Raw genomic sequence first — 461373 nt, 5'->3', positions numbered from 1 at the left:
TGAGCGCGGCCTGGTCGAGGTGATCGGGCTGTGCGGCTATTACACGCTGGTGTCGATGACGCTGAACACGTTCGAGTTCGGCCTGCCGGAAGGCGAGGTGTCGGAGCTGAGCTAGCTTCCTATCGGGAAACGATGGGTTTCGAGATGAGCAATAGCGCTGTCCCGAGGCCCGCCCTATCTGGAGTTCAGCAACGGAGCAGTCCCATGTCGCAAAGCCCCGCCGTCGCCGCCGGCACCAGGATCGGCCACGTCCACCTCAAGGTCGCCGATCTCGATCGCGCGCTCGGCTTCTATTGCGGCGTGCTTGGCTTCGAGCTGATGCAGCGCATGGGCTCGGGCGCCGCCTTCATCTCCGCCGGCGGCTATCACCATCACATCGGGCTCAATACCTGGGAGAGCAAGGGCGGCTCGCCGCCGCCGCCTGATGCGACCGGGCTCTTTCACACCGCGATCCTCTACCCGACGCGGCCTGCACTTGCGGATGCGCTGCATCGGGTGCTCACGGCCGGCATTGCGCTGGATGGCGCCAGCGATCACGGCGTCAGCGAGGCGCTGTATCTGCGCGATCCCGACCAGAACGGGGTCGAGCTGTATTGGGACAAGCCCAGGGAGCAATGGCCGTTCGGGCCGGACGGGAAGCTGGCGATGTTCACCAAGCGGCTGGATGTCGAGGGGTTGCTGAAGCAGCGCGAGGGGTGAGCCGCAGGGGCACGATCTCGTAGGGTGGACCCACCAAATCTCGCGATGTAGAGACAGATCGTAGGCACGGCGCTTTGCGCCTTTGCCCACCCTACGAGAGCTTCGCTTTTGGCTTCCCCCGCACCATGATCAGCGCCGCGGCCATCACCTCCAGCGCGATGCAGAGATAGAACGGCAGCGCATAGCCGCCGGACCAATCGCGCAAGGCCCCGACGACGCCCGGGCCGAACGCGTAGGTCACCTGGTTGATCGCCGTGTTCAAGCTGATCAGCACGCCGAACGCGGCACTGTCGAATTCCTGCTGCACGATCAGCGACGGCAGCGTGATGAGGTTGCCGACCGAGAAGCCGAACACCGCGCAGGCCGCGATCAGCACATAGTCATCGTGCAGATTGATGACGACGAGAAGCGCCGCCGCCTGGCTGAGGAACGAGAGCGCGGAGGCCAGGCGCTGATCGAGGCGGTCGATCACCAACGAGAACAGCACCCGGCCGACGACGGCCATCGCCGTCAGCACTGCGACGGCGACGGCGGCGCGCTCGCGGCCGATTACGGGGTCAAGGAACGAGATCAGGTGCACGATGAAGCCGACCTGGGCGAACAGCACCAGGGCGAAGGCGATCGTCACCGTGAGGAAGCCGACGTCACGCAGAGCCCATGCGCGGATCTGCGTCGAGGATTGCGGTCTTGCCTTCGCCGTGGCGTGCCAGCCATGACGATCGGGCGGGCGGCCGACGAGAAGCAGGATGACCGGCAGCAGCAGCACCAGCATGGCGCCGGCAGCGGCATACATCGCGCTGGCGAAGCCGACATGGCCGATCAGCGTCACCAGCAGCGGCACGCCGGCGATGCCGCCGAAGCTGGCGCCGTTCAGCGCCAGGCTGATCGCCATGCCGCGCTTGCGGTCGAACCACAGGCTGATCGTGTTGGTGATCATGGCGAGACTGGTGCCGGCCCAGCCGAAGGCGAGCACGGCATTCGCGAGATAAAGCTGCCAGGGCTCGCGCACCGCGCCGATCGCGACCGCGGCCGCCGCCATCGCCAGCGTGCCGGCAATCAGGCAGAGGCGCGGGCCGTGTTTCCGCACGGCTTCGCCGACGAAGACGACGAGCAGCGCGCCGAACAGATAGAAGAACGTCGTCCCAGCGGAGATCAGCGTCGTCGGCCAGCCCCGCGCGCGCTGGAGCTCGGCGACATAGACGCTCTGGCCGTAGAAGCCGAGACCCCAGCCGAAGGTGGCGAGCAGGAAGCAGACCGCGACGATGCGCCAGCCTTCGTAACGGAGGGAGGATTCGTCGATCGTGGGCTGTTGAGGATTATCAAGCATTGCCGCTTACTCCGTCATGCCCGGGCATAGCCGTCTGAAGGACGGCGTCGCTTCCGCTCGCCTATGCCCAGGCATCCACTCTCTTCCTTCGACGTCGCAAAGACATGGATGGCCGGGACAAGCCCGGCCATGACGACATCTAACTAACCCTCGCCAGAAAATCACTTCGACCCGGATCGAAGTATCAACGCTGCTGACAGCCTCCCGCCAACCTAGACCGCGTCAGGGAACTCGCCCATGGCCGCATCCAGCCGCGCCTTTCGGCGGCGGGCCCAGGAGACCAGCGAGAGCACGACAAGGCCCAGCACGACAGGCGGGAACACCACCAAGTTCACCGCGGACCAGCCGTAATTGGCGAGCAACTGGCCGGAGGAGAACGAGCCGATCGCCATCATGCCGAACACCAGGAAATCGTTGAAGGCCTGCACCTTGTTGCGCTCCTGCGGCCGGTGCGTCTCCAGCACCAGCGCGGAGGCGCCGATGAAGGAGAAATTCCAGCCGACGCCGAGCACGATCAGCGTCGCCCAGAAATGCATCGCGGTGAGGCCGGAGAGGCCGATGCCGGCGGCGCCGGCTTCCAGCAGCAGGCCGGCGGCCACGATTCTGGGCGCACCGAAGCGGGCGATCAGCGTGCCCGTGAAGAAGCTCGGTCCGTACATCGCGACGATGTGCCATTGCAGGCCGAAATTGGAATCGGAGACGCTGAGGCCGCACATCTGCATGGCGAGCGGCGCCGAGGTCATCACCAGATTCATCATGGGATAGGAGATCACGCCGCACAGCGCCGCCGCGATGAAGCGCGGCTGGGTCACGATGGTGAGCAGCGGCCGGCCGCCGTGCAGATCGGCCGGCGCGGGCTTGGGCATGTCGATGCCCGCGACGATGCCCATGGCGACCAGCGCGACGGCGGCCTGCACCAGGAAGCTGAAGGCGAACAGATAGGGCTGCCAGACATCCATGGTCCATTGCACGAGCTGCGGACCGAGCACGCCGGCGAAGACGCCGCCCGCCATCACCCAGGACACGGCCTTCGGACGGTAGGCCGCGCTGGCGCCGTCGGCGGCGGCGAAGCGATAGGACTGCGCCACGGCGCCGTAGAGGCCACCCAGGAAGGTCGCGACACAGAACAGCGCAAACGAGCCGTGCAGGATCGCGAACGAGCCGAGCAGGCCGGTGAGCGTGCCGAGGCCCGTGCCGATGACGAAAGCCACGCGGCGACCGAAGCGACGCGAGATCGCGCCGGTCGGCAGCGTGCCCGCGGCGAGTCCCACCACATACATCGAGATCGGCACAGTCGCGAACGACATGTCGGGCGCGAGCGTGGCGCCGACGATCGCGCCGGTGGCGAAGATCACCGCGGAGTTGGCGCCGGTCAGCGCCTGCGCCGCGGCAAGGCGCACCACATTGGCACGCACGCGGGCATCGTCGGCGATCTCATTGACTGCAGTCACGTCCAGCATCGAAATTTTTCCGCCCCAGGGGACTTTCAAGGGCTCACGAGGGCTGTTGATTCCCGGCACTATGGAGGGGCGTGGGAAGGCGGGCAACCGGCGCAAACGGGCGCAGGCCATGTCTCTGACGCAATCGAGCAGATGATAGCCGGCCGCCGCGCTTGACGGCTTGCGCTCGATCAAATCCTATCCGCCGCGAGTTTTTGGAGTTTCGCTCATGTCCGTCGACGACAGGCCCACGCTCAGCGCTCCCGACGACGATCCCTGGCTATGGCTGGAGGAGATCGAGGGCACGCAGGCGCTCGATTTCGTGGAGCGGCAGAACAGCCTGACGCTCGCCGCGTTCGGCGGGGCGGCCTTCGCGCGCGACCGCGATATCCTCGCGGCGATCTACGACCGGCCGGACAACATTCCCTATGTCAGCCGGCGCGGCAACGACCTCCACAACCTCTGGAAGGACGCCGGCAACCCGCGCGGCCTGTGGCGGCGCACGACGCTGGCGGAATTTCGCAAGGCCGATCCGGCATGGGAGACCATGCTCGATATCGACCGGCTCGCAGCGAGCGAAGGCGAGGACTGGCTGCTCGGCGGGATCGCCACGATGCCGGGAAGCTCGCGGGCGATCCTGAGCCTGTCGCGCGGCGGCAGCGACGCCGTCACTCTTCGCGAGTTCGACCTCGCCACGAAGAGCTTCGTTGCGGACGGCTTCACGCTGCCGGAGGCCAAGGGCGGCGTCGACTGGCTCGATGCCGACACGCTGCTGCTGTCGAGCGCGCATGGCGAGGACATGGCGACGAGCTCGGGATATGCGCGGACGGTTCGCCTGTGGCGGCGAGGCCAGCCTGTCGATCAGGCGCAGGTGATCATCGAGACCGCGGCCGATCACATGACGATCTATGGCAGCGCCGACGACACCGGAGCGGCGCCCCGGGTCTGGATCGTCGACCAGATCGACTTCTTTAATCATGCAATCTGGCTGCGCGATGCGGCCGGCACGACGACGAAGCTCGATCTGCCGACCGGGATCTGGATGCAGGCGCATGGCGACTGGTTCGCGATGAAGCTGCGCAAGGACTGGACGGTCGCAGGTCAGACCCATGTCACCGATACCGTGCTCGGCATCTCGCTTTCGGCGTTCCTGGCCGGCAGCCGCGATTTCGCGGTGCTGTTCGAGCCGGCACCGCGGCGCGCGCTGCAAGGTTTGTTCTGGGCCGCCAGAAAGCTGGTGCTCTCGATCCTCGACGAGCTCAAGCCGCGCTTCGAGATCTGCACGCCATCCGCCACTAGCTGGAGCCGTGAGACACTTGGCGGCCTGCCGCAGATCGGCGTCGTCGACGTCTGGCCGCTCGATCGCCATCCCTCCGAAAGCAATGGCGATCTGCTCGCCAATGTGCAGGATCCGCTGACGCCGCCCTCGCTGCTGCTGATCGAGCGCGGTATCGCAAGCCCGACCGTGCTGAAGCAGGCGCCGAAGACATTTGTCGCCGACGGTCTCGTGGTGACCCAGCACGAGGCGATCTCTGTTGACGGCGAGCGTATTCCCTATGTGCAGACCGGTCCCGCCCGGGAGACCGGCGATGCGCCGGTCTATATGAGCGCCTATGGCGGCTTCGGACATTCGGTGAAGCCGTACTACAATGCCTCGCTCGGCAAGCTGTGGCTGGAGCGCGGCGGCACGACGGTGCAGGCGAACCTGCGCGGCGGCGGCGAGTTCGGCACGCGCTGGCACGATGCCGGACGGCTGGCCGGCAAGAAGCTGTCGCACGACGATTTCGCGGCGGTCGCGGCCGATCTGGTCCGCCGCGGCGTGACGCAGCCGAAGCGCATCGCGGCGCAGGGCGGATCGAACGGCGGCATCCTCATCACCAACATGCTGGTGCGCTATCCCGAGCGGTTCGGCGCGCTGTTCTGCACCATCCCGCTGATCGACATGCGCCGCTACACGAAACTGCTCGCAGGCGCGAGCTGGATCGCGGAATATGGCGACCCCGACAAGCCCGACGAGTGGGAGTGGCTGAAGACCTACTCGGCCTATCACAACGTGAAGGCCGGCCAGGCCTATCCGCCGATCCTGATCGCGACAACGCGGCGCGACGACCGCGTCCATCCCGGCCATGCCCGCAAGATGGCCGCCAAGCTCCAGGCGATGGGCTTTGAAGCCTGGTTCTACGAGCCGGCCGCCGGCGGCCACGGCTATGGCAAGGACAACAAGGAGCGCGCCGGCTTCGAAGTGCTCGGCTTCAGGTTTTTGAAGGAGAGGATCGGGTGGAAGGACGAAGGCTAGAGTTGGATGCGCTGACGTCTCCACATCGTCATGGCCGGGCTTGACCCGGCCATCCACGCCTTGCCTTGGTGCCCAAAGAACGTGGATGCCCGGGACAAGCCCGGGCATGACGACCTCCTAGCCCCTCGCAAACACCAGCGTGAGATTGTTCGCGGGCATCTCGGTGGTATCGACAAGGCGAAGGCCGGCGCCTTTTGCCAGTGTCTCGACATCGCTGATATCGCGCACGCCCCATTCGGGATTGCCCTCGCGCAAGGAGGTGTCGAACACCGCATTGCTGAGCGCAGTGTGCTTGCCGTCGCGCTTGAAGGGGCCGTAGAGGAACAGCTTGCCGTCGGGACGCAAATAGCGGCCGGCGCCGGCGAACAGACCCTCGGCCACGGCCCAAGGCGCGATGTGAATGACATTGGCGCAGAACACGACCGCAAGGCTCGTCGGTCCCTGCCCGCTCTTCATCTCCGGACACCAGTCGGGATCGGTGAGATCTATCCGCAGGGGCGAGCGGATGTTCGGCAGGCCCGCATGCACGCGCCAGGCTTCGATGCTCTTGAGATGGCGCTGGTTGAGGTCGCTCGGCCACCAGATGAGGTCGGGCGTGTGGCGGGCGAAATGAACCACGTGCTGGCCGGTTCCACTGCCGAGTTCCACCGCGTTGCCGGTGCAGCCCGCCAGATCCTTTTCCAACGCCGCCCAGATCGGTTCGTGATTGCGATGAAAGGCCGGCGCATCGAGCCGGCCATCCGGCTCGACCCGTCCGCCATCCCTGCCGAATTCGACGACATATTCAGCCAAGTGACGTCCCCAATAATGTGAAAAAGAAAGCACGGGCTTCAGGGCAAAAACGCCCACGAGAATAATTTGCTAATCGCAGTCGATCCGATGAACGAACTATCTCATCAGCTGGAATGCGCAGGATATTAACTCCATTTTGCCGCGTGCATAGTCTTGATTGTCAGGCGATGCCCTTTGTGCTTTTGAACATTCCGCAAACGAGATCATCGACATACCGCTCCGGACGATGCCTTGACCGTCTTTCCCTACAAGCCCGCCCTGCTGGTTGCGCTGGCCCTTGTCGCCGGCGCGGCTGCGGCCCCGGCGCGGGCGCAGTCCACCGTGACCGAGGGCCAGAAGCTCGCCTTCGACCGCGGCAAGGGCAATTGCCTGACCTGCCACGTCATCAAAGGCGGTGATCTGCCGGGAACGATCGGGCCGGAGCTGAAGGACATCACGGCAAAATACCCCGATCGCAACGAGCTGTTCGCCATCATCTTCGACGAGACCAAGCGCAATCCGCAGACCATGATGCCGCCGTTCGGCCGGAACCGGATTTTGACCGAACAGGAGATCAACGCGATCGTTGATTTCCTGCAGACCCTGTAACGGCCGGCTGCCCAGGAGACTTGAGATGACCACGACCACCAAGCCTCATCCGACGCGGCGCCTGATCCTTCAGGGCGCAGCCTCCGTCGCGCTGCTCGGCCTCGGCAATCTGCCGTTCGGCGCCGCTCCCGCGCGCGCCGCAGCCAACGACAAATATCCGGAAGAGGCGTTCAAGCAGAAGAACGAGGCCGACGCGATCAAGGCACTCTATGGCAAGACCGCGGAGCCGTCCGACAAGGTCAAGCTCGACGCGCCGGAGATCGCCGAGAACGGCGGCGTGGTGCCGATCTCGGTGACGACGTCACTCGACAAGGTCACCTCGATCTCGTTCTTCGTGGCCGAGAACCCGAACGCGCTCGCGGCAAGCTACAAGATTCCCGACGGCACGATTCCTGCCGTCGCCAACCGACTGAAGATGGCCAAGACCACCAAATTGACCGCGATCGTGGAAGCCGACGGCAAGCTCTACAGCGCGACCAAAGAGGTCAAGGTCACCGTCGGCGGTTGCGGCGGTTAAGCGAGGCAGTTCGACATGGCATCCAGCATTCGCGTACGCGCCACCGCCAACGGCGACATCACCGAGGTGCAGACGCTGATCCAGCACCCCATGGACACCGGCCTGGTCAAGGACTCAAAGGGCGAGCTGATCCCGGCGCACTTCATCCAGGAGCTGAAGTTCGAATATAACGGCAAGGACGTCTTCGTCGCCAATTGGGGCACCGCGGTCTCCAAGGACCCCTACGTGAAGTTCAGCTTCAAGGGCGCCAGGAAGGGCGACGAGCTCAAGATCTCCTGGACCGACAACAAGGGTGCGTCGGACACGACCACCGCGAAGATCGCGTGATGAAACAGCGCGCCACGATTCTGCTCGGCTCAGCGTTCGTCGCACTCGCGGCGCTTGCTTTCGCCGCAACGCGTGTCGTCGCCGCCGACAAGGTCGATCCCGTCGCCGATGCCAAGGCGTTCCAGAACTTCTTCTTCCAGAAGTTTCCGAACGTGAAGCACGAGGATTTCGTCAACGGTCCTTATTCCATGAACGAGGACATGAAGCGGCAGTGGCGGGGAGAAGGAGGAATTCCCGCCCTACGAGTTCGCGCTCGATGCCGGCAAGGAGATGTTCTCGACCCCGTTCAAGAACGGCAAGACCTACGCCGACTGCTTCCCGAACGGCGGCATCGGCATCCGCCAGAACTATCCCTATTTCGACGAGAAGGAAGGCAAGGTCGTCACGCTGGAGCTTGCACTCAACCGCTGCCGCGAGGCCAACGGCGAAGCGCCCTATTCCTACGTCAAGGACGAGATGGCTTCGCTCACGGCCTACATGGCCTACACCTCGCGCGGCAAGCCGATGGACATCAAGATTCCCGACGATCCCCGTGCGCTGGCGGCGTACGAGAACGGCAAGCGCTATTTCTACACGCGGCGCGGCCAGATGAATTTCTCCTGCGCGAGCTGCCATGTGCAGAGCCCGGGTGAGCGCATCCGCGCCGAGACCCTGGCACCGGCGCTCGGCATCCTCAACGCGATGCCGATCTACCGCTCCGAATGGAGCGGCATGGGCACCACCAGCCGCCGCTTCGTCACCTGCAACAGCCAGACCCGCGCGGTTCCGCTGGAGCCGCAATCGGACGAATATCGCGACGTCGAATATTTCCTGTCCTACGTCGCCAACGGCCTGCCGATCTCGGGCCCGGGAGCACGGCCATGAAGCGGTCACTTGCTCTCGCCATGCTGCTCGTCTTGAGCCTTGCGCCATCCGCGCGCGCGGCGAACGAGGCGGACTACAAGGCGGCCTATGCCGCCGCCGAAGCCGCCTCCAAGGAGGCGGCCGGCATGCGCAATCAATGGACCGTGACCGTATCTGCGCTGGCGGCAGCGAAGAAGGCTGCCGACGGCGGCGATTTCGACCGTGCGGTTGCCGCGGCCAGGGAGGCCGAGGCCATGGCGAAGGCGTCGATCTTCCAGGCCACGTCCGAAAAAGAAGCCTGGAAGGCGATGGAAATCCGCTAGACTGCGCCTGAGTGGAATAGTCCGACGATCACGAGAGGCGCGGAGAATTTTTGGATGGCGATCCGCCGCCGCGATTTCCTGAGAAGTGCAGGCCTTGCCGCCGCAACGCTCGGCCTGCCGCGGCTGGCCCGCGGCACCGAGGCCGCCAGCATCTACGACATCGAGCGGTTCGGCAACGCGCGGATCCTGCACATCACCGACACGCACGCGCAGCTCAATCCGGTCTATTTCCGCGAGCCCAGCGTCAATATCGGTATCGGTGAGATGGCGGGACGGCCGCCGCATCTGGTCGGCCGCGCCTTCCTGGAGCGGTTCGGCATCCGGCCCGACAGCGCGGATGCCTATGCCTTCACCTGCTTCGAGTTCGAAAAGTCCGCAGGACGCTTCGGCAAGCTCGGCGGCTTCGCCCATCTGAAGACGCTGGTCGACCGCTTGCGCGCCGATGTCGGCGAGCGGCGCTCACTGCTCGTCGACGGCGGCGATCTCTGGCAGGGCACCGGGCTTGCCAACGTCATGCAGGGCCGCGACATGGTCGAAGTCGCCAATCTGCTCGGCATCGAGGCGATGACCGGGCATTGGGAATTCACCTATGGCGAGCAGGCGCTGCGCGACAATCTCGAGCGCTTCAAGGGCGAGTTCCTGGCGCAGAACGTGTTCCTGACCGAGGAAGCCGCGTTCAACGACGCCCCCGCCTTCGACAAGGCCACCGGCCGCGTGTTCAAGCCTTCGATGATCAAGGAGCTCGGCGGGCATCGCGTCGCGATCGTCGGCCAGGCCTTCCCTTACGTTCCGATCGCGCATCCGAAAAGGTTCACACCGGACTGGAGCTTCGGCATCCGCGAGGAGGAGTTGCAGAAGCATGTCGATGCCTTGCGGGGCACCGACAAGGTCGATGCCGTCGTCCTGCTGTCGCACAACGGCATGGATGTCGACCTCAAGCTCGCAAGCCGGGTCACCGGCATCGACATCATCCTCGGCGGCCACACCCATGATGCCGTACCGCAGCCGATTGCCGTGAAGAATGCAGGCGGCACGACGCTCGTCACCAATGCCGGCTCCAACGGAAAATTCCTGGCCGTGCTCGATCTTGCACTCGACAAGGGCAAGGTCAGCGACGTCCACTATCATCTGCTGCCGGTTTATTCCGAGCTGCTGAAGCCCGACCCTGCCATGGCCGAGCTGATCGGCCGGCTGCGCGCGCAGCATGTGAGCGACTGGTCGGAGAAGATCGCAACGCCGGATCGCCTGCTCTACCGCCGCGACAATTTCTCCGGGCCCGTCGACGAATTGATCTGCACCGCGCTGCGTGCCGAGCTCGACGCCGAGATCGCGCTGTCGCCGGGCTTCCGCTGGGGCGTCACCGCGCTGTCCGGCCAGGCGCTGACCATGGAGGATCTGCTGGCGGAGACCGCGATCACCTATCCCGAGACCTATGTACAGGAAATGACGGGAGCCCAGATCAAGGACGTGCTGGAAGACGTCTGCGACAACCTCTTCAACGCCGATCCCTATTACCAGCAGGGCGGCGACATGGTGCGCGTCGGCGGGCTCAGCTACACCTGCGCGCCGACAGCCGCGATCGGCAGCCGCATCTCGGAGCTGAGGCTTGGCAGCGGCAAGGCGCTCAGCGCCAGACACCGCTACAAGGTCGCGGGCTGGGCTTCGGTCAACGGCCAGCAAGGCGCGCCGGTATGGGACGTCGTCGGCAAGTATCTGCGCTCGGGCCGGATGTTGCCGGAGCGGCTCGGCTCCGGCGTCACGCTGAAGGGGGTCGAGGGCAATCCAGGCATTGCAGGACAGGGATGAAGAGGTCGCAGCTCATATCCGCGATGATGCTGGCATTGCTCGTCTGGGCGGCGGCCCCGCCCGCTCTGGCACAACAGGTGCCGCTCCAGGACAAGCCGTTCGCCGAGCACAGGATCGTGCTGCAGCTCTCCGATGGCGATGCGAGGAAGCAGGCGCTGGTGCTGAGCGTCGCCAATAACCTGCTGAAGGCCTACGATCCCGACAAGATCGCGATCGAAGTGGTGGTGTTCGGTCCCGGCATCGACCTGCTTCTTGCCGGCAGCGAGCGCCGCAAGCAGGTCGAGAGCCTGATCGCACAGGGCGTTCGCTTCGACATCTGCCTCAACACCGTCGATACGATCGAGCGGGAGACAGGCAAGCGGCCGGAGTTCATCCCCGCTGCGACGCCGGTGCAGGTGGGGGTTGGGCAGATCCTGTTCCTGGCCGAGAACGGGTACACATTGGTGAGGCCGTAGGCGCCCGGTGCATCACACTCTCCTGTCGTCCCTGCGAACGCAGGGACCCATACCGCGTGATCTATCCTTCGCGGCGGTTGCAGTACCGAACGGCTGGTCTTCGCCAAACTCCTCCTTGGGGTTGTGGGCCCCTGCGTTCGCAGGGACGACAGGGGAATTTGAGGCCGTCGTCCCACCCAAGACGTGGAATAAAATCTTCCAAATTTTGCTACCTATCCAGTGAATTACTTCTCCTTTCGACCCCCGGCGTAGTAGAATCCTCGAAATTAGTTCCACGCCGGGTCCAAGCCATGATCTTCCGCCAGCTCTTCGACAGCGTCTCGGGCACCTACAGCTATCTCTTGGCCAGCCGCGCCGGCGGCGAGGCGCTCATCCTGGATCCCGTGCTGGAAAAGGTCGACCGCTACTGCCAATTGCTGCGCGAGCTCGACCTCAAGCTGGTGAAGGCAGTGGATACCCATCTGCATGCCGACCACGTCACCGGCCTCGGCGAGCTGCGCGACCGCACCCATTGCATGACCGTGATGGGCGACCAGACCAAGGCCGACGTGGTGGCGATGCGGGTGGCCGACGGCGACAAGGTGACGATCGAGGGCCTGTCGCTCGACGTGATGTACACGCCGGGTCACACCGACGATTCCTATTCCTATCTGATGGGCGACCGCGTCTTCACCGGCGACACGCTTCTGATCCGCGGTACCGGCCGCACCGATTTCCAGAACGGCTCATCGCGCGCGCAATACGATTCGATCTTCAACCGCCTCTTGAAGCTGCCGGACGAAACGATGGTGTTCCCGGCGCATGACTACAAGGGCGACACCGTCTCCACCATCGGCGAGGAGAAGCGCTACAATCCGCGGCTCCAGGTGCGCTCGGTGGACGAATATATCGAGTTGATGGCGAACCTGAAGCTGCCCAATCCGAAGATGATGGACGTGGCGGTGCCCGCCAACATGCATGTCGGCCTGCATCAGGAGGAGCTGGAAAAGGAAGGCCGCGCGCTCAGCGCCGCCGAGGCGATCCGCGCGCTCGGCCGGCCCGACATCCTGCTGGTCGACCTGCGCGAGACCAACGAGCGGCTGAAGCACGGCATGCTCGAGGGCGCGCTGCACACGCCCTATCCCTCCGTCGAGGAGAGCCTCAAGCCCGGCGGCATGCTGCGCGAGGTCGCGGCCGCCACCGGCCGCCGTGTAGTGTTCTTCTGCGCCTTCGGAGAACGCTCGGCGATGGCCGTGGCGGCTGCGAAGGAAGCGGGGCTTCTCAACACCGCCCATATCGCCGGCGGCATCGATGCCTGGAAGAAGGCGGGCGGGCCGGTGCTGCACTGAACGGACATCGGCTTGCGATAGGTCAGGCGCCGCAAGCATTTTCCGGATAGGATCGGATCCAGCATCACCATCCGGGACCAATCATGGCCAAGACTGGCAAGCCGAACGAGCCGCCCAAGACTGCCGAGAACAGGCCGGCGGACGACAAGGCGAAGAAGCCCCTGCCGCCGCGCGAGATCGATGACGACGATTACGAAGACGGCGATATCGCAACACCGAAGCGCGACCGCTACGGGCCGGATGACGACCCGTTGTGAGGGCATGAAGCTGCATCGCGAACTGTGCGTTCCCTCCCCCCCTTGCGGGGGAGGAAGCGCAGTGTGCCACACTGCACCGCCGAGCAATCATCGAGATTGCAGCGTCCTCGCTAGCTGCCATGCGCCTGCGTTCATGGACAAATAACCGCTCTCCCCGATAGTTTGCGCCTCCATCGGGAGTGAAACGGAACTGCAATGGTCGACGTTCTCGCCGCACCGCAGCAAGGCAAGGCGGACAGTGCGCTGCGCACGCTGACCGGAATCTCGATCGCGCATTGGGTCAGCCATTTCCATCTGCTGGTGCTGCCGATGCTGTTCCCGTTTCTCAAAAGCCAGCTCGGCGTCGGCTATATCGAGCTCGGCTTCGCGCTCACCGTGTTTGCGGTGGTGTCCGGCCTGACGCAGGCGCCGACGGGCTATCTGGTCGACCATTTCGGCGCGCGGAGGATTTTGCTGGCCGGGCTGACGCTCGGCGGTATCGCGCTGATCCTGCTCGGGCTGCACCTCAGCTACGCCTCGCTGATCGCCTGCGCCGTGCTGCTCGGCCTCGCCAACAGCGTCTACCATCCCGCCGATTACGCGATTCTGGCGGAACACATGGACGAGGCACGGATGGGCCGCGCCTTCTCGATCCACACCTTTGCCGGCTTTCTCGGCGGTGCGGTAGCGCCGGCCATCGTCGCAGCGCTCGTCACATTGTCCGGTGGCGCCGGGGCGCTGATCGCGTCCGGCGCGATTGGTGTCGCAGTGGCGCTGCTGCTGATCGTCATGAACATTCCGGACGCGGGCGCGCACAAGAAGAAGCCGGGCGGCGAGAGCGCGCCGAAGCAGGCGGTGATCACGCCGGCGCTGATCACCCTGACCGCGCTGTTCATGCTGCTCAGCCTGTCGGTCGCCGGCATCAACAATTTCGGCGTGGTGGCGCTGATGAGCGGCTACGGCGTCTCTTACTCCGCCGCCAACATCGCGCTGACGGCGTTCCTGGGCGCCAGTGCCATCGGCGTGCTCGCGGGCGGCTTCCTTGCCGACCACACCGAGCGTCACGGCTATGTCGCGGCGGCATGCTTTGCGGCGAACGCGGCAATCGTGCTGCTGATCGCGCTGGTGACGCTGCCGGGCTGGGCGCTGACCGCCACGATGGCGACCGCGGGCTTCCTCTCCGGCGTGATCGCGCCCTCGCGCGACATGCTGGTGCGCAATGCGGCGCCGGCCGGCGCTGCGGGGCGCGCCTTCGGCATCGTCTCCACCGGTTTCAATCTCGGCGGCATCGTCAGCCCGCTGCTATTCGGCTGGATCATGGACCAGAACGCACCGCACTGGGTGTTCGGCGCGTCCGTGATCTTCATGGTGGCGACGGTGGTGCTGTCGCCGTTCACGGAGCGGAAGCCGGCCAAGGCTTGAGCTACAAATTCAACCGTCGTCCCTGCCGATTGCGCGCGGGGCGCAGGGATCCATAACCACAGGGAGGAATCGCAGCGCAAGACTGGTCACTACGAGTCTTCGCGAAACGTCTCCCTGTGGATATGGGACCCGGATCTACGCTTCGCTTGTCCGGGACGACGGATAGAGAAAAGCAAAACAACAAAACGGGAAGAAACACCATGAGCACCCCTGATCTCGTGATCCGCGACGGCACCGTCGTAGACGGCAGCGGCGGCGAGCTGTTCGAGGCTGATGTCGCCATCACCGGCGGCAAGATCAGCGCGGTCGGCAAGATCTCGGCCAAGGGCCGCGAAGAGATCGACGCGCGCGGCAAGCTGGTGACACCTGGCTTCGTCGACGTGCATACCCATTACGACGGACAGGTCACCTGGAGCCAGGACATCACGCCGTCCTCACAGAACGGCGTCACCACGGCGATCATGGGTAATTGCGGCGTCGGCTTTGCGCCGTGCAAGCCTGATGACCACACCCGCCTGATCCAGCTCATGGAAGGCGTCGAGGACATTCCGGAGCCGGTGCTGAGCGCCGGCATTCCCTGGGCCTGGGAGAGCTTTCCAGACTACATGGACTGGCTCTCCAGGCGCGATTTCGACATCGATGTCGGCGCGCAACTGCCGCATGCGGCGCTGCGCGTCTACGTCATGGGCGAGCGCGGCGCGCGCCGCGATCCCTCGACCGCGGAGGACAATGCGGCGATGGCAAAGCTCGCGGGCGAGGCGGTACGCTCGGGCGCGCTCGGCTTCTCGACCTCGCGCACGCTCAATCATCGCACCTCGACCGGCGATTTCACACCGACGCTGAAAGCAGGCGAGGACGAGCTCACCGCGATTGCCGGCGCGATGCACCGGCAGGGCCGCAGCGTGCTGCAATTCGTGCTCGACCTCTCCACCATCCACGAAGACCTGCCGATGATGCTGCGGGTCGCAGACTCGACGAAGTGCCCGATCTCGTTCTCGATCACGCAGAACGACAAGGCACCGCAGCGCTGGCGCCAGACGCTGGACGAGATCAATGCGGCAGCGCTGCGCGGTCTCTCCATCACCGCGCAGATCGCGGCGCGCCCTGTCGGGCTCTTGCTCGGGCTCGAGCTGTCGCGCAACCCTTTCCAGACCCATCCGAGCTACAGGGCGATCGCCCATCTGCCGCTGCAGGAACGGCTGGCACGGCTGCGCCAGCCTGATGTGCGCAAGGCGATCCTGAGCGAGACGGCGACCGCGACCGACGATCCGCTGTTCTTCCGTCCCAACTACGACAAGATGTTCCTGCTCGGCGATCCCCCCGATTACGAGCAGCCGCCGGAGAACGCGCTGGGACCGCAGGCGCGCAAGCTGGGCCGTCAGCCGGAAGAGCTCGCCTATGACGCCATGCTGTCGGACGAAGGCCGCGGCATGCTCTACGTGCCCTTCCTGAACTATTCCGACGGCAATCTCGATGCGACGCGCGAAATGCTGCTCGATCCGCAATCGGTGCCGGGCCTGTCCGACGGCGGCGCGCATTGCGGCATCATCTGCGATGCGAGCTTCCCGACCTATCTGCTGACGCACTGGACGCGTGACCGCAAGCGCGGCGAGAAGCTCACGATCCCGTTCGTGGTCGCGGCGCAGTCGCGCAAGACCGCGCTCTCGGTCGGTCTCACCGACCGCGGGCTTATTGCTCCAGGCTATAAAGCCGACGTCAACGTGATCGACTACGACCGCCTGCATCTGCATCCGCCGAAGGTGCATTACGATCTGCCGGTCGGCGGGCGGAGGTTGCTGCAGGATGTCGACGGCTACGAGGCGACCATCGTGTCGGGCGTGGTGACGCGGCGACATGGCGAGGCGACGGGACGCCGGCCGGGCAAGCTGATTCGCGGTGCGCAGGGGATGAATTAGCGAGACGGGCGCCTAGCTACCCTCCCCTGGAGGGGGAGGGTAGCTACGCATGCAGCGAAGCGAAATGCGTAGCGGGGTGGGTGACGGTCTTTCCCCATCCAACAGTGCCCGAGCGGAGAGATCACCCCACCCCGCTCGCGCTGCGCGCGATCGACCCTCCCCCTCCAGGGGAGGGTAAGAGAGCCTCGCCCTACGTCGGCGACACCGCGCCCTTCAGTGCCGCCGCCTGCGGAGCGGCACCGCGCGTCAGCCGCGCGCGCTCGGTGTTCGGCCAGAGCAGGAGCAGGCCGAGCAGGCCGGAGCCGACCATGATCACGGCATTAATGGTGAAGCCGGTCATGTAGCCGTCGATCGTGCTGCCGGCACGCTGGATCGTGGCCCCCATCACGGCCGGCGCGATGATGCCGGCGAGCGTGTAGAGCGCACCGTAGATCGCGAGGATCGCGCCGCGCTGCGACGTCGGAGTGAATTCGCCGAGCATGGGCGGGCAGACGACATAGATCGCCCCGCACAGGCCCGAGCCGACCACAAGCAGCGCGATCTGGAGGCCCGCGCCCTGGACATGCGGCATCATCGCCAGGATCAGCCCGCCGATCACCAGCGGCACCGAGCCGAGAACGCCGCGCGCCGCACGGGTGTTGTAGCCGCGCGCCATCATCACCTGCGAGATCCAGCCGGTGAGCATGACGATGGTCGCGCCGAACACCCAGGGCAGGATCGAGATGAAGCCGGCCTGGCTCTGTGAGAAGCCGAGCCCCCTGACGATGAACGGCGTGAACCATGTCAGGCCGAGCGACAGCGCCCAATAGGCGCCGAAGGTTGCGGCGACGCAGCCGATGAAGGTGCGCGAGGTGAGAAGCTGCAAGTATGGGATCTTCGGCTCGGCCGCGGCCGAGACCTGCGTGTCCTCCAGCGGCCCTTCCTTGCCGAGCGTGAGCCAGGCCGCAACCCAGATCAGGCCGACGACGCCGAGCGCGCCGAAGGCATAATGCCAGGAATGGTTGACGATGATCCAGTTCAGCGCCGGCACCGCGAGGATGACGCCGAAGGCCGAGCCTTGCGACAGGATCGCGGTCGGCAGCGTGCGCTTCTCGTCGGGGAACCATTTGTAGATGGCGTGCGCGGCGACCGAGAAGGCCGGGCCTTCGCCGGCGCCCAGCACGATGCGGCAGATCAGGAGCGTGGTGAAGGAAACGGTGCCGACCATCGGAAATTGCGCCAGCGCCCAGATCACAGCCAGAGCAAGCAGCACCCAGCGCGTCGGCACCTTGTTGACGATGAAGCCGACCACGATGGCGGAGATCGAGAACAGGAAGAAGAAAGATGATCCGAGCAGGCCGAACTGCTCGGCGCTGAGCTTCATGTCGGTCATGATCGGCACGCCGGCGAGACCGACGACGATCTTGTCCGCGAAGTTCACCACCATGAAGAGAAAGAGGAGAAATGTAACGGTCCAGGCGCCCTTTGGCGTTGCCTTGGATTGCCCTGCCGTCCTGCCCGCCACCGCTGGCGTTCCCTGAGCGCTCATGAATCTCCCCGTATGTCTTTTTGGCACTTTTTTGATTTGGCCGTCTTGGAAGCTAACAACGGCTTCACAACCAACGCAACCCGGCATTTCCGCAGCAAGTGTGCTACGCAGCAATTCCGTTAATTCCGTCCGGCGCCATTCATCGTGCTGAGCATCCGAAATCTTTCCAAGACGTTCTCCTCGGCCGGCGAGCCGGTCCATGTGCTGCGCGGCGTCGATCTCGACCTCAGGCACGGCGAACGCGTCGCGCTGACCGGCGAGTCCGGCAGCGGCAAGAGCACATTGCTGCACCTGATCGCGGGGCTCGATGCCGCCGACGGCGGCACGATCCGGCTGGAGGAGATCGAGGTCACCAAGCTGTCGGATGCGGGACGCGCCAGCTTGCGGCGCGATCGCATCGGGCTGGTCTTTCAGCAATACAACCTGATCCCGAGCCTCTCGGTCGCGGACAATCTCGCCTTCCAGGCGCGGATCGCCGGCCGACATGACGGGGCCTGGATCAAGGAGCTTGTCGAGCGGCTCGGACTCGGCGGCCTGCTCAAGCGTTATCCAGAGCAAATATCAGGCGGCCAGCAACAACGGGTCGCGATCGGCCGGGCACTCGCGACAAAGCCCGCGCTGCTGCTCGCGGACGAGCCGACCGGCAATCTGGACGAAGCCACCGCCGAAGACGTGCTGGCGCTGACGCGCGACCTCGTCGCGCGCACCGGCTGCGGCTTCCTGATGGTGACGCACAGCCTGCATCTGGCTGCGACCCTCGACCGCCACCTCACCCTGCATGCGGGGCGCATCGCATGAGGCGCGCGCTGTGGATCCTCGCCGTGCTGCTCAGCCATTGGCGGCGACACAAGATGCAGTTCGCCACGCTGCTGATCGGGCTGATCGCGGCGACCTCGCTATGGAGCGGCGTGCAGGCGATCAACCAGCAGGCCCGCAATGCCTATGACCGTGCCGCGGCGACGTTCGGCGGCGTGCGCACGGCGATGCTGGTGGCGCCAAATGCGGCAACCTTTTCCCAGGAACTGTTCGTCAAGCTCCGGCGCGCGGGCTGGCCGGTCTCGCCGGTGCTGGAGGGACGGGTCCAGATCAACGGGCGCTCGGTGCGGCTGCTCGGCATCGAGCCGGTGACGCTGCCGGCCGATGTCGGCAACGCGCCGCGGCTTGGCGCCTCGGATCTGAGCAGCTTCGTTGCGCCGCCGGGCCAGACGCTGGCGGCGCGGGAGACGCTGGCCGATTTGCAGGAGGCGGAAGGCGCGGCGCCGGCGATCAGCAATGGCGCAAAGCTGCCGCCGCTGCGCGTGCTGCCGCAGCTCGTGCCAGACGTGCTCGTGGTCGATATCGGCGTGGCACAGCGCCTCCTCAACAAGCCGGATCAGGTGTCCCGCCTACTGATCGGCAAGCCGAAGGGCAAGCCGGCGCCGCTGGCCAGCGTCGTTGGCGAGCAGTTGCAGCGGGTCGAGCCGGATGCCGAGACGGAGCTTGAGCATCTCACCGACAGTTTCCATCTCAATCTCACCGCGTTCGGCCTGTTGTCGTTCTTCGTCGGCCTGTTCATCGTCAACTCGGCCGTCGGCCTCGCCTTCGAACAGCGGCTGCCGATGCTGCGGACCTTGCGCGCCTGCGGCGCCTCGGCGCGACTGGTCAACACGGTGCTGGTGGTCGAGCTGGTGGCACTGGCGCTGATCGCCGGGCTGATCGGGCTCGCTTGCGGCTATTTCATCGCGGCTGCCCTGCTGCCCGACGTCGCCGCTTCGCTGCGCGGGCTCTATGGCGCGCAGATTCCGGGGCAGCTCAGCCTGCGAGGCGAGTGGTGGCTCGCCGGCATCGGCATCAGCGTTGCCGGCGCGCTGGTGGCGGCAGCAACGAGCCTGATCAAGGCGATCAGGATGCCGGTGCTGGCAACCGCCCAGCCGCGCGCCTGGCAGCAACGGCAACGCCGCTGGCTGGTCCTGCAGAGCTGTGCGGCCTGCGCCGTGTTCGCGGTCGCCCTGTTGCTGCTCCACTACGGGCAATCGCTGATCGCGGGCTTTGGCGTGCTCGCGGCCCTGATGTTAGGTGCGGCGCTGATCCTGCCGGCCTTCCTCGACATCATCCTGCACGCCGGCCAGCGCGTCGCGCGTGGCCCGCTTGCGCTGTGGTTCTGGGCGGACAGCCGACAACAGCTTTCCGGATTGTCGCTCGCCCTGATGGCGCTGCTGCTCGCGCTCGCCGTCAATGTCGGGGTGTCCACCATGGTGGAGACCTTCAGCCGCACCTTCATCGGCTGGCTCGACGGGCGGCTCGCCGCCGACGTCTACATCAGCGCGTCCGACAATGCGCAGGGCGTTGCGATCCGCAACTGGCTGAAGCAGCGCAGCGACGTCCAGGCGATCCTCTCGGGCGGACGTGCGGAAGCGCAGATTCGAGACCAGCCGGTGGAGCTGCTGGGCCTGCCCGATCACGCGCTGTATCGCGAGCGCTGGCCGCTGCTGCAAGCCGCGCCGCGCGCCTGGACCCGGCTGGTGCCGGGCAACGCCGCCTTCATCAGCGAGCAGTTGAGCCGCCGGCTGAATGTGCGCCTCGGTGATGTGATCGAAGTGCCGGCGCCGGGCGGCACCTGGGAGCTCGACATCGTCGGCATCTATGCCGATTACGGCAATCCCAGGGGGCAGCTTGCCGTGAATGTCGCGGCGCTGGTCCGGCAGTTTCCGCAGACGCCGCAGACGCGGATGGGCCTGATCGTCGCCAAGGAAAATATCCCCGGCCTGATCGCGGCTTTGCAGAAGCAGTTTGCGCTCGACGACCGAAGCGTCGCCGACCAGGCGACGGTGAAGGCGGAATCGATCCGCATCTTCAATCGCACCTTCGCCGTGACCTCCGCGCTGAACGCCTTCACGCTCGGCGTCGCCGGCATCGCGCTGCTGACCAGCCTGCTGACGCTGGCGAACTCCCGCCTGCCGCAGCTCGCCCCGCTGTGGGCGATCGGCGTCACGCGGCCGCGCCTTGCCGCGATCGAGCTGACCAAGACGCTTTCGGTCGCACTGTTCACGTCGCTGCTGGCGGTACCGCTCGGCCTCCTGGTGGCGTGGTGCCTGATTGCGATCGTCAATGTGAAGGCATTCGGCTGGCGGCTGCCGTTCCACGTGTTTCCGCTGCAATTGGTCGAACTGGTCGTGGTCGCACTGCTTGCTTCGCTGGTGGCCGCCTTGCTGCCGATGCTGCGGCTGGCGCGGATGCAGCCGGCGACCCTCGTCAAGGTGTTTGCCAATGAACGCTGACCGGATCTCGCGGCGCGCCATCGCCGCCGGCATCGCCGCCCTCGCTCTCGCGCGGCGCGCCGGCGCGCAGGGCTATGCCGGGCTCGGCGAGGCCGCCGACGGCTTTGCCAAGGTCACGCCGGGAATGACATTCACCTTTCCCGCCGATCACGGGCCGCATCCGGACTTTCGCATCGAGTGGTGGTATCTCACGGCAAACCTCGTCGATGGCAGCGGCGCGGCTTGCGGCCTGCAATGGACGCTGTTCCGCCAGGCCGCGCAGCCGGGTCCACAAGGCGAAAGCTGGGCCAATCAGCAGGTGTGGATGGCGCATGCAGCGGTGACACGGGCCGACACCCACCGCTTCAACGAAACGTTTTCGCGCGGCGGCGTCGGGCAGGCCGGCGTGACGGCCAAGCCGTTCGATGCCTGGATCGACGACTGGGAGATGAAGGGCCTTGAGCGCACCGACGATCGCACATTGGCACCGCTGACGCTGAAGGCGTCCGGCACCGATTTCAGCTACGCATTGACGCTGGAGGCCGATCGTCCGGTGGTCCTGCAGGGCGATGGCGGCTACAGTCGCAAGTCCGAGCGCGGGCAGGCGTCCTACTATTACAGCCAGCCGTTCTACCGCGCGCGGGGCACGCTCACCATCGACGACAGGCTGATCGACGTCTCGGGCCAGGCCTGGATGGACAGGGAGTGGAGCAGCCAGCCGCTCGATGCCGACCAGACCGGCTGGGACTGGCTCTCACTGCATCTCGCATCCGGCGACAAGCTGATGCTGTACCGGCTGCGGCAGAAGGACGGCAAGGATTATCCGTTCGGCAACTGGATCAGCGCCGCGGGCGACACGCAGATGATCGCGGGCAGCGATATCCAGATGATCCCGAAGGCAACCGCGGATGTTGCGGGACGCAAGCTGCCGGTGGAATGGCAGATCGCGATCCCCTCGCGATCGTTCTCGATTCTGTGCAAGCCGCTCAATCCAGGGGCCTGGATGGGGACCGGCTTCTCCTATTGGGAAGGACCGATCAGCTTTGCCGGGACGCATGACGGCGTTGGCTATCTCGAGCTGACGGGCTATTGAACGCGATCTCTTCGAGGAACTAACCATGTATCATCTCACCGCCCTCGTCACGCTGCTGGCGATCGCCTTTTATTTCTTCACCGCCATCAACGTGTCGCGCTCGCGCACCAAGACCGGCGTCAAGGTGCCTGCGATGTCGGGCCATCCGGATTTCGAACGCGCCTTCCGCATCCAGATGAACACGCTGGAATGGATGCCGATCTTCCTGCCAGCGCTCTGGCTGTTCGCGATCTACATCAGCGACGCCATCGCGGCGGGTATTGGCGTGGTCTGGATCATCGGCCGTATCGTCTATTTCGTCGGCTATTCGAAGGCTGCGGCCAAGCGCGGTATGGGTTTCGCGATCCAGAGCATCGCCGCCATGGCGTTGTGGGCAGGAGCGCTGGGAGCTGTGGTGTTGCGGATGGTGTGAGGCAATCCGCCGCCAAACATTCCGCTGTCGTCCCGGACGAGCGCAGCGAAGATCCGGGATCCAGACCCACAGTAACTCGTTTTGCGAAGACTCGGAGTAGGCATCTCGCGCCACACGTCTCCCTGGGGTTATGGATCCCCACTCCCGTGCGCAATTGCGCACTAGGCGGGGATGACCGAGTGTGTGGCGCTCGCTGTGCCACTTCCCTACTTCGTCAGCGGGCAGCCGCTTTCCTTGGCGGTGAAGAAGGCCTTGTCGCCGGGGACGGTGGCAAGCAGCTTGTAGTAGTCCCACGGCTTCTTCGATTCCGAGGGCTTCTTGACCTCGAACAGATACATGTCGTGGACCATGCGGCCGTTCTCGAGCACCTTGCCGCCTTGCGCGAAATCGTCGTTGACCGGCAGCTCCTTCAGCTTCTTGGCGACGGCATCCGGGTCCTTGGTGCCGGCGGCCTTGACGGCCTTCAGGTAGCTCAGCGTCGCCGAGTAGGTGCCGGCATGGATCATGCTGGGCATCCGGCCGGTGCGCTTGAGGAAGCGTTCGCCGAGATTGCGCGTCTTGTCGTTGAGATCCCAGTAATAGCCTTCGGTCAGCACCAGACCTTGCGCGGCCTGAAGGCCGAGGCCGTTGACTTCGGCGAGCGTCATCAAGAGGCCCGCGAGCTTCTGGCCGCCTGAGACGATGCCGAACTCGGACGCCTGCTTGATTGAGTTGGTGGTGTCGAGGCCGGCATTGGCGAGGCCCACGATCTTCGCCTTCGAGCTCTGCGCCTGGAGCAGGAAGGAGGAGAAGTCCGAGGAGTTGAGCGGCACGCGAACCGAGCCGACCACCTTGCCGCCATTGGCGGTGACGATCTCGCTGGTGTCCTTCTCCAGCGCATAGCCGAAGGCGTAATCCGCGGTGAGGAAGAACCAGGTGTCGCCGCCGGCCTTGGTCAGTGCGCCGCCGGTGCCGACGCCGAGCGCGTGGGTGTCGTAGGCCCAGTGGAAACCATAGGGCTGGCAGGCATCGCCGGTGAGGCGCGAGGTCGCGGCGCCGACGACGATGTCGATCTTCTTCTTTTCCTTGGAAAGCTCGTGGATCGCGAGCGCGACCGAGGAGGTCGTCAGCTCCGTGATCATGTCGACGTTCTCGACGTCGTACCAGCGGCGCGCGATCGAGCTGGCGAGGTCCGGCTTGTTCTGATGGTCGGCGGTGATGAGCTCGATCTTCTGGCCGAGCACCTCGCCGCCGAAATCCTCGATCGCCATCCTGGCCGCTTCGACCGACCATTTGCCGCCGTAGTCCGCATAGACGCCGGACTGATCGTTGAGGATGCCGATCTTGACGCCTTGCGCGAAGGCCGGCGCGGCAAGCAATACGGCCGACGCTGCGGCGACCAAAAATGCTGATTTCATTCGTTAAGCTCCCAGTAGTTTTCTGTTTTGAAATCGCGCGGATACTAGTGAAGAACCCCGCGCGTGCCCATCCATTTCACGTTGGTCGTTAGTATGGGTGGGGGTGCGCCGCATTCTCCGCCGTCGTCCCGGACAAGCGCGCCTTAAGCGCGCGCAGATCCGGGACCCAGCCACAGGGAGATGTTTGGCGAAGAGTCGGAGTTGCCGCTGTCGCGCCAAACCACTCCCTGTGGTTATGGATCCCCGCGTTCGCGGGGATGACAGCGGTGGGTGTGGAGACGTCTACGGCCACAGAGAGGCAGCATCAAGCCGCCATCTCCGGCTTCTTGTCCCGCCGCCCCTCTGCGAGGTTCCGCACCACCACGTAGAAGATCGGCGTGAACAGAAGCCCGAACAGGGTGACGCCGATCATGCCGAAGAACACGGCAACGCCCACGGCCTGCCGCATCTCCGAGCCGGAGCCGCTGGAGATCACCAGCGGCAGCACGCCGAGGATGAAGGCGAACGACGTCATCAGGATCGGCCGCAGGCGCAGGCGGCAGGCCTCGATCACGGCTTCCAGCCGCGGCTTGCCCTCGTTCTCGATGTCGCGTGCGAACTCGACGATCAGGATCGCGTTCTTCGCCGCCAGTCCCACCAGCACGACAAAGCCGATCTGCGTGAGGATGTTGACGTCCTGGCCCATGATGCGCACGCCGATGGTGGCAGCCAACAGGCACATCGGCACGATCAGGATCACCGCGAACGGAAGCGTCCAGCTGCCATATTGCGCGGCGAGCACGAGATAGACGAACAGCACGCAGATCGGGAACACGTAGAGGCCGGCGTTGCCGCCAGTGATCTGCTGGTAGGACAGGTCCGTCCACTCGAAGGTGAAGCCGCTCGGCAGCGTATCGTCCGCGAGCTGCTTGATGGTGTTGAGCGCGGTGGTCGAGCTGGTGCCCGGCGCCGGTTCGCCCTGAAGTTCGGACGCCGCATAGAGATTGTAGCGCGCCACGCGGTCGGGGCCGGACACGTCCTTGAACTCGACCACACTGCCGAGCATCACCATGTCGCCATTGGCGTTGCGCGTCCGCAATCGCGCGAGATCGCTGGGCTCTTTCCGGAACGGGAAGTCCGCCTGCGCCGTGACGTGATAGGTGCGCCCGAACAGATTGAAGTCGTTGACATAGGTCGATCCGAAATAGGTCTGGATCGTGTCGTTGATATTGGCGATGGGCACGCCCAGCTTCTGCGCCTTGGTGCGGTCGATATCGACGAAGAGCTGCGGCGTGTTGGCTGAGAACGGCGAGAACACCGTCGGAGCGAGCAGCAAGGGCGATTTGCGCGCCGCGGCGACGAGCTCGTCGGTGGCCGCGGCGAGCAGCTCAGGCCCGCGACCCTGGCGGTCCTGGATGCGGATGGTGAAGCCGCCGCCGGTGCCGATGCCGGGCACGGCCGGCGGCGGAATCACGATGATGAACGCACCCTGGATCGCGGCCAGGCGTTTGCGCAGCTCGGCCGTGATGGCGTTCGCAGACAATCCCTTCTTCAGCCGCGCCTCGGGCTCGTCGAACACCGGGAACAGCGCGGCCGCATTGCCGGCCTGGGTGCGCGTGGCGCCGGAGAAGCCGGCGAAAGCGGCAACGCGGACGATGCCCGGCGTATCCAGCGAGATGCGCTCGATCTCGCGGACCACCTCGGTGGTGCGCGCCAGCGAAGCGGCGCCCGGCAATTGCACCGATATGATGACATAGCCGCGATCCTGCGCGGGGATGAAGCCCTGCGGGGTGGTCACGATCAGCCAGCCGGCGCTGCCGATCAGCACGACATAGATCAGAAGCATCACGACGGAATGCCGGATCACGAAATCGGCGACGCTGGCATAGCCGTGCGCGAGCCGGTCGAACACGCGGTTGAAGACGCCGGTGAAGGCGTTCCAGCCGCGCGCGATCACGTTCCAAGCGGCCGGAGGCTTCTTCTCCTCGTGCGGCGTCAGGATCAGCGAGGCCAGCGCCGGCGACAGCGTCAGCGAGCAGAAGCAGGAGATCGCCGTCGCAACCGCAATGGTGACGGCGAATTGCTGGAAGAACTGCCCGGATATGCCTCCTAAGAACGCGGTCGGCACGAACACGGCGGTGAGCACCAGGGCGATCGAGACCAGCGCGCCGCCGACCTCCTCCATGGTCTTGAGCGCGGCATCACGCCTGCTCATGCCATGCTCGAGATGTCGCTCGACATTCTCCACCACGACGATGGCGTCGTCGACGACGATGCCGACGGCGAGCACGAGGCCGAACAAGGTGAGATTGTTGATGGAGAATCCAAGCGCCGCCATCACCGCGAAGGTGCCGACCAGCGAGACCGGGATCGCGATGATCGGGATGATCGCGGGACGCCATCCCTGCAGGAATACCAGCACCACGACGACCACCAGCAGCATGGCTTCGTAGATTGTCTTGATCAGCTCGTGGACGGACTGGGCGATGAACTCGGTCGGATTATAGCCGATGTTGTAGTCGAGACCTTTCGGAAAGCTCTCCTTGAGCTTCGTCATGGTGTCGGAGATGCTCTTGGCCGTCGCCAGCGCGTTCGATCCGGGCCGCTGGGTCACCAGCATGGCGACGGCCGATTTGCGCAGCAGGAAGCTGTTGGTGGAATACGCCAGTGCGCCGAGCTCGATCCGGGCGACGTCGCGCAGCCGCACCGTGCGGCCGTCGGAACCGGCCTTGATCAGGATGTCCTCGAACTGCTTCTGGTCCTTCAAACGTCCGGTAAAGGTGAGATTCGGCTGAAAGGCTCGGTCCGCGATCGGCGGCTCGGCGATCTGGCCGCCGGCGATCTGGACGTTCTGCGCGCGGATCGCGGCCAGCACCTCGGTCGAAGTCAGGCCGAGATTGGCGATGCGGTCAGGGTCGAGCCACAGCCGCATCGAATAATCGCGCGCGCCAAAAATCTGGATGTCGCCGACGCCGTCGATGCGCAGCAGCTGGTCGCGGACCTGAAGCAGCGCGTAGTTGGATATGTAGAGCTGGTCGAAGCTGTCGTCCGGCGACAGCATGAACACGACCATCAGGATGTCGGGCGAGTTCTTGCGGGTGACGACGCCGTTGCGCTGCACCTCGTCCGGCAATTGCGGCTGTGCAATCGCGACGCGGTTCTGCACCAGCACCTGGGCCTTGTCGAGATCGGTGCCGAGCTTGAAGGTGACGGTGATCGTCAACTGTCCGTTCGAGGTCGCCTGGCTGTAGAGATACAGCATGTCCTCGACGCCGTTGATCTGCTGCTCGATCGGAGCCGCGACCGTGTCGGACACGGTCTGCGCCGAGGCGCCGGGATATTGCGTGGTGACGACCACGGTGGGCGGCACCACTTGCGGATATTCGGACACCGGCAGCGTGGTGTAGGCGAGCGCGCCGACGATCAGCAGCACGATCGACAGCACCATCGCCAGGATGGGCTGGTTGATGGAGAGGCGGCCGAGGTTCATGACTTGCCACCGGCCGGCGCTTGAGCGGTCTGCGGGGCGACCTTGGCGCCGACGCGGGCGCGCTGGATGCCGCTGACGATGACGCGATCGTCCGGCTTCAGCCCTTCACGGATCACGCGCAGGCCCTCGTCGAGCGGCCCGAGCGCGACAGGGCGCGCCTCGACCGTATCATCAGGTTTCACCACGAAAACGATCTTGCGGGACTGGTCGGTCGCAACAGCGGCGTCCGGAATCAGCAGCGCCTCATAGGGCGCGCTGGCGATCAGGCGGACGCGACCGAACTGGCCGGGCAGGATAGACAAATCGGTGTTCTTGACCACCGCGCGGCTGCGCAGCGTTCCCGTGGAGACGTCGAGGCGATTGTCGAGGAAGTTGATGGTGCCTTCGTGAGACGGCTTGGTCTCGCCGGCGAGAGACACTTGCACCGGGTTTGCCGTGTCGCGCGAGCTCGGGCGACGGCCTTCGAACCACAGCTTGCTGTACTTGATGAATGTCGCCTCATCCATGTCGAAATAGATGTAGATCGGATCGAGTGTCACGATGGAGGTCAGCAACGTCGACGATGCGTTGTCGCTGCCCTGCACGAGATTGCCGGGGCTGACGAGATGGCGGCTGACACGGCCGGTCAGCGGTGCCGTCACGTGCGTGAACTCGATGTTGAGCTTCGCCGCCTTCAGCGCGCCTTCCGCCTGCATCTCGGCCGCATGCGCGGCCTGCAAGGCCTGGCGGCGCTGATCGACGACTTGCTCGGAGACGGCGCTGGTCTGCACCAGGCTAAGGCCGCGATCGAGCTCGCGCTTGGCGAGTTCCACCTTGGCCCGTGCATCCGACAGCTGCCCCTCCGCCTGGGTGGCCACCGCCTCGAACGGGCGCGGGTCGATCACGTAGAGCAGATCGCCCTGACGCACGATAGCGCCGTCCGTGAACTCGACCGAGTTGACGAAGCCGCCGACGCGCGGCCGCACCTGCACCTCCTCCACCGCCTCGAAGCGGCCGGTGAACTCGTCCCAATCGGTGACCGTGCGCTTGACCGGCTGGGCGACTGTCACCTGCGCCGGCGGTGGGGCAGCGGCCTGTGATGCCGGTTTGTCGCAGCCGGTCAGCGCGAATGCCACGGCGAGAAGGCCTGTCATCGCGTAGGGCCGAGGCTGAACGAAATCGTGCTTTTTGACAAACTGCTCGCTTCCGTCAGGTCCGCTCATCCCAGGTCCTCGCATCAAAGCCGCAGAAAAGGCAGGGTACTCGCCTACCCGCGGGCGACACAAGATGTGTTGCGATGATGAACTCTTCAAGACCGCACTGCTCGCGAGGCTTGGAAGAGCGCCTTGGCCGGATGGCGCGTTGACAGGGCTCTCTTCCCGCCAATCTCCCGGTAAGAACCGTGCAAGGGAGCAGAGAGGCCACCCCAGCGCCTTCGCGCATGACGGACGGCCGCCACTCGGCTAGGCTGCCGGCACAAGAACAAGACGAATTGTCCGGGGAGGACGGCGTGCACCAGGGACGTGTCGTTTTCGGCGCGATCGAGGAGGTCGTGTTCGGCCATCCCGCTGCCGGCGCCATCGTCGCGCAGATGGACCGGCTGGGAACGCGCCGCGCGTTCCTGATGGTTTCGGGCACGCTGAACCGGCAGACCGACGAAATTGCGAAGATCACGCAGGCGCTCGGCGAGCGCTGTGCCGGCCTGTTCGACGCCATGCCGGCGCATACGCCGCGTGAAGCGGTGATCGCGGCGACCCAAGCGGCGCGCGAGGCGCAAGCCGACCTCATTGTCACCGTGGGCGGCGGCTCGATCACCGACGGGGCCAAGGCGGTGCAGCTCTGCCTTGCCAACGGCATCGACGACATCGAGGGCTTCGAGCGCATCCGCGTCCATAAGGGCACCGCGCCCGAGATGACCGCGCCAGGCGTGCGGCAGATCAGCGTGCCGACCACGATCGCCGGCGGCGAGTTCAGCGCGATCGCTGGAGTCACCGACCGCAGCACGCATGTAAAGCAGATGCTGCGGCATCCGCTCATTGTGCCGCGCGCGACCATCCTCGATCCCGCCATCACCGTGCACACGCCGGAATGGCTGTTCCTGTCCACGGGCATCCGCGCCGTCGATCATTGCGTCGAAGCGATCTGCTCGCGCGAGACCCACCCTTATGCGGATGCGCAATCGGTGAAGGGACTCGCCATGCTCGCCGATGCGTTGCCGCGGGTGAAGGCCGATCCTGCCGATCTCGACGCGCGGATGGACGCGCAGATCGGCACCTGGCTGTCGATGGGCGCACTTTCAGCCGGCGTGCCCATGGGCGCGAGCCACGGCATCGGCTACGTGTTGGGCGCGGCCTTCGACGTGCCGCACGGCTACACCTCCTGCATCATGCTGCCGGCGGTGATGCGCTGGAATGCGCGCGACAACGCCGAGCGGCAAATGATCGTTTCCGCCGCCATGGGCTATCCCGGCCACAACGCCGCCGATGTGCTCGATGCCTTCATCCGTTCGCTCGGCATGCCGCGCAGCCTCGCTGACGTGCGGGTATCGCCGCAGCATTTCGACGCCATCGCCGAACAGGCGATGCGCACGAACTGGATTCCGCGCAACCCACGCAAGATCGATGGCCCCGCCGACGTGCGCGAAATCCTGCTTCTTGCCGCCTGATCGAAAGCCGGAGGATCGATGTATACTGGTACGCATGCCCGCCTGCGCCCGCTGCAGCCCGCCTTCATCATGGCGGCGACGGGCGAGACCGTCACCTATCGCGAGCTCGAGGCACGCAGCAATCGGCTGGCGCATCTGTTCCGCAAGCACGGCTTGAAACGGCTCGATCACTACTCGATCTTCATGGAGAACAATTCGTGTTATCTGGAAGCCTGCGGCGCGGGTGAACGCGCCGGGCTCTACTACACCTGCATCAACTCCTTCCTGACGCCGGGCGAGCTCGCCTATCTCCTCGTCAACAGCCAGTCGAAGATCCTGATCACGTCCATGGCCAAGCTCGACATCGCGCGCGAGGCTATCAAGGCCTGCCCCGACGTCAGGCTCTGCATCGTCGCCGACGGCCCCGGTGAGAGCGAACGTATCGTCGGGCTCGCGGAGGTGACTGCCGAGCTACCCAAAACGCCGATCGCCGACGAGTGGCTCGGTACCGCCATGCTCTATTCGTCCGGCACGACGGGACGACCGAAGGGCATTTTGCGGCCCCTGCCGGAAGAGCCGCCGAAGCACAATCTGCCGCTGTTCGATTTTCTGACGAAGCTTTGGCACTACCCGGGAAGGCATGGTCTATCTGTCGCCCGCACCGCTCTATCACTCCGCCCCGCAGGCTGCCGTGAACCTCACAATCCGCATGGGCGGCACCGTGATCATCATGGAGAGTTTCGATCCCGAGCGTTACCTCCAGCTCGTCGAGCAATGGGGCATCACCCACACGCAGCTGGTGCCGACGATGTTCTCGCGCATGCTGAAGTTGCCGGAGGAGGTGCGTGGCCGCTACGACCTGTCCTCGCTGGAGATCGCGATCCACGCCGCCGCGCCCTGCCCGGCCCTGGTCAAGGACGACATGATCAAATGGTGGGGACCGATCATCCACGAATATTACGGCGCGACCGAGGGCCTCGGCTTCACCGCCTGCAACAGCGAGGAATGGCTCGCCCATCGCGGCACGGTCGGCAAGGTGCTGCTCGGCGATCTCCACATTCTCGACGAGAATATGCGGGAATGCCCGACCGGCACACCGGGCCAGGTCTGGTTCAAGACGGCAACGCCGTTCGAATATTTTAGCGATCCCGAGAAGACCAGGGAGGCGCGCTCGCCCGACGGCAGCATGAGCACGGTCGGCGACGTCGGCTATGTCGACGCCGACCGCTTCCTGTACCTGACCGACCGCGCGACCTTCATGATCATCTCCGGCGGGGTGAACATCTATCCGCAGGAATGCGAGAACCTCTTGATCACCCACCCGAAGGTGGCGGATGCCGCCGTTTTCGGCGTGCCCAACGTCGATCTCGGCGAAGAGGTCAAGGCCGTGGTGCAACCGATGCCGGGCGTGGTGCCGGGGCCGGCTCTCGCCGAAGAGCTGATCGCGTTCTGCGCAAAATCGCTGTCGCGGCAGAAGGTGCCGCGCTCGGTCGATTTCGAGAAGGAGTTGCCGCGGCTGCCGACAGGGAAGTTGTACAAGCGGCTGCTGCGGGATCGGTATTGGGGGAACAAGGCGTCGCGGATCGTGTGAGGGGCGTGCTGGATAGCGCGCACAGGCAAGCGCCACAAACTCTCTGCTGTCGTCCCGGACAAGCGCGCTTAAGGCGCGCTTGTCCGGGACGACGGTGGAGTTTGTTGCGGCAGTCGAGACCAACACCCGCGCAGGAACCGTTCGCACCTGCACTCTCGCATTGTGAAAGTGTAAGCCCCGCAGCCTGCCGTCATCCGAATTGTCGAGAGGCTGGGTGGCCTTGCGGGTTGCCTCGCTGCACGCGCCTCGCTATCGTCTGACAAACAGGCCGCAAAAGGCCGTTGTCCAGGGAGGATGAGCATGCGGAGCGTGTGGGCGCTCGCCGCAATGGCGGCGCTATCTGTGCTGACGGCCTCAACCGCCACGCTCGCCGGCGAGCCCAAGCAGGGCGGCATTTTGCGGATGTATCACCGCGACAGCCCCGGCAATGCCTCGATCCATGAAGGCGCGACCTACTCGCTCAACGTTCCTTTCATGCCCGTGTTCAACAATCTCGCCATCTACAAGCAGGACGTGGCGCAGAACAGCATGGACAGCATCGTCCCCGAGCTTGCGGAGAGCTGGGCCTGGGTGAACGACAACAAGACGCTGACCTTCAAGCTGCGCCAGGGCGTGAAATGGCACGACGGCAAGCCGTTCACCTCGGCCGACGTCAAATGCACTTTCGACATGCTGATGGGCAAGGCGCAGCAGAAGTTCCGGCAGAACCCGCGCAAATCCTGGTACGACCAGGTGAACGACATCTCGACCAATGGCGACTTCGAGGTTTCCTTCAACCTGAAACGGCCGCAGCCCTCCCTGCTGGCGCTGCTCGCCTCGGGCTACACCCCGGTCTATCCCTGCCATGTCTCGCCGGCAGAGATGCGCACGCATCCGATCGGAACCGGCCCCTTCAAGTTCGTCGAGTTCAAGGCCAATGAATCCATCAAGCTGACCCGCAATCCCGACTATTGGCGCAAGGGCCGGCCTTACCTCGACGGCATCGAGCTCACCATCATCCCGAACCGCTCGACTGCGATCCTCGCCTTCATCGCCGGCAAGTTCGACATGACGTTTCCGACGGAGGTGACGATTCCGCTGGTGAAGGACGTCAAATCGCAGGCGCCGAACGTGATATGCGAGATCGCGCCGACGAACGTGTCGACCAACATCATCGTCAACTCGTCCTCGCCGCCGTTCGACAATGTCGACATCCGCCGCGCCATGGCGATGGCGCTGGACCGCAAGGCTTTCATCTCGATCATGTTCGAGGGCCAGGGCGACATCGGCGGCACCATGCTGCCACCGCCGAACGGCCTGTGGGGTATGCCCAAGGAGATGCTGGAGACCATTCCCGGCTATGGCCCCGACGTGAAGGCCAACCGCGAGGAGGCGAAGAAGCTGATGCAGAAGGCCGGCTACGGGCCGGACAAGCATCTCGCCGTCAAGGTCTCCACCCGCAACATCCCGATCTATCGCGATCCCGCGGTGATCCTGATCGACCAGCTCAAGACGATCTACATCGACGGCGAGGTCGACGTGGTCGAGACCGCGAACTGGTTCCCGAAGGTCGCGCGCAAGGACTACATGATCGGGCTCAATCTCACCGGCAACGCCGTGGACGATCCCGACCAGTCCTTCTACGAGAACTATTCCTGCGGCTCTGAGCGCAACTACACCAATTACTGCAACAAGGAGATCGAGAAGCTGTTCGACGTGCAGTCGCAGGAGACCAATGTCGACAAGCGCAAGAAGCTGGTCTGGGACATCGACAAGAAATTGCAGGAGGACGTCGCACGGCCCATCATCTTCCACAGCCGCATGGGCAGCTGCTGGCAGCCCTACGTCAAGGGCCTCACCGTCATGACCAACAGCTCCTATAACGGCTATCGCTACGAGGATGTGTGGCTGGACAAGTAGCGCACGCCGCGGGCGGCTGACGGGTTCGACGGGAGGCGGTGCATGTTTGCCTATCTGGTGCGGCGCCTGTTGCTGATGCTCGTGACCCTGTTCGGGATCTCGATCGTCATCTTCTTCCTGCTGCGGATCGTTCCCGGCAACATCGTCGACATCCTGTTCGCGGCCGCCGGCTACGTCGACCCGGCCGATAAGGCCAATCTGGAGAAGGAGCTCGGCATCGACCGGCCGCTGATCGTGCAATATTGGCACTGGATCAGCGGATTCCTGCGCGGCGATCTCGGCTACTCCTATGTCTCGGAAAAGCCGGCGCTGCAGGAGATCCTGCCGCGGATCCCGATCACGGCGCGGCTCGCCGGCCTCGCGCTGTTGTTCTCGGCATCGATCGGCATTCCGCTCGGCGTCATCAGCGCGGTGAAGCAGGGGACAAAGCTCGACTACGCGCTCCGCATCGTCAGCCTCAGCGGATTGTCGCTGCCCTCGTTCTGGCTCGGACTTTTGATCCTCACCGCATCGGTGGCGATGTTCGGCCAGATGCCGATCTTCAATCCGAATCCGCAGACCTGGCTCGAAGCGTTCGCGACCTATGCCGTGCCGGCGGCCGCCGTCGGCTTCCGCAGCGCCGCGCTGACCATGCGCATCACCCGCTCCTCGATGCTGGAGGTGCTGCGGCAGGACTATATCCGCACCGCCCGCGCCAAGGGCGCCTCCGAAGCGGCGGTGAACTATCACCACGCGCTGAAGAACGCGATCTTGCCCGTCATCACCGTGATCGGCATCGAGGCGGCGTTCCTGATCGGCGGCCTGATCGTCACCGAGACGGTGTTCAACATTCCCGGCGTCGCGCGCTTCCTGGTCGAGGCGATCCGCTGGCGCGACTATCCGATCGTGCAGAATCTCGTGATGTTCATCGCGGTCGTGGTGGTGTTCGCGAATTTCACCGTCGACATGCTCTACGCGGTATTCGACCCGCGCATCAGATACACGGACTAGGAGACCAGCTTGGCTGCGATCGACTTCGACGTTGAACTGAGGCGGGCCGGCGCATATGCGACCGGCGGCTGGCGGCGCGTGCTGTTCATGGCGCAGCGGCATGTGCTGGGCGCGGCTGGCCTCGTCATCCTGACGGTGTTCGTGCTGACCGCGATCTTTGCCGACTTCATCGCGCGCTATGATCCGCTGACGGTCGATTCCGCCCGCGCGCTGGCCCGACCGAGCCTCGCGCACTGGATGGGCACCGATTCCTTCGGTCGCGACGTGTTCAGCCGCATCATCCACGGTGCGCGGATCTCGCTCGCGGTCGGGCTCGGTTCGACCGCGCTCGGCGGCACCATCGGCGTGATCGTCGGCCTCACCTCCGGCTATCTCTCGGGCTGGGTCGATCTCGTCTTCCAGCGCGTCTCCGACGTTCTCCAGGCGCTGCCGCTCCTGGTGCTGGCCCTGGTGATGACGGCGGCGCTCGGCCCTTCGCTGCCCAATGTGATCATCGCCATCGCCATTCCGCTGATCCCGACGGTCGCGCGCGTCATCCGCGCCAATACGCTGGCGCTTCGCGAGCAGCCGTTCGTGGAAGCCGCCAAGTCGATCGGCATGAGCGAGATGCGGATCGCGCTGCGCCACGTGCTGCCGAACACGCTGGCGCCGCTGATCGTGCTGGCGACCGCGCAGCTCGGCTCGACCATCCTCACCGAAGCCTCGTTGTCCTTCCTCGGCCTCGGCATTCCCGAGCCTTATCCGTCATGGGGGCGCATGCTGTCGGAATCCGCCGCCGAATATGTCCGCACCGCGCCGTGGCTCGTGATCTTCCCGGGCATCGCGATCAGCCTCGCCGTGTTCGGAGCCAATTTGTTCGGCGACGCCCTGCGCGATATCCTGGATCCGAGGCAGCGCGGCTGATGGCGGACAAATCCGATCTCGTGCTCGACGTGAAGAACCTGAAGACGGTGTTCTTCACTAATTCCGGCCTGTTCAAGGCCGTCGACGATCTCTCGTTCAATGTCGGACGCGGCGAGACGCTGGCGATCGTCGGCGAATCCGGCTGCGGCAAGAGCGTCACCGCGCTGTCCTTGATGCGGCTCGTGCCCGATCCGCCCGGTCGCATCGTCGGCGGCTCCGTCACGCTCGAAGGCACCGAGCTGCTGTCGCTGGATGAAGCGCAGATGCGCGCGGTCAGGGGCAACCGCATCTCCATGATCTTCCAGGAGCCGATGACTTCGCTCAATCCGGTGATGCGAATCGGCGACCAGATCGCCGAAGCGGTGCGGCTGCATCGGAACATCACGTCGAAGGAAGCGCAGAATATCGCGGTCGAGATGCTGCGCCTGGTGCGCATTCCCGAGCCGGCACGACGTGCGCGGGAATATCCGCATCAGCTGTCCGGCGGCATGCGCCAGCGCGCGATGATCGCGATGGCGCTGGCCTGTCGGCCGGCATTGCTGATCGCGGACGAGCCGACCACCGCGCTCGACGTCACCATCCAGGCGCAGATCCTGGCGCTGATCCTCGACCTTCAGAAGGAGCTCGGCACCGGCCTCGTGCTGATCACGCACGATCTCGGAGTCGTCGCGCAGACGGCGCAGCGCGTGATCGTGATGTATGCGGGGCGAAAGGTCGAGGAGGCCAGCGTCGAGACACTGTTCGCCTCGCCAATGCATCCCTATACGCGCGGGTTGATGGCCTCGATCCCGGCCGTCCCGGCATCCGGTGTCCCGGCGCAGGCGCGGCTGAACGAGATCCCCGGCACGGTGCCCTCGCTGGTGGGGCTGCCGAAGGGCTGCGCCTTCGCGCCGCGCTGCAAGCTCGCGATCAAGCGCTGCGAGGCCGAGTATCCGCCGCTGGCCGACTGGGGCGGCGGCCATCTCGCTGCCTGCTGGCGCGCGGAAGAAGTCGCGGAGGTGGCATGACCGAAGCGCTGCTCGAAGTCACCGACCTCAAGAAGCACTACCCGGTGCGCGCCGGCGTGTTGCGCCGGCAAGTCGGCACCGTGCATGCGGTCGACGGCGTCTCATTCGCGCTCGGAACCGGCGAGACGCTCGGCCTCGTCGGCGAATCCGGCTGCGGCAAGTCCACGGTGGCGCGGAGCGTGCTGCGGCTGGTCGAGCCGACCTCGGGCCAGATCCGCCTCGACGGCGAGGACATCACCCATCTGTCGAAGACGGCGCTGCGCCCTCACCGCCGTTCGATGCAGATCGTGTTCCAGGACCCGTTTGCCTCGCTCAATCCGCGCATGACCGCGGGCGACATCGTCGGCGAGCCGCTCGCCGTGCACGGGCTTGCAAGCGGCAAGGCGCTAGAGGCGCGCGTCGCAAGGCTGTTCGAACAAGTGGGCCTGCGACCCGACCAGATGCGCAACTTCCCGCATCAGTTCTCCGGCGGCCAGCGCCAGCGCATCTGCATTGCACGGGCCCTTGCGCTCGAGCCGCGCCTGATCGTCTGCGACGAGCCGGTGTCCGCGCTCGACGTCTCGATCCAGGCGCAGGTGATCAACCTCCTGATCGACCTGCAACGTCAGCACGGCTTCTCCTACCTCTTCATCGCCCACGATCTCGCCGTGGTCGCCCATATCAGCCACCGCGTCGCGGTGATGTATCTCGGCCGCATCGTCGAGATCGCCGAGAAGGACGAGCTGTTCCGCAACCCCCGTCATCCCTACACGCAGGCCCTGCTCGCGTCGGTGCCCGTCGCCAACCCGCTCGCGAAGAAGCTCGCTCCGCTCGTCGACGGCGACGTGCCGAGCCCGGTCAACCCGCCTTCAGGCTGTGCGTTTCACACGCGCTGCCGGTTCGCGATGGAACGCTGCAAGACGGAACGGCCGGCGCTGGTGGACGCCGGCGACGGACACCAGGTGGCGTGCTTGCTCAATGAGGGGACGGGGCGCGGCCAGTAGGCCGCAATGCCCGGATCACCGGCCAGGCCGCCAACGCCGCGGCCAGATGCTTGAGCGTGTGGCCCGAGACGATGTGCCCGGTCGCTTCGAACACTGTCGCGTCACCGAGTTCGAAGAGCTTCGCCAGCACATAGAAGAAGATCACGCCGCCGAGCGGCACGCCAAGCGCACCCGGCAGGGGTCGTGTGAACGCCAGTCCCACGGCGAGAGCCATGCCGCCGAATTGCACGACCGCCCATGGAGTGAGATTCTCGTGTGCCACCCAGGCCGCGAGCAGCCCCGCAACCATCATCAGCACCAGCACCGCTTCGCCTGCGCGCACGCTGATGCGCTCGCTGGCCGCGATGCCGAGAAAGCCCGCGAACGCCACCGCCATGCCGACGCGATCGGCCACGAGCCGCTGCGGCATGTCGGGGTCCAGATGATAGAAGCCTGAGCCCAAGCAGGTGAGGATCAGTCCGATGAAGAACCAGCCTGCACCCACGGGCGCATCATTCCGGGTGCGCAGCCGCTCCGTGCCCCAGACACCCATCGCGAGGAAGGCGAGATTGCTCAGCACGTCGGCGGCATTGGGCACACCCAGCCAAGGGCGGGTGTCAACGAAATGCGGGATGTGCCAGGCGGCGGCAGGCAGCGCAGGTGCGAGCAGCAGCACCACCGCAAGGACGAACAGCGCGCCGACCAGGCATTTTTCGCGGACCGTTGGTGCGGCGAACGGCAGCTGCCTGGACACCGAAGGGAGCGTTGCGCGCGGCATGCGAGCCTCCACACGAATTGAACAATGTTCATATTTGTAGCGCGAAAATGAACGTCGTTCAATACGAATTGCGCAAAGGCATGATTCGCGACCTATCGTATTGAAACTTTTGGTATTTTCTTGATTACCACGGCGATAGGCACGGCGCCATACGCCGTTGCCCACCCGATACTGCATTCGCGGCGCTACCCTGCCCCGATCTCCGCCACGATCCTGCCTGTCGTCACCTGCTCGCCTTCGGCAACGTCGACCGCCGCGACGATGCCGTCGAGGCCGGCCTTATGGACGTGCTCCATCTTCATCGCTTCCAGCGTCAGCACCGGCTGGCCCGCGGTGACGCGGTCGCCCGGCTTGACCAGGACGGCGACGACGCGGCCATTCATGGCGGCGCGGACCTTGCCGTCACCGCCGTTGCTTGCTGCAGCCTTCGGCGCCGCCAGCGTGAGATCAATCACCGCAAGCGGGATGCCGCGATGCTGGAGGTAGAGCCGGTCGGCATCGCGCAGGAATTTGGCGCTGTCCATCACACCATCATGGCGAAAACGGATCGCATCGGCATCGAGCTGCTCGATCTCGAACCTGTCCTGACGGCCGTCGGTGGCGACGGTGTAGCTGCCATCGCGCTCGCGCGTGACTTCGAGCTCGTGGACGTGGCCGGCGATCTCGAGTTTCGCTGGAAGCGGGAACGTTGCGGACAGACTCCGACCACTCTGCCAGGCAGGCGCGCGCGGATTTGTGACGTAGAGCAGCAAGCCCGCCAACACCGTATCGAATGCAGCACCCCTGCGCGGCGCCAGCAGCTCGTCGCGATGCGCACCGATGAAGGCTGTCGTCGCCTCGCCCTTGGCAAAGCCGGAGTGACGCAGGCAGGACATCAGGAACGCCTGGTTCGTGGTCACGCCAAACGCCGTGAGCTGCTCCAGGCCGACGATCAGCCGTCCCCTCGCCTCCTCGCGACTCGCACCATGGCTGATGATCTTGGCGATCATGGAATCGTAGAACGGCGGGATTTCGGAGCCCGACTGCAGCGCGTGCTCGACGCGGACGCCGTCGGGCACCTGCCAGCGTGCCATGCGCCCAGACTGCGGCATGAAATCCTGCGCGGCATCCTCCGAGCACAGCCGCACCTCGATGGCATGGCCTTCGAAGCGGATGTCCTGCTGCTTCACCGGCAAAGGCTCACCGCGCGCGACGCGCAGCTGCAACTCGACGAGATCGAGCCCGGTGACCGCCTCGGTCACGGGATGCTCCACCTGGAGACGCGTGTTCATCTCCATGAAGTAGAACTCGCCACGTTCGTCGAGCAGGAACTCCAGCGTCCCCGCCCCCTCGTAACGCAGCGCCTTTACCGCGGCGACCGCGACCTCGCCCATCCTCGCGCGCAATTCGGGCGTGACTGCGGGTGACGGCGCCTCCTCGATCAGCTTCTGGTGCCGCCGCTGCACCGAGCAATCGCGCTCGCCGAGATGGATGGCGTTACCGTGGCTGTCGCCGAACACCTGGATCTCGATATGACGCGGGTTCTGAATCGCACGTTCCAGGATGACGGTGGGGTCGCCGAACGCGGCCTTCGCCTCGGAACGCGCACTGCGCAGCGCATCGGGAAACGAAGCCGCATCGGCCACGAGCCGCATGCCGCGCCCGCCGCCTCCGGCGACCGCCTTGATCATCACGGGAAAGCCGATCTTTCTGGCTTCCGCGAGCATCACCTCGTCGCCCTGGTCTGCGCCCTGATAGCCGGGCACGATGGGGACGCCGGCCTTCTTCATGATCTCCTTGGCGCCGGCCTTGTTGCCCATTGCCTCGATCGCCTGCGGCGACGGGCCGATGAAGACGAGACCGGCCTCCTTGCAGGCGCGGGCGAACTCCTCGTTCTCGGCGAGAAAGCCGTAGCCGGGATGGACGGCATCCGCGCCGCTCGCCTTCGCGGCTCCGATGATCGCGGGAATGCTGAGATAGGATTGCGCCGGAAGCGCTTCGCCGATGCGCACGGCCTGATCGGCCTGCCGCACGTGGAGCGCATCGCGGTCGGCATCCGAATAGACCGCGACGACGCTCAAGCCCAAGCGCCGCGCGCTACGCATCACGCGCAACGCGATCTCGCCGCGATTGGCGACCAGGACCTTGAAGAACGGCCGGTGCTGCACTGATCCGTTCCTCATGGGCGGGCCACCGAAAACTGCATGCGTTGGGGAGTGCGCGCATCGCCCTCGCGGCAGATCGCAAGCACTTCCGACAGCACCGCGCGGGTGTCACGCGGGTCGATCACGCCGTCGTCGAGCACACGCGCGCTGGTGGAAAACACATCCATCTGGCCGTCGAACACACCGACGATCTGCGCCTTCATGGCGTCCAGCTTGTCCTTCTCGATCGGCTTGCCGCGGCGCGCCGCGGCGGCTTCGGTCACGATCGCCATGGTTTCGGCCGCCTGCTCGCCGCCCATCACGGCCGTCTTGGCATTCGGCCAGGAGAAGCAGAAGCGCGGATGGAAGCCGCGCCCGCACATGCCGTAATTTCCGGCCCCGAAGGAGGCGCCGCAATAGATGGTGATCTGCGGCACCGTCGCCGAGGTGACCGCCTGGATCATCTTGGAGCCGTGCTTGATCATGCCGGCTTCTTCGTAAGCCTTGCCGACCATATAGCCGGTGGTGTTGTTCAGATAGAGCAGCGGTGTGCGAGTCTGGCAGCAAGCCTGGATGAAATGCGTCGCCTTGTTGGCGCCGGCAGGATCGAGCGGGCCATTGTTGGTAATGATGCCGATGGCCTGCCCTTCGATGCGGGCATGGCCGCACACCGTCGCAGGCCCGTAATTCGGCGCCATCTCGGTGAAATCGGAATCGTCGATGATGCGCGCGATCACCTGCTTCATGTCGACCGGACGCTTGTGGTCCATCGGCATGATGCCGAGCAGTTCGTCCTGGGCGTAGCGCGGCGGCTTGAATTCTGGCGTCGCCCTGCCCGGCCGCTCCCATTCCAGCGCCGCCATGATCTCGCGCGCGATGCGCAGGGCGTCGCGATCGTCCTCGGCCAGGTAATCGCCGAGGCCGGAGACCTGCGTATGCATCTCGGCGCCGCCGAGCTCTTCCTCGGTCGCGATCTCGCCGGTCGCGGCCTTCAGCAGCGGCGGTCCGGCGAGGAACGCACGGGTGCGGCCGCGCACCATGACGATGTAATCGGAGAGGCCGGTCTGATAGGCGCCGCCCGCGGTGGACGAGCCGTGCGTCACGGTGACGACCGGCAGGCCGGCCGCGGAAAGACGCGCCAGATTGCGAAAGATGTTGCCGCCGCGGACAAAATCCTCGACGCGGTAGCGCAGCAGGTTTGCGCCGGCGCTTTCGACGAGCTGCACGTAAGGCAGCTTGTTCTCCAGCGCAAGCTCCTGCACCCGCAGCGTCTTGTCGAGACCGTAAGGCTGCAGCGCGCCGGCATCGATGCCGGAATCACTGGCGCTGACCATGCAGCGAATGCCCGAGACGAAGCCGATGCCGGCGATGACGCCGCCGCCGGGCACGCTCTTGTTCGCATCCGGCACGTCGAACATGTAGCCCGCGAGGGTGGACAGCTCGATGAAGGGCGCGCCGGGATCGAGCACCAGGGCAACGCGTTCGCGCGGCAGCAATTGTCCGCGCTTGTGGAAGCGATCCTTGGCTGCGGCCGACGCCGCCCGTGTGCGCTCTTCCAGCGCGCGCATGCGGTCGATCAGCGCGAGCATGCCGTCACGGCTGGCCTGGTACGCGGCGCTGCCGGGGGAGATGGTGTTTTCGAGAATGGACATGACTCTATCCCAGTCGTCATTCCGGGGCGCGACGAAGTCGCGAGCCCGGAATCCATAACCACGATCGGGAGTATGGATTCCGGGCCTGGCCCTTCGGGCCATCCCGGAATGACGGAGTGTATGACTACCTGTTCGTCCCAAAAATCTTCCGCGCCTCGGCCGGGCTCGCGATCTCGCGGCCGGCACGCCGCGCGCAGGCGGCGACGGCTTCGATGAGCTGGCCGTTCGAGGTCACCTTCTTGCCGTCGGCGAGATAGAAGGTGTCCTCGAGGCCGGTGCGCAAGTGGCCGCCGAGCTCGGCGCAGCGTTGGTGCAGCGGCCAGATCTCCTCGCGGCCGATCGCGGTGACCTGCCAGTTCGCCTCGGGGCGCTTCAGCTTGATCAGGATCGGCAGCAGCTCGGGATCAGCAGGCATGCCGGAGGCGACACCCATCACGAAATTGTACTCGAGCGGGCCGTTGTACATGCCGACCTGGCGATACATGCCGACGCAGCGGACGATGCCGACATCGAAGCACTCGAACTCGGGGATGGTGCCGACTGCGTTCATGACGTCGAGATAGTCCTTCACCTTCTCGACGGCATTGTCGAACATCATCGGCGGCCAGGCCCAGGTGTTGTCGGCCTTCACTTTCAGGTAATTCAGCGAACCGGCATTGCAGGCGGCGATCTCCGGCCTGGTCTCGCGGATGCAATCGAGCGCGCCGCTGTAGTTCGGGCCGGAGACCCCCGAAGTGTGGTTGATGATCACGCCAGGGCACGCCTCGCGGATCGCCTGCTGGATCTCCTTGCTGACGGCGACCTCCCAGGACGGCAGATGCCCCTTGTTCGGCGCCTGCTGGCGCAGATGGATGTGCATGATGGACGCGCCGGCATCGAACGCAGCCTTGGCCTCGCGCGCCATCTGCTCGGGCGTCACAGGCACGTTGTGCTGCTTCGGGTCGGTGAGCACGCCGTTCAGCGCGCAGGTGATGACGGCCTTGTCGCTCATGCCACTAATGTCTCGCACGTTGAGAATTCAACGCTTGCGATCATGTGACGCGCGACATGCGGCTTCTTGCGCGGAGAAGCTGGAAAGCAACTGCAAATCGTAGGGTAGGCAAAGGCGCCCTTGCGCCGTGCCCACCACGTTTCAAGGTTCGGTGACGATGGTGGGCACGCTACGCTTTGCCCACCCTACGAGACCGAAGTCAGCTCGCTTCGGCAAGCCGCACCGTCTCGGTGCTGCGGTAGATCGCAAGGTCGCGCGAGCCGACGAAGATCGCACGCGGTTTCAATCCGTAGAAGCGGCGGATCGAGTGACTGAAATGGGTCGAGTCGGGATAGCCGATGTCCTGCGCGAGATGAGCGAGGTTGAGGTCCTGGTTGGCGAAGTGCAGCAGATGCCGCGCGCGCTTCCAGGCACGGAAGGAGCGGAAGGAGATGCCGGTCTCCTCCTTGAACAGATGCAGGAAGCGTGATGCCGAGAGGCCCGCTTCTGCCGCACACGTATCCGCCGTTACCGGCTCGCCGGAGAAACGCCCGATGCGGGCGACCGCGCGCATCACGCGCGGGTCGAGCACGCGACGTGGCAGCGCCTCGCCAAAGCACATCTCGTCGAACTCGGCGGTGGTGATGTCGCCGTAGCGGCGCTGGCGCAGCAGCGTGTAGGCGGCCAGGATCTTGCGCGCATAGGCGGCCTTGTCCGGACCGCGCAGCCGCTCGGCCAAAGCCTCGATCACGCCATCCGGCATGCTCTCCGGCTCAAGCGTCACGCTGATGACGGTGCGATAGTCGCTGGCGATGGTGTGCCGCTGGTTCGGCAGGGTCACGACCAACTCGTCCGAGGTCTGGACGTCGTCGATCGTCAGATGCAGGCTGCCCTTCACCGCGACATAGACATGGCAGCTACCGGGGGTGCGCTTGCGGGGCCGGCCGAGCAGGCCGGCATAGAATACCCGCTCGGGCGTGATCAGCATCAGATGGTCGGATTCGCGACCTTTATCTTCCATTGGGGTCCTCCTCGCGCGGCTCTCTGGCCGCTGCGGACGGAGGTCACCTTAGCGGAAATTTGGGCGCTGTCACGATAGGATAGCGCTGTCATTGAAACATGCGCCGTCGTTCCGGGGCGGTCGCAGACCGAACCCGGAACCTCGAGATTCCGGGCTCGATGCTGCGCATCGCCCCGGAATGACGGAAACTTACGCCCTCACCCTCGCTGCAACATTCTGCTCGGCGCCAGCCTTCTGTTCCGCAGCAACCGCGCGCTTGAAACCGTCGCGCTGCTGCAGACGAGCCCAATAGGCTGCGACATTTGGCCCAAAATCCTTGGCGAGCCCGATGTTGCTCGCCAGGCGAAGCGCGTATCCGACGACAATGTCAGCGGCGGTGAAGCGGCCCGCGCACAATGTTTCGGCATTCGCCGTGGCTGCCTCGACGGCGCGCAGTCTGCCCAAGAACCACTTTGCGTAGTCGGTGGCGACTTGCGGGTTGCGGCGTTCCTCCGGCTCGAGCTGGGTGTATCGGAGCACCAGCGTCTGCGGGAAGGTTAACGTGGCGTCGCTGAAATACATCCAGTTCAGGAAGGCGCCATAGGCGGGATCCTCCGGTCCGACCATCAACGGCGTCGGTCCGTACTTGACGCCGAGATAGTGGCAGATGCCGGAGGATTCGGTCATCTTGGTTTCGCCGTCGACCATGAAGGGAATCGTGCCCAGCGGATTGAGCGCAAGATATTCCTTGGCGAAGACGCGCGGCGGGAACGGCAGCATCTTCAGCTCATAGGGCAGCCCCATCTCCTCCAGCATCCAGAGCGGGCGAAACGAGCGCGCGGCGTCGCAGTGATAGAGCGTGATCATCAAGCACTCCCTTTGCTGCCGGGCAGCGTACCCATCATCTTGCACAGGACCATCAGCATGACCTCGTCGGCGCCGCCGCCGATCGAGGTCAGGCGGCTGTCGCGATAGGCGCGGCTGACCGGCGTCTCGTTGGTAAAGCCCATTCCGCCCCAGTATTGCAAGCAGGCGTCGGTGAGCTCGCGGCCGAGGCGGCCGGCCTTCAGCTTGGCCATGGTCGCAAGCCTCGTCACGTCTTCGCCCGCCACCAGCTGCTCGGCGGCACGATAGATCAGCGCGCGCAGCAGTTCGACCTCGGTCTGCATCTCCGCGAGCTTGAAGTGCACGACCTGGTTGTCGAGGATGCTCTGGCCAAAGGCTTTGCGATTGCGCGTGTACTGGATGGTCTCGTTGATGATGTATTCGTGCGACTTGAGGCAGGCGGCCGCGCCCCACAGCCGCTCCTCCTGGAACTGGATCATCTGATAGGTAAAACCCTTGCCCTCCTCGCCGATGCGGTTGCGCTTGGGCACGCGGACATTGTCGAAGAATATCTGCGCTGTGTCGGAGGAACGCATGCCCATCTTGTCGAGCTTTCGCGCGACCGTGACGCCATTGCTCTTCATGGGCACGCAGATCAGCGACTTGTTGCGATGAACGGGGCCGTCGCCGGTGTTGGCGAGCAGGCAGATCCAGTCGGCCTGCGTGCCGTTGGTGATCCACATCTTGCCGCCGTTGATGACGTAGTCGTCGCCGTCGGAGCGCGCCTGGGTCTTGATCGAGGCGACATCGGAGCCCGCGCCGGGCTCGGAGACGCCGATGCAGGCGACGTAATCCCCGGCAATCGAGGGGGCCAGAAATTCGCGACGAACCTCGTCTGAGCCGAATCGTGCCAGCGCGGGCGTCGCCATGTCGGTCTGCACCCCGATCGCCATCGGCACGCCGCCGCAGGTGATGGCCCCTAACTCCTCCGCCATCATCAGCGCGTAGGAGTAGTCGAGGCCGGAACCGCCGAACTCGACCGGCTTGTTCAGACCGAGGAAGCCGAGATTGCCCATCTTCTTGAACAGCTCGTGCGCCGGGAAGATGTCAGCCTTCTCCCACTCATCGACATGGGGATTGATCTCGCCCGCGATGAACTTTTGCAGCGAGCGGCGGATGTCGTCGTGGTCAGCGGTGAATAGCATTTTGCTCCTGTCATTCCGGGGCGGCGCGAAGCGCCGAACCCGGAATCTCGATATTGTTGGACTCATCTCTGGGTCCCGGGTTCGCGCTGCGCGCGCCCCGGGACGACGGTTATCACAGCCCCATCTGCCTGGAGGCCAAATCCTTCATGATCTCCTCGGTGCCGCCGCCGATGGCATTGACCTTGACCTCGCGGTAGATGCGCTCGGCCTTGATGCCGCGCATGAAGCCGGCGCCGCCGAAGATCTGCACGGCTTCCGACGCGCAGAAGGCCATGGTCTGCGTCGCCTGGTTCTTCATCATGCAGATTTCCGCGACCGGGCTTTCGCCCTGCTCGAGCCGCCAGGCCAGCATCTCCAGCATCGCCTGGGATGCCGCGACCTTCTGCGCCATGTCGACGATCTTGTGGCGGATCACCTGGTGCTGGGCGAGCGGCTTGCCGAAGGTCTTGCGCTCTTTCGCGTAAGAAATCGCCTCGTCGAGGCAGACCCGCGCGAAGGCGGTGCAGCTTGCCGCCATGCCCATGCGCTCGCTGTTGAAGTTCTGCATGATGATCTTGAACCCCTGGCCCTCCTCGCCGATCAGGTTCTCGGCCGGGACGCGGCATTGGTCGAAATGCAGCGTCGCGGTGTCGGAGGCCCACCAGCCCATCTTCTTCAGCTTCGTCCGCGACAGGCCAGGCGTATCGCCTTCGATCAGGAGCAGGCTGACCCCGCCGGCACCCTCGCCACCGGTGCGCACCGCAACAGTCAGATAGTCCGCGCGGATGCCCGAGGTGATGAAGGTTTTCTCACCGCTCACGACGTAGTGATCGCCGTCGCGCCGGGCCCGGGTGCTCAGGTTCGCGACATCGGAGCCGCCGCCAGGCTCCGTGATCGCGAGCGCAGAGATCTTCTCGCCCGAGAGCACTTGCGGCAGCACGCGCGCCTTCACCTCCGGCCGAGCGGCGCGCGCGATCGGCGGCGAACCGATGGTGTGGCTCATCAGGCTGGCACTGACACCGCCGGCGCCGGCGCGCGCCAGCTCCTGGCTGGCGACGATCTTCATGAACTGGTCGGCGGTGATCCCGCCATATTCCTCGGGAAAACCGAGCCCCAGGAGGCCGATCTCGGCCGCCTTGCGATAGAGCACGCGCGGGAATTCACCGGCCTCGTCCCACTCATGGGCGAACGGGGTGATCTCCTTCTCGACGAAACGGCGCATGACGTCGCGAAAGGCGTCGTGCTCGGCGGTATAGAACGGGCTCTTCATTACAGTCTCGCCCTATTGGCGGATTCGCTCGTCCACCATGGCTGGAACATTAGCGATTCACTTGCGCAGAGTGGCTGACCATAGGAGCCGCTCCACCGCAGCCTGTGGCCTAGCAACTCCACGCAAGACGATTTTCGTCCCGCACAGGCTAACTCTGGCTCAAAAAAACGTTGCTGCACAGACTCCGGCTGGCGCCAGCGCCACGCCGGGCATCGCGCACGGGCAGCAAGGAGGAGGCCGGCACAGACCGCCGAGGGAGGAATATTTGGCCGTTCGTTACTACGATTGGATCGCCCATCATGGCCGCCGCACGCCGAACAAGGTTGCGGTGATCGACCTCGCGAGCGAGCGCCGCTTCAGCTACTCGCAGCTCGACGCCCGTGTCTCGCGCCTCGCCTCGCTCTTGCGTCACGCGCTGAAAGTCTCGCGCGGCGACCGCGTCGCCGTGCTTGCGCTGAACACGACCGATACGCTGGAGGTGCAGTTCGCCTGCGGCCGGTTAGGTGCCATCTTCGTGCCGCTGAACACCCGCCTCACCGTTCCCGAGCTCCAGTTCATCACTGCCGATTGTGCGCCGAAGGTGATGATCCACGACACCGATCTGGCCGAGACGGCGCTCGCCGTCGCAAAGCTCTGCAACGTCTCGACCAGCCTGCTGCTCGGCCCCGGCGGCACCTATGAAGCCGGTATCGCCGCCGCGAAGCCGCTCGACCGCGCCGAAGAAGTCACGCTCGATGACGTCTCCACCGTCATGTACACCTCGGGCACGACGGGCCATCCGAAGGGCGCGACCATCACGCATGGCATGACCTTCTGGAACTGCGTCAATCTCGGCGGCCCCGCCTGCATCGGGCCGGCCTCGGTGCTGCTCACGGTGCTGCCGCTGTTCCACACCGGCGGTCTCAATTGCTACACCAATCCGGTGCTGCACGCCGGCGGCACCGTGATGATCATGCGCGCCTTCGATCCCGGCACGGCGCTCGGCCTGATCAACGATCCCGCGCAGGGCATCAACGTGTTCTTTGGCGTGCCCGCGATCTACCAGTTCATGGCGCAGCACCCGGCCTTCGCGACCACCGACCTCAGCCGGCTGATCGTCGGCGGTGTCGGCGGCGCTCCGATGCCGGTGCCGCTGCTCAAGGTCTGGGAGGCGCGCGGCGTCGCGCTTCAGCAGGGCTACGGCATGACCGAGACCTCGCCGGCCGTGCTGGTGCTCGACCGCGAGGACGCCGCGCGCAAGGCCGGCTCCGCCGGCAAGCCGGTGCTGCATACGGAAGTGCGCATCGTGCGTCCCGACGGCAGCGATGCCGATGTCGGCGAGCTCGGCGAGCTCTGGGTCAAGGGACCCAACATCACGCCGGGCTACTGGAACAGGCCGGAAGCGAACAAGACATCCTTCACCGACGGCTGGCTGCACACCGGCGATGCGACCCGCGTCGACGAGGAAGGCTTCTACTACATCGTCGACCGCTGGAAGGACATGTACATTTCCGGCGGCGAGAACGTCTATCCGGCCGAGGTCGAGAACGTCCTGCATCAGCTCAATGCCATCGCCGAAGCTGCCGTGATCGGCATTCCCGATCCGCAATGGGGCGAAGTGGGCCTCGCCATCGTCGCGGTCAAGCCGGGACAAAAGCTGACGGAGACAGAGGTTTTCGCTCATTGCGCGGCCAATCTGGCGCGTTTCAAATGCCCGCGCCAGATCCGCTTCGTCGATGCACTGCCGCGCAACGCCACCGGCAAGATCCACAAACCGACCTTGCGCAAGGAATTCTCGGTGGCTTCCGAAATCGACAAGAAGGTCGCCAATGCCTGATCGAAGCGCCCCTCGCGGGCGCTTTTCTTTTTGAAGTGCCTGCCCTACCAACAAGAAACTCCAAGGAATTTCCATGAAGAACAAGAAAATCGTCCTGCTCGCCGCGGCAACAGCCCTGACCTTGCTCTCGGCTCAAAGCGCTTTCGCACAAAAGAAATACGACACCGGCGCCAGCGACACCGAGATCAAGATCGGCAATGTCGAGGCCTATTCGGGTCCCGCTTCCGCCTACGGCATCATCGGCAAGACCGAGGAAGCCTATTTCAAGATGATCAACGACCAGGGCGGCATCAACGGCCGCAAGATCAACTGGATCTCCTATGACGACGGCTATTCGCCGCCCAAGACCGTGGAGCAGGTCCGCAAGCTGATCGAAAGCGACGAGGTGTTCCTCGTCTTCAACGCGCTGGGCACGCCGACCCAGACCGCCGTGCAGAAGTACCACAACGCCAAGAAGGTCCCGCAGCTCTTCCTCGCAACCGGCGCCAGCAAGTGGAATGACCCCAAGGGTTTTCCCTGGACCATGGGCTTCCAGCCGAGCTATCGGGTCGAGGCGCGGATCTTCGCGAAATATATCCTGCAGGCGAAGCCCGACGCGAAGGTCGCGATCTTCTATGCCAATGACGATTTCGGCAAGGACTACGTCGCCGGCCTCAAGGAGATCTTCGGCGACAAGGCCACCTCGCTGATCGTCGCGGAAGAGAGCTACGAGACCACCGAGCCTTCGATCGATTCCCACATCGTCAAGCTGAAGGGCACCGGCGCCAACGTCTTCGTCAACATCTCGACGCCGAAATTCGCGGCACAGGCGATCAAGAAGATCGCCGAGCTCGAATGGAGGCCGATGCATGTGATGACCGACGTGTCGATCTCGATCGGCGCGGTGATGAAGCCCGCCGGGCTCGATGCGTCGGAAGGCGTGCTGTCCGCGAGCTATCTGAAGGACGCATCGGACCCGCAATGGAAGGACGACGAAGGCATGAAGAAGTTTCTTGCCTTCATCGACAAATACATGCCGGGCGCCAACGTCTCCGACACCAACATCGTCTACGGCTATGCCGCCGCGCAGACCCTGGTTCAGACCTTGAAGCAGTGTGGCGACAACCTGACGCGCGAGAACGTGATGAAGCAGGCCGCGAGCCTGAAGGATTCTGCTCCCGATACGTTGATCCCCGGCATCAAGATCAACACCAGCGCCAACGACTTCGCGCCGATCGAGCAGCTCAAGATGATCCGCTTCAAGGCTGGCCAGTGGGAGCTGTTCGGTGACATCATCAGCGCGGAAACCGGCGGCTAGCTCGCATCAGCCGAACATGCCCAAGCCAGATAGCGGCCGAAAGGCCGCTATCTTTTTGTGTGAGCGAGGTCGAAGCGAGGCTATGCCGGCAGGAAGAGCGCAAAGGGCTCTTCCACCGTGCGGCGCAGATGCTTTCGATACAAGACGTAGCTGTCGTCGTCGGGCGCAACCCGCCCCAAGGACGGCTTTGGAATATTCCTGAGCGGCACATAGGCGATGGGCGCAGCGATCGGCGTGAGCTGCGAGCCGGGGCCGGCGCGAAGCGTCGAGATGATGCCGTACATCTCGCCGGCAACCGTCGGCCGCGACACCGTGATCACGCGATGCTGACCGTGCTTGATAATGACGAGGTAGATGAAGCCGGACTGATGGGGAACGGCGACCTCGCCGGTGTGCTCATAGGCTGCGTCGGTCCGCTCGCCCTCGCGGAAGACCAGCGCTGAGACCTTCGGCTCCCAGACGATCTCGGTGCGATAGGCAAAGATCGCGTCCTTGTCGCCAAAGGACGGGCGCAGGGTGATGTAGACGTCCTCGAGCCAGGTCACGGCGCGATGAGCATAGGAGCCGAGGCTGTCGGGCGCGACGTCGTTTGCGGCCGGAGGCGCCACCACGATGGCACTTTTGCGCAAGGAGACGCCTAGCGCCTGCTCGAGCCGGACCGTCGTCGCCAGCGTGAACGGCCGGCGGCCGCCGAGCACCTTCTCCAGCGTCGACAGGCTGAGCTTGGCTAGCTCGGCCAGGGCCTGCCGGGAGATCCGGCGTCTGGCCAGCTCTTCGCGAATGGTCTCCGCGATCTCGCGGCTCTGCTCGTCCGAAAGCTGCTTGTCGGCCTGCATCTGCATCATCAACCCTGCCCTGGGAGTGCCATTCTAGCAGGGCGGACAAACCAGCACAAAACCGCACATGGCCGCCCGACGGCGGCCTGCTCGCGCCGGCCACGGCGGAACATTGCCGATCATTCTGCTCGCGAAATCAGCCTCTCCAGGCCGATCCTGCGGGCCAGCAAACAACCATCGGGAGCAGGCCAAATGGATATCTACGACACTGCCGACAGCGACGAACACCCGTTGCTGGGCCGGCTGATCAAACTCGGACTATTCCTTCTCGCGCAGGGCGTCGCGGTGATGCTGGTGGCCTTCGTGGCCCTGCTGGTGAGCTTCGGGACCGGCTGGTCGGCAACGGCCGAGCAGACCAGCCTCCTCCAACCTGGCGAGGCACGGTCAGGCAGCCTGCTCCTGAAGGAAGACGGCGCCTACACCGAGGCGATCCGTCTCGGCACCGACATCGACATCACCGTATCGGGCCCGACGCTGCGCGTCCGCGTCACGCAACTGTTCCGCAATCCGACCAGGGACTGGGTCGCGGCCACCTATGTCTATCCGCTCGCAGCCAATGGTGCCGTCGACACGCTGAAGATGGTGGTCGGCGACCACGTCATCGTCGGCGACATCAAGGAGCGGCAACAAGCCCGCGTGATCTACGAGCAGGCGCGAAGCGCCGGCCAGAAGGCCGCGCTCACCGAGCAGGAGCGGCCCAACGTCTTTACCAATTCGGTCGCCAATATCGGTCCTGGCGAGACCGTGCTGGTGCAGATCGAATATCAGGAGCCGGTGCATCAATCCAGCGACGAATATTCGCTCCGCGTGCCGCTGGTGGTCGCCCCGCGCTACAATCCGGCGCCGATCGTGCAGAGCGTCGACTTCCGCAAAGACGGCTCCGGCTGGGGCGCAGCGACGTCAGATCCGGTTCCGGATCGTGACCGCATCTCGCCGCCTGTGCTGGACCCCGCCAGACATGCGCCGGTCAACCCGACCAGCATCACCGTGCGCCTGAAGGCCGGCTTTGTGCCCGGCGAGGTCAGGAGTCACCACCATAACGTCAAGATCGAGAGTCCGGACGACACGACGCGTATCGTCACGCTCGCTGATGGCGCTGTCCCCGCCGATCGTGATTTCGAGCTGACCTGGAAGCCGGCCGCCGGGCTGGCGCCGTCGGTTGGCCTGTTCCGCGAGCATGTTGGCGATGCCGATTACCTGCTCGCCTTCGTCACTCCGCCCAGCGTCGAGCAGGCGACGCAGAAGCCGCTGCCCCGCGAGGTCGTGTTCGTGATCGACAATTCCGGCTCGATGGGCGGCACCTCCATCGTTCAGGCCAAGGCGAGCCTGCTCTATGCCCTCGGCCGGCTCCAGCCCAATGACCGCTTCAACGTGGTGCGTTTCGATGACACCATGGACGTGCTGTTTCCAGCCTCGGTACCGGCGGATGCCGCGCATGTCGGCGAGGCGACCTCGTTCGTCAGCGCCTTGCAGGCGCGGGGCGGCACCGAGATGGTACCGGCGATGCGCGCTGCGCTCTCCGACAAGATCAGTGACAGCAGCATGGTCCGCCAGGTCGTGTTCCTGACCGACGGCGCGATCGGCAACGAGCAGCAATTGTTCGAGACGATCACGGCAATGCGTGGCCGTTCGCGCGTGTTCATGGTCGGCATCGGCTCGGCGCCCAACACCCATCTGATGACGCGCGCCGCCGAGCTCGGCCGCGGCGCCTTCACCCATATCGGTTCGGTTGAGCAGGTCGAGGAGCGCATGCGCGGCCTGTTCGCCAAGCTGGAGAATCCGGCGGTGACGGGCCTCACCGCAAGATTTTCCGACGCCAAGGCCGACATCACCCCGGCGATCATTCCGGACGTCTATCGCGACGAGCCGCTGGTGCTGGCGGCCAGGCTCGACAAGCTCGCGGGCTCCCTCGAAATCAAGGGACGCGTCGGCGATCGCCCGTGGTCGGTGACGCTGCCGCTGCAAAGCGCCGCTGAAGGCAAGGGCCTGTCGAAGCTCTGGGCCAGGCGCAAGATCGGCGACGCCGAAGTGGCGCGCTCCATGCGCGAGATGACGCCCGAAGAATCCGACAAGGCGATCCTGGCGCTGGCGCTCGATCATCAGATCGTCACGCGACTGACCAGCCTCGTTGCGGTCGACAGGACGCCGAGCCGGCCCGAAGGCGAGCCGCTCAAGCTCAGCGACCTGCCGATCAATCTGCCGGCCGGCTGGGATTTCGAGAAGGTGTTCGGCGAGCGGCCGCAGGTGCCGACGCAGTTGCGTGAACGCCATGCCGATGCGCGCAACCAGCCGGAACTGAGGCGGCCGATGCCTGCCGCGCCCGATGCGATCCGCCTGCCCAAGACTGCAACCTCGGCCGAGCTGAAGATGATCGCAGGCCTGGCCCTGATCGTGCTCGCCCTGATCCTGTTCGTGTTCAACCGGCGTCGGCCCTTGCTCACCGACGCCGCTTGAGAGAGGAGCCCCCCAACTCCTCCGTCAGCGCGCGCGGCTGCCCGTCCCCTACAAACGGCCGCGCGCGCCTTTTTAGGAAATGTCATTCCGGGGCGATGCAAAGCATCGAACCCGGAATGACCACCAGAGAGAAGCAGATGTCCCGCTTCATCCCTCCCCTCGTTCTGGCGCTGATCGGCCTCTTCTTGTTCGGCGACGGCGCCTACATCCACGCCAAGGCATGGCTCGCGCAGGTGCTGCTGGAGCGGGCGTTCGACCGGAGCGTTGCGACGGGACAGGCGGTGAAGCCGTGGTCGTGGGCCGACACCTGGCCGGTCGCGCGGATCGAGGTCAAGCGGATCGGTGCCAGCGCCATCGTGCTGGAAGGCGCGAGCGGACAGGCGCTCGCTTTTGGCCCCGGCCATATCCACCAAACGGCTGATGCGGGTGAACGCGGGGTTGCGGTCTATGCCGCCCATCGCGACACTCATTTCCGCTTCCTGCGGAATGTCGTCATTGGTGACATCGTCGATGTCACACGTCGCGACGGTCGACATTTCAGCTATCGCGCGGATTCCTCGGCCGTGGTCCGTTTCGATGCATCGGGCATCGACGCCACGACACAGGGCTTCGAGCTTGTTCTCGCGACCTGCTGGCCATTCGACGCCGTCACCTCCGGCCCCGAGCGCTATATCCTGCATGCAACATTGGTTGGAGCCGACAGGTAGATCGCCCACCGAGCCGACGATACGCGCCAGCGTCGCTCATTCCACCATACGGCATACCACCCCCAAGGTTGCCACTCCGAAGGACTCGCCATAGAACGGGGTGGCACTCGACCAAGAAGAACAACAGGAGAGGTCACGGCATGGAAGCCAAGGTGTCTGCTGCGTCCGCGTTCCATCCATGGTCTCCACCGTCCGATGCCAGCGACATCGTCAAGGGTATCCACGCCATGCTGCACCCGCGCAACATCGTGCTGGTGGGTGCGACCGACAAGCCGGGCAATTATGCCGAGCGCATCTGGAACAATCTGGTCAAATACGGCTTCGAGGGCGGCCTCTATCCGGTCAACGCCAAGCGCGACGCCATCTGGGGCGTCCCCTGCTACAAGGATTTTGCGAGCCTTCCCGAAAAGCCCGATCACGTCCTGGTGCTTGTGCCCGCGCGCTTCGCCGTGCAGGTGATCCGCGACGCCGCCGCGGCCGGTGCGCGATCGGCGACCATCGTCACCTCGGGCTTCAGCGAGTTGCAGGATGAGGAAAGCCAGAAGCTTGCCGCCGAATTGCAGGCGGCCGTGCGCGAGACGGGCCTTGCCGTCACCGGCCCGAACTGCCTCGGCAATTTGAGCGCCGGCGAAAAGCTGTTCACCAACATCGACGATCGAATCGTCACCATGGAACAGGGCGCGGTGGCGATCGCCGGGCAATCGGGCGCGATCGTCATGGCGATCCGCCAGGCGCTGGAGGATCGCGGCGTCGGGGTCGGCTACATGGTGACCACCGGCAACGAGGCCGGGCTCGAGACGCCCGACCTGATGCGCTATTTCGCCGAGGATCCGAGTATCAAGGTGATCGTCGTCTACCTCGAAGGCGTGCGCAATACCAAGGCCTTCCGCGACGCCTGCAAGGCGGCGCGCGCCGCGAGCAAGCCCGTGATCGCGCTCAAGCTCGGTGCATCCGAGGGCGGCCGCGCCGCGGCGATGGCGCATACCGGCGCGCTCGCGGGCTCGATCGAGACGTTCGATGCCATCGCAACGCGAGAAGGCGTCATCCGGGTCGGCGGGCTCGACGAGCTGATCGAGACCACCGAATGCTTCGTGCACGCTGCCGTGCCCAAAGGCGACCGGCTTGCCGCCGTCACGCTCTCCGGCGGCAAGCGCGGCATGCTGATCGATGCCTTCTACGCCGCGGGCCTGAATTTCGCGCCGCTGAGCCCGCATGTCAGCTCGGAGCTGGCGAAGATGCTCGGCCCCGGCTCGATCGTCGGCAATCCGCTCGACGCCGGCTTTGCCGCGGTCGTCGATCCCTCCGTCTATATGAAGTCGATCAAGCTGATGATCGACGACCCCGATATCGACGTCGTCATCGTCGACGCCGAACTGCCGAAAGCGCCGCACGAGCTGCGCGAGCGCAATCTGCGCATCGTCAACGAGATGGCGGGCCAAGCCGGCAAGCCGGTGATCTATATCAGCGCGATGTCGATCGGCTTCACCGAATTCACCAAGGGCTTGCGCAAGTCGCTGCCGCATCTTGCGGTCATGCAGGGCATGGACCGTGCGGTGACCGCGATCAGGTCGCTGCTCGACTACGCGAAACTGCGCAAGGAGGTGCCCGACATCGTCTCGAGCTCGAAGCCCGCCGCTCGCGCCGTGCTGGAGAAGACGTTGAAATCGACGACCAGCGCCGCGCTCGACGAAGTCGCCTCGAAGAAGCTGCTCAAGGCTTACGGCATCCCGATCTCGAAGGAGGCGATCGCACAGACGGCAGCCGAAGCGGTGAAAATTGCGAAGCAGATCGGATTCCCGGTCGTGGCAAAGGTCGTCAGCGCAGAGATCCTGCACAAGTCCGACATCGGCGGCGTGGTGCTGAATCTCAACAGCGCGGCCGAGGTGAAGAAGGCCTTCGCCGACATCACGGCGCGGGTCAGGAAGCTGAAGGGCAAGCCGAAGCTCGATGGCATCCTGATCGCACAGCAAGTCAAGGCCGAGCTCGAACTCGTGGTGGGCGCCTCGCTCGATGCCGAGATGGGGCCTGTCGTGCTGTTCGGCACCGGCGGCATCGACATCGAGCTGATGAAGGACGTCGCCCTCGCCGGCGCGCCGCTGGACGAGGCCGAGGCGCGGCTCCTGATCGGCCGCACCAAGGCCGGCATCAAGATGCGAGGCTATCGCGGCAGGCCGGCCTTGCACGAGGCCTCGGCGGTGAAGGCGCTGGTCGGCCTCTCCAACCTGATCGCGGATGCCGGTGACCGGATCGCCTCGATCGACATCAACCCGTTCCTGATCAACACCCGGACGGGCGTGGCCGTCGATGCCCTGATCGTGCTGAACAATGCCGCGGCAAGACGCGCGGCTGGACATTGAGGATGTCGTAGGGCGGATTGGCGGCAGTGCAATCTGCCGATTCGGTCCATCCAAGCGCAACGCATTGGCGGGTTACGCTTCGCTAACCCGCCCTACCTAGAATCGCGGCCATTCGAACACCTTCCAACCATCCCGCTTTGGCCGTAGACTCGACCTCATGGCGCGCGCGAGCAATCTTGTGATCGGAACGGCAACGCTGGCAGCGATCGCCGTGGCGTTCGGCGGCCTGCTCGGCGTGCAGAAATGGCGCACCATCCAGAGCCGCAGCCAGTTGCGCGTGGTATTCGAGGGTGGTTCCGCCAGTGGCCTGCGCCGCGGTGGGCCGGTCAATTTCGACGGCGTGCCCGCCGGCCAGATCCTGTCGATCAAGCTCGACAACCCCCGCAGGATCGTGGCGCTGGTGATGCTCGACAACACAGCGCCGATCCGCAAGGACACCGTGGCAGGCATCGAGTTCCAGGGCCTCACCGGCGTTGCCGCGATCTCGCTGATCGGCGGCGCGCCCTCTGCGCCGCCGGTGCCGCTGGACACGGACGGCATTCCCGTGCTGACGGCCGACCTCAGCGACGCCGAATCCATCGTAGAAACCCTGCACAGCGTCGACCGCACGATCGTGAACAACGCGCCGGCGATCAAGGAGGGCCTGCGCACGTTCGAGAGCCACACTGCCGACCTCAGGGGCAAGGGCGCGGAAATCGATTCGGTCATGGCCAAGGTCGACAGCGCCTTTGCCGGATTCGACAAGGCGGTCGCAAAGATCGAGGGCGTGGTGCCGGGCTTCGTCGACGGCAAGGCCGACGAGCTCCTGGAGAAGATCAAGGGATTGCACGAGCTTGCCGACACCATGAAGAAGAAGTCGGCGACCTACCTCGAAGACATCCGCCGCTCTCTGCTCGACGTCAGCGAGACCGCCAACAAGATGAGCGGGACGCCAGCGCCGCCGCGTCCACCGCGCAGGCCCACGGAGCAGCAGAAGCGGTAATGCTTACCCTCCCCTGGAGGGGGAGGGTCGGCTCGCAGCGCGATAGCGATGCGAGCCGGGGTGGGGTGACGGTCTCTCCACCCCGCACACTGCCTTTGTTGAGAGATCACCCCACTCCGCTCGCGCTGCGCGCGATCGACCCTCCCCCTCCAGGGGAGGGTAACGCGGAATCCGCCAACAGCTCAGTAGTTGCTGGCCGCCGCCCCGTTCGGAATGCCCTCGATCGGACATTCCTCGGTGCCCGGAGTCGCGCGGGTCATCGCTTCCACCATGTCGCGCGTGCCTTCGGGGTCCTTGATCCAGTTCTTGTAGAAATCATACGGGCACGCCGCGACGCCGCGCGGGCTGTCGCCGGAATTGATCATGCCGGTGTAGCCGCGGTGGACCAGCTTGTAGAGATGGTTCTGCGACTGGCCGTTGCGGCGCGCATCGCGGATCAGATGTTTCGAGAGCTGGGCGTACTGGATGCCGTAATCCTCCTCGCCGCACTCGCCGAGGGTGCGGCCGTCGAAGCCGATGATCGCGGAATGGCCGAAATAGGAATAGACGCCGTCGAAGCCGGCGGCATTGGCGACGGCGACATAGACGTTGTTGGCCCACGCCATGGCCTTGGAGATCATGACCTGCTGCTCCTTGGCCGGATACATGTAGCCCTGGCAACGCACGATCAGCTCAGCGCCCTTCATGGCGCAGTCGCGCCAGATCTCCGGATAATTGCCGTCGTCGCAGATGATCAGGCTGACCTTGAGCCCTTTCGGCCCCTCGGACACATAGGTGCAATTGCCGGGATACCAGCCCTCGATCGGCACCCATGGCATGATCTTGCGATACTTCTGCACGATCTCGCCCTTGTCGTTCATCAGGATCAAGGTGTTGTAGGGCGCCTTGTGCGGATGCTCCTCGTGGCGCTCGCCGGTCAGCGAGAACACGCCCCACACCTTGGCCTTGCGGCAGGCCTCGGCGAAGATCGCGGTTTCCTCGCCCGGCACCATGGATGCCGTTTCGTACATCTCCTTGGAGTCGTACATGATGCCTTGCGTGGAATATTCCGGGAAGATCACGAGGTCCATGCCGGGCAGGCCGAGCTTCATGCCAACGATCATGTCGGCGATCTTGCGGGCATTATCGAGCACCTCGGCCTTGGTATGCAGCCGGGGCATCTTGTAATTGACCACTGCAACGCCGACCGTGTCGTTGCTGCTGGAAATATCGCCGTGAAGCATGTTGACCGCTCCTGTACTTGACTCGTTGTTCTGGGTCGCCGCCGATCAGGCGGTCGCGTAGGTTAGTGGCTGATCATCCAGGGCCGCGCCGTCGGAAACCCCTTGGCGCCGCTGCTGGACTTGGTCATCAGACGCGCCGGCTTCTTCCTGTCCGTTGCGCCCTTGTCCTTCACGGTCTTGCCCGAGGAGCAGCAGCCGCAGCCGGGGCCGTGCGAGGCCTTGTATTGTGCGAGCGTCTGCGGCGCATGCGTGCTTCGCTCGTTGACCGCGTGCGCCTTGCGCTTGTCGGCCGGCATGCAGAAGAAGTTCGGCGCGGTCAGGATGACGCGGGGCGCCAACGTCTCGCAGTGCGGACAGCTTTGCGGATCGTCGCACTCCGCCATCGGGCGGAGGTCCTTGAATGGACCGCAGTCGTCACAGAGATATTCGTAGACCGGCATCGCATCATCCCCACGCTGTAGCTTGTTCAACACACCTGGCGGCGGATGCGGGGCGGCAAGCAAACGCCGTCCCGCATCCCGTCGCGCAGGAACTACTTGTCCGGCGAGATCGGCATCTGGATATCGCCAGTGATGTGCTTGATCGGGCCCGCCGAAGACGGCATCACGTCGAAGTCGAAGATTTCCGTCGGCAGCCACAGTGTGGCGCAGGCGTTGGGCACGTCGACCACGCCGGAGATGTGGCCCTGGCACGGCGCGGTGCCGAGGATCGAATAGGCCTGGGCGCCGGAATAGCCGAACTTCTTCAGATACTCGATCGCGTTGAGGCAGGCCTGGCGGTAGGCGATGTGGACGTCGAGATAGTGCTGCTTGCCGGCTTCATCCACCGAGATGCCTTCGAAGATCAGGTAGTCCTTGTAGTTCGGCGTGATCGGCGACGGCTTGAAGATGGGGTTCTTGATGCCGTATTTCGACATGCCGTCCTTGATCACCTCGACCTTCAGATGCAGCCAGCCGGCCATCTCGATGGCGCCGCAGAAGGTGATCTCGCCGTCGCCCTGGCTGAAGTGCAGGTCGCCCATCGAGAGACCGGCGCCGGGAACATAGACCGGGAAGTAGATCTTCGAGCCACGCGAGAGATCCTTGATGTCGCAATTGCCGCCATGCTCGCGCGGCGGCACGGTGCGCGCGCCCTCCGCGCCGATCTTGGCTTTCACATCGCCCTTGGCGCGGCCGCCATGGGCGGTCGGCGCGAAGGGCGGATTGGCAAGGCCGGGCACGCGGGTCGGATTGGTCGAGATCAGCTCGGCCTCGCGCTTGTTCCACATGTCCAGCATCTTCGGATCGGGCAGGCAGCCGATCAAGCCGGGATGGATCAGGCCGGCGAAATTGACGCCGGGCACGTGGCGGGACGAGGTGTAGAGGCCCTTGATGTCCCAGATCGACTTCTGCGCCAGCGGGAAGTGATCGGTGAGGAAGCCGCCGCCATTCTGCTTGGAAAAGAAGCCGTTGAAGCCCCACAGGCTCTCCTTGAGCGGCCCCACGTCGAGCAGATCGACGACGAGGAGGTCGCCGGGCTCGGCACCTTTGACGCCGATCGGGCCAGAGAGGAAGTGCACGATCGACAGATCGATGTCGCGCACGTCGTCGGCGGAATCGTTGTTCCTGATGAAGCCGCCGGTCCAGTCATAGGTCTCGATGATGAAATCGTCGCCGGGATTGACCCAGGCCACGATCGGGATGTCGGGGTGCCAGCGGTTGTGCACCATGTCATTTTCATAGGCCGACTTGGTGAGATCGACCTTGATCAGTGTCTCTGGCATCGAGAGGCTCCCCTTTTACTACGGTTGGTTAGACGGACAGATATTTCGAGACCTGCGCGGCATCGACGGCGTCGCGACGATCGTCACGGACGATCTCGCCGTTCTCGATCACCAGCACGCGGTCGGCGATATCGAGCGCAAAGCTCAGGACCTGCTCGGACACGACGATCGAGAGGCCCTTCTCGTCGCGGATGCGCTTGAGGGTGCGCGCCATCTCCTTGATGATCGACGGCTGGATGCCTTCGGTCGGCTCGTCCAGCAGCAGCACTTTCGGCTTGGTCGCGAGCGCACGCGCGATTGCGAGCTGCTGCTGCTGGCCACCGGAGAGATTGCCGCCGCGGCGGCCCTTCATCTCGAGCAGGACCGGAAACAATTCGTAGATGTCGCCGGGCACCTCGGAACCACCGGAGACGACGAGCCCAGTCTCGATGTTCTCCTCCACCGTCATGGTGGAGAAGATCATGCGGCCCTGCGGCACATAGGCGAGGCCCTTGGCGACGCGCTCGTAGCTCTTGAGGCTGCCGAGCTCGGTGCCATCCATGGTCACCGAGCCGCTTTTGGCCGGCAGGATCCCCATCAGCGACTTCATCAGCGTGGTCTTGCCCATGCCGTTGCGGCCCATGATCGCGACGATCTCGTTGGGCGCGACCTTGACGTTGAGCCCGTGCAGCACCTCGCTCTGCCCATAGGCGACGTGGAGATCGGAAATTGCCAGCATCGATTGCTCCTAAGCTCGGCATGCCTTCCTTCTCCCCTTGTGGGAGAAGGTGGCGCGGACGAAGTCCGCGACGGTTGAGGGGTATGCATCGGCGGACGCGAGAGGCAGTTGGACGCGCGGAAAGATACCCCTCACCCGTATCGCATCTGACGATGCGATCCGACCTCTCCCACAAGGGGAGAGGTGCACGGTCCGAGCTGCAGCTAGCTCACTCGATTTCGCCATGTCTCAGTGGCCCAGATAGACTTCGATGACCTTGGGGTCGTTCTTCACCTTCTCCATGGTGCCCTCCGAGAGGATCTGCCCCTGGTGCAGCACGGTGACCTTGTGCGCGATGTCCTCGACGAACTTCATGTCGTGCTCGATCACCAGCACCGAGCGGTTCTTGATGATGCGGTTGAGCAGCTCGGCGGTCTTGGCGCGCTCCGACACGCTCATGCCGGCGACGGGCTCGTCCAGCATCAGCAGGTCCGGGTCCTGGATCAGCAGCATGCCGATCTCGAGCCACTGCTTCTGGCCGTGGCTGAGCTCGTCGGCATAGGTATTGAGCTTGTCCTTGAGGAAGATCATCTCCGCGACCTCCTCCACCCGGTCCTTCACCGGCTGGTCGCGCTGAAAGGTCAGCGAGCCGAACACGGTGCGACCGCGCGGAAACGAGATCTCGAGGTTCTCGAACACAGTGAGATCCTCGAAGACCGAAGGCGTCTGGAATTTGCGCCCGACGCCGGTCTGAACGATCTCGTTCTCCTTCATCTTCGTGAGCTCCTTGCCACGAAACTGGATCGAGCCCGAGGTCGCCTTGGTCTTGCCGCAGATCAGGTCAAGCACCGTGGTCTTGCCCGCGCCGTTGGGACCGATGATGACGCGGATCTCGTTCTCCTCGACATAGAAGGAGAGGTCGTTGACTGCCTTGAACCCGTCGAACGAGACGGTCAGTCCGGAGACCGCGAGCAGGAATTCCTTCGGCTGATGACCGACGAGCATGATCTATCTCCTCACTGCCAGCGTGGCATCGGCATCGTGATGACCGACGAGCATGATGGGTCTCCTCACTCTGCCGGTGCGCCGTCGGCGACCGAATTACCGTTCCAGCCCGCCTTCGTCTTGCGCGAGCCGAACAACCGATCGATGCGCGGCTGCACGTAGTCGGCCCAGAGCCCGGACAGACCGTTCGGGAAGGCAAGCACGACCGCGATGAACAGCGCGCCGAGGCCGAACAGCCAGAGCTGCGGGAAGGATTCCGACAGGCTGGTCTTGGCGAAGTTCACCAGGATGGCGCCCCAAATCGCGCCGAAGATCGACGTCCGCCCGCCGACGGCGGTATAGATCACCATCTCGATCGACGGCACGATGCCGACGAAGGACGGCGACATGAAACCGACATTGAGCGCGAACATGGCGCCGCCGATCGCGGCGAAGATCGCGGCCATGCAGAAGGCAAAGATCTTGAAGTTGGCGACGCTGTAGCCGGAGAAGCGGACGCGGTCTTCCTGCTCGCGCATCGCGACCAGGATGCGGCCGAGCTTGGTCAGGCGGATGAACTGTGCGATGCCGATGCAGGCGAACAGCAGCACCACCTCGACGAAGTACAGGATGACCTTGGCGTGGTCGGGCCGGATGTCCCAACCCTTGAGCGTGCGCAGATCGGTCATGCCGTTGATGCCGCCGGTGTAGCCCTGCTGCCCGACGATCAGGATGGTCAGGATGGCGGCGACCGCCTGGGTGATGATCGCGAAGTAGGTGCCGCCGACGCGGCGCTTGAACATCGCAGTGCCGATGATCAGGGCGAAGAGACCGGGAACCAGGATGATGGCCAGGATGGTGAAGGTCAGGCTGTGAAACGGTTGCCAGAACAGCGGCAGCGACGTGATCTGATTCCAGTCCATGAAATCAGGGATGCCGGGCGTCGACTGGATCTTGGTGTTCTCGACGCTCGAGGCCTCGAGCTTGAGGAACATCGCCATGCAGTAGCCGCCGAGGCCGAAGAACACGCCCTGCCCCAGGCTCAGAATGCCGCCATAGCCCCAGCACAGCACGAGACCAAGCGCAACGAAGGCGTAGGTCAGGTATTTCGCGACGAGATTGAGGCGGAACACATCCAGCGACAGCGGCAGGATCACGAACAACACGGCGGCCAGGACGATGAAGCCCGTGAGTTCGGAGCGATTGAAGAAGCGTGAGTTGAGGATCATGACTTGCCTGCTTCTCGTTATTTGCGGACTTTGAGGGCGAACAGACCCTGCGGCCGCAGCATCAGGATGCCGACGACAGCGAGCAGCGTGAGCACCTTGGCCATCGAACCCGACATGAAGAACTCGAGGGTCGATTGCGTCTGCGAGATCGAGAAGGCCGAGGCGATGGTGCCGAGCAGGCTGGCGGCGCCGCCGAACACGACGACCAGGAAGGTATCGACGATGTAGAGCTGACCGGAGGTCGGCCCGGTCGACCCGATCATGGTGAAGGCGCTGCCGGCGACGCCCGCAATGCCGCAGCCGAGGCCGAAGGTGTAGCGATCGACTTTTTCGGTGTTGATGCCGACCGCGCCGGCCATGATGCGGTTCTGCACGACCGCACGCACCTGGCGACCCCAGCGCGACAGGTAGAGAACATAGGCAACGGAAACGGTGATCAGCACGGTGAGACCCATCACGAAGACGCCGTTGATCGGCACTTCGATGCTGTCGGTCACGTGCAGCGAGCCGAGCATCCACTGCGGCAGCTCGACGCCGACCTCACGCGCGCCGAACACGGAGCGATAGGCCTGCTGAAGCATCAGGCTGAGGCCCCAGGTGGCAAGCAGCGTGTCAAGCGGGCGCTTGTAGAGGTGCCGTATCAGCACCCACTCCACCAGCATGCCCAGCGCGCCGGATGCGATGAAGGCCAGGATCATCGCGAGGAAGAAGTAGCCGCCGAACAGGCTCGGCATGTAGGCCTGGAAGACGTTCGAGGTCATCCAGGTGACGTAGGCCCCGAGGATCATGAACTCGCCATGGGCCATGTTGATGACGCCCATCTGGCCGAAGATGATGGCAAGCCCGAGGGCCATGAGGACATAGACGGAGAACAGGATCAGTCCGGCAAAACCCTGCATGACGAAGATCGAGCCAAGGTCGCCAATCGAGTAGTCGCCGAACATCTATGTCCTCCGTCGAGATGGGGTCCCGCGTCGCGAGCAGGTTCGCGACGCGGGGGCTTGAGGCATGGACTTGCGATCCACGCCAGGGAGCGGCTTGGTGTCGGGGAGAATGCGCGACGGATGCCGCTTACTGGTAACCCTTCGGGAACGGGTCCGGCTCGACGAGATCGGCGGTCTCGTAGATCAGCTCGAACTGGCCATCCAGCTTGGCGCGACCCACCCGTGTCTTCGACCAGAGATGATGGTTCTCGTGGATGCGGACGTAACCTTCCGGAGCCCCCTTGAACTCGACACCGGGCGAGGCCGCCGCGATCTTGTCGACGTCGAAGGAGCCGGCCTTCTCGACCGTCAATTTCCACAGCCACGGTCCGAGATAGGCAGCCTGGGTGACGTCTCCGATCACGGTCTTCTCGCCCCACATCTTCTTGAAGGCGGGCACGAAGGCCTTGTTGTTGGGATTGTCGAGCGACTGGAAGTACTTCATGCAGGCGTACGCACCCGCAATGTTCTCGCCACCGATGCCGTCGATTTCGTCCTCGGTGACCGAGATCGTCAGCAGCGGCTGCTTGGCGAGGTCGATGCCGGCGGCCTTGAGCTGCTTGTAGAAGGCGACGTTGGAGCCACCGACGACGTCGGTGAAGATCACGTCGGGCTTGGTCAGCTTGATCTTGTTGATGACCGAGTTGAACTGAGTGCTGCCGAGCGCATAATACTCCTCGCCGACGACCTTGCCCTTCAGGACGTTCTCGACGTGCTTGCGCGCGATCTTGTTCGAGGTGCGCGGCCAGATGTAGTCGGAGCCGATGAAGAAGAAGGTCTTCGCGCCCTTCTCCTTGGCGATCCAGTTCAGGCCGGCGAGAATCTGCTGGGTCGCTTCCTGGCCGGTGTAGATCACGTTCTTGGACTGCTCGAGGCCTTCGTAGAAGGTCGGGTAGTAGAGCATGCCGTTATACTGCTCGACGACCGGCAGCACCGCCTTGCGCGAGGCCGAGGTCCAGCAGCCCATGATGGCCGCGACCTTGTCGTTGACCAGCAGCTTCTTGGCCTTTTCCGCGAAGGTCGGCCAATCGGAGGCGCCATCCTCCTGAATGAACTTGATCTTGCGACCGAGGACGCCGCCGGCCGCGTTGATCTGCTCGATCGCGAGCTTTTCGGCCTCGATCGAGCCGGTCTCGGAGATCGCCATGGTGCCGGTCGCCGAGTGCAGGATGCCGACCGTGACCTCGGTGTCGGTGACCGCAAGACCCGTGGTGTTGACCGCCGAGGTCGCCGGGGCCTGCGCAAAGGACGCCCGCGGCAGCATCGTGATGGCCGGCACGGCCGCCATCCCCATCAACAATTTGCGCCGAAGCGGCGACAACAGGCCCTTGTTTGCTTCGTCTGACATGAGCACCCCACTTTTGTTCGAGAACGCGCTATTGGTGGCCGTGAGGATGGCTCGAATTTATGCAGCGCAAGCATACGCAAGATCGCGTATACTGCACCGCAAAATGCCGACGTAGGCTTCTGGTACGGAATTTGCGAGGGGTCCGGGTCCGTATCGGGAGTGGGGGTTCAGTGGCAGGGCGGCAGCGAATAGACCGCGTCAGGCGCCAGTACAACCAATGGGTCGCCAACCAGACTCTGGAAGACTACGCCCTGCGCTTCACCGCCAAGAGCGCACGCCGCTGGTCCGCCGCCCGCGTCGCCAACACTGCCCTGGGCGCGATCTCGTTCCTGGCAATGGAGGCGATCGGCGGCACCATCACGCTGAACTATGGCGTCACCAACGCGACTGCCGCCATCCTCGTGGTCTCGATCATCATCTTCTGCTGCGGCGTGCCCATCGCGTATTATGCGGCCAAGTGCGGCATCGACATCGACCTACTGACGCGGGGAGCCGGCTTCGGTTACATCGGCTCGACCGTCACGTCGCTGATCTACGCGTCCTTCACCTTCATCTTCTTTGCGATCGAAGCCGTGATCCTCGCGTCCGCGCTTGAGATGTGCTTCGGGATTCCACGACCGATCGGCTATCTCATCAGCGCCGTCGTCATCATCCCGCTGGTGGCCTACGGCATCACGCTGATCAGCCGCTTCCAATTGTGGACGCAGCCCCTATGGGTGATCCTTCATATCATTCCGTTCGCGGCGATCGCCTGGCACAACCCGCACTCCTTCACGGAGTGGCGCAAGTTCTCGGGCGAGCATGGCGATCTCAACGGGCATTTCGATCTGTTGCTGTTCGGCGTTGCGGCCTCGGTCGTGTTCTCGCTGGTGGCGCAGATCGGCGAGCAGGTCGACTTCCTGCGATTTCTGCCGCGCGACCGCCGTGCCTCCAGGGCCTCCTGGTGGATGGCGCTGATGAGCGCAGGACCGGGCTGGATCGTGCTCGGCGCGCTGAAGCTCCTGGCCGGCTCGTTTCTCGCCTTCTTCGCGCTCAGCCACGGCGTGCCGCCCGAGGAGGCCGCCGAGCCGGCGCATATGTATCTCGAAGCGTTCCGCTATGTGCTCTCGCAGCCCGAGCTCGCACTGGCGTTGACCGGCACCTTCGTGATCCTGTCGCAAGTCAAGATCAACGTCACCAACGCCTATGCCGGCTCGATCGCCTGGTCGAACTTCTTCTCGCGTTTGACCCACAGCCATCCCGGGCGCGTGGTCTGGCTGGTCTTCAACGTCATCGTGGCACTTCTGTTGATGGAGATCGGCGTCTACAAGGCCCTGGAGCAGACGCTGGCGCTCTACTCGAACGTCGCGATCGCATGGGTCGGCGCGCTGGTCGCCGATCTCGTCGTCAACAAGCCGCTTGGATTGCGGCCGCAGCAGATCGAATTCAAGCGCGCGCATCTCTACGACGTCAATCCGGTCGGCGTGGGCGCGATGACGATCGCAACCATCGTCTCCATCAGCGCCTTTTACGGCCTGTTCGGACCTACCGCGAAGGCGCTGTCAGCCTTCATAGCGCTCGCGGTGGCCTTCCTCGCCGCGCCGTTGATTGCCTGGGCCACAGATGGCAAGTACTACATCGCACGCAAGCCGAAGCGGAGCTGGCAGAACCTCGAGGCGATCCAGTGCTGTATCTGCGAGCACGCGTTCGAGCCGGAGGACATGGCCTCCTGCCCCGCTTACGCCGGGCCGATCTGCTCGCTGTGCTGTTCGCTGGACGCGCGCTGCCACGATCTCTGCAAGCCGCACGCTCGAATTCAGGCGCAGGTCTCGGAGACGCTGGGCAAGCTGATGCCGCAACCGATCTACGCCCGGATCAACTCGCAGCTCGGACACTATATCGGCGTGTTCGTTGTCTCCGCCGGCCTGGTCGCCCTGGTGCTGGGACTGATCTATCTGCAGACGTCGGCGAGCGTCCATGGCGAGAACGAGCTCGTCTCCGACGTGCTCTGGAAGGTGTTCTTCTCGCTCAGCATCATCATCGGCGTGGTCGCGTGGCTGTTCGTGCTGGCGCAGCAAAGCCGCCGCGCCGCCGAGGCCGAGACGCGGCGGCAGACCACGCTGCTGATCCAGGAGATCGACGCGCACAAGCGCACCGATGCCGAGCTCCAACGCGCCAAGGAGGTCGCCGAATCCGCCAACCTGGCCAAGAGCCGTTACGTGGTGGGCCTGAGCCATGAGCTGCGTTCGCCGCTGAACGCGATCAGCGGCTATGCCCAGCTGCTTGAGCAGGATACGACACTGGGCCCGAAGCCGCGCGATCAGGTCCGCGTCGTCCGCCGCAGCGCCGACCACCTGTCCGGCCTGATCGACGGCATCCTGGACATCTCCAAGATCGAGGCCGGGCGGCTGTATCTGTCGCGCGACGAGGTGCGCCTCGGCGAATTCCTCGATCAGCTCGTCGGCATGTTCCGCCTTCAGGCCGCGGCCAAGGGCATCGACTTCGTGTTCAGGCGACCGGCGTCGCTGCCGCTCGTGGTCTATGCGGACGAGAAGCGGCTGCGTCAGGTGCTGATCAATTTGCTCTCGAACGCCATCAAATTCACCCAGTCCGGCAGCGTGCAGTTCGTCGTGCACTATCGCAGCCCCGTTGCCGAGTTCGAGGTGATCGACACCGGCCCGGGCATCCGGGGCGACGATCTCGAACGCATCTTCGCGCCTTTCGAGCGCGGTGCGCTTGGCGTCTCGCAGCCGCAGACCGGGACCGGCCTCGGCCTCACCATCAGCCGCCTGCTCGCCGGCGTGATGGGCGGCGATATCAAGGTCGTGAGCACGGTCGGCACCGGCTCAACGTTCAAGGTCAAGCTCCTGCTCTCTGAGGTCACCAATCCCCAACGCATCGCACCGGTCGAGGCCCCGGTCTCCGGCTATCACGGCGCCCGCAAGACGATCCTCGTCACCGACGATGACCCCGTGCATCGCGATCTCCTGCGCGAGGTGCTGACGCCGCTCGGTTTCATCCTGCTCAGCGCGCCGGACGGCGCCGGCTGCCTCGCGCTGGCACAGCATTGCCGGCCCGATCTGTTCCTGCTCGATATCTCGATGCCTGCCATGGACGGCTGGACCGTGGCCGAGGCCTTGCGCGCGAGCGGCCATCACCAGGCGCGCATCCTCATGGTGTCGGCAAGCGCGTTGGAGGCCCACGGCGCTCCGCTGGCGCAACCCTTCCACGACGGCTATCTGATGAAGCCGATCGACATCCCGCGGCTCCTGGAGACGATCCGCCAGCTGCTCAAGATCGAATGGCAATACGGTTCGGACGAGATCGCGGTGCCGTTCTGGCGTCCCGAGACCGGATCAAAGCCGCCGGTGCGGCACATCGAGGCGCTGATCGGGCTCGGCCAGATCGGCTACGTCAAGGGTATCCAGTTGAAGCTGGACGAGATCGGCAGCGAACATCCCGAGCATGCCGACTTCGTCGCACAGATGCGGTCGCTGGTCGATCGCTTCGATCTCGACCAGTACATGGCCACATTGAAGACGTTGCACGCGTATGAACATTGAGTCGAAGAAGCGCGACGTCGCGCTCGTTGTCGATGACTCTCCGGAGACGCTCCGGCTGCTCACCGACGCGCTCGACGGCGCCGGCATGACGGTCATGGTGGCGCTCGACGGCGCCGCGGCGATGCGCATCATCGAGCAGATCACGCCCGATATCATTCTGCTCGATGCCGTGATGCCCGGCATCGACGGCTTCGAAACCTGCCGCCGGCTCAAGCGCGATGCCGGTCTTGCCAACGTCCCCGTGATCTTCATGACGGGCCTTGCCGAGACCGAGCACATCGTGCGCGGGCTGGAGGCCGGCGGCGTCGACTACGTGACCAAACCGATCGTGATCGAGGAAATGCTGGCGCGCATCCGCGTCCATCTCGGCAATGCCCGGCTGACCCAAAGCGCGCGCACCGCGCTCGACGTCTCCGGCCGATTCCTGTTCGCGGTCAACCGCCAGGGCAATGTGCTATGGGCGACGCCGCAGGCGCAGAAACTGCTGTCCGACCATCACGGCGCGCAGGCCGACGATTTCGTCCTGCCGCCAGCGCTGCTGCAGTGGCTGGAACAGGCCAAGGCCAAGGGCAGCTCGAAGTCGCAAGGAGCTTCCTTGCCCGACAATCCTCAGCTTCGGCTCTTTTACGTGGGTGAGACCGCGCCGAACGAGTTCCTGCTTCGGCTCTCCAGGGAGTCCGGCACCGCTCTGCCACCCGAATTCACCAGCGAGCTCGGGCTCACCACCCGCGAGGGAGAGGTTCTGGCCTGGCTCAGTAAGGGCAAGACCAACCGCGACATCGCGCAGATTTTGGGTCTCAGCCCGCGCACGGTCGACAAGCATCTCGAGCAGATCTACGCCAAGCTCGGCGTGGAGAACCGGACGGCGGCCGCGGCCATTGCGGCGAATGCGACTAGGCGGAATTCGTAGCCTAAGATGAGAGTGAGTTGGAACGCCGCTGACCCAACAAACAGTGTCGTCCCGGACAAGCGAGGCGCAGATCCGGGACTCACAGGGACAAGTTTGGCGAAGATTCGTGGTTGCCGACTCGCCCTATAACCACGCCTTGGGAGTATGGGGTCCCGGGTTCGCTTCGCGGCCCGGGACGATAGCGGAGCGTGTGGCGATCGCCACCGCCCCTTACACGAACAGCTTCCTCACCCGTAAACGAACGCCTTGTCGTCCAGGTCCGTCTTCGGGATCTCGTCCTTCTCGGTCCAGTAATCCTGGCTGTGTTGCCACTCCGGCTTGTCGCCACGCTTGGGCAGGAGGTCCATGTTGCGCATCATGTAGCCGGGGTTGAAGTTTTCCGGATCGATCCAGGGCAGGATCGGCATGTTGTGGTCTTCGGGACGCAGCTTGACCTCGACCTTCTTCGCGCCCTTTGCCTTCATGTGTCCGAGCAGCCTGCAGACGAAATCGGCGACGAGGTCGACGCGCAACGTCCAGCTGGCGCGGAAGTAGCCGAACACCCAGACCATGTTGGGCACGCCGGTGAACATCATGCCGCGATAGGTGACGGTGTCACCAAAAGCGAGCGGCCTGCCGTCGATCTCGAAGGCGATGTCGCCGAGCGCTGCGAGATTGAACCCGGTCGCGGTGACGATGACATCGGCCTCCAGCAGCTTACCGGATTTGAGCTGAATACCATTCTCGACGAAACATTCGATCTCGTCGGTCACGACGGAGGCCTTGCCGCTGGCGATGCCCTTGAACAGATCGGCATCCGGCACGAAGGCGATGCGCTGCCGCCACGGCCGGTATTTTGGCGTGAAGTGCGTCTCGACGTCGTAGTCGGGTCCCAGGACTGCGCTGATCTGGCCGATCAGCTCCTTCTTGACCTGCTCGGGCTTGGACACGCAGAGTTTCGTGAAGGCATCCTGTTCGAACAGGATCTTCCGCCGCACGATCTCGTGGATCCAGGTCTCGTCGACCTGAAGCCGGCGCAATTCTTCCGCGATCTCGATGGCGTTGCGGCCCAGGCGGAAGTAAGTCGGCGAGCGCTGCAGCATGGTGACATGCGCGCATTGGTCCGCGATGTTCGGCACCAGCGTTGCCGCGGTCGCGCCCGAGCCGATCACGACGACCTTCTTGTTGGTGAGGTCGATATCATCGGGCCAGGTCTGGGGATGGACGATGCGGCCCTTGAAGCGGTCCATGCCCTTCCATTGCGGCGTGTAGCCTTCCGAATGGCGATAATAGCCCTGGCACATCCAGAGGAAGTTGGCGGTGAAGATCTTCGGCTCGCCGGTGTCGGTCGTCACCGCCTCGATGGTCCAGAGATTCTGCTCGCTCGACCAGCTCGCCGAATTGATCTTGTGCTTATAGCGGATGTGCCGCGCGATATCGTTGTCGTCGATCACCTCTTTCATATAGGAGAGGATTTCCTCGGCGGTCGCGATCGGCGGGCCGACCCACGGCTTGAAGCTGTAGCCAAAGGTATGGAGATCGCTGTCGGAGCGAATGCCGGGATAGCGATGCGTGATCCAGGTGCCGCCGAATGTTTCCTGCGTCTCCAGGATGACGTAGCTCGTGCCCGGAAGCTGCTTCTGGATGTGATAGGCGCTGCCGATGCCGGAGATGCCGGCACCGACGATCAGGACGTCGAAATGTTCAGAAGCCTGTTTGGCCGTGGCGTGACTGCGAACCGCGACATTCATTGTTGTTTCTATGCCTTGCTTGCTTTTGTGGCCGCCCTTGACCGGACGGCGCGTTTCCTCCGCGCCGGGCAGTTTCGCCCACCGCGCTTCCGCTCCAAAATGACATAGATCAAGTCGCGGTCAAATCACAGCGCCGCACCCCAGCTCCGCGCGGTCTGCAAAATCCAGTCCCGATAGAGCGTGAGCGGCGTCACGCCGGTCAATCCGCCGCAACCGGCGGCGCCGTTCGGCCCTGTCGACCAGCTGATGAGCCCGACGAGCACGGGACCATTCGGCCTGTCCTCGAACACGGGGCCGCCGGAATCGCCGGTGCAGGCGCCAATTCCGTCGCGAACACCGTTGGTTACGGGATCAACCAGGCGAATCTGGAGCGTGCCGGGCTGCCCGGTCACAACGAGGCCGGCAACGCGCGTCGTGCCGCCGCTCTTGCCGTCACCGCGAACGGTGACGCCGATGCCGGCGATGACGAAGCGGCTGCCGACCTGAATTGGGATCGTCGGCATGCCGACCGCCATCGTGGATTTTCCCTTGAGTGGAATTTCCAGCTGCAGCAGCGCCACGTCGGCGGTGGCGCGATGCGCCTGCATCGCCTGCATGTTGAAATTCGGATGGATCGCCACGGTGCGGACGTTCAGCAATTGCGGCTGGCCGTCGGCGCCGCGATCGACGATCTTGTAGTCGGCGCCGGGCTGCACGCAATGGGCGACCGTCAACACCAGCCTCGGGGTAATCAGGCTCCCGGTGCAGAAATTGCCGCGCGAACCGACGATGGTGACGACAGCGCGCGCGACACCATCGGCCTGCGGCGTGCCGCCGCCGACGATGGCGTGGGCAGGCGTGGCGAGCAGCAGCGCTGCTGCGATGAACATGGCGAGCTTCTTCATGGGAACACGCTTTGGCGTCAGCATCGGTGAAGGAGGGAGGCTTCGGACTGGCTCTTGCCGATACCGCATGCTAGCCCTCTTGGAAAGGAATTGACGAGGGCAGGACATTGACGATCGAGGCTGTGATCTTTGATTTTGGCGGCGTGCTGACGAGCTCACCATTCGAGGCGTTCACGCGGTTCGAGACCGAGCGCGGCCTGCCCATCGATATCATCCGGCGCACCAACGCCGCCAACCACCTGGAGAACGCCTGGGCCAAGTTCGAGCGGGCCGAGGTGGACATCGACACCTTCGACGAGTTGTTCGCCGCGGAATCGCTCGCGCTTGGCGCGGAAGTGCGCGGCCGTGACGTGCTGCCGCTGCTGCAGGGCGATCTGCGCCCGGAAATGGTCGAGGCTCTGAAGCGTATCAAGGCGCAGTTCAAGACCGGCTGCATCACCAACAATTTGCCGGCGAACGCCATCGGCAGCCTGACGGGACGATCCCTCTACATCGCCGAAGTGATGGTGTTGTTCGATCACGTCATCGAATCCGCCAAGATCGGACTGCGCAAGCCCGACCCGCGCATCTACCGGATGATGGTCGAGACGCTGAAGGTCGATCCGAACAATTGCGTCTATCTCGACGATCTCGGCGTCAACCTGAAGCCCGCGCGTCAGATGGGCATGACGACGATCAAGGTCACAGGCGGTGCCCAGGCGATTGCGGAGCTCGAGGCGGCGACGGGATTGAAGCTGAGCTAGCTGGCGCGTCACTGTGAGACATCTCGCCTGGCAAACTGCCTACTCCGCCGCAGCAACAACCCGCTCCGGGAACGCAGCCGCGAGCGACTCACGATCCGGCTTCAGCACACCGCGTTCGGTAATGAGACCCGTGACGAGCCGCGCCGGCGTCACGTCGAATGCGTAGTTCGCGACCGGCGAGTTCTCCGGCACGATGCGCACCGTCTCCAGCCTTCCGTCCGCGGTGCGGCCGGTCATGTCGGTGACTTCCGTGCCGCTGCGCTGCTCGATCGGGATGTCGCGGATGCCATCATGGACGGCGAAGTCGATCGTCGGCGACGGCAGCGCGACGTAGAACGGCACGCCATTGTCATGCGCGGCAAGCGCCTTCAGATAGGTGCCGATCTTGTTGCAGACGTCGCCATTGGCGGCGACGCGGTCGGTGCCGACGATGGCGAGATCGACCATGCCGTGCTGCATCAGGTGTCCGCCGGTATTGTCCGGGATCACGGTGTGCGGCACGCCGTGATGGCCGAGCTCCCAGGCCGTCAGCGAGGCGCCCTGGTTGCGCGGCCGGGTCTCGTCGACCCAGACATGGATCTTGAGGCCGCGCTCATGCGCGAGATAGATCGGCGCCGTCGCCGTGCCCCAATCGACGGTGGCGAGCCAGCCGGCGTTGCAATGGGTCAGCACGTTGACCGCCTGCCCCGGCTTCTTGGCCGCGATCGCCTCGATCAGCTTCAGACCGTTGCCGGCGATGCCGCGGTTGATCTCGACGTCCTGCTCGACGATCTCGTCGGCGCGCGCATAGGCCGCTTCGGCTCTTTCAAGGGGGTCGATCGGCGCGAGCGTCGCGCGCATCTCGTCCAGGGCCCATTTCAGATTGATCGCGGTCGGCCGCGCCACGATGAGCGTGTCATAGGCGCGCTTCAGGCCTGCATCCGAGGCATCCTCGCGCATCGCGAGAGCCATTCCATAGGCCGCGGTGGCACCGATCAGCGGCGCGCCGCGCACCAGCATGTCGCGAATCGCGACGGCCGCGTCCTCGCAAGAGGTGAGGCGCGCGATGATGAACTCGTGCGGCAATCGGCGCTGGTCGATCGCACCGACCGACCAGCCGTCACGCTCGCGCCAGATGCTGCGGAAATGCTTGCCGTCGACCTTCATGGCATTCTGCCTTTCACATCACGCCCGCAGGATGCGGCCTGCCACAGCGTCGAGCTTCTTCAGAAGCTCCGGGTCGCGCGCCTCCGGCGCCGTGATCAGCGCGGTGTCGAGCGCACGGTCCGAACCAATCGGGCACGGCTCGTGCTCGCGCGGGAAATCCTTCGCCAGCCGCGCCACCAGCGCCTTCGCCTTGTCGGCGTTCGAGGTCAGCACGCGGATGATGTCCTGAACGGTGACGGCATCGTGATCGGGATGCCAGCAGTCGAAATCAGTCACCATCGCGACTGTGGCGTAGCAGATCTCCGCCTCGCGCGCGAGCTTCGCCTCGGGCATGTTGGTCATGCCGATCACGGAATAGCCAAGGGTCTTGTAGGTCATGCTTTCCGCATAGGTGGAGAATTGCGGCCCCTCCATGCAGACATAAGTGCCGCCGCGCGCGATCGCGATGCCCTCGGCCTCGGCCGCCGCCGCGAGGTGGATGCGCAGCCGTGGCGACACCGGATGCGCCATCGACACATGCGCGACGCAGCCGCGGCCGAAGAACGAGCTCTCTCGCTTGTAGGTGCGGTCGACGAACTGGTCGACGAGAACGAAAGTGCCGGGCGGCAGTTCCTCCCTGAAGGAGCCGCAGGCCGAGAGCGAGATCAGGTCGGTGACGCCGGCCCGCTTCAGCACGTCGATATTGGCGCGATAGTTGATGTCGGAGGGGGACAGCCGGTGGCCCTTGTCATGCCGCGGCAGGAACACGATCGGCAGGCCGGCGATGGAGCCACGCCGCAAGGGCGCAGACGGCTCGCCCCAGGGGCTCTTGATCACCTCCTCGCGCGCACCCTCGAGGCCCGGGAGGTCATAGATGCCCGAGCCGCCGATGATACCCAATACCGCCTGCGTCATGCCTGCTCCAACCTGTCCGCCATGTGTGACATGGTTGAGCTATGCCAGCTTTGCGGCGGATTTGGAACGGGGCTGGAGGGGCGATGGCGGTGGTGTCGGAGGCGCGAGACTGCGCCTCATACCTGGTGTCGTCCCCGCGAACGCGGGGACCCATACCGCGGGATCTATCGAGGTGGCTGGTCGCAATCCCGAACGACTAATCTTCGCCAAACTCCTCGCTGGGGTTATGGGTCCCTGCGTTCGCAGGGACGACACCGGAGAGGGAGTAGCGCCCTTAATTAAGCCGCGGTCGCCGGCCGCAGGTGGTTCGCGAGCATCCGCTCCAGCGTCTCGACGGACTGGAAATTCTCCGGCGTGATCTCGGATTGCGGGATGGTGAAATCGAACTCGGCTTCGACGCCGAGCATCAGATTGACCATGTCCATCGAAGTCAGGCCGACATCAACGAGCCTCGCGGAAGACGTGACGTCTGCGGTGAGTGAATTCTGTTCGAGGATGCCCTTCACCAGCTTGATGATGCGATTGCGCACGTCGGTATTGAAGGCCTGCATCGGCAAATTCCCATCTGTCTATCGAGGTCGGACCGAACTGCCCGCTACGATGGGCACGGCTTGCCGGTCCTGCAATGGGCGTCACCAATACTTCGCGTTTCTTAGTAAACGATGACTCAGATTGTCCGGAATTCAGGCTTCTTCCAGAAGTCCTAACGCGACGCCGGAAAATCCGGTGATGCAAACAACCGGCCCTTAACTGTTCGTCCGGAATTGGGCTTTGTTTACCCTCTATTTCATCGACGAATTTGAATTAAATCCGTAACCTCGTCTCACAAGCAAAGATGGCCGGAGGATCACCGGCGGCATCGCGAATGATGCCGGCGATCTCGAACGGCAACCCGGAGGCGGATGAGCATGAACGTGCGTGAAGCGGTCCTTACTGTCGACGAAACGCAGACGAGCTTCCTCGAGCAGGGTCCCTCCCTGATCGAGCGTGCCGCCCGGACCGCCGCCGCTGCGGCGGCCGACGCAGACACAGTCGATCGCGACGCCCGTTTCCCGCATAAGGCCTTCGACGTCGCGCGTGAGCAGAAGCTGCTCGGCGTGATGGTTCCGGTCGAGTTCGGCGGCTTTGGCGCTTCGATCCATGACGTCACCGACATCTGCTACACGCTCGGACGCGCCTGCGCGTCCACCGCGATGATCTACGCGATGCACCAGACCAAGGTCGCCTGCATCATCAGGCACGGCCATGGCATTCCCTGGATGGAGACCATGATGCGCCGGGTCGCCCGCGACCAGTGGCTGCTCGCCTCCTCCACCACCGAGGGCCAGAATGGCGGCAACATCCGCGCCAGCGCCGCCGCGGTCGACCACGCCGGCGACACAGTTTCGCTGGTGCGAGACGCCACCGTGATCTCCTACGGCGCCGAGGCCGACGGTCTCGTCACCATCGCCCGCCGCGCCACCGAGGCCGCTGCCTCCGACCAGGTGCTGCTGGCGCTCGCCAAGGACGATTATTCGCTGAAGCGGACGCTTGGCTGGGAAACGCTCGGCATGCGCGGCACCTGCTCGACCGGGTTCGAGCTGAAGGTCGACTGCCCTGCCGACCGCGTCTTCCCTGAAGCCTATGACAAGATCCACGCCCAGACCATGACACCATTCGCGCATCTATGCTGGTCGTCGGCCTGGGCCGGCATTGCCGCCGCCGCGGTGACCCGTGCGCAGGCCTTCATCCGCAAGGCGGCGCGCTCCTCCGGCGGCCAGATGCCGCCGGCCGTGGCGCACTTCACCGCCGCCAAGATGTCGCTGGCCAAGCTGCGCGCGCTGATCGCCGCCAACATCGATGCTTTCGCCGTCGCCGAGCATGACGAGCGTGCGCTGAGCTCGCTCGACTTCCAGTCCTCCATCACGCTGCTGAAGGTGCAGGCCTCCGAGCTCGCGGTCGAGACCGTGATGCATGCGATGCGCACCGCGGGTCTTTCCGGCTACCGCAACGACGGCGAGTTCACCATGGGCCGCCATCTGCGCGACGTGCTGTCGTCGCCGATCATGATCAACAACGACCGCATCCTGGCCAACGCCGCGACGTCGACGCTGATGAGCGGAGTGCCGACGAGCCTTCGCGACTGAAATGCCTCGGCGACTGAATCAAAAAGAACAATTTTGAGATAGCAGGACATCGAACCATGAATATTGCCGTCCTCCCCGACTCGCCCGCCACCGCCCCGCAGATGATCGATCCGCTCGATCATCTCGCCGACAAGCTGTTCCACCGCATGGGGGCCGACGGCGTCTACGCCCGCACCGCACTCTATGAGGGCGTCGTCGAGAAGCTCGCCGCGCTGATCACCAGCCATCGCGAGACCGGCACCGAGGTGATGCGCTTCCCGCCGGTCATGAGCCGCGCCCAGCTGGAGAAATCCGGCTATCTCAAGAGCTTTCCGAACCTGCTCGGCTGCGTCTGCGGCCTGCACGGCACCGAGCGCGAGATCAATGCCGCGGTGAGCCGCTTCGACGCCGGCGGCGACTGGACGACCTCGTTGTCTCCCGCCGATCTCGTGCTGTCACCCGCCGCCTGCTATCCGGTCTACCCGATTGCGGCGAGCCGTGGCCAATTGCCGAAGGGCGGCCTGCGCTTCGACGTCGCGGCGGATTGCTTCCGCCGCGAGCCGTCGAAGCATCTCGACCGGCTGCAATCGTTCCGGATGCGCGAGTATGTCTGCGTCGGCAGCCCCGAGGACGTCGCCGACTTCCGCGAGCGCTGGATGGTGCGCGCGCAGGCGATCGCCCGCGATCTCGGCCTCACCTTCCGCGTCGATTACGCCAGCGATCCTTTCTTCGGCCGGGTCGGCCAGATGAAGGCGGTGAGCCAGAAGCAGCAGCAGCTCAAGTTCGAGCTCCTTATCCCGCTGCGCTCGGAAGAGCAGCCGACCGCCTGCATGAGCTTCAACTATCACCGCGAGCATTTCGGCACGACCTGGGGAATCCAGGAGGCCAATGGCGAGCCGGCCCATACCGGCTGCGTTGCCTTCGGCATGGACCGCCTGGCCGTCGCCATGTTCCACACCCACGGCACCGATCTTTCCGCCTGGCCTGCCAAGGTGCGGGACGTCCTGGGCCTGCAGCCGCATGTCGCGGCCGAGGCTCATGGCGAAGGCTGGCGCTAAGGCAAGAGGTCGACCATTTCCACGGGCAAGACGAGCGTGATCCACACCAAGATCCGATGCCGCGAGATCACCGAGTCCGACGTCGACAAGATCGCGGACTTGCTGACGCGCGGCTTCGTCGGACGTTCGCGCGAATACTGGATGCAGGGCCTTCGCCGGCAGGCCTTCCGGCCGGTACCGGAGGGCTATCCGCGCTTCGGCTACATGCTCGACGATGGCGGCATGCCGGTCGGCGTGCTGCTCTTGATCTACACGGCGCGCAAGGATGGCGAAGAGACCCCCATCCGGTGCAATCTGTCGAGCTGGTATGTCGACCCGGCCTACCGCAACTACGCCCCGCTGCTGACCAAGATCGCCCAGCGGCACAAGGACGTCACTTATTTCAACATCAGCCCGGCGCCGTGGACCTGGCCGATCATCGAGACGCAGGGCTTTCGCGCCTATTGCCGTGGCATATTCTTCTCGGTCCCTGCGCTGGCGCGCGCTCCGCGCTGGAGCGAGATCGAGGTCATCCCGCCACACGCCAAGGAGATCAAGGGGCTTTCCGAAACCGAGACCGAGCTTTTGACGCGGCATGCGCGCTACAATTGCCTCAGCCTCGTCTGCCGCACGCCGAAGGGAACGTTTCCCTTCATCCTGCAACCGGTTCGCATCCGCCGCGGTTTTATCGCACCGCCCGCGATGAAGCTGATCTATTGCCGTAGCGCCGCGGAATATGCCGAATGCGCCGGCCGCATCGGCCGGTTGCTGCTGCGGCTCGGCAAGGTCTCGGTGGCCGTCGACGCCAACGGTCCGGTTGCCGGCCTCGTCGGCATCTACACCGAGCGGCGCGGCCGCAAATACTTCAAGGGCCCGCACCGGCCGCAGCTTGGCGACCTCACGGACACGGAGCTCGTGCTGTACGGGCCGTAAAGAAGCCCGGTCCCGAGGCTATCCTCCCTGCGGACGCACTGCGTGCATGCACCAGTGCGCTCGCAGAGACGACACCGCGATAAGTGTCGACACCTCGGCCGACTTTTGCAGGCGCCCTCCTATTTCGTCGCATCTCTGCATCGCCGGTCACCCTCCATAAACTACTGCGCTTAAGGGAATTTTCCAGCCTCTTCGCTACCGTCGGCGGCTGAATTAGGTTGCGTTGAACCTATTGCCTGCCGAGGTCCCGCCGACCCCATGACGTCGAGCCGCGACGAAGAGCTTGCTGCACACAGCGAGCAGGGCCCGGACGCCCTGGTCGCGCTGAGCCAACTCGCGCTCGACCATATGGAGCAGGGAGTCTGCGTCTACGACGCCGACAATCGCATCTTGCTGGTCAATCAACGTTACCTCTCCTTCTTCGACATGTCTGCCGACATCGTGCGGGTCGGCACGAGCTACCGTGAGGTGCTCGCGCATAGCGCGCGGCGTGGCAACTTTCCGGAAAGCGAGCTCGACGCGTTGTATTCGGCGCGGATCGCGCAGATCGCCGCCGGCAAGCCATTCCGGACCGAGCAGCGGCTTGCGAGCGGCCTCGTCATGTCGCTCGATCTGAAGCCACTCCCCGGCGGCGGCTGGATGACGATCTGCGACGATGTCAGCCGCCTCGCCCGGCTCGAAGCGGAATTGCGCGTGCAGACCGAGCGGAGCCAGCACGCCCTCGCCAACATGTCGCATGGCCTCATCATGTACGACGTCGACAGCCGCGTCGTCCTCTGCAACGAACGGTTCCTGAAGCTCTACGATCTCGATCCTGAGATCGTGAAGCCGGGCGTCCCGCATTGTGCGGTGATTGAGCACTGGATGTCGCGCGGCAACCTGCCGGGCATGTCGAACGACGAATTTTACGAAAGCCGGCTGGAAGACGTGCGCCGCAGGAAGGCGAAAACCCTGCTGGTGATGCGTTACGACGGACGGATGGTCCAGGCGGTCTCCCGCTTCCTGCCCGACGGCGGCTGGGTGACGGTGCACGAGGACGTCACGGAGCGGCTGCAATACGAGGAAACGCTGAGGCAGCAGAACTTCATCCTCGATGCGGCGCTGGAGAACATGGCGCACGGGCTCGCCTTCTACGACAGCGACATGCGCCTTCGCGTCTGCAACGCCACCTACCGCAAGATCTACCGGCTGTCGCCGGAGGAGACCAGGCCCGGCGCGCATCTCGCCGAGCTGATCGAGCGTTCGATGGCGAAGGGCGCATTCTCCTCCGAATACAGTCCGCAACAGCTCCTCGAAGCCGCCTGCACGAGCATTGCGAACCGCGATTCCTCGCCAATGCGCCGACGCATGGCGAACGACACCGTGGTGTCGGTGCGCTACTGCGCACTCGCAGAGGGCGGCTTCGTCGCCACCTATGAGGACATCACCGAGCGCGAGCACGCGGTCGAGGAGCTGAGCGAGCAATATCGGCGATTCGACGCTGCACTGAACAACATGAGCCAGGGCCTGTGCATGCTCGATTCGAGCCTGCGCGTGATCGTCTGCAACCGCCGTTTTCTCGAGATGTACGGGCTGTCGCCGGAGATCGTGAAGCCCGGCGTCTCGATGCGAGAGATCATGGAGTACGGCTGCGAGCTCGGCATCCATCCGAACATGACCGGCGCCAAACTCTATGCCGATTATGTCGAGAGGTTGCGCGAGGGCGAGCACACGTTGCACCGGCACTTGAGCGACGGCCGCATCATCAAGCTCAATCACAAGCGGATGGATCACGGCGGCTGGGTCGTCACCTACGAGGACGTCACCGAGCGTCACAAGGCCCAGGCCCGGGTGGCGCATATGGCGCAGCACGATTCGCTCACCGACCTGCCCAACCGCACGCTGTTCCGCGAGAAGATGGGCGAAGGACTGAACCAGGTCGCGATCGCCGGCGGCGCCATGGCCGTGCTGTGCTTCGACCTCGACAACTTCAAGACCGTCAACGATCGCCTCGGCCACGCCGCAGGCGACCGCCTGCTGCGCTGGGTCGCAGCGCGTCTGAAGGAGAATGTCGGCGAGCACGATACCGTCGCCCGCCTCGGCGGCGACGAGTTCGCCATCCTCCAGCGCGGACCGCAGCCGCAATCGGCCGAGGAACTCGCCCGCCGCCTCGTCGACATCATCGGTCATCCGCCGCCGCTGGAGAGTCAGTCGATCCATGTCGGCGTCTCCGTCGGCATCGCGATCGCACCCGACCATGGGCTCGATGCCGACGAGCTGATGAAATGCGCCGACCTCGCGCTGTACCAGGCCAAGGCCAAGGGGCGCGGAGCCTATCAGCTGTTCGAGCCTGAGATGGAGGAAGAGGCGCGCAGCCGGCACGCGCTGGAGCAGGATCTGGTTGGCGCGCTGGAAGGACGTGAATTCCACCTGGTGTTCCAGCCACAAATGCGGCTCGATTCCTGCGAGCTCACCGGCTTCGAGGCGCTGCTGCGCTGGAAACATCCCTCGCGCGGCTTCGTCTCTCCGGCCGAGTTCATTCCGATTGCGGAGGAGAACGGGCTGATCGTACCGATCGGCGAATGGGTGCTGCGCACGGCCTGCGCGGCCGCCGCGTCCTGGCCCGATGTCACCGTCGCGGTGAACCTGTCCCCGGTGCAGTTCCGCTCGCGCGGGCTGGTGGCGATGGTCACGAGCGCACTTGCGGAAGCCGGCCTGCCGCCGCAGCGGCTGGAGCTCGAGGTCACGGAGACGGCGCTGCTCGATGACAGCGAGGCGACGATCGAGATCCTGCACCAGCTCCGCACGTTGGGAGTGCGCGTCAGCCTCGACGATTTCGGCGTCGGCTATTCCTCGCTGAGCTATTTGCGCAAGTTCCCCTTCGACCGCATCAAGATCGACCGCTCCTTTGTCGGCACGCTCGGCGAAAGCCCGGAGAGCGTTGCCATCGTCCGAACGATCGCAAGCCTCGGCTCCGTGCTCGGCGTCGAGACCACGGCGGAGGGGGTGGAGACCGAGGAGCAGCTCGATTTCGTTCGCGAATGCGGCTGCACTGCCGTGCAAGGCTATTATTTCGGCAAGCCGTGTCTCGCATCGGAGGTCAGCCGCACCATCGAGACGCTGAACATGGTCCGGCGCGTGGCCTAACGGCCTCTCCCCTCAAATTCCGCCTCTCGGCACGCGGCCGAACGACGAATTGTCGCATGTGCCGGCTCTGCCGGCATGGCCCCACCGATCGCCGCGCGCGGTCCGCGCAATGCGCTTTTCTTCTCCCTCGATTTCAGGAACAATCGTCTCACAAGAACAAGAGGCGGTGGCCCAAAGGGGCCGCTGCAAGGGAGGCGTTTCGATGTCGGGATACGGGCTGAAGACGATCGCATTTGCCGCGGCGTACGCTGTCATGGGCGCATTGTTCCCCACTGCCGCCGGTGCGCAGGACTATCCCAGCAAGCCGATCACGTTGATCGTGCCATGGCCGGCCGGCGGATCGACCGATATCTCGATGCGCGCGATCGCCGACAGCGCCTCGAAGATCCTGGGTCAGCCGATCGTGATCGACAACAAGGCCGGCGGCGGCGGCACGGTGGGACCGGCGACCATGGCGGCGGCCGCGAAGCCTGACGGCTACACCATCTCGCAGATCCCCATCACGGTGTTCCGTCTGCCGCTGATGCAGGAGGTGTCGTGGGATCCGGCGAAGGATTTCAGCTACATCGTCCATCTCACCGGCTACACTTTCGGCGTCACGACCAGTGCGGAGTCTCAGTTCAAGAGCTGGAAGGACGTGGTGGAGTTCGCCAAGGCGAACCCGGGCAAGGTGACCTACGCCACGCCTGGTGCCGGCACCTCGCTGCATATCGGCATGGAGCAGATCGCCTCGATGTCCGGCATCAAGCTGACGCAGGTCCCTTTCAAGGGCGGCGCAGAGACCAACGCAGCCGTGCTGGGACAGCACACCATGCTCCAGGCTGATTCCACGGGATGGCGACCGCTGGTCGACGCCGGAAAGCTGCGGCTGCTGATGGTCTGGACCGGCGCGCGCTCGCCGAACTACCCGGATGTGCCGACGCTGAAGGAGCTCGGCTATCCCATGGTCTATGATTCCCCGTTCGGCATCGCCGGCCCGAAGGGCATGGATCCCAAGATCGTCGCCAAGCTGCACGATGCCTTCAAGAAGGCGATCGAAGACCCGGCAGTCGTGGCGACGCTCGCCAAATACGACATGGTTCCGAACTACAAGAACACCGAGGACTACAAGAAGTTCGTCGTCGAGGTCACGGCCTCCGAGCGCAAGGTGATCGAGACGCTCGGGCTTGCGAAGAAGTAGAGCTGAGCTACTTACGCGTCCCGGACGCGGTGCAGCGCTTCTTCAACGCTGCACCGCAGAGCCGGGACCCCACCTTTTGCCCAACTTCATGGGCCCCGGCTCGGCGGCGCATCACCATAGCGCGTTGAAGACGCGAGTGAACGCACTTACGGTGCTGCGCCGCGTCCGGGGCACGAGAGGGAATCGATGAGCAACCAAACCAACGTCAAGCTCCGCCTCAGCAATTCCGAGCTCTGGGGCGGGGTGATCGGGCTCGCGCTTGGCGGCTTCGTGATCTGGTCGGGCTTGAAGCTCAGGCTCGGCACCATCAACGATCCCGGCTCGGGCTACGTGCTGTTCTATACGGGCATCCTGATGTGCGTGTTCGCAGGCGCCATCATCGTCTCGGCCGTCACCGAGGGCGGTCCGACACTGGCCTCGCGCTGGGAGAATGTGCGCTGGAGCAAGCCGCTTCTCGTCATCGCCTGCCTCACCGCATTCTCGTTCGCGCTGGAGCCGCTGGGATTCCTGTTGTCGTCGATCCCGCTGATACTGCTGCTGTTGCGGCTGATCGATCCGGTGCGCTGGACGTTGGCAGTCCCGATCGCCGTGCTGGTGCCATCAGGCATGTGGTGGGTGCTCAAGCGGCTGCTGTTGATCCAGTTGCCCTCAGGCCTGTTCGGGATCGGTTGATCGCATGGATACGCTTGTCAATGTGGCCCATGGATTCGGCGTCGCGCTGCTGCCGATCAACCTGCTCTACTGCTTCATCGGCGTCTTCATCGGCACGCTGGTCGGCGTGCTGCCGGGCATCGGGCCGATCTCGGCAATGTCGCTGCTGCTGCCCGTGACGTTGTCGGGGACACCGGAATCCGGCATCATCATGATGGCCGGCATCTATTACGGCTCGATGTATGGCGGCTCGACCACCTCGATCCTGGTCAACATCCCCGGCGAGGCCGCCTCCGTCGTCACCTGCATCGACGGCCACCAGATGGCGAAGCAGGGCCGTGCGGGCCCCGCCCTCGGCATCTCCGCTTTCGGCTCCTTCGCCGCGGGCACGTTTGCGCTGATCGCCCTGATGCTGGTGGCGCCGAAGCTTGCCAGCATTGCCATCGCCTTCGGCCCGGCCGAGTATTTCAGCCTGATGGTGCTCGGCCTCGTCGTGCTCACCTTCCTCACCCAGGGATCGATGCCGAAGGCACTGCTGATGGCGTGCATCGGTGTCGTGCTCGGGCTGGTCGGGCTCGACAGCATCACCGCGCAGCCGCGGCTGACCTTCGGCCGCATGGAATTGATCGACGGCATCGGCCTCGTGCCCGTCGTGATGGGCCTGTTCGGCGTCGCCGAAGTGCTGCTCAACACCGAGCAGGCCATCAAGCGCGACATCATCAACGCCAAGATCACCCATCTCCTGCCCAGCAAAGAGGACTGGAAGGCGAGCGCAGGTCCGGTCGGCCGCGGCACGATCCTCGGCTTCTTCCTCGGCATCCTGCCGGGCGGCGGCGCGGTGGTGGCGTCCTTCGCCTCCTATGCGCTGGAGAAGCGGCTGTCGAAGACGCCCGAGCGTTTCGGGCATGGCGCGATCGAAGGCGTCGCGGGACCGGAATCGGCGAACAATGCCGCCGCGGGCGGGGCTTTCATTCCCTTGATGACGCTCGGCATCCCGCCAAATGTCGTGATGGCGCTGCTGCTCGGCGCATTCGTCATTCACGGCCTGCAGCCGGGACCGCTGCTGATCACGCAAAACCCCGGCCTGTTCTGGGGCATCGTCGCCAGCATGTATATCGGCAACGTCATGCTGCTGATCCTGAACCTGCCGATGATCGGCATGTGGGTGCAGCTGCTCAAGCTGCCTTACAACATCCTGTTTCCCCTGATCATCCTGTTCACGATCCTCGGCGTCTATTGCTCGAGCAACAACGTGTTCGACGTCTATGTGATGATCGCGTTCGGGATCATCGGCTATTTCATGCGCAAGCTGGGCTATGAGCCGGCGCCACTGGTGCTCGCCTTCGTGCTGGGGCCGATGATGGAGAATAACTTACGCAAGTCGCTGATCCTGTCGCAAGGCGATCTCTGGACCTTCGTACAGCGGCCGATCTCGGGGGTGTGCCTGACGCTGGCGCTCGTGCTGCTGATCGCGCCGCTGCTGCCGTCGCTGCGCAAGAAGCGCGAGCTGGTGGCATTGGACGAAGGCGCGTGAGGAGATTCGCAGGGTGGATTAGAAGGCGTAATCCACCTCTTCCGCTTCCGCGGAGACCAACAGTGGTGGGTTACGCCTACGGCTAACCCACCCTACAATTCCTCAGCTTGCCGCAGGCAGTTTGTCCGGAGACGTACCCCACGGCCGCTCGGCTGAGGCGAGCCCGATCAGGCGGCCCTGGATGTAGTCGCAGCCCCACTCACGCAGCATGCTTGCGGCTTCCTCGTCCTGCACCCATTCGGCGACCGTCTTGATGTCGAGGCGGCGGGCGAGGTCGATCAGGGTCTGCACGAAGGCGCGGTCGTCGGCCGAGCGGGTGACGTTCTGCACGAAGGCGCCGTCGATCTTCACGATGTCGACGCCGAGCTTGCGCAGGTTGCGGAACGAGGTGTAGCCGGCACCGAAATCGTCGATGGCGATGCGGCTGCCGAAATTCTTCAGCCGCGTAACGAAGCCGCGGACGTCGTCGATGTCCTGGATCGCGACCGTCTCCGTGATCTCGACGATCAGCCGCTCGGCAACACCGGGATGGGCCAGCATCAGCGACTCGATCCCGGCCCACCAGTCCGGATCCATCGTCGTATCGGGCGAGATGTTGAGGCTGAGGCAGATGTTGGGCGCAGCGGCGAGCTCGGCGACCACGAGCTCGAGCACGCGGTGGTCGACCAGGCGGATCAGGCCGAGCCGCTCGGCGACCGGCACGATGTCGGGCGCGAGCAGCACCTGGCCATCACCCTGGTCCATCCGCACCAGGCACTCGTGGAAGGCGCGTTCGCGCGAGCTGGCCGAGACCACCGGCTCATAGGCGAGCTTGATGCGGCGCTCGTTCAGCGCAGTGACGATCTCGTCGGTAACGCGGATGTTGACCCGGCGCTGCGCGTCGCGCGCGGCATCCGGGCGCCACGCAGCGAACGAGCCGGCGCGGCGGCGCTTGGCGGCATCCAGCGTTTCATGGGCGCGGTTGACCGCTTCATCGGTGTTGCGGGCATAGCGCGGCAGGCTGACCGCGCCGATCGAGGCGGTGACCGAGACCGGGCCGGATTTCGTCGGCACCACCTCGTCGCGGATGCCGGTGAGGAAACGTTCGGCGGCGACGTTCATGTCGTCGACGGTACAGTTCTTCAGGATCAGGCCGAACTTGTTGCCGGAGAAGCGCCCGAGCACGTCGCCGCCGCGCAGGCGCGAACGAATGCGCTTGGCGACATCCAGGATCACGGCGTCGGCGACATCGAAGCCGAAGGCGTCGTTGACGCGGGCGAGATGATCGATGCCGACCAGCATGAAGGCCGCGGTCGAGCGGAAGCGGGTCGTCTCCTCGATCGCCTCGGCCAATGCCGCCAGCAGGTGGGAGCGGTTGAGCTCGCCGGTCAGGGGATCGAGCCGGGCCAGCTTGGCCAGTTCCTCGTCGCGGGCGTGGCGCTCATTATTGATACGGACGGAGCCGATCGCACGTGTGGGGCGACCATCGGGGCCCGCGAACCAGCGGCCGGTCTCCTCGACCCAGATCACGGGATCGGAGGCGCTCATGCGCACGCCGTACTCGACGCGGTAAGGCGTACCGCCGACGCCGTGCACGGCGGAGGTCTGCGCCAGGGCTGCGGTCCGCAGCGTTTGCGCGGGCTCGATCAGCTTGGCGAATTCGGCGCCGGTCGCGAGCCGCTCGGCCGGGATGCCGGGAAAGATGCTGGCGACCTGCTCACCCCAGACGATGGCATCGCTGGCGATGTCCCAGGCGAACACGGCCTGGCCGAGCGCGGCCAGGATGTCGGAGGCTTGCGGCAATGCGGGGGTCAAAATCGCCTCGTTCTGGGACAGTGGATAAGTCCTGGGCCGGCACAGGATAGAGCCAGATTCGCCCCCGACCCTAGGCAAAGTTGATAAACAATTTGGAAACCACGTTTCCCAGACGTGGGGAACCAAACCGGCCCGCGCGGCATAGGCCTTGCGAGTACAGGACTCGCACCGGCGCCTGCGTCCCGAAACGCGACAATCTCGCCGGATCAACGGTGATTGCGATGTTGAGTACCGATCGATCGGACGCGGCTGAGAACGGCGCAGGCACAGCCCTGGTGCCGCTGATGCCGACGTTGCAGTGGGTTCACAAGGCGCCGCTGCCCCGCCCCGATCCGAGCTTCGTCACCCAGCTCATCGCCAACGCAGAACATCTGTCCCAGACCAGCCGACTCCGCCGGGCCTCTTCCGAAGACGCGAGGACGGCCTATGGCAGCAAGCGGCCATTGGGAAGCGTCAGCGCGCGGACGCGGCAGGTGGCGTAAGCCGGCTTAAGGGGTAATTTTCGCCTCACGTTTGCCGCGCCTCTCCCCGCTTGCGGAAGAGGTCGACGCGCTCGGTCAGCGTGGCGGCGCGTCAGGGGACGACGGCGAGCCGTTGCCCGGCTGAAGATGGGGCGAGGAAATTTCCGGCGAGGGTGAGCCCTGCACCGGCTTTGGCGCAGGATGATCCATCAGCACGGATTCGGCGACGGATTGCGCCGAGGGTGCGGGCGGCGCCGCCGGCGCCGGCTGCGGCGCAATCACCGGCTCGAACCTGGAGGCGGCCTCCGCATCTTCCGCCGGCGCTTCACCCCTGCGCTTGGCCTTGCGTGGCGCCGGCACCGTCGTCTCGGCGACATAGGTGACGCGGCGACGCGTGCGCTGGGCAATGCCGGCGAGGAAGTCGGCCATCGCCAGCAGCACCAGCAGGAAATAGGTGGAGTTGCCGAATTTGGGCCACATCACGAATTCGGCTGCGGCCGCCCCGAAGACGATCAGCGACAGCAAATGATCCATCAGGAATTTCGAGCCTGGCCGCGCGCCCTTGACCACTTCGAGCAGCAGCAGCACCACGCCGAGCGCGAGCAGCAGATCGGCGAGCGTGACCGGCCAGCTCTCGCCCGTGATCATCGGCACATTGAACAGCACGTCCGAGAAGGACACGCTGGGCATCAGGAAGGCGATGATGTTGTAGACCGCGAGCGGAATCAGAAGCAGCGGGAAACCGACCATCGGCGAGATGCCTTCTCGATCAAGATATCCGGACAGAGCAATGCAGCGGCGAAGCATTTGCCCCGCCGCCGTCACCGTCTAGCTCATGGGTTGGCCGAAATCACGCGGGTTCAATCATCCCGCCTGAGGAAAGGTCCTGCCTTCAGGACTCTTTCTTCTTCAGGACCTGACGGCCCTTGTACATGCCGGTCTTGAGGTCGAGATGGTGCGGACGACGGAGCTCGCCGGAGTCCTTGTCCTCTACATAGGTCGGCTTCTTGATGGCGTCAGCCGAGCGGCGCATGCCGCGGCGCGACGGCGAGGTTTTTCTTCTCGGAACGGCCATTTCAATATCCTCTAGGGATTGGTGTCATCAGGGCATCGTCCGCGAAGGGACGGCTCAGCACCCGCAATACGAGGCGAGCTGAATGCCGATCAAGGCCGCGCTTATAGAGGAAGGCTGGCCGTAAAGCTAGGCTCTTGGGCCGGAAAATGCGCCCGGAATGGGCCAAAATCAGCGATTTTCGCGCCAGCAGGTCGCAAGCGAGCTCGCCTGCCCCCGCGCCATATAGGTTGCCGCCAGCCGCCGGACGCCCGGCCCCGGGGTCCTGGCGCTGCGTTTGACCGGATTCGGCAGGATCGAGGCCAGAAGGGCTGCCTCCCGCAGGGAGAGGCTGGCGGCCGATTTGCCGAAGGCATAGGCGCTGCCCGCCTCGACGCCAAACTGGCCCTGCGGACCGAACTCGGCGATGTTGAGGTAAATCTCCAGGATCCGCGGCTTGGGCAGGACGAGATCAATCCAGAGCGCCAGCGGGAATTCCAGCGCCTTGCGAACGAAATCCCGCCCCTGCCAGAGGAACAGGTTTTTCGCCACCTGCTGGGTGATCGTGGAGGCACCCCGGAACGGCGTGCCATCCTCCTGAGCATCGTCGATCGCCTCGCGCAACGCGCCCCAATCGATGCCGTGGTGCTTGCAGAAATGGGCATCCTCGGCCGCCACCACGGCGCGCGGCAGATAAGGCGACATGTCAGCAAGATCGATCCACGTCCGCTGCATCGGCGCGCCCCGGAGCGAACGCCAGGCCATCAGCGTCGAAACCGGATGGCCGGTGCGGTAGAACGGCGCGATCACATAGGGCGCGAGAGCCGCGACCACGAGCACCAGGAGAAGGATTTTGACGATGCGCAAGTCGACCTTTCCGGCGCAAAATGAAACGAGGCCCACGGCTGAGCCATTAAGTCTGTGATAATTCGGGCCTTTTCCAGCACTTTTTAGCCCTTCCAAACGATTGACTGGCGCGGGCGCATAAAGGATTGTCCGGCCGAATTTTAGTTCTGGAGCCCTTCTTGATGACCGGCACGTCCCCGTCCGATTTCGCCAAACGTCTGGACAAGACCGCTGATGACACCGAGGCCCTGCTCGGGCGGCTATTGTCGGACGACATCCTGCACGACGAGATCGCCCGGCCCAAGCGACTGATGGACGCAATGCGCTATTCAAGCCTGAATGGCGGCAAGCGTCTGCGGCCGTTCCTGGTGGTCGAAAGCGCCGCCGTGTTCGGCGTGTCGCGCGAGGCGGCCCTGCTCGCCGGCGCGGCGCTCGAATGCATCCACTGCTATTCGCTCATCCATGACGACCTGCCGGCGATGGACAATTCGGACCTGCGCCGCGGCCGCCCCACCCTGCACAAGAAGACCGATGACGCGACCGCGATCCTCGCCGGCGACGGCCTGCTGACGCTCGCCTTCGACATCATCACCCGCGACGAGATCCATCGCGACGCCAATGTGCGGCTGCTGCTGACGCGCGCTTTGGCGCGCTGCGCCGGCATCGGCGGCATGGTCGGCGGCCAGATCCTCGACCTCGCCGGAGAAGGCCGCTTCGGCGGCAACGAGCCTATCGATGTCGCCCGCATTCAGCAGATGAAGACCGGCGCGCTGCTGCGTTACGGCTGCATCGCCGGCGCGATTCTCGGCCAGGCCTCGCAAAAGGAATATCAGGCGCTCGACGATTACGGACGCGCGCTCGGCGAAGCCTTCCAGATCGCCGACGATCTGCTCGACGTCGAGGGCGATGCGGCCGCGCTGGGCAAACCGTCGGGCCAGGATGCCGCGCTCGGCAAGACCACCTTCGTCACCCAGCTCGGGATCGAAGGCGCCAAGCAGCGCGTGCGCGATCTGCTCGCGCGCGCGGACAACGCAGTGTCGATCTTCGGCGACCGCGCCGCCGTGCTGCAGGCCGCCGCGCGATTCGTCGCCGAGCGGAAGAACTGACGCGCGCCGATGGCGGCCCGCGGCAAAGAGGATCCCGCTCTTGTCCGCTTCCGCCAGATGTCGCGGCCGATGCGGCTGCTCTATGCACGACCGCGGACGTTCATTGCGCTCGCTGCCGGCATCCTCGTCGGCCTGCTTGTGCCGGGCACGCACCGGCTGGTGACGCGGCTCCTGTTCGGATGGGACGCGCTGATCGCGGTCTATCTCGGGCTGGTCTATGCGATGATGCTCTGCAACGACCACCGGCACATCCGTCGCGCCGCTGCGATGCAGGACGACGGCCGATTCGTGATCCTGCTCGTCACAGCGACCGGTGCCTTCGCCAGCATCGCGGCAATCGTCTCCGAGCTGGGCACGCCGCAGCGCGGCGGCCTGGAGCTGACGATCGCGATCATCACCATCGTGCTGTCATGGGCTGCGGTGCACACGACCTTCGCGCTGCACTACGCGCATGATTATTATCGCGACGGTACGGCAGGTGGCCTTCAGTTTCCGAGCGGCGACAAGGAAGACCATGCCGACTATTGGGATTTCGTCTATTTCTCCTTCGTGATCGGCATGACCGCGCAGGTCTCCGACGTCGGCATCACCGACAAGACCATTCGCCGCACCGCGACGGCGCACGGCATCGTGTCCTTTATCTACAACACGGCGTTGCTGGCGCTGACGGTGAACATCGCGGCGAGCGCAATCTCGAAATAATCCGTCGTCCCGGCCTTCGATGGGACGACCCAGAAAGTAGCGGTCAGTAACACACCTCGGCATTGGCGTCGTAGCCGGGGCCGCCGCCGCCGCGATATTCGAGACGGCAACCGCGATGGACCGGACGGCAACCGGTGTTGTTGCAGTAGACCTGCCCGCCTCTCGTCGCGCGGCCGGCGCCAGCAGCAGCAATGCCGGCAGCGGCACCATAGCCACCCGCCGCCCCGCCAGACTGACGACGCTGCCGTGCGGGACGCTCGTCGCCGTCGTCGCGCTTCGCGGTCGCAGGCTTGGCCGGCTTGGCCGCACGCTGCTTCTCGCATTCATTGTCATCGTTGACCGCATAACCCTCGCGGCAGACGATCCTGGCGCATTTGTCGCCATCAGCCTTGAAGCCGTGCTCGCACACCAGCGGACAAACGCGAGACTGCTTGGCCTTGACCGTATCGAGCGCGTCGGTGCTTGCCACCGTCACGTCGAGCCTGGTGCCGGCATAGCGGTTGAACTGCGACAGCGATCGCTGCGAGGACGTATTCCAGTTGCCGTCGACCTGCCCGGAGAAACACCCGACGCGGCCGAGCTCGGTCTGCACCGAACGGTTGAGATCGACCGGCGCGGTCGCCGGGGTCAGCGAGGCGACGTTGGTGCCGGCGGGGCTTGCGGTGCTGGCCGGCGCAGCGCTCGGGACCGCAGCAGCGAGATTGACGCGCTGCTGCTCGGCGGCGGCGGCCTGCTGCTGCGCCTGCTCCTTGGCTTTCTGGGCGGCAAGCTGGGCCTGCTCGGCGGCCTTCGCATCGGCCGCAGCCTTGGCCTGCGCATCCTTCTGCGCGCCGAGCGCAGCGAGACGATCGCGCTCGGCCTCGGCCTGCTTTGCCTTCTCGATGGCAGCCGCATGAGCCTGCTCGGCGCCAATCTTCTCGAGCTGGAGCTTGGCGAGGCTCGCATAGAATCCCTCGGGATGCTGGGCGAGGAACGCTTCCCACGCCGGCCTGTTGCCGACCTGGAGCGCGAGCTCGTAGTCCCGGCGGATATCGGCCTGGGGATTCGCCGCCGGCGCTACGACCGCCACCTTGACCGGCACCAGCGGGACGTCCTCGCCACCGAGCGAACCGTAGACGAACGGCTCCTGCTTGTTGCCCGTCGATTTGAGCACCTCGTCACGCACGAAGCCGAAGGCGCGGCGGACGTCGAGGCCCGGCGTCGTCAGATGCTTCGACAGCGCGACCGTGAACGGGCTGTTGGCACCGTCGCCGTCCTGCGCCGTGAACCCGGCCTTGGCCGAATAGGCAATCAACGTGTTGGGGCTGCTCGGCTCGACCTGGGCGAGACCACGACCGATGGCGCGCGCGGCAATCGTACGCTTCATCCTCTTGCCGAACGGATTGTCGCGGCAGGCATCGAGGATCACCAGGCGAAGCCGCTTTGCAGGCTCGACCGCGACCAGGACGCGGTCGAGCGTGAGCGCCTCGTCGTAGACATCGGTGTCGCGCTCGAGCCTGGCGTCGACGGGAATCAGATAGTTCGAACCCTCGACCTCGATGCCGTGGCCGGCATAGTAGACCACGGCGATATCGGCATCCCGGGTTGCGTCGGCGAAGTCGCGCAAGACGCGACGCGTATCCAGCGCCGACAGATCGTGCCGGGACTCGACGAGATCGAAGCCCGCCTCCTTCAGCATCTTCGCCATCACCACCCCGTCATTGACGGGATTGGCGAGCGAGGGAGCGTGCTGATAGGCCGAATTGGCGAGCACCAGCGCGACGCGCTTTCCGGCCAAAGCGGGCCCGGCGCCGAACAGCAGGCCGAGGACGACCAAAAGCGGACAAAGTCTGAGCAAACTGGGCATGACACGACTTCCGATGGTTCCGGGCCGCTCGGGCCCTTTGGGACCAATTTAGCAACATCCACCCGGCGCTTGTAATTGAGGTCACGAATAGGACGCCGACGACAGGCCGAAAAACCCCTGTGTTTGTCGCGCCAGCGCGGTCGCGGTTCGCCGACGAATGGCCGCGCGCTCCCGGCTTCCCTCAGACAACCCCGATGTGCCCTCGATATTGCGGCAGATTGTCCGTAATCTCGTGCCAGGGCGCTTTCGAGCCGACGAAAATATGGGCGCTCGGCCGGATCGAGGGGGCGTCGACCAGGGTTCCCATGGCGACATGGACCCATTGTCCTTCACGCACCCGGGAATAGAGCAGTGAGCCGCAGCGGGCACAATGCGCATCATGGGTGGTATCGTCGCCGAAAATCATCCGCTGGTCCTCTCCCTGGACGATGCGGAGCTTGTCTTGCGCGATGCCGGCGAACGGCTTGAAGGCGGCTCCGGTGGTGCGACGGCAGTTCGAGCAGTGGCAGTTCATCGCGTAGGAGAACGCATCCGCCACTTCAAAGCGCACAGCGCGGCAATAGCATTCGCCGGCGAGGATACGAGCGTTCGAATTGTATGATCCGGTCATGACGATTGCCTTCGCGCAAAACGGCCCACAGACCCATAGCGCATTTTGACATGTACGACTAAGTTCGCCCCGCATCATCATGCAAAGGAATGACTCATGAACCAGGACCGGTCGAGCGTCGAAGCCGTCGTGCAATCCTATTTTGACGGGCTCTATGAGGGCGACGCCGAAAAGCTCGGCGCCATCTTCCATCCCTCCGCCGATCTGCGCTGGGTCGAGAAGGGCGAGCTCCAGGTTCTGACCGTACCCGACTGGCTCGATCGCGTTCGCAAGCGCGCCTCGGCCAAGGCCGAGGGCAAGCCGCGCGAGGACTTCATCGTCACCATCGACCGGTCCGACGACAAGACCGCCTTCATCAAGGTGCGCTGCCAGCTGCCGCCGCGCTATTTCACCGACTATCTGGTGGCGATGAAGCTCGCCGACGGCTGGCAGATCGTGTCGAAATCGTACAGGTACGACCTGCGGGAGTGAGTCCTCCCGATCTTCCGCTGCCCGAAATCTGTCGCACTCGTTCTCCATTCGTCATTGCGAGCGAAGCGGAGCAATCCAGAATCTCGCCGCGGAGGCGACTGGACTGCTTCGCTCCGCTCGCAATGGCGGTGCGGATAAAGCGTCCGCTACATCCCTACACCGTCTGACCCACGCCAAAGGTCTCCCATGCTTGTCGATCGCCGCTCCCTGCTCGCCTCCCTGTGCTGGATCGCCGCTTCTCCCGCGCTTGCCGCGGAGGCGCCGGCCGAACTCGAAGCCTATGAGCGCGACAGCGGCGGGCGCATCGGGCTCTATGCGGAGAATCTCGCGACTGGCAGGAAACTCACCTGGCGTGCCGACGAGCGGTTCGTCATGTGCTCGACATTCAAGGCTTCGCTTGCCGCCTGCGTGCTGGCGCGGGTCGATCGCGGTGAGGAGCAACTCGAGGCCATGATCCCCTACGGTCAGGCCGACCTCTTGGAGTATGCGCCGGTTGCCAGGCAAAATCTCGCGGCCGGCAAGATGTCGGTCGGCGAGATGTGCAAGGCGATCGTCGAGCTCAGCGATAACACCTGCGCCAATCTGCTGCTGGCGCGGATCGGCGGGCCCGCCGCGCTGACTGCATTCTGGCGATCGCTCGGAGATACCACCTCGCGGCTCGACCACAACGAGCCAGAGCTCAACCGCTCACGACCCGGCGATCCCCGGGACACCACGACACCCGCGGCGATGGCGGGTAATCTGCGGCGGCTGGTGCTGGGCGAAGCCTTGTCGGCGCAATCGCGCCTCCAACTGACCGACTGGATGGTGAATTGCAAGACCGGTGCGAACCGGCTGCGTGGTGGCCTGCCGGCAAGCTGGAAGATCGGCGACAAGACAGGCAATAACGGCAAGGATGCGTCGGGCGATATCGCTGTCGTCTGGCCGAAGCCGGATGCACCGATCCTGATCGCGGCCTATACCCAGGGCGGCACGCCGAATGCGGCGCAGATCGCGACTTTGTTTTGCGCAGATTGGACGGATGGTCGCCGGCCAGCTGGCGTGAGCAGCGCCGCATTGACCTTGTGCGCGCTTCCGGGTCAAGACAGGCCATCATGGAAGCGAAATTTCAGACCTTTCTCATCCTGCTTGCCGTGCTGGCGGGCGTGGCGCTGGCCGCGCGCCGCTTCAACGTCGCCCCGGCCATTCTGCTGATGCTGGCCGGCGTCGGCCTGGCCTTCGTGCCGGGCATGCCGCCGGTCGAGCTGCCGCCGGAACTGGTTCTCTTGATGGTCCTGCCGCCGCTGATCTACTCGGCGAGCGTCGCCATGAGCTGGCGCGAGTTCAGGAACAATTTACGCCCGATCGTGCTGCTCGCGGTCGGCGCGGTGATCTTCACCGCGGCGATGGTGGCGGCCGCCACGCACTACATGATCGGCCTGCCCTGGACCGTCGCCTTCCTGCTGGGAGCCATCGTTGCGCCGCCCGACGTGGTGGCGCCGCTCGCGATCGCGCGCCGGCTCAACATGCCGCGCCGGCTCCTGGTCATCCTCGAGGGTGAAGGGCTGGCCAATGACGCCACTGCGCTGATCCTCTACCGCTTTGCGCTCGCCGCGATCATGGTCGGACATTTCTCGCTGCCGCTCGCGGCCGGCGAGTTCCTCCTGATCGTCGCCAGCGAGATCGCCTTCGGTATCGGCGTCGGCTGGCTCTCCTTGCGCTTCCGCAAATGGTCGGGGGATCCGCAGGTCGAGCTGACGTTGTCGCTGATCACACCCTACGTCTCCTACTGGCTGCCCGAACATGTCGGCGGCTCCGGCGTGATCGCGACCGTCGCCTGCGGCCTCTATGTGAGCTGGAACGGGCCGCTGCTGATCTCGTCGGCAACACGCCTGCAAGGCATCTTCTTCTGGGATCTCGTGATCTACCTGATCGAGGGCATGCTGTTCCTGCTCACCGGCTTCCAGATGCGCGCGCTCTACGAGAAGTCGAAGTCTTTCCCGCTCGACGACATTCTCATCGCGACAGCCGTCGTCCTGGTCATCGTCGTGATCGCGCGCTTCGCCTGGCTCTATCCAGCGACCTACCTGCCGCGGATGCTCAGCAAGTCGCTGCGCAAGCGCGACCCGTCGCCGCCATGGCAATGGCCGTTCGTGCTCGCCTTCACCGGCGTGCGTGGCGCCGTGTCGCTGGCAGCCGCGCTGGCGCTGCCGTTCACGCTGCCTGATGGCGAGGCCTTTCCGTATCGCGACCTGATCCTGTTCGTCGCCTTCGGCGTCATCTTCGTGACGCTGATCGGCGTCGGCCTGACGCTGCCGCCGGTCGTGCGCTGGCTCGGCGTCGCCGAGGCCGGCCGCCACGAGCATGCCGCCGAGCACGAGGCCGAGATCGCCGCCCGCCGCCAGGCGCTCGACGCCGCGCTGAAATCGCTGGACGTACTGACCGCGCAGAAGGACGTATCCGAAGAAGTGATGCGGCTGATGCGCGCACGGCACGATATCCGCGTCAACCAGCTCCCGGACTCGCTCGATCCCAACCACCACGACGTCTCCGCCGCCGGTACCGCGCTGACCCGCGAGTTGATCGCCGCCGAAAGAAAATTCATCCACAACCTCCTGCGCGAGGGCCAGATCACCGACGAAACGCGGCGGCGAATCGAACGTGATTTGGATCTGGAGGAGGCAAGTCTGGCAAACCGGGAGTATCGGAGAATGCCGCTGTAGCTTCTCGTCATTGCGAGCGCAGCGAAGCAAGCAGGAGTCCTTCCGCGGAGAATCTACATTGCTTCGCTGCGCTCGCAATGACCAACCGAAGCCGAACTCGCTACCGCCTCTCGCAAAACTCCCTCATTGCAGCTGCCACGGCGCCCGCGACCGCTTCGTGCCGCTCCGCCGAATTCAGCTCCATTTCTTCGTCGCGATTGATGATCGAGCCGGCCTCGAGCAGCACCGCGGCGCTCCTCGTCCGCGACAGCACGACGAGCCCGTCATAGCGATAGACGCCGACGTCCTTGTCGAGCAGCTGGCGCCGGTAGCGGCCCATCACCGGCAGGGAATACTGGCTGGCGTAGCGCAGGCCCTGCTCCTTCAACTGCCCGCCGATCATCCGGGCCAGCATCAGGCTGGTGGCGAAGTGCGGATTCTGCCGCGACACGAACAGCGAGTGCCCCGAAAAACGATCGCTGAAATAGCTCTTAGCGCCGTCGAACTCCCAGGTCTCGAGCAGCTTGTCCGGCACCGAATCGTGATGCACCGACAGGAACAGATCGGCCCGGCCTTGATTCGCGGCACTGATGCGCTTGAACAGGCTCGGCCGTGCCTTGCCGTCCGTGACAAGCAGGCGGGTGTCGGCGAAGCCTTCGGACCTGAGCTTCGCCGTGATCAGCCTCGCGAGGCGGAAGTTGAAGCCGAACTCTGGATCGTTGCGCGCGCTCAACGCGCCGTAGGAGTCGGGGGTGTGCCCGACGTCCACGACGATCTTAAATTTCGGCATCTCGCATTTGGCCGGTGGCGACGGCCTGGGTCTTGTAATCTTTCGCGCGGCAGCAGCCTCGCCGGCATCGACAAGGGCGAGCGACGACAGCAGGATCGACGCGACCAGCCCGGCGATGATGCTGCGCGATTGCCCCAAGCTCTACTCCGCTGCCGCGACCCGCGGGACGACGACGAAGCCCGCGATTTGTTTTCGGGAAGATTGGCGCGGGAATTGGAGTGCGTCAACGCAAGATAACGCTCGTGTCCCGGGCACGAGAGAGGTCAGATCGGCCGCTCCCCCTTCACCGTCACGCGCGTGCCCGAGCGCGTGTGCGGCCAGTAGTCCCACATTGCACGGTGCTGGGTGCAGCGGTTGTCCCAGAAGGCGATGGCGTTCTCGGTCCAGCGGAAGCGGCACTGGAACAGCGGGTTCTCGGCGTGCTGGTAGAGATAGGCCAGCATCGCATCGCTCTCGTCGCGCGGGAGGCCGTTGATGTGGCGGGTGAAGCCGCGGTTGACGTAGAGCGCCTTCCTGCCCGTGACCGGATGCGTGCGCACCACGGGATGCTCGGCATGCGGATACGAGGGACGGTCGGCGACGCCGTAATTGGCGTAGAGTCCGCGATAGATCGGTTCGCCATCGTGCAGCGCGGTGAGCCCGTCGAGATAGGCCTTCATGCGGTCCGACAGCGCCTCATAGGCCGCGTACATGTTGGCGAACAGCGTGTCGCCGCCGCGCGGCGGGCACTGCTTGATGTAGAGGATCGAGCCCATCGGCGGCTCGAGATCGCAGGACACGTCGGAATGCCAGCCCTCGCCGTTCGCGCGCGGCGAGTTCTTGTCGGCGTAGATCTTCATCAGCGCCGGATCTTCGTCCTCGTGCGGCGCGGCCGGATGGAAGTGTAGTTCGCCGAACTTGCGGCCGAAGGCGAGGTGCTGCTGCGGCGTGATGTGCTGGTCGCGGAAGAAGATCACGAGGTTTTCGGCAAGCGCGCGATGGATCTCGTCCATCTGCCGGTTGGAGCGGGCATCGCCCTCGACGAGCTCACCGATGTCGACGCCCGAGATTTCCGCGCCGATGATGGGGGTGAGCTTTTCGACCTGAAGCGTCTCGTAGGGCGCGCCGTCTTCAGCCGTGTGGCGATAGCGCGGACCCTGCTTGCCGGCGAGTGAGCTCATGGCGTGTCTCCCGATCGTTGTTGATTGGGGACATCGTAGCGCGCGACGGCGGATACGCAAACTGCGCTGCAAACACACTCGTCGTCCCGGACAAGCGCAACGCAGATCCAGAACTCATAACCACAAGAAGAGATTTGGTAACTCCGAATCTCCGCCAACCCACTCCTTGTGGTTATGGGTCCCTGCTTTCGCAGGGACGACAGCGGAGCATGGAGCGCTGGCGGAGTGAAATCACTCCGCCGCGGGCGCCGGCACCTTGGCGCCCTGGCCGTAGCGCTGGTCGATGTAGTCGATCACCAGCGCCTTGAAGTCGGCAGAGATGGTCGGGCCGCGCAGCGTGCGGAACTTCTTGCCGTCGACGAAGACCGGCGCAGCCGGCGCTTCGCCGGTGCCGGGCAAGGAGATGCCGATATTGGCATGCTTGGACTCGCCGGGGCCGTTGACGATGCAGCCCATCACCGCGACGTTGAGCTCCTCGACACCAGGGTACTTCGTCTTCCAGGTCGGCATCTCGTCGCGGATGAAATCCTGGATCGAGCGCGCCAGTTCCTGGAACGTGGTCGAAGTGGTACGGCCGCAGCCGGGGCAGGCCGCAACCAGCGGCACGAAGGTGCGGAAGCCCATGGTCTGCAAGAGCTCCTGGCCGACCTGCACCTCGCGGGTACGGTCGCCGCCGGGCTCCGGCGTCAGCGAGATGCGGATGGTGTCGCCGATGCCCTGCTGCAGCAGGATGCCGAGCGCGGCCGAGGACGCCACGATGCCCTTCGAGCCCATGCCGGCCTCGGTCAGGCCGAGATGGATGGCGTAGTCGGAGCGCGACGCGAGATCCTGGTAGACCGCGATGAGATCCTGCACCGCCGAGACCTTTGCGGAGAGGATGATGCGGTCCTTGGGCATGCCGAGCTCTTCGGCGCGCGCGGCCGAGAGCAGTGCGGACTGCACCATGGCCTCGCGGGTCACCGCACGCACGTCGCGCGGATTGGCCGACGCGGCATTCTCGTCCATCAGCTTGGTCAAAAGCTCCTGGTCGAGCGAGCCCCAATTGGCACCGATGCGGACCGGCTTGCTGTTCTTGTTCGCGATCTCGATGATGTCGGCGAACTGGGTGTCGCGCTTGTCCTTGAAGCCGACATTGCCGGGATTGATGCGGTATTTCGCCAGCGCCTCGGCGCAGGCCGGATAGGCCGCAAGCAGCTTGTGGCCGATATAGTGGAAGTCGCCGATCAGGGGCGTCGTGATGCCGCGCTTGGCGAGGCCGTCACGGATGTGCGGAACGGCGGCAGCGGCCTCCTCGCGGTCCACGGTGATGCGGACCATTTCGGAGCCGGCGCGCGCAAGCGCTGCGACCTGGGCGATGGTACCGTCGATGTCGGCGGTGTCGGTGTTGGTCATCGACTGCACGACGATCGGCGCACCGCCACCCACGGCGACGTTGCCGACCTTGACCTGGATGGTCCGGTGCCGGGGCGCCGGGCCCGCGATGTCTGAATCGAGAGGGTTTTCGAGCTTGTTCATGGGGTCCAAATATCAGGTTTTGGTGACGTTCAGCAATGCATCACGCGGCGCCGCAGCCACTTGGCTCGGACGGTTAACCAGAAAAAGCCCAGCAATTACAAGGACCGCGGCGGCTCCGAATGCCAGGCTCAGGGTGTCGTGCATGATGAAATAGCTACCCACCACGCCAAACAAAGGGGTGATGAAGGTAAAAGCCGACAATTTGCTGGCCGAATAGGCCTTCACCAGCGCGAACCAAAGGGTGAACGTGGTTCCCACCACCCAGATCGCCTGGAATGCCATCAAGCCGAGCGATAGCGGTGCCGGCATGTGCGTGATCGATTCGCCAAACAGCCAGGCCGCCAGCCCCAGGATCGGGATCGAGGTGGCGACCTGATAGCCCAGCGCCTTCTCGGGCGCGGCGAAGCGCAGCCGCGTGCCCTTGGCGACCAGCGTCGTCGCAGCCCACAACGCGGCGCCACCGACGATCATGAGATCGCCGAGCAGAACATGCGAATCGACATTGGGCTGCGGCACGCCGATCGCGAGGGCGACGCCGGCAAAGCTGATGGCCAATCCCAGCCATTGCGAGCCGCCAAGACGCTCGCCAAGCACCTGGTAGGAGCCGAGCGCGACGAAGAACGGCGCCGTGTAGAGGAACACCACCGCACGCGAAGCAGACGTGAGACGCAGCCCCTGGAAGATCAGCACGAATTCGATGCCGAACATCAGCCCGGCGATCAGGCCGGGCTTCCAGGTGCCGTCGCGTTCGAAGAAATTGACGCCACGCAGGGTGCCGATGATGAACAGCACCGGCAGCGCGCCCATCGAGCGGATGGCGGCCTGGAGCATCGGCGGAATGTCCGGCAGCACCAGCTTCACCGCGATCTGGTTGAACCCCCAGGTCAGGCACAGCATGAGCATCAGGGCAATGGCACCGGCACTGAGCGGGCGTGCGGCGGAGGGCACGATTTGAGCTGAGGACATTTCTTCCCGAATACCGGCTTTGCGCCGTTGTTGGTCTATGCAGTCTTCTGACAATGGGCGCAGACGCCCGTGATCTCCACCACGGACAATTTGGGGGCAAAGCCCGAACTGCGCGCGGCGGCGTTGAGGTCCCCGGCAAAGGACGCTGACGGGATCTCACCGACGAGGCCACAGCGCTCGCAGATCAGGAACGCCACCGCGGAGGTCACGTCGTGGTCGTGGGCGGCGCAGGCGAGATAGGCATTGCGGCTCTCGATGCGGTGCACGAGGCCGTTGGCCATCAGGAAATCGAGGGCACGATAGACCGTGATCGGTGCCGGCCGCGCCATCGACTTGGCGAGCTCGTCGATCACCTCATAGGCGCCGAGCGGGCGATGGCTGGAGAGCAGCGCCCCCAACACCTGACGGCGAATTGGCGTGAATTTCTGCGCACGCTGCTCGCAGACCGCCTCGGCATGCGCGAGCGCATCCGCGGTGCAGCGGCGGTGATCGTGATCGGGCGCGGGAAATACCGGGTTTGCGAGGGTCATGCGACCGATCTTTTAGCATTTCGGCTCGGGAACCCAAAGCACGACACTGCGAACGGCTGCCAGCCATGCCGGCGTTGCGGGACAGCCACCCGATAATCCGCCAGGAAATAATCATAAGCTTGCTTATTATATCTCCTGCTTATTGGAGACAAAGCTCATGACCCGCGGGTCCGTCGACCAGAACTTCCTGTTTACGCTCTCCGAACTCTACCGCCTGCTGCGCGTCTATGCCGACAAGGAGGCGTCTCGGTTCGGCATAACACGCGCGCAATGGGCGGTGCTGGCCAAGGTGGAGCGCAGCGAGGGCATGAAGCAGTCGGAGCTTGCCGAACTCCTGGAGGTGCAGCCGATCACGCTAACCCGCCTGATCGACAAGCTCTGCGACAATGACTGGCTCGAACGGCGCAGCGACGCCTCGGACCGCCGCGTCAAGCGCCTCTACCTGAAGAAGGCCGGCCGGCAGCTGCTCGGCCGGATGAGCGGGCTCAGGTCCGAAATCACCGCCAACGCGCTCGACGGCATCAATCCGGCGGATGCCCACCGTCTCCTCACCCAGCTCGAAACCATCAAGGAAAACGTGCGGACCGCGAGCCAGGCCAGCGGTGCGGAACAAGCGCGCAAGGAGCAGCGCTATGGCTGATCAGGTCCTCAAGTTCCAGCCCGAGCAGAAGAGCGATAGCGGCAAGCCGGCGAAGAAAGCCGGCGCCGATCCGCGCCGGCGCCTGATGGCGGGCCTGCGCCGCTATCGCCGTTTCCTGCTCCTGGTCGTGCTGCCTGTCGTCGCCGCCATCGGGGGCCTCACCTTCTATCTCAATGGCGGCCGCTATGTCGGCACCGACGACGCCTATGTCGGCGCGCAGAAGGTGCTTGTGACGCCCGACATCTCCGGCAAGATCCTGAAGGTGGTCGTGAAGGAAGGCCAGTCGGTCAAGCGGGGAGACGAGCTGTTCGAGATCGACCCTGTTCCGTTCCGCCTGGCGGTGGTGGAGGCCAAGGCGCAGCTCGCGCAGGCGCGCACGACCTACGACAACTTGGTCGCCAACATCAAGATCTACGGCGACATGCTCAATCTGGCCCAACAGGGCATTGATTTGAAGCAGCGCGACGTCGAGCGCAAGCAGGCGCTGGTGAAGAACAATTTCGGCTCGCAGCTCGATCTCGACAATGCGTCGAATGCGCTGGTCACCGCCGGGGCGCAGGCGCAATACATCAAGCAGCAGCTCTCGAACGCAAAGACCCAATTGCTCGGCAACCCTGACCTGCCGCTCGAGCAATTTCCGCCCTACGCTCAGGCGAAAGCCAAGCTGGACGACGCCCAGCGCAACCTCGATCACACCGTACTGCGCGCGCCGATGGACGGTGTGGCGACGCAGGTCGAGCAGATCCAGCTCGGCCGCTATGTCGCCGCCGGCACGCCGGTATTCTCCATCATCGACGTCGCCCATCCCTGGGTCGACGCCAATCCGAAGGAGAGCGACCTCACCTACGTCACCGAAGGACAGCCGGTGACGCTCGTCGTCGATGCGTTTCCGAATCACGTGTTCAAGGGCAAGATCGGCTCGCTCTCGCCCGGTACCGGCGCGCAATTCGCGATCCTGCCGCCGCAGAACGCCACCGGCAATTTCGTCAAGGTAGTGCAGCGCGTGCCAATCCGCATCTATTTCGACGAGACCGACAAGTATGTGCGGAAGCTGAAAGCCGGCATGAGCGTCTATGCCACCATCGACACCGGCCACAAGCGCTCGCTGGCCGGCTTGTTCGGCCTGTCGGCGACCGCAGGCCAGGACAACGACAAAGACTAAGAGAGACTGCGACAAGGACTGATCCGATGTCCGACGCCAATGCCAGCCTGATGGTGCCCCGGCCTGCGCCGGAACATGGTGACGATCTGCGCCATGACCGCGACCATCATGCAGGCGCTGGACACCACCATCGCCAACGTCGCCCTGCCCTACATGCAGGGCACGCTGTCGGCATCGCAGGACCAGATCAACTGGGTGCTGACCTCCTACATCGTCGCCGCGGCGATCATGACCGCGCCGGTAGGCTGGATCGCCAACCGCTTCGGCCGCAAGCGTATCTTCATCATCTGCTCGGCCGGCTTCACCATGGCCTCGGTGCTGTGCGGCCTCGCGCAGGACATCAACCAGATGGTGCTGTTCCGCCTGCTGCAAGGCGTGTTCGGCGCGGCCCTGGTGCCGCTGTCACAGTCCGTCATGCTCGACTATTACACGCTCCAGGAGCGCGCCAAGGCGATGTCGATCTGGGGCATGGGCGTGATGATGGGCCCGATCATGGGACCGTCTCTGGGTGCCTGGCTCACCGAGACCTATTCCTGGCATTGGGTGTTCTTCGTCAATCTGCCGTTCGGCGCCATCACCGTGCTCGGGCTGATCGTCTTCATGGACGAGACCAGGAAGGATCTCAGCCTCAAATTCGACTGGTTCGGTTTCGCCGCGCTGGCGATCGCGATCGGCGCGCTTCAGCTCGCGCTCGACCGCGGCGAGCAATTGGGCTGGCTGGAATCCAACGAGATCCTGGCGGAATTCATCGTCTCGGCCGTCGCCTTCTATTTCTTCCTCGCGCATTCGTTCACGACCTCGACCCCGTTCATCCGCTTCGCGCTGTTTCGGGATCGCAACTTCGTCACCGGCTGCGTGTTCATGATCGTGATGGGGCTCGTGCTGTTCTCGACCATGGCGCTGGCCTCGCCCTACATGCAGAACGTGATCGGCTATCCCATCATCACCGCCGGCTTGCTGCTGGCGAGCCGCGGCATAGGCACCTTCTTCGCCATGATGCTGGTCGGCCGCATGATGCGCTATTTCGAGGCGCGCACGCTGATCATCTCCGGCCTGACGCTGACCGCGGGCTCGCTGTTCCAGATGACCGGCTGGACCGACCTGACCCAGGTGCCGGAGATCGTCACCGTGAGCGTCATCCAGGGCTTCGGCTTCGGCCTCGTCTTCGTACCGCTCTCAACCGTGGCGTTCCTGACGCTGTCGAACGAGCTGCGCACCGACGGCACCGCGATGCTGACCCTCGTGCGCAACGTCGCGAGCTCGGTCGGCATTTCCGTCGTCATCGCCGAGCTGACGCAGGGCACGCGGCGGACCTATGCGATCCTCTCCGAGCACGTCAATCCGTTCAACCACGCGCTGCAGATGCCCAGCGTCAGCGGCATGATCAATCTGTCCACCGACGTCGGCCGCGCCATGGCCGACAGAATGGTCAGCGTGCAGGCGCAGATCATTGCCTTCGCGCACGACTACCAGCTGGTGATGGTCTTCATCCTCTGCACCATCCCGCTCGCTTTCCTGATCGGCTCGACCAAGGCCACGCTGCGCAAGCAGGCCGCGGGGGCCGGAGCACGCGGTGATGGAGTAGGGTCGACTTCGCGCGATCTCGTGTCCCGGGCGCGGTGCAGCGCGCAGCGATGCGCCGCAGAACCGGGACACATGCTGCTGTCAGACCTGTGCCCCGGCTCAGCAGCGCATCACGACGTGCTGCGCTGCGTCCGGGGCACGAGAGATCACCCCAACAGCTCCTCGCAGCCTAAATCGTCCACTGCCGCAAACACCCGCTCCAGATTGTTCCACCAGATCACCGGCGGGATGTCGATGCTCCACTGCCAGACCGGCCTCGTGATCTGCCAGAGCACCGCCCAGCGGTAGTCGCGATCGAGCGCGCCGCGCGTATAACCGGTGATGCCGCTTTCGATCAACGTATCGTGGTAGACATTGAGCAGCGGGCGTTCGAGTGCCTGCCGGCGTTCCGGATACCAATGCATGGCCATCATATAGGCGAGGTCGTGAGTCGGAACGTTGATACTCCAAAGATCGAAATCGAAGATGCGCACGGTATCGGCAACGCCCGCGCGCGGAAGCAGGAAATTCCAGATATGAGCGTCGCCATGGGTGATGCTGAGATGACGGCGCGAATGGTAGCGCTGGGACAGCCGGTCGGACTGATCGATCAAACGGCGATAGAGAGTGCGGCGTTCTTCGCTGAGGCGATCACCGAGCAGATCGGCGAAACGATCGTAGTGGCCGGCAAAGGTCTCCATACGCTGCGCGCTGTCCTCGGCACTCGCCAACGTGCCGACGGTGTCGCCAAGATCGGGATGGTCCCACCACGCCGCATGCCAACGTGCGAGCGTCGTGACGATCGCGACCGCCTGACCGCGCGACGGCGGCAGCGGCCATTGGGTCGCGGTCGCATGGCTGTCGGTGAGATCTTCGAGCAGAAGATGCCAGGCAAGGCTCTGCTCGTCGAAATGTCCGTCGAAGCATCGTGGCACGAGTCCCGGCGGCATTCTCGATGCGAGCTGCATGTAGTAGTCCAGCTCGCGCCTGCCGCCATTGGCGAGGCGCTCGGCGAAGGCTGAATTGGGCATCTTGAGGATCAGCGACTGCGGGGCGCCGGCGGATTCGCCGACATAACGCAGGCCGAGACGGATGATATGCGACACGACGGTGTCGCGCTGATGCAGCACCTTCACTTCGCGCACCGCGCCGGCGTCCAGCACGCCGCCCCGGCGCAGCGCGGCCGTCAGTCGGGCGGGCTCAACGACCGCCGGCAATTGTGGAGGTGTCATGAACCACGATGCCCCTGTCCCGCGCCATACTGCACGATCACACTCCCGGGCACCAGCGGCCGAGCTGATGCCAGGCTCAAGCCGCCGCCGTCGAGTCGCGCACGGTTCGCACCACGACCGACCGCAGCTGTTCGAGATTGGCCGCCATCCCGGCGATCGCCTGCCTGACGTCCGCGGCGCGCTGGTCGACGGAGGCGGCGTCGCGGCTGACATCGCCGATCTTGGCCGAGACCTCCTTCGCTGCGGAGGCGGATTCGGAAATCGACCGCGCGATCTCCCGCGTCGCGGCATCCTGCTCTTCCATCGCGGCGGCGACCGAGGTCGCCACGCCGTCGATCTCGACGATGTGGCCCCCCATGGCCTCGACGGAATCGACCGCGGCCTGCGTCGAGGTCTGGATCTCCGCGATCAGCCGCCCGATCTCCTCGGTGGATTTGGCGGTCTGGTCGGACAGGGATTTCACTTCGGCGGCAACCACGGCGAAGCCGCGGCCGGCTTCGCCGGCGCGCGCCGCCTCGATCGTCGCATTGAGCGCGAGGAGGTTGGTCTGGCCCGCGATGCCGCCGATGAGGTCGGAGACCTCGGCGATCTTCTTCACCGATCCGGCCAGCGCCTGGATGGTCGAGCGCGCCTGCTCGCGGCCAGCGACGGCAGACTTGGTGACAGTGCTCGTGCGTGCGACCTGGCTTGCGATCTCGCGGATCGAGGCGCTCAATTCTTCGGCCGCGGCCGAGACGGCCTGCGAGCTGCCGAGGGCCTGCGTGGAGGCCGCCGCGACCGCCTGCGACTGCGCAGAGAGCGACTTCGCGATCTCCGACAGGCCGGAGGCCGCCCGCTCGACGCCTTGCGTTGCCGCGGTCGCGGTATCGACCGAGCGGCCGGTCTCGCGCTCGACAGTTTCGGCCATCTGGTGCAGGGCGGAGCGCTTGGCGAGCGCCGCCTCCTGCTCCTGCCGCAACTGTTCCCCGCGCAGGCGAGCATTCTCGACCGCCGCCTGCTTGAACACCAGAAGCGCGCCCGCCATCGAGCCGACCTCGTCCTGGCGGCGCGCGAACGGAATGTCGGCGGCGAGATCGCCGGTCGCGAGCTTCTGCATTGCGTCCGTCATGCGCACGATCGGACGGACCACCCCGAGGGCAACACCGAGCAGTCCCGCAGCGATGAAGGCGAGGACGGCGGCGGAGACGCCGAGGAGGATATAGAGGATGGAGCTGTCGCGGTCCGCGGCCAGCTTCTCCATGGCCGCATTCTGCTTGTTGGCGTTCTCGACGATGCTGTCGATGACGGCGCGATGCGCGGTATAGGAATCCTTGAGCTGCGCATAGGCGCGTTCGGAAGCAGCTGCGTCCTTGGCCTTGAGGGCCGGCAGGAGCTGGTCGGACGCCTTCCAGAATTTCTGCACCTCCGCATCGGACTTCGACACCAGCGCGGTCTTGAGGTCGGCCGAGAGGCTGGAGGAGACCCAGAACGCCTTGCGCTCGTCGTAGTCCTTGCGGAGCTGGACCAGGCGCTCGCCATGGGCGGCCAGCTGGTCCGGCTCGCGCATGGCGAGGGTGGCCTCGAGATAAGCCTCGATGACGTATTCCGGCGGCGGCAGGATGTCGGCGATGAGGTCGTTACCGAGCTTGATGTCGGAATAGAGCGGGCCGCCGACCTTGAGCTCGCGCAGCGCATAGAGGCTGGTGGAAACAACCGCAGTAAAGCCGATGGCAAGAACGATCCCGAAAGCGACAATCGCGGAGGACAATGACAGACGAATCTTCATGAAATAATCCAGGGCGCGCGCTGAAACCGCGAGGAGCCTAGATCAATATGGTAAATGCGGGATTGCCCTGCGGGGAAGTCTCGAAAGAAGGGCTCCGAAAAGCTATGGGAATTGAGCGTCGATCGATCGGATTTGGGTCAGCGAGACTGACGCACAGGCGGGCATGGAGACGATCAGGCCGGATGCAAGGCAACACCGACCGCGGTTGCGCTGGATAAGAAACGTGGTGCCGACGACCTGGCGCCGCCGGCACATATTTGCTCAGACCTCGAAGAACACCGTCTCGTCGTCGCCCTGGAGCCGCAGGTCGAGCCGGTAAACCGGCTTGCCGGCCTCGCGCACCGCGGTCAGGGTGGCGCGGCGGTCGGCCGGCACCAGCGCCAGCACCGGATCGGCCGCATTGCCGGCCTCGTCGCTGAAATAGATGCGGGTATAGAGATGCCGCAGCATGCCGCGGCCGAACACCGCAAGCAGGATGTGCGGCGCCTGCGGCTTGCCGTCGGGATCCGGCACCGCGCCCGGCTTGATGGTGTCGAAGGCGTAGTTGCCGTCCTTGTCGGTGCCGCAGCGGGCAAAGCCGCGGAAGCTCGCATTCGGCAGCGCACGCTTGTCCTGCGGGTCGGCAAAGCGTCCCTGCGCATCCGGCTGCCAGATCTCCAGCATGCAATCCGGCACGGCAACGCCGTCGCCATCGAACACGCGACCCTCGATGCGGATGCGATCGCCCGACACGTCGGGGGTCAGCGTCGAGTTGGTGAACGCGTCGTTCCAGGCGTATTCGCCGTTCGGCGTCAGGCCGTATTTGAAGAACGGACCGACCGTCTGCGATGGGGTGATCCCGTTGGATTTCACAGACTCTTGCACTTAATGGTTCTCCATGGGGGTGGCGTTCTTGCCCCGCAGCACGATGTCGAAGCGGTAGCACAGCGCCCATTCGGGCTTTGTGTTCTCGAGATCGAACGACGAGACCATCCGCGCCCGCGCGTTCTCGTCCGGTACCGAGTTGAAGATCGGGTCGAACGGGAACAAGGGATCGTTCGGAAAGTACATCTGCGTCACGAGGCGCGTGACGAAGGAATAGCCGAACACCGAAAGGTGGATATGCGCGGGGCGCCAGGCGTTGTGGTGATTGCCCCAGGGATAGGCGCCGGGCTTGATGGTGACGAAGCGATAATAGCCGGAAGCATCGCTCACGGTGCGGCCCGCGCCGGTGAAATTCGGATCGAGCGGCGCCGGATGCTGATCACGGACGTGGACATAGCGGCCGCAGGAATTGGCCTGCCAGATCTCGATCAATGAGTTCGGCACGCCGCGGCCGTCCTCGTCCCGCACATGGCCATGCACGATGATGCGCTCGCCGAGCGGCTCGCCGCTGTGCTGGCGGGTGAGGTCGTTGTCGCCCTCGCGCACGGTCTCGTGGCCGTAGACCGGGCCGGTCAGCTCCGACAAGGTGTGGCGCATCGGAATCAAGGGCTTGCTCGGCGCGCGCTTGATCGAGCTCTTGTAGTCGGGCGACAGCGGCAGCGGATGCGCCTTGTTGCTGTCCGTGGGATAGATGAATGCCATGGCGAACTCCTCCCCAGCCGTTGTGGTCCGGCCGGTCAACGCTTCGCCAATCATTATATGATATAACTAATTTGGGGAAGCGGGTTTCGGAGCCTCCCAACGCTGTCATTCCGGGGCAGCCCGCAGGGCTGAACCCGGAATCTCGAGATCCCGGGTTCGGTGCAAGTGCACCGCCCCGGGATGACGAGACGCGTCCCGTCAGTTCAGCTTCTCGATCGCAACCGCAACGCCCTGCCCGACACCGACGCACATGGTGGCGAGCGCAAGCTTGCCGCCGCGCTTTTCCATGCCGTGCACGGCGGTGAGGGCGAGGCGGGCGCCGCTCATGCCGAGCGGATGGCCGAGCGCGATCGCGCCGCCATGCGGATTGACGAAATCGGCGTCGTCCTTGACCCCGAGCTGGCGCAGGCAGGCGATGCCCTGCGAGGCGAAGGCTTCGTTCAGCTCGATCAAGTCGAAATCGCTGATCTTCTTGCCGAGCCGCTCCATCAGCTTGCGGGTGGCCGGCACGGGACCAATGCCCATGATGCGCGGCGGCACGCCGGCCGAAGCGAGCCCGAGGATGCGCGCCCGCGGCGTCAGGCCGTGCTTCTTCACCGCGGCTTCCGAGGCCAGGATCATGGCGGCGGCGCCGTCATTGACGCCGGAGGCGTTGCCGGCCGTCACCGTGCCGGGATTGCGCACGATCGGCTTCAGCTTGGCGAGACCTTCCAGCGTGGTCTCGGGACGCGGATGCTCGTCCTTGTCGACCGTGATGGGGCCAGCCTTGCCGCCGGGAATGGTGATCGGCGCGATTTCCTCGGCGAAATAGCCTGCCGCGATCGCCGCACCCGCACGCTGCTGCGAGCGGATGGCGAATGCGTCCTGGTCGGCGCGCGAAACCTGGAATTCCTCGGCGACGTTCTCGCCGGTCTCGGGCATGGCATCGACGCCGTACTGCGCCTTCAGCAGCGGATTGATGAAGCGCCAGCCGATGGTGGTGTCGAAGATTTCGGCCGAACGCGAGAAGGCTTCCTGCGCCTTGCCCATCACGAAGGGTGCGCGCGTCATCGATTCGACGCCGCCTGCGATGGCGAGCTCGACCTCGCCGGCGCGGATGGCGCGGCCCGCGGCGCCGACTGCATCAAGGCCCGAGGCGCAGAGCCGGTTCAGGGTCTGGCCGGGAACCGAATCCGGCAAGCCTGCCAGCAGCAGCGCCATGCGCGCGACGTTGCGGTTATCCTCGCCGGCCTGGTTGGCGCAGCCGAAGAACACTTCGTCCACTTGCGCCCAATCGAGACTGGGGTGTTTTGCCATCAGCGCCTTGATGGGGGCGGCGGCCAGATCGTCGGCGCGCACCTTGGCGAGCGACCCGCCGAAACGGCCGATCGGGGTCCGCACGGCATCGCAGATAAAGACGTCACGCATCGTTGTTCTCCCTGAATGCCGCGGTCCGGCCAAATTCTTCAATGTCGGCGGAGTTTTAGGAGGGCGCCCGCGGCAGGTCAATTGACTGATGCGCGCGTGTTCCAAGGGGGCCGCACGCCGCAAGCGCATGCCACCGTGCGGACAACGTGGAAAACCTCGCCGCTCCGGCCAAACCGATAGGAGCAGGTGCCGAAATTTTGTAGGTTGCGCCACCCATGACGATGCAACAGCCGATACCTGTCCCGCCCCCCGAGAACACGCCCGCGCCGCAGGCCGAAGCCGCCGCGCGCGTCACGCCGATGATGGAACAGTACCTCGAGATCAAGGCCGCGCATCAGGGCCTCCTGCTGTTCTACCGGATGGGCGACTTCTACGAACTGTTCTTCGAGGACGCCGAGATCGCTTCCAGGACGCTCGGCATCGTCCTGACCAAGCGCGGCAAGCATCAGGGCGCGGATATCCCGATGTGCGGCGTGCCGGTCGAGCGCTCCGAGGACTATCTGCATCGTCTGATCTCGGCCGGCCACCGGGTCGCGGTCTGCGAGCAGACCGAGGATCCCGCTGCGGCCAAGGCGCGCCGCAACAAGAGCGTGGTGCGTCGCGGCGTGGTGCGGCTGGTGACGCCGGGCACGCTGACCGAGGACACGCTGCTCGACGCGCGCGCCAACAATTACCTGCTGGCGATCGCGCGGGCGCGGTCCTCCGCCGGCGGCGACCGCTTCGGCCTCGCCTGGATCGACATCTCGACCGCCGAGTTCATGGTGACGGAAGCTTCCGGCGGCGAGCTCGCCGCGACCCTGGCGCGGATCAATCCGAACGAGGCGATCGTCACCGACGCGCTCTACAACGACAGCGAGCTCGGACAGACCTTGCGCGAGCTGCCGGCGGTGACGCCGCTGACCCGCGACGTGTTCGACGGCGCGACCGCCGAGAAGCGGCTGTGCGACTACTTCGCCGTCGCGACCATGGACGGGCTCTCCCAGCTCACGCGCCTCGAGGCCACCGCCGCGGCCGCCGCCGTCACCTATGTCGACCGCACCCAGGTCGGCAAGCATCCGCCGCTGTCGCCGCCCGCGCGCGAGGCTTCCGGCGCGACCATGGCGATCGATCCAGCCACCCGCGCCAATCTCGAGCTGACGCGGACGCTGGCCGGCGAACGCCGCGGCTCGCTGCTCGACGCGATCGATTGCACGGTCACCTCGGCGGGTTCGCGTCTGCTGGCGCAGCGCCTGGCGGCGCCGCTGACCGATGCCCCGGCGATCGCCCGCCGGCTCGACGCGGTCAGCGCCTTCGTTGCCGATTCCGCGGCGCGCGAGGACATTCGCAGCATATTGCGCGGCGCGCCCGACATGTCGCGCGCATTGGCTCGGCTCTCGGTCGGCCGCGGCGGACCGCGCGACCTCGCCGGCATCCGCGACGGCATCATCGCCGCCGATCAGGTGCTGACGCGGCTCTCCGAACTGGATGCGCCGCCGCAGGAGATCACGGCGGTGATGGTGGCGCTGCAAAGGCCGTCGCGCGAGCTCGCATCCGAATTTGCCCGTGCGCTCGACGAGCAGCTGCCCTTGATCAAGCGCGACGGCGGCTTCGTTCGTCCGGGCTATGAGCCCGCCCTCGACGAGGCGCGGAACCTGCGCGACGCCTCACGCCTGGTGGTGGCCTCGATGCAGGCGCGCTACGCCGACGACACCGGCGTCAAGGCCCTGAAGATCCGGCATAACAATGTGCTCGGCTATTTCGTCGAGGTCACGGCCCAGCACGGCGACAAGCTGATGTCGCCGCCGCTGAACGCGACCTTCATCCATCGCCAGACGCTGGCAGGACAAGTCCGCTTCACCACCTCCGAGCTCGGCGAGATCGAAGCCAAGATCGCCAATGCGGGCGACCGCGCGCTCGGACTCGAGCTCGAGATCTTCGAGCGGCTCTGTGCGAAAGCGCTCGAGATCAGCGACGATCTGCGCGCTGCGGCGCAGGGCTTTGCGCTGCTGGACGTCGCGACATCGCTGGCCAAGCTCGCGGTCGACGAGAACTATGTGCGGCCCGAGGTCGATGGCTCGCTCAGCTTTGCGATCGAGGCCGGCCGCCATCCCGTTGTCGAGCAGGCCCTGAAGCGCAACGGCGAGCCGTTCATCGCCAATGCCTGCGACCTGTCGCCCGCGCCAGCGCAGAAGTCCGGCCAGCTCTGGCTGCTGACCGGCCCGAACATGGCCGGTAAATCGACCTTCCTGCGCCAGAACGCGCTGATCGCGCTGATGGCGCAGATCGGCAGCTTCGTGCCGGCCACGCGCGCGCGGATCGGCATCGTCGACCGCCTGTTCTCGCGCGTCGGCGCCGCCGACGACCTCGCCCGCGGCCGCTCCACCTTCATGGTGGAGATGGTCGAGACCGCGGCGATCCTGAACCAGGCCGGCGAGCGCGCGCTGGTGATTCTGGATGAGATCGGCCGCGGCACCGCGACCTTCGATGGCCTTTCGATCGCCTGGGCGGCGATCGAGCATCTGCACGAGAGCAATCGCTGCCGTACGCTGTTCGCCACGCATTATCACGAGCTGACCGCCCTCTCGGCCAAGCTGCCGCGGATGTTCAACGCGACCGTGCGCGTCAAGGAGTGGCAGGGCAACGTCGTGTTCCTGCACGAGGTGCTGCCGGGCTCGGCCGACCGCTCCTACGGCATCCAGGTGGCGAAACTCGCCGGCCTGCCGCCTGCGGTGATCTCACGCGCCAAATCCGTGCTCTCCAAGCTGGAGGCGCAGGACCGCGGGCAGACCGCGCGAGCCTTGGTGGACGACCTGCCGCTGTTCGCCGTGCCCTCGCGCGCCGCCGCGGAAGCCGCGCCGCCGAGCGAGGCCGAGTTGCTGATGGAGGCGGTGAAGGCGCTGCACCCCGACGAGATGTCGCCGCGCGAGGCGCTGGATGCGCTTTATGCGCTGAAGGCCAGGCTGCCGAAGCAGTGATGGTGCCGTAGCCCGGATGAGCGAAGCGACATCCGGGACGATTTTCCCCCGCATATCGCTCCGCTCATGCGGGCTACGATGCTTTCTGCGCCGAGAGAGAAACGCCTGGCTACGCCCTCGCCGCGATCGCCGCGGCTTCCGCGGCCGCGCGCTGCATGCTGGTCGACATCTCGTTCGTCACCGTGCTCTGCTCCTCGATCGCCGCGGCGGTCGAGGTGACGTATTCGCTGACATTGTTGATCGCCTGCTTGATCGAACCGAGCGCGCTGACGACGTCGCCGGAAATGCTGTTGAGGCTGCCGATCTCCTCGCCGATCTTGTCGGTGGCCTGCTTGGCCTGGTTGGCGAGGCTCTTGACCTCGGAGGCGACCACCGCGAAGCCGCGGCCAGCCTCGCCGGCGCGGGCCGACTCGATCGTGGCGTTGAGCGCGAGCAGGTTGATCTGTCCGGTGATGTTGTTGATCATCTCGACGATGCCGCTCATCGCCTGCGCAGCTTCGGTGAGGCGCTGGGCCTGCGCGTCGGCGGAGGAGACCTGGTCAACCGCGCTCATCGCGATTTCGCGGGATTTGGTCATCGCCTCGGAGATCTCCCGCACCGAGGCGTTGAGCTCCTCCGAGCCGGCGGCGACCGATTCCATCATCCCGCGGACGCGCTCATTGCCCATGCGGACCAGCACCTGCCGCGTGGTGTCGGTGGCGTATTTCACCACCTTGAATGGCTTGCCATTGAGATCGAGGATCGGGTTGTACGAGGCCTGGATATAGACTTCCTTGCCGCCCTTGCCGATGCGCTTGTATTCGGCCGCCTGGTATTCGCCGCGATTGAGCGCGGCCCAGAACTCGCGATAGCCGGCTCCATCGCGCTCGCTGGGCTCGACGAACATGCTGTGATGCTTGCCCTTGATCTCGGCCAGCGAATAGCCGAGCGCGCCGAGGAAGTTGGCGTTGGCGGTGATGATCGTGCCGTCCATGTTGAACTCGATCACCGCCTGCGCCTTGTCGATGGCGGCGATCTGACCGGCGAGATCGGCATTCTTCAGCTTGTCCGCCGTGATGTCGGTGGCGAACTTGACGACGCCGAACGGCTTGCCGCTTTCGTCGAGCAGCGGATTGTAGGAAGCGAGGATCCACACCTCGCGGCCGCCCTTGCCGATGCGCTTAAACTCGCCGGCCTGGTAGTCGCCGCGGTTGAGCGCGGCCCAGAATTCTCGATAGGCCGAGCTGTTGCGCTCGGCCTCGGCCACGAACAGGCTGTGATGCTTGCCCTCGATCTCCGCCAGCGAATAGCCGAGCGCCTTGCAGAAGTTCTCGTTGGCCGTGACGACGGTGCCGTCGAGCTTGAATTCGATGACGGCCTGGGCGCGGCCGATGGCGGCGATCTTGGAGGTTTCGGTCATGCCGCGAATCTTCTTCGCGGTGATATCGGTCGCGATCTTCACGACCTTGACGGGCTTGCCGGCGTCGTCGAGCACCGGATTGTACGACGCCTCGATCCAGACCTCGCGGCCGCCCTTGGCGATCCGCTTGAATTCGGCGGCCTGGGGTTCGCCGCGACCGAGCTGCGCCCAGAACGCCTTGTATCCGTCACTATCACGCCGATCGGCCGGCACGAACATGGCGTGCTTCTTCCCCTTGATCTCGTCGAGGGAGTAGCCGAGCGCGTTGAGGAAGTTCTGGTTGGCCGTCAGGATCGTGCCATCCATCGCGAACTCGATCATGGCTTGCGAACGACCAATGGCCGCGAGCATTGCGTCGGCATCACCGCGGGACTTGCGACCAAACATCAGGAAATCTCCATCTCGAAATGGCGCCGATGGGCTATGCCCGTCGGGATCAAGGAACTGGCCGTGCGGCAGCGCTGCCGTATTCAAAAACCGGCGCCCCCCGCAGATCCGATGACTTGCGTGCAGGTCCGTCGAAAATTCGCGCGGACAGCAACGGAGGCGAGTGCGCAGCCTGATTCTGTACGGGAAAAGCTCGAATAAAGTTCTAATTTTGCTGTCGGGAATTCGACGGGGGCGGATGAGCGTGTCTAAGCGAGAGGTGCCGGAGCTCCGATCTGAGAAACACGACGAAACTTGAAATGATGTTTCTCATTCAATGGCTTGCGGAGACGCCTCGTCACTTGTGAGCGTGCCCGCATTGGCTTTTCGCGGCGTCGCGTCGCGCATATCCGTAGTCTCACGGAATCGGCCGCGCCTTGCGTACCGCGCGCCGGCCAATTCCCCACAGCGTCAGGTTCCACACCACGCAGGTCCCGAGTGCGAAGCACAAGCCGACGGCGGAGCCGAACCACACGACTGCAACGTGCAGAACTGCGATGGCCATGCCAAATCCGAGCAGGCCCCAGGCGGAGTTGGCAAGCACGGCGGCGGTCGGCGGTCCCCCAATGCGCGGATGCAGGATCATCATGATGCTGGAGAACACCACGGGATAGAGCGCGATGATGCCGCTGATGCGAGGGCCGACCCAGCTCGATGTCGAGACCACGATAGCGACGAGCGTCGCAACCAGCGCAGCCCGCATCGGGATGTCATACCAGCGGCGCGTCACCAGCGGCATCTTCACGTGGCGATACCGCGCCAGCAGTGGAATGCAGATGCCGAACGCGATCAGGTTGGCAGCAAGCCCCGCGGCGAGCGACCAATCGAACTGGCGGATGATCGATGCAAGCACGATCCAGACCGCGACTGCGCTTCCACAACTCACCACCAGATTGTGCCGCTGCGACCGCACGACATAGGTGAGACACATGAAAATCGTCGCCGCATTGACCGGCAGGCTCGCCAGCGCACCCTGCGCGATGAAGGCGGCGTCATGATCGATCGCGAGGAAGACGTAGGAGGGGCCGGCCGAAACCGGCAGGGTCGCAACCAGCGCGCCGATCACAGGCCCTGCGCGTTCGGTGATGATCGACGCCGACACCACGAACGCCGCCGCGATCGCCATGCGCAACAGGAGGACGAGGATGAAATGGAGTTCGAGGGACATTCTGTCTGTCATTCCGGGGCGCGCGACGCGCGAGCCCGGAATCCAAGACCACAGGCCGTAGTGGTTTGAGAGCTGGAGCAACGACCGTTCGAGATCACGACGGCCTGGGCTTATGGACGACACCAATTGCTGGGATGACGACCTGCGCCTTTTACAACCGCTGCATCGACACCGACACCTTCGGGCCGTTCTTGATGGTCTGATAGACCACGCAATAGCGCTCGGTGAGCTTGAGCAGGAGATCGAGCTTGTCCTGAGGCGCGTCGGTGTCGACCTCGAAGCGCAGGCGGATCTCGGCGAAGCCGACCGGAGTCTCCTTGTCGATGCCGAGCGTGCCGCGGAAGTCGAGATCGCCCTCGGCGTAGACGTTGCCGGTCTTGAGCGGCACCTCGATCGCGGTCGCAACCGATTTCAACGTGACGCCGGCACAGGCGACCAGGGCTTCGAGCAGCATGTCGCCGGAGCAGAGCTCGAGGCCGGAACCGCCAGTGCCCGGATGCAGGCCGGCCATCGCGATGGCACGGCCGGTCTCGACCTTGCAGGCAATGCCTTCGCCGTCGGTGGAGCCCTTGGCCTTCAGCGTGATCAGCGCGGCCTTGGGATCGGTCTTGTAGCGCTCCTTGATTGGGGCTTGCATCTGGCGCAGTTGGACAGCGTCCATCTTGTTGTCTCCCGGCATGTCGTTTCTCACGAGCGGTATAGAAGGCGGCCGGTTTCGTGTCAGCTCATGATTGATGGGATCTGCCATGAGCGACCGGAATCGAGCCAAAAACAAACGTATTTTCATGATGTTACGCTCAAATTCACCAGCAGCGCCACAGACTGTCCGATCTGCATGACCGAGCTGGTCGGTCGCTGGCTTGCGAATGTCTCGTGACAGCGCCTGTCACCTCTTATATCCGGAGAGACATGGACAGCATCGCGACTGAGCAGAAGGCCGGGGTGGACGATCGTTTCGACTCCGCGCGGATCACCGCCGCGGTCGATGCGCTTGCCGAACAGTACCAGGGACGCGAGGACGCGTTCCGCACGGCGATGGCGCAACTGCTCAAGGCGGAACTTATCGCAGCGCGCGACGCCGCGCAGGCGATCCTCTTGAAGGACCGCCACGGCCGGCGCTGCGCCGAGCGGCTGTGCCACGTGCAGGACGAGATCATCCGCATCCTGTATTCGGCGGCGACGCGCCATCTCTACCGCTCGCCGATCCCGAGCGGCGCCGAGCGCATGGCGGTCGTGGCGACGGGCGGCTATGGCCGCGGCCTGATGGCGCCGGAATCGGACATCGATCTGCTCTTCATCCTGCCCTACAAGCAGACCGCCTGGGGCGAGCAGGTCGCCGAGGCGATCCTCTATTGCCTCTGGGACATGGGGCTGAAGGTCGGTCACGCCACCCGTTCGGTCGACGAATCGATCCGGCAGGCGCGCGGCGACATGACAATCCGCACTGCGATCCTGGAGACGCGCTTCCTCACCGGCGACAAGCCACTCTATGAGGAGCTGGTCGAGCGCTTCGACAAGGAAGTCGTGCAGGGCACCGCGTCGGAATTCGTCACCGCAAAGCTCGCCGAGCGCGAGGAGCGGCACCGCCGCGGCGGCCAGTCGCGCTATCTGGTCGAGCCCAATGTCAAGGACGGCAAGGGAGCCTTGCGCGACCTGCACACTCTGTTCTGGATCGCCAAATACGTCTACCGGGTGCGCGATACCCACGAGCTGGTCGCGCGCGGCGTGTTCGACGCGCAGGAATATCGCAGCTTCCGCCGCTGCGCCGATTTCCTCTGGTCGGTGCGCTGCAATCTGCATTTCTACTCTGGCCGCGCCGAGGAGCGCCTGTCCTTCGACCTCCAGCGCGAGATCGCCATCCGCCTCGGCTACACCTCGCATCCCGGCATGCAGGACGTCGAGCGCTTCATGAAGCACTACTTCCTGGTCGCCAAGGAGGTCGGCAACCTCACCGCCATTCTCTGCGCCAAGCTCGAGGACCAGCAGGCCAAGCCCGCCCCGGTGCTGAGCCGGATGATGGCGCGGCTGCGACCGACCGCGGCGAAGCGGCGCGTCCCCGACAGCGACGACTTCATCGTCGACAACAACCGCATCAACGTCGCCGCGCCGGACGTGTTCAAGCACGATCCGGTCAACCTGATCCGCATCTTCCGCCTCGCGCAGAAGAACAACCTCGCTTTCCACCCGGATGCGATGCGCGACGTGACGCGCTCGCTCGGCCTGATCAACGCGGGCTTGCGCGAGAATCCCGAGGCCAACCGGCTGTTCATGGAGATCCTGACCTCCGACAACGCGGAGATCGTGCTGCGGCGGATGAACGAGACCGGCGTGCTCGGCCACTTCATCCGCGCTTTCGGCAAGATCGTCTCGATGATGCAGTTCAATATGTATCATCACTACACCGTCGACGAGCACCTGATCCGCTGCATCGGCTTCCTACAGGACATCGAGCGCGGCGGCATCGAGGAGTTCACCCTCGCCAGCGATCTCATGCGCAAGAGCCGGCCCGAGCACCGCGCGGTGATCTACATCGCGACATTGCTGCACGACGTCGCCAAGGGCAGGCCCGAGGATCACTCGATCGCCGGCGCGAAGGTCGCCCGACGGCTGTGCCCGCGGCTCGGCTTCAGTCCTGCCGACACCGAGCTCGTGGCGTGGCTGATCGAGGAGCATCTGACGATGTCCACGGTCGCGCAGTCGCGCGACCTCTCGGATCGCAAGACCATCGAGAATTTCGCCGCCGTGGTGCAGTCAGTCGAGCAGATGAAGCTCTTGACCATCCTGACCACGGCCGACATCCGCGGCGTCGGCCCGGGCGTGTGGAACGGCTGGAAGGCGCAGCTCTTGCGCTCTCTCTACTATGAGACGGAACCGGTGCTCACGGGCGGGTTCTCGGAGGTCGACCGGGGAAAACGTCTTGCGGCCGCGCACGCCGAATTCCGCATGGCCTTCGCCGAATGGCCGAAGGACGAGCTCGACGCCTATATCGCCCGGCACTATCCCGCCTACTGGCTCAAGGTCGAGCTGCCGCGCAAGATCCGCCACGCCCGCTTCGTCCGCTCCAGCGAGCAGGCCGGGCACAAGCTGGCGATCAATGTCGGCTTCGACGAGGTGCGCGGCGTCACCGAGCTGACGATCTTTGCCGCCGACCATCCCTGGCTGCTGTCGATCATCGCGGGCGCCTGTGCCTCGGCCGGCGCCAACATCGTCGATGCTCAGATCTACACCACGACCGACGGCCGCGCGCTCGACACGATCTCGATCTCCCGGGAATACGACCGCGACGAGGACGAGGGTCGGCGCGCCACGCGCATCGGCGAGATGATCGAAGACGTGCTGGAGGGCAAGCTGCGCCTGCCCGAAGCCGTGGCGCGGCGCACCGTACGCAGCAAGGCAAAGCCGTTCGTGATCGAGCCGGAAGTGACCATCAACAACCAGTGGTCCGACCGTTACACCGTGATCGAGGTCTCGGGCCTCGACCGGCCCGGCCTGCTCTACGAGCTGACCACGGCCATCTCCAAACTCAATCTCAACATCGCCTCGGCCCATGTCGCGACCTTCGGCGAGCGCGCGCGCGACGTGTTCTACGTCACCGACCTCCTGGGCGCCCAGATCAACGCGCCGACGCGGCAGGCCGCGATCAAGAGCGCGCTGACCCATGTGATGGCCGGCGACAAGGCGGTGCAGCCGGCTGCGTAGGCAGGCGGAAAGTCCCGCGCAAACGATCTCCTCTCGTCATTCCGGGATGGCCCGAAGGGCCAGGCCCGGAATCCATACCACAGCTGGTGGATATGGATTCTCAGGTGCGCAATCGCGCACCATAGCTCGCGCCACGCGCGCCCCGGAATGACGAATTGAGAGACCTAGACCTCCACCCCCTCATGCCGCAGCAGCCAGCGCTTGCGCTCCAGTCCGCCGCCGTACTTCACCAGCGAGCCATCCGCGCCGATCAGGCGGTGACAGGGCAGCACGACGCTGATTGGATTGGAGCCGTTGGCATGGCCGACCGCCCGAACGGCCTTGGGCATGCCGATCCTTGCGGCGAGCGCGCCGTAGCTCAGCGTGGTGCCCGCCGGGATCTTCGCAAGCGCGGTCCAGACCTTTTGCTGGAACGGCGTGCCGGCGCTGCGCCACGCGATGGCGGAGAGCTGGCCGAGTTCGCCTTCGAAATAGCCGGACAGCGCCGTCCGCATATCCGCGGGCGCCGGCTGGTTGCTCAGATCCACGGCACCGTAATGCAGGCGCAACAGCCCGCGCATGCGGTGCTCGTAGTCCTCCCAGTCGAGCGCGCGCAAGTCACCATCAGCATCGGTGACAAGCAGCGCGATCCCGATCGGCGTCGTCAGGCGATCGAGGCCGAAGCGTTCAGGCGTCTTGATTGATCGAACGGGCATCGCGGCACCAGGCAATCGAAACACACCCATCGCACTTGCCATGCCGGCCGTGCTAACGTCCACCCGAAAGCTGACGCTTTGGGGGAGCTGACCTTGATCCTGATCGCCAATGTGCTGGTGGCGCTGGTCGCGGCACTGCACGTTTTCTTCCTGATCCTGGAGATGTTTCTCTGGGACAGGCCGCTGGGCCTCAAAGTGTTTCGGAATACGCCGGAGAAGGCCGAGATCACGAAAGTGCTGGCCGCCAATCAGGGCCTCTATAACGGCTTCCTCGCTGCCGGCCTGCTCTGGGGCCTCGTGCACGGCAATCCCGCCTTCGCGCTCCAGATCAAGGCGTTCTTCCTGCTTTGCGTGATCGTAGCCGGCGTCTATGGCGCAGCGACTGTCAGCACGCGGATTCTGATGGTGCAGGCGCTGCCGGCGGCGGTCGCGCTGGTTGCGTTGTTCTTGGCCTGAGACGCTACGGCGCAGCGCGGCGATCCTTGCGCCGCGGCGAACCTTCCTCCACAATCTTCGGCAGCGATGGCGACCGTTGCAATCAACGGAGAAAGACCGTCGGCCGAAAATTCCGTCAGGAGGAACAACCCAAGATGAACAATCGCAGAGCCTTCATAGCTGCCACGGCGGCGATCGCCTTCGCGGTCTCCGTCAGCCAGGCCCTCGCCCAGAAGAAATACGACACCGGCGCAAGCGACACCGAGATCAAGATCGGCCAGACCGTGCCGTTCTCCGGCGCCTATTCCGTCTACGCCAATATCGGCAAGACCCAGGCCGCCTACTTCAAGATGATCAACGATCAGGGCGGCATCAACGGCCGCAAGATCAACCTGATCCAGTATGATGACGCCTATTCGCCACCGAAGACCGTCGAGCAGGTGCGCAAGCTCGTCGAGGGCGACGAAGTGCTGTTCACCTTCCAGCTGATCGGCACCGCCGCGAATGCAGCCGTGCAGAAGTATCTCAACGGCAAGAAGGTCCCGCAACTCCTCGCCTCCACCGGCGCCGCGCGCTTCAACGATCCGCAGAACTATCCCTGGACCATCGCCTACAATCCCAACTACGTGTCCGAGGGGCGGATCTACGCCAAGTACATTCTCAAGGAGCATCCCAACGCCAAGATCGGCGTGCTCTACCAGAACGACGACATGGGCCGCGACTATCTGGCGGGGCTCAAGAGCGGCCTCGGCGACAAGGCCGCCAGCATGATCGTCGGCGAGGTCTCCTACGAGGTCACCGACCCGACCGTCGATTCCCAGGTGGTCAAGCTGAAGTCGATGGGGGTTGATCTGTTCTTCGACGCCTCGACGCCGAAATTCGCGGCGCAGGCGATCAAGAAGCTTGCCGATCTCGGCTGGACACCTGTGCACATCCTCGACATCAATGCGAGCCCGGTGTCGGCAACGCTGAAGCCGGCCGGCCTCGACATCTCCAAGGGCATCATCTCGACCAATTACGGCAAGGACCCGGGCGATCCCCAGTGGAAGGACGATCCGGGCGTGAAGGCCTTCTTCGCCTTCATGGACAAGTATTTCCCGGAGGGCGACAAGCTCAACACCATCAACACCTATGCCTATTCGGTGGCCGAGCTGCTGGTGCAGGTCTTGAAGCAATGCGGCGACGACCTGACGCGTGAGAACGTCATGAAGCAGGTCGCCAACATCAAGGGCTACACGCCGAGCCTGGCGCTGCCGGGTATCAAGATCAACACCGGCCCGAACGACTACCGCGTCAACAAGCAGATGCAGATGATGAAGTTCAACGGCGAACGCTGGGAGCTGTTCGGACCGATCATCGAGGACACGGGCCCGTCGGGTTAGGCTAAGCCAGGACGCATCTGCCTCAACGACGTCATGCCCGGGCTTGTCCCGCCTGCGCGGCCGAAGCCGCTTCGGCGAGGCGAAGGCCCGGGCATCCACGTTCTTGGGGCGTCAAAGCGAAGTCGTGGATGGCCGGGTCAAGCCCGGCCATGACGATGGAGAGAGATTCGCCGCGTGACATTCAGATGGGTATCTCGCCGAAATTCTTTCCCACCGGCAGGACGGCATGCCGGATCAGCCGCGAATCCTCCACCGCGGCCTGGCGGTGCTTCACCGCCTCGCGATAGTCGGGATCGCGGATCATCTCGACGAAGGCCGCGACGCTGGGATATTCGGCGATGAAGCAATGGTCCCAGCGCTCCTCCTGCGGGCCGATCAGCATCAGCTCGAATTTGCCCTGCCAGACGATGCGGCCGCCGAGACGTTCGAACACCGGGCCGCTCTCACGGCCATAGGCCGCATAGGCCTCCGCGCCGCTCGCCTTGCGGCCGTCCGGATAGGCCGCCTCTTTCCGCAGGCGCACCAGATTGAGCATGTGGATCGGACCCGGGCGGTCGTTCTCCCGGAATTGCGCGAAGATCTCCTTGGTCGGATCGATGTGGCCCATGCGAGTTCCCTCTTTATTTATGCGGGCGATCCTAGCCCCGGCGCCAAGAGAGCGGAACTGCGGCGGGCGAATGCCCCACCTCCTAATCACGCGTTAACGTCAGGGGTAACCCGGCCTTAAACAGCGACCGCTAGCGTGCGGCGGGGCGGACTGACCGGGCGTATTGCGTATGGCGTGGGGAAAGAAAAAGGGTGCGCGGAAGGAGCCGCTGTTCGGCTTGCCCGCGGCGCTCGCCGATCTGCGCCTGACCGCTGCGGACCGCGTTCCCGGCGGCGACGACAAGCCGAAGAAATCTGCGAAGACATCCGCCAGGCGCAAGAGCGAGGATGCCGGCGACGAGCCGCCCCGCGAGCGGAAGGCACCTGCCAGCCGCAGCGGCGCCAAGCGCCGCTCGAAGTCGCGCGGCGGCTTCAGCCTCGGCCGCCTCGTCTATTGGGGCGCGGTGCTGAGCCTGTGGGGCGTCATCGCCGTGATTGCCGTCGTGGTCTATGTCGGCGCCCATCTGCCTCCGATCCAGTCGCTGGAGATTCCCAAGCGGCCGCCGACGATCCAGATCGTCGGCATGGACGGCAGCATGCTGGCGCAGCGCGGCGAGATGGCCGGCGCCAACATCGCGCTGAAGGACCTGCCGCCCTATCTGCCCAAGGCATTCATCGCCATCGAGGATCGCCGCTTCTATTCGCATTTCGGCATCGATCCCGTCGGCATCCTGCGGGCCCTCGTCACCAACGTGCTCCATCGCGGCGTGTCGCAGGGCGGTTCGACGCTGACGCAGCAGCTCGCGAAGAACCTGTTCCTGACCCAGGAACGCACCATACAGCGCAAGCTGCAGGAGGCAGAGCTCGCGATCTGGCTGGAGCGCAAGCACTCCAAGGACGAAATCCTGGAGCTCTATCTCAATCGCGTCTATTTCGGCTCCGGCGCCTACGGCGTCGAAGCCGCCGCGCAGAAATATTTCGGCAAGTCGGCGAAGAACGTCACGATTGCCGAAGCCGCGATGCTGGCCGGCCTCGTCAAGTCGCCATCGCGCCTTGCGCCGAACCGCAATCCGGAAGGCGCCGAGGCGCGCGCGCAAGTCGTGCTCGCGGCGATGGCGGACGCGAAATTCATCACCGACGCGCAGGCGAAGGCCTCGATCGGCCATCCCTCCTACAACGTGAAGCCGGCCGGCGCCGGCACGGTCAATTACGTCGCCGACTGGATCGGCGAGGTGCTGGACGACCTGGTCGGCCAGATCGACGAGAGCATCAAGGTCGAGACCACGATCGATCCGAAACTGCAGAGCGTGGCGGAAGCCGCGATCATCGATGAGCTCGCGGCCAAAAGCGTGAAGTTCAATGTCAGCCAGGGCGCGCTGGTGGCGATGACGCCCGATGGCGCGGTGCGCGCCATGGTCGGCGGGCGGAACTATTCCGACAGCCAGTACAACCGCGCGGTCACCGCCAAGCGCCAGCCGGGCTCCTCGTTCAAGCCGTTCGTGTACCTCACCGCGCTCGAGCAGGGGCTGACGCCCGACACGATGCGCCAGGACGCGCCGATCGAGGTCAAGGGCTGGAGACCCGAGAACTACACCCACGAATATTTCGGCGCGGTGACGCTGACGCAGGCGCTGGCGATGTCGCTCAACACGGTCGCGATCCGCCTCGGCCTCGAGGTCGGGCCGAAGAACGTGGTGCGCACCGCGCACCGGCTCGGCATCTCCTCCAAGCTCGAACCCAATGCCTCGATCGCGCTCGGCACCTCCGAGATCTCCGTGGTCGAGCTGGTCGGCGCCTATGCGCCCTTCGCCAATGGCGGCCTCGCGGTGGCGCCGCACGTCGTGACGCGGATCAGGACGCTCGGCGGCAAGCTGCTCTACATGCGCCAGCCTGAAGAGCGCAATCAGGTCGTCGAGCCTCGCTATGTCGGCATGATGAATGCGATGATGCGGGAGACGCTGATATCAGGCACCGCCAAGAAGGCCGAGATTCCCGGCTGGCCGGCTGCTGGCAAGACCGGCACCAGCCAGGATTACCGCGACGCCTGGTTCATCGGCTACACCGCCAACCTCGTCACCGGCGTCTGGCTCGGCAACGACGACAACTCGCCGACCAAGAAGGCGACCGGCGGCGGCCTGCCAGTGGAAGTCTGGACGCGCTTCATGAAGGCTGCGCATGAGGGCGTGCCGGTGGCAAACCTGCCGAGTGCACCCGGCGGCTGGGGCTTGTCGAACCTCGCGCAGGCGGCCTCGCAAGTGTCGCCGCCGACAGCGGCAGCACCCGGACCGGCAGCGGCGAACAATGGCGGCTATCGCCCGCCACCGACGCGCGCCAATGTGCGGCCCGAGGCTGCGGCAGGACTCGATGGCTGGCTGATGGACCGGCTGTTTGGCGGGAATCGGTAGGCTCGGGCCTGAGGGCATCGAGGTCCTCAAACAAAAACTGCGAAAACAACCCCATGCACAGTAGCCGAGGATAACGAAATCAACGGCTTGCGCGGGCAGCGCAGAGCCCGAAGCGCGCGCTTCACCACTTCGGCAATTCCTGCCCAGCGCGGCAAGATCGACCGCGACCCACGCATGGCTGATGGGAAAAACACCAATCTCTTCAAGCACCCGTCTTCGGCCTGGGATTTGCTCTCATAGGTCGAGCAGGGACCTGGGAGTGTTCGATGATTTCAAATGTATCCGGTGCGGCGTTGCCTCATCTGCGGCCCGCATCAACGCCCGCGTCGAATGCGGCATCGGGTCTCCAACCGGTGGTACCGGACGCGACTGACGCTGCGACCAGCGGCTTCCGGATTGACGTCTCGCAAGTCAAGCCGTTGTCAGGTGCCAAGGTGATATCGGCGGCGGACAATCCCCACCTGCGCGACCTCCTGGCAACGAACTGGCTGAGGACTCACGACGCGAGTGCGACGCAACCCGTCGCCGCAGACAACGCACCGGAGAACACCTACGCTCAGGTCAAGGTTGACGGCAAGGTGGTCGCCACCCTGTACAACAGCGGGTCCTCGGTGATGACCAACCAGGCCGCGGCGAAGGTCGGCAAGCTCGAGGATCCTCCCGGCTCGAGCGGGCCGGACCTGGCGCAATGGCGGGCCGACAGATACGCCGAGCTGCTTGGCGGCACCGTCGAGAAGGCCTCCACGGCCATCACGCAATCGCAATGGACGCCGCGCGAGAGCAGGCCCACGACATATAGTCGCGAGCAACTCGACGCGGCGTTCCAGGCGATGCTGGCGGAGGGTCAGACGGCTGGCGCGCAGCAGCAATCAGCCTATCTGGTCTCACGCGCGCAGGCGGGGACGAGTGCGGATTTCAGTGCATGAGGGTGGTTTGAAGCCGCCCCGCTCTCTGCTGCCACTTACCGCGAAGGCGGGGCATCTAGTACAGCACCGCGCCCCGGCTCAACAACAACCGTCTCTGGAATACTGGGTCGTCCGGTCAAGCCGGACGACGACAGCGAGTGTTAGGCGGGTAGTGAGAGCCTACTCCTCGACCCCGTAGCGGTGCAGATCGTTGCCGTAGGTGTCGAGCCACTTCTTGGCGCGCTCCATCGAGGGACACACCTTGCCGCACACGCGCCAGAATCGCGCCGAGTGGTTCATCTCGACGAGATGAGCGACTTCGTGGGCGGCGAGATAGTCGAGCACGAAGGGCGGTGCGAGAATCAGGCGCCAGGAGAACGACAGCGAGCCGGCCGAGGTGCAGGATCCCCAGCGGCTGGACTGATCGCGGATCGAGAGCCGCTTGACCCTGACCCCAAGTTCGGCCGCGTAGGCTTCCGCCGAACGCTGCAGGTCGCGGCGGGCCTCGCGCTTGAGGAAGTCGCTGACGCGGCGGTCGACATGCTCGACGCCGCCGGCGACGCAGAGAATGCGTTCACCGGACTCGCGCATCTCAGTCCACACCGTGCCGCGCTGGCCGGCGCGATGAACGATACGATGGGGCGTGCCGCGCAGCGGTATCACCGTGCCCGGCTGGAAGGGCGCGGCCTTCGGCAGGCGGCCGAGACGTGCGGCGATCCACGCACCGTGACGCTGTGCGAAATCCTTGGCTTCAGCGAGCGTGCCGCGCGGCGGCATGGTGAGGATGGCTTCGCGGTCGCTCGGATGAATTCTGAGCGTGTAGCGGCGCGCACGGCGATGCCGGCGCAGCCGAATCGCAAAAAATTGCGATCCGTGCGTGATGACGAGGGTCTTCGGTTCGTGGGGCCGACGATAAAGGAGTGCGCGAGTGGCCATGTCTGTCAGTCCGGGGAGCAGGAGTTCGCCCGGATTCTGCCATAACCGCCGCCAGGGAAAGCGCTCGGCGCAAAAACAAATCATTTGCCCAATATACAGCGGTCAGGGGCCCGGGAGACCCTACAGACTGGGGTTGGAACCAGCTTTTTTCGCCCCCGCTGGACGCATGCGACACCCCCAAGGGGTGAGGACGGACTCACTCCTATAAAGCTACCTAAATACCGCGAATCCGGCGGGAACTTACCCCCCGCCAGAGGCTCCGACAGGGCCGAAATTTCGACGGGAAAGCCGAAATTCACGGCCAGAGCCGTTCCGATGAAAATCGGAACGGCTCTAGATTCTTATTCCGCCGCGTTTTCTTTACGCGAACCGGCCGCCACTTCGCTCGAAAACGCTCTATTCAGCCGCGAGAGCCTGTAACGAGCTCGGGTTCGCAGCCGAAACCATGAAGTCGTGAATCCGCGGCACGATCTCCGACTTGAAACGCGATCCGTTGAACACGCCGTAATGTCCGACGCCCTTCTGGACGTAATGAACGCGGCGATGATCGGGGATCGAGCTGCACAAGCCGTGCGTTGCTTCCGTCTGACCGAGGCCGGAGATGTCGTCGTTCTCGCCTTCGACCGTCATCAACGCGACGCGCTTGACCTTGGAGGGTTCGACGCGGGTTCCGCGATGGGTCATCTCGCCCTTCGGCAGCGAGTGCTTCACGAACACGGTGTCGACGGTCTGCAGGTAATACTCGGCCGAGAGATCCATCACCGCGAGATATTCGTCATAGAAGTCGCGATGCTTGTCGACGAGATCGCCGTCGCCCTTCACCAGATTGGCAAACAGCTGCTTGTGCGCATCCATGTGCCGATCGAGATTCATGCTGATGAAGCCGTTCAGCTGCAGGAATCCCGGATAGACGTCGCGCATCATGCCCGGATGCGGGAACGGCACCTTGGTGATGACGTGGTTGCGGAACCAGTCGATACCGCGCTCCTGGGCGAGGTTGTTCACCGCGGTCGGATTGCGGCGGGTGTCGATCGGCCCGCCCATCAGCGTCATCGAGGTCGGTACGAACGGATCGCGCCGCGCCTCCATGACCGAGACGGCCGCGACGACGGGCACGGAGGGCTGGCACACCGCCATGACATGGGTGTTGCCGCCGAGGACGTGCAGCATCTCGATGACATAGTCGATGTAGTCGTCGAGATCGAAGCGGCCTTCACTCAAGGGGACCATGCGGGCATCGGCCCAATCGGTGATGTAGACCTCATGCGCCGGCAGGAAAGCCTCGACCGTGCCGCGCAGAAGCGTCGCATAATGGCCGGACATCGGGGCCACGATCAGCACGCGCGGCTGCGGGCTGCGCAGCGGGCGGGTGAATTTGCGATCGAAATAGAGCAGCCTGCAGAACGGCTTTTCCCAGACCGAGCGGATCTCGACGGGGACGCGGATGCCGTTGACCTCGGTGTCGTCGAGACCCCATTCCGGCTTGCCGTAGCGGCGCGTGGTGCGCTCGAACAATTCGCAGGCCGCGGCGACCGACTTGCCGACCTCGGTGCGCGCCCAGGGGTTGAGGGGATTCTGAAACAGCAGCTTGGTCGCGTCGGTGACCGCACGTGCCGGATTGAGAGAGGCATGAGCCATCTCGTACATCCAGTACATCGGCGTCGTCAGGACCGGACTGCCTTCTGCCGCCAGCGGCGGCGCGCCGCCGAACTCACCAATGGGCATCGCTATATTCCTCTTCGCATCGCAGCATACTGCCGAATGCGTAATATTGCGTCAATGCATGGTTCCGTACATCTACGTAGCCGAAGCGGCCAAACCAGCCTGAATCCACGGGAAAGTGACGTTATTCGCCCCCCGCCAGCAGTGAGCCGTGCTTTCTTGCGCTGCGCAAAAGGGCAAGGAATGCCCCAAAAGATGCAACCAGAAGCACCCCGTTGATGGCCAACGCAGCCAGCATCAGGTCGGTCCTGAAGGTGCGCTCGATCAACAGGGCCCGCATTCCCTCGAACACGTAGGTCGGCGGCAACGCCCAGGCGACGTATTGCAACCAGACCGGCAGCACGCTGACGGGATAGTAGACGCAGGCGAGCGGCATGATCGCGAACATCAGGGTCCAGACGATGCTTTCGGCGCCAAGGCCGTTTCGCAGCACCAGACCCGAGACGAAGATGCCGACCGACCAGCTCGTGAAGATCAGATTGCAGAAGAAGGCGATCAGCGGCAGGCCGAGGGCATAGACGTTGAAGTGAAACAGGAACAGCGCGATCAGCGTCATCGGGATCACGCCGATCGCGAGCCGGATCAGGCTCATGACCATCAGCGACAGCAGAAACTCGATCGGCTTGAGCGGGCTCATCATGAGGTTGCCGAGGTTGCGCGCCCACATCTCTTCCAGGAACGAGATGGAGAAGCCGAGCTGTCCGCGGAACAGGATATCCCAGAGGATGACGGCGCCGATCAGCGTGCCGCCGGCGCGCGCGAAGAAACTGGCGTTCTCGGCGATGTAGAGCTGGAGGAAGCCCCAGGTGATGACCTGCAGCGCCGGCCAGTACAGCAGCTCGAGCAGCCGCGGCCAGGACGACAGCAGGAGATACCAGTAGCGCAGGATCATCGCGCCGATGCGATGGACGGAGATGCCGCGATGGAGGGAGAGCTCGGTCATCGCACCCTCGCGTAGCCCGGATGAATCCTGTCATCCCGGGGCGCGACATAGTCGCGAGCCCGGGATCCATAACCACAGGATTGAGTTTGGCGAAGACTGGGTCTCGGCCCATAACCGCCGCTTGTGGTTATGGATTCCGGGCTCGCGCTCCGCGCGCCCCGGAATGACGGTAATCCATCATGGCTGCGGTCGAGACGTGAGACCTCCCTCATCGCGCCGGCTCCTTCGCGCCATTCACCCGGCCGCGCGCGACGTCCAGAAACACCTCTTCCAGCGTGGTGCGGTTGTAGCGGGCCATGATCGCTTCCGGCGCGTCGTCGTCCTCGATGCGGCCGCGCTTCATGATGATGACGCGGTCGCAGAGCCGTTCGACCTCGAGCATGTTGTGCGACGCCAGGAGAATGGTGGCGCCGTTGTCCCGGCGGTAGCGTTCCAGATGCGCGCGCACCCAGTCGGCGGTATCCGGGTCGAGCGAGGCGGTCGGCTCGTCCAGGAGCAGCAGCTCGGGCTGGTTGATCAGCGCCTTCGCCAGCGCCACGCGGGTCTTCTGACCGGCCGAGAGCTTGCCGTTGGCGCGGTCGATGAATTCGATGAGGTCGAGATCCTCGGCGAGCTTCGCGATGCGGTCAGAGAGATTCTTCACCGCATAAAGCTTGCCGAACACGGTGAGGTTCTGCCGCACCGTGAGCCGCATCGGCATGTCGACATAGGGGCTCTCGAAATTCATCCGGCCCAGCACGGCCGCGCTCTCCTCGGGCATGCGATGTCCCAGCACCTGCACGCCGCCGGAGGTCGGCAGCACCAGGCCCATGATCATCGCGATGGTCGTGGTCTTGCCGGCGCCGTTGCCGCCGAGAAGGCCGGTGATGCTGCCGCGCGGAAGCGAAAAGGAGATATCGTCGACGGCGCGGGTCTGCTTGTAGACCTTGACGAGGTGATCGACCGCGATTGCCGCGGACGAGCTGCGATCCGCGACAGTCGGCCGACTTGAAGCCTTGTCATTCTCGGTCATGCTGGCCGTTCTTCTGCTATTGCAGCCGATAGCGCAAGGCTTGTAATGCCTGCGTGGTTCCGCGAGCCCAGCGTTTGTGATCGAGAAAGCACCAGCACATTGTCCGATATGAACGAAATTGCCGCTTCCGACTTCCGCCACGCGCAGCGGCACATCCGGTTGGACACGATCCTGCGGCTGCGCTGGCTCGCGGTGCTGGGCCAGCTCGCCGCAATCTTCATCGTGGCACAGGGGCTGGAGTTCAACGTCGAGATCGTCCCCTGTGTCAGCATCATCGCTTTGTCGGCGGCGCTCAATCTGGCGCTTCAGACCGCGGCCAATCCGATGCAGCGACTGGAGCCGATGCAGGCGGCCGGGCTGCTCGCGCTGAACATCGTGGAGCTGGCTGGCCTTTTGTTCTTCACCGGCGGCCTGCAGAACCCGTTCTCGTTCCTGTTCCTCGCGCCCGTGCTGATCTCGGCCACCGCGCTGCCGGCCCGTTTCACCTTCGGCCTCGGCCTGCTCGCGGTCGCCTGCGCTTCGCTCCTGTTCTACTTCCATTTTCCGCTGCCGTGGGATTCCGACGATCCGCTGGTGCTGCCGCCGATCTATCTCGTCGGCGTCTGGCTCTCGATCGCGCTCGCGATCGGCGTCACCAGCCTCTACTCGTTCCAGGTCACCGAGGAGGCGCGCAAGCTCGCGGACGCACTGGCCGCGACCGAGCTGGTGCTGACGCGCGAGCAGCATCTGACCCAGCTCGACGGACTCGCCGCCGCCGCCGCGCACGAGCTCGGCACGCCGCTCGCGACGATCTTCCTGATCTCGCGCGAACTGGAAAAGACGGTGAAGGATCCAAGCTTTGCCGCCGACCTGAAGACCTTGCGCGAGCAGACCCAGCGCTGCCGCGACATCCTCAGCAAGATCACCCAGCTCTCCTCCACCGGCGCGCCGTTCGACCGCATGAAGCTGTCGGAGCTGATCGAGGAGGTGGTGGCGCCGCACCGCGATTTCGGCGTCGAGATCAAGGTGCGGATCGCGGTGGCCGTCGCGGCCGAGCCGGTCGGCTCGCGCAATCCGGCGATCCTCTACGGCATCGGCAACATCGTCGAGAACGCGGTCGATTTCGCCCGCACCACCGTCGAGGTGAACGCATGGTGGAACAAGGACACTATCGAGCTCGTGATCTCCGACGACGGACCGGGCATTCCGCCCGACATCCTCAACCGGATCGGCGAGCCCTATCTGTCGCGGCGCCGTACCCAGGACGATGGCGGCGGCGGACGACGCGGCCTCGGCCTCGGTGTGTTCATCGCGCGTACCTTGCTGGAACGCACCGGCGCCAAGGTCTCGTTTACCAATCGGACCTTTCCGGAACACGGCGCAGTGGTCCAGATCTCATGGCCCAGGCAGCGTTTTGAGGCTATCGAGACGCACGAAGAAACAATAGGATAGCCGCGACCTTGCGTCGCACAACAGGGCCGATCGACTATCGGCGACCTTGGCACCGCGTGATTGCGAGGCCATATGTCGATGCGCTGGAGAGAGGACAAAACCTTGAACGCCATTGCCGAACTGAACGAACAGAGCGACCGCTCGCTTCTCATCGTGGAAGACGACAAGCCGTTTCTGGAGCGGCTGTCGCGCGCCATGGAGACGCGGGGCTTCTCGGTGACATCGTGCGACACCGTCTCGGACGGACTTGCGCAGATCGGCAAGTCGGCGCCGGCATTCGCGGTGGTGGATTTGCGGCTCGGCGACGGCAACGGCCTCGACGTGGTCTCGGCGCTGAAGAAGAAGCGCCCCGATGCACGCGCGATCGTGCTGACCGGTTATGGCAACATCGCCACTGCCGTCACCGCGGTGAAGATGGGCGCGATCGATTACCTCTCCAAGCCCGCGGATGCCGACGACGTCGTCGCGGCACTGCTGTCGACCAGCGCGGAGAAATCCGAGCTGCCGACCAACCCGATGTCGGCCGATCGCGTGCGCTGGGAGCACATCCAGCGCATTTACGAGATGTGCAACCGCAACGTCTCGGAAACGGCGCGCCGGCTCAACATGCACCGTCGCACGCTGCAGCGCATTCTGGCCAAGCGCGCGCCGAGATAGTCTCGGCGTTCACTCTTGAGAACGCAGATCTCCGGCCTCTGAGGCTGAGGCGGGGATGCCTGGCGTGGTCAAGGCGTTGCCGTTGATCCGGGATGGTCGTTTCCGCGGAGGTAATCGGCGGCAGCGAAAGCCGGGTCAGCTGCGGATTTCGCAACTCGACGGACGCCGCCCCCATGACTCACATGCCGAAGTCGGTCGGCCCCTGAACGCGCCCGGCCTGACGTCCCAGCGTAGTGTCGGTAAACCCGGGTGTTGGCCTCGCGAGTTCGTTGAACCCGGCGTTAACCTCGGACGGCCGATCATAGTGCCGACCTGGCGCATCGAATTGGCGCATCGAATATCCACCTGATGTCGAGAGATCGATGGTTCACCCTACACCGCTTCTTGCTTTGCTTTGCTTCTGGACGGTGCGCGCGGTGGCCGTCGCTGTCATCGCCGTAGCCGCGCCGGCCGCGGTGCGTGCTCAGCAGATATCCCCTCCAGTCTGGACGGTGCCGGAAATCGGCGCGCTGCCTGACGACGCTCATGGCCGGCTCGTGCGGCGCGGGCGCGACCTCATCACTGCGACCTACGCCCATATCGGACCAGAGGTGCCGGACCCAGCCAAGCGTTATGCTGGCAACAATCTCGCCTGCAGCAACTGCCATCTCGAAGCCGGCACGAAGAAGTTCGGCTTGCCGATCTTTGGATTGGTCGAGCTCTTCCCGCAATACAGCGCTCGGCTCGGCGCCGAGATCACGATCGAGGACCGTGTGAACTCGTGCATGACGCGCAGCATGAATGGCCGCGCGCTGCCACTCGACAGTCCGGAAATGCAAGCCATCGTGGCTTACATCAAATTCCTGTCGTCCGGCGTGCCAGCCGGCAAGGTATTGTCAGGACTCGGCGCCGGATCAATGCCTGAGCTCGATCGGGCGGCCGACCCGGTTCGCGGCAAGGCGATCTATGCGAAGGCTTGTCTTTCCTGTCACAATGAGGACGGCTCCGGAATACGCCGCAGCGTGCCGAGCGTCGATCTCGGCTACATGGTGCCGCCGCTCTGGGGCCCGGATAGTTTCAATGATGGCGCCGGCATGGCGCGGTTGATTACCGCGGCGAACTTCGTGCACTTCAACATGCCGCACGGGACGGACTACCTGGATCCGCAGCTCACGGTCGAGCAGGCATGGGATGTGGCTGCTTATATGATCTCTCAACCGCGTCCGAAAAAAGCCGGTCTCGACAAGGACTATCCAGACCTTTCGACCAAGCCGGTCGATGCGCCTTACGGACCGTACGCTGATGGTTTCGATCAGCAGCAGCATATGTACGGACCTTTCGGTCCGATCCGGGCGGTGCACGCCAAAAAGTAGTCCCGGCGGAAGGGAAACCGGCGACCTCGCATCACGAGGAGACCGGATCACGCCACGCTTCGCTCGGGCCGCCTATTCCCAGAAATCCGCGTGGCCCTGCGGGTCGACCAGCCGGTTGATCCGCAAGGCTGCCGCCATCGCGAACCGCACGGTCATCTGCTTGCGCGTCGGTGCTGCCATCTTGTGCTCGGGCGCCTCGCAATGCATGTGCGCGCCATAGGCGTCGGCGATGATCAGGCCGGTGTCATCAGGGAAGATCTCGCACGGCAGATCCTGCGTGAAGGCGAAGAACAGCCGGTCGCAATGGGCGCGGTATTCGTGCCATTTCTGGTCGGCGCGCAGATCCTCCACCGACGACTTGATCTCGACGATCCAGATCTCGCCGCGCTCATTGAGCGCCACCAGATCGGCACGGCGGCCCGACGGCAGCGGCAATTCGCTGATGCAGGAGAAGCCGAGCGAACGTAACAGCCGCGCCGTGCCGCGCGCGATGGCGAGCGCGGTCTCAGACTGGCGACGGTCCGGCGGCGGCACGAGGGCGATGTTGCGGGCGGTGTTGTCCATGGGCGGAGGATAGCCGATTCCATGAGGGGCGGACACTGTCTCCCCACCCGTCATTCCGGGGCGCGCCACTTTGCGCGAGCTATGATGCGCAATTGCGCATCTGAGAATCCACAACCACAGCGACTGGATATGAAGCGACGAGGGCACTCCGAGTCATCGCCAAAGCTCCTTCCTGTGGCTATAGGTCCCGTGCTCGCGCTTCGCGCGCCCCGGGACGACAGTCAGGCGGGCGGCGCCACCACGACGCCCTCGTTGCCGCGCAAATTCAGCACGCCTTCGGTCCCCTCACCTTCGCGATCCAGAAACGTCGACAGCAATATCTCGCTGCCGAATCGGATCGCGCTGGTGGTCACAGCGACCGGCTCGGGCCCGAGATTGAGCGCTACGATGACCGCCCTGCCGCCGGCGTCGCGGCGGTAGATCAGAAGATCGCCTTGCGCCGAGATCGGGTGGTAGTCGCCCGCGATCAACGGGGGGCAGTTCCTCCGCAGGGCGATCAGGCGCTTGTAGAGATTGAGGATCGAGTGCGGATCGGCTTCGAGATTGGCGACATTCTCGCGGATATGATCCTCCGGCAGCGGAAGCCACGGCCTCACCTGCGAAAAACCGGAGAAGTTCGACGAATCCCATTGCATCGGCGTGCGGCAGCCATCGCGGCCGACGCCGATGCCGGGCACGTTCTTCTCGAATGGATCGCGCACGTCCTCCGGCGCGATCGCGAGTTGGTGCATGCCGATCTCGTCGCCGTAATAGAGCGTCGGCGTGCCGCGCAGCGTCAGCAGCAGCATGGCCGCGACGCGGGCCTGCTCGGGACCGACGCGGCTCGCCACGCGCGGCCGATCATGATTGCCGAGCACCCAGTTCGGCCAGGCGCCCTTCGGCAGCGCCTTCTCGTAGTCCTCGATGATCTTCTCGATCGAGCGTGCGCTCCAGAACGTCGAGAGCAGCGCGAAATTGAACGGCATCTGCGCGCCGGTGAGATCGTTGCCGTAATAGGCCATGAGGCGGTGCAGCGGCAGATAGATCTCGCCGATCAGGACGCGGGCGCCGTAAGTATCCGTGACGCGCCGCATCTCGGCGATCACGTCATGCACTTCCGGCTGGTCGGTCGAGTACTGCGTCAGGATCTTCTCGTTGGGCGGCCGGCCCTCGACATAGTGCGGGTTGGGCGGGTTGTCGCGGAATTCGGCGTCCTTGATCAGGTGCCAGATCACGTCGACGCGAAAGCCATCGACGCCCTTGTCGAGCCAGAACCGCATCACGTCGTAGATCACGGCCCGGACATCCGCATTGCGCCAGTTCAGGTCCGGCTGCCGGGAGAGGAAAGCGTGATAGTAATATTGACCCGTGGCCTCGTCGAATTGCCACGCGCTGCCGCCGAACTCGGACAGCCAGTTGTTGGGCACGCCGCCATCGGGGGCCGGATCGCGCCAGATGTACCAGTCGCGCCTGGGATTGTCGCGCGACGACCGGCTCTCGATGAACCAGGGATGCTGGTCCGAAGTGTGGTTCGGCACGAGATCGAGGATCAGCTTCAGGCCATTGTCATGGGCGGTCGCGAGCAACGCGTCGAAATCGGCCATCGTGCCGAACAGCGGTTCGATGCCGGTATAGTCGGAGATGTCGTAGCCGAAATCCGCCATCGGCGAGGGAAAGATCGGCGACAGCCAGATCGCGTCGACGCCGAGCGATTTGACGTAAGGCAGCCGCCTGAGGATGCCGGCGAGATCGCCGACGCCGTCGCCATCGGAGTCCTGAAACGAGCGCGGATAGATCTGATAGAAGATGCCGTCGCGCCACCAATTCTCGTTGCCTTGAGCCATGCCGAAGACCACCCAAAATCTGCGCCTTGCGCGGGGAGAGCGCGACAGCATCGCCCCGGTTCAGATTGGCAGGCCAATTGGGACGGCCGTGTGACGAGAACCGCGGCTGTTCCCGAACCTCTCGGACCGAGTCTTTTGCGAATCTTTTGCTTGGCGGACCGACAAAAATCGGCATTGTGGCGCCATGACCGAGCAAACTGACACCCAGGACTCCTCGCCACCCAAGGCGGGCGCGATCATCGTTCCCGTGACGCTGTTCGAGCAGAACTGCACCATCATCTGGGACGAGCCCGGCAAGAAAGCCGTCGTGATCGATCCCGGCGGGGACGTGCCGAAGATTCTGGACGCGATCAAGCAGACCGGCGTCACCGTGGAGAAGATCTGGCTGACTCACGGCCACATCGATCACGTCGGCGGCGCGGCCGAGCTGCGCGAGGCGCTGAAGGTGCCGATCGAGGGCCCGCATGTCGCGGACAAGTTCCTGCTCGACAATGTCGTCGCGAGCGGCGCGCGCTTCGGCATGACCGGCGTGCGCGATTTCGCGCCGGACCGCTGGCTCGACGAAGGCGACACCGTGTCGATCGGCGAACTATCCTTCGACATCCTGCACTGCCCGGGTCATTCGCCCGGCAGCGTGGCGTTCTTCAACAAGGCGTTACGTTTCGCCCATGTCGGCGACGTCCTGTTTGCGGGCTCGGTCGGGCGCACCGATCTGCCCGGCGGCAGCCACGCCACGCTGATCAATTCCATCAAGACAAAACTGCTGCCGCTTGGCGACGATGTCGGCTTCATCTGCGGCCATGGCGCTGGCTCGAGCATCGGCCAGGAGCGGATGACCAATCCGTTCATCACCGGCGAGATGTAGCCACAAGCTCCGCTGGCGTCCCGGACAAGCGTCAGCGCAGATCCGGGACGAAAGGGCGGGAGCTACTTCATCAATCCCGCGGCCGTGAGCGCGCGCGTGATGATCTGGCCGAGATCGAAGCCGCGAGCGTTCTCGCGCTGCGGCTCCGCCGGCTCTTCGGCAATTGCTGCACGGATCGAGCGGGCGAGATGCGGCGCGGGCGACAGCGCCGGCTTCGTTGCAGGCTTCATTGCAGGCTTGGCCTCCGCCTTCTTCGTCGCGGCGTCCGGAATCCAGCCGGTGAGGCCGAAGAACTTTGCGATGTGGTAGGACGAGGAAATGCCGGCCTCGATCAGGAATGCGCCTTCGACGCCGTAGCGGTGATCGTTGTCGGCCAGCCCGAGCGGCGTGCCATGCGCCATATCGGCGATGGCGAAGGATTCGACCAGCGTCTCGCCGTCCTTGTTCCACCAGGCCTGGCGCGGATGGCCGTCGACGACCGTCTCCGCCATCGGCGCGTCAGGCAGGTCGTGCAGGTCGAGCCATTGCTTGACGATCTCGTTGGCATTGCCGGGATTGACGGTGCGGTCGGCGCTGCCGTGCCACACGGAGACCTTCGGCCAGGGCCCGCGATGATCAGAGGCGCTGCGCACGAGATCGCCGAGCTCGCGCGCGGGACGCGCTGGGGAATGAAACATGCCGTCGAGCGCCTCGCGCAGATTCGAGGCGATGCCATAGGGCAGTCCGGCAATGACCGCGCCGGCCGCGAAGACTTCCGGATAGGTCGCGAGCATCACCGACGTCATGCCGCCGCCGGCCGACAGGCCGGTGATGAAGACACGCCTGGAATCGATGCGGTGCGCCTCGACCATGTGCGCGATCATCTCGCGGATCGAATGCGCCTCGCCGCCGCCGCGCACGGTGTCTTCCGGAGTGAACCAGTTGAAGCAGGTGTTGCCGTTGTTGACACGCTGTTGCTCGGGCATCAGCAGCGCGAAGCCATAATGCCTTGCCAGTGTCGACCAGCCCGCGCCGAGATCGTAACCGGCTGCCGTCTGTCCGCAGCCATGCAGCACGACGACGAGCGCGCGCGGCTTCTGCAGGTGCTCCGGCACGAACGTGAACATGCGCAAGGCTCCGGGATTGTCGCCGAAGCCAAGAACCTCCTCCAAGGGGCTCGATGAATCAGCGCTGCGGCCGAGCTCGGCAAAGCGCAGTCCGTCCAGCCTCGGCAGACGTCTCAAGAGATCGATATTCTTGGCTAACGACACGGCAACTTCCTGGTGAGCGACGTTCAACGTCCAGCCCAACCAGATAGTTGCTGCATTGCAAAATAAAAAGACCGTGCGCTGTCAATCTCGCGAAAAGGCCACGGATTCCCGCAGGAATCCCCACGTATTAACCGCAATGCCTCAACATCGTGCAGATGCACGGCGCATCCACGCCAGAAATGCGGCGCAGATCATGATCAATGTCACAAACAGCACGAGCGACGCGAGGAATCCTGCGCGCGCTGATTGCAAGGCCTCGACCGCGAAGAATACCGCGCCGATTGCGGCCACTCCGGCCGCATTTCCGACCTGCGCCGTCGTGCCGTAGATGCCGGAGGCCGAGCCTGCGGCGACAGGCTTCACCGTCGAGAGCACGGCGCCCGAGAGCGGCGCCATCACCAGTCCTTGACCATAGCCGAAGACGATCGTGGTGAGCGCGAGCAGGAGCGGCGACGGCGCATCGATACAGCCCACAACAAGCGCCAGTGCGACGAGGCCGACGATCTGAAGCGCGCAGCCTTCGAGCAAAACCCTGGTGCCGCGATGGCGCGCCCGCACCCCGCTGTGGCGCGAGGCCACGACGAAGGCGAGCGCGAGCGGAATGAAGGACATGCCGGCCGCGAGCGGCGAGAACTTCAGGCCGCGCTGCATGAACAGCGTCATCACCAGATAGAACGAGAGATTGGCGACGAAGAAAAAGAAGGCGGCGCCGAGGCCGCGCAGAAAGGCGGCGTCCGCCAGCAGCGTGAGATCGATCAACGGCATGCCGCCGGCGCGTGCGACCACTTGCTCCAGCTTCAGGAACGCGGCGAGGATCATGCCGCCAGCCGCCATCACCGCCCACAGCCACGGCGCCCAGCCGACATCGTGACCGAACAGCAGCGGGCCGATCAGGCACAACAGCCCCGCGAACAGCACCACACTGCCCTTGATGTCGAGCCTCGTACCGGCCCGCCGCGATGACGATGGCATGATGCGCCATGCGGCAGCCGCGATGACGACGCCAAACGGTACGTTGACGAAGAACACCGAGCGCCAACCAGTGCCGGCGAGGTCGATTGTGACGAGAAGACCGCCGAGCAGGAAGCCTGCGGCGCCCGCAAGCCCGAGCACGATGCCGTAAATAGCGAAGGCGCGGTTGCGCTGGCCATCGGTGAACAAGAGATGCAGCGTCGCAAGCACCTGCGGCACCATCAGCGCCGCGGTCGCGCCCTGCGCCAGCCGCGCGACGATCAGTTCCGCCCCAGATTGCGAGAGGCCGCACCAGAGCGAGGTCAAGGTGAAGCCGAGCAGGCCGGCCAGGAACACGCCCTTCGTGCCGTGGATGTCGCCGAGCCGGCCGCCGGTCACGACCAGCGTGGCATAGGCGATCAGGTAGATCGCGATGATGGCTTCGATCTGGGCCGGCGAGGCCTTCAGGTCGACCGCAATCGTGGGAATGGCGACGTTGACCACGAAGGCATCGACGCCGAACATGAACTGGGCGGCCACGACGATTGCGAGGACCCACCAGCGGCGGGAAGAATCAGTTTGTTTTGTGATGATTTGATGCATTGGCGCGCGGATCTGGACTCGTGACCCGATGATTTCAGACCGCGTGCGGTGTCGCTATTACCTCACAGGTAGGATTCGTGTGCGCTTAGCCACTGGCGGAGGGGAAAGCCCGGCCATGGTGGTGCGGAGCGCCTGCACGCAAGCACGAGAGCAGGAAGAAGTCACACGCATGCCTGCATTCCGCAACACGGGACATCGTGCGATTGCCTTCGTGCCATCGGGCACGTAGCCTGACCCTCTCAACAAACAGAAAATCAAAGCCGGAGAGACCGCCATGGCGCGCCTGAAGTTCGGAGCCTTCCTTGCCCCGCATCACCCGATCGGGGAGCACCCAATGCTGCAGTTCCGGCGCGATCTGGACCTCGTCGAGCAGCTGGATGCGCTGGGCTATGACGAGTTCTGGTGCGGCGAGCATCATTCGTCCGGCTGGGAGATGATCGCCTCGCCAGAGATGTTCCTGGCTGCGGCCGGCGAGCGCACCAAGCGGATCAAGCTCGGCACCGGCGTGGTGTCGCTGCCCTATCACCATCCCTTCAATGTCGCCCAGCGCATGGTGCAGCTCGACCACATGACCGGCGGCCGCGCCATCTTCGGCTCCGGTCCCGGCGCGCTCGCGTCGGATGCGCACACGCTCGGCATCGATCCGATGACGCAGCGCGATCGCCAGGACGAGGCGATCGGCATCATCCGCCGCCTCTTCAACGGCGAGCGCGTCACCGCCAAGAGCGACTGGTTCACGATGAACGACGCCGCGCTGCAGATCCTGCCCTTGCAGGAGGAGATGCCGTTCGTGGTGGCCTCGCAGATCTCGCCCTCCGGCATGACGCTGGCCGGCAAATACGGCATCGGCATCATCTCGCTGGGCTCGATGACGACGCAGGGCCTGATGTCGCTGCAGCAGCAATGGCAGTTCGCCGAGGATGCCGCCAGGAAGCACGGCACCAAGGTGAACCGTGCCGACTGGCGCGTGCTGCTGACCTTCCACATCGCGGAGACCCGCGAGCAGGCACGCCGCGAAGCGGGCGCCGGGCTGATGCGTTGGCACAACGAATATAATGTCGGCACGTTGCAGCGGCCGGGCCTCACCGCGTTCTCCTCACCCGACGAAGCGGTCGACAAGACCGCCTTCGTCGAGGGCGCCGCGTCCACCATCGGCACGCCCGACGATCTCGTCAAGTCCATCAAGAACGTCATGCAGGTCTCCGGCGGCGTCGGCGCCATCATCGGCTTCGTGCACGACTGGGCCAATCCGGAAGCGACGCGGCGGAGCTGGGACATGGTGGCGCGCTACGTCGTGCCCGAGATCAACGGTTACATCGACGGCCTTCGCAAATCGCAAAAATTCGTGATCGAGAACCGCGCGATCTTCGAGCGCGCGGGGCAGGCCGTGATGGCCAAGATCATGGAGAACGAAAAAGCCGCCGAGGCGCTGAAGGTCACCGGCCCCGGCCGCGTCGCCATTCCCGCCGTCAACGCCCCGGATCTGCAGAAGGAAGCGGCGAAGCGGCAGGCCTAAGGCGATGTAAAATCGGTACGAGCGGTTGGCTGGGTTCACCTCTCCTTACGGGAGAGGTGAACCGCGCCGCGGGCGCTTTTGCACGTGAGAGCCGCCACATCATTCTCGTCTAATCGTGCTATGCTGTCTCTCAGTCGAGCGCGATCGCGCGCCCGTTCGGTCAGCCAACCGGAGCAATCGTCATGTCGATGCAGAATGTGGCCGCCCCCGCGTTTCAGTTCAGCCCGCCCAGACGCAATGAGCTGACCCACATTCCTGGCGACGAAGGCTGGCCGATCATCGGCAAGACGTTTCAGGTGCTCGCCGATCCCAAGGGCCATATCGAAGCGAACGGCGCCAAATACGGCCTGGTCTACCGTACGCATTTCTTCGGCGAGACCAATGTCGTGCTGCTCGGGCCCGAGGCCAACGAGCTCGTGCTGTTCGACCAGCAAAAGCTGTTCTCCTCGACGCATGGCTGGAACAAGGTTCTGGGCCTGCTATTTCCGCGCGGATTGATGCTGCTCGATTTCGACGAGCATCGCCTGCATCGCAAGGCGCTGTCGGTGGCGTTCAAGTCCGGGCCGATGAAGTCCTATCTCGGCGATCTCGACCGCGGCATTTCTGCGCGCGTCGCGCAATGGAGGGCAAAGCCCGGCGAGATGCAGCTCTATCCCGCGATGAAGCAGCTCACGCTCGATCTCGCTGCGGCTTCGTTCCTCGGCGCCGATATCGGGCCTGAGGTCGACGAGATCAACCGCGCCTTCGTCGATATGGTCGCCGCCTCCGTCTCGCCGGTCCGCCGCCCCCTGCCCGGCACCCAGATGGCGCGAGGGGTGAAGGGACGCAAGCGCATCGTTGCCTATTTCCGGGAGCAGATTCCGCTCCGTCGCGGCAATCATGGCGGCGACGATCTGTTCTCGCAGCTCTGCCGCGCCACCCACGAGAACGGTGCGTTGCTCTCGGAGCAGGACATCATCGACCACATGAGTTTCCTGATGATGGCGGCGCACGACACGCTGACGTCGTCGCTGACGTCCTTCATCGGCGAGCTCGCCGCCAATCCGGACTGGCAGGACAGGCTGCGCGCGGAGGTGCTCGCGCTCGGGCTTGCCCCGGGGGCGCCGAGCAGCTTCGACGATCTCGAGAAGATGCCGCTGTCGGAGATGGCGTTCAAGGAAGCGCTGCGGATCAGGCCGCCGGTGCCGTCGATGCCGCGCCGCGCGATGCGCGATTTCAGCTTCAAGGGCTTTGCGATCCCCGCCGGCACGGCGGTCGGCATCAATCCGCTCTATACGCACCACATGAAGGACATCTGGCCGGAGCCGGGCCGCTTCGATCCGCTTCGCTTCACCGAGGAAGCGCAGCGCAACCGCCACCGCTTCGCCTTCGTGCCGTTCGGCGGCGGCGCGCATATGTGCCTCGGCCTGCACTTCGCCTACATGCAGGCGAAATGTTTCGCGCGCCACTTTCTGCAGAACATCGAGGTGTCGCTCGCGCCCGGCTACAAGCCGGACTGGCAGATGTGGCCGATCCCGAAGCCGCGGGACGGGCTGCGGGTGACAGTGAAGGCGGCTTAGCCTCTCGTGTCCCGGACGCGCGAAGCGCGAGCGGGGACCCAAGCCAGAGGGTAAGCTGCGGATGGATGGGCCCCGGCTCTGCGGAGCGGCACTTCGCGCCGCACCGCGTCCAGGGCACGAGACCTATCCGCTACGCCCCATCGAACGCCTTGCGCAGAGCCACGTAGCCCTGCTGCTGCTGGCTCCAGTTGCGGCCGCCGGTGATGGCGCCGTCGACGACGAGGTCGTGGCCGTTGACGAAGCTGGATTCGTCGCTGGCCAGGAACACCGCGGCATGGGCGATGTCGTCGGGAAGGCCGGCGCGCGGGATCGGCTGCGCGGTCTTGTAGACCTCGCGCATCACGGCCGGCGTCTTCTCGGCAGCGTCGGTCGAGAGTCCCAGCGCCTTGCCGAAGATGCCTGTTGCGATCGCGCCGGGCGAGATCGAGTTGACGCGGACGTTGGATTCGCCGAGCTCCATCGCCACGCACTTGGTGAGATGGATCACCGCCGCCTTGGCCGCGCTATAGACCATCGACGACGAGAAGCCGGCGAGGCGGCCGGCGATGCTTCCATTGTTGATGATGCTGCCCGCCCCCTGCTTCTTCATGTGGGGAGCGGCATGCTTCATGCCGAGCATGACGCTGCGCACCAGCGTCGCCATCGCCGCGTCGAACCGCTCGGCCTCGAGGCCCTCGATGCCGCCGGTCTGCGCCGGCCCGCCGGCATTGTTAAACAGGCAATCGATCCTGCCGAACTTGTCGACCGCGAGCGCGATCAGCGCCTGCATCTGCGCTTCGACCGTGACGTCGGTCTGGCGGAAGATGCAATTGGCCCCGAGTTGCTTTGCCAGTGCCTCGCCTTCCGGTACGCGCCGGCCCGCGATCACAATTTTGGCACCTTCGGCAACGAAGACTTCCGCAGTGCGCAATCCGATCCCGCTCGTCGCCCCCGTGATCACCGCGACCTTGCCGTCCAGCCTGCCCATGGAATGTTCCTGTTTTCGAGTGATTTGATGCCAAATGGCGCATGTCGGCCGCCGCCGTCGCCGGAGCGGCCACTATCCCTGCCCGCTTCCGACAAGGCAAGCTATGCTTGTGCGGGCGGCATGCGTAACGTTCTCACGGGCCGCTCGATGTTCGAACGCATATCGCAACTGGGCTGCGCATGGGGAAGCTGATCGACGAGTTCCGCAAGGGCTGGCAGGGCGCGGCGCCGCCCTCGCTCGGTCTGAGCATCTCGTTTGCGATAGTCTGCCTGCTGGCCGCAACCCTAATCCGCTGGGGGCTCGCTCAGGTTCGCCCCGACATCTACTTCACGCCGTACTTTCCGGCCGTGTTCTTTGCAGCTGCCCTGGGAGGATTCCGGATCGGCGTGATCACGGCGCTGATCGGCGGCGTGCTTGGAGTCGTCCTGAATTTCGGCGATGCCTTTGCCGATCGCGCGCGCTTTGCCCTGCTGGCCCTTTACTGGGCCGTCTGCGCGATAACCATCTGGGGTGTCGAGCACTATCGCACCATGCTGGCAGAGCAGCGCCGGATCTCCAAACGCCTGATCGAGGAAGAAGAGTATCGCAAGCTGCTGGTCGAGGAGCTGCAGCACCGGCTGAAGAACAAGCTGTCGACAGTGCATGCCGTGCTGCACCAGGTGCTGCACGACCACCCGCAGGTCTGGGCCCGGGTCGATCCCCGGCTGCGCTCGCTGGCCGCAACGGACGATCTGATCTCGCGGATCGACAAGGGCGGCTGCGATATCCGCGACCTCCTGATCTCGGAACTCGGCCCCTATGGCCATGTCCGCTTCACCCTCAATGGCGATCGATTGTTCCTGCCGCCGAAGCTCGCGGTCACGCTGTCATTGATGTTTCACGAGCTTGCCACCAATGCGGGCAAGTATGGCGCATTCTCCTCGCCGCGCGGCCTGTTGCAGGTGTCCTGGACCATCAGCGACGATCGCCTGACCATCACCTGGGACGAAACCGAGGGGCCGAGCGTGGACAAGGTGTCCGAGCCCGGTTTCGGCACCAAGTTGCTGAAATCAGCATTGTCGTCCTTCGATGGCAGGACCGAGATCTCGTATCTGAAGACCGGGCTGCATTGCATCATGCACTGCCGGGTCCCGCGCAGCGAATAGAGAATGATGAAACGGCCCCGCCCCCGGATCACCTTTCCGCAGCGGAGAAGGGTGTCGACTGCGGCTCGCACCGTTCAATCAAGGTTCATACGCAGCCGGACTCGATCCAAGCGAAAGCGCAGCCACGCCCTCCGTTCGCAGTTTCACTTGACGCGTTGACCCTCTGTTAATGACGATCGTCAGCGCGCGTCGCATCGTCGCAAGTTTTCTCCAAAACACCCCCGTATTTCTCCCGCCCCCTTAACCAAACTTAAGAGGGAGCTGCGCAAGATCGCGCCCATTGCAAAGGCGCGCCGAAACAACAAGATTCATGACTTGTATGAACGACAATCAATATTCCGGCGCGACTGAAGCCGAGCTCAGTTTTCTCAAGGAAATCGTTAGAATGCTGCCGGCCGGCCTCACCGTGCAGGACGCGCACGGCGAGCTTCTGCTGGTCAACGATGCCGCCGCCGCCCAGCTCGGCATGGACGGCAGCCGCCCCTCACCCGATCTGACTCCGCGACACGAAGCCTGCCGGCAGGCACTGAGCGCCGGCCAGGCGGTCGTGACCGAGGAGGCGCTTCACGTCGGCGCCGCACGCCAGGTGCTGCTCACGACCCATCGTCCCGTTCGCCTCGCCGGACGCGAGCTCCTGATCTCGGCGTCCTCCGACATCACCGAACAGAAGAATTTCGAAGACCAGCTGTTCCGCTCGGCCTATTTCGACGAGCTGACCGGATTGCCCTCGCGGCGCGTGATCGAGCATCACGCCAATAATCTGCTCGCGAACGGTCGTGGCGGCGAGCGTTTCGCGCTTGCCTTCCTCGACGTCGACAATTTCAAGCACATCAACGACTATTACGGCCACTCCGTGGGCGACGCACTGCTGGTCGAGCTGTCGAGGCGGCTCGGGCGCGACTTGCGCGATTCCGACATGCTGTCGCGCATCTCCGGCGACGAATTCCTGCTGCTGCTCTCCCCGATCCAGAGCCAGGAGGAAGTCGCCGAGTTCATGCAATCGACGCTGGAGCGGCTGACCGCACCGTTCTTCATCGACAATTCGGAAGTCTTCGCCTCGACCTCGGTCGGCATCAGCCTCTATCCCGACCACGGAAGCAGCTTCGAGACGCTGCGGCAGAACGCCGACATCGCGATGTACCGCATCAAGAACAACGGCAAGGGACTGGCGGCCTTCTTCGACACCGGCATGGAGCGCGAGGCGCAGGCGCGGATGAAGGTCGAGCAGTCGCTGCGGCTCGCCATCCTGGAAAAGCGCTTCTGCTGCGCCTTCCAGTCCAAGGTCGACATCCGCACACAGGCCGTGAAGGGCATCGAGGCCCTGGTCCGCCTGCGCGACGACGAAGGCGTGATCCAGGCGCCCGGCTCGTTCATCAATCTTGCCGGCGAGCTCGGGCTGATCGACGAGCTGACCCATCTCGTGCTCGCCGAGATCGTCAAGTCGATCGACCTGATCAACGACACGTTCGGCGCGGATGCGACCATCAGCATCAACGTGGCCGCCAAGCAGGCCGGCAATCCGGAATTCATGCGCAGCTTCGCGCGGGCGCTGGACGACACCGGCTTTCCCCAGCGCTTCATGATGGAGGTGACGGAAGACGCCTTCGTCGCCAAGAATCATTTCCAGGCCGAGATCCTGCCGATGTTCCGCAAGCTCGGCGTCGGCATCTCCATCGACGATTTCGGCACCGGCTATTCCTCGCTCTCGGCGCTGGCCGACATCACCGCGGACGAGATCAAGATCGACCGCTCCTTCATCACCGACATCCATAAGCGCCCGCGCAGCCAGGGCATCCTGCGCGCGATCGAATCCTTGAGCGAAGCGCTCGGCATGACGGTGATCGCCGAAGGCCTCGAATCCTACGAGGAGCTCGCCTACCTCCAGGCGGCAACGAAGATCCGCTACGCGCAGGGCTACTACTTCTCCCGGCCGATCTTCCTGGAGGAGCTGAAGCTCGCAACGCCCGTCTCCAGCGAGGCGCGGATCAGCGTGGCGAGCCGCCCGATGCAGCAAAACCGCCAAGGCTATTCGCGGGCGAGCGGGTATCGGCGGTAGGGCTAAAGCGGCGCAACGCACACCGCTGTCGTCCCCGGCTAGCGACAGCGCAGACCCGGGATCCATAACCACAGGGAGCCGTGTGACGCGAAGCTCCCACTCCGAGTCTTCGCCAAACATCTTCCTGTGGGTATGGGTCCCGGGTTCGCTTCGCGCCCCGGGACGACAGCAATTGCCGAGCTCGCTGAGTGCCCATTTCCCCCCTTTGAAATTGCTGGCCTTTTGCTAATACACAGGCGGACCTCCCCGAGGTATCTCATGTCTGCGCCTTCCTCCTCGATCAGCGACCCCGTCTATCTCCGTGCGCGCGCGATGGAGACGCTGTTCGCGCGGCTGGAACAGCTCTGTGAAGGTGCGATTGCGATCGACCGCGGCGGGCGCGTCGTCTACGTCAACGAAAAATATCTCGCAGCGCTCGGCCTCGGGCGCACCAGTGAGGCGATCGGCCGGCCGATCGAGGAGGTCATCCCGAACAGCCTGATGCGGAAGGTGGCCGAGACCGGCGAGCCCATCCTGCTCGACATCATGGAGCTCGGCGGCGAGCAGCTCGTCGTCACCCGCATGCCGATCGAGGACGAGAACGGGACGGTGATCGGCGCCATCGGATTCGTGCTCTATGATCATCTCGAAAGCCTGAAGCCGCTGCTCGCCCGCGTCACCCAGCTCGAGAGCGATCTGCGGCTGGCGCGGCGGCAATTGTCCAACGCCCGCGCGGCGCGCTTCACCTTCGCCGATTTCGTCGGCAGGACGCCGGATATCGCGCAGGCCAAGGAGCTCGCAAGCCGTGCCGCGCGGCAGAGCGTCACTGTGCTGGTCACCGGCGAGACCGGAACGGGAAAGGAGATGCTGGCGCAGGCGATTCACAACGCCTCCTCGCGCGCGGAGAAGCCGTTCGTCAGCGTCAACGTCGCCGCGATCCCCGAAACGTTGATCGAGTCGGAGTTCTTCGGCACCGCGCCGGGCGCCTATACCGGCGCCGACCGCAGGGGGCGCGAGGGCAAATTCCGCATTGCCGACGGCGGCACGCTGTTCCTCGACGAGATCGGCGAGATGCCGCTGCAATTGCAGGCCAAGCTGCTGCGCGTGCTCCAGGAGCGCGAGATCGAGCCGCTCGGTTCGGACAAGGTCTCGAAGGTGGACGTGCGCGTGATCGCCGCCACCAATGTGGATTTGCGCAAGCGCGTCAGCGACGGCGCGTTCCGGCCCGACCTTTATTATCGGCTCAACGTGCTCTCGATCGAGCTGCCGCCGCTGCGCCATTGCCTCGACGATCTCCCGGACATCTGCGCCCGGCTGCTCGACGACATCAGCGGATCGGGCGACTACGTCAAGGCGAAGATCACGCCGAGCGCGCTCGCCGCGCTCGCGCGCTATGACTGGCCGGGCAATGTCCGCGAGCTCCGCAACATCCTCGAGCGGGCGCTGATCCTCAGCGATTCCGGGCGGCTGACCGGCGAGGACGTCGCACGCATCCTCCCGGTCGACACCGAGGTCAGGCTTGCGCCGCCCGCGCGACCGGCCGGAGCGGTGGTGCCCTATGCCGAAGCCGAGGCGGAGTTCGAGAAGCACACGCTGGAGCAGGCACTCGCCGCCAGCAACGGCCAGATCACGGAAGCCGCCAGGATGCTGCGGATCTCGCGCGCAACCTTCTACAAGAAGCTCGCCAAGTTCGGCCTCGCGACGGGACCCGCTGCCGTCTGAATTTCGAGACGCCCCGTGTCCGGAGTCTCGGATTCCGGACACGGGGCCTGGCTCCTCTTTGACTGCAGACATGCGGAAAATGCCGCAGCTTTGGCCACTTTCAGCGAATTGACGGCCTCTGGCGCGGACCTTGCTCTCGTCTGCCTTCTCTCGCAGGGAGCAAGCTGTTCCAGGGCCGATCCCCGCGATAAGATCAACGCAAAACAATAACGGCATGCGGTCGAAGGGATCGGGAGGTACGCCGTGAGCCAGCACCCAGCTCTGCCTTACTTGCGCAATTCCGAGAAGGGCAAGGTCGTCTCGGCGACTGAAGCCGTCATGCTGATCCGCGACGGCGACACCGTGGCGACCGGCGGCTTCGTCGGCATCGGCTTTGCCGAGGAGATCGCGATCGCGCTGGAGCAACTCTATTTGTCCCACGAGGGCGATGCGCCCTACACGCAGGGCAAGCCGCGCAATCTGACGCTGGTCTATGCGGCCGGACAAGGCGACGGCAAGCAGCGCGGCCTCAATCATTTCGCGCATGAAGGGCTGGTCCGGCGCGTGATCGGCGGGCACTGGGGCCTTGCGCCGAAATTGCAGCAGCTTGCGATCGCGAACCAGATCGAGGCCTACAACCTGCCGCAGGGCGTGATCACGCATCTGTTCCGCGACATCGCCGCGCACCGGCCCGGCCACATCACCCGCGTCGGATTGAGCACCTTCGTCGACCCCCGGCACGGCGGCGGCAAGCTGAACGCACGCACCACCGAGGACATGGTGGAGCTGATCACGCTGCGCGGCGAAGACTGCCTGCTCTACAGGACGTTCCCGATTCAGGTCGGGATCATCCGCGCCACCACCGGCGATCCCGACGGCAACCTGACCATGGAGAAGGAGGCGCTGACGCTCGAGGCGCTCGCCATCGCCATGGCGGCGCACAATTCCGGCGGCATCGTCATCGCCCAGGTCGAGCGCGTGGCCGAGGCCGGCAGCCTCAATCCGCGCCAGGTCAAAATTCCCGGCATCCTCGTCGACTGCGTCGTCGTGGCAAGGCCGGAGAACCACTGGCAGACTTTCGGCACGCAATACAATCCGGCCTTTTCGAGCGAGATCCGCGTCCGCGCCGCCTCTCTGCCGGTGATGCCGATCAGCGAGCGCAAGATCATCGCCCGGCGCGCCGCGCTCGAGCTGAAAGCCAACAGCGTCGTCAATCTCGGCATCGGCATGCCGGAGGGGATCGCCTCGGTCGCCAACGAGGAGCGGATCATCGATCTCATCACGCTGACGGCGGAGCCGGGCGTGATCGGCGGCATCCCGGCGAGCGGCATCGATTTCGGCGCGGCGATCAACACCCAGGCCGTGATCGACCAGCCCTACCAGTTCGACTTCTACGACGGCGGCGGTCTCGATGCCGCCTTTCTCGGGCTTGCCCAGGTCGACCGCGCCGGCAACCTCAATGTCAGCAGGTTCGGGCCGAAGCTTGCCGGTGCCGGCGGCTTCATCAACATCAGCCAGAATGCCAAGGAAGTCGTCTTCGTCGGCACGTTCGGTGCGGGCAAGCAACGCATCGCGGTGCGCGACGGGAAACTCGTCATCCTCGACGAAGCCCAGTCGCGCAAGTTCGTCGATAGCGTCGAGCACGTCACCTTCAGTGGCCCGTTTGCTGCCGCGCGCAAGCAACGCACGCTGTACGTCACCGAGCGCTGCGTGTTCGAGCTCAGGGACGAGGGGCTCGAGCTCACCGAAGTCGCGCCCGGCATCGACATCGAGCGCGACATCCTGCGCCTGATGGATTTCAAGCCGCTGATCCCGCGCGACCCGGCGCTGATGGACACGCGCATCTTCGGCGAGGGTCTGATGGATCTGCGCGAGCGCCTGCTCACCATCCCGCTCGACCAGCGTTTCACGCTGGACGAGCAGCAGAACCTGTTCTTCGTCAACCTGGAACGCTATCCGCTACGCAGCAAGGCCGAGATCGACACCATCGCGTCCCTGGTCGAGGCCAGGCTGGCGCCGCTCGGACGCAGGGTCTACGCCATCGTCAATTATGACAACTTTTCCATCCTGCCGGAGCTGATGGACGATTATTCAGCCATGGTGCGCAGCCTCGTCGACCGCTTCTATTCCGGCGTGTCGCGCTACACCACGTCGGGCTTCCTGCGCATCAAGCTGGGTGAAGCCCTCGAGAAACGCGGCGTCGCGCCGCACATCTTCGAAAGCGCGGAGGAAGCACGGTCGGACTGGCGCCAGGTCGAGGCCGGCGCAGCGAGGCAGGCCCAAAAATGATGCATGCCGGCAAAGGTCAGCCCGCTCCACCGGAAGGTTCAATTGCAATGTTCGCAAGCTTGTGCAAATCGCTGTTACCGAGAAACTTCAGATCAGGAGGGACCATCGTGCGTCGATCACTCATCATAACAACAACCATTGTCGCGCTCGCCGCGGGCGCCTCCGCGCGGGCCGACGATCTCAAGATCGCGCTGATCTACGGCAAGACCGGTCCGCTCGAGGCCTACGCCAAGCAGACCGAGACCGGCCTGAAGATGGGCTTTGAATACGCCACCAAGGGCACCATGACGCTCGACGGTCGCAAGATCGTCGTCATCACCAAGGACGATCAGGGCAAGCCGGATCTGGCCAAGGCGGCGCTCGCGGAGGCCTATCAGGACGACAAGGCCGACATTGCGATCGGCACGACCTCGTCGGCCGCGGCGCTCGCCATTCTCCCGGTCGCCGAGGAGAACAAGAAGATCCTGATCGTCGAGCCCGCGGTCGCGGACCAGATTACCGGCGAGAAGTGGAATCGCTACATCTTCCGCACCGGGCGCAACTCCTCGCAGGACGCGATCTCAAACGCGGTCGCGATCGGCAAGCAGGGCGTCACCGTGGCGACGCTGGCGCAGGACTATGCGTTCGGCCGTGACGGCGTCGCCGCCTTCAAGGAGGCGCTCGCCAAGACCGGCGCGACGCTCGCCGCCGAGGAGTATGCCCCGACCTCGACCACCGACTTCACCGCCGTCGGCCAGCGCCTGTTCGACGCGCTGAAGGACAAGCCGGGCCGCAAGGTGATCTGGGTGATCTGGGCCGGCGCCGGCAATCCGCTGGCCAAGCTCCAGGACATGGACCCGAAGCGCTACGGCATCGAGCTCTCGACCGGCGGCAACATCCTGCCCGCGCTCGCCGCCTATAAGGGCCTGCCCGGCATGGAAGGCGCGACCTACTACTTCTATGATATACCGAAGAACCCGGTGAATGACTGGCTGGTCGCCGAGCACCAGAAGCGCTTCAACGCGCCGCCGGACTTCTTCACCGCGGGCGGCTTCGCCGCCGCGATGTCCGTCGTCGCCGCCGTCACCAAGGCGAAGTCGACCGACACCGAGAAGCTGATCACGGCGATGGAAGGCATGGAGTTCGATACGCCGAAGGGCAAGATGGTGTTCCGCAAAGAAGACCATCAGGCGCTGCAGAGCATGTATCACTTCAAGGTCAAGGTCGATCCGAACGTCGCCTGGGCCGTGCTCGAGCCGGTGCGCGAGCTGAAGATCGAGGACATGGACGTTCCGATCAAGAACAAGCGGTAGGTGCTTGCTTCCCCTCTCCCGCTTGCGGAAGAGGCCGGGAGAGGGCTCTCACCTCTTGGGGGCTCTCGCCAGCGGAGACAGCCCTCCCCCCGACCCTCCCCCGCAAGCGGGGGAGGGAGCCCACTGTGATCGTAGATAGATCGTCATCCAAATCCGATCGAAATTTCTCATGCCGCTCACCCTCGAAACCCGCGACCTCACCATTCGCTTCGGCGGCCATGTCGCGGTCAACAACGTCTCCTGCACGTTTCGGCCGGGCGAGCTCACCGCCATCGTCGGGCCGAACGGCGCCGGCAAGACCACCTATTTCAACCTGATCTCGGGCCAGCTTCGCGCATCGAGCGGCAGCATCCTGTTCGACGGTACCGACATCACGGGGCAGTCCGCGCCGATGCGCACGCGCGCGGGCCTCGGCCGCGCCTTCCAGCTCACCAACCTGTTCCCGAACCTGTCGGTGGAAGAGAACGTGCGCCTCGCAGTGCAGGCCGCGAGCGGCACCCATTACGACATGCTGCGGCCCTGGATGGTCCGCCGCGACCTGATCGCGCACGCCGACGCCATCCTCGACCGGGTCGCGCTCGGCGGCCGCCGCGGCGTCGCCGCGACCGCACTGTCCCATGGCGACCAGCGCAAGCTCGAGGTCGCGCTGATGATCGCGCTGGAGCCGAGAGTGTTCATGTTCGACGAGCCGACCGCCGGCATGAGCATCGACGAGGTGCCCGTCGTCCTCGACCTCATCGCGCAGCTCAAGCAGGACAAGAGCAAGATCATCCTTCTCGTCGAGCACAAGATGGACGTGGTGCGCTCGCTCGCCGACCGCATCATCGTGCTGCATAACGGCCAGCTCGTCGCCGACGGTCCTCCGGCCGAGGTGATCGCCTCGCCGATCGTGCAGGAAGCCTATCTCGGCGTCGCGCCCAAGAACGCTGCAGAGAGCGCAGCATGACCGATCTCCTGACGCTCTCCGGCGTGCACACCCATATCGGCCGCTATCACATCCTCCAGGGCATCGATCTCGCAGTCCCGCAAGGACAGGTCACGATGCTGCTCGGCCGCAACGGCGCCGGCAAGACCACGACGCTGCGCACCATCATGGGTCTGTGGCAGGCCTCGAAGGGCGAGATCACCCTCGCCGGCGAGCGCATCGAGAGCCTTGCCACGCCCGACATCGCGCGGCGCGGCGTGGGTTACGTGCCGGAGAGCATGGCGGTGTTCTCCGATCTCACGGTGAAGGAGAACCTCGTGCTCGCGGCCCGCGACGGGCCGCTCGACGACACTCAGCTCGACTGGATCTTCGGTTTCTTTCCGGCGCTGCGCCGCTTCTGGCTGTCGCGCGCGGGAAGCCTCTCGGGCGGGCAGAAGCAGATGCTGTCGATCGCGCGCGCCATCATCGAACCGCGCAAGCTGCTGCTGGTCGATGAGCCGACCAAGGGGCTCGCGCCCGCCATCGTGATGGCGCTGATCGAGTGCCTGAAGGAGATCAAGCGCAAGGGCGCCACCATCCTGCTGGTCGAACAGAATTTCTTCGCCGCCCGCGAGCTCGGCGACAGCGTGCTGGTCATGGACAACGGCACCATCGTCCATCGCGGCGAGATGGCGGCGCTCGCCGCCGACGTGCCGCTGCAGGAGCGGCTGCTCGGCCTGAGCCTGGAGACGCATCAGTGAGTGACATTGCCGCAACCGATCCGCTGCCGAAGCCGAAGCGGGATCTCGCACCGATCCTGCTGCCGGTCGCGCTCGCCCTTCTGATGATCCCGCTGATCGGATCGACTTCTTCCTGGCTCACGCTGACCGTGGCGAGCCTCGCCATGGGCATGATGATCTTCATCATGGCCTCCGGGCTGACGCTGGTGTTCGGCCTGATGGACGTGCTCAATTTCGGCCATGGCGCCTTCATCGCCGTCGGCGCCTATGTAGCCACGCTGGTTCTGGCCCCGTTCGCAGCGTCCATTCAGGCAGATTCGCTCTGGATGAACCTCGCGGTGCTGGCGCCGGCCGCGCTGCTGTCGATGGCGGTCTCCGGCGCGCTCGGCCTGGTCGTCGAGCGCGTGCTGATCCTGCCCGTCTACGGCCAGCATCTGAAGCAGATCCTGATGACGACCGGCGGCCTGATCGTCGCCGAGCAGACGCTCTATGCGCTGTGGGGACCGCAGATCATCCCGATGCCGCTGCCCACCTCGCTGCGCGGCTCGTTCATCCTCGGCGACGTCGCGATCGCCAAATACCGCGTGCTGGCGATGCTGATCGGTCTCGCCATCTTCATCGCGATCCAGCTCGTGCTCAACCGCAGCAAGGTCGGCCTCCTGATCCGCGCCGGGGTCGAGAACCGCGAGATGGTGGAGGCGCTCGGCTACCGCATCCGCCGCCTGTTTCTCGGCGTGTTCATGACGGGATCGGCGCTGGCCGGCCTCGGCGGCGTGATGTGGGCGCTCTATCGCGAACAGGTGCACGCCTCCATGAGCGACGACCTCACGGTGCTCATTTTCATCGTGGTCATCATCGGCGGCCTGGGGTCGATCGGCGGCTGCTTCATCGGCGCGATCCTGGTCGCCATGGTCGCCAATTACGGCGGCTTCCTGGTGCCAAAACTCGCCCTCGTCTCCAACATTCTGCTGATGGTCGCCATTCTGATGTGGCGGCCGCGCGGCCTCTATGCGGTGACCAGCCGATGATGATCCTCTCAGGCGATCCGCCGCGGAGCCGCGTGCTCACGCTCGTTCTCGTCGTCATCATCCTGGCGCTGGCGGCGACGCCGTTCCTGTTTCCGGGTGCCAAGGCGCTGAACGTCGCGGCCAAGATCTGCGTTTTCGCCGCGCTGGTCGCCTCCTACGACCTCCTGCTCGGCTATACCGGCTCGGTGTCGTTCGCCCACACCATGTTCTACGGCATCGGCAGCTACGCCATCGCGATTGCGCTGTACGGGATGGGCCCGAACTGGGCTGCGGTCGCAACCGGAATCGTCGTCGGCCTGCCGCTCGCAGCGCTGCTCGCGCTCGCCATCGGGCTCTTTTCTCTGCGCGTCGCGGCGATCTTCTTCGCCATGATCACGCTCGCCGTGGCGTCCGCCTTCCAGGTGCTGGCCTCGCAGCTGTCCTGGCTGACGGGGGGCGAGGACGGACGCAGTTTTCAGTTGCCAGAGCTGCTGCGCCCCGGCACCGTGCTGATCCCCAAGAGCCTGTTCGGCTTCGAGATCAACGGCCGGATCCTGACCTTCTATCTGGTGTTCGCCGTTTCGGCGCTGATGATCCTCGCCTTGCTGCGCGTCGTGAACTCGCCGTTCGGGCGTGTGCTGCAGGCGATCCGCGAGAACCGGTTTCGCGCCGAGGCACTCGGCTTCCGCACCGTGTTCCACCTGACCTACGCCAACTGCCTCGCGGCACTCGTGGCCGCTAGCGCGGGCATCCTGAACGCGTTGTGGCTGCGCTATGCCGGCCCCGATACCTCGCTGAGCTTCTCGATCATGCTGGACATCCTGCTGATGGTCGTGATCGGCGGCATGGGCACGATCTACGGCGCGCTCATCGGCGCCACCATCTTCATCCTCGCCCAGAACTATCTGCAATCGCTGATGGGCGTTGCCTCCAACGCGGCGGGCGAAGCCGGCCTGCCGCTGCTGCCGGGGCTGCTCCATCCCGATCGCTGGCTGCTGTGGCTCGGGCTGCTGTTCATCGCCAGCGTCTACTTCTTCCCGACCGGCGTGGTCGGGCGGCTGCGCAAGGCCGGCGGCGACAAGAGCGCCGGCAGCTCGCATTAAGCCGTTAGTAATGATGCAGCGCGGCGCTTGCTGCGCGCGCCGCACAACCGTGACGGGCTTCCCGCTGCGCGACATGCGGACGCCGTTGCTCAACCGGATTAATACTTGGGTAACTTGCTTTCCTAAGGTTTGCGCCATTTGTGCGGTGTATTCCTGTTCCTCGTGTGAGGTGGAATGCGCCAGGTCCTTTCTACGGTGGCTGCCGGAATGTCTCTAGCCGCAAGGAACGGCTGGGAGGCCTTGGCGCGACGTAGTCCCGTCCTGTGGTTGACGCTGTGCGGCGTATTGCTGGTCGCCGGAATCTTCGCCGTCACGGCCATGGCCGTCGGCGAATTCCGCGAGCGGACCCTCGCCAACCGCGAACGCGAGCTGGAAAACACGGTGCAGCTGATCGCGCGGCATTTCGATCAGCAATTCGAAGACTCCGACGTCGTCGCCGCCGATCTGATCGGGCAGATGAACCTGGCCGACATCACCTCCCCGGCAATGTTCCGCGAGCGCATGTCCGGACCCGACACGAACCAGATGCTGCGCGGTAAGATCAGCTCCGTGTCCCATCTGGGCGACATCGCGATCTATGATGCCGACGGCGAGCTGATCAACTGGTCGCGGGCCCACCCGCTGCCCAAGATCAATGTTTCGTCCCGGGCCTACTTTCAGACGTTCAAGACAAATCCGCAGTCCGAAACGGTGCTGCTGGAATCCGTCCGCAGCTTCATCATCAACAAATGGACCACGATCGTCGCACGCCGGTTGACCGGCGCCGACGGCACCTTCCTCGGCGCGATGGTGCGCCGGATCGACCCGGACAGCTACCGGCAGTATTTCGCGTCTGTCGCGCTCGCCGAGGGTACGGCCATCTCGCTGTTCGACCGCCACGGCAAGATGCTGGCGCGCTATCCGCATGTCGAAGAGCTGATCGGGCGCAACCTCAGGGATGCGCCATTGATGCGGAAGGTGCTCACCAAAGGCGGCCAGCAGACTCTCCGCGTCAGGGGCCTCATCGACGGCGAGGAGCGGCTCGGTTCGGCGGCGTCGCTGACGCATTTCCCGCTGGTCATCGTCGGCACCAACACCACGGCGGCGGCCCTTGCGGACTGGCGGCAGCACGACCGGCTTCATGGTCACGACTGCAGCGCTTTCAGCCGCCGTCATCGTGCTGATCCTGTATCTGATCATCCGCCAGATCAACCGGCAGAACCGTGAGGCGCAGGAGCGGATCGAAGCGAAGCGGCTTCAGCTCGACACCGCCCTCAACAACATGTCGCAAGGGCTGATCCTGTACGACGCCGCCGGTTACATCGTCACCTGCAACCGCCGCTACGCCGACATGTTCGGCCTCTCCCACGACGTCATCAAGCCGGGCTGCCACATCCGCGAGGCGATGTATCATCGCAAGGAGCGCGGCGCGTTCGACGGCGATGTGGAGGCATTTTGCGCCGACGTCATGAGGATCGTCGCCGAAGGTACGGTCTCGACGAGAATTCATCAGTTGGCCAGCGGCCGCGCCTTCCAGGTCATCAACACGCCGCTCGCACAGGGCGGATGGGTCGCCACGATCGAAGACATCACCGAGCGCCGCAACCTGGAACAGGAGCGCGACCGCAACTACACCTTCCTGCGCGAGATCATCGACCATATCCCCTCGCAGATCACCGTGAAGGATGCGCGCACGCGGCAATATCTGCTGCTCAACGGCGTTGCCGAACAGCTGTTCGGCAAGTCCCGCCAGGATGTCGTGGGCAAGACGGCGTTCGACATCTTCCCCGAGGCGCTCGCCGTCCGTATCACCCAAGACGACAGCAGTGCGCTGGAATCGGCCAGGGGATTGTTCAAGGACGAGCACGCCTGGCAGATGCCGGGCACGGGGCCGCGCTACATCACGTCGAGCCGGATCGGTATTCGCGATGAGGCCGGCGAACCGCGCTATCTCATCCATGTCATCGAGGACGTCACCGAGCGCCGCCGCGCCGACGAACAGATCGCGCATCTGGCGCACTACGATGCGCTGACCGACTTGCCGAACCGAACCCTGTTCCGCGAGCAGATCGAACGCGAGCTGGCGAAGGTCGCCGGCGGCGAGCAGTTCGCGCTGCTCTACATCGACGTCGACGAATTCAAGGGCATCAACGACTCGCTCGGCCATCACGTCGGCGACGAGCTGTTGAAGGCGATCGCGGACCGTCTCCGCGGCTGCCTCAAGCCGGGCGACCTGATCGCGCGGCTCGGCGGCGACGAATTCGCGGTGATCCAGACCGGGATCGAATCCCCCGCCGACGTGCTGTCCTTCCTGACGCGGATCTACCAGGCGATCCGCCAGCCCTATCGTTGTCTCGGCCATCAGCTCTCCACCGATGCCAGCATCGGAATTGCGCTGGCGCCGCAGGATGGCGCCGATCTCGATCAGCTGATCAAGAACGCAGACCTTGCAATGTACGGCGCCAAGGCCAATGGACGTCGCACCCACCGCTTCTTCGAGCCGGAGATGGATGCGAGCGCCAAGGCACGCCTGAGCATGGAGCTGGATTTGCGGCAGGCCCTCGTGAATGGCGGCTTCGAGATTCACTATCAGCCGCTGGTCGACCTGCGCACCAACGAAGTCTCTGGCTGCGAGGCGCTGCTGCGCTGGCGGCATCCCGAGCGCGGCATGGTGTCGCCCGCGGAGTTCATTCCGGTCGCCGAGGACACCGGCCTGATCAACGAGCTCGGCGACTGGGTGCTGCGAATGGCGTGCAACGAGGCCGCGACCTGGCCGGCGCATGTGCGTGTCGCGGTCAACGTCTCGCCGGTGCAGCTCAAATGCGACACGCTGGCGCTGCGGATTGCGGGCGCGCTCGCCGCCTCCGGGCTGAACCCGCGTCGGCTCGAGCTCGAGATCACCGAGGCCGTGCTGATCCGCGACGACGAGGCGGCGCTCTCCATCCTCCATCAGCTCCGCTCGATCGGCGTGCGCATCGCGCTCGACGATTTCGGCACCGGCTACTCCTCGCTGAGCTATCTGAAGCGCTTCCCGTTCGACAAGATCAAGATCGACCGTTGCTTCGTTGCCGACATCGCAGAGGCGAGCGGCTCGCCCGTGATCGTGCAGGCGGTGGTGAACATTGCCGCCGCCAGCAGCATGACCACGGTCGCCGAGGGCGTCGAGACCGAGGCACAGCGCGACATGCTGCGCGCGCTCGGCTGCACGCAGATGCAGGGCTATCTGTTCAGCGCGCCGAAGCCGGCCAGCGAGGTGCGGAAGCTGTTCGGCCCCGGCGACTCCGCGCCCGTGGCTGCGGTGGCCTGATGGCGAAGTCGAGGACACTTCCGGCCCCAGCCCTTGACGTTGCGGATTCCTACGCCGTGCGGCTGATGCAGCACCTGGTGGTGCCGACCTTCGTGATCGACCCCAAGCGCCGCGTGGTGATCTGGAACAGGGCTTGCGAGCGGCTGACCGGCGTCGCCGCCTCCGAGGTGATCGGCACCGGCAAGCACTGGCAGGCCTTTTACGAGACCAGGCGCCCTTGCCTTGCCGACCTCGTCGCGCTCGACCGTCCCGAGCGGCTGCCGGAATATTATTCGGAATATGCCGCGCGCGGCCATAACGGGCTCGGCTTTTCCGCGGAGAACTGGTGCGTGATGCCGAAGCTCGGCAACCAGCTCTATCTCGCCATCGACGCCGGTCCGATCCACGACGAGGCCGGCCGGCTGATCGCGGTGGTGGAGACGCTGCGCGACCTCACCGACCAGAAGCGCGCCGAGATGGCGCTGAAGGAGCTCGCCACCAAGGACGGGCTGACCGGCCTGGCGAACCGCCGCTCCTTCGACCAGATGCTGTTGGGCGAATGGGCTCGCGCCCAGCGCACGCAGAAGCCACTGGCGCTGCTGTTCGTCGATGTCGATCATTTCAAGCTGTTCAACGACCGCCACGGCCACCAGAGCGGCGACGAGTGCCTGCGCGCGGTTGCCGCTGTCGTCAGCCGGCACGCGGGGCGCCCGCTCGACCTCGCCAGCCGCTATGGCGGCGAGGAGTTCGCGCTGATCCTGCCGGACATGGATTGCGACACCGCCTGCAAAGTGGCCGAGGCGATCCGCTGCGCGGTCACGGCCTTGCAGATCGCCCACGGCGCCACGGGCGCCGGCGACCACGTCACCCTCAGCGTCGGTGTCGCCAGCCACATCCCCGGCGGTGCCGACGGCGGCCCCGACCGGCTGCTGGGCGCGGCCGACGAGGCGCTCTATGTGGCCAAACGCCTCGGCCGCAACCGCGTCATCTGCGCCGAACGGGTGCTGGCCGAATTCGCCGCCCTCGGCCGGGACGCGGCAACGGTTCCGGCTCCCTTCCGGCGCAAAACGGCTTGAGTTCGATCCGGCGAGAAGCGGTTGCCCGCCCCTCGCCAATCGGCTAAATGAAATCCCACTGCACCCGTAGCTCAGCTGGATAGAGCGTTGCCCTCCGAAGGCAAAGGTCACACGTTCGAATCGTGTCGGGTGCGCCAGTAAAATCAAGTATTTAGTTGATTTTAGTTTTTCCTTCGGTCTGGCCGGGTAAGCACCGGGTAAGCAGCAGGATTGCCATCGTGATACGCAGAAGCCTTTTGCTCGCGGTTGTGACCGCGTCCATCACTCTCACTCAAGCACTCGCATGGGACGGCACCAACACGACAACCGGCGCAAGCATTGAGATTGAGCGAGGCCAACTCGTTCGATCCGGTCGGACCATTGAAGTGTACGACAGCGAGCGCGGCTACAAAGAGTATGATGTGGACAGCATCCGGCGGTACGGCCGATCCGTCGAGATCGAGGCTACGGATACCGAGACTGGAGAAAGCGCCACACTCGAAATGGATGGAGACTAGGTTTTGTAGTCTTCCGGGCGCTCCAATGCTTTTCTACAGGGGGGCACCCAAACCAACCGTGGAGCGTGCTTGGCCTTTTTCTCCCAAACAAGCCACGCATACCCCGTCGCGGTGGAAGCCTTTCGGTCGAGCCTACCTTTCACCATTGGCACGCGCTCAGTGAACTGAGCGAACTTGGTAGGTGGGGTGCGCTCGAAAATTTCGCGATAGCGCCCCACGCTCTCGATAAATACAGTTCGCGCCAGAATAGCCACGCCATGTCGAGCTCCGATGAGCGCTCGCTTGATGAAATCCTCTGCGAGCCTGAACGGAGGATTGGTGATCACCCAGTCAACAGAACCCGCCTCCAAAGGAGCGGAAAGGAAGTCCGCAACAGAGCCGTAGCCATAAGCATGGATGTCTGACGCCTTTACCTTCCCGAAGTACTCCCTGAGCGGCTTCGCCATATGTCCAGCCCCGCACGCGGGCTCAAGGCAGCTCAGCTTGCGAAATGGGCCGGCGTCGGCAATCACATGCTCAAGGAGGGCTCTTGTGGCCCAGGGTGGCGTTGGGAAATTATCGAGACTGTCTGCTGCTTCAACCCGCTGCGCCATTACGGCATGCGATGTATTCTGCATTTTACCCCTCAGATCCGCTCCAGCAGCTCGTGCAGCTTCTGGCGGAAGTAAGCATTCGCGGTCTCAACCAGATCGTACACGCCGAAGCCAAAGTGATCGTTAAGCTCGACTCCAATCAACGAGTACGGGCGGGGCAGTGACCGAATCCCATAGTAGAAGATAACACGGGCCTCTGCCTTAACGGGCTTCAACTTGAACGTTTCCCCATAGCTCTTGAGGAGCATCTGCGTGACCGTGAGGTCCCGGCGGATCGATCGGATTTTGCCGGCGTCGAACGCGCCGTTCCCCCGCTTGATCTCGTAGGCGCGAAGGGTCTTGTCGGCGTCGTCAAACGCGATCATGTCGATCTGCAAAGTCCGCACAGCATCGCCGTACGGTAGCGTGGTTGATGAGTAAGCCTCTTCGGATTGTTGCCCTACGATCTGGTCGGCGGCTCGCGAGACCTTGAAGGCATCCTCCCTCCAAACCTGATGCCGATTGCTTTCACGAAGACTCTCTCTGATGGCGACTTCGAGAATCGCGCCATGACGCTTGTAGGCCGAGCTGATAATGCTGGTTTGACGGGAGAATTTCTCGCCTGAAATTGGATCGACCAAGAAGCGCTGCGATGCCAGTCTGGAAATCGTTAGATCAACAACGGGCGTGACTCTGTCGAGGTAAGCCATAACCGGGAATGCTGCCTGCTAGAAATGAGGCAACACTACAACGCAGAAGTGCTTGCGTACTCGCTTTTCTAAGAAATGGTTAACTCAGGCACCAGATCGAGCTCGCCGGCTATCCACGATCCGCAAAAGGTGGCTGGCGATGATCAGCATCTCGGCAGCTTCCCTTGGATCAGACAAATCAACGTTTCTATGGCTCCGCGGGTTCTTAAATACGCTCACGGCACCAGACATGAATTGCTGCATGCCTTGTCGCTCGCCGGCCGGGTCCGTCGATAGCATTAATGGGCCGCTTTCAGCATTGAACGCCTTGGCCACCATGGGCATGCCATGAGCCTCTGCTGGCAGGCCAGCCGCTTCTCGTATCGAGGTCTCGACTAACTTGAACGCCTCGAAGACGGCGGCGTCGTAACGACCGATCTTGAATATCTCCGCTGACGCGGCTCTGACATCTGGATGTAGAAGGAAATCGGGGAGCAGGCGCTCGATTTGAAGCCGCTCGAGATCTGCTTGCGGTTCAAATTTGATACCTGTCCGGCTCAAGACATACCATACCCCATGCGGCTGACTTAAGTCGGGCACCACCAGCAGCATCTGCTGCGCCCACATCATCCCCTCAGAAATCCGTTGCATCAGCCACGGCGGCGAGCCTTGGTTTGCAAACCGATGATTGACTTCTCCCTGGAAGTTATGCGGTGAAAAGCGCGCTCCTTGAGTCTGCATGTGGAGCACAATCGCAATACCAACCTGCTCTGGTGACGCGCAGTTCACCTGCTCAATTGAGCTAAAAGACTGATCGAAAAGCTTCGGCAATGTGAGCCCCTCATACTTGGCTAGTTCAGTCCCAAATCCATTTCCCAATCCACCTTCAGCGGGCCATCGCGTCTAGCACCAAAGAGGTCCCAAACTTCCCGTTCGATCACATCATGCGTCGTTGGAAAGCCCCGCCGAGCTGCCAGTGAATATGGTCCTAAGACTGCCGATTCCCAAGGAATGCTTACCCAAGTATCGAAGTGACCATTGCTGTGAGGTATCGCGGGATTGCCGGATTTGTGGAACTTACCATGAATAACGTATTCGATATCCGGACGGCCGAGCCACCGCCGAATCCATTCGGCCAAGAAGAAACTCTGAGCGACAATGGCTGAATACCATGCTGGATGGAAACGATTGTCAGCGTGCACGACGAGCAGCGTAATAAGCCCGTCCGCCCGTATCGATACCTTAGAAATGTTCGTCGAGTATCCAAAACCGTACGAGACGGATCGATATCCCCTCTTCCATTCTGTGGTCCAGTTAGGAAGCTCGACCAAGCTTCTGAGATTTGGCTTAACTGATCTGACCGGCTTGCGATGAAAGACGTCCGGCAAGTTATCGATCGCAGCATCGTCTGAGCTTATCAGAGAAAGCTGGAATAGTAGCCCGTTCGCGCAATCCAATGCCTGGTTAGTGTCTGGCTGCATCAGATGCCCAGACCTCCATTGGTGCGCGGCTTCATCAGAGGCGGCAAGCTGCTCATCGGCGATTTTCGCAATGCGCTCAAGTCGTGTTCGACGCTCGTAGAATATCGACTGTATGTCCCTCATAGTAAGGGGCTCAGCGTTACTGCCCCGCCGTACATAGGCATTCGATGGACGCCCGAAGCCGTGAGGCGCCGACGGTGATGGGCCGATGCGCAAGAATATAACGCCGGCGCCGTCAGCAATCTCAACGCCGCGCGCCTCGAGCATAGGAATAGGTGGATCAATGACGCTTCGGAGGGATTGGACCAAGCGATCGGCACAATCATGGACAGCTGGGATAAGCGGTTCGAAGACCGACTTAGCGCGCCTCGGATTGTCGTCCGTTTCTTCGATGCCGATTATGACTACGCCACCGTAGGCGTTGGCGAACGCGACGACCTCCTTGGCTATATCGTCGCGGGCAATACCTCCGATCGAGCTTTGGTCACGCATCCATCGATCGGCTCGACCATCGTTCGTAGCCAGCGCTCTCTTCAATTCGAAACGCGGCCCTTCCTCCGTTTGGGAAGTTATGAGGGCATCGATGTGGGTCGCTGTAATCGATTCAATTGGCAGCTCGAATATTTCGGAAGTCATATTTACCCCCTAATCAGCCCACGCTTATCAAGGATATTTTTCCATGTTCGGCTGGCAGTGTGCACCAGGTAGAGATCTGCCATGTGCTTTGCCGTGCGCAAATTGACCAGTGGGGTATCATTTGGGTCACCCCGCGTTTTGAGAGATTGAAACACCTTCTCGCGGTGCTGCGGCTCTGGCATGAAAGGTGCGAAGCCGTGATGGAAGCACGCTTCAAATTCATCTGGCGCCCCGTTCCACCCGCCGTAATGACGCAACGCTCCAGCGAGGCTCCTCACAAACTCATGTCGGGCCAAATCATCGAAGCGATAAAAGGTGTCCGACTTCGCAATCATTGCGAGTCCGTTGAAGTACGGAGCAAAGATTGGCTCAGCTTCGGCTTCCGCCAGCGGCGCATACGCCATCATGCAGTGTAGAGCGTTATCAATATGCGCATCCGTTAGTGCGACAGCTCGACCGTCATCCCAGAAGGTCTCTGGTGTAACGAGATCCATCGGTCGGTTATGCTCAAGGTCGCGAACCTCTTTAAACATCTTTTGCTGGAAGCCCGGCCGCTGGAACCAAAAATAGCCAAGGCTTCCGATGCTGATGCATGCCACAGCTAACTTGCTTAGGCTGATGAGCCTGCCAGCTAGATCCTGAAGAGGTCGATTGTCGTTCAACGATATCTGAAGGGTGAGGGCATCCTTCTTTCCCGTCCAGAGAAATTGGACCGGTTCTATACGATCGTTCCATCTCGCTAAAATTTTCGGCCGGAGCGAATGCGATGGTGTATAAACAGGGGCGTTCGCCCTCCATTTCGGCTTGGCTGCTCCGGAAGCGGCGGCAGGCCTCGCGAGTTCTGCCTTCAGAAACTCTTCGGCTTCTGCGTCAAGTCGCGCCATCTCGGCTCGAGCCCAGACGACCCAATCTCTTGGTTTAGATCCCAAAATCTCAAATTGCCGAAGGAAGCTCGGACTAAGTAAAGTGCGCGACCGGTCCTGGTCGGCCATGGTGTCTAGAAACCACGTCGTAAGTTCGTCTACCTCGACCGCGGTATCTCTCGACTGCAATTCATGTTCTAGGCGAGACCGGGCAAGCACGAGAATCTGATCGGCGTCGTCCTGCAGAACGTTCTCATGGGGCGGCGGATCTGCCAGATCCGCGTTCGTATCGACATAGAGCGAGTCCAGTCGCATTCTATGGGCTCGTTCCGCAAATTGCCGAGCTTGCTCAAAATCCGCCGGATCAAGCCTGGTTAGTGGAGACCAAACCGCCCACTGTAGCTTCCGGCGGTGACTATCAAACCAGCGATCAAACCAATCACCATCCGAATGCGCATTCGGTACGGATTTCGCCGCCACCATGCTGGCTTTCCCGACCTCCTCAAGAGCAAGCAAACCAAGGTGATAGACAATATGCGGCCAACTCTGCGTTTCGTTCAGGCGATGAGCAGCTTCGATCATCCCGTTGGCTTGATCCAAACAAAGCCGCCAAATATGCGACGCCGGACCGCTCATACCCTTCGCCCCAACTTTTTGGTTGATGTCCTTCGATAACTCAACCTATGATTCGGTCGATTGTAAACTACCGCGTTCGCGGAACACCTCTATCGGAGAGCGCAGGTGACGAACGATATATCTTACCGTGTCGCGGCTTCTGGCGATGCTGCCGGTGCTCTCAAAGTCTTCGCTGAGGTCGCCCCCGAGGTCCCTACGGCTGTTCGTTCAGGGACGAAGGAGTTGATCGAGCGCTTGGTCGCAACTGGACAGTCGTGGGTTGCGACCGATGACACCGGCTCAATAGTTGGATATGCGTTAGCTGAAGGTGACGATAAAGCGATCTGGCTGGTTTACCTTGGAGTTTCCAAGGCTGCGCGAAATCAGCGCGTTTCCTCTTCGCTCATAGCGAGATTAAAGGAGACTGGAAGGCCGATCGACACCGATGTTCGCTCCAACAACACCAGCTCAATGGTTGAGCGCTTTGAGCACTTCGGGTTTGTCAAAACCGACGTAAATAAAGACCGCACAAAACTTCGATGGGAGAAGCCAGCGAGCCCGCCAGCGTGAACTGGCGGGCTGACCGAGCTACGCTTGGCAGCGCAGAGCGAAGGCGCGAATTTCTCGCTCAAGCTGCTCGATCGGTTCGCCCCTACAAAGCAGCTCGCCATTGGTTGTGAGTACCCGGCTCCTCACCAACAGGCCCGCGAGTGTTGCGGCCTTGATGCGGAGTATTTTTCGGCCAACTACTCTGGTGCGCTTGCAGGCCGCGCACCACGCCCCATGGGCCGCTCTGTGGCCCGTCTCAGCGCTGGCGGTTTCCCAAGCGCCATGCCACTCGCGGAACTCCTCCGTCGAAAGAGTCCGTCGGCGCTCGTCTGTGCTGGCGAAATCCCGCCCGAATATCTCGTCTCTCCGCGCCTCGGTTGCCGCATGAAGGCGCCGGCTCTTGCGCCGAAAGGTCGCTTCCTCCCGGAGAAGTTGCTCGTACCGCTTTCCGAGGCTTAACAACTCCGCGTCGGGATTAGCGATGAGGGAAGGCACTTCTTTCACGTTTGGCGCCGGCCTCGCCGCGAGGAGGCTGGGCGGAATAGCTGCGCCTGCGACTGCGGCGGCGCCAACGAAAACGTTCATCAGTGATCTCCTGCTTACTGCCCCGGGCACAGGAATGCTTGAGCAGGCGGATGGTTCTGACCGCGCTGATCCGGGCTGACATGCGTCGGGCCCGCTTTCCTGCTTGTGGGAAGATGATGAAAATAGTCCGGCGCCCGTGGCGCCATTAGCTACCGCGTTGCTCATGTCGTTTCTCTGTATTGCGGATTGATGGATTGACCGGGCATCGCCCGTGCCCGGTCTGTGACAGACGGCAAGCCTAGGGTTGCTTCACCTCCTTCCGAGCTTGCCAGCCGAACAGCTGGGGCCATAGGGGATCGAAGTGCTCGCACAGGTCCTGAAACGCGACCTGAGCTGCGCTCTCGATCAGCTCGACGTGCAGGCGCGGCCAAACAGCTGTCGCCTGAACCTGGGGCGTCCAATGGGCTGAGTTGAAGCCCTTGCGCACGCCTTCAAGGGTATCGTGGAAGTAACCCTCACACTGACCGACCGTACCGAACCTGAGCGCGAGCACGCCGATCTCACGCTGCTGTTCGAGCGATAACTGGTCCCATGCCTTGCCGGCATCGAAGCTGGCCAGCTCATTGAATGTAGGCAGCCGGTCAGATAGGGGGATTTCGTCGGTATCGTCGGCTACCTCGGGTGCGGTGGCATTGGAAGTGCTGCGGCGCACGACGATGATTGTACCGGCGTTCCATATCGCCACACGACCGTGTTCGCCCTTGCTTAGAGACACTTCGACCTTGCCGCGTGGCGTCGCAACGCCAGCGCTCACGCTGAGGACGGTTTCGCCCGAGCCAGTAACGTCGCCCTTCAGCAGCAGGCGAGCCGGAACGCGAACGCGGTCGATGTTGGTGGTAGGGGAAAGCATGCCCTGCTCCTTTATGCCCAATGCTGCGGGGGAAGTTCGAAAGCTGGCGCCATACCAGTCCGCGCAACACGAGCCTCAGCGAAGCCGCTGCGCATCTGGAGCGCGAGGTAATAGCTATAGGGTCGGTTGACGTGGTGAGCGCGACCACGGCAGGCGAGTTCGTGGGCATAGTCCGCCCTGGCGCGAGCGTGGGCCTCGGTCATGATCTTGGAGCGGAGTGCATTGGCCGACGAGCGCGGCTTCGTGCTAACGGAAGCTTCGCGGCAGCCCAAAGCTGGGGTGGGGATGAACTGCCCGGCCTGCTGATCTGTGAGGAAAGGGGCAGACATAGCTCCGCCGTTCACCGGAGAGGTGCTGTTGCTCATCTGGGTTGCCTTTAGGTTGCGGTCTTGATACAAAATGGATCATATCAATGATCCAAAAAGTGTCAAGCAGGAATCGCGATGATTTCGATCGAACAGATAAGAGCGGCGCGTGGACTACTGGGTTGGTCTCAAACCGACCTTGCGGAAGCGGCCGGACGATCGCTGCCGACCATCAAGCGCCTTGAGCGCGAGAGTGATGACGGCTCGGCCGTGTCCGAAGATGTTCGGGATGCAGTCCGCGCTGCGCTCGAGAAGGCCGGCGTCGAGTTCATCCCGGAGAACGGCGGCGGAGCCGGCGTGAGGATGAAGAAGCGGAAGCGTTGATTTTTTTATTCAGAGGTACCCCACCCCTTTTGGGGCCCCAGCCCTCCGACTTGCGAGCAACAAAAGGGCATTTCCTGGGGCCGGATAAAATCGGCCGAACTTACCCACTCCATAAAAGAGGGAATTATTTTCCCCGATAATGCACGATTCACCTGTTCTTGAAGGGTAGAAAAATCATCGTGAAAATCGAAGTAAATCGAATTTTCGGGCTCGCGCTGGCAATTTCCGTTCTGCCCGCTCCTCCGGTTCGTGCGGACGACCTAGTCGGGCAGGCCAGCGTGATCGATGGCGACACGATCGAGGTCCACGGTCAGCGCATCAGGCTCTGGGGTATCGACGCCCCGGAGAGTGATCAGCTCTGTCGGAACGATGAAAGCAAGCTGTACCAGTGCGGGCGCGTCGCGGCGACGGCGCTCGCCGGTCTGCTATGGGCCATCAAGCGGCCCGTGAGTTGCTCTCCGGTTGACCGAGACCGGTACGGGCGCACGGTCGCGACCTGCACACTTGGAGGGCCTGGCCCCGATATCGGACACTGGCTTGTCGCGAACGGACACGCGCTCGATTGGCCGAGGTACTCCAAAGGCAAATACGAGGATGCGCAGCACAGCGCAGAGAAGGCCAACCGCGGGATCTGGGCTGGAAGCTTCGTTGAGCCGTGGCAATACCGCGCTTGCCTGAAGGACGGCGGCAGACCGGCTGCGTGCTCTGACGAGGTCAACGATCGCCGCTGATCAGACTGCCGGCTATTTGGGCTCCTGGAGATTGGGCCGGCCGATCTTTGCCGTGAGCTCGGCAATCCGCTTGTTGTCCTTCGCCTTGATCGCCTTTCGAAGTTCCTTCAGATCGTCTTCATCGAACCCAGCGCGTCGGCGCGTCGGCCTTTGGGCAGAGGCCTTGGGCGCTGACCCAAGTCGCTCGCCGAACCTGCGCTTGGGTTTCTCTGTAGTTCGACTGAGGACAAGATCTTCCCAACTGGCGGCCAAGCCCTTTGTCTGCCTCGATCGTGGTCGGGCTGGGGGCGGAGGGCGCCTTAGCTCCTCGAGCGTCCTTATGCCCCGCTCGATTACTCTCTCGGAATGCATCCCGCCGAAGGCCGGATCCTCGCCAAGGAGCTTATGTGCCGCCAAGCGGAGCGCGCCCTTCACAATATCGTCGAAGCCGTCCTCACGGCGCCAGCGACGATAGCGCCAATCATCGTCCGCCGAATGATCCATTTCGGCTTGCGGCAAGCATAGCGCCTCCTGCAACTCCGCGGCGGACATCCCCCGATCCGCCTGTTTCTCGAACTTGTTGATCGCCTCCACGACGAGAGCTAGACGGCGGATGAGATAGACCGCTTCCGTGTCGTTGCCCGCAATCGTACGAAGCAACGCGGCGGCGAATTGAGACAGTGCGTTCTGGACCTCGCTCTTGGCCAGTTCAATCTGTCGATCAGCGCGAGCATTCGGGTTGGTGCTGACGAGCCGCAACTTAGGAGACTTCTCCTCCTCGTTGTCATCCTCGCCGCTTGCCACGAAGCGTCTCCTTCTTCCGGGCCCCAGATGCAGCTTATGACCTAGGCTACCTACTTGCCAGATCTTCGCACTGAGCCGAAAACATGCCTTTGAATTTGCTTACGAAAGCGAATTTAATCCCCTGGGGACGAACAGCCCGCCATTGCGAGGACGTGGCTGTTGCTTTCGCTCGCCCGTTCCGGTTGAATCTCCTCTAGGGGGGCTTTGCCATGAACCGATTGCATCTAGTCTATTGCCCTGTACTGCGCGTTTCCGCCCTGCTTGCCGCGGTGGTCCTGTCGGGCTGCGGCGTGGTCCGAAACGTTCAGGCCAACAATTCGTACGACGCCTCAGTAGCTGCCTATAAGGACTGCCTGGCTCGCTCAGGAGCCACCGGCTGCGAGGCTCAGAGGCTCGCAATGGAGGCCGACAGGCAGCGGGTCGAGGTGGCAAGCTTGAGGGGCGGTGGAGGGGGCAATGCGCCCTACGTCCCGCCAGTCGCAGCGACAAGAGTCGATCCTGTGGTGTGCAACACCATGCGTACCGGCATCATGAGCACCACCACATGCAATTGAGGCTGCGCTCTCTTTTCCCAGCATTGACCCCGCCAGACCGGCGCCACAAGGTTACGGCAATCCAGAGAGGGCGAGCGCTATCCCTCGCTGCCGGAAATCACCTCAAACAACCGTAGAGCCGCTTCGAGAGAGGCGGCTTTTCCAATCACCTCAATGCCAGCTTCGGGGTGATCTGAGCTGGTCTCATAAATGAAATAGCCGAACTCGCCACCAAGGCCCTTACCCCCGGCCTCTTTGTACAGTTTGGCTGGTAGCGGTGATATACATATCGACCTTTGGTTGTCGATTCGTTTTGTAAGAAAGATATCATCCATGGGCACCACCGAAGATAAACCGAAATTCAATTACCGAGCGACGCCGCAACTGTCAGCCAACCAGATGGCTGAATATCTCAGCCCTTCGACTTCATCGACGCGGCGCACTGGCATCATTCGCGATGCTCGCTTTCCCAAAACTTCCATCGTCGCACAGTACGCGAGGGGTCGCGAAGGACTGGTTAACTTCCTTGGAGACGGGACGCGAAGCTACGGCCACTTGGCCGATGCAGTAATAGCGCTGGAAAAGCGAGAAGCGAAACCCGGCGCATCCGCTTGGATGAAGCGCGACAGTCGCGGCTCGATCGAAGCAATCGAAGCATTCCAGCATCATTACAACAAGCTTGGATTTCGCAAGCTTGATTGTCGCGCCGTGCATGGCCGTCAGCCCCTTCTTGATCTCTGGCCGACTAGAATCAGCGTTTCCCTTGACTTCACCATCCATCGCCCGACGACCGGAAGCAATAACGCCGTTGGCGCCGCTGTCTTGCTGTTCTCCAAGGGAGAGACCTCGACGAATGCTCGCGTTGAGCGCTCGAAGATCATCGCCGGGCTGATCCATACCTACGTGAGCCGGTTCCTCGGAGGCCTTGGAGATCCCGACCCCTCGCTCTGCTTCGCGGTCGATGTTTTTGGCGGGCTTGCCCACAAGCCGCCGGGGAGTTTCGTCAAAAAGCTTCGGAATGTTGCCGATGCCTGTGACGAGATTGCCGCGCGCTGGCGCACTGTTCGGCCGCCAGCCGGATACGACGGGCCCGACCCCGACTGAGCCGGTGGTCAATAGTGGCTCATTTCGGCCAGTACCCTCACGCTTGGGCCGGTGGGAACGCCCGCATCTGACGCAGAAGAGCGGCGATCTCTCGCTTCTCCGCGAGATACCTCGCCGAGTACCGCCCGTGCTTGAAGGCATTCTGGTTGCCCTTCGGAGCCCCGGGAGAAAGACCTCCGTGCATCCGGCAGCGCCCGTTAGGCATTGCCGGCGACTGGCAGGGCTTCCCGTTTCTGCTCTTCGTTCTCGCGCCGCACCGGGGAGCATTCTGCATATCCAATAGCATGGGGTTGAGCCTCCAAATTTTTCATAGACCCCCCTGGGGTCACCTGGCCGACGATCGCTTGGCCGCCCTGGTAGACGTGCACATGCTCTACGACGACCTTCTGTTGCCCCTTGCCGCGGTACTTCGATAGCGCTGCGGCCTGCTCTGCGTTCGCTTTCGTCAGCTTGGCCGCCAGCGTCAGATTCATCTGCTTGCCCTCGACACTCTGATCCGGAAGCATCGCCCGGCGATAGCATTCCATGGCAGCAGCGTGAGAAGCGAAGAGCTGGGCAGCCATCATGCCCTCGATGGTGTCCTTCGGGTTCACCCCCGCCATGAAGGCGAGAATGGCCGTCCTCTTGTCGTCCAGGTCCTTGCCCGGCTGCGGGTTACGACCGTACCAAGCGGTACTGATTACCTGATTGCAGAGCATCAGATTCCACTGATCGGACTTCGACCCGCCAAGGTGTCTTAGCTCAGGCACGCTGTTGTCGAGTTCGTCCGGAGGGGGGCAATAGGCAACGTTCGCCTTGGCCTCTGGCGATATCGTGAGGGCCCGCTCGGCAGAGGTAGCGTTCTTCTTGACCTTGCGTGCCACATCAGCCTCCTCCGGATCGCCGACTTCCTCGTCAGGATCGCGCGTGTGAGCGATGGTCGAATACAAGCGAGCTCGCGGCTTGCCCGGCTTCGGTTGTTTGCTTGCGCCGTGCGCCTCGATCTTCTGAGTCCATCTTGCCATGAGATCACCGCGCCCGCCGCGCCCGGATTGACCAGGTGGCCGTGGTTGCGGTGCCCGTGTAGTCGGCTCGCGCGTTGATGTAGAGCGTGGTTGTGGAGTTGAGCAGCGCCTGCGTCGGCGCAATGGTGAAGCCATCGCCATGGTCGGTCATAGCTGGCACGCGCTCATGCAATACGATCGACGTCCCATAGGGTGCCGCGATGCTAGCGCTGGTCGCAGAAAGTGATACGTAATAATCGGTCGTGCTCGTACCACCGCCAGTGTTGAACTGCACCATGGCGCTAACGTCCCAATCGCCGGCCGTGAGAGGGATGGAGCCGAGAGCTGTGCCCGTGCCGGTCGTCAGCGAGCCAGACGTGCCGCTCGCGGAAATGACCTCTCCGACCTTGCCCGACGCTGCCGCGCTGTTCGACGCGATACCGGGAAGATTGCCGGTGTCGATACGAATGTCATTCGTGGAATTGGTGATGCCATTTGAGAGCGTAAAAGCTCCCGTGTTGCCTGCGATGCTCGAGACACCTGCGGCGGCAGCCGCGGCCCACGTCCCATCACCGCGCCAGAACGTCGAGCTTGTCGCTCCAGTGCCGCCATTCAGATTCGATACAGGCAGATTGCCAGTAACGCCGGTCGGGAGAGGCAGGCCCGTGCAATTCGTCAGCGCGCCAGAGGCCGGCGTGCCAAGAGCACCACCAACGAAATAAGCCGCGCCAGTGCCGTCCTCGTCAGTCAAGGCAGCCCTGAGATTGGCGCTCGATGGCGTCTGAAGGAAGGTCGCAACACCCGTTCCGAGGCCCGTGACGCTGCTAATCGCCGGGGTGACGGTGACGTTCGAGGCAGCCGTTGTTAGGCCCTTCGCATTGAGCGTGATCTGGGCAACCTGCGTTGCACTGCCGAAGGTGCCGACATTGGCATTGACGGTCGCGAGAGTGGTTGCGACGGCGCCAGCCGATGAGGTCACATCGCCGGTCAGCGCCGGCATCTGCGCCGCATCGACGGTGCCGGCAACAGTGTGCGCATCGTTCCAGTCGGCCAGATCCACCTCAACGGCATCGTTGACGGTCCCACTGGTAATCTTGGCGTGGGTGATCGCAAGCGTCATTCAACCACCCATGTCTCAGCTTGCGCGGCCTTTTGGTCCCAAAGGCCGCTGCTGCTACCCGTATCAAAACGGGGGGTTCTGTCGAATCCGTTGGGATCGAACCCGCGGACACGTCGCACCTGCTGGGTCCAGGTTTTGGACTGCGGAGGGATAGGCGTCCAAGTCACTTGCCGCCTCCAGCGTCAAATACGCCGCCAGCAAACACGGCACGGTCAAAGGTGGGCTTGGGGCCAACTTGTAGACCATCGCGCTTCTCGCCGACGGGAGAGCCCTCGTGCGCCTGAAGGCGGTCGACCAACGCTTGTCTGATGTAGTCTGATTTTGATTGGCAACGTTGGCTCGCCGCCCTGTCGATCGCCTTTGACAGGTTCGCAGGGGCACGAAATTGAATCAGTTGCTCGAATGCGCCAAGGTCGTCCATCGCTCGTCCTCATGCAGATTGCATGAGACTGTCAGTACGAGGGCTGTCCGATCTCCGCCATGTCAACGTTGCTGATTTTGCGGGCTTTTTTGATTCTGCGCCGTCTTCGCACGCGCGTATTGGTCGCAAAACTCCAGAGATGGTGCCTGCTTCGTCTCCAAGAAGCGCCCGCACTGCAGATCTTAGCTAGGTGACCGGCTCCCATCTAGAATTGTGAAGCACTTCATATAATTTGCGCCTGGGCGGGCTCTAGGCTTTCCGGGCAACCTATCAGGAGAAAATTATGGCCCCACGCTCCTCCCTCGGCATTCTTACTTGCGTCGCCGTGATTTTAGGGAGCCTTCCGGTTGACTCGCTGGCCTCGCCTCCTTGGTACGGCAACACTCCCGGGTGCCTGTTCAGCTACTAATTGTGACCTGACAAAGCAGGCAGTCCGCTCCTTCATCAAAGTTGAGCGCGTCAGCTCCAACGTAATGCTATCTTGATCTAAGTCGCAAATCACTAGTGACCGGAAGCCGAACGTAATCCCTAGCGGACCCCTGTTGGGGACTATCTCCTCGCGGCACCTCTGTTGAATATCAGCTGAAAAGCGCGTCGAGGAAACTTCGCTTCGAAACGGCCCTTCAGGCAGGTCAGGACGACGGATCAGGTCGTTTAGATTGGTAATCGAGATTCCGTCAGCCACGGACCTTTCGATGGCTTCAATCGCTAATGGCGCGGCAAAGCCGGAAAAAGTAGCGACCAAAAAACGCAGCCGATCATCCATGCGGAAGTCTTTGCCCGACGCGCTGGAGAATGCCACGGTATTTCCCGCAGGTCTCGGACTTACTCTTACCCACACGCTCCCCGCTCCCGTTCCAAGTCTGTCCTTCCATTCTTGGAGGCAGGTTCGCAAAGGGTTTGCAGGGATTATTGGGCAAGGCACATGTCCTGACCTGCACGACCACAAGGCGGCCGAATAGCTTGCTCGAAGTACTAAGGAGCCGCCCTCGACCGAAGTTGAAAGCCCATCAACGGTAGAATACACGCCGCATTCATCCCTCGGGATGTCGGATATGCTATTTCGTGCATATTGAGAGATGATGCTCCGAGCACCCTGGATATCGATAGATAGTCTTTCGGTCAGTCTCGCTAAACCGCGAGGCTGAGCGATCAAAGAAACTGCTCCGCTTGTGTTGAAGTTCGTCACCCTATTTAGAAAGAACCGACTTTCTTGCTTCGGCTTGATTGCTGTTGGACCTAACTGACAGGGAACGGCATTTGCCGGAGGGCACGCGACGATTATCGCGCTCAACCAGACGAGGAAACTGCTTCGCAACCTACTTGCCATGATAGAGCTCACATTCGCGTAAGCACTCTCGATATGCAGGGTTGCAGCCACTGGGGCCGCGGCACCAGTCCTTGCTGCACTGCTCGCAGCATTCCTGATACTCTCGTGCTCGAGCCTCGTTGTCCGGCGCTCCGCACCGGCCGCCTCGGCACTCGATGCTGCATTTTGCGCCCGTTAAGAACATCAGGGAAGCTATGGAAATCGCAACTTTCATCCACCTTCGATTAATATGCATAGCGGATGCATCCGTTGGTCGTAGCAATGATCGAGCGTTCGGCTCCGAACCTCAGTTCGTCGACAACGCCTCCCCAATCAGCTTGGAGGTCTTGATTATCAAGAAAAACGGTAACCACTGACGTGGGTTTGAGCACAACGTCAGCCCCCTCTCTTGAATAAGTCGCCACCAATCTCGCTGGTATGTTGAAGAAAGCTGAGATCTCACGGTCGCCCGCAGATACAGCCTTTCCTATTTGGCACAGGCCTATTCCTTGGTTGGATATTTTCCCTTGCACGAACCTAGTATCGCCGCGTCGACAGGGATCGTTGCTCACTGAAAAGTTCTGCATGAACTCACGAACGCGTACCCTGTTGGGGTCACGATCTAATGCTGCTCTCAGCCACCGAAAGCCTTGCGATGCTGTAGATCCAATCTCGCTGGATAATCGGAGGCAGAGGGGCGAAAGAGGGTTCTCGCATTCAAGAACGCATCTCTGGGCTGCTGCCGGGGATGCCAGAAAGAGTAGAATGGAGATGATGAAAAGGCGCATGGCAATAACAACTCAGCTGAATCTCAGTGAGGAAGGTTGATCAAAGACACTGTTTGCTCAATAGTTGAAAGGAAAGGCGGTCATTCTGCATGCAACCGTGGCGCGAGACAAGGGGTTTTGTTGTCGTGTTTGGGTGAAGCAGAGATGACTGCTACCGCAGCCAGGCGCAAATATCTGTTGAACGGCTTGTAAGCCACCAAGTCTGAAAGCAATACCCGACGGGTCCTATGCTTCCGGTCGAGAGAATGAACACCTCACAAACACTCAGTGCAGGTCTTCGTTTTGTAGCGCCGTGCTATCGAGATGATTCACGCTACTTGGGAAGCTGATCCCCATGGCTTACAGTAGGCATTTTCAGGTCGATGCCTCCATGGCACGCACCCCACTCGCAACTCTCAGCGATGCGCATATCATTCGGGATGTTTGGCTCGTTCTTCATTTGTTGCCCACGCGATCCGGGGCGTTTTAGAATCATGGTAATGAAGCGATCCTTTTCATACGCGCTAGTCGTAGCCCTTAACGGCGCGCTTTTTGAAAAATTCACTTTTAGCTGCGAAATACGGTCCAAGCGAAAGCTTGTCCGTTAGTCCGGTTCTTGCATTGTGAATCCTTCCGCTCTGAAAAACTACGTCGACTGCAAGTACCGTTCAACCTCCTCCTGGTCCATTCGGTTTGAGTCCGGAAGGCCTTCGCCTAGGAAGACCGAAGCGCTCGAAGTATTGAGCAACTTCCGAGCCCGAGTGGTCGCCCGCATGGTACGCAGCAAGAGCCGCCATATCGCCATCCAGGAACATGGCGAGAGCGACTTGGCTGACGACCCAAACGCCGCCTCCGACACGGCGACCGAGACCATGCTGGGGGCACCAATTCCGGATCGTCGTTTCTGACTTGCCGGCTCTCTTGGCCGCCAGCGCCAGGCTAATGCCCTCCCGGGGATCGTACGGTGTGAGCACCCTCCATGTGGTCTCCTCAGCCGATTGCATGCTGACCTCCGCACAGAAGTACGGCGCCGGACATCGGCTTGCGTCGATACGTCAGCGTCGAGCCGGACAGCCGCCGGAAAGCCGCCGTCTGATCGGTCAGCCCAAAGACAGTCGCGCCTCCAAGTAACATCACCAGACCCATTACGTCGTATCGGCATCCTGGCGAGACGGCGTGAGCGCCGAATAGGTCCAGAGCGGTCCAGCCAAGATTACGAGCCGCGCTGCCCCAGCTCGACAGGAAGGCGTCGGCGTCTTCGACCACCTGAAACCATCGGTCTGCGCCAGCCCATTCGGGTGCTTGCATTCGTTTCAGCTCCTTCAGAATTGCATGCCATCCGGCGGGATTGTCCTCGAACACCAAAGCTGTTCGCCCCTCTTCAAAAATAGTGGTGGCAGTGGGGACACTGGGGACACTCCGCGTAACCACCTCAATTCTCTGGATTTTTCTGTCCCCACTCGCCGGCAGGGGCTGTCCCCACTCGTTTTCGAGTGGGGACACGATCGTCTCTTGAGTGGGGACAAAAAAGTCGTTGTGCCGCAAACACTTCTCGGGAGTGTCCCCACTGCCACCACTGTCCCCACTCGTTTTGATGAGGGCCACGATGTCCCGGGAGAAGGCTTGCAAGTCATGCTTCATTTGCATCCTCCAGGAAGGTCGACCGGATATGGTAGAGGCGCATCTTCCCGTGGTCGGGAACGCGAACTGACTTCGCCATGTGGGAGCCTTCGCCCTCGATGTAGCCCTTCTGCCTCAGCGTCGCTGCCACGCGCCGCGGGTCGAGACCGGCGCAGATTTCCTTCCACGCCGTGGTGGTGACGTAGAAGTCCCAGCCATCGCCCATCTGCTCTCTGAAGCCGGCGACATCGCGCGCCTGCATCCCCTTGGGCGCATTGTCTTCCCACGCGGGGATGAAGCGTGACATTCCGTCCTTCAGGAGGAAGGTTCTCACCTGCTCCATGCCGGCGGCCGTCTCGGCTGCTTCGTGCCCGCCGCGTGCTGCGAGCCATTGCTCGAAGCACAGGGCTGCTGCCTTCACGGCGTCTCCCCGCGACCAGGGCAAGATCTCGTACAGCGTCGCGATCTCGCCGCCGGCAGCGATGAGCCCGAACCGCTGGGCCACGCGCCCGACCTGTCCGTCCGCTCCTGCCGGCACATAGGTGTCGCAGAAGCTCTTCACGACGTCCTTCACGGTCTTCCGGATGTCCTCGATGTGCGGAACGACGGCCGCCAAATACTCCCTCGCGGCGACTCCGTAGTGCTGCTGGGTCGCGGTCTTCAGGTGAACCGCGAGGGCGTCCGGTGAGGCGAGCCCGTGCAGCTGTTCGAACATACCCATCCCGGCGCCGGCATCTGCCGACACGTCTACGATCCGGATCTGCTGACCGGCTGCTAGGCGCTTGCCACGACCATCCTCAGCCACCTTATCGGAAAGGCCGATTTCACCCGACGACAGGAAGAGGACGCGCCACTTCGCTGCTCGACGGGCAGAGCCGTCGCGCGTGCTGCGGGACTTACCCGAGCCGTTCGCGAGCATGTAGGCGGCTTCTCCGGCATCCTTCGCCGCCAACTGGGACAGCTCGTCCAGGCACAGCAGCGTGTCGCAGTGCGCCAGTGAGACGCCCTCCAGGCCGTTGGCCGTCGATCGCCACGAACGGATGTAGCCGTTGGTATCGCCGCCGCCCCAAACGCTGCCGGCGACATGCAAGGCCGTGCTTTTGCCCGTGGATGAGGCGCCCTTGAAGTGAACGCCGCCGCCCTCGGCCGCGCACGGGCCCACCAGCGGACCTGCGAAAGCGGCGGACAGTGCCAGCACGAGCCGGCTGTTACCGACGGCGTACCGAGCCACGTTCTGTCGCCAGCTCTCCAGGCTGCCCGCCTGACGAAACGGGTGTTCGTGGGCAGACGCGCTCTGCAGCAGCAAGAGATCTCGATCATCAACTGCGAAGCACTCGTCTGGCATGACGAACGAGTTGCCGTGCCAGCCCACGCGCTGGGTAGCCCGAGCGCGCTTCGGCGATCTCACCTGAAGCAGGAACGAGTTGAACAGGTTGCGAGCGGTGTTGCTGGGCGAGATGAAGAACCCGCCATCCATCAGGATCCGGCGCGCCTCCGAGCCGTCGCCAGCCAAGGTCGCCCGCGGCAGCGCGAACTGGTGCTCGCGGCCATCGTGATCGCGCCAGCGCAACAACACGCCCCAGCTTGCCCCTTCCGTGTCACGGGTTTCCGCCACGACATCGAAGTGACCGGCAACCAAGATGGCGGGCTTGTCCAGATCGTCCGGGTTGCTCCACATCAGTCCCCGATCAGAGAAGCTGTAGCCCACCGGCAGGGCCGACTTCTTCTCGGCCTGGGCCTGGATGTGCTCCTCTTCCTGGCTCATCTCTTCCGTTGAGGGCTTCCATTCCTCGGTAGCCCCAGCCCTCTCCTCGAGATCTTGGAATGAGTGCCCGGCTTCGAACCAGTCGGACACATCCTGCTTCTTTTCCAGCTCTCGGAACCGCACGACACGGACGCTCTCAGCGACGCCGAATGCGAGCGCCGCTTTTGCATCGGCGTGATCCGATCCCTCGTCATCGTTGTCGGCCAGGATCACGAGATGCTTGCCCGCGAAGTACTGCTCGCACCCGGCCGGCAACCCGTCGCCGACCCCGCCGAACGTGATGGCGCAGCCGCCGCGCCTGCCGACGGAGTCCACGTCCTTCTCGCCCTCGGGCCAGAAGACCGTGGTCGAGCTGTCGAGATCCCCAGTCACGTAGGGGACGGACTTGTAGCCATCGGGCTTGCGATACTGCCAGCCCGTGGTGCCATCGACATCTGCAACGCGATAGGCGTTGAAGGCCCGCTGCTCACCCTTGGTCATGATCTTGATGCGAACAGGCACGCTGCCGCACTTGTAGATGTGCCGTCGCTTCTCATTGTCACGCGGGCGCGGCCCCTCGTCACCGGCCACCATGAAGCGAGGCTTGCCGTCGTCATCCGGCTTCGTCCGCGCGGGGAACACAGGCACGTCCTTAGCTTCGGCCGGCGTCGCCGCGACGTTCGCGGTCACCTTCGGCTGGGGATCGCGCACGTTCCCGGTCAGGTTGATCGTACCCGTGGGCTGGACGTTCAGCATCGATGCGAGCTCGCGCGCCGCATCCAGCTTCGACTTGCCGTCGAGGTACGCCTTGAGATCGATGACGTCGCCGCCCTTGTCGCCGGTGGCGAAATCACACCACACGCCGCTCTTCAGGTTGACCTTGAAGCTGCCCGGCTTTCCGTCGTTCCGGGTCGGGTTTCGCGCAACCCACTCGCCGGACTCGCGGCGTCCGCCAGGCAACAGCTTGGGGATGACGAAGTCCAATGCGCCGAGAGCCGCTGAGCTGACGGCCTTGAAATCGACGCGCTGGGCGTTGTTGAAGCTATTCATGATCGTTCCCATTAGCGGGGTTCTCCCGCTGAAATCTTTGCGGCGCGCCAGCACTGGGCCGACATACCGGACACGTTCTTGCATCGCGTTCCGTCTGGCTCGATCTCGCCTTGCAGGTGGAGCTCGGAGATCCGCGGCCTGACACTCAGGAAGCTGATCTCGAGGCGAGCGGCGATTTGGTCCGGCGTGAAGCTTGCCGGATGCTGCGATCGGAGGAACGCAAGGACGCGCTCGCGAACGGTGGTGGCACGCTCCGTTAGCTTCTGCGCCGCCTCGCTGCTCGGACCGATGGCTTTGAAGCCGGGGCTGTCGGGATAGCTCATTGGCGCACCTCGCTTCCGAGACCCGCCAGGCCGGCGATCAGATCAGCCAAGGCCGGGTGAACGCGGTAGCGGCGGGCTACGAACAAGCCGGCTCGGCTGCTCGGCTGCAGGACGGTGACGCGCCATGAGAAGAGCGGCAGGTCAGAAACGGATTGAGATTGCTGGATGCGTTTGCTATGTCTTTTCATACTAAGGTTTCCAGAGAAGCCCGGTGCGCACGATCGGATCCGCCAAGATGTGGATCGTGCAGCCGGGTTTTCTTTTGAGGGATGGTGGTCAGGCGACGCGGCGAACCTCAGAGGTCGACCTGACCAGCGGTCCGATCTTCCTCTGAGCCCACGCGTCGAGCCCGGAGACGGGGTAAAGCGGGAAACGCCCGGCGAGCCGAAAGGGCGGGCCTTCCGAGCTGATGCAGGCGAGCTTCGCCAGCGTCTTGGGAGAGCAAGGAACGTTGTACGTGTCGGTCACGTACTTGGCGGCATCCTTCCTTCGAAGGTGGCGCTCAGTGAGATGTACTTCTTCGGTGTCCATCGTGGCCTCGCATAATCACGGATCAATCTCCGTGGGTGCGAAGTAAATGGAGCGTCGAGAAATCCGCGGTAAAGATACGCGGCTGAAATCGCTGCGGATTTGGCCCGCGTATTAGCCGCCTATTTGGGCGCAATTAGCCGGTCTTTTTTTCACCGCGGCCCCGGCGAGGAAATTGCTTGCGGAGCTTGCGCACCCTATCGCGGCCGACCCCTAGCTCCTTCATGTACGCAATGTCTTCGTCCTCAGTCGGGATATAGCCTTCGGGCTGCTGGTCCCTCCACTGCCGGAACGCGGGCTCGATCTTGGCCTCAGCGAGGGGGCGAGGTGTTTTTGCTGGCTCCTCCGGAGGAGCGGCCGACGCCGGTTTGGGAGCTTGCTCACGCTCGGTGAGTTCGCCATTCGCGCAGCTCATCAGGCTCTCGCGAGTGACGAAAATCCACTGATATGGATCGCTACCAATTCCTAGATTGTAAGGATCATCAGGCCGCAGCTCACAAAAATCAAACCGATCCCTGATCCGATGCGAGTTCCACCACTTTCGCGGGATAGGCGTCGGATCGCCGCCAGCCTTCTCGCGAATTGCTGTGATCAGGAAGTCCGCCTCTGCAAGCTGCATTATCCGGTCCTGCACCTCAATGAGACGACGAAGGCGGGGTGCTTGCTCCTGTCTAAGCCTCTCTACGATCGTCACAGCATCCATCCACTCCTTCCCAGAAAACTCGAAGGACTGCTGGTAGGGCTTAGGAGGCTTTCGGTTGTATTCCGGATGGTGCTTGACGAGCAGATCATGGACCAGGCGAGCACGCCAACCCGACCTCGCCGGAAAAACCGTGAGCTTCGGCAATGGGTCAATGCACGGCTCATCACCGGTCCAGTCAGATCCGAACATCGATCTGCCGATTACATGTACTGCGCGGCCCAGAAAGACGTATGAAGTATCGTCGTTCGGCCAGCCGAGCGACTTCTTCCAGAACTCGGCCCTGCGGCTCAGTTGTTTATGAATTACGTCGATGCTCATCGCACTTCCGCTTGTGCTCCGCATAAGGAACGACGCGGCAGGCTGGTGCGGACCAGCTTTTCGGGAGCTACCCTAGCCGCGCCGATTGGTCAGGCCTTGCTGCGCTTCTTCCCGCTCATCGCATCATCTATGTGTCTGGCGATTCGATCGGCCGCAGCAAGCAGCGCCGAGTCGATCTTGTGGATATAGCCTTCTGTGACGCTGGCCCGTGAGTGTCCGATCAGCGCTTTGATCGTGGGAATCGAATAACCGAGATCCTCTGCGGTCGAACTGAACGAGTGGCGCAGCCCGTGGCTGGTGATCCCCGGAACCTCCTTGGTCGACACCTTCTGAAGCCATCGGGTCAAGCCGGTGTGATGTTTCGCGTCGGTCGTGATGGCGGGGAACACATACTTCGATTTGGACTTCGCCATCGCTGCCTTCAGCACCGCAATAACGGCGGGCCCGACAGGGCGGATGCTCTTCCCTGTCTTGCTGTTTCCCAGGCGAAGGGCCATCCCGACCGGATCGACCTCGGTCTTGAGCAGCCCCTCCACCTCGTCCAATCGGCAACCAGTCATGGCGGACGTCCGGCTGGCGAGGACGCGCTGCCAGTGTTCGCCGTTTGCTTCGGCGGCGGCCAGGCACTTCCCCAGGCGGCGGTACCCGGCGTCATCTAGGCGCCACTCTCTGGTCTGGTCTTTGGGGCGTCGGATGCCGCTGACCGGGTTGTCTGGCCGATAGCCCTCGTCAACGGCATAACTGAAAATGCCACCCAGCAGCCCCATCGTCCGGGCCGCTGTTCCCCTCCCGCCAGTCACTATCGCCCGCCCCCGGGTCTTAGTCTTCACGTCGGCTGCTGATTTGCCGGCGATGATGTCGCGCTGGAGACCTTTGGCGTCGGTGGAGGTGAAGCCCTTCACGGTCTTCTTGCCAACCAGCTTGATTATGTGCCGCTCAATACGGCCCTTGTCGCTGTATAGGGTCGTCTTGCTTTTAACCTCGCCCCGGCGGGTCAGGATCAGGCCCCGCTCGGCTTTGTCCAGGTACTCGCGGCAGAGTTCCTCGACGGTCATCGCGCCCCGGGCCAGCTTCTTGCTCTCGACTGGATCTGCACCCCTCACGACGTCAGCCAGGGCGAGCTTGGCGTCTCGGCGAGCCTCCTCGGGGGTCAGCACACCGTAGCGTCCCAAGGTGAGCCGCCGGCTGCGACCGTTGGCGTTCCGGTACTGCACCAGGAAGGACTTGGCCCCGCTCTTCTTCACGCGCAGGCCGAAGCCCCGGAGCTCGTCATCCCATACGAAGACGTCGTCTCCTGTCGATTCCACGGCATCGACCACGCGCTTGGTCAGTTTGGGCAAGATTCCCTCGAGGTAAGCACCGGGTAAGCAGGCGCCAGGAAACGGGGGAAATCTGAGGAAACGACCGTAGCCCCCAAATCAGGCTGTTTTCAGCCTATATCTGGGGGCCAGCAATTCCAAGGGATTTCGGGTAAGCAGGGGTAATTTCCTCACCCTTGCCCTCCGAAGGCAAAGGTCACACGTTCGAATCGTGTCGGGTGCGCCAGTGTTATCAGCCGTTGTGATACCGGCACTCACGTCAGCATCGCGACAATCGCCTGGATCTGGTCGGAGGCGGACGTCACCAGTCCGTCATATGACGTTTGGCCGTGTGCGGCGGCTTTCAGGATGCATTCGGCCACGGCCGCTTTGAGACCGAAGACCGATTGATGGGCCGGCACGCTCGCCATCACGGTTTCCAGGGCCTGACGCATGGTCTGAATGAGCTGGGAGCTGTATTGCATTGGCTGTCCTCCGCGGGCTCATATTAGATCGCGTGCTGATGCCTGCCACTCACAAGCCTGGGATTGCTGTTTGAGATTGATTGAGAATGATCGTCTCAATTCAAACGCCAGATCGCCGCATTGAGCACGCCGGCAAACGCGACCCACGCCGCGTAAGGCACGAACAAAGCGGCCGCCAGCCTGTCTCGTGACATCTCGAGGCCGATGTAAGTCACGATCGCGGCGAACAGGCAGATGAGGATGACGAGCGCGGCCCCGATCTGGTGCATCGTGAACATGACCGGCGACCAGGTGAAATTGAGCGCCAGTTGCGCGGCCCAGACCAGCATCGCCTTTCCCGACGGAGCACGACGATAGGTCCGCCAGCCCGCGACGGCGATCATGATGTAAAGGATGGTCCAGGCCACCGGAAACGCCCAGTTCGGCGGCACGAAATCCGGCTTGGCCAGGCCCGCATACCACTCTCCGGGCAGATTGGTCGCGCCGATCAGCCAGCCGATGCCAACCACGGCGACGACGAAGACCAATAACTGAAACATCCATCACCTCGCGCTTCCCCTGGCTCGATTGTATCATCTTTCCATGAGCGAATCCGACACGGTGACCGGCGCAGCCTCGCCGGTGCGCAAGATCATCCACATCGACATGGATGCCTTCTATGCGTCGGTGGAGCAACGCGACAATCCGGAGCTACGCGGAAAGCCGGTCGCGGTCGGAGGCTCCGCGGAACGCGGCGTCGTCGCGGCTGCCAGCTACGAGGCCCGCAAGTTCGGCGTTCGCTCCGCCATGCCGTCGGTGACGGCCAGGCGGCAATGTCCCGATCTGATCTTCGTCAAGCCGCGCTTCGAGGTCTACAAGGCGATCTCGCGGCATATCCGCGAGATCTTCGCCGAGCACACGCCCATCGTCGAGCCGTTGTCGCTGGATGAAGCCTATCTCGACGTGACGGAGAACCTGCAAGGCATCCCGCTGGCGCGGGACATCGCGCTGAAGGTCCGCGAGAAGATCAAGGCCGAGACGGGGCTCAACGCTTCGGCGGGCATCTCTTACAACAAGTTTCTGGCCAAGCTCGCCTCGGATCATCGCAAGCCCAACGGTCAATTCGTGATCTCGCCGGAGATGGGGCCGGCCTTCGTCGAGACGCTGCCGGTCGGCAAGTTCCACGGGATCGGCCCGACGACAGCCGCGAAGATGAACGCGCTCGGCCTGTTCACTGGTCTCGATATCCGTAACCAGACGCTGGAGTTCATGAACGCGAATTTCGGCAAGTCCGGCGCCTATTACTATTGGATCTCACGCGGCGTCGACGAGCGGCCGGTGCGGGCCAACCGGATCCGCAAGTCGATCGGCGCGGAGAACACGTTCTCGATCGACCTCGACGCATTCGACGCGCTGGTCGCCGAACTCAGGCCTCTCGTCGACAAGGTCTGGCGCCATTGCGAGGCGACGGGCAATCGCGGCCGCACCGTTACCCTGAAGGTCAAGTTCGCCGACTTCGAGATCATCACGCGCAGCAGGTCCGTCGCTGCGGCCGTCGCGGGCCGGGACGAACTGGAGCGGCTGGCCTGCGGCCTGCTCGAAGCCGAGATGCCGCTGCCCAAGCGCGTCAGGCTGTTGGGGGTCTCGCTGTCTTCGCTCCAGGTCGGCGGCGATTCGGAGCCGCAGTTGACGCTGGGGATCTGAATCGGGCCAGAGGGGCCCCTCCGGCGAACGCGACATCTTTTTCGGCGACGCGGCGCAGAACCTGTCGTAGAGACGTCAAACGGGTCTTTTCGCGATTGATGTTGGAATGCTTGCCTTATTGATACGCCTCGGACTGCGCTTCGAAGACCGCATCGAGGAGCGGCGGTTTGTCGACCAATATGTCCGGGGCAGCCTCGGATGGACGCAGATCGCGATGCTGCTCGGCGCCGCCACCTATGCCGGCTACACGCTCTGGGATTGGGTGTTGTACCCCGAAGTGGTTCCGATCACGCTCGCAATCCGCGGCGGCACGGCCGTATTCATCCTGCTGCCGCTGACGGCGCTGCTGTCGCGGCGGTGGATGAAGCCGTGGGCAGAGACGATTTTCCTCGTCTATTGCGTCATTCCCGGCTGCATCCTGCCCAGCATTTATCTCGTGCTGCCGTCGGGCTTCACGTTTGCCGCGCCCGGCATGATGATGATCATCCTGTTCGTCTCGACCATGCTGCCATTACGTATCGGCTCGCTGGCGATTTTCTGCGTGCTGTCGTGGCTGGCACTGATCGTCGCCGAGACGCTCGCGCCGACGCTGCCGACGGGCTTGAGATTCATCAATCATTCTCTCGTCGGCAATGCCTACGCCTTGTCGCTCTACGCCGTGGCTGCGCGCGAGTACCGGGCGCGAAGACAATTCCGGACGTCGGAGGCGCTGCAACGGGAAAAGGAACGCTCGGAGAAATCGCTGCGCGATCTGCGCGCGACCCAGGAGCAGCTCGTGCAGGCCGAAAAGCTCGCCTCGCTCGGCCAATTGGTGGCCGGCGTCGCGCACGAGGTCAGCACCCCGCTCGGCCTCGCTTTGACGACCTCGACCGCCATGCAGACCGACCTGCAAACGATGGCTGACGCCTTGGGTGGAGCCTCGGTCCGGCGTTCCGATCTGACCAGGGGCATCGACAGGCTCAAGCAGGGGCTCAGTCTGACGTTCGACAATCTGCACCGCGCATCCGAGATGGTGCACAGCTTCAGGCAGGTCGCCGTCCATCAGGCCGACGAGGACCGGCGGACCTTCGAGCTCAAAGACTGGCTGTCGGAGTTGACGTCCAAGCTAGGGCCATTGCTGTCGCATCATGGCCTGACGGTCGAGGTCCGATGCCCGGCGGGGATCAAGCTCAACAGCTACCCCGGAGCGCTTGCTCAGGTGATCAGCAATCTCGCTCTCAACAGCGCAGGCCATGCCTATCCTGACAAGAGAGGCGGCCGGTTTGTCATCACGGTCAGCCAGCCGGACCCGGCATCCGTCCGCCTCGTCTGCGCTGATGAGGGCGTCGGAATTCCCGACGAATTACAGGCGCACATCTTCGATCCGTTCGTCACGACTGGTCGGGAGAGCGGCCATGCCGGCCTGGGGCTCCACATCGCCTTTAATCTGGTGGCTTCATCGCTGAACGGACGCCTGCGGCTCGAGAGCACGACGGATCCGGGGACTCAGATCGCCATCGAGATTCCGCTCCAGGCATGACTCCGGCGGCCAGGTTGGAGCCGCCGCGATTGAACGCTCGGTGAGCGCGACTGTCGGTGACGGATTTTCAGGCCCGCCACCGATGAAAGTCGACTCGCTCAATGCCTCACGTGCTCGAACACCACGATCACGCCGGTCGGCTCGGGCTCATGCGCCATCAGGCGCGTCAGGTCGGAATCGCCCCAATCGGCGAGGCTGATGACCTCGCCGCTCGGGCGGTCGGTGTCGGCACCAGGCAACGCTGTAGGCTCGAGGACCTTGAGGCCCCTCTCGTCGACGAAGAAGGTGTGCTCGCCGAACATGCTGTTGAGCTGCGGCATCGCGGGATGCTCGTCGGGCAGCACCTGAGCGCCGAGTTGGTTGACGGTCTGCTTCACCTGTTCGGATGTGAGCTTCATGAGCTGCTCCGTTTCTGTCTGCGGTTTCATTGACCCAGGCGGGAGCATGCGTTCCCTGCCCTTGTCCGCCTGGCTCAAAGTCCCGAACAGGCGCTGCGGACAAATGTTCCTGCAAAATGTATTTCGTGATCGCGCGCGGCATCTGCCGCGTTCGCGGCACGAGATCGCCACAGGATGCACACGATCTCGACGTCAGCGCGCTCACGCGCTACTCGCCGCGGTTCTCGCCGACCGACAAAGCGCAGATGCGTGACAGATAAGTGTAGGGCAGGCCGGTCTCCTCGGCCCAGGCGTTGAACTGCGCCTGCACCTTGGCGAGATCGCCCTTCGACTTGACCTCTTCGGCGATGTCGAGACCTGCATCGCGCAGGCAGACCACCACGTCCTTGGACGTCACGAAACCGTCCCAGCCGACGAAGCGCAGCAGCATCTGGCCGGTGTTGCCCCCTAACCGGCTGCCGCGCTTGTTGAGCAGATCGAGCAGGCCGATCTCGTCGGACGACGGCCACTTCGCCAGAAACTTGCCGAAGCTGCCGTGCTGCTTCGCGATTTCCTGCACGAAGGCGGCGTTGTCGCGCACCGACATGATCTTGGCGCCGTTACGCACGATGCGCGCGTCGCGCAGCAGGCCCTCCCAATAGTCTTCGGGCTGGAAGGTGAGCTTGGCGGGCTGGAAATGCAGGAAGGCGTCTTCAAAACCGTCCCATTTCGAATCGATCACGCTCCAGGCGAAGCCGGCGCAGAACACCCGCCTGGTCATCTCGGCGAGGATACGGTCATCGCCGAGCCCGGCCAGCCGCTCGAGGTCCGGCCTGGCCGGCATCAGTTTCTCCAGCGCCCTGGGCCCGCCCTTGCGCTTCTCGGCCCGCGCGCGAATGGTCTTGAAGGGGGTCATACGGGCATCCGCGTTACGGTGCCCACGACATCAGAATTCGATCAACCGGTCCAGCCCCGCGACGGTGACGCGCAGGGGCGGCCATGGTGGTCCGCTTCTTGCTTCATGACACCTGGAATTCCCAGACATTTTCGAGCTCTCGCCGACGGATTTTCGATGCGTTGCCTGGTCGTGGCCGACCTGCACTATTCGCTGCCCCAGCTCGACTGGCTGGTCAGCGCGGCGCCGCAATTCGATCTCGTGATCTTCGCCGGCGACGCGCTCGACATCGGCTCGATCGTGGACTTCCGCGCCCAGATCGTGGTGGTGAAGAAGTACCTCGCGCTGCTTGCCGCGCAGACCCGCGTGATCCTCTGCTCCGGCAATCACGACCTGGACGAGCGCAACACCGAAGGCGAGAAGGTCGCACGCTGGATTTCGGAGGTACGCGAGCTGGGCATCGCCTGCGACGGCGACAGCCTCAGCATCGGCGACACAATGTTCACGGTGTGCCCGTGGTGGGACGGACCCCTGGTGAAGCAGCGCATCGTCGAACAGTTGCGCAATGCCGCCACTGGCCGGCTGCGGCGCTGGATCTGGGCGCATCACGCGCCGCCGGCGGATTCACCGACGAGCTGGGGCGGCAAGCGCTTCTTCGGCGACGTCGAGCTGGTGCAATGGATCATGCAATACCAGCCGTCGATGGTGATCTCGGGCCATGTGCACCAGTCGCCGTTCATCACCGGCGGCTCGTGGTTCGACCGGCTGGGCCAGACCTGGGTCTTCAACACCGGCCTGCAACCGGGCCGGCCGCCGACCTGCATCGTCCTCGACCTCGACGCGGACAAGGCGTTCTGGCTTGCGGCCGGCGAAGCCCAGTGGATCGACCTGAATGCGCCGCTGAAACGCCCCGCCGCCCCCATCGAGGCGGCGCCCGACTGGCTCACATTCTTGGATCGGATTTCCGATCCGAGCCTGGCGAGACCTCAAGCGGCGGCAGGTTGATCATGCTCTGGAGCACCTCGCCGACCATGGCCAGATGCGTGCCCTGGCCGGCATATTGCCGCTTGAGATCGGCGAGATAGGTGTTGGCGACATTGAGCCGCTGCGCCAGCATCTTTGCGATCAGCAGGGCCACACCCGGCTCCTTCTCCAGGAACGAGGCGGCGTCCTCGAACTCATAGACGATCGCGTCGGAGCAGGCCCGCACGGTTGCGGTGTGCGGCTGGCCCAGCAGCACGGACATCTCACCGAGCACTGCGCCGGGTTCGGTGACGGTAGCCACCACCATCTCACCCTTGAGCACCTCGAGCTTGCCTTGCATCAGCACGTAGAGATGGCCGCTGGTGCCACCCTCGTTGACAATGAGCGTGCCGGCGGCGACCTGCCGCTCCGTTCCGCCGGTGCAATAATCCAGGACTGCGCGCATCGCAGAAGCTCCCGTCGCTGCGGACCCCATCGCCCCAGACCAGAGCATGATCCGTGTCACGCGGCAAATCAACGCGTATGAGGGGTGCGCCCGCGTGCCGTGCGTCACACCCGGGAGAGCGAAGGCACCTCTTCCGGCACGATCGCCGGAAGGCCGCCGAAGCGGCGCTCGCGGCCGTGGAAGGCGGCGAGCGCCTCGGCAAGATCGCCCGCGTTGAACTCGGGCCACATCCGCTCGGTGAAGTGCAGCTCGGCATAGGCGCCCTCCCAGAGCAGGAAGTCGGACAGCCGCTTCTCGCCCGAGGTGCGGATGATGAGATCGACGTCGCGAAGGTCAGCCTCGCCGGTGACGAGCTGCGAGAACGCTTCGCGGGTGAGGCTGGTGAGCGCGGCCGCTTTGGCCGCCGCGTTGAGGATCGCATCGCGAGCCGAGTAATCCACGGCGATGCGCAGATGCAGCGCGCTTCCGCGGGCGGTCGCCTCTTCGGCGCGCGAGATCGCGGTGGCGATGCCGTCGGGCAGCCGGTCGCGGCGGCCGATCACGGTGAGACGCACGCCGTTCCTGACGAGACTATGCACCTCGTTGGCCAGATAGAAGCGCAGCAAGGTCATCAGCGCCGCGACCTCGGCCCTCGGCCTCCGCCAATTGTCGGCCGAGAAAGCGTAAAGCGTCAGCGTGCCGATGCCCTGCTTGGGCGCGGCCTCGACGATACGGCGGATGGTCTCGACGCCGGCCTCGTGGCCGCGCACGCGGGACAGGCCGCGCCGCGTCGCCCATCTGCCGTTGCCGTCCATGATGATGCCGACATGAAGCTTCTCGTTGCGCGGCGTAGTCTCACTTCGCATTGCAAAGTCTCCGGTCATAAAGGGGAGAATCAGGTCGAGGCGATACCAAGGCGGCCGAGCGGCGGCGCCTCGCGGCCGGCGGCTTTCGCCGCGTCGCGCACCAGCCGCTCGAGCACAGCGAGATAGTCGAGGAAACGGCGGCGGCCGGCCTTGGTCAGGCGGCAGGTCGTGTGCGGGCGGTTGCCCTCGTAGCCCTTGGTCATCTCGACGAGGCCCGCCTCCTGGAGCACGGCAAGGTGCCGGCTGAGATTGCCGTCGGTGAGGCCGCAGAGCTGCTTGAGATCGCCGAATGCCAGCCCCTTGGGATGCGCCATCAGCGAGGTCAGAAGCCCGAGCCTCGCCTTCTCGTGGATCACGCGGTCGAGTCCTTCATAGGAGAAGGGCGCGCTGTCAGTCTTCGACATCATTGTCTCCAGACGCGAAATGCAGAATGGCCGCCATCACCGATTGCCCGATCACGAAGGGCAGCCCCATGGTCCATGGCGACAGCGTATGGGTTCGGCTTGCCAGCACCACCACTGCGAAGCCGGACACGAAATACCAGGCGCCGGCGAATGCGACGGTGCGCGGCAGTGAGCGGACCGAGGCAAAGATGCCGAGCGACACCAGGATCTGCCACAGGCCCGGCAGCAGCCACAGCGTCTCGCTCGCGAACTTCCACATCACCACCGCGAGCAGCACGCCGGCAACGCCTGCGGGCAGGAACTGCTCGACGGCCTGGTGGATCATGGCATCCGCCAGGCCCGAATGGTGACGGCGCGAACGCGCCCGCATCTCGATGCCGATCATCAGCCCCGAGAGCACGGCGGCACTGAGCCAGCCGATGAAGAATCCGAGCGGCTCGCCGGTGGGGTCATCCAGCAGCCAGAACTGCAGAACCGCGGTGATGAGCGCGACAGCGCCGGTCGCCACCATCGTCGCCGGGCCGTAGCCGCGGAAGGCGGTGCCCGCCGCGATCTGACTGCGGATCGCCACGATGTCGGCCAGCGCCTTGTCGAGATCGCGCATCGGCAACGTAAATCCTCGTTCCGCCCGGGGGCGTTTCTGGACTGCAGGGTCCCGTTACTTTGTATTGCAAAGTATATGGCACCGCAAAGTAAAGGCAAGCCCGAATGTCGCGGCGGCCCGACCGGGCGCGAGCGGACAACTGGCGGTTGCGCGCTACATATCCTGACGGATAAGATGGACCCGGAAGCGTTCCAGGGGGCTGGTATGTGGCTGAGGTCGTTTGTCGTTGCGTTTGTTTTCGAGGTGATGCTGGCCGGGTTCGTTCATGCGGCGGGGCCTTTCGGCACAATCCACGTCGGCAACTGGAACGGTGGCGCTTTCACCAATGACTCGACCGGCGCGTTCTCTCACTGCGCTGCAAGCATGCCCTACGCCAATGGCATGACCTTGCTTGTCGGCCAGGATTCGAACAACGCGTGGCTGCTCGGTTTTGCCAATCCAGCGTTTCGTTTCAAGAAGGGCGAGAACCTGACGATCGACCTGACCTTTGACGGTCAGGCCGAGGTGAGGCTGTTTGCGACCGCCTTTTCCGAGGTCATGGTCTCAGCCGTTCTGCCGACAAACGTCGCGCGCGCTTTCCAGAAGGCGAGCCTGATGGTGGCGGTGGCGAGAGGCACGCCCTTCCAGTTCAGCCTGACCTCGACTGCCCCTCTGATTGCCGCCGTCAGCAATTGTGTGACCCGGGTCAAGGCCGACGGGCTGGACAAGGTCGGCGATTTCACCAAGATGACCGCCAAGCCGCAGGCTGCGCCGGACAAGCAGGCGGCATCGCCCGCCGGCGGCAAACCCGCCAGGGCCAAGAGCGGCACCGGCTTCGTGGTGAGTACGAGCGGACACATCGTCACCAACCACCATGTGATCGACGGCTGCGTCGGCGACATCAAGGGCAATCTCACCGGCGAGGCCGCAACGGTGCTGCGCGTGGTGTCGAGCGACGCCAACAACGATCTTGCCCTGTTGCAGGCGCCATCGACGACGACATTCAAGGACTTTGCCCGGATCCGCGACCGCTCGATCCGCTCCGGCGATTCCGTGGTCGCGATCGGCTTTCCCTATCACGGAATCCTGACCTCGGACTTCACCGTGACGACCGGCATCGTGAGCTCGCTCAGCGGCATGCGCAACGACTCGCGCTTCCTGCAGATCAGCGCCCCCGTGCAGCCCGGCAATAGCGGCGGGCCGCTGTTCGATAGCACCGGTCAAGTCGTGGGCGTGGTCACCGGAAAGATCCCCGCATTGCGTATTGCCGCGGTGACCGGCAACATTCCCGAGAACATCAACTTCGCCATCAAGACCGGCGTGCTGCGCGACTTCCTCGACAACTCCGTGGTGCCCTATCAGACCGCCGAACCAAAGGGCGAGCTCAAGACCACCGACATCGCCACCAACGCCCGGCCGTATACGATGCTGATCTCGTGCAATGCGACGGAGCAGGCGGACGCGAAGCGGTAGCGTAAGCCTTGTCGACCTTGACCCAGGGCAAGGCGCGGCGCTCCTCGGCGAGGCGCTCGCGGGCCGCCGTGAGCTACTTCTCGCGCGCCAGATGGGCCCTGCGCGCGATGATCCATTGCTCGCGCGAGACGATCTGATGGTGCTGCATGGCGTTCTCCCTGACGTCAGGCGACGAAGGCGTCGAGCTTGTCGAGCAACGAACTCCAGGCGCGCTGGTGGTTGTCGCGTGCGGTCTCGTCGAAGAACTGGGCGTGATGGAAGACCATCAAGGTGCCGGCACCGTCCGGCCTCAGCGAGATCGTCACCAGCGATTCACGCTCCGGTGTCGAGTGCCAGGCCCAGGTGAAGACGAGGAGCTCGTTCGGCACCACCTCGCGATAATGGCCGCCGGCTTCGAAATATTCGCCGTCGTCACGGATGAAGCTGATGCGGTAGCGGCCACCGACGCGGACGTCGAGCTCGGCCTGAAGCGTCGCCGGCTTCATGTTCGGCGGCCCGAACCATTGCGCTAGCTGCGCGGCTTGCGTCCAGGCGGCGTAGACCTTTTCGGGCGGCGCGCGGAGCCGGCGCGTGAGCGTGAGGCTTGGACGTTCTGCCGGGCGTTCGGCGGCGTTGGCGGCGGCGTTGGCCATTTCTCATCCTCCACGAAGGCGGCGAGACGATCGAAATTGTGGGACCAGAACTGCGAATAGCGATTGAGCCAGCTCATCGCCTGCTCCATCGGCTGCGCGGTGAGCCGGCAGGCGACCGTGCGTCCGGTCTTCTCCCGTATGATCAGGCCGGCATCCGTGAGCACGTCGAGATGCTTCATGATTGCCGGCAGCGAGACCGGAAACGGCGCGGCCAGCTCGCTCACCGTCAGGCCGTCCTGCTCGCCGAGACGTGCCAGCAGGGCACGCCGTGTCGGGTCGGATAGCGCCGCAAAGGTCCGGTCCAGCGTCTCGTCCTTATACTTAACCATATGGTTTAGTATAGACGCGAGCGAAAGCGCGTCAAGCAGGAACCCGTTCGCACGGGTCCGCGCGACTGCGTGATCGGGCGAGCGTGCGAAGCGCGATCAGTACGGAATGACAGGCCGCGCGCGCCGGTGCGGCCGCGGTTGAGGGACCTGTTGCTGGCCGTAGGCAAAGCGAGGATTGCGATCGCAGAACAGCAGGCGGCCGGAGACGCTGGCCTGGCACTGCTCATAGGTGCTGTAGGCGCATTCGCCGGGATAGTCGTACTCGCCGCCCTGCGCGCACCAGGGATAATCGCGCGCTGTGGCGGGGGTGCTGGCGGCGAAACCGACGAGAACCATGGTGGCCAGCGCCGGCAGCGCCAATTGCATGATCCGCATGATACCAATTCCTCTCTCTGTGACGCGAGATACGGTCCCACATATCATCAGGTTTCGTTGCGGCCTTTTATTCCAGATCAACTGGCATCGAGCGCGCAAGAAAAAAGCCCTGCCGAACGGCAGGGCTCCATCTCGATCATCACAAGATCCTTACTCGACCTTCAGGCCGGCGAACTCGACGACCTTCTTCCACTTCTCGGTCTCGGCCTTGATCTCCTCACCGAACGCCTCAGGCGTCTGCACCCGCGGCTCGCCGCCGAGCTCGACCAGACGCTTGGCCATGTCGGGCTCCTTCATCAGCGCGTTGACCTCGGCATTGAGCTTGGCGATGATCTCCTTCGGCGTGTTCTTCGGCGCACCCATCCCGAACAGCGCGCTGGCCTCGTAGTCCTTGACGGTCTCTGCGATCGCCTGCACGTCGGGCAGTTGCGGCGAGCGCTGCGCGGTGGTGACGCCGATCGCGCGCAGCGAGCCGGAGCGGATGTGCTGGATGATCGAGGGCATGTTGTCGAAGATCACCTGCACCTGGCCGCCGAGCATGTCGGTGATCGCGGGCGCAGCGCCGCGATAGGGCACGTGCTGCATCTTGCAGCCGGTCATGGCCATGAACATCTCGCCGGACAGATGCACCGAGGTGCCGTTGCCGGACGAGGCCATGTTCACCTTGCCGGGATTGGCTTTCACATATTCGATGAACTCGGCGACGTTCTTGGCCGGCACGTCCTTGTTGACGGTCATCACGTTCGGCACCCGCTGGAACGAAGCGACCGGCGCGATGTCGCGCACGAAGTTGAACTTCAGGTTGGCGTAGAGCGAGGCATTGATGTAGTTGGCCGGATTGACCAGCTGCAGCGTGTAGCCGTCGGGCTCGGCATTGACGACCGATTCGGTGGCGATATTGTTCCCGGCGCCCGGCTTGTTCTCGACCACGAATTGCTGGCCGAGCTTTTCCGAGAGCCGCTGGCCGAGCAGCCGCGCCAGGATGTCGGTGGCCCCGCCCGGCGGATAGCCGACCACCCATTTCACCGGACGGGCCGGGTAATCGGCGGCAAGGGCCTTCGACAGCGGGTTGGCTGCAAGCGGACTGGCGGCGAGCAGGCCCAGCGCGGTACGGCGAGTGATCATCTCAAGGGTTCTCCCAGTGTTGTTCTTGAAAGTCGGATAGCTGGAAAGTCGCGTCGGTTGTAACAAAGCTTGCTACAGGCGGAAAGTGCGCAGCGCGCATCACGACGAAAGGATGAGACATGCCGGTCAAGGTTCACGCCCTGGATCATCTCGTGATCAATGTCAGCGATGTCGCGGTGACCGCGGAGTGGTATCGCAAGATTCTCGGCATGGAAGTCAAGCTGTTCGATCCTGGCGGCGGCAAGCCGCCCCGCACTTTCCTCGAATTCGGTAACCAGAAGATCAACGTCCGGCAACGCGATGCAGATAAAGTGGAGTGGTTCACCGCCGGCCACCCGACCGCCGGCAGCGAGGATCTTTGCTTTCTCACCTCGGCCACACCGGACGAGGTGGTGGCGCATTTGCAGGCACATGGCGTCGCGATCGAAGCAGGCCCAGGCCCGAGGCAAGGCGCGCGCGGCACGCTGCGCTCGGTCTATTGCAGGGACCCGGATGGCAGCTTGATCGAGATCTCGTCGTACGAGGACGATGGCCGTTAGGACTCGCTGCCTGCCCTAAACACCGTCGCTGCGAGGAGCCCTTGCGGCGAAGCAATGACGGGGGAGCGCGGACTGACCCCCAATTTGCTTCCCACGCCATCGGATGGCAGGAAGACACAATCATCGAAAAGCAGCCGCCAGCAAGATGCAGGCTGCACGGGAGGACACATGGCTATCCAGAAAACCGCCGCCGGAATCGTGAGCCCCTTCGACGGGCTCGACGTACCCTGGCTCTTGAGGATGCGCGCCGAGGTGCGCAGCGCCCATCCGTTCCTGATCTGGGCGCCGTTCGACGCGCCGGCGCGGCACTGGAGCTACGGCGAATTTCACGAGCGAGTCGGTTCGCTCGCGGCAGGGCTGGCCAGGCGTGGCGTCAAGCCCGGCGAATATGTGCTCATTCATCTCGACAACTGCATCGAGGCGATGCTGGCTTGGTTCGCCTGTGTCGAGCTCGGCGCCATCGCGGTCACCACCAATACCCGCTCGGCGCCGGCCGAGATCGAGTATTTCGCCGATCATTGCGGCGCGGTCGCCGCGATCACGCAGCCGGCCTATGCGGAAGTCGTCGCGCAGAACTGCCGCAACATTCGCTGGATGGCAGTGACGTCGCATGACGCCGGCACGGCGCCTGCGCAGGCCGTCTCGCGCGGTGACAGTTTCGAGGCGCTGTTCGCCGACAGCGCCGACCGCCCGCAGCGGGCGACCGATCCGCTGGCGCCTTGCAGCGTGCAGTACACGTCCGGCACCACGTCGCGGCCGAAAGCGGTGCTGTGGACCCATGCCAACGCGCTGTGGGGCGCCAAGATCAACGCCGCACATGAGGATCTGCATGCGAGCGACGTGCACCAGACCTATCTGCCGCTATTCCACACCAATGCGCTGGCCTACTCCATGCTGGCGACGCTGTGGGTCGGCGGCTCCTGCGTGATCCAGCCGCGCTTCTCCGCCAGCCGGTTCTGGAGCGTGGCGCGCGAGCACGGCGCGACCTGGACCTCGACCATTCCGTTCTGCATGAAGGCCCTGCTCGAGCAGGAGATCCCGAGGGACCACAAATTCCGCCTGTGGGGGTCCGCCATCAACGAGCCGCCGGCCTTCGCCGCGTTCGGCGTCAAGGTCATCGGCTGGTGGGGCATGACCGAGACCATCACCCACGGCATCGTCGGCGAGGTCGATCAGCCCAACATCCCGATGTCGATCGGTCGCGCCGCGCCCGAATACCAGATCCGCATCGCCGACGACGACGGACGGCCGACGGAAGTCGGCGGCACCGGCAATCTCGCGATCAAGGGCATCCCCGGCCTGTCGCTGTTCGCAGAATATCTGCACAACGAGAAGGCGACGCGCGAGAGTTTTGACGAGCACGGCTTCTTTCTCACCGGCGACCGCGTCGAGCGGCTTCAGAACGGCTACATCAAGTTCGGCGACCGCGCCAAGGACATGCTGAAGGTCGGCGGCGAGAACGTCGCGGCCTCCGAGATCGAGCAGGTGATCGCGCTGGTCCCCGGCGTGCGCGAGGCGGCGGTGGTTGCGAAGACGCATCCGATGCTGGACGAGGTGCCGGTCGTCTTCATCATCCCGCAAGGCGGCGTCGCGGGCGCCGCGCCCGACCTGCATGACAGGGTGATGACCGCCTGCCGCAAGGGCCTCGCCGACTTCAAGGTGCCGCGCGAGATCAGGCTCGTCGACGACATGCCGCGCTCGACGCTGGAAAAGGTGGCGAAGGCGGAGCTCAGGAAGATGGTTGGGTAGCGCAAGCTATCGCCCCAACGTCGTCCCGGCGAAAGCCGGGACCCACACCGCGTGATCTATCGATGGTGGATGGCCGCAGTCCCGAACGACCAGTCTTCGCCAAACTACTCCCCGGCTTATGGGTCCCGGCTTTCGCCGGGACGACACCGAGAGTGCAGCGCCGTCGCCGATTAAATCGGAGACGACGCCAAGATCAGAACGATCCCAGCGCCACCGGCCGGAACGCCTGCAACAGCTGCTGGTCGAGCTTGCCGCCCATGCCTTCCATCATCGAGAACGCGCGGGAGTGGGTGAAGGGCATGCGGTAGGCGCGCTTCTCCACCAGGGCGGCGTAGATGTCGACGATCGTCGTCAGCCGCACGATGTCGCTGATCTGGTTCGACGACAGGCCGTTCGGATAGCCGGAGCCGTCGAGGAATTCGTGATGATGCAGCACCACGTCCAGCATCTCCGGCGGGAAGCCGCCTTGTGCGGCGAGCGCTTCATAGCCGCGACGCGGATGCTGGCGCACCTCTTCCATCTCCTCGTCGGTGAGCTTGCCGGGCTTGTCGAGCAGCGCGGCGGGAACGAAGGCCTTGCCGACGTCGTGCAGCAGCGCGGCGCGGGTCAGGCGGCGCTGGTCGTCCTCGCGCATGCCGAGATGCTGGGCGAAGGCGACGGCGAAGCCGGTGACGAACAGGCAATGGCGATAGCTGCCGACATGGTGGCAGCCGACCGTGGTCAGCCATTCGCGCAGCGAGGAATGCTTGATCGCCTTCAGAATCTTGCTCTCGGCCGCAATGACGTCATCGAAGGTCAGGGGCACGCCGAGCGGCATCTTCTCGAACATCTTGGCCAGCACCGCGTGCGCCGCCTCGACGCCGCGGTTGAGCGTCTTGCCGCGATCGGTCGCGTCATAGGCGGCAGTGTCCGGGAAGGCGGCGCGGACGCGCTGCAAGATGGCGTCGGCCTGAAGCGGCCGCGAGATGGTGTCGGTGGCCCCCAACGCCCAGGCCTGCATGGTGCCGTGATGCAGGGCGTCTGCGAGCACGAACAGCCGCGGCATCGAACGGTAGGCATCGCCGCGCAGCTTGTTGCGGACCCGCTGCACGCTTTCGGGCGAGCGCAGGTTGATGTCGACCACGAGGCCGGAGAGATCGCGCGCGGGTTGGACGGGGATGGCCTCTGTCGTCACTGTCGAGACGTCGCCGACCGCTTTCAGAATGCTGGCGAGCTCGCTGCTCTCGTCGCTGCGATCGGAGGCGAGCAGAAGCCGACGTTTGGCGGCGGGTTTCGCTGAGGCGTTCATGACTTCCCCAAGGCACGGGACGGGATTTGGCGTCAGCCTAAGCCGGATCAGGTTCTCTGGCCCTTAAGAGGCGTGCTCAATGGAACCCTGCGGAATTGCGTCCAATTTTACGGGTTTCGTCTCCCCGTCGGCGGGAACTTCAAAACCGCGAAAACAACCCCATGCACAGTAGAACGGTCATTGATAATAAAGGGGAATTTTTGGCTCCGAAGTCTCCGTCATGGCAGGCCCGTCCCGGCCATCCACGGCCTGAGCCGGGACACGAAGAACGTGGATGCCCGGGACAAGCCCGGGCACGACGGTGAACGCGACTGCAAAGGCTCGGAACAAATCCACCGGAGGTTGGCCCTCCGGCGGATTGTCTCAAGCAGCCTTCATCCAACCCTACGCCTTCATGCTCGCCTTCACGGCCTCGGCCGTGATCGGCAGCGCCCGGACGCGGGCGCCACTGGCATTGAAGATGGCGTTGCCGATGGCGGGGGCCACCACCGTCACCGCGGGCTCGCCGACGCCGGTGGCCTTCTCGCCATTGGCGATCACGGCAACCGCAACCTCGGGCGTCTGGCTCATGCGCAAGGGCGTGTAGCTGTCGAAATTGGTCTGCTCGATGCCACCGTCCTTCAGCGTCGCCTTCTCGTACATCGCCAGAGACAGGCCCCACAGCGCCGCGCCCTCGACCTGGGCGCGGATGTTGTCGGGATGCACCTGCGTGCCCACGTCGGTTGCGATCGTGAGCTTCTTCACGGTCACCGCGCCCGACGGCGCGACGGCGACGTGAGCCACGCACGCCGTCCAGCTCGCGCTCGCGCGTTCCTGCGACGAGACGCAGGCAACGCCCATGCCCTCGCCTTTCGGCAATTGCCTGGTGCCGTAGCCGGACAGTCCCATCGCGGCGAGCAGCGTGTTGCGCAGCCGCTGCGCGCCGCCATCGTTCTTGCCGGCGCCGTCGAGCAGCGAGATGCGGAACTGCGCGGGATCCTTGCCGGTCGCAGCCGCGATCTCGTCGATCATGCTTTCGACCGCCCAGAAGGTCCAGCCCGGCGCCACCGAGCGAAGCTGGCCGGACGGCGTGGCATTGTGCGCGAGCTCGTTCTTGATCGCACGCACGTAATGGTTGGGCACCGTGTAGAAGAAGTCCGCTCCATTGACCGTGAAGGAATCGAGCGGCCCCTTCTTGTCGACCGAGGGCGTCAGGAAATCGGGGATTCCCCAGCGCGCGGTCGGCCAGGCCGAGACCACGTCGTGGCTGATGGCGATGAGCTTGCCGTCGCCGTCCACGCCGGCCTTCACCTTCTGATAGGTGAGCGGACGCGAGAAATCCATCGTCATGTCGTTCTCGCGCGAGTAGATCACCTTCACCGGCTTGCCGACCGCCTTCGCCGCCTGCACGGCGGGAATCATCATGTCGGCATCGAGACGCCGGCCGAAGCCGCCGCCCAGCCAATGCTGGTGCATCACCACGAACTTCGGATCGATCCCGGCGGCGCCTGCGGCGATCGCACCGGAGCGCGTCGCGAACTGGTTGCCGGAATAGATGTGCAGGATGTCGCCCTTGAACTCCGCGGTGGCGTTCATCGGCTCCAGCGGCGCGTGGATGTTGATGCTGGTGGTGTACTCGGCCTCCACTACCTTGGCCGCGGAGCCGAACGCAGCGACGGGATCGCCGTCCTTGACGAAGAACTGGCCGGAATCCTCCAGCTTCTGAAGCCGCATGGCTTCATCGAGCAGCGACTGGCTCGACAGCTTCGCGTTTGGACCGCCGTCATAGGCGATTTTCAGCGCCTGCGCCGCCTTCCTGGCGTTGGCATAGGTGCTGGCGACCGCGACGACCCAGCCCGACGTCGTGCCGGTCTTGTCGTCGAGCGTGACGGCCTTGATGAAGCCCGGCACCTTCTTCGCCGCGCTGTCGTCGACCGATTTCACCGTGGCGCCGAAGCGCACCGGCGGCGTGACCACCGCACCGTAGGCCATGCCCGGCAGCATCACGTCGATGCCGTACTTGGCCGTGCCGTTGGTCTTGGAGGGGATGTCGAGCTGCGGCACCGACACCCCGATCAGGGTGTATTGATCCGGCGTCTTCAGCTTGATCGCCTTCAGCTCGTCCGGCGTGAAGGTCTTGGTCGCCTTGCCGCTCTTCACGACGTCGGCGAACGACATCTGCTTCTTCGACTTCGGATGCACGATCGTGGAATCGCGCACCACGAGCTCCGACGCCGGCACGCCCATTGCGGCGGCCGCACCCTCCGTCAGGGCCATGCGGCCGGCGGCGCCCGCGCGGCTCATGGCGTCAAAGTTCATCATGGTCGACCAGCTGCCGCCGGTGATCTGCGCCCCGAGCACGGGATCGTTGAACTTCGGATCGTTGGAGGCGAGCGATACGCGCATGTCGCTCCACTTCGCGCCCAGCTCCTCACAGACGAGCTGCGCCATGGTGGAGGCGACGTGCTGGCCCATATCGGCCTTGCCGCAGGTCACGGTGACGAGACCATCCGGCGAGATCGCATACCAGACGCTCGGCTCGAAACTGGCGGGCGCCGCGGCAGCCGCAGCATCGATGCCGGGCACGCCGGCATAGCCGAGCACGAGGCCGGTCGCGGCGGAGCCGACCAGGAAGGAGCGGCGGCTGAGATCGGTCGTCGCGGGGACGACGTTCTTCACATGCTCGTTCATGTGGGCCTCCGCTCGCTGGAGGTGGTGGACGCGGTGCGCATCTCGGAGGCAGCGCGCATGATCGCCTTCTGGATCCGCGAATAGGTCATGCAACGGCAGAGATTGCCGTCCATATGCGCGACCACTTCTTCCCTGGTCGGATTGGGATTCTTCGCGAGCAGCGAGGCCGCCTGCATGATCTGCCCGGACTGGCAGTAGCCGCATTGCGGCACCTGCTCGGCGATCCACGCCTTCTGCAAGGGATGATCGCCCTTGGCGGAGAGGCCTTCGATAGTGGTGATCTTCTTGCCGGCGACGTCGCCGATCATGGTCTGGCACGAGCGCACGGCTTCGCCGTTGACGTGCACCGTGCAGGCACCGCACAGCCCGGCACCGCAGCCGAACTTGGTGCCCGTCATCTGCAATTGCTCGCGGATCGCCCAGAGGAGCGGCGTATCATTCGCCGCATCCACGGACAGACTCCGCCCGTTGATGGTGAGTGTTGGCATAGGCGTCTTCCCCTGCCGGTGCATGAAGCCGCTTACGGCGGCAATTTGTGCGGCTGACACCCACCGGGCTGGCGTCAGCCTTGCCCGGAAGAATGATCGCGTTCAGACGGAGAGGCAAATGCAATTTGGAGGCAGTCGAGAAAACCACCTTCACACCCGCTCGTTGTGCGCCGCGCCAACGGCGCCGGCGCAGCTACTGGACACAACAGCGAGCACACCAGACATGCGTGCCATCGCATTCCGGCGGTTTCTTCGAGGTAACTTCGCAAAGTAGAATGGAGCCAATCGCGACCCTTACCCTCCCATGGAGGGTGAAGCACTGAAGTCGCGGCTGGAATAAAACGAAAGGGCGGAAGCAATGCCGAGGATCGATCGGGACGGCGTCAATATCTACTACGAGGTTCATGGCGAAGGTCCGCCGTTGCTGCTCACCCACGGCTATTCCTCGACCTCGGCGATGTGGCATGGGCAGGTCGATGCGCTCGCGAGGGATCACAAGCTGATCTTGTGGGACATGCGCGGCCACGGCCAGTCCGACTATCCCGATGATCCGAACGCATACAGCGAAGCGCTGACCGTCGGCGACATGGCGGCAATCCTCGATGCGGTCGGCGCCAAGCGCGCCATCATCGGCGGCCTCTCGCTCGGCGGCTACATGTCGCTCGCGTTCTATCGCGCGCATCCCGAGCGTGCCCGCGCGCTGCTGATCATCGACACCGGTCCTGGCTTCAAGAAGGACGACGCGCGCGAGGCCTGGAACGCGCGGGCGCTTGCCACCGCCGACAGGCTCGACCGCGAAGGCCTCGAGATGCTGAAATCGGCGACGCGCGAGCGCGCCACCGCCAGCCATCGCAACGCCAGGGGGCTGGCGCTTGCCGCGCGCGGCATGCTGACCCAGCGCGATGCGCGCGTGATCGAGCTGCTGCCCGACATCAAGGTGCCGTCGCTGATCGTGGTCGGCGCCGACGACACGCCGTTCCTCGCCGCGTCCGACTACATGGCGGCGAAGATCCCCGGCGCACAAAAGGTCGTGATCCCCGCCGCCGGGCACGCCGTCAACATCGATCAGCCCAAGGCTTTTGTTGACGCGGTCGAGCCTTTCCTGAAGAACTTGCCGGCATAGGTCGATCAAGCAAGGACGTAGGCGATGAAGCGGGCGATGCTGGCGGCGGGCGCGATGTTGCTGTCGATATCCGCGCAGGCCGAACCGTTCGGCGCCATGCCGCCGCGCCGACCCTTCGTCGCGACCCTGTCGAACAACACGCCGCTCGCCTTCGGGATGGATGCCGAGCAGACCGCGCGCGCCCTCGGCCAGCCGCTGCAATATGTTCGCGGGCGCCCCGGCAACGAGATCTATCTCGCACTGCGCAACATCGGCGGCAGCGGTCTGATCCCCTACCGTCACCGCCTGTTCCTGCAATTCCGTCACGGACGGCTGGCAGGATGGAAGGAGGACTACGGCGAGAACTGGATGTGGGAGTGATGGCGGCCCTTCATGACACAGAGAAATCGTATCCGCGCTGGCGCGCATTGAAGTTGCCACATCGTCATGGCCGGGCTTGTCCCGGCCATCCACGATCTTTCGTGCGGCGCCATGAACGTGGATGCCGGAACAAGCCCGGGCATGACGAGATTGTGGCGCGAGTAGAATTCCCGACCATCAAGAAGAAGGACAATTCGCGTGGGACAGGACATCAAGCTGACGACCTCCGACAATTTCCAGCTCGGCGCCTATCGCGCTGACCCCTCCGGCACGCCGAAGGGCGCGGTGGTGGTGATCCAGGAGATATTCGGGGTCAATCACCACATCCGCTCGGTCTGCGACCGGCTGGCGAAGGAAGGCTATGTCGCGATCGCGCCGTCGATCTTCGACCGGACGTCACCGAACTTCCAGTCGGGCTATTCGCCCGACGAGATCGCGGAGGCGCGCAAGTTCGTCGCCAATCCGGATTGGGCCGCGATGCTGCGCGACACGCAAGCCGCGATCGATGCAGCGAAGAGCGTTGGCCCCGTCGGCATCATCGGCTTCTGTCTCGGCGGCAGCGTCGCCTTCGTCGCGGCGACGCGGCTGTCGGGGCTGAAGGCCGCGGTGGGCTATTACGGCGGCGCGGTCGTGCGCTTTGCCGACGAGACGCCGAAGGTGCCGACGCAGCTGCATTTCGGCGAGAAGGATGCCGGCATCCCGCTGACCGACGTCGAGACCATCAAGTCGAAACGGCCCGACGTCGAGGTCTTCGTCTATCCGGGCGCCCAGCACGGCTTCCATTGCGACGAGCGCGCCAGCTACGACAAGGCCAGCGCCGACATCGCCTGGCCGCGCAGCATGGCGTTCTTCGCGAAGCATTTGAAGTAGGACGCGCTTCTCTCTCCGCTGTCATTCCGGTAGGCGCAGGCCCGGAATCCATCGTGCCACCATCTCTGTGGACCGATGGATTCCGGGCTCGCGCTACGCGCGCCCCGGAATGACGAGGAGAGAGTTGGCCGAAACCTAGAACCAGCGCTCGCCGACGAACACGGTGTCGCCGGGGCTGAGGGGTGTGCCGAGCGGCACCACGGCGCGCATGGCGCCGCCGTTCTCCGTGTGCGTGATGGTGACCAAGTCGCGCTTGGCGCGCGGCGAGAAACCGCCGGCGATGGCGACCGCGCTCTCGACCGTCATGTTCGGCACGTAAGGATATTGGCCGGGCGCGAGGACCTCGCCCAGGATGAAGAACGGGCGATAGGCCTCGATCTCGACCGCCACCGAGGGCTCGCGGATGTAGCCGTTGCGCAGGCGCGCGGCGATCTCGCCGGCAAGCCCCGCCGTGGTGCGGCCGCGCGCCGGCACCGCACCGATCAGCGGCATGGTGATGGAGCCGCCGGCATCGATGGAATAGCTGTTGGTGAGACCTTCCTGGCCGTAGACGACGACGCGAAGCTTGTCGCCGGCGTCGAGATGGTAGGAGGCGCCATGGCGCACCGTCATCGGCGCCGCGTAGCCGATCGGCATCGGTGCGGGTGACGCCCCAAAGGAGTTGCTGAGCGCCGCGATGGCGCCACCGCCGTTGTTGGCAACGACGACCGGCTGCGGCGCACTGTAGGGCTGGCCATAGGCCATGGAGTCGAGATCGGCGCGCGGCTGCATCACCGCGACGGGACCGGCGGTCTGCATGCAGCCGCCGAGGGCAAGCGCGGCGGACGCTGCCAGGGATGCTGCCAAGATCGACCATCGAAACGCGCGTGCAACCGGCACCGGACTTATCCCTCGAAACGAGACGGCTCCAGTGATGCACCGGTTATGGTTAATAAAGCGTTGAGTGGGTGCGGTGCGCGGCAAGGGGCAGCCGCGTTACGCCGCTGCCAGCGCCAGCTCAGCCCCTGCGGGAATTGAAGATCAATCCCGGGAATAGCCGATCAACGGCTTGCGCGGGCGGAACAGGATCATCAGGAGAATGCCCAGAATGCCGAGCACGGCGAAGACCGGCTGATCCAGCACGAGGCGGATCACCGAGGTCCAGAGCCAGGGCGCCTTGGCCTCGACCCAGGTGCGGAACGCCGACTGGCTGGCCTGATTGATGTCGTTCCAGAACTGGCCGAACCGGGTGAACCTGAGGGTCTGGTCGGCCACCCAGCGGGCGCCATCATAGACCATGAAGATGAACCCGCCGGCGAGCAGCAACAGCCCAATCAGTCGGAAAAAGCCGCGGATCATGCCTCACCTACGATGGTCGTCCGATCGGATGACCTCTTGGAACGTTGCCAGCCAATAGCCGGACGACGGCAGAAATTCAACCTCTTCAGGGCGTTACGGCTCCATCGAGGCCGTCAAAGGCCGGATTTCCGGCTCCCGAAAGCGTTGACGGTGCCAAAGACCCTCTCTATAAGGGCGCCAATTGGCGGTGGGCGCAATCCTGCCGCCGCTGTTCTTTGAGCAGTTGCAGGCACCTTGAGCTTGAAGACTCTCTCGAGCTTGAAGACTCTTTGGAGCCTCAGAGACAGCCGCAAGGCCGTCGCTCATGTTCCGGGAACGGCCCAGCAACCGAACACCCTAAATCCGAGCGTCGATTACGCGGTCAAGCAAGCCGGCGCTACCCGACCAAGACGCGACCGGTACCCGCAAAGGACATTGAGACCATGGCCAATACCACTTCCGCCAAGAAAGCGACGCGCAAGATCGCCCGCCGCACCGCCGTCAACAAATCGCGCCGCACCCAGATGCGCGGTGCCGTGCGCACCGTCGAGGAAGCCATCAAGACCGGCGATCGCGCCGCCGCCGTGAAGGCACTCGCGACTGCCGAGCCCGCTCTGATGCGCGCCGCCCAGCGCAACATCATTCACAAGAACAACGCCAGCCGCAAAGTCTCGCGCCTCACCGCGCAGATCGCCAAGCTCGCGAAGTAGTCTCGCGACATCATCTGATCGGTCGATCCGGTCAGCGCGTCAAACAGCCCGGCATCGCGCCGGGCTTTTTTGTTGACTGTCATATTCACGCAAGCGGTCATGCGAAGCTCGATCGTGGACGCATCGTCTGCGTTATCTTGCCGACAAGTTGCAACGGCGGAAGCTTTCACCGCGTTGCAAAAACCCCTGCGCTGCGGGCTCGAATTGAATCGGCGGCGGACGAGAGTTCTGCACACCGTAGATTCACTGGGCCACGTGTGCCGTGGAGTTACCCTGCAAAACCAGTCTCGAAAAGCGATGCACCAATAATCACTTATCAACATAGCAGCGACAAGCATTTGGAAAATTCGCTCGCACGTCGGGCGCGTGACGAATTTGTAAAAAAATTTTGGCGGTGGCCGAAAATTGTCACACGCTGCGCGACATTCTCGATTCTACGCACGGATTCAAAAACTTGCTTCGGAGCCTGTGAACAACTCACGCGCGGCGTTAACCGAGGTCAAGTTTTTTGACGCCTCAAGTGTGAATCAATTTCGTTGCGAGTCTTTCCGCTTAGTGTATTCCTTAAGTCGTCAGCGGCGCCCACGATCTTCAGACCAGTGCGGTTTAGGAAACGGGGCGAACGTGCAAATCGGCGGCGGTGTGCACGTAGGCGACGCTTCAACAAGCGATGTCGGTTCAAAACCCATAGCAGTATGGGAATGGTAGCTGTTTGTCTGAATGTCTCCAAGCGGGATCTTCCCGCTCGCGCCCGGCGCAACACGAGAGACATCGCAATGCTACCCCGGCACGCAAAGTGGCGAAGTCGAGCGGACGACCAGTACATTGGGCAGGCATCCGCGACAGGAGTACGGCGCGGTTGTCTTCAGGACACGCAGGACCTTGTCGTGAGTGATCACGGCAGGACGGGGAGGTATCATGTCTTACGGACTCAACGCGGTATTGAAGCACGTTTCCTATTCCAACGATGCCGTTCCAGCTCCGTCGGATCTCCAGCCTCCCGCGTGTGACGGAGCGCCTAGTACGCGCTGACCTCGCGACCCCTCCATCCCCAGACATCGCTGATCCGACTTGCGGCGTCCGCGCCGAACGGTCGAGCCTTGCCTGACGATGGACTCGCTTGAGGTCGCGCCACTGCAGGGACCGTGGCAGGAACCCTGCATGGCGCTCACAACGCAACTATATCTCTCGAGAGAAGTTTTCTGACGATGACAATGGAACAGGATCGCTGGTCACGCGTGAAGGGTCGGCTGCGCTCGAGCGTTGGCGAGGACGTTTACACGAGCTGGTTTGCACGCATGGATCTGGAAGGCGTGCAGGACGAGAGCGTGCGGCTATCGGTGCCGACGCGTTTCCTGAAGAGCTGGATCCAGGCCCACTATGCCGAGCGCGTGCTGTCGTGCTGGCAGGCCGAGATGCCGGAGGTGCATCGCATCGACCTCACCGTTCGCACCGCTGTGCGCCCGGTGGTGCAAACGAAGGAAGCGCCCGCGCCGGTCGAGGCGCGCCGCGCGCCGACGCCGGAGCTGCGCTCGACCGCGACCGCGCCGGTCTCGGCCAATCACGACGCGCTCGGCGGCTCGCCGCTCGACCCGCGCCTGACCTTCGCGAGCTTCGTCGTCGGCCGCTCTAACACGCTGGCGCATGCGGCCGCTCGCCAGGTCGCCGAAGGTCGCCGCGGCGACCCCGTGATGTTCAACCCGCTCTACATCCATGCCGGCGTCGGCCTCGGCAAGACGCACCTGCTCCAGGCGGTAACCTGGGCCGGCAATTCCGGCAACGAGCGCAAGGTGCTTTATCTCACCGCTGAAAAATTCATGTACGGCTTCGTCGCCGCGCTGAAGACGCAGACGGCGCTGGCCTTCAAGGAAGCGCTGCGCGGCATCGACGTGCTCGTGATCGACGATCTGCAGTTCCTGCAGGGCAAGTCGACGCAGGCCGAGTTCTGCCACACGCTGAACGCGCTGATCGACGCCGGCCGCCAGGTCGTGATCGCTGCCGACCGTCCGCCGTCCGACCTCGAAAGCCTCGATGACCGCGTGCGCTCGCGTCTCGCAGGCGGGCTCGTGGTCGAGATGGGCTCGCTCGGCGAGGAGCTGCGCCACGGTATCCTCAAGTCGCGCGTCGCAGCTGCCCGCGCCCACCATGCGACGTTCGAGGTGCCTGAGGAGGTGCTGCACTATCTGGCGCGCACCATCACTCATAACGGCCGCGACCTCGAAGGCGCGATCAACCGTCTGCTCGCGCACTCCAAGCTCAACAACCGGCCGGTGACGCTGGAAATGGCGGAGCACGAGGTGCGCGACCTGGTACGGCCGCAGGAGCCGAAGCGGATCAAGATCGAGGACATCCAGCGCGTGGTGGCGCGGCAGTACAATGTCAGCCGCTCCGACCTGTTGTCCTCGCGCCGCACCGCCAACGTGGTCCGCCCGCGCCAGGTGGCGATGTATCTCGCCAAGACGCTGACCTTGCGCTCGCTGCCCGAGATCGGCCGCCGCTTCGGCGGACGCGACCACACCACCGTGCTGCACGCGGTGCGCAAGATCGAGGCGCTGGTCTCCAAGGACACCGCGCTGTCGGAAGAGGTCGAGTCGCTGAAGCGCCAGCTCCAGGAATAAGGGCCTACTTCTTTGGCCTCTGCCCGCCTGCGGCAGGTCAATCGTAGAGGAGGCTCGCGCACACCGGCGGCCCCACAGTGTCATGGCCGGGCTTGTCCCGGCCATCCACGCCTTTCCCTGCGGCACCAAGAACGTGGATGCCCGGGACAAGCCCGGGCATGACGGCTCGATACGGCCGAAACTGCCTGTAAATCGTGGGGAACTGCCTCCGATCCCTTGAATCCGGGGGCCATCCGAGCCACCTTGCGCGACCCTGAAGGCTTTGGTCATATCGGCTGGATCCGGCTTCTCGGGGTCTTCGGTGCCGTGGCGCGCGTCCCGCCGCCCGGCCTTCTCAACGCTGTGTTTTCCTTGGGGATCGGGCGAGTAGTGCAATGAAGGTTACGGTCGAACGCGCGCAACTCCTGAAGTCGCTGGGCCATGTCCACCGCGTGGTCGAGCGCCGCAACACCATTCCCATCCTCGGCAACGTGCTGGTTCGCGCCGAGAACGCGAAATTGTCGCTGAAGGCGACCGACCTCGACCTCGAGGTGACGGAGACGCTGCCGGCGGAAACCGCGACCGCCGGTTCCACCACCGTGCCGGCGCACATGTTCTACGACATCGTGCGCAAGCTGCCCGATGGCTCGCAGATCGTGCTGGAAGCCGACGGCGACCGCGCCGTGCTGGCGATCCGCGCCGGCCGCTCGCGCTTCACGCTGCAGACGCTGCCGGAGAACGATTTCCCGGATCTGGCCGCAGGCGACATGTCGCATTCCTTCTCGCTCGCCGCCAAGGACGTCAAGCGGCTGATCGACCGCACCCAGTTCGCGATCTCCACCGAGGAGACGCGCTACTACCTCAACGGTATCTACCTGCACGCCGCCGGCACGCCGAAGGCCGCCACCCTGCGCGGCGTCGCCACGGACGGCCACCGCCTCGCCCAGCTCGATCTGGTGCAGCCCAAGGGCGCCGAGGGCATGCCCGGGGTCATCGTGCCGCGCAAGACCGTCGGCGAGGTGCAGCGCCTGATCGAGGACACCGACGCCGAGATGACGATCGAGCTGTCTCAGGCCAAGATCCGCTTCACCATCGGTAACGTCGTGCTGACCTCGAAGCTGATCGACGGCACCTTTCCCGATTACGGCCGCGTCATCCCGCAGAACAACGACAAGGAGCTCGTCGTCGACAAGAAGGATTTCGAGAATGCGGTCGACCGCGTCTCCACGATCTCCAGCGAGCGCGGGCGGGCCGTGAAGCTGTCGCTCTCGCCGGGCAAGCTGGTGCTGTCGGTGACCAACCCGGATTCCGGCAGCGCGACCGAGGAGCTCGAGGTCGAATACGCCTCCGACGCCCTCGATATCGGCTTCAACTCCCGTTACCTCCTCGACATCGCCGCCCAGATCGAAGGCGACGTCGCAACCTTGAGGCTCGCCGACCCCGGCTCGCCCACCCTGGTGCAGGACCGCGACGACAAGAGCGCGCTGTATGTGCTGATGCCGATGCGGGTGTGAGACCTACCAACATCCCGACCTATCAACTACATCCGTCATGGCCGGGCTTGTCCCGGCCATCCACGTCTTCGGAGTCCAAGAACGTGGATGCCCGGCATGAGGCCGGGCATGACGAAAAGCGGATCCCATGACCCCCTCCCGCATTCATCGCCTGACGCTGACGCATTTTCGCAATTATCGGGCGGCGGGGCTCGAGACGGCGGCTGACATGGTGGCGCTGGTCGGGCCGAACGGGGCAGGCAAGACCAATTGCATCGAGGCGATCTCGTTCCTGTCGCCGGGGCGGGGTCTAAGGCGCGCGACGCTGGAAGACGTCGCCGACAACCAGGGCGACGGCTCCTGGGCGGTGTCGGCGCAGGTCGAGGGCGCGCTGGGACTCGCGACGCTCGGCACCGGCATCGACGCGCCGCGGCCCGACAGCTCCGTCAGCCGGCGCTGCCGCATCGACCGCGAGCCGGTGGGTTCTGCCAGCGCCTTCGGCGACCACATCCGCATGGTGTGGCTGACGCCGGCGATGGACGGGCTGTTCATGGGCGCAGCCTCCGAACGGCGGCGCTTCTTCGATCGCCTGGTGCTCGCGATCGACAGCGAGCATTCCAGCCGCATCAACGCACTCGAGCGCTCGCTGCGCTCGCGCAACCGCCTGCTGGAGACGCGCAATTACGACGACCATTGGTGTGGCGCGATCGAGCGCGAGACCGCGGAGCTCGCGGTCGCGGTCGCGGCAACGCGCGGCCAGACCGCGGCAAGGCTCACCGGCATGCTGAATGCGCGCGCGCAGGCTTCCGCGTTCCCGTCTGCGCAAATCGCGCTCGACGGCTGGATGGAGAACGCGCTGCTGACTGAGACCGCGACGTCGGTCGAGGACCGCTACCGCCAGATCCTGCGCGACAACCGCCCGCGCGATGCGATTGCCGGCCGCACCACCGACGGCCCGCACCTCACCGATCTGCAGGTCGTCTATGCGCCCAAGAGCATGCCGGCGCGCGATGCCTCCACCGGCGAGCAGAAGGCGCTTCTGATCGGCCTCGTGCTGGCGCATGCGACGCTGGTCGCCGAGATGACCGGCATCGTGCCGCTGCTGCTGCTCGACGAGGTGGTCGCTCATCTCGATCCGAACCGCCGTACGGCGCTGTTCGAGGAGCTGAAGAAGCTCGGCGCGCAGGTGTGGCTGACCGGTGCGGATCCTGCGGCGTTCGCCGAGATCGGCGCGGGCGGCGAAGTCTTTGACGTCGAGAGCGGACGAGTCTCGGCGCGAAGGTAGGCCGCCGCATTGAACCCGCCCGTTTCCATCAGCGACTAGCTGCTTGTGGCTGCCAGAGGCGGCCATCGCGCAGGATTTCAGACGCGCGCGATATCCTTGGAGCACGAGCATGGTGACGGTGGGGCGTGGGGCGCAAGCTCCGGCACGATGGCAGCTTGTTGCGTGCGGTCTCGCTCTCTTCGCGAGCTGCCTGCTCGCGGCCAGCGCCGGCGCCTTCGTGTCGAATCTGCCGGCGCTGTTCTCGGCCGCGCTCACGCTCGATCCCGCTGCCAGGCTGCCTGCGCCGACCCGCTACAGCTATCGTGGGATCCACACCACCGTGATGCCCGGCCTCGAAGAGCCGCTCCGGACCCGGCTCGAAGCCCGCGTGCCCGCAGCGCTCGGCGACGTCCTCGCCTTCTATCGAACCGAGCTTCGAAAGCTCGGTTGGCAGGAACGGCAGGATGGCGCGGTGGTCACCGCCGATCACGCGCGCCTCGCCTTCGTCTCCCCGATGGGGCCAGCAACGCTGGAGCTCGATCGCAACGGCGGCAGCACCGCGGTGCATCTCGTGCAGAAGAATTCGGATGTCGCGACCCGTGCAAACGTCCTGCCCGAACCCGGCCAGGCCAAGCTGGTGTTCAGCAATATCGGCGAGAACGAAGCCGTGCTCGAGATCAGCGAGCGGACCATCCCGCGCCCCGCCGGCGCCAACGCCGTCGCGCTGGACCTCGTGCCCGGCAAATACTCCTACGCACTGAGCGTGCCGGGCCGCCCGGCCACCACGAACGTGCTCACAGTTACGGCCGGCGATACCTGGGAGCTCACAGTCGGACGCGACGGAGCGGCGTGGCCGCCGCTCCAGCTGTATTGAGCCCTGCCTGCGCGCACCGCGCAGCTCCTGCGCCGCCTGTTGAACCTGGCCGGTTCCTGCAGCGACTTCTCGTCTGAGGCCGCGCCGATGGTGCCGCAGCCTGCAATTGCGCGGACTTTAAGCCGCGCCCAAATCCGGAGCTTTGACGATGCCGATGATCCGGCGCGGGGCGCAAGTCCCGGCAAGATGGCTGCTGCTTGCCTGCGGCATTCTCGCGATGGCGGGCGCCCCACGTCCCGCGAGCGCAGCCGACGAGGGCATCGTCTACGTCCATACCCTGCCGCGGCTGGACGGCGCGGTGGAGGATACTTCCCGCCCGGACGCCTACCGTGTGACGTACACCGTGCCGACCGGGGTTGCCGCCGCGTCGGAAGCGGCGAAGAAGCTGCTGAGCGCGGACGGCTGGGTGCCCTATGTGTATCCGCTGGACGAGAAGAGCTCCACGCTGACCTTCAAGAAGGGACGGCAGGGGCTCCGTGCCTCCTTCACGCAGGCCCGCGGCCAGTCCGCCGTGTCCTACACGCCGAACCGGATCTATTCCAACGTGCCGTTTCCGGACGGCGCGACCGAACTCGTGTTCGACGAGACCCGGCCCTATCTCGGCTGCATCGCGCCCGGCGCGCTCGATGCGACCTCGGCCTTCTTCGCCAAGGAGATGGCGGCGATGGGATGGCGCAAGCTCACGCCCGAGACCGCGGCGCGCTGGCCGAACGCCGATCTCGCCGAGACGGTGCCGAACGGCATGCGCGTCTTCTACGACCATCCCGACGGCGACATGACGCAGTTCTACAAGCAGAAGCCGGTCATGCTGACCCTGACGCGCCGCGACGATGGAAGGACCAATGTCGAGATCCGGGTGGCGCCGTTCGCGCTGCCGGAGGTGCTTCAGGCCGACGACGACATGGCCGGCCTGCCGCGCCCCAAGCCGACCAAATCTGCAAGGGGCCTTGGCGGCGCAAGCTCCAACAAGCGCGAGATCTCGGCCGCCGCGATGGCCGAGCTGCCTGCCGTGCTCGCCTTCTATCGTCGCGAGCTCGCCGCGCGTGGCTGGCAGGAGGATGGCAACGCGCCCCTCGCACCCGGCGACGAAGTCGCGATCAGGATTTCCTCGGCAGAAGAAACCGGCGTGCTGCGACTCGGCCGCAAATACGATTTCACCATGATCAGCCTGGCCGCGCAGGTGAAGGAATCAGCGCTTGCCGCCCGCGCCAAGGCGAAGAGGGAGGCCGACGAGAAGTTCCTTGGCGATGCGTTGGGCGCGGCCCAGCAGCTCATTGCCGCTGATGAGGCGAGGCGCAAGGCGCAGGCGGCTTCCCTGTCCGATGCGCCGCTCAATGCGCTCGCCGACGGCAAGACGCCGGTGCCGCTGCCCGAGACCGCCGAGAGCGTGACGTTCGAGGGCGGCGACGGCCGGCTCGAATTCTCGTCCACGTCGACCGTGAAAGCGCTCAGCACGTTCTACCGCACGACGCTGAAGAGCTCGGGCTGGAAGGAGCAGCCCTCCGTCATCAACCAGCCCAACATGGCGGTGATGACGTTCTCCAGGGGCGGCAAGTCGATCTCGATGACCGTGATGCAGATGGGTCCGAAGTTGAATGTCCGCGCCAATGGATCGGGCCTGGTGACGGAAGCGGCCAAGCCTGCGCCCAGCGCGGAGGTGGAGGTGCAGGCCAAATCGTCCGAGCCGCTCAAGCCCGATCCCGACTCCCAACTGCCCGTGCCGACACAGCGTTCGCTAAAATCGTTCGCCACCACAAAGATGCCGGGCAACGAGGCGCCGTTCCGCCGCGAGCTGACGGCCAGCATCCCGGCATCGCTCGGCGACGTCCTCGCCTTCTACCGTGCGGAGCTGTCCAGGCTCGGCTGGCGGGAGAAGAACAACGGCGCGGCTGTGTCCGCAGAACGCGCGCAGATCGACTTCACCTCGCCACAAGGCCCGGCCGTGCTCAGGCTCGGCCGTGCCAAGGGCGAGACCACGGTCAATCTGGCGCAGAAGAATTCGGATGCCGCGGCCAAGGCCGACATCATGCCGAAGGCGGGACAGGCAAGGCTCGTGCTCGGAAATATGGGATCCAGCGAAGCCTCGCTGACGATCAACAAGCAGACGGTGAAGATCGCGGCCGGCGCAGGCGGCCCGCAATCGCCGAAAGGCCCGATGCTCGACCTGCCGCCCGGCAAGTACCAGTACGCGCTGCGCCTGTCCGGACGCCCGGCCCGCACCGAAGCGCTGACCGTTGCCGCCGGCGAGGCCTGGGGCCTTTTGGTAGGCCCGAGCGGAGACGTGCTGCCGCTTCAGATGTACTGAGGCCTACACCAAGCCGGTGCGCAACCTCTCCCGCTTGCAGGCGGGAGAGGTTGCACCGAGCCAGTGGCCCGACCAAGTCACCAAGAGCCCGGAACCACCGTTCCCGGCCCGCAAAATCCACGTCTTGCAAGACGCAGATCGAGCCTCCGAATCGCGCTTTTTGCAGTGCCGGAAATAGCCCTCCAAAAGCCTTGAAAACCGGCCTAAAAACCCTATCTGTTCAAAGGGTTGCCGGGAGATACTTTGCGCTAGGCGCAAGCGGTCTTTCGTGGCACAAATAGCCCCGCAAATCAGCGCCTTTTGCGCCGCTGATTCGGGCGACATCTCGAAGGCCTCTCATGACAGAACCTGCTCGGCAGCCTGCTGCCGAAAACGAGCCCTCCACCGCGAGCGAATACGGGGCGGAATCGATCCGCGTGCTCAAGGGTCTGGACGCCGTCCGCAAGCGCCCGGGCATGTATATCGGCGACACCGACGACGGCTCGGGCCTGCACCACATGGTCTACGAGGTCGTCGACAACGCGATCGACGAAGCGCTCGCGGGCCATGCAACGCGAGTCGAGGTGATCCTCAATTCCGACAATTCCGTCACCGTGCGCGATGACGGCCGCGGCATTCCCGTCGACATCCACAAGGGCGAAGGCATCTCGGCGGCCGAGGTCATCATGACCCAGCTGCACGCCGGCGGTAAGTTCGACCAGAACTCCTACAAGGTCTCCGGCGGTCTGCACGGCGTCGGCGTCTCCGTCGTCAACGCGCTGTCGAGCAAGCTCGGCCTGCGCATCTGGCGCGACAACAAGGAGCACTATATCGAGTTCGCCCATGGCGATGCCGTCGCACCGCTGAAGGTGGTCGGCGACGCGCCGGGCAGGCGCGGCACCGAGGTGACGTTCCTGGCCTCGACCGAGACGTTCAAGAACATCGAATACGATTTTGCCACGCTCGAGCACCGCCTGCGCGAGCTCGCCTTCCTCAATTCCGGCGTCAACATCGTCCTCTCCGACATGCGTCATGCGGTCGAGAAGCGCGAGGAGATGCACTATTCCGGCGGCGTCGAGGAATTCGTCAAATATCTCGACCGCAACAAGAAGGCGATCGTGCCGGCGCCGATCATGGTGCGCTCGGAAGCCAACGGCATCGGCGTCGAGGCCGCGTTGTGGTGGAACGACAGCTACCACGAGAACGTGCTGTGCTTCACCAACAACATCCCGCAGCGGGACGGCGGCACCCATCTCGCCGGTTTCCGCGGCGCGCTGACGCGCCAGGTCAACGGCTATGCCGAGGCCAACGCCAAGAAGGAAAAGATCGCGCTGACCGGCGATGACTGCCGCGAAGGTCTCACCGCCGTTTTGTCGGTGAAGGTGCCCGATCCGAAATTCTCGTCGCAGACCAAGGACAAGCTGGTGTCCTCGGAAGTGCGCCCCGTGGTCGAGAACGTCCTCAACGAGGCGCTTCAGGCCTGGTTCGAGGAGCACCCGAGCGAAGCCAGGATGATCGTCGGCAAGGTGATCCAGGCGGCGGCGGCCCGTGAAGCTGCGCGAAAAGCGCGCGAGCTGACCCGCAAGAGCCCGCTTTCCGTCTCCTCGCTGCCCGGCAAGCTCGCCGACTGCCAGGAAAAGGATCCGGCCAAGTCCGAACTCTTCATCGTCGAGGGCGACTCGGCAGGCGGCAGCGCCAAGCAGGGCCGCAACCGCGAATTCCAGGCGGTGCTGCCGCTGCGCGGCAAGATCCTCAACGTCGAACGCGTGCGTCCCGACAAGATGCTCTCGTCGGAGCAGATCGGCACCTTGATCACCGCGCTCGGCACCGGCATCAGCGACGAATTCTCGATCGAGAAGCTGCGCTATCACAAGATCATCGTGATGACGGACGCCGACGTCGACGGCGCCCACATCCGCACGCTGCTGCTCACCTTCTTCTACCGCCAGATGCGCGAAATCATCGACGGCGGCTATCTCTATATCGCCCAGCCGCCGCTCTATAAGGTCAGCAGAGGCAAGTCCGAGCAGTACCTGAAGGACGAACGGGCCCTGGAAGACTATCTGATCGACACCGGCCTCGACGACTGCGTCTTCATTTCCGGCGCCGGCGGCGACCGCACCGGGCGCGACTTGCGTTCGCTGGTCGACGACGCCCGCGTCGTCCGCAGCATCCTGCGCAATCTGCACAGCCGCTACAATCGCAAGGTGATCGAGCAGGCCGCGATAACGGGCGTGCTGAACAAGGCGATCTACGGCGATCCAGAGAAGGCTGCGGCGGCAGCGCAATATATCGCGAGCCGGCTGGACAACCAGGCGGAGGAGGTCGAGCGCGGCTGGATCGGGCAATATGTGGAAGGCCAGGGCTTCCAGTTCGAGCGCACCGTGCGCGGCGTCAAGGAAGCCGCTGTCATCGACGCCGCCTTCCTGGGGTCCGCGGAGGCGCGCAAGCTCGACGAGTACACCGTGAAGCTTCAGGACGTCTACGCCCGCCCCGGCAAGCTCAGGCGCAAGGACGTCGAGCACATGGTCTACGGCCCGGTCGACCTGTTCGAGGCCGTCACCGACGCCGGCCGCAAGGGCGTCACGCTGCAGCGCTACAAAGGTCTCGGCGAGATGAACCCGGAGCAGCTCTGGGAGACCACGCTCGACACCGACGCGCGTTCGCTGCTCCAGGTGAAGGTCAAGGAGGTCGACGAGGCCGACGACATCTTCACCAAGCTGATGGGCGACGTGGTCGAGCCGCGCCGCGACTTCATCCAGGAACATTCGCTCAGCGCGACGATCGATATCTGAGGCCGGTGGCTTTGGGTTTCGAACTGCCTGCCACAGGCTCGCTGCAACCTCTCCCGCTTGCGGGGGAGGTCGGCGCGAAGCGCCGGGTGGGGGCTCTATCCACCCAGGGACTATCTCGATCGCGGAGACACCCCCCACCCCAACCCTCCCCCGCAAGCGGGAGAGGGGGCGCACCACCTTCGTGGCAACACCGAACGTACAGCGCAGCCGTCTCCTGAACCTCACCACCCGCTGTCGCGACGAAGTGGCATGAACCCGCGGGCCCGTTGCGGGCCGGGAAGCGTCGCGCCATGTCCGCCTCTGCAACGACCATTTCCACCGTGCCCTCCCGCCCGTCTCGGCATCGTCGGCAGCATCGTCGGGGTGCTGGCACTGATCGCCGCCGTGCTGCCGCACTGGGTCGTGCCGCTGCTCTATCCGCCGCCGCCGGCTGACAAGGTGATTGTCGATACCGGTCACCGCCTGAAGGACGGTCTGATCGCGCGTGTCAAAGGCGTCGAATATCAAGCGCCGCCGCGCGAGAAATCGACGGGAAGCCAGTTGAGGGAGGCATCCTCCATCGGCGCGATCTCGCTCGGCCTGCTCGCCATCCTGTTATCGGTTCTCGCCCTGGTGTTTCGCGAAGAGAGGCTGCTGGCCGGCGTGGCAGCCGCACTGGGGGCCGGCGCCATCGCCGTCGAGATCTCCTTCCTGGCGATGGGCGTCTTGATGCTGATCGTGATCCTTTATGTGGTGGCGAATATCATCGGCTTGTTCTAAACGCCGGTGCAGCGGGCCTCTTCGGGGCCGGCAGCGGCCCACGGCCACGACAAGTGCAGAATTGCTACCCTGCTCAATTCTCGGTAGTTTCCGCCTCCGAAGCAGCCCACCCACCACAACAGGACAGCGAGAGACCAAGTGGCGCCCATCCAATACATCGTCGAGGGCGGTCACCGGCTCTCGGGCTCGATCGAGCCGTCCGGCAACAAGAACTCGGCGCTGCCCATCATCGCCGCCGCGCTGCTCACCGAGCATCCGGTGACGCTTCACAACGTGCCACGGATTCGCGACACCGAGACGCTGGTCGAGCTGATCCGCTCGGTCGGCGCATCGGCGGAATGGACCGACCGCAACACGCTGGTGATTCACGCCAAGAGCATCCGCGCCGCCGATCTCGACCCCGAGCTCTGCGTGCGCATTCGCGCCTCGATCCTGCTCGCGGGGCCCCTGCTCGCCCGCTGCGGCGAAGTGATGCTGCCGCCGCCCGGCGGCGACGTCATCGGCCGGCGCCGGCTCGACACCCATGTGCTGGCCCTGGAGCAGCTGGGGGCAAAGGTCACCGCGACCGACCGGCTCGAATTCCGCGCGCCCAAGCTCGCCGGCGCGGACGTGTTCCTTGACGAGCCCAGCGTCACCGCGACCGAGAATGCGCTGGTCGCGGCGGTCGCCGCCGACGGCGTCACCCATTTGCGCAACGCGGCCTCCGAGCCGCATGTGCAGGACCTCGCCAATTTCCTGGTCGCGCTCGGCGCCAGGATCGAAGGCATCGGCACCAACACCATGATCGTGCACGGGCCGGCAACGCTGGGGGAAACGACTTACCGGATCCAGCCCGACCACATCGAGGTCGGCTCGCTGATCGGCCTTGCCGCGGTGACGCGCTCGCCGCTACGCATCACGCGCGCCGGCATCGAGCATCTGCGCTCGATCCGCATGGGTTTCGAGCGGCTCGGCATCGTCTGCCGCGTCGAGGGCGACGATCTCATCGTACCCTCGAACCAGACGCTGAAGATCCAGGACGATTTCGGCGGCCATGTGCCCAAGCTGGAGGACCAGCCCTGGCCGGCGTTCCCGGCCGACCTGATGTCGATCGCGATCGTCACCGCCACGCAATGCGAGGGCGTGATCCTGATGTTCGAGAAGATGTTCGAATCGCGGATGTTCTTCGTCGACAAGCTGATCGCGATGGGCGCCCGCATCGTCTTGTGCGACCCGCACCGCGCCATCATCGCCGGCCCCAGCCGCCTGCACGGCGCGACGATGACGTCGCCGGACATTCGCGCCGGCATGGCGATGCTGCTCGCCGCGGTGTGCGCCGAGGGCACCTCGACCATCAACAACGCCGACCAGATCGAGCGCGGCTATGAGCGCATCGAGGAACGGCTGAACGCGCTTGGGGCGAAGATCAAGCGCGTGCCGGCGCGTACCTGAAGCGCGATGCGATTGGAACGGATCGTCATCGCGCTGTGGGTCGTCGTTCGAGCATGATCCTTTCGGACGACCGCTGCGCGCTCTTCCGGATCATGCTCAGCCCACCATCCTATTTTGGCGGGTTCGCGTCGAACGCCTGTTTGCAGGCCGCGGACAAGCTCGCGTAATTGTCCCCGAGGCATTTGCGAATGCGGCCGCCGCCTGGCATCGTTCCCGCGCAGAGGCGCGAATAGTCCGCCTTGCAGGCCTGCTTTGCCTCGTTCCGCGCGTTCTGCGCGGAAGCTTGCGAAAGAAACAGCACCAGCAGTGCGATCAAGCTCGCGGCCGCAAGAGCCGCACGCACATAGACGGGAGCCCGGCGCGAGAAACTCACCGCCGGTCCGCTTGCCGCCCTGCCAAATCGTTGCACCATATCATCTCCACCAATTCGCAGACATCGATGTAGGTGATACGTCTGGACGGACCGAATCCCTCGTTCACCCTGCCAGATTCAGCGAAAATAGCCGCCGACGAGTTGGCGGCGTCCTTTCGGTGAAATTCGCTCCAGCATCTCGACGAAGGTTGCGACGACGAGGTCACCTATCTTCAGCCGCTTGTCGCGGGCATCCTTCACGGCCGCTTCCAGCTCGGCCCTGTCCAGATTCGTCTGCGCCGCGGTCTTCATGGCCTTCATCAGCGCATGCCGGTACTCGGTCTGGAGAGGGAGCAGCTCGGCCTCCTTGCCCTGATAAATGGTCCACAGGATCTCTGCGTCTTCCTTCGGCAATCTCTCCGCCACACGCTCGATCATCCGGAGCGGCGCTCCGGCGCCCGGCAGGAAGCCGCCGGGCTGCAGCCATTGCACCGAGACATAGGTGAACAGGATGACGTTGAGGCAGAGCGACAGCAGCACGAGCGCTCGCAAAGGAGTGGACGATTCTCGCCAGAACTTCATTGCACCGATCCAAAACCGATTGCGTAGACGTCGAAGACGCCGCTCATGACGGACAAGGGGTCCGACGGCGGATGAACATAGGGAATCGCCCCCGCCAGCCACACGCCTACCATCACGGAGCAGGCGAGGCTTGCGGCGGGAACGAGAGCCGGCCAACGCAGCAGGCGGCGATGCCACGGCGGCCGATGCTGCTGCGGCATCGCGGCCAGTCTTTGCAGGACAAGCAAGCTTGAACGATCCGCCCTTTCCGTCTCGATCTCCGGGGCGACCGCAAGGAGGCGGTCGAGGCGCGCCTGCTGATCCAGGACGGCTGCCCCTTCCGCACTCGCCGCAAATCGCCGCGCGGCCTCACGCGTCGCCGCGGGCCAGCGCTCGACATCGCCTCCCCACGTCTCGGCCAATCGTCTGAACTGATCGGGCGTCATGCGTAGCTCCCCGTGTCTTGTATTTTCTGAACATTTGCCTTGAGCGCAGTGCGGGCGCGGCCCAGCAGCGATTCGAACGCCTTGGCGCTGAGGTTCATCGCCTTCGCTGCCTCCTCGCCGCTCAATCCCTCCATGTGGAAGAGCGCGATCGCGCCGCGTTGGCGGTCCGACAGTGCGAGCATTGCGCGGTTGAGAAGGCGGAACTCCTCATCGGCGATCAGCCGCTCGACCGCGTGCGGCCCAGTATCGGGCACATCGCCAGCCGCATCGAGAGGCTGGAACGTACGCCGCCTCGTGCGGTCGAACGTCAGGTTGAGGACGATGCGGTAGAGCCAGGTCGTGAACTTCGCAACCTGCGGATCGAACGATGCCGCGTGAGTCCAGACGCGCATGAACGCCTCCTGACCGATGTCGTCGGCCTCGACCGGATCGCGGACGATCCGCTCCGCGACCCGCAGCGCCCGCGGCATGTGACGCCGCATGAGGATACGAAACGCCTGCTGCCGCCGCGCCGAAACCTCCGCCATCAAGGCCTCGTCCGATGGCTCTTCCATCATCTCGATCTGTTGCCCTGGCCTGCGGCCATCGTTGCTGCGGAGTGCGAGCCGGCCTCGGCCAGGAGAGATATGCCGCATTGCCGGCACGCACCGCCGCTTCAATTGAGGTACCTGCGGCAACAAGCCGCGACCGCCCCGGTCAAAAGCGCCAATACACGCCGGCTCGAACGGTATGCGTATCGAGCCTGGATTCGCGCTCACCGAAAGCGGTCGCCCCGACCGTCTGTGCTCCGAGCGTCTTTGATCCGTAATTGTCATAGAGATATTCGAGCCGGAGCGACGCCGGCCGGGCGAAGCGGAATTCCGCGCCCGCTCCGATCGACCAGCCGATTCGGGTGTCGCTCCAGTTCGCAACAGTGCCGCTCGCATTGTCGAACGCCTTGCTCTCGACGCCTGCGATCGCAAGGCCGCCGCTGGCGAACAGCAGCATCCGGTCGAACGCGTAGCCGATGCGCCCACGCAGATGGCTATTCCAGTTGACGGCGGATTGCAGCTGCGTGACGGCGGGGGTCGGCGCAAAGCCGGTATCGATGGTCGCGCGCGCATCGACGAAGTTCACATCGCCCTCGATGCCGGCGACGATCCGGCCCCATTGCGCCGCGAAGCCGGCCGTGGCGCCTACCGTGGCTCCCTTGGGATCGACGAAATGAAATTCACCGGTGGTGGGAAACGAGACCTCGGAGCGGCCCGACAGATAGCCGGCCTGGACGCCGAAATAGGGCCCGGCCCAGCTCAAGAGAGCCGCCGACGCGGCCTGGGCTTGCGGCGGGGGTGAGACAGGCAGCCTCAGATCGGCCGCCGCGACGTGGCCAGCACCCATGGCAGAACCGATGACCACCGCGGCGAGCGTCAGTCCAAATCGCGCTATCATGCTCAAATTCCCAATCTGAGACCGGCGGAAGTTCGCCGCACATGACGAATACGGCGCAAGCCACACTTTCCTTCGCTCAGCGCGCGCTTTTTTCCGGCGGGACCCCACCCGCTTCGTTTCTTTGCCGTTACTTCGCCAATCGGGGCTGCTATGCCCCTGCCATGACCGATCTTGTGGATACCAAACAGCCGTACCGAGCACGCTCGGATGCGCCGCCAAACCATCTCGCGCAAGAATTCGTCGAGACGCTGCGCCTCGCCGTGCCGTTGATGCTGACGCAGCTCGGGCAGATCGCGATGATCACCACCGATCTCGCGATGATCGGGCGGCTCGGCGAGGATGCGGTGGCCGCGGCGGCGCTGGCCCATACGGTCTATTTCGTCAGCTTCACCTTCGGGCTCGGATTGACGTCCGCCGTGTCGCCGCTGGTGGCGCAGGCGTTCGGCGCCGGCGATGTCAGGCTGATCCGCCGCTCCTTGCGCGTCGGGCTTTGGGTTGCGCTGCTGATCTCGCTGCCGATGATGGCCTCGCCGCTCTATGGCGAGCAGATCCTGCTCGCGCTCGGACAGGCGCCGCATTCAGCCAGCCTCGCCCAGCACTACCTGAATGGACTTGCGTGGGGCATTGCACCGGCGCTCGGGTTCATCGCCCTGCGTGGCATGATGAGCGCGGTGAACCGGCCGCAGGCGCCATTGTGGATCACGGTCGCGGCGATTCCCGTCAATGCCGCGCTGGTCTATGCCCTGATCCACGGCCTGTTCGGCCTGCCGGAGCTCGGCCTGTTCGGCGCGGGGCTCGCGACCACGCTGGTCAATCTCGGCACCTTCATCGCGGCACTCGCCATCGCCGGGCTGCGCAAGCCGTTTGCGGACTACCGTCCGCTCGCCCGTCTGTGGCGGATCGACTGGCCCTTGATGCGCCAGCTCATTGCGATCGGCGCGCCGATCTCGTTTTCGCTGCTGCTGGAATATGGCCTGTTCTCCTCGGCGGCACTGCTGATGGGACTGATCTCGACCGCCGCGATTGCCGCGCACCAGATCGCGCTCCAGGTCACGGCCGTGCTGTTCATGGTGCCGCTCGGCATCGGCATGGCGGCGACGGTGCGGGTCGGCCATGCCTTCGGCCGCGGTGACCCGGCGGCCGTGAAGCGTGCAGGACTGGCCGCGGCCGTGCTCGGCGTCGCGCTGGTGTCCGCGCTGACGATCGCCATCATCATTGGGCGCTACCAGCTCGGCCGGCTGTTCTTCGGCGGCGGCAACGAAAGCACGGCCACCGTCGAACTGACCGCGACACTCCTGGTGGTCGGCGCCACCTTCTTCATCGCCGACGGCCTCCAGACCATCATGGGCGGCGCGCTGCGCGGCATCAACGACACCAGGATGACGCTGCTGTTCGCGGCGATCGGCTATTGGGGCGTCGCCTTTCCCATCGCCTGGGTGCTGGCGTTCAATGCCGGGCTCGGCGCGGTCGGAGTCTGGATCGGATTCTCGATCGGCACGTTCGTCTATGCCGGCCTTCTGATCTTGCGCTTCCGGATGCTCGCGCGCAAACTGGCGGGATGATCGGGACAGTCCGCGAAGTCACCCCCAATGTCGACGCCGGCACGGTGCTGACAGGCGCGCAGTTCATCGACGCGTTTCGCGTGGAGGTCGGCGCGGCCAGCGTCAACGCCCGCGAGGCCTGCACGAGGATGGTGCTGCATGGGCCGCGCTGGATCGACGTGCTGCTGCGCCTGCGCAACATTCTGGTGAGGCCGTTCGGGCTGAAGACGTCGGGCGAAGGCGCGCCGGCGCCGGGCGGGTTGATCGGGCTGTTTCCGGTGCTGAGTGAGACGCCGGAGCGGCTGATCGCGGGTTTTGACGATTCCCACCTCGATTTCCGCATCGTGGTCGACGTGGGCGGCGATGCGGGAAGCCGGCAGGTCACGTCGACCACGCTGGTGCGGACGAACAATCTACTCGGCCGCACCTACCTCACCCTCATCATGCCTTTCCACAAGCTCGTGGTCCGCAGCATGATGGGCCGCATCGTGGAGCCGATGCGATGACTCTCTCCGTCGATCTCTTCTATTCCTTCCGCAGCCCGTTCAGCTATCTGGCGCTGCCGAAGACGCTGAAGCTCGTCGCGGAGTACGACCTCGCGGTGAATTTGCGCCCGGTCTATCCGCTCGCGGTCCGCGTGCCCGGATTTTTCAAGAAAGCCAGCCCGAACTTCATTCGCTATGTGGTGCTCGACAGCACGCGCGTTGCGCAGCACGAGGGCATTCCATTCCGCTTTCCGAGGCCGGATCCGATCGTGCAGGACAAGACGACGTTCGATGTCGCGGCCGAGCAGCCCTACATCCACCGCCTGACCCGTTTGGGCGCCATGGCTCAGCTCGAAGGCCGCTCGCTCGCATTCACCTCCGCGATCGCGCGCGTGCTGTGGGACGGCTCGGTGGCGGGATGGAACGAAGGCGACCACCTCGCACGCGCGGCCGAGAAAGCCGGCTTCGATCTTGCCGCCATGGATACGGCCATCACAGCAGATCCGGACCGTTACGAGCAGGTGATCGCGGAGAACGAGAAGGACCACGCGGCATCAGGCCATTGGGGCGTGCCAACCTTCGTGTTCGAGAACGAGCCGTTCTTCGGCCAGGACCGCATCGATCTCCTCATCTGGCGCATGCAGGGCAAGGGTCTGACGAAGCGCTAGATAGAGCGTGATGAGGCTTGATCGCTGCACGACGGAGGTGCACTCCCTCTCCCGCTCGCGGGAGAGGGTCGGGGAGAGGGTATTTCCGCAATGGGACAATCCCCAAGAGGAGAAAGCCCTCACCCGGCGCTTCGCGCCGACCTCTCCCGCAAGCGAGAGAGGTGAACGCACCGCGGCAATCGATTCAACCTAAAGCCATTCCGCTTTGGTATGGCTTACTCCGCCACTCGCGCGGACTTGCCGGCCGCCGCCTCCGACCATTCGCCGACGACGCGGTCGAGGTCGCACAGATTCTGATGCATCTGCTCCAGCGAGAAACCGAGCGCGAAGAAGCGCTCGGCGGTGTCGCCGGGCTGGCCGCGAATCAGGCCGTCCTGACGCACGGACGCGACCGCCTCGGCATAGTGCTGGAGCGCGACGTGGACGGGATGGATCGGCGGCGCGCCGGCGCCTTCGCGCAAGGCGCTAGCGGCCGAACGCAGGAAACGCGCAATCACGGTCGAGACTTCCGCCAGCGGGCCTGCGAGCCGCGTCTGCACGTCAGCCGGCAGCGGCACCACGGTGGCCCGGCCGATCATCACGACGTCATGGCGCAGCCGCAGGATGGTTCGCAGCAAGGGACCCGTGTCCGGGCCGCTCGATAGGCGCGCGGCGCGCTCGCGCTCGGCCTCGGCGCCAATCGCGTTGAGGCTGACCATGGCGGTGCCGATGCCGTCCTGGATCCGGTGCAGCGCGTCGTTGTCGCGGCCGCGCGTGAGGCCGGCGAGCAGCTCGGTGAAGGCATCCGCGATCAGTTCGAGCAGCGTCGCGGCGCTGGCGCGGATCTGCCGCACCGCGCGCGAGGGCAGCACCAGGAACGAGACCAGCAACCCCGTGACGGCGCCGACCGCGACCTCGCTGACCCGGTCGATCGCCGAAGCCATGGGATCGGAGTGGTGCATGGTCGGCACCAGGAGCACGATCACCGCGGTGACCGTGGCCGCGCTGAGGCTCGGATTGATCGCGGCGATGAAGGCGAGCGGGGCGACGGAGAGGACCAGAAGCCCCAGCAGACCGGCTTCGCTGGAATAAGGGATCAGGATCGCGATGGCGCCGCCATAGACGGCGCCGCCGATGGTGCCGAGCAGGTAGTCGCGCGTCGCCTTGAGCGAGCGGCCGACACTCATCTGGGTCACGATCAAGGAGGTCAGCACCGCCCAAAGCGGCAGCAACAGATGTAGCGCGGTCGCGATCGCATAGGCCGCAGCCGCGGCCACCGTGACCCGGATCGCCAGCCCCAATTGCGTCCGCCGCGACCTGATGTGGTCGAACAGCTCTTTTCTGAGTGCCATCGAAGTCCCGGTCCGATCCTGGAAGCCAAGCAAAAGCATGGCTGATGCCCGCAGCCCCAAGGCCGCTTGAAAGGCCAAATCAGCCCGCCTAACTTGCGCGCCAAAACGAGGAAACACGATGGCCCACGAAACCGCAACGCTCGCCGCCTATGTCTTCAATCTGAAATACCAGGATATTCCTGCGGAGGTGCTGGATCGCGCAAAAGTGCTGACGCTGGATTTCCTCGGCAGCGCGATCCGGGCGAGACGCGAGGCCGAATCGACCCCGTCGATGCTGAAAATGCTGGAGGCGCTGGCGCTCGACACCAAGGGCGAATCGACCGTGTTCGGCGACAGCAAGACCTGGACGCCGGCTGTCGCGGCGCTGCTCAACGGCGCGCTCGGCCATTCCCTCGACTTCGACGACACCCACGCCGATTCCTCGCTGCATCCGAGCGCACCGGTGGTTCCTGCCGCCTTCGCCGTCGGCGAGATGGTCGGCGCGTCCGGCCGTGACGTGCTGACCGCGATCGTCGCGGGCTATGAGGTCTGCTGCCGGCTCGGCAACGCGCTCGACCCGACCTCGCATTATGCGCGCGGCTTCCACCCGACCGCGACGGCCGGCACCTATGGCGCGGCGGCGGCGGCCGGCAAGCTGTTCGGCCTCAGCGAGAAGCAGCTCATCGCCGCGTTCGGCGTCTCCGGCAGCCAGGCCGCGGGCTCGCTGCAATTCCTGGTCAACGGCGCCTGGAACAAGCGCTACCAGGTCGGCGCCGCCGCGATGAACGGCGTGATCGCCGCGACGCTCGCCCGCAACGATTTCGTCGGCGCGACGGAATCGGTCGAGGGCAAGCATGGCCTGCTCGCCGGCTATACCGACGACGCACATCCGGACAAGGCGGTCGCCGAGCTCGGCAAGACCTACGAGACCATGAAGATCGGCGTGAAGCCCTATCCGAGCTGCCGCTACACGCATGCCGCGATCGACGCGCTGATCGCGATGCGGCGCGAGCACAATCTGACGCCGAACCAGGTCAAGCGCGTCGAGATCGGCCTGCACCGCAACGGCATCACGCTGACCGGCGATGCCGCGACCAAGCGCCACCCGCGCTCGATCGTCGGCGGCCAGTTCTCGATGTTCTTCACCGGCGCGCTCGCGCTCGACCAGGGCTCGTTCGGCTGGGACGATTACAACCGGCTTGGCGATGCCGCGATCGACGCGCTGGCCGACAAGTTCGACGTGGTGCAGGACGACCGCCTCGAGATCGGCCGCACCCATCCGTTCGGCGCCCGCGTCAGCATCACCACCGACGATGGCGTGCACGAGCGGCTCTATGCCGATCCGTCCGGGGAGCCGAATTCGTTTCCCGACACGCAGGCAATGCAGCAGAAATTCCTGACGCTGGCCCGCCCGGTGCTGAACGCACGCGCGGAGAAGTTTGCGGACGCGATCATGACGCTGGAGCGGTTCGATCGCGTCGCCAAGGCGACCGAATTGGGACGCTAAGTCTCGCGCCGCGGCACTCCGCTTACCTTCCCCTGGAGGGGGGCCCCTCCAGGGGAGGGTAAGAAAGACCTCAATCCACTCCCGCCAGCTTCCCCTTCTCGCGCGTTGCGGCAATCACATCGCGCACCAGATCGAACACGCCATCGGCTTGCGGCGGGGCGTTCGGCGAGCGTCCCATGCGCACGATCACCAGCTTCTCCGACGGGATCACGATGGTGTATTGCCCGATCGTGCCCTTGGCGAAGAAGGCATCGCGCGGCCAGCCGTGCTCCACGCGAATCTTCGCGCCAAAACTGTCGCCCTGGTTGGTCCAGAAGCCGGCGCCGATGCCGACCCACGCGTTCGGTGTGGGCGTGGCCGTGTAGCTCACCCAGCCCTCAGGGAGGATGCGCTTGCCGCCGGCGACGCCGTCATTGAGATAGAGCTGGCCGAAGCGCGCCCAGTCGCGCGCTGACGCCAGCATCTCGGTCGACCCTTCGATCGTGCCCGAGCCGTCGAGCTGGAGCACGACATGGCGCATGCCGAGCGGGCTAAACAATTCGCGGCGCGCGAAGCGGAGCGCGTCAGCAGGCTTGCCGCCGGCTGCGTTGCGGATCAGCTGAGAGAGAACCATGAAGTTGCCATCGTGATAGTTCCACGCCGTGCCGGGCGCCGTCTCGAGCCGGATGCTCGCCGCATAGGCGGCCATGTCGGTCTCCACGAACTTCATCCTGTTGACCGGCTCGAACGCCGAGCCGAGCGAGGCTTGCAGCGAGCTGCCGAGCGCCAGCCCCGCGGTGTGACGCAACAACTGATCGACGGTGATGGCATGGCGCGGATCATCAGGATCTTTCCAGGCCGCAACCGGCGCGGGCCCGTCGAGCTTCAGCTTGCCCTGACGCACCAGCACGCCTGTTAGCGCCGAAATTACCGATTTCGTCATGGAGAAGCCGAGCAGCGGCGTCTCAGGTCCAATGCCGTCGACATAGCGCTCGGCGATGATCCGGCCCGCCTTCATCACGACGACCGCGCGGGTGCGGCGGTAGGGCGGCTGCGCGGGCTCGGTGAAGGCACGGTCGAGCGCGGCGGCAAGCTCGGGCCTTTGCGGCGGCACGATCGCGGGGCCGGCGATCTCGGGCAACAATGCCAGCTGCCCGCCGTCTGCAGGCGGCTCGACGACAGTAACGCCTGCGCCCTGCTCGAGCGTGCAGCCCAGGCCCTCGCGATAGACGGCGTGGCTGCGGCCGAGGCCGAACAATGTCACCGTGACGTCCTTGCGCACGCGATCGACCTGGTAGTCCATCGCCCAGGTGATCAGGCTGGTGCCAGGCATCGCATCGTTGGTCTCGCTGAAATTGCGCCTGGTATCGAGGCCCGAGACGAACGTCTCGGCGCAGAGGATGTCGGCGACGAAGCCGGTGGCGACCTTGGGCATGTCCTGGGCGCGAACCGCGCCGAGCGCGAGGCCGGCACAGGCGATAGAGGCGGCGAGCAAGAGGATCTTGCGGCGGCGGGTCACGGGCTTTCTCCGGTTTCGAGAGGTGTGCCGGGGGAGGAAGCCGGAGCTCGCCGATGGCGGCTCGCCGAATTTTGAAATCGGCTTGGTCGAAGCCGGGCGAGGCTCGCCGATTCTGACATTTCACAGTGATTAGAAAGGTTTAGAAATCAGACCGCATTTACCTTCAGCCGCCGATATTCCGTCGGTGTCACGCCGGTCACTGCCTTGAAGGCGCGGTTGAACGGTCCGAGCGACTGGAAGCCGGCATCCATGGCGATGGTGATGACGGGGACCTCGGCCTGGGTGGGGTCGGCGAGCGCGGCCTTGGCCTCCTCGATCCGGTGATTGTTCAGGAACACATTGAAGTTGCGATAGCCAAGCCGCTGGTTGATCAGCCGGCGCAGCCTGTATTCGGGAATCTTAAGCCGGCCCGCCAAGGCGCCGATGGTGATGTTCTCTTGGCGATAGACCCGCTCGTCCGCCATCAGCCGCATCAGGGCGTCGATGAGCTTCTGGTCGGCGGATTCATCGACCGTCGCGGGCTGCGCCACGATTGTCGGCGCCCCCACCGGCGCCGGAAACAGATCGCCGCCATCGACGCGCATCATGGCGCAGGCGATGGCCGCGACGATGCAGGCGAGCACACCGGCATTGATAGTGTTGGCGACATCGCCGGCAATGCCGGCAACGAGGATTTGGAGCACGGCATTCAACCCGCCATAGAGCGCGGCGGCGCTGACGATGAAGACGCGAACATTGCGGCGGCGCTCGACCAGATCAGCCGACCACGAGGCGATCGTCTGCGCCACCGCGAGCGCGATGAAACCGAGCACGATCAGGTTCACTGCCGTCACGGAGAACCGCGCATTCCCGCCCGGCGCGATCCAGAGACACCCGACGAAGCTGAAGGCGGTCACCGCGGCCCAGATCAAACCGTGCCACCAGCGTAACCGGAATTCGTCGTCGAACAACGCGCGTGTGAACAGCCAGAACACGACGACGTTTCCGGTCGAAAGCGCAATCAGCGGCGCATGCCAGATCGGAACGGGCGACGACACGCCGATGGAATAGCTCGCGGCATGCGCCGCCGAGCCGAGCGCGAAGGCGGTGCCGAGCCGGGCGGCGAGGACATTGCGGAAATCGGAGAGTAATGACGCCACCAGCACCAGCAGCAGCGCGACGCTGGCAGCGCGAAAGGCGAGCTCGGTTGCGGCAAGGGTCATCAGGCGATGCGACGGTTGCGGTTGAAGGCAGCCGAACATCGTTCGTTGCGCTTGGTTTTTCAAGGACCATCCTCACGACAGGTGTCGTCGCCCGGCTCGACCGGGCGATCCAGTACTCCGAGGCGGCAATGCTTGAATCGATGGGCCGCGGCGTACTGGATGCCCCGCTTTCGCGGGGCATGACAGCGGAGTTTGTGGCGTCATAGCGGCGCGACGTCTGGCCCCTGCCCCTTGCCGCGACGACGATACGAAATTCTGCTAGGCTCGCGCCCAACAAAACCAAAGGAGTCCACCATGAGCTGGCAACCCTCGAACGATCCCGTGCTCGGCGATCCCATGTCCTGCGATGCGCTCGATCTCGTCATCGTGCCGCGGACGCGCGATCTCGGCGACGGATTCGCGGTGCGCCGCGCGCTGCCGCATGGCAAGCGGCAGATGGTGGGGCCCTTCATCTTCTTCGATCATTTCGGCCCCGTTCAGTTCGTCTCCGGCAAGGGCATGGACGTGCGGCCGCATCCGCATATCGGGCTTGCCACCGTCACCTATCTGTTCGACGGCGCGATCATGCATCGCGACAGCGAGGGCAACGTCCAGGAGATCGCGCCCGGGGCGATGAACCTGATGACGGCCGGCCGCGGCATCGCCCATTCCGAGCGCACGCCGGATGCGCAGCGCGCCTCGGGCCAGAAGATGCTGGGATTGCAGAGCTGGATCGCGCTGCCGGCCGGATCGGAAGAGATCGCGCCGTCGTTCCAGCACTACGCCGCGGGCGAACTGCCGATGATCTCCGAGCGCGATTTTACCGCACGCGTGATCGCGGGCTCGTCCTTCGGCATCGCCTCGCCCGTCACGATGGTGTCGCCCTGGTTCTACACCGAGGTCACGGCAGGCGCGGGCGCGACGGTGCCGCTCGATCCTGATCATGAGGAGCGCGCGATCTACGTGGTGGACGGCGAGGTCGAGATCGCGAACGAACGTTACGAGGGGCCGCGGCTCCTGATCTTCCGGCCGGGCGACCACATCACCGTGAAGGCCCTCAAGCCGACGCGGATGATGTTTCTCGGCGGCGATGCGCTCGAAGGCCCGCGCCACATCTGGTGGAATTTCGTCTCCTCCAGCAAGGAGCGGATCGAGCAGGCCAAGCAGGACTGGAAAACCGGCCGCTTCGCCGCAGTTCCGCAGGAACACGAGTTCATTCCGCTGCCGGAATAGGCTAATCCGGTTTCCGGCTGCGCCATCCGGCGCGGCCGGATTTTTGCCTGAAGGCCCTGTCTGCGAAAGCCATGCCGATGACCACCATGCTCTCCAGCGACCTGCCGCTGCCCAAGATCGGACGCGGCAAGGTGCGCGACATCTACGCCGTCGACGACGACCGCCTGCTGCTCGTCACCACCGACCGCATCAGCGCCTTCGACGTGGTGATGGGCGAGACCATTCCGATGAAGGGCGCCGTGCTGACGCAGATCAGCGCGTTCTGGTTCAATGAGCTCGAAGGCGTGGTGCCGCATCACATGATCAGCGCGGACACCGACGAGATCGTTGCGACCGTGCCGGCGTTGAAGCCGCACCGCGCCGAGATTCTCGGCCGCGCCATGCTGTGCAAGCGGACCACCGTGTTCCCCATCGAATGCGTGATCCGCGGCTATCTCTCAGGCTCCGCCTGGAAGGAATATGCCGCGAGCGGCACGCTGGCCGGCGAGAAGCTGAAGGCAGGCCTCGTCGAAAGCGAGAAGCTGGAGCCCGCGATCTTCAGCCCGGCGACCAAGGCCGAGAGCGGCCATGACGAGAACATCACCATCGCCAGGATGCGCGAAGTGGTCGGCGACGAGGTCGCCTACACGCTGGAGAGCATGACGCGCGCGATCTACACGCTCGGCGAGGAGCTGGCGCGCGAGCAAGGCATCATCATCGCCGACACCAAGTTCGAGTTCGGCCGCGACAAGGACGGCCGCATCATCCTGATCGACGAAGTCATGACGCCGGATTCCTCGCGCTTCTGGGCGGTGGATGCCTACAAGCCCGGCCAGCCGCAGGCGAGCTTCGACAAGCAGCCGCTCCGCGATTATCTCGACGTCGAACGCCGCGCCGGCCGCTGGAACGGCGACGCCCCGCCGCCCCCGCTGCCGGCCAGCGTCGTCGATGCAACCAGCAAACGATATCTGGAAGCGTATCGACGCGTGACGGGGAAAGAGCTGAAAATCTAGCGAGTATTTTGTCGGTCCGGCGCGACGCGCTCGTCTCAAGCGTCCGACGGCGCGATGCGTTTGGCAGGGATGGATGGATGACCCGCTTCATCGCCGGGCGCGCCATCCGCATCCAGGGCCAGCAGGAGTTCGGCAACCCGGTTGGCGGAGGCAGTCCATTCCGCGAGCTTGGCATAATTGTCCGTGAACCAGTTGAACGCGGTCTGGACCACGACGAATGCCGCTGAAGCCTGAACCACCTCGCCCAGCGTCATCGTGTCGCCAAGATACTTGGGGAGGCAAAGCAAGAGGCCGACCACCGGCGTCACCAGAAGACCCGTATAAGTGACCAGCGTCATCCGCATCAATTGCCAGCAGTAGATTCGCCAGATCGCAATCACGGCTTTCAAGGCGGCGCCAACGGCGTGGCGGCCATTCATGCCGGCCTCCTGCACCACCTTGCCTTCGCGGGTCTCGCGCACATGTGTTCCAATCGCCCGCAGTTCGGCTTCCATGCGCTTGTTTTCCTCGATGACCCGCGTCAGACGGCCGGCCGTCAGCCAGATGCCGATCACCAGCAGCGCGGAATACGCAATCACGGCGAGGACGAGGTAACCGGGAATCGCAAAGGCGATACCGTCGAAGTTGATTTCCAGACTGCCGCCGACCGACCATAGCACCCCGACGAATGTTGCAATGGTGAGCACCGATTGAAGCAGACCGGTTGCCAGATCGATCGGGAGGTCCGTCGCGACCTTGGCATCCTCAGCGATGCGATACTCGGGTGCCTCGTGATGTCCCTGGATTGCGTTGCGCCTCGGAAGACGATCATCCGCCAGCCAGTCGCTATAGAGGCGGTTGCTCAACCACTCGCGCCAGGAACGCTGCAGGGTCATGCGTGCCCACACGGAAAACACGGTCAAGGCGATGCTCGCCGCCGCCAGCGGCAAAAACCGGAACGCCTGGGCCAGAAGTTCCGCCTGGTCCTTCCGACCAATGGCGTTGAAAAAGTCACGATTCCAGAAGTTGAGCCCGTACTGCGTCAGCAGCTGCAGGATGACGTTGACGATCAACGCGACCACCAGAAGCCACGCTGTCCACGCCGTTGGTCCGCGCCAGTATCCCGAGGCGCTCTGCCAGAAGCGGCCTAAAAGTTGCTTTTCACCCGGAGCGAAAGAAATCCTCGTCAGCATTCGCGAGCCGCAATCTTGCGCGCGCGCCACCATATGATGCCGCTGGCGCCAGACTATGCTGTCTCATCCGAGGGATCTTGATCTGCGTCAAGCGAGGTGCGACACACCATCGTGCTCCGCCGCGCTTCACGCCTGCAACATAGACTGGATCCGTTGTGCGGCGCTCAGCAGCCGGCGATTTCCGTTTTCGGCGCCCCGCCTGGCGTCGAGCCAGACACCAGCATCTCGACTTGTCGGATTGCGGTCGCCGCGTCGATGTCAACGACAATGCCGTTGTCGGCATCGACCATGCAGTTGGTGGAATAGGCGCAAGAACGCCTGCCCACCATGGGCTCCCGTTCAGCGCTGCCGGATCGGCCGGTGAGACGAACTTGGCTGGCGCGTGGCGCGATGCTCGTCTGGGCATTACCGACGCAGATGCCGGCGACATCAGTTCGGCTCGCTCGGCCAAGCAACAAGAATGGCAGCCATCACGCACTAGTGAAAGTTAACACAGGACAGCCCTGCCCTTGCGAGTGAACACAAGGGCCGGCAGGTGCGACCAACATCCTACAGCGGAAGAGTTGGCGCAGCGCCTGCCTCAGCCGGCCGCATGTCAGGAGGTTCGAGGCAGCATTTTGGTATCGAAGGAGACACCATATGCAGCTGAAAGATAAAGTAGGACGGTACGCGGCGACGGGTCGAAGCTGCCAGAACTGGAAGAAGGACCAGGAACTGGTCATTTCGCTGCTCAACAAGATCTCCATTTCCGACGGTGGTGCTGAGAACATGCTCAAACCGCAGCTGGTCGTGACCGGTCACGCCAGCGATAGCCTCTACACCTCGATTCTATATTTCCAAAAGAAGAACTTTCCCGGCACGCCCGACGGTTACATTCGGCCTGCGGGCCCGACATTCAAGCGGCTCGTTGAACTGTCGACAAAGGCGGCCGCCAAGCCCGCCCCGCAAAAGGGCCAGTGGGATGCCGTCGCTACTCCTTCCGTCAATGCTGCACTTGGCAAAGGCCTCGCCGACGATTCAAAGCTGGATTACGCGGAGGTGGTCGATATCATCCGGGCCACCGTCACGGACGGCATGGTCACCGCATTCGAGTTGGACGACCTGCTCACCATTGCGAATACCTCCAGAACGCTCTCCCCTACTTCGAAAAAGCTCATCACCCTTTTCGTCGGAGACGAACAGAAGAAGTGGCTTGGAATCGGACCGTACGACCTCAATTCGGATCACAGGAAACTCGCCGCAGAAATGGTCTGCGATTTCCTCAAGAACACGAGGACCACGTTCTTTCCGAAGCTCGACCCGCACCGCGTCGGCATAGGTATTCTCAGGCGCATTGCGAAGCCGAGCCTCATCGATCAGGATCAGGGAAGTCTGTGCGGGCCCTCCGCGCTGATGTTCAGCTACGCATCCGATAAGCCAGGGCACTACGCGCGGTTCGCGATCGACCTGTATCAGAAGGGACAGGCGACTCTTGGCCGCCTGCTGATAAAGCCGGGAAAGGATGTGAGGAACTACACGCCGCCCTGGTCGCTGGACCACGTCGATTGGCTGACGTGCGCCTCCATACGCGATTCAGAGAATTGGTTCCTCGATTTCGACGACACAGGCAAAATCAGCGATCTTGCCGGCGTCACCCTGCCGAGCGAGATGGAGCAATGGTTCCGCAAGGCCGGATACCGAGACGTGCGCGAGAATACCAACATTTCGCGATTCAACAAAGGCATCGACGATGTAAATGAAGCCAACACCCTGCTCGACCGGGGGTATCGCGTATGCCTCTTCATAAGCGCCAATATGACGGACTATGACGATCAGTCCGATAAAGGCTCCGCGTTCACGATGCACTGGGTCGTGCTGCGCGAGAAGATACAGGTCGTGAACGGGTACGTGAAGGCGAAGGTTTTCTCATGGGGCAATGGCGATTACGAGATCCCGCACGCGAATAAAGCCGGCGCCGTAAAGCCCCTCGCCACTAAGGACTTTCTCATGAATTTTTACGGGTACGTTGCTGCCAAGGCGTGATTCTGCCTCCCCGCTGAGGCAGGGCTATCGCATGTGAGGAAACGCGGCGGGAAACTCGCCTGCGGCCATCTCGAAGGACGAGGCGCTTGCTCAGGCCCGTCCGAAAGTCATATGCGATTACCCTCCCCGCTGAGGGAGGTTTCTCCGCGACAGGTGACCGTGACCAATCCCTTGCGTTGAGGCGGGAACTCAAGCGTGATCGCACTATGAGGAGGCGGCCACCAGTCGGAATGGGCCTTCGTCCAGCGGGTCGTAAAACGAGGCCGGCGGCTACACCCCCGCCATCATCACGTATTTGATCTCGACATATTCTTCCATTCCGTGATGCGAGCCTTCGCGCCCGAGGCCGCTTTCCTTGACGCCGCCGAAGGGCGCGACCTCCGTGGTGATGAGGCCGGTGTTGACGCCGACCATGCCCGACTCCAGCGCCTCGGCAACGCGCCAGACGCGGCCGAGATCGCGGGAGTAGAAATAGGAGGCCAGGCCGAACGGCGAGGCATTGCACATCGCAATCACATCGGCTTCGTCCTTGAAGCGGATGACGGGTGCGAGCGGGCCGAAGGTTTCCTCCTGCGACACCAGGGAGTCCGGCTTGACGTCGGCCAGTACGGTCGGCTCGAAGAACGAGCGTCCGAGCTCGCTGCGCTTGCCGCCGGTAACAACCTTGGCGCCGCGCTTCACGGCATCGGCGATGTGGCGCTCGACCTTGTCGACGGCCTTCATGTTGATCAAAGGCCCTTGCGTGACGCCGCTCTCGGTGCCGTCGCCGATCTTCATCGCCGCGACCTTCTTCGACAGCTTTTGCACGAACTCGTCGTAGATCTTGTCCTGGGCGTAGAGGCGGTTGGCGCAGACGCAGGTCTGGCCCATGTTGCGGTATTTCGAGACGATCGCACCTTCGACCGCGGCATCGATGTCGGCGTCGTCGAACACCACGAACGGCGCATTGCCGCCGAGCTCGAGGCCGAGCCGCTTCACGCCGACCGAGGCCTGCTGATACAGGATCTTGCCGACCGCGGTCGAGCCGGTGAAGCCGACGAAGCGCACGGCCGGATGCTCGCACAACACCTTGCCGATCGGCGGGGCATCGCCGGTGACGATGTTGAAGACGCCCTTGGGCACGCCGGCCTTCTCCGCCAGCACGGCAAGCGCCAACGCCGACAGCGGCGTCTCGTTCGCGGGCTTCAGGACCACGGTGCAGCCGGCGGCGAGCGCCGGGGACACCTTGCGCGTGATCATCGAGTTCGGGAAATTCCACGGCGTAATCGCACCGCAGACGCCGATCGGCTGCTTGATCGCGAGCAGCCGCGCATCGGGACGTTGCGTCGGGATGGTCTCGCCATAGACGCGACGCGCCTCCTCGGCGAAGAACTCGACATAGGCGCCGCCGATATCGACCTCGCCGAGCGCCTCGGTGAGCGGCTTGCCCTGCTCGGAGGTGAGGATCAGCGCGAGGTCCTCGCGATTGGCGATGATCAGCTCGAACCATTTGCGCAGGATGTTGGAGCGCTGCTTGGCGGTGTGCTTGGCCCAGGCCGGAAAGGCGCGCTCGGCGGCTTCGACCGCCTTGGTCGTCTCCTCCGCACCAAGCTGCGGAACCTTGGCGAGCTCGACGCCGGTAGCGGGATTGTTGACCGCAAAGACCGGCGTGCCGACCCAGGCGCCGTCGATGTAGCAGGCCTCCCTCAAGAGCGACGGATCCTTCAACCGGTCGCGCAAATTGGAGGTGGCTTGCGGGGCGCGTGCGGCGGCAGTCGGGGTCATGGCGTTTCTCCCTGGGCGATCGGATCGGCCGCAATATAGGGACGGACGATGCGCAATGCACCGCCCTGCAACGCACGTCAGATGGCAGTTAAACTGGCAGCGGCCTTAGGCCGCGCCGCTCATATAGGTCTCGCGCCGGCCGATCATGCGCTCGGCCGCCGCCTTGGCGTCGGCCTTCGTGGAGGTCGCGCACGTCCGATATTCGAGATCAGGGACATGAGAGGTGTCGCGACGGCCAAACCAGGATTTTGAGCCGACCGGCAGCAGCGCCAGCGCCTGCGCCAGATTATCGACGGCGCCGAAGGAATAGAGTGCGCCGGTGCCGGCGATGCGGACCTCGTATACGCCGGGCGAAATCGGCGCCTCCAGGTTCTCTCCGCGTCCCTGACGGGGATAGCGCTTCCATTCGCTCCAGGTCGAAATCATCTGAGGTCCCCCTCGCCACCCATCCTCGGACGGCAACATTTGCATCAAGTCTTAATCGGCCCATGGATCGGACCGGGTGCTGAACGCGGCAGCTCACGAAATGTTTCAGGCGTCCGAGAACGCGTGAAACCTATCGCTTGGAGCCCCCATCCAGGGTGAGGGCGACGTGTGGACATCCACCGCAGATTGCAAAGGAGCTTCGCCGTCCAGCCCCGTTGTCGTCCTGCGTGGGGCCAAGACCGTCAAGTCACGACATCGCGACCGGCGCATGCGCGTAGATGCGCTTGCCGCGCCGAGCATGTGGGACGACAATCGATCACTTCCAACAATAATCAAACCCGAGGAAACGTCATGCAAGGCAAAGCACAGATCGATGAGATTCTGCGTCAGAAGAGCGAGGCCAGGGAGATTCCGGGCGTCGTCGCGATCGCCGCGAGCGGTAACGACGTGCTGTATCAGGGCGCATTCGGCCAACGCGACCTGTCCAAGCCCGACGCGATGACCGATGACAGCGTGTTCTGGATCGCCTCGATGACGAAGGCGGTGACCACAGCGGGCGCGATGCAGCTGGTCGAGCAGGGCAAGCTGTCGCTGGATGCGCCGATCGGCGATGTCCTGCCCGATCTCGCCAATCCGCAGGTGCTCGAAGGCTTCGATGCCAACGGCGAGGCAAAGCTGCGCCCGGCGAAGGGACCGATCACGCTGCGCCAGCTCATGACCCACACCGCCGGCTTCTGCTACAATATGTGGAACGGCGATCTCGCGGTCTATCTGGACAAGAACGGCATTCCCGCCATCACCACCTGCCAGAATGCAGCACTGAAGACCCCGATCATGACCGACCCCGGCACGCGCTGGGAATACGGCACCAACATCGATTTCGTCGGCAAGGCCGTGGAGGCCGCCAGCGGCAAGCGGCTGGACGCCTACCTGCGCGACAATCTGTTCAACCCGCTCGGCATGAACGACACGGCCTTCAAGATCGCCGACGACATGCGCAAGCGCCTGGTCGGCATGCACGCGCGCGGTGAGGACGGCCAGCTGGCTGCCATCCCGTTCGAGCTCGAGCAGGAGCCGGAATTCCACATGGGTGGCGGCGGCCTCTACTCGACCGCGGCCGACTACATCAAGTTCACCCAGATGATCCTCAACAAGGGCCGCGGCAACGGCAACCAGGTGCTGAAGGCCGAGACCGTCGCGACGATGGGGCAGAACCACATCGGCGATCTCGCCATGGGCAAGATGACGACGGCGGCGCCGATGTACACCAACGACGTCGATCTCTACCCGGAGCAGGTGAAGAAGTGGGGCCTCAGCTTCATGATCAACACCGCCAAGACCGCCGAGGGACGCAGCGCAGGCAGCCTCGCCTGGGCAGGCCTCGCCAACACCTATTACTGGATCGACCCTGCCCGCGGCATCACCGGCGTGATCCTGATGCAGCTGTTGCCGTTCGCGGATGCGAAATGCCTGGAGGCATTCGCAGGTTTCGAGCGCGGGGTTTATGCCGGGCTCGACGCTGCTGGAAGCGGGCAGAAGGCGGCCTGAAGGGCGCGGCTCTCACCAACCCGTCATGGCCGGGCTCGTCCCGGCCATCCACGTGCAGCCGCAGGGCACAAAGACGTGGATGCCCAGGTCAAGCCCGGGCATGATGACTGAGAGACTATGCTGGGTATTTTGGCGAGAGGATTTCGACTTGGCTGACAATTTGGCCGATAAAGCGGACAGCTACGTTTGCGGCATCTCGGACACGCCGCTGCTCGGCGACACCATCGGTCGCAGCCTCGACCGCGCGGTGCGGCGCTGGGGCGATCGCGAGGCGCTGGTTTCACCCAACCACGGCGTCAGATGGACCTGGAGAGAGTTCGCCGAACGGGTCGATGCGCTCGCCGCGGGCTTTCTCGCGCTCGGGCTCGAACGCGGGGAGCGGATCGGCATCTGGTCTCTGAACCGGCCGGAATGGACACTGACCCAGTTCGCCGCCGCCAAAGCCGGCCTGATCCTGGTGACGATCAATCCGGCCTACCGGCTCAGTGAGCTGGAATTCGCGCTGAAGAAGGTCGGCTGCGCGGCGATCGTCACCGCAACGGCGTTCAAGACCAGCAATTACATGGAGATGCTCAACACGCTGCTGCCGGAGCTGGCGGACGCCAGGCCCGGACAGTTGCAGGCGGCGCGATTGCCGGCCTTGCGGATGGTGATCCAGATCGGCGGCCCGGCGGCCTCAGGCACTGTCGCGTTCGAGGAGGTCGCGCGCATGGGCCGGGCACAGCATCGCGAGCAGCTTGCCGCGCTCGGCGCCGCCCTGCAATTCGACGACCCCGTCAATATCCAGTTCACCAGCGGCACCACGGGATCGCCGAAAGGCGTGACGCTGACCCACCACAACATCCTCAACAACGGCTATTTCACCGGCCGTGCGATGCGCCTGACCGAACAGGATCGCATCTGCATTCCGGTACCCCTCTATCATTGCTTCGGCATGGTGATGGGCAACCTTGCCTCGGTCACGCTCGGCACCACCATGGTCTACCCGGGCGAGGGCTTTGGTCCGCTCGCGACGCTGCGTGCGGTCGAGCAGGAGAAATGCACCGCCCTGTATGGCGTGCCGACCATGTTCATCGCCGAACTCGATCACCCCGAGTTCAAGACGTTCAATTTGAAATCACTGCGCACCGGCATCATGGCCGGCGCGCCCTGCCCGATCGAGGTGATGAAGCGCGTCAACACCGAGATGAACATGCGCGAAGTCACCATCGCCTATGGCATGACCGAGACCAGCCCGGTCAGTTTCCAGAGCGCAACCGACGATCCGCTCGAGCGGCGCGTCTCCACGGTCGGCCGCATTCATCCGCATGTCGAGGTGAAGGTCGTCGATCTCGAAGGCAAGATCGTCAAGCGCGGCGAACGCGGCGAGCTCTGCACCCGCGGCTACAGCGTCATGCTGGGCTATTGGGAGGAGAAGGAAAAGACGGCCGACGTGCTCGACGCCAATGGCTGGATGCACACCGGCGACCTCGCCACCATCGACGACGAGGGCTATTGCAACATCGTCGGCCGCATCAAGGATCTGGTGATCCGCGGCGGCGAGAATCTCTACCCGCGCGAGATCGAGGAGTTTCTGTATCGTCACCCCAAGATCCAGGACGTGCAGATTTTTGGCGTCGCCGACACCCGCTACGGCGAGGAGCTCTGCGCCTGGATTCGCATCAAGCCGGGCGAAACGCTGACGGCCGAGGAGGTCCGCGCCTTCTGCGACGGCCAGATCGCCCACAACAAGATCCCGCGCTATGTCGAGTTCGTCGATGAATTCCCGATGACGGTGACGGGAAAGATCCAGAAATTCGTGATGCGTGACGCGGTGGAGCAGCGGCTGGGATTGAAGGCGGCGAAGACGGCGTGAGGGCTGAGTGCCCTTGCCACACCAACACTGTCATTCCCCCGCGAAAGCGGGGAATCCAGTACGCAGCGGCTTCTCGATGGACAGCTGGTGTTTCGGACTACTGGATCGCCCGGTCAAGCCGGGCGGTCACAGCAGAGGATGAGGCGCGACTTCGGCTACGCGGTCAGCCCGCGCTGCTGCGCCAGCTCCTTCAGCGAGACCTGCGGCCGCGCGCCGATGTGCTGGATCACTTCGGCAGCGGCAAGCGCACCGAGCTCGCCGCATTGCTTGTAGGCAAGATTGCGCGCCAGGCCATAGAGAAAGCCTGCAGCGAAGAGATCGCCGGCGCCGGTGGTGTCGACCACCTTGTCGACCGGGAATGCCGGCGCGGCGACGGCGTCTTCCACCGAGACCACCATGCAGCCCTTCTCGCTGCGGGTGACGACGCCGAGATTGACGTCGTTGCGCAGCTGCTTCAGCGCGGTGTCGAAGTCCGAGGTCATGTAGAGCGAATGCAGCTCGGACTCGTTGGCGAAGACGATGTCGACGGTGCCGTTGCGCATCAACGAGAGAAACTCGTCGCGATAGCGGTCGACGCAGAAGGAATCCGACAGCGTCAGCGCCACCTTGCGCCTGGCGTCATGGGCGATCTTGGCCGCCTTGACGAAGGCATCCTTGGCGTTCTTGGGGTCCCAGAGATAGCCCTCGAGATAGACGATGCCGGCGCTCGCGACCTCGGCCGGGTCGATATCGGCGGGCGACAGGTCCTGCGCCGCGCCGAGATAGGTGTTCATGGTGCGCTCGCCGTCGCCGGTGACCAGGATGTAGGAGCAGCCGGTGGCGGGGCCGTCCTTGGCGGCGGGCGTGTTGAAGGCGACGCCGGCGGCGCGGATGTCGTGGACATAGAGGTTGCCGATCTGGTCGTCCTTGACCTTGCCGACATAGGCGGCGCGTGCACCCAGGCTACCGATGCCGACGATGGTGTTGGCAGCCGAGCCGCCCGAGACCTCCGTGGCCGGCCCCATGTCCTTGTAGATGGCGGCCGCGCGCGCCTCGTCGATCAGGGACATGCTGCCCTTGGCCATGCCATGCTTGGCCAGAAAGGCCTCGTCCGTCCTGACCAGCACGTCGAACAGCGCGTTGCCGATGCCGAGAACGTCATATTTCACGTCAGCCATTCACCTTGATCCTGTTTGCCGGATTGCGATACCCGGGGAAATCCGCTTCCTGTCGGCCTGAAATCTGCCTCGCGGCCTATCACGACCGAGCCGGCGCGGGCAAGCAACGGTATTCTCGAGAGCAATGATCCGCTCCTTCCTCACCGTCTCGACGGGAACATTGGCCTCGCGGCTGCTGGGTTTTGCCCGCGATTCCATGATTGCGGCGCTGCTCGGCACCGGCGTCGTGGCGGATGCGTTTCTGGCGGCGTTTCAGCTCGTCAATGTGGTGCGGCGTCTGCTCAGCGAGGGCGCGCTGAACGCGGCGCTGATCCCGACCTGGCTGCGCATCAGGGAGCGCGACGGGGCGGCGGCCGCAGCGGCGTTCGCCGGACGCGTGCTCGGCACGGTCAGCGCGGCCCTGATCGCGATATCGATCCTGATCGCATTGTCGATGCCGCTGGTCATCACGGTCATCGCGCCGGGATTCCTTGGCAGCGGCACGCTCGATCGCGCGGTCGAGAGTGCGCGGCTGATGCTGCCCTATCTCGCCTTTGCGGGCCCGGTCACCGTGCTGATGGGATTGCTCAACGCGCAGGGCCGCTTCGCGCTGACGGCGTTCTCGCCCCTGTTGTTCAACATCGCGCTGATCGCCGCGATCGCGGTGCTGCTCGCCTGGCATGCTGACGCCGGTTTCGCTGCGTGGACGTTGGCGGCCACCGTCGGCGTCGCGGGCCTGCTGCAACTCCTGATGCTGCTGTCGCAGCGAAGCGCGCATCTTGCGACGCCGCTGCGCGCCAGTTTCGACAAGGAGATGCGCGGCTTCTTCGCCAAGGCGATCCCCGGCATGCTCGCAAGCTCGGGCCCGCAATGGCTGATGGTCGCGGGCGCGATCATCGCCTCTGCGACGCCATCCGCCGTGTCCTGGCTCTATTTCGCCAACCGCCTGATCGAGCTGCCGCTCGGCATCGTCGGCGTCGCCATGGGCACGGTGCTGGTGCCGGAGCTAACGCGCGCGGTGAGCAGCGGCGATCGCGACGCCGTGGCGCATGCCGAATCGCGCGCGCTGGAGCTTGCAGCCGGGCTGGCGCTGCCCGCGACGCTCGGCCTGGTCGTGCTGGCCGAGCCGATCGTGCGGCTGTTGTTCGAGCATGGCGCGTTCGGTGCGGAGGACAGCGTGGCGACGGCGCATGCATTGATGTGGCTGGCGCTGGGCCTGCCGGCGCATGTGCTGATCAAGGCGTTGTCGCCTGCCTTTTATGCCCGCAGCGACACGATGACGCCGCTGCTGGCCACGGCCAAAGGCTTTGTGGTCGCCGTCGTGCTCGCCGTCCTGCTCGGCCATCTCTTCGACACGAGCGGAATCGCCGCAAGCATCGCGGCCGGCGCCTGGAGCAGCGCGCTCTCGCTGCTCCGCAAGGGCAGGAGCGAGTTCGGCTTCTCGGTCGATGCGAGCGCCCGCAAGCGGCTGCCGCGGATCGTGCTCGCCGCCGCGGCCATGGGCACTCTGCTCTGGCTGACTGCAGGCCTCGTGCCGGCCGGGGCCCATGGCTTCATCGATTTCATCGTGCTCGGCGCGCAGATCGCGGCCGGAATCGCCATCTATGGCCTGCTGCTGCAGATCCTCGGAGCGGCATCCTGGCGCGAAGCGGCTGTCGCCCTGAAGCGGCCTGTCCCGCACCACCGGCACGACTGACCTCGCGAATTGCCCTTGACGGGGCAGCGCCGCTGTTGGAAACGACGGCCGAATAGCTTCAGGAAGGCTTGCCAGGAAAACTAACCATGCCATTCGTTGAACGGGTCTTTTCGGGTGTCCAGCCGACGGGCAATCTGCACCTCGGCAATTATCTCGGCGCGATCGTCAACTTCGTGAAGATGCAGGAAACTCACAACTGCATCTATTGCGTCGTCGACATGCACGCGATCACGCAAGGCATCGACGTCTGGGGCGGACCGGCCGAGCTCACGCGCAGCACCCGCGAGGTGACCGCCGCGTTCATCGCTGCCGGCATCGATCCCAAGAAGCACATCGTGTTCAACCAGAGCCAGGTCTCGGGCCATGCCGAGCTCGCCTGGATCTTCAACTGCGTCGCACGCATGGGCTGGCTCGGCCGCATGACCCAGTTCAAGGAGAAAGCCGGCAAGGACCGCGAAAACGCGTCCGTTGGCCTGTTCGACTACCCTGTGCTGATGGCCGCCGACATCCTGCTGTACCGCGCCACCCACGTTCCGGTCGGCGAGGACCAGAAGCAGCATCTCGAGCTCTCGCGCGACATCGCGCAGAAGTTCAACAACGATTTCGGCGACTCCATCCGCAGCCAGGGTGCCAATGACGGCCTGTTCTTCCCGCTGCCGGAACCCTTGATCACGGGCCCGGCGACGCGCGTGATGAGCTTGCGCGACGGCACCAAGAAGATGTCGAAGTCGGACGCCTCCGACAATTCGCGCATCAACCTCACCGACGACGCCGACACCATCGCGCAGAAGATCCGCAAGGCGAAGACCGATCCGGAGCCGCTTCCGACGGAGGAAAAGGGCCTGGAAGCCCGTCCCGAGGCCGACAATCTCGTCGGCATCTTCGCCGCGCTCTCCGGCCGCTCCAAGGCCGAGGTGCTCCGCGATTTCGGCGGCGGCCAGTTCTCCAGCTTCAAGAACGCGCTGGCGGAGCTGTGCGTCACCAAGCTCGCGCCGATCGCCGGCGAGATGAAGCGCCTCGTCGCCGACCCCGGTCATATCGACGCGATCCTCATCGACGGCTCCGACCGGGCCCGTGCCATCGCCGACGAGACGATGAAGCTCTCCAAGGACATCGTCGGCTTCATCCGCCGGCGCTAGAACGGTCGGCGCCAGGCGCCGATCGCGTCTCCTCTCCCCAAGCGGGAGCGAGTGTGGCAGCATGCGGCCATGCACTCGCCGGGACATGCATGACCAGCAAGCGACTTTGCTTCGAGCCGGGTCACAAGCCCAAATGCCTCGTCGTCGTCGACGACACCGCTGAATGGGATCGCGCGGTCTATTATGCCAGCCGCTGGGCGATCCGCGCCGGCGGCGGCGTGGTGATGCTGCGCATTATCGAGCCCGAGCAGCAGAGCCAGGAATGGCTTGGCGTCGCCGACATCATGCGCGCCGAAGCGCAGGAAGCGGCGGAAGCCGCGCTCGACCGCGCCGCCGGCCGCGCCAACGGCATCGCCGCGATCACGCCGGAACGGGTGATCCGAGAGGGCGCGCCGATGGAACAGCTGCTCGCGGTGATCGATGAGGACCCCGACATCGCCATGCTGGTGCTCGCTGCCAGTCCCGGCGCGGAAGGGCCGGGGCCGCTGGTCTCATCGCTCGCGCACGAGTTGGGCACGTTCCCGGTGCCGGTGACCATCATCTCGGGCGCGCTGAGCGACGAAAGCGTGGATTCGCTGTCGTAGGTCCCCGGGCTGGGAGGCGGCCTGTTGTTCGCTCGTCATGCCCGGGCTCGTCCCAGGGATCCACGTTCTTTGCACCACGAAGCAAGGCGTGGATGGCCGGGTCAAGCCCGGCCACGACGATTGGAGATTTCGGCGCCCTAACCTACTGATATGACAACGAAACAGTTCCCTCTCCCCTTGATCGTGCGTTCCCCGTCGCCATCTGCTAGTGGATAGGCACGCGCCGGCCTTGAACCGGCGACGTCTGGAGAAAACCATGTTCATTCAAACCGAAGCCACCCCCAATCCCGCCACGCTGAAGTTCATTCCCGGCCGCGTCGTGGTCGACGGCAGCCCCGTGGAGTTTTCGAGCCGCGAAGCCGCAGGCCGTTCGCCGCTCGCCGAAAAGCTGTTCGACGTGCCCGGCGTCACCGGCGTGTTCTACGGATCGGACTTCATCACCGTGACCAAGGCGAGCGGTGAATGGCAGCAGCTCAAGCCCGCGATCCTGGGTGCCATCATGGAGCACTACATGTCGGGCGCGCCGCTGCTTGCCGACGGCGCGGCTCAGAGCGACGCCGATCTCGACGACGAGGACGAGTTCTTCGACGAGGCCGACGCCGAGACGGTCGACATGATCAAGGATCTGATCGAGACCCGGGTACGGCCGGCCGTCGCCAACGACGGCGGCGACATCACCTTCCGCGGCTTCAAGGACGGCATCGTCTATCTCAACATGAAGGGCTCCTGCTCCGGCTGCCCGTCATCGACGGCGACGCTTCAGCACGGCATCCAGAACCTGCTCAAGCACTTCGTGCCCGACGTGGTCGAAGTCCGGCCGATGTGATTAGAGCGCGAATGGCGAGTAGCGAATGGCGAATGGAACTCCGATCGGCTAGACTGTTCGCCATTCGCCACTCGCCATTCGCTTTCTTATGCTGATCCTCGCCATCGATACTGCGCTCGACGCCTGCGCGGCCGCCGTGCTCGACACCGAAACGGCCGAACTGCGCGCGCAGGAATCGGTGCTCATGAAGCGCGGCCACGCCGAGGCCTTGATGCCGCTGATCGCGCGGGTAATGCAGTCGGCCAATCTCGCCTTCACCGCACTCGATCGCATCGCCGTCACCGTCGGTCCCGGAAGCTTCACCGGCCTGCGCGTCGGCATTTCGGCGGCGCGCGGCTTTGCGCTCGCGGCCGGGCGGCCGGCCGTCGGCCTGACCACCCTGTCGGCCTATGCCGCCGCCGTCGTGGGCCAGAGCGGAACGGCGCCCGTGCTCTCCGCAATCGATGCGCGGCACGATCACGTCTATTTCCAGATCGTCGCCGGCGACGGCAGCCAGCTGGTGCGACCTAAGGTCGCCAGCATCGACGAGGCGATCGCAGCCTCGCAATTCGGCGCGCCGCATCTGGTCGGCAACGCCGCAAAGATCCTCGCCGATCGCTGGCCGAAGGATGGACCGCAGCCTGTTGCGGTCGACGCGCAGCCCGCGCCCGACATCAGCTGGGTCGCCTGGCTCGGCGCGGCGGCCAATCCCGACACCACGCCGGCGCGGCCGTTCTATCTGAAGGCGCCCGATGCAAAGCCGGCGGCACAGAAGCCGCTCGCAGCGCAAGCCGCAACCTCATGATGGGATGGCTGTCGGAGTGGTGGCACGGCGGCAGCGCCGTCGTCGAGCCCGCGACCTTGCGCGATGCCGCGCGGCTCGCGCAGCTGCACGGCGCCTCCTTCGCGCACGGCTGGGGCGAAGGCGAATTCGAGAGCATGATCAGCGAGCGCAACACGCTGGTGCATCGCTTGCGTCTCGGCCGCAAGACGATCGGCTTTGCGGTGTCGCGGATCGGCGCGGACGAGGCGGAGATTCTCTCGATTGCGGTGGACGGGGCTTATCGCGGCCGCGGCCTCTCACGCACGCTGCTGATGACCCATCTCGGCCACCTCGCCGGGCGCGGCGTGCGCACAATATTTCTCGAGGTGGAGGAAAACAACCAGCCGGCGCGGCGGCTCTACGACGGGTGCGGATTCGTGGTGGTCGGGCGCCGCGATCGCTACTATAAGCAGCCCAACGGGGAACAATTGAACGCCCTTCTGATGCGACGTGACTTGTCGTAACATCGGTGGCAGAAAGCGCCCGCCAGGCAGACAACGCTATGACCACATTGAAACCTTCCTCTGCATCCAAGGCGTCCGATATCGAGGCGCGCTGCGCCGCCACGGGCATGCGCATGACCGAGCAGCGCCGTGTCATCGCCCGCGTGCTCGCGGAGGCTGCCGATCATCCCGATGTCGAGGAGCTCTACCGGCGCTGCGTCGCGGTCGACGACAAGATCTCGATCTCGACGGTCTATCGCACCGTGAAACTGTTCGAGGATGCCGGCATCATCGAGCGCCACGATTTCCGCGAGGGCCGCGCGCGCTACGAGCAGATGCGCGACAGCCATCACGACCATCTCATCAATCTGCGCGACGGCAAGGTGATCGAGTTCACCTCCGAGGAGATCGAGAAGCTCCAGGCGGAGATCGCCCGCAAGCTCGGCTACCGTCTGGTCGACCACCGGCTCGAGCTCTATTGCGTCCCGCTCGACGACGACAAGCCGACGAATTGATGAACAAATTTTGCGACGGCCTCTCTTCACCTCCCCCCGTCGGGGAGAGGTCAATTTGCGAAGCAAATCGGGTGAGGGGCCTCGGGTCCCACGAGAGAGCTGTCCCCCTCACCCGGCGCTTCGCGCCGACCTCTCCCGCTGGGAGAGGTGGCACCGCGCGCCCTGCGCCAGAGTGCCATAACCAAGTTACACACTGAATGCCCATCGACCTCATCATCTTCGACTGCGACGGCGTGCTCGTGGACAGCGAGGTGATCTCCTGTCGCGCGCATGCCGACGTGCTGACGCGGCACGGCTATCCGATCACGTCGGATCAGGTGTTCGCGCGCTTCCTTGGCCGCTCGACGCGGCAGGCCAATCTCGAAATCGAATCCGAGCTCGGCCGCAGGCTCCCCGAGGCCTATCATGGCGACTTGCAGGATGAACTGTTCCGATCGTTCGAGGCGGACCTGGAAGCGATCCGCGGCATCCAGGATGTGCTCGATGTCGTCACTCAGCGCGTCTGCGTCGCCTCGAGCGGCTCGCATCAGCGCATGCGCGTGAGCCTGGGAAGCACCGGGCTCTACGAGCGCCTGGCACCGAACATCTTCTCAGCCTCGCAGGTGAAGAACGGCAAGCCGGCACCAGACCTGTTCCTGTTCGCGGCGAACGAGATGGGCGTGCCGCCCGAGCGCTGTGTCGTGATCGAGGACAGCCTGGCCGGCATTGCCGGCGCGCGGGCGGCGGGAATGACCGTGTTCGGCTTTTGCGGCGGCAGCCATTGCGGGGACAGCCATGCCGAGACCCTGCGGCAGGCTGGCGCCGATCTGACCTTTGCCGACATGCACCAGCTCCCGGAGTTGCTCCGGCGGGTCGAGGCGAAGGCCTTGGTGGGCTGATCCTCGTCATATCACCATCATTCCGGGGCACGAGCGATGCGCTTGAACCCGGAATCTCGCGCCAAAACCTCTGGATTCCGGCTTTCGCGACTGCGTCGCGCCCCGGAATGACGCCTGAGGGGCCCCATTCGCTGGATTTTCGCCCCTCCAGCCTATATCTGAGAGCCGTCCTCCACCTCCATTTTCGGGTTCCATGACGCCGCCGCGCAAGCTGCACATCAAATCATATGGCTGCCAGATGAACGTCTACGATGCCCAGCGCATGGTGGATACGCTGGCACCGGAAGGATTCGTGGAGACGGCCAGCGCAGAAGACGCCGACCTCGTCATCCTCAACACCTGCCATATACGCGAGAAGGCCTCGGAAAAGGTCTATTCCGAGCTCGGCCGGCTGCGCGTGGCCAAGGACGAGGCCGCGCGTGGGGGCCGCACGATGCAGATCGCGGTCGCGGGCTGCGTGGCGCAGGCGGAGGGCGAGGAGATCGTGCGTCGCGCGCCTGTCGTCGACGTCGTGGTCGGCCCGCAAAGCTATCATCACCTGCCGGAGCTCTTGAAACGTGCCGGCGACGAAGGCCGCGCGATCGAGACCGAGTTTCCCGCAGCCGACAAGTTCGGATTCCTGGCCCAGCCCAAGCCCGATGCGATCCGCGCGCGCGGCATTTCCGCGTTCGTCACGGTGCAGGAAGGCTGCGACAAGTTCTGCACCTTCTGCGTCGTGCCGTACACGCGCGGCGCCGAAGTCTCACGCCCGGTATCGAAGATCGTCGATGACGTGAAGCGGCTCGCCGACAACGGCGTGCGCGAGCTCACGCTGATCGGGCAGAACGTCAACGCCTATCACGGCAACGGACCGGACGGGACGAGCTGGCCGCTCGGCCGGCTGCTCGAGCATCTGGCGAAGATTCCCGGCATCGCGCGGCTGCGCTATTCGACCAGCCATCCGCGCGATGTCGATGACAGCTTGATTGCAGCCCATCGCGATCTCGGTGCCCTGATGCCGTTCGTGCACCTGCCGGTGCAATCGGGCTCGGACCGGATTCTGGCGGCCATGAACCGGAAACATACCGCCGATGATTACCGCCGAGTCATCGACCGTTTCCGTACCGCGCGCCAAGACATTGCTTTTTCATCAGATTTCATCGTCGGCTTCCCGGGCGAGAGCGAGCAAGATTTTCTCGCCACCCTCGCGCTTGTCACGCAAATCGGTTACGCTGCGGCTTATTCGTTCAAATACTCCGCCCGGCCGGGAACGCCGGCCGCGGATATGCAGGAGACGGTGTCCCCCGCCGAGATGGACCAGCGATTGGAGCGGCTCCAGGAACTGATCGACAGCCAGCAATCGGCCTTCAACAAGGCCGCGATTGGCTCAACGGTCGATGTGCTGTTCGAGCGTCCAGCGCGCAAGGAGGGCCAGATCGTCGGCCGCACCGCCTACCTCCAGCCCGCCCATGTGATGGCCTCACCCGACATCATCGGACAAATCCTGCCGGTCCGCATCGACAGCCTCGAACGCTACAGCTTTCTCGGCGAGCTCGTGACGCCGCGCAACGCGCGCGAGCCCGCTTTATCGCAAGCCATTGGAGCCTGAACCCTTGCCCAAAAGCGCATCGGATTCGTCTTCGTTCGCTCCCAGCCGCAAATTTGACCGCGACATGCAAGTTCCGCCCGAGACCCAGGTCGTCATCGACTTCGACGACAACCGCGCCGCTTCCGCGCTGGTCGGCCCCTACGGCCAGCACCTGGCGCAGATCGAGCGGCGGCTCGGCGTGGTCGTCGATTCCAAGGGCAACCACATCACCATCGGCGGCAGCCGCGACGGCTGCGACGCCGCGCGGCGCGTGCTGGAGATGCTCTACACGCAAGCCGTGAAGGGACAGGATCTCGACCAGGGCGAGGTCGAAGGCGCGATCCGCGCCGTGATCGCGCAGGGCTCGCTGTTCGAGTTCGACGCCAAGTCGGCCAAATCAACCTTCGACAGCATCAACTTACGCAAGCGCCCGGTGCGCGCGCGCACGGCCGCACAGGACTCCTACATCCGCGCGCTGAAGCGACACGAGCTGGTGTTCGGCGTCGGCCCCGCCGGCACCGGCAAGACCTGGCTCGCCGTCGCCCATGCCGCCCAGCTGTTCGAGCGCAAGGAGGTCGATCGCATCATCCTGTCGCGCCCGGCGGTGGAAGCCGGCGAGCGACTCGGCTTCCTGCCCGGCGATCTCCGCGAGAAGGTCGATCCTTATCTGCGGCCGATCTACGATGCGCTCTACGACCTCATGGATGCGCGCATCGTCGAGCGTGCGCTCCAGACCGGCGAGATCGAGATCGCGCCGCTCGCCTTCATGCGCGGCCGCACGCTCACCAACGCCGCCATCATCCTGGACGAGGCCCAGAACACCACATCTATGCAGATGAAGATGTTCCTGACGCGTCTCGGCGAGAACAGCCGCATGATCGTGACGGGCGATCCCTCGCAGATCGACCTGCCGAACGGCCAGACCTCGGGCCTGGCCGAGGCGACCCGCCTCTTGAACGGCGTCGAAGGAATTGCCCAGGTTCATTTCAAGGCCGAGGACGTGATCCGCCACGAACTCGTGGCGCGGATCGTCTCCGCCTACGAAGGTTCGCCGCAGCGGCCGGCCACCGGTCAATCCTGACGAGGCAACATTGGACCCCAGAGGCGCGAGCACGGCGCCTTTTCGTCCCAGACAACACAATGTCCCATTCCAACCTGCCCATGACCGAGGTCCTCGTCGTCGCCGATTGCTGGCAGCGCGAGCCTGATTCCGAAGCCGTGATCCAGCGCGCGGTGGCTGCCGCCGCCGAGAGCGTCGACGAAGACGTTGCCGACGCGGAAGTGGCTGTGATGCTGACCGACGACGCCGGCATCCGCACGCTCAACAGCAACTGGCGCGGCATCGACAAGCCGACCAACGTGCTGTCGTTTCCCGCGCTCCAGCCGGAGGGCGGGTGGAAGCCGGGCGATGCGCCGCGCATGCTCGGCGACATCGCGATCGCCTACGAGACCATGCGGCGCGAGGCGGACGAGGAACACAAGCCGTTCGAGCACCATTTGAGCCACCTCGCCGTGCACGGCTTCCTGCATCTGATCGGCTACGATCACGAGAACGACGACGACGCCGAGGAGATGGAAGCGCTGGAGACGCAGATCCTGGCGCATCTCGGCATCCCCGCCCCCTATGCCGACCGCGCCGGGGCGCACTGAGATGCCGGATTCCGATCCGATCCAGGACAACCCGCGCAACACGCGCAATCTGCCTGCCGTCGTGGCCCATGGCGAGGTGATGCGTCCGGCCGCCGAAGGCTGGCTCGTGCGCGCCATCCGAACGCTGTTCGGCTGGAAGGCGGGGTCGGTCCGCGACGACCTCCAGGTCGTGCTCGATGCATCGACGCCCGACGACACCGGCTTCTCCGCGGTCGAACGCACCATGCTGCGCAACATTCTCGGCCTGCACGAGCGCCGTATCGCCGACGTCATGGTGCATCGCGCCGACATCATCGCAGTGAAGCGCGACATCCCGCTCGGGGAATTGATGGACCGGTTCGAGAGCGCCGGCCATTCCCGCCTCGTCGTCTTCAACGAGACGCTCGACGATCCCGTCGGCATCGTCCACATCCGCGACCTGCTCGCCTTCATGACCGCCCGCGCCCGCGTATCGGAAGCCACCAAGACCAAGCGCAAGAAGCCGCTGCCGGCCGGGCTCGACCTGCGCGCCGTCGATCTCGCGCTGCCGCTTCATGATGCGCACATCATCCGCAAGCTGCTCTACGTGCCGCCGTCGATGCGGGCGATCGACCTGCTCGCGCAGATGCAGGCCACGCGCATCCATCTGGCGCTGGTGGTCGACGAATATGGCGGCAGCGACGGCTTGGTTTCGATCGAGGACATCGTCGAGCAGATCGTCGGCGAAATCGACGACGAGCACGACAGCGACGAGCCACCCTCGATCGTGCGCCTGCCCGACAACGCCTTCATCGCCGACGCCCGCGCCAGCCTCGACGACGTCCGCTCGGTGATCGGCGAGGATTTCGTCACGGGCGAAGCCGGCGAGGAGGTGGCGACGCTGGGCGGCTATCTCGTCAGCTTCGTCGGACGCCTGCCGGTGCGCGGCGAAGTGATCTCGGGTCCGGGCACTTACGAGGTCGAGGTGCTCGACGCCGATCCGCGCCGGGTCAAGCGGCTGCGCATCTCGACACGGAAAGAGCGCCCCGCGCCGCGCACCCAGCGCGAGAGCCGGCGCCGCGAGGCCGCGCCGGAGAGCGGACAGCCATCGGCCAGCGACACGCCCACGCCGCCACCGAGCGACGGGACCGGCCCGCAGTGAGTCCACTACAGCGACTCCGGCAGATTGCGCTTGCCATCATTCTCACCTGGGGATGGAAGCGCGCCGTCATCGCCATGGCGGCCGGGGCGCTGTCGGTGCTGGCGCTGGCGCCGTTCAACCTCTTCCCGGTGCTGTTCGTCACCTTCCCGGTGCTGGTCTGGCTGATCGACGGCGCCGGCGGCGGCCGCTATGGCGGCGTCCCCGCCGCCGCGTTGACCGGCTACTGGTTCGGGCTCGGCTATTTCGTGCCCGGCCTCTACTGGATCGGATACGCCTTCTTCGTCGACGCCGACGTGTTCGCCTGGCTGACGCCGTTCGCCGTGCTCGGCCTGCCGGCCTATCTGTCGATCTTCACGGCGATGGGCTTTGCGCTGGCGCGCCTGCTCTGGACCAAGAACGCCACGCGCGTGCTGGCGCTCGCAGCGAGCCTCACCATGAGCGAATGGCTGCGCGGTCACGCACTGACAGGCTTTCCCTGGAACGCGTTCGGCTACGCGCTGTCCGAGCCGCTGCCGCTCGCACAGACGGCGTCGCTGATCGGCCTGTGGGGCATGACGTTCCTGACGGTTGCGATCTTCGCAAGCCCAGCGACGCTGATCGACCGCACGCCCGATCGCCGCCTGCCGTGGCGCGTGCCGGCGGCCGCCGTCGCGCTTCTGGTCGTCATGAGCGTCTTCGGCGCAATCCGCCTGTCGCTGCATCCAACCACGATGGTATCAGGCGCCAAGCTGCGCCTGATGCAGCCGAACCTCCAGCAGGACGCAAAATTCAACTACGCCGCGAAGGCGGAGGTGATGAAGAAGTACCTCGCGCTGTCGGACCGCGCCTCCGGCCCGCAATCGACCGGCGTGCGCGATGCCACCATCCTGATCTGGCCGGAATCCGCCTTTCCGTTCTTCCTGACCCGCGAAGCCGACGCGATGGCGCAAATCGCCGACCTGCTGCCCAAGGGTACCGTGCTGATCACGGGGTCGGTCCGCGCGCCCGACCTGCCGCGGGGCACGCCGATCACGCGCGCCTATAACTCGATTTACGTGATCGATCACGACGGCAGCGTGCTCGCTGTGTATGACAAGGTGCATTTGGTACCGTTCGGAGAATTTCTCCCCTACCAGGCGTTGATGGAGAAGCTCGGTTTCGAACAGCTGACGCGTGTGCGCGGCGGCTTCATCGCCGGCAGCGTGCGGCATGCGCTACCGGTCCCCGGCGTACAGCCGGCGCTGCCGCTGATCTGCTACGAAGCCATCTTTCCCGGCGAAGTGGCTGGACGCAACGAACGTCCCGGCTGGATCGTGAACCTCACCAACGACGGCTGGTTCGGCATCTCGACCGGCCCCTATCAGCATCTGGAGCAGTCGCGGATGCGCGCGATCGAGCTCGGATTGCCGCTGGCCCGCTCTGCCAATACCGGCATCTCCGCAGTGATCGATCCGGTTGGACGCACGGTCGCGAGCCTCGGCCTCGGCCTCGAAGGCATTTTGGATGCAAACCTGCCGGCCGCAATCCCGCCGACCGTCTATGCACGGGTGGGTGATGCGCCCGCGGCCATGCTCGTCGCAGTGGCTGTGCTCCTGGCGGTCCGCCGACGTGTCGCCAAGCGTCAGCCCTGATGACGCCGCCGCCGAGGCGGCCGGAATCCTTTGACAACCGTAGTCCCACGGTTGACAGACTGCACGCGGGCTCCCCATTCTGCACCGGCTGCGAAAGACAGAGGTGCGTTGCTAAATTTCTCCGCAATGTTTCCCAATAACAGTGTTTGGTTTTGACGATGCTGCACCCGAGGCATGCTTGATGATTGCGCCGAAGGTGATGTTTGGAGGGCTGAGGAAATGTCGAAAGCGCCCAACCCTGTTGACAAATATGTCGGCAGTCGCGTGCGCATGCGCCGCATCATGTTGGGCATGAGCCAGGAGAAGCTCGGTGAAGCTTTGGGCCTGACTTTCCAGCAGGTCCAGAAATACGAGAAGGGCACCAACCGGGTCGGCGCGAGCCGCATCCAGCAGATCGCCGAGATTCTCCAGGTGCCGGTGTCATTCCTGTTCGAAGGCGGCCCGAGCGGCGTGCCGGGTCCGGACGGCTTTAGCGAAGGCGCCTCGCCCTCTTACGTCTCGGACTTTCTCGCGACCTCCGAAGGGCTCGCCTTGACCAAGGCGTTCACGCGAATCACCGACTCGAAGATGCGCCGCTCCATCGTCGATCTCGTCGAGCAGATTGCGGCTCGCGAAGGCCCCGACAAGCGCTAAGCGCCATCTCGATGGCGATTTGAGACCGCGTCAAATCTGGCCTATGTCGTCATTTAGGACCGCGCTTTGATGCGCGTCCGCTTCGATGATGCGATTCAAAGGCACAGATGCGCTCATGACCGGATCCAATTGGTTCGATTCCCAAACCATCCTCGATGGCATCCGCCGCTGGGTGGAAATCGAGACGCCGACCGAAGCGCCTGAACAGGTGAACACGCTGGTCTCGTTGGTCGCGGAGCAATATCGCGACCTGCCGGTCACGCTCGAGCGCGTCGCCGGCGTGGGTGGCTGCGGCGATCATCTCGTGGCGCGCACGAATTGGGGTCAGGATCGACCGGGCATCCTGGTGCTGAGCCACCTCGATACCGTTCATCCCATCGGATTCATCGAGCGCCTGCCGTTCAAGGTCGAAGGCGACGTCGCGTTCGGCCCCGGCATCTACGACATGAAGGGCGGTGCCTACATCGCCCATCACGCCTTTCGCGCGCTTTGCGCGACGGCCGATCGCTCACCGCTCGGCATCACGCACCTGTTCACCTCCGACGAGGAGATCGGCAGCCCGACGTCGCGTGCGCTGATTGAGAAGGAAGGGCGCAAGGCCAAATACGTGCTGGTGACCGAGCCGGCGCGCGACGGCGGCAAGATCGTCACCGGACGCAAGGGCGTCGGACGCTTCCAGGTGTTCATCAAGGGTGTGCCCGCGCATGCCGGCTCCCGGCCCGAAGACGGCCGCAGCGCCGTCCGCGAGCTCGGCAATATCATCCTGACGCTGGAAGGAATGAACGATCTGGCGCGCGGCGTCACCGTCAATGTCGGAGTGGTGCGCGGAGGCACGCGCCCCAACGTGACTCCTGAAGAGGCTTATGCCGAAGTCGATCTGCGCGTGCTGAGCCTGAAGGACGCAGACGAGTTCGTCGGAAAGATTCTCGGGCTGACGTCGAAGACGGAGGGCGTCACCGTCACGGTCACCGGCGAGCTCAATCGTCCGCCTTACGAGAAGAGCAATGCGGGTGCCTCGCTGTACGAGCATGCGAGGGCGCTCGCCACGGAGATCGGCTTCGAGCTGATCGACACGCATACAGGCGGCGGCTCGGACGGCAATTTCACCGCCGCGTACACCGCGACGCTCGACGGGCTCGGCGTCGACGGCAAGGGCGCGCACACCCATTATGAGCAGCTCTATGTCTCGTCGCTCGCGCCGCGCGCGCGGCTGCTCCATCGCCTGTATCAGACGCTAAGATGAGCGAACGCAAATCAGACCCCGATCGCGACGACAGCGAGCGCGCCTTCTTCGGGCGCCGCAAGGGCCACAAGCTCAGGCAACACCAGGCCGGGCTGATCGAGCAGCTGCTGCCGCATCTTGCCCTCGACATCGAGGGTGAGGCGCCGGCGGATGCCCGTGCGATCTTCGCTCCCGCAGCCGAAGAGGTCAGGCTCGAGATCGGCTTCGGCGGCGGCGAGCATCTCGCGGCCGAGGCCCAGAACTTTCCCGCCACGGGCTTCATCGGCTGCGAGCCCTATGTCAACGGCATGGCGAAAATCCTCGCGCAGATCGAGGCCGCCAACATCGGCAACATCCGCCTGTTCGCGGGCGATGCCGCCGAGCTCCTGGCCTGGTTGCCAAAGGATTCGCTGTCGCGGATCGACCTGATCCACCCCGATCCCTGGCCGAAGCGGCGACACTGGAAGCGGCGCTTCGTCCAGGACCGGACGATCGCCGCGATGGCGCGCGTGCTCAGAAGCGGCGGCGAGTTCCGCTTCGTCTGCGACATCGACGATTACTGCGCCTGGACGCTGTCGCATCTTGCGCGCTCGCAGGACTTCGTCTGGCTCGCCGAACGCGCCGATGATTTCCGCCAGCCGTGGCCGGGCTACACCATGACGCGCTACGGCCGAAAGGCCGCGCGGGAAGGACGCAAGGCGGCTTATCTGCGGTTCAGGCGGGTGTGAATTTTTTCACGCGATACATCCGCAGTCGTCATGCCCGGGCTCGTCCCGGGCATCCACGTATTTTCTTTCGGCGGCACGAAGAACGTGGATGGCCGGGACAAGCCCGGCCATGACGACAACGCCTGTTCTTTAAATCGTCCGCCGGTTGCGCCAGAAATTCACGACGCGTTCGGCGGTCGCCGGCATCAGGCGCGTGAAGTTCAGACGCGCGGCCTCGATGTCGGCATCGGCAGGCGTGCGTTGCGGACCGTACCAGAGCAGGATGAGCGCACGCACCGTGGGCCAGCCGAGATTGAGCACGCGGCCCAGGATCAGAAGCGGATCGTAGCGGTCGCCCGCGATCAGGCGGTCGAGAATCGAGAGGCGAACGCCGGACATCGCCGAGAGCGAGGCTATCGATTCCTCGTATTTGTGCGCCTTGGCGAAGCCGAGCAGCGCGCTTTCGCCGAGATGGCCCTCTCGATGCAAGGCGAGCACCGTGCGCTGCGCGCCCGAAAAATCGCGTCGCGGCCCCGGCGGCCGCGCCGCCTCCTCGATCGCCGCCATCGCGCGCTTGATCTCGGCCTTGCGCGCGGGATTGACCACGCTGGAGAGGCGGCGGCGGATGACGTCGAGCGTCCCGTCGAGCAGCTGTTTCAGGTGCTCGCCGGAGAGGTCGTTACGCTGGCCGATCCTGAGGGTCAGCACGCCGTCCTGGGCCGCGCGCTTGATCATCTCGGAATAGCTGCCTGGTGAGAACACCGCGCCGGCATTGCCTGCGGCGCGGCGCACCACGTCGCGATCGCCGCGCTCGATCAGCACGTCGGTGACGACGGGAGACAAGGCTGGGCGCTCCGTCATCGCCAGGAGATGGCCCTGGCCTTTCAGGCGCGCGATCTCGGCAAGAGCCGCGTCGTCGAGCACGGGCGAGCGGCGCAGCACGGGACCGGCCACCATGATCTCGTTTTCGCGCGCGAGTTGATTGACCAGGTGCGGCGGCGCGTTGTTCAGGTGCGAGAAGCGCTCGGCCAGATCGACCCGCGAGGACAGCTCGGCATGCGGGACGAGATCGATCAGGAGATTGTCGAAGAGATCGATCAACTCGGGGCGGAGCTTCTCCGCATCCTGGAAGAACAACTGGGCGATGGCCCGCGCGATCTCGCCGCGTCGCCGCGGATCGCCGCGTTTGACGATATCGTCCAGTCCAGGAATGAGCGACGTGGCAACGGTCATGAAAACGCAACTCGAACGGGGCACGCCGCGGGTGCGCCCTTGGTTCAAGCCGCCCCACGATCGGGGAATTTAGGCCTGCTTGATGAAAGAAGCGTTGCGCAGGGTGCGCCGATCGGCGCAAAAAGGCCCCGTTCCCGCTGTGATGGGCCTTGTCCGGGCGGGCGGAAAGCGCTATATCAGCGCCAATTCATCTTCTCATACGATCCGCGTAGTGAGAGTGGGCCCGCAAGGACCCGCTCTTTTTTATTACCTGAACGCGGCTTGGCGAAAGATGCGGCCCGACGCGCTGTCGGGAAAGTTCCGAAGCGGGCTTTGAAGTCGTAACCAAGCCTTAACCATCGAGCGCCCTGACCCTGGATATGACCGAGCCGAACCCTGGTTCCACGGATGCCGAATTGCTGGCCGAGCCGCGGCTCGTGGTCGAGCCGGGCGTCGCGGCACGGGTGTCCGCGGTGGCTGCTCCCGTGCTCCAGGGCATGGGCTATCGCCTGGTGCGGATCCGCATTTCCGGGGAAGCCGGCTGCACCGTTCAAATCATGGCCGAACGACCGGACGGCTCGATGCAGATCGAGGATTGCGAGGCGATCTCGCGGGCATTGTCGCCCGTGCTCGACATCGCCGATCCCATCGATCGCGCATACCGGCTGGAGATCTCCTCGCCGGGGATCGACCGCCCGCTGGTGCGCCGCTCCGATTTCGAGCGCTATTCCGGGCATCTGGTGAAGATCGAGATGGCGGTCGCGCACGAGGGGCGCAAGCGCTTCCGCGGCACGCTCGGTGCTGTCGAAGGCGATCGCGTGCATCTGCATCGCGACGACGTCAAGGGAAGTGACGAAGCCGACGTTCTCCTGACCATGGAGGATATCGGCGAGGCCCGGCTGGTGCTGACCGACGAGCTGATCGCCGAATCCATGCGCCGCGGCAAGGCCCAGGCGCGCGAGATGCGCCGCAATCTCGGTCTCGAGCCGCCGCAGGCGCCGCACGCGAAAATCAGTGAAAAGATCACCAAGAACACCAAGCCGAAGAAGAAGCCGGCCCCGACCAATACGAAGAAACATCGCCTGGCCGCCGAACGCGCGCGGCGGGGCGAGATCGAGCCTGACCAAGGAGACTAGCCATGGCAGTCAGCGCCAACCGACTTGAATTGCTTCAGATCGCGGACGCCGTTGCACGCGAGAAATCGATCGACCGCGGCATCGTCATCGCCGCGATGGAGGACGCCATCGCCAAGGCGGCGCGGGCCCGTTACGGCAGCGAAACTGACGTTCATGCCGAGATCGACCCGAAAAAGGGCGAGCTGCGGCTGTCGCGCCACATGCTGGTGGTCGACAAGGTCGAAAACCATGCCAACCAGATTTCGCTGGTGGACGCGCAGCGCGCCAATCCCGGTGCCCAGGTCGGCGACACCATCGCCGACACCCTGCCGCCGCTGGAATACGGCCGCATCGCCGCGCAATCGGCCAAGCAGGTGATTGTGCAGAAAGTGCGCGAAGCCGAGCGCGACCGCCAGTACCAGGAATTCAAGGACCGCATCGGCGACATCGTCAACGGCGTCGTCAAGCGCGTCGAATATGGCAGCGTGATCGTCGATCTCGGCCGTGGCGAAGCCATCATCCGCCGCGACGAGATGCTGCCGCGCGAAGTGTTCCGCAACGGCGACCGCGTCCGCGCCTACATCTTCGACGTCCGCCGCGAGACGAGAGGCCCGCAGATCTTCCTCTCCCGCACTCATCCGCAGTTCATGGCAAAACTGTTCGCGCAGGAAGTGCCGGAGATCTATGACGGCATCGTCGAGATCAAGGCGGTGGCCCGCGATCCCGGTTCGCGCGCGAAAATCGGCGTGATTTCCCGCGATTCCTCGGTCGATCCGGTCGGTGCCTGCGTCGGCATGCGCGGCTCGCGCGTGCAGGCCGTGGTGAACGAACTGCAGGGCGAGAAGATCGACATCATTCCCTGGTCGCCCGACATCGCGACCTTCGTGGTCAACGCGCTGGCGCCGGCCGAAGTCTCCAAGGTCGTCATCGACGAGGACCGCGAGCGCATCGAGGTCGTGGTGCCGGACACCAACAACCAGCTCTCGCTGGCGATCGGCCGCCGCGGCCAGAACGTGCGTCTGGCCTCGCAGCTCACCGGCTGGGACATCGACATCCTGACCGAGCAGGAGGAATCGGAGCGCCGCCAGGCCGACTTCGAGAACTCTACTCGCGTCTTCATGGAATCGCTCAACGTCGACGAAGTGGTCGGCCAGCTGCTGGCGTCCGAAGGCTTCACCTCGGTCGAGGAACTCGCGATGGTGGACGTCAAGGAACTCGCCGGCATCGAAGGCTTTGACGAGGAGACCGCGCAAGAGCTCCAGAACCGCGCTCGCGAATATCTGGAGCAGCAGGAAGCCGAGCTCGAGGCCAAGCGCAAGGAGCTCGGCGTCGAGGACGCGGTCAAGGACGTGCCCGGCGTGACCTCGAAGATGCTGGTGAAGTTCGGCGAGAACGACATCAAGACGGTCGACGACCTCGCCGGCTGCGCCACCGACGATCTGGTCGGCTGGACCGAGCGCAAGGAAGGCAGCGAGCCGACCAAGCACGCCGGTGCGCTCGATGGCATCGACATTTCCCGTGACGATGCCGAAGCGATGATCATGCAGGCCCGTGTCAAGGCCGGCTGGATCACCGAGGCCGATCTCGCCAAGCCTGCTGAAGAGGCTGCCGCGACCGAAGACCAGCCGGCGTAAGGGCCAGGGAGGATGTCATCCGGATGCTCGCCAGCACTGACAGCGAACTCGACCATGGGCCGCGGACCGAAAGGTCCGCGACCATGCGCATGTGCGCGGTCAGTCGCGAGGTCCGGCCGATCGACGAGCTGATCCGCTTCGTCGTATCGCCGCAAGGCGAGGTGGGTTCCCGATCTCAAGCGCAAGCTGCCCGGACGCGGCATGTGGATCACCGCCTCACGCAAGGTGGTTGCGGAAGCCGTGCGGCGTCACCAATTTAGCAAGGCCTTCAAGCGCGATCTGCGCATCCCTCAGACGCTTCCCACCGACATCGAGGCGCTCCTGGTTCGGAGCGTTACGGAAGCCCTTGGGATCGCCGCCAAGGCGGGCCAGGTCGTGGCCGGCTTCGGCAAGGTCGAGAGCGCCCTTCGGGAGGGCACTGTCGAGGTCCTGATCCATGCCAGCGACGGGGCCGCGGACGGAATCCGCAAATTGGACATGCTGGCGCGTCAAAATGCCGGAAATCGCGGCGCTGAGCCGCAGATTCCCGTCGTAACTGCTCTGAAATCGATAGAATTGGATTTGGCACTCACCCGGTCAAATGTGATACATGCTGCGCTGCTCGCGGGCCCGGCGAGCAGGTCATTCCTGTCACGTAGCCAGATGCTGGTCCGATACCGGATGGCGGACGATGACAAGACTGCCGAAAAGCACGGCCAGGATTTCTGAGAGACAACGACGACCCAATTGGACGGTGCGGCAACGCACAACACTGATAAATCAGGATTAGGACTGCTGAATGGTTGATACCAAGACCCCTGGCGACAAGAAGCTGAGCGTTCCGAGCAAGACGCTATCGCTCAAGCCGCGCGTCGAAACGGGGACCGTGCGCCAGAGCTTCAGCCATGGCCGCAGCAAGCAGGTCGTGGTCGAGAAGCGCGGCAAGCGCCGCATTGGCGATGGCCCCGAGCCGCACGTGCCTGAGGTGGCCGCAAAGCCGGCGCCGGCGGCGCCCGCCGCGCCGTCGCGCCCGGCTCCGCCCGCCCCGCCTCGCAACGCCGGTTCCGGCGTGGTGTTGCGCACCCTGACCGAGGACGAGCGTTCGGCCCGTGCCAGCGCGCTGGCCGATGCCAAGCTGCGCGAAGTCGAAGAACGCCGCCAGGCCGAGGAAGAGGCCCAGCGCCGCGCCGTCCGCGAGGCCGCCGAACGCGCCGAGCGCGAAGCCGCCGAAGCCCGCCGCAAGGCCGAGGACGAGCGCCATCGCCACGAGGACGAAGCGAAGCGGAAGGCCGAGACCGAAGCCAAGAAGCGTTTTGGCGAAGGCGAGCAGCCGGCGGCCGCGCGTCCCGCAACCGCGGCACCGGCCGCGCCTGCGCCGCGGCCCGGCGCCCCCGCGGCCCGGCCCGGAACCACCACGACCCGCCCGGGAACCACGACGGCGCGTCCAGCAACGACGACCGCGCAGCGTCCGGGTGGACCGGCAGGTCGCGGCCCCGCAGTTGCAGCCGAACCGGACGAGGACGAGGCTCCGCGCCAGATCCGTCGCGGTCCCGGCGGCGCCGCGCGTCCCGCGCCTCCCCCCAAGACCACCCACAAGCCCGGCCCGCAGAAAGAGCGCGGCCGCCTCACCGTGGTCACCGCGCTCAACGCCGACGAGGTGCGCGAGCGCTCTATCGCCTCGTTTCGCCGCCGCACGCAGCGCCTGAAGGGCCATGCCTCGAACGAGCCGAAGGAAAAGCTCATCCGCGAGGTGATCATTCCGGAAGCGATCACCATCCAGGAGCTCGCCAACCGCATGGCCGAGCGCGCGGTCGACGTCATCCGCATGCTGATGAAGCAGGGCGCGATGCACAAGATCACCGACGTGATCGATGCCGACACCGCGCAGCTGATCGCCGAAGAACTGGGCCACTCCGTCAAGCGCGTGGCCGCGTCGGACGTCGAGGAAGGCCTGTTCGACACCGTCGACGATTCCACCGACACCGAGACGCGCTCGCCCGTCGTGACCGTGATGGGTCACGTCGATCACGGCAAGACTTCGCTGCTCGACGCGCTCCGCCACGCCAACGTCGTCTCCGGCGAGGCCGGCGGCATCACCCAGCACATCGGCGCCTATCAGGTGGTGTCGCCCGAAAGCGGCAAGAAGATCACCTTCATCGACACGCCCGGCCACGCCGCGTTCACCGCGATGCGCGCCCGCGGCGCCAAGGTCACAGACATCGTCGTGCTGGTGGTCGCGGCCGATGACGGCGTGATGCCGCAGACGGTCGAAGCCATCAACCACGCCAAGGCGGCGCGGGTGCCGATCATCGTTGCCATCAACAAGATCGACAAGCCCGACGCCAAGCCCGAGCGCGTGCGCACCGAGCTGCTTCAGCACGAGGTGCAGGTGGAATCCTTCGGCGGCGAGGTCGTCGACGTCGAGGTGTCCGCCAAGAACAAGACCAACCTCGACAAGCTGCTCGAAATGATTGCCCTCCAGGCCGAAATCCTCGACCTGAAGACCAATTCGCAGCGTCCGGCCGAGGGCACCGTGATCGAGGCCAAGCTCGATCGCGGCCGTGGTCCGGTCGCGACCGTGCTGGTGCAGCGCGGCACGCTCCGCGTCGGCGACATCATCGTCGCCGGTGCCGAAATGGGCCGTGTCCGCGCCTTGATCTCGGATCAGGGCGAGACGGTGCAGGAGGCCGGTCCCTCGGTACCGGTCGAAGTGCTGGGCTTCAACGGTCCGCCCGAGGCCGGCGATCGTCTCGCGGTGGTCGAGAACGAAGCCCGTGCCCGTCAGGTCACCAGCTACCGTGCGCACCAGAAGCGCGAGAACGCGGCAGCCTCGATCTCCGGCATGCGCGGCTCGCTCGAGCAGATGATGTCGCAATTGAAGACGGCGGGCCGCAAGGAATTCCCGCTGATCGTCAAGGCCGACGTGCAGGGATCGCTGGAAGCCATCCTCGGCTCGCTGGAGAAGCTCGGCACCGACGAAGTCGCAGCCCGCATCCTGCATGCCGGCGTCGGCGGCATCTCGGAATCCGACGTGACGCTCGCGGAAGGCTTCAACGCCGCGATCATCGGCTTCTCGGTCCGAGCCAACAAGGAAGCCGCTGCGGCGGCCAAGCGCAACGGCATCGAGATCCGCTACTACAACATCATCTACGACCTCGTGGACGACGTGAAGAAGGCGATGAGCGGTCTGCTCGCGCCGACCTTGCGCGAAACCATGCTGGGCAATGCCGAGATCCTGGAGATCTTCAACATCTCCAAGGTCGGCAAGGTCGCCGGCTGCCGCGTCACCGACGGCACCGTGGAACGCGGCGCCAATGTGCGCCTGATCCGCGACAACGTCGTGGTGCACGAAGGCAAGCTGTCGACGCTGAAGCGCTTCAAGGACGAAGTGAAGGAAGTCCAGTCGGGCCAGGAATGCGGCATGGCCTTCGAGAGCTATCACGACATGCGCGCCGGTGACGTGATCGAGTGCTATCGCGTGGAGACGATCCAGCGCTCCCTGTAAGTCCAAATCTTACCGAAGCGTTCGGATCTTTTTGAACTGAAATTGCGGGAGTGCGATGGCCGGATTTTTCCGGCCATCCACCCCTCTTCGTTTCAACAGGAAAACGACAATGCCCGTGTCCCAAGCACGGGCATGACGAGGTGATTTTCGAAAATGCCACGCCACCATCAGAAGAAAAGTTCCGCGCCCGGCGGAGGCTCGCAGCGTCAGTTGCGCGTCGGCGAGCAGGTTCGCCACGCGATGGCCGATATTCTGGCGCAAGGCAACGTGCATGATGCGGATCTCGAAGGTCACATCATCACCGTGCCGGAGGTGCGGATGTCGCCCGACCTGAAGCTCGCGACGGTCTATGTGATGCCGCTCGGTGGCCGCGACACCGAGATCGTGATCGCGGCACTCGAGCGCAACAAGAAATTCCTGCGCGGCGAGGTCGCGCGGCGCGTTAACCTGAAATTTGCACCTGACATTCGCTTCCGCGTCGACGAGCGATTCGACGAAGCGGAACGGATCGAGAAGCTTTTGCGAACACCTGCGGTGCAGAAGGACTTGGACAAGGATCTGGAACAGAATCCGGCTTCGGATCGGGAAGAAGAGCAATGACCATGGACCCGGCTCACGGCACGATCGGCGGCAACGATGCCGATCAGCGCGAGGTGCAGAAGAATAATTTCGCGGATCTGGGAGGCGATGCCCGGCCGCATCAGGAGCCGCGCCGCGTCAACAACGATCCACGCGCCAAGCAGCAGAAGGGCAACCAGCCGCGCCGGGACCGCCGTGACGTCCATGGCTGGGTCGTGCTCGACAAGCCGATCGGCATGACCTCGACGCAGGCGGTTGCCGTGCTCAAGCGCCTGTTCAACGCCAAGCGCGCCGGCCACGCCGGTACGCTCGATCCGCTCGCCTCTGGCGGGCTGCCGATCGCACTCGGCGAAGCCACCAAGACCGTTCCCTTCGTGATGGACGGCCGCAAGCGCTACCAGTTCACGGTCTGCTGGGGCGAGGAACGCGACACCGACGACATCGAGGGCCGGGTGACCGCGACGTCCGACCAGCGCCCGACCCGGGAGGCGATCCTGGCTCTCCTGCCCCGCTTCACCGGGGTGATCGAGCAGATCCCGCCGCGCTATTCCGCGATCAAGATCCAGGGCGAGCGCGCCTATGACCTTGCCCGCGATGGCGAGGTCGTGGAACTGGCGCCCCGGCCGGTCGAGATTCACCATTTAACCCTTGTAGATCAACCGGATAAGGACCGAGCCGTATTCGAGGCCGAGTGCGGCAAGGGCACCTATGTCCGCGCCCTGGCCCGCGATATGGGCCGGATTCTCGGCACTTACGGCCATATCTGCGCGCTCAGGCGGACCCTGGTCGGCCCATTTGGCGAAAACGACATGATTCCGCTGGATCAGTTGGAGGCTTTGTGCGATAGAGCCGCGTCCGGCGAGGGCAGCCTCGCCGACGCGCTTTTGCCCGTTGAGACCGCGCTGGACGACATCCCGGCACTGGCCGTCACTCGGGCTGATGCGGCAAGGCTCCATCGGGGCCAGGCCGTTTTGTTGCGCGGACGGGATGCGCCCACTTGTAGCGGCACAGTCTATGTCACGGTGGCAGGCCGGCTTCTCGCGCTTGCTGAAGTCGGCAATGGCGAAATCATCCCCAAGCGTGTGTTCAACCTGACCGGCCTGACTGCCAGCTCCGGTCGCAACGAGAGAAATTGACGATGTCGATTGCCGCAGAACGCAAAGCGGAAGTCATCAAGACGAATGCCACCAAGGCCGGCGACACCGGCTCGCCCGAGGTTCAGGTCGCGATCCTGTCGGAACGCATCAACAACCTCACCAACCATTTCAAGACCCACGTGAAGGACAACCATTCGCGTCGCGGCCTCTTGAAGCTGGTCTCGACCCGCCGCTCGCTCCTCGACTACCTCAAGAAGAAGGACGAGGCGCGGTACAAGGCGCTGCTTGAGAAGCACAATATTCGTCGTTAAGTGTTCCTGCGCGCGCCACTGGCGCGCGTTTTCGTGCGTGGTTTCGAACGAAAGCGCTTCCTTAAAGGTTTTTGATCGAGGCTGCGTGCGCGTCGGATGCGAGTCTTTGAGGATTCGTATCCGGGCATGAAGAGTGAAGACCGCGGTTCGGTGTTCGCGTTCGTGCCGACTGACAGTCCAGCAGCAATCCGGCGGCTGGGCACAACGGGCAAGGCGCCCGTATGACCCGAAAGGATGGACGCCATCCGAAATCCAAAAACCATGGCAGGATCGCAGGACGCTGATCATCCGCTCCGATCAGCGTCCCGCAATCTTGCGCATGGTTTTTGTTTTTCGACGCATCCCTTCTTTCGAGAACCCATGAAAGAAGACCACTATGTTCAATAAGCATTCAGTCGAGATCGACTGGGGCGGACGCCCACTCAAGCTCGAAACCGGCAAGATCGCGCGCCAGGCCGACGGCGCCGTCGTCGCCACCTATGGCGAGACCGTGGTGCTCGCCACCGTCGTCGCGGCGAAGGCGCCGCGCGAAGGCGTCGACTTCCTTCCCTTGACCGTCGACTACCAGGAAAAGACCTACGCCGCGGGCCGCATTCCCGGCGGCTATTTCAAGCGCGAGGGCCGTCCGACCGAGAAGGAGACGCTGGTCTCCCGCCTGATCGACCGTCCGATCCGCCCGCTGTTCGTCGATGGCTGGCGCAACGAGACCCAGGTGATCGCCACGGTGCTGTCGCACGACATGGAAAACGACCCTGACATCGTCGCGCTGGTGGCCTCGTCGGCGGCGCTGACCTTGTCGGGCGCTCCGTTCAAAGGCCCGATCGGCGCAGCTCGCGTTGGCTTCGTCAATGACGAATATGTGCTCAACCCGACGCTCGACGAGATGGTCGACACCCAGCTCGACCTCGTCGTCGCCGGCACCGCCGACGCCGTGCTGATGGTGGAATCGGAGGCCAAGGAGCTGAACGAAGACATCATGCTCGGCGCAGTGATGTTCGGTCACCGTCACTTCCAGCCGGTCATCAACGCGATCATCGAGCTCGCCGAGAAGGCCGCGAAGGAGCCGCGCGAAGTCACCGTGATCGACAATGCCGCGCTCGAGAAGGAAATGCTCGGCCTCGTCGAGCAGGAGCTGCGCGCCGCCTACGCCATTCCGGTCAAGCAGGATCGCTACGCCGCAGTCGGCAAGGTCAAGGAAAAGGTGATCGCCCACTACTTCCCGGAGGGCCAGGAGCCGAAATACGACAAGCTCCGCATCGCCGCCGTGTTCAAGGAGCTGGAAGCCAAGATCGTTCGCTGGAACATCCTGGACACCGGCAAGCGCATCGACGGCCGCGACAGCAAGACGGTCCGCAACATCATCGCCGAAGTCGGCGTGCTGCCGCGCGCCCACGGCTCGGCGCTGTTCACCCGCGGCGAGACCCAGGCGATGGTCGTGACCACGCTCGGCACCGGCGAGGACGAGCAGTACATCGACGCGCTGTCCGGGACGTACAAGGAAACGTTCCTGCTGCACTACAACTTCCCGCCCTATTCGGTCGGCGAGACCGGCCGCCTCGGCGGCACCAAGCGCCGCGAGATCGGCCACGGCAAGCTGGCCTGGCGCGCGATCCATCCGGTGCTGCCGCCGCACCACGAGTTCCCCTACACGGTACGCGTGGTCTCGGAGATCACCGAATCCAACGGCTCCTCGTCGATGGCGTCGGTCTGCGGCGCCTCGCTGGCGCTGATGGATGCCGGCGTGCCGTTGAAGCGGCCGACCGCGGGCATCGCGATGGGCCTGATCCTCGAAGACAAGCGCTTCGCGGTTCTCTCCGACATCCTCGGTGACGAGGACCATCTCGGCGACATGGACTTCAAGGTGGCCGGCACGGAAGCGGGCATCACCTCGCTCCAGATGGACATCAAGATCGAGGGCATCACCGAAGAGATCATGCGCGTCGCCCTTGGCCAAGCCAAGGAAGGCCGCATCCACATCCTCGGCGAGATGGCCAAGGCGTTGACCAACGCCCGCGCCGAGCTCGGCGAATATGCGCCGCGCATCGAGACCTTCAAGATCCCGACCGACAAGATCCGCGAAGTGATCGGCACCGGCGGCAAGGTGATCCGCGAGATCGTCGAGAAGACCGGCGCCAAGGTCAACATCGAGGACGACGGCACCGTGAAGGTCGCCTCCAGCGACGGCGAAGCCATGAAGGCCGCGATCAAGTGGATCAAGTCGATCGCCTCCGAGCCGGAAGTCGGCCAGATCTATGACGGCACCGTCGTCAAGGTCATGGAGTTCGGCGCCTTCGTGAACTTCTTCGGCTCCAAGGACGGCCTCGTCCACATCAGCCAGCTCGCTTCCAGCCGCGTGCAGAAGACCTCCGACGTCGTCAAGGAAGGCGACAAGGTCAAGGTCAAGCTGCTCGGCTTCGACGACCGCGGCAAGACCCGCCTGTCGATGAAGGTGGTCGACCAGACCACCGGCGAGGACCTCGAGGCCAAGGAGAAGGCCGCCGAGGGCGAGAAGGCCCCGCGCGAAGCGGCGGGCGAATAAGCTCTCGCACCACAGCCAGAAACACGAAGGGCGGCCGAGAGGCCGCCCTTTTCATTTGTCGGCCGTGAAGATTCCTGTTTTCAGGTCGGATTGAGCAGCGGCCGGACGAAGAGTGCGGCAAGCACGGCGTGGTTGGCATCGCCGTGCTTGAACCGGAGGTCGTTGCGTTCCATGCGATGCTCGGCCTTTGAGATGGCCGACGGCAGACTCGATGGCGGATCTGTGGCGCATGGTGGCCGCCAGGGGATTGCCAGGACAGCGCTTTCACATGAGTGCGAACTGGCCGGCCGGCGGCCGAGGGCGCCGGATGGAGCACGCAATGATCATGTCGTCTGGCTCGACAGGAAGGCCACGAAGGCATGCGCGAGCGACGTCCCGGGAACCTCCGCCTGTAGTCCTACCTGCAGACTCTTGTAGAATTCGGCATCTTCGAGCTCGATGCTGACGAGCGAGCCGAACGCGACATCCTCGGAGACGGAATAGGCGAGGACGATCGAAATGCCGAGGTTGGCCTTCACGGCCTCCTTGACGGCAGCGGTGCTACCGAGCTGCATCCCCTTCATCAGCCGGTCCGCGTCCTTTCCGAGGAAGTCGCGAATGATCCGACCTGTGCCGGTACCGGTCTCTCCGCCCAACATTGGAAAGTCCAGCAGTCTCTGCCGTGGCACCCGACGTTCGCTCGCGAGCGGATGATCGGGACTGACGATAACGACGAGCTTCTCGCGCCGCCAGGCATGCCAACGCACGTTGCCGTGCGGCTCCGACCATTCAGTCAACGCCACGTCTGCCTCGCCGCTCAGCAGCGAATCGATGGTCTCTCGGTTGGTGCCGATCTTCAATGCAATCTTGGCGTCGTCGGCGTATACAGTGTTGAATCCGGTCAGCAGGCGCGGGGCCAGATACACGCCGATGTTGCTGCTCGCGGCCACGGTGAACCGCCGTTGCCGCAGGCGATCGCGTGCGCGGCCTGCCGAAGCGACGAGTGCCCGCGCATGCGGCAGGAACATCTCGCCGTCGCGGGTCAGGATCGAGCGCGATTTGTTGCGTGCGATCAGCTGCACGCCAAGGAATTCTTCAAGCTTGCGGACCTGCAACGAGATCGTCGGCTGCGAATAGTCGAGCCGTTCTGCCGCGGTCTGGAAGCTACCCTCGTCGACGACCGCAAGGAATGATTGGACCTGGGAAAGGTTTAGCATGGCTCCGCCATCGCAAACTCTCGCGTCGCCGGACGATTGATGGCGCCGCGCGGCGTTCTGCCGTCGGCGAGCTCAATGATGTTGAGCGCGGCCTCCAACTCGATGGCGCGACGGACATCGGCTACCGCCGAACCAAGATGCGGCGTGAACAAGGTGAGGTCCCTCAGGCTTAGCAGCGCGGGATCGATCTCGCGCGGCCGGTCCGGGATTGCCCAGTCCTCAAGCTCGAATGCGTCCGCCGCGTAGCCTCCGAGCGTGCCTGCCTTCAGCGCCTCTGCGACGTCCCGCTCGCAGACGAGAGACCCGCGCGCAATATTCACCAGACAAGCGCCGCGTTTGAAGGTGGCGAGACGGGACGTGTCGATCAGATGATGCGTGGCCGGCGTTAGAGGCAATGCAAGCATCACGATGTCGGAGCGACTGACCATGGCGTCGAGCGGAGCAAAAGTGCAGCCTAGCCTTCGTTCCTCCGTCACCGTCAGAGGCGTCGCGTCAGTGTAGAGAATCGTTGCATCAAAACCTGACAAGCGCTGCGCTATTGCGCGGCCGACCAAGCCCATGCCTGCGATTCCGATCGTCGCGCCGGTGAGCGTGCCGCCGTACAAGATCGGCCGCCAGCCGGAGAAATGTCCGGTTCGGATCAGCCGGTCACCCGCGGCGACTTTGCGAACGAGACCGATGGCGAGGCCGACGGCAAGCTCCGCGCTCGGCGCGGTCAGGTGATTGGGGACGATCGCCAGCCAGACGCCGCAGCGCGTGCAGGCCTCGACATCGAAATTATCGAATCCCTTCAGTGCGCCGGCCACGATCCTCAGATTCGGCGCGGCATCGAGCAATTCGGCATCGATCGTGTCGGTCATGAAGGCCAGCATGGCGTCCGCCGATCGCAGCCGGGCGCTGATCTCCTGACGCGTCCATGGCTCAGGCCGGTCGTTACAGATCAGATCGAATCTCGACGCCAGCAGATTGCGGGTGTCGTCGTGAACCATTCCGGTGATCAGGACGGTGCGGATCGGAGGAGGCGTGTGCATGGCGAATCTTGCTCACGGTTTGAGACCAAGGATACATTATAAAAAATTATCTAATGCACAATGGATAGATCATATTTCGCGCGTTGTTGCACATCGCATGTTGCACGTTGCCGCCGATCCTTACCAGAAATTGCGGAAACTCGGTACTATCTGCCAGCCTCCGCCGTCAAGGCCTAATATTGTTATTTCAAATGTCATTCTGATGTCATCGACTTTGCTAATTAATTCCCTGCGCCACTCGCGGATGAGAGGGGCTGCCCAACAAGAGGACCTGTTCGATGATCACGCGACGTTATTTCGGAGGGCTCGCTGCCGCAGGCGTCGGCGCAGCCGCTTTCGGGCTTTCACAGCCGGGACGAGCCCAAGAGAGGCGCGGTGGCAAGATTCATCTGCGCTGCGCCATCGCGCCATTGCGGCCGACACCCGCCATCACGGTCAAGGAGTTTGAGCCCGTCTTCGCCCATGTGGCGAACGAGATCGGCGCCACCTATTCACTGGTTTCACCCGAGAGCTGGGCGGCAATCTCCGTCGCGATGTCGAACGGCCATATCGATCTCGGCTGGCTGGGCCCCTGGGGCTACGTTCTCGCTCATCACCGCGCCGGCGTCGAAGTCGTCGCAACCGCCAAGTACCGCGGTAAGCCGATCTATCACGCGATCGTCGAAGGTCGTCCCGGCCTGCCGATCAAACGCTTCCCGCAGGATGCCAAGGGCCTGAAGCTCTCGTTGAGCGACCAGGGCAACACGTCGGGTTGGCTCATCCCGTATGCGCATCTCTTGAAAGAGGGCGTGGACCCACGCAGCTTCTTCCAACTGCGCGAAGGCGCGACGTTCGGCAACAACGTGATGATGATCCAGCAAGGTCTGGTCGATCTCGGCTCCAACATGGACCGCGGCCGCTACGGCATGATCGAGGCCGGCGAGATGGATCCGAACAAGGTGCAGGTTTATTGGACGTCGGATCCTCTGCCGAACGACGCCATCTGCGTGCCGAAGGGCTTCGATCCGGCCCTCAAGGCCCGCATTCGCGACATCATGGTCGGGCTAAGCGAGGACAAGGCGCAATCGTTGATGGGCAGTGGATACAACGGCTTCGTTGCCGCAACCCATGCCGACTACAAGATCATTGAGGATGCTGGCCAGATCACCGGCAAGCTCAAGGTCTGATCCATGCGCGGGGCACGCCTTCGCGTGCCCCGCCTTCGTCCACAACAATCGGAGTAAAGCCGTGAGGATGACCTCCTACACGGCGGGCCGGCGCTATATCGAGCCGCACCCGTCGCCGTTTGACGTATCGCGCTTGGCGCGCGCCGCGGGTTTCACGTTGCTCCTGGTCTTTCTGGCGGCGACGTTCATGTCGGTCGACATCGATGTCACGAGGCTGATCACCGGCCTGCCGAAGGTTGCCGGCTGGTTCGGCCAGATGTTTCCCCCCGATTTCAGCGAGATCGACCGCATTCTGCGTGATGCATTCCAGACGCTTGCGATGGCGACCGTCGGAACGGTCCTGGCCCTGGTTGTGGCCGGCGCGCTCGCGCCGCTCGCAGCCCGCAACACGACGCCGCATCCTGTCGTCTACCGCGCGGTCCGCGCCGTGTTTTCGCTGCTCCGTGGTACCGAAATCCTGGTATTCGCCTTGATCTTTGTCGCTGCCGTCGGTTTCGGCCCGTTCACCGGCGTCCTCGCCATCGCCTTCAACATGACGGGCGCGCTAGGCAAGCTGCTGACCGAAGTCATCGAGCCCGCTGATCCCGGACCGATCGAGGCCATCAAGCTCACGGGCGCTGGACCGGTCAAGACGTTCCGATATGCGCTCCTTCCCGACGTGTTCCCGAACATCGTCGCGGTGATCCTCTATATCTGGGAATTCAACGTCCGCGCCTCGACGGTGCTCGGCATCGTCGGCGCCGGCGGTATCGGCCAGACCCTGAAGGACTCGATCGATCTCCTCGATTTCCCGAAGTTGCTCACGGTGCTCGGTGTGATCCTGATCATGGTCGTTGCCATCGACACCCTGAGTGGCTGGCTGCGCCGCATGGTGCTCAGTCCCGAGAGTGCCCGCGCCCGGCCGCTGCCGGTCGCCCGTCGCATCGAACAGGCCTGAGGAGGCTGCATCATGAATACCCTGGTGAAGATCGACGCTTCGGCGAGACCGGTCGCGACCGCACCGGTACGTCCGGCGATCCGCGTCGACAGCGTATGTAAGCGTTTCGGCGAGCGCCAGATCTTGGATCAGGTGAGCTTCGACGTCGGCGAGGGAGAATTCGTGGTGCTGCTTGGTCCGAGCGGTTGCGGCAAGTCGACCCTGTTCCGCTGCCTGACGCGACTGATCGAACCCGATTCGGGGCACGTTCTCATCGACGGTGTCGACGTCACGACGTTGACGCGCCGGCAGCTTATTCAGTTCCGCCGCCAGATCGGCTTCGTGTTTCAGCAATTCAACCTGGTGAAGCGGCTGAAGGCGATCGACAATGTGCTGGCCGCACGGCTCGCTTCCACACCTTTGTGGCGGGCTCTGCTCCGCCACTTCAGCGCTGAGGATCGCCAGCTTGCGCTCGCCTGTCTCGACAGTGTCGGGCTGCTCGACCAGGCCTACCAGCGTGCCGAACGTCTGTCGGGAGGCCAGCAGCAACGGGTGGCGTTCGCGCGCGCGCTTGCCCAGCAAGGCGACGTCATCCTCGCCGATGAGCCGATCTCCAGTCTCGATCCGGAATCGGCCGAGAACGTGCTGCAGATCATGCAGCACAGTGCCATGGAGCATGGAATCACGGTGCTGTGCAGCCTTCACCAGGTCGACCTGGCAGTGCGCTACGCCAACCGCATCATTGCCCTCAAGGCGGGGCGGGTTTTCTTCGATGGCCCGCCTTCCGAATTCGGACGTGACGTCCGTGATCGGCTCTACGCATTTTGATTCCGACTGCGGATACCTGGGCATGACCGAGCCAACCGTGATGCTGCGCATCGACGATCACGTGGTCGACGTCTCCGTTGGAACGAGCTTGCTTGAGGCGGCGCGGTGCTGCGGCATCATCATTCCGGCCGTCTGTGCGTGTGACCACGAAGGCTATGAGGCCGAGGCGTCCTGTCGCTTCTGCCTGGTCGAAATCGAAGGCGAGAACAAGCTCGCGCCCGCCTGCCGCCGCGAGGTCGCCGAGGGTCTCGTCGTGCGTACGTCGAGCGAACGCATACTGCAGGCGCGCAGGGTGGTCGCGGAGCTGACACTGTCTGAACAGGGGGCGGGTGCGTTGCGGCCCGGCTCTCGTCTCGCCGAGGCGCTCGCCCAGATTGGTGTCGGCGCGACGCGCTTTGGCCATCGGCCGGCGATCGAGCCGGCAGTGCCACCGCATCCGGCGATCGTCGTCGACTTCGACGCATGCATCCGCTGCGGCCTGTGCCGCACAGCATGTCAGGATGTTCAGATGAACGGCGTCATCGGGATGAGCGGCCGGGGTAACGACGCCCGTATCGTTTTCGATGCCGACGTGCCTCTGGGCGCCAGTTCCTGCGTGGCTTGCGGAGAGTGCGCCCAGGTCTGTCCGACCGGTGCGCTGGCGACGGTCTCGTCCGAGCCGGCCGTCGCGAGATCGGTGCCGGCGACAACGGCGGACACGATCTGTCCCTTCTGCAGCGTCGGCTGTCGCGTGGAGTTGACGGTCTCATGTGGCCGCGTCGTGCAGGCGGTTGGCGCCGATGGTCCGGCCAACCATGGGCGGCTATGCGTCAAGGGTCGCTTCGGGTTCGACTTCCTGCACCATCCCGATCGTCTCAAAGTGCCGCTGATCCGGCGTGACGACGCACCCAAGCGAGCGATGCCGGTGCCTGGCCCCGCCGCGGTGAGCGAATTCTTCCGCCCTGCTTCATGGGACGAGGCGCTCGATCGCGCCGCAGCGGGGCTCAGAGCCGTCGCCGAACGGTACGGCGCCGATGCACTCGCCGTGCTTGGCTCTGCCAAGACCTCCAACGAGGACGCCTATATTCTACAAAAGATGGCGCGCTCGGTGCTCGGCACGCCGCATATCGATCATTGCACGCGCCTGTGCGCGTCCGTGCCGCCGCTCGGCGAGGCGATCGGCTATTCGGCGGTGACGGTGCCGATCGATGAGATCGAACACGCCGATGTCGCGCTGATGGTCGGGTCAAATCCGGAGGTCAACCATCCGGTCGCGGCGACCATCATGAAGAATGCCGTGCATCGCGGCACCAAGTTGATCCTCGTCGATCCGTATCACCAGCCGTTCGCGCGCCACGCCACTCATTTCCTCGCCCTCCGACCGGGCTCGGACGTCGCGCTCCTATCTGCAATGCTCCACGTGGTGATTGCAGAAGGGCTCTACGACCGCGATTTCGTCCGCGACCGAATCGATGGCTTCGACGACCTGGCTGCGCGCGTGCGCGGGATGACACCGAGCCTCGCCGAGCGGCTCACCGGCGTCGATGCCCACCGGATCGCCGCGGCGGCACGTCTGTTTGCGACGGCCGACCGCGCGATGTGCTTCTGGGGCATGGGCGCGTCGCAGCATGTGCACGGTGCGGACAACATCCGCTGCGTTATCGCGCTGGCGCTGATCTGCGGCCATGTCGGCAAGCCCGGCTCCGGCTTGCACCCGCTGCGGGGCCAGAACAACGTTCAGGGGTCTTGCGACGCAGGCCTGATTCCGTCGTCATTTCCCGGCTATGCATCGGTCGGCGATCCACAGGCCCGGATGAGGCTGTCGACATTGTGGGGCGCCGATCTGCCGGCCTCGCCGGGACTCACGCAGGTCGAGATTCTGGAGGCGGCGCATGCCGGCAGGATCCGCGGGCTCTATGTGGCCGGAGGCAATCCGGCCATGGCCAATCCCGATCTGACACGGACGCGAGAGGCGCTGGCGCGGCTCGACCATCTCGTCGTCCAGGACATTTTCCCAACCGAGACGGCGGCGTTCGCAGACGTGATCTTGCCGGCCACGGCGCTCGCCGAGCGGAGCGGCTCGGTCACCAACACCGACAGGGTCGTACAACTGCTTGCCCCCGCGGTTCCAGCGCCCGGAGATGCACGTCCGGATTGGTGGATCACCTCCACGCTGGCGAAGCGCCTCGGCGCGCCATGGCGCCACGATGGTCTCTCCGAGCTGTTCGACGAAATGGCGGCCGTGGTGCCGATGCTGGCGGGCACCAGCTGGTCCATGCTGGAAAGTGAGAAGGCAATCGCGCTGCCGCTTGGGCACGCTCCAAGCCTGTTCGCCGAACGCTTTCCGACGCCAAGTGGGCGCGGCCGTCTCGCCGCGCTCCATGGGCGAGGCCCTGCTGAAGAGCCCGATGCGGACTATCCTCTGGTCCTGGTAACCGGCCGGCTCCTCGAACACTGGCATACGGGCTCGATGACGCGTCGCGCGCCGGTGCTGGAAGCCCTCGCGCCGGAGCCGGTCGTCAACGTCGCGCCTGACGTGTTCGATTCTCTTCGGCTCGAACATGCCGCACGTGTCCGCGTCGTAACCCGACGGGGCGGCGTCAGTGTCGCGCCGCGCCTCGATACTGGTTTGCAGGCGGGCGTGATCTGGATGCCATTCGCCTATTTCGAGGCCGCGGCCAACGACTTGACGAATTCAGCACTCGACGCGACCACGCGGGTCCCGGAGTACAAGTATTGCGCGGCGCGGATCATCACCGAGCCAGAAGTCTAACAGGGCCTGTATCTGATCGTTGCAGAAGTACGCGCAAATCCTTTTGTCGCCTCGTTCCTTCAGCGCGCTGCTTTTCACTCTCCCCAGAGGGAAGAGGTCGAGCTGCGAAGCAAATCGGGTGAGGGGTTTGCTCCCACGAGAGAGTAGACCCCCCCCCACCCGGCGTTGCGCGCCGACCTCTCCCTATGGGAGAGGTGAACCTGACCTCACGCCACGATGTCGTATCGGTCGAGGTTCATCACCTTGGTCCATGCCTTGGCGAAGTCCTTGACGAACTTCTCCTTGGAGTCCGAGGTGGCATAGACCTCGGCGAAGGCGCGGAGCTGCGAGTGTGCGCCGAAGATGAGATCGACACGCGTGCCGGTCCACTTCACCGCGTTGGTCTTGCGGTCGCGCCCCTCATAGGAGCCGTCGGCCGACGGCGTCCACTGCGTGCTCATGTCGAGCAGGTTGACGAAGTAGTCGTTGCTCAGCGCACCCACCTTCGAAGTGAAGATGCCGTGCTTCGAACCGTTCGCATTTGCACCGAGCACCCGCAGGCCGCCGACCAGCACCGTCATCTCCGGACCGGTCAGCCTCAGCAGCTGCGCGCGATCGACCAGCGCCTCTTCAGGATGCATGAACTGATGCCGCTTGCCGATGTAGTTGCGGAAACCGTCGGCCCGCGGCTCCAGCGGCGCGAAGGACGCAGCATCCGTCTGCTCCTGCGACGCATCCATGCGGCCCGGCGTGAAGGCGACCTTGACGTCGACGCCGGCATCCTTGGCGGCCTTCTCGACCGCGGCAGTGCCGCCGAGCACGATCAGGTCCGCAAGCGAGACCTTCTTCGCGCCGGACGAGGCGTTGAAGTCCTTCTGGATCGCTTCGAGCTTGCCGAGCACCTTGGCGAGCTGAGCCGGCTCGTTCACCTCCCAGTCCTTCTGCGGGGCAAGGCGGATGCGCGCGCCGTTGGCGCCGCCGCGCTTGTCGGAGCCGCGGAACGTCGAGGCCGACGCCCAGGCGGTCGAGACCAGCTCGGACACCGAGAGGCCGGAGCCCAGGATCTTGGACTTCAGGGCGGCGATGTCCTGATCGCTGACCAGCTCGTGATTGACGGCTGGAATGGGATCCTGCCAGATCAGCGTCTCCTTCGGCACCAGCGGGCCGAGATAGCGCTGGATCGGGCCCATATCGCGATGGGTGAGCTTGAACCAGGCGCGGGCGAAGGCGTCAGCGAACTGATCCGGATTCTCCAGGAAGCGACGCGAGATCTTCTCATACGCGGGATCGAAGCGCAGCGAGAGGTCTGTCGTCAGCATCGTCGGCCGATGCTTCTTCGACTTGTCGAAAGCATCGGGGATGATCGCCTCGGCGTTCTTGGCCGTCCACTGCTGCGCACCAGCCGGGCTCTTCGTCAGTTCCCATTCGAAATTGAACAGGTTCTCGAAGAAGTTGTTGCTCCACTTGGTCGGCGTCTTCGTCCACGTCACCTCGAGGCCGCTGGTGATGGAATCGGCACCCAGGCCCGACCCATACTTGCTCTTCCAGCCGAGCCCCTGATCTTCCAGCGCGCCCGCTTCCGGCTCCGGGCCGACCAGCGATGCATCGCCGGCGCCGTGGGTCTTGCCGAAGCTGTGGCCGCCGGCGATCAGCGCCACGGTCTCTTCGTCGTTCATCGCCATGCGGGCGAACGTCTCGCGGATGTCCTTGGCCGCAGCGACCGGATCCGGCTTGCCGTTCGGCCCCTCCGGATTGACGTAGATGAGGCCCATCTGCACCGCGCCGAGCGGCTCGGCGAGCTGACGCTCACCGCTGTAGCGCTCATCGCCGAGCCAGGTGCCTTCCGGACCCCAATAGAGCTCTTCCGGCTCCCAGACGTCGACGCGACCGCCGGCGAAGCCGAAGGTCTTGAAGCCCATCGATTCCAGCGCGACGTTGCCGGCGAGCACCATCAGATCGGCCCAGGAAATCTTGCGGCCGTATTTCTGCTTGATCGGCCAGAGCAGACGGCGCGCCTTGTCGAGATTGGCGTTGTCGGGCCAGCTGTTGAGCGGCGCGAAGCGCTGCTGACCAGCGCCGGCGCCACCGCGGCCGTCGGTGATGCGGTAGGTGCCCGCGCTGTGCCAGGCCATGCGGATCATGAGACCGCCATAGTGTCCGAAGTCGGCGGGCCACCATTCCTGCGAGTCCGTCATCAGAGCGGTCAGGTCCTTGATGACCGCATTCAGGTCGAGCGACTTGAACTCCTTGGCGTAATCGAAGTCCTTGTCCATCGGATCGGACTTGTCCGAGTTCTTGTGCAGGACCTCGACGTTGAGCTGCGTTGGCCACCAGTCGCGGTTTGTACGCGTGGGTTTTCCGCCCGAAAACGGGCACTTCGAAGTGTCGTCCATGAATACCTCCTCTGGCGGCGTCGAACTCGCGCCCTTGACCAGGTAGAACCACTCTAAGCGCCACGTCCCATCAGGGGAAGTTGACTTTAGTGATCGCTGCGATAGGATTTTCTTATGATAAATCTGACGATGCGCCAGCTCCGGTATTTCGATGCGCTGGCGCGTCATGGCCATTTCGGCCGCGCGGCCGAATCCTGTTCCATCTCGCAACCGGCCCTGTCGATGCAAATCAAGGAGCTGGAGGAGACGCTCGGCGGGCTGTTGCTGGAGCGCAGCGCGCGGCAGGTCGCGCTGACCCGGTTCGGCGAGGAACTCGCCCAGCGCGTCCGTGACATCCTGCGCTCGGTCGACGAACTCGGTGATTTCGCCCGGGCCTCGCAGGACCGCTTCGCCGGCCGCCTGCGCATCGGCATGATCCCGACGATCGCGCCTTACCTGCTGCCCAAGATCACCAAGAATCTCACGCGCATGCATCCGGAGCTCGATATCCGCGTGCGCGAGACCATGACTCCCCGGCTGATCCAGGAACTGGTGGAAGGCCGCCTCGACACCGCCATCGTGGCGCTGCCGGTGTCGGAGCCCTCGCTCACTGAGGTTGCTCTGTTCGAGGAGAAGTTCTTGCTGGTCCGGCCGGGCTCCGACGAGGGCACACCGGTGCCGTCGCGCGAGATGATGCGCGAGATGCGGCTTCTGCTGCTCGAGGAGGGGCACTGCTTCCGCGACCAGGCGCTCTCCTTCTGCAACATGCAGTCGGCGCCGCCGCGCGAGATGCTGGACGCCAACTCGCTCTCGACGCTGGTCCAGATGGTCAGCGCCGGCATCGGCGTGACGCTGATCCCGGAGATGGCGGTGCCGGTGGAGACGCGATCGGCCTCGGTCTCGCTGGCGCGCTTCCGCGACCCCGAGCCGTCGCGCACCATCGGCATGGTGTGGCGCAAGACCAGCCCGCTGGCACGGCAGCTGCTGCAAATCTCCGAGGTGGTCTGCCTGTCGGCCGGCAAGGTGCGCGCGCGTCAGAGCGTGCGCAGCCAGCGGGCCTAGCTCCGATGCCGCATCCCGTCATCCGCCCTGCCCGGGCCGACGAGTATGATGAGGTCGGCCGCGTCTGGATGGAGAGCTGGGCCTCGACCGGGCTTGCCGAGACCAGCGACTTCCTCCTGGCCAACCTGCGCGCGCGCATCAGGCGCGAGATCGCGAACGGCTGGAGCCTGTTCGTCGCCGATGACAACGGCACGGTCGCTGCGATGCTGGCGCTGCATGTGCCAAAGCTCTATCTCGACATGCTGTTCGTCGCGCCCGCCTATCAGGGGCGTTCGCTCGGGCGGCAATTGCTCGCCTTCACGCGCACGCAAATGCCCGACGAGATGTATCTGCGCTGTGTGCGCGAGAACGAAAAGACCTGGCGCTGGTACGAGCGCGAGGGCTTTGTGTTCGAGAAGGAAGAGATCGAGCCGTCGAACGGGTTCATGATGAAATATTACCGGTGGAAGAGGCAGTAGCCCGGATAGACGCTGTTTCCACGCTGCAGCTTGCGGTTGTCACCGTACCGACCTAGTGTGACGGCATCCGATGTCCTCCGCCTTCTGATCCCCTGGAATCCATGTTTCGATTTGCTGCCACGGCGCTTGTCCTGCTGTCCATTCTGGCTCCAGCGGTGGCGCAGACGCCGCCTGCAACCACTGCGCCTTCTGCTCAGACCGCACCACAGGTAAAGCCGACGACCAAGAAAGCGGCGGCGAAGCCGAAGGCGACAGCCAAGCCTGCGGAGCCGGCGACGACCGGTCCGTGTGGTGTCGGCGTGATTGCGGGGACCGGGGACATTTTCGTCGTCCAGAAGATCGGCCTGACCGTGTTCGGGAACGACTATGCAGAAGTCCCGGTATCCTGGGGCCTCGACGATCTCGTCTTTGCGCGGGCGCGGGCAGCAGCAGGCAGCACGCCGGTGCGACGGATCACTTACGCCAAGGGTGCGCTCGATTCCTACTATCATCCCAAATCCGGCCTGCTCCGCAATCGGCGCGAAGAGCTGTCGAACCTGATCCGGCAGGTCGCGGGGAATGCCGGTTGCGAGCGTTATCTCGTCATCATGCGCAGCGAAGGACAGCTCGACGGGACTAATCAGTCGCTCAGCGGCGTCGGAATCTTCAGCCGGGGTGTCGGCCTCATCTCCTATGCGTATGTCTTCGCCTATATCGGCGTGACATGGGTCGACGGCCGCACCTTCGAAATCATGAAAGGCCCGGCCGTAACGTTTGAAGGTGTCATGAAGCATATGGCGGACAACTTCGTCTCGAACGAGTTCTTGCAGAAAGTGGACAAGTCGATGTTTCCGGAGACGGCCACGGACTCCGCCAACAACACCGCCCTGCGCGACACCACGCGCGAATTTCTGACCAAACGGCTGGACAAGATCTTGCCGCCATATTTCGCGCAGTGACGATGATGAAGGAAAGCCAAGCTCGCAAGAAAGCGACGGTCAAGGCGGCTCAGGCCGTCGCAATGATCGTCGCGGCTCATCTGCTCTCAACGGCGGGAGCTGGGGCCCAGACAGCGCCAAAGACGAGCACGGCCAACGGCAAGGTAACCGCGCGGCGCGATGTGACGGCGAGGCCCGCTTCTACTGGGGGCGGCTCGTGCGACATCGGCGTCGTCATCGCTACGGCGACGAGTTCACCGTGAAATCGACTGGCTTGACGATATTCCAGAACAAGACGACCGCAGTTCCGATCCCGGGCTGGAGACTCGGCGATCTGATGTTTGCGCGCATTCGCGCCGCGATCCCTGCCGGCGTGTCCGTTTTGAGAATTCCCTACTTCCCGGCGAAAATTCCTTCCCACGATTCGTCCAAGGACACGTTGATGGACAGGTTGTTCCGCGACCTCAAGGCGGAGTTAGCCGACTACATGCGAGAGGTCGTGAAAGGAACGAGTTGTCGACACTACATCCAGATCGGAAATTCGATCAGCCCCATCGGCTCGTCTAATTACACGGTTCGCGGCTTCGGCATTATCAACCAAGATGTGTTGGTCGGACACCGCATCTATCTCTACGCACTGGCCTTTATCCGTGTGTTTGACGGGCGCGACTTCTCCGTCATCCGGCAGAGCTCTGCACTGATCAACCTGCAGCCTCTGATGGTGCAGAGGCTTTTGGGCGCACAAATTAGCGGTCCATACCGCGAATTGCCCGAAGCATCGTTTCCGGCGCGTCCCGAGGACGCCGCCGGCAATTCCGCACTGCGTGATGACGTACGCGCCATGCTGGCGGAAAGCCTGGACAAGACGCTTCCGTTCATGCTCGGAGTCCGACCAACAACGCGACAAAGCGACACCAAAGAGCGCTGACCCACATGTCGTTCGCGCAGCTGACTCCTTGCCCAGACGTAGTGCGTTGCGAATGCGCGACAAACGCGTCATGAATGGCGCGCCGTTCGCTTCTCGCCGATGGAAGGTTCCTCGCCATGATCAAGCTCTACTGGTCTCCCCGCTCGCGCTCGTTCACCACGCTTTGGGTGATGGAAGAGAGCGGCCTGCCCTACGAGCGCGTGCTGACCGATATTTCGAGCGGCGCGCAGAAGACGCCGGACTTTCTAAAGATCAATCCGATGGGCAAGGTGCCGGCGCTGACCGACGGCGACGCGGCGCTCGGGGAAGCCGCGGCCATCTGCGCCTACATCGCCGACCGCTATCCCGAGACGAAACTGGCGCCTGGCGTGACCGACCCGCGCCGCGCGCGCTACCTGCAATGGCTGTTCTTCTCGCCGGGCTGCATCGAGCCCGCCATCATCCAGATCTTCACCAAGATCGAGATCCCGACCTCGACCGCGGCGTGGGGCAGCGCGACGCAGGTGTTCGACGTGCTGGAAGCCGCGCTTGAGAAAGGACCGTGGATTCTCGGCGAAGAATTTTCCGCCGCCGACATCACGGTCGGCTCGGGCCTGAATTTCGCGGTACGGCTGTTCAAGATGGTGCCGTCGCGCCCGGCCTTCGACGCCTATCTGGCGCGCTGCATGGCGCGGCCGGCGTTCCAGCGTGCGGAGAAGATCGCGGCGGGTTAGAGCGTGATGAGATGAGGCTGGATCGCTGCAACGATGGAGGTGCTCTCCCGCTCGCGAGAGCTTTGCATAATTGGATGTAAGGGACTGGTTCCCGATGTCGGGCTTTTTTTGCGCGGGGTCGGACGGCGCGCGGGCGTTGAATGGTTGGGTTTTCGCGGCCAACCGATGGCGTTGGGCGGCGGCGGTCATGCCGCAGCTCCCGCAGGAGACAGCACTGCCCATCGTTTGAGATTCATGGCGAGGCAGATCAGGCGCAGACGCGTCTGGTTGCGCGCCAAGCCGAGATAGCGGGCGCGCGCCCAGCGGTAGCTGCCCTTGAGGCGCGCGAAGACCTGCTCGACCGGTGCGCGGCGCTTTCCCACAGCGTCGTTGAAGCGCTTCTGCCGCTCGGTCAGCGGATGATGCTTGTTGGGCCGAAACATCAGCCGCGGCTTGATGCCTCGCGCACGGAGGCCGCTGCGGCGCTCGTGCTTGTCATAGGCCTGGTCGGCGTAGACCGCCTTCTCATCACCACAGATCAACTCGTCGGCGGGCACCGTGTCGTTGACCGCAGCATCGGTCAGCTTGTTGCGGCGGATGATGGCCGAGCCCTTGTCGATGCCGACATGCGCCTTGTAGCCGAAGTATCGTTTGCCGCCCTTCTTGGTCCAGCGCGCATCCGGATCGCGCTTGCTGTTGACCAGTTTGCTCGGCGCCCGGCCGTCCGGGCCGGGCGGCTGCGGGTCCTCTGGCGGCTTTGGCGGCTTCACCGCCGCCGGGATCAGGCTCGCATCGATCAGTGTGCCCCGCCGCAGCACCAGCCCATGCGCCTCGATCTGGCGCAGGATCTCACCGAACAGCGTCTCGTCCAGGCCGGCCCGCTGCAAAGCGTCGCGGAAGCGCCAGATCGTTGCGTGGTCGGGGGTCTCGTCGCCCAGCACAAAGCCGCAGAAATCGCGGAACGAGGCGCGATCATCCAGCGCCTCTTCAAGCTCAGGATCGGACAGCCCGTACCATTGCTGCAGCAGCAGCGCCTTGAACATCACCAGCCGCGGATAGGCCGGCGCGCCCCGCTCCGGTTCCGGCAGACCGCCCAGCACGCGCGCCACTGCCGCCCAATCGACCAGTTCGCCAACCCGCCTCAGCACCCGATTGCCTTTCCCTCGCCGCGACACCAGCGCGTCCGCGAAGCTCGGTTGTCCAACCTGCCGATATGCCATCCCCAGCCCCCTACCAATCAAGCCGAGAGAATTGCAGATTCGTGCTTTATGCAAAGCTCTCGCTCGCGGGAGAGGGTCGGGGAGAGGGTATTTCCGCAATGGGACAATCCCCAAGAGGAGAAAGCCCTCACCCGGCGCTTCGCGCCGACCTCTCCCGCTTGCGGGAGAGGTGAAGGAGCCGCGGCAATCGACTCAACCTAAAGCCATTCCGCTTTAGTCCGGCGTCTTCAGATCGTCCGGCCGCGGCATCAGGATGACGTTGTAGCCGGAATCCACGTAGTGGATCTCGCCGGTCACGCCGCCGGAGAGATCCGACAGCAGATAAAGCGCCGAGCCGCCGAGGTCGTCGAGCGTGACGCCGCGACGGAGCGGCGCGTGCTTCTGCATGAAGGCGAACATCGCCCGCGCCTCGCCGATGCCGGAGCCGGCGAGCGTGCGGATGGGGCCCGCGGAGATCGCGTTGACGCGGATGCCGCGCGGTCCGAAATCGGCGGCGAGATAGCGCACGGAGGCCTCCAGCGCCGCCTTCGCCACGCCCATCACGTTGTAATTCGGCATCGCACGCTCCGACGCGCCGAAGGTCAGCGTGATCATGCTGCCGCCTTCCGTCATCAGTTCGGCGGCGCGTTTTGCGACCTCCGTGAACGAGAAGCAGGAGATCACCATGGTGCGCGAAAAATTCTCGCGGCTGGTGTCGGCGTAGCGGCCCTTGAGCTCGTTCTTGTCGGCAAAGCCGATGGCGTGGATCACGAAGTCGAGCCGGCCCCATTTCTCGCGGAGCGCAGCGAAGGTGGCATCGACACTGGCGATGTCCTCGACGTCGCAAGGCAGAACCAGATCCACGCCAAGCTGCTCCGCCAGCGGCTTCACGCGCTTGCCGAGAGCCTCGCCCTGGAAGGTGAAGGCAAGCTCTGCGCCATGGGCATGCAGCGTCCGCGCCATGCCCCAGGCGATCGAGTGATCATTGGCGATGCCCATGATCAGACCGCGCTTGCCTTTCATCAAACCTTCCATCTCACCATCACCTTCCGCTTCGCCGTGACCGGGCTCATCGCTTCGATGCTTGAGGCCAACACGTGGATGGCCGGGACGAGCCCGGCCATGACGAAGAAATCAACAATGCACCAACAATGATGTCACGCATCCAGCCGGCTGAACACCAGCGTGGCGTTGGTGCCGCCGAAGCCGAAGGAATTCGACAGCACGGTGCCGATCTTGACGTTGTCGATGCGCTTGCGCACGATCGGCATGTCGGCGAACACGGGATCGAGTTCCTGGATGTGCGCGCTCTCGCAGATGAAGCCGTTGTTCATCATCAGCAGCGAATAGATCGCTTCCTGCACGCCGGTGGCGCCCAGCGAGTGGCCGGTCAGCGCCTTGGTCGCCGAGATCGGCGGGCACTGCTCACCGACGCCGAACACTTTTCGGATCGCCTCGATCTCCGGCGGATCGCCGGCAGGTGTCGAGGTCGCGTGCGGATTGATGTAGTCGACCTTGGTCTTCACCGTCGACATCGCCATGCGCATGCAGCGCTCGGCGCCTTCGCCCGAAGGCGCCACCATGTCATGGCCGTCCGAGGTCGCGCCATAGCCGACGATCTCGCCATAGATGCGCGCACCGCGCGCCTTGGCATGCTCGAGCTCTTCCAGCACCAGCACGCCGGCGCCGCCGGCGATGACGAAACCATCGCGGTTGAGGTCGTAGGGACGCGAGGCCGTGGCCGGCGTGTCGTTGTACTTCGAGGACATCGCGCCCATAGCGTCGAACAGCACCGACAGCGACCAGTCCAGCTCCTCGCAGCCGCCGGCGAAGATGATGTCCTGCTTGCCGATCTGGATCGTCTCATAGGCATTGCCGACGCAATGGTTCGACGTCGCGCAGGCCGAGGAAATCGAATAGTTCACGCCCTTGATCTTGAACCAGGTTGCAAGCGTCGCGGAGGCCGTGGAAGACATCGCCTTCGGCACCGCAAACGGGCCGACGCGCTTGGGTCCCTTGGTGCGGGTGATGTCGGCGGCTTCGACGATGGTGCGGGCCGAGGGACCGCCGGAGCCCATGATGATGCCGGTGCGGATGTTGGAGACTTCGTCGGGCGACAGGCCGGAGTCCTGGATCGCCTGCTCCATCGCGACGTGATTCCACGCCGCACCCTGGCCGAGGAAACGCATCGCGCGGCGGTCGACCACCGTCGAAGGATCGAGCGTGGGCTCACCTTGCACCTGCGAACGGAAGCCGAGCTCGGCATATTTCTCAGCCCGCGAAATGCCCGACTTCGCCTCGTGAAGGCTCGCAAGCACTTCCTGGGTGTTGTTTCCGATGGACGAGACGATGCCCATTCCGGTGACCACAACCCGCCTCATGACAGCCTCGCCTCAATCGTTGTCTTCTTGGTGATGCGCTCAGCCCAGGCTCGCGCCCTGCTTGAACAGGCCAACCTTCAGATCCTTGGCGCGATAAATAATCTGGTCATCGACCGAAAGCCACCCGTCGGCGATACCGAGCACCAGCTTTGCCCGCATCACGCGTTTGATATCGACGTTGTACACAACCTTGCGGGCGTCGGTCAGCACCTGGCCGCCGAACTTCAGCTCGCTCAGGCCGAGCGCCCGGCCGCGGCCTTCGCCGCCGACCCAGCCGAGGTAAAAGCCGACCATTTGCCACAGCGCATCCAGGCCGAGGCAGCCGGGCATCACCGGGTCGTTCTTGAAATGGCAGCCGAAGAACCAGAGGTCAGGTTTCACGTCGAGCTCGGCGCGCACCAGGCCCTTGCCGAACTCACCGCCATTGTCGGTGATTTCCGTGATGCGGTCGAACATCAGCATCGGCGGCAGCGGCAGCTGGGCATTGCCCGGACCGAACATCTCGCCGCGGGCACAGGCCAGCAGATCTTCGTAGTCATAACCGTTGCGCCTGTTCAGCATTCACGAGCCTCTGTTCAATCCCGATTGAGCGGCGTTCTTTGGCGAAAATGGGCCCCGTCTCGATCGGACAGCAACGCCAATTGCCACCGTCGGCCGCGACTCGCGCAAGCCCCGGATGGACTGCGAACCAAGCCTTTCATGCTCGGCTGCACCAAAATCGGCTAAGCGGAACCGCGCGCTCTCTAACACAGGCCATTTCGGGTGGCAAAGCGCATCCATGAAGGTAAAATGACGCGCTCACCACGCGGTTCCAAGCCTGATTAGAACCTCTCTAGTTGCGAGAAACTTGCATCTGCATCTTTCTCTTCTTATAGTAACAAAGAGATATTGTTCACGCGTGCCCGAAATCTGGAAATGACCGAGAATACCGCGTCCCACTACGACGACGACGCCCATGCTGCGGCCCTCCTGTCCGGCCGCCAGCCGGCCTTGACCGGCTGCCCGTGGCACGACGTCAACGAAATGCTCCAGTCCGCGGGGCTCCGTCCGACGCGCCAACGCATGGCGCTCGGCTGGCTGCTGTTCGGCAAGGGTGCTCGTCATCTCACGGCTGAAATGCTCTACGAGGAAGCGACGCTGGCCAAGGTTCCGGTATCGCTGGCGACCGTCTACAACACGTTGAATCAGCTTACCGATGCCGGCCTGCTCCGCCAGGTCAGCGTCGACGGCACCAAGACCTATTTCGACACGAACGTCACGACCCACCATCACTACTACCTCGAGAACAGCCACGAGCTGGTCGACATCGAGGACCCGCATCTGGCGCTGTCGAAGATGCCGGAGGTGCCCGAGGGCTACGAGATCTCCCGCATCGACATGGTCGTGCGCCTGCGCAAGAAGCGCTGAGTTCGTCCTGAACTGCTGAATTCGTCGTCATGGCGGGGCTTGTCCCGGCCATTTTGGTTTGCGGCGCCATTTCGGGCCGACGCCTGCGGCGTCAATTCACCTGCTCGTCCGAATAGACGCCCCAGAGGCGCTCCTGCTGGATCCAGCCGTCAAAGCCGTTGCCGATGACGCGGCACCAGTTTGCGGCACACTTCTTCACCTGCGTGACGACGCCGGCCTGGAGCTTTGCTGCAACCGCGCTGTCGGGATCGGGCCGGTCGTAGATCGGGGCGAGGTCGTCCTTGTGCTTCATGGTGACGACCGCGGTGCGGCGGCCCGACAGCAGCGAGTGATAGACCCAGCCCTCGGCGCCTTCGGAATCGCGCACCCGGCGCCAGTTCTCGAACTCGGCGGTGATTTCGACCGGCAGGCCGGCGCGGGTGTAGACCCAGGCGACGTCATTGTCCTTGGTCGGGCCGGCGCGGACGTTGACGTGGTCCGATTTGAGGCTGACATAGCGCGGCACCGGCAAGCCGCTGGCGGTCTGCGGGGTATTGTCCTTCGCCGAATGCGAGGGGCCGACCGAGGCGCTCAACCAGGTGCAAACGAGCGCCATCACCGAACAAAAACGCCCCAACGCCATCAACCCGTCTCCTGTCGAAGACCCGGCCAAATCGGATCCTCACCCCAAATTCCAAAACCCTGCCGCGTCTGCCCCTTTTCCCGCCCCACGCGGGTTCCAAGCCTTGGCCCGTGGTTCTTGTCTTGGCCCGGCCTTCTGCTAGAGAGGACGGGCACTTGAACAACCAGTTTGCCCCGATTTTCCGGCCGGAAATGTCGGGAGAGCTTGGAGGAAGCGCCGGGGACGGACACGGCAAGGGCAGTGTCGAACAACCGGGTTAATGAGGCCTCAACGGCCGGCCTTTGGCGACAGAGGCGGACCGCGACGCCTCATGAGAGCAGGACATGTCGGTGAAGAAAAAGCCCCTCGTCGTGGTGACGCGCAAGCTGCCGGATTCGATCGAGACGCGAATGCGCGAGCTGTTCGACGCGCGGATCAATCTCGAGGACACGCCGATGTCGGCCGACCAGATCGCGGAAGCCGCGCGCACCGCCGACGTGCTGGTTCCGACCGTGACCGACCACATCAGCGCCGATGTCGTGAACCAGCCCGACTGCAAGCTCCGCCTGATCGCCAATTTCGGCAACGGCGTCGACAATATCGACGTTGCGGCCGCCCATGCCCGCGGCATCACCGTCACCAATACGCCGAAGGTTCTGACCGAAGACACCGCGGATATGACCATGGCGCTGATCCTGGCCGTGCCGCGGCGGATGATCGAAGGCGCCTCGATCCTGACCGAAGGAAAGCCCTGGGCGGGCTGGTCGCCGATGTGGATGCTCGGCCACCGCATCGGCGGCAAGCGTCTCGGCATCATCGGCATGGGCCGCATCGGCCAGGCGGTGGCGCGCCGCGCGCGCGCGTTCGGCCTTCAGATCCACTATCACAACCGCCGTCCCGTCGCTCCTGTCATCGCCGAAGAGCTCGGCGCGACTTATTGGGAAAGCCTCGACCAGATGCTGGCGCGGATGGACATCATCTCGGTGAATTGTCCGCACACGCCGGCGACCTATCATCTGCTCTCGGCACGGCGGCTGAAGCTGATCCGCAAGGACGCCTACATCGTCAACACCGCGCGCGGCGAGGTGACCGACGAGGACACGCTGATCAAGTTGATCGAAGGCGGCGAGATTGCCGGCGCCGGCCTCGACGTCTACGAGCATGAGCCCGCGGTCAACCCGAAGCTGGTGCGGCTCGCCAGGGCCGGCAAGGTGACGCTGTTGCCGCATATGGGCTCGGCCACGATCGAAGGCCGCGTCGAGATGGGCGAGAAGGTGATCATCAACATCCGCACCTTCCTCGACGCCCACAAGCCGCCGGATCGCGTGCTGCCGAGCATGCTCTGAGGCTTACGTCCCGCGCCCTTCCCGCTTGCGCCAGTCCGCAACGAAATCGATGAACGCACGAAGCGCAGGCGGCGTCTGGCGTCGGCTCGGATAGTATAGGAACGGTCCGGGAAACGGCTCGCACCAATCCTCCATCAGGCTGACCAGCGCGCCGGACTTCACGGCGTCATGCACGTAGCCATCGAGCGTTGCCCACACGCCGACGCCGTCGAGCGCAGCGCGCATGGCAAGGCTCATATTGGTCGAGATCAGCTTGGCCGGCGGATCGACCTTCATGATCTGACCGTTCTTCTCGAACTCCCAATCATGCATGACGCCGCTCGAATAGCGGGCGCGAATGCAATCATGCTCGAGCAGATCCTTCGGATGCTCCGGCCGGCCGCGGCGCGCGACGTAGTCGGGCGATGCGACGACGACGTAGCGCTGCGGGCCGCTCAGGGGGATCGCGACCATGTCCTGCGCGAGGTGCTCGCCATAGCGCACTCCGGCATCAAAGCCGGCGCTGACGATGTCGACGAAACCGCTTTCGGAGACGATGTCGAGATCGACCTTGGGATGCGCGGCGAGAAACGGGCCGACCATCGGCGCCAGCACCAGATCGACCGCCGGCGGCGGTGCGTTGATGCGCAGCCGGCCCGAGGCGACCGCGCGCAGGCCTCGTACTTGGTCCAGCGCATCGCCGACCTCGCGCAGCGCCGGCGCCACCCGCGACAACAGCAATTCTCCCGCCTCGGTCAGAGCGACGCTGCGGGTGGTGCGATTCATCAGGCGGACGCCTAGGCGCTCCTCGAAGTCGCGCAGACGCTGGCTAAGACTCGATACCGACACGCGAATTTCTACCGCCGCACGCCGGAAATTGCGGGTGCGGGCGACTGCCACGAAGACATCGAGGTCGCGCAGATCAGGCTCGGCCATTGTTCGCGATTGTGAACAAGCCATTCCGGATTGTCCAGCTTATCGGCTCAATCAGTCGGGCGCATATCCGTCCTCGTCACGCGGCGCTCAACCGCCGCCCTTCGAGGAGAGCCATCATGGAACAACGAAAACTCGGTTCAACCGGCCCCACCGTCTCGAGCCTCGGTCTCGGCTGCATGGCCATGTCCGACGCCTACGGTCCTTCCGATCGCGGCGAAAGCATCGCCACCATCCATGCGGCAATCGATGCGGGCATCACGCTGCTCGACACCGGCGATTTCTATGCCATGGGCCACAATGAAATGCTGATCCGCGAGGCGCTCAAGGAGGTTTCACGCGAGAAGGTGCGGATCAGCGTCAAGTTCGGCGCGCTGCGCGGTCCCGCCGGCGACTTCATCGGCATGGACTGCCGGCCGGCCGCAACAAAGAACTTCCTCGCCTATTCGCTCCAGCGGCTCGGCACCGATTATGTGGACATCTATCGTCCGGCGCGGCTCGATCCGAATGTTCCCATCGAAGACACCGTCGGCGGCCTCGCCGATCTCGTGAAGGCCGGCTACGTCAGGCATATCGGCCTGTCCGAGGTCGGCTCCGACACCATCCGCCGCGCACATGCCGTGCATCCGATCGCCGACCTCCAGATCGAATATTCGCTGATCGAGCGCGGCATCGAACGCGACATCCTCAAGACCTGCCGCGAGCTCGGCATCGGTATCACCGCGTACGGCGTCTTGGCGCGCGGCCTGATCAGCGGTCACTGGTCGAAGGATTCGGGCAAGGCCGGCAAGGATTATCGGCTGATGACGCCGCGTTTCCAGGGCGCGAACCTCGATGCCAATCTCGCGCTGGTCGAATCGCTGCGCACGATTGCGAACGACGTCGGTGCAACGCCGGCGCAAGTCGCGATCGCCTGGGTGGCCGCGCAGGGCCGGGAGATCGTGCCGCTGATCGGCGCCCGCACCCGCAACCGTCTCGACGAAGCGCTCGGCGCAACCAAGGTGACGCTGACGCAAACTCATCTCGCAGCGCTGGCAAAAGCCTTCCCGCCGGATGTCGCTGCCGGCATGCGTTACACGGCCGAGCAGATGGCGCATCTCGATAGCGAGAAACCGGCCACCAGGTAACGGCGGCAATCAGGTGCGATGGGCACTGAGATCGCGGATCACGGGCCCGTCGCCGTTGAGCGGATTGGCTGGATCGCGCCCGTAGCGCAGCGTTTCGAAGCGCATCGCGCGCGCGTCGATCATCAGGAGACGGCCGACGAGGCCGTCGCCGAAGCCGACGATCTCGCGGATCGCCTCCAGCGCCATCATCGAGCCGAGCACGCCCGCGAGTGCCCCCATGACTCCGGCCTCCGCACAGGCCGGAACGGTACCTGGCGGGGGTGCTTCCGGAAACAGGCAGCGATAGGTCGGATTGAACTCGCCCTGCTCGTTCGTCTCATGTGCGCGGATGGTGGTGAGCGAGCCGTCGAAGGTGCCGAGCGCCGCCGTGATCAGCGGCCGCTTCGCGAAGAAGCAGGCGTCGGAGACGAGATAGCGCGTCGAAAAATTGTCGGAGCCGTCGAGCACGAGGTCATAGTCGCCAATCAGGCTGAGCGCGTTGTCCGCGTTGAGCCAGGTGGCGTGGCCGACGAAACGGACATGCGGATTGAGCGCCGATATCCGCTCGGCGGCGCTCTCGACCTTGTGGCGGCCGATATCGGGCGTGGTGTGGATAACCTGGCGCTGCAGATTGGACAGCGAGACCACGTCGTCGTCGACCACGCCCAGCGTGCCGATGCCGGCGGCAGCCAGATACATCAGCGCGGGTGCGCCGAGCCCGCCGGCGCCGATCACCAGCACGGAGGCCCGCTTCAGCGCGGCCTGGCCCGGCCCGCCGACATCGCGCAGCACGATATGGCGGGCATAGCGTTCGAGTTCGTCCGGGCTCAGCATCGTCCTACATTCCTCTCACTCCTCATGGTGAGGAGCGCGGAACGCGCGTCTCGAACCATGAAGGCCCCGATCTCGCCCGTGGCCATCCTTCGATGACGCGGCCTTGGGGCCGCTCCTCCGGATGAGGACTTGAGTTCGCGGCTCCTGTCAAACCTGAACCACCGCAACATTGTTCGCGACCAACGAGATGTGCTTCAATGACACTGCGTTCAATGGGCTGGCTGGATTTGTCATGAGATCGATGCTTGCGGCAACACTGATGTTTGCGGCCGCTACAGGCGCGAACGCCCAGATGACGGCGCCACAGGTCCCCGGCACCAAGCCGAAAACGGTCCAGACCGTACCGATCCAGCCTCCCGCAATGCAGACGCCGTCGGCAACGGCCGACGCCATGGCGAAAGCGGAGCGGCTGTCGCTCCAGTCCGACCTCGCCTGGGTCGGCCAATATAACGGCGCCATCACCGGCGACGTCAGCGAGCGCATGGTCAACGCCGTCAAGGAGTACCAGAAGACCAAGGGCGGCAAGCCGACCGGCGTGCTCAATCCGCAGGAGCGCGCCGCGCTCGCCGAGGCGGCGCGAAAGAAGCAGGACAGCGTCGGCTGGAAGATCGTGACGGAGCCGACCAGCGGCGCCCGGCTCGGCATCCCCGGCAAGCTGGTGCCGCAGCAAGCAAGCGACGCCAACGGCTCGAAATGGACCTCGCCGACCGGCACGGTTCAGGTGCTGCTTAGCCGCCGCAAGGAGGTGAACCCGACCTCGGCAAAGCTCGCCGACCTGGAGAAGGAGCCGTCCGGGCGCAAGGTCGATTACACCGTGGTGAAGCCCGACTTCTTCGTGCTGTCCGGATTGCAGGGCCTGAAGAAATTTTACGTGCGTGGCACCTTCAAGGGCGACGAGGTCCGCACCATGACGATCCTCTACGACCAGGCGACCGAGAACACGGTCGAGCCGGTCGTGATCGCAATGTCGAGCGCATTCAATGCATTTCCGTCCGGACCGCAAGCCGGGCCGCCGCCGCGCAAGACCGTCGAATACGGCACCGGCATCGTCGTCAGCGACGACGGTGCGATCGTCACCGACCGCCTCGTCACCGATGGCTGCCTCGCGATCACGATCGCCGGTCATGGCAACGCCGACCGCCTCGCCGAGGACAAGGAGCATGATCTCGCGCTCCTGCACATCTACGGCGCCCGCGCCCTGAAGCCGCTCAGCCTCGCCGGCGGCGCAGCGAAGGCGAATGTCGACATCGTCGGCATCGCCGATCCGCAGAGCCAGGGCGGCGCGGCCGGCGTGTCGAGCGTCAAGGCTGCGCTGACGGCGGCGACAAGCAGCAATTTCGCGCTGTCGCCTCCGCCCGCGGTCGGCTTCTCCGGTAGCCCGGCCATCGACGCCGACGGCAAGTTCGCGGGCATCGCGCTGCTGAAACCGGCGATGGTTGCGGGACCTGCGACGTCGGTGCCGGCATTACAGGCTGTGATGGTCTCCGCCGAGAGGATACGGGATTTCCTGAAGGCGAACGGCGTCACTGCGAATGGCACGTCGACGGATGCGAAAGCGGCCGTCGTGCGCGTGATCTGCGTGAGGAAGTAGGACGGGCGAAAGCACCCATTCTCCCCTGTCCCGGACGCGGCGCGGCACAAAGTGACGCTCCGCAGAGCCGGGACCCATGCGTCCTCAAATTCCGTGCAAGCGGCTCACTGGGCCCCGGCTCTGCAGCGCATCGCTTTTGCGCTGCGCTTTGTCCGGGGCACAACGGTCAACCATCACACGTACGACTACGGAGCCGGTAATGGTACGGATTCGCTGGCATTCCCTATTCCGCCATCATCGTTACCGTTGATTCGGACCCCCGCGATCCCTTTGGATCGGGCCGGCACGTCCTGAGCGAGAAGAGCTCAGCATCGCAAAGCGGTGCACGTTCGCGTGGCGTATTCCTGACCCAGCCCTCCAAAGGATTGAACTTCAATGCACACGATCGTACTGGCCACCCAAAAGGGCGGCAGTGGCAAGAGCACACTCGCCGTCGGTCTCGCGCTGGCGGCCAAGCAGTCCGGCTTCACCGTTCGCCTGATCGAGACCGACCCGCAGGGCACCCTGTCCAACTGGCAACGCCGCCGCACCACGGACGATCTCGTCGTCGAACCGATCTATCACGCCGCCGACATCGAGCCGCGTCTGAAGATGCTCGCCGACAGCGGCCTCCAGCTCGCGATCGTCGACACCGCGGCCGGTCTCAGCGCCGCGACCACCGCCGCAATCCGCCATTCCGACCTCTGCCTGATCCCGGCCCGCCCGAGCGTCGCCGACATCGAGGCCACCGCCTCGACGCTGAGCGTCGCGCGCGCCTGGAAGCGGCCGTACGGCTTCGTGCTGAACCAGACGCCGATCCGCGGCCAGCGGATCGACAACGCGGCCAACACCCTCGCTGAAGAAGCTTCGCTTGATCTCGCCGAGGTGCTCGCGCGTCCACTGATCGCGATGCGCAACGACCACCAGGATTCGCTCGCCAGCGGCCTTGCCGTGGGCGAATTCGCGCCGAACGGCAAGTCGGCGGACGAGATCCGCGGCCTCTGGCGCTGGATCCAGGCCCGGCTGGAGCTTGAAGCCCCGACCAATGTCCTGATTGACCAGGTGATGTCGGCCGCCGACGGCATGTTGCACGTCGCCGCTGGCCTTGCTGCGGACGAGACCACCAAATTGGCGTCCTGAGCGGAGCGATCGCTCAGCCGCCAGACGGACTGCTTCGCCATCCGGAGAAAGAGCCCAGGCGAGAAAGCAATCCGGCCATCAGCCCGGTCGGATTGCTTCGCCGTGCTCGCAATAGAGGAGTAGTTCCTGCTGCGGCTTTGCGCTCATCTACGGTGACGACGTCACTTCTGACATTTCGGACACCAGAAGGTCGATCGGCCGTTCTGCGTGAACCGCTTGATCGTGCCGCCGCAGCGCGGCGTCGTGCATTTCTCGCCTTCGCGGTCGTAGACCTTGAACGAGTGCTGGAAGTAGCCGAGCTCGCCTGACGTCTGGCGATGGTCGCGCAGACTCGAGCCGCCGGCCTTGATCGCATCGTTCAATACGGTGTGAATCGCGCCGACCAATCGCTTGGCATGGTCCGTCGGCTCGCCCCCGGCAACGCCTTTGCGTTGTCCGGACTTCGTCGACAAGGTCGCGGCGATCCGACGCGGCGACAGATGCGAGCGATGCAGCGCCTCGCAGACATAGATGTTGCCGAGCCCTGCCACGACGCGCTGGTCGAGCAGCGCGGCCTTCAGGCTGGTGGTCTTGCCGGCGCAGGAGCGCGCCAGCATCGCGGCGTCGAATTCGTTGCCGAGCGGCTCGGGTCCGAGCCCGCGCAGCAGCGGCTCGTCGTCGAGCGCATTGCGCGCGATCACTTTCATGTAGCCGAAGCGGCGCGGATCGTTAAACACGATGTCGGCGCCGGAGGACATCCGAAACAGCACGTGGTCGTGCGTGGAATCCTTGGCCCGCGGATAATGAAACTCGCCGGGCTGAGTGTCGTTGCCCGGCTTGATGACACGGAACGAGCCCGACATGCCGAGATGCATCAGCAGAACGTCGCCGGAGGCGAGATCGGCCATGAGATATTTTGCACGGCGGCCGAGGCCCGTGACGACCTGGCCCTTGAGCCGGGCCACGAAGTCCGGCTGGAACGGGAAGCGCAAGTCCGGCCGCCGGGCCTCCGCGACAAGGATTTTCGCGCCCTCCATCACCGGCTGAAGCCCGCGGCGGACGGTCTCGACTTCTGGCAATTCAGGCATGGTCAGGCATTCACCTTATGAGGGCGGTGTGATAGCGCCATTGCGGCGGGCGCGCTATGGTCCGCCTCGCGGAGTAGAGTAATGGATCGGCCGGGCGAAACCACGCATTTTGGCTTCAGGGACGTCCCCCTGGGCGACAAGCAGACGCTGGTGAACGATGTGTTTCACAGCGTGGCGTCGCGCTATGACTTGATGAACGACCTGATGTCCGGTGGCCTGCACCGGGTCTGGAAGGACATCATGATCACGGCGCTCGACCCGCCCAGGGGCGACCGGCCGTTCGCCCTGCTCGACGTTGCCGGTGGCACCGGCGACATCGCGTTCCGCGCCGCCAAGGCCGCGGGTGCGGGTTTCCATGCCACCGTCTGCGACATCAACACCGATATGCTGGCCGTGGGCCGCGAACGCGCCGCCAGGCAGCATCTCGACACCCGGGTCGACTTCGTCGAAGGCAATGCCGAAGCGCTCGCCTTCGCCGATCGCAGCTTCGACGCATATACGATCGCTTTCGGCATTCGCAACGTGCCGCAGATCGACCTGGCGCTGCGCGAGGCCTATCGCGTGCTGAGGCCCGGCAGCCGCTTCCTCTGCCTGGAGTTCTCGACCGTCGAGATGCCCGGGCTCGACAAGCTCTACGATCTGTTCTCGTTCAAGGTGATCCCGCCGCTCGGCCGCATGGTCACGGGCGACGCCGAATCCTACCAATATCTCGTCGAATCGATCCGCAAGTTTCCGAGGCCTGCCGCCTTCGCCGACATGATCCGCGAGGCCGGCTTCTCCCGCGTCAGCTGGCAGACACTCTCCGGCGGCATCGTGGCACTGCATTCGGGCTGGCGTTTGTGATTTCTGCCATCACCCACATGACGCGCCTGATCCGCGCCGCGTTCGTGTTCGCGCGTGAGGGCGTGTTCGGCTCGGTCGATCCGAGCCTGGTGCCGCCGCCGGGACAGCTCGCGCTGAAGCTGGCGCGCCTCGTCGAACGCCGCGGCACCAAGCACGGCCCGCGGATCGCGCGCGCGCTGACGCGGATGGGCCCGGCCTATCTCAAGCTCGGACAATTCCTGGCGACGCGTCCCGACGTGGTCGGCGTCATCATGGCGCGCGACCTCGAAAGCCTGCAGGACCGCCTGCCGCCGTTTCCGCAGGACGAGGCCGAGGCCGCCATCGCGACGTCGCTGGAACGGCCGCTGAAGGACATTTTCGCAAGCTTCGGCCCGCCGGTCGCGGCTGCCTCGATCGCGCAGGTGCATCGTGCCGAAGTGCTGCGCGACGGTATCCGCAAATCGGTCGCAGTGAAGGTGCTGCGACCCAACGTCGCCGCACGCTTCCGCCGCGATCTCTCCGATTTCTTCTTCGTCGCGCACAAGGCCGAAGCCTATTCGGCCGAGGCGCGGCGGCTGCGCCTGGTCGAAGTCATCAACACCATGTCGCGCTCGGTCGCGATGGAGATGGATTTGCGGCTCGAAGCCGCCGCACTGTCGGAGATGGCGGAGAACACGCGCGAGGATCCTGACTTCCGCGTGCCGACCGTCGACTGGGATCGCACGACGCACAACGTGCTGACGATGGAGTGGATCGACGGCATCGCGCTGAACGACCACAAGCGCCTTGCCGAGTCGCAGGTCGACCTGCCCGACCTCGGCCGCAAGATCATCCAGAGCTTCTTGCGGCACGCGCTGCGCGACGGCTTCTTCCACGCCGACATGCATCCGGGCAATCTGTTCCTGGATGACGCCGGCCGTCTCGTCGCGGTCGATTTCGGCATCATGGGCCGGCTCGGCATGAAGGAGCGGCGCTTCCTCGCCGAGATCCTGCTCGGCTTCATCACCCGCGACTATCGCCGCGTCGCCGAGGTGCATTTCGAAGCGGGCTATGTGCCCGCGCACCATTCGGTCGAGAATTTCGCGCAAGCCATCCGCGCCATCGGCGAGCCCATTCACAACCGCACCGCCGAGGAGATCTCGATGGCGCGGCTGCTGACGCTGCTGCTCGAGGTCACCGGCCTGTTCGACATGACCACGCGGCCCGAGCTGATCCTGCTGCAGAAGACCATGGTGGTGGTCGAGGGCGTGGCCCGCGGCTTCGATCCCAAGCTCGACATCTGGAAGATCGCCGACCCCGTGGTACGCGAATGGATCGAGCGCAATCTCGGGCCCATCGGCCGGGTGCAGGGTGCGCTGGCCGGGACCGGCGACATCGCGCGCGTGCTGATGCGCCTGCCGGAGATCGCCGAGCGGTCGGTGAAGGTCCTCGAGCAGCTCGAGACCATGACCCGCGAGGGCATCAGGCTGTCGCCGGAGAGCATCGCGGCCATGGGGCGCAGCGAAGGCCGCAAGAACCGCTGGCGCACCGTGGCGCTGTGGATCATCGCCGCGACATTCATCGGCATCCTGATCGCCGTCCGGAATCTTTGATTGCACTGCAATCACGTGAGTGATAGCATCGCTATCATTCCGTGCTGGAGGGCGTCATGGCAAGCCTGACCATCCGCAAGCTCGACGACGGCGTCAAAACCTATCTGCGGCTGCGCTCGGCCAAGAACCGCAGGTCGGTCGAGGAAGAGGTTCGCGTCATCCTGCGGGAGCTGATCGAGGGCCGCGAGGAGCCGCTGACGCCGTTTGCGGTGCCGCCTGCCCCGTCCGCCGCACCGGCGCCGCAGCGCACCGGCGCCCTCCCCGAGGCCAGCGTCACCCTGATCATCGGCGGCGGGATCGCGGCGTACAAGTCGCTCGACCTGATCCGCAGGCTGAAGGAGCGCCGCATCGAGGTCCGCTGCGTGCTGACCAAGGCGGCCCAGCAATTCGTCACACCGCTGGCGGTCAGCGCGCTCTCGCATGAGCGCGTCTACACCGACCTGTTCGACCCCCAGAGCGAATTCGACGCCGGCCATATTCGCCTCGCGCGCGATTGCGACCTGATCGTGGTGGCGCCGGCGACCGCCGACCTGATGGCGAAGATGGCGAACGGCCATGCCGACGATCTCGCCAGCGCCATCTTGCTCGCGACCAACCGCAAGGTGCTGCTGGCGCCGGCGATGAACCCGCTGATGTGGAGCAACGCGGCGACGCGCCGCAACGTCGGCTTGCTCCAGCGCGACGGCGTGGTGCTGATCGGCCCCAATTCCGGCGAGATGGCCGAAGCCGGCGAGGCCGGAATCGGTCGCATGTCGGAAGCGATCGAGATCGCCAATGCGGCCGAACGGCTGTTGCGGCCGCCGGCGCCGCGGCCGCTCGCGGGCAAGCGCGTGCTGATCACCGCGGGTCCCACGCACGAGCCGATCGACCCCGTGCGCTACATCGCCAACCGCTCCTCCGGCAAGCAGGGCTTTGCCATCGCCGCCGCCGCGCAGGCCGCCGGCGCCGAGGTGATCCTGGTGAGCGGCCCGGTCGACCTCGACGATCCACCCGGAGTGACGGTGAAGCACGTCGAATCGGCACGGCAGATGCTGGAGCAGGTGCAGGCCGCGCTTCCCGCCGATATCGCGATCTTCGCCGCCGCGGTCGCCGACTGGCGCGTCGCCAACGAAGGCGAGCAGAAGCTGAAGAAGACCGCAGCCGGCATGCCGCCGCTTCAGCTGGTCGAGAATCCCGACATCCTCGCCACGATCTCGAAACTGACCGACAAGCGCCCGCCCCTGGTGATCGGCTTTGCCGCCGAGACCGAACATCTCATCGACAACGCCAAAGCAAAACTCGCGCGCAAGGGCTGCGACTGGATCGTCGCCAATGACGTGTCGCCGGCCACCGGCGTGATGGGCGGCGACCGCAACACCGTCCACCTCCTCAGCCGCAAGGACGGTGCCAAGGACGGCGAGATTGCGGTTGATTCCTGGCCGGTGATGACCAAGGAACAGGTCGCCATCGAACTGGTCGCACACATTGCCAGACGCGCGACCGACAAATCCCTGGAGACGGCATCTTGAGCACGAAGGTCACGGTCGAACTGCAGCGCCTCGCCCATGCCGAAGGTCTGCCGTTGCCGGCCTATCAGACCAGCGAGGCCGCCGGCCTCGATCTCATGGCAGCCGTTCCGGACAGCGAGCCGATGACGCTCGCCCCCGGCCAATACGCGCTGGTGCCGACCGGCCTTGCGATCGCGCTGCCGCCGGGGCACGAGGCGCAGGTGCGGCCGCGTTCGGGGCTTGCCGCCAAGCACGGCGTCACTGTGCTGAACTCGCCGGGCACGATCGACGCGGACTACCGCGGCGAGATCAAGGTGATCCTGATCAACCACGGCGCGGCGCCCTTCGTGATCAAGCGCGGCGAGCGCATCGCCCAAATGGTGATCGCACCCATGGTGCAAGCTGCCCTGGTTCCCGTCGCGACGTTGTCGCCGACCGATCGCGGCGCCGGCGGCTTCGGCTCGACCGGCCGCTGAAGTCCTTACCCCTCCGCGAGCGAGCGGGAACGCGCACCCTGATCGTGGCGAGCAATCCGCGCGACCTGCGGAACCCCAAGAATTACGTGGGCGGGAACACCACGGCGGCATTTTTGGGGGCCCGCCTTTACGTTCACGATCTGGACTCTTACCGGCGGAGTCACGGTGGGGGTATTGTCTTTTGATTCGCGCGCGACGGGGGTCGCCGCGCGCAAATTCGTGCGGTCTTGGGGCAACTATGTCAGGCGTGATCGTGTCGATGCGTCGGACGCTGCTGTCGTGCACGTCGCTGGCGCGCAGCGGCTTGATTGGGAGCGCTCTTGCGGCGCTGCTGCCGGCTGCGCCGGCCCGGGCCGCCGATCTCATCGACACCCTCTCCACCATGCTGGATTTCAACCGGCAGGAACTCGCCGTCCTCGCCACCGCGCTGGCGCTGCTCGGATTCTCGGTGGTGGCCGCGATCCTGTTGATGCGCACGCGGGTCCGCCTGGTCAAGAACGAGGCGCGGCTGCGCGCACGGATCGGGGAACTTCAGCTCCAGGCCGACCGTTTCGGCGCGCTGCTGTTCGCCGAACCGCAGATTCTGATCTCCTGGCCGGCCGGCGATAACCGCGTTCAGATCTCCGGCGACATCTCCATGGTGCTGCCGCGCGACTCCTCCCCGCAGCGCGTGCTGGCGTTCGGAACCTGGCTGCCTCCGGAGCCCGCGCTTCAGATGGACCATGCCGTCGACGCGCTGCGCGATCGCGGCGACGGGTTCCAGCTGACCTTGACCACCGCGCACGGCCATACGCTGGAAGCGATCGGCCGCGCCATCGGCGGCCAGGCCATTGTCCGGATTCGCGAGCTCTCGGGACTGCGCCGCGATCTGGCCGAGACCCATCTGCGCTACAAGGCGCTCTCCGACGAGACCGAGATGCTGCGCGGCCTTGCCGCCGCCGCGCCCTGGCCAATCTGGGCCAAGGGTGAGAACGGCGCGCTGACCTACGCCAATCCGGCCTATGTGCGCGCCACCGAAGCGAACAGCGTCACCGATGCCCAGGAGCGCAAGCTCGAGCTGCTCGACAGTGCCAACCGCACCGCGATGGAACGGGGACTGAAGGACGCGGCCAATTTCAGTTCGCGGCTGCCGATCGTGATCGGCGGCGAGCGGCGTATCTACGACGTGCGCGCCATCAATGTGGGCGGCGGCAGCGTCGGCGTCGCGATCGATGCCAGCGAAGCGGATGCACTGAGGTCGGCGCTGGTGCGAATGGCGGAGGCGCACCGCCGCACGCTCGACCAGCTCTCCTCCGGCGTTGCCGTGTTCGACGGCCAGCGCCGCCTCGCCTTCTACAATGATTCCTATCGGCGGCTGTGGGACCTCGACCGCACCTTCCTCGACGCCAACCCTGACGATTCCAGCGTGCTCGACCAGCTCCGCGCCGCGCGCAAATTGCCGGAGCAGCCGGATTTCCGCGCCTGGAAAGCCAAGCTGCACGAAGCCTATCGCGCGGTCGAGACCGCCAAGGACACCTGGTTCCTGCCTGACGGCCGCGCGCTCTCGGTCGTCACCACGCCGAATCCCGAGGGTGGCGTCACTTACCTGTTCGACGACGTCACCGAGAGCCTCGACCTCGCCCGCCGTTTCGACGGCCTGATCCGCGTTCAGCGCGAGACGCTGGACAGCCTCGCCGAGGGCGTCGCGGTGTTCGGCAGCAACGGCAAGGCGCAGCTGTTCAATCCGGCCTTCGTCCGGATGTGGAAGCTCTCCAGCGATGCCATGCGCGACGAGCCGCACATCCAGACGGTGGAAGGCTGGTGCCATCAGCTCTACGACGATCCCGTCGTCTGGCGCCAGATCCGCGAGGCCATCACCTCGATCGAAAACCGCGCCGACGTGCCGCTGAAGCTGGAGCGCAAGGACGGCAGCGTGCTCGACGGCATGATCCGGCCGCTGCCCGACGGCGCCACCATGCTGACGTTCCAGGACATCACCGACACCGAGAATGTCGAGCGCGCGCTGCGCGAGCGCAACGAGGCGCTGGAGGCTGCCGACCAGATGAAGGTGGATTTCGTCCACCACGTCTCCTACGAGCTGCGCTCGCCGCTCACCACCATCATCGGCTTTGCACATTTCCTCAGCGATCCCTCGACCGGGCCGCTGACGCCGAAGCAGGCCGAATATCTCGACTACGTCACCAAATCGACCAATGCACTGCTCGCGCTCACCAACAACATCCTGGATCTCGCCACCATCGACGCCGGCGCGATGAAGCTGGAACTCGGGCAAGTCGACGTCAGCAAGGCCATCGAGCTCGCCGCAGAGGGCATCCAGGACCGGCTCGCCACCGACCGCATCCGCCTCAAGGTCGAGATCGCGCCGGATGTCGGCAGCTTCACCGGCGACGAGAAGCGCGTGGTGCAGGTGCTCTATAACCTCCTGGCCAACGCCGTCGGGTTTTCTCCACAGGATTCCACCGTCGGCATCAGCGCACGGCGCACCGAACGCAGCGTGGTCTTCACCGTGACAGATTCGGGACCTGGAATACCTGCCGACATGAAGGACAAGGTGTTCAACTGGTTCGAAAGCCGCTCGCAGGGCTCGCGTCACCGCGGCGCCGGGCTCGGCCTGTCGCTGGTGCGCTCCTTCGTCGAGCTGCATGGCGGCAAGGTGCGGGTGGATTCGATCGTCGGCCGGGGCACGGTCGTGATCTGCGATTTCCCGACCGACCAGGCGGCGCATCGCGACGCCGCCGAATGACGGAACCAACCACATTCTCCGTCGCGCTCCACAACGAGACGGCCACTGCGCAATTGATGGCCGACCTCGCGCTGCTGGTCGGCCCCGGTGACGTCATCACCCTCACCGGCGATCTCGGTGCCGGCAAGACCGCGGCGGCGCGCAGCCTGATCCGCTACCTCGCCGGCGACGAGACGCTGGAAGTGCCGAGCCCGACCTTCACGCTGGTGCAGGGCTACGAGCTGCCGCCCTTCCCGGTGATGCATGCCGATCTCTACCGCGTCGAGGACGAGAGCGAGCTCGAGGAGATCGGGCTGTCGCCGCTCCCGGATGCCACCCTCGTCCTGATCGAATGGCCCGAGCGCGCACCGTCGGCGATGCCCGAGGATCGCATCGACATCGCGCTGACGCACCGACCGGCGCTGGGATCGAGCGCACGCGCCGCCGACATCACCGGCCACGGCAAGGGCGTCGCGCAAGTCGCGCGGCTGAAGGCGCTACGGGACTTCCTCGACGCATCCGGTTACATGGAGGCGACGCGCAAGCGCATGGCCGGCGATGCCTCGACGCGCTCCTATGCGCGGCTGCTGCGCGACGACAGCATCGTCATCCTCATGAACTTTCCGCAGCGGCCCGACGGCGCGGCCCTCTACAACGGAAAGTCCTATAGCGCCGCGGTGCATCTCGCGGAGAACGTCAAACCCTTCGTCGCGATCGCCGAAGGCCTGCGCGCGCAGGGAATCTCCGCGCCCGCAATTCATCATTCCAACCTCGATCATGGCTTCCTGATTACCGAGGACTTTGGCAGCGAAGGGGTGATCGAGGGCGATCCGCCTCGCCCGATCGGCGAGCGCTACGAAGCCGCGACCGACCTGTTGGCGATGCTGCATGGTAAGGCGCTGCCGGAGACGCTGCCGCTGGACGGGAAGACCTACGATATCCCCGTCTTCGACGTTGAGGCGATGCTAATCGAAATCGGATTGATGCCGGAATGGTACCTGCCCGATCGCAACGCGCCGCTGAGCGACGACAAGCGCGCGGAATTCTTCGCGATGTGGCACAAGCTGCTGAAGAAGCCGCTGGCCGCGCCGAAGACGTGGATCATCCGCGACTATCATTCGCCAAACCTGATCTGGCTTGCGGACCGCACCGGCATCGCGCGCGTCGGCGTGATCGACTTCCAGGACACCGTGCTGGGGCCGCAATCCTACGACGTGGTGTCGCTGCTCCAGGACGCCCGCATCGACGTGCCCGAGAACATCGAGCTGACGCTGCTGTCGCGCTACATCAAGGCGCGGCGCGCGCAGGACACGAGCTTCGATGCGGCCGGCTTTGCCGAGCTCTACGCCATCATGTCGGCGCAGCGGAACACGCGCCTGCTCGGCACCTTCGCCCGGCTCAACCGGCGCGACGGCAAGCCGCATTACCTGCGCCATCAGCCGCGGATCTGGACCTATCTCCAGCGCTCGCTAGCGCATCCCGCGCTGAGCTCCTTGCGCGAGTGGTATCTCGCCAACGTGCCGCCGCCCCAAGGGGCGTCCCAAGGACCGTTCCAAGCGGCATTTCAAGCCTGATTGAGACCCGATTTACCGGCCGTTAGCCAAAACGTCGGTATTCTGGCGGCGAGGCAGCCGGACAATTACGGGGCTGGAGCGGGACAGATGGCGGTACAGACGGACCAGCGCGGCAACGGCCGGGTTGTTTTCGAACGCGGGATTCCGGCCCAGGTGATGGGAATCGACGGCACCTGGCGGCGCGACTGCACCATGGAGGACGTCTCCGAGAGCGGCGCCAAGCTGACCATCGACGGCTCGGTGGAAGGGCTCCATCTGAAGGAATTCTTTCTCCTGCTGTCGTCCACCGGGCTGGCGTACCGGCGCTGCGAACTTGCCTGGGTCAATGGCGACCAGATCGGCGTCAATTTCCTCAAGCTCGGTGAGAAGAAGAAAAGGGCGCGTTCCGCGACCATTGGGGCGTGACGGCAACACCCGTCGTACAACCGTCACGGCGGGTGGTTAAGGCGGTCGAGATGCGATGCGGCTGATCGAGCCTCGTGGTAGGATTGCTGCGAATGCGAATGGTCTGAGAAAGCGAAGGATGCCTGTCAAACCGACCAAAGCCATGGTGCTCGCCGCAGGGTTTGGCCTGCGCATGCGTCCGCTGACGGACAAGATGCCGAAGCCGATGGTGCCGGTGGCCGGCCAGCCGCTGCTCGACCACGTGCTCGACAAGCTCGGCCAGGCCGGCGTGACCGAGGCGGTGGTCAACGTGCATTACCTGCCCGACCAGATCATCAATCACGTCGCTTCGCGCCAGCATCCGCGCGTGACCATCTCTGACGAGCGCGACCAGGTGCTCGGCACCGGCGGCGGCGTGGTCAAGGCACTGCCGCTGCTCGGCGACGCGCCGTTCTTCCACGTCAATTCCGACACGCTGTGGATCGACGGCGTGCGCTCGAACCTGACGCGGCTCGCTGAAAATTTCGACCCGGCACGCATGGATATCCTGCTGCTGATGGCGCCGACCGCAACCAGCATCGGCTATGGCGGCCGCGGCGATTACGGCATGCTGCCCGACGGCGCCCTGCGCAAGCGCAAGGAGAAAGAGGTCGTTCCGTTCGTCTATGCCGGCGCCGCGATCATGTCGCCGTCGATCTTCGCCGACGCGCCGAAGGGCGAGTTCTCTTTGACCAGGATGTTCGATCGCGCCAACGAGCAGGAGCGGCTGTTCGGCCTGCGGCTTGACGGTGTCTGGATGCATGTCGGCACGCCTGATGCCGTGCACGCCGCGGAAGAGGCGTTTCTGGAGAGCGTGGCGTAGGGCCATGCTGTCATGCCCCGCGAAGGCGGGGCATCCAGTACGCCGCGGCCTCTCGGGTCAACCTCCATCGCCTCTGGAATACTGGATCATCCGCCTTCGCGGATGATGACACCTGTCCAGCCTGGCGAACAGCGGGGAAGACTCCGCACCAACGCATGACCATTTGAACCCGCCTCCCTATATTGCCCTGATTCTCGAATCAGGCGGCTCATGCGCGTTTTCAGCGTTCCCATCTCAGTTCCGTTTCTGCGCACGGTCGTCACGGCCCTGCTCGACGGCCGGCTCGTGGACGGCTTCGAAGCGCGCGAGGAACCGGCGCGGCTGGCCGACGCCACGCTGTATTTGCCGACAAGGCGCGCGATGCGCGTCGTGCGTGAGATCTTTCTCGATGAAATGAAAGCGGACGCGGTCGTGCTGCCGCGCATCGTCGCGCTCGGCGATATCGACGAGGACGAGCTCGCTTTCGCCGGCGAGAGCGAACAGTTTTCCGGTGCAGCGCTCCTCGACATTCCGCCGCGGCTGGGCGAGCTCGAACGGCGGCTGACACTGGCGCAGCTCGTCGCCGCCTGGGCCAAGGGCCCGGTGCTGTCGCCGCTGGTGGTCGGCGGGCCGGCCTCGACGCTGGCGCTTGCATCCGACCTCGCGCGCCTGATCGACGACATGGTCACGCGCGGCGTGGACTGGAGCGCGCTCGATGGACTGGTGCCGGACCAGCTCGACCGCTACTGGCAGCACTCGCTCGAATTCCTGCGCATCGCGCGCATCGCCTGGCCCAATCATCTCGCCGAGATCAACCGCATCGAGCCGGCCGCGCGGCGCGATCTCCTGATCGCGGCGGAAGCCAAACGGCTGACCGCGCATCCGAACGGGCCGGTGATCGCGGCGGGTTCGACCGGCTCGATGCCGGCCACCGCGAAGTTCTTGCACGCAGTCGCGTCGCTGCCGCATGGCGCGGTGGTGCTGCCGGGCCTCGACACCGATCTCGACGACGACGCCTGGCGCACCATCGGCGGCGTGCGCGATGCGCTCGGCAAGTTCGTGGAGCATCCGGCCTCGAACCATCCGCAATATGCCATGCACGCGCTGCTGCAGCGTTTCGGTATCAAGCGTGGCGATGTCGAATTGCTTCAGCCCCCGGCGGAAGACGGCCGCGATCTGCTCGCGTCCGAATCGATGCGGCCGTCCGCCAGGACGGAAGTCTGGCACGACCGCCTGAAGCAGCCTGACGTCGCCGCGAGGATCGCCGGCGGCATGAAGAACCTCGCTGTCGTCGAAGCCCCCAACCCCGAAATGGAAGCGCTCGCGATCGCCATTGCGATGCGCGAGGCGCGGCATCTCGACAAATCGGCGGCGCTGGTGACGCCCGACCGCGCGCTGGCGCGGCGGGTGATGGCGGCGCTGACCCGGTGGGACCTCGCCTTCGACGATTCCGGCGGCGATGTGCTGATGGAAACATCCGCCGGCACTTTCGCGCGTCTCGCAGCAGAGGCGGCGACCAAGGGGCTTGAGCCGGCAACATTGCTGGCGATGCTGAAGCATCCCTTATGCCGGCTCGGCCGCGCGCCCGGCACGTGGAAGATGGCAATCGAAGGCCTCGAGCTCGCAGTCCTGCGCGGCACGCGCCCGCCGGCGGCCACCGCAGGCCTCCTGCGCGAATTCAACCGTTTCCGCGAGGAACTCGCAAAGCTCTGGCGCCGCGAGGTCTCCGCGCTGCACCGCGCCGAGCCGCGGGCGCGTCTCAAGGCGGAGGATCTCGATCGCATCCAGGCGCTGATCGATGTCCTGCAAAAGGCATTGGCGCCAATCGAGAGCCTGCCGCCCGCGAGACCATATGACTTCGCCGAGCTCGCTCATCGGCACCGCGAGATCATGATCGAGCTGTCGCGTGACGAGCAGGGCATCCCGCTCGCCTTCGAGGATCGCGATGGTCTCGCGCTTGCCAGCGCCTTTGACGATCTCCTGCGCAGCGGCACGGCCAGCGGGCTGATGGTGCCGCTGCCCGACTATCCCGACGTCTTCCAGACGGCGTTCGGCGATCGCGCGGTGCGGCGGCGTGACAGACCCGGCGCCCGCTTGCATATCTACGGCCCGCTGGAATCGCGGCTGATGCAGGCCGACCGCATCATCGTGGGCGGCCTGATCGAAGGTGTCTGGCCGCCGGCGCCGCGCATCGATCCCTGGCTCAGCCGGCCGATGCGGCACGAGCTCGGGCTCGACCTGCCGGAGCGCCGCATCGGCCTCTCCGCCCATGACTTCGCGCAACTGCTCGGCGGCGACGAGGTGATCCTCACCCATTCCGCCAAGGCCGGCGGCGCACCGGCGGTCGCCTCGCGCTTCCTGCACCGTCTGGAGGCGGTCGCGGGCGATGCTCTCTGGAACGCGGCTGTCCGTGCCGGCGAGAAATATGTGCAGTTCGCCGCCGCACTGGACCAGCCCGACGAGGTCAGACCGATCAAGCAGCCGGAGCCGCGGCCGCCGCGCGCCATGCGACCGCTCAAGATGTCCGTCACCGAAATCGAAGACTGGCTGCGCGATCCCTATACGATCTACGCTAAACGCATCCTGCGGCTTGATGCGCTCGATCCCGTCGACATGCCGCTCTCGGCTGCCGACCGCGGTTCGGCGATTCACGATGCGCTCGGCGAGTTCACCGAGGCCTATGCCGCACATCTGCCCGACGATCCCGCGCGCGTGCTGCGTGTGATCGGCGAGAAACATTTTGCGCCGCTGATGGAGCGTCCCGAGGCGCGGGCGCTGTGGTGGCCCCGCTTCCAGCGTATCGCGCGCTGGTTCGGCGAATGGGAGACGGCGCGGCGCGACGCGATCGAGGCCATCACGGCCGAGACCCGGGGCGAGATCTCGATCCCGCTCGACAATGCGCGCACTTTCTATCTTTCCGCGCGCGCCGACCGCATCGAGCGCCGCCAGGGCGGCAGCTACGCCATTCTCGACTACAAGACCGGGCAGCCGCCGACCGGCAAGCAGGTCCGCATGGGCCTGTCACCGCAGCTCACGCTGGAAGCCGCGATTTTGCGCGAGGGCGGCTTCCCTGATATCGACGCCGGCTCCTCGGTGAGCCAGCTCGTCTATGTCCGCCTTAGCGGCAACAATCCGCCGGGCGAGGAGCGCATCCTGGAGCTCAAGTTCAAGCAAGGCGACGAGCCGCAGCCGCCCGACACCGCGGCAGCCGAAGCGCGAGCCAAGCTGGAAGCGCTGATCCGTGCCTTCGAGGACGAGAACCAAGCCTATACCTCGCTGAATCTGCCGATGTGGGCGAACCGCTACGGCACCTATGACGATCTCGCCCGGATCAAGGAATGGTCCGCCGCCGGCGGATTGGGGATCGAGGAATGGTGAAGGCGCCGCGGCCCATCCCTGACGAGGTGCGCGCGCGGCAGGCGCGTGCATCCGATCCGACTGCATCGGCCTTCGTCTCGGCGAATGCCGGCTCGGGCAAGACGCATGTGCTGGTGCAGCGCGTGATCCGCCTCTTGCTGTCGGGCGTGCCGCCGGAAAAGATCCTCTGCATCACCTTCACCAAGGCCGCCGCGGCCAACATGGCCGAGCGTGTGTTCACCACGCTCGGGCATTGGGTGACGCTGGATGATGCCGGGCTCGATGCCGCGATCCGCGCCGTCGGCATCCCGCATCCCAGCGCAAAGCTGCGGCGCGACGCGCGAAAACTGTTCGCCTGCGCACTGGAGACCCCGGGCGGGCTGAAGGTGCAGACCATCCACGCGCTGTGCACCCGCCTGCTCCAGCAGTTTCCGTTCGAGGCCAACGTGCCGGCGCGCTTTGCCGTGATCGACGAGCGCGACCACACCGACATGATGGAGCGCGCCAATCTGAAGGTGCTGCTGGAGGCAGCGCGCGCCCCCGAGAGCGTGACAGGACGCGCGCTCCTGACCGCGATGTCGAGTGCCGCCGATGTCACCTTCAAGGAAGTCGTGCGCGAGGCTTGTCTGAGCCGCGATCACTTTATGGCCTGGACCGACGAGGCCGGCAACGCGGAAGCCGCAGCGGCGCAGATGGCTGCGGTGCTCGGCGTTGACGTGAGTGACCGCATCGAGGACGTCGAAACGGAGATTCTGGATGGTCCGTTCCTGCCGCGATCGCGCTGGGAAGCAACTGCCCTCGCGCTAGAAGGGGGCACGAAGTCGGATCGAAAGCAGGCTGACCGCCTGCGTGGGGCCACCGTATTCAGCGGCGGGGCGCAGGTCGACGAATATCTTACCGTTTTTCTCACAGACAAACTTGAGCCACGCGACTCTCTCATAACCAAGCAATTTGAGAAACTAAATCCGTCTACTGCCCGATTAATCGAAAGCGAGGCGCAGCGACTCGAAGCGCTGATCGAGAAACGTCGAGCGTTGACCGTTCGTGACCGCACCGCCGCGCTGCTGCACATCGCGACCGCCGCTGCGGCGAATTACCGCCGCGAGAAGCAGGAGCGCGGGCTGCTCGACTATGACGACCTCATCGACAAGACGCTGGCGATGCTCGATCGCGTCTCCTCGGGCTGGGTGCATTACAAGCTCGACCGCGGCGTCGACCACGTCCTGATCGACGAGGCGCAGGACACGAGCCCCCGGCAGTGGGACATCGTCGCGCACATCATCTCCGAATTCACCGCCGGCGAAGGCGCGCGCGAGGGGCTGAACCGCACCATCTTCGCGGTCGGCGACGAGAAGCAATCGATCTTCTCATTCCAGGGCGCACAACCTCGAGAGTTCGATCGACGCCGTTATGATCTCAGAAGGAAGTTTGAGGCTGCCAAGCTGAAGTTCGATCCGGTTTCTTTCAATTACTCTTTCAGATCGGGCGCAGCGATCTTGCATGCGGTCGATCATGTCTTTCGCGAAGAGACTATCTATCGCAGCATCCATGCGGAGAAAGCCTATCCTGTACACAATGCGCTCGCCGATGCAGGCCCGAGCGTAATCGAGCTTTGGGACTTAGCAGTCGCGGACGACAAGCAGAACATCGAGGGCTGGCGTGCGCCATTCGACGGCGTCGCAGTCACCAGCCCTGAGGTCAAGCTCGCGCGACGCATCCAGGCCGAGATCAAGCGGCTGGTGGAGAGCGGCACGCTGACAGGGCACGAGGGCGAGCGTCGTCCTCTACGCTATGGCGACATGCTGATCCTGGTGCGCCGGCGCGGCAACGCATTCGATGCCGTGATCCAGGCGCTGAAGCACGCCAATATCCCGGTCGCCGGCGCCGACCGTCTCAAGCTCACCGAGCACATCGCCATCATCGATTTGATGAACCTCGCCGACGCGCTGCTGCTGCCGCAGGACGATCTCGCGCTCGCGGTGGCGCTGAAGAGCCCGCTGTTCGGGCTCGATGACGACGATTTGTTCACGCTGGCCTGGGACCGCAAGGGATCGCTGCGCCGCGCGCTCGGCGAGCACGCAGCTGGAAGCGAAAAGTTCGCCGCTGCGTTGCGGCGCCTGGAAGCCTGCGAGATGCTCGCCACCGAGGAGACGCCGTTCGCGTTCTATGCCTGGCTGCTCGGCGGCGACGGCGGCCGCGCGCGCATCCTGCGCCGGCTCGGCCATGAGGCCAACGACGCCCTCGATGAATTTCTTGAGCTCGCGCTGAACTACGAGCGTAAGGCACCGGCCTCGCTGCAGGGCTTCATGGCCTGGCTGCGCTCGGCCGATACCGAGGTGAAGCGCGACATGGAGATCTCGCGCGACGAGGTCCGGGTGATGACCGTGCACGGCGCCAAGGGCCTCGAGGCCTCCGTCGTGTTCATGGTCGACACCACCTCCTCGCCCGCGGACTCGCAGCGGCTTCAGCTGATCAACGTATCGCGCGACAATGGCGGCGAGGTGGTGGTCTGGGCCGGCCGCAAGGCCGACGATCCGAAGCCGGTCGCCGAGGCCCGCAATGCGATGATCGAGGAGACAGAAGACGAGTATCGCCGTTTGCTCTACGTCGCGATGACGCGCGCGGCGGACCGGCTGATCGTCGGCGGCTGCCTGCCGGGCAACAGGAAGGACGTCCGCAAGCTGAGCTGGTACGACCTCGTCGACACCGGTCTCGCCGGCGCGGGCCTGAACAAGCAGATCATCGAGACGCCGCTCGGCAAGGTCACCCGATTCGCCCGACCGGAAGATGTCGCGGCGCTGGGGGCGCCGGCGGCGCCCCTGGACCAATCGATCGTGCTGCCGGACTGGCTGCGGACGCCGGTGCCGAGCGAGCCCATCGACGACGATCCCGTGCGCCCCTCGGGCCAGTCTGCCGAGGAAGGCCGCAGCGTGCGGACCGGCGAGTCAATCCAGTCGCGCGCTCTGGCGCTGCAGCGCGGCACGCTGGTGCACCGTCTGCTGCAATCCCTGCCCGACATCGCTGTTGAGCGCCGGCGCGAGGCGGCGCTCGGCTTTATGGCACGCAATGCCTCGGACTGGCCGGAGGCCGACCGCATTGCGCTGGCCGATAAGGTGCTCGCCTTGATCGCCGAACCGCGTTTCGCCCCGGTCTTTGCCGTCGGAAGCCGCGCGGAGGTTGCCATCGCCGGCCGGCTGGAGCGGCCGGGCCGCGCCCCGGCGCTGGTGTCGGGGCAGATCGACCGGCTGGTGGTTCGCCCCGAGGAGGTCCTGATCGTCGATTTCAAGACCAACCAGGCAGCCCCCAGAACCGCCGCAGAGGCGCCGGCGGCTTATGTCCGACAGCTTGCGCTGTACCGGGCGGTGCTGTCGCGGCTCTATCCCCGAAAGCCCGTCAGGGCCGTCCTGCTCTGGACGGAGGCCCTTGAATATATGGAGATTTCGGCCCCCGCGCTGGACGCGGCGCTGGCATCCCTTCATCTCGGTGTGAGCGTCCTTGACCCGGCAAGGAGCCGTTCATAGGTTGACCACATGATCCCGGGCGCGATTCCAGGTCGCGCCGATTCTCTTTCAACCGAGTGAGGTACTCCCAATGGCCGTTAGCAAGGTTTCCGACGCCGATTTCGAAGCCGAAGTGCTCAAGGCGAACGGCCCCGTGGTCGTCGATTTCTGGGCCGAATGGTGCGGCCCCTGCCGCATGATCGCGCCTGCCCTCGACGAGATTGCCGGCGCGATGGGCGACAAGGTCAAGATCGTGAAGCTCAACGTCGACGAGAGCCCGAAGACCGCCTCCAAGTACGGCGTGATGTCGATCCCGACCCTGATGATCTTCAAGGGCGGCGAGATGGCCTCCCGCCAGGTCGGCGCGGCGCCCAAGGCGAAGCTGCAGCAGTGGATCACCTCCGCGGTCTGATCCGCCTCCAGGTTTATTTTCGGAAACGGCCGGCGAAAGCCGGCCGTTTTGCGTTGATGGGACGTGTTCAGCGTATGACGAGTCCCGCCCTTGCCAGCTCCTCCCGCGAAGCGCGCCCGAAGATCGAGCTCTCTCGTCGCGATGGAGGCGCGTTCGGTCGACGAGATCCCGCGCGGCAGGGAATGGCGATATGAACCCAAGTGGGACGGCTTCCGCTGCCTGCTGTCGCGCGAGGGCAGCAGCGTTGATCTGCGTTCGAAATCCGGCGAGGATCTGGCGCGCTATTTCCCCGAGATCGTCACCGCCGCGCTGAAGCTGAAGGCCGATCGCTTCACGCTCGACGGCGAGATCGTGGTGCCGCAAGGCAAGGGTTTTTCGTTCGACGCACTGCTGCAACGAATTCATCCTGCCGCAAGCCGGGTGAAGAAGCTCGCCCAGGAGACGCCCGCGCTCTACCTTGTTTTCGACCTGCTCGCGACGGCCAGGGAGAAGCAGCTTGCCAAGGCGCCGCTCAGCGAGCGACGGCCGGCACTGGAAGCTTTTACGAAGTCCTATCTGAAGGGCAGCATCTTCCGGCTTTCGCCTGCGACGGCGAGCTACGCCATGGCCAGGAAATGGCTCGCGCAATCCGGCGGCGGCTCGGATGGCGTCATCGCCAAGCGCGTCGACCTGGCCTACCAGGCGGGAAATCGCGACGGCATGCAGAAGATCAAGAAATTCCGCAGCGCCGATTGCGTGGTCGGCGGCTTCCGCTACGCCACCAACAAGATCGCCGGCCGCAACGTGGTCGGCTCGCTGCTGCTCGGACTCTACGACGATGACGGCCTGCTGCATCATGTCGGCTTCACCTCGGCCATCAAGGCACAGGAGAAGCCCGACCTGACCGACCGACTGGAGGCGCTGATCGGCGAGCCCGGCTTCACCGGCAACGCGCCGGGCGGGCCGAGCCGCTGGTCGACCGAACGCTCGGCGAAATGGTGTCCGCTGAAGCCGAAGCTCGTCATCGAGGTCTGCTACGACCATTTCAGCGGCGAGCGCTTCCGCCACGGCACCTCGATCCTGCGCTGGCGCCCCGACAAGGCGCCGCGGCAATGCCGCTTCGAGCAGTTGAAGCAGAAGTTGGCCGACCCGATGAAGCTGTTGAAGTGATGGCCGACGCGCGCGGCCCTACTTGATCCATCCCGTCGCGAGCGCGTTCGCCAGCTCCGGCTGATCGTTGCGGCGCGCCAGCGCGGCCATGGCCTCGTGATCATAGACCACGTTTCGAAACGTCACCTGCCAGGCACCATCGACGAGTTCGAGGATCGCATAGCGCGCGTGGGGGGTGCCGGCCTCGACGACATGCGGGAATGGGTGCTTGTCGCGATAACCAGGGCTGCCCACGCTGCCGGGATTGACGATCAGCCGGCCGTCGCGCAGGCGCACGGCACGGGCGAGATGGGTGTGGGCGCACAGGATCAGCGACTGCGTGATCCCAAGCGCAAACTGCTCGATGCGATCGTGCCGCGACAGCGCGACCGTACCGTCGGGATGCACGGTATCGAGCCAATAGACTTCATCGTTGCCGGGCGTCGCGTGGCAGAGAAACACCTGCTCACGGAACACACGCGTCATCGGCTGCGCACGCAGCCAGTCGAGCTGCGCGGCATCGAGCTGGGCGTGGGCGGGCCGGTCCCACGAGCCCATCTTCTCCGGCGGGCGGTCGAGCAGATAGCGGTCGTGATTGCCGAGCACATGCACGGCATCGAGCCGCATCAGGATCTCGACCGTGCGGCGCGCATCGAGCGGGCCACTCAGCATGTCGCCGAGATTGACAATGTCGGCGATGCCGTGCGCGCGGATGTCGGCGAGGACAGCTTCGAGCGCGAGGTAGTTTCCGTGGATATCGGCAATCGCGGCAAAGCGCATGGCATTTCTCTCTCGTTCCCCGGACGCAGCGCAGCGCCTCTTCAGCGGTGCGCTGCAGGGCCGGGGCCCATGTTGCGGCATTCTGGGTCCCGGCTCTGCGGCTCATCGCTTGCGCGATGCGCCGCGTCCGGGACACGAAAACTCATGCAGGAGGCGTGCCGTTGATTGCCAGCACGTGACCGGCCAGATACAGCGAGCCGGTGATCAGGATGCGCGGCGGCACCTCGTAGGCGAGCTTCGCCAAGGCGCGCAGCGCGGCTTCGACGCCGGAAACGGTCTCGACGCGCATGCCGAGGCTGCGCGCGGCATCCGCGAGGCGATCGACCGGCATTGCGTTCTCGGTGTCGGGAATCGGCACGGCGATGATATGACGGGTGAGGCCGGCGAAATTGGCGAGAAAACCCTGCGCGTCCTTGTTGGCCATCATGCCCGCGATCACCACCAGCGGCCGCGACACCCGTTCCTCGAGATCGCCGAGCGCCGCCGCTGCGACCCGCCCGCCCTCGGCATTGTGGCCGCCGTCGAGCCAGATCTCGGAGCCCTGCGGACCCCAGGACAGCAGTTCGCCCGAGGTGAGGCGCTGCATCCGCGCCGGCCATTCGGCACCGACGATGCCGGCTTCGAACGCGGCATGGTTGACCTTGATGGTTGGAAGCGCACGCAGCGTCGCGATCGCGAGGCCGGCATTGGCGAATTGGTGACGGCCGAACAGACGCGGCGCGGGGAGATCCATCAAGCCGCGATCGTCGGAATAGACCAGACGCCCGCGCTCGACATTGACGTGCCAGCTCTCGTTTGCGGCAAACAGCGGCGCACGCATGTGTTTCGCCTGCGCTTCGATGACGGCCATTGCCTCCGGCATTTGCTCGGCGCAAATCACGGGCACGTTGCGCTTGATGATCGCGGCCTTCTCGCCGGCAATCGACGTCAACGTACCGCCGAGGAAATCCATGTGATCCATGCTGACAGGCGTGATCACGCAGGCCGCCGGCGCATCGACCACGTTGGTCGAATCGAGCCGGCCGCCGAGGCCGACTTCGAGCAGCACCACATCGGCCGGGTTCTGCGCGAACAGGTGAAACGCGGCAGCCGTCTTCAACTCAAACACAGTCGCCGGCTCGCCGGCATTGACGCGCTCGACCTCTTCCAGTGCGGTGCGCAACTCGTCGTCACCGACGAGCACGCCGCCGCCCACGCGGCCGAGCCGGAAGCATTCGTTGATGCGGACGAGATAGGGCGAGGTATAGGCGTGGACGCTCAGACCTGAAGCTTCCAGCGTCGCGCGCAGATAAGCCAGCGTCGAACCCTTGCCGTTGGTGCCGGCGATATGGATCACCGGCGGCAGCTTGCGTTCGGGGTGACCGAGCCGTTCGAGCAGACGGTGCATCCGCTCGAGCCCGAGATCGATGCGCTTTTGATGCAGGGCCGACAACCGCCCGATCAATTCGCCGAGCGGTGTCTTTGCACTGTCAGAGGGGGCGTTCACGCGTGGGGCGCAGCCGGCGCCGTCTCGGCGGCCGATACGATCTGCGCCGGGCTCGCCACCGGCTGCACCGACTTCGATGCGCCTTCCAGCGCCGGCGCCTTGGTCAGCAGCCGGCAGAGCCGCGCCAGTGTCGGGCGCAACTCGTGACGGTGCACGACCATGTCGACCATACCGTGCTCCTTGAGGTACTCGGCGCGCTGAAACCCTTCAGGGAGCTTCTCGCGAATGGTCTGCTCGATCACGCGCGCACCGGCAAAGCCGATCAGCGCACCCGGTTCGGCGATCTGCACGTCGCCCAGCATCGCATAGGACGCGGTGACGCCACCGGTGGTCGGATTGGTAAGCACGACGATGTAGGGCAGTTTTGCCTCGCGCAGCATCTGCACCGCAACCGTGGTGCGCGGCATCTGCATCAGCGACAGGATGCCCTCCTGCATGCGCGCGCCGCCCGAGGCGGCGAACACGATGAACGGCGACTTCTTCTCGACCGCGAGCTCCATCCCGCGCACGATGGCCTCGCCTGCGGCCATGCCGAGCGAGCCGCCCATGAAGTCGAAATCCTGCACGGCGACGACGACGGCGGAGCCTTCAAGCTTGCCATAGCCGACCTTGATCGCGTCGTTCAGATTGGTCCGCGCCCGCGCATCCTTGATGCGGTCGACATATTTCTTCTCGTCGCGGAACTTGAGCGGGTCGGGCGTGACATCGGGCAACGCGACGTCGAACCAGGTCTCGTTGTCGAAGATCGACTTCAGACGCGCCACCGCGCCCATGCGCATATGGTAATTCGAGCCGGGAATGACGAACTGGTTGGCCTCGACGTCCTTGTAGAACACGAGCTGCCCGGAATCCGGACATTTGATCCACAGATTCTCCGGCGTCTCCCGCCGCAGCATGTTGCGGATCTTCGGCCGGACCACATTGGTAAGCCAGTTCATGGTTTGCTCCGATGTGCGAACCCGCCTCGCGGATCGCCTGAAGGGATATATGGCGGCCCGCCCTCTGCCCGGCAAGTCGCCGTGTCGCTCGCCTCAAAAGCGGAATTATGGCCTATTCCGCCGCCTGAGACGCGCCCTTGACGCCCTGGGCCAGGGCCGCCGTCAGCTCGGCCACGGCGTTGACGGTTTTGCCGGTCGCCCGCCCCTCCGCATCGAGGCTGTTCTTGAGCGCATCGACCAGTGCCGTGCCAACGACCGCGCCATTGGCATGCGAGGCAATGGCGCGCGCCGTCTCCGGCGTCCGGATGCCAAAGCCGACGCAGACCGGCAGTTTCGTATGCCGCTTGATGCGGGCGACCGCCTCGCTCACCGCCACGGAGTCCGCGGCCGCCGCACCGGTGATGCCGGTGATGGAGACGTAGTAGACGAAGCCCGAAGTGTTGGCGAGCACCGCCGGCAGGCGCTTGTCGTCGGTCGTCGGCGTCGCCAGACGGATGAAATTGAGGCCGGCCTTCATCGCGGGCAGGCAGAGCTCGTCGTCTTCCTCCGGCGGCAGGTCGACGATGATGAGACCATCGACGCCCGCGCTCTTCGCATCGACCAGGAACTTGTCGACGCCGTAGATGTAGATCGGATTGTAGTAACCCATCAGCACAATCGGCGTCGCGTTGTCGTCCTTGCGGAAGCCGCGCACCAGCTCGAGCGTCTTCTTCAGCGTCATGCCGGCCTTGAGCGCGCGCAGGCCCGCAGCCTGGATCGACGGGCCGTCGGCCATCGGATCGGTGAACGGCATGCCGATCTCGATCACGTCGGCGCCGGATTTCGGCAGCGCCTTGATGATCTCGAGCGAGGTCGCGGGATCAGGATCGCCGGCCATCAGGAAGGTCACGAAGGCCGAGCGGCCCTGCTTCGCAAGCTCGGCAAAACGGGTGTCGATACGCGTGGTCACTTGCCCTTGCCCCTCAGGATGTCGCCGACCTGCGGGACGTCCTTGTCGCCGCGGCCGGAGAGATTGACGACCATCAGGTGATCTCTTGCGCGCTTCGGCGCGAGCTCCATCACCTTGGCGATGGCGTGCGCGGGTTCGAGCGCGGGGATGATGCCTTCGAGCTTCGACAGTAGCTGGAACGCGGCGAGCGCCTCGTCGTCCGTCGCGGAGAGATAGTTCACGCGGCCGACCTCATGCAGCCAGGAATGCTCGGGGCCGATGCCGGGATAGTCGAGGCCGGCCGAGATCGAATGCGCGTCCTGGATCTGGCCGTCCGCATCCATCAAGAGGTAGGTGCGGTTGCCGTGCAGCACGCCGGGACGGCCGCCCGCGATCGAGGCCGCATGCAGTTGCGTGAGCCCATGGCCTGCGGCTTCGACTCCGAAGATCTCGACCGTGGGATCATCGAGGAAGGGATGGAACAGGCCCATCGCGTTCGAGCCGCCGCCGATGCAGGCGACCAGCGAGTCCGGCAGGCGTCCTTCGACCTCCTGCAACTGCGCCTTGGTCTCGTTGCCGATGATCGACTGGAAGTCGCGCACCAGCGTCGGATAGGGATGCGGACCTGCGACCGTGCCGATGCAATAGAAGGTGTTGTGCACGTTGGTGACCCAGTCGCGCAGCGCCTCGTTCATGGCGTCCTTGAGCGTGCGCGTGCCCGACTGCACCGGCATCACCTTCGCGCCCAGCATTTCCATGCGGATGACGTTGGGCTGCTGCCGCTCGACGTCGACCGCGCCCATATAGACCACGCATTCCAGGCCAAAGCGCGCGCACAGCGTCGCAGTGGCGACGCCGTGCTGGCCGGCGCCGGTCTCGGCAATGATGCGCTTCTTGCCCATGCGCCGCGCCAGCATGATCTGGCCGAGCACGTTGTTCACCTTGTGCGAACCGGTGTGGTTGAGCTCTTCGCGCTTGAGGTAGATCTTGGCGCCGCCGAGATGCTCGGTCAGGCGTTCGGCGAAATAGAGCGGCGAAGGCCGGCCAACATAGTTCTTGAGGTAGCCGTTCATCTCGGCCTGGAAGGCCGGATCGGCCTTGGCGGCGGTGTAGGCCTTTTCCAGGTCGAGGATCAGCGGCATCAGGGTTTCGGCGACGAAGCGGCCGCCGAAGATGCCGAAATGGCCGCGCTCGTCGGGGCCGCTGCGGTAGGAATTGGGTTTGGCGACGGTCATCGAACACTCAACTCTTGGCTTGTATCTTGGCTGGCGCGCGCGGCGCGAATGAAGGCCTTGATCATCTCGGGATCCTTGACGCCGGGGGCGCTCTCGACACCGGAGGACACGTCGACGCCGCCGGCGCGGGTGACGCGGAGGGCTTCGGTGACGTTGTCGGCGTGAAGCCCGCCCGAGACCATGTAGGGCAGCTTCAGATCGAGATTTTCCAGCAGGTGCCAGTCGAAGGGCTCCCCCAGGCCGCCGGGCCGCGTCGCATCCTTCGGCGCGCGCGCGTCGAACAAAATGCTGTCGGCGACCGCGGCGTAGCCCGGCAGCGCGGCGAGATCGGCCGATGTTGCGACCGGAACCGCCTTCATCACCGGACGGCCGAACCGCTGCTTGATGTCGCGCAGCCGCGCCACGCTCTCCTTGCCATGGAGCTGGAAGATGTCCGGCGACAGCGCATCCATGATGTTGTCGAGCGTGGCGTCGTCGGCATCGACGGTGAGCGCGACCTTGAGCGCGCGCTGCTTCACCTGCCGGCCGAGCTCGCGCCCGGCCTCCAGAGAGAGATGCCGCGGCGACGGCGGAAAGAACACGAACCCCACCATGTCGGCGCCGGCGTCGAGCGCCGTTTGAAGCGTCTCGCGCGTGGACAGGCCGCAGATTTTGACGAGCAGGGACATGGTCTCAAAGCAGATGGAGGCCGCGGGTCCGCGGCCGGAAAACGGGGCTTTCGGTCGGGGCCGCTTCTACAACGTCGCGCGCTGCTTGTCTCGCCCGATGGGCCCGTACAGGCCCACCCCGGAGGGAGAGGGAAGGCGCTGGGGCTCGGGCCTGGCCGCAGCCGCCTGGGCCCGCAGATCGGACAGCTCGGCCCGGGCGGCCCGGGCCTCCGCATCATTCCGGCGCGCCGCGCGCCGCCAGTGCCACTGGCCGAACCAGACGGCTGAGCCGCCGACCACGACGCCCAGCGCGGCCACCAGAATCAGGAGCATGAACAGCGGCAACGTCAGCGACAGTGACGGGTCGTCGGAAATGAAGGGATCGAAGGAGACCGTGACGAAATGCCGGTTGGCGACGGCAAACGCCACCAGGATCAGGCCCAGCGGAATCACGATCAGCGCGGTCAGGAACTTTCGCATCTCGCTTCGCTCGCCTTGAATCAAGCCTGCGGCCGCATCGCGCGCGACCGCGAAAAACCGTGATGCCGGCCCGAGAGCATGATCCGGAAAAGTGTGCCGCGGTTTTCCGAAAAGATCATGCTCAAACAATAAACTAAAGCGCGATCACATCGCGCTTTAGTCTGCCGCGCCGGGATCCGGATGGTCGCGGTTCAGCCGCTCGCGCATTTCCTTGCCGGTCTTGAAGAACGGAACGCTCTTCTGATCGACGGGCACATGGGCGCCGGTGCGTGGATTGCGCCCTGCGCGGGCAGGGCGGTGCTTGACCGAGAAGGCACCGAAGCCGCGCAACTCGACGCGATCACCGCGCGCAAGCGCCGCTACGATCTCTTCGAGAATCGCATTCACAATGTTCTCGACATCCCGCTGGTACAGATGCGGGTTGTGCTCGGCGATACGCTGAACAAGTTCGGATTTGATCATCGAGAGATAGGACCCGGAAGCGTGCGGATGACCATTTCCGTGAAAATACCTTGATCTGTCAAGACGCTAAATCAAGGCTGGGCGTCGCGAAAATACGTGACAAATGCCGAAAAAGCGTGCTGCGACGGCACTCGCCACACGAGAAAACCTTTTGGAACTCGCCTGCCCCAGTCAGTTTGATGCGGCCGGCTGCCACAGGGCCAGCATTCCATCCATTCCGAGACGGTCGACCGCCTGCGCGACGCCGGTTTGGCCGATCTGATGCGCAATCGAGCCCAAACCGAGCGCTTCCAGCGTCACGGCAGCGGCCGTCTTGAGGAAAGTAAGATCGCCAAAGCGTGGCTGAAGCTTGTAATCGCGTACCGGAAGCCCCTTCTTGACACCCTTGTGCTCGACCAGCCAGGTCACCGCCGTCTTCTCGTCGCCGATCTGGTCGATCAGCTTGAGATCGATCGCCTGGCGCCCGGTGAAGACACGGCCATCGGCGACTTTTTCGAGCTGCGTGTCATCCATGCCACGCCGCTCCTTCACCATTCCCTTGAACCAGGCGTAGGAATCCTTGACCAGCGCATCGAGCGCGGCGCGCGCCTCGGGACTGGTCGGCTCAAAACCGTTGGGTGCAGCCTTCAGCGGCGAGGACTTCACCTCCTCGACCTTGACGCCGATGGTCTTCAGCAGCTCGGAGACGTTGGGGTACTGGAACAGCACGCCGATCGAGCCGACCAGCGAACTCTGCTGGGCGATGATGTGGTCGCTCGCGATCGCCGTGATGTAGCCGCCCGACGCGGCGAGACCCTCGACGACGACGACCAGCGGTTTCTTCGCCTTCAGCCGGGTGAGCGAGTCGTAGAGCTGCTCGGAGCCGGCAGTGGTGCCACCCGGCGAGTTGATGTGAACGATGACGGCGGCGGCCCCCGAATTCTCCAGCCGCTCCAGCGCCTGGGTGCGCTCGGCATCGCTGCGGATCAATCCATCGATATGAACGCGCGAGATCGAGCCGGCGGATGCGAAGGTGCCGCGCGCCCCGGGTGTCGCGATCAGCGCGAAGCTCGCGATCGCCGCGATCGCGATCAGCGCGGCCATCACACGCCAGAACGTCAGCTTGCGGCGGATCCTGCGGCGATCGACGATGATGTCCGAATCGAGCGACATCGGAATATCTCCAAATGAAAGGCCGGGCGCGTTGTGCCGTCACAGCGTGACCATTGGCTTATCTGGATACATCAATTGCGGCGCATTTTGAAGAAAACAAGGCTGTGGCTGGCAGGAGGCCGCCACACATTCGGCGTCGTCCCCACGAAGGCGGGGACCTATAATCACAGGGAGGCGTGTAACGCGAGGCGCCCACTCCGAGTCGTCGTCAAACGGCACCCTGTGGGTATGGGTCCCGGGCTCGCGCTTCGCGCGCCCCGGGACGACAATCGAGTACGCAGCAACAAAAAAGCCCCGGCTCGCGCCGGGGCTTCGATGCAGCAAAACGGACGTTTCGCTTACTTGCTGTCGCGGTTCTTGAGCGCGGTGCCCAGAATATCGCCGAGCGTCGCGCCCGAATCGGAAGAGCCGTACTGCGCGATGGCTTCCTTTTCTTCGGCGACTTCGAGCGCCTTGATCGACACCTGGACCTTGCGGGCCTTCTTGTCGAACTGGATCACGCGGGCATCGACCTTCTCGCCGACGGCGAAGCGTTCGGCGCGCTGGTCGTTGCGGTCACGCGCGAGCTCGGAGCGCTTGATGAAGGTGGTGAAGTCGGTACCGGCGATCTTCACCTCGATACCGCTCTCCTTCACTTCGAGCACTTCGCAGGTCACGACCGCGCCCTTCTTGACATCGCCCGGCTCGGCGAAGGGGTCGCCTTCGAGCTGCTTGATGCCGAGCGAGATGCGCTCCTTCTCGACGTCCACATCGAGCACCACGGCCTTCACCATGTCGCCCTTCTTGTAGTTGTCGATCACCTGCTCGCCCGGAAGCTTCCAGTCGAGGTCGGAGAGGTGGACCATGCCGTCGACGTCGCCCTCGAGACCCAGGAACAGACCGAACTCGGTCTTGTTCTTGACCTCGCCCTCGACCACCGAACCGGTCGGGTGAGCTTCGACGAAGACCTCCCAGGGGTTGCGCATGGTCTGCTTGAGGCCGAGCGAGATGCGGCGCTTGACGGAATCGACTTCCAGCACCTGCACGTCGACTTCCTGCGAGGTCGAGACGATTTTGCCGGGATGCATGTTCTTCTTGGTCCACGACATCTCGGAGACGTGGATCAGGCCTTCGATGCCCGGCTCGAGCTCGACGAACGCACCGTAGTCGGTGATGTTGGTGACGCGGCCGGTGAAGCGGGCACCCAGCGGGTACTTGGCTTCGATGCCCTGCCACGGATCGTCCAGCAGCTGCTTCATGCCCAGCGAGATGCGGTGCGTCTCGTGGTTGATCTTGATGATCTTGACCTTCACGGTCTGGCCGATCGAGAGCACCTCGGTCGGGTGGTTGACGCGGCGCCACGCGATGTCGGTGACGTGCAGCAGGCCGTCGATGCCGCCGAGGTCGACGAACGCACCGTAATCGGTGATGTTCTTGACCACGCCGTCGATGACCTGACCCTCTTCGAGGTTCTGCACCAGCTCCTGACGCTGCTCGGCGCGGGTCTCTTCCAGCACCGTGCGGCGGGAGACGACGATGTTGCCGCGGCGACGGTCCATCTTGAGGATCTGGAACGGCTGCGAGTTGTTCATCAGCGGCGCAACGTCGCGGATCGGGCGGATGTCGACCTGCGAGCGCGGCAGGAACGCCACGGCACCGTCGAGGTCGACCGTGAAGCCGCCCTTGACCTGGTTGAAGATGACGCCGTTGACCTTCTCGTTGTTCTGGAAGGCCTTCTCGAGCTTGCCCCAGCTCTCTTCGCGGCGCGCCTTGTCGCGGGACAGCACGGCTTCGCCGAGGGCGTTTTCGATGCGATCGAGGAACACTTCCACCTCGTCGCCGACCTTGAGGTCGCTTTCACGGCCGGGGCCGGAAAATTCGCGCAGCGCGACGCGGCCCTCGGTCTTCAGGCCGACGTCGATGACGGCCATGTCCTTTTCAATTGCAACCACCTTGCCCTTAACGACGGAGCTTTCCTGCAGGTTGCCGCCTGCGAAGGACTCGTCGAGCATCGCGGCGAAATCGTCACGCGAGGGGCTATAGGTATCAGCAGAAGTCGAAGCCATTTGTTCTCCAGTTGCGGATCTCTTGCCGGCCGTTGGGTTCATGGGCGCATCGCACGCGCAGTGTCGGAAGGTCCGCAAAACCTTCGAGCGACCGCTCGCTGCCCCGGCTTGGCGCCGGAACAGCGGGAGCGGGCCGGCAGGGGCCCGCGCGTTCGATACGTGGAATCTTTGTCCGGAGCCTGGATCGCGCCGGCCCCGAAACAGGGACCGAGGGTATCGACATCAAAGAGGCGGGAGCGGGCGCTTCCTCCAATGACGGCTGCGGCTTAACCCCGCGACCGGCCCGCTCGGACAGCCTCGATAATGTCGATGGCAGCCCGGACGCCGCCTTCTATATCCAGTTGGGAGTTATCTAGCAAGTGAGCATCCGGGGCCGGTTTCAAAGGCGCAATCGGCCGGTTCTTGTCGCGCTCGTCGCGCTGGATGATGTCGGCGAGCACGGCGGCCTCGTCCGCCTCCTCGCCCCTCGCCCTGGCCTCCATGGTGCGGCGGCGCGCGCGAACCTTGGGGTCTGCCACGACGAAGATCTTCACGTCGGCATGGGGGCAGATCACGGTTCCAATGTCCCGGCCGTCCAGCACCGCCCCGGGCGGATCGGCGGCGAACTGCCGCTGGAAGTTGACAAGGACCTCGCGGACCCTGGGGATCGCCGAGACGATCGAGGCGCCCTCGCCGGCCTTCTGGGTCTTCAGCGCGGGATTGCCAAACTTTTCGGGGTCGAGCTCCAGTGCGGCCTGCACCGCAGCCGCCTCGTCGTTGAGGTCGTGCCCTGACTGCATCAAGGCATAGGCGACCGCGCGATAGATCACGCCGGTATCGAGATGACGATAGCCGTAATGGTGGGCGAGACGCTTGCCGAGCGTCCCCTTGCCCGAAGCCGCGGGCCCGTCGATGGCGATGATCATGTCACTCAAACCTTGGCTGTCTGCGGCCCGCGCGCTCGTCGCAATGGCCGCTCTTCCGCAAAAATGTTGCGAGACGCGAACTCCGCGGGGCTCGCAAAAGTGAGATATTCGCGCATCGCGTCGGACGGCGATGACGTCGTGAACCATGGCTCGGCAAGGCGCCGCGCCGGATCGCAGACCCACGCTGGCACCCGACCGCCGGCTCGTCCTCGATCGTCTCGTATTGAGCGCAGGCGGTCCCTGCCAGATCGAACGTGTCCACGAATTCGGCCAGGACCGCGTCCCGCGGCGCGCCAGCCCGAATGCGATCGACGGCTTCAGCGAGGGTATTCGGGCGCATCCGCTCCTCCCCCGAGATCCATGTTCTTCAGCAAGAAGCGTTGCTTCTCCGAAGATGCCGCGCTGACGGGAAAATACCGGCCAAGCAGAGCGATGGCTTCCTCTACGGTCGAGATTCCAACCAATTTCATCAAGTTCAAGATATCCAGCCGCTCCGTCTCCCCGCGGACGGGGTCCGTGATGCGGAACGCCTTCAATTTCAGTGCCAGAAGATATTCAGCGGACGGCACCCAAACCTCAAGCCCCGGCGGCGTGCCATCGCGCGGGAAGGTCCCAAATTCCAGATGATCCGCGGCGCGGTCGGCGAGTGGACTGAGATGAAATACGAGGTGGTCGTTGAACCAGTCGGCACCCCATCCATTCCTTGCGGCAATATCGGCCGTTGTTCTTTCCAGCCAATCCGGCAGCGGGCGCTCGAGCTTCGAGACGTCGACACCTTCGGTCGCGAAGCGGAAATTGCTGGCCAGCATGAGGGCCGAGCCGTCATAGACCGCGATCTGAAGCTTTGTTCCGGCGTCGGCCGCAGCACGACCGATCGAATCGAAAGCGTCCAGCAAGGCGTCGCGATCGAAGGCTGCGCTCATAGCCGCGGCCTCATGAGAACTCGGCCCCTAGCGAACGCATCATCGGAATGAAATCCGGGAAACTGGTGGCGATGAAAGCGGTGTCGTCGACCGTCACCGGCTGGTCGGAGGCGCAGCCCATCACCAGGGCCGACATCGCGATGCGATGGTCCATGTGGGTGGCGACGGTCCCGCCACCGGGGACATGGCCGCGGCCCTCGACGATCAGATCATCGCCTGAGACCTCGACCTTGACGCCGTTGACGCGAAGCATGGCGGCGGTCGCCTCCAACCGGTCGGATTCCTTGACGCGCAGCTCCTGCAGGCCGCGCATGATCGTCGTGCCTTCGGCGAAGGAGGCTGCGACCGCCAGCACCAGATATTCGTCGATCATCGAGGGCGCGCGCTCCGGCGGCACCTCGACGCCGCGCAGCTTCGAGGCGCGCACGCGCAAGCGCGCCATCGGCTCGCCGGCATCGCCCCGCACTTCGCTCTCCTCGATCGAGGCGCCCATTTCGCGCAGCGTGGTGAACAGACCGGTGCGCAGCGGATTGGTCATGACGTCGGACAGCACGATATCGGAGCCCTCGACGACCAGCGCCGCAACAATCGGGAAGGCCGCCGAAGAGGGATCGGCGGGGACGACGACATTAGCGCCATGCAGCTCGGGCTCGCCCACCAGCGTGATGCGGCGGCCGTGCTGACCTTCCTGGGCCGAGGTGATGTCGGCGCCAAAATGCTTCAGCATCAGCTCGGTGTGGTCGCGGCTGGCCTCGCTCTCGATCACGATCGTGGTGCCCGGCGCAGCCAGGCCCGCCAGCAGCACGGCCGATTTGATCTGGGCCGAGGCGACCGGGGTCCTGTAGATGATCGGTAGCGGATCGCGCGCGCCCTGGAGGGTCAGCGGCAGGCGGCCGCCCTCGCCCCCGGACACGACCCTGGCGCCCATCTTTTCCAACGGATCGAGGATCCGGCGCATGGGGCGGCTGCGCAGCGAGGCGTCGCCGTCGAACACCGCCGAGATCGGGCATCCGGCAACGGCGCCCATGACCAGCCGGCAGCCGGTGCCGGAGTTGCCGAAATCCAGCGCCGCCTTGGGCTGGGCGAAGCCCCCAACGCCCACGCCCTGCACCTTCCACGCGAAATCGCCGGTACGCTCGACCCTGGCGCCGAGCGCCTGCATGGATTTGGCTGTGTTGAGGACGTCCTCGCCCTCCAGCAGGCCCGAAATCCTGGTCTCGCCGACCGCGAGCGCGCCCAGGATGAGGGCGCGGTGGGAGATCGATTTGTCCCCGGGCACCCGTACTTTCCCGGTCAGAGGACCGCTGGCGCGAGCCTGGAGCGGGCTCGGTTGGTCGGAATGGGTCAAGATTGTGTCCTTGGATGCGCCCTCACCGGGCTGCGGCGCAGGTACCACATGGTCCGCGCCTCGTCACGGGCATGTCTTTCTCCTGTAATGCGCTATTGACAGCGGGCCGCCAACTAGCCAAGTGAAACACCGCTTTTTCAGACATTCCCAGGATTCCTGCCGTGGCCAAGTCCGAACTCGGAACCAAACGTATTTGCCCGACCACGGGCAAGAAGTTCTATGACCTCAACAAGAATCCGGTGATCTCGCCCTATACCGGCGAGGTGGTGCCGATCGCCCCGGTGGCGCCCGCTCGCGTCCCCCGCGGCGCCGAAGCCCGGCACGCGGCGACAGCGGATGCAGCGCCGGAGCCGGCGGAGGCCGAAGAATTGGTCTCACTCGAGGAGGCCGATGCCGAGGAAAATACCGGCAAGGTCAAGGCCGTCGTGCCGGAATCCGAGGATGATATCGAGGTCGATGAGACCATCGACGACGACGATGACGATGATTCGACCTTCATTGCCGACGAGGAAGAGGGCGATGAGGACGTGACCGACATCATTGGTGACGTCGGAGGTGATGAAGAGACTTGAGATCAGCCCTGATCTGTGAAAAAGGGTGCACCGCGCGAGTCGCTCGGCTCGCCGGTCCGGGGTGATCGACCAGGTTCACCCCGGTGAAGGACTAAGGGGCCATAGCTCAGCTGGGAGAGCGCTTGCATGGCATGCAAGAGGTCGGCGGTTCGATCCCGCCTGGCTCCACCAGCCTTCGCTGGCTTCGCCAGCTACGGCTCGGCAAGCCCTGTCGTAGCGAAGGCTGCCGCGGCGTAGCCCGAAGGGCGAAGCCGGGCTTTAGGAGATCGAAAGCGGATGTAAGCTTCCCGCGACAGCCGGGGAGCGTGCCGTGAAATACGTTTATATCCTTGAGAGCCTCGATTCCCTTCACTTCTACATCGGCATCACGGATGACCTGCGCGCCCGACTGGCAAAGCACAATGCTGGGGAGGTGCCTCACACCTCGAAATACGCGCCTTGGCGTCTTAAGACGTACATTGCGTTCAGCAACGCGAAGCAAGCGGTCGCGTTCGAGAGATACCTGAAGTCAGACTCCGGCCGCGCCTTCGCCAAGAAGCGCCTCTAACCCCCTACTCCCCGATCACCGCATTGAGCCTGTTGCGAAGCGCGACGATCTCGTCCTTCATCGCGACCAGTTCCGACACCGAGCAGTCCGACGCCGCAAGGATCGACTGCGGCACGGCGCGGGCCTTTTCCTTGAGCGCGTATCCCTGCGGCGTCAGCGCGATCAGCACCTGGCGCTCGTCCTCGCGCGAGCGGCTGCGCTTGACGAGGTGGGCGGCCTCGAGCCGCTTGAGCAGCGGCGTCAGCGTGCCCGAATCCAGGAACAGCTTCTCGCCGATGTCCTTGACCGGCACGTCGTCGCGCTCCCACAGCACCAGCATCACCAGATATTGCGGATAGGTCAGGCCGAGCCGGTCGAGCAGCGGCTTGTAGACGCGGTTGAAGGCATGCGCTGCGGAATAGACCGCAAAGCAGATCTGGTTGTCGAGCCGCAGCGGCGCATCCGCTGCCGATGGTTTCCGGGCCATTGCAGAATCTCACGAGGTTCGGCCGCATTGTGCGGCCGGTCGGCGGCACATTCAATTGCGAACAATTAAATGTGAGGCAGCGCAATTTCAATTGCGCACAATCTAATTGCCTGCAATAAAGATCGCGCCCACCCCAAGATCCAGGAAGAAAACAATGTCCGTGAACGTCCTCTACAAGACCAGCGCAAAAGCCACCGGAGGCCGCGACGGCCATGCTGCGACCCTCGACGGCGCGCTCGACGTCAAGCTCACCACGCCGAAGGAGCTCGGCGGCGGTGGCGGCGCCGGCAACAATCCCGAGCAGCTGTTTGCGGCCGGCTATGCCGCCTGCTTCATCGGCGCGATGAAGTTCGTGGCTTCGCAGGGCGGCCCGAAGGTTCCGGCCGACGCCTCCGTCACCTCGACTGTCGGCATCGGACCGCGCTCCGAAGGCGGCTTCGGCCTCGACATCGATCTGGCCGTCTCGCTGCCGGGCCTTGCCCGCACCGAGGCTGAGGCGCTGGTCGCGAAGGCGCATCAGGTGTGCCCGTACTCCAATGCCACGCGCGGCAATGTCGACGTTCGCCTGACGGTCGTCTGATCCGGCGTGCGGACGGGCTGGCCCGGGATCCCCCTCGGGCCGGCCGCTTCGCTGTTTTGCCACGCCGCGGCATTGACGCGCGACGGCGCATGCGGCCCTACGCCGGGAGCCATTGCTGCTCCTGGCAAACCTCGCTAGGCCTGTGACCGAACCTCGACACAGGAGAAGCGAAGGCATGAGTTCTGAAGCCGCCCCAGGTGCCATGAGCGGACTGCGCGTCATCGATCTCACGCGCGTGCTCGGCGGTCCCTACTGCACCCAGATCCTCGCCGACCATGGCGCCGACGTGATCAAGGTCGAGCCGCCCGCGGGCGACGAGGTGCGCGAATGGGGCCCTCCCTTCCACGAGGAAGACGCGGCCTATTTCGTCGGCATCAACCGCAACAAGCGCTCGATCGGGCTCGACCTCGGCTCCGAGGGCGGCCGCGCGGTGCTGCTCAAGATGCTGGAGACGGCCGACGTCCTGATCGAGAATTTCAAGCCGGGCACGCTGGAGAAGTGGGGCATCGGCAACGAGAGCTTGCGCGAAAAATTCCCGCGCCTCGTGCATTGCCGGATCTGCGGCTTCGGCGCCGACGGCCCGCGCGGCGGCGATCCCGGCTATGACGCCATCATCCAGGCCATGACGGGCATGATCGCGGCGACCGGCTCGCCCGAGAGCGGGCCGATGCGGATCGGCGTGCCGCTGGTCGACATCACCACCGGCCTCTATGCGGCGATCGGCATCCTGATGGCGCTGTCGGAGCGGCAGCGCTCCGGCAAGGGCCAGTTCCTGGAGACGACGCTGTACGAGACCGGTCTTGCCATCATGCATCCGCACACAGCGAACTATTTCATGCATGGCAAGCCGCCGAGCCTCACCGGCAACGAGCACCCTAACCTCGTGCCCTACGCGATCTTCCCGACCAAGACCGACAACATCTTCATCGGCGTCGGCAATGACGGCACGTTCCGCAAGCTCGCCAAGGAGATCGGCAAGCCCGAGCTCGGCACCGACCCGCGCTTTGCCCGCAACAAGGACCGTATCGCCAATCGCGAGGCGTTGCGCGCCGAGCTTGCCGCCGTGTTCAGCCAGCACGAGGCCGAGCCGCTGTGCAATCGCCTGCTCGCGGCAGGCCTGCCCGCTGGCCCCGTGCAGAAGATCGACCAGGCGTTGACAAACCCGCACACGATCTACCGCGGCGATATTATCGAGAAGGACTGGTACAAGGGCGTGGCGTCACCGATCCGGCTCGATCGCTCAAAGCCGAGCCTGCGCCGCCTGCCGCCGAAATTCAGCCAGCACGCGGCGGAGGTGCTCGGCGAGTTCGGCTACTCCAAGGCCGAGATCGACGCGATGGTCGAGAAGGGCACGGTCTGCGGCCCCGAGCGCAAGCGCTGAGATAAGACCGGGATCGAGCGTCGCCGCAGGTGCGCTCCCTCCCCCGCTTGCGGGGGAGGGCTGGGGAGAGGGTGTCTCCGCGAAGGGACAGTCCCCCAGAGGATAAAGGCCTCACCCGGCGCTGCGCGCCGACCTCTCCCGCAAGCGAGAGAGGTTTGGAGCCCGCGGCCTGACCGTCAGCCTCACACAACGATGCCGCACTGCGGCGCGACCACACGCGTGCGGCGCGCACGTCTTCGCCTATTTGACGGCTTCCCTTTTCCAGCGCTTGCCGCTTTCGTTTCGGCCGCTTACACAGTCATGTGAACGTCATATGGTGCTGCTAGCGCAAGCGCTTCTTTAGTGACGGGCAAGGGAGGATTCTTGATGGCTCTTCGACATATTGGTGCGGCTGCCGCATTTGCACTCACGGTCGGCTTGTCGGCTTCGCCGGCGCTGGCTGTGACCGAAATCCAGTGGTGGCACGCGATGACCGGCGCCAACAACGACGTCATCGTCAAGCTCGCCAACGACTTCAACGCCGCGCAGAGCGACTACAAGGTGATCCCGACCTACAAGGGCAACTACGCCGATACGATGAACGCCGGCATCGCGGCGTTCCGCGCCGGCAACGCGCCGCACATCATGCAGGTGTTCGAGGTCGGCACCGCCACCATGATGGCCGCGACCGGCGCCGTGAAGCCAGTCTACAAGCTGATGGCCGAGACCGGAGAGAAGTTCGATCCGAAGGCCTATCTGCCCGCGATCACCGGCTATTATTCGACCTCGAAGGGCGAGATGCTGTCCTTCCCCTTCAACTCGTCGTCGACCGTCATGTGGGTCAATCTCGACGAGCTGAAGAAGGCGAATGTCGAGATCCCGAAGACCTGGCCTGAAGTGTTCGACGCCGCCAAGAAGCTGCACGACAACGGCCATCCCACTTGTGGCTTCTCCAACTCCTGGGTCACCTGGGTCAATCTCGAGCAGCTCTCCGCCTGGCACAACGTGCCGCTCTCGACCAAGGCCAACGGCCTCGACGGCTTCGACACCGTGCTTACGTTCAACGGCCCGCTCCAGGTCAAGCACCTCGAGAAGCTGGTCGAGCTCCAGAAGGACAAGACCTACGACTATGCCGGCCGCACCACCACCGGCGAAGGCCGCTTCACGTCAGGCGAATGCCCGCTCTACCTGACCTCGTCGGCCTTCTTCGGCAACGTCAAGGCGCAGGCCAAGTTCGCCTTCACCGCGGTGCCGATGCCCTATTATCCCGACGTGAAGGGCGCGCCGCAGAACTCGATCATCGGCGGCGCCTCGCTCTGGATCATGGGCGGCAAGTCGGCGGAAGAATACAAGGGTGTCGCGAAGTTCCTGACCTTCCTCTCCGATACCGATCGTCAGGTCTATATCCACAAATCGTCGGGCTATCTGCCGATCACCAAGGCGGCCTATGAGAAGGCCAAGGCCGAAGGCTTCTACAAGGACCAGCCCTATCTCGAGACCCCGCTGCTCGAGCTGACCAACAAGGAGCCGACCGAGAACTCCCGCGGCCTGCGCCTCGGCAACATGGTGCAGCTCCGCGACGTCTGGGCCGAAGAGATCGAGCAGGCGCTGGCGGGCAAGAAGACCGCCAAGCAGGCGCTGGATTCGGCCGTCGAGCGCGGCAACACGATGCTGCGGCAGTTCGAAAAGACCGCCGTGAAGTAAGGCGACAAGCGGCAGGCCGGTGAAGCCGGCCTGCCGCTGCTGCGGGCATCATGCAAAAGCAAGCCATTTTCCAATCCAAGCTGTTGCCCTATGCGCTGGTTGCGCCGCAGCTCGCGATCGTCCTGATTTTCTTCTACTGGCCTGCGTTGCAGGCGGTGATCCAGTCCTTCCTGCTCCAGGACGCCTTCGGCCTCTCGACCAGCTTCGTCTGGTTCGAGAACTATATCGACCTGTTCAAGGACCCCGCCTATTTCGAGGCGATCCTACGCACCTTCTTCTTCTCGTTCGCGATCGCGGTGTCGTCGCTGTCGTTTGCGCTGCTGCTCGCCGTGATGGCGGACAAGCCGCTGCGCGGCTCGATGCTCTACCGCACGCTGCTGATCTGGCCCTATGCGGTGGCGCCGCCGGTCGTCGGCGTGCTCTGGATCTTCATGCTGCATCCCTCGCTGGGGGTGCTCTCGCGCTATCTGCGGGCGCTGGGCATCGACTGGAATCCGCTGCTCGACGGCGACCAGGCCGCGGCGCTGATCATCCTCGCCGCCGCCTGGAAACAGATCTCCTACAATTTCCTGTTCTTCCTCGCCGGCCTGCAGAGCATCCCCAGAAGCGTGCTCGAGGCCGCCGCGATCGACGGCGCGCGCCCGATGCGGCGGTTCTGGACCGTGACCTTCCCGCTGCTGTCGCCGACCATCTTCTTCCTCCTGGTCGTCAACATCGTCTACGCCTTCTTCGACACGTTCGGCATCATCGACACCATGACCCGGGGCGGCCCCGGCAAGTCGACCGAGACGCTGGTCTACAAGGTCTATACCGACGGCCTGCTCGGCGGAAATCTCGGCAGCTCTGCGGCACAGTCGGTGATCCTGATGATCATGGTCATCGTGCTGACGGGAATCCAGTTCCGCTTCGTCGAACGCAAGGTGACCTACTGATGGTCGAGGAAGAGGGCTTCCGGCGCTACGTCGCCCACATCATCCTCTGGATCGGGATCGCGATCGTCGCCTTCCCGGTCTATCTCGCCTTCATCGCCTCCACGCAGGACAACGCGGTGATCGCCAACGGCCAGATGTCGCTGCTGCCGGGCGGTCATTTCCTCGAAACCTACTATCAGACGATCTTCGTCGGCACGAGCGGCTCGACCCGCGAGCCGGTCGGCAACATGATGCTGAACTCGCTGGTGATGGCGCTGCTGATCGCCGTCGGCAAGATCGCGATCTCGATCATCTCGGCCTATGCGATCGTCTATTTCCGCTTTCCGTTCCGGATGCCGATCTTCTGGCTGATCTTCATCACCCTGATGCTGCCGGTCGAGGTTCGCATCTATCCGACTTACAAGATCGTCGCCGATCTGCACATGCTCGACAGCTATGCCGGCCTGTCGCTGCCGCTGATCGCCTCGGCCACCGCGACGCTGCTGTTCCGCCAGTTCTTCATGACGGTGCCGGACGAGCTGCTGGAGGCCTCACGCATCGACGGCGCAGGCCCCTTCCGCTTCTTCTGGGATACGCTGCTGCCGCTGTCGCGCACCAACATGGCGGCGCTGTTCGTGATCCTGTTCATCCTCGGCTGGAACCAGTATCTCTGGCCGCTGCTGATTACGACGCGCGACGACATGCAGACCATTCAGGTCGGCATCCGCAAGATGATCACCACCACCGACGCGCTGACAGAATGGCCGATCGTGATGGCGACCGCCGTGCTGGCCATGCTGCCGCCGGTGTTCGTCGTCGTCGTCATGCAGAAGCTGTTCGTGCGCGGACTGGTCGAGACCGAGAAGTAAGAAGTGAGTTCTGATGGCTAACGTCACCCTGCGCAACGTCCGCAAGACCTATCCCGGCGGCTTCGAGGCCATCAAGGGCGTCGACGTCGATGTCGGCGACGGCCAGTTCTGCGTGCTGGTCGGACCTAGCGGCTGCGGCAAGTCCACGCTGCTGCGCATGGTCGCGGGACTCGAAACGGTCACCGGCGGCGAGATCGACATCGGCGGCCGCGTCGTCAACGGAATCGAGCCCGCCGATCGCGACATCGCGATGGTGTTCCAGAACTACGCGCTCTATCCGCATATGAGCGTCTACAACAACATGGCCTATGGTCTGCGCAATCGCGGCATGGCGGAAGCCGAGATCAGGACCCGCGTCGACGAAGCCGCGCGCATCCTCGAGCTCACGTCGATGCTGGAGCGCAAGCCGCGCCAGCTCTCCGGCGGCCAGCGCCAGCGCGTCGCCATGGGCCGCGCCATCGTGCGCCAGCCCAAGGTGTTCCTGTTCGACGAGCCGCTCTCCAACTTAGACGCCAAGCTGCGCATCGCGATGCGGGTCGAGATCCGCAAATTGCAGCGCCGGCTCAACACGACATCGATCTACGTCACCCATGACCAGCTCGAGGCGATGACGCTCGCCGACATCCTCGTCGTGATGAACGGCGGCCAGGTCGAGCAGGTCGGCAATCCCCTCGCAATCTACGAGAAGCCGGCGACGACCTTCGTCGCCTCCTTCATCGGCGCGCCCCCGATGAACTTGATGTCGACGCGCCCCGAGGAGATCCGGTCCCAGCTCGCCGGCAGCGCGGCGGCCGACGCCGGCATCCTCGGCATCCGCCCGGAAGACTTCGTCATCACCGATCAAACCCCGGACGGCGGCGTCGCCTTGCCGCTCACCGTGGAAGCGATCGAGCGCGTCGGCGCCGAAACCTTCGTCTACGGCTCCCGCGAGCACGAGGACCAGCGCGTCGCCGCCACGCCCGGCGAGCTGCCGCCCGGCGAGATCATCGTCCGCATTCCCGGAACAGAGGCGCCACCTATTGGCGCGAGAATCCGCGTCGCCGCGGCGCGGGCGAAGCTGCATCTGTTCAGCGGCGATGGGCGGACGCGGTTGGAGGCCTGACGGCTCCAGAGGGCCGATCGATCAAAACCGCGAAAACAACCCCATGCACAGTAGAAGGGGGTTTGTTTTCATTGGGGAAATTCAACGGCTGTTTCGTCATGCCCGGGCTTGCCCCAGACATCCTCGTTCTGCTGCGAGGAAGGTTCGTGGATGGCCGGGACAAGCCCGGCCATGACGATCATTGACGCATCCGCGCCGCTGCATGAGCCCGGCGACGGACGGCCACGGCCCGTCCACAGCCCCCCGCTACGTCCTTGAACCCACAAGGGAACGTGCCCATATTGCTGATCAAGGGGCGCCTTGACGGGCCCTGAAACACCAAAGTCGCTTCTGCGAGGACTTTGTAAACTATGTCTCGTGTTCCAACGCTCTCCAGTCCCTTTCTGCTGGGCTTCGACGAGATCGAGCGCGTGCTCGACCGCGTCGTCAAAGGCGCCGACGGCTACCCTCCCTACAATATCGAGAGGTGCGGCGGATCGGACGGCCAGCCCGAGCGTTTGCGCATCACGCTGGCGGTCGCCGGATTTACGCGCGACCAACTCGATGTAACCATTGAGGAAAACCAGCTCGTGATCCGCGGGCGGCAGCAGGACGACAAGACCCGGCAATACATCCATCGCGGCATCGCCGCGCGCCACTTCCAGCGCACCTTCGTGCTGGCGGAGGGGATGCTGGTGCTGGGTGCGGATCTGAAGAACGGGCTGTTGTCGATCGATCTGGCCCGGCCAGAACCGGAGAGGATCGTTAAGACAATCGCTATCAATGAGCACGAATAATGGAACGAGTAGCGGACTCGACCGCTTAGTGTTCCAGAGGAGTCGAGACCATGAGTGAAGGTCACGTTGCGTTCGAATACGAAGCCAAGAACGTCTCTCCGGAGACGCTGGCAACCCTGGGCGAAGGCCATATCGCCTATGTGAAGCAGATCCGTTCCGAGGACGTGCCGGACCTGTTCCCAGAGGCGCCGAAAATCGCGCCGGGCCTCAAGCTGTTCGCGCTCCATGCCGCCGACGGCACGCCGATCATGCTGACCGACAGCCGCGAAGCCGCCGTCGCCAACGCCTGGAGCAACGAGCTGCAAGCGGTGAGCGTGCACTGAGCGCTCCAAGCGTCGCACGAAGAGAGTTTCAAGCGGGCATGCCTTCACACGAAGGCGTGCCCGTTTTGCGTCGCGCGCCGACCTGGTCAGCAGCGCAGCGACGCGGGTGATATTCAGCGCACCGCCGGGATCAGCGCCCGCATGATGTCAGGCTTCCAGGTCTGACGCGCGCTGTCGAAGGCCGCGAAATCGTGGTCGAACTGCCAGTAGGCCCATGCCCAGCCGAGCCGCTCCGCACTTCGCGCCACGAACGACAGATACCTCGTCCGGGCTTCGGCTGGGGCGGCCTCGTACACTCCGAACTCGCCGAGATAAATCGGGCGCTTTTCCCGTTCGGACCAGATACGCACCTTCTCGAAATCGGCGCGCGCCTTTCGTTCGTCCTCCGGAGTGCCCCAGTCGAGCGGCCCTACTCGCGAAAACGTTTCGGACCACGGCGCGCCCTGATGGGTGAAACGGATCGGCGCGTAGTAGTGAAACGTCACGATGAGGTTTCTGTCATCTGACGGCAGGACCAGTTCCTCGACCGGCATGTCATCGACGTTGAGAACGGCGGCAATGACCGTCCGCCCGGGGTTGGAGGCGCGGATGATGCCGAGACACTCGTTCAGAAGGGCGTTCCAGCTGGTGGACGTCATCTGCCCGCCCGGCTCGTTGAGGACCTCGAAGACGAGCCTCGGATATTTTCCGGCATAACGCTCGGCGATTTGCGCCCAGAACGCTTTCAGCTTCCCGGCGCATTCGGACACGTCGCGCTGGCAAAGCTCGGTATCGTGCTCGTCGAGGACGGGAATGAGATTCCGGGCGAGCACTTCCTCGATGACGGCATCAAGCCGCCTCAACACCGCTTCGTCCAGCAGATTGCCGGGACCCATGAACTTGAAGCCAAAGAAATTGATCCGGACGTGCGAGAAGCCGGCCTTTCTGATCGCATTGAGGTTGTCCAGGCGAAATGGCGCGTTCCGGCCTCCCTCCCAGATGCCGTCGTAGCCAAGGATGTTGATGCCGCGTTTCAATTTCGGGGGAGTGGGCGCGGTGCCCTGCCCGGCTGCCTCGGCCTGCGAGACGATCGCAAGCGCTGATATTGCCAGGGTGAGGCCGCAAATTACCGACCAGCGGGCGCGGATGGCTTTCATCCTGCTTGCCTCATCATTGCTGCAGGGTTTGCTGCCGCACCGGCCTGCACACTGCGAAGAAGAATGCGACGAGCAGCACCGACGTGAACATCGTCGAGCGGAGGAACATCGTCTCCGTGAAATTCGATTGAAAGCTCAGGACGACGAATCCGATGATGAGGGCGCAGTGGCAACGATCGATCGACCGAGCGGCGATCAAATACAGGACCTTTTCCGAGAACAGATAAACGCTCGCGACGAACAGCACGTATCCCAGGAATCCCGTTTCGATCGCCACCGCGATGTAACCGCTGTGATAATTGTCGAGCACCCAGCCATGGTTCTGGTTGAAATAGTCGTAAATCGAAGGACGCGTCCAGAATCCGTTGATGCCAAAGCCCAGCAGCGGCGCATCGTTGAAATGGCTGATGGCGTACTGCCAAATGAAGGTCCGCTCGGTCAAATTGATCGTCGATTCGCCGAGATGGATGGAATCGTACCCCGTCACATAGAAATACAGGATCAGCAGGGCGGCCAGGATGCACATGACGAACGGCAGCACCGCGTAGACTCTCATGCAGCGGATCGACCACATCGAGGTAAAGAGCAGTGCTCCCGCGGCCACGGCAACGGCACCGGCGCCACGCGATTCCGAGGCGATGACGCAGGTCGATGCCAATAGGAACATCGAGAGGAAGGCGATCCATCCCTGCCCCGTCATCTTCCGATAGCAGGCAAAGAACATCAGATATGCGCTGATGAAGCCGAGCGTCTGCTTCGATTCATAGATTCCCTGCCACTGGCCATTGTGCATCCAGCTCTGGTCCACGCCGATCTCGGGCACGAACACCGCGCACAAGGCCGAGGCCGCGACCAGTATGAAGAGCCCCAGCGCCGTCGACCCGACGATCTCGTCGATGTCGATACGCGTGATGAGGCAGTACGCACCGAAAGTCGTCACCGCGAGTGCCGCGCTCTTCATGAACGCCGCGCTGGCGAGGCTGGTCCAGAGAACGGAAACGACGGCAAGAGCATAGAATGCGACCAGCGCGATGAGATCGGGATTGCACTGCACTCTCACGCGCGGACGCACGAAGGCACTGGCGTAGATCAGGATGATCCACATCAAGAGCGCTACGGCCTGTTGCACAAAGCTCCACTCCGCGCGAAGCAGCGCGGGATTGAAGACGCCCATCGACGCGATCACGTTGACGGTGATCGAAATGCGGATCACGTTTCTGGCAAGCGTTTCCACGCCGACCCCGCGCGCTTTCCAGATCGCGCTGTCGTATGCCTCGGAATCCGCCACGGTGTGCAGGCTGGCCATGAGCTGACCTTCCAGACGCACGGTTAATATTTTGCTTAATGCGGAACGGCCTTAGGTTGAAGCGATTGCCACGCGCTCGGTGCCCCGGCGCGGGTGAGGGCTTTCTCCTCTAGGAGATTATCCCATCGCGGAAACACCCTCTCCCCAGCCCTCTCCCGCAAGCGGGAGAGGGAGTGCCTCCGTCGTTGCAGCAATCAAGCCTCAACTCATTACGCTCAGGCCGCGGTCGCCGGCGGCAGTGCCAGCACCGAATAGATCGCCTCGGCATCGCGCGAGGCGCGGAGCTTCTTGGCGATGTCCTGGTCGCGGAGCAGGCGGGCGATGCGGGCGAGCGCCTTGAGGTGATCGGCGCCGGCGCCTTCGGGGGCGAGCAGCAGGAAGACGAGATCGACCGGCTGGCCGTCCATCGCCTCGAAATCGATCGGACGGTCGAGGCGCGCGAACAGGCCAAAGATCTTTTCCAGCTTGGGCAGCTTGCCGTGCGGAATGGCGACGCCGTAGCCGACTGCGGTGGTGCCGAGCTTCTCCCGCTGCAGCAGCACCTCGAACACCGAGCGCTCGTTCTGCCCGGTCAGCTCGGCGGCCTTGGCCGCGAGCTCCTGCAAGGCCTGCTTCTTGCTGTTGACCTTCAATGCCGGGAGAATCGCCTCGGGTGCGACCAGATCGGTAATCGGCATGGAGGGTTTCCGAGGTGAATTAAACCGTCAGGTTCCGATTTGGCCAACTTGATAGACCAAGCTGAGCCGGCGTCAATAACATGAAGCAGGAGGCGCACTTAGCCCCGGTCGAGATGTGGGGGGCTTCTACTCCAACGCAATCCCGGTGCCAACTCCCGCGTGTGGCTTTGCCACCGTCAATGTTAAGGGCCGGAATGGTACGGTGCCCAAATCCCGGGCCTAGCCGTGCGATTGGCCGTCCACCTTCGCTCCCGGCGGGTCAATCCAGCCCACATTGCCGTCCGCCCGGCGGTAAATGATGTTCACCCGGCCTGACGAACCATGCTGGAATACCATGCAGGGCGCCCCGCTGAGGTCGAGTTCCATGACCGCTTCGCTGACCGAGAGCCGCTTCAGCGACGTGGTTTGCTCCGCGATAATGACCGGGCTGTAGCCGGTGACTTCCTCTTCGCCCTCTCCGGGCGCTTCCAGCACGTAAGCCGTGGCGTCGAGCGCAGCCATCGCTTCGGAGGCGACATGGGCCTTGCGCGCGGAGCGGTCCTTGAGCCGGTTCTTGTAGCGACGCAGCCGCCTCTCGATCATCAGCAGCGCCTGGTCGGCGCTGGCATAGGCATCGGGTGCGTTCGAATCGGCCTCCAGCGTGATTCCCGAATCGAGATGCAGGGCGCAATCGGTGCGAAAACCGAAACCGTCCTTGCTCAGCGTGATGTGGCCGGAATAGTTGCCGTCGAAATATTTGCGCAGCACCTCGTCGGTGCGGTCGGCAACGCGGCCGCGCAGGGCCTCGCCGACGCTGATGCTCTTTCCCGAAATCCGGAGAGTCATTGGATGCCTCGCTTGCTTTGTTGCCGCAGCTGCGATGACGAATCATCGCAACTGAAGTCGCTCCCTGCGCACGATCTTCGCGCGAACGCGCTCCGCGTATGTCGCGAGGAGAACCGCTGCACATCTCTCCGGATCATGCGCATGCCTGAATCGGTCTCGAAGGGAAGACGAGAGTAGCGCGATTCCGCGCCAGCGCAATCAGGCCGGCTCAGGGTTGCGGGAGCGATCGGACAATGCGGTGGAGAGAACGTTACCAAGAGCGCTCTGCTTGTCGCGGCGGCGTTGCACCGAGGAGGGTATGCGCATGGCTTCGCGGTACTTCGCGACCGTGCGGCGGGCAATATCAATGCCCGAAGCGCGCAAGCGTTCCACGATGGTGTCATCCGACAGGATCGCGGAGGGCTCCTCCGAATCGATCAGCTGCTTGATGTGGTGACGCACGGCTTCGGCCGAATGCGCCTCGCCGCCGTCGGCCGAGGCGATCGAGGCCGTGAAGAAATATTTCAGCTCGAATGTGCCGCGATTGGTCGCCATGTATTTGTTGGCAGTGACGCGCGACACCGTGGATTCATGCATCTGGATGGCATCGGCGACGGCCTTCAGATTGAGCGGCCGCAGGTGCGCCACGCCGTGTGTGAAGAAACCGTCCTGCTGGCGCACGATCTCGGTTGCAACTTTCAGGATGGTGCGGGCGCGCTGGTCGAGCGCGCGCACGAGCCAGGTCGCGTTCTGAAGCGCGTCGGTGAAATAGGACATGTCGCCGTCCTTGCCGACCTTCTTCGACAGCTCGGAATAATAGGTCTGGTTGACCAGCACACGCGGCAAGGTGTCGCTGTTGAGCTCGACGTGCCAGCCGCCGTCGGGACCCGGACGGACATAGACGTCGGGCACCATGGTCTGCAGGCGCGCCGATCCGAACTTCATGCCGGGCTTGGGATTGAGGCGGCGGATCTCGCCGATCATATCGGCGATGTCCTCGTCGTCGACGCCGCAGATCTTGCGCAAGGCAACGATGTCGCGCTTGGCCAGCAGATCGAGATGCTCGACCAGAGCCTGCATCGCGGGATCGTAGCGGTCGAGCTCGCGGAGCTGGATCGCCAGGCATTCGCTCAAATTGCGCGCGCAGACGCCGGGCGGATCGAATTTCTGCAGGACGGCGAGGACGCCTTCGACGTCGGCTTGCGATGCGCCAAGACGCTCGGCGGCCTGGCCGAGATCGGCCGGCAGATAGCCGGCCTCGTCGACGAGGTCGATCAGGTACTGGCCGATCATACGCTGGGCGGGTGCGGCGAAGGCGACCGCGAGCTGCTCGGCGAGACGGTCCGACAACGTTGTCTCGGCCGCGACAAAAGCTTCGAGATTGTAGTCTTCGGTACCAGAGGCACCGCCGCCCCATTCCGTATAGGTGGTCGGCGCGGCGTCCTGGGCGTTGCGCGCCGCGGCCTCGGCGGGCTCCTCGGAGAAGACGTTGTCCAGGCCCGTATCCAGGGTCTGCTCGATCTCGGCGCGGGTGCCGAGATCCTTGCTCATCCATTCTTCCTGGCCCGGCTCGAAACCCTCGGCGCCGCCGCCGAAGCCGTCCTCGCCCTGGCCATCGCCTTGACCGTCGGAATCGCCGTAACTCCCGGCCTCGGCCGGAGCCTCCCCCGCCGGGCCCTCGTCACTGGCCCGTTCCAGCAGCGGATTGCGCTCAAGCTCCTCTTCGACGAACGTCGTGAGATCGAGATTGGACAATTGCAGCAGCTTGATCGCCTGCATCAGCTGCGGCGTCATGACCAGCGACTGCGACTGCCGGAACTCTAGTCTCTGCGTAAGCGCCATGAAGCAAGAACCGTTCCCAAAAATTGGTCCGATTTTTGCTTATCCTAGTCCGAGCCCGATGTACACGTCTTGACGAAACGCAAAAACGGGCTAGAGGCGGAATTCCTCGCCAAGGTAGAGGCGGCGCACGTCCGGATCGGCAACGATCTCATCCGGAGTTCCCTCGGTCAAGATTTCCCCGGCATAGACGATATAGGCGCGATCGGTGAGGCCGAGCGTCTCGCGGACATTGTGGTCGGTGATGAGCACGCCGATGCCGCGATTGGTGAGATGGCGGACGAGGTCCTGGATGTCGCCGACCGCGATCGGGTCGATGCCGGCGAAGGGCTCGTCGAGCAGCATGTAGTTCGGCCGCGTCGCCAGCGCCCGTGCGATCTCGACGCGGCGGCGCTCGCCGCCGGACAGCGCGATCGACGGCGATTTCCGCAGGCGCGTGATGTTGAATTCGTCGAGCAGCGAATCGAGCTGCTGCTCGCGCTTCTTGCGCGAGGGCTCGACCACTTCGAGCACGGCGCGGATGTTCTGCTCGACGGTGAGGCCGCGGAAGATCGAGGCTTCCTGCGGCAGATAGCCGATGCCGAGCCGCGCGCGCTGATACATCGGGAGCTTGGTGACGTCGTGGCCGTCGAGCTCGATCGCGCCGCGGTCGGCCTTGATCAGGCCGGTGATCATGTAGAACACGGTGGTCTTGCCGGCACCGTTCGGCCCGAGCAGGCCGACCGCTTCGCCCCGGCGCACATAGATGCTGACGCCGCGCACGACCTGGCGGCTGCCGAAACTCTTTTCCACGCTATGCACAGCCAGGAAGCCGGGCCGCTTCAGCAGCTGAGGGCCGCCCGCGCCGTTGGAGCTCGCGGCGGCCCTGACCGGGTGAACAGCCTGCGGACGCGGCGGCTCGACTTGATAGTCGGCCTGATAGTCACCCCGGAACTGGTCCGGCGCGCGCATCGGCTGGTCGCGGGCGACCGGCGGCGCGTCCCTGATGGGACTGGTCACGAGGCCGCCGACGCTGTCACCGAGCGCGGTGATGTCCTGACGCGCAAATCCTGGCCGGCCGCGTTTGGCGGGGCGCCGACGGAACATGCTGAAGAGATCGACCATCCCCGCCTTCTAGCCTTTTCGCGACGATCCTGCGCGAATTCGCGCGATCTGCCGCACCGGTCTTTCAATTCGCCGAGGCAGCATGAGTGGAGGGATGTCTCATGCCCAGTGAAACACGCCCGAAAAGCGGCGGATCCCGCTTCGAAAGCCCTGCGCGCTAGATACAGCCTCGCCGGGCAGGCTTCAACCTCGGATCGCGTTGATCCGAGACAAGTGATTGAATTTACTTTTGTTTACTTGCGCCGGGCAATTGCAGAGGCGGCGCCGCGCCGGGTTTGGCCCCCTGTCCCCCCTGGCCGCAATCATTGCTGCCGCCCTGCGGCAGCAGCGCCTGCACCCGGCCGTTGTCGGATTCGACGCGTGACACGCCGGTCGTCATGTCGACCATCAGGCGGTCGCCGCGCAGCACGTTCTTGCACTGGGTCAGAACCACCTGGCCGCCCGAGCCGCCGAGCATGGTGATGAGGTTGGTCCTGGTGTCGAACACGGCGGTCTCGCCGGTCACCACCTGGTCCTTCTGGGTGACCACGACATTGCCGCGCGCCTCCAGCCGCTTGATCGAGGAGCTGCCGCCCGGACCCGGCGTCGCCGACTGCATCGGCGCCGATTTCGTGCCCTTCGCCGCAGGCTGCGGCGCGGCCGGCTTGTCGCCGCTCGATTCGTAGAACACCACCAGCGTCTTCGAGGTCATGGTGGTGTCGCCCTGCACGACCTTCACATTGCCGGCGAAGGTCGCCTCCTTCTTCTTGTCACGCATCTCCAGCGAGGCGGCCTCGATCTGGATCGGCTGATCGCGGTTCTGCGAGAAGCCCTGCATCGCGTTGGGCACGCCTTGCATCGTGCTCTGTGCGACGGCAGCGCCCGTTGCGAGCAGCGCGAGACCGACGGCGAGCGCGACCGCACCGAGGATGGCGCCACGCTTGTCTTCGCTGCGCGGAAAAAAATCGATCATGAAAATCACTTTGAATTGGCGGACTTGTTCTGCGGCGTACGTGTCTTCACCGGCGGCGCTGGCGGCGGCGGCTCGACCGGCGCAGGCTGCGCAGTAGCCGGCTCGTCCAGCTTGTCCAGGTGCATCACCACATTGCCCTCGAAGCGGATGACGTCACCACCTTCGGTAATTCGCAAGCGATCCGCGGTCAGCGTACCGTTGGTCAGCGTGACGTCGACGCGCTCGTCCGAGGAGACCGTGCCCTTGCCCATGTCGACGAAGGCCGAGTTCAGCCGCGCCTCGTAGCCGGTCGAGGTGCGCAGGAGGATGTCCTTGTACAGCTCGAGCTGCTGCTGCTTGTTGTCGAAGCGGCCGGTGCGGGCATCGAGGAAAAGCGTCGATCGATCTTCCATCAGCACCTTCGCGCGCAGGTCCGACAGATCGACATGATCGGGGTCGGTGATGTCCTGCGTCGCGGTCTTGGCCCACAGCTCATAGGGCCGCTGGTCCGGCGTGAAACCGGCGAGGTGCGGCGATTCCATCGTGATCTTGGTGCCCGACACCACCATGTTTCCGGAATCGAGCGGCAGCTTCGGCATCAGCATGCGGAACGGATTGAAGATCGAGACGCCGACGATGGCGGCCATGGACAACAGCACCGCACCCGGAACCGCAATGCGCAGAATCCGCACCAGGCGGCTGTGGCGCGCCGCGCTGGCGAACTTCGCCGCAAGCGCGGCGTCGTAGGTGGGATTCTGGGCCGAATTCACCTGGGCTCCTGAAGTCCTGGGCTCCTGAAATATCGCTCGCCTCGTCCGGTCGACGGGCGCCCCATTGTATCCGGCGCCGCCCAAATATGCAGCCGGCGACAGGCCGTTACGAAAGTGTCCGAAACGGGGCGGCAACCTCAGGGTAACCGCCGCCCGGGGCCTCAGGAATGCGCGAAAATGTCCTCTTCCGCCCAGCCCTGGAGGTCGAGCAAGGCGCGGGTCGGCAGGAAGTCGAAACAGGCCTGTGCCAGCTGGCTGCGGCCTTCACGGACCAGCATGGCATCGAGCCGTTCGCGCAAGGCATGCAGATGCAGCACGTCGGAGGCGGCGTAGGCGAGCTGCGGCTCGGTCAGGCTGTCGGAACCCCAGTCGCTCGACTGCTGCTGCTTGGAAAGGTCGATGTTGAGCACCTCGCGAACGAGGTCCTTGAGGCCATGGCGGTCGGTATAGGTGCGGGTCAGGCGGGAGGCGATCTTGGTGCAGTAGATCGGCCCGGTCATGATGCCGAAGGTCTGGTACAGCACCGCGACGTCGAACCGCGCGAAGTGGAAGATCTTCGTGACGGCCGGATTGGCCAGGAGCGCCTTCAGGTTCGGCGCATCGGTGTGCCCCCTGGGGATCTGCACCACGTCGGCGCTGCCGTCGCCGGGCGAGAGTTGCACCACGCAGAGCCGGTCGCGGTGCGGGTTCAGCCCCATGGTCTCGGTGTCGATCGCCACCGCTCCGGTGTAGCGGGACAGGTCGGGCAGGTCGCCGCGGTGCAGACGTACGGTCATGGCGTGTCAAAACCTCGGGTCGAATCGGTGCGTCGATATCATAGGTTAAACGGATGGATCGCGATGTAGCCACTGGCGAGAGGTCACGCAAGCGGCGACCGTGACCTGACGGCCGGTCAGATCGCGGCGATGGCGTGCGGGTCGGTGATCCCTTAGTCGGGATTGAAGGGATCAGCTGGTCCTGCACTCTCGCGCATGCTGAGGGCTGAAGCGCTCGATCAGTCGCGACCCAATCAAGGTGATTCACACCCTCCACGGCGCGCGAAATGATGGGCCGCCGCTCTTTCCGGCAGAGCAGGTTTTCAGGCCGGCCCGCTGCAATTCGCCCCGGCACACCCTATCTGTTGCCGGCCTCTCCGCCCTCGCCCGCTCACGACGAATGACGTGCCAATGACCGAACAGACGCTCGCCGCGCCGATCCACGACCAAGGGAAACGCCAGCGCGGCTTCTCGCGCTACCAGGCACTCCTCATCGCGCTGCTGGCGTTCACGCAGTTCACGATCATTCTCGACTTCATCATCATGTCGCCGCTCGGCGCCATCCTGATGCCCTCGCTCGACATCACGGCCGGGCAGTTCGGCGTCGCGGTGTCGGCCTACGCGTTCAGTGCGGGCATTTCGGGGATCCTCGCCGCCGGCTTCGCCGATCGCTTCGATCGCAAGCGCCTGCTGCTGTTCTTCTATGTCGGCTTCACGCTCGGAACGGCGCTCTGCGCGGCCGCGCAGAACTACCATGTGCTGCTGCTCGGCCGGATCGTGACCGGATTGTTCGGCGGCGTGATCGGCGCGGTGGTGCTCGCCATCGTCACCGACCTGTTTCCGCTGCACCTGCGCGGCCGCGTCATGGGTTTCCTCCAGACGGCGTTCGCCGCGAGCCAGGTGCTCGGCATTCCGGCCGGACTGTTTCTCGCCAATCACTGGAATTGGCATGTCTGCTTCGCGGCGATCGTCGTGGTGTCGATCGCAGCGATCGCAATCATCGCCCTCGTGATGGAGCCGGTCGATGCGCATCTGAAACTGAAGCAGGACAAGAACCCGTTCCACCATCTGATCGCGACGATCGGTCAGCCACGCTATACGCTCGCCTTCGCCGTCACGACGCTGCTGGCAACGGGCGGCTACATGCTGATGCCGTTCTCCAGCGCCTACACCGTGCACAATCTCGGCATCGACATCACGCATCTGCCGACGATCTATCTCGTCTCCGGTCTGTTCAGCATCGTCACGGGACCGCTGGTTGGACGTGCCAGTGATGCGTTCGGCAAATATCCGACCTTCGTGTTCGGCTGCGCGATGACCGTGGTCATGGTGCTGATCTACACACATCTCGGCCACGTCTCGCTCGCGACCGCGATCCTCGTCAACGTCCTGATGTTCGTCGGCATCTTCTCGCGGATGATCCCGTCGCAGGCGCTGATGTCGGCGATCCCCGACGCGAGCCAGCGCGGCTCCTTCAGCGCGGTCAGCGCCTCGCTGCAGCAGCTCTCCGGCGGACTCGGTTCGGTGCTCGCCGGCGCGATCATCGCGCAAGCGCCCGACGGCTCGCTGATCCATTTCGACCGGATCGGCTACGTCGTCGTCGCGACGACGATCATCACGCTGGTGATGATGTATTTTGTGCAGAAGGCGGTGGCGGAGCGGGCGGGGAAGCAGGTGGTGTGAAAGGCACCTTGCCGCAACAGCAGCCCGGCTCCCAGATCAGCCGCCGCCGAACTTGGATGGATCGTCATAGGCGGGAGGATCATCGTGGTCGGTCCGCAGACCGCCGGGAACGGAGTCGTCGCGATAGATGCGCACCCCATTCGGAGTGACATAGACCGGAGCCGTGGCCTGGCCCGGCCGAACCATGACATGTCGCAACTTGTGATGCCCTCTTGCGGCCGCGTTCGCAGAAGCACACGGACCGATCAAGAGGCACAAGAAGACGCACGATCCCAAGACACAGCGCATTGCACTTTCTCGGCTCATGGCCCAATGCCAACGCAGCACTCTGAAAGGGCTTATCTATCTGGATCTGTTTGATATCCAGAAAAGCATGGTGCCCAGGAAAGGACTCGAACCTTCACGGCCGTTAAGCCACTGGCACCTGAAGCCAGCGCGTCTACCAATTCCACCACCTGGGCATGCCGTTTGGGGCACGGAGGCGGTTACTACGGTTCGGTGACGCCGTTGTCAATTCATGCGTGAGGCCCGGTTCGGGATGCCGATTGCGCATCGCAAACCGGCTCGATAAAAGCCTGACAAGACGCACTCTTTTCCGCAGGAACGGACACCCCCATGGCATCGAATCTGGACACGCTCGTCACGGTTTTCGGCGGATCGGGGTTTTTGGGCCGGAATGTCGTCCGGGCCCTGTGCAAGCGCGATTACCGGGTCCGGGTTGCGGTACGGCGGCCGGAACTCGCCGGATACCTGCAGCCCTCCGGCAAGGTCGGACAGGTCCACACCGTGCAGGCGAATCTGCGCTATCCGGCCTCGGTCGAGGCGGCGCTGCGTGATTCGCATGTCGCGATCAACCTCGTCGGCGTCCTCACAGAGGGCGGCGCGCAGACCTTTGACGCCGTCCAGGCCAAGGGCGCCGAAACCGTCGCCAAGGCGGCGGCCGCGGCCGATGCCGGCCTGGTGCATGTCTCGGCGATCGGCGCCGACGCGGAATCGCCCTCGCGCTATGCCAAGGCCAAGGCGGCCGGCGAAGCCGCGGTCCTGGCCGCGGTTCCCTCCGCCACGATCTTCCGCCCCTCCGTGATGTTCGGCCCCGAGGACCAGTTCACCAACCGCTTCGCCGCGCTGGCCCGGATGTCGCCGGTGCTGCCGCTGATCGGCGGGACTACCCGGATGCAGCCGGTCTATGTCGGCGACGTCGCCACCGCGATCGCGGATGCCGTTGACGGCAAGGCCAAGGCCGGCGCGACCTACGAGCTCGGCGGGCCGGAAGTGCTGACCATGCGCGAGATCATCGAGACCATCCTGGAGATCACCGACCGCAAGCGGATGCTGATCCCGCTGTCGTTCGGCCTCGCCCGCTTCCAGGCCGCCTTCCTGCAATTCGCGCCGGGCGCGTTCAAGCTGACACCGGACCAGGTCACGCTGCTCGAGCGCGACAACGTCGTCTCGGAGGCGGCGAAGGCGGCCGGCCTGACGCTGGAAGGCCTCGGCATCACCCCCGATTCGCTGGAAGCGATCGCCCCGCAATATCTCTGGCGCTTCCGCGCCGCCGGTCAGTTCCAGCGCATGAGCGTGTGAGGCTGGTTTGCTTCTCTCGCTTGCTTGCGGGACAGCGTAGGCCGCCTCTGGCGGCCGTCCTCGAGAACGCCGGCGCATAGCTTCGGCAATGGCGTCGCGGCGGTGAGGACTTTCGCCTCATTGGCAGTCTCTCTGCGGAGACACCCTCTCCCGCAAGCGGGCGAGGGAGCGCACCAACCGAGTTGCTGCTCTACTGCCCGAGCGCCAGCGCGATCAGGCCGAGCGTGCCGACGATGACGCGCCACCAGGCGAACACCACGAAGCCGTGCCGGGTGACGTAGGTCAGGAACGTCTTCACCACGATGATGGCGGTGATGAACGACACCACGAAGCCGATCGCGACGATGCCCATGTGGTCCATCGTCATCTCGGCGCGGCTCTTGTAGAAGTCGTAGGCGAACGCACCGATCATGGTGGGAATGGCAAGGAAGAACGAGAACTCCGCCGCCGCGCGCTTGTCGGCCCCGAGCAGCATCGCCGCGACGATGCTGGCGCCGGAGCGCGACACGCCGGGGATCATCGCCACGCACTGCGCGATGCCGATATAGAGATACATCAGCAGCGGGAACCTGGTGGCGTCATGCTCGCGCGGCTTGAGATCGAGCTTGTCGACCCAGAGCAGGATGGCGCCGCCGACGATCAGCGTGAAGCAGATGACCCAGGGATTGAACAGCAGGCTCTTGATGTACTTGCCGGCGACGAGGCCGACGACCACGGCCGGCAGGAACGCCACCAGCACGCCGATCACGAAGCGCCGCGCATCGGCATCGCCCGTGAACAGGCCTATCACGACGTCCCACAGCTTCCTGAAATACAGCCCGACGATCGCGAGGATCGCGCCCAGCTGGATCAGAACGGTAAACGAATCCCAGAAGGCGCCTTCGCCGAGATGGAAGAAGCGCTCCGCGAGCAAGAGATGACCGGTCGAGGACACGGGAAGGAACTCGGTCACACCCTCGATGATGCCGAGGATCACTGCCCGTATTGCGTCTGACATATTTACGGTCCATTTCGGCTGGAAAAGCGGGGCTCTTCTCGCCTATTCGCTCCCATGCCGCAATCGCAAAATACGAAATCACGGCCTTGCTTCGCGGTTTTGAGGGCCTAGTGTGGCGCCGCACAAACATTGATGGATTCTTAAGCACCATCAAATAGTCAAAGGCTTCATGTTTACGCTGTTTCATCATCCCTTCTGCCCGCATTCGCGCTTCATCCGTCTGATCGCGGGCGAATACGGGCTCGATCTGAAGCTGGTCGAAGAGCGCAGCTGGGAGCGGCGCGAGGCGTTTCTGCTTCTGAATGCGGCCGGCACCACGCCGGTGTTGGTGGACGAGGAACAGCCGCCGATTCCCGGCGCGGCCATCATCGCCGAATATGTCGACGAGGCCTATGGTGCCGAGATGGGCCCGAAACGCCTCATGCCGCAGACGATCAGCGAACGCGTCGAGGTGCGCCGGCTGATGTCCTGGTTCAACGAGAAGTTCTTCGAGGAAGTCTCGCACCCGCTCGTCACCGAGCGCATCTACAAGCGCTTCATGAGCGAGGAGAATGGCGGCGGCCCGCCTTCGGCCGACGTGATGCGCGCGGCGAAGGCCAATGTGCGCTATCATCTGGCCTATATCGGCTGGCTGGCGCAGACGCGCAATTTCCTCGCCGGCGACCGGCTCACTTACGCGGATCTCGCCGCCGCGGCGCATCTCTCGGCGATCGACTATCTGGGCGACGTGCCATGGAGCGAGGACGACGCAGCAAAGGCGTGGTACGCGCGGGTGAAATCCCGCCCGTCGTTCCGTCCGCTCCTCAGCGAATGGCTGGCCGGCGTGCCGGCGTCGCGGACCTACGTGGACCTGGATTTCTGATGATGATCGTCATGCCCGGGCTTGTCCCGGGCATCCACGTTCTTTCTCTTCTCGTGAATGCTACACAAGGACGTGGATGGCCGGGACAAGCCCGGCCATGACGAGTGTGGATGCATCGGTGATCAAATCCAGCATCGACATTGATGAGCTTCGTACTGCGCTCACGCATGAGGCGCGCGCGCTCGGCTTCGACTGCATCGGCATCACCGCGCCGGGCACGATCGAGAGTGCCGGCAAACACTTCCTCGAATTCATCGCATCGGGCGGCCATGGCGACATGGACTGGCTCGCCGCAAGCCCCGAGCGCCGCGTCGATCCGCGCGGGCTGTGGCAGGACGTGCGCAGCGTGATCATGCTCGGCGTCAATTACGGTCCCGACTCCGATCCGCTGGCGATTCTCGAGCAGCCCACGCGCGCGGCGATCTCGGTCTATGCGCAGGGCGACGACTATCACGATCTCATCAAGAAGCGCCTGAAGGCGCTGGCGCGCTGGCTGGTCGCGGCGGCGCCGTCGGACGTGAAAGTGTTCGTCGACACCGCGGCGGTGATGGAGAAGCCGCTGGCGCAGGCGGCGCATCTGGGCTGGCAGGGCAAGCACACCAACCTCGTCTCGCGCGAGTTCGGCTCATGGCTTTTTCTCGGCGCGATCTACACCACGCTGGAGCTGCCGTGCGATGCCGCCGAGATCGATCATTGCGGCTCGTGCCGGGCCTGTCTCGACATCTGCCCGACCGCGGCGTTCCCCGCGCCCTACAAGCTCGATGCGCGACGCTGCATCTCGTACCTCACCATCGAGAACAAGGGACCGATCCCGCGCGAATTTCGCAAGAGCATAGGCAATCGCATCTATGGCTGCGACGATTGCCTCGCGGCCTGCCCCTGGAACAAGTTCGCGCAGGAAGGGCGCGAGGCCAGGCTCGCGGCGCGCGACGAATTGCGCGCGCCTGCGCTCGCCGAGCTGGCACGGCTCGACGACGCGGCGTTTCGCGCGCTGTTCACGAAGTCGCCGGTCAAGCGCATCGGCCGCGACCGCTTCTTGCGGAACGTGCTGATTGCGATCGGCAACTCGGGCGAGGCGGCGTTGGCGGAGGAGGCGCGGCGATTGCTGGACGATGCGAGTCCGCTGGTACGTGGTGCTGCGGTGTGGGCGCTTGGGCAATTGGTGGAACGCACCGAGTTTGATGCGATGAAGTCTGCTGCGGCGAGCAACGAGCACGACGACAGTGTGCGTGACGAGTGGCTGGCTGCGTCCTAACTCTCCGCTGTCATGCCCCGGCTTGACCGGGGCATCCAGTACGCCGCGGCTCCTCGACTCAATCACGACTGCCTCGGCGTAATGGATCGCCCGGTCAAGCCGGGCGATGACACCTTTTGTTTGGCGAGCGCACATGCGCCTCACCACACTTGATTTCCCCACCCATTCCCGCAATCTCGCGCGCATGACAAACATGCCTTTCTTCACCCGCGACGGCGAGACATTCCATCCGACGGAAGTTGCCAACGGTCCCTGGGATCCGAAGTCGCTGCACGGGCGCGTCATCGTCGGCCTGCTCGGCTTCGCCATCGAGGAACGCCATTCCGGGCCTGAGTTCGTGCCGGCGCGGCTCACCGTCGACATGTTTCGGCTGCCGACCATCGACAAGCCGATTGAAGTGACGACGCGTCTGGTGCGCGATGGAATGCGCATCCGCGTGGTGGAAGCCGAGTTCGTTTCCGGCGGCGTCGGCATGGCGCGCGCCTCGTGTCAGCTGCTGCGCAAGACGCAGAATCCTGATGGCAATGTGTGGTCGCCGCCGAACTGGGACGCGCCGAAGCCGGCCGACATTCCCAAGCCCACGGATCCCAGGCTCGGCATGAATGGCAAATGGGCAACGCGGCCGATCGTCGGGCATATGGGCTCGCTCGGGCCGCGCCGGCTCTGGATGAGCGAGGTGCGCGAGCTCGTTGCGGGCGTGCCGATGACGCCGTTCGTCCATGTCGCAACCGGCGCCGATTTCGCCAGCCCGTTTGCCAATGCCGGCGACAAGGGGCTCGGCTACATCAACAGCGACGTCACGATCTATCTGCACCGCCTGCCGGTCACGGAATGGATCGGCTTCGAAGTCGTGAACCACCACGCCACCGACGGCGTCGCGATCGGCGAATGCTGGCTCTATGACGAACAGGGCCCGATCGGCACCGCCACGGTCGCCGCACTGGCGCAGCGCAAGCCGATGGCGAATCCGTCGAAGCGGTAGGAGCGCGCGCCTCTCTCCGGTCGTCATTCCGGGATGCGCCGTCAGGCGCAGACCCGGAATCCATTGGACCGCAGGCAAAAAGGCGAAATGGATTCCGGGTTCGCGCGCCCCGGAATGACGGTCAGGTGAGATGCCGCTGCATCTCCGGCCGCGCCTTCAGCTCGGCGCCTTGCCTGGCGACGATCTTCGCAATTCTTTCAGGCGCGAACTTCAGATCGACGAACGCCGGCGCGGTGTTGGCGACCTCGTGATAGCTCGCGATCTTTCCATCCTGCAGCGTCATGATCGCGACGCCCTCGAACATCGCCCGCACGCCATTGGCTTCCGGCAGGGTCGATTTGTAGCTGAAGGTGTAGCGCGCATAGAGCGTGGTGCCGTCGGTGACGGGATCGTGCATGTCCCAGCGGAAATCCGTCGCCGTCCGATAGAACCAGTCGTCGATCAACGCCGCGATCTTTTCGCGGCCTTCGAAGGCGCCGTAGAAGACGTCGTGATAGACGCCGTCCTCGGTGAACAATTCGGCAAAAGCCCGGCCGTTGCGCTGCTCGACCGCGTCGCAGAAGGCGCGCAGCATGGCGGTTGTGGTCATTGGCGTTTCTCCTTCCCCGTTCTCTGTCATGCCCCGGCTTGACCGGGGCATCCAGTACGCCGCGGCTTCTCGACTCAAGCACAGCCGTCTCTGGGATACTGGATCGCCCGATCAAGTCGGGCGATGACACCGAATGCCGGGCAACAGTTTCACCCGATCTCTGCGACCGCGGCAAGGATGCGCGCGATGTCCTGCGGGCGGGAGAGACGGTGATCGCCGTCCTGGATCATGGTCAGCACGACGTCGTCGGCCGGCAGGCGGTGCGTCAGCGCGAACGCGTGCTGCCATGGCACGTCAGGATCTTTCGCGCCTTGCAGGATGCGGACGGGGCAGCCGAGATCGATGGCGCTGCCGAGCACGAGGTGGTTGCGGCCCTCCTCGATCAGGTTCCGCGTGATCGGATAGGGCGAGCCGTCGCCGTAATCCGACGGCCGCATCCAGACACCCTTGGTCTCGATCTCTTTCTTCACCGCGGGCGAGAAATTCTTCCACATCAGCTCCTCGGTGAAGTCGGGCGCCGGTGCGATCAGGACAACGCCGGCCAGCGACGCCTTGCCAGAACGCTTCTTGATCTCGCGCGCGAGCAGCAGCGCGATCCAGCCGCCCATGGATGAGCCGATCAGGACTTGCGGGCCGTCGCAAAACCGCTCGAACACCGCAACGCTCTCCTCCAGCCAGCGTCCGATGGTTCCGTCAGCGAAGTCGCCGCCGGACTCGCCGTGGCCGGAATAGTCGAACCGGACCATTGCGCGGCTGTGATCCCGGGCCCAGGCGTCCAGCGCCAAGGCCTTGCTGCCCAGCATGTCCGACTTGAATCCGCCCAGCCAGACCAGTCCAGGCCCCTGTCCGCGCCGACTGCGTACCGCGATCCTGCGTGCGGACAGGCCCTCACCCACATCGATGAAGTCGAGCATGGCATCAGGAATTATATCGGTCATGGAACATTTACTCTGGCTGTGCGGTTTGAGCTGTCCGGGCGCGTCCCGCGATGCAACCCGATGGCTGCATTGGCTGCCCTTTGGGACGCTTGCGGAACAGAAGCAAGGTGTCTATGTCGTCCTGCGTGCCAAGGCGTGACCAAAATGCCTCGCATTTGAGGGTTTTTCGCGTGCCGCACGAGCGACTTGCTTGCCGGCAATCGCATCTTCCTTCAAGATAGCCGCTTCTTTCACAACTTTGGAGAACCACCCATTCGCCGTCCTAATAAAGCTCCGCCCGCTGCCAGCAAAGACGGGCCGCGCATCAATGATGATATCCGCAATGCGCAGATCCAGCTGATCGACCAGACCGGTGACAACAAGGGCACGGTCGAGACCGTCGTCGCTATCCGGATGGCTCAGGAAGCCGGCATGGATCTGGTCGAGATTTCGCCGAATGCCAGCCCTCCCGTCTGCAAGATCATGGACTACGGGAAGTACAAGTATTCCGCTCAGAAGAAAGCCGCGGAAGCCCGCAAGCGGCAGAAGACCGTCGAGATCAAGGAGATCAAGCTCCGCCCGATGATCGACGACCATGACTACGACGTGAAGATGCGCGCGATGCAGCGGTTCTTCGAAGAGGGCGACAAGGTCAAGATCACGCTGCGCTATCGTGGCCGCGAAATGGCGCACCAGGAGATCGGCACCAAGCTGCTGGACAAGATCAAGACCGACGTCGCCGAGCTCGCCAAGGTCGAGCAGGATGCGCGGTTCGAAGGTCGCCAGGTCGTCATGGTGCTGGCGCCGCGCTGACGCGAAGCGCTTTGGGGTTGAGAATTCAGCGGCCCGTCCGGATTTCCGGCGGGCCGTTTTGTTTTGGTCAAGGTGGAAGCCGCGCGCTCCGCTGCACCCTCGCCCGCTTGCGGGAGAGGGTGGCGCGAAGCGCCGGGTGAGGGCTTTTTCCTCTTGGGGGTTCTCGATTGAGGAAGCACCCTCTCCCCAGCCCTCCCCCGCAGGCGGGGGAGGGAGCGCACCGTGGCTGTGGCGATGGCTCGTTCGACTACGTCCGCGTCGCCTGCCAGGTGCCGCTGCACTGGTCGCCGGAGATGATACCTCTCCACGAGCCGGCACCGTTCCTGCCGGCGAGCCGACCGCCGCCGCTGGCATGAGAGGCGCCAACCGAAACCTGGACCGCCACAGTGCCGGAGCGGTTGACCCTGCCCGAGACCCGGCCGCCGCCGGCGGACGAGACGCGGCTGCCCGTGACGGTGAAGGGGACGCTGTAGCCTGAGCTGCAATTGCCCCTCGTGGTGGCGAAGGTGACGTTCCAGATGCCGTCATAGCCGCCGACGCGGGCATCGGCAGTCGACGGCAGCATGGCGGCGGCGAGCACGGCAAACACCGCCAGATGACGCGCGCGGACGAAACCAGTCAAAGACGACGACGATTGGGAAAAATGGGCCATTTTGGTCTGCTCCGGGCGACGCGGCTGGGGACATGAGGGTGCAGCACCGGATAGTCTCCGGGCCTGTTCCGCCGGTTCATCGTTGCCATTTGGCTCCCGCTCTGTCATAAGCCCAGCCTTCATCGCCCGGCTGATTAAGGGCTGCCGTGGCGGTGTTTCGTGTGGGTTTCGCGCTCGTTCGCAAAAACCTGAGCACAATCAACGCTCTAACGAGCATTTTAGACGGCCAGCCGCCTTCACGGGCGGATTTCTGTTGTGGCCATAGGAGAGCCAAATGCCCAAGCTGAAGACCAAATCGGGCGCTAAAAAGCGCTTCAAGGTGACTGCCACCGGCAAAGTGATGCACGCCCAGCGCGGCAAGCGTCACGGCATGATCAAGCGGACGAAGAAGCAGATCCGTCAGCTCCGCGGCACCCGCGTGCTGTTCAAGACCGACGGCGACAACGTCAAGAAGTACTTCTTGCCGAACGCCTGATCGCGTCCACGATCACTGCCAGCCGCGCCGCGCATCCCGCGGCGATCCGAAAACCAAGTCATCTCTGAAGGAATTTTGTCATGTCTCGCGTCAAACGCGGTGTGACCGCCCACGCCAAGCACAAGAAAGTCTACAAGGCCGCCAAGGGCTTCTATGGCCGCCGCAAGAACACCATCCGCGCCGCCAAGCCGGCCGTGGAGAAGGCGATGCAATATGCCTTCCGCGACCGCAAGCGCAAGAAGCGGACGTTCCGCGCGCTCTGGATCCAGCGCATCAACGCGGCCGTCCGTCCGTTCGGCCTGACCTACAGCCGATTTATCGACGGCATGGCCAAGTCCGGGATCACCGTGGACCGCAAGGTGCTGTCGGATCTCGCGATCAGCGAGCCCGCCGCGTTCCAGGCGATCGCCGAGAAGGCCAAGGCTGCGCTCGCCGCCTGAGGCTTGCGCTAGCGGGCCTTAGGGCCCGCGGCCTTCAGCGCGCGCCGCGAGTAGCGCTGGGCGACCTCCGCCCGGCAGAATGCTGTCGCCGAAATATACATGGTGCCGGACTTGTTCCGGTATTTGCGATCGCACGCCTGCAACTCGCGCTGATAGCTGAGCTTCTGCGGCGGCTTCTGCTGGCCGACGAAATCAGCTTCGCATTTCTTCTCAACCACTTCACCGAACTGCACGTCGCCGCTGGCGCCATATGCGCAGGCCTCGAACAGCTTCATGGCAGGGCCGCAGCCAGGCGCCGCATTGAGGACTGCGATGACGTCGTCCATCGACGTCGATTTGGCCGGGCATTCCTCGGCGTAGGCCGCGCCACCCAAAGCACCTTCCAACACAAGCAGGGCCAGACCGACCAGGCAGGATCTCGAAAGCATCGCAAGACTCTCCTCGTACCCCCATTGGTGCCGGGTCCCCGCGCAGCGTTCAACCCGGCCGGCCGCAAGCCCGAAATAACCGGCTTTTTGCTTGACGTTACGGCCTTCGGGCGGCGACAACCCAGCCGAATTTTGGCAGCAAGGATTTGACTGTGTCCGACCTCGCAACGCTCGAAACGTCCATCCTCGACCAGATCGCCGCCGCCGGCGACGAGGCCGCCCTCGAGGCGGTGCGCGTCGCAGCCCTCGGCAAGAAGGGCTCGATCTCCGCACTCCTCGCCACGCTCGGCAAGATGTCGCCGGACGAGCGCAAGACGCAGGGCGCCGCGATCAACCAGGCCAAGGACAAGGTCACCGAGGCGCTCGCCGCACGGCGCGACGTGCTGAAGTCCGCGGCGCTCGATGCGCGGCTCGTGTCCGAGACCGTCGACGTCACCCTGCCGCTGCGCGACCCACCGGTCGAGGCCGGCCGCATCCATCCGCTGAGCCAGGTCTGGGACGAGCTCACCACGATCTTCGCCGACATGGGATTCTCGGTCGCCGAAGGTCCCGACATCGAGACCGACGACTACAACTTCACCAAGCTGAACTTCCCGGAAGGCCATCCCGCGCGCGAGATGCACGACACCTTCTTCTTCCATCCGAAGGAGGACGGCTCGCGCATGCTGCTGCGGACCCACACCTCGCCGGTGCAGGTGCGCACCATGCTGAGCCAGAAGCCGCCGATCCGCGTCATCTGCCCGGGCCGCACCTACCGCATCGATTCTGACGCGACCCATACGCCGCAATTCCACCAGGTCGAAGGCCTCGTCATCGACAAGACCTCGCATCTCGGCCACCTCAAATGGATCCTGCACGAGTTCTGCAAGGCGTTCTTCGAGGTCGACCACATCAACATGCGCTTCCGGCCCTCGTTCTTCCCGTTCACCGAGCCGTCGCTGGAAGTCGACATCCAGTGCCGCCGCGACAAGGGCGAGATCCGCTTCGGCGAGGGCGAGGACTGGCTCGAGATTCTCGGCTGCGGCATGGTGCATCCGAACGTGCTGCGCGCCTGCGGCATCGATCCCGACGAGTACCAGGGCTTTGCCTGGGGCATGGGCATCGACCGCATCGCCATGCTGAAATACGGCATCGCCGACCTGCGCCAGCTGTTCGACAGCGACGTCCGCTGGCTGTCCCACTATGGCTTCAAGCCGCTGGAAGTGCCGACGCTGGCGGGGGGATTGAGCACGTGATGGCGATGCCCGGCCACACAATGACTCTCTCCGTTCCCTCCCCCCTTGTGGGGGAGGGTCGGGGAGGGGGGTAGCCGCGGATGCCGCATGCAGTTGTGAGCGAACGTCAGCGTAGTCGGGCGAAACAGTTTCGCCGAGCGATGACGCGCGCCGAAACACTGCTGTGGCGCTACCTGAAGGCTAACCGCATGGATGGTCTTGGCATCCGTCGCCAGACGCCAATCGGAAACTACATCGCCGACTTCGTGTGTTTCTCCTCTAAGCTCATCATCGAACTCGATGGAGAATCTCACGATTTCGAAGAACGTCAGAAGAAGGATGAGCGTCGCGACGCTTTCTTCGCAGCCGAGGGCTTTCAGGTTCTGCGCTTCACCAATGATCAGGTGATGACGAACCTTGAAGGAGTTGTTGAGGCAATTCGCCAGGCAGCTTCCGCCGGAGCCCGCGGCTCACCCCCCTCCCTGACCCTCCCCCACAAGGGGGGAGGGAACACTAGCACCGACCAATGTAACTCCACCGACAAGAGCCGAGGCACACAGCCATGAAATTCACCCTCTCCTGGCTGAAGGATCATCTCGAGACCGACGAGCCGCTCGACAGGCTCGCCGAGAAGCTCACCATGATCGGGCTCGAGGTCGAGAACATCGAGGACAAGGCGAAGGCGCTGAAGCCTTTCACCATCGCCAAGGTGATCTCGGCCGAGCAGCATCCGAATGCGGATCGCTTGCGGGTCTGCATGGTCGACACCGGCGACGGCGGAGCGCCGGTGCAGGTGGTGTGCGGCGCGCCGAATGCGCGTGCGGGTCTGGTCAGCGTGTTCTCGCCGCCCGGCACATACATTCCCGGCAAGGACATCACGCTCGGGGTCGGCACCATCCGCGGCGTCGAGAGCCGCGGCATGCTCTGCTCGGCGGCCGAATTGCAGATCTCCAACGACCATGACGGCATCATGGAATTGCCGGCCGATGCGCCGATCGGCGCTGCCTACGCCGAATGGGCCGGGCTCGGCGATCCCGTGGTCGAGATCAATCTGACGCCGAACCGGCAGGACTGCACGGGCGTGCACGGCATCGCGCGCGACCTCGCCGCCGCCGACATGGGCAAGTTCAAGGATCCGACCATCAAGCCTATCAAGGGCGAATTCCCGTGCCCGGTGAAGGTCACGGTCGAGGATGCCACGCTGTGCCCGGGCTTCGCGCTCCGCCTCGTGCGCGGCGTCAGGAATGGCCCGTCGCCGGAATGGCTGCAGAAGCGGCTGACCGCGATCGGACTGCGCCCGATCAACGCGCTGGTCGACATCACCAATTTCATGACCTTCGATCGCGCGCGGCCGCTGCACGTGTTCGACGCCAAGAAGGTGAAGGGCAATCTCGTCGTGCGTCGCGCCCGCGAGGGCGAGACGCTGCTCGCGCTCGACGGGCGCACCTACAATCTCGATCCCGCGATTTGCGTCATCGCGGACGAGCACGGCGTCGAATCGCTCGCCGGCGTCATGGGGGGCGAGGCCTCCGGCTGCGACGATGACACCACCGACGTGCTGATCGAATCGGCGCTGTGGAACGAGATCAACATCGCCCAGACCGGCCGCAAGCTCGGCATCAATTCCGATGCGCGCTACCGCTTCGAACGCGGCGTCGATCCGGCCTTCATGGTGCCGGGACTGGAGCTGGCGACCAAGCTCGTGATGGAGATGTGCGGCGGCACGCCGTCCGAGACCGTCGTGGTCGGCAAGGCCTTTGGCGATGACCGCTTGATCGAGTTCCCGGTCACCGAGGTCAAGCGGCTCTCCGGCATCGAGGTGCCGCAAGCCGAGATGAAGCGCATCCTGACCCATCTCGGCTTCATGATGGCGGGCCCCGGCCCGGTCGTGAAGGTCGCGGTGCCGACCTGGCGCACCGACGTGCACGGCAAGGCGGACATCGTCGAGGAGATCGTCCGCATCTTCGGCGTCGACAAGGTGCCGGAGACGCCGTTCGAACGCGGCGAGGACGCGCGCAAGTCCGTTCTGACCTCGCTGCAGCTGCGCACCCGCCGCGCACGGCGCGCGCTCGCGAGCCGCGGCATGGTCGAAGCCGTGACGTGGTCGTTCATCGCAAAACCCGCGGCAGAACTGTTCGGCGGCGGCCAGCGCGAGCTCGAAGTGGCCAACCCGATCGCGGCTGATCTCTCCGACATGCGCCCGACCTTGCTTGCGGGCCTGATCGCGGCCGCGCAGGCCAATGCCGATCGCGGCTTTGGCGATGTCGCACTGTTCGAGGTCGGCCAGATCTTCAAGGGCGATCGCCCGCAGGACCAGTTCATGGCGGCAAGCGGCGTGCGCCGCGGCTTTGCTTCCTCTGAAGGTCTCGGACGGCACTGGACCGGCTCGACGCAGGCTGACGTGTTCGACGCGAAAGCCGACGCGCTGGCGGTGCTCGCTGCGGCCGGCGCGCCGATGCAGGCGCTTCAGGTCGTGGCGGGTTGTCCCGGCTGGCTGCATCCGGGACGTTCCGGCACGATCCAGATCGGCCCGCAGAACGTGCTCGGCCATTTCGGCGAGATGCATCCGCGCGCGCTCGAGGCGCTCGGCGTCGATGGTCCGCTGATGGTGTTCGAGGTGATCCTTGACCGCATCCCTGAGGCGAAGAAGAAGCCGACCCGCGCCAAGCCGCTGATCGAGCTCTCCGCCTTCCAGCCTGTTACGCGCGACTTCGCCTTCATCGTCGACCGCGCCGTGAAGGCCGGCGACATCGTTCGCGCCGCGCAAGGCGTCGACAAGAAGCTGATCACCGGCGTGAACGTTTTCGACGTCTACGAGGGCAAGGGCATCGATGACGGCAAGAAGTCGATCGCGATCGCGGTGACGATCCAGCCGCGCGAGAAGACCCTGACCGACCAGGAGATCGAGGCCGTCGGCGCCAAGATCGTGGCCGAAGTCACGAAGAAGACCGGCGGTACTCTGAGAGCATGATGTCGAAAGGTGTGAAGCGGTTCTCGGACGACATCGTGCTCCAGAATCAACAAGCATGAGTCTCGCCGACGTTCTCCCGAAGGATGTCAGCCTCACCATTGCGATGGCGCTCTGCGCCGTCGCTTTCGTTTCAGGCACCGCACGCGGCTTCTCCGGCTTCGGCTCGGCGCTGATCTTCATGCCGCTGGCAAGCAGCATCGCAGCGCCGCGGCTCGTTGCGGCCCTGCTGCTCGTCATCGATTTCGTCGCGGCCGCCCCGCTGCTGCCTGACGCATGGCGGAAGGCCGACCGCAGGGCCACCGCCGTGATCGTGCTGGGGGCGCTGATCGGCGTGCCCGTCGGCACGTATTTCCTGAGCGTGCTGGAGCCCGTCACCACGCGCTGGATCATCTCCTGCTTCGTCGCCGCCCTCCTGCTCCTGCTGCTGTCGGGCTGGCGCTATCGCGGCAAGGACCACGCCTGGCTCTCGGTCGGCATCGGCGGTCTCTCCGGCTTCTGTAGCGGCCTCGCGCAGACCGGCGGCCCGCCGATCGTCGGCTACTGGCTGGGCCGCCCGATCGCGCCGATCGTCGCACGCGCCAACATCGTGCTGTTCTTCGGCGCGTCGGATTTCTTCTCGATGGTCAGTTATGCGACGACAGGCCTGATCTCGCGCGAATCGCTGGCGCTCTCGCTGGTCGTCGGGCCGGTCTATGCGATCGGCGTCGCCTTCGGCGCCTCGCTGTTCGGCCGCGCCAGCGAGAAAGTGTTTCGCGGGATCTGCTATGCGCTGATCGCGATGGCGGTGGTTGCCGGACTACCGGTGCTGGACGGGGTGTTGCGCTGAGCTCTCTCCGCGGGTCGTCCCCGCGAAGTGTTGCGACTTTGTTGCCTATTGCCGCGGCGCCCTGCGCTTCTTCGTCGATTGCGTCGGCACGTCGGCCGGCTCGGCCTTGAGCGCACCGATCTTGCGCAAGGCGGCATCCGCGGCGCGCTCGCCGCTTTCCCAGGCGCCGTCGACGGTGCCCCAGAGCGTCTCGTGCGTGGCTTCGCCGGCGAGGAACATGTTGCCGATCGGCTCGCCCAGGGTTTTTCGCGAAAGCTGGCCGCCGGGCGCGGATGCCGACATTGCGCCCAACACGTAGGGCGAGGCATTCCAGCGCGTCGCGCTGGTCTTCTGCACGGCGGAAGCGGCCTCGCTGCCGAACAGCTTGGTGATCCACTCCCTCGCGAAGGCGGCCATGGCCTTCTCGCCCTGCTCGGAGAGATCGCGGCCGAAGGAGCCGCCGACATCGATCGAGCACAATGAGGAGCCGCCGATATTGGCGAACATGAGCGCCGTGCGCGTCGAATTGCTCTGCTCGATGAGGATATCGTCGCGCGACAAGCCGAGCGGATTGCCCGGCAGTTGCAGCACGATGCGATCGTAGCTGCCCAGGGTGAGCTTGGAGGCCGCATCCAAGGTGCGCTTGGGGATGTCGGGTACGAACTTGATCGCGCCCGACGTCAGCACATTGGTCGAAACCGTGAGGATGGCGGCGCGCGCGGCGATCTTGCCGGCTTGCGTCTCCACGCTGACGTCGCGGTTGCTCCAGACGATCCGGCTCGCCGGCGTCGACAGCGCCACCGGCGCCTGCTCGCCGAGTTTGGCGATCAGAGTGCCGAGGCCCTGACGGCAGGCGATCGCCGCATTGCGGTCCTGCGCGCGTCCCTTGTCGATCGCGGACAGCTCCTTCAGGTCCTTGCCGGCGAAGCTCGGGCCCAGCATGAACTCGGCCGCCCCGGCCCAATCGCCGAGATCCTTCGGCAGCACGGACGCGCAGGAGGTATCCAGCTTGCCGCGCGCGGCCTCGTCGATGGCGCGGTTGGCGCGCACCAGCGCGGCCAGGAACTGCTCGGTCTCGCCCGCGCGCGCGTTGCGGCGGCCGATGCGCATCTTCTGGCCCGATGGCGCCGGCAGCGCGTCCAGCCCGACACTGCGCGCCAGCCGGATCATCGGATTGGTATCGGGATTGTACATCCAGCGCGCGCCGCGGTCGAACGGCGTGTCGAACGTCGTGCTATCGGTGATGCAACGGCCGCCAACTTGCGATGCCGCTTCCACCACGATGACCTTGCGGCCGGTCGCCATGATACGCCGCGCCGCGGCGATTCCAGCAGTACCCGCCCCGATCACGACGATGTCGGCCTCGCGCGGCAGAGGCGCGGCGGATGCGCGCAGGACCGGCATCGCAGCAAAGGCCGCCGACGCCGAAAGGAAACCGCGGCGCGTGATTGTCATGTCATGGTTTCCGGGGACTTGCGGCGTACGGGAACAGCCCGCGAACCTTGCCGTATCTGATGTTGCACGGCAACCATCATGGTGAATCAATCGTGCTTGATCTCACAGAGTGATGAACCGAATTGCAACACGTTTCGACCATGATAGAGAAGGGAAAAAGACGGCCGGAAAAGGCCGTGGGGGGAGTTTGACATGGGGACGGTCCTGGATTCGGTCGGCAAGCTAATTGCCGCGTACCTCTCGAAGGAGGTGCCGGGCTACGAGCCGTTCACGCCGAGCGACCCGGAGCATCTGCGCGGGATCATCGAGCCCGGCGACGTGCTGCTGGTCGAAGGCAACAACCGCATCTCCGGCATCATCAAATATCTGACGCAGTCGACCTGGTCGCATGCCGCGCTCTATGTCGGCCCGGTCGCGGGTGCGGAGGAGGCGGACGGCGAGCCGCATGTGCTGATCGAAGCCAATATCGGCGAGGGCGTCACCTCGGCGCCGCTGTCGAAATATTTCCCCTATCACACCCGCGTCTGCCGTCCGGTCGGACTGTCCTATGAGGACCGCACCACGGTCTGCCGCTACGCCATCAACCGCATCGGCTTCGGCTACGACACCAAGAACATCGTCGACTTGATGCGCTATCTGTTCCCGATGCCGATTCCGCAGCGCTGGCGCCGGCGCATGATCGCGATCGGCTCGGGCGACCCGACCAAGATCATCTGCTCGGCGCTGATCGCGCAGGCCTTCGACGCCGTGCGCTATCCGATCCTGCCGAAGATCACCAAGGCCGGCAGCCGCGCCGCCCGCCGCGAGATCCTGCACATCCGCGATTCCTCGCTCTACATGCCCCGCGACTTCGACATCTCGCCCTATTTCGAAGTCGTCAAACCCACCATCGTGCACGGGTTCGACTACACCGCCCTGCACTGGGCCGACAAGCAGAAGCCGCTCGAGGAGGTAGCGGGCTCGTTCAGTGTGTTTCCAGAAACGGTCCTGGCGCCGCCGCTCGCTCCTGAAGCGATTGACGAAGAGGCGCCGGCTGAGATTTCGGCTGAGGAAGTAACCGTGCAGGCCGCGGGGGCCAGCGCCGCTTTCTCCGAGCATATCGTGCTGCCGAGCGAACTCGCGACGTACCGCGCGCGGACGCGGGAGATGGCGGCGTAGCCCTGCTGTCGTCCCTGCGAAGGCATGCGTTCGTAGGGACGACACCGGGGGCGTGGCGCGATTTCGCCTTACCAACCGTCATTGCGAAGAGCGTAGCGACAAAGCAATCCAGAATCCCTCCGCGGGAAACAGACTGAATTGCTTCGCTGCGCTCGCAACGACCAGATTCATCGTTCTGCCCGCCCGATCACTGCCATCAGCTCCGCGATCTTCTCGCGCTGGTCGGCCTTGTCGCCGCTCGCAATGGCGTGCTCGACGCAATGGGCGACGTGGTCCTTCAGGACCTCCTCCTCGACCCGGCGCAGCGCGGCACGCGCGGCCGAGATCTGCGTCACGATGTCGATGCAGTAGCGGTCTTCCTCTACCATTTTCGACAGGCCGCGAACCTGGCCTTCGATCCGGCCGAGACGTTTTCCGACAGATGCCTTGATGTCCTTGCGCATGGGGTCTATATACCCCTACCGGGTATAGGTTGCAAGACCAGGGACAGGACCGGAGCACGGCAATGAACAGCAGCGAGCATCGTCACGACGCGGAAACACATTCCGGGTGCGGCTGTTCCACGAAAGCGGCACCGCCGGCGGCGAAGCCCGCGGCATCCTCGTGCTGCGGCGGCCACGGCGATGCTTCCAGCCATGCCCATCATCACGGCCACGACCACGGTGATTCCGCGACCAAGGTGAAGGACCCCGTCTGCGGCATGACGGTCGATCCCGCGACCTCGAAGCACCACTTCACGCATCACGGCGAGACCTTCCATTTCTGCTCGGCCGGCTGCCGTACCAAGTTCGCTGCCGATCCCGCCAAATATCTTGCGAAGGAGAAGGCGCCCGAGCCCGAGATGCCCGCGGGCACCATCTACACCTGCCCGATGCATCCGGAGATCCGCCAGGTCGGCCCGGGCAGTTGCCCGATCTGCGGCATGGCGCTGGAGCCTGAGGTCGCAAGCCTGGAGACCGGACCGAACCCTGAGCTCGCCGACATGACACGTCGGTTCTGGATCGGCGGCGTCCTGTCGCTGCCGCCGGTGGTGCTGGAGATGGGCGGCCATCTCGCAGGCCCCCACAGCTGGATCGATCCGACGCTGTCGAACTGGATCCAGCTCGTCTTCGCCACGCCGGTGGTGCTTTGGGCGGGCTGGCCGTTCTTCGTCCGCGGCTGGCAGTCGCTGCTGACGCGCAACCTCAACATGTTCACGCTGATCGCCATGGGCACCGGTGTGGCCTATGTCTACAGCGTCCTCGGCACCGTCACGCCGCAGATTTTCCCCGCCACCTTCCGCGGCCATGAAGGCGCGGTCGCGGTCTATTTCGAGGCAGCTGCCGTCATCACCGTGCTGGTGCTGCTCGGCCAGGTGCTGGAGCTGCGCGCCCGCGACGCGACCTCGGGTGCGATCAAGGCGCTGCTCCAGCTTGCACCGAAGACGGCACGCCGGGTCGACGCTGACGGCAGCGAGCACGAGGTCGAGATCGACGCGCTCCATGCTGGCGATTCCTTGCGCGTTCGTCCCGGCGAGAAGGTGCCGGTGGACGGCATCATCCTGGAGGGCCGCTCCTCGCTCGACGAATCCCTGGTCACCGGCGAATCCATGCCGGTCACCAAGGAGACCGGCGCGAAGGTCATTGCCGGCACGCTGAATCAGTCCGGCAGCTTCGTGATGCGTGCGGACAAGGTCGGGCGCGAGACGCGGCTGTCGCAGATCGTGCAGATGGTCGCGGACGCGCAGCGCTCGCGCGCGCCGATCCAGCGCCTGGCCGACCAGGTCTCCGGCTGGTTCGTCCCGATGGTGATCGTCGTCGCACTCGCTGCCTTCGGCGCCTGGGCCTGGTTCGGACCGGAGCCGCGGCTGGCCTTCGGTCTGGTCGCTGCCGTCAGCGTGCTGATCATCGCCTGCCCCTGTGCGCTCGGCCTCGCGACCCCGATGTCGATCATGGTCGGCGTCGGCCGCGGTGCGCAGGGAGGCGTTCTGATCAAGAACGCCGAGGCGCTGGAGCGCATGGAGAAGATCGACACGCTGGTGGTCGACAAGACCGGCACGCTGACCGAGGGCAAGCCCAAGGTGGTCGCGGTCGTGCCGGCGGCCGGCTTTGCGGAAGACGACATCCTTCGGCTCGCGGCCAGCGTCGAGCGCGCCAGCGAACATCCCCTGGCTGACGCCATCGTGCGCGCGGCCAAAGAGAAGCAGCTCACGCTTGGCCAGGTCGAGCAATTCGATTCGCCGACGGGCAAGGGCGCGACCGGTAAGGTCGACGGCAAGACAATCGTGCTCGGCAATGCAAAATACCTGACGTCGATCGGCATCGAGACCAAGACGCTCGACACCGAAGCCGAACGGTTGCGTGGCGACGGCGCCACCGTGATCAACATGGCCGTCGACGGCCGGCTGGCCGGCCTGTTCGCGATCGCCGATCCGGTCAAGGCCTCGACCCCGGAGGCGCTGAAAGCGCTCGCGGCAGAAGGCATCAGGGTCATCATGCTGACCGGCGACAACCGCACCACGGCTGAGGCCGTGGCGCGCCGGCTCGGCATCGCCGAGGTCGAGGCCGAGGTGCTGCCGGACCAGAAGAGCGCGGTGGTGACCAAGCTGCAGAAGGCCGGCCGCAGCGTCGCGATGGCCGGCGACGGCGTCAACGACGCGCCGGCGCTGGCGGCAGCCGAGGTCGGCATCGCCATGGGCACCGGCACCGACGTGGCGATGGAGAGCGCCGGCGTCACGCTGCTCAAGGGCGATCTCGTCGGCATCGTGCGGGCGCGAAAACTGTCGCAGGCGACGATGAACAACATCCGCCAGAACCTGTTTTTCGCCTTCATCTACAACGCCGCCGGCATTCCGATCGCCGCCGGGGTGCTCTATCCCACCTTTGGCGTGCTGCTTTCCCCGATCATCGCCGCAGCGGCGATGGCGCTGTCCTCGGTGAGCGTGGTCGGCAATGCGCTGCGCCTGCGCACGACGCGGCTGTGAGCTACCGGCACACTCCCTCGCCTCCCTTCGGAGGAAAGGCTACAAAAGCCCGGTAGCCCGATGGAGAGGACCCGATGCAGCGGATAACGATCACGATCGAGGACGATCTCCTGGCGGAGATCGACGCCGCAGCGGAGGCGCGCGGCTACCAGAACCGCTCCGAGATCATCCGCGATCTCGCCCGCGCCGGCCTGCAACAGAGCACGGAGGGCACGGCACAGACCGGCCAATGCGTGGCCGGTCTCGTCTATGTCTACGACCACGCCGCACGCGATCTCTCGAAGCGCCTGGTGCAGGAATTCCACGGCCATCACGACCTCGCGCTGGCGACGCTGCACGTCCATCTAGACGACAACAACTGCATGGAGATGACGGCGCTGCGCGGCAACGCCTCCGAAGTCAGGCACTTCGCCGACCACATCATCGCCGAACGCGGCGTGCGCTACGGCCGCGTGGTGATGATTCCGACCGGGGAAGGGAAGCCGGCAAAGGTGCGGAAGCATGCGCATCGGCATGGGTAGCTGGGCGCTTGCGTGCCCCGGACGCAGCGCAGCGCTCCTTCAGCGGTGCGCTGCTGAGCCGGGCCCATCTCGCCGCAAGCTCCTGGGTCCCCGCTCAGCAGCGCGTCATTTCATGCCGCGCCGCGTCCGGACCACGGTCGTGCGTTGGGCAGCCGGCCGCCCTTGCCGAAGCCGCATTGGGTGTCTACCTCTCGCGAAGTGTTTACCTGAGAGGATGCCCCATGCTGGATGCCGCCATCAAGGCGCTGTCGCAAATGATCTCGCCGCCGATGCGCTCGATCCTGTGGCGATCGGTCGGCTTGGCGCTGGTGCTGATCACCGTACTGGCGATCGGCCTGCAGCGGCTCCTCAGCTGGTTTGCGACCAATGGCGAGGTCTGGCTGGAAGGCCTGCTCGGACCGGGCTGGCATTCATCGATCGAAGTCCTGTCCTGGATCGTCTCGATCGCAGCGGGCCTGGGGGTCGTGTTCGGCGGCATCTTCCTGATGCCCGCGATCACCTCGCTGGTGGCGAGCCTGTTCGTCGACGACGTCGCCGACATCGTCGAGCGCGAGCACTATCCGGCCGAGCGGCCCGGCGTGGCGCTGCCGTTCAGCCAGGCGATCCTCGAGGGCATCAAGACCGCGCTCTTGACGATTGTGATCTATCTCGTCGCCTTGCCGCTGGTGTTGTTCGCCGGCGCGGGTTTCCTGATCTTCTTCCTCGCCGCGGCCTGGCTGCTCGGCCGCGAATATTTCGAGCTCGCCGCGATGCGCTTCCGCCCGCCGGAGGAAGCCAAGGCGATGCGGCGTGACAACGCCGCCACGATCTTCACCGCCGGGCTCTTCATCGCCGCCTTCGTCTCGATCCCGATCGTCAACTTGGCGACGCCGATCTTCGCCATGGCCTTCATGGTCCACATGCACAAGCGCCTGTCAGGCCCGCGGCCCGAGCTGATCGAGCCGGTGCGGCAGGTGCGGTGATTGCGCGCTCCCTCTCCCGCTCTCGCTTGCGGGGGAGGTGACCACCCCCGTCGCGCGAGCGAACGAACCAACCATCACCGCATTCAGGCGGCCCGCACACCACACTTTCGCAGCAGCATCCTGGCGAAGCCGAACGGCGCCGGTGTGAAGGGACCCGTCGGCGCGCGGGAGACCAGCGCGACGATGCCGAGTGCGATCACCGCGAGCCAGAAACACAGCCAGAAGCCGTCGATATAGGCGAGCACATTGGCCTCGCGCTGCACGATGCCCGCCAGCGTGCCGACCGCGCGCGACTGCGCCGTTCCTGTGCCATGGGCGGCGAAGTGATCGGCGAGCTGCTTCAGCCTCTCCACTACATCGACATCGCCGACCGCAAGGTTCTGGCCGAGATAGAAAGAATGGACCTGCTCCCGCACGCGCAGCCAGGTGCCCATCAGCGCCACGCCGATCTCGGCGCCGCCGAGACGCATGATCTGGATATAGGCGGCAAAGGATGTGGCCCGGCTGGGATCGGAGTTGGAGAGCAGCGTGATGATCAACGGCAGCAAGGTGAGCGACTGCCCGATCGCCTGGAGCAGCACGATGCCGACGAAGTCCTCGCGCGCCCAGTCGTGGCTGAGCCGGGTGCCCCAGAGATTGGCCGCGGCGAAGCAGGCAAAGCCCACGACGATCACCGTCCGCGTATCGAAATGCCGCAGCAGCCAGATCGAGACCGGCACCAGCACGAACATCGGCAACGCGCCACAAGTGAGCAGCAAGAGGCCGCTCTGCTCGGGCCTGAGCAGCGCGATGGTGGCGAGGAAGTTCGGCACCAGCGACGCATTGGACAGGCTGGTCAGCGTGTAAAGCAGGATCAGGACCAGTCCCAAGCCGATGTTGCGCGAGAACAGCACGTTGACATGTGCCCAGGGCTTCCGCACCAGGGACTCGTTGACGAGGAAGGCCAGAAACAGCGCCGCGCCACCGGCCAGCAGTGCCATCACCGTGCCGGAACCGAGCCAGTCCAGCCGGTTGCCCTGGTCGAGCCCTGCATAGGTCATCGACACCGAGGCGCCGAGCAGCAGCATGCCGCCCCAATCGGCCTCGCGCAGCAGCGCGCGGTTCACCGGCTCGTTCGGCGTGCCCAGATAGACCATCAGGCCCATCAAGGGCGCGATCACCACGCCCTGCCAGTACAGCCATTGCCAGCCGAGATGGTCGACATACAAGCCGACCAGCGAGGTCGAGGTGTCCAACGCGAAGCCGACGCGGATCGCATAGATCGAGATCGCCGGCAGCCACCAGCGGATCGGCAGATTGCGGAACACGATCATCAGCGTCGCCGGCACGAAGGTGCCGAGCAAGAGACCATGCACGACGCTGAGCGCGAGCAATGTCGGATAGTCATGCACGAACGGAATGATGAACGAGACGGCGGCATAGACGAGGCTGGGGATGCCGAGCACGCGGCGCAGGCCGAACACCGTGGCAAGCCAGGCCACCGCAGGCGCGATGAAGATCTGCGAGCCGATGCCGGCGGTCGAGAGCCAAGCGCCCTCGTCGAAGCCGAGCGAGAACGCGCCGCGCAGGTCCGGCAGGCCGACCGTGGTCAGCCGGCTGTCGAAATTGGCGAGGAACGAGCCGAGCAGCACCGCCGCGACGGCGAACAGGGGCTGCGGCGCGACGCCGCCGCGCGAGAGCGGCTCGCGGCTGGCATCGTCATTTTCGGCCATTCGCGGCCTTCGTATCGATGCTGGTGACCACCGACATGCCCGGCACCAGCCGCGCCAGCAGCGGTTGGTTTTCGTCGAACTGAATGCGCACGGGAATGCGCTGCACGACCTTTGTGAAATTGCCTGTTGCGTTGTCGGGCGGCAGCAGCGCCACCTGCGCACCCGTCGCCGGCGCGATGCGCTCGACCCTGCCGCGCAGCTTCTCGCGCGGGAAACTGTCGACGGTGATCTCGACCGGCTGGCCCGGTGCCACGTGCGTGAGCTGGGTCTCCTTGTAGTTCGCGATCACATAGACCTTGGGCAACGGCACCACGTTGATGAGGTTGGTGCCGATATTGACGTAATCGCCGGGCTGCACCTGGCGCTCGCCGACAACGCCGTCGAACGGCGCGGTGATCTTCGTGTAACCAAGCTTGAGCTTCGTACCCGCCAGCGTCGCCTTGGCCGCCTCGACATCGGCGGCGCGCTGCTTCCTGGTACCTTGCAGGACCTCGAGCTGGTGCTGCTGGGCCGCGATCACGGCGCGGCTCGCGCGCACGTCGGCCTGTGCCTTGGCGTAAGCGGCGACCGCCTGCTCGAGGCGCTGGCGCGTGCCGGATTCGGTTTGCGACAGCGATTGCTGGCGCTCCTGCTCCTGCCGTGCCTCGACCTCCATGGCCTCCGCGGACAGCCGCGCGGCCTGCGCCTGCGCGATCGTCGCATATTGCAGCTCGATCTGGTTGGCGAGATTGTCGAGCGCGGCTTGCGCCGCGGCGACCGCAGCTTCGGCCTGCGCGACTTGCGCCTCGTAATCGGCAGGATCGATCTGGATCAGGAGGTCGCCGGCCTTGACGCGCTGGAAATCGGTGACCCCCACGCTGAGCACTTCGCCCGAGACGCGGCTCGACAGCCGCGTCAGCTCGGCGCGCACATAGGCGTCGTTGGTGGTCTGGATCACCGCATTGCCGACCCACTCGTCGAAGCGCAGCGTCGCCAGCGCCACGAAGGCAAGCGCGACGATGACCGCGAACAGCGGGATCGCGAGCCGGCTCCAGAGCGGCGTGGCCGGCCGCTGTGTCGGCTTCGGCGGTGGGGCCGGTGATGCGGGTGGTGCGTTCTGTTCTTGTTGACTCACGAGATCACCTCAACCCGGCGCCGCTAAAACACAAATCCCGCCTTGTCATTCCGGGGCGATGCGTAGCATCGAACCCGGAATCTCGAGATTCCGGACCCGGTCCTTCGGACAGTCCCGGAATGACGGTCATTAAATCACACCGTCTTCTCCGGCCACCGGCAGAGATCGTTGATCAGGCACACCTCGCAGCGCGGCTTGCGTGCGAGGCAAGTATAGCGGCCGTGCAGGATCAACCAATGATGGGCATGCAGCATGAACTCTGCCGGGATGACCTTTTCGAGACCGAGCTCGACCTCGAGAGGCGTCTTGCCGGGCGCAAGTCCGGTGCGGTTGCCGACGCGGAAGACATGCGTGTCGACCGCCATGGTGTGCTCGCCGAAGGCCATGTTGAGCACGACGTTCGCGGTCTTGCGTCCGGCGCCGGGCAGCGATTCGATCCCGGCACGCGTACGCGGCACTTGGCCGCCGAATTCGCTGAGCAGCTTCGCCGACAGCGCGATCACGTTCTTCGCCTTGGTGCGGTAGAGGCCGATGGTCTTGATGTACTCGCGCAGGCGCTCCTCGCCGAGCTCGAGCATCTTCTGCGGGGTGTCGGCGACCTCGAACAAGGCGCGCGTCGCCTTGTTGACGCCGGCGTCGGTCGCTTGCGCCGACAGCACAACGGCAACCAGCAGCGTGAACGGATTGACGTGCTCGAGCTCGCCCTTCGGCTCCGGATTGGCCTTGCGGAAGCGGCTGAAGACCTCGTGGACCTCAGCCGGCGTCCAGGGTCTTGCGGCTCTGAGCGATTTCTGCGCGGGCGCTTTCGGTTTGGTCGCGACCGGTTTTGCCTTTTTCTTCGGCACCGCCGCTTTACGTGGGGCCGGCTTGCGGGTGATTTTCGCCATGATCGGGATATACTGATGGACGATGAGCACAGGCAACGAAATTGAGTGCGCGCGATCTGAGAGCGAGGACGAGCCTCAGATCTTCTCCGCGCTGCTGACGCCGCACCGCTCGCTGAACCGCACAGGCTTTCTCGCCGTGATGCTGTTCCTGAGCGTCGTCAGCTTCGTCACCGGCCTCGCCTTCCTGATGATGGGCGCTTGGCCGGTGTTCGGCTTTTTCGGTCTCGACGTGCTGGTGATCTGGTGGGCCTTCAAGGTCAATTTCCGCGCGGCGCGGGCCAGCGAGGAGATCGTGGTGACGCCGTCGGAACTACGCGTGCGGCGCGTCAGCCATCGTGGCCAGGTTGCCGAATGGACCTTCAATCCGCTCTGGGTCCGGCTCGACCAGGAGATCGACGAGGAATACGGCATCGAGCACCTCTATCTGATCTCGCGCGGCCGCCGGCTGCTCATCGCCGGTTTTCTCGGACCAGAAGAAAAGACAAGCTTTTACAATGCCTTGGTCGGAGCCCTGAACGCCGCGCGGCGTGGCCCGACCTATAATCCGGTGACCTGAGTACAGTCGGAAATCGGGTGGTTTCGAGCCAGCCCTTCTCCTACATTTCCGGTCATGATGACCCTCGCGATACATGACCAGCTCCTGACCAAGCCGGGCACCCAGAACGCCGCGCTGCGCGACTATGATTCGGTGCGCCGGGCGATCGCCTTCATCTCGGCGAACTGGCGCGCGCAGCCGACCATCGAGGCGATGGCGGATGCCGCCGGCGTCACGCCGGACGAGCTGCACCATCTGTTCCGCCGCTGGGCCTCGATCACACCGAAGGCCTTCATGCAGGCGCTCACCCTCGACCACGCCAAGAACCTGCTCAGGGATTCCGCCAGCATCCTTGACGCGGCGCTCGACTCCGGCCTGTCGGGCCCGGGGCGGTTGCACGATCTCTTCGTCACCCACGAAGCGATGTCGCCGGGCGAATGGAAGAACGGCGGTGCCGGCCTCACCCTGCGCTACGGCTTCCATCCCTCGCCGTTCGGCACCGCGATCGTGATCGCCACCGATCGCGGCCTGACCGGCCTCGCCTTCGCCGATCACGGCGAGGAGAAGGTGGCGCTCGCCGACATGACGCGGCGCTGGCCGAAGGCCAGCTATGTGGAAGATCACGAAGGCACCGCGCCGTTCGCAGCGCGCATCTTCGACCCGAAACTGTGGCGGCCGGATCAGCCACTGCGCGTGGTCCTGATCGGCACCGATTTCGAGGTGCGGGTGTGGGAGACGCTGCTGAAGATTCCGATGGGACGCGCGGTGTCCTATTCCGACATCGCCTGCAACATCAACAGCCCGAAGGCCTCCCGCGCCGTTGGCGCCGCGGTCGGCAAGAACCCGGTCTCCTTCGTCGTGCCCTGCCACCGCGCGCTCGGCAAGGGCGGCACGCTCACCGGCTATCATTGGGGCATCACCCGCAAGCAGGCGATGCTGGGCTGGGAAGCGGGGCAGCTGGGACTGCAGTGACCGAGATGCCGTAGGGTGGGCAAAGCGAAGCGTGCCCACCATTCTCATTGATTGCGGAAGAATGGTGGGCACGGCGCTATGCGCCTTTGCCCACCCTACGAGACCTTCGTCAACTCGCCAGATCCAGCTTCGAGGCCACCGTCGAATCCGCATTGAGCCGGTAGATGATCGGCACACCGGTGGCGAGCTCGCGCTTCAGGATGCCCTCGGGCGAGAGCTTCTCCAGCACCATGATCAGCGCGCGCAGCGAGTTGCCGTGGGCGGCAACCAGGGTGCGCTTGCCGTTGAGCACGGCGGGCAGAATCTCCTGCACGTAATAGGGCAGCGCGCGCGCCAGCGTGTCCTTCAGGCTTTCGCCGCCGGGCGGCGGCACGTCGTAGGAACGGCGCCAGATCAGCACCTGCTCCTCGCCCCATTTCTTGCGCGCATCGTCCTTGTTGAGACCGGAGAGATCGCCGTAATCGCGCTCGTTCAACGCGAGATTCTTCGAGGTCGGCAGACCGGTCTGGCCGAGCTCGGCGAGGATGAGATCCAGCGTGTGCTGCGCGCGCGTAAGGACCGAGGTGAAGGCGACGTCGAACACGAGACCCTGTGCCTTCAGCTTGCGGCCGGCCTCCTTGGCTTCGTTCACACCGAGCTCGGTGAGATCGGGGTCCTTCCAGCCCGTGAACAGGTTCTTCAGATTCCATTCGCTCTGGCCGTGGCGCACGAGCACGAGAAGACGTTCGCTCATTGACTGCTTTCCGTTAGGTTCGCTCAGATGTCGGAGAGGCCGAGCACGTCGGCCATGGAGTAGTGCCCCGGCTGCTTGCCGTGCGCCCACAGCGCCGCCTTCAGCGCGCCATGGGCGAACAGCATGCGGTCCTCTGCCTGATGCGACAGCGTCAGGCGCTCGAACGGGCCGAGGAAGCTGACGCTGTGATCGCCGGCCACGGTGCCGCCGCGCAAGGAGGCGAAACCGATATTACCCGGCCGGCGCGCGCCGGTGATGCCGTCGCGCCCGCGCTCGGAATGTTCATCGAGGGTGACGCCGCGGCCGCTGGCTGCGGCCTGGCCCAGCATCAGCGCCGTGCCCGAGGGCGCGTCGACCTTCATGCGATGATGGGTTTCGACGATCTCGATGTCGAAGCTCTGGTCGAGCGCCTTGGCGACGCGCTTGACCACGGCGGCGAGCAGGTTGACGCCGAGGCTCATATTGCCCGATTGCACCACGACGGCGCGATTGGTGACGCTCTTGATCACGGCGTTGTCGGAGCCGGACAGTCCGGTCGTGCCGATGACGTGGACGATGCCGCGCTCGGCGGCGATCGCGACATTGGCGATGGTCGCCGCGGGGACGGTGAAGTCGAGGATGCCGTCGGCATCTTTGGACAATGCCCAGAGATCGGCGGAGAGCTTGATGCCGTTGGCCGGCAAGCCTGCAAGCACGCCGGCATCCTTGCCGAGCAACTCCGAGCCCGGCGCCTCCAGCGCGCCCGCCAGCACCGCGCCCTTGCTCTCGGCAATCGCCCGCGTCAGCGCCCGGCCCATCCGGCCGCCGGCTCCTGCAACAATCAAGCGCATGTCGGACATGGTGTGATCCTCTCCATGGCCCTAATACCGGTCGCGGGCGGTTTGAGCAACCGATGGAACTGGCAGGATGCGCGGACGAGGAGTTTTAGCGACGGGCGGCCAATTGCGGTCTCTCCGCAGACCAAAGGAAAACATCAGATCAACGCGATTGAACCGGGAGTTCCCAGAGTTCTCTCAAGACGACCTGGCCGGCCTGCTCAACGGTATATTCCGCCTTGTAGGTGCCCGGATCCCAGCCATTGGCGGGGCGCTTACGACCCGTGAATAGAAAAGCTTGCGCTTTATTGTGCTCGACGGGCGCTGCGTTGTTCTCGGCAATCACCTTGCCGGACGGACTGCTGACGACGAGTCGCTGAAGGTCGCCTGATTTCAAACCGATGATACGGACAAAAGCGACAATTGCCGCCGATGTCGCAGATGGCAATTCCGCATCCATTCTTCCATCCTCGATGAATTCCATCGTCACCGGGGCACTCGCAAAACCCGTGTTCAGAACGGCCCGTTCTTGATAGCGGAGCCGCGCCTGTAGTGCGGGATCCCAGAGCATCTCTCCTCCACCGCACGACTCCGGGCTCGAGCCGTAAGCGAAAGGATCTATGATCGAACCGTTGTGCCGGACCGTGAAGTGGAGGTGAGGATATTCGGTCAAACCCGATAGACCTACTCGGCCGAGCGGCTGCCCTCGTGTGACGGAATCGCCGGGCTTCACCCGAAGACTGCCCGTTGCCAAATGACAATATTGCGTCTCCCAATGGTCTTCGTGTTCGATCAAAGCGCCATTGCCACATTCGACATCACGAACAGCCTCGCGCGCGGATTTGTGAAACGCACCGTCCGGCAGATTTTCCCGAGTTCGAACAACGCGTCCGCTTGCGGAGGCGAGAACGTCAACGCCAATCCGTTGGGCCTGCAGCGAGGGGAGCCGAAAGTCAGTTCCGTTGTGCCCATCGTATGTCAGCGTGCCACACTTGTAGTCCCTTGCTGCCGGAGATGAGTCCCGATCCGTATAATTCTGAATGTAGCACGTCCTGCCGGGCTCGCAGGCGATCGGCATCCCCAGTTGGATGCGTTCGGCAAGGGCATTTCCAGGGACTGCGAGCACAAGGACCACAATCACAGGCGAAAGAAGGAATGGGGTTGTTGCGAGCGGACGGGTTGGTGTCATCATGTTCGCTTCGAACATCGATCTTGAAGTCGTCGATCAGGCCTCTCCAAATATTGCACCTATCCGCTCAACCGAGAGGCGGACGCAAGGTGGCGGACCGACTTCTCGCGCAGGCCCGAGCCGAACGGCGATTGCGTGAGATGATGAAGCACAAAGAACTCGGATTGCCGGTTGATTCCCAATTTGAGCATTATACGCTTGGTGTAGGTTCTCACCGTTGCCTCGGTTAGTCGGAGGTCAGCACCGATCTTTCGCGGGCACTTGCCTTGAAGGATCCGAGTGACGATCCGCTCTTCCGCGAAATTCAAGCCGAAGGCCGCCGCAATACGGTGCGCTCCCGACACCTCATCGAACTGCGGCACGATGACAAGCGCTTTTCCGGGGTCACAGGGCGGCGGCGCAGCTCCGATTCTGGCGAAGGCAAACCGCTCGCGCTCGGTTGAAAGAGGCACGGTTGTATCCAGCCACTCCCGATCGGTGCGCGAACTCAATGATTCGCGAATCGCCTCCTTCAAGGCGGCCGTCACCGAACTGTTATGCCCGGCCAACTTGTCTCCATTCGCCTTGAGGAGTTCGCCCGTGGCCATCAGCGCTTGCGCGCTGCCGTTGATTTCGTGAACGCGAAGATCTTCGTCGACGATGAGCGCAGGAAATGCCAAGACTCCGAGCCAGGTCGCCGCATCTTCCTGGCGCTGCTGCAATCGCACCAGATCATGGGCGGTCTCCCAGATCGCACGCACCGCGCGCACGAGGCATGGAACCTCAGCCCGCGTAAGTCCCGATTGACGCCATCCCGCGACAAAGACGACGGTTACGCCCTCGCAAGCGGCGAACCTTCCTATCACGGAATGACCTTTCATATCCGGCTCGGGCCCGATCAGCTTTCGCACGAAAGTGGTGCGCATATGGACAGGTTCGAGCAGCGTGCAACCTATACTGGCACCCTTGAGAGCCAGTCGCGCGACCATGGCCGTGCACGAAGGATCGATGGTTGCCTGCCCGATCCGCGCCTGTAGCAGTTGTTGGCCGGAAGCTCGACGCATTGCCGCCGCAATATAGCAGCTGCGGCATTCAAGGAGCTCCGCAATCCCCCTACCAAAATACTCCATCGCCATGTGGCCGACGCTCAGGTCGACAGGTTTCGCAAATCGTTCTACCAGACCCTCGGCATCGATCGCCGAGCGTGCGCTCTCCTTGGGGTAGAAACCGACTCCATTCTGCCAGTGGGGCAGTACCTTGCCATTCTCGTGCAAGCGCTCCTCCCGCAATAACGATGCCGCCGGCTTTTGCACCAGCAGCCTAACTCTCCCTGAAAGCGCGGTGGATCCGCAGCACCATAGGCTGCAGTAGATACTCCGCAAAGGTTCTTTCTCCCGTCTCGACGAACACCTCGACGGGCATTCCAGGCAATAATGACGAAAGATAATATGCCGTCTGCGTAGTGGTGTTTAGCTCGAGTTCCGCCATGTAGGAGGCGACGCCCGTCTTCGGGTCATTCAGCGCATCCGCGGCAACTGCAACGAGTTTCGCATCCAGCATCGGTATTCGGCGGATGTTCAATGCGAGGACGCGCACGCGCGCCGTCTGACCAACGTAAACCTCTTGCCTATCCGTCGGCTTCAGCGTTGCCTCAATCACAAGCCGATCTTGAAGCGGTACGATTTCCAGAAGAGTTTCCCTGGGCGCAAGCACGGCACTGAGATCCCTGCTGTTGAGGCCGACGACCTTTCCACTTTCAGGTGCACGCAGTTCGGATCGAGCAAGCTGATCGCGCAACGCGGCAATTCGATGTCGAAGACCGCCAATCTCTTCGCTGGTGGCGTGCAGCTGCTTTGCGATGTCCCGCTTCTGATTTAGCTCCAACTGTCGACGCCTATCGTCCAATTCGGCGATCTTTGTTCGGGCCTGCGAGATTGATGCTGCATTGCGGGCGATCTGCCCTTCCGTCTCAGCCTGGCTGCGCTGCAGAGCCAGCAAACGCGGCTTCCGCGCGAGCCCCTTGGCGAGCAAGGAACTCGTATCCGCGATTTCTTCTTTCAGAAGGGCAAGTTGCTGCTCTGCCCCATTCGTGTCGCCCTCCAGGCCGCGAATGATATCCTCCGATTGCAGCATCTGCTGATCAATCTGTTTTCGCTCACCGTCGATCGCCGTCAACCGTGCCGCAAACTCGGCTCGCTGGGTTAGAACGGCGATGCCTGCGGCCGGAGCAGAGCTCGTTCGCAGTTCATCCGGAAATCGTATTGTCTTCTCGCCGGCCTGTTCGGCGGCCAATCGCGCTTCCATCGCAAGGTCCGCGAACAATTTCGTCTCGAGCGAACCGAGCATCGCCTCGATTTGCGTGGTATCGAGCCGCGCAATAACTTGGCCAGCCTGAACACGATCGTTCTCTCTGACCAGGATCGACTTTATGATACCTCCCTCGAGGTGCTGCACGGCCTTGCGCTTTGAATGCACCTTGATGAAGCCGGACGCCACGACAGCGCTGCGGAGCGGAATGGTGGTCGCCCAGACGCCGATGCAGCAGAACTGCAGAATGAGCAACACACACCCCCACGCCACGATGCGTCGCATGTCGGAGCGTGGCTCGCTGAATGTTGCCCAGCGATCGCCGGTCACCACATGACGGGAAATGACGACGTTGCGACCATGACCCTGCGACGTCATCGACCTGCTCCTCCGGTCCTAAGCACGCGGGATTGTCCTTCGCGATGGACGTCGGTCGACTTCGCTATCGGCGTGACCTCAGATATGCGGAGGGGCAGAACCTTGTTGGGCGGACCAAACGCGAGCTGCGTGCCATCTCTAAGCAGCAATACGGCATCTGCAATCGTCAGTAGGCGAGGCCTGTGCGTCACGATGACCAGCGTCGCGCCGCGCGCTTTGACTTGCAAAGCCGCGGAGCAGAGCGCTTCCTCGCCGTCCGGGTCGAGGTTGGCATTTGGTTCGTCCAGCAGCATCAACTTGCGGTCGCCGAAAAACGCTCGCGCAAGGCCGATCCGCTGACGCTGACCACCCGAGAGCCTGCTGCCGTCACGCCCGATCTCGGTCTGATAGCCAGATTGCATGGACAGGATCATGTCGTGCGCTTGCGCGAGCATCGCTGCCGCGGTTATGTCTTCGTCGCGCGCGTTTTCGTCGAATCCGGCGATCGCCTCTGCGACCGTACCGCCAACAAGCTGCACGTCCTGGGGAAGATATCCGACGAACTTGCCGAGCTGTTCGGCATCCCAATTATGGAGAGCGGCATGATCCAGTCGGATCGTTCCGCTACTCGGCTGATCCAGGGCCGCCATCAGGCGCAGCAGGGTCGATTTCCCAGCTCCCGTTGGACCTATGACAACTACGATTTGTGAGGGGCGGCACTCGAAGTTTATACCTGCGAGAATGGGGCGTTTGGCTCCAGGTGGCCGGTAAGCCACGCGATCGATGACCACCCTGCCGGACGGCATCGGAAGCAAGGTCTTTCTCTTTCGCGCCAACACCGGCGCAGCGGCGGCCTGGACCTGTGTCCAAGCCTCCTGCGCGGATGCGAGCGCGCGCCAGGCCGAGATCAGGCCTTCCATGGGTTGGAGCGTGCGCGCCACCAGCAATGAACTCGCAATCAGGCTTCCCGACAGCACCTCATTTTGAAGAACCAGCCAGGCGCCCGCTCCGATCGCGGCAATCTGCAGGATCGTTCTGATCATGCGCGCGGCAGCGCCAATCGCATAGACACGTTCACTGGCTCGAACAACGGGCGACATTGCTTGATCGTTGAGCCGCATGAATTCGCGAACCGCGCCGAGAGTCCACCCCATCGCGCGCACGAGGCTGGCATGCCGTACGATCCCGTCCAGGGCAGCCTGCGTCCGCAGGGCGGCTCCCGACGCGTCGGCAGTTTCGGTGCGCGCGATCCGGCGACTGACGATGCCCATAACCAGCAGAATTGCCGTCCCGACCAGAGCAATAGCGCCATACCAAGCGTGGAGGAAGAAGAGAATGAGAATGAAGGCAGGGAGAAAAGGCGCATCGATGAGCGTGGTAATGGTGCCGCTTGACAGGAAGGTCCTCAACTCACGGACCTTGACGAGATCGTGCGTCCTCCCATCGCCGCGACTCGCCGCGTCCACGATGGTGCCTTCGAGAACAACTGGAGCGACAGACCGCTCGAAGCCAACGGCGAACCGACTGAGGAGCCGGCTACGCAAGATATCGAAAGCCGCGCTAAAGACGAGGGCCGCTGCAGCGATGATCGTAAGACCGACAAGCGTTTCAACGCTGCCGCTGCTGATCACCCGGTCGAACACCTCGATCGAATAGAAGGGAACGACCAGAAGCAGCAGGTTCACCGAGATGCTGAAGGCCACGACCCACACGATTGCTGACCGCCCCGGAATCAATCCGAGCAGCGATCTCTTCCCAGTCGCTGGACTCTCGGGCGGACGCAAATACATGACCGGCAGGCAATGTTACCGACTGACTGGTACAGATTGCAGAAATGCAACGGCGGGGCGGACCGATAGCCGCCCCGCCGAACTGGCCTCACACGACTTCGATGACCGTGGCTCCCGCAGCCACATTGATGTCGTCGATCGTCGTGAATGGCGTTGCGCCTCCCGTGACGCCGTCGAGCTGAATCGTTCCGAAGCCAAAGTCGAGCACGGTATTGGTGCCATCGTCGTCGACGACGATCGAGTTCGGATCGAATCCCGGCGCAGCATCGACTTGTATCAGGTCACCACCGGTGAGACTGAAATCCGTTATTTGGTCATCACCGAAGCTGGTGCCGGTGTCGTCACCGAAATTATAGGTGTCGGCGCCCGCACCACCCGTCAGCACATCGTCTCCCGCACCCCCGTCGAGGACGTCGTTGCCGTTACCGCCATTGAGCTCGTCATCGCCTGCGCCGCCGGCGAGCGTATCGTTGCCATTTCCGCCCGCGAGCGCGTCGGCTCCGTCTCCGCCGTCCAGCGTATCGTTGTTGTCGCCGCCGGCAAGCGTATCGTCGCCCGCATCGCCGTTCAGCGTATCATTGCCCGTGCCGCCGCTGAGCTCGTCCGCGCCGTCACCACCATTCATGGTGTCATCTCCGGCGCCGCCCGACATGGTGTCGTCTCCAGCGTCGCCGAACATCGTGTCGGTACCGGCGCCGCCATCCATAAGGTCGGCTCCGGCGTTTCCATTCATGGTATCATTGCCAGCGTCGCCGTTCAGCGTGTCATTGCCGGCGCCTCCATTCAAGACGTCGTCGTCGGCGCCGCCGTTCAGCGTGTCGTTTCCGAGACCGCCGTTCAGCGTGTCATTGCCCTCGTCGCCGTTGACGACATCGTCGCCGATACCTCCGTTCAACGTGTCGTCTCCGAGACCGCCGCTCAGCGTGTCACTGCCGGCATCGCCATTCAGCGTATCATTGCCTGCGTCTCCCGAAAGGGTGTCGGCTCCGGCGCCGCCGTGGATGGCATCATCGCCATCTCCGCCGAGTATGGAGTCGGCGCCCGCGTCACCAAAGAGCTGATCGTTACCCAGGCCGCCATCAATCGTGTCATTGCCTGCGTTGCCGTGGATCGTGTCGAGGCCAGCATTGCCCGAAAGATTGTCGTCTCCGGCACCGCCGCTGATGGTATCGTCACCATCGCCGCCGGCGATCGTATCCACACCAGCATTGCCATTCAGAGTGTCGTCGCCAGCGCCGCCATCGATGTTGTCGTCACCCGCGCCTCCGTTCGCGACGTCGTTGCCGTCTAGCCCGGTGATCGTATCGTTGCCAGCCAGCCCGTTGATCTCGTCGTCAGCTGCCGTTCCAGGAAGGATATCGTCGCCTGCCGTTCCATTGATGAGTGCCATGATTTCCGCTCCTTGATTCAAGGTTTTCGTGATGCGGGTAGGCTTGCCTCAGATGAGGGACGTGGTGCTTCGCTTGGTGACCTCACATCGTCCCTGTTGTACAGTTCGAGAAAAGCAACCTTGAATGAAAATTAGGCAGCGTCGCAATCCCCATTTGGGGACAAAAGAATCCTTGCGAAGATGCTAAGTGATTGGCGCGACGGGCGCAGGTGGAGCGGCGAATCTCCCAGGCAAAGTCCTGGAACCGCTCGGCGACATCCGGCGGGGATTTGCCCCGCCGCCGATCTCGCCACAATTTGGCGAGCCAGCGGCTCAGGCGAGGGCACTCGCTTATCAGCTGCCTACACTCACAAGTAGTAGACGACCGCGCGTTCGTTTTTACGACGGCTGCGGGCCGTCATAGCCTTCGATGATGATGAGATCGGCAACCGAGTGCGGCTGGCGCACCTTGATGTTGGCCTGGTACTCCGGCGAGTTGTAGCAGGCGAGCGCGGTCTCGTAGTCCGGGAATTCAATCACGACGTTGCGGGTGCGGCTGGCGCCTTCGACGGTGGTGAACTTGCCGGCGCGGACGACGAAGCGGCCGCCCCATTTCTTGAAGATCGGACCGTTGGCGACGGCGTAGGGCTTGTAGCCCTCGTCACTGCTCACGTCGACACGCCCGATCCAGTAGCCCTTTGCCATTGTTCTCTCCCTTGTTGATTAGCTGAGCGCTTGCACGATCTCGGCCTGGATTGCATCGGCCGCCGCCTTGGGATCGGACGCCTCGAGTATCGGCCGTCCGACGACGAGATAGTCGGCGCCCGCCGCGATCGCACGACCCGGCGTCATGACGCGCTTCTGGTCGCCGGTCGGTGCGCCCGCCGGACGGATGCCAGGCGTGACGAGGCTCATCTGATGACCGACGATCTTGCGCAAGGCACCCACCTCTTCCGGCGAGCAGACGAGCCCATCGATGCCGAGCACCTGTGCCTGCTGTGCGCGCGCTTCGACCAGCTCGGAGACGCCGAGCCGATATCCGGCCGCGTGCAGGTCGTCGTCATTGTATGAGGTCAGCACCGTGACCGCGAGAATCTTCAAGCTCGATCCGCCACGCCCGTCGACCGCCGCCTTCATGGTCTGCGGATAGGCGTGGACGGTGAGGAAGGTCGCCCCCAGCCTGGCGACACTCTCGACACCGCGCATCACGGTGTTGCCGATGTCGTGCATCTTGAGATCGGCAAACACTTTCTTGCCCCTGTCGGCGAGCTTGCCGATCAGCGGCAGGCCGCCGGCATAGGCGAGCTGATAGCCGATCTTGTAGAACGTGACGCTGTCGCCGAGCCTTGCGACCATCGCCTCGGCAGCCTCCGGGCTCGACACATCGAGCGGAACGATCAGGCGGTCCTTGGGGGCGATCTCGGCTGGCGTCATGTCACCTCACATCATGCGTTGGGAAACGTCGATCAACTGCGCTACCAGCTCCTTCAACGCGGCGATATCGCCCTCATTCTTCAGCCTGTCCATATCGTCATAGGCCTGGTCGGCAAAGGCGAGCGTGAGCTGGCTGGCAATCACATTGGCGTGGCACGAGGAGAGGATCAGCCGTAAGGCCTGGAGCGCGCGGGCGGCACCAAGCCGGCTCTGCGAGGCGCCGGCGAGCGCGAAGACGCGGTTGCGGAACACCTCGCCGCGCGCCTCGTGCAGCTCGTGCACGCGGCTGACCCAGTCGATCGCGTTCTTGAGAAGCGGCGGCACCGAGGCGTTGTATTCGGGCGAGACGATGAGGACGCCGTGATGGGCGCCGATCATGCGCTTGAGATTGATGGCGTGCTTGGGCACGCCGGATTTGGCCTGGAGATCGCCGTCGTAGATCGGCAGCGGAAAATCGGCCAGCGAGATGCGGGTGACGTCGACGCCAGCCTGAGCGAATTCATACGCGGCGACCGCTGCCAGCTTCGCATTGTGCGAGCCGGTGCGCAGCGAGCCGGGAATGATCAGGATCTTGGGCGCGGACATCGAGCGGCGAACTCCGTTCCACCTCTCCCGCCTGCGGGGGAGGTCGGCGCGCGAAGCGCGGCGGGAGGGGGCTTTCTCCAATCGGAGAGTATCTCCATCACGGAGACAACCCCCACCCCAACCCTCCCCCGCAAGCGGGAGAGGGAGCGCGCCACCATTGTGGCGACAGACTAGTCCTTGCGATACACCCAGACGCGGGCCGGCGGAAGGTTCATCCAGATCCGTTCCGAGGCCTCTGTGGACACGCCGTGCAGCGATTTCGGGATCGGCGGCACCACCGCATAGGTGAACTGGATGAAGGGCGCGCCGGGCGCGAGCGCGGCGAAGGCGTCGCGAATGAGCCGCAGCCGCGTCAGCATCGGTTTCGTGACGAGCGGCAGGCCCGAGACGACCGCGCTAGCCGGCGCGCTCAAGACATTCCAGAGCGTGTCGCGGAGGCGATAGGCATCGCCCTGCACCACCTTGGCTTGTGGGTAGCGGTCGCGCAGCAGCGCGCAGAAGCCGGGATTGTATTCGACGAGGACGAGACGCTTCTGGTCGACACCGCGCTCGATCAGCGCGGAGGTGATGGCGCCGGTGCCGGGTCCGAGCTCGACCACCGGTGCGTCCGAATCGACATCGACGTAATGAGCCATGGTCCGCGCCAGCAGCTTGCCTGACGGCATGACCGCGCCCATGTGCAGTGGCTTTTCGATCCACGACCTGAGAAAGCGCACCTCGTCATCGAGTCGAGGCTTCTTCAACGCACGCGCGGACGATGGCAATGGCATGTTGGGACCGGACGGGACCGCGGGACCGCGGCGTGTCAGAAAATGGTCATAAAGACGTATAGGTCGAAGGCGGTACGGTCAAGACGAGTCAACTCGCCCGATTACCGAAGAAATCCTTGACCTTGGCGAAGAAACCCTCGGATTCCGGCTGGGTGTTGCCGGAGGAGAGCTTGTCGAACTCGGCCAGCAATTCCTGCTGCTTCTTGGTGAGATTCTGCGGGGTCTCGACCACGACCTGAACATACATGTCGCCCATCTGTCGCGAGCGCAGCACCGGCATACCCTTTGATGCAATGCGGAATCGGCGGCCCGACTGGGTTCCGGCGGGCACCTTCACCTTGGTCTTGGCCTTCTCGATCGTCGGCACCTCGAATTCGCCGCCGAGCGCGGCCGTCACCATCGAGATCGGCACGCGGCAATGCAGATCGGCGCCGTCGCGTTGGAAGAACTGGTGCTGGGCCAGCGACAGGAAGATGTAGAGGTCGCCGGGCGGGCCGCCGCGAACCCCGGCCTCGCCCTCGCCGGCGAGCCTGATCCGTGTGCCGTCCTCGACGCCTTGCGGAATGTTGACCGATAGCGTGCGCTCGCGGGTGACCCGGCCCTGTCCCGCGCAGGACGGGCAGGCGTCCTCGATCATCTGGCCGCGCCCCTGGCAGCCGGGACAGGTCCGCTCCAGCGTGAAGAAGCCCTGCGACTGCCGCACGCGGCCGGCGCCGCCGCAGGTCGAGCAGGTCTTCGGCTTGGTGCCGGCCTTGGCACCGATGCCCGAGCAGGCCTCGCAGGTGACCGAGACCGGGATCTCGATCTGTGCGGTCTTGCCGCCGAAAGCTTCCTCGAGGGTGATTTCCATGTTGTAGCGCAGGTCGGCGCCGCGCTCGCGGCCGCCGCGGCCGCGCTGTCCGGCCATGCCGAACAGGTCTTCAAAAATGTCCGAGAAGGAGGAGGCGAAGCCCGCACCGAAGCCGGCGCCGCCGCCAAAGCCGCCGCCCTGCTCGAAGGCGGCGTGGCCGTAACGGTCATAGGCGGCGCGCTTGTCCTTGTCCTTCAGGACCTCGTACGCCTCGTTGATTTCCTTGAACTTGACTTCGCTGGTCTCATCCCCGGGATTGCGGTCGGGGTGGAATTTCATCGCCAGCTTGCGGAATGACGATTTCAGCCTGGATTCGTCGGCATCACGTTCGACTTCGAGGGTCTCGTAATAGCAGCGCTTGGTGGACGTGGACATGCTGAGCTCGGTCTATCCAATCGCGATTCAAGTTGGGGCGAAACAACGTTGCCACGCAACGATATAGGCGCCCTTCGACCTTGCGGCAGAGGGCAGCAGGGCAGCGCTGAGAATAACGGCTGGGAATTGATCGATCATTGTGGGCGCCTTGCCCGCCCGCCCCGACACGACGGCCTCCCCCGCGAAGGAGGAGGCCGGCACTGCGTGTGGGGTCCAAGCCGTCCGCATCATCACCCTCTCGGGGTTCAGGCGGACTTCTTGTTGTTCTTGTCGTCGTCGACTTCGGTGAACTCCGCATCGACGACGTCGTCCTTGGCCGCATCCTTCTTGGCGTCGGCCTCGGCCTGCTGCTTGTACATGGCCTCGCCGAGCTTCATCGAAGCCTGCGCCAGCGTCTGCGTTTTGGCCTTGATCGCCTCGGCATCGTCGCCCTTCAGCGCTTCCTTGAGGTCGCTGACGGCATCCTCGATGGCGCGGCGCTCGCTCTCGGCGACCTTCGAACCGTGCTCGGCCAGCGCCTTCTCGGTCGAATGCACCAGGCCGTCGGCCTCGTTCTTGGCGGTCACGGCCTCGCGGCGCTTCTTGTCCGCCTCGGCATTGGCCTCGGCGTCCTTGACCATCTTCTCGATGTCGGCTTCCGACAGACCACCCGAGGCCTGGATGCGGATCTGCTGCTCCTTGCCCGTGGCCTTGTCCTTGGCCGAGACGTTGACGATGCCGTTCGCGTCGATGTCGAAGGTCACCTCGATCTGCGGCATGCCGCGCGGAGCCGGCGGGATGCCCATCAGGTCGAACTGGCCGAGCATCTTGTTGTCGGCCGCCATTTCACGCTCGCCCTGGAAGACCCGGATGGTGACGGCATTCTGATTGTCTTCAGCCGTCGAGAACACCTGGCTCTTCTTGGTCGGGATCGTGGTGTTGCGGTCGATGATGCGGGTGAACACGCCGCCCAGCGTCTCGATGCCCAGCGACAGCGGGGTCACGTCGAGCAGCAGCACGTCCTTGACGTCGCCCTGGAGCACGCCGGCCTGGATCGCGGCGCCGATCGCCACGACTTCGTCCGGGTTGACGCCCTTGTGCGGCTCCTTGCCGAACAGCTGCTTCACGACTTCCTGGACCTTCGGCATGCGCGACATGCCGCCGACCAGCACGACCTCGCCGATCTCACCGGCGGTAACGCCGGCATCCTTCAGCGCCTTGCGGCAGGGCTCGACCGTCTTCTGGATGAGGTCGTCGACCAGCGCCTCGAACTTGGCGCGGGTGAGCTTCATCGTCAGATGCTTCGGGCCGGTCTGGTCCGCGGTGATGAACGGCAGGTTGATCTCGGTCTGCGTCGTCGAGGACAGCTCGATCTTGGCCTTCTCAGCGGCTTCCTTCAGGCGCTGCAACGCGAGCTTGTCGTTGCGCAGGTTGATGCCCTGCTCCTTCTGGAACTCGTCGGCCAGATAGCCCACGAGGCGCATGTCGAAGTCTTCGCCACCGAGGAAGGTGTCGCCGTTGGTCGACTTCACCTCGAACACGCCGTCGCCGATTTCGAGAATGGAGATATCGAAGGTGCCGCCGCCGAGGTCGTACACGGCGATGGTGCCGGCCTTGGTCTTGTCGAGGCCATAGGCGAGCGCGGCCGCGGTCGGCTCGTTGATGATGCGCAGCACTTCGAGGCCCGCGATCTTGCCGGCGTCCTTGGTCGCCTGGCGCTGGGCGTCGTTGAAGTAGGCGGGAACGGTGATGACGGCCTGATCGACCTTCTGACCGAGATGGGCTTCCGCGGTCTCCTTCATCTTCTGCAAGATGAACGCCGAGACCTGCGAGGGCGAGTAGGTCTGGCCGTCGGCCTCGACCCAGGCGTCGCCGTTGGAGGCTTTCACGATCTTGTACGGGACAAGCTTCTTGTCCTTCTCGACCATCGGGTCGTCGTAGCGGCGGCCGATGAGGCGCTTCACTGCGAAGAAGGTGCGCTCGGGATTGGTGACGGCCTGGCGCTTGGCCGGCTGGCCGACGAGGCGCTCGCCGTCATCCGTCACGGCGACGATCGAAGGCGTCGTGCGCATGCCTTCGGAATTCTCGATGACTTTCGCGTTCTTGCCATCCATCACGGCGACGCACGAATTCGTGGTGCCGAGGTCGATCCCAATGACCTTTCCCATGGTCCTGATACCCTTCTTTTTGCGGCAGGTTGGCTGGGCCCAGAAGGCACCCGAACCGAAACCCCCTAAGATCAAACATCCGCGATATTGCGATGATTGAGGCTCATATAGGAGGGGGGGAGGGGCCCGCAAGGACCGAAGCTACGTTTCTGCCGCGAAAACATCGGGTTTTGAAAGATGATGTCCGGGCTCCGCCGCCCTTGCGGGTGAGGAATTATTAACAGGTTCGGGCCTCGGCAAGCCCCCGCTGGCCGCGACAGGCCCGGCCCTGTTGCGGCAAGGCCAAACCCGCTAAAAGGCGAACCGGCCGGACAGCCGGCGTAGCTGCTTCGCGCGACAAAGCGGCCCGGCGGCCGACCATCGAACGGCCTCAATGTGAACCAATCAGAGTGCCCATGAAGCTGATCCGCCCCCTCGCCGCGCTGGCCCTCCTCGCCGCCTCCGCGTTTCCGGCCCTCGCCGCCGACGCCGTTTTCCCACCTGGCTTGCGCCTCGGCATGGTGCCGTTGATCGGCCTCAGCACGGCCAAGACCTTTCCGGGCTTCGAGAGCGAGGATGGCAGCGTCAAGGTGCTGGTCACCGAACTGCCGCCGGCGGCCTATGGCGAGGTCGTTAGCGCCTTCAATTCCAATCCCGCCGGGACCAATGGCGTCACACAAGACAAGATCGAGAGCCCCGCAGGCCTCGCCTATTTCACCACCGAAAGCGGCAAGGCCGGCGATACCCCGGTGAAGCGCTATTCGATGATCGTGCCCGGCGCCGGCTTCTCCGGCTATGTCGCGGTGCAGATCCCGGAGAATGCGACCAAGATCTACACGGATGAAGCGGTGCGGCAGATGTTTGCGAGCGCCGTCACCCGCAGGCAGGTCTCGGCTGAAGAGCAGATCGCGCTGATGCCGTTCAAGATCACCGATCTCGCCAACTTCAAGGACATCCGAACGCTCGCGCCGGGCAGCAGCATCATCCTCGCCGACGGCGATGAGAGCACGGGTTACGAGTCGAAGCCGTTCATGATTCTCGGCGTGATCGGCGCTACCCCGCAAGCCGCCGACGACCGCGCCCGCTTCGCCCAGGAGGCGGCGCTCCAGATTCCCGGCGTGCGCGAGTCGCGCATCACCATGTCCGAGCCGATTCGCATCAACGGCCAGCAGGGTTTCGAGACCCGGATCGACGGCGTCAGCGGCAAGGACAAGATCCCTGTGACCGTGGTGCAGTGGATCCGCTTCTCAACTGGCGGCGCATCATTGCGCATCATCGCCAGCGCCCCACGCGACCAGTGGCTGCCCGCCTTCACCCGCTTCCGCGCCGTCCGCGACGGCATCCAGCCGAAGGGATAGCTTGCATCCGCAAGCGAGATGCGCTCCCTCCTTCGCTCGAGGAGCGCGCTTGTTCGCGCGCGCCTCGAAGGATGAAGGCCGAGCCGCAACTGCCGGGGCCTACATGGTTCGAGACGGCGCTTGGCGCCTCCTCACCATGAGGATCGATCAGTTCGGCGCGCCGTTCGATTCATTGTTGTTGGCGGCGGGGGCTGCCTTCGCACCGCCCTTGGCGACACCGACCAGCGCCGGGCGCAGCACGCGCTCGCCGATGGTGTAGCCGGCCTGCACGACCTGCACCACGGTGCCCGACGGCACCGACGCATCGGGCACTTCGAACATCGCCTGCTGGAAGTTCGGGTCGAACTTCTGGCCCTGCGGATCGAATTTCTTCACGCCGTGCTTTTCCAGCGCGTTGAGCAGCGAGCGCTCGGTGAGCTCGACGCCCTCGATCAGCGAGGTCAGGCCGGGATCGGCCGCGGCACGCGCTTCGGCCGGAACGGCATCGAGCGCGCGCTGAAGATTGTCGGCGATGTCGAGCACGTCGCGGGCAAAACCGGTGATGCCGTAGAGACGGGCGTCGGCGACCTCCTTGGTGGTGCGCTTGCGCAGATTCTCCATCTCGGCCAGCGTCCGCAGCATGCGGTCACGCGCCTCGGCGGCTTCCTTCTGCAACGTCTCGACCGAGCCGGGCTCGGGATCGTCAGGCATGATGTAGGGCTTTGACACCACGGGCTCGGGCGTCGGCGCGGTCGTGTCTTCGGGTTGCCGGTCTCGATCGGTCATCGGCTCTAATCTCGAACTCGTTTCCAGGGATTGTTGGCCCGGATATCGTGCCTAAGCTCACGAAAATCAAGCGCCCGTGATCGGGGGAGGCGCCGGTCAGCCCCCCAGAAGGCGGCTGACGATGCGGGCGGCGTAGTCCACGGTCGTGATCACGCGGGCATAATTCAACCGCGTCGGGCCGATCACCCCGAGAACGCCGACGATGTGGCCGGCGGCATCCCGATAGGGCGAGATGATGGTGGAGGACCCCGACAGCGAGAACAGCTTGTTCTCGCTGCCGATGAAGATGCGCACACCCTCCGCCGTTTCGGCGCGGCCGAGCAGGTCGATCACGCCGCGCTTGGTCTCGAGGTCGTCGAACAACAGGCGAACGCGCTCCAGATCCTCCAGCGCATGCAGATCTTCAAGCAGATTGGCATGGCCGCGGACGATCAGCTGGCGATCCTCGTTCTCGCCGCCGGACCAGCTGGCGATGCCGGCCGAGATCACCTTCTGCGTCAGCTGATCGAGCTCGGCACGGGCCTCTCCAAGTGCCGTCTCGAGCTCGAGGCGCGCCTCGGCAAGCGTGCGGCCGCGGATCCGCGCATTGAGGAAATTGCCGGCCTCGGTGAGCGCAGAGGAGGGAACCCCGGGCGGCAGCGCCAGCACGCGGTTTTCGACCTGCCCGTCCTCGCCGACGAGGATCACCAGCGCTTTCTCCGGTTCCAGGCGCACGAATTCGATGTGCTTCAGCCGCGCATTGGATTTTGGCGTCAACACCACAGCGGCGGCCCGGGTCAGGCCGGAGAGCCGCATCAAGGCCTGGTCCAGCGCCGCCTCGACCGACTGCGCCTCGCCGACGGAGGCAAGCTGGCTCTGGATCGACTGCCGCTCGGCCTCGTTGAGGTCGCCGACCTGCATCAGGGCATCGACGAAGAAGCGCAGGCCGAGTTCCGTCGGCAACCGCCCGGCCGAGGTGTGCGGGGCATAGATCAAGCCGAGCTGTTCCAGATCGGACATGACGTTACGGACCGACGCCGGCGACAGCGGCATGGCGATCAGGCGGGAAATGTTGCGCGAGCCGACAGGCTCGCCGGTCGCGAGATAGCTTTCGACAATTTGACGAAAAATATCGCGGGAACGCTCGTTGAGCTGGGCGAGGCCTGCGCGCGGCGCGATCAGATGGATCGGATCGTGATGGGCCACAGACGGTAACTCCTCTCAGATACTCGTAATTTGTCTATCCCAGACCCTTCTGACAAGCGTGGCGTTTGCGGCCGCGAAATCAGGGGGTGAAAAAGCCTTGCCGCCCATCCCCGCCCCACCTACAAGCACCCGCGAACAGCCTTTTCCCGTGAGTTTTGGAGGATTTCCCATGCGGCCAAGCCGCCGTGCGCCCGACGAATTGCGCCCCGTGACGCTGGAGCGCGGCGTGGTGAAGTATGCGGAAGGTTCGTGCCTGGTGAAATTCGGCGACACCCATGTGCTGGTCACCGCCACGCTGGAGGACCGCCTGCCGCCGTGGCTGAAGGGCCAGGGCCGCGGCTGGGTCACCGCCGAATACGGCATGCTGCCGCGCGCGACCTCGGAACGGACCCGCCGCGAGGCCTCCGCCGGCAAGCAGAGCGGCCGCACCGTCGAGATCCAGCGCCTGATCGGCCGCTCGCTCCGCACCATCATCAATCTCGAAGCGCTCGGCGAGCGCCAGATCACGGTCGATTGCGACGTGCTTCAGGCCGACGGCGGCACGCGCACGGCCTCGATCACGGGGGCCTGGGTCGCGCTCGCCGATTGCGTCAACTGGATGAAGGCGCGCAACATGGTCAAGGCCAACGTGCTGCGCGACAACGTCGCCGCGATCTCCTGCGGCATCTACAACGGCACGCCGGTGCTCGATCTCGACTACGCCGAGGATTCCGAGGCCGAGACCGATGCCAATTTCGTCATGACCGGCGATGGCCGCATCATCGAGGTGCAGGGCACCGCGGAACGCGAGCCGTTCACCGAAGCCGAGCTCCTGGCGCTGATGGCGCTGGCCCGCAAGGGCGTCGCGCGTCTGGTGGACTTGCAGAAACTGGCTGTGGCGTAGTCAATAGGCCATGCACCGCCGAATCACGGACAGGCTCGTCATCGCCACCCATAATCCCGGCAAGCTCGCCGAGATGCGGGAGCTGCTTGCGCCGTACGGCATCGAGGCGGTGTCGGCAGGAGAGCTCGGCCTGTCCGAGCCGGACGAGACCGGCACCGATTTCCGCAGCAACGCCGCCATCAAGGCAATCGCGGCGGCGCAAGCAGCAAGGCTACCCGCCTTCGCCGACGATTCCGGCATCGTCGTCGACGCGCTCGACGGCGCGCCCGGCATCTACAGCGCGCGCTGGGCCGGCCCCTCCAAGGATTTCAACGCGGCGATGGCGCAGATCGAGCGCCTGTTGCAGGAGCGCGGCGCCTCCACGCCGGACAAGCGCAAAGCGCACTTCGTCTCGGCGCTCTGCGTCGCCTGGCCCGACGATCATCTCGAACAGGTCGAGGCGCGCGTCGACGGCACGCTGGTCTGGCCGCCGCGCGGGAATGCCGGCTTCGGCTACGACCCGATGTTCCTGCCCGACGGCCACAACCGCACCTTCGGCGAGATGGAGAGCATCGAGAAGCACGGCCTGCCGCCGCTTGGCCTCGGCCTGTCGCACCGCGCCCGCGCCTTCGTGAAACTGGCGGAGATCTGCCTTGAGCCGCGCTAGAGCGTTTTCGAGCGAAGTGGACACCGGTTCGCGCCGGGAAAACGCGTCAAAACAAGAATCCGAAGCCTTCGGCGTCTACGTGCACTGGCCATTCTGCCTGTCGAAATGTCCCTATTGCGACTTCAACAGCCACGTTCGCCACGCCGCGATCGACGAGGCGCGCTTCGCTTCCGCCTTTGCGCGCGAGATCGCAACCACCGCCGAGCGCGCGCCCGGGCGTGAGGTCACCTCGATCTTCCTCGGCGGCGGCACGCCGTCTTTGATGCAGCCCGCAACGGTCGGCGCCGTGCTCGATGCGATCGGCAAGCACTGGACCGTCGCAGGCGACGTCGAGGTCACGCTGGAAGCGAACCCGACCAGCGTCGAGGCCACGCGCTTCGCCGGCTATCGTACCGCCGGCGTCAACCGCGTCTCGCTCGGCGTGCAGGCACTCGACGACGCCTCGCTGAAGGCGCTCGGCCGCATGCACAGCGCGCGCGAGGCGCTCGATGCGGTCGCCATCGCACGCCGCTCGTTCGACCGCTATTCGTTCGACCTGATCTACGCCCGTCCCGACCAGACGCCGGCGATGTGGGCCGACGAACTGCGTCTTGCGATCGATGAAGCGGCCGAGCATCTGTCGCTCTATCAATTGACGATCGAGGAAGGCACGCCGTTCTTCGGCCTGCACCAGGCCGGCAAATTGAAGACGCCGGATGAAGCGGTCGCGCGCGCGCTCTACGACGTCACGCAGGAGACCTGCGACAGGCTGGGTCTGCCCGCCTACGAGATCTCCAATCACGCCCGGCGCGGCGCCGAGTGCCGGCACAATCTGGTATACTGGCGCGGCGAGGAATATGCCGGCATCGGCCCCGGCGCGCACGGCCGCCTCGACATCGACGGCGTGCGCCACGCCACCGCCACCGAGAAGCGTCCCGAGGCCTGGCTGCTGCGCGTCGAGACCAACGGCCACGGTATCGTCACCGACGAGCGCCTCAACAGCGAGGAGCGCGCCGACGAATTCCTGCTGATGGGATTGCGCCTTGCCGAGGGCATCGACCCCGAGCGCTACACCGCCCTCTCCGGCCGCCCGCTCGACCCCCGCCGCATCGCGCTGCTGCGCGAGGAAGGCGCGATCACGGTCGATGCGACCGGACGGCTGCGCGTAACCAGCAGCGGATTTCCGGTGCTGGATGCGGTGGTCGCGGATCTGGCGGCGTAGCGAGATCTTGTAGGGTGGGCAAAGGCGCACTTGCGCCGTGCCCACCATCTCTCTCGATCGCAAAAAATGCGTGGGCACGCTTCGCTTTGCCCACCCTACGGCACCGTCGTCCTGAGCTACGCCCCAAAGCTCTTCGGCGAGCCCGCGACCGCAACGCCGCCACCCTGCGTCACCTTCATCACCGCGAGCCCGCGCTCGTTGGTGCCGTCTGCGCGGAAGCGGAACAGGCCGTCGATGCCGGCGAAGCCCGAAGGGTTGGTGAGCACGTCCGGCGAGAAGCGCGTGGGACCTTGCGTGCGCGCCAGCGCGGCGACGAGGGCGACCGCGTCGTAGGCCAATGTCGCCGTGCGCACCGGCTCGCCGCCATATTTGGTGCGATAGCGGCCGGAGAAGGCGCGAAAGCCGGCCGGGTCGGGCGCGGCGTAGAGGCCGCCCTGCAGCGCGGCGCTGGCATAGACGCGCGGATTGTCCCACAGGCCGGTGCCGAGCAGCTGGATGTTGCGCAGGTTCGCGCCTGCGGCCGTCATCGCATCCGCCACCGACACGACGGCATCGCCGTCATCGGCAATGAACAGCGCATCCGCGCTGCCGAGCTGCTGCGCCACGGTGCGTGCCGGCGTGGCGCGATCGGCGCCGTATTTCTCGAAGGCGACGATCCGCCCGCCGCGCCGCGGCACCGCCGCCTTCACCGCCGCTTCGACGACATTGCCATAGGCGTTGTCGGGCACCAGCACGGCAACGGAGCGCTTTCCGATGCTGGCGGAATAGTCGACGATGCGGTTGACGTCCGACTCCGGCAGGAACGAGAGCAGATAGACGCCGCGTCCGGCGATGCTGGAATCGGTCGAGAAGGCGATGACGGAAATGCCGCGCGTGCGCGCGACCTGCGCCACCGCCGGCACCGACTGCGCGAACAGTGGCCCGAGGATGATCTCGGCGCCTTCGTCGACCGCCTGCTGCGCGCCGGTTTGTGCGCCTTGCGGGCTGCCATTGTCGTCCTTGATCAGGAGCTGGATGTTCGGATTCTGGAACTCGGCCAGCGCCATCTCGGCGGCGTTGCGCATGGATTGCGCGGCAAGGCCGGCATTGCCGGCGGCCGAAAGCGGCAGGATCAGACCGACCTTCACGCCGCCGGTGCCGGCGGTCGTCGCCTGTTGCGGGGGACCTGCCGGCTGGGCCGGCGGCGCGGAGCTCGAGAACGGGTTGGAGAACTGGCTGAGACTTTGCTGCACGCCGGCGCAGGCCGACAGCACGGGCGCACCGAGCAGCAGGCCGAGCGCACTCCGGCGGGTCGCGCCCGACGATCGGGACACCGGAACGGAAGATCTTGGATGACGCGGGCCCACCATGGCAGCTTCTCTTTTGACTGGCCGTCGCCGGCCGGTCACGACATTCCTTCCGCGACACAGGCCGCGGATTCAGGCATATTGTCGGCAAACAGTTAACCAAAACAAAAGGATAACAGCCGCTTAACGCGACCGCCCTCCCGTCCCGGCAGCCGTTCGCCGTCGCTCATCCAGCATCAAGGCGGCGTTTCCGTCGTGAATATGGCGCGATGTCCCTCATTCCCTCTCGACGTGATCCTGACCGATCACATTCCCGTCCGTTCCTCGCCCCCTCACCTGGGCACGATCTTGGGCACGAACTTTTTCGACCACCCGGTTCCCAGCCCTGCGGATCGTGCCTAAGTTGGCTTCATTATGCGCGCAAAGCCGGCCCCGATAAATACGTCTGAAGCTCAAGACGCCGCCTCTCGCGGTTTCTCCATCGATGCCCATCGGCTCACGGCGCCGAAGGCCGCGCCGGGTCTCTATCTGGTCGCGACACCCATCGGCAATCTCGGCGACGTCACCCTGCGGGCGCTTCAGACGCTCGCCGGCGTCGATGTCATCGCCTGCGAGGACACCCGCATCACGCGCCGCCTGACCGAGCGCTATGCGATCGCTGCAACGCTCAAGCAATATCACGAGCACAATGCGGAAGCGGCGCGTCCGAAGATTCTCGAGGCGCTGGCGCAAGGCGGCTCGGTCGCGCTGGTGTCGGACGCCGGCACGCCACTGATCTCCGATCCCGGCTTCAAGCTGGTGCGCGAGGTCTGCGCCGCCGGCCATCCGGTGCACGCGCTGCCCGGCCCGTCCTCGGTGCTGGCAGCTCTGTCCGTCGCCGCGCTGCCGACCGACCGCTTCTTCTTCGAGGGTTTCCTGCCGGCGAAATCCGCGGCCCGCCGCGCACGCCTGGCCGAGCTTGCGCGCATCGACGCGACGCTGGTGATGTTCGAGTCGGGCAACCGGATGCAGGCCACCTTGGACGATCTCGCCGAGATCATGGGCGAACGCGAGGCCGCGGTCTGCCGCGAGCTGACGAAGTTGCACGAGGAGGTCAGGCGTGCGCCGCTCGCCGAGCTCGCGCGGCAAGCCGATGCGCCCGAGACGCGCGGCGAGTTCGTTCTGGTGATCGGCCCGCCCGCAGCGGACGCCGACGTGCTGGCATCGGAAGCGCTGGACGGGCTCTTGCGCGAGCAGCTTGCCGCAAACAGCGTCAAGGATGCCGTGGCGCATGCGGTCGCACTGTCGGGCCGGCCGCGCCGCGAGGTCTATGCCCGCGCGCTCGCGCTCGCAAAGGATCTTCGGGGCGGCGATGGCGAAGACTGAGATCCCCAGGGAACCGAAGGTTGCCTCGCCCGAGCGCGTCGCCGCGTTCCGCACCGGCATTTCCGCGGAGAGCCGCGCCGCGGCCTATCTGATGGCCAAGGGCTACCGCATCCTCGCCAAGCGCTACCGCACCCCGCATGGCGAGATCGACATCGTGGCGCGCCGCCGCAACCTGATCGCTTTCGTGGAGGTCAAGGCGCGGGCGAGCCTGGACGATGCCGCTTTCGCGGTGACGCCGCGCCAGCAGCAGCGCATCATCGACGCCGCGCAAGGCTGGCTCGTAGCGCATCCCGAGCATGCCGAATTCGAATTGCGATTCGACGCCATGCTGATTGCGCCGCGCTCGCTTCCGCGCCATGTGTTGGCGGCATTCGACGCCTCGACCTGAAAGGCAGATCATGAAACTCAATGTCGCCGTCCAGATGGATCCCATCGCCCGCATCAACATCAAGGGCGATTCCACCTTTGCGCTGCTTCTGGAAGCGCAGAAGCGCGGCCATGGCCTGTCCTATTACACGCCCGACAAGCTCTCGATGGTCGGCGGAGAGCTGGTCGCGCCGGTTCAGCTCCTGACCGTGCGCGACGAGCCCGGCGACCACTTCACCTTGGGCGAGCCCAGGCGCGAAGCGCTGAACGGCTTTGACGTGGTGCTGCTCCGCCAGGACCCGCCGTTCGACCTCGCCTACATCACCTCGACACATTTCCTGGAGCGCATCCATCCGAAGACGCTGGTCGTCAACGATCCCGCCTCCGTGCGCAACGCGCCGGAGAAGCTGTTCGTGATGAATTTTCCGCAGCTGATGCCGCCGACGCTGATCTCGCGCGACCTCGATGAGATCAACGCGTTTCGCGACAAGTACGGCGCCGTCGTCATGAAGCCGCTGCACGGACATGGCGGCGCGGCGGTGTTCCGCGTGATGCCGCAGGACATGAATTTTGGCTCGCTGTTCGACATGTTCTCGGTGACGTTCAGGGAGCCCTGGGTGATCCAGCAATTCATCCCCGAGGTGAAGCACGGCGACAAGCGCATCATCCTGGTCGACGGCGAGTTCGCCGGCGCGGTGAACCGCGTGCCGGCCGCCGACGACCTCCGCTCCAACATGGTGCGCGGCGGCGCGGCCCAGGAGACCGAGCTCACCCCGCGCGAGCGCGAGATCTGCGCCACCGTCGGTCCGGCGCTGCGCGAGCGCGGCCTCCTGTTCGTCGGCATCGACGTCATCAACGGCAACCTCACCGAGATCAACGTCACCTCGCCGACCGGCATCCGCGCCATCTCGCGGCTCGGCGGCCCCGACGTCGCGGCGAGGATCTGGGACGTGATCGAGCGGAAGCGGAAGAAGTAGCGCTTTGCAATGATTGCGTTGGGGGGCCTGCAACCTCTCCCCGCCGTCGTCCCGGACAAGCGCAGCGAAGCGGAGCGCCGATCCGGGACCCGTAGCTACAGGGCGTGGTTTGGCGAAGACTCCTCGTTGGTACTTCTATTTTTCGCAACCGAGCGATCACGCGGTATGGGTCCCTGCGTTTGCAGGGACGACAGCGATTCTGTGGCGCGCCCCTGCGATCTCATTGGCATCCCGGTAGGCCGTCGCCATCCTCGTCGCTAACCACCCGTTCACCATGACGCCGCTCGCGTTCGTTCGAACGCAGGGGACGCACTGCGTGAAACTACGGAGCCGCTGGCCGATCGAATAACGCCGCGTTCACCATCCGCCCAAAACCAGCATCGCGGCCGGCCATCGCATTCGGCCTCGCAACACCCCTTATACTTTTGCTCCCTACTCATCGACGCGGGGGAACACGCAAAGTGCAGTTCGAGTGCCCCGCGTAAGAGTAGAGGCGCATGAACACCGCACGCATTGTCGTTCTCGTCATCGCACTGGGCGCCGGCGGCGTCGCTGCGTATCTGGCGAGCGGCTTCGACAACAACCCCGCGCCTGTCCTTCCCGTCGCCGAGAAGCTGCCGACGGTCGAGGTGCTCGTCGCGAAGAACGATATCCAGCTCGGACAGGCCGTAAAGCCCGATGATCTGCAATGGCAGGCCTGGCCGGCCGCGACTGCGAGCAGCGCCTTCATCCGCCGCGACGGCAGGCCCGACGCGCAGACCCAGATCGCCGGCTCGATCGCACGCGTGCCGTTGATGCAGGGCGAGCCGATCCGCGAGCAGAAGCTGGTCAGGGCCGAAGGCTCCGGCTTCATGGCCGCGATCCTGCCGTCCGGGATGCGCGCCGTCTCCACCGAGATTTCGGCCGAAACAGGCGCCGGCGGCTTCATCCTTCCGAATGACCGCGTCGACATCATCCTGACCCGCCGCCTGAAGAATCCCGACGGCAACAACGATGGTCCGACCGGCGGCAACGACCTCATCCTGTCCGAGGTCATTCTCATCAACATCCGCGTGCTCGCGATCGACCAGGCGCCGAAGGAAAAGGACGGCCAGAACGCCGTGCTCGGCAAGACCGTCACGCTCGAGCTCCGGCCCGACCAGGTCGCAACGCTCTCGGCCGCACGCCAGGGCGGCACGCTGACACTCGCGCTGCGCAGCATCGTCGATGCCAACGCAGTCGACGGCACGCCCGAGGACCAGGCGGTCAAGCGCCAGGGCGGCGTGAACGTGATCCGTTACGGCGTGCAGGCACGACAACTGACGTCACAGAAGTGATGGGGATAGCATGAGTTACCGGGGTGATCGGACGAGCCTGCGCATTCGGGGGAAGCGCGCGCGCTCGTTCCTGGCGGGGACGATGTTGATGCTGGGGCTGCTCGCGGCCTCTGACGTCGTCAGCGCTGCGGATGCGCCTGTTGGCGACCAGGCGCCGATGCAAGCGCCGGACCTCGGCGTGTCACCGGTCTCGACGGTGGCGCCGGCGAGGACGCGATTCCTGTCGCTCGGCGTCGGCAAGTCCGTCGTCATCGACCTGCCGCGCGAGGTCAAGGACGTGCTCGTGGCCGACCCCAAGATCGCCAACGCGGTGGTCCGCTCGGCGCAGCGCGCCTACATCATCGGCGGCCAGGTCGGCCAGACCAACGTCGTGTTCTTCAGCGCCGACGGCCAGCAGGTCGCTTCCTACGACATCGCCGTGAAGCGCGATCTCAACGGCATGCGCACGGCGCTGCGCCAGTCCTTGCCGGGCGTGCAGATCGAAGGCGTCGGCGACAGCGTGATGCTGACCGGCTCGGTGTCGAGCCCGGTCGAGGCCCAGCAGGCCGGCGACGTCGCCGCAAAACTCGTCGGCGGCCCGGACAAGGTCGTCAACAACATCGTCGTACGCGGCCGCGACCAGGTGATGCTCAAGGTCGTGGTCGGCGAAGTCCGCCGCGACATCGTCAAGCAGCTGGGCGTCGATCTCAGCGCCAGCCTGAACGCCGGCACGGCCGTGGTGAATTTCAACAATTCAAACCCGTTCCCGGTCTCGGGCGGGCCGATCGTCGGCAGCAACGGGCTCGGCGTCGCCGGCCTCTCCAACGGAGTCGCCACCGTCAGCGCCACGATGCGGGCGATGGAAAGTGCCGGTGTCATGCGAACGCTGGCCGAGCCGAGCCTGACCGCGATCTCCGGCGAATCCGCCACGTTCGTTGCCGGCGGCGAGTTCCCGATCCCCGCAGGCTACACCTGCGATCCGGTTACCCGCTCCTGTGCCACCCAGGTCACCTATAAGAAGTTCGGCATCTCCCTGAACTTCACCCCGGTCGTGCTCAGCGAGGGTCGCATCAGCCTGCGCGTGATGACCGAGGTCTCGGAGCTGTCGAACACGAACTCGATCACGTTGACGCAGGCGGTCTCTGCGACAACGAACAACTCGATCACCATTCCCTCGATCCAGACCCGCCGCGCCGAGACGACGCTGGAAATCCCTTCGGGCGGTTCGATGGCCATGGCCGGCCTGATCCAGCAGCAGACCAAGCAGGCGATCAACGGCCTGCCCGGCGTCGACCAGGTGCCGATCATCGGCGCACTGTTCCGCAGCCGGGACTTCGTCAACAACGAGACCGAGCTGATGGTGATCGTGACGCCCTATGTGGTGCGTGCGGTCGCCCAGAAGGAATTGTCGCGGCCCGACGACGGCTTCGCGCCGGCCTCGGACGCGCAGACGGCGCTGCTCGGCCGCATGAACCGCCTCTATGGCATCGCGCGCCGGGTCGATCCGATCAACGGCGCGCCTGGTGATTTCGGCTTCATCATCGACTGAGACGAACGCGCGGCCTGGGGACCGGGGCAGGAATTGGGGCAGGAGGGGATGAGGCGATGACGAAGACGACAGCCGATCGACGTCGCAATCTGGGCGTGGTGCTGGCACTGGCGGGGATCTCCGTCATGCTGGGCGCCTGCAACACCACCGGCGAGATCGTCACCCAGACGGTGCCGACCGATTATCGCCAGCGTCACCCGATCGCGGTGCAGGAGGGCAAGCGCTCGATCGTGATCTTCGTCGGCAAGGCGAGAGGCGGCCTCTCGGCCGCACAGCATTCGGACGTCGTGGGCATCGCGCGGGACTGGGTGCGCGAAGGCACCGGCTCCGTCGTCGTCGACGTGCCCACCGACACGACGAATTCGCGCGCGGCTGCTGCGACCTATCAGGAAATCCGGTCCGTGCTCGCGTCCGGCGGCGTGCCGTCGCGTGCCATCGTCCAGCATCCCTACCGCCCCGAGGATCCCGGGCTGCTGCCCACCATCCGCCTGAGCTATTCGAAGATCGCGGCCGTCGCCGGCCCCTGCGGGCTGTGGCCGGAAGACGTCGGCCCCTCCATCCTCGATCCCGGCTACAACGAGAACCGGCCCTACTTCAATCTGGGCTGCGCCAGCCAGCGCAATCTCGCGGCCATGATCGACAACCCGGCCGATCTCGAGCAGCCGCGCGCCGAGACGCCCGCCTATACCGCACGGCGCAACATCGCCTTCGACCGTTACCGCAAGGGCACGCCGACCGCGACGCCCTCACCCGAATCCGACAAGGCCAAACTCAGCGACACCGGCAGATGACAAGCTTCGACGACGACGAATCGGACGATCCACGGCACCCCGAGGAACACATTGCACCGGTTCCTCGTATTTCGGTGCAGGCTTTTTGCGAGACCGAGCAGACGCTCAAGGCGGTGTCCGCGGCGGGCGAGGATCGCCGGCTCGCCAAGGCCCACCTCACCGTCAAGGACGGCGGCCTAGCGGCGGCGATCGAGGTCTATGAATCGATGCCGACGCCCAATGTGATCGTCATCGAGTCCGACGGCACGCGCGACATCCTCGAGGGCCTGGACGACCTCGCCGGCGTCTGCGATCCCGGCACCCGCGTGGTCGTGATCGGCAATCCCAACGACACCGCGCCCTATCGCGAGCTGGTGCGCCGCGGCGTCAACGACTACGTGGTCGGCCCGGTCGAGACGCTCGACGTCGTTCGCTCGATCTGCAGCCTGTTCTCGGCTTCCGAGGCCATCATCACCGGCCGCGTCATCGCTGTGGTCGGCGCCAAGGGCGGCGTCGGCGCGTCCACCGTCGCGCACAATGTAGCCTGGACCATCGCCCGAGACCTCGCGCTCGATTCGGTCGTGATCGATCTCGACCTCGCCTTCGGCACGGCGGGCCTCGACTACAACCAGGATCCGGTGCAGGGCATCGCCAATGCGGTGCTGTCGCAGGACCGGCCGGACACGGCGCTGATGGAGCGCCTGCTCGCCAAATGCACCGATCGCCTCAGCCTGCTGGCGGCGCCGGCTGCGCTCGACCGCGTCTATGATTTCGGTGCCGAAGCCTTCGATGCGGTGTTCGACACGCTGCGCATGACCACCCCCTGCATCGTGCTCGACGTTCCCCATCAATGGTCCGGCTGGACGCGGCGCGCGCTGGTGAATGCCGACGACATCGTGATCGTGGCCGAGCCCGATCTCGCGAACCTGCGCAACACCAAGAACATGCTGACCGTGCTGAAGGCGGCACGCCCCAATGATCGCCCGCCGCTGTACTGCCTCAACCAGGTCGGCATGCACAAGCGCGCGGAGATCGAGGTCAAGGCGTTTGCCAAGACCATGGAGAGCCAGCCGATCGCGGTGATCCCGTTCGATTCGAAACTGTTCTCGACCGCGGCCAATAACGGCCAGATGATCGCGGAGGTCTCCAAGACCCACCGCACCACGCTTCTGTTCCAGAACATGGCGAACCGCCTCGCCGGCCGCGGCGAGGTGAAGAAGCCGAAGCGCTCGCTGCTCGAGCCGCTCCTGAAAAAGCTGAAGGGCAGGTCGGGGCGCGGATCAGCCCCGCATCGCAAGGCGTCGTAGCGGCAGATGCGTTTTCGAGCGCAGTGGATACCGCGTCGCGTCACGAAAACGCGGCAAAACAAGAAGCTGGAAAGAGCGGGCTACTTGTCCGCCCGCTGCTGCTTCCTCGCCAGCAGCTGCCGCAGCGCCGTGACCTTTTCCGCCGCCTGATCGGGCGGCAGATCGGCCTTCACGAGGATTTCGGCCTCGGCCTCGCGGCCTTGCAATCCCAGCACGAGCGCGAGATTGGCGCGGACCCGTGCATCATTCTGATTGCGCTGATAAGCGCGGCCGAGCACCTGTTCGGCCTTCGGCAGATTGTTTTGCAGCATATAGGACAGGCCGAGATTGGACAGCACGGTCGGCTCGTTCGGCACGATCTTCAACGCCGCGGCGTAATATTGCTGCGCCTCCTCGTTGCGGCCGAGCTGATCGAGCGCCGCGCCCTGCGCCGACAGGATACGCCAGTCCGGATCTTCCGGCGCATGCGCACGGCTGAGGACGTCGAAGGCCTGCTGGAAATTGCCGTTGTCGGCAAGCGCGCGGCCATAGCCGGCGAGCAGCGCCTTGTTGCTGGGATGGCCGAGCACGGCCTGCTCCAGCACCGCGACGGCTTGCGCGCGCTGACCGGACTCGCGCAGCGCCTTGCCGTAGGCGAGCGCGACACCGGGATCGCCGGGCCTGGCGCGATAGCGCTCGCGAAGCGCGTCCATGTCGGACTTGGTGTCGGCCCTGCCGACCGGTTCCGACTTGGCGCCGAGCGCGCCGGTGACATCGTCGATGCCGGCTGTCTGGCAGCCACCGAGGCCGAGCACCAGGAGCGCGGGAAGCAGGAATCTCGCCGGTGCGGCGAGGGACGAACGCTTGGACATACTCTGATCACTCGGCAACTGATCAGAGATGCTGACCCATTAACGCTAAAGTCCCGTTAAGGAGGGCCGCCCTTGCGGCCTAATCGACGAACTCGGCGCCGAACTCGCAGCCGATGCGCCAGCGCAGGCGGCACTGGCGGGAATAGTCAGGCGCGAAGATGATGGTGAATTGCGGCGGCACTTCCAGGAATTCCGCCACCACTTTCACACCCCCGTCCGAAATATCCGTGATCGTGCAGTCCCGCGGCAGCGAGCCCGCGCCAAAATGAATCTTGGCGAGCCGGCTGCACACCCGACGTTCGCTTCTCCGGCGATTTGCAAGCATCTTGCTACTTCATTTGTTAGATCACGGCCCATCCCGCAGCCTCAGGAGTAATGGACATTCGTTGGAATGTGCTGAGGACAGAAGGGAGCATTCGAGACGTAGTCTCCGCGTCGCGTTTACACCCGGTTAGGGCTTGCGCGGGCGCCGGGAGATGTTCCCGTATTGTTCTTGCGCAGGCGGCCGCGCTCTGCTACCCCTAATTGCGCGAAAGGGGCAGGCTGGTTCGAGCATGGTTCAGCGGGTTTCTACCGTCGCCTTTGAGGGGATCGAGGCCCGCGCGGTCGACGTGCAGGTGCAGGTCGCCCCTGGCCTGCCGGCCTTCGCCATCGTCGGTCTTCCGGACAAGGCGGTGTCGGAGGCGCGCGAGCGGGTGCGCTCGGCGTTGATCGCCTCGGGGCTGGCGCTGCCGGCGCGGCGGATCATCGTCAATCTGGCACCGGCCGACCTGCCCAAGGAAGGCAGCCATTACGACCTGCCGATCGCGCTCGGGCTGATGGCGGCGATCGGCGCGATCCCGCCGGATGCGCTGACCGGCTTCACCGTTCTCGGCGAGCTCGGCCTCGACGGCTCGATCGCCCCGGTGGCCGGCGTTCTTCCCGCCGCGATCGGCGCCAATGCGCGCGAGGAAGGCTTGATCTGCCCGGCGGCCTGCGGCTCGGAAGCAGCCTGGGCGAGCCCGGACATCCAGATCATCGCCGCACACTCGCTGATCCAGATCGCCAACCATTTCAAGGGCACGCAGGTGCTGTCGCGACCCTCGCCGAAGGTGCACGAGGCCGCCGCCTCGACGCTCGACCTGCGCGACATCAAGGGCCAGGAAAGCGCCAAGCGCGCGCTGGAGATCGCAGCCGCCGGCGGGCATCACCTGTTGAGGATGGGATACAAAAGTCGAGTAAATTGATGTCGTTCAAGGTGAACCAGGATCGTTGAATACTTTCGAGGCCCCTTGGGGCAGTTCAGCGCTATCTGATTGAATCCACAGAAAATACTGCAGTTCGACCGCTCAAATTCCCGTGAGTGACGTCCAGATGGGCTCTCGGCGGCGAGAGAAGAACATTCTTAGCTGCCCACCCGCTGGTTGGCGTCCGCGTATTTCCAGAGAGCCCGGTCGAGCGTGCGCAGGTCAACGGCGGCATCGGAGGCGATGCCGCGGCAGGCTTCCAGATAACCTAGGTAAAAGGTCATTGAATAGTAACCACGCCGCTCGATGCCTAGTGACCAGAGTGCGCGGAAGTCAATCACGGTGAAGCGCCGCGGCGTCGCGGTCGTCATGACGGCGCTGGCCACCGGGACGTCGACGCTCGACAACCCGGTCAGGACCGCGATGGCGGCCCGTTCGGTGCGGGCAGCCATCGCCAAGTCCAACGCGTCGGCGATCTCGCCGCCGCCGTTGAGAGCCGGGCGGGGACCGCCCGCGGCCCCGACCTCAGCCCCCAGCCCAGTTCCTCCTTCGCAGGGGATCGCCCGAAAACAGTGGTCCCCGCCCGGATCCGTCACGGCAGCGCGATGCCGCGGGCGGCCAGGCGCGCCCGGGCCGACTGCACCGCGTCGTCGGGGAAAGCGGTCGCGTTGGCGGCGACCACGTATTCCACCGTGCACATGCCGAGGCCGGCCTCGACGAGCAGGTCGAACCCGGTGCCCAGCGTGCGGCCCAGGGCGCAGGCCGTCATAAAGGCGAGCTCGCCGTTGCGCTTGATCGAGGCCAGGCTGTGGTTCGACTTCAGCCGCTTGCCGGTCCGCTCGTAGCGGGCGCGGTCGGCGAGGCCTATGGCGCCCCAGCAGCCGGCGAGGACTGGGTCGTCGCGGTGGGCGCCGTGGCGCTTGAAGAGCTCGATCGCGGCCGCCCGGTAGGCATCCTGCGCGCCCGGCAGGCCAGAACGCGTGCGGGCGTTGTCCATCATGGTCTCAAGCTCGCGGACGGAAAGCTTGGTCAGATCGGTCATTTCGTTCTCCCTTGGAAAAGGTCGGTGGATCACGGCCGGCGGATGCCGGGCGTCAGGCCTGGACGTCCGGCTGGGCGCCAGTCCTCGCCTCCCAGAGCTTCTTGCGGTGGCTGACCGCGCTCGGGCTGCATTTGAAGTCCTTGGCGATCTCGCCCACCGGACGGTCCGAGGCGAACATGCCCTCCATCACCAGCGCGCCGACGTCGCTGATGCGGCCGTCGGGGCGCTTCCAGTCCTCCGGGTTGCTGCCGGCGGCGTCCTTGGGCGAGTGCTCGGCGACCATGGCGTCGATGCGGACGACGAGGGCGTCCTGGGCCTTTTTCGCCGCGTGGGCGTCGGCCTGGATGGCCTTGAGCTGGGCGAAGACGATGGGCTTCATGGAGGCAATTCCTTTCGTTCTCGGACATCGATCTCGCATATCTAAACGTTTTTAGATACGTGTACAACATTTATCTGAAAAATTTTAGATTTGTGAAGTTCCAATGCCCGCCGAAACGAAAAAGGCCCGCCGTCAGGCGGGCTTTCGTGTTCGGATCCTTCGGCCGATCAACAGCCGCGGCCGTAGCGACGCAGGGGCCGTAGCCGTAACGGTGGACGTGGCGGCGCGGGTAGACCACGACCGGCGGCGCGTAGACCGGCGGGCGGGTGCGCCAGCAGCGGCCCGAGGCGTTGCAGACGATGCGCGCCGGCTGGACCAGCGGATCGACGGCGGTGGGCGCTCTCTCGCGGCGGTCGCGGTCGCCGGCGGCGAGCCTCTGGCCGGGGCCGCGAGGGCGGCCATCTCACGCGGATCGGCGTAGGCCGCGGCCAGTTCGAGGATCATGCGGGTCGGAAAGCGCAGCGCGAATTGGTTCGCTTCCAGTGACCGGCGCCGACCGGAACGCCGATCAACGCCCCCACCGTCATCGATGATCATTTGCTCCAGGTCCGATGCCACCGGCGGTGCCGCGGCAAGGCCAGTTCTAGACCATCTTGCGCCTCTTCGTGACAGTACGGACAATGTACGGTCACGACCTGAATGAACGGCCCTAAAGCCGGTTTTGCTACCTCAGATTGCCTTGGGCTTCCTCGAAAAACCCCGATTTTATTGGGTTCTAATAGAAGCGTTAACCAGCGTCGCATTTCGCCGGAGGAAGACCCCAAGGGCTCATGGAGGTAAATGGGACGCGCCTTGGCGTCGCCGGCGCCGGTTGCCGGGGGCCAGCGGCCGTACGGGGATCGTACGGCGGCTGGCCCGCGGGGCCGAAAAAAAAGCCGCCGGCCTCGTCGGCCGGCGGCGTCGCGGAGGAGGGCACGGGGATGCCGCGGCCTAGCGCATCATGCGGTCCATGGAGCCGAGCGCGAGCTTCTGCACCGCGCGGTTGTCCGAGTGGTCGTAGACGCGGTGGAGCACGGCGATGGAGATGCCGCAGACCGCCGAGATCGCCGCGGCCGTCTCGCCCATCTCGATCATCATCGTGATCGCGGTGTGGCGCAGGATGTGGCCGGTCATGTTCTCGATGCCCAGCGCCGCCATCGCTTCGGAGAAGATATCCTGCTGGCGGCGCAGGCTCGACGGGCTGCCGTCGAGGTTGCGGAAGACCCAGGGCGAGTCGCCGTCGGTCTCGCGCCAGCGGGCGTACTCGGCCAGCGCCTCCGGGGGGATCGGCACCGACGGGCTCAGCTTGTTGGCCGCCGTGCTCGCCCCGAGCGGCACGCGGTGGAAGATGCCCTCGTCGAGGTCGAGGTGCCCCCCCTCCTCGTTGGGCTCCCAGCCGAGGCACTCATAGACCCCGGGACGGGAGCCGAAGGTCAGCCCGAGATGCATCTTGCGGTAGGTCACCTGGCGGCAGTTCGCCTCGTTCGCGGACAGGCCGCCTTCCCGGGGCGTCCACCGGCCGGTCTTCGGATTGAAGTCCTCGGTGCCGCCCGCCCAGCGCACCACGCGGTCGCGCTGGGCCTTGTGCAGGACAATCTTGCGGCCCGCCTCCCGCGGCGGCGCCTCGAACGGCAGGATCGGCGCCGAGGAGCAGGCGCGGCACCATCCCCGGATCGCGGTGCGGTAGAAGTAGATCGCGTTGGTGTAATACGTGCGCGAGTGGTTCTCGCACATGCCCTCCTCGACCTCGTCCAGCCACTCGTCGTTGAGGTGCCGCAACTGGCGGCCTTCGACGAAGGGCTTGAGCGCGTTCAGCGTGCTTTCGATCACGGAAGCGCCGCGCAGCTTCTTCTTGTGCACGATCTTGATGCGGTGCTCGATGATCGCGGTCGCCGAGGAGCGCCGGACGTCCACGGTACCGTCCCGGAGCGCCTCGCACTGCAGCTTCCAGGTATCGAGGAATTCCAGCGCCGCCGGCTCGGTGTCGAGGCCGGTGGATTCGAAGAATTCCCCGTCCTTGCACAAGGCGTAGTACCCGGACGGGCGCATCCGGATCGACCATTTGGGTTCCCGCTCGCCCTCGATCAGGGACGGCAGGACAGCGGCCCGCTCCAGCGCGGCTTCGCTCAGTTTCTTGTAGAAGAAGTTCATGGTACAAGAGCTCCCTGGACGCGTGCACGGCTTGCTTTCGAAGGGCTAGGTCCGCGCACGTTCCGTCAGCGGCTCCGTCGAGAAATCGACGGGGCCGTCGTCTTTTCCGAACGTCGTCCCCGACGGCGAATCCGCCGGGGTCGTCCGGATCTTTAGCGCCTGCGGTCCGTGTCGGGCGGAAGCGCGATCTCATCGATTCAATATTTTTTTCGGGGAGTCGAGCGCACCCGGGGCTCCGGCGACGGGGCTAGAACATGGGTCCGCTCCGACGCGCGGGCGCTTCCAATACTTGCGCGCGCGTCGGAAATACTTCGTCGGTCGCGGTGCCGGCGCTCAGGTCCCGGCCTTGTGGCGCGAGGCCTCCATCATCGCCTCCAGCGCCTCTCGGGTCACCAGAATCTTGCGGGTCACCTTCACAACTTCAAGGCGACCAGAACGGTACGCCGTCCTCAAAGTTGAGGCAGTGATCGGCGATCCCTCGGGCCACATGAGCGCGGCAGCTTCCTGGAGCGTCATAACCTCTGTCGGGGACCACATGTCGACCGAGGGGCGCTGGACCACGCGCTTAGGTATCGGTGCCATTCCGCTGTTCTCCTCCTCTTCGCCGGCGGGCCGCGTCGGGTGCCAGCGCAGCCGGCCGCCGGACCGCGCCGGCACGCTTCGATCGTTAAAACTTCGGAAAATTGGCAACTCAAGGATTCAAACTGCAAGGAATCGATTTCAAAAATTCGAATCCTTGAAATCGAGTCTTTGAAAATCGAATCCTTGAAAACGGGCCCAAGGATTCGATTTCCTTCAAGATTCGAATCCTTGAAAACAATCCCCAGCCTTTTTCGTTTTTTAGCGAACGGCCGGGCAGTGGGGCTTTCGCGCTGGCGCCTGCGGGTCCGGCCTGCTGCCGGCGGCGGGCGGCGCCGAAAGGCCTCAGGTCGCCAACACCACGGCCCGCGCCGCGAGCGGCGTCCAGCGGGGGGCGCTGTGGGCGCCGCAGACGACCTTCGCAGCGATGGACTGGGTCGCGAAGGCGACCGCGACCGTCAGGCGGCGACGGTCGGCGGCGCCGGGGATCTCCTCGAGGACATCCGCGCGGAAGAGCTCCTTGCGGCGCTTACGCGTGAGGTCGTCGACGCTGCCGTTGGTTTGCGCGCGCACTTCCGACCCCGCCGCGACGACGAAGCGGCCACCGGACGGGTATCCGCGCGACCAGAGCCCGCAATACCGCAATTCGTACTCCTCGCCGGTGGTCACGCCGATGGCCATCGGGCCGCTGTCCGCAGAATCACCGCCGTCCTCGGCCGCGACGCGCTCCTGAGACGCCGGCGGCGTCTCGGCCTGGTCGTCGGAAGCACCCGTCGTCGGCCGGAAGATGGTGCAGCCGGCGTCGAAGAGGAGACGCAGCGCGTCGGTCGCGATCCGGTTGTGCGTCGCGCGGTCGTCGTCCGACATGTCGGGCTCGCTGGGATTGAGTCCTTTCATCACGGCGACCTCTCGGGTCTTCACCGCGAGAGAAGTCAACTTGTACTGAAGGTCCAAGCCCAAGATCTTGTCGAAAGGGTCGCCATGGCCAGCGATCACGTAGACGTTCTGCGCGAAGGCCTTGTCGGGGTCGCCCGCGTGCTCCGACAGGCGGCGCCCCGGCCTCCGGCTCTCGCCGATATAGACCACTTTGCCGTCCGTCATGACGTAGCAGCCCGGCGTCGCCAGCAGGCCGGCGGCCGAGACCGCGGCGAGCCGCGACATCGGAAAGGCATGCACGGCGACACGGCTGGCCCTGTCCGTGACGCGGCGGTAACCCGTCAGTTCACCGAAGGGGCGATGGATGATCGTGGTGGTGGCGGTCGAAGGATTCGTCATCTGGCTCCGATCTGTCTTGGTTGCGGGTGGTGCGACGGGCCCAGCATCGCGCTCAGGGCTCGGAAAAGTTGGCTTTCTTGAGCGCGGCGCAGGCCTGTTCGAGTAGCGCCCAAATGCCGAGCCGGCGGTCGTGTCCGACGACACATCCGGCGCTCCGCGCCGACCCTCCGCGAACACCGGCGCCCTCGACCGCACCGACGGCATAATCTGCCCGGCCGGTCGTCTTGTCCGGACCGATGATCCGCACGACCGCGACAACGGCGTGCCGGTCCTCTCCATCTCCATGCACCTTGACCGTCAGGATCATCGGCGATCCTCCGACAACTCGCTCGAATTCTCGGGGATGTCCGACAAGATCGTCACCACCTCGGCGGCGTCGAGATGCCGCTTATCGACGAGGGCCTCGGCGACGGCGACGATGCGGTCGCGATGCCTGCCGACGAGGGCGACGGCGCGCGCGTAGAGTTGGCGCACGTGATCCTCGACGGCGCGGCCGAGCTCAGGGTCGGCGCGCACGGCCTCGAGCGCCGCATCCATATTCGCACGCACGAACAGTTTGCCCGCCAAGCCGCTGCAAGCGTGGACGTGAGAGAGCAGGAGCGCGACCCTGCCGAGATCCGATCGGTCCGTCCCCGACCACCCGGTGGACAGCGATCCGACGATCGAGGACTCGGCGGCACCTGCCGCAAGAAGGCAGACCGCGGTGCGTTCGATGGCCGCCAGGGTCGGCAGGTCGTCCCGATCGCCCTCGACCGCGGTGTGACCGCCGTGGCGCTCAATGGACACGTAGACCAAGCCGCCCTCACCGGTCGCGATGGTGGCGACGGCATGCGCCGCCTCGTGAACGGCGGTGCGCCATACGACCTGCGGCGAGCGATCGTCGTCGCCGTGTGCCGCTGCGGCAAAATCCGCCAACGCCATCGGTCGACCTGCGTGGCGGGCAGTACGCTTTGCCGCGCGCACGACGGCCATGCATTCCGCGGCCGTCGCCCCTTCGAGCGACCTCGCAACCGCCGAAATGTCCTCACCGGCGAGCGCGCAGCCCAGGTGGAAGCGCAGGACGTTCGCGATGCCGGCGATGTCGGGCGGCAACACCTCGACGGCACGCTCGAGCCGGTTCGGCCGCAGCAGGGCAGGCTCGACCATATCGAGATGATTTGTGCAACCCAGGATAAAGATTCCGACGGGGCGGCCGGCTCCGCCGTTCGGCTCGTTGGCGGCGATCCCGGCGTCCGTCAGCAACATGACCAGGTCGATAATAGGCAACCAAAAGGATTTCCCGCCGCCGCGGTCATCGAGGCGATCGCGGCGCGGAATAAACTCAATCTCTTCGAGTACGACGATGCAGCAGCTGCCGATGGCGGCGGCCTGAGACATCATGTTTTTGAATGCTTCAATGACCGTCCCAAGATGCGAATTCTTGTCGAACATCGAGGCGACCGAAAACCGCAGCAACGGCACGCCGGCTGCTGCGGCGATGCTGGCGCACAGTACGGATTTCCCAGTTCCTGGTTTCCCGAAAAATAGTCCTCCTTTCATAGAGTCGGCCCAAGACTGGCGGCCATCCTTGAAATCCCGGATATCCTGCGCCAGAGCGAGCCCGAACTCGCGCGCGGCGCCGAACTCGACGGCGGTCGCGAGATCCGGCGCGGTCGAGATGTCGTTGCCCGCGGACCGCCGCCGCGACGCGCGGCGCATTAGTTCGACGGCCTCCTCAGGGGACACGCCAGGGCGCATTGCCGCGACCACATCGTCGAGCTGAAGCGCGGTCAAGGCATCCGCCGGTACCGCGACGGCAGCGCCCGGGAAGCGCGAGCGCATCGCTGTCCCGACGCTGCCCGTGTCTAGGTCGCCCAGCTCGATCTCGATATCCGCCGCAGCCGTCAGCGTGCGGGGGAGCTGCCGTCCCGGGTCGGTCGCGACCCCGACCACCGAGCGTCCACGCGAGAGCGCCCTGGCAACCTGGTCGTTGCCCACGCTTGCGGTATGCCCGCGGTCCGAGCCGGAGCGCGCCATCACCAGCCAGCCACGTTTCAGACCGTGGAGATAACGCTCGACGGGCTCGACCCAGGTAGACTTGGGCACCGTTATGACGACGGCAGCCGGAGGCTCGTCGCGTAGGACGCGACGGCGATCCGCCGCCGTCGTCGCGCGGCGCAGCGAGGCGGCGACGATCAACGCGGTGATCCTGTTGTGGCCGATCGAACGAGCGGGCAACGATGTCGTTTCTTCCGCGACATCCATCTGGTCGTCCAGGCTCTCCAGGTCCTGCGTCGCATAGGCCTTCGCGAGCGCCGTGAAGCCGCGCCCTTCGGATGCGGGATCGCCCACGCCGCCGTTTTCGTAGTCCGACATGTGTTAGCTCCCGGCGCGGTGCGGCGATGCCGCCAGAGGTGCATTCAAGGATTCGATAACAGGCCGCCTGGTCACGGCGCTGGTGCGCGTTGCCCGACCAAACCGCCATGGCCCATGCACACGACAGTGACGCGCGCAAAAATGCTTCACCGCGCGACGCGGAGTCGCGCGGTGAAGCCGAGTTGCCGACAATGGGAGTAGCTAGGCGCTGTACGCGCGCAGGCTGTGGGCGGAGCCGGAGTAGCCCGAACGCACGATCATGTCGCCGGCGAGCCCGAAGCGGAGATCGAGCTCGATCGCACCTTCGCAGGCGAGCGCGTAGACCAGCGCCCGCGCTTCGCCGCGCGTGCCGACCGATCCGACGAGCTGCGTCAGCCCGACCGGCCCGCCGCTTTCCAAGGTTTCGAGGATTTCCGCGCGATCATCCGGGTGCATGCGGACGGTGCGATGGCTCCAGACTTCGCGCGCCGCCGAGCAGCGCGGCTCCGCGCGCACGTCGGCGGCGCGGAGTTCGATGATCCCGTGACACTTGCGGGCGAAGGCGAGCTGCATCAAGGCTTCGGCCGACGGGTCGTTTGCCGGTCGGGCCTCGACGAGGTCGACGGCGTAGCGACCGTCGAAGCGCTCCACCACGATGCCATCGGCGGACACGATGCGCTCGTCGATAATCACGCTGTTCTGGTACTCGATGCGACGGACGTCGCCGTCCAGCGTCGCCTGGATCAGAAAATCGCGGGTGAGATTGTTGTGAATCGGGATCGCACGGCTGGCCTTGAAACCGATGAACAGGTTCTTCTGCATCTATCCTCGCTGATATCGTCGAATGAAACGGCGAACAGCGGTCGCCACGCGCGGAATCGCGCGGAGCCGACCGGGGGGCAGCAAATTCTCCCATGTCTTGATGAACGTTTTAGTGTCTTGGCTTAAATCACACCTTCATTAGAAAGTCAACAACAGATATCTATTAGATACCTATCAGATATCTAATTCGATATCCGCATTGCATGAAGTCAACAACTTTATGGTTACCGCCCCTTAGCACTGCGCGACCATCCTGTTAGAATCGAGGTCGGGTCCAAGAAGGATGCGACTGAAATGGCGAAGGCCAAGAAGAGCGGGAAGCCCCCGACGCCCTCGACGAGGGCCGACGAGCGGAAGGCGATGCTAATTTATATGAAGCCCGCGATTATTGACGCCGTGAAAGAAGCGGCCCAAGCTGGCGACGAGAAGGCTTGGCAGTTTGTGGAGCGCGCGGTGAAAAAGGCCTTGAAATGGAAAGGCCCGTGAGCGGACCCCGTAACGGCAGCAGATTGGGTTGACGCCACCGTCGTCAAGACGCCTGAATCCCGCGGACCTCGTCACTCCGCGGTTCCTCTAGGAAGCTCCGCTTTCCCTAGCCAGCCGGATGGACGCGTATACGGTCTGGAATATAGCAGAGGACTCACATCACCGGTTGCGCTACATAAAAGGTTCAATCGCGATTTGATCGCAGCCAAAGTACTACATTGCCCTTCAAGCCCTTTTCATCACGGACCCCATGCCTCCGCACGGCAGCAGTAAAGAGTTCGAGGATCTCGAAGCCAAGGTTTTCGAGTACGACGAGGCCATTTCTCGAAATCCAAACGATGCAAAGGCTTATCGGCAGCGAGGCCTTATGAAAGCTCGTCTGCGCCAATATGACGAGGCGCTGCAGGATTTTGAGCGGACTCTGCGGCTGGCTCCGAACGATGCTCATGCTTATGGCCTCAGAGCGCTGGTCTGGGAAAAGAAAGGCGACCGTGATCGCGCGCTTCGCGACTTCGACGAGGCGATCCGACTCGCTCCGCGCGATGCGATCCTATTCCGATCCCATCGCGACCGCGTGCTGTCGGAAGGGCGCGCCGGGCCGATCGCGGGCGGCGACTTCAATCTCCTCAAGAATCCCTTCGTCCTCCTCGGACTCTCGCCCGACGCCAAGCCCGCCGCGGTCAAGGAAGCGTACGAAGACGCGGTCGAGGACGGGGCGGACGAGCCGGATGTCCTGCTGCGCGCGCAGCAGACGCTCCTGACCCCGAGACTCCGGATCGAAGCCGAAGTCGGCGGCTTCCTCGACGTCGATCCGAGCTTGGCGACCCAGATCGTATCCGACATCCGTATGGGAAGGCCGATCGGCGAGATCGAGGAGCGTCTGACGCGCCTTCACTCCCTTCCGAGATCGAACGTCCTCGCCCATTACGGCTCGGCGGGGCCGCTCGGGCTCGATCACCTCTGCGACCTGATCGAGGCGCAGGCCGCCGTCGCGCCGGGCGCCGTTTGCGACGCCATCAACGACGTGCGGCAGGAGATCGCCTTGGGTCGCGTAGACCGCGAGGCGGTCAGCGAGGCCCTTTCCAAGCTGCTGGACCGACAGACCAAGGCGGTCATCGAGGCCCTCGGCTTCGGCGATCAGGCGCTGGCACTATTCGATCTGTTCGTCTCGAGGATCGTCGCTGGCGGGGACGGCGCCGCGGTCTTCAGGCTCGACGTGTACGTGTCGATGTTCCGTCAAACCGTGGCTTCCGAACTCTCCAAGCGCCGGGAAGCCGTGGTTAGCGCCTGCGACGAGATCCGCAAGAATCCGAAGCCGGACGCAGCGTATCGAAAACTCGATAAGGCGCTGCGCTTCTGGATGGCGCTGGTTCGGCCAGTCCAGACCTACGAAACTCACCGCCAGCGCGAGGATCCCGGCGCGCGAGAGATGTATGGGACCGTTCGGCAACTCGCTCTCGATCTGTCCAACGATCAACGCGAATTCGAAGGCGCGGAGAAGGTCGTTTCCATCGCGTCCGATGTCTTCGGCCACCTGCCGCGCGCCGCCGACCAGATGGCCGAAGACACGAAGCAGCTGGCCGAGCTTCGCAACGACAAGCTGGCCGACGAGTTGCTCACGCCGCTGCTGCAGGCCTGCGAGCAGGCCAACAACTCGCACCGCACGATCGAAGGCGAGTTGCTCAAGGCCGGATTCGGGCCCGGGTCCGTCGGAAGCGTGAGGTCCATCTTCGACAAGTTCGCAGCGGCAGTCGATGCGACCGCCAAATTTCCCTTCTCGGATGCACCTTGGCGCCTGGTCCGCTCGGTCGCCATTTCCCTGAACAACGATTCGTCCTCGCCGCAAGCCGCGGACAGGATCATCCAGGGACTTCTCGACCATGCGGCTCACAAGCCACCGTCGCCGGATATGCTCGCGATGCTCCGCGAGGACCAGCGCGCGGCCCGCAAGATCCTCGTCGAGAACGACCTGACGAAGAATCTTCAGGCCCAAAAGTGGAAGGAGACCGAGCAACTCGCGGAGAGACTCCTGACGCTGGAGACCGACGAAGAGAACTTGAGCGCCGTGCGGACCATTCGGGACGCGGCGGCCGCCAAGCGCAAGGCGAACACCCGAGTGATGTGGTTTTGGGGCGTCGTAATCGTGGGCGGCGGGCTCTGGGCCATTCTGGCCAATGGAGGAAGCAGTTCGGGACCGCAGACGACGCAGTACCGACCGCCGCCATCCTATTCCAACACTCAAACATGGCCGCAAACGCCGGCTCCATCTCAGACGACAGCGCCGCCCGCGCAAAGGACCGAGACATTCGACACCGGCGAGACGATGCCGGCGGTCGGCACCGGTCTGGCGCTGACCCGGGCGAACATCCGCTACTGCGCATTCCAGCGAGTTCGGATCGAGGCCGCCCGCCCTCTGATTCAAGCCGGCGTGCAGGGCCAGCGCTTCAGCGCGGCCGTGGACGACTACAATTCGCGCTGCAGCGACTATCGCTATCGGCAGAGCGACAAGGATGCCGTCGATGCCGAGCTGATCGGCAAGCGGTACTCGCTGGAGTCCGAGGGGCGCGCTCTCGCGGCGTCGTGGCGACCATCCGGTTCGCCGACGACGCGGCGATGAGCGAGCGGGAACAATGCGCGCGAACGAGGGACGATCATGACGGACGGCGAAGATACGATGGCTCGGCTCGCGGTCGAGTATTGGAAGCTGCTGCGCGTGCTGGAACGGGCTCTGGACAGCGTTCCCGAGGACCGGCGTGAGAGATACGCCTCGCAGGGGCGCTACGCCGCCGACCGGCTCGACGAACTTCTCCGAGATCGCAAGATGTCGGTTCAGTCATTCGACGGGATGGACTTCGAGGTCAACCTGCCGGTATCTGCCGTCAACGGGGACGAATTTCAGGGACGCGCCGACGTCGTGGTTGCCCGTACCATCGAGCCCGCCGTCATCGCGGACATGCGTCCCGTTCTGATGGGCAAGGTCTATCTGACGAGCAAGGAGTGAGCATGTACCTCGGCATCGATTTGGGAACGTCCAATTCGGCCATCGTCGGCAACGACGGTCGGGAATTGCGCCTCTACAAGACGGTGGACGGATCGGACGTGCTGCCGAGCGCGATCATGATCGACCGCCGCGGCGGCATGTTCGTCGGAAAACGAGCCTACGAGCAGGACGCCTTCTCGCCCGAGAACGTCGGCAAGAAGTTCAAACGCCTCATGGGCACCTCGAGCCCGATCGAATTCAGGAGCGCCGACCGGACGATGAGCGCCGAGGAGGCGAGCGCCGAAGTGCTCAAGACGCTTCTGGCGCAGGCCAAGCTCGCGGCAGGTCAGTTCGATCTGGAGGGCACGGTCATCACGATCCCTGCGGCCTTCAATCAGATGCAGTGCGAAGCCACCATGCGTGCGGCGCAGGCCGCCGGCATCCGCCGCGTCGGCCTGGTCCAGGAACCGATCGCAGCCGCGATGGCGTCGATCGCCGATCGTCAAAGGCGCAACTCGGCGCTGAAGGACGGTCAATTCCTCGTCTACGATCTGGGAGGCGGCACGTTCGACGTCGCCATCGTGCAGAGCGTCGGCGGTACGATCAACGTCGTGGGCCACGGCGGCATCAACATGCTGGGCGGCACCGATTTCGACCGCTGCGTCGTGAACGAAATCGTCCGGTCCTGGCTCATGGACCAGTTCGATCTTCCCGACGACCTGCAGAGGGATCCGACCTATCAGCGCGTACTGAGGATCGCGGCATTCTATGCGGAGAGGGCCAAGATCGAATTGTCCGCGCAGCTCTCAACGCGCATTTCTGCCGACGAGAGCCAACTCGCGTCCCGCGACCTGTCCGGCAAGGAAATCTATCTCGACATTCCGTTCGACCGACGGCAACTGGAGGATCTGGTCTCCGATCAGGTCGACCGATCGATCGACGCGTGCCGGAAGCTGCTCAAGGAGAACGGCTACCAGAGCGGCGACATCGATCGGGTCGTGTTCATCGGCGGTCCGACCCGCATGCCGATCGTACGTTCGCGCGTGCCGGAACAGCTAGGCATCGCCGGAGACCTCGATTCCGATCCCATGACCGCCGTCGCGTTCGGGGCGGCGATCTTCGCCGAGAGCCGCGATTGGTCCGGCGAAGCGGTGACCGCCAAACCGACCCGGGCGACGGCCAAGGCGGGCGGGTCGGTCAAGATCGAATACGGCTATCCGGAGCGCACCTCGGATGCGCGGATACGGATACGGGTCAGGGCGCAGGCGGAAGTGCAAGGCCAAGGCTATCGTCTCCAGATCGACAGCGACATGGGCTGGACGAGCGGGCAGCTGTCTCTCGACGGCACAACCTCCGTCAACGACGTGCCCGTTTCGCGCCGGGGCGACAACCAGTTCCGGGTGATGGTGTTCGACCGATCCGGAAATCCCGTTCAGGAGGCCGAAACCAGGCTCGTGGTGAAGCGGACGGACGCGTCGTCTTCGGGCACGCCGATCACGCATACCATCGCCGTCAAGGTGGTAGTCGACGAAGGCGGTCTCCCCAAGAATACGCTCCACGAACTTGTGGCCAAGGGACAATCGATTCCGGCGAGCGGCACGGAAACGTACCGGGCCGCGAACGATCTCAAGGGCGGAGAAAAAGGAGGGCTCGATTTCGAGGTCTACCAAATGGAGGCTGGCGTGACGGATCCTGCCCTCAATCTTCACGTCGGAAGCTTCCGCGTCGAGGGATCCCAACTGGAGATCGGCGATATCATCCGGCGCGGCGACGTCGTCCACGTACACTGGAATCTCGACGAGAACGGCCTCCTGAACTGCGCGCTCGAAGTGCCCTCCATCGGTCGCCGCTTCGACACCGGCAAGATGTTCACCGACCACGGGGCCAGAAGGAGCTTCGAAGGGCAGGAAGGCGAGGAACTCGCCAACTCCGTCCTCGACACGACCGCGACCGAGCTCGAAGAACTCGAGCGCGCCCTCGGTGCGAAGCGCAGCGCCGAGACGGAGGAATTGAACCGGCGGCTGGATGAACAACGCGAGAACCTGAGGACGTCATTCGAAGCGGATACGCGCCGATCGATAGCCGAGGAGGGACGCGCCATCAGACAGGACATCTCCCGCATCAAGAACCGTCCTGAAAACGTGGGAGCCGTTCTGACGGAAGAGACGGATCGATTGGTCCAAGACTACGATTCCATCGTCCGGCCCCACGCGCCCAAATCTACGAACGATCGGTTCGACTCGCTGCTCGCGCAGCTTCGGGAAGCGCTCCGCCATGGTCGGCCCGACGACGCGCGAAAGTCACACTCCGAGATGTTCGCGATCTTCATCAATGGCGCCAAGGAGCATCCTGGCTTTCAGGTCGACTTGTTCCTCGCCTTCTCCCGCGAACGCCACCTGGCCATCGACAAGGCGCTGCACGACAGGCTGGTCGCCGACGGACAGGCCTGCATCGACCGAAACGATCTGGACGGACTGCGGCGAACCATCGGACGAATCCTTGAGAACCAGATACCGACCACCGCCAAAAACGCGGCCAGCGCAGCTCTGGCCGGCCTCATGAAGTAGCATGTCCGGCTTTCCTTGGTTTCCGATCGGTCACAAGATCGTATCCGGCACGGTCGGCAGGCTGCGTGCGGAAGGGCCGGGCTATCAGGTGCTGCAGGAGCAGGCGGGCGACGCGCTCATCCTCGTTCTCGCCGGCGGAGAGCCGGCCGCGGATGACGCTGCGCGGATCGACGGTGCTTCCCGGTTCGCCGAGTTCGAGTTCGGCGGCCGCCGCTTTCTGACCATGCCGGTGGCGAAGTCCTCCGAGCCCGTTCCGTTGCTGCACTGGCCGAAGCGCTTCGGGCTGCCCACGACCAGCGACGTCAGAGCCCTAGGTGAGGCGATCGCCGGCATGCGCCGGCGCGCTCCGCGGGCCGAATTGGCGAGTGCGCTGTTTCTGCCCGCACTGGATGCGTGCCTGGCCGTGAAGGACCCCGACGCCGCGGAAGACATGAGGCAGATCGCGGCGCAAATACTGACGGCGTCCCAGTCGGCCACGCTGGATATTAGCTCGGTGCGCGGCGCCAATCCTTGGGTCTCCTCCGACGACATTGCCTTCTTCCTATCCGCTCTGGGCGTCTCCGAGTTCGCGGACCCGGTCGCGCCCGAAGCCTTCGCTTTGCCCGGTCGCCCGGCTCTCGAAGCCTTCTTTCGCGAGTACGTCATCGAGCCGAGCGCCGATCCCGACAGATACCAGGCGCTGAGGGTGCAGTTGCCGAACGGTATTCTGCTCTACGGACCGCCCGGATCGGGCAAGACCCACGCGGTGGATACACTAGTCGCCGCGCTGCGGCGGCCGACGTTTCGGCTGGATCTCGGAGAGATTGGAAGCCCCTTCATCCATCAGACGACTGTTGCGATGCGGCAGGCCTTCGACCAGGCCAAGCGCAGCGCCCCGTCGCTGCTCGTCTTGGAAGAGATCGATGCCGTAGCGTCGGCGCGAGGACCAATGTCGCAAGATCACAAGGTCGAGGAACTGACCGAGATCCTCAGGATGATCGAATCCGCTGCGAAGAACCGCATCTTGGTCTTGGCGACGACCAACCGGAAGGAGGCTCTCGACCCCGCCGTACTGCGAACAGGCCGCTTCGACCACTCGGTGTTCGTGGACTACCCCACGAGCGAGGAAGTCGAGCTCGCACTGCAGGGCATGCTGAAGGAACGGCCGCACGATCCGCTGGATCTGTCGGATACGAGCCGCGCGTTGGCCGGACGTCCGATGAGCGACGCCGCCTGGGTCGTGAACGAAGCCGCACGGCTTACGGCACGCGCCAAGCAGGACAGGATCAGCGAGGCCTCCCTCCACGGAGCCTTGAGACGCCTGCAGTTGGGCGATCGACTTGGGACCGGATAAGCCGGGCCAGTCGCCGCCGCGGCGCGGACCGGCCAACTCGCGGAAGTTGGTGTCGCCAATTTCTGAAAGCTGGGGTATTGGTCCCGCCGGGCAGTTCGGTGGCGTGCACGACGTCACGCCGCCGCCGCCGAACGCCCCGGAGGATGCATGCCCTGGAAATACCCGGACATCGTGGTGGTCGTGCCCGGCCTGATCGGCTCCGTCCTGTCGAAGGACGGCAAGCCGCTGTGGGGCACGTCTCCCGGCGCGCTATATCGCATCCTCCGCGGAGAGGCGATGCGGCAGCTGGCGCTGACGGGGACCGATGACGAGACCGACGACATCGGAGACGGCATCGTCGCGACCGCCCTCGTCGACAACGTCGAGATCCTCCCCGGCCTCTGGAAGCAGGGCGGATATTCTCGACTCCAGTCGGGCCTCGTCGATGGCGTCGGTCTGATTCCCGGCGAGAACTACTTCGTGTTCCCGTACGACTGGCGACGCAGCAACCGCGTGTCGGCGCGCAGGCTCGCGGCGTTCGTGCCTGCTCGGCTGAAGGCCTGGCGCGAGAAGAGCGGGAACGCGGAGGCCAAGGTCGTTTTCGTCGTCCACTCCATGGGTGGCCTCGTCGCCCGTCACTACGTCGAATGCCTGGAAGGCTGGAAGATCGCCCGGACCATCCTGAGCTTCGGCACGCCCTACAAGGGATCCGGCAACGCGCTCGGTTTCCTGTGCAACGGCTTCACCTGGAAGATCGGCCCGGTGGAGGCGTTCGACGGCACGGATGCGCTGCGATCGTTCGATTCTGTGTACCAGTTGCTGCCGACGTACAGGTTCGTCAAGGAGCCGGGCCAGGATCTTAAGCGGGTCTTCGAGCTCGATCTGCCCAACCTCGACCGGACACGCGCCACGGCCGCGCATGCGTTCCACGACGAGATCCGCGTGGCGCAGGAGGCCAACAGCCGATCCGACGAATACGGCCGCACCGGCCCGCGGGTCCGCCCCGTGATCGGAACCGAGCAGCCGACGGTGCAATCCGCGGCTTGGGACGGTAGAACGCTCACGATGCTGATGCGACACGACGACATGGACCAATCCGGCGACGGCACGGTGCCGCGGGTCTCGGCGCTCCCTCTGGAATTGGACTTCCCGGTCGCTACATACGTGCCGAACACGCACTCCGCCCTGCAGAGCGACGAGGCATCGTTCGGACACATGCGAGGCGTGCTCACCGAGAGCGGCGTGGATCCCAGGACGTTCCGGGCGGGAGAAGCCGAGACCTTTTCGCTGTACGTCGAAGATGCCTACCGAGCGGGTCGCCCGGTCCGCATCGAGGCGACGGCGAGCGACCATCTCCAGGCGATCGAAGCTCAAGTGGATCGGGTGGACGAATCTGTCCCGTCGACGTGGATCACGCTACGGCCGTCGGCCGACGGCCGTTATCGCTGCGAGGTGCCTCTCGATTCCGGCGTCTACCGCGTGAAGCTTTCGGCCGAGCGATTCCATACGGTCGAAGACGTGTTCCTGGTATCAGACGATTGATTGAAGGCATTTCGGAATGGCGCGATTCGATTGGCGATTCACGATGAGGAGGGACATGGGCGGCGCGCCGCTTTCGCCCTCGTCGAGAACGAACTACGACGATGCCGACCGCGACTGGATCTTCGCGGCGGATAAACTCGCGCGTCTGCGCCCCTACGTCTTCGAAGTGCACGCGGAATCGGCTTCAGGGACGATCGCACTGTCGGGCAGCGTCGTTTCGGAGGATATCAAGGACGTGATCGAGGAGGTCTTCCGCGACTACGATCCGGATGCGCGATTGACGAACGACATCGAAGTTACCGCGCCTTTCCGCTCGGCCGAGCACGACGACGACATCGGGACCGCGGAAGCCCACCCGAGACAGACGGTCGTGGTCGACAGGTATCCCCGTTTCGAGTCCGGACAACAACCGTCTCTCGGCGAGCGTTTCCGCTTCCAAGTGGATCTCGCTCAGGACGCAAACGATCAGCCGCCTTTCCGCATGGAGCTTCCCCACGACTGGACGACCGTGAGCGTCGATAGCCAGATCATCTCGGCGCAGTTGCGTTTCGCCGAGGGCGCCGATCGGCGGAAGATCGTCATCGAGCGTGACGGACGATCGATCGCGGCGCTGTTCGACGGCGAAGTCGTGGGCGTCACCGACGACGGTCTCGTCGAAATTCAGGCGGTGTTCAATTGTCGAGGACGCTTCAGCGGAATCGCGAAAAGCTCGTTCAAGGCCGTCGAAAGGAGGGAGGCTCAGCGCGAGGCGCCGTCCGCTCCCGCCGCCATCTCTATCCATCCCGCAGCGACATCGCCGGACCTGACGATTCAGATACTAAGCGTCGGTGCGACGAAGTCCTGGATCTGGGTGCTGGACGCCCCCAAGGCGAAGAATCTCGGCAAACCCGGGCGAAGTGAGGTCGTCGATCTCGGCGATGCGGAAAGCTTCGCCACCGACCTGTTGAAAGAGTGCCCGGATCTGCAGACCGGAAGGCATCAGGGCAAGCTGCGGGGAATCGGTGAGAAGATCTGGGCCGCCACGCCGGAGACCTTTCGCTCGCTCTATGCGGATATGCGGCGGGAGTTCGGACCGGCCTTTTCGATCCAGATCGTGACAGACGAGCCCCACGTACCGTGGGAGATGATGCATCCCAATGCGCAATCCGGCATCGCCAATCCGGATCATCTGTTCATGACGCATCCCGTCAGCCGATGGTACGCCTCGATCAAGGGGCGCATGTGGCCTTCCTTCGCGCCCGGCTCCGTCGCCAGCTTCGTTCCCGTGTACGAGCAGGGCTCGAGGCCTGCCCTGCAGGCGGCCATCGAGGAAGGGCGATGGCTGGTTTCGACGCTGGGCGCCGAAGCAAAGGATCCGACCTGGAAAAGCTTCACGACCTTCTGGTCGACGGCCATGCCCGACGAGAGGGTCGCAGTGCTCCATTTCGCCGGCCACGGGCTCAACCAACCGGCGAGGATCAGACTGTCGGACGGTTACGTCTCCTGCGACGAAGTCAACGGCAGCGTTGGGCTGGGCGTGCGCGACCATCCCTTCGTCGTGCTCAACGCCTGCGAGACCGGGGGCGGAGACTTCCGGTTGGGGTTGGTTTCGGGCTGGGCGGCGAGTCTCACGACGAACGAATTCGGCGGCGTGCTCGCTCCGCTCTGGAGGGTCGAGGACGAGTGCGCCTCGCAGGTCGTCAGGTGCTATCTGGGCTCTTTCTGCAAGGGAGTGCCGATCGGAGTTGCCATGTTGCGCGCGCGCGCGGCGCAGCGCGACGCGTCCGCAACCCCGTTCGCGTACGTGTGTCACGGAGACGTCAACGCGAGATTGGGCTAGGTGGTCAGAAGCCTCGTCCGCTGAGGCCCGCTTTCGACGAGATTCTCGGCGGGAGCGCGGATCGCGACTTCGCTATAGATATCGACCCCCGCCGGAACGGCGATCGAAACGATGAGCGAGAACCGCGCCGGCCGCATCCAGTTCTTGATCTTGACCAGTTCGCCCCACCACCCCCTGATCGGAAGGACGGAAACTCCGGATCGTTCCGCGAGGCGATAGGCCTGGCCGCGCCACTCGTCCTGCACCAGCGTACCCATGGAACGTTGCGCGAAGAGCCACCCTTCGTTGGAAGCGTTGGTCGCGGGGTCTTCGTCCTCGACGAGCGCGTTGACGCGGGCCTGCGCATTCGCGTGGGTCTCGCCGTACTGCTTGAAGTCGAACTTCAGACGGCAGGAATGGTACCGATCGAGCTTGTCCCGCGTCACCGCCTGCGGATCCGGCTCGACGAAGTACGACAACGTGCAGCGCATGCTGACTTCGGTATTCCCGAGCTCTGCAAGAGCGTCCGTCGGCCAAGGAAGCCTGAAATACTTCATCTCCTTGAGGCTGATGCCCTGAACCTTTCCGTCCTTCGTCGGCCGATGGTAGGGCCGCAATTCGTCCTCGACGATCATCGTCATCGCGTTGCCCGCGCTTGCGAACAACCGGACGGGGTCCGGCACTCCCCAGCCGAAGCGCGTTCTGATCTCGTCCCAGGCGTCCTTGCGCCCCTCGGATTCGAGGCGCTCGAGATGGTCGAGCATGGCGGGAGTCCATCGCGCGGCGTGAACCATCAGGGCGCGGATCGTCTCCATCCGGTAATTGGGGTATCGCGCCGACAGGCGCGCGGCGAGTCCGGCTGCGAGCGCCGTGGCCGTACTGGTCTCACCCGATACGGCCAGCGGCCGTCCCGGCGCGTCGCGCGACGTCGTCAGGACGAAGTGGCGTTTCGAGGCGCGGCAGAAGAAGCCGTCATCGTCGACAAGGAAGTTGCCTCCTTCCATCATGATGTCGGGCTTGTGCGTCCGCGGCGGGAGCCATCGGGCCGCCGTCCGAGACGAGGGCATCAGGTCCCCCTGCGGCGCGACGACCGTTCCGGAGGAGCCATCATCAGCCTTCAAGCTGACCGCGCCGACAGACAGGGCGTTGACCGCCTGCGCCGGCGATTGAATGCCGAAGCGGACGTTCCTGCTTTCGTAGTCGGCAAGCTGATAGGGCTCTTGCAGGCTGTGCGGAACGTTGCCCACCGCGGCGCAGAACAGCCGCGTGGCCACGCCGTCGTTGTAGGCCAGTTGGTCGAGAACCGCGGAGGTGCTCGAGGGACGGCCGTTCTCGGCCTCGCCCGGCGCGGTCTGCGCCAGGCAGAAGATCCGACGGGCCTTCTTCTTCTCAACGATCGCGACCGCTCTCTGCAGCGCGTACCTGGCGGGAACGTCTCCGTCCGGCCGTGGGGCCGAGACCACCACTGACTCCAACGCCGTCTCGAGCGCGATCGGACCGGGCCGCGTTGCCACCTCTTCGAGATCGCCGAACAGCGCAAGGCCGGCCATCTTGGTCCCGTGGCCGGAATGATCGTCCGTGCCCCACGACTGCTTCACCGTCTTGCATTCCGCCGCCGCGAGACTGCTGCGCAGAAGCACGTTCTCGCGGTTGACGCCGGTATCGAGAATGACGACCTTCGGCGCGTCGTCAGGAGCGCGCACGATGCGACGGGCCATCTCGGAGGCGGCGAACTTCCTGTCCTCGGGATCCAGATTGAAGAAGCCGGACGAGAACGAGGAAGCGCTCCGCAGTTCGACGACGGCGGCGCTCTGATGAACCAGGCGCTGTAGATCCTGCGGCGTCGCGACGATGCTCTGGACGACCGTTTCGACGAATTCGCTCGGACCGCCGTAGGTCTTGAGGCCCAGGCGTCCCGCCGCTTCCAAGAAGAACTCCTGCAGAGAGGCCTGGAGCCAGACCTCCCATCGCGTCTCCTTCTTCCCCTTCGGGAACGTCTCGACGTCGTCGGTCCAGAGATCGCGCAGCGAGGTTTCCCTGATGGATGCGCCCGTCTCGAAGAGCCAGTAGTTGTCGGGCTTCTTTTCCTTGCTCTGACGGTCGTTCGCGGGAGGGAGCGAGCCCCACCTGCCGTAGGCGTCAAGGTTATCCTGCAGCTTCGCCACGGTGCTCTTGGTAACGAAGAACGTCGCCTGATCGGGTCCGCCGTTGGTCTCGCCCGTGGCGGCGGCAGCGGCATCGGCCCTGCGCACGTTCAGGACCTTCAGTCCCCTCGGGGAGGCCGGACGGCCGTCGCCGGTCCGGAGTTCGATGCCAGGTCTGCCGAGCACGGTCAGCGACATGCCGCGTTTCGATGCCGGGATGCCGATGTCTTCCTGCTCGGCCATGAAGTCGTCGATCTTCCCGACCGCGACGTCCAGTTCGCGCAGCAGGAGCTTGGCATGGGCGGCACGATCGGGGACCGGATCGACGTCCTTCTCGGTCTTGTAGCCGCGCGATCCGAACTTGGCCGGAGCCTTGCCGAGGCCGCGCATGTGGATGTGACGGTAGGCGGGCGAATCCGTGCCGCCCGATGCGGCGATCGTGTCCGGACGCCGCCTGCGCTGCTGTTGCTGTTGCCTTGGCCTCGCTAGTTTCCGCGCCATCCGCCCACTCGTCCGGGCGGTTCTCGATTCGCCCTGCTATTCGGGATTTATACCAGCGCGATCCTGCAACGCGCGATACAAAATTTCGGTCGTGACAACCCCTTGGTTGTCCAGAACCGCCTCGCGCGCGGCATCTTCGGCCGCAGCGACGAGATCGGCCTGGCTGAGCTTCGGTGTCAGACCGACGAACTCGGACCAGTCGATCCGATCGAGATCGAAGCTGAGCAGATTGTTGACCAGCACGCTCCGCGCCTCCGCGATCGTCGGTCTTTCGTAGACGAAGGCCGAGTGGAAACGCCTGAAAATAGCGGCATCCAGAAGCGTGCGATGATTGGTGGCCGCGATGATGATGCTCTTTGAGCGGTCGTCCTCGAGAAATTTGAGGAAGGAGTTGAGCATGCGCCGCGCCTCGCCGATGTCGTTGTCCATGCTGCGGCTGGCCGCCAGCGCGTCGACCTCGTCGAAGAAGTAGACCGCGCGCGCGGAGCTCATCGCGTCGAAGATCAGGCGAAGCTTGGCCGCGGTTTCCCCCAGATATTTCGTTATCACGGCATCGAGCATGACCGTGAAGAGCGGCAGGTTCAACTCCGCGGCCAGCGCCGCGGCGGTCATTCCCTTGCCGGTGCCGGGAGGACCCGAGAACAGGAATTTCCGGCTCGGCTTCAGACCCTTCTCCTGAAGCGTCGCGCTTTCGCGGTGCTCGCGCACGAGCCGCTCGAGCCTGCGCCTGAGATCCGCGTTCAGGACAACGTCCGACAGCATGACCTCCGGATAGGTCGCTGTGACCAGGCCGGCCAATTCTCCGCGGGGCGCGGACAACGGGATGGGCGCGGCGCCGCGTTCAGTCGCCCGATCCCGGATCTTGGTCACGGCGTCCCGGATCTCGGTCGCGACCTTGGACTTCCCGGACTTGTCGGCGTCGCTGGCGATGTGCTCGGCGATGGAGAGGAACTGTTGACTGTCGCCTGCGGCATGGCTGCGGATCATGGCAATGATCTGCTTCGAGCTGGTCATGACTTCTCTCCAACAGGCGGCCGGCTCAGTGCGGACTTCAGAACTTCCTCGACTTTAGGAAGGATATGGTTAACAAATTTTTGCAAAAAACGCAAATCTTTTGCAGAAACACCTTCCGTCAAGAACCGATCCGGCTCAACGGCCTGGCCCGCAGCGCCACCCTCGTCTAGCAAGAGTATGAGCACTTTTTCCTTTAGATCGGCCGAAAAGCTATTCGTTTTCAATGTTCTGGTGAGGGTCGAGGGCGAGATTCCCAACCGCTCCGCAACGGACGAACGAGTGAGCTCGGACCGCACCCTCCAGTTATGGAGGCGCTCCGCCAACGCAACATCTTCGGTTCGCCTAGGACGACCTCTCATTTTGCTTTTTTTGCATAAATAGCAACTGAAGACAACGTGCAAGTGCGCGTCGAGCGGTTCGAGGTCCAAATCGCTGTGTGAGGGCGCCCACGAACTGGAAATCGACTGGGCCATGTTCTCTATATGTTTTTATCGAGTCATGAACAACCACCCGCCTGTTGGCGCACGCCGAACCCAAAGCAGATTGAGGAGATGGCCGCTGGCGTCGGCAGAAAGGCGCCGCCCCGGAGGACATCTTCCGGCGGAATACTGGCAGGCGCTTCTGGCCGATCCCGGCGTCGACGCTGGCCAAGCGATCCGAAGCTCCCCGAAGCCCAGCTGCCGCTGAACCAAATCTCTCAGCATGTCCTCAGGGTGGGCTGTCGACGCTGCGGCTGGGCCACCGAGATCCAAAGACTTGATGCCGCCCGCGCGCATGCTGCGGAGATGGGCCATCTCGGTGCTCCATGAGGCCGGCGCGATTCGCGAATGCGAAAAGCACGCCTGGATGCAGGACCGCGCCGATCCCCACGCACGCGAACGCGCCTTCGATATTGCCAGGCGCTATCCGCCGCCCGACATCTCGCCGCAGACAGCCGTCAACGCAGTCGCTGAAGTCCTGGACGGCATAGGCGATACTTGCCCGGAATGCGACTAAGCGGCCTGCACCGCTTCCGCTGAGATACCGTCGTCGCGCTTCTTGTTAATGAGATTCAACAGCCGGGCCGCCGCCCGAGCGTCGCACAGCGCGCGATGGTGATCTTCGAGCTCGATATCGTAGATCGCGCACAACTTTCCGAGTCCGTACGATTTGTGCCCGGGATATCGACGCCGCATTCCCACGCAAGTGCACAGCTTCGGAAAGCGGAAGCGCCGTTCGAGCCGTTCGTACTCGTACGACAGGAAGCCGTAGTCGAAGTTTACGTTGTGGGCGACGAAAATACCGTCGCCCATGAACGCCATGAAACTGTCGGCGATTTCGTGGAACACCGGCGCATCCCGAACCATCTGGTTGGTGATGCCGGTCAACTCGACGATCTTCGCCGGGATCGGCCGCTGCGGATTGATCAGCGAGTGCCATTCGTCGACAACCTGATGCTTGCGGACCTTGACCGCTCCGATTTCGGTGATGCGGTCACCGGACGACCAGGCTCCCGTGGTCTCGATGTCGACCACCACATAGTCCTGCTCCGGGTCGAACCGATAGTCGACGCGGCCGATCTCGGCCGGGATGCCGGCGTTCTCTAGTTGGCGCAGACGGGTCAACTGGTTGCGGCGTATGGCGTCGCCTTCCGCCTTGACCTCTACGAAGGACACCTTGCCGTCGCGCACGTGCATCAAGTCGGGGAAGCCGTCCTTCATGCTGCGGAAGTCGTCGCACATCGCCCGAACAATCTCGGCCAAGCCGTCCGCGCCGGCGCCTTCGAGCAAGGCACGCAGTGCGCCCATCTGCACGTGATCCCAAGCGAAGATTCCGTTGGCCCGGCCCCATCTGGCAGCGACGGTGCGCAGGACGATCGGAAGCGCATTCCCCGACCGGACCTCCGCGAGCTTGCTGTCGATTTGCGAGGCGAACCGCCGATGGAAGGTCCGGTCGCGAAGGCAATGCGGGACCCAGTCGAAACCGCTGTGAAGCTGGCCTGACTCGAAAAGCTCATCCCAGAACAGCAGCCCGAACAGCGTGTGCCAAAGCGTGTTCTCCGCGAAGTAGACCTGCCCGCCTTGGCGCCGGAGCACACTTGCGACGCCAGCCTCGGGATTCCCGCGATGCATGTCGTCGACGACGATAGTCCGCCCCGACCGCAGCAACTCGGTGCACAAACCTGTCCGTCGGCCGCCGAACTTGCGCGCGTAGAAATCCGTCGCGAAAAGGTGCTCGTCGTCGCTTTCGGGATCGTCGATCATGTCCCGCAGCAGATTCTCGACTGCTTCCTTGTCGCCATTCGCGTAGAGCAACCGGACGAGGCGCTCGCGGCAATCGGCCGAGCCGCCGCAACGATAAAGCCGTTCGGCCAGAACCTTGTCGCCCTGTTTCTCGAAGAACTGCCCGACCTGACACGCGGCGCGGCCCGCAAGGTCGGCGGCGTATTCCGTCGTCCGCGGGGGGCCGTCCAGGATCGCTGCGACCGCCCGTTGGTATATGTCAGGGGAACGGACCTCGATGCGGTCCAACACCTGGCTGTAGTGAAAGCACGCATGCGCTTCGTCGACATCGGCGAAGCGAGCGCTAAACGACGTCTCTCTATTTGTGCGCAGGACGCCGAGATCCCGCAGAGCGAAGTTCTTGAGATCTTCGGCTGTCTTCCCGAAGTAGAGATACAGCAGGAATTCGATCGGTCGCGTGTTGTCGAGCGCAATGAAGCCGCTGGCGCCGCAATGCCTTGCGGCAAGATCGAATGGAATCGCGGCGACGAAGAAATCGGCCAGCACCTGCTTTGACCATGAGGTGCGGACGTCGCGGCCAAACCCCGCTGCACGGGCGCCGTCGAGAAGTGCGGTCTTCGGCAGGCAAAGTACGAAGGCGGAATAGTCCTCGGCGCGCAGGCCGCGCGCATGGCCACACTCGATCAAGTCACGAGCCGCGGTTTCAAGGTCGGTTATCTCGGGGTACTTGAAGAGCGCGCGATTGAAGATCGCTCCTCGCCGGTTGACCATCCGGATGAGCAGACACTGCGCGTCCTTCGAAAGGCTACGAAAGCGCGCGGTGAACGAACTGTGCTCGTCGGTGAGGATCTCGCCATACGTCTTCTCCACGAAATGGAGCATTTCGGCGAAGTGGTCGAGATAGTAGTAGACCGGCAAAGTGGCAGGCTTCATTTGACGCGCCGGGTTCCCATCGATGCTGGTCGACGAATTTCTTCGCAGCGACCAGCCAAATACGGTTTTATCGTTCCTTTTTTGTTCTGACAGCCTTATTTGTCAAGCCGGAGAGAAGGACGACCGTAAAGATGGACCCACCGGCCCAAAGCCGACCCGACGCCGGCCTTTCCACCCGCAAGATCATCCACATCGACATGGACGCCTTCTACGCGTCGGTGGAGCAGCGGGACAATCCGGATCTTCGAGGCAAGCCGGTCGCGGTCGGCGGGTCGGCGGAACGTGGCGTCGTAGCTGCGGCAAGCTACGAGGCCCGCAAGTTCGGAGTCCGCTCGGCGATGGCCTCCGTCACCGCCAAGAGGCAGTGTCCGGACCTGATCTTCGTGAAACCGCGCTTCGAGGTCTACAAAGTGATCAGTCGGCAAATCCGCGAATTCTTCACGGAGCACACGCCGATCATCGAACCGCTGTCGCTGGACGAGGCCTATCTGGACGTTACCGAAAACCTACAGGGCATCCCTCTCGCCCGTGACGTCGCGCTGCTAATCCGCGAAAAGATTAAGGCCGAGACAGGCCTCAACGCTTCGGCTGGCATCAGCTACAACAAGTTTCTGGCGAAACTCGCGTCGGATCACAGGAAGCCGAATGGCCAGTACGTCATCTCTCCGGAGATGGGTGCCGCTTTCGTGGAGTCGCTGCCAGTCGGCAAGTTCCATGGCATCGGGCCGGCGACGAGTGCGAAGATGAACGGTCTCGGCATCTTCACCGGAATGGACATTCGTAACCAGACGCTGGAGTTCATGAACGCCAACTTCGGCAAGTCGGGCGCCTACTACTACTGCATCTCGCGCGGGGTCGACGACCGTCCCGTCCGCGCCAATCGCATCCGCAAGTCTATCGGCGCCGAGAACACGTTCTCGGTGGACCTCACGACATTCGATGCCATGGCCGCCGAACTCCAGCCCCTAATCGACAAGGTCTGGCGACACTGTGACAGTACCGGCAACCGGGGACGGACCGTGACGCTCAAGGTCAAGTTCTTCGATTTCGAGATCATTACGCGGAGCTGGTCGGTCCCGACGGTCGTGTCGAGCCGGGGCGATTTGGAGAGCTTGGCGATCGCCCTGCTGCAGGCCGAGATGCCCTTCCCGAAATCGGTACGCCTGCTGGGCGTGTCGCTGTCGTCGCTGCAGACGCTGGGGGACGACGATGTCGAACCCCAGCTCGATCTGCCCATCTGACGCTGCCATGGACGCGGCTTACAGCCCGGCGGCCGAAACAGCGCCGAAAGTTTCACCTGGTTGGCGTGCCGCAGCGCGGCCTATCCGACTTCAAGATCTTGGATGATCGGTTTCAGTCCGTCGGGGGTGACTTCGAGGGTCGCAAGTGTGATCGGCAGCCTGAAGCGCCGGCGTCCGGCACTGCCGGGATTCACGTAGAGCACGCCGTCGACGGTGTTGATCTTCGGCACGTGGGAGTGGCCGGAAACAATGACATCGATCCCTGCAGCAACGGGATCGATCTGCAGGGTGTTGAGATCGTGCAGAACGTAGAACAGCTGTCCCGCGAGCCGCACGAACTCCGTTTCGGCAAATTCGGTGGCCCACTCGCCCGTATCCACGTTTCCTCTGATCGCCGTGACGGGGGCAATTCTCCGCAGCGCGGTGATGATCTCGGGATCGCCGATGTCGCCGCCGTGAATGATGTGGCCGACATGGGCCAGCACGCGCAGCGCCTCCGGCCTGAGCAGGCCGTGCGTGTCCGAGATGATGCCAATGGTAAAGTTCATGGAGTCCCCGGTTGAGCAAGTCGGCCTCGGGCCTCTGATGCAACGCCGGTGCCCCGGCAATCAACCGCCTGAGCCGACTTCGGCCGATGGCTCGCCGCCGCCCCGCTGCGTCCGTGAGTTGAGACTCGACTCAAATGTTCTTGTTATGTTCTAATGCCCCATGACTGACCGCCCTGCCAGCTGGCGCTTTCCCACCATGAAGCAAATCCAAAAACTCGCGTCGGACCTCAGGATCGACCAAAAACGCCCGCCAGCGCCCGCCCTAGGACCGGCAGACGACCTTCCGGTCGAATATTGGCAGGCTCTCCTGGACGATCCTCGCGTCGAAGGTGGCCGTATAGGGCCAGGTCCATCCGGACGGCTGCTACGGCTGAGCCAAATTCCTCAACATATTCTGCGGGTGGAGTGCCGCCGCTGCGGCAGGACCGTCGAGATACAGAAGGCGGACGCCACTAGGCTGTACGGCCCGGATGCGATCTGGAAGGACGTCGGCCAGCGCTTGCTTGATGCGACCTGCACACAGCGGACAGGACGCCATGAGGAAGACGGCTGCTGGCCGTCCTACGGCTCACCCTAGCCGTCGGCGGGGACGGCCGTGACCCCAAAGCACCACCCCACGCCCTTGTCTGGAGGGAACCGCAAGGCGCTGCGGAAGGAGCTCGGCCGCGCCCGCGCCATGACCACGATCCTCGCCACGCAGGCAGCCGAGGCGCGGGCCAAGGGCGAGGCGCTGATCCGGACGGCGGACAAGCTGCTCTGCGAAAGCTGGAATGAGCGCATGTGGGCAAATGGCGAACCGATCGACCCGTCCCCCACGATCGACCAAGCCGTCAACGGCGGCTATAGCTGGCTGCAGATCGAATGCTCGCGCTGCAAGGCCGCCCGCGACGTCGATCTCGCGGCGCTCGCGCACCCGTCGACGACGTTCGTACACGACCTGGCCAGCCGCTTGCGCTGCCGGAAGTGCGCCAAAGCCGGCAGGCGCCCGCCGGCGACGCTGTTGCAGCTGGCCCATCGGGCCCGGCATCCGGATCTGGAGACCTGACCTTGTGCAATCTCTACTCCATCACAACCAACCAGGCCGCCATCAGCGCGCTGTTCCGCGTGGTCAACCAATATGTCGGCAACCTCGCGCCAATGCCCGGCGTCTTTCCCGACTACAGGGCGCCGATCGTCCGCACCGGTGCCAAGGGCCGCGACCTTGCGACCGCCCGCTGGGGCATGCCGTCGTCGTCGAAGGCACAGATGGACGCGACCAAGAAGCGCGCCGAGAAGCTGCAAGCAAAAGGCAAAGCCGTCGACTTCAAGGAACTGCTCCGTATGGAGCCGGACTCCGGTACGACCAACATCCGCAATGTGAAGAGCAAACACTGGACGCGTTGGCTGGGTCCGGAGCACCGCTGCGTGGTGCCGTTCAACTCGTTCAGCGAGTTCAACAAGACCGAGGGCGGCGACATCTGGTTCGCGCTCGACGAGACTCGTCCGCTCGCTTGCTTTGCCGGCATCTGGACCAACTGGACGTCGGTACGGAAGGTCAAGGAAGGCGAGACCACCAACGACCTCTACGCTTTCCTGACGACGGAGCCCAATGCCGAGGTTGGCGCGATACATCCGAAGGCGATGCCGGTGATCCTGACGACACCCGAGGAAATCGAGACCTGGATGACCGCGCCCGTAGAGGAAGCCTTGAGGCTGCAGCGACCGCTTCCGGACGGGGCTCTCCGGATCGTGGCACGGGGCGTCAAGGAAGATCCCGCGCCAGCGTAGTGTTCCGCACAGGCGGTGCGGAACACGTGGACAAGCCGAAGCTCTGCCGATTGCGAATCCCTGACCCGTGCTAACCGCCCGGAACGAGCAGGCGGGCGGAAGGATTCGTCCAGGCAGGAGCGCTCTCGATGCTGTTGACGAAGGAACGACGACCGGCGATTCGTACGCTGCGCGGGTGGGCGATCAACGTGCTGCAGGAGGCGGGTGCCATCCACGAATGCGAGGAGCACGGTTGGGCCAAGGATCGGGCCGATCCGCACGCACGCGAGCGCGCTATAGGTCTCGCCCGTCTGGATCATCCAGAAGGAATCACCGCCGCCGAAGCAGTGGCAGAAGTCCGCGACGTCCTAGACTCGATCGGCGACACCTGCCCGGAGTGCCCACCGGATTTTTAACCGCGATCGACGGACCCGCCAAGGTACGTTTCAACAGCCAGAAAACGCGGACACTTGACGCGGAATTGCGCCGTCTGATTCTATCGCCTCGAACCAACCGCCCGCCAAGACTCGAGCAAGGCTGGACAAATCAGAACGATGATCACCGCATCTCCTCCGTCCCCGGCTCAAGCATTGCTTGACCTACTCGGCCGAATTGGGGGAAGCGCGCCTCCGAGTGACACAGAGGCTGACAAGGCGATGACCGAGTTCGTCGATCATCTTGCGGTACTTGATCGAAAGCACAACGGCAAGAGCCGGTCCGAATTGTATCTCATCCAAAATGTCTTCGGGCGAGCGCGACTGTTCAAGAACGAAGTGGAGACTCAACAGTATTGCCGTTGCCATCTGCAGGTCGGAGTAAAGGAATTATCGAAGCTCTATGCTCATCTGAAGAATTCGTCAGGCGGTATCGTTACAGCCGCTTCCCTCGCCACCTGGGCCGACACTATCCGGGACTACATTTTTGACTTGGGGGACATCGTTCCCTTCCTGCAGCGCAGGCAGGCCGACTACGTGTATTTGATAGGCTTCAAAAACCCGACAATGCATAGCTGGGAGGTTTTCCGCCTCGCGCGTAGTCTTGCTTACCACTCGGTCTTCTTGCGCCAGAACGGCTTCGCTCTTGACCACAAAGCTGCGCAAATCGCAGCAATAGCCGTCCTCAGGCAAGCGCTCGAGCTTCGCTTCGAACGGCTCATATCGGTTTATCCGACAGACAAGAAGGGAAAGTCCCCAAGGCTGAGGCATGGCTTTCACCAGGACTTCATCGTCGCAAATCCTCGCTTCTTCCAGCCGCAGGGCTTTAGCATTCCGAACCTGAGGCCCGTTTACGATTGGTGCAGCGAAATCGTCCACCAAGCGTACCAGCCGTTCGCTTGGCAGATCGCCTGGGCGCTCGAGCTAAGCGGGCGGTTGCTGGGAGCTCGCGACGCGCCGCCAAGCGAGCCTTGGTCCGTTGATAATGGTGTCGAAATCATAAGCGTGCAGGAGATGCAAAGCGATTTCGAAGCTCATTTCCTAGAGACCTACGAACACGGCGAATGGAAAATGACCAGGAGGCGTCCCGAGGCACTGGTGCGCGATTGGACCAACGCCATGGCGGTCACTAGCGAAACTTTCCAGCCGGTCAAACGCCGTCCGTCCCTTCTGCAGCGTATTTTCAACTGCATCTCGCGCCTGTGGACGCGCGAGCAATAGTCGAGCGCCGAGTTCCTAGGCGGACTTCCGCTGCAGTTTGGCCGGTTTTTTCCCCGTCGCTTCCTTCGCCGCCTTCTTGCCCTCGATGGACATCAGCATTTCCTTCTGGCCGGCCGCCGCCTTTCGCGGCTTCTTGGCGGGCTTTGCGGCCTTCGCCGGCGCGGCCTCCTTGCCGACGGATCGGCGCAGCGCCTCCATCAGATCGACGACGTTGGTCGATGCGGGGCGCTCCTTCGGCGTGATCGGCTCGCCGGCCCGCTTTTGATTGATCAAGTCGATCAGCGCCGTCTCATACTGGTCCTCGAACTTATCGGGTTCGAAAGAGCCGGACTTCTGGTCGACGATGTGACGGGCGAGATCGAGCATGTCCTTGGTGACTTTGACGTCTTGGATCTCGTCGAAATACTCCCTCGGGTCCCTTACTTCGTAGGGGTACCGCAGCAACGTCCCCATCAAGCCCTTACCCAGTGGCTCCATCGCGATGATGTGCTCGCGGTTGGTCAGCACCACGCGACCGATCGCGACCTTGTCCATCTCGCGGATGGTGTCGCGGATCACCGCGAACGCGTCGTGCCCGACTTTCCCGTCCGGGCGCAGATAATAGGGACGGATCAGGTAGCGCGGATCGATGTCGCTGCGGTTGACGAATTCGTCGATCTCGATAGTGCGCGTCGACTCGAGCGCGATCTCTTCGAGCTCCTCCTTGGTGACCTCAATGAACTGATCCTTCTCGAGCTGGTAGCCCTTGACGATATCCTCGTTCGGCACCTCGTCGCCCGTGTCCGCGTCGACCTTCACGTACTTGATGCGGTGGCCGGTCGCGCGGTTCAGCTGGTTGAACGAGATCTTCTCGGACTCGGACGTCGCCGGATAGAGGGCCACTGGACAGGTCACCAGTGACAGACGCAAGAAGCCTTTCCAGTTGGCGCGGGGGGCCATGAACGCGGTACTCCGGAGGGACGGTGCTGGATCAAGACGAACGGAGCCTGCCGGTTCCGACATGCTCCGGGCCCGCCAACAGGAAAATTGGCCATCTGCCCGCAGCGCCCCCGGGCACGTCCGAAAACGTCGTGAATCGCTTGTTTTCCAGGTACCTCGTGGAGCTTTTGGCCGGTATTGTGGACCCATGGACGCGCTGACCCAGCCCCTCAAAGACGGGCAAACTCTGGACTCGGCGGACCTGGCCGCCATGGCCGACGCGTTGGCTCAGTCGACCGATTACAGGGTCCTTCGACGCCTGATCCCCCGGTCTCCCTACACGCCGGCCGCCGGGCAGGAGGTCCGGACGGGCATTCTTCTCGACACCGAGACCACCGGCCTCGATTGCGCCAAGGACGAGATCATCGAGCTCGGGATGGTCAAGTTCGACTACGCGGCCGATGGGCGGATACTCGGCGTCAGAGACACGTTCTCCGCCTTCAACGAACCGAGTACGCCGATTTCCGCGGAAGTGACTGCACTCACCGGCATCACTAACGAAATGGTCGCCGGACACAAATTCGACGATGCCGCCGTCACGGCCTTTGTCGAAAGCGCAGTCATCACGATTGCGCACAACAGCGGCTTCGACAGAAAATTCGCCGAACGCTACTGGCCCGTGTTCGAGCACAAGGCCTGGGGCTGCAGCATGAGCGAGATCGACTGGCGCACTCACGGCTTCGCGGGCGCGCAGCTCGGATATCTGCTGAACGGCGCCGGCTTCTTCCACCAGGCGCACCGGGCGGTCGACGATTGCCACGCGCTGCTGGAGGTGCTGGCATTCGAACTGCCGACGATCGGATCGCCGGCGCTCGCGCTCCTGCTTAAGACCGCCCGCAAGCCGACAATGCGAGTCTGGGCGGAGCAGACCGCTTTCGAGCTCAAGGACTCGCTGAAGCGCAGGGGCTATCGCTGGAACGACGGAAGCGACGGCAGGCCAAAGTCCTGGTTCAGAGACGTCGACGAGACCGCGCTCGACGACGAGATCGCGTTCCTGCGGACCGAGATCTACATGCAGGACGTAGAGCCAACCGTGCAGAGGCTGACCGCATTCACACGGTTCTCCGGCCGCATTTGAGGCGGCCTAGCGTCCGAGACGCTTCTCGACGCGCTTGCGGCTGTTGCCGACCTTCTTGACCGCCTTCTTCACTGCCGATGCCGAGCGGCCGGTCTTCTTGGCTTCATACCGGACTTCGTAATCCTGTCCCTTGGCCACCCGGGCTCGGTCCTGTTTGCGTCCACGCCCGGTCTTCTTCTTCGCTGGCGCCATCGGCTGCTCCTCTTGCGAACTGATGGCGATGCAACGCCGCAAGGATTCGCGGGTTCCGCGGGTCCGCTCAGTGGCCGCAAGAATGGAGGATGGGAGACCATCCGTCGAGCAACAGGCCATCCCAGGCAATGACGCCTTCGTCCCATTTCGACGCGCGTTGGCGGTACATCGACGCCCACTGGGGACTCCATCCTCACCGCGATCCGCGAGGCTCCGATCGAACGTGCTCGGCACCGCCAAGGTGCAGACCGGCGAAATCCCCGACGTGTTCTCTCGCATGATCTCGACCGCGGTGCGAGCGGTTCTCCGGCGGGTTAGGATTAGACGCCAATCCCGCCAGCTGGCTTCCTCACCGAATGCTCGATCTGCCGTCTCCCGAAGCCGTTCTCGCCGACCGCCGAAGGCTGGGCGACGACCTGCACCGGCGGCGGCGCGGGCGGCTGCGGCGGCTCGGCCACCGGTCACATGTCCGAGGAGGGCGATCCCGCGCCTGCCGGCATGAATCGCTGATTCCAGCAACAGCACCAGCAAGCGGGACGCTCGGCGGCGACCAATCCAAGATTCATCGCCGGCTAAGATGTCGTGTCGCAGAAACGTCGACATCCGCCGGACGAGCCGCAAGGTCCTCAACCACCTTGAGTGGATATTGCCCGACCGGACGGGCGCTCTCGATGGAGACGTTTCCTCCCGCTTTCGCGACCAGCGACTGCAGGCGTTCAAACTCTCCGCACCAGATCGTCTCCATGTCCCGATCACGGCCCGCGTCCCGCGCCTCGGCGGGATTTCCAATACCGACTGCTCTAACCTGCATGACGTCCGCTTGCGATCCGCCCGAAAGTTCGACCCCATACCCCGGATTGGCGGGCTTTCGGAGAACGATCCGGCCGCCCGAGACCCAAGCCGTCATCATCCCCTCGGAGACCTCATAACCGAGGCTCGCGAGCCCCTCCAAGACGGCGCGTCGCCGCTCCTCCGCAGCGATGGAGCGGACTTCGGCCTCGATCAGGAAATCGGCGCGTTTGACCAGTTCCTGGTCATTGCTGCCGGCCTTCGCAATGGCCCGCTCGATCTCGACGCGGAGCGCGGCCGCTTCGGCCGATTTCATCTCCGACAGTTCGGCATGTCGCTCAGCAAGATCCCGTTCGAGGCGCGCGCGCGCGCGTCTGGTCTTGATCGCGGAGTTAAGATCGAGGAGCAGGCTGTCGGCAACAAGAGCCTGCCGGGCGCGCGGCTCGGCCTCGAGAGCCGCGATCCGAGCGGAAAAAGGACTGGGATCGATCCCAAGGCCAGCAAGTTCGCCGAGGAGTTTGTCCACCTTCAAAAGTGCCTGGTCGTCGCTTGCGCCGGTTTGCTGGGAAGTCCACTCCTCGAGTGTGATACGACGGTCGCCGGCACCGAGCCGGTCGGCGAGCGCCCGCTGACGCTCGGTGACGCCTTCGGAGCGATCGGTTGGCTGAAGCAGCATCAGCCCCTTGCTTACAGCCTTGTTGAGACTCTCGACGGACGCCGCGGGCGTCGTAAGCTCTCGTCGAAGATCGATCGGGATCTCGATGTGGGAAGCTTCGAACTTTGCGAGCAGTGCCTGGGCCGCGGACTTGGCACGCCTCTGATCGCCCTTTCGCTTCGCTTCAGATTCTGCGGCCTTTTCCGCGCGTCGCTCGGCATCGGCGCTCAAATATGAGATTTCGGCTATGACCTGCTTTTGAAGGTCCGTGAACCTGTCCGCGTCGAGCATCCGGTGAATTTCGTCGCGGCGAGCGATGACCCGGTCGATATCCGACTGATCGATCGTCCCATTGCGTTTGCAGGTCGAAGTCCAAAATTCGATGGCCGCGTCTAGGCGCGCCAAGCTTCGGCGGCAAATCGAGATGATTTCTGCGCGGGTGACTATCCGGAAGGCTTTCGGACCACTCATCGGTATCCTCCTCCGTTATGCAGGGCGTTTTCGACGGCTCGCTTGAGGCGCTGACGCTCTTCATCCCCGGAATGGGTCCACGCGTAGGACGAGACCCGGTGAATGAATGGGACCGCTCCATTCAGAACCTTCGGTCGCCAGACCTCGCGCGCTCGGGCTCTTTGGAGCAATAAGTGCCGCGGAGCGTCGCACTCTACGCCTAGCGCATATAAACCCGTGCGAGGATCGGTGATCGCGAAATCGAGACTGAAAGCGCCACCGTCGCGCGCCTTGGCCGGCTTCCATCCGCTGGTCTCCAGGAATTTCTCGACGGATTTCGTGAAGCCATCGTCCACATGGCTCTCATATTCATGATCCGCGCTCTTTTCCGTCACAAGGCGTTCGAGCAAGGTTCTGCCGGATTCCGCCGATCCATCAGAAACGGTACGGGCGTATTCGAGGTAACCCTGCAGATAGTCACGCGGTACACGCGGTCCGCTGCGCCTGGTCAGGAGGTCGGAAATCTCGGATACCGGCATTGACGTGACGATGACGACCTTTTCCCTCGCCCTGGTCACGGCCACGTTCAAGCGCCGCTCGCCGCCGGCATGACCGAGTGCACCGAAACTCTTGCGGAAGACGCCATGCTCGTTGCGTCCGAAAGTGGTCGAGAACACGATGATGTCGCGCTCGTCGCCCTGAACGTTCTCCACGTTCTTGACGAAGAAACCCATATCCTCGCCGCCTTCGACGCGCTCACGCTCCCGCATCAAGGCATCACGAAACGCTTCGTCGTTTTCGGCGCGGTCTTCCAGCGCGTCCTCGATTGCGTCCGCCTGCTTGCGATTGAATGTCACGACACCCACTGATGGCGGAGAAGCATCTTCCCAGAGGCCGCTGAGATACTCCACCACATCGGAGGCTTCCTTGGGATTGGTCTGGCTCTTGTAGATGCCGTCCGAACGGAGAACCTCGATAGGCTTGATCCTCCGAATTGTTTCGTCGGGGTGGCGAACTGGCACGCTAAGTCCGTTTGCGTAGAACGAAGCGTTTGAAAACGAGATTAGCTCGCGGTATTTCGAACGATAGTGGACCTGCAGGGTTCGGCTTTGGAGAGCGGAGCGGGCAAGCTGGAGCAGGTCGGGACAATCCTTGATCTCCCGCCTATTCCACGTTTCCGCGAAGGCTTCGCGCTCCTCTTCGGTCGCTTCCTCTTCCGGCTCCTCGCCATCGAATATTGCCGCTTCGTCGTTCTCGACCTTGCTCGCAAAGAATGTCGTGGGCGGCATCTGCTTCTCGTCCCCACTCACGATCACTATCTTGCTCCGGAATAGCGATGGCAACGCGTATTCCACCGGCATCTGGGAGGCTTCGTCGAAAATGACGGTATCGAACGTGCCGGGACGCGCCTGCAGCACCCGGCTCGCGATGTCGGGAGTCATCAGCCAAACCGGTCGTAGCGCGAAAAGGCCGAGCGGAGCGGCTTTCTCGATGAACTCTCGAAGTCGCAACGCCCTCGGACCGCGAAGTCGAGTGATCGGTTCCCACTCTCGCGTCGGGTGGACGCGGCTGGCGTCGATGCCGTGGATCAGAAGCTCCCTGTTGCAATCCCTGATCTGCGCGTCGGCTTCGGCAAGCGACGTCACCTTCGCTTCGACCGCTCTGCTATCGAGGAGTACCTCCGGATTGGCGGCTTCCATCGCGCTCTTCCAGGCCAGCCGCGCCTCCCGCCCGATGGTTGCCCGGATGCAAGAATCAAGATCACCGGTACCGATCAGCGAGAGTTCAGCTTCCTTCGAGCGAAGAGTGCGGAAGATAGCGCGTTCCTTGTCGCCGAGGCGAACCGAGCGTAGCCGAAATTCCTGGTATGGCACCAGCATGGGTAACGCTTGGAGTATTTCGGCGAGGGCGACCTCGTTGGACTGGCCGCCGTCGATCGTCGCGCGCCGCGATTCGATCCAAGCCGCGTCAACATATCGGGCGAGATCATCTAGCGCCGCATGGCTTTGCTGTCGGACATCCTGTCGTCGGAGGGCGCGATCCGCTCGCGCGAAGAACCAGTCGATCCCTTCGACCTTTCCGGTCATGGCTGCCCGGTCGAGCTCAGCCCGGTTGGGGCAATCGTCGATGACGGTCACGAGGTTGTGGACGACCGCAAGTATCGAATGCAGGTTCCTGGAAAATTCGGCGAGTTTGCCGGGAGCAACGTCGTGATCGGGAGCCTTGCCGAAAAGCGCGGTGAGATATCCCGCCAACTGCATTCTCAGCGGCCTGAGCACCAACTCCAGTTCGGCCCCGCGATGGAAAGACGAGATGGCTCGGTCGTCGTTGGCAAAGCTCATGGTCGTCAGCATAGCGCGAAGACGACGTTTTCGAAGCCAACGCATAGGATTGATCATTGCCAATCCCTTCGCTGGCTGGAGTACCGCTGCCGCCAGTTCCGAAGCGGATCTTAGCTCGTCGTCTTGGATACCCACCAGTTTCCGAACCTGCTCTGGCTGGTGGGCCGATGGATCAAGCGAAGCGAGGCGTTCCTCAAGCCAAACGAGGCCGGCGAGCATGTTCGTGCCCTTGGACCCGCTGCCCTCGGGACTTCTAAAAATGGGAAGCCAGCTTCCGAGATTGGCGCAAAGGCCCTCGCTGATCGAGCGAAGCTGCTCGGCCGTCCGAAGCCATTGTCTGAAGGAGTCGAAATCTGAAATCCTCAACGAGTCTGCGGTCTCCGCTTCCGCGTTCCCGCGTCCTGCTTCCAAGTCCGAGAAGGCACGAAGGGATGTGCCGAACTCCTCCGCCGCGCCGCGATCCGGGTTGAAGACCTTGAGAGAGGATAGGGGATTGCCCTCGAACTTGGCCAGAAGCCAATATCTCGCAAGCGGTCCACAATTCTCCTCGACCGTCGCGATGTCTGACGGATGCAAATCCGATAGTAGCGAACGAAGCCCCGGCGCATCGATTGGCTTCGGCTCGTTTTCTTCGATGGCCAGGAGTTCGCCGAGCAATGACCGATACGTCAATCCCGTACGATTTTCGACTTCGTGCAAGGCGGCTTGTTGACGATCGAGTTCTGCTTCGAGCACGTCGATGCGAGCCGCCAATCGTTCGCGATCGCGTTTCCAGGCGGGCGAGCCGACCGCGGGACGACTATGCAGCGCTTCGACCTGGGAACGGATCGAGCCGACGATGGCCTCGCGGTCTCGCGTCGCATCCGTGATCATGACGAACCTGTCAGCAAGCCGCTCTCTTTCGAGGCGCTTCCTAACGACGTCGATTGCCGGTTGCTTCTGGCAAATCACAAGCAGCGATTTGCCTCTGCCGATCGCGTCCGCCACCATGTTGACGATGGTCTGGCTTTTGCCCGTCCCCGGTGGCCCCTCAATGACGAGGCCTGGTGCCTGTCGAGCTTCGATCACCGCCGCCTCCTGGGAGGGATCGCTGTCGGCCGTGAAGTAGCGATCGATCTCCCGCACCGGGGCCGGCGTCGGCGGCGCCGACCTCTGATCCGTGAGACGGAGTGCTGCCTCGAGCGCGGTCGCCGTTGGCGGCATTCCTCTCAAGAGCTGGAGATCCTTCATGACCGCCTGCCCCATGAAAGCGAGATGGAACAGCACGGCTGCCGGCACGATTTGTCGTTCGTGCGAGCCGATTTTCACGTCCTTACCGGGTAGCGGTGCCAACTCGCTTCCTGTAGGCGTGGCGAGCTGGCTGAACGCGTCCATCACATCCTGAGTCGTAAGACTGCCGCGGGTGAGCAGCTCGTCCGCCGCTTCCTGCCATCGTCTTGCTTCGGGAATTCCCACCATGCCTTCGAGGGCCGGGTTGACGACTACGTGTTCCGCTTCCGTCTCGGCGTTCTTTTCGCGTCCGTACCCGATCGTGACGTGACCGCGGTTTCCGACCTCGGGCGACACGCTGACCGGCCAGAGCAGGACGGGCGCGATCCTCGGCTTCGTGTTCGGCTTCCCGTCCCGCATGAGGAGGAACGGAAATCCCATATATAGACCGTCGATCCCGGTATCTCGCTTGTAGAGCACTGCATGGGAATGGAGAGATCGCAGTCTGCGTTCCAGGCCTTCGTTCTCGGAAAACGCGGCAGGATCGATGTTCACTGCTCGGCCGGCCCTTGCCAAAAGAAGGCTGAGGATCTCCGATCCCGGCAGTCGCGCCGTATTCAACTCGGTCAGATCTATCCGCGCGCTCTTGCCGATGAGCATCCGCGTCAGCGGTCCGCGCAGTACGCCGCCTGATATTCTTTTCGCGAAGAAATCAAGAATGGTCGAAACGTAGCCTTGCTTGGGAAGCGGCTTCCACGTGTCCTTCGGAACCGACAGAAGTGCGAGAGCCCGACCGATCGGCATTCGTCGGTCAAGACGAAATTCGTCGGCCCATTCATCGACCGTCGAAATCCCGCACCTGGCGAAATTCTGTATACGCTCGTCGACGGCCTGGTAGATTTCACGACGAGGGCGCGCGAGTCTCGCCGCAGCCTCCTCCTTCGAAAGGGCGCTCAAGCGTGCCGATGAAGCCTGCTTGGCCGCTTCCTCGATCACCTCCTCCACCGAGCGGAATTGGCTCGGCGATGCGCTGAGAAGAATTATCAGGTCCTCTTCGGCCGACTGTCGCCGGTCCACCAGCGAAACGATGCCTGCATGGTCGGTGTCGGGAAGCAGCCTCCGCTTTTCCTCCCACAGAGCCGACAAACGGGCCATCGACGTCGAGAGGAGGTGCACGCGAAGCAGGTCTTCCTCGACTTCGATATCGAGTTGTTCCAGGCGCTTTCGCACGGTCTCGGCGCGCACTTTCAGCCGCCAAAGCAGATCGTCCGCATCGACCTTCCGAAGAAGATCTGGAGCCGGGCCCGTGATGAGGCTGAAGCCGTCGTCGGGATGGTCGAGCAACCAGCCGGGCGTAACGATGTTTCCCCGGACGATCAAAGGCATCGATGGGTTCAGCGTCTTCAACGAGATCGATAGCTTCAGATCTTCGTTCAATTCCTCGACCCTTGCGAACTGACGCAGCGCCGCGGGCACTTTGGCATCGAAGCCCGCCTCCGTAGCCCAGGTCGCCACCGCTCCTCGCAGAAGAAGGCCTCTTGCCTCATCCCAGTTGGATGCTTCGGCAGCGGCAAGTGCGAACGAGCCGGCCGACCTGTACTGCTTGCCGCCGAGCGTGATGGACGCCCGCCCCTCCGCTTCGCCGGTCTTCTGCCCTGCAGGCGCCGACACTGCTTCGCCCGCCAGCCAGGCCTGAACTTCCTTCCATTGCCACCGCTGACGGCGATCGCTTGCGAGAAGGCCGCGAAGAAGCAGGTCCATGGAAGGATCCAGATTCTCCGGCAGCGGCACGCCGTTGGTCAGCACGTGGATCAGGAAGGCCTGCTCGTTGATGCCTTCGAAGCAGGCTCCTGCGGTGATCCGCTCCAGCAGGATCATCCCCAGGCTCCACCAGTCCGAAGCCGCCGCTACGCCGCCTGCAATCGCTTCAGGCGCCATGTAGCGGGTCGTTTCAAGCGGAGAGGCGATGTCGAGATCGAATTCCGAAAGCCGTGCGGAGCCGAAGCTGCCGATAGCGAGGTCGAGCGGATCCCGGGAGCGGACGAAAATGGTAGAGGGACGGAGGTCCCTGTGGCGCAGGCCTGCCTCGGTCAGCGAATGTACGGCTCGGGCAAGTTCGCTGATGAAACTTTCCAGCGCCGTCCGATCGCCGATGTCCAGCGACAGATCCGCGATGGTACCGCCCGGGAATTCCTCTACGACCTCATAAGCGCGCTCGCACCATCGACCGGTCGCGATTATCTCGGCGACGTGATCGCGCGGAAGTTTTCGCAGCAGATCGTAGATCGCTCCGTCCGGTTCGGACGCGGTCGCATATAGCGTAAGTACTCCGCGACGTCCGCTGGTATCCTGCACGACGGTGTAACGTTCGCGAACGGTACTCGACGACTTGACCCTGTCGAGAAGACGCCAGCCGTCGATGATGGTCTCGGCCGGCGATGGCTCAGGATCCGGTTGGGGTCCCGATTCCGGCAGCAGTACGGGTGGCGCTGGTTCGTCGAGAATTTCTCCGCAGGTGCTGCAGATGAGGTCGCCGGGCGAATTGGCGTGCCCGTTGCGACAAGTCGGATTGGATGGCGTCGGTGCCGGAGGGACAGGTTGCGGCTGGCCAGGGGGCGTGGGATCGATCGATGACAGGTCCCATCCGCAATTGTGACCGTCGACCGTGCCTTCGCAAAAGAACTCGGTGACGGGACGCTCGGTATCGCAATTCGGGCAAAATCTAATCATGCCGGGCGAGCCAGCTTGGAGGAAATTCGCTTGTCCTCGGAAGTGTCGAGTGTCGATCCATTGCTTTCGAGTAATTCCTGCAGTCTGCGAAAATCATTGCGCGCGGGTATACCGGCAAGCCAGACGTCGCCGTTTTCGTCGAACATGACGTCGACGGACCGATCCCGCTCGTCGGCCAGGCGCTCGAAGCTGGAGAACCGGGCGCGGCCTTTTTCCGTGATGAAGTGAAGTTCCTGATTGTCGCTTCCTCGCAGAGCAAGTGTCTGCTTTTCCTCGAAGTCGAAAGGCCCTGTAATGAGGGCGTCGATCGTACGGGCGGATGTGCCAACCACGTCGCGGATGTGCGCCCACGGATATCCGGTGAAGACGAGTATGTCGGCCTCGGTCTTAGACCTAATTCGTGCCGTTAGTTCCAACAGAGCGTCGAGTTGGTCGAAAGGCTCGCCTCCTGAGATGGTGATGCCGTCGGCATTCGATATCCACGGAATGATGGAATTGACGACTTCTTCGACCGTCGTGTTTCCCCGCCCTTCCATCCAGGTGTCCATGGAAATGCAGCCCGGACAACGGATGGAGCAACCCTGAAACCAAATGCCGAGCCTTCGTCCGGGTCCTAAAGTCGTGACGGGAAAATGGATACGCGATAAGGAGATGCGAACCGTCATCTCTAGGGCTCGCTTTCGAGACGAAGCGTCGACGAAGCCCCGGTTTGAACTTCCAAGACCCGAAATCGGCTTCCTACTGCTGCGCCGCTATCGAAAAGACCGCGCGAAAGCGGGTTGATGAGATGGGCTTCGACTTGATTTCGTATGCCGCGTCCGCCGTTCGAAAGATCCGCCAGACACAGACCGCGCAGCGTCGCGCGGGCCTGCTCCGACAGTGTCACGTCGTAGCCTAGCGATTTGACGTCGTTCAGCAGGTTGTCCACCATCTGATCGAAGATCTCGTTGGCGACATCGCCGCGAATGAAATCGAAGACGATCACGTTCTCGCCGATGCGATTCAGGATTTCCGGACGGTTTAGCACTTGCTTGAAGTGCTTTTCGATCTCGGCGCGGACCTTCCGCTTGACCGCATCGAACGTCTCCTCGGGCGTCACGTTCGCGATCCGCTCGCCCGTGGGGCCGGGGGTGTAGATACCGAGATTAGACGTGAAGACGATAAAAGCTTCAGAGAAGTAGACGCGATCCCCTCGTCCCGAGGTGAGAACGCCGTCGTCTAGGATCTGAAGAAATTTATCGAGGATTCGCGGGTGTGCCTTCTCGATCTCGTCGAAAAGGACGACGCTGAATGGTTTTTCCCGGATCGCGTTGGTGAGCTCGCCGCCTACGTCGTAGCCGACATAGCCGGGTGGGGCACCGATCAAGCGCTGATCGGAATGCTCGGCGCTGAACTCGGACATGTCGAAGCGGATGTATGCGCTCTCGTCGCCGAAGAGCAGGCTAGTAATGGTCTTCGCGAGTTCCGTCTTCCCAACCCCGGTGGGGCCGGCGAGGAAAGCGACGCCCCTCGGTCGGCCTCCCCTCGGCGATTGCCCGATGCCGGTGACGGCGCGTTTCACGATGTCGAGCATGTGCGTGACAGCGTGCGCCTGCCCCTTCACGCGGCGCCTTACGAACTCGTCCGCCGAGCTGATCTTGTCGTGGCTTATTTTGCGCCACGGGTCTTCGGTGACGCCGACCTTGAACCGCCGAACCGCATCGGAGATGCGATCGAACGAGACGTTTTCGCTCCGGGAGAGCTGTGCGATCGCGCTGAGATCGAGAAGCAGGAGCCCTTCGGTCTCGTCGATGAATCCATTGGTCGATTTCTCCAGATCGGCCGGCGCGGCATCTTGAGCGCCGGGAAGTCCCCGCATCAACGAACTGATCATGGTCCGCCTCGCCAGGTGGTCAGGCCGACCGATCGGTATGTGCCGAATACGTGGATTGCCAATCAGGAACCAGTCGGGAAGGTCTCCTTCCTTGTCCACGATCCAGATCACCGTGTTGAAAAATGGCTGACGACGATCGCCGGCCGGGCGCGCGCGCGCAGAATGGGAAAGGATCAATGCGCGCGAAAAAAGCTGATGTTCGGCGGGAGAGAGGGCCTCGCTGCGGGTGATCAAGCGCGACGCGAAGTCGATGATAAGGGCCGCCGGCGGACCGCCGGACGGAACATGCCGCTCGAGAGCCGAGGCCAATAGATCGATGCCGCCGGCGGCGACCCCGTTAGCAGGCGAAAGCCCAAGATGCGTCAGGAAGCTATCGTCGGACGGTTCGAGGGCTCTAAAACCGTTCAACAGATCGAAGCTCGCGATCCGACCGTAGCCGGCGTCCTTCAGCGCGTCCGGCAAAGCTCGGGCGAGAGATACCGATGTGATCTGGCCGGGCGCGGCCTCATGGATCTGGAGATCCCTGGTATTGCCCGAAAGGACGAATTGACTTCGCAAGGGCAGAAACCGGAGCAAATCGCGCAGCCATCTCGCCTTCTCGATCGTACCGGCTCCCACCGAATTACCCCCGTCCACACTCTTTGCGCGACTATAGTAGATTATTCGCCTCTTTCGAGCCCGATCGCCTAGGAAAATGGCATAATGGCGCACGCGAGCCGGCCGAGTAGGGTCGTCGCCGAACGGCATTGTGGTGGGGAATGCAGAACGTCGGTGGGAGTTTGTACCTTAGTTCGACCGATCTGGTCGGGCACCTGAACTGTACGTATCTGACGCAACTCGATCTCAAAGTGGCCAAGGGCGAGCTTCAGAAGCCCAAGGTCTGGGATCCGGTTCTTGAGACCCTTGCCGAGCGCGGTGCCGCGCACGAACAGGCCTTCATCGACCACCTGAAGACGCTCGGCATGGCTGTGACGGTGATCGATGGAGTAGGGCTCGATCCCAAGTCCATTTCGGCGACTTTGGAGGCCATGACCCGCGGCGATGCGGTCATCGTTCAAGGAGCATTGCAAACGGGGATTTGGAACGGCCGGGCCGACGTGCTCCGCCGCGTGGAAACGCCGAGTCGGTTCGGTGCTTGGTCGTACGAAGTTACCGATACGAAGCTCGCGCGCGAAACGAAGGGGAATACGGTTCTGCAGATATCGCTGTATTCGGATATGCTTTCCGCGATGCAGGGGGTCGAGCCGACTGTGGCCCACGTCGTAACCCCGGGTACGAATTTTGAGCCGGAAACCTACCGTATCGCCGACTACTCAGCCTACTACCGGCATGTGAGATCCAGCCTCGAAACGGCTATCACCAACGCCGCCGGCGCCGCCTATCCCGAACCGATCGAACATTGCGACATTTGCCGGTGGCGCCGCGATTGCGACGATCGAAGGCGGCGGGACGACCACTTGTCTCTGGTCGCCGGTATCAGCAAGTCGCAGGTCGGAGAATTGACCAGACGCGGAGTCGGCAGCACGGCCGCGCTCGCCACCATGCCCATCCCCCTGGAATGGAGGCCGGAACGCGGGGCTGCCAAAAGCTACGAAAAGGTGCGCGAACAGGCAAGAATTCAGGTCGAAGGCAGAACGAGCGGCTCGATGAAGTACGAGGCGCTACCGCCGATCGCCGGCTTCGGCCTGTCACGGCTTCCCGCGCCGTCTCAAGGCGACATCTTCTTCGATTTCGAGGGTGATCCTTTCGTTGGGGAAGGCGGCCTGGAATTCCTGTTCGGCTACGCCTTCCTCGATCACGAAGGGAAGCCGACGTACGTCGGCGACTGGGCTTCGGACCGGCGGGAAGAACGGGCCGCATTCGAGCGCTTCGTCGACTTCGTAACAGAGCGCCTCAAATCCTACCCCGACCTGCACATCTACCATTTCGCGCCGTACGAACCGGCCACCATGAAGCGCCTCATGGGCCGTTACGCCTCGCGCGAGAACGAAGTCGACAACCTTTTGCGGGCCGAGATCTTCGTCGATCTGTTCGCCGTCGTCCGCCACGGGATTCGTGCCAGCGTGGAGAGCTATTCGATCAAGAAGCTGGAGCCCTTGTACTCGTTTACCCGCAGCGTTCCGCTGGAGGACGTCGGGGCGGTCATGGCCAGAACTCAGGCGCGCCTTGAAATGGCGGATGCCGCCGGCGTTCCCGATGCGGACAAGGACACGATCCGCGGCTACAACAAGGATGACTGTGACTCGACGGCCGCTTTGCGGGAATGGCTCGAAGCGCTGCGCGCCAGTCTCATTGCCAGTGGCGAAGTGATCGAACGGCCCGTTCCAAAGCCCGCCGAGGTCAGCGAAAAACTTGGTGATTGGCAGAAGAGGGTGGCAGCGCTCGTCGGTCGGCTTACGGAAGGCATTCCAGACGACGTCGCCGAGCGGACGGTCGAGCAGCAGGCCCGCTGGCTGCTGGCTTTCATGCTGGACTTTCACGGCCGGGAGAAGAAGGCCGTTTGGTGGGAATATTTCCGGCTACGTGATCTTTCTGCCGATGACCTCCTCCACGAACGTGCTGGTCTCTCCGGGCTTTCGTTCAAGGAAGCAGCCGGTGGCACCGCAAAGGTGCCAGTTCATAGGTACAGCTTCGTCCTTCAAGATACCGATCTTCGGCCCGACAGCGAGCTCAGGAGCGTCGGCGGGCAGAAGTTCGGTAGCGTCGTCGCCATTTCGCATGAAGATCGGACCATCGACATCAAGAAGCGAGGCGACACAGCGGAATTCCATCCGGAAGCTGTCTTCGCCCACAAATCGCTGGATCGCGACGAGCGTCCCGAGGCTCTTTTCCGGCTGGGGCAGTACGTGGCGGAGAATGGAATCGAAGGAGCCGGCGAGCACCGCGCCGCGCGTGATCTTCTCCTATCGACCGCGCCGCGGCTGAAGGGAGAGAGCCTGCAGATCGTGGGCGAAGATAGTTTGAAGACCGCCACGCGGGTCGCGCTTGGGTTGGACCAGAGCGTCTATCCGGTTCAAGGGCCGCCAGGCGCCGGGAAGACATTCACCGGGGCCCGCATGATCTGCGCTCTTGTGCGCGCAGGAAAGCGAGTTGGGATAACAGCCAATAGCCACAAGGTCATCCGCAATCTTCTCGACGAGGTCGTCGAGACTGCAGGCGAAGAAGGTCTTCCGATCCGCTGCGTTCAGAAGGTCGATGAGAAGCATCAAGAAGACGATCTCGACAACTTGAAGTTCGTCAAGAAGAACGAGCATGCCCTCGGTGCGCTGCAGACGAACTGTTCCGTCGGCGGCGGGACATCGTATTTCTGGGCCCGGCCGGACGCACGCCTTAGCGTCGACGTGCTGTTCATCGATGAAGCCGCGCAGATGGCTCTCGCAAACGTGCTGGCCGTCGCACAAGCTGCGCAGAGCGTCGTCCTGCTGGGAGACCCGCGGCAATTGGAGCAGCCGATTCAAGGAAGCCATCCTGATGGCGTCGGAGTTTCGGCCCTGGACCACGTCCTCGGCCCTCATGCCACCATTCCGGGCGATCGGGGTCTGTTCCTCGCCGAGACGTGGCGGCTCCATCCGCTCATCTGTGCCTTCAACTCGGAATTGTTCTACGAAGGTCGCCTAAAATCTCGGCCGGGACTTGAGCGGCAGGAAATCAGGACCAAGTCCGGACTTAACGGCTCTGGCCTTCGGTACCTTCCGGTCCAGCACGACGGAAATCAGAGTTCGTCGCCGGAAGAAGCCGATGCGATCCGCGACCTCATCGCGGACATCCTGGGATCCGGCACGACCTGGGTCGACCAGAAAGGTAGTGAGTCCCCGATCTCGCTCGACGATGTCCTAGTCATCGCGCCGTACAATGCGCAAGTCTTCGAGCTTCAGGAGCGACTTCCAGGCGCTCGCATCGGCACCGTGGACAAATTTCAGGGCCAGGAGGCGCCAATCGTCATCTATTCCATGGCGACCTCCAGTCATGCGGACGCGCCACGCGGAATGGAATTCCTGTACAGCGCCAACCGACTGAACGTCGCGGTTTCGCGGGCGAAGTGTATCTGCATCGTGGTCGCCTCGCCGCGCCTATTCGAGGCCGAGTGTCGGACACCTCGCCAGATGCAGCTCGCAAATGCGTTCTGTCGCTATGTCGAGCTGGCCTCCGTGCTTTGCCGGGTATCGTAGGTAAAAATGCTCTTTTCTCTCGAAAGAGTTCGCTTTTTTATAGTGCTTTTTTTGAGAGAATGGTTCGCTGGGTGAGACTCTCTCGTTATCGGGTGCTCGCTTTCGAATTGCCGACGGCGGGCAGACCGCTGAAAATTCGCTGTCACAAATCGCCATCGCACGCGCGCGGCCTCTTGGCATTTACGGACTTCCGTCTTCATTCGCGGCTCCGCGAACCAAAGCAAAGCCGCCCAGCATTGAAATACTGGGCGGCTTGTGATGAAGCGCCTGCGCGGCGCCGCAGGATCACCAGAGGCGAACGCGCGGGAGGCCAATCTTGCGCCACACCGACTGGTCGCTGCGGCCGAGTTCGCCGGAAGCGATATCCTTCGCCGGACCGACAATGGTGCGGTCAACGGTCTTGACCAGATCGTTGTTCGGACCGAAGCAGTCCTTGCCGCCGGAAACGATGCACTTCTGAGCTTCGTTGATGGTGAAGCCGGCAGCAGTGCAGGCCGCGATAGCGGTCGGATCGCCTGCGGACAGGCAACCGGCCGCGGTTGCGACCTCCGCGCCGCCGGCGCGCGCCGGCTGGACGTCGAAGCTCGTCGCGATCAGCGCCGCTGCCAGCGCCAAGGCGGAAAGCGTGACGTTCTTGCTCTCGAAAATCATTGGTCCGTGCTCCTTTGTTGGCCGCATCGGCGATGCGGTATGAGCAGGCTAGGACTTCCGGCCGGACCGCGAAATACCGAGTGTTTGTCGGGGCTTAGGTGCTGGGGCACATATGTCGGTGCAGGCGTGCCGGGGCTCCAGGCGCCCTACGAAAGGGGGGCACAGATAGGTCATGGACACGTGCATGGCGCCCTTGCAGTATTCGGGCGGGGGCGTGCCGTTTGATCTTCCAGGAGACCAAGGATGCAGCGCCAACTATCGCGAGAAGAGCGGATTGCTCTCCTTGCAACGGCTATCAACAACGACCTTGAGCCTTTGCTTGATCCGGCGAAGCTGATCGACGACGACGATCCCGAGAAGCAGCGGCTTATTTTCAACGGCGACATCTTACCTGAGAAGGCTGTTCATTTTATCGCATTCATGAACAACCGAATTTTGACCAGGGGTCTGGCCGCGTGGCTGCCGGCGTATCTTCTAAAATTCGGTGACGCTGAGAAGCGGCGATATGTCCAGGCCGCCTTACGTGTTGTCGGCGACGAGAGGTTCTCCAACAGCGTCCGATATTCGTTGCGCCATCTGGGTGAAACAATCTCCGCCAGCGAGCTCGCTCGCAACACCTTCAAAAAGCTCAAGACTCCCGATCATCACAAATATCGGCAGCGCATCCTCACGGAAGCTGCCCCAGATTTAAAGGAAGTAGGCTTGTGGATCGTCGAAGAAGACCCGCGTGGGTACAGCATCAAGGCTGGTGCGACGCTCGTCGACTTCAACAAGCACATCTTCCT

General features: G+C 64.4%; 399 protein-coding genes, 3 tRNA genes and 8 pseudogenes (2 of these 410 running past the window's edge). 215 read left to right on the top strand and 195 right to left on the bottom strand.

Going from position 1 to position 461373, the window contains the following annotated elements; all coding sequences use genetic code 11:
• Positions 1-115, top strand: the end of a protein-coding gene (locus tag ABIA42_RS35360; protein ID WP_370116452.1) for a carboxymuconolactone decarboxylase family protein. 431 nt of this gene lie to the left of the window's left edge; only the last 115 of its 546 coding nucleotides appear in the window; its start codon lies beyond the left edge, outside the window; it ends in the stop codon at positions 113-115.
• An 89-nt stretch (positions 116-204) separates the two neighbouring features.
• Entirely contained in the window at positions 205-699 is a 495-nt protein-coding gene (locus tag ABIA42_RS35355; protein ID WP_370116455.1) for a VOC family protein, read from the top strand.
• Between the two features lie 91 nt (positions 700-790).
• Here the strand turns inward: ABIA42_RS35355 and ABIA42_RS35350 are convergent, their stop codons facing one another.
• Positions 791-2026 carry an MFS transporter gene (locus tag ABIA42_RS35350; protein WP_370116457.1) on the bottom strand — a complete coding sequence of 412 codons (1236 nt, stop codon included), beginning with the start codon at positions 2024-2026 and terminating at the stop codon, positions 791-793.
• Between the two features lie 212 nt (positions 2027-2238).
• A complete protein-coding gene (locus ABIA42_RS35345) occupies positions 2239-3486 on the bottom strand; it encodes an MFS transporter (RefSeq protein ID WP_370116460.1) in 1248 nt (415 codons plus the stop codon).
• Positions 3487-3694: 208 nt separating this feature from the next.
• Here ABIA42_RS35345 and ABIA42_RS35340 point away from each other — a divergent pair, with 208 nt between their 5' ends.
• Positions 3695-5761 (top strand): prolyl oligopeptidase family protein, encoded by a 2067-nt coding sequence (locus ABIA42_RS35340; protein ID WP_370116463.1) that lies wholly within the window; start codon positions 3695-3697, stop codon positions 5759-5761.
• Positions 5762-5878: 117 nt separating this feature from the next.
• Here ABIA42_RS35340 and ABIA42_RS35335 read toward each other — a convergent pair whose 3' ends face one another.
• Complete coding sequence (locus tag ABIA42_RS35335; RefSeq protein WP_370116466.1) at positions 5879-6553, bottom strand: DUF938 domain-containing protein; 675 nt, start codon at positions 6551-6553, stop codon at positions 5879-5881.
• Between the two features lie 231 nt (positions 6554-6784).
• Here ABIA42_RS35335 and soxX point away from each other — a divergent pair, with 231 nt between their 5' ends.
• From soxX to ABIA42_RS35280, 11 genes and pseudogenes are all read left to right on the top strand, one after another.
• On the top strand, positions 6785-7141 hold the full coding sequence (gene soxX / locus ABIA42_RS35330; RefSeq protein ID WP_370116469.1) for a sulfur oxidation c-type cytochrome SoxX: 357 nt from the start codon (positions 6785-6787) through the stop codon (positions 7139-7141).
• Between the two features lie 25 nt (positions 7142-7166).
• Complete coding sequence (gene soxY / locus ABIA42_RS35325) at positions 7167-7658, top strand: thiosulfate oxidation carrier protein SoxY (protein WP_271527385.1); 492 nt, start codon at positions 7167-7169, stop codon at positions 7656-7658.
• A 15-nt stretch (positions 7659-7673) separates the two neighbouring features.
• Positions 7674-7985, top strand: coding sequence for a thiosulfate oxidation carrier complex protein SoxZ (soxZ, locus tag ABIA42_RS35320; protein ID WP_271527386.1), 312 nt, complete (start codon positions 7674-7676; stop codon positions 7983-7985).
• Positions 7985-8849 (top strand): annotated as a pseudogene (soxA, locus tag ABIA42_RS35315) (sulfur oxidation c-type cytochrome SoxA). The gene soxZ and the pseudogene soxA overlap by 1 nt, the downstream one beginning before the upstream one ends.
• Entirely contained in the window at positions 8846-9151 is a 306-nt protein-coding gene (locus ABIA42_RS35310) for a hypothetical protein (RefSeq protein ID WP_370116473.1), read from the top strand. The pseudogene soxA and the gene ABIA42_RS35310 overlap by 4 nt, the downstream one beginning before the upstream one ends.
• A 54-nt stretch (positions 9152-9205) precedes the next feature.
• Positions 9206-10957 (top strand): thiosulfohydrolase SoxB, encoded by a 1752-nt coding sequence (gene soxB, locus ABIA42_RS35305; RefSeq protein WP_370116476.1) that lies wholly within the window; start codon positions 9206-9208, stop codon positions 10955-10957.
• Positions 10954-11412 (top strand): hypothetical protein, encoded by a 459-nt coding sequence (locus ABIA42_RS35300; protein WP_370116479.1) that lies wholly within the window; start codon positions 10954-10956, stop codon positions 11410-11412. The genes soxB and ABIA42_RS35300 overlap by 4 nt, the downstream gene beginning before the upstream one ends.
• Positions 11413-11702: 290 nt before the next feature.
• Positions 11703-12740 carry an MBL fold metallo-hydrolase gene (locus ABIA42_RS35295; protein WP_370116482.1) on the top strand — a complete coding sequence of 346 codons (1038 nt, stop codon included), beginning with the start codon at positions 11703-11705 and terminating at the stop codon, positions 12738-12740.
• Between the two features lie 83 nt (positions 12741-12823).
• Positions 12824-12997, top strand: a complete 174-nt coding sequence (locus tag ABIA42_RS35290; protein WP_370116485.1) for a hypothetical protein — start codon at positions 12824-12826, stop codon at positions 12995-12997.
• A gap of 195 nt (positions 12998-13192) precedes the next feature.
• Positions 13193-14398: an MFS transporter gene (locus ABIA42_RS35285; protein ID WP_370116488.1), complete on the top strand. Its 1206-nt coding sequence runs from the start codon at positions 13193-13195 to the stop codon at positions 14396-14398.
• Positions 14399-14598: 200 nt separating this feature from the next.
• On the top strand, positions 14599-16314 hold the full coding sequence (locus ABIA42_RS35280; RefSeq protein ID WP_370116491.1) for an amidohydrolase family protein: 1716 nt from the start codon (positions 14599-14601) through the stop codon (positions 16312-16314).
• A 190-nt stretch (positions 16315-16504) separates the two neighbouring features.
• On the opposite strand, the gene ABIA42_RS35275 is transcribed toward ABIA42_RS35280, so the two are convergent.
• Positions 16505-17842 carry an MFS transporter gene (locus tag ABIA42_RS35275; protein WP_370116494.1) on the bottom strand — a complete coding sequence of 446 codons (1338 nt, stop codon included), beginning with the start codon at positions 17840-17842 and terminating at the stop codon, positions 16505-16507.
• Positions 17843-17986: 144 nt separating this feature from the next.
• Here ABIA42_RS35275 and ABIA42_RS35270 point away from each other — a divergent pair, with 144 nt between their 5' ends.
• The 4 genes from ABIA42_RS35270 to ABIA42_RS35255 are packed head-to-tail and all read left to right on the top strand — an operon-like array spanning position 17987 to position 22583.
• The gene (locus ABIA42_RS35270; RefSeq protein ID WP_370116497.1) at positions 17987-18640 is read left to right on the top strand and encodes an ABC transporter ATP-binding protein; all 654 of its coding nucleotides are present in this window, start codon (positions 17987-17989) and stop codon (positions 18638-18640) included.
• The gene (locus ABIA42_RS35265; protein ID WP_370116500.1) at positions 18637-21099 is read left to right on the top strand and encodes an FtsX-like permease family protein; all 2463 of its coding nucleotides are present in this window, start codon (positions 18637-18639) and stop codon (positions 21097-21099) included. The genes ABIA42_RS35270 and ABIA42_RS35265 overlap by 4 nt, the downstream gene beginning before the upstream one ends.
• Positions 21089-22171: a lipocalin-like domain-containing protein gene (locus ABIA42_RS35260; protein WP_370116503.1), complete on the top strand. Its 1083-nt coding sequence runs from the start codon at positions 21089-21091 to the stop codon at positions 22169-22171. The genes ABIA42_RS35265 and ABIA42_RS35260 overlap by 11 nt, the downstream gene beginning before the upstream one ends.
• A 25-nt stretch (positions 22172-22196) precedes the next feature.
• Entirely contained in the window at positions 22197-22583 is a 387-nt protein-coding gene (locus ABIA42_RS35255) for an MAPEG family protein (RefSeq protein ID WP_271527397.1), read from the top strand.
• A 206-nt stretch (positions 22584-22789) separates the two neighbouring features.
• Here ABIA42_RS35255 and ABIA42_RS35250 read toward each other — a convergent pair whose 3' ends face one another.
• From ABIA42_RS35250 to ABIA42_RS35240, 3 genes are all read right to left on the bottom strand, one after another.
• Positions 22790-23980 (bottom strand): ABC transporter substrate-binding protein, encoded by a 1191-nt coding sequence (locus ABIA42_RS35250; RefSeq protein WP_271527398.1) that lies wholly within the window; start codon positions 23978-23980, stop codon positions 22790-22792.
• A gap of 304 nt (positions 23981-24284) precedes the next feature.
• Positions 24285-27449, bottom strand: a complete 3165-nt coding sequence (locus tag ABIA42_RS35245; RefSeq protein ID WP_370143721.1) for an efflux RND transporter permease subunit — start codon at positions 27447-27449, stop codon at positions 24285-24287.
• The gene (locus ABIA42_RS35240) at positions 27446-28651 is read right to left on the bottom strand and encodes an efflux RND transporter periplasmic adaptor subunit (protein ID WP_370116507.1); all 1206 of its coding nucleotides are present in this window, start codon (positions 28649-28651) and stop codon (positions 27446-27448) included. The genes ABIA42_RS35245 and ABIA42_RS35240 overlap by 4 nt, the downstream gene beginning before the upstream one ends.
• A gap of 287 nt (positions 28652-28938) precedes the next feature.
• Here ABIA42_RS35240 and ABIA42_RS35235 point away from each other — a divergent pair, with 287 nt between their 5' ends.
• From ABIA42_RS35235 to ABIA42_RS35205, 7 genes and pseudogenes are all read left to right on the top strand, one after another.
• On the top strand, positions 28939-30093 hold the full coding sequence (locus ABIA42_RS35235) for an iron-containing alcohol dehydrogenase (protein WP_370116510.1): 1155 nt from the start codon (positions 28939-28941) through the stop codon (positions 30091-30093).
• Positions 30094-30111: 18 nt separating this feature from the next.
• A pseudogene (locus ABIA42_RS35230) lies at positions 30112-31663 on the top strand (AMP-binding protein).
• A gap of 300 nt (positions 31664-31963) precedes the next feature.
• Positions 31964-33562: an ABC transporter substrate-binding protein gene (locus ABIA42_RS35225; RefSeq protein ID WP_370116516.1), complete on the top strand. Its 1599-nt coding sequence runs from the start codon at positions 31964-31966 to the stop codon at positions 33560-33562.
• A 42-nt stretch (positions 33563-33604) separates the two neighbouring features.
• Positions 33605-34552 carry an ABC transporter permease gene (locus ABIA42_RS35220; protein WP_271527404.1) on the top strand — a complete coding sequence of 316 codons (948 nt, stop codon included), beginning with the start codon at positions 33605-33607 and terminating at the stop codon, positions 34550-34552.
• A gap of 9 nt (positions 34553-34561) precedes the next feature.
• The gene (locus tag ABIA42_RS35215; RefSeq protein ID WP_271527405.1) at positions 34562-35455 is read left to right on the top strand and encodes an ABC transporter permease; all 894 of its coding nucleotides are present in this window, start codon (positions 34562-34564) and stop codon (positions 35453-35455) included.
• Entirely contained in the window at positions 35455-36462 is a 1008-nt protein-coding gene (locus tag ABIA42_RS35210) for an ABC transporter ATP-binding protein (protein ID WP_370116521.1), read from the top strand. Before ABIA42_RS35215 ends, ABIA42_RS35210 begins: the two co-directional genes overlap by 1 nt.
• Positions 36459-37445, top strand: coding sequence for an ABC transporter ATP-binding protein (locus ABIA42_RS35205; RefSeq protein ID WP_370116524.1), 987 nt, complete (start codon positions 36459-36461; stop codon positions 37443-37445). Before ABIA42_RS35210 ends, ABIA42_RS35205 begins: the two co-directional genes overlap by 4 nt.
• On the opposite strand, the gene ABIA42_RS35200 is transcribed toward ABIA42_RS35205, so the two are convergent.
• The 8 genes from ABIA42_RS35200 to ABIA42_RS35165 all read right to left on the bottom strand — a co-directional run bounded on the left by ABIA42_RS35200 (position 37417) and on the right by ABIA42_RS35165 (position 47226).
• Complete coding sequence (locus ABIA42_RS35200; protein ID WP_370116527.1) at positions 37417-38379, bottom strand: hypothetical protein; 963 nt, start codon at positions 38377-38379, stop codon at positions 37417-37419. The two genes, ABIA42_RS35205 and ABIA42_RS35200, sit on opposite strands and share 29 nt — an antisense overlap.
• Positions 38380-38387: 8 nt before the next feature.
• Positions 38388-40364 carry an acetyl-CoA carboxylase biotin carboxylase subunit gene (locus tag ABIA42_RS35195; RefSeq protein ID WP_370116530.1) on the bottom strand — a complete coding sequence of 659 codons (1977 nt, stop codon included), beginning with the start codon at positions 40362-40364 and terminating at the stop codon, positions 38388-38390.
• Entirely contained in the window at positions 40361-41977 is a 1617-nt protein-coding gene (locus tag ABIA42_RS35190) for an acyl-CoA carboxylase subunit beta (protein WP_370116532.1), read from the bottom strand. Before ABIA42_RS35190 ends, ABIA42_RS35195 begins: the two co-directional genes overlap by 4 nt.
• A gap of 124 nt (positions 41978-42101) precedes the next feature.
• Positions 42102-42968 (bottom strand): 3-keto-5-aminohexanoate cleavage protein, encoded by an 867-nt coding sequence (locus tag ABIA42_RS35185; RefSeq protein ID WP_271527411.1) that lies wholly within the window; start codon positions 42966-42968, stop codon positions 42102-42104.
• Between the two features lie 199 nt (positions 42969-43167).
• On the bottom strand, positions 43168-43968 hold the full coding sequence (locus ABIA42_RS35180; RefSeq protein ID WP_370116535.1) for a helix-turn-helix domain-containing protein: 801 nt from the start codon (positions 43966-43968) through the stop codon (positions 43168-43170).
• A 189-nt stretch (positions 43969-44157) separates the two neighbouring features.
• Entirely contained in the window at positions 44158-44814 is a 657-nt protein-coding gene (locus tag ABIA42_RS35175; RefSeq protein ID WP_271527413.1) for a glutathione S-transferase family protein, read from the bottom strand.
• Entirely contained in the window at positions 44814-45977 is a 1164-nt protein-coding gene (locus ABIA42_RS35170; protein ID WP_370116538.1) for an acyl-CoA dehydrogenase family protein, read from the bottom strand. Before ABIA42_RS35170 ends, ABIA42_RS35175 begins: the two co-directional genes overlap by 1 nt.
• A 112-nt stretch (positions 45978-46089) precedes the next feature.
• The gene (locus ABIA42_RS35165; RefSeq protein WP_271527415.1) at positions 46090-47226 is read right to left on the bottom strand and encodes an acyl-CoA dehydrogenase family protein; all 1137 of its coding nucleotides are present in this window, start codon (positions 47224-47226) and stop codon (positions 46090-46092) included.
• 265 nt (positions 47227-47491) lie between these two features.
• On the opposite strand from ABIA42_RS35165, the gene ABIA42_RS35160 reads away from it, so the two are divergent.
• Entirely contained in the window at positions 47492-49042 is a 1551-nt protein-coding gene (locus ABIA42_RS35160; protein WP_271527416.1) for a long-chain fatty acid--CoA ligase, read from the top strand.
• A gap of 73 nt (positions 49043-49115) precedes the next feature.
• Positions 49116-50339: an ABC transporter substrate-binding protein gene (locus ABIA42_RS35155; RefSeq protein WP_370116543.1), complete on the top strand. Its 1224-nt coding sequence runs from the start codon at positions 49116-49118 to the stop codon at positions 50337-50339.
• Between the two features lie 80 nt (positions 50340-50419).
• Here the strand turns inward: ABIA42_RS35155 and ABIA42_RS35150 are convergent, their stop codons facing one another.
• Positions 50420-51181, bottom strand: a complete 762-nt coding sequence (locus ABIA42_RS35150) for a transcriptional regulator (protein ID WP_370123758.1) — start codon at positions 51179-51181, stop codon at positions 50420-50422.
• Between the two features lie 186 nt (positions 51182-51367).
• On the opposite strand from ABIA42_RS35150, the gene ABIA42_RS35145 reads away from it, so the two are divergent.
• The 4 genes from ABIA42_RS35145 to ABIA42_RS35130 all read left to right on the top strand — a co-directional run bounded on the left by ABIA42_RS35145 (position 51368) and on the right by ABIA42_RS35130 (position 57675).
• Complete coding sequence (locus tag ABIA42_RS35145) at positions 51368-53629, top strand: marine proteobacterial sortase target protein (protein ID WP_370116546.1); 2262 nt, start codon at positions 51368-51370, stop codon at positions 53627-53629.
• A 137-nt stretch (positions 53630-53766) separates the two neighbouring features.
• A complete protein-coding gene (locus ABIA42_RS35140; protein WP_271527473.1) occupies positions 53767-54336 on the top strand; it encodes a class GN sortase in 570 nt (189 codons plus the stop codon).
• Between the two features lie 140 nt (positions 54337-54476).
• Positions 54477-56693 (top strand): acetate--CoA ligase family protein, encoded by a 2217-nt coding sequence (locus ABIA42_RS35135; RefSeq protein WP_370116549.1) that lies wholly within the window; start codon positions 54477-54479, stop codon positions 56691-56693.
• Between the two features lie 157 nt (positions 56694-56850).
• A complete protein-coding gene (locus ABIA42_RS35130) occupies positions 56851-57675 on the top strand; it encodes an MlaD family protein (RefSeq protein WP_370116552.1) in 825 nt (274 codons plus the stop codon).
• 182 nt (positions 57676-57857) lie between these two features.
• On the opposite strand, the gene ABIA42_RS35125 is transcribed toward ABIA42_RS35130, so the two are convergent.
• The 8 genes from ABIA42_RS35125 to urtA all read right to left on the bottom strand — a co-directional run bounded on the left by ABIA42_RS35125 (position 57858) and on the right by urtA (position 65901).
• A complete protein-coding gene (locus tag ABIA42_RS35125) occupies positions 57858-58898 on the bottom strand; it encodes an aliphatic amidase (RefSeq protein WP_271527421.1) in 1041 nt (346 codons plus the stop codon).
• A gap of 62 nt (positions 58899-58960) precedes the next feature.
• Positions 58961-59338 (bottom strand): zinc ribbon domain-containing protein, encoded by a 378-nt coding sequence (locus tag ABIA42_RS35120; protein WP_370116555.1) that lies wholly within the window; start codon positions 59336-59338, stop codon positions 58961-58963.
• Positions 59339-59430: 92 nt separating this feature from the next.
• A complete protein-coding gene (gene fmdA, locus ABIA42_RS35115) occupies positions 59431-60660 on the bottom strand; it encodes a formamidase (protein ID WP_370116558.1) in 1230 nt (409 codons plus the stop codon).
• Between the two features lie 28 nt (positions 60661-60688).
• A complete protein-coding gene (urtE, locus tag ABIA42_RS35110; RefSeq protein ID WP_370116561.1) occupies positions 60689-61378 on the bottom strand; it encodes an urea ABC transporter ATP-binding subunit UrtE in 690 nt (229 codons plus the stop codon).
• 228 nt (positions 61379-61606) lie between these two features.
• Positions 61607-62362 (bottom strand): urea ABC transporter ATP-binding protein UrtD, encoded by a 756-nt coding sequence (gene urtD / locus ABIA42_RS35105; protein ID WP_157332596.1) that lies wholly within the window; start codon positions 62360-62362, stop codon positions 61607-61609.
• Between the two features lie 65 nt (positions 62363-62427).
• Positions 62428-63570 carry an urea ABC transporter permease subunit UrtC gene (urtC, locus tag ABIA42_RS35100; RefSeq protein WP_370116566.1) on the bottom strand — a complete coding sequence of 381 codons (1143 nt, stop codon included), beginning with the start codon at positions 63568-63570 and terminating at the stop codon, positions 62428-62430.
• Between the two features lie 17 nt (positions 63571-63587).
• Positions 63588-64514, bottom strand: a complete 927-nt coding sequence (gene urtB / locus ABIA42_RS35095) for an urea ABC transporter permease subunit UrtB (protein WP_028180850.1) — start codon at positions 64512-64514, stop codon at positions 63588-63590.
• Positions 64515-64641: 127 nt separating this feature from the next.
• Complete coding sequence (urtA, locus tag ABIA42_RS35090; RefSeq protein ID WP_194390427.1) at positions 64642-65901, bottom strand: urea ABC transporter substrate-binding protein; 1260 nt, start codon at positions 65899-65901, stop codon at positions 64642-64644.
• Positions 65902-66071: 170 nt separating this feature from the next.
• Between urtA and ABIA42_RS35085 the strand changes: the two genes are divergently transcribed.
• Together ABIA42_RS35085 and ABIA42_RS35080 are read left to right on the top strand one after the other, a co-directional pair.
• Positions 66072-69443: an ATP-binding protein gene (locus tag ABIA42_RS35085; protein ID WP_370116570.1), complete on the top strand. Its 3372-nt coding sequence runs from the start codon at positions 66072-66074 to the stop codon at positions 69441-69443.
• Positions 69433-70353 (top strand): response regulator, encoded by a 921-nt coding sequence (locus tag ABIA42_RS35080; RefSeq protein ID WP_370116573.1) that lies wholly within the window; start codon positions 69433-69435, stop codon positions 70351-70353. Before ABIA42_RS35085 ends, ABIA42_RS35080 begins: the two co-directional genes overlap by 11 nt.
• A 227-nt stretch (positions 70354-70580) precedes the next feature.
• On the opposite strand, the gene ABIA42_RS35075 is transcribed toward ABIA42_RS35080, so the two are convergent.
• Positions 70581-72083 carry a flavin-containing monooxygenase gene (locus ABIA42_RS35075; protein ID WP_370116575.1) on the bottom strand — a complete coding sequence of 501 codons (1503 nt, stop codon included), beginning with the start codon at positions 72081-72083 and terminating at the stop codon, positions 70581-70583.
• A 125-nt stretch (positions 72084-72208) separates the two neighbouring features.
• Positions 72209-72967, bottom strand: a complete 759-nt coding sequence (locus ABIA42_RS35070) for a trypsin-like serine protease (RefSeq protein ID WP_370116578.1) — start codon at positions 72965-72967, stop codon at positions 72209-72211.
• Positions 72968-73074: 107 nt separating this feature from the next.
• On the opposite strand from ABIA42_RS35070, the gene ABIA42_RS35065 reads away from it, so the two are divergent.
• Positions 73075-73710 (top strand): HAD-IA family hydrolase, encoded by a 636-nt coding sequence (locus ABIA42_RS35065; protein WP_271527428.1) that lies wholly within the window; start codon positions 73075-73077, stop codon positions 73708-73710.
• Between the two features lie 39 nt (positions 73711-73749).
• Here ABIA42_RS35065 and mtnA read toward each other — a convergent pair whose 3' ends face one another.
• From mtnA to ABIA42_RS35050, 3 genes are all read right to left on the bottom strand, one after another.
• Positions 73750-74856, bottom strand: a complete 1107-nt coding sequence (gene mtnA, locus ABIA42_RS35060) for an S-methyl-5-thioribose-1-phosphate isomerase (RefSeq protein WP_370116582.1) — start codon at positions 74854-74856, stop codon at positions 73750-73752.
• A gap of 18 nt (positions 74857-74874) precedes the next feature.
• Complete coding sequence (locus tag ABIA42_RS35055; RefSeq protein ID WP_271527430.1) at positions 74875-75750, bottom strand: S-methyl-5'-thioadenosine phosphorylase; 876 nt, start codon at positions 75748-75750, stop codon at positions 74875-74877.
• Positions 75751-76028: 278 nt separating this feature from the next.
• A complete protein-coding gene (locus tag ABIA42_RS35050) occupies positions 76029-76301 on the bottom strand; it encodes a phosphopantetheine-binding protein (RefSeq protein WP_271527431.1) in 273 nt (90 codons plus the stop codon).
• Positions 76302-76658: 357 nt separating this feature from the next.
• Between ABIA42_RS35050 and ABIA42_RS35045 the strand changes: the two genes are divergently transcribed.
• From ABIA42_RS35045 to ABIA42_RS35015, 7 genes are all read left to right on the top strand, one after another.
• The gene (locus ABIA42_RS35045) at positions 76659-77876 is read left to right on the top strand and encodes an acyl-CoA dehydrogenase family protein (RefSeq protein WP_370116586.1); all 1218 of its coding nucleotides are present in this window, start codon (positions 76659-76661) and stop codon (positions 77874-77876) included.
• Positions 77877-77932: 56 nt separating this feature from the next.
• Positions 77933-78913, top strand: coding sequence for an amino acid--[acyl-carrier-protein] ligase (locus tag ABIA42_RS35040; protein ID WP_370116589.1), 981 nt, complete (start codon positions 77933-77935; stop codon positions 78911-78913).
• Between the two features lie 36 nt (positions 78914-78949).
• Positions 78950-79825 (top strand): acyl-CoA acyltransferase, encoded by an 876-nt coding sequence (locus ABIA42_RS35035; RefSeq protein WP_271527434.1) that lies wholly within the window; start codon positions 78950-78952, stop codon positions 79823-79825.
• Positions 79826-80083: 258 nt separating this feature from the next.
• Positions 80084-82951 carry a PAS-domain containing protein gene (locus ABIA42_RS35030; RefSeq protein WP_370116592.1) on the top strand — a complete coding sequence of 956 codons (2868 nt, stop codon included), beginning with the start codon at positions 80084-80086 and terminating at the stop codon, positions 82949-82951.
• 202 nt (positions 82952-83153) lie between these two features.
• Complete coding sequence (locus tag ABIA42_RS35025; protein WP_271527436.1) at positions 83154-84131, top strand: tripartite tricarboxylate transporter substrate binding protein; 978 nt, start codon at positions 83154-83156, stop codon at positions 84129-84131.
• Positions 84132-84317: 186 nt separating this feature from the next.
• Positions 84318-84803, top strand: a complete 486-nt coding sequence (locus ABIA42_RS35020) for a tripartite tricarboxylate transporter TctB family protein (RefSeq protein WP_370116596.1) — start codon at positions 84318-84320, stop codon at positions 84801-84803.
• A 4-nt stretch (positions 84804-84807) separates the two neighbouring features.
• Positions 84808-86316 (top strand): tripartite tricarboxylate transporter permease, encoded by a 1509-nt coding sequence (locus ABIA42_RS35015; protein ID WP_370116598.1) that lies wholly within the window; start codon positions 84808-84810, stop codon positions 86314-86316.
• A 102-nt stretch (positions 86317-86418) separates the two neighbouring features.
• Here the strand turns inward: ABIA42_RS35015 and ABIA42_RS35010 are convergent, their stop codons facing one another.
• Positions 86419-88110 (bottom strand): EAL domain-containing protein, encoded by a 1692-nt coding sequence (locus tag ABIA42_RS35010; protein WP_370116601.1) that lies wholly within the window; start codon positions 88108-88110, stop codon positions 86419-86421.
• Positions 88111-88331: 221 nt separating this feature from the next.
• Here ABIA42_RS35010 and ABIA42_RS35005 point away from each other — a divergent pair, with 221 nt between their 5' ends.
• The gene (locus tag ABIA42_RS35005) at positions 88332-88592 is read left to right on the top strand and encodes a hypothetical protein (RefSeq protein WP_194390444.1); all 261 of its coding nucleotides are present in this window, start codon (positions 88332-88334) and stop codon (positions 88590-88592) included.
• A gap of 75 nt (positions 88593-88667) precedes the next feature.
• Here ABIA42_RS35005 and ABIA42_RS35000 read toward each other — a convergent pair whose 3' ends face one another.
• From ABIA42_RS35000 to mtgA, 3 genes are all read right to left on the bottom strand, one after another.
• On the bottom strand, positions 88668-89321 hold the full coding sequence (locus ABIA42_RS35000) for a hypothetical protein (RefSeq protein WP_028176806.1): 654 nt from the start codon (positions 89319-89321) through the stop codon (positions 88668-88670).
• A 142-nt stretch (positions 89322-89463) separates the two neighbouring features.
• Complete coding sequence (gene rpmF, locus ABIA42_RS34995; RefSeq protein WP_007598106.1) at positions 89464-89646, bottom strand: 50S ribosomal protein L32; 183 nt, start codon at positions 89644-89646, stop codon at positions 89464-89466.
• A 168-nt stretch (positions 89647-89814) separates the two neighbouring features.
• On the bottom strand, positions 89815-90489 hold the full coding sequence (gene mtgA / locus ABIA42_RS34990; RefSeq protein WP_370116604.1) for a monofunctional biosynthetic peptidoglycan transglycosylase: 675 nt from the start codon (positions 90487-90489) through the stop codon (positions 89815-89817).
• Between the two features lie 161 nt (positions 90490-90650).
• On the opposite strand from mtgA, the gene ABIA42_RS34985 reads away from it, so the two are divergent.
• Positions 90651-91574: a polyprenyl synthetase family protein gene (locus ABIA42_RS34985; RefSeq protein ID WP_370116607.1), complete on the top strand. Its 924-nt coding sequence runs from the start codon at positions 90651-90653 to the stop codon at positions 91572-91574.
• A 9-nt stretch (positions 91575-91583) separates the two neighbouring features.
• The gene (locus ABIA42_RS34980; RefSeq protein WP_370116610.1) at positions 91584-92276 is read left to right on the top strand and encodes a DUF1345 domain-containing protein; all 693 of its coding nucleotides are present in this window, start codon (positions 91584-91586) and stop codon (positions 92274-92276) included.
• 43 nt (positions 92277-92319) lie between these two features.
• Here the strand turns inward: ABIA42_RS34980 and ABIA42_RS34975 are convergent, their stop codons facing one another.
• Positions 92320-94122: a caspase domain-containing protein gene (locus ABIA42_RS34975; RefSeq protein WP_370116612.1), complete on the bottom strand. Its 1803-nt coding sequence runs from the start codon at positions 94120-94122 to the stop codon at positions 92320-92322.
• 181 nt (positions 94123-94303) lie between these two features.
• Positions 94304-94732 carry a GFA family protein gene (locus ABIA42_RS34970; RefSeq protein ID WP_271527447.1) on the bottom strand — a complete coding sequence of 143 codons (429 nt, stop codon included), beginning with the start codon at positions 94730-94732 and terminating at the stop codon, positions 94304-94306.
• Positions 94733-94828: 96 nt separating this feature from the next.
• On the opposite strand from ABIA42_RS34970, the gene ABIA42_RS34965 reads away from it, so the two are divergent.
• From ABIA42_RS34965 to ABIA42_RS34955, 3 genes and pseudogenes are all read left to right on the top strand, one after another.
• Entirely contained in the window at positions 94829-95203 is a 375-nt protein-coding gene (locus ABIA42_RS34965) for a nuclear transport factor 2 family protein (protein WP_194390451.1), read from the top strand.
• Between the two features lie 186 nt (positions 95204-95389).
• Positions 95390-96248: pseudogene (gene bla, locus ABIA42_RS34960) on the top strand (class A beta-lactamase).
• Between the two features lie 49 nt (positions 96249-96297).
• Positions 96298-97905 carry a Na+/H+ antiporter gene (locus ABIA42_RS34955; RefSeq protein ID WP_370116618.1) on the top strand — a complete coding sequence of 536 codons (1608 nt, stop codon included), beginning with the start codon at positions 96298-96300 and terminating at the stop codon, positions 97903-97905.
• Between the two features lie 100 nt (positions 97906-98005).
• Here the strand turns inward: ABIA42_RS34955 and ABIA42_RS34950 are convergent, their stop codons facing one another.
• The 5 genes from ABIA42_RS34950 to ABIA42_RS34930 form a co-directional block, all read right to left on the bottom strand.
• Positions 98006-98812 (bottom strand): N-acetylmuramoyl-L-alanine amidase, encoded by an 807-nt coding sequence (locus ABIA42_RS34950; protein WP_370116620.1) that lies wholly within the window; start codon positions 98810-98812, stop codon positions 98006-98008.
• A gap of 125 nt (positions 98813-98937) precedes the next feature.
• The gene (locus ABIA42_RS34945) at positions 98938-99834 is read right to left on the bottom strand and encodes a TauD/TfdA dioxygenase family protein (RefSeq protein ID WP_370116623.1); all 897 of its coding nucleotides are present in this window, start codon (positions 99832-99834) and stop codon (positions 98938-98940) included.
• 231 nt (positions 99835-100065) lie between these two features.
• Entirely contained in the window at positions 100066-101349 is a 1284-nt protein-coding gene (gene ispG / locus ABIA42_RS34940) for a flavodoxin-dependent (E)-4-hydroxy-3-methylbut-2-enyl-diphosphate synthase (protein WP_370116626.1), read from the bottom strand.
• Between the two features lie 12 nt (positions 101350-101361).
• Entirely contained in the window at positions 101362-102315 is a 954-nt protein-coding gene (locus ABIA42_RS34935) for a DMT family transporter (RefSeq protein ID WP_370123761.1), read from the bottom strand.
• Positions 102316-102350: 35 nt separating this feature from the next.
• Positions 102351-102845 carry a Fur family transcriptional regulator gene (locus ABIA42_RS34930; RefSeq protein WP_271528025.1) on the bottom strand — a complete coding sequence of 165 codons (495 nt, stop codon included), beginning with the start codon at positions 102843-102845 and terminating at the stop codon, positions 102351-102353.
• Positions 102846-103002: 157 nt separating this feature from the next.
• On the opposite strand from ABIA42_RS34930, the gene ABIA42_RS34925 reads away from it, so the two are divergent.
• From ABIA42_RS34925 to ABIA42_RS34915, 3 genes and pseudogenes are all read left to right on the top strand, one after another.
• Positions 103003-103485 carry a MarR family winged helix-turn-helix transcriptional regulator gene (locus ABIA42_RS34925; protein ID WP_271528024.1) on the top strand — a complete coding sequence of 161 codons (483 nt, stop codon included), beginning with the start codon at positions 103003-103005 and terminating at the stop codon, positions 103483-103485.
• Positions 103478-104647 (top strand): HlyD family secretion protein, encoded by a 1170-nt coding sequence (locus ABIA42_RS34920; protein WP_370116630.1) that lies wholly within the window; start codon positions 103478-103480, stop codon positions 104645-104647. The genes ABIA42_RS34925 and ABIA42_RS34920 overlap by 8 nt, the downstream gene beginning before the upstream one ends.
• 26 nt (positions 104648-104673) lie before the next feature.
• Positions 104674-106232 (top strand): annotated as a pseudogene (locus tag ABIA42_RS34915) (MDR family MFS transporter).
• 145 nt (positions 106233-106377) lie between these two features.
• On the opposite strand, the gene ABIA42_RS34910 reads toward ABIA42_RS34915, so the two are convergent.
• The 5 genes from ABIA42_RS34910 to pcaF form a co-directional block, all read right to left on the bottom strand.
• Positions 106378-107442 carry a phosphotransferase gene (locus tag ABIA42_RS34910; protein WP_271528020.1) on the bottom strand — a complete coding sequence of 355 codons (1065 nt, stop codon included), beginning with the start codon at positions 107440-107442 and terminating at the stop codon, positions 106378-106380.
• A gap of 76 nt (positions 107443-107518) precedes the next feature.
• Complete coding sequence (locus ABIA42_RS34905) at positions 107519-109207, bottom strand: methyl-accepting chemotaxis protein (RefSeq protein ID WP_271528019.1); 1689 nt, start codon at positions 109205-109207, stop codon at positions 107519-107521.
• 261 nt (positions 109208-109468) lie between these two features.
• Positions 109469-110071: a protocatechuate 3,4-dioxygenase subunit alpha gene (gene pcaG / locus ABIA42_RS34900; RefSeq protein ID WP_370143720.1), complete on the bottom strand. Its 603-nt coding sequence runs from the start codon at positions 110069-110071 to the stop codon at positions 109469-109471.
• Positions 110072-110773 carry a protocatechuate 3,4-dioxygenase subunit beta gene (pcaH, locus tag ABIA42_RS34895; RefSeq protein ID WP_271528017.1) on the bottom strand — a complete coding sequence of 234 codons (702 nt, stop codon included), beginning with the start codon at positions 110771-110773 and terminating at the stop codon, positions 110072-110074.
• Between the two features lie 198 nt (positions 110774-110971).
• The gene (gene pcaF, locus ABIA42_RS34890; protein ID WP_370143719.1) at positions 110972-112180 is read right to left on the bottom strand and encodes a 3-oxoadipyl-CoA thiolase; all 1209 of its coding nucleotides are present in this window, start codon (positions 112178-112180) and stop codon (positions 110972-110974) included.
• Positions 112181-112395: 215 nt separating this feature from the next.
• On the opposite strand from pcaF, the gene mutS reads away from it, so the two are divergent.
• Complete coding sequence (gene mutS / locus ABIA42_RS34885) at positions 112396-115134, top strand: DNA mismatch repair protein MutS (RefSeq protein WP_370116638.1); 2739 nt, start codon at positions 112396-112398, stop codon at positions 115132-115134.
• A 109-nt stretch (positions 115135-115243) separates the two neighbouring features.
• Here the strand turns inward: mutS and ABIA42_RS34880 are convergent, their stop codons facing one another.
• The 3 genes from ABIA42_RS34880 to ABIA42_RS34870 form a co-directional block, all read right to left on the bottom strand.
• A complete protein-coding gene (locus ABIA42_RS34880; RefSeq protein WP_370116641.1) occupies positions 115244-116920 on the bottom strand; it encodes a PAS domain-containing protein in 1677 nt (558 codons plus the stop codon).
• Between the two features lie 397 nt (positions 116921-117317).
• Positions 117318-118127 (bottom strand): hypothetical protein, encoded by an 810-nt coding sequence (locus tag ABIA42_RS34875; protein ID WP_370116644.1) that lies wholly within the window; start codon positions 118125-118127, stop codon positions 117318-117320.
• Positions 118128-118278: 151 nt separating this feature from the next.
• A complete protein-coding gene (locus ABIA42_RS34870; RefSeq protein WP_028176830.1) occupies positions 118279-118788 on the bottom strand; it encodes an OsmC family protein in 510 nt (169 codons plus the stop codon).
• A gap of 248 nt (positions 118789-119036) precedes the next feature.
• On the opposite strand from ABIA42_RS34870, the gene ABIA42_RS34865 reads away from it, so the two are divergent.
• A complete protein-coding gene (locus tag ABIA42_RS34865) occupies positions 119037-121826 on the top strand; it encodes a [protein-PII] uridylyltransferase (protein ID WP_370116647.1) in 2790 nt (929 codons plus the stop codon).
• A 164-nt stretch (positions 121827-121990) separates the two neighbouring features.
• Here ABIA42_RS34865 and ABIA42_RS34860 read toward each other — a convergent pair whose 3' ends face one another.
• On the bottom strand, positions 121991-122521 hold the full coding sequence (locus ABIA42_RS34860; RefSeq protein ID WP_370116650.1) for a methylated-DNA--[protein]-cysteine S-methyltransferase: 531 nt from the start codon (positions 122519-122521) through the stop codon (positions 121991-121993).
• A gap of 99 nt (positions 122522-122620) precedes the next feature.
• Between ABIA42_RS34860 and ABIA42_RS34855 the strand changes: the two genes are divergently transcribed.
• Complete coding sequence (locus tag ABIA42_RS34855; RefSeq protein WP_028176833.1) at positions 122621-122977, top strand: DUF1304 domain-containing protein; 357 nt, start codon at positions 122621-122623, stop codon at positions 122975-122977.
• A 134-nt stretch (positions 122978-123111) separates the two neighbouring features.
• A complete protein-coding gene (locus ABIA42_RS34850) occupies positions 123112-124338 on the top strand; it encodes an ABC transporter substrate-binding protein (protein ID WP_370116653.1) in 1227 nt (408 codons plus the stop codon).
• Positions 124339-124519: 181 nt separating this feature from the next.
• Here ABIA42_RS34850 and ABIA42_RS34845 read toward each other — a convergent pair whose 3' ends face one another.
• Positions 124520-124945 carry a DUF1330 domain-containing protein gene (locus tag ABIA42_RS34845; RefSeq protein WP_370116656.1) on the bottom strand — a complete coding sequence of 142 codons (426 nt, stop codon included), beginning with the start codon at positions 124943-124945 and terminating at the stop codon, positions 124520-124522.
• Positions 124946-125114: 169 nt separating this feature from the next.
• On the opposite strand from ABIA42_RS34845, the gene ABIA42_RS34840 reads away from it, so the two are divergent.
• Both ABIA42_RS34840 and ABIA42_RS34835 read left to right on the top strand, forming a co-directional pair.
• Entirely contained in the window at positions 125115-127328 is a 2214-nt protein-coding gene (locus tag ABIA42_RS34840; protein WP_370116659.1) for a transglycosylase domain-containing protein, read from the top strand.
• A 266-nt stretch (positions 127329-127594) separates the two neighbouring features.
• On the top strand, positions 127595-128254 hold the full coding sequence (locus ABIA42_RS34835) for a hypothetical protein (RefSeq protein WP_370116662.1): 660 nt from the start codon (positions 127595-127597) through the stop codon (positions 128252-128254).
• 159 nt (positions 128255-128413) lie between these two features.
• Here ABIA42_RS34835 and ABIA42_RS34830 read toward each other — a convergent pair whose 3' ends face one another.
• The 4 genes from ABIA42_RS34830 to ABIA42_RS34815 form a co-directional block, all read right to left on the bottom strand.
• Positions 128414-129253: a M48 family metallopeptidase gene (locus ABIA42_RS34830; protein WP_370116665.1), complete on the bottom strand. Its 840-nt coding sequence runs from the start codon at positions 129251-129253 to the stop codon at positions 128414-128416.
• 312 nt (positions 129254-129565) lie between these two features.
• Positions 129566-130894, bottom strand: a complete 1329-nt coding sequence (locus ABIA42_RS34825) for a polyhydroxyalkanoate depolymerase (protein WP_028176838.1) — start codon at positions 130892-130894, stop codon at positions 129566-129568.
• A 121-nt stretch (positions 130895-131015) separates the two neighbouring features.
• On the bottom strand, positions 131016-131834 hold the full coding sequence (locus ABIA42_RS34820; protein ID WP_370116668.1) for an ABC transporter permease: 819 nt from the start codon (positions 131832-131834) through the stop codon (positions 131016-131018).
• A 208-nt stretch (positions 131835-132042) separates the two neighbouring features.
• Positions 132043-132846: an ABC transporter ATP-binding protein gene (locus ABIA42_RS34815; protein ID WP_370116671.1), complete on the bottom strand. Its 804-nt coding sequence runs from the start codon at positions 132844-132846 to the stop codon at positions 132043-132045.
• A 108-nt stretch (positions 132847-132954) separates the two neighbouring features.
• On the opposite strand from ABIA42_RS34815, the gene ABIA42_RS34810 reads away from it, so the two are divergent.
• The 3 genes from ABIA42_RS34810 to ABIA42_RS34800 all read left to right on the top strand — a co-directional run bounded on the left by ABIA42_RS34810 (position 132955) and on the right by ABIA42_RS34800 (position 136286).
• Entirely contained in the window at positions 132955-134277 is a 1323-nt protein-coding gene (locus tag ABIA42_RS34810) for an ActS/PrrB/RegB family redox-sensitive histidine kinase (RefSeq protein WP_271528001.1), read from the top strand.
• Between the two features lie 102 nt (positions 134278-134379).
• Positions 134380-134934 carry an ActR/PrrA/RegA family redox response regulator transcription factor gene (locus ABIA42_RS34805; RefSeq protein ID WP_028176842.1) on the top strand — a complete coding sequence of 185 codons (555 nt, stop codon included), beginning with the start codon at positions 134380-134382 and terminating at the stop codon, positions 134932-134934.
• 416 nt (positions 134935-135350) lie between these two features.
• Positions 135351-136286 (top strand): c-type cytochrome, encoded by a 936-nt coding sequence (locus tag ABIA42_RS34800; protein ID WP_370123766.1) that lies wholly within the window; start codon positions 135351-135353, stop codon positions 136284-136286.
• A gap of 72 nt (positions 136287-136358) precedes the next feature.
• On the opposite strand, the gene ABIA42_RS34795 is transcribed toward ABIA42_RS34800, so the two are convergent.
• A complete protein-coding gene (locus ABIA42_RS34795; protein ID WP_370116676.1) occupies positions 136359-136850 on the bottom strand; it encodes an MmcB family DNA repair protein in 492 nt (163 codons plus the stop codon).
• A gap of 221 nt (positions 136851-137071) precedes the next feature.
• Positions 137072-138673 (bottom strand): alpha-amylase family glycosyl hydrolase, encoded by a 1602-nt coding sequence (locus tag ABIA42_RS34790; RefSeq protein WP_370116679.1) that lies wholly within the window; start codon positions 138671-138673, stop codon positions 137072-137074.
• A 184-nt stretch (positions 138674-138857) separates the two neighbouring features.
• Between ABIA42_RS34790 and ABIA42_RS34785 the strand changes: the two genes are divergently transcribed.
• Positions 138858-139538 carry an MBL fold metallo-hydrolase gene (locus tag ABIA42_RS34785; RefSeq protein WP_271527995.1) on the top strand — a complete coding sequence of 227 codons (681 nt, stop codon included), beginning with the start codon at positions 138858-138860 and terminating at the stop codon, positions 139536-139538.
• Between the two features lie 62 nt (positions 139539-139600).
• Here ABIA42_RS34785 and ABIA42_RS34780 read toward each other — a convergent pair whose 3' ends face one another.
• Both ABIA42_RS34780 and ABIA42_RS34775 read right to left on the bottom strand, forming a co-directional pair.
• On the bottom strand, positions 139601-140788 hold the full coding sequence (locus ABIA42_RS34780; protein ID WP_370116682.1) for a PHB depolymerase family esterase: 1188 nt from the start codon (positions 140786-140788) through the stop codon (positions 139601-139603).
• A 141-nt stretch (positions 140789-140929) separates the two neighbouring features.
• Positions 140930-142342, bottom strand: coding sequence for an MFS transporter (locus ABIA42_RS34775; protein ID WP_370116685.1), 1413 nt, complete (start codon positions 142340-142342; stop codon positions 140930-140932).
• A 274-nt stretch (positions 142343-142616) separates the two neighbouring features.
• On the opposite strand from ABIA42_RS34775, the gene ABIA42_RS34770 reads away from it, so the two are divergent.
• A complete protein-coding gene (locus ABIA42_RS34770) occupies positions 142617-143858 on the top strand; it encodes an LLM class flavin-dependent oxidoreductase (RefSeq protein ID WP_370116688.1) in 1242 nt (413 codons plus the stop codon).
• A 182-nt stretch (positions 143859-144040) separates the two neighbouring features.
• Positions 144041-145417 (top strand): cytochrome P450, encoded by a 1377-nt coding sequence (locus tag ABIA42_RS34765; protein WP_370116691.1) that lies wholly within the window; start codon positions 144041-144043, stop codon positions 145415-145417.
• Between the two features lie 130 nt (positions 145418-145547).
• Here the strand turns inward: ABIA42_RS34765 and ABIA42_RS34760 are convergent, their stop codons facing one another.
• The gene (locus tag ABIA42_RS34760; RefSeq protein WP_370116694.1) at positions 145548-146384 is read right to left on the bottom strand and encodes an SDR family NAD(P)-dependent oxidoreductase; all 837 of its coding nucleotides are present in this window, start codon (positions 146382-146384) and stop codon (positions 145548-145550) included.
• Positions 146385-146563: 179 nt separating this feature from the next.
• Here ABIA42_RS34760 and ABIA42_RS34755 point away from each other — a divergent pair, with 179 nt between their 5' ends.
• The 13 genes and pseudogenes from ABIA42_RS34755 to ABIA42_RS34695 all read left to right on the top strand — a co-directional run bounded on the left by ABIA42_RS34755 (position 146564) and on the right by ABIA42_RS34695 (position 163438).
• Complete coding sequence (locus ABIA42_RS34755; RefSeq protein WP_370116697.1) at positions 146564-147529, top strand: sensor histidine kinase; 966 nt, start codon at positions 146564-146566, stop codon at positions 147527-147529.
• A gap of 319 nt (positions 147530-147848) precedes the next feature.
• Positions 147849-149585 (top strand): bifunctional diguanylate cyclase/phosphodiesterase, encoded by a 1737-nt coding sequence (locus ABIA42_RS34750; RefSeq protein ID WP_271527987.1) that lies wholly within the window; start codon positions 147849-147851, stop codon positions 149583-149585.
• A 258-nt stretch (positions 149586-149843) separates the two neighbouring features.
• A complete protein-coding gene (locus tag ABIA42_RS34745) occupies positions 149844-151286 on the top strand; it encodes a sigma-54 interaction domain-containing protein (protein ID WP_370116700.1) in 1443 nt (480 codons plus the stop codon).
• Positions 151287-151529: 243 nt separating this feature from the next.
• The gene (locus tag ABIA42_RS34740; RefSeq protein ID WP_370116702.1) at positions 151530-153554 is read left to right on the top strand and encodes an acyl CoA:acetate/3-ketoacid CoA transferase; all 2025 of its coding nucleotides are present in this window, start codon (positions 151530-151532) and stop codon (positions 153552-153554) included.
• A 107-nt stretch (positions 153555-153661) separates the two neighbouring features.
• Positions 153662-154846: a substrate-binding domain-containing protein gene (locus ABIA42_RS34735; protein WP_370116705.1), complete on the top strand. Its 1185-nt coding sequence runs from the start codon at positions 153662-153664 to the stop codon at positions 154844-154846.
• A gap of 169 nt (positions 154847-155015) precedes the next feature.
• Entirely contained in the window at positions 155016-155792 is a 777-nt protein-coding gene (locus ABIA42_RS34730) for an ABC transporter ATP-binding protein (protein WP_370116708.1), read from the top strand.
• Positions 155789-156511: an ABC transporter ATP-binding protein gene (locus ABIA42_RS34725; protein WP_370116711.1), complete on the top strand. Its 723-nt coding sequence runs from the start codon at positions 155789-155791 to the stop codon at positions 156509-156511. Before ABIA42_RS34730 ends, ABIA42_RS34725 begins: the two co-directional genes overlap by 4 nt.
• Positions 156508-157518, top strand: coding sequence for a branched-chain amino acid ABC transporter permease (locus ABIA42_RS34720; protein WP_028176859.1), 1011 nt, complete (start codon positions 156508-156510; stop codon positions 157516-157518). The genes ABIA42_RS34725 and ABIA42_RS34720 overlap by 4 nt, the downstream gene beginning before the upstream one ends.
• On the top strand, positions 157515-158600 hold the full coding sequence (locus tag ABIA42_RS34715; RefSeq protein WP_271527981.1) for a branched-chain amino acid ABC transporter permease: 1086 nt from the start codon (positions 157515-157517) through the stop codon (positions 158598-158600). The genes ABIA42_RS34720 and ABIA42_RS34715 overlap by 4 nt, the downstream gene beginning before the upstream one ends.
• Positions 158601-158774: 174 nt before the next feature.
• Positions 158775-161886 (top strand): annotated as a pseudogene (locus tag ABIA42_RS34710) (EAL domain-containing protein).
• A complete protein-coding gene (locus ABIA42_RS34705; protein WP_370116717.1) occupies positions 161886-162941 on the top strand; it encodes a diguanylate cyclase in 1056 nt (351 codons plus the stop codon). Before ABIA42_RS34710 ends, ABIA42_RS34705 begins: the two are co-directional and overlap by 1 nt.
• Before the next feature lie 60 nt (positions 162942-163001).
• A tRNA-Arg gene (locus ABIA42_RS34700) sits at positions 163002-163078 on the top strand.
• A gap of 81 nt (positions 163079-163159) precedes the next feature.
• Positions 163160-163438 carry a DUF5334 family protein gene (locus ABIA42_RS34695; protein ID WP_370116719.1) on the top strand — a complete coding sequence of 93 codons (279 nt, stop codon included), beginning with the start codon at positions 163160-163162 and terminating at the stop codon, positions 163436-163438.
• Here the strand turns inward: ABIA42_RS34695 and ABIA42_RS34690 are convergent.
• The 5 genes from ABIA42_RS34690 to ABIA42_RS34670 all read right to left on the bottom strand — a co-directional run bounded on the left by ABIA42_RS34690 (position 163435) and on the right by ABIA42_RS34670 (position 168315).
• Positions 163435-164055 (bottom strand): SAM-dependent methyltransferase, encoded by a 621-nt coding sequence (locus tag ABIA42_RS34690; protein WP_370116721.1) that lies wholly within the window; start codon positions 164053-164055, stop codon positions 163435-163437. The genes ABIA42_RS34695 and ABIA42_RS34690 overlap by 4 nt on opposite strands.
• 8 nt (positions 164056-164063) lie before the next feature.
• A complete protein-coding gene (locus ABIA42_RS34685) occupies positions 164064-164720 on the bottom strand; it encodes a hypothetical protein (protein WP_370116723.1) in 657 nt (218 codons plus the stop codon).
• Positions 164721-164804: 84 nt separating this feature from the next.
• On the bottom strand, positions 164805-165530 hold the full coding sequence (locus ABIA42_RS34680; protein ID WP_370116724.1) for a TIGR02391 family protein: 726 nt from the start codon (positions 165528-165530) through the stop codon (positions 164805-164807).
• 20 nt (positions 165531-165550) lie between these two features.
• A complete protein-coding gene (locus ABIA42_RS34675; protein WP_370116726.1) occupies positions 165551-166816 on the bottom strand; it encodes a helix-turn-helix domain-containing protein in 1266 nt (421 codons plus the stop codon).
• A gap of 2 nt (positions 166817-166818) precedes the next feature.
• Positions 166819-168315: an AbiV family abortive infection protein gene (locus ABIA42_RS34670; protein ID WP_370116728.1), complete on the bottom strand. Its 1497-nt coding sequence runs from the start codon at positions 168313-168315 to the stop codon at positions 166819-166821.
• Positions 168316-168420: 105 nt separating this feature from the next.
• Here ABIA42_RS34670 and ABIA42_RS34665 point away from each other — a divergent pair, with 105 nt between their 5' ends.
• Positions 168421-168864, top strand: coding sequence for a GNAT family N-acetyltransferase (locus ABIA42_RS34665; RefSeq protein WP_370116731.1), 444 nt, complete (start codon positions 168421-168423; stop codon positions 168862-168864).
• Between the two features lie 18 nt (positions 168865-168882).
• Here the strand turns inward: ABIA42_RS34665 and ABIA42_RS34660 are convergent, their stop codons facing one another.
• Together ABIA42_RS34660 and ABIA42_RS34655 are read right to left on the bottom strand one after the other, a co-directional pair.
• Positions 168883-169428, bottom strand: a complete 546-nt coding sequence (locus ABIA42_RS34660; RefSeq protein ID WP_370116734.1) for a hypothetical protein — start codon at positions 169426-169428, stop codon at positions 168883-168885.
• A 238-nt stretch (positions 169429-169666) separates the two neighbouring features.
• A complete protein-coding gene (locus ABIA42_RS34655) occupies positions 169667-170278 on the bottom strand; it encodes a hypothetical protein (protein ID WP_370116737.1) in 612 nt (203 codons plus the stop codon).
• A gap of 443 nt (positions 170279-170721) precedes the next feature.
• Between ABIA42_RS34655 and ABIA42_RS34650 the strand changes: the two genes are divergently transcribed.
• The gene (locus tag ABIA42_RS34650; RefSeq protein WP_317254595.1) at positions 170722-170967 is read left to right on the top strand and encodes a helix-turn-helix transcriptional regulator; all 246 of its coding nucleotides are present in this window, start codon (positions 170722-170724) and stop codon (positions 170965-170967) included.
• A 185-nt stretch (positions 170968-171152) separates the two neighbouring features.
• Positions 171153-171698: a thermonuclease family protein gene (locus ABIA42_RS34645; RefSeq protein WP_370123769.1), complete on the top strand. Its 546-nt coding sequence runs from the start codon at positions 171153-171155 to the stop codon at positions 171696-171698.
• Between the two features lie 12 nt (positions 171699-171710).
• Here the strand turns inward: ABIA42_RS34645 and ABIA42_RS34640 are convergent, their stop codons facing one another.
• Complete coding sequence (locus tag ABIA42_RS34640) at positions 171711-172481, bottom strand: hypothetical protein (RefSeq protein ID WP_370116741.1); 771 nt, start codon at positions 172479-172481, stop codon at positions 171711-171713.
• Between the two features lie 631 nt (positions 172482-173112).
• Positions 173113-173349, bottom strand: a complete 237-nt coding sequence (locus tag ABIA42_RS34635; protein WP_370116744.1) for a hypothetical protein — start codon at positions 173347-173349, stop codon at positions 173113-173115.
• Here ABIA42_RS34635 and ABIA42_RS34630 point away from each other — a divergent pair.
• Positions 173348-174118, top strand: a complete 771-nt coding sequence (locus tag ABIA42_RS34630) for a hypothetical protein (protein WP_370116747.1) — start codon at positions 173348-173350, stop codon at positions 174116-174118. The two genes, ABIA42_RS34635 and ABIA42_RS34630, sit on opposite strands and share 2 nt — an antisense overlap.
• Before the next feature lie 37 nt (positions 174119-174155).
• Here the strand turns inward: ABIA42_RS34630 and ABIA42_RS34625 are convergent, their stop codons facing one another.
• From ABIA42_RS34625 to ABIA42_RS34565, 13 genes are all read right to left on the bottom strand, one after another.
• Positions 174156-174392, bottom strand: coding sequence for an HGGxSTG domain-containing protein (locus ABIA42_RS34625; protein WP_370143718.1), 237 nt, complete (start codon positions 174390-174392; stop codon positions 174156-174158).
• Positions 174316-175122 (bottom strand): hypothetical protein, encoded by an 807-nt coding sequence (locus ABIA42_RS34620; RefSeq protein WP_370116752.1) that lies wholly within the window; start codon positions 175120-175122, stop codon positions 174316-174318. The genes ABIA42_RS34625 and ABIA42_RS34620 overlap by 77 nt, the downstream gene beginning before the upstream one ends.
• Positions 175123-175126: 4 nt before the next feature.
• Positions 175127-176221: a hypothetical protein gene (locus ABIA42_RS34615; RefSeq protein ID WP_370116755.1), complete on the bottom strand. Its 1095-nt coding sequence runs from the start codon at positions 176219-176221 to the stop codon at positions 175127-175129.
• Between the two features lie 163 nt (positions 176222-176384).
• The gene (locus tag ABIA42_RS34610) at positions 176385-176642 is read right to left on the bottom strand and encodes a hypothetical protein (protein ID WP_370116758.1); all 258 of its coding nucleotides are present in this window, start codon (positions 176640-176642) and stop codon (positions 176385-176387) included.
• Positions 176643-179708: 3066 nt separating this feature from the next.
• A complete protein-coding gene (locus ABIA42_RS34605) occupies positions 179709-180359 on the bottom strand; it encodes a hypothetical protein (protein WP_370116761.1) in 651 nt (216 codons plus the stop codon).
• Positions 180349-183132 (bottom strand): DUF927 domain-containing protein, encoded by a 2784-nt coding sequence (locus ABIA42_RS34600; RefSeq protein WP_370116764.1) that lies wholly within the window; start codon positions 183130-183132, stop codon positions 180349-180351. The genes ABIA42_RS34605 and ABIA42_RS34600 overlap by 11 nt, the downstream gene beginning before the upstream one ends.
• A gap of 11 nt (positions 183133-183143) precedes the next feature.
• Complete coding sequence (locus tag ABIA42_RS34595) at positions 183144-183455, bottom strand: hypothetical protein (protein ID WP_370116767.1); 312 nt, start codon at positions 183453-183455, stop codon at positions 183144-183146.
• Entirely contained in the window at positions 183452-183643 is a 192-nt protein-coding gene (locus ABIA42_RS34590) for a hypothetical protein (protein ID WP_370116770.1), read from the bottom strand. The genes ABIA42_RS34595 and ABIA42_RS34590 overlap by 4 nt, the downstream gene beginning before the upstream one ends.
• An 88-nt stretch (positions 183644-183731) precedes the next feature.
• Positions 183732-183986: a hypothetical protein gene (locus tag ABIA42_RS34585; protein WP_370116773.1), complete on the bottom strand. Its 255-nt coding sequence runs from the start codon at positions 183984-183986 to the stop codon at positions 183732-183734.
• A gap of 133 nt (positions 183987-184119) precedes the next feature.
• Positions 184120-185004: a hypothetical protein gene (locus ABIA42_RS34580; RefSeq protein ID WP_370143717.1), complete on the bottom strand. Its 885-nt coding sequence runs from the start codon at positions 185002-185004 to the stop codon at positions 184120-184122.
• A gap of 89 nt (positions 185005-185093) precedes the next feature.
• Positions 185094-186344: a tyrosine-type recombinase/integrase gene (locus tag ABIA42_RS34575; protein ID WP_370116778.1), complete on the bottom strand. Its 1251-nt coding sequence runs from the start codon at positions 186342-186344 to the stop codon at positions 185094-185096.
• Between the two features lie 233 nt (positions 186345-186577).
• Complete coding sequence (locus tag ABIA42_RS34570) at positions 186578-186787, bottom strand: hypothetical protein (protein ID WP_271527978.1); 210 nt, start codon at positions 186785-186787, stop codon at positions 186578-186580.
• A gap of 95 nt (positions 186788-186882) precedes the next feature.
• Positions 186883-187326 (bottom strand): TspO/MBR family protein, encoded by a 444-nt coding sequence (locus ABIA42_RS34565; RefSeq protein ID WP_370116781.1) that lies wholly within the window; start codon positions 187324-187326, stop codon positions 186883-186885.
• A 43-nt stretch (positions 187327-187369) separates the two neighbouring features.
• On the opposite strand from ABIA42_RS34565, the gene dinB (ABIA42_RS34560) reads away from it, so the two are divergent.
• Positions 187370-188470 carry a DNA polymerase IV gene (gene dinB / locus ABIA42_RS34560; protein WP_370116784.1) on the top strand — a complete coding sequence of 367 codons (1101 nt, stop codon included), beginning with the start codon at positions 187370-187372 and terminating at the stop codon, positions 188468-188470.
• Positions 188471-188576: 106 nt separating this feature from the next.
• Positions 188577-189989, top strand: coding sequence for a sensor histidine kinase (locus tag ABIA42_RS34555; protein WP_370116786.1), 1413 nt, complete (start codon positions 188577-188579; stop codon positions 189987-189989).
• A gap of 98 nt (positions 189990-190087) precedes the next feature.
• Here ABIA42_RS34555 and ABIA42_RS34550 read toward each other — a convergent pair whose 3' ends face one another.
• Positions 190088-190387: a hypothetical protein gene (locus ABIA42_RS34550; RefSeq protein ID WP_271527973.1), complete on the bottom strand. Its 300-nt coding sequence runs from the start codon at positions 190385-190387 to the stop codon at positions 190088-190090.
• 208 nt (positions 190388-190595) lie between these two features.
• On the bottom strand, positions 190596-191282 hold the full coding sequence (locus ABIA42_RS34545) for a DNA-3-methyladenine glycosylase I (RefSeq protein WP_271527972.1): 687 nt from the start codon (positions 191280-191282) through the stop codon (positions 190596-190598).
• A gap of 156 nt (positions 191283-191438) precedes the next feature.
• Between ABIA42_RS34545 and ABIA42_RS34540 the strand changes: the two genes are divergently transcribed.
• Positions 191439-192266: a metallophosphoesterase gene (locus ABIA42_RS34540; RefSeq protein WP_370116789.1), complete on the top strand. Its 828-nt coding sequence runs from the start codon at positions 191439-191441 to the stop codon at positions 192264-192266.
• On the opposite strand, the gene ABIA42_RS34535 is transcribed toward ABIA42_RS34540, so the two are convergent.
• The 4 genes from ABIA42_RS34535 to ABIA42_RS34520 form a co-directional block, all read right to left on the bottom strand.
• Positions 192205-192690 (bottom strand): Crp/Fnr family transcriptional regulator, encoded by a 486-nt coding sequence (locus tag ABIA42_RS34535; protein ID WP_271527970.1) that lies wholly within the window; start codon positions 192688-192690, stop codon positions 192205-192207. The two genes, ABIA42_RS34540 and ABIA42_RS34535, sit on opposite strands and share 62 nt — an antisense overlap.
• Before the next feature lie 104 nt (positions 192691-192794).
• Positions 192795-193535 (bottom strand): di-trans,poly-cis-decaprenylcistransferase, encoded by a 741-nt coding sequence (locus ABIA42_RS34530; protein ID WP_370116792.1) that lies wholly within the window; start codon positions 193533-193535, stop codon positions 192795-192797.
• Positions 193536-193564: 29 nt separating this feature from the next.
• Positions 193565-193939: a transcriptional regulator gene (locus tag ABIA42_RS34525; protein WP_028181243.1), complete on the bottom strand. Its 375-nt coding sequence runs from the start codon at positions 193937-193939 to the stop codon at positions 193565-193567.
• Positions 193926-194543 carry a hypothetical protein gene (locus ABIA42_RS34520; RefSeq protein WP_028181244.1) on the bottom strand — a complete coding sequence of 206 codons (618 nt, stop codon included), beginning with the start codon at positions 194541-194543 and terminating at the stop codon, positions 193926-193928. The genes ABIA42_RS34525 and ABIA42_RS34520 overlap by 14 nt, the downstream gene beginning before the upstream one ends.
• Positions 194544-194747: 204 nt before the next feature.
• On the opposite strand from ABIA42_RS34520, the gene ABIA42_RS34515 reads away from it, so the two are divergent.
• The gene (locus ABIA42_RS34515; protein ID WP_370143716.1) at positions 194748-195995 is read left to right on the top strand and encodes a S1C family serine protease; all 1248 of its coding nucleotides are present in this window, start codon (positions 194748-194750) and stop codon (positions 195993-195995) included.
• An 8-nt stretch (positions 195996-196003) separates the two neighbouring features.
• Positions 196004-196132, top strand: a complete 129-nt coding sequence (locus ABIA42_RS34510) for a hypothetical protein (protein ID WP_370116796.1) — start codon at positions 196004-196006, stop codon at positions 196130-196132.
• Positions 196133-196159: 27 nt separating this feature from the next.
• On the opposite strand, the pseudogene ABIA42_RS34505 reads toward ABIA42_RS34510, so the two are convergent.
• From ABIA42_RS34505 to ABIA42_RS34490, 4 genes and pseudogenes are all read right to left on the bottom strand, one after another.
• A pseudogene (locus ABIA42_RS34505) lies at positions 196160-196495 on the bottom strand (SRPBCC domain-containing protein); the annotation flags it as partial.
• Between the two features lie 8 nt (positions 196496-196503).
• Positions 196504-196956: an ArsR/SmtB family transcription factor gene (locus ABIA42_RS34500; RefSeq protein ID WP_370116799.1), complete on the bottom strand. Its 453-nt coding sequence runs from the start codon at positions 196954-196956 to the stop codon at positions 196504-196506.
• Between the two features lie 96 nt (positions 196957-197052).
• The gene (locus ABIA42_RS34495) at positions 197053-197331 is read right to left on the bottom strand and encodes a DUF3551 domain-containing protein (protein WP_370116801.1); all 279 of its coding nucleotides are present in this window, start codon (positions 197329-197331) and stop codon (positions 197053-197055) included.
• Between the two features lie 150 nt (positions 197332-197481).
• A complete protein-coding gene (locus ABIA42_RS34490; protein WP_370116803.1) occupies positions 197482-198456 on the bottom strand; it encodes a Bug family tripartite tricarboxylate transporter substrate binding protein in 975 nt (324 codons plus the stop codon).
• Positions 198457-198575: 119 nt separating this feature from the next.
• Here ABIA42_RS34490 and ABIA42_RS34485 point away from each other — a divergent pair, with 119 nt between their 5' ends.
• The gene (locus tag ABIA42_RS34485) at positions 198576-198995 is read left to right on the top strand and encodes a VOC family protein (protein ID WP_370116805.1); all 420 of its coding nucleotides are present in this window, start codon (positions 198576-198578) and stop codon (positions 198993-198995) included.
• A gap of 168 nt (positions 198996-199163) precedes the next feature.
• Positions 199164-200744, top strand: a complete 1581-nt coding sequence (locus ABIA42_RS34480; protein ID WP_370116808.1) for an AMP-binding protein — start codon at positions 199164-199166, stop codon at positions 200742-200744.
• Between the two features lie 193 nt (positions 200745-200937).
• On the opposite strand, the gene ABIA42_RS34475 is transcribed toward ABIA42_RS34480, so the two are convergent.
• The 3 genes from ABIA42_RS34475 to ABIA42_RS34465 all read right to left on the bottom strand — a co-directional run bounded on the left by ABIA42_RS34475 (position 200938) and on the right by ABIA42_RS34465 (position 205190).
• Complete coding sequence (locus tag ABIA42_RS34475; RefSeq protein WP_370116810.1) at positions 200938-202032, bottom strand: HD-GYP domain-containing protein; 1095 nt, start codon at positions 202030-202032, stop codon at positions 200938-200940.
• A 384-nt stretch (positions 202033-202416) separates the two neighbouring features.
• Positions 202417-204702 (bottom strand): molybdopterin cofactor-binding domain-containing protein, encoded by a 2286-nt coding sequence (locus tag ABIA42_RS34470; RefSeq protein ID WP_370116813.1) that lies wholly within the window; start codon positions 204700-204702, stop codon positions 202417-202419.
• The gene (locus ABIA42_RS34465; RefSeq protein ID WP_271527958.1) at positions 204699-205190 is read right to left on the bottom strand and encodes a (2Fe-2S)-binding protein; all 492 of its coding nucleotides are present in this window, start codon (positions 205188-205190) and stop codon (positions 204699-204701) included. The genes ABIA42_RS34470 and ABIA42_RS34465 overlap by 4 nt, the downstream gene beginning before the upstream one ends.
• Before the next feature lie 358 nt (positions 205191-205548).
• On the opposite strand from ABIA42_RS34465, the gene ABIA42_RS34460 reads away from it, so the two are divergent.
• The 3 genes from ABIA42_RS34460 to ABIA42_RS34450 all read left to right on the top strand — a co-directional run bounded on the left by ABIA42_RS34460 (position 205549) and on the right by ABIA42_RS34450 (position 207543).
• The gene (locus tag ABIA42_RS34460; RefSeq protein WP_271527957.1) at positions 205549-206313 is read left to right on the top strand and encodes an alpha/beta fold hydrolase; all 765 of its coding nucleotides are present in this window, start codon (positions 205549-205551) and stop codon (positions 206311-206313) included.
• Between the two features lie 24 nt (positions 206314-206337).
• A complete protein-coding gene (locus ABIA42_RS34455) occupies positions 206338-206673 on the top strand; it encodes a hypothetical protein (RefSeq protein ID WP_271527956.1) in 336 nt (111 codons plus the stop codon).
• 198 nt (positions 206674-206871) lie between these two features.
• Positions 206872-207543 carry a dienelactone hydrolase family protein gene (locus ABIA42_RS34450; protein WP_370116816.1) on the top strand — a complete coding sequence of 224 codons (672 nt, stop codon included), beginning with the start codon at positions 206872-206874 and terminating at the stop codon, positions 207541-207543.
• Positions 207544-207678: 135 nt separating this feature from the next.
• Here ABIA42_RS34450 and ABIA42_RS34445 read toward each other — a convergent pair whose 3' ends face one another.
• Both ABIA42_RS34445 and ABIA42_RS34440 read right to left on the bottom strand, forming a co-directional pair.
• Complete coding sequence (locus tag ABIA42_RS34445; protein WP_271527954.1) at positions 207679-208422, bottom strand: polysaccharide biosynthesis/export family protein; 744 nt, start codon at positions 208420-208422, stop codon at positions 207679-207681.
• 141 nt (positions 208423-208563) lie between these two features.
• Positions 208564-208881 carry a hypothetical protein gene (locus ABIA42_RS34440; RefSeq protein WP_027563964.1) on the bottom strand — a complete coding sequence of 106 codons (318 nt, stop codon included), beginning with the start codon at positions 208879-208881 and terminating at the stop codon, positions 208564-208566.
• A 422-nt stretch (positions 208882-209303) separates the two neighbouring features.
• Between ABIA42_RS34440 and rpsT the strand changes: the two genes are divergently transcribed.
• From rpsT to murA, 9 genes are all read left to right on the top strand, one after another.
• The gene (rpsT, locus tag ABIA42_RS34435) at positions 209304-209570 is read left to right on the top strand and encodes a 30S ribosomal protein S20 (RefSeq protein WP_035704405.1); all 267 of its coding nucleotides are present in this window, start codon (positions 209304-209306) and stop codon (positions 209568-209570) included.
• Positions 209571-210778: 1208 nt separating this feature from the next.
• On the top strand, positions 210779-212188 hold the full coding sequence (gene dnaA / locus ABIA42_RS34430; RefSeq protein ID WP_370116821.1) for a chromosomal replication initiator protein DnaA: 1410 nt from the start codon (positions 210779-210781) through the stop codon (positions 212186-212188).
• A gap of 374 nt (positions 212189-212562) precedes the next feature.
• Complete coding sequence (gene dnaN, locus ABIA42_RS34425; RefSeq protein WP_028178123.1) at positions 212563-213681, top strand: DNA polymerase III subunit beta; 1119 nt, start codon at positions 212563-212565, stop codon at positions 213679-213681.
• Between the two features lie 127 nt (positions 213682-213808).
• A complete protein-coding gene (gene recF / locus ABIA42_RS34420; RefSeq protein ID WP_271527952.1) occupies positions 213809-214945 on the top strand; it encodes a DNA replication/repair protein RecF in 1137 nt (378 codons plus the stop codon).
• Between the two features lie 109 nt (positions 214946-215054).
• Positions 215055-215798 (top strand): hypothetical protein, encoded by a 744-nt coding sequence (locus ABIA42_RS34415; RefSeq protein WP_370116826.1) that lies wholly within the window; start codon positions 215055-215057, stop codon positions 215796-215798.
• A 148-nt stretch (positions 215799-215946) separates the two neighbouring features.
• Positions 215947-218103 (top strand): hypothetical protein, encoded by a 2157-nt coding sequence (locus ABIA42_RS34410; RefSeq protein ID WP_370116829.1) that lies wholly within the window; start codon positions 215947-215949, stop codon positions 218101-218103.
• Between the two features lie 338 nt (positions 218104-218441).
• Positions 218442-220877, top strand: a complete 2436-nt coding sequence (gyrB, locus tag ABIA42_RS34405; RefSeq protein WP_370116831.1) for a DNA topoisomerase (ATP-hydrolyzing) subunit B — start codon at positions 218442-218444, stop codon at positions 220875-220877.
• 363 nt (positions 220878-221240) lie between these two features.
• A complete protein-coding gene (locus tag ABIA42_RS34400; RefSeq protein WP_370157192.1) occupies positions 221241-221636 on the top strand; it encodes a hypothetical protein in 396 nt (131 codons plus the stop codon).
• A gap of 138 nt (positions 221637-221774) precedes the next feature.
• Positions 221775-223067 carry a UDP-N-acetylglucosamine 1-carboxyvinyltransferase gene (murA, locus tag ABIA42_RS34395; RefSeq protein WP_370116837.1) on the top strand — a complete coding sequence of 431 codons (1293 nt, stop codon included), beginning with the start codon at positions 221775-221777 and terminating at the stop codon, positions 223065-223067.
• 109 nt (positions 223068-223176) lie between these two features.
• On the opposite strand, the gene ABIA42_RS34390 is transcribed toward murA, so the two are convergent.
• The 5 genes from ABIA42_RS34390 to ABIA42_RS34370 form a co-directional block, all read right to left on the bottom strand.
• Positions 223177-223479, bottom strand: coding sequence for a hypothetical protein (locus tag ABIA42_RS34390; protein WP_271527945.1), 303 nt, complete (start codon positions 223477-223479; stop codon positions 223177-223179).
• A 78-nt stretch (positions 223480-223557) separates the two neighbouring features.
• The gene (locus ABIA42_RS34385) at positions 223558-224001 is read right to left on the bottom strand and encodes a periplasmic heavy metal sensor (protein ID WP_370116840.1); all 444 of its coding nucleotides are present in this window, start codon (positions 223999-224001) and stop codon (positions 223558-223560) included.
• Positions 223998-224426 carry a hypothetical protein gene (locus tag ABIA42_RS34380; protein ID WP_271527943.1) on the bottom strand — a complete coding sequence of 143 codons (429 nt, stop codon included), beginning with the start codon at positions 224424-224426 and terminating at the stop codon, positions 223998-224000. The genes ABIA42_RS34385 and ABIA42_RS34380 overlap by 4 nt, the downstream gene beginning before the upstream one ends.
• Positions 224423-224953 (bottom strand): RNA polymerase sigma factor, encoded by a 531-nt coding sequence (locus tag ABIA42_RS34375; RefSeq protein WP_370116843.1) that lies wholly within the window; start codon positions 224951-224953, stop codon positions 224423-224425. Before ABIA42_RS34375 ends, ABIA42_RS34380 begins: the two co-directional genes overlap by 4 nt.
• 169 nt (positions 224954-225122) lie before the next feature.
• Positions 225123-225854 (bottom strand): outer membrane protein, encoded by a 732-nt coding sequence (locus ABIA42_RS34370; protein WP_370116846.1) that lies wholly within the window; start codon positions 225852-225854, stop codon positions 225123-225125.
• Between the two features lie 161 nt (positions 225855-226015).
• Here ABIA42_RS34370 and ABIA42_RS34365 point away from each other — a divergent pair, with 161 nt between their 5' ends.
• From ABIA42_RS34365 to ABIA42_RS34355, 3 genes are read left to right on the top strand one after another with little or no spacing between them, the layout of a single operon-like run.
• On the top strand, positions 226016-227416 hold the full coding sequence (locus ABIA42_RS34365; protein ID WP_370116848.1) for an MATE family efflux transporter: 1401 nt from the start codon (positions 226016-226018) through the stop codon (positions 227414-227416).
• Positions 227413-227901, top strand: a complete 489-nt coding sequence (locus tag ABIA42_RS34360) for a DUF2867 domain-containing protein (RefSeq protein ID WP_370116851.1) — start codon at positions 227413-227415, stop codon at positions 227899-227901. Before ABIA42_RS34365 ends, ABIA42_RS34360 begins: the two co-directional genes overlap by 4 nt.
• Positions 227898-228548 carry a 2-hydroxychromene-2-carboxylate isomerase gene (locus ABIA42_RS34355; protein WP_271527937.1) on the top strand — a complete coding sequence of 217 codons (651 nt, stop codon included), beginning with the start codon at positions 227898-227900 and terminating at the stop codon, positions 228546-228548. The genes ABIA42_RS34360 and ABIA42_RS34355 overlap by 4 nt, the downstream gene beginning before the upstream one ends.
• Positions 228549-228763: 215 nt before the next feature.
• On the opposite strand, the gene ABIA42_RS34350 is transcribed toward ABIA42_RS34355, so the two are convergent.
• Positions 228764-229879, bottom strand: coding sequence for an aromatic acid exporter family protein (locus ABIA42_RS34350; protein ID WP_370116854.1), 1116 nt, complete (start codon positions 229877-229879; stop codon positions 228764-228766).
• A 118-nt stretch (positions 229880-229997) separates the two neighbouring features.
• Here ABIA42_RS34350 and ABIA42_RS34345 point away from each other — a divergent pair, with 118 nt between their 5' ends.
• Entirely contained in the window at positions 229998-231365 is a 1368-nt protein-coding gene (locus tag ABIA42_RS34345) for an MmgE/PrpD family protein (RefSeq protein WP_271527935.1), read from the top strand.
• Positions 231366-231435: 70 nt separating this feature from the next.
• On the opposite strand, the gene ABIA42_RS34340 is transcribed toward ABIA42_RS34345, so the two are convergent.
• Positions 231436-232863 carry a serine hydrolase domain-containing protein gene (locus ABIA42_RS34340; protein WP_370116857.1) on the bottom strand — a complete coding sequence of 476 codons (1428 nt, stop codon included), beginning with the start codon at positions 232861-232863 and terminating at the stop codon, positions 231436-231438.
• 146 nt (positions 232864-233009) lie between these two features.
• On the bottom strand, positions 233010-234065 hold the full coding sequence (locus ABIA42_RS34335; protein WP_370116860.1) for a helix-turn-helix domain-containing protein: 1056 nt from the start codon (positions 234063-234065) through the stop codon (positions 233010-233012).
• A gap of 294 nt (positions 234066-234359) precedes the next feature.
• Between ABIA42_RS34335 and ABIA42_RS34330 the strand changes: the two genes are divergently transcribed.
• Both ABIA42_RS34330 and ABIA42_RS34325 read left to right on the top strand, forming a co-directional pair.
• On the top strand, positions 234360-235277 hold the full coding sequence (locus ABIA42_RS34330) for a pirin family protein (protein WP_271527931.1): 918 nt from the start codon (positions 234360-234362) through the stop codon (positions 235275-235277).
• Between the two features lie 77 nt (positions 235278-235354).
• Entirely contained in the window at positions 235355-236269 is a 915-nt protein-coding gene (locus tag ABIA42_RS34325; protein WP_271528030.1) for a phosphoribosylaminoimidazolesuccinocarboxamide synthase, read from the top strand.
• Between the two features lie 35 nt (positions 236270-236304).
• Here ABIA42_RS34325 and ABIA42_RS34320 read toward each other — a convergent pair whose 3' ends face one another.
• Positions 236305-237441 (bottom strand): SbmA/BacA-like family transporter, encoded by a 1137-nt coding sequence (locus ABIA42_RS34320; RefSeq protein WP_271527930.1) that lies wholly within the window; start codon positions 237439-237441, stop codon positions 236305-236307.
• 164 nt (positions 237442-237605) lie between these two features.
• Positions 237606-237899 carry a hypothetical protein gene (locus tag ABIA42_RS34315; RefSeq protein ID WP_271527928.1) on the bottom strand — a complete coding sequence of 98 codons (294 nt, stop codon included), beginning with the start codon at positions 237897-237899 and terminating at the stop codon, positions 237606-237608.
• Between the two features lie 181 nt (positions 237900-238080).
• On the opposite strand from ABIA42_RS34315, the gene ABIA42_RS34310 reads away from it, so the two are divergent.
• The gene (locus ABIA42_RS34310; RefSeq protein WP_271527927.1) at positions 238081-239463 is read left to right on the top strand and encodes a hypothetical protein; all 1383 of its coding nucleotides are present in this window, start codon (positions 238081-238083) and stop codon (positions 239461-239463) included.
• Between the two features lie 270 nt (positions 239464-239733).
• Here ABIA42_RS34310 and ABIA42_RS34305 read toward each other — a convergent pair whose 3' ends face one another.
• Positions 239734-241227 (bottom strand): NAD-dependent succinate-semialdehyde dehydrogenase, encoded by a 1494-nt coding sequence (locus ABIA42_RS34305; protein ID WP_271527926.1) that lies wholly within the window; start codon positions 241225-241227, stop codon positions 239734-239736.
• 105 nt (positions 241228-241332) lie between these two features.
• Positions 241333-241653 carry a hypothetical protein gene (locus tag ABIA42_RS34300; protein ID WP_271527925.1) on the bottom strand — a complete coding sequence of 107 codons (321 nt, stop codon included), beginning with the start codon at positions 241651-241653 and terminating at the stop codon, positions 241333-241335.
• 351 nt (positions 241654-242004) lie between these two features.
• Here ABIA42_RS34300 and ABIA42_RS34295 point away from each other — a divergent pair, with 351 nt between their 5' ends.
• Positions 242005-243201 (top strand): serine hydrolase, encoded by a 1197-nt coding sequence (locus ABIA42_RS34295; protein WP_271527924.1) that lies wholly within the window; start codon positions 242005-242007, stop codon positions 243199-243201.
• 160 nt (positions 243202-243361) lie between these two features.
• Positions 243362-245056 carry an AMP-binding protein gene (locus ABIA42_RS34290; protein ID WP_370143822.1) on the top strand — a complete coding sequence of 565 codons (1695 nt, stop codon included), beginning with the start codon at positions 243362-243364 and terminating at the stop codon, positions 245054-245056.
• A gap of 155 nt (positions 245057-245211) precedes the next feature.
• Here ABIA42_RS34290 and ABIA42_RS34285 read toward each other — a convergent pair whose 3' ends face one another.
• On the bottom strand, positions 245212-246213 hold the full coding sequence (locus ABIA42_RS34285) for an adenosine kinase (RefSeq protein WP_271527923.1): 1002 nt from the start codon (positions 246211-246213) through the stop codon (positions 245212-245214).
• A gap of 124 nt (positions 246214-246337) precedes the next feature.
• Between ABIA42_RS34285 and murJ the strand changes: the two genes are divergently transcribed.
• From murJ to trmB, 16 genes are all read left to right on the top strand, one after another.
• Positions 246338-247888 (top strand): murein biosynthesis integral membrane protein MurJ, encoded by a 1551-nt coding sequence (murJ, locus tag ABIA42_RS34280; protein ID WP_370116867.1) that lies wholly within the window; start codon positions 246338-246340, stop codon positions 247886-247888.
• A gap of 86 nt (positions 247889-247974) precedes the next feature.
• Positions 247975-249027: a tryptophan--tRNA ligase gene (gene trpS, locus ABIA42_RS34275; RefSeq protein ID WP_370116870.1), complete on the top strand. Its 1053-nt coding sequence runs from the start codon at positions 247975-247977 to the stop codon at positions 249025-249027.
• An 89-nt stretch (positions 249028-249116) separates the two neighbouring features.
• On the top strand, positions 249117-249611 hold the full coding sequence (locus tag ABIA42_RS34270; protein WP_271527920.1) for a universal stress protein: 495 nt from the start codon (positions 249117-249119) through the stop codon (positions 249609-249611).
• Positions 249612-249867: 256 nt separating this feature from the next.
• Positions 249868-250437: a NifU family protein gene (locus ABIA42_RS34265; RefSeq protein WP_028176514.1), complete on the top strand. Its 570-nt coding sequence runs from the start codon at positions 249868-249870 to the stop codon at positions 250435-250437.
• 88 nt (positions 250438-250525) lie between these two features.
• Complete coding sequence (gene tsaB / locus ABIA42_RS34260; protein ID WP_271527918.1) at positions 250526-251221, top strand: tRNA (adenosine(37)-N6)-threonylcarbamoyltransferase complex dimerization subunit type 1 TsaB; 696 nt, start codon at positions 250526-250528, stop codon at positions 251219-251221.
• Positions 251218-251703: a ribosomal protein S18-alanine N-acetyltransferase gene (gene rimI, locus ABIA42_RS34255; protein ID WP_028176512.1), complete on the top strand. Its 486-nt coding sequence runs from the start codon at positions 251218-251220 to the stop codon at positions 251701-251703. The genes tsaB and rimI overlap by 4 nt, the downstream gene beginning before the upstream one ends.
• A 38-nt stretch (positions 251704-251741) precedes the next feature.
• A complete protein-coding gene (locus ABIA42_RS34250) occupies positions 251742-252197 on the top strand; it encodes a Fur family transcriptional regulator (RefSeq protein ID WP_028176511.1) in 456 nt (151 codons plus the stop codon).
• A 197-nt stretch (positions 252198-252394) separates the two neighbouring features.
• Positions 252395-253075 carry an HAD family hydrolase gene (locus ABIA42_RS34245; RefSeq protein ID WP_370116875.1) on the top strand — a complete coding sequence of 227 codons (681 nt, stop codon included), beginning with the start codon at positions 252395-252397 and terminating at the stop codon, positions 253073-253075.
• A gap of 193 nt (positions 253076-253268) precedes the next feature.
• Positions 253269-254663: a tRNA (N6-isopentenyl adenosine(37)-C2)-methylthiotransferase MiaB gene (gene miaB, locus ABIA42_RS34240; RefSeq protein WP_370116877.1), complete on the top strand. Its 1395-nt coding sequence runs from the start codon at positions 253269-253271 to the stop codon at positions 254661-254663.
• A 64-nt stretch (positions 254664-254727) separates the two neighbouring features.
• Positions 254728-255723, top strand: coding sequence for a PhoH family protein (locus tag ABIA42_RS34235; protein WP_271527915.1), 996 nt, complete (start codon positions 254728-254730; stop codon positions 255721-255723).
• Positions 255724-255782: 59 nt separating this feature from the next.
• A complete protein-coding gene (gene ybeY, locus ABIA42_RS34230) occupies positions 255783-256292 on the top strand; it encodes an rRNA maturation RNase YbeY (protein ID WP_370116880.1) in 510 nt (169 codons plus the stop codon).
• A 1-nt stretch (position 256293) separates the two neighbouring features.
• A complete protein-coding gene (locus ABIA42_RS34225; RefSeq protein WP_370116884.1) occupies positions 256294-257412 on the top strand; it encodes a hemolysin family protein in 1119 nt (372 codons plus the stop codon).
• Positions 257409-259022, top strand: coding sequence for an apolipoprotein N-acyltransferase (gene lnt / locus ABIA42_RS34220; RefSeq protein ID WP_370116886.1), 1614 nt, complete (start codon positions 257409-257411; stop codon positions 259020-259022). The genes ABIA42_RS34225 and lnt overlap by 4 nt, the downstream gene beginning before the upstream one ends.
• A 219-nt stretch (positions 259023-259241) precedes the next feature.
• The gene (locus tag ABIA42_RS34215) at positions 259242-259655 is read left to right on the top strand and encodes a helix-turn-helix domain-containing protein (RefSeq protein WP_007603895.1); all 414 of its coding nucleotides are present in this window, start codon (positions 259242-259244) and stop codon (positions 259653-259655) included.
• Between the two features lie 85 nt (positions 259656-259740).
• Positions 259741-260898 (top strand): M20 family metallopeptidase, encoded by a 1158-nt coding sequence (locus tag ABIA42_RS34210; RefSeq protein WP_370116889.1) that lies wholly within the window; start codon positions 259741-259743, stop codon positions 260896-260898.
• Positions 260895-261605, top strand: a complete 711-nt coding sequence (trmB, locus tag ABIA42_RS34205) for a tRNA (guanosine(46)-N7)-methyltransferase TrmB (protein ID WP_370116892.1) — start codon at positions 260895-260897, stop codon at positions 261603-261605. Before ABIA42_RS34210 ends, trmB begins: the two co-directional genes overlap by 4 nt.
• A gap of 129 nt (positions 261606-261734) precedes the next feature.
• Here the strand turns inward: trmB and ABIA42_RS34200 are convergent, their stop codons facing one another.
• Complete coding sequence (locus tag ABIA42_RS34200; protein ID WP_370116895.1) at positions 261735-262817, bottom strand: DUF2336 domain-containing protein; 1083 nt, start codon at positions 262815-262817, stop codon at positions 261735-261737.
• Between the two features lie 359 nt (positions 262818-263176).
• On the opposite strand from ABIA42_RS34200, the gene rimP reads away from it, so the two are divergent.
• The 8 genes and pseudogenes from rimP (at position 263177) to pnp (ending at position 273555) form a co-directional block, all read left to right on the top strand.
• A complete protein-coding gene (rimP, locus tag ABIA42_RS34195) occupies positions 263177-263932 on the top strand; it encodes a ribosome maturation factor RimP (protein WP_370116898.1) in 756 nt (251 codons plus the stop codon).
• 2 nt (positions 263933-263934) lie between these two features.
• Positions 263935-265545 carry a transcription termination factor NusA gene (gene nusA, locus ABIA42_RS34190; RefSeq protein WP_028176500.1) on the top strand — a complete coding sequence of 537 codons (1611 nt, stop codon included), beginning with the start codon at positions 263935-263937 and terminating at the stop codon, positions 265543-265545.
• Between the two features lie 23 nt (positions 265546-265568).
• Positions 265569-266253, top strand: a pseudogene (locus ABIA42_RS34185) (RNA-binding protein).
• Positions 266254-266323: 70 nt separating this feature from the next.
• Positions 266324-269029: a translation initiation factor IF-2 gene (gene infB, locus ABIA42_RS34180; protein ID WP_370116904.1), complete on the top strand. Its 2706-nt coding sequence runs from the start codon at positions 266324-266326 to the stop codon at positions 269027-269029.
• A gap of 153 nt (positions 269030-269182) precedes the next feature.
• Positions 269183-269629 carry a 30S ribosome-binding factor RbfA gene (gene rbfA / locus ABIA42_RS34175; RefSeq protein ID WP_028176497.1) on the top strand — a complete coding sequence of 149 codons (447 nt, stop codon included), beginning with the start codon at positions 269183-269185 and terminating at the stop codon, positions 269627-269629.
• On the top strand, positions 269626-270744 hold the full coding sequence (gene truB, locus ABIA42_RS34170) for a tRNA pseudouridine(55) synthase TruB (RefSeq protein ID WP_247799917.1): 1119 nt from the start codon (positions 269626-269628) through the stop codon (positions 270742-270744). The genes rbfA and truB overlap by 4 nt, the downstream gene beginning before the upstream one ends.
• Before the next feature lie 2 nt (positions 270745-270746).
• The gene (rpsO, locus tag ABIA42_RS34165) at positions 270747-271016 is read left to right on the top strand and encodes a 30S ribosomal protein S15 (RefSeq protein ID WP_008540131.1); all 270 of its coding nucleotides are present in this window, start codon (positions 270747-270749) and stop codon (positions 271014-271016) included.
• A gap of 376 nt (positions 271017-271392) precedes the next feature.
• On the top strand, positions 271393-273555 hold the full coding sequence (gene pnp / locus ABIA42_RS34160) for a polyribonucleotide nucleotidyltransferase (protein ID WP_370143715.1): 2163 nt from the start codon (positions 271393-271395) through the stop codon (positions 273553-273555).
• 323 nt (positions 273556-273878) lie between these two features.
• On the opposite strand, the gene ABIA42_RS34155 is transcribed toward pnp, so the two are convergent.
• Together ABIA42_RS34155 and ABIA42_RS34150 are read right to left on the bottom strand one after the other, a co-directional pair.
• Positions 273879-274751 carry a LysR family transcriptional regulator gene (locus ABIA42_RS34155; protein ID WP_370116908.1) on the bottom strand — a complete coding sequence of 291 codons (873 nt, stop codon included), beginning with the start codon at positions 274749-274751 and terminating at the stop codon, positions 273879-273881.
• Entirely contained in the window at positions 274745-275782 is a 1038-nt protein-coding gene (locus tag ABIA42_RS34150; protein WP_370116911.1) for an NAD(P)-dependent oxidoreductase, read from the bottom strand. The genes ABIA42_RS34155 and ABIA42_RS34150 overlap by 7 nt, the downstream gene beginning before the upstream one ends.
• A gap of 278 nt (positions 275783-276060) precedes the next feature.
• Between ABIA42_RS34150 and ABIA42_RS34145 the strand changes: the two genes are divergently transcribed.
• From ABIA42_RS34145 to fdhF, 4 genes are all read left to right on the top strand, one after another.
• Positions 276061-276948 (top strand): phosphate/phosphite/phosphonate ABC transporter substrate-binding protein, encoded by an 888-nt coding sequence (locus ABIA42_RS34145; RefSeq protein WP_319333142.1) that lies wholly within the window; start codon positions 276061-276063, stop codon positions 276946-276948.
• A 67-nt stretch (positions 276949-277015) separates the two neighbouring features.
• A complete protein-coding gene (gene phnE, locus ABIA42_RS34140; protein WP_370123772.1) occupies positions 277016-277885 on the top strand; it encodes a phosphonate ABC transporter, permease protein PhnE in 870 nt (289 codons plus the stop codon).
• A gap of 12 nt (positions 277886-277897) precedes the next feature.
• The gene (gene phnC, locus ABIA42_RS34135; protein ID WP_370116914.1) at positions 277898-278692 is read left to right on the top strand and encodes a phosphonate ABC transporter ATP-binding protein; all 795 of its coding nucleotides are present in this window, start codon (positions 277898-277900) and stop codon (positions 278690-278692) included.
• A 22-nt stretch (positions 278693-278714) separates the two neighbouring features.
• On the top strand, positions 278715-281444 hold the full coding sequence (gene fdhF, locus ABIA42_RS34130; protein ID WP_370116917.1) for a formate dehydrogenase subunit alpha: 2730 nt from the start codon (positions 278715-278717) through the stop codon (positions 281442-281444).
• Between the two features lie 206 nt (positions 281445-281650).
• Here the strand turns inward: fdhF and katG are convergent, their stop codons facing one another.
• Positions 281651-283816 (bottom strand): catalase/peroxidase HPI, encoded by a 2166-nt coding sequence (gene katG, locus ABIA42_RS34125; protein ID WP_370116920.1) that lies wholly within the window; start codon positions 283814-283816, stop codon positions 281651-281653.
• Between the two features lie 114 nt (positions 283817-283930).
• Between katG and ABIA42_RS34120 the strand changes: the two genes are divergently transcribed.
• From ABIA42_RS34120 to ABIA42_RS34100, 5 genes are all read left to right on the top strand, one after another.
• Positions 283931-284857, top strand: a complete 927-nt coding sequence (locus ABIA42_RS34120) for a LysR substrate-binding domain-containing protein (protein WP_370116923.1) — start codon at positions 283931-283933, stop codon at positions 284855-284857.
• 5 nt (positions 284858-284862) lie between these two features.
• Positions 284863-285315 carry a GNAT family N-acetyltransferase gene (locus tag ABIA42_RS34115; protein WP_370116926.1) on the top strand — a complete coding sequence of 151 codons (453 nt, stop codon included), beginning with the start codon at positions 284863-284865 and terminating at the stop codon, positions 285313-285315.
• 101 nt (positions 285316-285416) lie between these two features.
• Complete coding sequence (locus ABIA42_RS34110) at positions 285417-286253, top strand: hypothetical protein (RefSeq protein ID WP_370116929.1); 837 nt, start codon at positions 285417-285419, stop codon at positions 286251-286253.
• A gap of 238 nt (positions 286254-286491) precedes the next feature.
• Positions 286492-287160: a hypothetical protein gene (locus ABIA42_RS34105; RefSeq protein ID WP_370116932.1), complete on the top strand. Its 669-nt coding sequence runs from the start codon at positions 286492-286494 to the stop codon at positions 287158-287160.
• A 116-nt stretch (positions 287161-287276) separates the two neighbouring features.
• Positions 287277-287873, top strand: coding sequence for a glutathione S-transferase family protein (locus ABIA42_RS34100; RefSeq protein WP_370123775.1), 597 nt, complete (start codon positions 287277-287279; stop codon positions 287871-287873).
• A gap of 185 nt (positions 287874-288058) precedes the next feature.
• Here the strand turns inward: ABIA42_RS34100 and ABIA42_RS34095 are convergent, their stop codons facing one another.
• The 4 genes from ABIA42_RS34095 to fabA form a co-directional block, all read right to left on the bottom strand.
• On the bottom strand, positions 288059-289072 hold the full coding sequence (locus ABIA42_RS34095) for an IS5 family transposase (protein ID WP_370113545.1): 1014 nt from the start codon (positions 289070-289072) through the stop codon (positions 288059-288061).
• Positions 289073-289285: 213 nt separating this feature from the next.
• On the bottom strand, positions 289286-290086 hold the full coding sequence (fabI, locus tag ABIA42_RS34090) for an enoyl-ACP reductase FabI (RefSeq protein WP_271528703.1): 801 nt from the start codon (positions 290084-290086) through the stop codon (positions 289286-289288).
• Between the two features lie 122 nt (positions 290087-290208).
• Positions 290209-291432, bottom strand: a complete 1224-nt coding sequence (gene fabB, locus ABIA42_RS34085; protein ID WP_271528704.1) for a beta-ketoacyl-ACP synthase I — start codon at positions 291430-291432, stop codon at positions 290209-290211.
• Between the two features lie 39 nt (positions 291433-291471).
• Positions 291472-291993 carry a bifunctional 3-hydroxydecanoyl-ACP dehydratase/trans-2-decenoyl-ACP isomerase gene (gene fabA / locus ABIA42_RS34080; protein WP_319333169.1) on the bottom strand — a complete coding sequence of 174 codons (522 nt, stop codon included), beginning with the start codon at positions 291991-291993 and terminating at the stop codon, positions 291472-291474.
• Between the two features lie 354 nt (positions 291994-292347).
• Between fabA and irrA the strand changes: the two genes are divergently transcribed.
• Positions 292348-292839 carry an iron response transcriptional regulator IrrA gene (gene irrA / locus ABIA42_RS34075; RefSeq protein ID WP_035674497.1) on the top strand — a complete coding sequence of 164 codons (492 nt, stop codon included), beginning with the start codon at positions 292348-292350 and terminating at the stop codon, positions 292837-292839.
• Positions 292840-292930: 91 nt separating this feature from the next.
• Here the strand turns inward: irrA and ABIA42_RS34070 are convergent, their stop codons facing one another.
• Entirely contained in the window at positions 292931-293461 is a 531-nt protein-coding gene (locus ABIA42_RS34070) for an SH3 domain-containing protein (RefSeq protein ID WP_028176484.1), read from the bottom strand.
• 323 nt (positions 293462-293784) lie between these two features.
• Here ABIA42_RS34070 and ABIA42_RS34065 point away from each other — a divergent pair, with 323 nt between their 5' ends.
• Positions 293785-294786 carry a D-glycerate dehydrogenase gene (locus tag ABIA42_RS34065; protein WP_028176483.1) on the top strand — a complete coding sequence of 334 codons (1002 nt, stop codon included), beginning with the start codon at positions 293785-293787 and terminating at the stop codon, positions 294784-294786.
• Positions 294787-294789: 3 nt separating this feature from the next.
• On the opposite strand, the gene ABIA42_RS34060 is transcribed toward ABIA42_RS34065, so the two are convergent.
• Positions 294790-295701 carry a LysR family transcriptional regulator gene (locus ABIA42_RS34060; RefSeq protein ID WP_370143713.1) on the bottom strand — a complete coding sequence of 304 codons (912 nt, stop codon included), beginning with the start codon at positions 295699-295701 and terminating at the stop codon, positions 294790-294792.
• A gap of 116 nt (positions 295702-295817) precedes the next feature.
• On the opposite strand from ABIA42_RS34060, the gene ABIA42_RS34055 reads away from it, so the two are divergent.
• A complete protein-coding gene (locus tag ABIA42_RS34055) occupies positions 295818-296825 on the top strand; it encodes an aldo/keto reductase (protein WP_370116939.1) in 1008 nt (335 codons plus the stop codon).
• A gap of 9 nt (positions 296826-296834) precedes the next feature.
• Here the strand turns inward: ABIA42_RS34055 and ABIA42_RS34050 are convergent, their stop codons facing one another.
• Complete coding sequence (locus ABIA42_RS34050; RefSeq protein WP_271528708.1) at positions 296835-297638, bottom strand: molybdopterin-synthase adenylyltransferase MoeB; 804 nt, start codon at positions 297636-297638, stop codon at positions 296835-296837.
• A 232-nt stretch (positions 297639-297870) separates the two neighbouring features.
• Between ABIA42_RS34050 and ABIA42_RS34045 the strand changes: the two genes are divergently transcribed.
• A complete protein-coding gene (locus ABIA42_RS34045; protein ID WP_370116943.1) occupies positions 297871-299229 on the top strand; it encodes a serine protease in 1359 nt (452 codons plus the stop codon).
• A gap of 375 nt (positions 299230-299604) precedes the next feature.
• Positions 299605-300348: an AAA family ATPase gene (locus ABIA42_RS34040; RefSeq protein ID WP_370116946.1), complete on the top strand. Its 744-nt coding sequence runs from the start codon at positions 299605-299607 to the stop codon at positions 300346-300348.
• 161 nt (positions 300349-300509) lie between these two features.
• Here the strand turns inward: ABIA42_RS34040 and mutM are convergent, their stop codons facing one another.
• Positions 300510-301415, bottom strand: a complete 906-nt coding sequence (gene mutM, locus ABIA42_RS34035; protein WP_271528711.1) for a bifunctional DNA-formamidopyrimidine glycosylase/DNA-(apurinic or apyrimidinic site) lyase — start codon at positions 301413-301415, stop codon at positions 300510-300512.
• An 81-nt stretch (positions 301416-301496) separates the two neighbouring features.
• Here mutM and ubiE point away from each other — a divergent pair, with 81 nt between their 5' ends.
• The 12 genes from ubiE (at position 301497) to ABIA42_RS33975 (ending at position 319731) form a co-directional block, all read left to right on the top strand.
• Positions 301497-302258 (top strand): bifunctional demethylmenaquinone methyltransferase/2-methoxy-6-polyprenyl-1,4-benzoquinol methylase UbiE, encoded by a 762-nt coding sequence (gene ubiE, locus ABIA42_RS34030; protein ID WP_028176477.1) that lies wholly within the window; start codon positions 301497-301499, stop codon positions 302256-302258.
• The gene (gene ubiB, locus ABIA42_RS34025; RefSeq protein WP_271528712.1) at positions 302255-303829 is read left to right on the top strand and encodes a 2-polyprenylphenol 6-hydroxylase; all 1575 of its coding nucleotides are present in this window, start codon (positions 302255-302257) and stop codon (positions 303827-303829) included. Before ubiE ends, ubiB begins: the two co-directional genes overlap by 4 nt.
• Positions 303830-303885: 56 nt before the next feature.
• Positions 303886-305337, top strand: a complete 1452-nt coding sequence (coaBC, locus tag ABIA42_RS34020; protein WP_271528713.1) for a bifunctional phosphopantothenoylcysteine decarboxylase/phosphopantothenate--cysteine ligase CoaBC — start codon at positions 303886-303888, stop codon at positions 305335-305337.
• Entirely contained in the window at positions 305334-305792 is a 459-nt protein-coding gene (gene dut, locus ABIA42_RS34015; RefSeq protein ID WP_271528714.1) for a dUTP diphosphatase, read from the top strand. The genes coaBC and dut overlap by 4 nt, the downstream gene beginning before the upstream one ends.
• 238 nt (positions 305793-306030) lie before the next feature.
• Positions 306031-308535 carry a PAS domain-containing sensor histidine kinase gene (locus ABIA42_RS34010; protein ID WP_271528715.1) on the top strand — a complete coding sequence of 835 codons (2505 nt, stop codon included), beginning with the start codon at positions 306031-306033 and terminating at the stop codon, positions 308533-308535.
• Positions 308532-310088: a tRNA (adenosine(37)-N6)-threonylcarbamoyltransferase complex ATPase subunit type 1 TsaE gene (tsaE, locus tag ABIA42_RS34005; protein WP_370116953.1), complete on the top strand. Its 1557-nt coding sequence runs from the start codon at positions 308532-308534 to the stop codon at positions 310086-310088. Before ABIA42_RS34010 ends, tsaE begins: the two co-directional genes overlap by 4 nt.
• Positions 310089-310175: 87 nt before the next feature.
• Positions 310176-310493, top strand: a complete 318-nt coding sequence (locus ABIA42_RS34000) for a PilZ domain-containing protein (protein WP_370116956.1) — start codon at positions 310176-310178, stop codon at positions 310491-310493.
• Between the two features lie 118 nt (positions 310494-310611).
• A complete protein-coding gene (locus ABIA42_RS33995; protein ID WP_370116958.1) occupies positions 310612-311334 on the top strand; it encodes a nucleotidyltransferase family protein in 723 nt (240 codons plus the stop codon).
• A gap of 210 nt (positions 311335-311544) precedes the next feature.
• Entirely contained in the window at positions 311545-314691 is a 3147-nt protein-coding gene (gene addB / locus ABIA42_RS33990; RefSeq protein ID WP_370116961.1) for a double-strand break repair protein AddB, read from the top strand.
• A complete protein-coding gene (gene addA / locus ABIA42_RS33985) occupies positions 314685-318191 on the top strand; it encodes a double-strand break repair helicase AddA (protein ID WP_370116964.1) in 3507 nt (1168 codons plus the stop codon). The genes addB and addA overlap by 7 nt, the downstream gene beginning before the upstream one ends.
• A gap of 70 nt (positions 318192-318261) precedes the next feature.
• A complete protein-coding gene (trxA, locus tag ABIA42_RS33980; RefSeq protein ID WP_008540017.1) occupies positions 318262-318582 on the top strand; it encodes a thioredoxin in 321 nt (106 codons plus the stop codon).
• Positions 318583-318723: 141 nt separating this feature from the next.
• Positions 318724-319731: an ATP-dependent DNA ligase gene (locus tag ABIA42_RS33975; RefSeq protein ID WP_370123778.1), complete on the top strand. Its 1008-nt coding sequence runs from the start codon at positions 318724-318726 to the stop codon at positions 319729-319731.
• Between the two features lie 18 nt (positions 319732-319749).
• On the opposite strand, the gene ABIA42_RS33970 is transcribed toward ABIA42_RS33975, so the two are convergent.
• From ABIA42_RS33970 to aroA, 13 genes are all read right to left on the bottom strand, one after another.
• Complete coding sequence (locus ABIA42_RS33970) at positions 319750-320490, bottom strand: metallophosphoesterase (protein WP_370116967.1); 741 nt, start codon at positions 320488-320490, stop codon at positions 319750-319752.
• A 142-nt stretch (positions 320491-320632) separates the two neighbouring features.
• Positions 320633-321976, bottom strand: a complete 1344-nt coding sequence (locus ABIA42_RS33965; RefSeq protein WP_370116970.1) for a folylpolyglutamate synthase/dihydrofolate synthase family protein — start codon at positions 321974-321976, stop codon at positions 320633-320635.
• Positions 321973-322914: an acetyl-CoA carboxylase, carboxyltransferase subunit beta gene (accD, locus tag ABIA42_RS33960; RefSeq protein ID WP_370116972.1), complete on the bottom strand. Its 942-nt coding sequence runs from the start codon at positions 322912-322914 to the stop codon at positions 321973-321975. The genes ABIA42_RS33965 and accD overlap by 4 nt, the downstream gene beginning before the upstream one ends.
• A 112-nt stretch (positions 322915-323026) precedes the next feature.
• Complete coding sequence (gene trpA / locus ABIA42_RS33955) at positions 323027-323863, bottom strand: tryptophan synthase subunit alpha (protein WP_370116974.1); 837 nt, start codon at positions 323861-323863, stop codon at positions 323027-323029.
• Positions 323860-325077, bottom strand: a complete 1218-nt coding sequence (gene trpB / locus ABIA42_RS33950) for a tryptophan synthase subunit beta (protein WP_370116977.1) — start codon at positions 325075-325077, stop codon at positions 323860-323862. The genes trpA and trpB overlap by 4 nt, the downstream gene beginning before the upstream one ends.
• Positions 325074-325745: a phosphoribosylanthranilate isomerase gene (locus ABIA42_RS33945; RefSeq protein WP_271528727.1), complete on the bottom strand. Its 672-nt coding sequence runs from the start codon at positions 325743-325745 to the stop codon at positions 325074-325076. Before ABIA42_RS33945 ends, trpB begins: the two co-directional genes overlap by 4 nt.
• Before the next feature lie 66 nt (positions 325746-325811).
• Positions 325812-326204 carry a lipopolysaccharide assembly protein LapA domain-containing protein gene (locus ABIA42_RS33940; protein ID WP_271528728.1) on the bottom strand — a complete coding sequence of 131 codons (393 nt, stop codon included), beginning with the start codon at positions 326202-326204 and terminating at the stop codon, positions 325812-325814.
• A 156-nt stretch (positions 326205-326360) separates the two neighbouring features.
• Positions 326361-326666, bottom strand: a complete 306-nt coding sequence (locus tag ABIA42_RS33935) for an integration host factor subunit beta (RefSeq protein WP_008539997.1) — start codon at positions 326664-326666, stop codon at positions 326361-326363.
• A 171-nt stretch (positions 326667-326837) separates the two neighbouring features.
• Positions 326838-327818, bottom strand: coding sequence for a signal peptide peptidase SppA (sppA, locus tag ABIA42_RS33930; RefSeq protein ID WP_271528729.1), 981 nt, complete (start codon positions 327816-327818; stop codon positions 326838-326840).
• A gap of 338 nt (positions 327819-328156) precedes the next feature.
• Positions 328157-329863, bottom strand: a complete 1707-nt coding sequence (rpsA, locus tag ABIA42_RS33925) for a 30S ribosomal protein S1 (RefSeq protein ID WP_194390595.1) — start codon at positions 329861-329863, stop codon at positions 328157-328159.
• Between the two features lie 266 nt (positions 329864-330129).
• A complete protein-coding gene (cmk, locus tag ABIA42_RS33920) occupies positions 330130-330768 on the bottom strand; it encodes a (d)CMP kinase (protein WP_271528730.1) in 639 nt (212 codons plus the stop codon).
• 317 nt (positions 330769-331085) lie between these two features.
• Complete coding sequence (locus tag ABIA42_RS33915; RefSeq protein ID WP_370116984.1) at positions 331086-331691, bottom strand: hypothetical protein; 606 nt, start codon at positions 331689-331691, stop codon at positions 331086-331088.
• Positions 331692-331701: 10 nt separating this feature from the next.
• The gene (aroA, locus tag ABIA42_RS33910) at positions 331702-333039 is read right to left on the bottom strand and encodes a 3-phosphoshikimate 1-carboxyvinyltransferase (RefSeq protein ID WP_370116986.1); all 1338 of its coding nucleotides are present in this window, start codon (positions 333037-333039) and stop codon (positions 331702-331704) included.
• A gap of 161 nt (positions 333040-333200) precedes the next feature.
• Between aroA and ABIA42_RS33905 the strand changes: the two genes are divergently transcribed.
• From ABIA42_RS33905 to ABIA42_RS33895, 3 genes are all read left to right on the top strand, one after another.
• Positions 333201-333611 (top strand): TIGR02300 family protein, encoded by a 411-nt coding sequence (locus tag ABIA42_RS33905; RefSeq protein ID WP_035673723.1) that lies wholly within the window; start codon positions 333201-333203, stop codon positions 333609-333611.
• Between the two features lie 95 nt (positions 333612-333706).
• Positions 333707-333782, top strand: a tRNA-Ala gene (locus ABIA42_RS33900).
• 139 nt (positions 333783-333921) lie between these two features.
• On the top strand, positions 333922-334158 hold the full coding sequence (locus ABIA42_RS33895; protein WP_370116989.1) for a GIY-YIG nuclease family protein: 237 nt from the start codon (positions 333922-333924) through the stop codon (positions 334156-334158).
• A 4-nt stretch (positions 334159-334162) separates the two neighbouring features.
• Here ABIA42_RS33895 and ABIA42_RS33890 read toward each other — a convergent pair whose 3' ends face one another.
• Positions 334163-334624, bottom strand: a complete 462-nt coding sequence (locus ABIA42_RS33890) for a MarR family winged helix-turn-helix transcriptional regulator (protein ID WP_370116992.1) — start codon at positions 334622-334624, stop codon at positions 334163-334165.
• Positions 334625-334778: 154 nt separating this feature from the next.
• Between ABIA42_RS33890 and ABIA42_RS33885 the strand changes: the two genes are divergently transcribed.
• From ABIA42_RS33885 to ABIA42_RS33850, 8 genes are all read left to right on the top strand, one after another.
• Positions 334779-335204, top strand: coding sequence for an organic hydroperoxide resistance protein (locus tag ABIA42_RS33885; RefSeq protein WP_194390598.1), 426 nt, complete (start codon positions 334779-334781; stop codon positions 335202-335204).
• Positions 335205-335379: 175 nt separating this feature from the next.
• A complete protein-coding gene (locus ABIA42_RS33880) occupies positions 335380-336585 on the top strand; it encodes a CaiB/BaiF CoA transferase family protein (RefSeq protein WP_370116995.1) in 1206 nt (401 codons plus the stop codon).
• Positions 336586-336951: 366 nt separating this feature from the next.
• Positions 336952-338268 carry a sn-glycerol-3-phosphate ABC transporter substrate-binding protein UgpB gene (gene ugpB / locus ABIA42_RS33875; protein ID WP_370116998.1) on the top strand — a complete coding sequence of 439 codons (1317 nt, stop codon included), beginning with the start codon at positions 336952-336954 and terminating at the stop codon, positions 338266-338268.
• Between the two features lie 50 nt (positions 338269-338318).
• Positions 338319-339200 (top strand): sn-glycerol-3-phosphate ABC transporter permease UgpA, encoded by an 882-nt coding sequence (gene ugpA / locus ABIA42_RS33870; protein ID WP_028180123.1) that lies wholly within the window; start codon positions 338319-338321, stop codon positions 339198-339200.
• A complete protein-coding gene (gene ugpE / locus ABIA42_RS33865) occupies positions 339200-340048 on the top strand; it encodes a sn-glycerol-3-phosphate ABC transporter permease UgpE (protein ID WP_028180124.1) in 849 nt (282 codons plus the stop codon). The genes ugpA and ugpE overlap by 1 nt, the downstream gene beginning before the upstream one ends.
• A 13-nt stretch (positions 340049-340061) precedes the next feature.
• A complete protein-coding gene (locus ABIA42_RS33860) occupies positions 340062-341150 on the top strand; it encodes a sn-glycerol-3-phosphate import ATP-binding protein UgpC (protein WP_370117002.1) in 1089 nt (362 codons plus the stop codon).
• A gap of 350 nt (positions 341151-341500) precedes the next feature.
• On the top strand, positions 341501-341926 hold the full coding sequence (locus tag ABIA42_RS33855) for an Hsp20 family protein (RefSeq protein WP_035704151.1): 426 nt from the start codon (positions 341501-341503) through the stop codon (positions 341924-341926).
• 50 nt (positions 341927-341976) lie between these two features.
• Positions 341977-342249, top strand: coding sequence for a DUF1150 domain-containing protein (locus ABIA42_RS33850; protein WP_018645064.1), 273 nt, complete (start codon positions 341977-341979; stop codon positions 342247-342249).
• Between the two features lie 113 nt (positions 342250-342362).
• On the opposite strand, the gene ABIA42_RS33845 is transcribed toward ABIA42_RS33850, so the two are convergent.
• The 9 genes from ABIA42_RS33845 to ABIA42_RS33805 all read right to left on the bottom strand — a co-directional run bounded on the left by ABIA42_RS33845 (position 342363) and on the right by ABIA42_RS33805 (position 351592).
• Positions 342363-343385, bottom strand: a complete 1023-nt coding sequence (locus ABIA42_RS33845) for a glycoside hydrolase family 5 protein (RefSeq protein WP_370117006.1) — start codon at positions 343383-343385, stop codon at positions 342363-342365.
• Between the two features lie 13 nt (positions 343386-343398).
• Entirely contained in the window at positions 343399-344691 is a 1293-nt protein-coding gene (locus ABIA42_RS33840) for an O-antigen ligase family protein (RefSeq protein WP_370117009.1), read from the bottom strand.
• Positions 344692-344906: 215 nt separating this feature from the next.
• Complete coding sequence (gene ptsN / locus ABIA42_RS33835) at positions 344907-345368, bottom strand: PTS IIA-like nitrogen regulatory protein PtsN (RefSeq protein WP_028179145.1); 462 nt, start codon at positions 345366-345368, stop codon at positions 344907-344909.
• Positions 345369-345587: 219 nt separating this feature from the next.
• Complete coding sequence (gene hpf / locus ABIA42_RS33830; protein ID WP_271528742.1) at positions 345588-346193, bottom strand: ribosome hibernation-promoting factor, HPF/YfiA family; 606 nt, start codon at positions 346191-346193, stop codon at positions 345588-345590.
• A gap of 198 nt (positions 346194-346391) precedes the next feature.
• The gene (gene rpoN, locus ABIA42_RS33825) at positions 346392-348014 is read right to left on the bottom strand and encodes an RNA polymerase factor sigma-54 (RefSeq protein ID WP_370117013.1); all 1623 of its coding nucleotides are present in this window, start codon (positions 348012-348014) and stop codon (positions 346392-346394) included.
• Between the two features lie 90 nt (positions 348015-348104).
• Positions 348105-349115, bottom strand: a complete 1011-nt coding sequence (lptB, locus tag ABIA42_RS33820; RefSeq protein ID WP_370117016.1) for an LPS export ABC transporter ATP-binding protein — start codon at positions 349113-349115, stop codon at positions 348105-348107.
• A 223-nt stretch (positions 349116-349338) separates the two neighbouring features.
• The gene (locus ABIA42_RS33815; protein WP_370117019.1) at positions 349339-350067 is read right to left on the bottom strand and encodes an LptA/OstA family protein; all 729 of its coding nucleotides are present in this window, start codon (positions 350065-350067) and stop codon (positions 349339-349341) included.
• A gap of 5 nt (positions 350068-350072) precedes the next feature.
• Positions 350073-350816, bottom strand: a complete 744-nt coding sequence (gene lptC / locus ABIA42_RS33810) for an LPS export ABC transporter periplasmic protein LptC (RefSeq protein ID WP_370117022.1) — start codon at positions 350814-350816, stop codon at positions 350073-350075.
• A gap of 161 nt (positions 350817-350977) precedes the next feature.
• A complete protein-coding gene (locus tag ABIA42_RS33805; RefSeq protein WP_370117025.1) occupies positions 350978-351592 on the bottom strand; it encodes a ribonuclease D in 615 nt (204 codons plus the stop codon).
• A gap of 390 nt (positions 351593-351982) precedes the next feature.
• Here ABIA42_RS33805 and ABIA42_RS33800 point away from each other — a divergent pair, with 390 nt between their 5' ends.
• A complete protein-coding gene (locus ABIA42_RS33800; protein ID WP_370117028.1) occupies positions 351983-353254 on the top strand; it encodes an MFS transporter in 1272 nt (423 codons plus the stop codon).
• A gap of 36 nt (positions 353255-353290) precedes the next feature.
• On the opposite strand, the gene ABIA42_RS33795 is transcribed toward ABIA42_RS33800, so the two are convergent.
• Entirely contained in the window at positions 353291-353440 is a 150-nt protein-coding gene (locus tag ABIA42_RS33795) for a hypothetical protein (RefSeq protein ID WP_271528749.1), read from the bottom strand.
• 188 nt (positions 353441-353628) lie between these two features.
• A tRNA-Leu gene (locus tag ABIA42_RS33790) sits at positions 353629-353715 on the bottom strand.
• A 154-nt stretch (positions 353716-353869) separates the two neighbouring features.
• Here ABIA42_RS33790 and ABIA42_RS33785 point away from each other — a divergent pair.
• On the top strand, positions 353870-354835 hold the full coding sequence (locus ABIA42_RS33785; RefSeq protein ID WP_028179136.1) for a complex I NDUFA9 subunit family protein: 966 nt from the start codon (positions 353870-353872) through the stop codon (positions 354833-354835).
• Positions 354836-355025: 190 nt separating this feature from the next.
• On the opposite strand, the gene ABIA42_RS33780 is transcribed toward ABIA42_RS33785, so the two are convergent.
• Positions 355026-355832, bottom strand: coding sequence for an undecaprenyl-diphosphate phosphatase (locus ABIA42_RS33780; RefSeq protein ID WP_271528751.1), 807 nt, complete (start codon positions 355830-355832; stop codon positions 355026-355028).
• Between the two features lie 169 nt (positions 355833-356001).
• Between ABIA42_RS33780 and ABIA42_RS33775 the strand changes: the two genes are divergently transcribed.
• The 3 genes from ABIA42_RS33775 to ABIA42_RS33765 all read left to right on the top strand — a co-directional run bounded on the left by ABIA42_RS33775 (position 356002) and on the right by ABIA42_RS33765 (position 358931).
• Positions 356002-356694, top strand: a complete 693-nt coding sequence (locus tag ABIA42_RS33775; protein ID WP_370117032.1) for a glutathione S-transferase family protein — start codon at positions 356002-356004, stop codon at positions 356692-356694.
• A gap of 97 nt (positions 356695-356791) precedes the next feature.
• Positions 356792-357949 carry a tRNA epoxyqueuosine(34) reductase QueG gene (queG, locus tag ABIA42_RS33770; RefSeq protein ID WP_370117035.1) on the top strand — a complete coding sequence of 386 codons (1158 nt, stop codon included), beginning with the start codon at positions 356792-356794 and terminating at the stop codon, positions 357947-357949.
• Positions 357950-358133: 184 nt separating this feature from the next.
• Positions 358134-358931 (top strand): acyl-CoA thioesterase domain-containing protein, encoded by a 798-nt coding sequence (locus ABIA42_RS33765; protein ID WP_370123781.1) that lies wholly within the window; start codon positions 358134-358136, stop codon positions 358929-358931.
• 121 nt (positions 358932-359052) lie between these two features.
• Here ABIA42_RS33765 and ABIA42_RS33760 read toward each other — a convergent pair whose 3' ends face one another.
• Both ABIA42_RS33760 and ABIA42_RS33755 read right to left on the bottom strand, forming a co-directional pair.
• Positions 359053-359520, bottom strand: coding sequence for a nuclear transport factor 2 family protein (locus tag ABIA42_RS33760; protein ID WP_370117037.1), 468 nt, complete (start codon positions 359518-359520; stop codon positions 359053-359055).
• Positions 359521-359669: 149 nt separating this feature from the next.
• Positions 359670-360458 carry an alpha/beta hydrolase gene (locus tag ABIA42_RS33755; RefSeq protein WP_370117040.1) on the bottom strand — a complete coding sequence of 263 codons (789 nt, stop codon included), beginning with the start codon at positions 360456-360458 and terminating at the stop codon, positions 359670-359672.
• A 252-nt stretch (positions 360459-360710) separates the two neighbouring features.
• Here ABIA42_RS33755 and infC point away from each other — a divergent pair, with 252 nt between their 5' ends.
• The gene (gene infC, locus ABIA42_RS33750; protein WP_080659921.1) at positions 360711-361250 is read left to right on the top strand and encodes a translation initiation factor IF-3; all 540 of its coding nucleotides are present in this window, start codon (positions 360711-360713) and stop codon (positions 361248-361250) included.
• A 247-nt stretch (positions 361251-361497) separates the two neighbouring features.
• On the opposite strand, the gene ABIA42_RS33745 is transcribed toward infC, so the two are convergent.
• Positions 361498-361902 (bottom strand): hypothetical protein, encoded by a 405-nt coding sequence (locus ABIA42_RS33745; protein ID WP_370117042.1) that lies wholly within the window; start codon positions 361900-361902, stop codon positions 361498-361500.
• 274 nt (positions 361903-362176) lie between these two features.
• On the opposite strand from ABIA42_RS33745, the gene rpmI reads away from it, so the two are divergent.
• Positions 362177-362377, top strand: coding sequence for a 50S ribosomal protein L35 (gene rpmI, locus ABIA42_RS33740; RefSeq protein WP_008539890.1), 201 nt, complete (start codon positions 362177-362179; stop codon positions 362375-362377).
• An 80-nt stretch (positions 362378-362457) separates the two neighbouring features.
• Complete coding sequence (gene rplT, locus ABIA42_RS33735) at positions 362458-362817, top strand: 50S ribosomal protein L20 (protein WP_028179126.1); 360 nt, start codon at positions 362458-362460, stop codon at positions 362815-362817.
• A gap of 8 nt (positions 362818-362825) precedes the next feature.
• Here the strand turns inward: rplT and ABIA42_RS33730 are convergent, their stop codons facing one another.
• Complete coding sequence (locus ABIA42_RS33730; protein ID WP_370117045.1) at positions 362826-363365, bottom strand: hypothetical protein; 540 nt, start codon at positions 363363-363365, stop codon at positions 362826-362828.
• A gap of 32 nt (positions 363366-363397) precedes the next feature.
• On the opposite strand from ABIA42_RS33730, the gene pheS reads away from it, so the two are divergent.
• The 4 genes from pheS to ABIA42_RS33710 all read left to right on the top strand — a co-directional run bounded on the left by pheS (position 363398) and on the right by ABIA42_RS33710 (position 368256).
• A complete protein-coding gene (gene pheS / locus ABIA42_RS33725) occupies positions 363398-364480 on the top strand; it encodes a phenylalanine--tRNA ligase subunit alpha (protein WP_370117048.1) in 1083 nt (360 codons plus the stop codon).
• An 80-nt stretch (positions 364481-364560) separates the two neighbouring features.
• Positions 364561-365025, top strand: a complete 465-nt coding sequence (locus tag ABIA42_RS33720) for an endonuclease domain-containing protein (RefSeq protein ID WP_271528759.1) — start codon at positions 364561-364563, stop codon at positions 365023-365025.
• A complete protein-coding gene (gene pheT, locus ABIA42_RS33715) occupies positions 365022-367430 on the top strand; it encodes a phenylalanine--tRNA ligase subunit beta (RefSeq protein WP_370117054.1) in 2409 nt (802 codons plus the stop codon). Before ABIA42_RS33720 ends, pheT begins: the two co-directional genes overlap by 4 nt.
• A gap of 55 nt (positions 367431-367485) precedes the next feature.
• A complete protein-coding gene (locus ABIA42_RS33710) occupies positions 367486-368256 on the top strand; it encodes a sulfite exporter TauE/SafE family protein (protein WP_370117057.1) in 771 nt (256 codons plus the stop codon).
• Positions 368257-368301: 45 nt separating this feature from the next.
• On the opposite strand, the gene ABIA42_RS33705 is transcribed toward ABIA42_RS33710, so the two are convergent.
• Positions 368302-369690 (bottom strand): NAD(P)/FAD-dependent oxidoreductase, encoded by a 1389-nt coding sequence (locus ABIA42_RS33705; RefSeq protein ID WP_271528762.1) that lies wholly within the window; start codon positions 369688-369690, stop codon positions 368302-368304.
• Between the two features lie 192 nt (positions 369691-369882).
• Here ABIA42_RS33705 and ABIA42_RS33700 point away from each other — a divergent pair, with 192 nt between their 5' ends.
• Positions 369883-370848, top strand: coding sequence for a YiiX/YebB-like N1pC/P60 family cysteine hydrolase (locus ABIA42_RS33700; protein WP_271528763.1), 966 nt, complete (start codon positions 369883-369885; stop codon positions 370846-370848).
• Positions 370849-371015: 167 nt separating this feature from the next.
• Here ABIA42_RS33700 and ABIA42_RS33695 read toward each other — a convergent pair whose 3' ends face one another.
• Positions 371016-371291, bottom strand: a complete 276-nt coding sequence (locus tag ABIA42_RS33695) for a metal-sensitive transcriptional regulator (RefSeq protein ID WP_370117061.1) — start codon at positions 371289-371291, stop codon at positions 371016-371018.
• A 62-nt stretch (positions 371292-371353) separates the two neighbouring features.
• Between ABIA42_RS33695 and ABIA42_RS33690 the strand changes: the two genes are divergently transcribed.
• From ABIA42_RS33690 to ABIA42_RS33680, 3 genes are all read left to right on the top strand, one after another.
• Entirely contained in the window at positions 371354-373810 is a 2457-nt protein-coding gene (locus ABIA42_RS33690; protein WP_370117064.1) for a heavy metal translocating P-type ATPase, read from the top strand.
• 74 nt (positions 373811-373884) lie between these two features.
• Positions 373885-374331: a nickel-responsive transcriptional regulator NikR gene (nikR, locus tag ABIA42_RS33685; RefSeq protein WP_271528765.1), complete on the top strand. Its 447-nt coding sequence runs from the start codon at positions 373885-373887 to the stop codon at positions 374329-374331.
• Between the two features lie 221 nt (positions 374332-374552).
• A complete protein-coding gene (locus ABIA42_RS33680; protein WP_028178930.1) occupies positions 374553-375293 on the top strand; it encodes a sulfate transporter family protein in 741 nt (246 codons plus the stop codon).
• A gap of 83 nt (positions 375294-375376) precedes the next feature.
• Here ABIA42_RS33680 and ABIA42_RS33675 read toward each other — a convergent pair whose 3' ends face one another.
• The 3 genes from ABIA42_RS33675 to nth form a co-directional block, all read right to left on the bottom strand.
• A complete protein-coding gene (locus ABIA42_RS33675) occupies positions 375377-377005 on the bottom strand; it encodes an MFS transporter (RefSeq protein ID WP_370117067.1) in 1629 nt (542 codons plus the stop codon).
• A complete protein-coding gene (locus tag ABIA42_RS33670) occupies positions 376992-378119 on the bottom strand; it encodes an HlyD family secretion protein (RefSeq protein ID WP_271528767.1) in 1128 nt (375 codons plus the stop codon). Before ABIA42_RS33670 ends, ABIA42_RS33675 begins: the two co-directional genes overlap by 14 nt.
• A gap of 134 nt (positions 378120-378253) precedes the next feature.
• Positions 378254-379006 (bottom strand): endonuclease III, encoded by a 753-nt coding sequence (gene nth / locus ABIA42_RS33665; protein ID WP_370117070.1) that lies wholly within the window; start codon positions 379004-379006, stop codon positions 378254-378256.
• A gap of 22 nt (positions 379007-379028) precedes the next feature.
• On the opposite strand from nth, the gene ABIA42_RS33660 reads away from it, so the two are divergent.
• Both ABIA42_RS33660 and ABIA42_RS33655 read left to right on the top strand, forming a co-directional pair.
• Positions 379029-379562 (top strand): DUF2244 domain-containing protein, encoded by a 534-nt coding sequence (locus ABIA42_RS33660; RefSeq protein WP_271528769.1) that lies wholly within the window; start codon positions 379029-379031, stop codon positions 379560-379562.
• A gap of 54 nt (positions 379563-379616) precedes the next feature.
• Positions 379617-380513 (top strand): bifunctional helix-turn-helix domain-containing protein/methylated-DNA--[protein]-cysteine S-methyltransferase, encoded by an 897-nt coding sequence (locus ABIA42_RS33655; protein ID WP_271528770.1) that lies wholly within the window; start codon positions 379617-379619, stop codon positions 380511-380513.
• A 109-nt stretch (positions 380514-380622) separates the two neighbouring features.
• Here ABIA42_RS33655 and ABIA42_RS33650 read toward each other — a convergent pair whose 3' ends face one another.
• From ABIA42_RS33650 to dnaK, 13 genes are all read right to left on the bottom strand, one after another.
• Positions 380623-381246, bottom strand: coding sequence for a 2,3-bisphosphoglycerate-dependent phosphoglycerate mutase (locus tag ABIA42_RS33650; protein WP_370117074.1), 624 nt, complete (start codon positions 381244-381246; stop codon positions 380623-380625).
• Positions 381247-381269: 23 nt separating this feature from the next.
• Positions 381270-382085, bottom strand: a complete 816-nt coding sequence (gene dapB / locus ABIA42_RS33645) for a 4-hydroxy-tetrahydrodipicolinate reductase (RefSeq protein WP_370117077.1) — start codon at positions 382083-382085, stop codon at positions 381270-381272.
• A gap of 139 nt (positions 382086-382224) precedes the next feature.
• Positions 382225-383268 carry a M23 family metallopeptidase gene (locus ABIA42_RS33640; RefSeq protein WP_370117080.1) on the bottom strand — a complete coding sequence of 348 codons (1044 nt, stop codon included), beginning with the start codon at positions 383266-383268 and terminating at the stop codon, positions 382225-382227.
• Between the two features lie 41 nt (positions 383269-383309).
• The gene (locus tag ABIA42_RS33635) at positions 383310-384503 is read right to left on the bottom strand and encodes a helix-turn-helix transcriptional regulator (RefSeq protein WP_271528773.1); all 1194 of its coding nucleotides are present in this window, start codon (positions 384501-384503) and stop codon (positions 383310-383312) included.
• Positions 384504-384549: 46 nt separating this feature from the next.
• Positions 384550-385914, bottom strand: coding sequence for an HlyD family type I secretion periplasmic adaptor subunit (locus ABIA42_RS33630; RefSeq protein WP_370117083.1), 1365 nt, complete (start codon positions 385912-385914; stop codon positions 384550-384552).
• A complete protein-coding gene (locus ABIA42_RS33625) occupies positions 385911-387596 on the bottom strand; it encodes a type I secretion system permease/ATPase (RefSeq protein WP_370117086.1) in 1686 nt (561 codons plus the stop codon). The genes ABIA42_RS33630 and ABIA42_RS33625 overlap by 4 nt, the downstream gene beginning before the upstream one ends.
• Positions 387597-387771: 175 nt before the next feature.
• A complete protein-coding gene (locus ABIA42_RS33620) occupies positions 387772-389073 on the bottom strand; it encodes a calcium-binding protein (protein WP_271528776.1) in 1302 nt (433 codons plus the stop codon).
• A 378-nt stretch (positions 389074-389451) separates the two neighbouring features.
• Complete coding sequence (locus ABIA42_RS33615; protein ID WP_124162040.1) at positions 389452-389757, bottom strand: DUF1330 domain-containing protein; 306 nt, start codon at positions 389755-389757, stop codon at positions 389452-389454.
• Between the two features lie 18 nt (positions 389758-389775).
• Entirely contained in the window at positions 389776-390486 is a 711-nt protein-coding gene (gene pyrF, locus ABIA42_RS33610; protein WP_271528778.1) for an orotidine-5'-phosphate decarboxylase, read from the bottom strand.
• 6 nt (positions 390487-390492) lie between these two features.
• Positions 390493-391071 carry an NADPH-dependent FMN reductase gene (locus tag ABIA42_RS33605; RefSeq protein WP_271528779.1) on the bottom strand — a complete coding sequence of 193 codons (579 nt, stop codon included), beginning with the start codon at positions 391069-391071 and terminating at the stop codon, positions 390493-390495.
• A 170-nt stretch (positions 391072-391241) separates the two neighbouring features.
• Positions 391242-391841, bottom strand: coding sequence for a class I SAM-dependent methyltransferase (locus ABIA42_RS33600; RefSeq protein ID WP_271528780.1), 600 nt, complete (start codon positions 391839-391841; stop codon positions 391242-391244).
• A gap of 88 nt (positions 391842-391929) precedes the next feature.
• The gene (dnaJ, locus tag ABIA42_RS33595) at positions 391930-393066 is read right to left on the bottom strand and encodes a molecular chaperone DnaJ (protein ID WP_271528781.1); all 1137 of its coding nucleotides are present in this window, start codon (positions 393064-393066) and stop codon (positions 391930-391932) included.
• 245 nt (positions 393067-393311) lie between these two features.
• Positions 393312-395213: a molecular chaperone DnaK gene (dnaK, locus tag ABIA42_RS33590; RefSeq protein ID WP_025033017.1), complete on the bottom strand. Its 1902-nt coding sequence runs from the start codon at positions 395211-395213 to the stop codon at positions 393312-393314.
• 395 nt (positions 395214-395608) lie between these two features.
• Here dnaK and ABIA42_RS33585 point away from each other — a divergent pair, with 395 nt between their 5' ends.
• Positions 395609-396550, top strand: a complete 942-nt coding sequence (locus ABIA42_RS33585; RefSeq protein ID WP_271528782.1) for a hypothetical protein — start codon at positions 395609-395611, stop codon at positions 396548-396550.
• Positions 396551-396697: 147 nt separating this feature from the next.
• Here the strand turns inward: ABIA42_RS33585 and grpE are convergent, their stop codons facing one another.
• Positions 396698-397315: a nucleotide exchange factor GrpE gene (grpE, locus tag ABIA42_RS33580; RefSeq protein ID WP_028178944.1), complete on the bottom strand. Its 618-nt coding sequence runs from the start codon at positions 397313-397315 to the stop codon at positions 396698-396700.
• 96 nt (positions 397316-397411) lie between these two features.
• Positions 397412-398500, bottom strand: coding sequence for a heat-inducible transcriptional repressor HrcA (gene hrcA / locus ABIA42_RS33575; protein WP_370117094.1), 1089 nt, complete (start codon positions 398498-398500; stop codon positions 397412-397414).
• 169 nt (positions 398501-398669) lie between these two features.
• Here hrcA and rph point away from each other — a divergent pair, with 169 nt between their 5' ends.
• The 3 genes from rph to hemW are packed head-to-tail and all read left to right on the top strand — an operon-like array spanning position 398670 to position 401230.
• Positions 398670-399383, top strand: coding sequence for a ribonuclease PH (gene rph, locus ABIA42_RS33570; protein ID WP_028178946.1), 714 nt, complete (start codon positions 398670-398672; stop codon positions 399381-399383).
• Positions 399384-399393: 10 nt separating this feature from the next.
• Complete coding sequence (rdgB, locus tag ABIA42_RS33565; RefSeq protein ID WP_271528786.1) at positions 399394-400029, top strand: RdgB/HAM1 family non-canonical purine NTP pyrophosphatase; 636 nt, start codon at positions 399394-399396, stop codon at positions 400027-400029.
• 16 nt (positions 400030-400045) lie between these two features.
• Entirely contained in the window at positions 400046-401230 is a 1185-nt protein-coding gene (gene hemW, locus ABIA42_RS33560) for a radical SAM family heme chaperone HemW (RefSeq protein ID WP_370123786.1), read from the top strand.
• A gap of 116 nt (positions 401231-401346) precedes the next feature.
• On the opposite strand, the gene ABIA42_RS33555 is transcribed toward hemW, so the two are convergent.
• A complete protein-coding gene (locus ABIA42_RS33555) occupies positions 401347-402579 on the bottom strand; it encodes a penicillin-binding protein activator (protein ID WP_370117098.1) in 1233 nt (410 codons plus the stop codon).
• 351 nt (positions 402580-402930) lie between these two features.
• Here ABIA42_RS33555 and rsmI point away from each other — a divergent pair, with 351 nt between their 5' ends.
• From rsmI to ABIA42_RS33520, 7 genes are all read left to right on the top strand, one after another.
• Positions 402931-403881 (top strand): 16S rRNA (cytidine(1402)-2'-O)-methyltransferase, encoded by a 951-nt coding sequence (gene rsmI, locus ABIA42_RS33550; RefSeq protein WP_370117101.1) that lies wholly within the window; start codon positions 402931-402933, stop codon positions 403879-403881.
• Complete coding sequence (locus tag ABIA42_RS33545) at positions 403868-404269, top strand: YraN family protein (RefSeq protein ID WP_028178952.1); 402 nt, start codon at positions 403868-403870, stop codon at positions 404267-404269. Before rsmI ends, ABIA42_RS33545 begins: the two co-directional genes overlap by 14 nt.
• A 10-nt stretch (positions 404270-404279) precedes the next feature.
• Positions 404280-405224 carry a glutathione synthase gene (gene gshB / locus ABIA42_RS33540; RefSeq protein ID WP_370117105.1) on the top strand — a complete coding sequence of 315 codons (945 nt, stop codon included), beginning with the start codon at positions 404280-404282 and terminating at the stop codon, positions 405222-405224.
• A gap of 497 nt (positions 405225-405721) precedes the next feature.
• A complete protein-coding gene (cpaB, locus tag ABIA42_RS33535) occupies positions 405722-406540 on the top strand; it encodes a Flp pilus assembly protein CpaB (protein ID WP_370117108.1) in 819 nt (272 codons plus the stop codon).
• A gap of 10 nt (positions 406541-406550) precedes the next feature.
• On the top strand, positions 406551-408068 hold the full coding sequence (locus ABIA42_RS33530; protein ID WP_271528791.1) for a type II and III secretion system protein family protein: 1518 nt from the start codon (positions 406551-406553) through the stop codon (positions 408066-408068).
• Between the two features lie 56 nt (positions 408069-408124).
• Entirely contained in the window at positions 408125-408859 is a 735-nt protein-coding gene (locus ABIA42_RS33525) for a CpaD family pilus assembly protein (RefSeq protein ID WP_271528792.1), read from the top strand.
• Positions 408856-410145, top strand: a complete 1290-nt coding sequence (locus ABIA42_RS33520) for an AAA family ATPase (protein ID WP_271528793.1) — start codon at positions 408856-408858, stop codon at positions 410143-410145. Before ABIA42_RS33525 ends, ABIA42_RS33520 begins: the two co-directional genes overlap by 4 nt.
• 80 nt (positions 410146-410225) lie before the next feature.
• Here the strand turns inward: ABIA42_RS33520 and ABIA42_RS33515 are convergent, their stop codons facing one another.
• Both ABIA42_RS33515 and ABIA42_RS33510 read right to left on the bottom strand, forming a co-directional pair.
• A complete protein-coding gene (locus ABIA42_RS33515; RefSeq protein WP_271528794.1) occupies positions 410226-410996 on the bottom strand; it encodes a tetratricopeptide repeat protein in 771 nt (256 codons plus the stop codon).
• Positions 410997-411075: 79 nt separating this feature from the next.
• Entirely contained in the window at positions 411076-411321 is a 246-nt protein-coding gene (locus ABIA42_RS33510; protein ID WP_018644993.1) for a PilZ domain-containing protein, read from the bottom strand.
• Positions 411322-411550: 229 nt separating this feature from the next.
• On the opposite strand from ABIA42_RS33510, the pseudogene ABIA42_RS33505 reads away from it, so the two are divergent.
• A pseudogene (locus tag ABIA42_RS33505) lies at positions 411551-412201 on the top strand (magnesium chelatase domain-containing protein); the annotation flags it as partial.
• A gap of 179 nt (positions 412202-412380) precedes the next feature.
• On the opposite strand, the gene ABIA42_RS33500 reads toward ABIA42_RS33505, so the two are convergent.
• The 9 genes from ABIA42_RS33500 to ABIA42_RS33460 all read right to left on the bottom strand — a co-directional run bounded on the left by ABIA42_RS33500 (position 412381) and on the right by ABIA42_RS33460 (position 420783).
• On the bottom strand, positions 412381-412674 hold the full coding sequence (locus ABIA42_RS33500; protein ID WP_370117113.1) for a hypothetical protein: 294 nt from the start codon (positions 412672-412674) through the stop codon (positions 412381-412383).
• Positions 412675-412814: 140 nt separating this feature from the next.
• Complete coding sequence (locus ABIA42_RS33495) at positions 412815-413264, bottom strand: hypothetical protein (protein WP_370117116.1); 450 nt, start codon at positions 413262-413264, stop codon at positions 412815-412817.
• 52 nt (positions 413265-413316) lie between these two features.
• The gene (locus ABIA42_RS33490) at positions 413317-413643 is read right to left on the bottom strand and encodes a hypothetical protein (RefSeq protein WP_259223142.1); all 327 of its coding nucleotides are present in this window, start codon (positions 413641-413643) and stop codon (positions 413317-413319) included.
• A gap of 930 nt (positions 413644-414573) precedes the next feature.
• Positions 414574-415773, bottom strand: a complete 1200-nt coding sequence (locus ABIA42_RS33485) for a tyrosine-type recombinase/integrase (protein ID WP_370117120.1) — start codon at positions 415771-415773, stop codon at positions 414574-414576.
• A 333-nt stretch (positions 415774-416106) separates the two neighbouring features.
• A complete protein-coding gene (locus tag ABIA42_RS33480) occupies positions 416107-416355 on the bottom strand; it encodes a helix-turn-helix domain-containing protein (protein WP_370117123.1) in 249 nt (82 codons plus the stop codon).
• Positions 416356-416697: 342 nt separating this feature from the next.
• The gene (locus ABIA42_RS33475; protein ID WP_370117126.1) at positions 416698-417627 is read right to left on the bottom strand and encodes a hypothetical protein; all 930 of its coding nucleotides are present in this window, start codon (positions 417625-417627) and stop codon (positions 416698-416700) included.
• Between the two features lie 52 nt (positions 417628-417679).
• Positions 417680-417934 (bottom strand): hypothetical protein, encoded by a 255-nt coding sequence (locus tag ABIA42_RS33470; protein ID WP_370117128.1) that lies wholly within the window; start codon positions 417932-417934, stop codon positions 417680-417682.
• Positions 417931-419982 (bottom strand): AAA family ATPase, encoded by a 2052-nt coding sequence (locus ABIA42_RS33465; RefSeq protein ID WP_370117131.1) that lies wholly within the window; start codon positions 419980-419982, stop codon positions 417931-417933. Before ABIA42_RS33465 ends, ABIA42_RS33470 begins: the two co-directional genes overlap by 4 nt.
• Positions 419983-420183: 201 nt before the next feature.
• On the bottom strand, positions 420184-420783 hold the full coding sequence (locus tag ABIA42_RS33460) for a hypothetical protein (protein ID WP_370117134.1): 600 nt from the start codon (positions 420781-420783) through the stop codon (positions 420184-420186).
• A gap of 294 nt (positions 420784-421077) precedes the next feature.
• Here ABIA42_RS33460 and ABIA42_RS33455 point away from each other — a divergent pair, with 294 nt between their 5' ends.
• The 7 genes from ABIA42_RS33455 (at position 421078) to ABIA42_RS33425 (ending at position 431489) form a co-directional block, all read left to right on the top strand.
• The gene (locus ABIA42_RS33455) at positions 421078-421269 is read left to right on the top strand and encodes a hypothetical protein (protein WP_370117137.1); all 192 of its coding nucleotides are present in this window, start codon (positions 421078-421080) and stop codon (positions 421267-421269) included.
• A gap of 250 nt (positions 421270-421519) precedes the next feature.
• Entirely contained in the window at positions 421520-423886 is a 2367-nt protein-coding gene (locus tag ABIA42_RS33450; protein WP_370117140.1) for a tetratricopeptide repeat protein, read from the top strand.
• Positions 423887-423922: 36 nt separating this feature from the next.
• A complete protein-coding gene (locus ABIA42_RS33445; protein ID WP_370117143.1) occupies positions 423923-424270 on the top strand; it encodes a hypothetical protein in 348 nt (115 codons plus the stop codon).
• Between the two features lie 2 nt (positions 424271-424272).
• Positions 424273-426816, top strand: a complete 2544-nt coding sequence (locus tag ABIA42_RS33440) for an Hsp70 family protein (protein ID WP_370143820.1) — start codon at positions 424273-424275, stop codon at positions 426814-426816.
• An 88-nt stretch (positions 426817-426904) separates the two neighbouring features.
• Positions 426905-428149 carry an ATP-binding protein gene (locus tag ABIA42_RS33435; RefSeq protein WP_370117146.1) on the top strand — a complete coding sequence of 415 codons (1245 nt, stop codon included), beginning with the start codon at positions 426905-426907 and terminating at the stop codon, positions 428147-428149.
• Between the two features lie 147 nt (positions 428150-428296).
• Positions 428297-429670 (top strand): esterase/lipase family protein, encoded by a 1374-nt coding sequence (locus ABIA42_RS33430; protein WP_370117148.1) that lies wholly within the window; start codon positions 428297-428299, stop codon positions 429668-429670.
• A gap of 55 nt (positions 429671-429725) precedes the next feature.
• Positions 429726-431489, top strand: coding sequence for a CHAT domain-containing protein (locus tag ABIA42_RS33425; RefSeq protein ID WP_370117151.1), 1764 nt, complete (start codon positions 429726-429728; stop codon positions 431487-431489).
• Here ABIA42_RS33425 and ABIA42_RS33420 read toward each other — a convergent pair.
• The 3 genes from ABIA42_RS33420 to ABIA42_RS33410 are packed head-to-tail and all read right to left on the bottom strand — an operon-like array spanning position 431486 to position 435450.
• Entirely contained in the window at positions 431486-434113 is a 2628-nt protein-coding gene (locus ABIA42_RS33420; protein ID WP_370117154.1) for a S8 family peptidase, read from the bottom strand. The two genes, ABIA42_RS33425 and ABIA42_RS33420, sit on opposite strands and share 4 nt — an antisense overlap.
• A gap of 36 nt (positions 434114-434149) precedes the next feature.
• Positions 434150-435127 (bottom strand): AAA family ATPase, encoded by a 978-nt coding sequence (locus ABIA42_RS33415; RefSeq protein WP_370117157.1) that lies wholly within the window; start codon positions 435125-435127, stop codon positions 434150-434152.
• On the bottom strand, positions 435124-435450 hold the full coding sequence (locus ABIA42_RS33410) for a hypothetical protein (protein WP_370117160.1): 327 nt from the start codon (positions 435448-435450) through the stop codon (positions 435124-435126). The genes ABIA42_RS33415 and ABIA42_RS33410 overlap by 4 nt, the downstream gene beginning before the upstream one ends.
• A gap of 436 nt (positions 435451-435886) precedes the next feature.
• Between ABIA42_RS33410 and ABIA42_RS33405 the strand changes: the two genes are divergently transcribed.
• Positions 435887-436123 (top strand): hypothetical protein, encoded by a 237-nt coding sequence (locus ABIA42_RS33405; RefSeq protein WP_370123789.1) that lies wholly within the window; start codon positions 435887-435889, stop codon positions 436121-436123.
• Here the strand turns inward: ABIA42_RS33405 and ABIA42_RS33400 are convergent.
• The gene (locus ABIA42_RS33400; RefSeq protein ID WP_370117163.1) at positions 436120-438282 is read right to left on the bottom strand and encodes an exonuclease domain-containing protein; all 2163 of its coding nucleotides are present in this window, start codon (positions 438280-438282) and stop codon (positions 436120-436122) included. The genes ABIA42_RS33405 and ABIA42_RS33400 overlap by 4 nt on opposite strands.
• 131 nt (positions 438283-438413) lie before the next feature.
• Here ABIA42_RS33400 and dinB (ABIA42_RS33395) point away from each other — a divergent pair, with 131 nt between their 5' ends.
• Positions 438414-439523, top strand: coding sequence for a DNA polymerase IV (gene dinB, locus ABIA42_RS33395; RefSeq protein WP_370117166.1), 1110 nt, complete (start codon positions 438414-438416; stop codon positions 439521-439523).
• A gap of 80 nt (positions 439524-439603) precedes the next feature.
• On the opposite strand, the gene ABIA42_RS33390 is transcribed toward dinB (ABIA42_RS33395), so the two are convergent.
• Entirely contained in the window at positions 439604-440071 is a 468-nt protein-coding gene (locus ABIA42_RS33390; protein ID WP_370117169.1) for a metallophosphoesterase family protein, read from the bottom strand.
• Between the two features lie 160 nt (positions 440072-440231).
• Here ABIA42_RS33390 and ABIA42_RS33385 point away from each other — a divergent pair, with 160 nt between their 5' ends.
• The 5 genes from ABIA42_RS33385 (at position 440232) to ABIA42_RS33365 (ending at position 443472) form a co-directional block, all read left to right on the top strand.
• Positions 440232-440648, top strand: coding sequence for a hypothetical protein (locus tag ABIA42_RS33385; RefSeq protein ID WP_370117172.1), 417 nt, complete (start codon positions 440232-440234; stop codon positions 440646-440648).
• A gap of 18 nt (positions 440649-440666) precedes the next feature.
• Entirely contained in the window at positions 440667-441116 is a 450-nt protein-coding gene (locus ABIA42_RS33380; protein WP_370117175.1) for a hypothetical protein, read from the top strand.
• Between the two features lie 2 nt (positions 441117-441118).
• Complete coding sequence (locus ABIA42_RS33375) at positions 441119-441838, top strand: SOS response-associated peptidase (RefSeq protein WP_370117178.1); 720 nt, start codon at positions 441119-441121, stop codon at positions 441836-441838.
• Between the two features lie 128 nt (positions 441839-441966).
• Positions 441967-442233 (top strand): hypothetical protein, encoded by a 267-nt coding sequence (locus tag ABIA42_RS33370; RefSeq protein WP_370117181.1) that lies wholly within the window; start codon positions 441967-441969, stop codon positions 442231-442233.
• A 240-nt stretch (positions 442234-442473) separates the two neighbouring features.
• Positions 442474-443472 carry a hypothetical protein gene (locus ABIA42_RS33365; protein WP_370117183.1) on the top strand — a complete coding sequence of 333 codons (999 nt, stop codon included), beginning with the start codon at positions 442474-442476 and terminating at the stop codon, positions 443470-443472.
• A 15-nt stretch (positions 443473-443487) separates the two neighbouring features.
• On the opposite strand, the gene ABIA42_RS33360 is transcribed toward ABIA42_RS33365, so the two are convergent.
• Positions 443488-444411: a Ku protein gene (locus ABIA42_RS33360; protein WP_370117186.1), complete on the bottom strand. Its 924-nt coding sequence runs from the start codon at positions 444409-444411 to the stop codon at positions 443488-443490.
• A gap of 187 nt (positions 444412-444598) precedes the next feature.
• Between ABIA42_RS33360 and ABIA42_RS33355 the strand changes: the two genes are divergently transcribed.
• Complete coding sequence (locus tag ABIA42_RS33355) at positions 444599-445528, top strand: 3'-5' exonuclease (protein ID WP_370123791.1); 930 nt, start codon at positions 444599-444601, stop codon at positions 445526-445528.
• 6 nt (positions 445529-445534) lie between these two features.
• On the opposite strand, the gene ABIA42_RS33350 is transcribed toward ABIA42_RS33355, so the two are convergent.
• From ABIA42_RS33350 to ABIA42_RS33330, 5 genes are all read right to left on the bottom strand, one after another.
• Entirely contained in the window at positions 445535-445720 is a 186-nt protein-coding gene (locus ABIA42_RS33350; RefSeq protein ID WP_370117189.1) for a DUF3606 domain-containing protein, read from the bottom strand.
• 562 nt (positions 445721-446282) lie between these two features.
• Positions 446283-447635: a hypothetical protein gene (locus ABIA42_RS33345; RefSeq protein ID WP_370117192.1), complete on the bottom strand. Its 1353-nt coding sequence runs from the start codon at positions 447633-447635 to the stop codon at positions 446283-446285.
• The gene (locus tag ABIA42_RS33340) at positions 447632-453895 is read right to left on the bottom strand and encodes an AAA domain-containing protein (protein ID WP_370117195.1); all 6264 of its coding nucleotides are present in this window, start codon (positions 453893-453895) and stop codon (positions 447632-447634) included. Before ABIA42_RS33340 ends, ABIA42_RS33345 begins: the two co-directional genes overlap by 4 nt.
• Positions 453892-454560 carry a 4Fe-4S single cluster domain-containing protein gene (locus tag ABIA42_RS33335; protein ID WP_370117198.1) on the bottom strand — a complete coding sequence of 223 codons (669 nt, stop codon included), beginning with the start codon at positions 454558-454560 and terminating at the stop codon, positions 453892-453894. The genes ABIA42_RS33340 and ABIA42_RS33335 overlap by 4 nt, the downstream gene beginning before the upstream one ends.
• A 2-nt stretch (positions 454561-454562) precedes the next feature.
• Positions 454563-456386 carry an AAA family ATPase gene (locus ABIA42_RS33330; RefSeq protein WP_370117205.1) on the bottom strand — a complete coding sequence of 608 codons (1824 nt, stop codon included), beginning with the start codon at positions 456384-456386 and terminating at the stop codon, positions 454563-454565.
• A gap of 140 nt (positions 456387-456526) precedes the next feature.
• On the opposite strand from ABIA42_RS33330, the gene ABIA42_RS33325 reads away from it, so the two are divergent.
• Positions 456527-459937, top strand: a complete 3411-nt coding sequence (locus tag ABIA42_RS33325) for a TM0106 family RecB-like putative nuclease (RefSeq protein ID WP_370117208.1) — start codon at positions 456527-456529, stop codon at positions 459935-459937.
• Positions 459938-460222: 285 nt separating this feature from the next.
• Here ABIA42_RS33325 and ABIA42_RS33320 read toward each other — a convergent pair whose 3' ends face one another.
• Positions 460223-460588 (bottom strand): hypothetical protein, encoded by a 366-nt coding sequence (locus ABIA42_RS33320; protein ID WP_370117210.1) that lies wholly within the window; start codon positions 460586-460588, stop codon positions 460223-460225.
• Positions 460589-460831: 243 nt separating this feature from the next.
• On the opposite strand from ABIA42_RS33320, the gene ABIA42_RS33315 reads away from it, so the two are divergent.
• Positions 460832-461373, top strand: partial view of a hypothetical protein gene (locus tag ABIA42_RS33315; protein WP_370117213.1) — the 5' portion only. The gene runs 76 nt beyond the window's last position; the window shows 542 of its 618 coding nt (coding positions 1-542); the start codon lies at positions 460832-460834; the stop codon falls past the right edge of the window.

Origin of the sequence: Bradyrhizobium sp. USDA 327 (assembly GCF_041262065.1) — a bacterium.
GTDB lineage: Bacteria > Pseudomonadota > Alphaproteobacteria > Rhizobiales > Xanthobacteraceae > Bradyrhizobium > Bradyrhizobium liaoningense.
Note: the sequence above shows the minus strand (reverse complement) of the source record. Positions and strands in the feature narration are given on the sequence as shown.

Coding starts and splice junctions, on each gene's coding strand:
- ABIA42_RS35355 (WP_370116455.1), top strand. CDS start 205: ATGTCGCAAAGCCCCGCCGTCGCCGCCGGCACCAGGATCGGCCACGTC.
- ABIA42_RS35350 (WP_370116457.1), bottom strand. CDS start 2,026: ATGCTTGATAATCCTCAACAGCCCACGATCGACGAATCCTCCCTCCGT.
- ABIA42_RS35345 (WP_370116460.1), bottom strand. CDS start 3,486: ATGCTGGACGTGACTGCAGTCAATGAGATCGCCGACGATGCCCGCGTG.
- ABIA42_RS35340 (WP_370116463.1), top strand. CDS start 3,695: ATGTCCGTCGACGACAGGCCCACGCTCAGCGCTCCCGACGACGATCCC.
- soxY (WP_271527385.1), top strand. CDS start 7,167: ATGACCACGACCACCAAGCCTCATCCGACGCGGCGCCTGATCCTTCAG.
- soxZ (WP_271527386.1), top strand. CDS start 7,674: ATGGCATCCAGCATTCGCGTACGCGCCACCGCCAACGGCGACATCACC.
- ABIA42_RS35310 (WP_370116473.1), top strand. CDS start 8,846: ATGAAGCGGTCACTTGCTCTCGCCATGCTGCTCGTCTTGAGCCTTGCG.
- soxB (WP_370116476.1), top strand. CDS start 9,206: ATGGCGATCCGCCGCCGCGATTTCCTGAGAAGTGCAGGCCTTGCCGCC.
- ABIA42_RS35300 (WP_370116479.1), top strand. CDS start 10,954: ATGAAGAGGTCGCAGCTCATATCCGCGATGATGCTGGCATTGCTCGTC.
- ABIA42_RS35295 (WP_370116482.1), top strand. CDS start 11,703: ATGATCTTCCGCCAGCTCTTCGACAGCGTCTCGGGCACCTACAGCTAT.
- ABIA42_RS35290 (WP_370116485.1), top strand. CDS start 12,824: ATGGCCAAGACTGGCAAGCCGAACGAGCCGCCCAAGACTGCCGAGAAC.
- ABIA42_RS35285 (WP_370116488.1), top strand. CDS start 13,193: ATGGTCGACGTTCTCGCCGCACCGCAGCAAGGCAAGGCGGACAGTGCG.
- ABIA42_RS35280 (WP_370116491.1), top strand. CDS start 14,599: ATGAGCACCCCTGATCTCGTGATCCGCGACGGCACCGTCGTAGACGGC.
- ABIA42_RS35275 (WP_370116494.1), bottom strand. CDS start 17,842: ATGAGCGCTCAGGGAACGCCAGCGGTGGCGGGCAGGACGGCAGGGCAA.
- ABIA42_RS35265 (WP_370116500.1), top strand. CDS start 18,637: ATGAGGCGCGCGCTGTGGATCCTCGCCGTGCTGCTCAGCCATTGGCGG.
- ABIA42_RS35260 (WP_370116503.1), top strand. CDS start 21,089: ATGAACGCTGACCGGATCTCGCGGCGCGCCATCGCCGCCGGCATCGCC.
- ABIA42_RS35255 (WP_271527397.1), top strand. CDS start 22,197: ATGTATCATCTCACCGCCCTCGTCACGCTGCTGGCGATCGCCTTTTAT.
- ABIA42_RS35250 (WP_271527398.1), bottom strand. CDS start 23,980: ATGAAATCAGCATTTTTGGTCGCCGCAGCGTCGGCCGTATTGCTTGCC.
- ABIA42_RS35245 (WP_370143721.1), bottom strand. CDS start 27,449: ATGAACCTCGGCCGCCTCTCCATCAACCAGCCCATCCTGGCGATGGTG.
- ABIA42_RS35240 (WP_370116507.1), bottom strand. CDS start 28,651: ATGAGCGGACCTGACGGAAGCGAGCAGTTTGTCAAAAAGCACGATTTC.
- ABIA42_RS35225 (WP_370116516.1), top strand. CDS start 31,964: ATGCGGAGCGTGTGGGCGCTCGCCGCAATGGCGGCGCTATCTGTGCTG.
- ABIA42_RS35220 (WP_271527404.1), top strand. CDS start 33,605: ATGTTTGCCTATCTGGTGCGGCGCCTGTTGCTGATGCTCGTGACCCTG.
- ABIA42_RS35210 (WP_370116521.1), top strand. CDS start 35,455: ATGGCGGACAAATCCGATCTCGTGCTCGACGTGAAGAACCTGAAGACG.
- ABIA42_RS35205 (WP_370116524.1), top strand. CDS start 36,459: ATGACCGAAGCGCTGCTCGAAGTCACCGACCTCAAGAAGCACTACCCG.
- ABIA42_RS35200 (WP_370116527.1), bottom strand. CDS start 38,379: ATGCAGTATCGGGTGGGCAACGGCGTATGGCGCCGTGCCTATCGCCGT.
- ABIA42_RS35195 (WP_370116530.1), bottom strand. CDS start 40,364: ATGAGGAACGGATCAGTGCAGCACCGGCCGTTCTTCAAGGTCCTGGTC.
- ABIA42_RS35190 (WP_370116532.1), bottom strand. CDS start 41,977: ATGTCCATTCTCGAAAACACCATCTCCCCCGGCAGCGCCGCGTACCAG.
- ABIA42_RS35185 (WP_271527411.1), bottom strand. CDS start 42,968: ATGAGCGACAAGGCCGTCATCACCTGCGCGCTGAACGGCGTGCTCACC.
- ABIA42_RS35180 (WP_370116535.1), bottom strand. CDS start 43,968: ATGGAAGATAAAGGTCGCGAATCCGACCATCTGATGCTGATCACGCCC.
- ABIA42_RS35175 (WP_271527413.1), bottom strand. CDS start 44,814: ATGATCACGCTCTATCACTGCGACGCCGCGCGCTCGTTTCGCCCGCTC.
- ABIA42_RS35170 (WP_370116538.1), bottom strand. CDS start 45,977: ATGCTATTCACCGCTGACCACGACGACATCCGCCGCTCGCTGCAAAAG.
- ABIA42_RS35165 (WP_271527415.1), bottom strand. CDS start 47,226: ATGAAGAGCCCGTTCTATACCGCCGAGCACGACGCCTTTCGCGACGTC.
- ABIA42_RS35155 (WP_370116543.1), top strand. CDS start 49,116: ATGAAGAACAAGAAAATCGTCCTGCTCGCCGCGGCAACAGCCCTGACC.
- ABIA42_RS35150 (WP_370123758.1), bottom strand. CDS start 51,181: ATGCAGATGCAGGCCGACAAGCAGCTTTCGGACGAGCAGAGCCGCGAG.
- ABIA42_RS35145 (WP_370116546.1), top strand. CDS start 51,368: ATGGATATCTACGACACTGCCGACAGCGACGAACACCCGTTGCTGGGC.
- ABIA42_RS35140 (WP_271527473.1), top strand. CDS start 53,767: ATGTCCCGCTTCATCCCTCCCCTCGTTCTGGCGCTGATCGGCCTCTTC.
- ABIA42_RS35135 (WP_370116549.1), top strand. CDS start 54,477: ATGGAAGCCAAGGTGTCTGCTGCGTCCGCGTTCCATCCATGGTCTCCA.
- ABIA42_RS35130 (WP_370116552.1), top strand. CDS start 56,851: ATGGCGCGCGCGAGCAATCTTGTGATCGGAACGGCAACGCTGGCAGCG.
- ABIA42_RS35125 (WP_271527421.1), bottom strand. CDS start 58,898: ATGCTTCACGGCGATATTTCCAGCAGCAACGACACGGTCGGCGTTGCA.
- ABIA42_RS35120 (WP_370116555.1), bottom strand. CDS start 59,338: ATGCCGGTCTACGAATATCTCTGTGACGACTGCGGTCCATTCAAGGAC.
- fmdA (WP_370116558.1), bottom strand. CDS start 60,660: ATGCCAGAGACACTGATCAAGGTCGATCTCACCAAGTCGGCCTATGAA.
- urtE (WP_370116561.1), bottom strand. CDS start 61,378: ATGCTGGCAATTTCCGATCTCCACGTCGCCTATGGGCAGAGCGAGGTG.
- urtD (WP_157332596.1), bottom strand. CDS start 62,362: ATGCTCGTCGGTCATCAGCCGAAGGAATTCCTGCTCGCGGTCTCCGGA.
- urtC (WP_370116566.1), bottom strand. CDS start 63,570: ATGATCCTCAACTCACGCTTCTTCAATCGCTCCGAACTCACGGGCTTC.
- urtB (WP_028180850.1), bottom strand. CDS start 64,514: ATGTTCGGCGACTACTCGATTGGCGACCTTGGCTCGATCTTCGTCATG.
- urtA (WP_194390427.1), bottom strand. CDS start 65,901: ATGTCAGACGAAGCAAACAAGGGCCTGTTGTCGCCGCTTCGGCGCAAA.
- ABIA42_RS35080 (WP_370116573.1), top strand. CDS start 69,433: ATGAACATTGAGTCGAAGAAGCGCGACGTCGCGCTCGTTGTCGATGAC.
- ABIA42_RS35075 (WP_370116575.1), bottom strand. CDS start 72,083: ATGAATGTCGCGGTTCGCAGTCACGCCACGGCCAAACAGGCTTCTGAA.
- ABIA42_RS35070 (WP_370116578.1), bottom strand. CDS start 72,967: ATGAAGAAGCTCGCCATGTTCATCGCAGCAGCGCTGCTGCTCGCCACG.
- mtnA (WP_370116582.1), bottom strand. CDS start 74,856: ATGAAGGTCGACGGCAAGCATTTCCGCAGCATCTGGCGCGAGCGTGAC.
- ABIA42_RS35055 (WP_271527430.1), bottom strand. CDS start 75,750: ATGACGCAGGCGGTATTGGGTATCATCGGCGGCTCGGGCATCTATGAC.
- ABIA42_RS35050 (WP_271527431.1), bottom strand. CDS start 76,301: ATGCAGGCCTTCAATACCGACGTGCGCAATCGCATCATCAAGCTGGTG.
- ABIA42_RS35045 (WP_370116586.1), top strand. CDS start 76,659: ATGAACGTGCGTGAAGCGGTCCTTACTGTCGACGAAACGCAGACGAGC.
- ABIA42_RS35040 (WP_370116589.1), top strand. CDS start 77,933: ATGAATATTGCCGTCCTCCCCGACTCGCCCGCCACCGCCCCGCAGATG.
- ABIA42_RS35030 (WP_370116592.1), top strand. CDS start 80,084: ATGACGTCGAGCCGCGACGAAGAGCTTGCTGCACACAGCGAGCAGGGC.
- ABIA42_RS35025 (WP_271527436.1), top strand. CDS start 83,154: ATGTCGGGATACGGGCTGAAGACGATCGCATTTGCCGCGGCGTACGCT.
- ABIA42_RS35020 (WP_370116596.1), top strand. CDS start 84,318: ATGAGCAACCAAACCAACGTCAAGCTCCGCCTCAGCAATTCCGAGCTC.
- ABIA42_RS35015 (WP_370116598.1), top strand. CDS start 84,808: ATGGATACGCTTGTCAATGTGGCCCATGGATTCGGCGTCGCGCTGCTG.
- ABIA42_RS35005 (WP_194390444.1), top strand. CDS start 88,332: ATGTTGAGTACCGATCGATCGGACGCGGCTGAGAACGGCGCAGGCACA.
- ABIA42_RS35000 (WP_028176806.1), bottom strand. CDS start 89,321: ATGGTCGGTTTCCCGCTGCTTCTGATTCCGCTCGCGGTCTACAACATC.
- rpmF (WP_007598106.1), bottom strand. CDS start 89,646: ATGGCCGTTCCGAGAAGAAAAACCTCGCCGTCGCGCCGCGGCATGCGC.
- ABIA42_RS34985 (WP_370116607.1), top strand. CDS start 90,651: ATGACCGGCACGTCCCCGTCCGATTTCGCCAAACGTCTGGACAAGACC.
- ABIA42_RS34980 (WP_370116610.1), top strand. CDS start 91,584: ATGGCGGCCCGCGGCAAAGAGGATCCCGCTCTTGTCCGCTTCCGCCAG.
- ABIA42_RS34975 (WP_370116612.1), bottom strand. CDS start 94,122: ATGCCCAGTTTGCTCAGACTTTGTCCGCTTTTGGTCGTCCTCGGCCTG.
- ABIA42_RS34970 (WP_271527447.1), bottom strand. CDS start 94,732: ATGACCGGATCATACAATTCGAACGCTCGTATCCTCGCCGGCGAATGC.
- ABIA42_RS34965 (WP_194390451.1), top strand. CDS start 94,829: ATGAACCAGGACCGGTCGAGCGTCGAAGCCGTCGTGCAATCCTATTTT.
- ABIA42_RS34955 (WP_370116618.1), top strand. CDS start 96,298: ATGGAAGCGAAATTTCAGACCTTTCTCATCCTGCTTGCCGTGCTGGCG.
- ABIA42_RS34945 (WP_370116623.1), bottom strand. CDS start 99,834: ATGAGCTCACTCGCCGGCAAGCAGGGTCCGCGCTATCGCCACACGGCT.
- ispG (WP_370116626.1), bottom strand. CDS start 101,349: ATGAACAAGCTCGAAAACCCTCTCGATTCAGACATCGCGGGCCCGGCG.
- ABIA42_RS34935 (WP_370123761.1), bottom strand. CDS start 102,315: ATGTCCTCAGCTCAAATCGTGCCCTCCGCCGCACGCCCGCTCAGTGCC.
- ABIA42_RS34930 (WP_271528025.1), bottom strand. CDS start 102,845: ATGACCCTCGCAAACCCGGTATTTCCCGCGCCCGATCACGATCACCGC.
- ABIA42_RS34925 (WP_271528024.1), top strand. CDS start 103,003: ATGACCCGCGGGTCCGTCGACCAGAACTTCCTGTTTACGCTCTCCGAA.
- ABIA42_RS34920 (WP_370116630.1), top strand. CDS start 103,478: ATGGCTGATCAGGTCCTCAAGTTCCAGCCCGAGCAGAAGAGCGATAGC.
- ABIA42_RS34910 (WP_271528020.1), bottom strand. CDS start 107,442: ATGACACCTCCACAATTGCCGGCGGTCGTTGAGCCCGCCCGACTGACG.
- ABIA42_RS34905 (WP_271528019.1), bottom strand. CDS start 109,207: ATGAAGATTCGTCTGTCATTGTCCTCCGCGATTGTCGCTTTCGGGATC.
- pcaH (WP_271528017.1), bottom strand. CDS start 110,773: ATGGCATTCATCTATCCCACGGACAGCAACAAGGCGCATCCGCTGCCG.
- pcaF (WP_370143719.1), bottom strand. CDS start 112,180: ATGCGTGACGTCTTTATCTGCGATGCCGTGCGGACCCCGATCGGCCGT.
- mutS (WP_370116638.1), top strand. CDS start 112,396: ATGACGATGCAACAGCCGATACCTGTCCCGCCCCCCGAGAACACGCCC.
- ABIA42_RS34880 (WP_370116641.1), bottom strand. CDS start 116,920: ATGTTTGGTCGCAAGTCCCGCGGTGATGCCGACGCAATGCTCGCGGCC.
- ABIA42_RS34875 (WP_370116644.1), bottom strand. CDS start 118,127: ATGTCCCTCGAACTCCATTTCATCCTCGTCCTCCTGTTGCGCATGGCG.
- ABIA42_RS34870 (WP_028176830.1), bottom strand. CDS start 118,788: ATGGACGCTGTCCAACTGCGCCAGATGCAAGCCCCAATCAAGGAGCGC.
- ABIA42_RS34865 (WP_370116647.1), top strand. CDS start 119,037: ATGGACAGCATCGCGACTGAGCAGAAGGCCGGGGTGGACGATCGTTTC.
- ABIA42_RS34860 (WP_370116650.1), bottom strand. CDS start 122,521: ATGCCCGTTCGATCAATCAAGACGCCTGAACGCTTCGGCCTCGATCGC.
- ABIA42_RS34850 (WP_370116653.1), top strand. CDS start 123,112: ATGAACAATCGCAGAGCCTTCATAGCTGCCACGGCGGCGATCGCCTTC.
- ABIA42_RS34845 (WP_370116656.1), bottom strand. CDS start 124,945: ATGGGCCACATCGATCCGACCAAGGAGATCTTCGCGCAATTCCGGGAG.
- ABIA42_RS34840 (WP_370116659.1), top strand. CDS start 125,115: ATGGCGTGGGGAAAGAAAAAGGGTGCGCGGAAGGAGCCGCTGTTCGGC.
- ABIA42_RS34835 (WP_370116662.1), top strand. CDS start 127,595: ATGATTTCAAATGTATCCGGTGCGGCGTTGCCTCATCTGCGGCCCGCA.
- ABIA42_RS34830 (WP_370116665.1), bottom strand. CDS start 129,253: ATGATTTGTTTTTGCGCCGAGCGCTTTCCCTGGCGGCGGTTATGGCAG.
- ABIA42_RS34825 (WP_028176838.1), bottom strand. CDS start 130,894: ATGCCCATTGGTGAGTTCGGCGGCGCGCCGCCGCTGGCGGCAGAAGGC.
- ABIA42_RS34820 (WP_370116668.1), bottom strand. CDS start 131,834: ATGACCGAGCTCTCCCTCCATCGCGGCATCTCCGTCCATCGCATCGGC.
- ABIA42_RS34815 (WP_370116671.1), bottom strand. CDS start 132,846: ATGACCGAGAATGACAAGGCTTCAAGTCGGCCGACTGTCGCGGATCGC.
- ABIA42_RS34810 (WP_271528001.1), top strand. CDS start 132,955: ATGAACGAAATTGCCGCTTCCGACTTCCGCCACGCGCAGCGGCACATC.
- ABIA42_RS34795 (WP_370116676.1), bottom strand. CDS start 136,850: ATGGACAACACCGCCCGCAACATCGCCCTCGTGCCGCCGCCGGACCGT.
- ABIA42_RS34790 (WP_370116679.1), bottom strand. CDS start 138,673: ATGGCTCAAGGCAACGAGAATTGGTGGCGCGACGGCATCTTCTATCAG.
- ABIA42_RS34785 (WP_271527995.1), top strand. CDS start 138,858: ATGACCGAGCAAACTGACACCCAGGACTCCTCGCCACCCAAGGCGGGC.
- ABIA42_RS34775 (WP_370116685.1), bottom strand. CDS start 142,342: ATGCATCAAATCATCACAAAACAAACTGATTCTTCCCGCCGCTGGTGG.
- ABIA42_RS34770 (WP_370116688.1), top strand. CDS start 142,617: ATGGCGCGCCTGAAGTTCGGAGCCTTCCTTGCCCCGCATCACCCGATC.
- ABIA42_RS34765 (WP_370116691.1), top strand. CDS start 144,041: ATGTCGATGCAGAATGTGGCCGCCCCCGCGTTTCAGTTCAGCCCGCCC.
- ABIA42_RS34760 (WP_370116694.1), bottom strand. CDS start 146,384: ATGGGCAGGCTGGACGGCAAGGTCGCGGTGATCACGGGGGCGACGAGC.
- ABIA42_RS34755 (WP_370116697.1), top strand. CDS start 146,564: ATGGGGAAGCTGATCGACGAGTTCCGCAAGGGCTGGCAGGGCGCGGCG.
- ABIA42_RS34750 (WP_271527987.1), top strand. CDS start 147,849: ATGAACGACAATCAATATTCCGGCGCGACTGAAGCCGAGCTCAGTTTT.
- ABIA42_RS34745 (WP_370116700.1), top strand. CDS start 149,844: ATGTCTGCGCCTTCCTCCTCGATCAGCGACCCCGTCTATCTCCGTGCG.
- ABIA42_RS34730 (WP_370116708.1), top strand. CDS start 155,016: ATGCCGCTCACCCTCGAAACCCGCGACCTCACCATTCGCTTCGGCGGC.
- ABIA42_RS34725 (WP_370116711.1), top strand. CDS start 155,789: ATGACCGATCTCCTGACGCTCTCCGGCGTGCACACCCATATCGGCCGC.
- ABIA42_RS34715 (WP_271527981.1), top strand. CDS start 157,515: ATGATGATCCTCTCAGGCGATCCGCCGCGGAGCCGCGTGCTCACGCTC.
- ABIA42_RS34705 (WP_370116717.1), top strand. CDS start 161,886: ATGGCGAAGTCGAGGACACTTCCGGCCCCAGCCCTTGACGTTGCGGAT.
- ABIA42_RS34690 (WP_370116721.1), bottom strand. CDS start 164,055: ATGCAGAATACATCGCATGCCGTAATGGCGCAGCGGGTTGAAGCAGCA.
- ABIA42_RS34685 (WP_370116723.1), bottom strand. CDS start 164,720: ATGGCTTACCTCGACAGAGTCACGCCCGTTGTTGATCTAACGATTTCC.
- ABIA42_RS34675 (WP_370116726.1), bottom strand. CDS start 166,816: ATGACTTCCGAAATATTCGAGCTGCCAATTGAATCGATTACAGCGACC.
- ABIA42_RS34670 (WP_370116728.1), bottom strand. CDS start 168,315: ATGAGCGGTCCGGCGTCGCATATTTGGCGGCTTTGTTTGGATCAAGCC.
- ABIA42_RS34660 (WP_370116734.1), bottom strand. CDS start 169,428: ATGAACGTTTTCGTTGGCGCCGCCGCAGTCGCAGGCGCAGCTATTCCG.
- ABIA42_RS34655 (WP_370116737.1), bottom strand. CDS start 170,278: ATGCTTTCCCCTACCACCAACATCGACCGCGTTCGCGTTCCGGCTCGC.
- ABIA42_RS34650 (WP_317254595.1), top strand. CDS start 170,722: ATGATTTCGATCGAACAGATAAGAGCGGCGCGTGGACTACTGGGTTGG.
- ABIA42_RS34630 (WP_370116747.1), top strand. CDS start 173,348: ATGGGCACCACCGAAGATAAACCGAAATTCAATTACCGAGCGACGCCG.
- ABIA42_RS34635 (WP_370116744.1), bottom strand. CDS start 173,349: ATGGATGATATCTTTCTTACAAAACGAATCGACAACCAAAGGTCGATA.
- ABIA42_RS34625 (WP_370143718.1), bottom strand. CDS start 174,392: ATGCAGAATGCTCCCCGGTGCGGCGCGAGAACGAAGAGCAGAAACGGG.
- ABIA42_RS34620 (WP_370116752.1), bottom strand. CDS start 175,122: ATGGCAAGATGGACTCAGAAGATCGAGGCGCACGGCGCAAGCAAACAA.
- ABIA42_RS34615 (WP_370116755.1), bottom strand. CDS start 176,221: ATGACGCTTGCGATCACCCACGCCAAGATTACCAGTGGGACCGTCAAC.
- ABIA42_RS34610 (WP_370116758.1), bottom strand. CDS start 176,642: ATGGACGACCTTGGCGCATTCGAGCAACTGATTCAATTTCGTGCCCCT.
- ABIA42_RS34605 (WP_370116761.1), bottom strand. CDS start 180,359: ATGAAGCATGACTTGCAAGCCTTCTCCCGGGACATCGTGGCCCTCATC.
- ABIA42_RS34600 (WP_370116764.1), bottom strand. CDS start 183,132: ATGAATAGCTTCAACAACGCCCAGCGCGTCGATTTCAAGGCCGTCAGC.
- ABIA42_RS34595 (WP_370116767.1), bottom strand. CDS start 183,455: ATGAGCTATCCCGACAGCCCCGGCTTCAAAGCCATCGGTCCGAGCAGC.
- ABIA42_RS34590 (WP_370116770.1), bottom strand. CDS start 183,643: ATGAAAAGACATAGCAAACGCATCCAGCAATCTCAATCCGTTTCTGAC.
- ABIA42_RS34585 (WP_370116773.1), bottom strand. CDS start 183,986: ATGGACACCGAAGAAGTACATCTCACTGAGCGCCACCTTCGAAGGAAG.
- ABIA42_RS34580 (WP_370143717.1), bottom strand. CDS start 185,004: ATGAGCATCGACGTAATTCATAAACAACTGAGCCGCAGGGCCGAGTTC.
- ABIA42_RS34570 (WP_271527978.1), bottom strand. CDS start 186,787: ATGCAATACAGCTCCCAGCTCATTCAGACCATGCGTCAGGCCCTGGAA.
- ABIA42_RS34565 (WP_370116781.1), bottom strand. CDS start 187,326: ATGTTTCAGTTATTGGTCTTCGTCGTCGCCGTGGTTGGCATCGGCTGG.
- dinB (WP_370116784.1), top strand. CDS start 187,370: ATGAGCGAATCCGACACGGTGACCGGCGCAGCCTCGCCGGTGCGCAAG.
- ABIA42_RS34555 (WP_370116786.1), top strand. CDS start 188,577: ATGCTTGCCTTATTGATACGCCTCGGACTGCGCTTCGAAGACCGCATC.
- ABIA42_RS34550 (WP_271527973.1), bottom strand. CDS start 190,387: ATGAAGCTCACATCCGAACAGGTGAAGCAGACCGTCAACCAACTCGGC.
- ABIA42_RS34545 (WP_271527972.1), bottom strand. CDS start 191,282: ATGACCCCCTTCAAGACCATTCGCGCGCGGGCCGAGAAGCGCAAGGGC.
- ABIA42_RS34540 (WP_370116789.1), top strand. CDS start 191,439: ATGCGTTGCCTGGTCGTGGCCGACCTGCACTATTCGCTGCCCCAGCTC.
- ABIA42_RS34535 (WP_271527970.1), bottom strand. CDS start 192,690: ATGCGCGCAGTCCTGGATTATTGCACCGGCGGAACGGAGCGGCAGGTC.
- ABIA42_RS34530 (WP_370116792.1), bottom strand. CDS start 193,535: ATGCGAAGTGAGACTACGCCGCGCAACGAGAAGCTTCATGTCGGCATC.
- ABIA42_RS34525 (WP_028181243.1), bottom strand. CDS start 193,939: ATGTCGAAGACTGACAGCGCGCCCTTCTCCTATGAAGGACTCGACCGC.
- ABIA42_RS34520 (WP_028181244.1), bottom strand. CDS start 194,543: ATGCGCGATCTCGACAAGGCGCTGGCCGACATCGTGGCGATCCGCAGT.
- ABIA42_RS34515 (WP_370143716.1), top strand. CDS start 194,748: ATGTGGCTGAGGTCGTTTGTCGTTGCGTTTGTTTTCGAGGTGATGCTG.
- ABIA42_RS34500 (WP_370116799.1), bottom strand. CDS start 196,956: ATGGTTAAGTATAAGGACGAGACGCTGGACCGGACCTTTGCGGCGCTA.
- ABIA42_RS34495 (WP_370116801.1), bottom strand. CDS start 197,331: ATGCGGATCATGCAATTGGCGCTGCCGGCGCTGGCCACCATGGTTCTC.
- ABIA42_RS34490 (WP_370116803.1), bottom strand. CDS start 198,456: ATGATCACTCGCCGTACCGCGCTGGGCCTGCTCGCCGCCAGTCCGCTT.
- ABIA42_RS34485 (WP_370116805.1), top strand. CDS start 198,576: ATGCCGGTCAAGGTTCACGCCCTGGATCATCTCGTGATCAATGTCAGC.
- ABIA42_RS34480 (WP_370116808.1), top strand. CDS start 199,164: ATGGCTATCCAGAAAACCGCCGCCGGAATCGTGAGCCCCTTCGACGGG.
- ABIA42_RS34475 (WP_370116810.1), bottom strand. CDS start 202,032: ATGAACGCCTCAGCGAAACCCGCCGCCAAACGTCGGCTTCTGCTCGCC.
- ABIA42_RS34470 (WP_370116813.1), bottom strand. CDS start 204,702: ATGAACGAGCATGTGAAGAACGTCGTCCCCGCGACGACCGATCTCAGC.
- ABIA42_RS34465 (WP_271527958.1), bottom strand. CDS start 205,190: ATGCCAACACTCACCATCAACGGGCGGAGTCTGTCCGTGGATGCGGCG.
- ABIA42_RS34460 (WP_271527957.1), top strand. CDS start 205,549: ATGCCGAGGATCGATCGGGACGGCGTCAATATCTACTACGAGGTTCAT.
- ABIA42_RS34455 (WP_271527956.1), top strand. CDS start 206,338: ATGAAGCGGGCGATGCTGGCGGCGGGCGCGATGTTGCTGTCGATATCC.
- ABIA42_RS34440 (WP_027563964.1), bottom strand. CDS start 208,881: ATGATCCGCGGCTTTTTCCGACTGATTGGGCTGTTGCTGCTCGCCGGC.
- rpsT (WP_035704405.1), top strand. CDS start 209,304: ATGGCCAATACCACTTCCGCCAAGAAAGCGACGCGCAAGATCGCCCGC.
- dnaA (WP_370116821.1), top strand. CDS start 210,779: ATGACAATGGAACAGGATCGCTGGTCACGCGTGAAGGGTCGGCTGCGC.
- dnaN (WP_028178123.1), top strand. CDS start 212,563: ATGAAGGTTACGGTCGAACGCGCGCAACTCCTGAAGTCGCTGGGCCAT.
- recF (WP_271527952.1), top strand. CDS start 213,809: ATGACCCCCTCCCGCATTCATCGCCTGACGCTGACGCATTTTCGCAAT.
- ABIA42_RS34415 (WP_370116826.1), top strand. CDS start 215,055: ATGGTGACGGTGGGGCGTGGGGCGCAAGCTCCGGCACGATGGCAGCTT.
- ABIA42_RS34410 (WP_370116829.1), top strand. CDS start 215,947: ATGCCGATGATCCGGCGCGGGGCGCAAGTCCCGGCAAGATGGCTGCTG.
- gyrB (WP_370116831.1), top strand. CDS start 218,442: ATGACAGAACCTGCTCGGCAGCCTGCTGCCGAAAACGAGCCCTCCACC.
- ABIA42_RS34390 (WP_271527945.1), bottom strand. CDS start 223,479: ATGGTGCAACGATTTGGCAGGGCGGCAAGCGGACCGGCGGTGAGTTTC.
- ABIA42_RS34385 (WP_370116840.1), bottom strand. CDS start 224,001: ATGAAGTTCTGGCGAGAATCGTCCACTCCTTTGCGAGCGCTCGTGCTG.
- ABIA42_RS34380 (WP_271527943.1), bottom strand. CDS start 224,426: ATGACGCCCGATCAGTTCAGACGATTGGCCGAGACGTGGGGAGGCGAT.
- ABIA42_RS34375 (WP_370116843.1), bottom strand. CDS start 224,953: ATGGCGGAGGTTTCGGCGCGGCGGCAGCAGGCGTTTCGTATCCTCATG.
- ABIA42_RS34370 (WP_370116846.1), bottom strand. CDS start 225,854: ATGATAGCGCGATTTGGACTGACGCTCGCCGCGGTGGTCATCGGTTCT.
- ABIA42_RS34365 (WP_370116848.1), top strand. CDS start 226,016: ATGACCGATCTTGTGGATACCAAACAGCCGTACCGAGCACGCTCGGAT.
- ABIA42_RS34360 (WP_370116851.1), top strand. CDS start 227,413: ATGATCGGGACAGTCCGCGAAGTCACCCCCAATGTCGACGCCGGCACG.
- ABIA42_RS34355 (WP_271527937.1), top strand. CDS start 227,898: ATGACTCTCTCCGTCGATCTCTTCTATTCCTTCCGCAGCCCGTTCAGC.
- ABIA42_RS34350 (WP_370116854.1), bottom strand. CDS start 229,879: ATGGCACTCAGAAAAGAGCTGTTCGACCACATCAGGTCGCGGCGGACG.
- ABIA42_RS34345 (WP_271527935.1), top strand. CDS start 229,998: ATGGCCCACGAAACCGCAACGCTCGCCGCCTATGTCTTCAATCTGAAA.
- ABIA42_RS34335 (WP_370116860.1), bottom strand. CDS start 234,065: ATGACCCTTGCCGCAACCGAGCTCGCCTTTCGCGCTGCCAGCGTCGCG.
- ABIA42_RS34330 (WP_271527931.1), top strand. CDS start 234,360: ATGAGCTGGCAACCCTCGAACGATCCCGTGCTCGGCGATCCCATGTCC.
- ABIA42_RS34325 (WP_271528030.1), top strand. CDS start 235,355: ATGACCACCATGCTCTCCAGCGACCTGCCGCTGCCCAAGATCGGACGC.
- ABIA42_RS34320 (WP_271527930.1), bottom strand. CDS start 237,441: ATGCTGACGAGGATTTCTTTCGCTCCGGGTGAAAAGCAACTTTTAGGC.
- ABIA42_RS34310 (WP_271527927.1), top strand. CDS start 238,081: ATGCAGCTGAAAGATAAAGTAGGACGGTACGCGGCGACGGGTCGAAGC.
- ABIA42_RS34305 (WP_271527926.1), bottom strand. CDS start 241,227: ATGACCCCGACTGCCGCCGCACGCGCCCCGCAAGCCACCTCCAATTTG.
- ABIA42_RS34300 (WP_271527925.1), bottom strand. CDS start 241,653: ATGATTTCGACCTGGAGCGAATGGAAGCGCTATCCCCGTCAGGGACGC.
- ABIA42_RS34295 (WP_271527924.1), top strand. CDS start 242,005: ATGCAAGGCAAAGCACAGATCGATGAGATTCTGCGTCAGAAGAGCGAG.
- ABIA42_RS34285 (WP_271527923.1), bottom strand. CDS start 246,213: ATGGCTGACGTGAAATATGACGTTCTCGGCATCGGCAACGCGCTGTTC.
- murJ (WP_370116867.1), top strand. CDS start 246,338: ATGATCCGCTCCTTCCTCACCGTCTCGACGGGAACATTGGCCTCGCGG.
- trpS (WP_370116870.1), top strand. CDS start 247,975: ATGCCATTCGTTGAACGGGTCTTTTCGGGTGTCCAGCCGACGGGCAAT.
- ABIA42_RS34270 (WP_271527920.1), top strand. CDS start 249,117: ATGACCAGCAAGCGACTTTGCTTCGAGCCGGGTCACAAGCCCAAATGC.
- ABIA42_RS34265 (WP_028176514.1), top strand. CDS start 249,868: ATGTTCATTCAAACCGAAGCCACCCCCAATCCCGCCACGCTGAAGTTC.
- tsaB (WP_271527918.1), top strand. CDS start 250,526: ATGCTGATCCTCGCCATCGATACTGCGCTCGACGCCTGCGCGGCCGCC.
- rimI (WP_028176512.1), top strand. CDS start 251,218: ATGATGGGATGGCTGTCGGAGTGGTGGCACGGCGGCAGCGCCGTCGTC.
- ABIA42_RS34250 (WP_028176511.1), top strand. CDS start 251,742: ATGACCACATTGAAACCTTCCTCTGCATCCAAGGCGTCCGATATCGAG.
- ABIA42_RS34245 (WP_370116875.1), top strand. CDS start 252,395: ATGCCCATCGACCTCATCATCTTCGACTGCGACGGCGTGCTCGTGGAC.
- miaB (WP_370116877.1), top strand. CDS start 253,269: ATGACGCCGCCGCGCAAGCTGCACATCAAATCATATGGCTGCCAGATG.
- ABIA42_RS34235 (WP_271527915.1), top strand. CDS start 254,728: ATGCAAGTTCCGCCCGAGACCCAGGTCGTCATCGACTTCGACGACAAC.
- ybeY (WP_370116880.1), top strand. CDS start 255,783: ATGTCCCATTCCAACCTGCCCATGACCGAGGTCCTCGTCGTCGCCGAT.
- ABIA42_RS34225 (WP_370116884.1), top strand. CDS start 256,294: ATGCCGGATTCCGATCCGATCCAGGACAACCCGCGCAACACGCGCAAT.
- ABIA42_RS34215 (WP_007603895.1), top strand. CDS start 259,242: ATGTCGAAAGCGCCCAACCCTGTTGACAAATATGTCGGCAGTCGCGTG.
- ABIA42_RS34210 (WP_370116889.1), top strand. CDS start 259,741: ATGATGCGATTCAAAGGCACAGATGCGCTCATGACCGGATCCAATTGG.
- trmB (WP_370116892.1), top strand. CDS start 260,895: ATGAGCGAACGCAAATCAGACCCCGATCGCGACGACAGCGAGCGCGCC.
- ABIA42_RS34200 (WP_370116895.1), bottom strand. CDS start 262,817: ATGACCGTTGCCACGTCGCTCATTCCTGGACTGGACGATATCGTCAAA.
- rimP (WP_370116898.1), top strand. CDS start 263,177: ATGACCGAGCCGAACCCTGGTTCCACGGATGCCGAATTGCTGGCCGAG.
- nusA (WP_028176500.1), top strand. CDS start 263,935: ATGGCAGTCAGCGCCAACCGACTTGAATTGCTTCAGATCGCGGACGCC.
- infB (WP_370116904.1), top strand. CDS start 266,324: ATGGTTGATACCAAGACCCCTGGCGACAAGAAGCTGAGCGTTCCGAGC.
- rbfA (WP_028176497.1), top strand. CDS start 269,183: ATGCCACGCCACCATCAGAAGAAAAGTTCCGCGCCCGGCGGAGGCTCG.
- truB (WP_247799917.1), top strand. CDS start 269,626: ATGACCATGGACCCGGCTCACGGCACGATCGGCGGCAACGATGCCGAT.
- rpsO (WP_008540131.1), top strand. CDS start 270,747: ATGTCGATTGCCGCAGAACGCAAAGCGGAAGTCATCAAGACGAATGCC.
- pnp (WP_370143715.1), top strand. CDS start 271,393: ATGTTCAATAAGCATTCAGTCGAGATCGACTGGGGCGGACGCCCACTC.
- ABIA42_RS34155 (WP_370116908.1), bottom strand. CDS start 274,751: ATGCTAAACCTTTCCCAGGTCCAATCATTCCTTGCGGTCGTCGACGAG.
- ABIA42_RS34150 (WP_370116911.1), bottom strand. CDS start 275,782: ATGCACACGCCTCCTCCGATCCGCACCGTCCTGATCACCGGAATGGTT.
- ABIA42_RS34145 (WP_319333142.1), top strand. CDS start 276,061: ATGATCACGCGACGTTATTTCGGAGGGCTCGCTGCCGCAGGCGTCGGC.
- phnE (WP_370123772.1), top strand. CDS start 277,016: ATGACCTCCTACACGGCGGGCCGGCGCTATATCGAGCCGCACCCGTCG.
- phnC (WP_370116914.1), top strand. CDS start 277,898: ATGAATACCCTGGTGAAGATCGACGCTTCGGCGAGACCGGTCGCGACC.
- fdhF (WP_370116917.1), top strand. CDS start 278,715: ATGACCGAGCCAACCGTGATGCTGCGCATCGACGATCACGTGGTCGAC.
- katG (WP_370116920.1), bottom strand. CDS start 283,816: ATGGACGACACTTCGAAGTGCCCGTTTTCGGGCGGAAAACCCACGCGT.
- ABIA42_RS34120 (WP_370116923.1), top strand. CDS start 283,931: ATGATAAATCTGACGATGCGCCAGCTCCGGTATTTCGATGCGCTGGCG.
- ABIA42_RS34115 (WP_370116926.1), top strand. CDS start 284,863: ATGCCGCATCCCGTCATCCGCCCTGCCCGGGCCGACGAGTATGATGAG.
- ABIA42_RS34110 (WP_370116929.1), top strand. CDS start 285,417: ATGTTTCGATTTGCTGCCACGGCGCTTGTCCTGCTGTCCATTCTGGCT.
- ABIA42_RS34100 (WP_370123775.1), top strand. CDS start 287,277: ATGATCAAGCTCTACTGGTCTCCCCGCTCGCGCTCGTTCACCACGCTT.
- ABIA42_RS34095 (WP_370113545.1), bottom strand. CDS start 289,072: ATGGCATATCGGCAGGTTGGACAACCGAGCTTCGCGGACGCGCTGGTG.
- fabI (WP_271528703.1), bottom strand. CDS start 290,086: ATGGAAGGTTTGATGAAAGGCAAGCGCGGTCTGATCATGGGCATCGCC.
- fabB (WP_271528704.1), bottom strand. CDS start 291,432: ATGAGGCGGGTTGTGGTCACCGGAATGGGCATCGTCTCGTCCATCGGA.
- fabA (WP_319333169.1), bottom strand. CDS start 291,993: ATGCTGAACAGGCGCAACGGTTATGACTACGAAGATCTGCTGGCCTGT.
- irrA (WP_035674497.1), top strand. CDS start 292,348: ATGACCGAGAATACCGCGTCCCACTACGACGACGACGCCCATGCTGCG.
- ABIA42_RS34070 (WP_028176484.1), bottom strand. CDS start 293,461: ATGGCGTTGGGGCGTTTTTGTTCGGTGATGGCGCTCGTTTGCACCTGG.
- ABIA42_RS34065 (WP_028176483.1), top strand. CDS start 293,785: ATGTCGGTGAAGAAAAAGCCCCTCGTCGTGGTGACGCGCAAGCTGCCG.
- ABIA42_RS34060 (WP_370143713.1), bottom strand. CDS start 295,701: ATGGCCGAGCCTGATCTGCGCGACCTCGATGTCTTCGTGGCAGTCGCC.
- ABIA42_RS34055 (WP_370116939.1), top strand. CDS start 295,818: ATGGAACAACGAAAACTCGGTTCAACCGGCCCCACCGTCTCGAGCCTC.
- ABIA42_RS34050 (WP_271528708.1), bottom strand. CDS start 297,638: ATGCTGAGCCCGGACGAACTCGAACGCTATGCCCGCCATATCGTGCTG.
- ABIA42_RS34045 (WP_370116943.1), top strand. CDS start 297,871: ATGAGATCGATGCTTGCGGCAACACTGATGTTTGCGGCCGCTACAGGC.
- ABIA42_RS34040 (WP_370116946.1), top strand. CDS start 299,605: ATGCACACGATCGTACTGGCCACCCAAAAGGGCGGCAGTGGCAAGAGC.
- mutM (WP_271528711.1), bottom strand. CDS start 301,415: ATGCCTGAATTGCCAGAAGTCGAGACCGTCCGCCGCGGGCTTCAGCCG.
- ubiE (WP_028176477.1), top strand. CDS start 301,497: ATGGATCGGCCGGGCGAAACCACGCATTTTGGCTTCAGGGACGTCCCC.
- coaBC (WP_271528713.1), top strand. CDS start 303,886: ATGGCAAGCCTGACCATCCGCAAGCTCGACGACGGCGTCAAAACCTAT.
- ABIA42_RS34010 (WP_271528715.1), top strand. CDS start 306,031: ATGTCAGGCGTGATCGTGTCGATGCGTCGGACGCTGCTGTCGTGCACG.
- tsaE (WP_370116953.1), top strand. CDS start 308,532: ATGACGGAACCAACCACATTCTCCGTCGCGCTCCACAACGAGACGGCC.
- ABIA42_RS34000 (WP_370116956.1), top strand. CDS start 310,176: ATGGCGGTACAGACGGACCAGCGCGGCAACGGCCGGGTTGTTTTCGAA.
- ABIA42_RS33995 (WP_370116958.1), top strand. CDS start 310,612: ATGCCTGTCAAACCGACCAAAGCCATGGTGCTCGCCGCAGGGTTTGGC.
- addB (WP_370116961.1), top strand. CDS start 311,545: ATGCGCGTTTTCAGCGTTCCCATCTCAGTTCCGTTTCTGCGCACGGTC.
- addA (WP_370116964.1), top strand. CDS start 314,685: ATGGTGAAGGCGCCGCGGCCCATCCCTGACGAGGTGCGCGCGCGGCAG.
- trxA (WP_008540017.1), top strand. CDS start 318,262: ATGGCCGTTAGCAAGGTTTCCGACGCCGATTTCGAAGCCGAAGTGCTC.
- ABIA42_RS33975 (WP_370123778.1), top strand. CDS start 318,724: ATGGAGGCGCGTTCGGTCGACGAGATCCCGCGCGGCAGGGAATGGCGA.
- ABIA42_RS33970 (WP_370116967.1), bottom strand. CDS start 320,490: ATGCGCTTTGCCGCGATTGCCGATATCCACGGAAACTACCTCGCGCTC.
- accD (WP_370116972.1), bottom strand. CDS start 322,914: ATGAACTGGCTTACCAATGTGGTCCGGCCGAAGATCCGCAACATGCTG.
- trpB (WP_370116977.1), bottom strand. CDS start 325,077: ATGACCGTCGCCAAACCCAATTCCTACCGCAGCGGCCCCGACGAGCGC.
- ABIA42_RS33945 (WP_271528727.1), bottom strand. CDS start 325,745: ATGTCCCTGCTCGTCAAAATCTGCGGCCTGTCCACGCGCGAGACGCTT.
- ABIA42_RS33940 (WP_271528728.1), bottom strand. CDS start 326,204: ATGCGAAAGTTCCTGACCGCGCTGATCGTGATTCCGCTGGGCCTGATC.
- ABIA42_RS33935 (WP_008539997.1), bottom strand. CDS start 326,666: ATGATCAAATCCGAACTTGTTCAGCGTATCGCCGAGCACAACCCGCAT.
- sppA (WP_271528729.1), bottom strand. CDS start 327,818: ATGTCGCTCGATTCGGACATCATCGTCGATCGCCGCAGGATCCGCCGC.
- rpsA (WP_194390595.1), bottom strand. CDS start 329,863: ATGGCTTCGACTTCTGCTGATACCTATAGCCCCTCGCGTGACGATTTC.
- cmk (WP_271528730.1), bottom strand. CDS start 330,768: ATGATCATCGCCATCGACGGGCCCGCGGCTTCGGGCAAGGGGACGCTC.
- ABIA42_RS33915 (WP_370116984.1), bottom strand. CDS start 331,691: ATGAGCGCAGCCTTCGATCGCGACGCCTTGCTGGACGCTTTCGATTCG.
- ABIA42_RS33890 (WP_370116992.1), bottom strand. CDS start 334,624: ATGGCCCGGAAACCATCGGCAGCGGATGCGCCGCTGCGGCTCGACAAC.
- ABIA42_RS33885 (WP_194390598.1), top strand. CDS start 334,779: ATGTCCGTGAACGTCCTCTACAAGACCAGCGCAAAAGCCACCGGAGGC.
- ABIA42_RS33880 (WP_370116995.1), top strand. CDS start 335,380: ATGAGTTCTGAAGCCGCCCCAGGTGCCATGAGCGGACTGCGCGTCATC.
- ugpB (WP_370116998.1), top strand. CDS start 336,952: ATGGCTCTTCGACATATTGGTGCGGCTGCCGCATTTGCACTCACGGTC.
- ugpA (WP_028180123.1), top strand. CDS start 338,319: ATGCAAAAGCAAGCCATTTTCCAATCCAAGCTGTTGCCCTATGCGCTG.
- ugpE (WP_028180124.1), top strand. CDS start 339,200: ATGGTCGAGGAAGAGGGCTTCCGGCGCTACGTCGCCCACATCATCCTC.
- ABIA42_RS33860 (WP_370117002.1), top strand. CDS start 340,062: ATGGCTAACGTCACCCTGCGCAACGTCCGCAAGACCTATCCCGGCGGC.
- ABIA42_RS33855 (WP_035704151.1), top strand. CDS start 341,501: ATGTCTCGTGTTCCAACGCTCTCCAGTCCCTTTCTGCTGGGCTTCGAC.
- ABIA42_RS33850 (WP_018645064.1), top strand. CDS start 341,977: ATGAGTGAAGGTCACGTTGCGTTCGAATACGAAGCCAAGAACGTCTCT.
- ABIA42_RS33845 (WP_370117006.1), bottom strand. CDS start 343,385: ATGAAAGCCATCCGCGCCCGCTGGTCGGTAATTTGCGGCCTCACCCTG.
- ABIA42_RS33840 (WP_370117009.1), bottom strand. CDS start 344,691: ATGGCCAGCCTGCACACCGTGGCGGATTCCGAGGCATACGACAGCGCG.
- ptsN (WP_028179145.1), bottom strand. CDS start 345,368: ATGCCGATTACCGATCTGGTCGCACCCGAGGCGATTCTCCCGGCATTG.
- hpf (WP_271528742.1), bottom strand. CDS start 346,193: ATGACTCTCCGGATTTCGGGAAAGAGCATCAGCGTCGGCGAGGCCCTG.
- rpoN (WP_370117013.1), bottom strand. CDS start 348,014: ATGGCGCTTACGCAGAGACTAGAGTTCCGGCAGTCGCAGTCGCTGGTC.
- lptB (WP_370117016.1), bottom strand. CDS start 349,115: ATGGTCGATCTCTTCAGCATGTTCCGTCGGCGCCCCGCCAAACGCGGC.
- ABIA42_RS33815 (WP_370117019.1), bottom strand. CDS start 350,067: ATGATCGATTTTTTTCCGCGCAGCGAAGACAAGCGTGGCGCCATCCTC.
- ABIA42_RS33805 (WP_370117025.1), bottom strand. CDS start 351,592: ATGACCGTACGTCTGCACCGCGGCGACCTGCCCGACCTGTCCCGCTAC.
- ABIA42_RS33800 (WP_370117028.1), top strand. CDS start 351,983: ATGACCGAACAGACGCTCGCCGCGCCGATCCACGACCAAGGGAAACGC.
- ABIA42_RS33795 (WP_271528749.1), bottom strand. CDS start 353,440: ATGGTTCGGCCGGGCCAGGCCACGGCTCCGGTCTATGTCACTCCGAAT.
- ABIA42_RS33785 (WP_028179136.1), top strand. CDS start 353,870: ATGGCATCGAATCTGGACACGCTCGTCACGGTTTTCGGCGGATCGGGG.
- ABIA42_RS33780 (WP_271528751.1), bottom strand. CDS start 355,832: ATGTCAGACGCAATACGGGCAGTGATCCTCGGCATCATCGAGGGTGTG.
- ABIA42_RS33775 (WP_370117032.1), top strand. CDS start 356,002: ATGTTTACGCTGTTTCATCATCCCTTCTGCCCGCATTCGCGCTTCATC.
- queG (WP_370117035.1), top strand. CDS start 356,792: ATGACGAGTGTGGATGCATCGGTGATCAAATCCAGCATCGACATTGAT.
- ABIA42_RS33765 (WP_370123781.1), top strand. CDS start 358,134: ATGACAAACATGCCTTTCTTCACCCGCGACGGCGAGACATTCCATCCG.
- ABIA42_RS33760 (WP_370117037.1), bottom strand. CDS start 359,520: ATGACCACAACCGCCATGCTGCGCGCCTTCTGCGACGCGGTCGAGCAG.
- ABIA42_RS33755 (WP_370117040.1), bottom strand. CDS start 360,458: ATGACCGATATAATTCCTGATGCCATGCTCGACTTCATCGATGTGGGT.
- ABIA42_RS33745 (WP_370117042.1), bottom strand. CDS start 361,902: ATGGCCCATTTTTCCCAATCGTCGTCGTCTTTGACTGGTTTCGTCCGC.
- rpmI (WP_008539890.1), top strand. CDS start 362,177: ATGCCCAAGCTGAAGACCAAATCGGGCGCTAAAAAGCGCTTCAAGGTG.
- rplT (WP_028179126.1), top strand. CDS start 362,458: ATGTCTCGCGTCAAACGCGGTGTGACCGCCCACGCCAAGCACAAGAAA.
- ABIA42_RS33720 (WP_271528759.1), top strand. CDS start 364,561: ATGCCGCATGCAGTTGTGAGCGAACGTCAGCGTAGTCGGGCGAAACAG.
- pheT (WP_370117054.1), top strand. CDS start 365,022: ATGAAATTCACCCTCTCCTGGCTGAAGGATCATCTCGAGACCGACGAG.
- ABIA42_RS33710 (WP_370117057.1), top strand. CDS start 367,486: ATGAGTCTCGCCGACGTTCTCCCGAAGGATGTCAGCCTCACCATTGCG.
- ABIA42_RS33705 (WP_271528762.1), bottom strand. CDS start 369,690: ATGACAATCACGCGCCGCGGTTTCCTTTCGGCGTCGGCGGCCTTTGCT.
- ABIA42_RS33700 (WP_271528763.1), top strand. CDS start 369,883: ATGGGGACGGTCCTGGATTCGGTCGGCAAGCTAATTGCCGCGTACCTC.
- ABIA42_RS33695 (WP_370117061.1), bottom strand. CDS start 371,291: ATGCGCAAGGACATCAAGGCATCTGTCGGAAAACGTCTCGGCCGGATC.
- ABIA42_RS33690 (WP_370117064.1), top strand. CDS start 371,354: ATGAACAGCAGCGAGCATCGTCACGACGCGGAAACACATTCCGGGTGC.
- nikR (WP_271528765.1), top strand. CDS start 373,885: ATGCAGCGGATAACGATCACGATCGAGGACGATCTCCTGGCGGAGATC.
- ABIA42_RS33680 (WP_028178930.1), top strand. CDS start 374,553: ATGCTGGATGCCGCCATCAAGGCGCTGTCGCAAATGATCTCGCCGCCG.
- ABIA42_RS33675 (WP_370117067.1), bottom strand. CDS start 377,005: ATGGCCGAAAATGACGATGCCAGCCGCGAGCCGCTCTCGCGCGGCGGC.
- nth (WP_370117070.1), bottom strand. CDS start 379,006: ATGGCGAAAATCACCCGCAAGCCGGCCCCACGTAAAGCGGCGGTGCCG.
- ABIA42_RS33660 (WP_271528769.1), top strand. CDS start 379,029: ATGAGCACAGGCAACGAAATTGAGTGCGCGCGATCTGAGAGCGAGGAC.
- ABIA42_RS33655 (WP_271528770.1), top strand. CDS start 379,617: ATGATGACCCTCGCGATACATGACCAGCTCCTGACCAAGCCGGGCACC.
- ABIA42_RS33650 (WP_370117074.1), bottom strand. CDS start 381,246: ATGAGCGAACGTCTTCTCGTGCTCGTGCGCCACGGCCAGAGCGAATGG.
- dapB (WP_370117077.1), bottom strand. CDS start 382,085: ATGTCCGACATGCGCTTGATTGTTGCAGGAGCCGGCGGCCGGATGGGC.
- ABIA42_RS33640 (WP_370117080.1), bottom strand. CDS start 383,268: ATGTTCGAAGCGAACATGATGACACCAACCCGTCCGCTCGCAACAACC.
- ABIA42_RS33630 (WP_370117083.1), bottom strand. CDS start 385,914: ATGACGTCGCAGGGTCATGGTCGCAACGTCGTCATTTCCCGTCATGTG.
- ABIA42_RS33620 (WP_271528776.1), bottom strand. CDS start 389,073: ATGGCACTCATCAATGGAACGGCAGGCGACGATATCCTTCCTGGAACG.
- ABIA42_RS33615 (WP_124162040.1), bottom strand. CDS start 389,757: ATGGCAAAGGGCTACTGGATCGGGCGTGTCGACGTGAGCAGTGACGAG.
- pyrF (WP_271528778.1), bottom strand. CDS start 390,486: ATGACGCCAGCCGAGATCGCCCCCAAGGACCGCCTGATCGTTCCGCTC.
- ABIA42_RS33605 (WP_271528779.1), bottom strand. CDS start 391,071: ATGTCCGCGCCCAAGATCCTGATCATTCCCGGCTCGCTGCGCACCGGC.
- ABIA42_RS33600 (WP_271528780.1), bottom strand. CDS start 391,841: ATGCCATTGCCATCGTCCGCGCGTGCGTTGAAGAAGCCTCGACTCGAT.
- dnaJ (WP_271528781.1), bottom strand. CDS start 393,066: ATGTCCACGTCCACCAAGCGCTGCTATTACGAGACCCTCGAAGTCGAA.
- dnaK (WP_025033017.1), bottom strand. CDS start 395,213: ATGGGAAAGGTCATTGGGATCGACCTCGGCACCACGAATTCGTGCGTC.
- ABIA42_RS33585 (WP_271528782.1), top strand. CDS start 395,609: ATGAAGCTGATCCGCCCCCTCGCCGCGCTGGCCCTCCTCGCCGCCTCC.
- grpE (WP_028178944.1), bottom strand. CDS start 397,315: ATGACCGATCGAGACCGGCAACCCGAAGACACGACCGCGCCGACGCCC.
- rph (WP_028178946.1), top strand. CDS start 398,670: ATGCGGCCAAGCCGCCGTGCGCCCGACGAATTGCGCCCCGTGACGCTG.
- rdgB (WP_271528786.1), top strand. CDS start 399,394: ATGCACCGCCGAATCACGGACAGGCTCGTCATCGCCACCCATAATCCC.
- ABIA42_RS33555 (WP_370117098.1), bottom strand. CDS start 402,579: ATGGTGGGCCCGCGTCATCCAAGATCTTCCGTTCCGGTGTCCCGATCG.
- rsmI (WP_370117101.1), top strand. CDS start 402,931: ATGCGCGCAAAGCCGGCCCCGATAAATACGTCTGAAGCTCAAGACGCC.
- ABIA42_RS33545 (WP_028178952.1), top strand. CDS start 403,868: ATGGCGAAGACTGAGATCCCCAGGGAACCGAAGGTTGCCTCGCCCGAG.
- gshB (WP_370117105.1), top strand. CDS start 404,280: ATGAAACTCAATGTCGCCGTCCAGATGGATCCCATCGCCCGCATCAAC.
- cpaB (WP_370117108.1), top strand. CDS start 405,722: ATGAACACCGCACGCATTGTCGTTCTCGTCATCGCACTGGGCGCCGGC.
- ABIA42_RS33530 (WP_271528791.1), top strand. CDS start 406,551: ATGAGTTACCGGGGTGATCGGACGAGCCTGCGCATTCGGGGGAAGCGC.
- ABIA42_RS33525 (WP_271528792.1), top strand. CDS start 408,125: ATGACGAAGACGACAGCCGATCGACGTCGCAATCTGGGCGTGGTGCTG.
- ABIA42_RS33520 (WP_271528793.1), top strand. CDS start 408,856: ATGACAAGCTTCGACGACGACGAATCGGACGATCCACGGCACCCCGAG.
- ABIA42_RS33515 (WP_271528794.1), bottom strand. CDS start 410,996: ATGTCCAAGCGTTCGTCCCTCGCCGCACCGGCGAGATTCCTGCTTCCC.
- ABIA42_RS33510 (WP_018644993.1), bottom strand. CDS start 411,321: ATGCTTGCAAATCGCCGGAGAAGCGAACGTCGGGTGTGCAGCCGGCTC.
- ABIA42_RS33500 (WP_370117113.1), bottom strand. CDS start 412,674: ATGGCTGCCCGCACCGAACGGGCCGCCATCGCGGTCCTGACCGGGTTG.
- ABIA42_RS33495 (WP_370117116.1), bottom strand. CDS start 413,264: ATGACCGATCTGACCAAGCTTTCCGTCCGCGAGCTTGAGACCATGATG.
- ABIA42_RS33490 (WP_259223142.1), bottom strand. CDS start 413,643: ATGAAGCCCATCGTCTTCGCCCAGCTCAAGGCCATCCAGGCCGACGCC.
- ABIA42_RS33485 (WP_370117120.1), bottom strand. CDS start 415,773: ATGAACTTCTTCTACAAGAAACTGAGCGAAGCCGCGCTGGAGCGGGCC.
- ABIA42_RS33480 (WP_370117123.1), bottom strand. CDS start 416,355: ATGGCACCGATACCTAAGCGCGTGGTCCAGCGCCCCTCGGTCGACATG.
- ABIA42_RS33475 (WP_370117126.1), bottom strand. CDS start 417,627: ATGACGAATCCTTCGACCGCCACCACCACGATCATCCATCGCCCCTTC.
- ABIA42_RS33470 (WP_370117128.1), bottom strand. CDS start 417,934: ATGATCCTGACGGTCAAGGTGCATGGAGATGGAGAGGACCGGCACGCC.
- ABIA42_RS33465 (WP_370117131.1), bottom strand. CDS start 419,982: ATGTCGGACTACGAAAACGGCGGCGTGGGCGATCCCGCATCCGAAGGG.
- ABIA42_RS33460 (WP_370117134.1), bottom strand. CDS start 420,783: ATGCAGAAGAACCTGTTCATCGGTTTCAAGGCCAGCCGTGCGATCCCG.
- ABIA42_RS33455 (WP_370117137.1), top strand. CDS start 421,078: ATGGCGAAGGCCAAGAAGAGCGGGAAGCCCCCGACGCCCTCGACGAGG.
- ABIA42_RS33450 (WP_370117140.1), top strand. CDS start 421,520: ATGCCTCCGCACGGCAGCAGTAAAGAGTTCGAGGATCTCGAAGCCAAG.
- ABIA42_RS33445 (WP_370117143.1), top strand. CDS start 423,923: ATGACGGACGGCGAAGATACGATGGCTCGGCTCGCGGTCGAGTATTGG.
- ABIA42_RS33440 (WP_370143820.1), top strand. CDS start 424,273: ATGTACCTCGGCATCGATTTGGGAACGTCCAATTCGGCCATCGTCGGC.
- ABIA42_RS33430 (WP_370117148.1), top strand. CDS start 428,297: ATGCCCTGGAAATACCCGGACATCGTGGTGGTCGTGCCCGGCCTGATC.
- ABIA42_RS33425 (WP_370117151.1), top strand. CDS start 429,726: ATGGGCGGCGCGCCGCTTTCGCCCTCGTCGAGAACGAACTACGACGAT.
- ABIA42_RS33420 (WP_370117154.1), bottom strand. CDS start 434,113: ATGGCGCGGAAACTAGCGAGGCCAAGGCAACAGCAACAGCAGCGCAGG.
- ABIA42_RS33415 (WP_370117157.1), bottom strand. CDS start 435,127: ATGACCAGCTCGAAGCAGATCATTGCCATGATCCGCAGCCATGCCGCA.
- ABIA42_RS33405 (WP_370123789.1), top strand. CDS start 435,887: ATGCCGCCCGCGCGCATGCTGCGGAGATGGGCCATCTCGGTGCTCCAT.
- ABIA42_RS33400 (WP_370117163.1), bottom strand. CDS start 438,282: ATGAAGCCTGCCACTTTGCCGGTCTACTACTATCTCGACCACTTCGCC.
- dinB (WP_370117166.1), top strand. CDS start 438,414: ATGGACCCACCGGCCCAAAGCCGACCCGACGCCGGCCTTTCCACCCGC.
- ABIA42_RS33390 (WP_370117169.1), bottom strand. CDS start 440,071: ATGAACTTTACCATTGGCATCATCTCGGACACGCACGGCCTGCTCAGG.
- ABIA42_RS33385 (WP_370117172.1), top strand. CDS start 440,232: ATGACTGACCGCCCTGCCAGCTGGCGCTTTCCCACCATGAAGCAAATC.
- ABIA42_RS33370 (WP_370117181.1), top strand. CDS start 441,967: ATGCTGTTGACGAAGGAACGACGACCGGCGATTCGTACGCTGCGCGGG.
- ABIA42_RS33365 (WP_370117183.1), top strand. CDS start 442,474: ATGACCGAGTTCGTCGATCATCTTGCGGTACTTGATCGAAAGCACAAC.
- ABIA42_RS33360 (WP_370117186.1), bottom strand. CDS start 444,411: ATGGCCCCCCGCGCCAACTGGAAAGGCTTCTTGCGTCTGTCACTGGTG.
- ABIA42_RS33355 (WP_370123791.1), top strand. CDS start 444,599: ATGGACGCGCTGACCCAGCCCCTCAAAGACGGGCAAACTCTGGACTCG.
- ABIA42_RS33350 (WP_370117189.1), bottom strand. CDS start 445,720: ATGGCGCCAGCGAAGAAGAAGACCGGGCGTGGACGCAAACAGGACCGA.
- ABIA42_RS33345 (WP_370117192.1), bottom strand. CDS start 447,635: ATGAGTGGTCCGAAAGCCTTCCGGATAGTCACCCGCGCAGAAATCATC.
- ABIA42_RS33340 (WP_370117195.1), bottom strand. CDS start 453,895: ATGATTAGATTTTGCCCGAATTGCGATACCGAGCGTCCCGTCACCGAG.
- ABIA42_RS33335 (WP_370117198.1), bottom strand. CDS start 454,560: ATGACGGTTCGCATCTCCTTATCGCGTATCCATTTTCCCGTCACGACT.
- ABIA42_RS33325 (WP_370117208.1), top strand. CDS start 456,527: ATGCAGAACGTCGGTGGGAGTTTGTACCTTAGTTCGACCGATCTGGTC.
- ABIA42_RS33320 (WP_370117210.1), bottom strand. CDS start 460,588: ATGATTTTCGAGAGCAAGAACGTCACGCTTTCCGCCTTGGCGCTGGCA.